Below are 445999 nucleotides of genomic sequence, written 5' to 3'. Positions count from 1 at the left end.
ACGCATCAGCAGGTCGAACGGCTCGCAACGGCGTCGCTCTATCCTGACTTCGTCCGCTTCCTCGCATACACGGGCCTCCGGTGGGGTGAGGCGACGGGGCTCACCGTCGCTGATGTCGATGTGTCACGGCGCCGGCTGAATATCTCGTCGAACGCCGTCATCGTGAACGGACACGTGATCGTTGGGACGCCGAAGACGCACGAACGTCGTACCGTCGTGTATCCGGCCTTCCTGGACCCGGCGATGGCTCGCGCGATCACACTAAAGCGTCCGGACGAGCTGATCTTCCCAGCGGAGAGCGGCGGTTATTTGAGGCCTGGGAACTCGCAATCCGGATGGTTCGCCGGGGCGTGCAAACGCGCCCGAAGGGAAGATGCCTCCGACGCTGCTGAGGCTCGGGCGCGTAGCGAGGGGCTTCGTGCCGCCATGCCACGAGTGACGCCGCACGATCTTCGGCACACTGCCGCGTCGCTCGCGATCAGCGCCGGCGCGAACGTCAAAGCGGTGCAGAGAATGCTCGGACACGCGAGCGCCGCGATGACTCTGGACACATACGCAGACCTGTTTGATGACGACCTCGATGACGTTGCGTCAGCGCTGGGGGCATCGCGCGCGACTGCGCTTGGGCGATAGCCGGAATTGCCGGCTGGGTCGCAAGGCTTGTGATGCGCACAACAGACGCTGCACTGAGGGGCGCTTCAATGACCGAGGATCAATCTAGGAAGGACACCCGGAGTCTCGCTACCGCGCGGGGGTCTCACAGACAGGCAGGCTGCGTAGCGCGCGGAGGACGTGCCTAGTCTCGCTTGCCCCGGAGGAGCGCGCGACCAGCAGCGAGGCTCGCATGAATCATCGGTGCTGTGATCGGAATGCTCCCCTCTCCTCGGCGCTGCACGACGCTGATGAAGGAGCCTTCGGTCGAACCATCGAGGAGAATCGCACCGTGAACGAGGAAGGGCTTGAGTTCTTCTGGCTGTGAGGGCACATCGACCAAGACCAAAACCCGGCCGTCCTCAACTTCGACCTGCTCGACGGAGAGGCCGTGTGGCGGCGGATATACGTGTGAGTTCAGAACCTGGAGGTGCCGACGAACCTTGTTTGGACCTGTCGGTATCCCCCGCACTCGGCGGATGGTCTCGCCGTTGCCGTCCTTGCGCGTCTCAGCACCGATGACGATCGTCCCTCCACTCTCGGCGTTGCAGAATCTGGTTACAGCTTGGGCGAGGGAAATCTTTCCCCTGGTCGTCGACAGATCGTACTCCCGGCTTTTCACCTCCAGCCACGCGCCCTCCGGTTGTCCCTCAAGCAGATGGCCGGCGCCCCCGCGGATCAAGTCGACAAGTGTGCCGCGTTCGATCACTCCCGTACTGAGGGCTTCGCAAAGCAAGCGTGCGTGTTCGGCAATGTCGAGAAGGTCCTGAACCGAGCGTCCACGGGTGTGAACGTCGATCGCGACGTCGAATCCTAGTTCCGCTCCCGCGACCGCGTCATTGATGTGAATCGAGCGCAGCGTCGACCGCGTTCTCCCTAACAGCGGCTCGACGACGCGGCGAAGGTTCACTGCGACTGCCTCCTCGTCGACCTCCTCGGTGACACCCAGGATGTCGACAAGATGGATGAAGGTGAGTGTGATCCGGCCATCCGTCCAGCGCATTTCTACGTTCGCGTAGGGGCCGTGTTTGAAATACCCATCCGGGACCGACGAGACGGGGACCACTAGATCAGATTTCTCCCAGTGGATCGCGTATGTGCGCAGCGCCGCTGCGACTTCAGAGGCAGAGAGCGCTGTCCCGTCCTCCGGCATGAGCACGAAGTCGCCGTAGTCGCCAATATCGCGTCTCTCGCCGGCGACGATCCATTCCTCGCGTCGGCGGTCGTAGCTAATCGGCGGCATGTATCGACGATACTCACTGAGCCTCGCCGCGGCATGCCCACGCCCTCGGGGCTGGCTTCCCGCAGAGCCTCGATGTCGGCAGAATCTCGCTGGGTGAGCTTGATACGCGCCGGTGTCGGCGGCCGAGCATTGTCAGTCTCCGAAACGGAGGGCCGCCAGCGCACATGCATCATGGCGAGAGCGCCCTTGCCCTGAGCCACTAGTCTCTTGCAAGACGGCCATCGATTGGAGCTGGCTCGGGGGATGGGGGAACGCGTGGACGAGCTGCCAGCGCCTGACGTGCTGTTCCGGCGGTTCCTAGACGACAGCAAAACGTTTGCAGGTGCTCGCGAACGATTCCAGCTACTAGTGACCGACCTTGTCTCGGTGGAGTCGCCCGCTGCTTCTGAGGTGGCGGCACCGTCAGGTAGCGACTGGGGAATCGACACATTTGTCGGCGCACTGAACAAGCGCCTCGTTGTGTGGCAGTCGAAGTTCTTCCTTGATTGGGGAGAGCCGCAACGCGGTCAGATTCGCAGCTCCTTCAACGAGGTCATGAAGCAGGCGAAGGAGAACGGGTTTACAGTTTCGGCGTGGACCCTATGTGTTCCGTCGATCCTTCCGCCCGGCGAACAAAAGTGGTTCGACACATGGTCGGCGGGTAAACGGCGGCTTCACAAAGGTCTGATCATTGAGCTGAAGAACGGGGGTCGTATCAGGCGCGAGCTTATGAGGCCCGACGCAGCTTGGGTTCGTGAGCAATATTTCCCTCGTGCCGCAGAAACTGTTGCCGCGATCGCGGTCCAGATTTCTGAGCTCCTGGACCCGCTCGAACGGGCGCTGTTCGTTAAGCAACTGAATCTCGCGGGTCACGAGGAAACGGACGCAGCGAAGGGATACTTCTTCGCAGCCGAGGCGATGGCGCGAGACGTGTCTGCTCGGGCGGTCCAAGCCGAAGTGAACGCGCTCAACGAGGTCGAGCTCGAAGTGCACGGAGAATGGGAGTCGGCGTTCAACTTAGCCCGAGATCGCGCTGACGTGGATGGGCGCATCCCCGGGCTGGTGGACGTGGTGATGTCAGCTGCTGCGGCACTGCCCGCGAGCTCCGACCTTCCGCTCCGCCCCGCCCATCGGCGAGGAATCGCACATCGCCTCGTCGAACACGTCAAAGCGGGGTGGGTCGCTCAGTGGCGCGAGGCTGCCAAGCAACATGAGGGACCGCGCGCTGGAGACATCGTCACGGAGGTGATCCAGGGTGGAAAGAGCTGAGCTGTCGCCGACCCAAACGTTTGAACCGGACAGCCAAGTCTTCTTCCGTGCCGCCCAGCTTTTGCTCGCCTTCTCCGTTGCGTCTGAGTTGTCGATACGGCTACCGACGACGGAACGCCTGGCGGCGTACGACTTCTTCACAGCCAATCCTTTCGCAGTCCTCTCGAAGAACGACGACGCGGACTCGAGAGATTCCTTGCGGTTAGAACTCGTCGGTTACGCGCGAGGACAGCTGTCTTACGCATCGCTAGGGCATCGCTTTGTGAGTCGGCGCGAGCGAATTCGAGCTGATCTCGCAGTCCTTGTTGCGCGCGGTCTAGTGGAGATCGGTGAAGAGGCTTTCATGATCACTGACGCCGGACGCAACATCGCCGATCAACTCCGATCGGCCTACGCCGACGCTTATCGACTCGCAGCTGAGATAGTGCTCGTGCGACTCAATCGGCTCAGTGACCGGCAGCTGCGGGAGTCGAGCGCCGCTTGGGCGGGGACGCATTGGCTCTTGCTCGATCTGTTCGACGATGTCGTCCACCCGGAGGTTGGAGCCCAGTGACCCTGAATCGCCTTGACGGTCTTCGCCTGCGCCGGTTGCGGCTATATGGAACCATCTCCAATCCGAGGACATATGACGTCAGTTTCCTCGATGGAGCGATGATCCGACCGCTCGGGATCATCGCAGGAGCGTCGCAGACTGGGAAGACCAGTGTCGTCGAGTACGTCCAGTACTTGCTTGGTGCGCCCGAGTATCCGGACCATGAGGAAATGCGTGAGAACGTCACGAGCGCTGCCCTCGAGGTCTCTCTGAACGGCGAGATCTACACGATTCAACGCACCACTGTCGGCAGTCCGTCGAAGTTTGCGTCGGTGTGGCATTCGACCCTCGAAGGCATCGGGGAGGCGCTTGAGGCGCGCCTTCAGCTGGAGAAACCTGGTGCTCAAGACTCGCTGTCCTACTTCCTGATGGACGCGCTAGGTTTGGCAGGTGCTCGTCTACAAACGAGCGCAGGCAATCCGAACGCAGACTCACACGCGTTCAGCTTCCAAGATCTGTCGCGGCTTGTCTTCTTCGAAAACTCGCGACTCGATAGTAAGAACCTTTTGGTCGAGGGTGGCAATCCGGTCGTCGCGTACAAGCTTCAGCAAACCATCGACTTTGCCTTCCGCACATCGGACGAAGAACTTGGGCTCGCCACGCAACGCCTTCGCAACGCTGAGGCCGCACTCAGGGAGGCCGAGGCAACATCGCGGGCTCTCCTCGCGGTGGTGGAGAAGGAGTATCCCCTCGGTTCCGTCGGAGCGTCCATTCTCCTTGAAGAGGCGTCGGGTGCGCGAGTGTCTCTGGTTGAACGTATCGCGCTGTCGGACCGCGCAGAAGCTGCAACCCAGAATGGCCTGTCTGGCTTGCGAAGCCGTCTCAATCGCGAGCAACGCGCAGAGTCTGACGCATGGGAGAGAGTTCGATTGCGCACGAGTCTCATCGAACGACTCCGTGCGCTCGCTCTCCAGTACTCGGATGACAAGAGAAAACTGACCTTCTTAACCGAAGCTGAGAAAGCATTCGACCCGCTGCGCGTCGAAGTTTGCCCGGCATGCCTTGAACGGCTTGAGCGAGATGCGGAAGTCGTCGGGGGGCGATGCTCGCTGTGCGGAGGCCATGAAAGGGCAGATGCTGTCGCTGGCTCCATGTTGTCTCGCCGAGAGCTTCGCGCCACGACCCAGCGACTCGACGAACTTACCGATTATCTGGGGAGACTCGAATCTGAGTTGCAGCTCCTGAAGGATCGCGCGGAGTTCAACAGCCTCCAGGTGCAGAGTGTCGCTAGCGAGCTGGATCGCGCCGCCGCGCTGCCGGCGCCGTTCCTCGCCGCCCGCGACCAGCTGATGCGAGACCTGGGGGTCGCTGAAGCTGACGTGGCGCGTGCAGAGGTCGGTGTTCGGCTTTGGACCCGTGTTGAGGAAGCAGAGCGCGCGCGCGACCTGAAGCAAGGCACGGTGACTCGGCTTCGTCGGGAGCAAAGAGAGTTGAGCGCGCGACCGGACCGTAGAGACGTCAGGAACGCCTTGTCAAAGCGGTTCGCGGAGATCTTGGCGGAGTTCGATTACCCCAAGCTGAAGGGCGATGCCTGGCTCGATGACAAGCTGATACCTCACGTTCGAGGCAACGGCTACGTGAAAGCTAGTAGCGGTGGCCTGGTATTGATAAGCCTGGCCTGGGCGATGGCGCTCTGGGAGATTAGCTGGGAACGGCGGGCGCTCTTGCCTGGTTTGTTGGTCATCGACAGCCCGCAGAAAAATCTCGGGCATCGAGCCAGCCCTGATGACGCCGATTTCGCGGACGCGAAACTGGTAGATAACGTCTATTCGCACGTCGCTCGTTGGCTCGATGGCCCCGGCCGGGGAGCGCAGATCATTTTCGTCGACAACTCGCCGCCGGCTGAGACTAGTGACCGTGTTGTCATTCGTTTCTCAGGGAACCGCAATGATCCTCCCTTCGGCTTGATCGACGACGCCGTGGACTAAAGGTTCGGCTTGCGCGAGCCGATTTTCGGCCGATGACCGCATCTGCGGTGGCGCGATCGCCGTGGGAGATCGAGAGGCCTTGTAGGGACGTACGATCATTTCCCTTCTTGAGCAGGTCCAGTGCAGGCAGATTCCCTGCCGCTCAAGGTCCGGTTCGTTACGGTAACGGACAGGGGATGCGTTGCGTCCGCAGTCAGGGTAGTCGTGGGCTTCCTTTCACCTCACCGGAAGACTGCAGCAGTAACGCAGCAGTAACGGCATGCATGTTGGCTACCGTGAGTTGATGGGCGGAGGTGTGTGCTGATTCCCCGTAATCTCGGCATTGTTGAAGAATCTGTCCGTAAAGAATCGGGTGCAAGATGGGTTCAAATCCCACCGTCACCGCCACCACGAAGGCCCCGACTCCCGGTGATTTGACCGGGAAGCGGGGCCTTCGTCTTGCACGAGCCCTGACGGCGCTGACCCAGCGGTAACGCGAGCCAAATCGTGGTTGTCGCCGCTGATCGACTCAGTGGGGTCGGCACCATCGCGACGAACATGCCGGACAGCACCCCGAACGTGGTGTATTCCGCCGTGCCTGCATCGGTCGCCCCGGGGTCGCTCATGCTCTTCAGTGTGCACGACCGTTCCTCAGCGGACCAGGGCGCCGAGTGGACGCAGATGATGAAGTCTCGCGATCAACCGCATGATTCGTACGGCGGCTCGTCGAGGTCGTCATCGTCACTGCCCAGATGATGTCGGTTCCGGCCATGTAGGTCACAGGATTCCCTGGTCCCCGGGCGTCGTAATGTGGAGCGATGGACACTCGCATCCGCGCACTCACGGTCGTTCCGGTCTGTCTGGTCGTTCTTGCCTCTGTGGTCACCGGCTGTACTTCGAGCGCAGCGCCGGAGCCGGTCGCACCAGAAACGACATCCGCATCGACGCCATCGGCGACGACAGCGCCTCCCGCGGGAGGATTCGCGTATCCCGATAAGACAGACCCCACTCAGGTGGCCATCGCTCTCAAGTACGGGGAAGGCAACGACCCCTCGGGCGAGATCATCGCGGGCCCCGCCGCGCTCGTCGAGGACCGACAGTTCACCATCGAGGGGCGCTGCGAGGGAGACGGCGTCGGGTTCGAAGTGGTGACCGCCGATGCCGAGAGGCGGGTACTCGCCGAGGGGGACTTCAGATGCGACGATCCGCCGACCGGCGAGTTCTCGTATCGGCTGCCGTACGCCGGTGTGGTGCAGGTGAACCTCCTGGATGCTGATGACGTCGATCGGGCATGGGTGCGCGTCGTTCAGCCCTGAGCCTCTTCAGCGGGGCGGCGTGGGCTCGGGAAAGTAGTGCACCTCTGTGGGCTCGCCGTCGGTGTGCGCCCGCGCGGTCGCCTGGATCTCACGGTCGCGACCGGTCAGTCTCTGGGTCTGCTGTCGTCGGTACTCTCCCCAGGAGGGGACCATGAAGGACTCGAGCAGCAGGTCCTGCTCTTCGCCGCTGCGGAGGAGAGTCCATCGGTACCCGCCGGTTCGCCGCCGCGAACTCTCCACCAGTCGCATGGATTCTCGGAACGCGTCGATGCTGTCGGGTCGCACGGTGTAGGTGATCTGCACGAGAACGGGGCCGTCGGTCGGCTGGGGGTCGAGGACGAGGGTCGGGGTGGGCCATGACATCGAGACGGTCCGGTCGACGGTGCTGGTGCCCGGCAGAAGCGGCAGCCACATCACACTGGCTGCGATGACGACGAGCAGCGCCGCGGCCACGGCCAGCGATGTCGCCGTGCCGACTGCTCCGGCCAGGGCACCCCAGCCGAACGACCCGACGGCCATCGTTCCCATGAAGACGAGGATGTAGATCGATGCTCCTCGCGATCGCACCCACTGCGGGAGAGTCAGTTGCAGTGCGGCGTTCAGCACGGTGAGCGTGCCGATCCAGGCGACCCCGGCGAGAACGAGCAGCAGCAGCAGGGGGACGAACGGCAGCCATGCCGCGGCGAGCGTGCCGGCTGCGAACAGCACAGCGCTCACCGCGATCACCGCGTTGTCCGAGAACCTCTTGCGGGCGATGGGCAGAACGAAGATGCCGAGCACGGCCCCGGCGCCGAGGGCGCCGAGAAGGAGGCCGTATCCGCTCGAGGTGAGGTCGAGCCGTTTGGCGGTCACGGGAAGCAGCGCCCACAGTGCGCTGGCGGGCAGGGCGAAGAGGGCCGATCTCAGAAGGATGCGGCGCACGAGGTGGGCGGATGAGACGTACCGGACTCCTGCGCGCAGCGCGGCCGTGAACGGTTCCCTGTCGTCGAGTCCGCTCTGCGGCGGCCGTCGCCACCACAGAAGGGCGACGACTGCTCCGATGAAGCTGAGCGCGTTGATGCCGAAGACGACGGGTGCGCCGAACAGCGACAGCAGCACGCCGGCGAGCGCGGGGCCGACGGCGCGGGCGCCATTCACCGTGACGCCGCCGAGCGCGGAGGACGCACCGATGAGCGGGCGGGGCACGAGTTCCGGTTGGATCGCCTGCCAGGCCGGAGACGTCAGCGTGGAGGTGATCCCGAGCAGGAACGTGAAGCCGAGGATCGTCCACGGAGTGAGCTCGTTCAGGAAGGCGATGACGGTCAGCGCCGCGGCGATCACGGCGCTCGCCACCGACCCCCAGATCAGCAGTCTGCGGCGGTCGAGGGAGTCGGCGAGCACCCCCGCGGGGAGGGAGAACAGCACGGCCGGGGCCAGACTCGCCGTCTGCACGAGCGCGATGATCGTCGCTCCGGCCGCGGCGTCGACGAGGTACCACTGTGCGCCGACGGTCTGCATCCAGGTGCCGATGTTGCTGCCCAGCTGCGCGAACCACAGCACCCGGAATGCCGGGATGGCCAGCGGCGCCCAGGCGGAGACGGCGGCGGATCTCGGTGCCACAGGTCGAGAGGTCATCGGGTCTGCTGACATATCCGGCTGTCCTTCCGCAGAGCACATCGGGCCTGGCGCCTCGATGCAGATCGTATAGCCGGAGAACGCAGGCGGAGGTCGATCGGTCGATCTTTCGACTTTCGTCCGAAGGTCGGCACGCAGCGTTCCTATGCGCGGTCGAGCGGCCTCAGCCCTCGGCATCCGTCGCGGAGCCGAGCTCGGACGGGTGGGTGAGCCGCCACCACTCGGTGGGCGGATCGATGGTCCCTGCGATGGTCACCGGGGCAGTGACGGTGTTCGGTCCGGCAGTCCAGGTGACGGTCCCCACGGCCGTGCCGTCGCGGTAGGTGGGAGGGGTGTCGATGTCCATCGTCAGCTCGATCGGCGTGTCCGACCAGGTGAAGATCGATGCGTCCTCGCCGATGACCAGGGTGGCGGTGGACCCCCAGGGTGTCGAGATCGTTCCGATCTCCTGGCCCTCGCTCGCGACGGGCACCTGATGGAAGCCGGAGCGGATGCTCTCGAGCTCGGCGATCACGGTGGCATTCACCGACTCGCGCGATGATCCGCCGAGGACGACGCCGGTGATCGCGAGCGGATCGGCCGCGCCCACGTCGAGGGTCGCCGTGTACAGCAGGCTGTGCGTGCCCTCGCCGAGGTTGCCGGTCTTCAGTCCCGTGATCCCGGCGGTGCCGAGGAGGGCGTTCGTGTTGATCAGCTGACCGGCGCCGGGGATCGAGACCGAGGGGGTCGCGACGATCCGAGCGATCGCCGGATGCGCGGCGGCGAGCTTCGCGATGGCCAGCAGATCGGCAGGCGTGCTCGTGTTGCGCGGACTGATGCCAGTGGGCTCGGTGACCGTCGTTCCGGTGAGGCCGTGGGATGCGAGCCAGGCGCGCGTCGCACTGAGGAAAGCGCTCTGCGACCCGAAGATCCGGGAGGACAGCGCGTCGGCGTAGTTGCTCGCGGAGGGGATGAGCATGACGGCCAGGGCATCGTGCAACGACATCGAGGTGCCGGTGGGCATCGGAGCGATGGTCGCACCCTGCACGTAGTACTGGTCGTAGAGGTCGTGATCGGCCTTGCCGAACGTGATGGTCGGTCCGGGGTCGTCTGCGGAGGCGAGCGGTGACGCGTCGAGGATGACGAGGGCGGTGATGAGCTTGGTGATGCTCGCGATCGGGAGCGGCTCGCCCGTCCCCGTCGCCGACCACGTGCCGCTCGCCCCCTCGCCCAGGTACGCGTCGGCGCCGGACACGCTGATCGCCGATGCCGCAGCCGTATGCGTGGCGACGGCAGCCGCGTCGCCGACCGGGACCTGCGGTGCGCGTGCGGTCACGGCCGGCGGATCCACCGGAGCCGTGAGCGCCCACCCGACGTACCCTCCGGTCACGGCCAGCACCAGGACCACGCAGACGGCGGTGATGACGAGTCCTCGTCGCCGGCGTCTTCTGCGCACCGCGGGGTCGACCCGATCACCGCTGAACTCCTGCTCATGCGCCATGAGCTCCGCGAAATCGGACAGCCCATCCACCGGCTGCCAGGGTGCCGTCATCGAGAGCCCCTCATCGCGTCCACCCGTCGCTCGCATTCCGCAGAAAAGGCCATCCTCTCGTATGCCGGCATCCTCCGGTATCCGCCGTTCGGGGGACAGCAACCGGTTGAAAGCCGAACGGCGATCCGATGGACTGACGGGATGCGATCGACGACTCCGATGCCGGGCAACCCCTGGCCGCACGACATGTCCATCACCGTGGAGGACAGGCCACAGCTCCTGCTCGAGTTGCTCTGGATTCGAGAGGCGCACGATCTGCGTCCCGTCGGCGAGACGCTGCCGCCGAGGCTGATCGAGACGCCTGCGGCTGCGGCGAACCCGGTGGATGCCGTCACCCGCGACCGCTGGTCGGCAGCCTGGTCGCGGATCTGGGAGGACGTGCTCGCGCACGCCGCCGTCGAACCCGACCGAGGTCTGCTCGATGCGGTGTTCAGCTCAGACCTGAGCTCGACGGAGCGGGAGCGCCTTCTGCGCGAGCTCGTCGGGCCGGCATGGCGAGACGACTTCGGCGGCGATGTCTTCGACGATGAGGCATATCGGGACTGGGAGCGGCGCGGCTTCGATTCTCACGTCGAGACACGACCGACGACGCTCGCCGAGAGTCCCGAGCATCGAGACGTCGAGGCGCTCGCGGATGCCTGGCGTCGCGGCCTGCTGAAGGTCGTGACCATCCCGTGCCGCGAGTTGCACGTGCGACAGATCGGCCCTCACGCGCTGTTGGTCACCGATGAGGTGCGCAGCGACAGCGCGCAGTATCGGTCGGCTCTGGGCTCGTTCGCTCCGAAGGGGTGAGCGACCTCTGTGCGTCAGTCGGCGAACGACGAGCGGAGGTTCCGCAACCCTAGGATTGCCTCGGAGACCGGAAGCTCGCTCTCATGCGGCGTCGACGGGGCGACGCCCGCCGGATCAGGGGAGCCTCAGGATGAAGACCGCAATCGGACGTCCCCGCAGCATCTGGCTCGCACTCGGGGTCGTGGTCTTCTACGTTCTCTGCGCATGGGGGCTCGGCAACCTCCTCAGCGGGCTGGTCGGCGACGACGGCTCGTTGGCGGACTTCTCCCTCGGTCACTTCATCCCCCTCGCTGTTGGCATCGGCGGCGTTCTGCTGTTCCTGCGGTGGGCAGGCGGGGGTGCCGAGGTGTGGAGGGAGCGACCGACCCCGACCCTCACCCCTCGCCGGTGGTGGCTGATCTCGATACCCGTGCTCGCGTTCGCCGTGCCGGTGGTCGAGCTGTTCGACGTGCCTTGGGCTGAGCGCTCGCTCGGCTTCCTGGTCGTCGTGGCGCTGGGAACGCTGATGGTCGGCTTCGGTGAGGAGCTGGTGATCCGGGGCGTCTTGCTCACAGCGGTCCGCGCGCACTTCGGCGAGTTCGCCGTGTTCCTCCTCACGTGCTTCGTGTTCGCGCTCGCCCATATTCCGGGTTACCTGTTCAGCGGTCTGCCGCTCTTCATCATCGCCTTCAATGTGATCGCCCTGATGTCAGCCGGCGCCACCTACTACTGGATCCGTCGCGTCACCGGACGCATCTGGGTCGCCATGCTCATTCACGCTCTCACCGACTGGGTCCTCTACGTCGGGTCCGACGTCGGGCTTCCGTCCGCATCGGTCCCCGTGCAGCATTCGCCTGCGGACGACTCGGGGACCGGAGCGCTCGGGTACGTGGAGAGCCTGCTTCTGATCCTGCTGCCGATCAGCGTCATCAGCGTCATTCGGGAGAGCCGATGCGACAAGCGCAACGCGCTCAGCGACGGCACGGGGGTCTAGGCAGCGACGGATCTCACGTCGCGTGCCGCGCTCTGGCAGGCTTCTGGCATGCATGTGACGATCACTCCGGCGCCCTCTGCGACGTGGGAACGCTACCGAGACCTTCGCCTGGCCGCGCTCGCAGAGTCCCCGGAGATGTTCGGGTCGACACTGCAGCGGGAGTCCGCGTTCGGCGACGATGTCTGGCGGAGCCGTTCGACTCATCCCGGAGCATTCATCGCGAGCATCGATGGCGAGGACGTCGGCATCGGCGGCGTCTACGACATGAGTGGCCGCTGGGTGGTCAACGGGGTCTGGGTCGCACCGGATCACCGGGGTCAGGGAGCCGTCGACGCGCTGATGGTCGCCTGCGTGGACTATGTCTCCTCCCGTGGAGCGGACACGATCCATCTCGGTGTGATGGAGAGCAACCCCCGGGGGATCGCGGCGTACACGCGCCTGGGATTCACGCCAGATGGGGCGAGCGAGACGTTTCCCGACGGACGGATCGAGATCATGATGTCGCGGTCCGTGGCCACGGCCGGGGCCGAACATCCCGGCAAACGGTCGCTTTCGGACTGAGGTATCCGGAGTCCGAGCTAGTCGCGGTCGGCGTCGATCAGCTCGAGGAGTTTGCGCAGCTCGTCGCGGATCTCGGTGTGGTCGTACTGCCCGGCACGGCTCTCACCGGAGATGACTCCCGAGCGGCGTACCGAGCGGAGATCCCCGAAGGGGAAGGAGTACGCCTCCTTCGTCTCGGGGTTCTCGCTCTTGTCGATGCCCAGGTGCCAGTGGGAGAACTCGGTCCATCCGTGCTGCTCGATGAAGCGGTTCTCGTCGTCAGCGCTGGGCGCGGCCTCCGACCAGTCGTCGCGCTCGTCGCGGACGACCTTGCCGTCGCGGACCAGCGAGCGGGCGTGTCGGAGGGCGGGGTGATTCAGTTCGATAGCCATGCGCAGACGCTAGGACGGAGAGCGGCACCGTCGAACCCCCTTGACGCACCGGGCGGGAGCATCCTCCTCAGTCGGCGTCGGCCGAGAAGACGGGGCTGAGGAAGCGGCGCTCGTAGCGGCGGATGCACTGGGTCCTGCGCGCGAACTCGAAGGCCTCGATGCACTCGGGGTCGGTCTTCGATGCCGTGCGGTAGACCTCGTACTCGGCCAACGAGGGGAACGTGAACAGCGCGAACGCCTCATCGCTGTCGCCTTCGCTCGGCATGAAGTAGCCGTGGTGGGTCCCGCCGTGCTTCGCCACCAGACGGATCCATGCCCGGCCGTACTCGGTGAAGTCGTCGAGCTTGTCGGGGTCGATCTCGTAGCGCAGGTGAACCGTGATCATGTCCTTGATCCTGCCAGAGCCGGACCGCGTGTTCCGATCGTCACTCCGCCTGGAGGATGATCCGGAGCCCGCCCGGAATCTCGAAGGTACGCTGAGAGTATGGGTGATCAATCGCCGACGCCTGTTCGCCCGCTCTGGGCGAGCGTGGCAGACGGCTTCTACGTGGGCAGCCAGGACGGCTCCTTCCTCGGCTACGTCGACCGTCTGTCCGACGGCGTCTGGCGCGCATTCGATGCGGCCTCGCGCTCCATCGGCGACTTCGCGGACCACCATCGAGCGATGGCAGCGGTGACGGCCACCGTCGAGGTCAGCGCGCATCGGTCCGCTCACCACGGCAGGGACGGGGTGCGGAATGACTGAACAGAATCCGCTCGTCTCGCTCGTCTACTGCAGCAGCGCCACGCAGCCGTTCGGCGAACACGAGCTCGGTGAACTGCTGGCGGTGAGTCGCGCCCGCAACAGCGACCGCGACATCACCGGGATGCTGCTCTACCGCGGCGGAGAGTTCGTGCAGATCCTCGAGGGGCCCAGGTCTGACGTTGAGGCGTTGATGGAGCGGATCGGCCGCGACCCGCGCCACACGGATGTCCGCGTGCTGATCGAAGAACCGCTGCACGAACGGCGCTTCCGGGACTGGACGATGGGATATCAGTCCCTCGTCGCTCCCGAGCCTGGAACGGCCTCGGGATATCGCGACTCGTTCGACGATCTCCGCATGGGCGATCACGACATGATCGGTCGCGCGATCATGGAGTTGACGCTGTGGTTCCGAGTGCGTGAGTCGGCCAGCCGGCAGCCCATCGAGAGCGAAGCCCGGTCGCGCTAGCCGTCATCTGAGGCGCGCTAGCCGTCATCTGCGGCGGATGAGCACGCTCGCCGCGCCACCACCCGGTGTCACCCCGGCAGGGTGAGGGCGATCGCCGATGGAGAGACGATCACGTGGACCGAGCTTCCGCAGGGCGCCGAGTGCGGAGTCACGGAGACCGATCCGGCGGATGCCGACTACACCACCCTGGTCGTGACCGAGGGCGCACAGGCAGGCGACGCCGTCGCCGGAACCACAGCGGAGCTCGCACCGCTCCCGGATGTGGACTCCTCGGATCAGACGTCTGTGGCGATCACCAACGTGTTCACCACCGGTGATCTCCGCATCACGAAGATCGTCGACGGATCGGGTGCGGACGCCGTCTCCCGGCTCTTCCCGGTGCAGGTGACATGCGTGCTCATCGATTCGTCCCACCCGGAACCCGGCCTCGTCGTCCTCGACTCGTCGTACGAGATCGGTGGACCGGACCGAGCGACGGCGCAGATCGGCGCGTCTGCCGCGGACCAGGGTGCTGGTGCTGACCACGTACGATCTCGACGAGTTCGCCTTCGGAGCCCTGCAGGCCGGGGCCGCCGGGTTCCTGCTCAAGAACACGAGACCGGCCGAGCTCGTCGCCGCGATCCGCACGGTCGCCACCGGGGATGCGGTGGTCGCACCCCGCATCACCGCGAAGCTCATCGAAGTCGCCCTGCCGCACCTCGCGCCGCCGAACCCCGGGGCCCGGGAGGGCGCGCTCTCGGCGCTGACCGAGCGGGAACGTGACGTCTTCCTGCAGGTCGCGCGCGGCCTCACCAACAGCGAGATCGCGCAGACGCTGCATCTGAGCGAGTCGACGGTCAAGGCGCATTTCGGCCGCATCCTGGTGAAGCTCGATCTGCCAAGTCGCGTCCAGGCGGTGATCCTGGCCTACGAGCTCGGGATCGTGAGCCCGGGCAGCTGAGACCGCGGGCCGGTCCGGGCGTCGCATCTTGCCAGACTCGTTCCGGAGTGTCCACCACTGCCGCCGCGCGCTGTTCGTTGCCAGACTCGGCGCATGGTGTTCATCGGTTTTCATGCATCGCACGAGCAGATCCCCCCGAGCGCCCTGCTCGAGGCCGTGGTCGAGGCGGAGCGCGCAGGGTTCGACGGGGCGATGTGCTCCGACCACCTCGCACCGTGGACCACGGCTCAGGGCGAGTCGGGTTTCGCCCTGAGCTGGATCGCCGCCGCGCTCGCCCGCACCCGCTTCTCGATCGGCATGGTCAATGCTCCGGGTCAGCGGTATCACCCGGTGATGATCGCGCAGGCGTTCGCGACGCTGGAGGAGATGTTCCCCGGCCGCTTCTGGGCGGCGATGGGCAGCGGCGAAGCGGTCAACGAGCACGTGACGGGCGACGGATGGCCCGACAAGAGCATCCGCAACGACCGACTGCGCGAGAGCGTCGACGTGATCCGCCGACTGATCGGGGGAGAGGAGGTGGACCACGACGGTCTGGTGCGCGTGCATCGCGCGCGGGTCTGGAGCCGACCGGCTGAACCGCCGCCGCTGTTCGCGACCGCTGTGAGCGCCGAGACGGCGGAGTGGGCGGCGTCGTGGGCGCAGGGCCTCGCGACGGTCGCGCAGGAACCGGCCGCACTGCAGCGCGTCGTCGATGCCTACCGAGGTGCAGGAGGCACGGGTCCCTGCATCCTGCAGGTGCATCTCAGCCTGGCCGAGAGCGACGATGCGGCGTTCGGGATCGCGCGCGAGCAGTGGCGGAACGGACTGCTCGCGCCTCCGGTCACCTGGGATCTCGAGCAGCCGGAGGACTTCGAGGCGGCGCTGGTCGGGATCGATGAGGAGGGGCTCCGCAAGGCCGTCCTCATCGACCACGACGCGACCGCACTGGCCGACCGCATCGCGGATCTGGTTCGGATCGGGTTCGACCGCGTCTACCTGCATCACGTCGGCTCCGAGCAGTCCCGATACCTCGACGCCGCAGCATCCGAGCTCATCCCCGCCTTGAAGGAGCGACTGTGAAGATCACCGACACGAGCGACCTCTGGTGGAAGACCGCAGTCATCTACTGCCTCGACGTCGAGACGTTCCTCGACTCGAACGGCGACGGCGTCGGCGATCTGCAGGGCCTCTCCGAGCGCATCGACTACCTCTCGCAGCTCGGCGTCACCTGCCTGTGGCTGATGCCGTTCTATCCGACGCCCGACCGCGACGACGGCTACGACGTCAGCGACTTCTACGGGATCGACTCGCGACTCGGCACCCACGGCGACTTCGTCGAGGTCATCCGCACTGCACGGGACCGCGGGATGCGGGTGATCGTCGACCTGGTCATCAACCACACCTCCGACCGGCATCCGTGGTTCGTCGCCGCGAAACGGAGTGTGGATTCGCCGTATCGCGACTACTACGTGTGGCGTGACGATGCACCTCCGAAGGGGCAGAAGAACGCCGTCTTCCCCGGGCAGGCGAACGGCATCTGGGGCAAGGAGGAGAAGTCGGGGCAGTGGTACCAGCACAGCTTCTACGAGCACCAGCCCGACCTGAACATCGCCAACCCTCGGGTGCGTGACGAGATCGCGAAGGTCATCGGCTTCTGGTTGCAGCTGGGCATCTCCGGCTTCCGCGTCGATGCGGTGCCCTTCCTGCTCGAGATCCCCGAGGGCTCCGGCATCCCCGAGCCCCACGATCTGCTGCGCGACATCCGCCGCTTCCTGCAGCGCCGGTCGAGCGAGGCGATCCTGCTCGGCGAGGTCAACCTGCCCTACGACCAGCAGGTGCAGTACTTCGGCGGTGATGATGAGGACGAGCTCACCATGCAGTTCGACTTCGTCGGGATGCAGTCGCTGTACCTGTCGTTCGCCCGCAAGGACCCCGCTCCGCTGATCGAGGCTCTGCGGGCTCGACCCGTGCTCGGATCCGAGGTGCAGTGGGCGAACTTCCTGCGCAACCACGACGAGCTGACCCTCGACAAGCTCAGCGACAGCGAGCGTCAGGAGGTGTTCGACGCCTTCGCGCCCGATGAGCGCCAGCGCGTGTTCGGGCGGGGCATCACCCGCCGCCTTCCTCCGATGCTCGAGGGCGACCCTCGTCGCATCCGCATGGCCTACAGCCTGCTCTTCACCCTGCCCGGCACCCCGGTGCTGTTCTACGGCGAGGAGATCGGCATGGGGGAGAACATCGAGATCCCCGGCCGCGAAGCGGTGCGGACGCCGATGCAGTGGTCGGTCGACAAGAACGGGGGATTCTCGGATGCCCCGCCCAGCCGGCTCGTCGCTCGGCCACCGTCCGACGGGTACGCGCCGGAGCACGTGAACGTGGCCGCGCAGCTGGGTGACCGCGAGTCGATGCTGTATTTCGTGCGGGCGCTCACCTCGGCGTACCGGATCTCGCCGGAACTCGGCTGGGGAACGCTCGAGATCATCGACCAGCCGGCCGCCTCGCTCCTCGCGCACTCGCTCGCCGCGGACGTGGGCAGGATGATCGCCCTCCACAACTTCGCCGAGGTGCCGGTCACCACGTCGTTCCGGGTGGAGGACGAGCCTGAGGGCACGAGGCTCGTCGATCTGCTCGATCCCGCCCAGATCGCGCTGGGGCCGGACGGCGAGGTCGAACTGGAGGTGCCGGCATACGGCTACCGCTGGCTCCGGGTCTCGCGACCGGGCGACGGACGCGTGACCTGAGGCTCAGTCGACGTCGCCTCGAGCCCCGTCGACGTCGTCGAGCACGGCGGCGGGGAGTTCGCGCACCAGCTCGCGGGCGAGGTAGCCGAGACCCCTGCGCTCGGCGAGTCGGTCTCCTGCGCGGGCGTGCGCCCATGCTCCCCAGACGGCGGCGCGTTCCGGGGCGAGTCCTCGGGCGGCGAAGCCGGTGATGGCGCCCGCGACGACGTCGCCCGATCCGGCCGTGCCGAGGCCGGGGCCGCCGTCGTCGAGTCGCCATGCGGTGCCCGAGGGTGAGACCACGGCGGAGTAGCAGTGGATCACGGCGTCGAGCTCCTGAGCGAGTCCCGGCAGGTCCGAGAAGAGGTCGTCGACGGGGCGGCCCAGCAGGAGCTCGGCCTCGTCGAGATTGGCGTTGACGATCAGGGACGCCGGAAGATCCGAGCGCGGCACGTCGCGCAGTGCACCGACGGCGAAGGCGTCGACCACGAGGCAGGAGATGTCGTGGCCCGCCAGCCGCCGCAGCCACCCGAGGGCATCGTCGGGGTCGTCCAGCCCCGGCCCGACCAGCACCGCATCCGCTCCTTCGCAGGCGCTGCGCAGGTCGTCGGTCATCGGTTCGCCCGGACCGGGCGATTCGTAGACCCCGGCCTCGGGGAACGCGATCCGCACGACATCCGCGACCGAGGCGTCGGTCGTGACCGCGACCTTGCCCGCTCCGACGCGCAGCATGGCCTCCCCGCCCAGCACGACCGCGCCGGCCGAGAGAGACGAGCCGCCGATGATCATCGCCGTGCCGCGGGACTTCTTCGAGTCGCCGGGGTCGGGCAGACCCCACTCCTGCAGCAGCTGCGGCGTCACCCGCGTCGGCTCATCCCGGGCCGACATCGGGGCTTCCCGGGTGCACGGTGATGTCGGCGCCCAGCTGCGCGAGGTGGCGCACGTCGGAGAAGTCCTCGAGCTGCCACTGCCGGCCGTCCAGGCGCAGCCGCGTCACCGAGGCGTTGAGCACCGGGTTCGTCGAGGCGAACTGCATGAGGCGCGTCTCGTCCATTCCGGTCAGCAGTGCGACCAGCAGCATCACGACGGCATCATGCGCGACGACGAGACCGACGCGGGCGTCGTCGGCCAGTGCGTCTCGCAGGAACGACCGCAGGCGCAGGGACACATCGGCCCACGACTCTCCTCCGGGCGGCCGGTGGTAGTACTTGCCCAGTCGCGCCCGACGGTCGGCCTCTTCGGGATGCCGGGCGGCGACGCCCCACCGGGTCAGCAGATCGAGGATGCCGAGCTCTCTGTCGCGCAGCCGTTCGTCGGTGAGCACCCGCTCGACGCCGGCGACGCCCTCCACCCCCTCCATGCTGAGCGCGAACGTCTGCTGGGCCCGCACGTACGGCGACAACCAGGCGACCTGGGGCGTGACAGGGCCGCCGTGCAACGCGGCCGCCAGCGCTCGCGCCTGCTCGGCGCCGGTGGTCGACAACGGCACATCGGCGTCTCGGGTCGCGAGGTCGATCACCTCGGCGCGGGCGGTCTCCGCGGCTGTCGCGGCGACGTTGCCGACACTCTCTCCGTGCCTGACGAGCCACAGCTCCTGCACGTCACATCTCCCAGTCTTCGAACGGGAGGTCCCAGGAGGCGTGGTCCGGCTCGATGCGTCCGGTCGTATCGACGTGCGCGGCCTTCTCGACCGAGATCACCACGCGCGTCGTGGGGCGGATGAGCACGCTGATGCTGCGGTCGTCGCCCGACAGGGTGATGAAGGTCGGCGCTGCGGATGCGGCGGCCTCGATCTCGTCCATCACCTGCCTCAGAGGGCGATCGTCACGCAGCACGAAATTCCGGCCGTCGATCTCGATGTTCGTGCTCATTGTGCGCTCCTCCCTCTCGTGTGGCCGACGCTATGCGATCGAAGCGAGTGTGCCGAGGGCCTTGCGTCAGAGGCCGACGAGGGTTAACCGAACTCTCTACGATGAGATCATGCAGATGCTCGACACCCTCGCGCTCGTCGGCGAGGTGCTGTCGTGGGTCGGTCTCGGGCTCGGTCTGCCGATGCTGCTGATCGGCGTCCTCATCCGGACGATCGAGGGGCCGTGGCTGCCCGCAGAGATCGCCGTCATCGAGCGCGACGGGGCGTTGCTCGCCCGCTGGTTCGCCGGGGGAGACTTCCACGAGCGACCGCTGAGCCGGCAGGAATCGGCGACCGCGGAGGCCGGCTGGGCCGACGGAGTGGTCAGCGCGAACAACCCCTCCCACGCACGAGTGGGGGAGCCGCCGCACGCACGGCGCGTCGTCCTCACCCTCGGGATCGTGTTCGCCGGCGTCGGGTTCGCGGGTCTCGTGGTGTCGCTGCTCCCGCTGCTCTGGTCGTAGCTCGTAGGGTGACGGTCATGGAGGACTCCGCCGACATCCCCGCATCCACCCCGATGGACGACTGGTTCGACGCGCTGAGTCGTCCGACCGGTTCTCCCGGGGGCGGCGCCGCGTCGGGAGTGATGCTCGCGATCGCCGCCTCGCTGATGAGCATGGTGGGCGGGTACTCCGATGACGACCCTCGAGCATCGGAGCGCCTCGATCCGCTCGCCGGGCGACGCGTCGAGGCGCTGCGGGCGGTCGAGGCGGACGGCGTCGTCTCGGCACGCTTCGGGGCTGCTCTCGCACTGCCGAGCGACGACCCGTCCCGCGACGAGCGCGTCCGCGAGGCGGCCGTCGAGGCGGCCGAGTCCGCGGCGCAGGTCGGTGGCATCGGCGTGCGGATGCTGCGCGACGTGCGGGTGCTCGTCGAGGCGGGCAACCCTCACATCGCCGTTGATCTCGCCGTCGCCGCAGAGGCCCTGGGCGCCGGATTGTCGGGGGCGTCGCTGAACATCCGGGCGAACCTGCAGATCGCACGCCGTCACGGATCGTCCGACACCGCGCTCGCCGGCCTCGACGCGGAGATCGAACGGTTGGCGGATGCGCGACGCGAGGTCGCGCAGATCATCGAGGAGCTGTCCTCTCGACTCGACTGAGAGCATCTCGCCGTTGACAATAAAACTGAGTGCGCTCATAATAGAGTTCAGTCGTTATTCTGCGACGGATTTCGGAGATCACCCATGAGAGCTTTCGTCCTCTCGAAGTACGACACCGCCGTGCATGCGGCCGACGTGCCCGAGCCCTCCGTGGGCGAGCACGACGTGCTCGTCCGCGTGCAGGCGGCAGGTGTCAACCAGCTGGATGAGAAGATCCGCGCCGGCGAGTTCAGAGCGATCCTGCCGTACCGTCTGCCGATCGTCCTCGGGCGCGACGTCGCGGGGACGGTCATCCGCGTCGGCGCCGGCGTGAGCCGTTTCGCGATCGGCGACGAGGTCTACGCGCGTCCACGCGATCGTCGCATCGGGACCTTCGCCGAGCGGATCGCGGTCGACGAGAGCGACGTGGCGCTGAAGCCCGCGTCGATCACGATGGACGAGGCGGGGTCGCTGCCGCTCGTCGCGCTGACGGCCTGGCAGGCCCTGGTCGAGATCGGCGAGGTGCGGCGGGGCGACAAGGTGCTGATCCATGCGGGAGCCGGTGGCGTCGGATCGATCGCGATCCAGCTCGCGAAGCACCTGGGTGCGGAGGTGGCGACGACCGCGAGCGGCGCGAACGCCGACTTCGTGAGGATGCTCGGCGCCGACCATGTCGTCGACTACCGGTCTGAGGACTTCGAGGAGGTCCTCAGTGGATACGACGTCGTGCTCGACAGCCTCGGCGGCGAGAACCTCGAGAAGTCGCTGCGCATCCTGCGGCCGGGAGGCAGGGCGGTCGGGATCTCGGGTCCGCCCACACCCGAGTTCGCCCGCGCAGCCGGCCTCAATCCACTGCTCCGACTGGCCATGGCCGTGCTCAGCCGCAAGGTCCGGGCCCAGGCGAAGCGCCTGGGCGTCGCCTACACGTTCCTCTTCATGCGGGCGAGCGGCGAACAGCTGCGCCAGATCGCAGAACTCGTCGACGCGGGAGCCATCCGCCCGATCGTCGGTCGCGTGCTCCCGTTCGAGGAGGCCGCCGACGGCATCGCGTCGCTGACCCGGGGCGGAATCCGCGGCAAGGTCGTGATCAGGGGAGCCTGAGTCCTGATCGCTGCAGAGCATCCGGACGCACGAAGGCCCCGGGAGCGATCCGATCGCTCCCGGGGCCTTCGCCGTGTGGACTACTGCTCCGAGGTGCGCGCCAGCTGCGGGTAGAGCGCCTGGAGCGGGGCGCTCAGGGCGGCCCTGACCTGCACCGAGGTGTCGTCGGCGAGCACCTCGTACTCGCCCGCCTCCGTGGCATCCAGCACCTTGGTCACGAGCACGGCCGGGTCGAGCTTCGGGTCGGTGACGTTCGCCGCCATGGCCGTGTCGACGTATCCGACGTGCACCCCGACGACGTGCACTCCGGCCGGGGCGAGCTCGAGGCGCAGCGAGTTCGTCGCCGACCACAGCGCCGCCTTGGTCGCGCTGTAGATGCCGGCGACGGCGTACCAGCTCAAGGCCGAGTGGATGTCGATGAGCGCCGACTGCGGCTGGGCCGAGAGGATCGGCGCGAAGGCGCGAGCGAGGAACAGCGGGCCGAGGAAGTTGGTCTCGACGTTCGCGCGGATCTCCTCGTCGCTGTGCGAGAGGATGCCGGGGCTCGAGGGCGAGGCGCCGGCGTTGTTGATGAGCACCGTGACGTCGGGCGCGGCAGCGACGGCTGCGGCGATCGATGCCGGGTCGGTGACATCGAGGGCGAGCGGCACGATGCGCTCGTCGTCCCACTCGCGGGGCGTGCGTGCGGAGGCGTAGACCTTCGAGGCGCCGCGCGCGAGGGCCTCGCGGACGAAGTGCGTGCCGATCCCTCCGTTCGCGCCGGTGACGAGGACTACTGCTCCAGAGAGAGAAGGCATGAGGGTGGGCTTTCTGTGGGAGGGATCGAACGGATGCCGTCACGGCTCCACCGTGGATCGATGAGGCGCTCGTGGGAGAATGGGCGAACCGAGCCCACGCCCTGGTGACTATGATCAGAACTGAGCGTGATCATTATTTATTCCGAAGGACGTCATGACTGTCGACTCCCGCCCTCTCGGTCGACGTGAGCGCAACAAGCTCGACAAGCTCGAGCGCATCACGACCGCTGCCGGCGAGCTCTTCGCCGAACGAGGGGTGGACGACGTCACGACGCAGGAGATCGCCGATCGCGCCGACATCGGCACGGGAACGCTCTTCCTCTACGCCAAGACCAAGGGCGAGCTGCTGCTGCTCGTGCAGAACTCGATGTACGCCGAGGCGCTCGAGCGCGGACGCGCCGCCGCCGCCGACGCGGACGGTGTTCTCGAGGGTGTGCTGGCGGTGATCCGGCCGGTCATCGAATGCAACCGCACCCAGATCGACAACGGCCGCACCTACCTGCGTGAGATCGTGTTCGGCGACCCCGAAGAACCGCATCACGGTGAGGCGCTCGCCCTCACCGGGCAGACCGAGCAGCTGGTCGCCGACGTCATCGCCCGTGATACGCGGGTCTCGGCCGACGAGGCCGCGGCGCTCGCCCGCATCGTCTCGGCCGTCATGTTCCTGACCATGTCCGCCACGATCAACATCGCTCACTCGGTCGAGCAGATCGTCGACGAGGTCGCCGCGCAGATCAGAGTGATCCTGCCGGCCTGACCGGACGTCAGTGCACGAACGCCTTCAGCACGACGAAGGCCACCCCGAACAGCGCTGTGCTCAGCGCCCCGAGGCTGCGGACGGGGATGGAGCTGCCCCGACGGAGGAAGGCCACGTAGCCGAGGAAGGCCAGGATGACGGTTCCTGACCACAGGGCGACGTCGTTCGCGGCATCGTCGGGAATGACCCGCGTCGTGCCGGCGACGAGGATGAGCGCGGGGATCCCGGCCGAGCTCAGCATCCCGAGTGAATGGCGCACCGAGCGGCCGATGGCCGTGCGCACGCCCATCTGCTCGGGATCGTCTCGGCCGAGCCGGGCGACGGCACCCGCGTAGACATGCGCCGCCCAGAAGACGATGACGGTCACTCCGACCGACAGGAGCACCGCGGCAGACGTCTCTCCGTGTGCGGACGAGACGGCGATCAGTCCGCTCACGAGGATCGTTCCGTAGACCGCCGCTTCGGTGCCGAATCCCGGACGCAGGGTGCGGTGCGCGCGAAGCAGCGGGTGCTCATCGGGGGAAGACGCCGTCATGCTGCCGAGCGTAGTGCGGATTCCCCGGCATCCGAACCTCCCGTCGAGCGGTTCAACGACGGGATGCGCTCGCGCGATCGACGCGGCGGAAGCCGTCGCCGTGAGGTTCCACGGCACCGCCCTCGATGAAGCTGTCTATCCAGCCGCGCATCGGCCACTCGCCCCATCGCTCGGCGAACAGAGCGCCGTTGCGCAGGATGTCGTCGAGGTGGCGCCAGGGCGGAGAGCCGGCCGGATGCCACTGGTGGTAGGCATGCGCGCCGCCGACCCAGCGCAGACCGATGCCACGCGCCCGTGCGCGTCGACCCAGGTCGGTGTCTTCGGCGCCGTAGCCCTCGTACACCTCGTCGAATCCCCCGAGACGCGTCCAGGTCTCGGGGGTCACCGCGAACGAGAGCGACCAGAACAGGTCGAACTCGTCATCGGTCGCCGCCACGACGGCGTCGCCCGCGGGCAGCGGGCGAGCGGGGTGCGGACGGGTCAGGATGCCGAGATCGTGCGGTGTCGACGGGCGCTGCACACTGTGGAGATAGGTCACCGGGCCGCAGAGGAGGTCCTGCGGGTGCGTTCGCGCGGCACCGATATATCGCTCGACGAGTCCCGGTCCCGGCAGGCAGTCGACATCGAGGAACACCAGCAGGTCGACGTCCCGAGCGAGCGCGAGCGAGGCCGCCGCGTTCCGCGCCGCGCCGACGCGCATGCCGTGGTCGCCCGGCGGCACATGCACGAACAGGGCCGGGGGCTGCACGGGCGGGGCCTCCGCATCCAGCCACGCCTCGATGCGGACGATCTCGACGCCGGGCGTGCTCACCTCGTCGAGGAACCGCCGCTGACGCTGCAGATGGTCGAGACGGTTGACCGAAGCCGGCGTGATGACGGCGACGCGGACGCTCATCACGCCACCTCTTCGATCGCGCTCGCGGCGCGGGCGGCAGCCCCGTGCACCTGCCACGCGTGCCAGCGGGGAGCGGTCTCAGCAGCTCGGCGGATGCCGTCCACGACCTGGGAGGGCTCCGCATCGACCGGAAGACTCTGGGCGAAGCCCTGTGCGGCGAGCACGCGGGCCATGTCCTCCTGCTCGCCGAAGGGCCTCTCCTGGGCGATCACGACGGCGCGGGCATCGGCGGCGGCGAGGTCGGCGATGCTGTTCTGGCCCGCCGCGCTCACCACGACCGTGGCGCGGCACAGCAGGGGCCAGACGTCGTCGACCCGATCGTCGTCGTTCGCGCCGGCGCTCTCGACGTCCCACCCGTCCGCTCTGAGCACCTCGACGGTCTCGGAGAGCCCGTCACGGTCGAGAGCGCGGCCGAGGAACAGCACGCGACGGGGGTGCTCATCGCCGGTGTCGACGCGGGCTCGGCCGTCATAGCGAGACACGCCGCCGACCGCTCGCACGCGCTCGCGGCCGACGAGCGCTGTCGCCTCGATGGTTCCCTGCGGCCAGGGCGTCAGGATGAGGTCGGCGAGGTCGTATCCGAGCCGGTGCGGGGCGTCGGTGCGCTCGCCCGGTTGAGCGAAGACGATCGTCGGCACGCCCATCAGGCGGGCGAGCATCGTGATCTCGACGCTGACGTCGACGACGAAGGCCGCGGTCGGGTGGACGGCCACCCAGTCGGCGATCACCGAGAGGCGAGCCTGATGCCCGGGATGCCCGAGGGGTGCCCAGTGCAGGCTGCCGTTCGCGGTGACATCGCCCAGCTCGTGCGCCTCTCGGCGCACTCCGTCGGCCCCGACGACCGGGTCGGAGTCGGAGGGCAGCTGAACCCATGTCGTCCGCGGTGCCAGGGACTCGGGCTCAGGCAGGCTCGAGAACACCGTGACCTCGTCGGCGAGGTGCGGGCGGATCGCCTGCATCCGCGTCAGGTGGCCCCACCCGTGATGGTGCACGTACCAGGCGATCATGCTCCGACCGCCTCCACGAACTCGTGGGCGGGCATCGCGCTCTGAGCGGCGACGGTGAGGACCCGTTCGATCTCGCGATGCCGATGGTCGAGCGAATGCCGCGCGGAGGCGGCGTCGCGCACATCCCGTCGGCGCAGTCCGCTGCGCGACTGCGCGACCAGGTTCGTCGCGGCGCGCGCGAGCGCCTCGGTGTCGGCGGACGGCACCACGGCGGTGCCGGGGATTCCGGCGAGCACCTCACTGGTGCCTCCCGAGTCGAACGCGGCGACGGGCGTGCCGGTCATGACCGCCTCGGCCATCACCAGCCCGAAGGGCTCCGACCACACCGGTGTCACGAGGGCGACCGATGAGGCCCCGACGAGCTCGGCGAGCTCGGGCTGTCGCAGCGCGCCGACGTAGTCGATGCCCCGGCCGAGACGCGGGCGCACCTCGCGGTCGAAATAGGCGGCGTCGCCGACGCGGCCCGCGAGCTTCAGCCGCGCGCCGGCGCGTCGAGCGGCGTCGATGGCGAGATGGGGTGCCTTCTCGGGCACGATCCGGCCGAACCACACCCAGTCCCCTCCGCCCGATCCCAGACTCCACTGTGCGGTGTCGACGCCGTTGGTGAAGACGAACGCCTCGACGCCCTCGGCCGACCACGCGCGCGCCGTGTACTGGCTGACCGCGAGGAACCTGTGCGGCGACGAGCCGTCGAGAGCATTCGACGCGATCACCATGTCGGCGAGGGGAGGGGTGTGCAGCGTCGTGACGACCGGAACCCCGATCTCACGGCTCCACAGGATCGGATCGCCGTGGAGGCTGTGGTTGTCGACGACATCGACGCGGGTCTCCGGCGCGTCGAGCCGATCCCGTACCCGCGCGAAGGCGTCGGTCATGAGACGGCGGTGCCCCTCGGGGAAGTCGGTGTCGGACGCATCCCGCGCCCGGTGCCACCGCGGACTCGGCAGGTGCAGGTCTATGTCGGCGTCGAGGAAGTCCGATCCCTCCGCCGCGCACAGCTCCACATGGTGGCCGCGGCTGCGCAGCCAGCGCACGCGGTTCCAGACCACGGCCTCCAGCCCGCCCGCGTGCGGTTGGCGAAGAGGATGACGTTCGGGCGCCACGACCAGCACCCGCAGCTGCTCGCGACCGATCATGCGCGGGCCCCCTCGGTGACGCGCGCACATGCCTCGGCGTACAGCCGCGCATGGGCGGTGCGCACCGCCTGCCGCTCGGCCAGCCTCTCGGACCTGCGCGTGTCCATCGGCGGCCGGGGCGGCGCGTCCGACGCGCGCGACACGGCCTCGGCCAGCGTCCGCGCGTCGTCGAGCCCGATGATGAAGAAGTCGTCGGGATGCTGCGAGCCGATGTGCCCCACCTCGGTCCCGGCCACGGGGACCCCCAGGTCGTGGCAGAGCTCGACCCATCCCGAGTGGGTTCCGTGCAGGTACGGCAGGACGAAGAGGTCGAGGCCGCCGATCCACGCGGCGATGTCCGCGTCGCTCAGCCGCGGGGTGCGCCGCACGTGCACCGACGGGTGGTCGGCCGCGGCGGCGACCACGCGGGCTGCCGCCTCGTCATCCCGCGTGCGCTCGTTCAGCAGGATCTCGAAGTCGACGGCGCGACCCGCCTCGGCGAGCTGTCCGGCCGCGTCGACAGCCGTGCGGACCGCACGCTCCGCGTCGATGTTGGGACGCAGGTCGCGCAGGTGGATGCCGACCCGCACGGTCGCGTCATCCGAGCGCCCGATCACGGGCGCATCGTCGAGCAGGGTGGGGTGCGCCAGCACCTCGCTGCTCCGGTGCCACCGTCGTTCGATCTCGGCCGCCGCCGTCGCGGTGAGCGTGACCAGGTGATCGGCCGACGGGATGATCACATCGAGCAGCTCTCGGTACGGCGCCTGGTCGACCAGCTGCGGGTTCTCGAGGTCGTGCACGGTGTACACGACCGGGCGGCCGAGCCGGTGCGCGGTCTCGAGCGCCTCGCGCAGCTCGTCGGGCGAGAAGGATTCGAGGCCGAAGTGCACGTGCAGCACATCGAACTCATCTGCGTGCGACACCAGCCACTGCGGGGTGAGAGCCACCGGAGGCCACCAGACGCCCGCAGCTGCGCCGGGAACGGGCGGATCGGGGAGGACCTTCACTTGCTCCGTGTCGGCGATGGCGCGCACGTAGGGATGGGTGGCCGGGATCGAGGCGACGCGGATGAGGGCGGGTTCGGTGACGATGTGGTTCTCCGTGGGCGGGCAGAGCATCGACGTGCGGGGTCGCGATGACGGGGGTGACCGCACAGCAAAGGGGGCGCACGACTGATGCGATCGAAGGGGGTACGTTCGAATCATGAGCCACGATCCCGAACCGCGCACGGGCGTTGCGCCGACCGGCTCCGTGGTGCTAGCGCGTCAGAAGCACTACTCGGAGTTCTACGGGCTCACCCCGCTTCCCGAACGATTCGGCGTCGTCCTCGGCAACTGCCAGGCCGAGTCGCTGCGCGTGGTGATGGATGCGCCGGAGCACCGATTCGTGCGCGTCCCCGCCGTGCACGAGATGACCGCCGCCGACGCCGCGCGCCTGCACGAGATCGCCGGCCTCGCCGACGTCGTGGTGAGCCAGCCGATCCGTGACGACTATCGCGATCTGCCGCTGGGGACGCAGCAGATCGCTGCGGTGACCGATGCCCGGGTCATGACCGTGCCCCCGGTGCGCTTCGCCGGACTGCATCCGTTTCAATCCGCCTTCCGGGTTCCCGGCGTCGAGGGAGATCCGCCCGTCGTGGCGTACCACGACGTGCGCACTCTCGCCGCCGCCGCGGGCATCCCCGTCGTCGCCGCGCTCGCGTCCGCTGAGGTGCGGGCCGTGGGACAGACGTCGATCGACACGCTGCGCCTGCGCGAGCTGACCGCCGACGTGGCGGTCTCCGACCTCTTCGACTCCGTCACGGCCGATCACATGCGCACGGTCAATCATCCGGGCGATGCGGTGTGGATGCCGTTGGGGGCCCGCATGCTCGAGATGCTCGGCCATACGGGCGGCCCGACCGACCCCGGGCGCCCGCTGCTGAACTCGGTGCGCGCGCCGTTGGAGCCGGAGGTCGTCGACGCGTGGGGGCTGGCGGACGAGCCGCGCGCGCACTGGATCGTCGACGGCGTTGCGGTCGACGACGCCGAGGTGCGTGCCGCTCACCGCGAGTGGTACGCCGCGCACCCGGAGTTCGTCGACGCCGCCGTGACCCGTCTCGCGCCCCTTCTCGACGTCTGGCGAGCACGATGAGCGTCACCCCGCTGCTGCTCGTCCACCCTGGAACGCACGGCGTCGCCATGTACGGACGGCAGATGGCCGATGCGGTCCGCGCCGCCGATCCGACGATCCGCACCGTGGAACCGCACGACCTGGAGGACGACGACCGCGCCCCGTTGCACGTGCACTTCACCGACCGACTCTGGGGTCGCTCTCCCGAGGAGGCGGCGCAGACGTTCGGAGACCTCGCCGCCGGGCGCGCGATCAGCGTCACCCTGCACGACGTGCCGCAGGCGTCGGACGGCGAGCGCAACCTGCCCCGGCGGCGGGCCGCGTACGCGGCAGTTGCGGCGGCGGCGCGTGGAGTGGCGGTGAACAGCGACCATGAGCGTGCGCTGCTGCGCGAAGAGCGGGTGTGGACGGGCCCGGCGGTGAGCATCCCGCTGCCCGTCGAGCTGCGGCCCGAGGTGCCGCGGACGCCGGCTGACGAGTCGATCGGAGTGCTCGGCTACTTCTACCCGGGCAAAGGACACGACGAGGCGGCCCGCGCAGCCGCGTCCGCGGGCATCACGAGGATGACGGTTCTCGGCCGGGCGTCCGACGGCCACGCCGCGGAGCTCGAGGAGTTCGTCCGTCGCGCGGGCGCCCTCGGTGTCGAGGTCGACGTGACGGGCTGGCTCGACGACGAGGAGATCGCCCGGCGGGGACGCGCGGTGTCGGTGCCGGTGATCGCCCACCGCCATGTGTCGGCGTCGGGGTCCCTCGCATCGTGGATCGGCTGGGGGCGCCGTCCCGTCGCCGTGCGCAATCGCTACATGGACGAGATGGCGGCGCTGCGTCCGGGAACCGTGCAGACCGTCGACGGATCAGAGCTCGCCACCGCGGTGCGGGCGGCGTTCGAACGACCCGAGACGACCTGGCACGGACTCATTCGGCTGCCGATGTCGTGGCCGGACGCGGCGGAGGCCTACGTGCGCTGGTGGGGCGGGCTGGCGTGGTGACACGGCGCCCGTGGGTCGTCGGCAACAGGTGGGACTCGCTCGACGGGGTCCAGCCGCAGACGCTGCCGAAAGTGTCGGTGATCGTCGCCCACTACGAGCAGCCCGGGGAGCTCGCCCGCACGCTGTCGGCGCTGTCGACGCAGGACTATCCGCGCGAACTCCTCGAGATCGTCGTCGCCGACGACGGCTCCGCCGGGGATGTCCTCGTGCCGCCGGGGGTCACCCTCGTGCGGCAGGACGACCGGGGCTTCCGCCTCGCCGCTGCACGCAATCTCGGCGCACGAGCGAGCACCGGGGACGTGCTCTGCTTCCTGGATGCCGACACCGCCCCGGAACCCGGGTACGTGCGGGCGCTCACCCGTCTTCCGGCGCTGCTTCCCGAGGCGGTCACGGTCGGACGGCGTCGCCACGCCGACTTCTCGGGCATCGATGCGGAGACTCCCGTGACCGGGGCGGTGATCGGCCGGGAGCTCCCGGAGCCGGCCTGGCTCGCCGAGGAGTACGCACGCAGCCGTGACCTGCTCGACGCCGACGACCGCTCGTACCGGTTCGTCATCGGCGCGGTGATCGCCTGCTCGCGTCGCCTGTTCGAGGAGACCGGCGGCTTCGACGAGTCGTTTTCGACCTACGGCGGGGAGGACTGGGAGTGGGCGCATCGGATGTGGCAGGCCGGCGCCGTGCTGGCGCACGTGCCGACGGCCGTGGCCTGGCACGACGGGCCCGAGTGGGCCGAGCGCACGGATTCCGGGCTCGAGCGCGCGAACGCCCAGACCATGACACTCGTCTCGTCGATCCCGGTCGACGGCTCGGCTCCGCGGGGACTGCTGTCGGCGGTCCCGGATCTCGTCGTCCGGCTGCGCGGCACGCACACCCGGGAGGCGCTGTTCATCGCGGTGGACTCGATCCTCACCGCGTTCCCGCGGTCGCGCGTGATGCTCGATGCGACGTCCGGACTCGACATCGACGACCCGCGCATCGTGATCGACGGCGACGGCGACGGCGACGGCGACGAGCCTGAGGCCAGGGTGCTCTGGGAGCTCGACCGCCCGGTCGTGGTCCTCGAGTCGGCAGGGATCGCCGAGCTCGTCGCGGGCCTCGGTGCGGGTGACGTCGGCACCGTCGATCTCGTCGACTCCGCCGGCTCGTCCGCCGGTGTGCTGCACTCGCGACGAGCGCTGCGGCGAGCCGCGCGATGGGGCACGGCAGAGGGATTCGAGACCCTGACCGTCCGCGCGGAAGGCGTGCATCTGCTGCGCTCGAACCCGCACGTGGAGGCATGGGTCGGAGGGTGGGGCGGTCCCGATCGGTTCCGCTGAGCGTACAGTTCTCATCATGGGGAAATTGGAGTACAACAGCTCGCGGCCCGCGATCGAGATCGAGGACGCCACTCTGGCGCACGTGAAGATCGTGATCGGCACGAAGCTGCGCCGCAATGAGAGCTTCATGATGACCTGGCTCTCGAAGCCCGAGGCATCGTCCGGCCGCATGACCATCTGGGTGCACCCCAGTATCCCGTTGGTGCTCGAGTTCGATGACCCGACGATGCCCGCGATCGACCCCAAACGGGTCGCCCACATGATGGATCAGCTGAACTCGCGCGGCGAACTGGTGCTCGACCAGCTCTGACGTCGAGCGCTCACTCGTGCTCGGGGAGGATCGGACTCGACCACCCCGGGTCGCGCCCCAGCTGAGCGGCGCGCGAGACGGATGCCGCGCCGAAGCGACCGCGCAGGGTGTCGAGCACCGTGTCGAGTCGTTCGTCGTCGCCCCAGTCGATCGGCAGTTCGGGTGGCGCGTTCTCGGCGCGGTCGAGCTGCGACAGCGAGATCCCGATGAGGGTGATGCCCCGCGCCTCGATCTCGGGCCAGGCCGCGGCGAGCAGCGTCCGCGCGACGTCGAGCAGGATCGCGGTGCGATCGGTCGGCACTCGGAGAGAGCGTGATCGGGTCGCCTTGGCGAAGTCCCCGTAACGAAGGCGCAGCACGACCGTGCGGCAGACGCGCTCGCCGTCGCGGAGCCGGCGGGCGAGCCGGTCGATGATCTGCGTGAGGAAGAGGTCGAGCTCGTCCGCTGTGCGGGCGCGCGAGCCGAGGGCGCGCTGCGAGCCGATCGAGCCGCGGCGCCGGGTCGTGTCGACCGGGCGCGGGTCGCGCAGGCGGGCGAGGGCGTGCAGGTGCGAGCCCGCAGCCTTGCCCAGCACCCGCTCGGCCGTCGCCGCCTCGAGCTCCGCCAGCTGACCGACCGTGTGCACCCCGTAGCGGTGCAGCTTCTCGGCCGTCACCGCCCCGACGCCCCACAGGCGCTCGACCGGCAGCGGCAGCAGGAACTGCTCCTCCCGGTCGGGTTCGACCACGAGCAGCCCATCGGGTTTGCTGACCGCGCTGGCGACCTTGGCGAGGAACTTGGTGCGCGCCACGCCCACCGAGATGGCCAGGCCGACCTCGGTGCGCACCCGATTCCGCAGCCGCACTGCGACCTCTTCGGGGGTGCCGACGATGCGCCTCAGCCCGCCGACCTCGAGAAAGGCCTCGTCGATCGAGAGGCCCTCCACGAGCGGGGTCGTGTCGCGGAAGATCGCGAACACGTCCTTGCTCGCCGCCGAGTACGCCTCCATGCGCGGCGGGACGACGACGGCATCCGGGCAGAGCTCGAGCGCCTGGCGGCCGCCCATCGCAGTGCGCACCCCTCGGGCCTTGGCCTCGTAACTCGCCGCCAGCACCACGCCTCCGCCGACGATGACGGGCCGGCCGCGCAGAGCGGGCGCATCGCGCTGCTCGACCGAGGCGTAGAACGCGTCGAGATCGGCGTGCAGCACGGTGGCTTCGCCCCGCATCGTGTTCTCCCGTCGACGTGCAGATCGTCGCACGGGCCGGGGACATCCGGGCCGGGGCTGTCAGGCCGCGATCAGCCGCGACGACAGTGCGCGGATCCTCTGGCAGAGCGTGTCGAAGGCGCTCTCGAAGGCGGCGGCCGTGCCGACCCTGGCAGGATCCCGCACGGACCAGTGCAGGTCGTCGCCCGTGAGCATCCGCTCGTGCGCGTCGTCGCACACCGTGATCACCAGGTCGTCGTCGGTGCGCACCTCGTCGACGTGGCGGGGTGGCCGCGCCGGGTCGATGATCAGCCCGTGGCGTTCGGCTGTCGCCAGCGCCTCGGGGTTCACCGCGGAGGCGGGCTGGGTGCCGGCGGAGGCCACGTCGATCGCGCTCATGTCGCGCCAGATGACCTCGGCGAGCTGCGATCGTGCCGAGTTCGCGGTGCACACGAACAGCACCCGGCGCGGGGGAGCGACGCTCGGCGGTGCGAGCGTGTCGAACACCTCGGGGCGGAGCCCGATGTAGCTGCGCCGCCTGTCGAACTCCGAGCGCGTGCGCGTGATGATGCGCGCGGACTCGAGGACGCCGAGATGGTGGGCGATCAGATTCGATCTCAGGTCGAGCGTCGTGCCGATCTCCGACGACGAGAGGTCGCCGAGGGTGAGCAGGTCGACGATGCGCAGGCGCGTCTGATCAGCGAGTGCGGCGAAGATCGCCACGCGGCGTTCGAGATCAGTCATCGTTCCCATCCATATCACGGGATGATGGACGTGTCCACGGGTATTGACTCAATCGGTGTTGACCATATTCTGGTCGTCGCGAGACCGCGGACGCGGTCTCGGAGAGGAATGGACATATGGGCATCGGCAGCGGCATCGCGCTCTTCGTCATCGGAGCGATCCTGGTCTTCGCACTCAACATCGACACCGGCGGCTACGTCGATCTCGATCTGATCGGCTACATCCTCATGGGCGCAGGAGTCGTCGTCTTCCTGATCAGCCTCATCCTCACGATGCGCAGCCGTCGCACCGAGACCGTCGACCGCACCGCCGTCGACCCGGCGACCGGCGACCGCGTGACCCGTCGCAGCATGCGCGACAACGAGCCCCTCGCCTGATGTCGGCGTGACCGAGGTGCAGCGCGGCACCGGCGCGATCGTCGTCGGTGTCGCAGCGACCCTCGCCTTCGTCGTGCTGCGGGCGGTGGTCGCCCTCGGCGGTCACGAGCCGCTCGCGATCGACGTCTGGTGGCACGACCTCATGGTCGCGCTGACCAGCGACATCTGGGTCGTCGTCGCCTGGGTCCCGGCAGTGGTCGGCGGCACCATCGGCATGATCGTCGTCGGAGCGCTGCTGATCGCTGCGCTCATCTGGCGCGGTCGGCGGTGGGATGCCGCGACGCTGGCGATCGCGATGGTCGCCGTCGTGGCGATCGGCGCGACCATGGCGGCAGTGATCGGGCGCACGCGACCGGCGGACTCGCTCGCCGAGAGCGTCGCGACGTCCTTTCCATCCGGGCACACGGCTGTCGCCACGACCGTCGTGGTCGTCCTCGCACTGGTGCTCCGTCGTCGATGGGTCTGGGTCGTGGGCGTCGTGTGGGTGCTCCTCATGATGTGGAGCCGCACCTACCTGCATGCCCACTGGCTGAGCGACGTCGTCGCGGGAATGCTCGAGGGCGTCGCCGTCGCGACATTCGTCTGGGCGTGCATGGAGGCGATCCGTGCGCGGCGCCTCGCGTCTGCGACACCCACTCCCGACACCTCCGAAGAACCGATCGAAAGCACCGTGAATCCATGAACACTCGCGACTCGGCCGCCTCCACCGCGAGAGCCGCCCAGGACTCGACCGCCTTCCGCGTCCTCGCGCGCGTCGGCTACGTCGTGCTCGGCATCCTGCACATCCTCATCGGGGGCATCGCGATCTCGATCGCGACCGGCGGCGGCGGCGAGAACGCCGATCAGGGCGGTGCCATGCAGCAGATCCAGGAGTCTCCCGCCGGCGTGTTCCTGCTGTGGCTGATCGTGCTCGGCCTGCTCGCTCTCGCGATCTGGCAGATCGCCGAGGCGGTCGTCGAGCGCGATCCCGACGCGAAGAAGAAGTGGGCGCACCGGGCGAAGTTCCTCGGCACGGCTGTCGCCTATCTCGCGATCGGCGCGACGGCTCTGGTCTATGCGCTCGGGGGCCAGTCGCAGTCGTCCGAATCCTCCCAGTCGTTCAGCGCGAAGCTGCTCGCGGTGCCGGCCGGCGTCGTGCTCCTCGTGCTCGTCGGGCTCGGAGTGGCGGCCGTCGGCGTCGCCTTCGTCGTCCGGGGCATCACTCGCGCGTTCATGGAGCATCTGTCCGTGCCGTCCGGAAAAGCGCGATCCGGCATCGCCGCCTTCGGAACGGCCGGCTATGTCGCCAAGGGCATCGCGGTCGGGGTCGCGGGTGTGCTGTTCGTCATCGCGGCGCTCACGCATGACCCCGAGACCGCCGGCGGCCTGGACTCGGCGCTGCGCGCTCTGGCCGGACTCCCGTTCGGCGCCGTCATCCTGTGGGTGGTCGGTGCCGGCCTCGCTCTGTACGGCCTGTTCTGCTTCGCCCGCGCCCGCTACGCCCGGATGTGAGCTGATCCCGCCGGTCGGGCTTCGCCCGCATATCGAACCGTGCGCCGCCGCGCAACCCTGCACCGCGGATCGGCCGAGTCGGCCAGGATGGATCCATGAAGATCGTCTCGTACGCAGGCCAGCAGCTGGTGACCACGGATGACGTGGCGGACTCTCTCGTGACTCTCGCCGCAGCCGTCGCCAAAGAGGGGGAGGCCGACGCCGTCGAGATCCCCATCCTCGTCGGCGGGCGCGAGGACTGCGCCGACCTCGTGATCGGCGTGGGCAACGACCTGCTGGTCGGGCCGCACGAGTTCGATGACGACGAGCCCGACTTCAGCGAGCACGCGGCGAAGCTGCAGGCGCACCGCCTCTATCCCGATTCTCCGGACTCGGGAGAGCACGGCGGCCACAGCGACTGGTACGTCGATGTGGACCTCGACCTCGACGGGTCGGCCGCGACGGCACGCTGACCGCGAGTTTCCTTCGCCGACGGCGGAGGGCACGAGAAAGGCGCCCGCCGCCGTCGGGGGTTCCGATCAGTCGGTGGTGAGCAGCACCTTGGTGGCGCGGCGCTCGTCCATGGCCCTGTAGCCCTCGGCTGCCTGCTCGATCGGCAGCGTCAGATCGAAGACGGCCCCCGGATCGATCTGATCGGTCATGATGAGGTCGATCAGCTGGGGCAGGAAGCGGCGCACCGGCGCCGGCCCGCCCAGAAGGCTGACGGTCGAGAAGAACAGGTCCAGGCCGTCGAGCTCGACGCCGTGGCTCACGCCGACGTACCCCACGTGTCCACCCGGACGCGTGGCGTGGATCGCCTGCATCATCGACTCCTGGGTGCCGACCGCCTCGACGGTGGAGTGGGCGCCGTACCCTCCGGTGAGCTCTTTGATCTTCGCGACGCCTGCGTCGCCGCGCTCCTCGACGATGTCGGTGGCCCCGAACTTCGTCGCCAGAGCCTGACGGTCGGCGTGGCGGGACATCGCGATGACCCGCTCGGCTCCGAGCTGCCTGGCCGCGAGGATCGCGAGCAGGCCGACGGCTCCGTCGCCGACCACGGCGACGGTCTTGCCCGGCCCCGCCTCGGCGGCCACGGCGGCGAACCATCCGGTGCCCAGGACGTCGGATGCCGCGAGCAGGCTGCGCGTCTGCGCGGGGGTCGGATCGCCCTCGACGGCGACGAGAGTGCCGTCGGCGAGAGGGATGCGGGCGTAGTCGGACTGGGTGCCGACGCCGCCCATCATGACCTGGTGGATGCAGCGCGACTGGAATCCCGCCTGGCAGATCTCGCACGTGTTGTCGGACGCGACGAACGATCCCACGACGAAGTCGCCGACCGCGATGTCACGGACCTCGTCGCCGACCTCCTCGACGACGCCGATGTACTCGTGACCCATCGGTGTGGGGTGGTCCACCGGCTCGATGCCGCGGTAGGGCCAGAGGTCCGAGCCGCAGATGCAGGCGGCGGTGACGCGGATGACCGCATCCGTCGGCTCGACGACGGAAGCGCGGGGGACCTCCTCGACGCGGACGTCTCCGGGGGCGTGCATGACGACGGCGCGCATGGTGCGGGTGCTGACGGTGTCTGTGCTCATGATGTTCTCCTTCAGTGGGTGAGGGCGGCGGATGAGGTCGTGTGCGGCGAGTGCCGTGGCGTGCGCCCGCGTGCGGTGCCGATCAGCACCAGGGTGACGGCCGCGAGCACGGTCGCGGAGACGGTGACCACGCCGAGCGGCAGGATGCTCAAGGCACCGGCGACGCCGACGAGCGGGGCGGCGATGCCCCCGAAGCCGAACCGCACCATCCCGAGAAGCGACGAGGCGGTGCCGGCGATCTGCGGGTATCCGACCAGAGCGAGGGTCGTGGCCGGGGGAGACGAGATGGAGACGCCCGCGGCGAGGGCGAACAGCGACGCGAGCACGACCCACAGCGGCATCGTCGTGAGTCCGGCGGCGAGCAGGCCGAGAGCGCCGGCGGTCGCGACCACGACACCGGCGGCGAGGACGGCGTGCACGTGCCCTCGTTCGGAGAATCGGCCGGCCAGGTGGCCGAAGACCATGAATCCCGCGGAGTTCGCGCCGAACGCGAGGGCGTAGCCGAGGGGCGACAGGCCGTAGATGTCCTGCAGCACGAACGTCGCGCCGGACAGGTAGGCGAAGAGCGCGGCGTACATCAGCCCCTGATTCAGGACGGCGCCGACGAAGACGCGGTCTCGCAGGAGCGTCCGATAGTCGCTCAGGGTGCGGGTCAGACCGCCGGTCGTCCGTGCCTCGATCGGCAGGGTCTCCCCGAACCGCGCGAGCGCGATGATCAGGATGACGGCGCCGATGACGGCGAGGAAGACGAAGAGTCCCCGCCAGTCGATGATCGTGTTGAGGAGGCCCCCGAGCAGCGGGCCGACGATCGCCGCGAAGCCGCCGACGACGGTGAGCCGCGCGTAGAAGCGGATCAGCGTCCCGCCGGAGAAGACGTCACGCCCGGCCGCCTGGGCGATCACGATGCCGACGCCGCCGGCGAGTCCCTGCACGAATCGGGCGGCGATCAGCAGCTCGACCGTCGGACTGATCGCGCACAGCATCGACGTGACGATGTACGCCACGATGCCGATGAGCAGGACGCCGCGGCGGCCGTATCGATCCGACACCGGCCCGGCGATGAGCTGACCGGCCGCCAGACCGATGAGGCAGGCGGTCACGGTGAGCTGCGCGACCGACGTGGCGGCGCCCAGCGCTGCCGTGAGGGCCGGAAGAGCGGGCAGGTAGAGGTCCATCGAGATCGGCCCGAAGACGGTCAGCAGAAGCAGCAGGGCGGGGAGCACCCGGTCGACGGAGTGGCGGGCTGCGGATGTCATGCTGTCCACTCTGCGCCTGTCGGGTGCTCCGAGGGAGTCCCTGTCGAGGGGTGTACTGCGAGAACCTCCCTGCGAAGCACGGTCGGGGGTAGCGTCCTGAGCATGGACAACAGATCCGAGGTCCGCGAGTTCCTGATGACCCGCCGCGCGCGCGTCGCGCCCGAGTCGGTCGGCATCCCGGCCGGCGGGAACCGACGTGTCGCCGGCCTGCGGCGCAGTGAGGCCGCAGCGCTCGCCGGAGTCAGCGTCGAGTACTACGCGAAGCTCGAGCGCGGCGCGATCGCCGGCGCCTCCGCCGCGGTGCTCGACGCGCTCGCGTCAGCCCTTCGACTCGACGACGCCGAGCGCGCGCATCTGCTCGATCTCGCCCGCGCCGCCGACGGCATCCCGTCGAGCGGCCGCTCGCGTCGCCGGTCGGCGAAGCCCGGGGCTGCACGACCCAGCCTGCAGTGGGCGCTGTCGTCGATCACCGATGCGATCGCGTTCGTCCGCGACCCCCACCAGAACCTGGTCGCCACGAACGATCTCGCCCGAGCCTTCTATTCGCCGGTGATCGGCGACGGCGGCCGCACCCCGAATCTCGCGCGCTTCCAGTTCCTCGACCCGGCAGCGCACGACTTCTATCCCGACTGGGATCTCTTCGCCGAGATGTGCGTCGCGATCATGCGAGCCGAAGCCGGGCGGGATCCGCACGACAAGGGTCTGCAGGATCTCGTCGGCGAGCTGTCGACGCGCAGCGAGACGTTCCGCCGGCTGTGGGCGGCGCACGATGTGCGCATCCACGGCGCGGGCACGAAGCGGTTCCGGCATCCGCTCGTCGGCGAGCTGACCCTGGCGTACGAGGAGCTCGCGATCACCGCCGAGCCGGGCAACGTGCTGCTGATCTACTCGGCCGAGCCGGGCTCGCCCTCGGCCGAGCGTCTCGCGCTGCTCGCGTCGTGGTCTCTGGACCAGCGCGTCGTCGAGCCGACCAAGGACGAGAGCCGCGGCTAGCGTCCCACTCCATCGACAGATGGTTGCCTCCGGTCTACAGTTGCACTTTCGCAACCAATAGGCGTATAGTTGACTCTTATCAACTTTCTACACAGGAGCTCTCCACTGTGACACACATCTCACCCACCTCCTCAGGCGACGCGGTGCGCTCGCCTCGCGAGGTCTTCACCGCGATCTCGGGCCTCGTCGTCGGCATGTTCGTCGCCGTGCTCTCGGGCACCGTGGTGTCGACCTCCATGCCGGTCATCATCGCCGACCTCGGCGGCACCCAGTCGCAGTACACCTGGGTCATCACCGCCAGCCTCCTCGCGACCGCCGTCTCGACCCCCATCTGGGGCAAGCTCGCCGACCTCGTCGATCGCAAGATCCTCGTGCAGCTGTCGCTGATCATCTTCACGGTCGGCACCGTGATCGCCGGCTTCTCGACCGACACCAACATGCTCATCGCGGTCCGCGTGATCCAGGGCATCGGCGTCGGCGGACTGATGTCGCTCGTGATGATCGCGGTCGCCCTCATCATCTCGCCGCGCGAGCGCGGCAAGTACATGGGCGTGGTCGGCGGAATCATGGCCCTCGGCACCATCGGCGGCCCGCTGCTCGGCGGACTCCTCACCGACGTCTGGGGCTGGCGCTCCAACTTCTTCGTCGGCGTGCCCTTCGCCATCCTCGCCCTCGTGCTGCTGCAGTTCACCCTGCACCTGCCCAAGCCCCAGCGCGACCGCAAGGTGTCGATCGACTACTTCGGCATCGTGCTGCTCGCAGTCGGCGTCTCGACCCTGCTCATCTGGGTCTCGATGGGCGGCAGCCAGTTCGACTGGGACTCCTCGACCAGCATCATGCTCGCCGTCACCGCGGGTGTCGCGATCGCCGCGTTCATCACCGTCGAGTTCTTCGTCAAGGAACCGATCGTGCCGATGTCGCTGTTCCGCAACCGGACCTTCACGCTGTCGGTCATCGCGTCGATCGCCATCGGCGTCTCGATGTTCGCGACCTCGGTGTTCCTCGCCCAGTACTTCCAGCTCGCCCGCGGTGCCACACCGACCGAGTCCGGCCTCATGACGATCCCGATGATCGTCGGACAGATGGGTGCGTCGATCATCATCGGCCAGCTCGTCAGCCGCTTCGGCAAGTGGAAGGGATGGATGCTCACAGGCTCCGTGCTGACCACGATCGGCGTCAGCCTGATGGCGACCCTGCGCTACGACACCCCGTTCCCGCTGGTCGCGACCTACATGTTCGTGCTCGGCGCAGGTCTCGGCATGGTCATGCAGAACCTCACGCTCATCGTGCAGAACGACACCGCGCCGCAGCAGCTGGGCGCCGCCTCGTCGAACGTCAACTTCTTCCGCACGATCGCCGGCACCATCGGCGTGACGGTCATGGGCGCCTCGCTCTCGACCAGCGTCGGCAACTACATCTCCGACGCGCTCGAGGGATTCACTCCCACGACGCCCGATGAGATCGACGCGCTGAAGCACCTCGCCTCTGGCGATGTGCCCAAGGTCTCTCAGCTGCCCGACACGATCCGCGCGATCGTCGAGGGAGCATACGGCCACGGCATCGCGGATGCGTTCATCATCGCCATTCCGCTCGCAGTGATCGCCATCATCGCGATCGCGTTCATCAGGAACAAGCCGCTGTCGACGAAGAACGCCGCCGAGCAGCTGCGCGAGCAGGCCGAGGAGTCCGTTCTCGAGGTCTCCGAGGCCGAGGTCGGCGCCACCATGTCGACCGGAGCCATCCGCATCTCGGGCACCGAGTCCGCCTCACCCTCGACCGGCTCGGTGACGACCGTGCTCGAGCGCGACGAGCGGGAGTCGGGGCGCTGACATGGTCACCTCCGAAGCGGCGGCGCCCGCCGACGTCGACACCGCCCTCGGCGACCTCCAGACGCATCTGAACCTCATCTTCGCGAGGACTCGGACGCTCTGGAGGGAGTCGGCGGCGCGCATCGACCCCGAGCTGCAGGTGGGCGGCTACAAGCTGCTGACCTTCATCGATCGGGCGGGCTCCGCCAGCGCTCACGAGCTCGCCGAGCGCTTCGAGATGGACAAGTCCGTCATCAGTCGCCAGGTGCGGATGCTGGAGGAGCTGGGCCTGATCGAGTCGAGGCCGGACGAGCGTGACGGCCGGCTGCGGGTCCTGACGGCGACGCCGTCGGCCTGCTCCGCCCTCACCGAGCTGCGCAGCGACCACGCCTCGCGCCTGCGCACGGTCGTGGCCGAGCTCACGCAGGACGAGATCCACGCGGCATCCAAGGTGTTCCGTCTGCTCTCAGAGGTCTGACCGAGAGCCCGGGCCGATCACGCGACGTGTCGGCCCGGGTTGTCGAGAGCGATATTCTGTGGTTCAGTCGAATGTCTTGACTTCGCGATTCGGCGTCCCAAGACCGTAAAGAACGGTACTTCGGATGAACTGGATCGCCTCCAACCTCGGATTGATCGTCGATCTGACGATCAATCACGTGCGTCTGGCGATCATTCCGATCATCCTCGGCTTCCTGATCGCGGTGCCGCTGGGCTGGGTGGCCAGCCGCAATCGCGTCGCCCGGACGTTCATCATCACGACGGGCAGCCTGCTCTACACGATCCCGTCCCTGCCGCTCTTCGTCATCCTGCCGGTCATCCTCGGCACCCGGATCCTCGATGACACGAACCTGGTCGTGGCGCTGACGATCTACGCGGTCGCGATCATGCTGCGCTCGGCGACCGACGCCTTCGGATCGGTCGATCGGTCGATCATCGAGTCGGCGAAGGCCATCGGCTTCTCGCGCAGCGGCCGGTTCTGGCGCGTCGAGTTCCCTCTCGCCGGGCCCGTGCTGATCGCCGGCCTCCGCGTGGTCTCCGTGTCGACCATCGCCCTCGTCTCGGTGGGCGTGATCATCGGCTCGGAGAATCTCGGCTACCTCTTCCAGAACGGCAAGCAGCGCGGCATCCTCGAGGAGGTCGTCGTCGGGATCGTCATGAGCCTGCTCATCGCTCTCGTCTTCGACCTGATCCTCGTGGCGATCGGGCGGGTCCTCATGCCCTGGAGCCGCGCCGCCGGCGTGCGCGGCACGAGCGGCGCACCGACCGACCCCGACCCCGCGACCGACAGTGTCAGCACCCGTCGGGTGCTCGCGCCCCCGGGGGCCGGTGTCCGATGAACTTCTTCCTCGACGCCATCGCCTGGATCCTCGACCCCGCCAACTGGGTGCCGGGCTCGCAGAGCCCGCTGCCCATCGGCGACCGACTCGTCGAGCACCTCATCTACTCGGGCGTCTCGCTCGTCATCGCGATGCTGATCGCTCTGCCGCTCGGCTTCTACATCGGGCACACCGGGCACGGTCGCCAGTTCGTGATCGGCTTCACCGGTGCGATGCGCGCTCTCCCGACGCTCGGGCTCCTGTTCTTCCTCACGATGGTGCTGCGCTCCGGTCTCAGCACCACTCCGGCCGTCCTCGTCGGCTCCGTCGTCGCTTTCGTGCTGCTGGCGATCCCGTCGCTGCTCGCCGGTGCCTACGCCGGGCTCGAGAGCGTCAGCCGCGAGTCGATCGATGCGGCGCGCGCGATCGGGATGACCGAGATGCAGATCCTCCGCAAGGTCGAGATCCCACTCGGGCTGCCGGTGATCATCGGCGGGATCCGCTCGGCCACGCTGCAGGTCATCGCGACCGTGACGATCGCGTCGTACGTCGGACTCGGCGGCCTCGGGCGGATCATCTCGTCGGGCATCGGCCTCAACGACTACACCGTGATCCTCGGCGGGGCGCTCCTGGTGACCGTTCTCGCGCTGAGCGTCGACGGCGTCTTCGCGCTCCTCCAGCGCCTCACCCGTACTCGGGGGCAGACGAGCCGTCCCCTCCGCAGTGTGCAGCGAAACAGGTCGGAGGCCGCTGTGGCGCCGATCGTCGACGAAAGGACCCCCGCATGACCTCTCGAGCCCGTAAGACCTGGCTGACGGCCTGCCTGCTCGCCGTCAGCACCACCGTCGCGCTCGCCGGCTGCGCGACCGCCGACCCGACGTCCTCGGGCGGTGACGCCGCCGAGGGCGACGCGATCGTCGTCGGCTCCTTCGCCTTCCCCGAGAGCGAGATCCTCGGCGAGATCTACGCGCAGGCGCTCGAGGCCGAGGGCTTCGACGTCTCGACCAAGTTCAACATCGGTCCGCGCCAGCAGACGATCCCCGCGCTGCAGGACGGGTCCATCAACCTCATCCCGGAGTACAACGGCAACCTGCTGGCGTACTACGACACGGCGTACGAGGAGCGGACGACCGAGGACGTCGATGCGGCGCTGCCGGATGCGGTGGGCGCGGACGACCTGCAGGTGCTCGACTCGGCCGAGGCCGAGGACAAGGACGCCTACGTGGTGACGAAGAAGACCGCCGAGGACAACGACCTGACGGCCATCGGCGACCTGAAGGCTCTCGAGCCGTTCTCCCTGGCGTCGAACCCGCAGTTCGGCGAACTCGGCTACGGGATCCCGGGGCTGCGCGACGTCTACGGCGTGGGCGTCGAAGCGGGACAGGTCACGTTCGTCCCGTACGAGGACTTCGGCGGTCCCGACACGGTGCAGGCGCTCGTCGACGGCACGGTGCAGGTTGCCGACATCTACACGACGTCGCCGGCGATCAAGTCGGAGGACCTCGTCGTCCTCGAGGACCCGGAGAACATGATCTCGGCGCAGAACGTCATCCCGCTGCTCTCGAAGGACATCTACACCGACAAGCTCGCCGAGGTGCTCAATGCGATCTCCGCGAAGCTCACCACCGACGACCTCATCGATCTGCGCGAACGGGTCGAGGGCGACGAGAAGGCGTCGGCCGCGACCGCGGCGGAAGAATGGCTCACCACCGCAGGTCTGCTCGACAAGTGATCGTGCGAACGGATCGCGAGTCGGTGATCTGATCGAAGCCCCGCCGGCACAGCGCCGGCGGGGCTTCATCGTAAGCTGGCGAGCATGAGTGCCTCGTCCGACGAAGTCGCCCCGATAGACGGCGCCGCAACCCCTGACCTCGATCAGGCGATCTCGAGGGTCGAGCACGAGCTGGGCAGGCTCTTCGCCCGCATCCGGGTGAGCTGGCGCGAAGCCGCGACCACCGTGCATCCCGACCTGCAACCTCTCGGATACCAGGTGCTCACGTCGATCGCCACCGGCAAGGCGACCTCGGCCGGCGCCATCATCGAGCGCCTGCAGACCGACAAGTCGGCCGTCAGCCGGCACGTGCGCCAACTCGAGCAGCTCGGTCTCGTCGAGAGCGTCCCCGACCCGGACGATCGCCGCGCGCGGGTGCTCGTCGCCACGGAGCTGGCGCAGGAGCGGGTGGCCCTCGCCCGCGCTCGGTACGAAGAGCGCCTCGGCGAGAGGCTGCGCCGCTGGACGGCCGAGGATCTCGACCACTTCGCGGAGCTGCTCGCCGCCTTCGGCGACTGAGCCGAAGGCGGCGGACCATTCGCCACGGGGGCTGGACGCAGACGCGAGCCCGGACGAGACTGATCTCACGACTAGGGGAATGAGGAACAGTCATGGCATACAGGGTCGGATACTTCGTCGGAAGCCTCTCGTCCACCTCGATCAACCGCATCCTCGCGACGGCGCTGATCAGGCTGGCGCCGGATGATCTCGAGTTCTTCGAGATCCCGATCCGAGACCTCCCTCTCTACAGCCAGGACTATGACGCCGACTACCCCGCGGTGGCCGTCGATCTGAAGGAGTCCATCGCCTCGGCGGATGCCGTGCTCTTCGTGACGCCCGAGTACAACCGCTCGATCCCCGGCGGCCTCAAGAACGCGATCGACTGGGCGTCGCGGCCGTGGGGGCAGAACTCCTTCGACCACATCCCCGCCGCGGTGATCGGCGCCTCGGTGGGCGCGATCGGCACGGCGGTCGCCCAGCAGAGCCTGCGCGGGGTGCTGAGCTTCTGCAACGCCCGTCAGATGACGGCGCCCGAGGCCTACATCCAGTTCTCGCCCGATACCTTCGCCGATGACGGGACGGTCCACAACGAGGGCACCGCGACCTTCCTCCGCGACTACCTGGTCGAGTTCCGAGACCACATCGAACGCGTGCTCACGGTGCTGCCGCGCGACACCGACGTGTGAACCCGGGGGCGCGAGCCGCGTAGCCTGAACCACATGACGCTCACGAAAGCCCGCACCGCCGCAGAGGTCGTCGACTGGCGACGCCGTGTCTTCGCCCTCTACGACGCCGTGCGTCGGGCGGACTCCGCCGAAGACGCGCACGAGCTCTGGCGCATCGAGCGCGACGACCTGCTGCTGCACCATGCGGCGACCCCGCTGATGGCCGACGATCGACCGCTGTTCGAAGGGCTCCCGATCGCGTCGTACGATCCGCAGTGGCGCTTCGAGCTGCCGATCCTCGAGGCCGAGCCCGGGGGCTTCGAGTTCGCGACCGGCACCGACGGCGTGGTTCCCTTCGAGCGCATCGGCAGGGTCGAGGTCCCCGACACCGGGTCGCTCGACGTGTGGCGTCTGACGACCTACGGCGGCGGGATCTTCATCCCCGTGCGCGACGCTCTCGCCGGTCGTCCGGGAGGAACCTACGGAGGCGGCCGCTATCTGATCGACACGATCAAGGGCGCCGACCTCGGGTCGGATGCCGAGCGCGGCACGATCGTGCTCGACTTCAACTTCGCCTACAACCCCTCGTGCGCCTACGACCCGGCGTGGGCCTGCCCGCTCGCCCAGCCGGGCAATGTGCTCGAGGTCGCGGTGCCCGTGGGGGAGATGTACGGCCGCGTCGCCGACTGAGCATCCGGTCTGCGTATCTCCGCAGGGGAATACTCGGCACCCCAGGGCGCTTGTCCCTGAGCGTGACCCTCTTCGAATCGGCCGTCTTCGGCGCCCTCCCGCTGTCCAACCGCGTCGTCATGGCGCCGCTCACCCGCACCCGTGCGGACGACGACGGTGTGCCCACCGAGACGATGGTGGAGTACTACCGCCAGCGCGCGGGCCAGGGTCTCATCATCTCCGAGGGCACGTGGCCGGCTGCCGAGGGCAAGTCGTACTCCGGGCAGCCCGGCATCGTCACTCCCGCGCAGATCGACGGATGGCGGCGGATCGCCGACGCCGTGCACGAGGCCGGCGGCACGATCGTCATGCAGCTGATGCACGGCGGCCGCGTCTCGCACCCCGAGATCTCCGGTGAGCCGCGAGTCGTGGGCCCGAGCGCGCTCGCCGCCCCCGGCCAGACGCACACCCCGGTCGGCAAGGTCGGCATGCCGGTCGCTCACGCTCTCACGCTCGACGAGATCCCGATGGTCGTCGAGCAGTTCGTGCAGGCCGCACGCAACGCGATCGCCGCGGGCTTCGACGGCGTCGAGGTGCACGGCGCGAACGGCTACCTCGTGCAGGAGTTCCTCTCGCCGGTGTCGAACATCCGTGACGATCAGTACGGCGGATCGCCCGAGAACCGCGCGCGGTTCGCGATCGAGGTCACGTCGGCGGTGGCTGAGGCGGTCGGGGCCGACCGCACCGGCATCCGTCTGTCGCCGCAGCACAACATCCAGGGCGTCCTCGAGGAGGACGACGCCGACGCACTCGCCACCTACCTCGCCGTCGCCGAGGGCCTCGCACCGCTCGGCCTCGCATTCATCGACGTGCTCAGTGCCGTGCCGACCAGCGAGCTCGTGCAGCGCATCCGCCGCACGGCCGGTGCCCCGCTGATCGTCAACTCCGGATTCGCCGCGCAGACCACCCGCGACGAGGCCGAGATGCTCGTCTCGGAGGGGTGGGCCGACGCCGTGGCAGCGGGCCGTCCGGTGATCGCGAACCCCGACCTCGTCGAGCGCTGGCGTCAGGACGCCGAGCTCAACGAGCCGCGCCCCGCGCTGTTCTACGGACGCACGGCCGAGGGATACACGGACTACCCGTCGCTCGAGACCGTGCGCGCCGACGCCTGACGCGCGCGGCTGCGCGAAGTACCCCTGTCGGCGCGGAATATCGGGGCGTACTGTGACCGCATGGTCACCGACGATCCCACTGTCACCAACCCCGATCACTACCGCACGCTCTGGGAGAACGATCTCGTGCGCGTGCTCGAGTACACGGATGAGCCGGGCGACCGCACGACTCCTCACGATCATCCGAACAGCGTGATGGTGACCCTCAGCGATTTCTCGCGCCGTCTGTCAGCGGGGGAGCGCACCTTCGACACGTCGTTGACCGCGGGTCAGGCCGTCTGGCTGCCGGCCCAACGCCACTGGGGAGAGAACACGGGGGCGACGTCGACGCACACCATCCTCGTCGAGTTGAAGGGCGACGCCGCGGGGGAGCCCGGCGGCGGCGCGCTCGGACCCCAGGTCTGAGGCGCGCGCGTCGTTCGGCTCAGCGCCGGACGACCCGCGCCCGGTTCTTCGCGACGCTGCTGAGGGTGGCGCGCACGGGCGTTCCTAGATACAGGCCGAGCGATGCGCCCGAAGCCAGTGCGATTCCGATCACCGCGGCATCGACCAGAGAGCCGCCGATGCCGACGACCCCGGATGCCGACCCTGCCGCGTGGATCATCTCGAGCAGGCCCTGGAACACCGCGACACCGGGCACGAGCGGCACGATCGCGGCCGTGGTGACCGCGACCGACGGGACGTGCAGCTTCACCGCGATCAGCATCCCGATGAAGCTCGCGAGCAGGGCGCCGATCGCGCTCGCCGCAGCCGGATGCAGGTTCAGACCGACCATCGTCGAATAGCCGGCGATGGTGACGGCGCTGAGCAGCGCGCTGACGAGGATGATCCGAAGACCCGCGCCGTTGAAGACGGCGACGGCGATCGCGATGATGATCGCCCCCGCGAACTGGTTCAGGAGCGGACCGAACGGGGCCGGGTCATCGGGCAGACCCATCGTGAAGCCGAGCACGCTGCCGAGTTCGAGGCCGACGAGGATGCCGATCACGACTCCGAGCGTCTGCATCGTCAGATCGAGGATGCGTCCGCCTGCGGTGAGCGCGAATCCGTCGATCGCATCCTGAGCGGCCCCCACCACGGTGAGTCCGGCGAGCATGAGCACGATTCCCGACGCGACGATGATCGATGGTCGGATGCCGACGAAGGGCTCGATGCCGGCGGCCCCGAGGGCCGAGACGGCGACCGCGACGACCGTGGTGACGAACCCTCCGGCGATCTGACTGAAGAACAGCGGAACGCGCACGCGCGCGAGGCCGGCCTGGGTCAACGCCGCGCAGAGCGCCGCGATGAACGTGAGCCCGACGATGAGCGGCGAGGCCCCGAGCATGATGCTCACTCCGACGGCGAGCAGCGCTCGTGCCACGATGACCACCGGCTGCTGGTAGCCGAAGGGCACGCGCCGCAGGGCGCGGAACGTCGAGCGGGCCGATTCGAGATCCAGTCCGTCGTCGATGTCGGCGACCAGGGCCTGCACTCTCTGCAGCTTGGCGTGGTCGGGGGCGGCGACGCGCACGACCCGCACGAGCGTCTCGGGCCAGACCTCGCCGCTCAGGTGGAACGAGACCGTGATCGAGTTGTAGGTGACATCGACCTGCACGTCCCGCATGCCGTACGCGGCGCAGATGCGGGTGATGGCGAGCGTGACCTCGTGCGCCGAGGCGCCGACCCCGAACATCGATTCGCCGATGCGGGTCGCGAGGTCGAGCACACGCGGCACGGTGCGTTCGTCGATGATCGGCATCGCCTCGGTGTGGGCGACGGATGAGGGGTCGGTGTGCAGGATCCTGCGCACGGAGGCGAGCAGTCGCCGCTGGGGATTCGGGGACACGATCCCATTCTTCCTCCTCGCGACCGGTGCATCCGACGCCGCGAGGACTGGGGAGGAGAAGATCCGTCAGGCCTGCGCCGGAACCTCGACGCGCTCGACCGGCGGCGCCGTGCCTTCGGCCGGCTCGCTCACCAGGCGCAGACCGCCGGGGGCGTTCGCCGTGAATGCCAGCGCTTCGATCCACGCGCGGTTGATCTGCGGCTGACGGCTCCCGCTGTACTTGAAGACGAGGGAGCTGCCGGCGTGCACCCAGACAGTCGTCCGACCGCCGCCGACAGTCATGTCCTCGCGCCAGGAGAACGAGAAGGGCTCGCCTCTCCTGAGCTTCGCCGTCATCACGAGCTGCAGGTGCGTGAGCGCCCTGTCCTCGATGTCCGATTTGACGGTGCCCTCGTAGATGAACTTGCCCATGATGATCTCCCCAGTACGCCACAGTGCCCGCGAGACGAGGCGTATCGAATGATCACCGATGGTGGGTCCAGTTTCCCATATTCCGATGTGCACCGCGACTGTCGAACGTTCAGGAACCGCCTGTCAACCCTCTGTCCCTTCGCGCGCCGTCGATGGAGGGTGGCCCTTCGACACGTAACGAGGAGGATGACGATGAAGGCACTCACCTGGCAGGGAACGCGCAACGTGGCGGTCGAGGAGGTACCGGATCCGACCATCGAGCACGCCACCGATGCGATCGTCCGGATCACCTCCTCGGCGATCTGCGGTTCCGACCTGCACCTCTACGAACTGCTCGGACCGTTCCTCGACAAGGGCGACATCCTCGGCCACGAGCCGATGGGGGTCGTGGTGGAGGTGGGCAGCGGTGTGCGCGACCTCGCGGTCGGCGATCGCATCGTCATCCCCTTCAACATCTCGTGCGGGCACTGCTTCTTCTGCCTGCGCGGCCTGCAGTCGCAGTGCGAGACGACGCAGGTGAAGGAGTACGGCAGCGGCGCCGCGCTGTTCGGCTACACCAAGCTCTACGGCCAGGTGCCGGGCGGGCAGGCCGAATACCTGCGCGTCCCGCTCGCCGACTACAACCACATCAAGATCGCGTCCGATCTCCCCGATGAGCGGTACCTGTACCTCAGCGACATCCTGCCGACGGCCTGGCAGGGTGTGGAGTACGCGAACGTGCCGGAGGGCGGGACGCTCGCGGTGATGGGGCTCGGCCCCGTCGGGCAGTTCGCAGCCCGCATCGGAGCGCACCGCGGATACCGGGTGCTGGCCGTGGACCCGGTCGCGGAACGCCGGGAGATGGCGGCACGCCACGGAGTCGAGGTCTTCGACCTCACGGATGACGTCGTGGCCGAGCTGCGGGACCTCACCGACGGGCGCGGCGCGGATTCCGTGGTCGACGCCGTGGGCATGGAGGCGCACGGCAACGCCGGCGTCGCCCTCGTGCAGAAGGCCGTCGGACTGCTGCCGGATCCGGCCGCCCGCGCCGTGTTCGACAAGGCCGGGATCGACCGACTCGCCGCCGTGTACGCATCGATCGACGTCGTGCGCCGGGGTGGCATGGTGTCGCTCAGCGGCGTCTACGCGGGCGATGCCGACATCCTGCCGATGAAGACCCTGTTCGACAAGCAGATCGGCATCCGTATGGGCCAGTGCAACGTGAAGCGCTGGACCGACGATCTGATGCCGCTCGTCGAAGACCTCTCCGACCCCCTCGGCGTGATGGATCTGATGACCCACGATGCTCCGCTCGAGGATGCGCCGGAGCTGTATCGCACCTTCCAGCGCAAGGAGGACGGCTGCATCAAGGTCGTGCTGCGACCGTCTGCCGCGTGAGGGTCAGGCGGCGGCCCCGACACCCGGGGCCGCCGCCTGCGTCTGCTCGACGCGACCGCGGATGAAGAACAGGCAGATCACGCCGACGACGATCACCACGATGTTGCCGAGGTTCGCGATCGAGCCGAACGCGCTCTCCGCCGGGTAGGTCGTGTGCAGGAAGATGCTCGGGTCGGTGCTGGCGTGCAGCAGGATCGGCGCGACGATGGTCCCGGTCACGCGCATCGCGAGGTACATGCAGATGCCGAACGCGAAGGTGTAGGCCAGCTGGATGAGGGTCGCGAACAGGGACTGGCCGGTGAGCAGATTGCCGGCGTGGAGCAGGGCGAACAGGGCCGAGGAGATCACCGCGACGACGAGCTCGCGCTGACCCGCCTTGCGCAGCAGGTTCACCACGAGGCCGCGCGTCAGCACCTCCTCGGCGAAGCCGATGAACAGTCCGGCGAGGAGCCAGGTCGCGACGACCTCGAATCCGGCCGCTCCGTAGTCGATGGCGAACAGGTGGAGCACGTTGAAGAGGAGCACGACGGCGACCGCGATCCACATCCATCCGCGTCCGCGGATCGGCTGCGGACGGAAGATCTCACCCAGCCAGCCGACGGATGCCGCGAAGCCGATGAGCAGCAGGCAGCCGACGAGAACCGGGATCGCGTAGAACACGAGGATCCCCGCCGCGCTCTGCGGATCCTCGATCTGAGCCGCGAACGGGGTCAACAGCAGCGACAGCCCGTTGTAGAGCACGAAGTAGACGACCACGAGGATGACGGCCCGCCACCAGCCGCCCTGTTCCCAGAAGCGTCGCCAGGCGGACTGCGTCACATCGGTCATCGTGCAACCCTCCGCATCCGCGGAGGTCGCGGCTCACGACCCAATATATGGGCAGGAGCGGGTCAGGACGCGCGCCCCTCCGCGAGGTAGGCGAGGCGGTGCAGGGTCTCGGAATTGCGCCAGCGCAGCAGGGGAGCGGTCAGCAGCCCGGGCAGCAGCGTGGCGGGGCCGTTCACGGGTTCCTCGTCGATGCGCACCATCGTGCCGCCGTCATACGACCGCACCCGCAGAGTGACGCGGGCCTCGCCGATAGGCCAACCCTTCGCGCGCATGACCATGCGGTTCGGCGGCGACCATTCCTCCACCACGGTCGTGTCGTCGAGCAGAGCGGGCCAGACGCCGACCGAGTGATGCAGCTCAGCGCCCGGCTGCGGCCACGACTCATCGACGTCGCGCATGCGCGAGGCGCCCACCACCCACGCCGGGTACAGCCAACCGTTGCCCAGCACCCGGAAGACATCGTCGGGCTGACAGTCCATCGTGCGCACGTTCTTCGCCATGTCGGAACTCCTCTCGCGTCGTGACGATGATCGCGTGGCTTCCGATTCGCAGACAGGGGGTTGACGACCGCGCGCGGGGGAGTGCGGGTAGCGCCGCACGAGTGAGGCACTAGCACAGAGGCCCCGCTCGCGCCTCCCCCTGGTTCGGCGACCACGTCTCTGCGAACGTCGCAGCATGGCACTCATCGACATCCCCGCGCGTGCGGCGCGAAAGCTCGGCGCACTGGCACAGGACGACGCTCCCACCCTGCTGACCCGCGGCTACGGGTTCGGGGCACGGATCTGGCGACGGGTGGCGCCGGGTGCGAGATCGGCGCCGATGCGGCTGCTCGGCAGTGACGCGGTCTTCGTCAGGGGAGTGGAGGGGGTCGAGCTCTTCTACGACGAGACCCGCATCGCGCGCTCCGGAGCCATGCCCGCGATCGTGCAGGAGAGCCTGTTCGGGCACGGCTCCGTGCACAGCCTCGACGGCACAGCCCACCGGCACCGCAAAGCCGCCTTCGTCGGCGCCCTCTATGAGGACGAGCAGCTCGCACGACTCACGCCCTGGCTCGAGCGCGAATGGCAGAGCGAGCGCCGGGCGTGGCTCGACGGCGGCACCCGCAGCGCCTACGACGCGGCCGTCGGCGCGCTGGGCCGGGCGATCATGGGCTGGGCGGGTGTGCCGGGCACGCCGGCGGCCCAGACCCGATGGGCGGCGCGGCTCGCCCAGATCGTCGACGGCTTCGGCTCGCCGTACTCGCCGGTGTACATCGCCGCCCTGGCGAACCGGTGGTGGTCGGACCGTCATTCCGCTCGGCTCATCGAGGCGGTGCGGCACGGCTCGCTGCGCGCCGAACCGGGCACGGCGCTCGAGGTGTGGGCGCATCACCGCGACGAGGACGGCGAACTGCTCCCGGCGCGCGTCGCCGGTGTCGAGCTGCAGAACAGCATCCGTCCGATGATCGCAGTCGCCCGGTTCGTGGCCTTCGCCGCGAAGGAGCTGCACGAGCGTCCCGACTGGCGCGAGCGCATCGCCGCCGAGGCCGTCGAGCGCGGGTCGCTCGTCGGCGGACCGCTGTCGATCATGTTCGCGCAGGAGATCCGTCGCACCTCTCCCTTCGTGCCGATGCTTCCCGGCTGGGCCACCGCGGACATCGAGATCGACGGTCAGACGGTGGATGCCGGAGGACGCGTCGTCCTCGACCTGCAGGGCACCAACACGGACGACCGCTTCTGGGCGCGTCCCCAGCGCTTCGACCCCGAGCGCTTCCGTGACATCGAGGACTACGAAGCGCTCGCCGCATTCGTTCCTCATGGTGGCGCCGACGTCCCGACGGGGCACCGCTGCCCGGGCGAGAAGCTCGCGATCGCAGGGCTGGCCGCGGCGATCACGGTGCTCAGCGACCCCGACCTGCGCATCCTCGACGAAGGGCTCGACGTCGACCGGCGTCGGCTGCCCACCAAGCCGCGGTCCGGCGGTGCGGTGCGCTCGGCGGCATCCGTATCGGCATCGGCACCCGCGTCCCGTGGGTGCCCCTTCCACTGAGTGGGTGAGCGCGTTCTGTCAAGGGGCGCGCATCGGCTGCTCCGCCTCGGCACGGACTCCCCCTAACTGGTGCGGTGGGCGTCCTGCCGTCCGGGGTCTCGCTCCGAGCACGGTCAGTCGCGGCCCGAGGTGTCGACGCCCTGGGGGAGCTCCTCCACCGGGACGACGACGACATCCTGCACCTTCCAGTCGAGGTCGGTGATGCGCGTCGCGAGGTCGGTGACGTCGCCCATCGACACCTTTCCGCGATGCGGGACGACGAACGCCTCGATGTGGAAGACCTGCCCCTGATCCCGCATCCGCACTCCCGCCTCCGTGACCCAGGGGCGGGAGCGCATGGTCGAGATCACGTCACCGGCGAGCGGATGCGGGTGCTTGCTGTCGTACGTCCTGGCGCGCTGGTCCATGAGATCGATCACGGCGGTCTTGGTGTTGCGCCAGCCGTCCCACACGATCCCGAGCGAGATCACGAGAGCCGCAGCGCCGTCGAGCCACCACACGCCGGCGCCCACACCGAGCACGCCGACGATCGAGGCGACCGTGGTCTGCCAGTCGGCCTTGGCCATGTCGGCGTCGGCGAAGAGCAGCTTGTTGTGAAGCACGGGCGCGAGCTTCGCCTTCGCCGGTCCGTAGAAGAACACCGGGCCGACGATGACCACGGCCATCACGGCGACCATCAGCCAGCCGAGCCAGATCGTCTGCCCGAACAGCTGCACCGTGCCGATGGTCGGGTGCTCGCGGGCGATGAGCCCGGTCACCGCTTCGATTGCCAGATTGAGTCCGACCGCCAGCAGGGCGACGCCCGCCACGAGGTGTCCGATTCCCATCACGCGGTGCAGGCCGTAGGGATGCTTGACCGAGGGGCGCTTGCGGATGAAGATCAGCGCGACGAGGAAGGCGATCTGCGGGATCAGCGACAGCATGTCCTCGATCCACGCGGTGCGCATCGCCTGCGAGTTGCCGACGACCAGGGCGATCACCGCGATCGTCACCGACGTGTAGGCGATGGTGAACCATTCCCACCCGATCGCTCGGCGGAGCGCTGTGCGCTGCTCGTCTGGCAGCTCGGTGCGGCCGATCCGCTGCACGGTCATCGCGACCCCACCGCCTCGTCGAGGTGACGTTCGAGAGTGCTGAGGAACGCGTTCTCGCCGAGTGGCACGAGCATCACGATCTCGCGACCGTCGGCTCCGTCGATCTCGGGATAGCCGCGGGTGACCCCGGCCTTGTCGATCCAGGGGGTGTCAGAGGTGAAGCCGCCCGCCACGAGGTCGAGGTCGCCGCGCTCCAGCATCCCGACCAGCGTCTCCTCCGAGCCGTAGGTCCAGTCGATGTCGGCGTCGATGCTGTCGGCGAAGCCTGTCACGAGGTCGGCGATGCTTCCTGTGGGGGTGTCCCGATCAGTGTCGACCAGCCCGGGATCGGCCGAGACGCCGACCCTCAGGTCAGCGCCGGTCGCCGACGCGAGAGTGCCGTCCGGGTCGGCCGGGATGGTCAGGCCGCAGCCCGAGAGTGCGGCGGCGAGCAGCAGCGCCACTGCGGCCGAGACCGCGCGGCGGGGAGTCCACGTCGATGCGTTCACGACGCCATGGTGCCCCCGCAGGGCGGCGGTGAGAACCGGGTTGACGCCCGATGTGGCGCGGAGTATGCCGCTGGCGTGAGCCGGGGTCGGTGTCCTCATGCCGCTCGACGACGGTGATCCACCGGTACGGTAGGGCACATGTCACAGGCCCTCCGCACGTTCGGGCGCATCCTCGCCCGACACTGGCCTGCGCTCATGGCCTGGTATCTCGGGGGCGAGGCGCTGCATCGCGTACTGATCGAGCTCGCCGGCTTCGTCGGCGGTCACACCACGCTCGGGGGCCTGCTGCTGCTGCCGCTGGCGGTCGCCGCCCGACTCGTCGCGTACGTCGCGATGTATCTCACTGTGCGCCCCTCCTTGCCGCACAGCCGGAGGGAGGATGCCGGCGGCCTCCGCGAGTTCGCCTCCGCGACTCTCGCCGCGATCCTGCCGTTCTTCGCCTTCTACACCGCGTGGGGTCTGCTCGATGCCGACCAGATCGAGTTCTTCCAGATCGCGAGCGCGATCGCGTTGGCCGATTCCGGGTACGACCTCGTCCAGATGGGCGATCGCGGTGGTGTCATCGCGGTCGGCGTGCTGCCGGTGACGGTGCTCGTGATCGCGTTGATCGCACGACTGCTCTTCACGCGCTTCGCCGACCGGCTGCCGCGGTGGACGATCATCCTGGCCACCTATGCCGAGGTGCTGTGGACCTTCATGCTCTTCACACTCGTCGCACGGTGGTGGGTCAGCGTCCTGGACTGGTTCGGTGAACGAGAGGCGGCCGGGTGGCTGCAGAGCCTCGGCGACTGGTTCTCGGTGAACATCGAACCCATCGCCGCCGTATGGGAAGGGGCGACCTGGCTGGCCGGAATCCTCGTCGCCGCACTCCTCGTCCCCGCGGCCTGGCTCACGGTCGCCGGTGTGATCTTCGGCACGACCTTCGACTCGACTCCGCCGTTCGCACGCGTCGGCGGGGGAGCGGCGCGAGGGGCGGCCCTGAGCATCGCGCGCACGCTGGTGATGCGACTCGAGGGCCTCTGGGCTGCCGTCGCGGTGATCTGGCGTGGCGGGCCATTGCTCTTCGGCGTCTACGCACTGGCCTACGCCGCGTGGGGCTTCGCCGAGCAGGCGGGCACCCGGGGAGTCCTGCTGCTGATCGGGGGCCACGAATCGTCGTTCTGGGCGGGGTTCTTCCCGCTCGTCACCGTCGCCATCGGTGCCGTCGCCGAACCGCTCAGGGTGGCGATCGTCGCCACGGCCTATGACGCCGTCATCGGCCGGCCCCGGTCTGGCCTCGACACCCGCCCGTCAGGGCTCGATACGGAAGCGGGCGAGGTCGTCGTCACTGCCCTCGATATCGAGCAGGAACGGGCCATCGGCGTCGTCGGGAAGCAGGAAGGTCAGCAGGATGCGGTACGACGCCGGCTCGGCGATGCATGAGCTCTCGCCCTCGTCGTAGGGCACATCGAGGTCTGCGCGAGAGCTGAGCCAGGTGCGATCGGCGTCGATCTCTGTGAGCGTCGTCTGTCCGCAGAGCGATGCCGCGGATCCGCCGCTCGACGACAGTCGGACGCTGAGGGTGCGGGTCCCCGCAGGCGCCTCGAACTCCGCCCATTCCGTGGGCCCGAGCGTGAGGGTCTGTCCGGCGATGTCGACCGTCGTGTCGGCGTCGATCACCCGATCCGTCGGCCGGATGCTCGGCGCGATGTCGAGCCATGCCGTGGCGCTGACCATCGCGACGGCCGCGATCGCCAACGCGATCAGCCCGGTCCGCTGCGTCCGCCACCAGCTCATGGGATCCGCAGTTCGGGGTCATCGAGCTCGAGACTCGGCGTGCGAGGAAGGTCGTCCAGTTCGACCGCGATCGCGATCACGTCGTCGAGCTCGGCGGTGAAGTACGAGGAGATGAGACGCAGGTCCGCCTGCCCCGATGTCAGATCCGGTGGCAGCTCGAAGGCCAGCGTCCCGACCGTGTCGATGCCGAGTCGCAGCGGGGTCGACGTCAGCGTCGCGTCGGGTCGCTCGCTGGCCTGGAACACGCGATCGTCGATCGTCAGCGTCGCGAGCTGGATGGCGGCATCCACCTCCGTGCGGGGCGCCGAGGCGATCACCGTCACGACGAGCCAGTTCCCCTCCGCGCTCCAGTCGCCACCGGACACCGCCACCTTGTCCGCGAACGTCGCGTCCGTCGCTGCCGCGATCAGAGTGCGGGATGCGACGGGGTCGCCGAAGGCGCCACGCACTACGGTCGGACCGATGACGTCGTCATCGCTCGGGGTGACGGCGGTCAGCACGCCGGCCGCGACCACCAGCGCAGCGCCGACCAGCCAGGGGGTCGCGCGTCTCATCGTGTCTCCTGGGCGGTGACCGAGATGCGTGCGCTGAGGGCGGCGGGGCGCCACGTGACCGCTCGTGAGGAGAGGATCACCGCTCCACGCTGGATCTGCACCTCGTGCACGTCGAGCGCGACAGAACCGTCGAGGAACGCGTCCTCGGGTATGGTCCAGGCGAAGGTCACCTGGCTGGGGACGCCCGGCTGCAGGATGACCTGGCCGGATGACCCGTCCGCTCGCCAGACCGCCACCGAGTCACTCGCGGGGACGCCTGCGAGGTCGAGAAGCGGACGGCCGGTGTTGACGAACCCGGTGCTTATGCGGTCGACGGTGGTGCCGACTCCGATCGGAGCATCCGAGAGATTCTCCATGCGCGTGCTCATCACGAGCAGCTTCTCGCCGGGCTCCGCCTCGAGATACTCCGACTCGACCTCGGTGACGAACTCGGCGTCGAGCACGGTGATCGCGTACTGCGAGGTGCGCACCTCCTCATCCGCGCCGAGCAGCGTCGGCGAAGCCTCTGCACGGGTGAACCCGCCCATCGCCGCGACGACGATGGCCACGGCGGCGACTGCGACTGCGGCGAACCAGATCCATCGGGGCAGCTCGGCGATCCCGCGCGTCCACCGGGAGACAGCGTGCCGCACGACCTGCGCGGGCACCGGGCGCGCGGCCGCAGGCGTGGCGCCACCGTGATCCCCCGTCATGCTCACGGGGCCAGCATATCGATGTGCATTGCTGAGGCGACGGTCAGCGATCGCAGGTCTCGAACACGTACCCGTCGTCTGACGGCGTGACGAGGTCGCGGTCTCGCAGCACCATCGACGAGGGGGCGTCGTCGTCGGCGCACATCTCGTCGAACGACCGCGGCAGCTCGTCGGAGTACTCGATGTCGATCACGGCGTCTCTGTAGACGTCGGTGAACGCCCCGCACTCGTCGAAGACGCTGCACTCCTCGACGACGGCGAAGTCGAATCCCGCGCGCTCGCGCAGCACCGGTGCGTCTTCGGCGGCGTTCTTCTGCCCGGCCGCGAGTCCGGAGTCGTGGGCGACGTCGACCAGCAGCGCCGCGAGGGCGAGGTTGTCGTCGAGAGTGAGCGCGTCGTCCGAGCGGGTGTACGAGTCGAGGTTGTCGAACTCGACCGCGTCGAATCCCGACTCGGCGCACCCCTCGATCCACGGTCCGACCATCTCGGCGATGCGCTCGCGGCGCGCGTCCGTCGACGTGTCGAGCAGAGCCTCATCGGGCCAATCGGGGTCGAACACCGGCTCGCCGTCGCTTTGCAGCACGAGGTCGTCGGGCCAGGTGTCGAGCTCGCCCGGCTGGGTCTGGAATCCGTTCACGTAGCAGACCGAGTACAGCCCGTCGGCGGGCTCATCCGAGCGGTCCCGGCCGACGATGCCGACTCCGTCGGCGGGGTCGTAGCCGCCGCCGAGCTGATAGTCGGGGGTCGCCCCCGCGGGGGGAAGGGCGAACTGCGCCGGAGGGTCGGAGATGGTCGTGACGCACCCTGTGAGCGTGAGGACCAGCACGGCGATGGCGGCGACCGCGACCGTCGCGCGCCTCAGTGGCCGGCCCCGTACAGTGCGGCGATCTCTTTCGAACCCATCCCTTGAGAATACGTCTCATGCTGGGGCCAGCCGGCGGGGGAGTCCTCCCACTCCTCCTGTCGGCCGAAGGGCAGCAGATCGACGAGACCCTGCAGCTGGCTCATGCGCTCGGTGCCACGGCCGTTCGTGTGCCACGTGCGATAGACCGTGTCGCCGTCGCGGAGCAGCACGTTCACGCCGAAGCCCTCGTTCGGCCCGGCGTCCATGTCGGCACCGAAGGTGCTGTCGGCGGTCGAATACCAGGTCATGCGGTTGCCCACCCTGTCGCGGTAGGCCAGTGCCTCATCGATCGGTCCGTTCGTCACGATCACGAAGCGGGCGTCGTAGTAGCGCTCGAGGAAGTCAAGGCGGGTGAACTGCGACGTGAAGCCGGTGCAGCCGGGGCATTGCCACTCATTGCCGTCGGTCCACATGTGGTTGTAGACGATGAGCTGGCGGTGCTCGCCGAAGATCTCGGGCAGCCGCACCGGCCCGTCTTCGCCGACGAGCGTGTAGTCGGGCAGCTCGACCATCGGCAGTCGTCGTCGTTGTGCCGCGATCGCATCGAGTTCTCGCGTCGCCGCCTTCTCACGCACGCGCAGTGCGTCGAGCTCGCGACGCCACGTGTCGACGTCGACGACGGGCGGAAGGGGCGTCTGGGGCGTGCTCACGGTGGACCTCCGGGTGCTCGGTAGGACGATGCCCCCAGTGTGCGCCCGACCACCGACATCGTCAACCGATCGGCGAGGGTGCCCCGTCGACGGCCGGAGCCTCGGCCTCCTCGGCCGGATTGCGGCGGATGCCGATCCACGACACCACACCGCCGAGCACGAGCAGCGCGGCGGTGACCCAGGCCGCGTTGTGGAAGCCCGCGAGATCGAGCGTGCCGCCGATGATGGTCGACAGCATCGCGACGACGAGCAGCCCGGCGACGCGGGAGACCGCGTTGTTGACCGCGGAGGCGATGCCCGAGCGGGATTCGTCGATGGCGCCGAGGATCGCCGAGGTGAGCGGAGCCACGGTGAGCGAGAGCCCGAGGCCGAGCACGATCATCGCCGGCAATACCTGCCACCAGTAGTCGAAGTCCTCGCGGACGAGCAGCAGCATCAGCGCGCCGACCGCCATGATGAGCGGACCGACGGTCATGAAGATGCGGGGCCCGAAACGACCGGCCCAGGATCCGGCGCGCGAGCTGACGAGGATCATCAGGATCGTCATCGGCAGGCTCGCGAGGCCGGCCGCCGTGGCACTGAGACCTGCGCCCTGCTGCAGGTAGACGCCGACGACGAAGCCGTTGAGCGACAGTGCGGCGTAGACGAAGAGGGTGGCGAGGTTGCCCCAGGCGAAGTCGCGCACCCGGAACAGCGACAGCGGCATCAGCGGGGAGGCCGAGCGCTGCTGGCGCACCAGGAACCAGGCGAACAGCGCCGCTCCGGCGATGCCGGGCATCCAGATCGCGGGGGACTGCCACCCGAGGTTCGGCTGCTCGATCAGCGCGAAGACCACAGCGCCCAGACCGATCGCGCACAGCGCCCCGCTGAGCCAGTCGACCCGCACACCGCTGGGGTGCTCCTTCAGCTTCAGGCGCGAGAGCAGCACGAGCGTGACGGCGATCGGCGCCACGTTGATGAGGAAGACGAATCTCCACGAGAGGAAGTCGACGAAGAGCCCGCCCAGCAGGGGGCCGACCAGCTGTGCCGCCGTCGTGAACGCGGTCCAGACGCCGATCGCCCGCGACTGCACGTCGGCGCGCATCGTCGCCGTGATCAGCGCGAGCGAGCTGGGCACGAGCAGCGCACCCGCGGCGCCCTGCGCCGCGCGCGCGATGATCAGGATGAGGGGATCGGGTGCGGCGGCCACCGCGACGGATGCCACGCCGAAGGCGATCAGGCCGATGCGCATGACGAGCACCCGGCCGTAGGCGTCCGACAGCGACCCCGCGAGCAGGATCAGCGCGCTGAGGGTGATGAGGTACGCGTCGACCACCCACTGCTGAGTGGTGATGCCGCCGCCGAGCTCTCGGCTGATCGCGGGCAGGGCGACGGTCACCACGGTGCCGTCGAGGAAGGTCACGAAGGACGCGAGGACGGCGACGGATATCACGAGCCGCTGCAGCGGCGCGAAGCGAGAGGATGCCACACGGCGACACTACTGCCGCCAGGAGACCTCCGGGGCGGTCAGCGGGTCGCGGTGCTCGTCCGATACAGCTCGCGGAGTCCGGCGGCGCCGTCATCCGCGTAGGCGCGGTGCTGGCGCTGGGCGCCGGTGCCCTCGGATCGGAGGCGGGCGAGGCCGTCGACCACGAAATCGTCGTCGCCGAGCTGGGCGAGCGCCGGGCGCAGCCGTTCGAGCAGCCGGTCGGCGATCGTCCAGGCCGGTTCGATCGATCCGTCCACCGGGTCGACGAGGCGAGCATCCGTGCCGTATCTGGCCGCGGTCCACAGCGAGGCGTCGATCGCGTCGAGGCTCAGACCGTGACAGTCGTCGAGGGCGTCGCTCACCAGCAGCGCGCGAGTCAGGGCCACGGCGAGCAGCGTGTCGTCGACCGTCAGCTGCGCATCGAAGACGCGCACCTCGACGGTGGGGAACCTCTCGGACAGGCGGACGGTCCATGACAGCGAGCTGGCTTCGGCGATGGCCCCCATCGAGACCAGCTGATCGACGTGCGAGCGGTAGTCGCCCAGATCCTGGAAGAGAGGAGGACTCCACGAGGCAGGAAGTCGACGGATCAGGATGCTGCGCCAACTCGCGTAGCCCGAATCCCGCCCGTGCGCGAACGGCGCATTGCCGGTGATGGCGAGCAACGGAGGCAACCAGGCCCGCACGCGGTTGACCACGCGGACGCGTTCCTCCTCGTCCGGCACCTCGACGTGGATGTGCAGCCCGTTGACCTCGTGCTCACGCGTGATCTCGACGAGCTGGGCGGACACCGCGTCGTAATGGGGCGACGACGAGACCACGAGGCGGTTGGGCGAGATGAAGGGGGTGCCGGAGGCGGCCACGATCGATCCCTGCTTCGCAGCGACCTCGCCGAGAATCCCTCTCGTGCGACGCAGCTGCCCCTCGGCATCCGCTCGCGTGACGCACGGCTCGGTCGCCGACTCGAGCTGGCAGGTCAGATACTCAGGGGTGAGACCGGCGCCCGCCGCGTCGAGGATGCGCTCGCGCGTCTCGGGACTCATGGCCGACGGCACGAGTGTCTGCTCGTCGAGGAGGACGAACTCCTCCTCGACACCGAACCGGGCCACAGACGCGGACCTAATGATCGCGCAGCGCCGAGATGAGCTCGGCCTTGCGCTTGCCGCTGTAACCGGTGAGGCCGATCTCCTTGGCGCGTGTGCGCAGTTCGTCGACGGTCCAGTCCTCGTAGTCGCCGTGCTCGCCGCCTCGGCGCCCGACCGTGCTGCGGCCGTCTCTGGCTGCGGCGTTCGAGATCCTGGCGGCCTTCTCCTTCGAGGCGCCGTCATCGCGGAGCTCTTCGTACAGCTCCGGATCCTTCAGTGAGTTGTTCCTGCGTCCTGGCATGTCGTCTGCTCCTCTCGCACGGCGGGAAGCCCCGCGTCAAGGCCCTCCGGTGACAGGCCCCGGGGGTCTAGGTTGAGTGACCGATGGGCGCACTCCCCCGCGCCCCCAAGAAGGGAAAGACCGATGAACATCCTGCTGATCATCATCATCGTGGTCGCCATCATCCTGGCGATCACCGGCGGGCTCGTGCAGTCCCTGCAGTTCCTCCTGTGGGTCGGCCTGGTGCTGCTGGCCATCGCGGTCATCGCCTGGTTGATCCGAGCGATCTCCGGCAGCCGCACCCGCTGATCCACGCAGTGAGGCCCGCTTCGGCGGGCCTCACTCCGTTTTCAGGGATCAGTCCCGGGAAGCGTCCCGCAGGCCGTCGCCGACGTTGTGTGCGGCGTCCTTGACGTTCTCTCCGGCCTGCTTGACCGAAGCCTTCGTCTGGTCGGCGCGACCCTCGGCTTCGAGGCTCTCGTTGTCGGTCGCCTTTCCGACGCCCTCCTTGATCTTTCCGCCGGCCTTCTCGGCTGCGTTCTTGATGTCGTCTGCTCCACTCATGGCGCGATTCCTTTCATCAGTCGATCAATGGATGTCCACCGTCGCACGGACCGAGAATCCTGCACACGGGATTGACAACCGCGGTCGGGCGTGACAGCGCCACCTCCCCGTCGACGCGGACGTCGGCGACGACTAGCCTGGCCCCAGGCGGGTGGTCCTGCCCGCTCTCACCTCGGCTGCGGTCGACGAAGGAAGCGGTAGAACATGGACTCGATGATGATGGGCGCCATGCGCTCGAACATGATGTCGATGCCCGACATGGCGACCATGGACATGTCGGTCATGCAGGCCTGCATGGACGCGTGCTCGGCCTGTGAGCAGGCGTGCACGGTGTGCTCGACGCAGATGATGGACTGCTCGCCGGCATGCATGAACTGCGCGGACATGTGCAACACCATGATGCGGTCGATGATGCGGATGCAGGGCATGACCCCTGCGTCGATGATGGCGTTGCTCGACGCCTGCATCGCGATGTGTCAGACGTGCATGGACGAGTGCATGGCGCACGCCGACCACAGCGAGGTGTGCAAGATGTGCGCTCAGACCTGCAAGGACTGCATGGACGCGTGCATGGCCGTCAAGGACATGATGATGGCGACCGCCTGAGCGGCAGCGAGTCGCACGGCGCCCTCAGGAGAGCGCGACGTTGAACTGCGTGCGACCGACGGCCAGCACGCCGTAGCGCACGTGCAGCGCGATCGGCGTGCCCGCGGGAGCCTCGAGCGCTGCGCCGCCGCTGTTCCACAGTGCGTGAGTCGCCCCGTCGAGGGTGCGCACCCTCAGCTCGCCGGTCGCCGCGTCGGCGTGCTCGACGATCGCGTCGGCCCATTCGGTCGGGGTCGCCGATGCGATGCGCGCCTGGATCAGGTGCAGCGCGTGACCCGCCTCGAACGAGGAGCACGCGAAGCCGTGGCGGCACATGCACGCAGAACGCTCACGCACCGAGAGGGGCGAAAGGCGGTTCAGCGGCGTGGACACGGTGGTCTCCTTCGTGAGCGGACGTTCCGGCAAGAGTAGGTCGGCCGTGGCAGCGAGGAAACCCGAGCCGACATGCTCCGAAACAAACGGGCGTAGACTCTCGGGGTGCTGTTGTCGAAGAGCGCTCTCCGGATTCCGGATCGAGCGCGGAATGGAGCCGTGGGCGCGTTCAGCGCCACGGACAGAGGCTGACGATCGGCCGGAGGCGGAACATCCCGTCCCCGGAACCACGTCGTACCCGGCATCCGTGCGGATGCCGTCCTCCATTCCTCTTCCGCCGCCCTCTGCGGCCCACACGAAAGCACCGACCCATGCGTCCCATCGACGAGCGCACCCTGCGCGCCTCCTTCATCAACGCCTCCCGCAAGGAGGTCTCCGATCTCACCCTGCCCGCCGGCTTCGCCGACCTCGACGTCGAGAAGCTCGACTACCTCGGCTGGGTCGACCCCAAGCTCCCTCGACGTTCCTATGTCGTCGCCTGGGTCGATGACGTCCTCACCGGCGTGATCCTGCAGCGCGCCGAGCAGCGCGTCACGGCCAGAGCCCAGTGTTCCTGGTGCGAGGACGTCACCCTGCGCAACGACGTGCAGCTGTACGTCGCCCGCAAGGCGGGTCCGGCCGGCCGCAAGGGCGACAGCATCGGCACTCTCGTCTGCGCGGAGTTCGGATGCTCGCAGAACGTGCGCGTGCTGCCGCCGCTCGCGTACGAGGGGTACGACCGCGAGCTCGCCCGCGAGATGCGCATCCTGAAGCTCCAGGAGCACGTGAGCGCGTTCATCGCGGGTGTGAAGGGCTGACGCCTCACACGATCTCGAGCCGGGCGACCGTCTCCTCCTCGTCACAGGCGCCGCCGACCCACAGGCGTACGGCTCCTGCTTCGACCCGCTTGACGCCGTCGAGCCCGGTGAAGGCCAGCCGGTCGATGGGCACGTCGAACTCGACGATCTGCTCGGCGCCGGGCGCGAGCGCGACCCGCCGGAAGTCCAGCAGCTGGGCGACCGGACGGGTCACGCTCGCGACCTCGTCGTGCGCGTAGAGCTGCACGACGTCCGTCGCGGCGATCTCGCCGGTGTTGCGCACGCGCACCGTCGCCCGGAAGTTCTCCCCCGAGGTGACCGATGCGGGTGCGGTGAGCTGATCGTGGGCGAAGGTCGTGTAGCTGAGACCGAAGCCGAAGGGCCGCACGGGCGTCGAGTCGGCGCTCGTGACATCCGTGAGCCCGCCCAGCACGGGGTGCAGATACGAGTACGGCTGCGCTCCCGCTGAACGCGGCAGCGATACCGGCAGCCGACCCGACGGAGCGACGCGACCGCTCAGCAGCCGTGCGATCGCGGGGCCGCCCTCCTCGCCGGGGAAGAACGTCTGCAGCACAGCCGCGGGGATGCCCGCGGCTGCCTCGTTCGCCACGGCCGAGCCGTCGACTGCTCCGAGGCCGGTCATGGTCCCGGCGGCGCCCGCACGGGTCGGCAGCGCCCAGTCGAGGACGTACGGACGTCCGGTCATCGCGATGAGGATCACAGGAGTGCCGGTCGCGACGACGGCCTCGACCAGCTCGCGCTGGACGCCGGGGAGCTCGAGGTCCTCGACGTCGTTGCCCTCGCCCACGGTGCCTCGTCCGAAGAGGCCGGCGCGATCGCCCACCACGACGACGGCGACGTCGGCAGCGGAGGCGGCGTCGACCGCGGCGGGGATGCCGGAGCGATCGGAGCCCTCGACATCGCATCCGATCGCCGAGACGATCTCGGCGGCGGGGAACTCGTCGCGCAGCGAGCCGGCGACCGTCGGCAGATCGATGCCTGCGGGGGTGTCGGGGTGATGCGCGAGCACATGGTTGACGAACGAGTAACACCCCATCAGCGCTTCGGCGCTGTCGGCGTTCGGCCCGATCACGGCGATCCTGGCGGTGGTCGAGGGCGCGAGCGGCAGGGATCCGTCGTTGCTCAGCAGCACGATCGACTCCTCGGCGAGACGGCGCGCGAGCGCACGGTGCTCTGCCGGATCCAGGTCGATCGCGGTCGGAGGGGTGTCGAAGTCGGCATCCAGCAGCCCGAGCTCCTCCTTCTGCGCGAGCACCCGGCCCACGGCCCTGTCGAGGATCTCGACCGGGAGCCGACCGTCCCGCACCTGATCGGCGAGCGTGACGAAGGCGTCGGGCGAGGGCAGCTCGACATCGATTCCCGCTGTGAGCGCGAGCCTGGCGGCGTCCGCTGAGTCCGCGGCTGCGCGGTGCATGCTGTAGAGGAAGTCGACCGCGAAGTAGTCCGACACGACCACTCCGTCGAACCCCCAGCGATCGCGCAGGATGCCGGTCAGGTAGTGCGCGTCTGCCGTGACGGGAACGCCGTCGATGTCGACGTACGAGTTCATCACGCTGCGGGCGCCGCCCTCGTCGATCGCCATCTCGAACGGCGGGAGCAGCACGTCCTCGATCTCTCGCACGCCCGCGCTCACGGGCGCGTGATTGCGTCCGGCCTTCGAGGCGGAGTATCCGATGAAGTGCTTCAGGGTCGCGTGCACGCCCTCGGACTGGAGGCCGCGGACATACGCCGTGCCCACCCGGCCGACGACCAGCGGGTCCTCGGCGATGCACTCGTCGACCCGGCCCCAACGGGGGTCGCGGATGACGTCGAGCACGGGAGCGAGGCCCTGATGGATCCCGAGTGCGCGCATCGATGATCCGACCGCTCGGCCCACCTCCTCGACGAGCTCGGGGTCGAACGCGGCGCCCCAGGCGAGCGGCGTCGGGAAGGTCGCTGCCTTCCAGGCGGCGAGACCGGTCAGGCACTCCTCATGCACGATGGCGGGGATGCCGAGTCTGGTCTGCTGCTTCAGGCGGCGCTGCTCGGCCCACAGCCACTCGGCGCGTTCCACAGGGTCGACCGGACGCGTGCCGTACACCCGGGTGAGGTGACCGATCCCGTGCTCCGAGGCGTCCTCGTAGCGGGTCGAGCTCTTCTTCTCGCCCGACATCGGCGCGACGACCTCGACGCCCTGGTCCACCCAGAAGCCGACGAGCTGCGCCTGCTTCTCCTCGAGGGTCATCCGCGCGAGGAGCTCCTCGACGCGGGGCGAGCGCGGCGCGGCGCCTGCGTACTGCGACATCTTGTTCTCTTTCTCGTTCTCGTTCTCGTCGACGTGCGGGGTCGCGACGGCGACCGTGTCAGCCCTTGACAGCACCGGTCAGCCCTCCCACGATCCGCCGTTCGAACAGGCTGAAGAAGATCAGCGCAGGGATCATCGACAGGGAGGTGAATGCCAGCACTTTCGCGGTGTCGACCGAGTACTGCGAGGCGAACGACTGCACGCCGAGCGGCAAGGTGAACGCCGAGGCGTCGTTGAGGATGAACAGCGGCAGCAGATAGCCGTTCCAGCTGCCGATGAACGCCAGGATGCCGGTCGTGATCACTCCCGGCAGGGAGAGCGGCAGCACCATCCGCCAGAAGAACCCGATGCGGCTGCATCCGTCGATGAACGCGGCCTCCTCGATCTCATCGGGGATCGCCCGGAGGAACGGCACGAGGATGATGATGGTCGTCGGCAGGGCGAAGGCGATCTGCGGCAGGATCACTCCGCCGAGCGAGTTCATCAGCCCGAGACTGCGCACCACGATGTACAGCGGCGTGATCGCCACGGTCAGCGGGAACATCAGGCCCGCGGCGAAGAAGGCGTAGAGCACGCCGCGACCGGCGAACCGGTATCGAGCGAGCACGTATGCCGCCATCAGCGCGAGAGCGACGGTGCCCACGGTGGTCGCGAGGGCGACGATCGTCGAGTTGCCCACGAGCCGCCAGAACACGTCGCCGGTGAGGACGTCGAGGTAGTTCGACACCACCCAGGGAGACGGGAACCCCGACGGGTCGGTCGTGATCTGCGCGTTCGTGCGGAACCCGCCGGTGATGATGTATGCGATGGGCGCGAGCATCAGTCCGACGGCGATCAGCGCGACGAAGTACACGGTCGGATGCGCCCACGGGAGCTTCGGCGTGGCGGTTCGACCCGGGCGTCCGAGACGTGCGGGTCGCTGGGTGACGAGCACCGAGGTGGCGGTCATCGGACGTACTCCTTCTGTGTGGTGGCGTCTGCACCGGAGTCGGCGTCTGGGTTTGCGACGGCATCCTGCGGGACGGCATCCTGCGACGCGCGCGACCGGGAGCCGCGCTTGCGACCCGAGGCACCCGTGAGGGCGCCGTCGGTGTCCTTGCGCAGCACCGCACGCTGATAGATGAGAGCGACCACGAGCGAGATGAGGAACAGGACGACCGCGACCGCGTTGCCGTAGCCGTAGTTGCCGGCGTTGCGGCCTTCGGAGACCATGTAGGTCGCCATGGTCGACGTACCCGCGGTGGAAGCGATGTACTGGCCCCAGATGATGTAGACGAGGTCGAACAGCTGCAGTGAGCCGATGATCGACAGGAACGCCCAGATGCGCAGAGTCGGCGCCAGGAGCGGCAGAGTGATGCGCCACTGGATCTGCCAGTAGGACGCGCCGTCGATCGCCGCCGCCTCGTGCAGCTCCTCCGGGATGCCCTGGAGGCCTGCGAGGAACAGGATGACCGCGAAGCCGATGTACTTCCACGTGATGATGGCCATCAGCGTCCAGATCGCGATGCCGGGATCCGACAGCCAGTCGGTGGCGAGGAACCCGAGGCCCATGTTCGTCAGCATCGCGTTGATCGCGCCGTTGGTCTGCAGCATCAGGCTCCACCCCGTGCCCACGACGACCTCGGAGATCACGTACGGGACGAAGGTCAGCACGCGGATCAGCGACTGGCCGCGCATCTTGCGGTTGAGCAGCAGCGCCAGCACGATGGCGATCGGGCCCTGGAGCACGAGGGAGAACACCAGGATGAACCCGTTGTGCGCGAGCGCGTCGTGGAACAGCGGGTCCTGGAGGATCGTGAGGTAGTTCTTCAGTCCGACGAAGTCGGTGGGAGGGCCGTAGCCCTGCCAGCTGAAGAACCCGTAGTACGCCGCCATCAGCACCGGGAAGATGACGAAGGCGAGGAACACGAGCAGGGCGGGCCCGGCCAGAAGGATCACTTCCAGCCGGGCACGCATGTCACGCTTTCGCTGCGGCATCCTGCACAGCCTTGACGAGGTCTTCCGCGCTGCTGTTGCCGGCGAGCAGGTCGACCACGGCGACGTTCAGCGCGTTGCCCACGTTCTGGCCGTAGACGGTGTCGAGCCACTGCGTCGCGTAGGGGGCAGCGTTGTACGCCTCGAGGATCGTCTGCAGGTAGGGCTCGGTGACGGCCTCCTGAGCGACCGTGTTGACGGGCGGGGCGTTGAACGCCTTGTAGTACGCGGTCTGCACGTCCGAGGTGCCGATGTAGTTCAGGAAGTCGACGCAGGCGTCCGGTGCATCCACCGAGCACGAGTAGCCGTCGACGCCACCCATCATGGAGCCGGGTTCGCCGTCTCCGCCCTCGACCTCGGGGAACGGGAACCAGCTGAGGTCGGCCAGCGGCTTCTGATCAGGGGTGAGCGAGCCGATCACGCCGGGGTTCCAGGCGCCCATGAGCTCCATGGCGGCCTGGTGGTTCGCGATGAGGCCGGCCGAGCTGCCCGCGCCCTGCTGTGCGGGAGTCGTCAGGAATCCGGAGTTGAAGGGCTCGGTCTCGGCGAACGCCTGCAGGTCCTCACCGGCACGCACCCAGCAGTCGTCGCTGAAGTCCATCTCGTCCGCCGCGGCGGCGAGGGTGTCCGAGCTGCATTCGCGCAGCGCCAGCCAGTAGTACCAGTGCGCGGCGGGCCAGGCGTCCTTGGCGCCGAGTGCGATCGGGTCGATCCCCTCCGCCTTCAGCGCCTCGGTGGCGACCTCGAGCTCCTTGAGGGTCGTCGGGTTCTCGGTGATGCCGGCCTGGTCGAAGAGGTCCTGGCTGTAGAAGAGGCCGCCGGGCAGCACGGCGACGGGCATGGCGTAGATCTTGCCGTCAAGGCTGTTCGCCGAGTACGACGCATCGGGGATCTCGTCGGCGGCCGGGCCGTCGATGGCGTCGGTCAGATCCTTGAGCTGGCCGGCTTTGACCATCGCCGCCATCTTGCCGCCACCGCGCTGCAGGAAGATGTCGGGGGCGTCGCCGGAGTTGAGGGCGGTCTGCAGCTTGCCGTCGAGATCCTCGTTCTGGATCGACTGGATGTCGATCGTGACGCCCGGGTTGTCCTTCTCGAAATCCGCGACGGTCTGTTCCCAGAACTCCACTCCGGGGCCCGTCGTCGAGTTGTGCCACAGGGTCATGCTGGTGTCGCCGCCGTCTCCGGAGCCGGACGAGTCCGCGGTGCAGCCCGAGAGCGCGAGCGCTCCGACGGCCAGGACCGTGACTGCGGAGGCGAGGGGGAGCCTTCTGCTGTTCATGTGATCGTTCTCCTCATCGAGTTGCGCGCCGCGTCACTGCGGGGCGCCTGCGGACACTCTGGTGAGACCGCAGTGGCATGAGTCTCCGGCGGACGCGCTCGATCGTCAAACGTTTTCGAAAACAGTTTCCATCGCGATCGGCGGGAGACTACGCTGGCGTCTCATGGGGGCACGCACGACGATCCATGACGTCGCGAAAGCGGCGGGAGTGTCTGTGTCGACCGTCTCGAAGGCGGTGAACGGCCGGTACGGGATCGCGGATGCCACGGTGCAGCGCGTACTCGACGCGGTGAAGGAGCTCGGCTACGAGTCGAGCCTCGTGGCGAGCAGCATGCGCGCGCGGCGCACCGGTGTGATCGGCGTGCTGCTGGCGGACTTCGAACCCTTCAGCGCCGAGATCCTGAAGGGCGTCGGCTCGGCCGTGCACGACACCTCCTTCGATCTGCTCGCGTACAGCGGCTCCCACCTCGGCGCGGGCGACGGATGGGAACGCCGATCCCTGAGCAGGCTCTCCGGCACGCTGATCGACGCCGCGATCATGGTCACGCCCACGGTCGTCAGCGCCGGCACCGAGATCCCCGTCGTCGCGATCGACCCGCACACGGGCCGGGCCGACCTGCCCACGGTCGAGTCGGACAGCTTCGGAGGCGCGCTCGTCGCGACCAGACACCTCATCGAACTGGGCCACCGCCGCATCGGCTTCCTCGCCGGTCGCCCCGACCTGCGCTCGGCCGGGCTGCGCGACGCCGGGTATCGCAGGGCACTGTCGGACGCGGGGATCCCCCTCGATCCGTCCCTCATCGGTGTTGGTCGCTACGAGCTCGACGCGACCAGGGAATCCGCCCGCATCATGCTGAGCGGCGACTCGCGTCCCACGGCGATCTTCGCCGCCAACGACCTCTCCGCGATCGCGGTCATCGATGTCGCCCACCAGCTTGGTCTGCGGGTGCCCGACGATCTGTCGGTGATCGGATTCGACGACGTGCCGGAGGCCACCAGAAGGGCGCTGCCGCTCACGACCATCCAGCAGCCGATGCGGCGACTCGGCGCGGTCGCGGCTGACATGGTGTTCACGCTGCTCGCGGGGCAGGAGGTCGACGAGATGCACGTGATCCTGCCGACGCGGCTGGTGGTGCGGGCTACGACCGCCCCGCCGCGGTGAGCTCGGCGCCGGTCGCGGAGCTTCCGGCCGCGGAGTGTCGCGTGACGTCGCGCACACGCCGCCACGCGGCATCCGACAGCTCTGTCGACAGCCTCTGGAACTCGGCGACGCTGCGCCGACCGGGCCACTCGGCCGGCAGCATCGACGGCGGCAGCCCCGGATCGACGTAGGGCAGCACTCGCCAGCGGTCGAGCAGCTGCACATACGCGGCGAACGGCGCGGTGGGCAGCGTCGCGAGCGAGGCCTGGAACGCGAGGTGCTCGGCGCGCAGCGACTCGAGGTCCCACCAGTCGGCGGCGGCCTCGGGCAGTGTGCGGGCCGTCGTCGGCGTGCCGGCCTGGAACAGGGTCACCCACTCGCTCGCTTCGAGGTCGTCGACGATCTCCTGCACCTCGCCCTGCAGATGCCCCGGACAGATCCAGAGCGCAGGAGAGACGACACCCGCCCCGATCCACTGCAGGCGCCGGCGAAGCTGGTGCCGGGTGGCTCGCGCGCTCTCGGGCATCGAGAACGAGATGAGGCACCAGCTGTCGGCATCCGTCATCTCGCGCATCTCGAAGATGCGCCGATCGCCGCGCTCGAGCATCGTCGCGGCATCCGGATTCAGCAGATACCCGGCCGCGTGCCTGCGCTCGGCGAGCAGTAGTCCCTTCTGCTTGAGACGGGTGACGCCGGTGCGCGCCTGCGCCGTGGGGATCCCGAGATCGCCCGCGAGGGCGACCAGGTCGGCCGTCGAGATCCAGCCGCCGAGAGGTCGCAGATACAGCCCGACCAGAGTGCGCAAGAGGGAGGCGGTGCTGCCGGGGCGCGCATCGATGTCATCGAGCACGGGGCCTGTGGTCGCCTCTGCGCGGTCAGCGGTCATGCGACTCCAGCGCGTCGCGCACGGCGAGGACGCCGGTGAGCGTCTCGACATACGACGTGCTGAGAGGGGAGACCCCCAGACGGATGCCGTCGGGGAAGCGGAAGTCGGGGATGATGCCGTCGGTCCACAGTCGCTGCGTCACCGCGCGGAAGTCGGGGTGGCCGATGGTCACGTGGCTTCCGCGCTGTGCGGCGTCGCGGGTGCTGAGCAGGCGCACGCCGAGAGGCGCGAGCACCTCGTCGTGGGCGCGGACCGCGAAATCGGTGAGCGAGAGCGACTTCTCACGGATCGCCTCGACCGACGCCTGCTCGATGAGGTCGAGCATGCCCTGCATCGCGAGCATCGAGGTGATCGGGGGAGTGCCGCTGAGCAGCTGACGGATGTCGCCGGCCGGCTCGTACTGCGGACCCATCGCGAAGATGTCGGCGGCGCTCCACCACCCCTGGATCGGCTGGCGCAGCACGCCCTGATGCTCGCGCCGCAGGTAGGCGAACGCGGGGGAGCCAGGGCCGCCGTTGAGGTACTTGTAGGTGCACCCGACGGCCATGTCGACGCCCCAGTCGTCGAGCTGCATGGGGATCACGCCGGCCGAGTGGCACAGATCCCACATCATCAGCGCGCCGACCTCGTGCACCGCGGTGGTGATCGCCGGCATATCGGCGAGGGCGCCGGAGCGGTAGTCGACGTGGCTCAGCGACACGAGCGCCGTCTTCGCAGAGATCGCAGCGACCACATCGGCCATCTGCACCCCGAGCACCGGATCGGGCTCGATCCACCGCACCGTCATGCCGGTCTCGGCGGCGACGCCCTCGGCCATGAACCGGTCGGTCGGGAAGTTGCCCGCCTCGATGACGAGCTCGGTGCGCGAGGGGTCGGCGGTGGCGGCCGCGCGCATCAGCTTGTAGATCAGCACGCTGGTCGAGTCGGCGACCACGGTCTGACCCGCGGCGGCGCCGAGGGTGACACGTCCGATGCGATCGCCGAGCTCCATCGGAAGGGTCATCCACTGCTCGTCCCACGAGCGGATCAGGCGGGTGCCCCAGTCGTCGCGCACGAATGCGGCGAGCTTCTCGGGGGTGTCCTTCAGGGGCCGGCCGAGCGAGTTGCCGTCGAGGTAGGCGCCGACACCGGGCGCTTCGGCGAAGGCGGAGAGGTGCGAGTGCAGCGGATCGGCCGCGTCGAGAGCCTGCGCGAGGTCGAGGAGGGTGCTGTCAGCGGTCGGAGCGGCGGTCGTGGTCTCGGGTGAGTCGGTCATGTCATGCCTTCAGATCGGCGCTGGTCAGCGGGCGGGCGAGTGTCGGGTCGGCGTCGGTGCCGGGGAGTCTCAGGAGCAGAGCGGCGGGATCGAGCGGGTCCTGTGGCGCGAGAGCGCGCAGGAGGTCATCGCCCGCGATGCCTGCCTCGCGGAGCGCTGCGAGCTCGGCGGGGTTCAGGCCCACGGGCGTCGGACCGTTGCCCATGTCGGTGCCGTAGAGCACCATTCCGCCGGCGGCGTGGAAGCGGCGGACGTTGTCGACCGCGGTGGCTCGCTCGTCGCTGTCTGCATCGTGGATCGCGAGCGTCGAGATCCACGAGACGGATGCCGCCTGTCGGGCGATCTCGTCGTCGGCGAGCCGTTCGGTGAACGGTGCATGGGCGAGACGGGCGGCCCCGAGGCGAGCGGCGCGCTGCGCCTGGCCCGGTCCCTCGGCATGGGCGACCACGGACAGCCCGCGGGCCGAGGCGGCGTCGACGATCGTGCGGAACAGGTCGTCGTCGAAGACGGGGCCCGCGGTGGCGTTGCTCGCCACCTTGATGCAGGATGCTCCGGCATCCGCCATCGCGGTGACGGCCGCGCGCGCCGTCTCTGCGTCCGTGATCTCGCGGAAGGATCCTGTGGGGGCCCAGTCGCGGTCACTCGGGTACCCGCCGACGGGAGTGAGGAATGCGCCGGCGAAGTCGACCTGGACACGGTGCGAGGTGTCGGTTCGCCGGAACTCCGGAACCCCCGCGTCGGCTCGGCGGACATCCGCAGAATCCGGGATGGTGTGGCGCAGATCTCCAAAGTCGTGGGGCGACGATGCCCGGGACAGTGCTCCGATGACGGCCGGGTCCGCCCCGAGGTCGACCACGCGGCCCAGGGTCGAGCTCGCGAGCAGCGTGTGGTCGACGAGCTGAAGGTGCACGTGGTGGTCGGTGAAGCCGCCGATGACCACGCCGGCCAGACGGGGCAGATCGCCGGCGGGAGGCTCGGCGCGGAGCCGCATCCGCTCGCCGTCGCGGTCGATGATGCCGTCGCGCCATCCTTCGCCGTCGAAGAAGGTCGCCGCGTGCATCAGCCGCCGATCTCGGTGCGCACGGTGTAGAGCTCGGGGAAGAACGTCAGGTCGAGGGCGCGCTGCAGGAAGCCGACTCCGCTCGAGCCGCCGGTGCCGACCTTCATGCCGATCGTGCGCGCGACGGTCTTGAGGTGACGGAAGCGCCAGAACTGGAAGTTGTCCTCGAGGTCGACGAGGTCTTCGCACGCTTCATACAGATCCCAGTGCTGCTGGTGGTTCTGGTAGATCTCGCGGATGGCCGGCACGAGTGCGGGCGTCTCGCGGTAGGGGAGACGCACGTCCCGGTCGAGGATCTCGGTCGGGATCGGGAGGCCGCGTCGCGAGGCGTAGCGCAGGAACTCGTCATAGAGCGTCGGCTTGTGCCATTCGGCGGTGAGCAGCGCGAGGTTCGCGGGGTGGTCGCTGAAGACGCTCAGCATCTTCTCGTTCTTGTTGCCCAGCGCGAACTCGACGGCGCGGTACTGCACCGACTGGAAGCCGGAGGAATTGCCGAGCGCTCCGCGGAACTGCGCGTATTCGGTGGGCGTGAGCGTCGCGAGGATCGCCCACTGCTGGGTCATGACGTCCTGGATGCGCTTGACCCGCGCGACCCTCTTCAGCGCCTCACGGAGGTCGTCGCTCGCGAGCAGCTGGCGTGCGGACGACAGCTCGTGCAGCAGCTGCTTGAGCCAGAGCTCGGTCGTCTGGTGCTGGATGATGAACAGCAGCTCATCATGGTGCTCCGGGACGCTGACGGGATTCTGGGCAGTGAGCAGCTGGTCGAGCGACAGATACGACCCGTACGTCATGCGTCCGGACAGATCGGTGACGATGCCGGCCTCGAGCTCGCGCTCGTTGTTCTCGGTGCTCATGGGTCGCTTCCTGTCGTGACGGACAGGAAGAACATATAACAATCGTGGCGAGCGTCACAATAGTGAAATGTCGCGCGGTGGGACCGGCTTCCGCCGGGGTCAGAGCCTCGGCGTGCGCAGCGGGGGAGTACGCCGCTCGCCGGGCGCGCCGACGGCTTCGAACCCGGCCGCGAGTCGCAGCAGCGACGAGTCGTCGTAGGCGCGGCCGGCGAACGTCAGGCCGATCGGCATGCCGATGTCGGCCATCAGACCCATCGGCACCGTCACGGTCGGAATGCCGAGATGACGGATGGTCAGGTTGCCGTTCGCGATCCAGGTGCCGTTGCGCCAGCCGAGGTCGGCGGATGACTCGTTCACATCCATGTCAGCCGGCCCGACGTCGGCCACCGCGGGGAAGACGACCGCGTCGAGCTCGAGCTCGTCCATCCACTGCTCGAGGTCGACCCGGCGGGTCTCCTCGAGTCCGCGGAGGCCGTCCGGCAGCTCGGGCATGTCCTCGAATCCGACGCCGGGGTTCTCGCGCACCCATTCCGGGTACTCGGCGATGTCGTCGTCGAAGCCGGTGTAGCGGTCGGGCAGCGCACCCTCAGGGTGGGGGAAGATCGATGCCCCGTCGACCTCCGCGAGAGTGTGCAGCCGCGGGTCGCCGTTCGCCTGCAGGAAATCCTCCCAGGCCCAGGCCGACAGGTCGACGATCTCGCGGTGCAGGTACTCCGGCGTGACGAGCCCGCGGGTGGCGATGGTCGGGGCGCCGGGTCGATCGCCCTCGTAGTTCGACACCACCGGGAAGTCCACGTCGACGACCGTCGCGCCGGCCGCCTCGAGGCTCCGTCGGGCCGCCTGCCACCGGTCGATCACGGACGGACGCGTCGCGATGCGCCGGCCGGTCGGGCCGCCGATGCCCGCATCGTCGGCGGTGCCGGCGTCGGAGTCGGCGTTGATGTACATGCGCGGGATTCCGATGCGAGCGCCGTCGAGAGCTGCCGCCGCATCGGTGGAGAGCGCGCGGTACGACGCGGGGCGGACCTCGGAGGACTGCGGCAGTGACACCCACGGCTGTGCGCGCCAGAAATCGCCGCGGACCTCGGCGTCGTCGGCGACGATCACATCGAGCACCTCGAGAAGATCGGCCATGGTGCGGGTGTGCGGCACGACGACATCCATCGTCGGCACGAGCGGCCAGTTGCCCCGCGTCGAGATGACGCCTCGTGAGGGCGTGTAGGCGCACAGGGCGTTGTTCGTGGCCGGGCCGCGACCGCTCGACCAGGTCTCCTCGCCCAGACCGAACGCGCCGAAGCTGGCAGCCGTCGCCGTGCCCGAGCCGTTCGACGACCCGGAGGCGAAGGGCGCGGTGAGGAAGTCGGCGTTGTAGGGGCTCTCGGCGCGGCCGTAGACGCCGCGCTGCATGCCGCCGTTCGCCATCGGCGGCATGTTGGTCAGCCCGAGGCAGATCGCGCCTCCCGACCGCAGGCGCTCGATCGTGAACGCGTCGCGCTGCGCGACGAGGTCGGCGAAGGCGGGGCTGCCGGCGGCCGCCGTGAGCCCTCGCACGAGATAACTGTCTTTCGCCGTGTACGGGATGCCGTCGAGCGGCCCCCGCGTCTCGCCACGGGCACGTCTCGCGTCCGATGCCTCGGCCTCCGTGCTCGCCTCGGGATTCGCGACGACGATCGCGTTCAGAGCCGTGTCCGTATCGGGGCCGTCGTAGGCGGCGATGCGCGCGAGGTAGGCGTCGACCAGTTCGACGGAGGTGGCGGCGCCCGTCTCCAGCGCTCGTCGCAGGTCGGCGATCGACGCCTCGACCACGTCGATCATGCGGACACCCCCACACTCGGCTGCTGCTGGGTGATGCAGTGGATGCCGCCGCCGCGGTCGAACAGCGGGCGCGCGTCGACGGTGACGACCCGGCGGCCGGGATAGGCGTCGGCGAGGATGGCCCTCGCGGCGGCATCCGCCTTCTCGTCGCCGAACCCGCACGCGACGACGCCATCGTTGGTGACCAGATGGTTGACGTAGCTCCAGTCCACGAACCCCTCGCCGTCGCGCAGGGTCGCGGGCGCGGGCAGGTCGACGATCTCGAAGCGGCGACCGGCGGCATCGGTCTGATCGCCGAGGTGCGCGCGCAGCTCGCGGGTGACCTCGTGGTCGGGGTGCGCGGGATCCTGCTGATCGTGCAGCAGCAGCCGACCGGGGGAGACGATCGTCGCCACGATGTCGACGTGGCCGTTCGTGCCGAAGTCGTCGTAGTCGCGGGTGAGGCCCCGGGGCAGCCACACGGCCTTCGAGGTGCCGAGAGTGCGGGCCATCTCGGCCTCGACGCGGGCCTTGTCGGCGTAGGGGTTGCGGCGCGGATCGAGCTGCACGGTCTCGGTGAGCAGCACGGTGCCCTCGCCGTCGACGTGGATTCCGCCGCCCTCGTTGACGAGGGTCGAGCTCACGAGCTCGGCGTCGACGGCCCCGGCGATGATGCGCGCGTGCTGCGCCGCCTTCTGCCACTGCGCCCAGGCCGGTGCGCCCCACCCGTTGAAGATCCAGTCCACCGCGCCGAGCACGCCGGGTCGCTCGTCGTCGATGACGAACGTCGGCCCGGAGTCGCGCATCCAGAACTCGTCGACCGGCGCCTCGACGATGTCGATGGCACCGCTGAGCATCCGCCGGGCGCGGGCGATCTCCGCCGGGTCGACGATCATCGTGACCGGCTCGAACTCGGCGACCGCATGGGCGACGGCGGTCCAGGTCTCGTAGCCCTCGTCGCGCTCGGCCGCCGTCTCGCCGAGCGTCGGCCCCTCGGCGGGGAACGCCATCCAGGTGCGGTCGTGCGGTGCGGTCTCGGCGGGCATGTGCCAGGCCATGGTTGTCTCCCTCGCTGCTGATCACGACCTCGGCAACGAGAGTCGCCGTCACTATTGAACACGCGATCAACGAGTGATACGGTAACCCGTGATGAAGACCACGTCAAGAGCCGCCGCACCGCGCAGGCTGCCGCCGGAGGAGCGCGAACGCTCGATCCTCGACGGCGCCGTATCGCTCGCCTCGGAGAGCGGCCTCGAGGCCCTCACCGTGCGAGCCGTCGCTGCGCGGGTCGGCGTCACACCCGCTCTCGTCGCCCACTACCGGCCCGTGATGGAGTCGTTCGTCGCCGAGGTCTTCACGACGATCGTCGCGGCCGAGCGCGAAGAGGTCATCTCCTCCTACGACCCGACTGTCGACCTGCGCACGAATCTGCTGCGTCTCATCGAGACGCTGCTCGACGACTCGCGCGACGACGTGGCGATGGTGTGGGTGCAGTCGTGGGCGCTCGGAGCCCGCAACGAGGCGCTCGGCACCCGGGTGCGCACCGAGATGGACCTCTGGCACAGCGCCCTCGAAGACCTCATCGCCCGGGCGATCGCCGAAGATCCGGCAGTGCGGGTCGATCCCGATTCGTCGGCGTGGATGCTGCTCGCCATGGTCGACGGGATGAGCGCCCACTCGCTGGTGCACTGGGCGCCGCGCGATCGGGCCGCACTCGCTCGCCGCACCCTCTCCGCCGTGCTCGATGTCCCCGTGACGGACGTGCCGGAGCCTCCCGTTCCGGTGTCGGACGATCTCGAGCCCGCCGCAGCACGACGGGCAGCACAGCCCGCACAGCCCGCACAGCCCGCACAGCCCGCAGAAACCCTCAGGTAAGGACAGCTCATGGGAGCAGAACGCATGCACGCGGCCTCGGCCGAATCGACGGCGATCGTCGATGCAGTGCTCGACTACTCGCGCCGGCGGATGCTCGCGGCCGATGTGCCGCTCGACAAGCCCCAGTCGCCCGCCGAGCTCGACCGTCTGGTCGGCACGACGATCACCGATGCGGGTCTCGGATCGCAGCGGGCGCTCAGCGTGTTCGAGCACATCCTCGCTCCCGCCTGCCTGACGACGAGCCACCCGGCGTATCTGTCGTTCATCCCGACGGCGCCGACCATCGCGTCGATCGCGTTCGACCTCGTGGTCTCGGCATCCGGCCTCTATGGCGGCAGCTGGCTCGAGGGCGCAGGAGCCGTGCATGCCGAGAACGAGGTGCTGTCGTTCCTCGCCTCCGAGTTCGGCCTTCCCGACACCGCGGGTGGGGTGTTCGTGCAGGGTGGCACGATCGGCAACCTGTCGGCACTCGTCGCGGCGCGCGAGGCGGCGAAGGCGAAGCTGCTCGACGCGGGCAAGGAGCTGCCTCGTCGCTGGAAGATCGTGTGCAGCGTCGAGGCGCACTCCTCGAACAAGTCGGCGGCGAAGGTCATGGACGCCGACGTGCTGCTCGTGCCGGCCGGAGACGACGGCGTGCTGAGGGCGGACGCGGTGCGCGACGCACTCGCCGAGCACGGCGACGAGATCTGCGCTGTGGTCGCCACCGGCGGCTCGACCAACTTCGGCATCGTCGACGACATCGCCGGCATCGCCGCGCTGAAGGACGAGTTCGACTTCTGGCTGCACATCGACGGCGCGTATGGGCTGACCGCCATGCTGGCCCCCGAGGCTCGGGGTGTCTTCGCCGGGGTGGAGCGAGCCGACTCGGTGATCGTCGATCCGCACAAGTGGCTGTTCGCGCCCTTCGACTGCTGCGCGCTGATCTACCGCGACCCCGATGCGGGTCGTCGCGCGCACACCCAGCACGCCGAATACCTCGACACGCTCACCGACGCGGGCGACTTCAGCCCGTCGGACTACTCGATCCAGCTCACCCGGCGCCCCCGGGGGTTGCCGCTCTGGTTCTCGCTCGCGACGTACGGGGTGACGGCGTATCGCGAGGCCGTGAGCGCGACGCTCGCTCTGACGCAGCGGATCGCCGCCGAGATCGCCGCGCGGCCCGAGCTCCGTCTCGTGCGCGACCCGCAGCTGTCGGTCGTCGTCTTCGAACGCGAGGGCTGGGAACGCGGCGACTACGACCGGTGGTCCGACGAGCTCCTGGACTCGCAACGCGCGTTCGTCGTGCCGAGCTCGCACGGAGGCCGCCCGAACACCCGCTTCGCGATCCTCAACCCGCTCACCACGTTCGACGACCTCGTCGGCATCCTCGACACGATGAAGTAGGCAGCGGGACACGAAAGACGGTCCGCCGATCCCGCCCCGTCAGCGGGTGGTGTGCGCGTCCAGGAAGTCGATGGTCTTCTGCAGGGCCGTCTGCGCATCCGGCATGTCGAGATGGAACTGGTATTCGTGGGGCAGCTGCGGCTCGTGCGGCGCAGGCCAGAAGAGGGTCGTCACGTCGACGCCGAGCGCGTCGAGCCGCTGGGCCATGGGGATCGACTGCAGCCAGGTGAGACCGTCGCCGTTGCCGCCCGAGATGTAGGTCGTCGGGAAGTCCTCGGTGACCCAGTCGATCGTCGACATCGTGGCACCGGTCGAGTCCTCGGCCCAGGTCTTGGTGCCTGAGTACGCCCACATCGAGGTCTTCAGCCCCCAACCGGCGATGCCGTCGAGCGTCGCGAGTGCGGCCAGGTCGTAGACGCCGCAGTTCAGCACGGTCGCCACCACCTGCTCGGCCTCGAGCGCCGGGGTGACGTCCATGGTCTCGGCGTAGTCGGGGCTCGTGATGAGCGTCGCCATCTGACTGGCCAGCTGACCTCCGGCGGAGTCGCCCGCGAGCACGATCTGGGTCGGGTCGACGCCCAGCTCGTCGGCGTGCGCGTCGATGTAGGCGAGCGCGTCGTTGAGCTGGTGCACGGCGAGCGGATACACCCCTTCGGGTCCGATCGTGTAGTTCACGGCGATGGTCGTGTAGCCCTCCGCAGCGAGGATCCGCATGTACGGGTCGACGTTCTCCTTCGATCCCGAGATCCAGGCGCCGCCGTGAATCCAGACGACGGTCGGAAGCGGGCCCGTGGCGGATGCCGGTGTGAAGACGTCCATCGTGGTGTCGGCGCCTCCGTCCGCATACGCGAGATCGAGTTTCTCGGTGAGTTCGGTGTCGGGCACGTGCTTGTCCATCTCGGCGGCAGTCTCGTCGCCGCCGCGGGTGAACACCGCGCGGATGGCCATCGCGGACGGCCAGGGGGTGAGCGCGCCGATGATCGTCACCACGGCGACGACGATCAGCACGATTCCGACCGCCACCTTCGTGCGATGCCAGGGGCGACGACCCTTCGTCGGGTGGACGGATCCGTCGTCGTGCGCGCTCGCGGTCATGGAAACCCCTCTCCGCGCATCATCTTGGCAGTATTCCGGTTGCTCTTCGGCGCAGCCGCTCGCCGAGCGGTGAGATCGGCAGGCCACCGAGCGGGGTGCTCCGACCTCTCAGGCGGTCAGTCCCGCGAGTATGCGCTCCACCGCGTAGTCGAACGCCTCGTCGACGTCGCCGCCCAGACGGAAGGCTCCGGCGAGTTCCATCTGCAGGAACCCGGTCGCCCAGGAGGTGAAGAGCCGGGCCGCATCGAGCGCCCGATCCGGCCCGACGAGAGCGGCGCATGAGCGCAGCACCGGAACAGACGTCCGGTGCAGGGCGTCTTCGGGCGCGGAGGCGGTGAACAGCAGGCGGAACGCGTGCGGGCGTTCGTGCGCGAAGGTGCGGTAGGCGGAGGCGAGGAGGGGGAGCTCGTCGCCTGCGGCGTCGAGCCTGACCGTCAGCGCGTCGGCCGAGGCCTCCGCCACTGCGGAGAGCAGAGCGTCACGATCGCGGATCCGCTTGTAGAGGGAAGGTGCGCGGACGCCCACCCGCTCGGCGACCGCCTGCATGGTGAGTCCCGCGGGTCCGGCGGATTCGAGGATGTCGCGACCGGCGTCGATGATGGCCGCCAGCGAGGTTCGTTCGGGGGTCGGCATCCGGGTCTCCTTCATGGCTATTGACATTAGCTATGATAGCTACGTAGTCTAGCCATCATAAGCCACCGCGAAGGGAACGGCCATGAAGCTCGCACCGCACCTGCATCGACTCGGCAACGACATCGTCGCGTCATACCTCATCGATCTGCCCGAGGGGATCACGCTCGTCGACGCCGGGCTGCCCGGCCACTGGAACGATCTGCAGCGCACCCTCGCAGAACTGGGGCGCCCGCTCTCCGACATCCGGGGTCTCGTCCTGACCCACGGCGACAGCGACCACATCGGGTTCGCCGAGCGGCTGCGCAGCGAAGCAGGCGTGCCGATCTTCATCCACAGCGCCGACGCGCACCGCGTGCGCACGGGTGAGAAGCCGAAGACCCCGATGGGACCCGCTCGCGTCGGTCCACTGCTCGGCTTTCTCGCCTATGGCGTGCGCAAGAACGGGCTGCGCACGCGCCATGTCACCGACGTCATGACGGTCGCCGACGGCGAGGTGCTCGACCTGCCGGGATCTCCGGTCATCATCGGGATGCCGGGACACTCGCCGGGCAGCATCGCGGTGCACATTCCCGCAGCGGACGCGGTGTTCGTCGGCGACGCCCTCACCACGCGCCATGTGCTGACGGGGCAGGTCGGTCCTCAGCCCGCGCCGTTCACGGATGAGCCGACCGAGGCCATCGCGTCTCTCGACAGGCTGGCTGCCGTGTCGGCATCATGGGTGCTGCCCGGGCACGGAGCTCCGTGGCGGGGGTCGCCCGCCGACATCGCGGCCGCGGTGCGCGCGGAGATCTAGAGACCCGACAGCACGGAGGCGGTGTCGCTGATCGTGATCTGCGGCGGGTAGAGACCCATCACCTGCATCGCAGCCGCATGATTCTCCGCCGTCGATCCCGCGCAGGCGTCGCCGACCACGGTGACGTGCGCTCCGGCATCCGCTGCGGCCAGTGCGGTCGAGATGACGCAGCAGTCGGTCGCGACACCCGTCAGCACGACGTGCGCCCCTCGGCCGACGACCGCCTCGATCTCTGTGCCCCACTTGCCGAAGGTCGGCAGGTCGAGAGTCGGATGCGGCGACAGCCCGGCCGCGTCGGGGACGAGGTCGAACAGTGGATCCGTCGGCGGCTGGTCGGCGAACGGCCACGCGGCGAAGTAGGCGCCCCAGGAGGTCGAGCGGTCTGCCGTCGGCATCCAGCGCGTGACGATCACGCGGTCGCCGAAAGCCGTGGCCAGCTCGCGAATGCGCGGCATCGTGTCGGCGAAGAACGGCGATCCCCACGCAGATCCGGGCGACGCGAAGATCTGCTGAGGATCGATCACGATCAGCCAGGGACCGTCGCTCACGCCGAGGCCTCCTGCGCGCGGATCTTTCCGGCCCGGGCGAACCAGGTCACGACGAACGACAGCACGAGGGCGAAGAAGACCCCGAGGTTCGCATACGCCCAGTCGCCGTCGACACCCCCGACGAGGCCGAGCAGGTAGCCCTGCCAGTTGTTCCATGGCGCCGCATCCGCGAATCCGTTGAGCACGAAGCCCCAGCCGATCACGCTCGCGATCACCATCGTGCCGATCGAGATCCAGTCCCACGCGCCGTAGCGGCCGCGGCTGTCGAAGAGCGCCTCGTCGTCGTAGTCCTTCTTGCGGCGCAGGATGTCGGCGATCAGGATGCCGGCCCATGACGCCAGCGGCACGCCCAGCGTGATGAGGAAGCTCTGGAACGGACCGAGGAAGTCGGTCGCGAAGAACACCACGTAGATCGTGCCGATCGTGAGGATCACGCCGTCGATCGCCGCCGCGGACGGGCGGGGGATGCGGATGCCGAGGCTCAGCAGCGTGAGGCCCGAGGAGTAGATGCCCAGCACCGCGCCGGAGACGAGCGCCAGCACGGCGGTGAGCAGGAACGGAACGAGCACCCAGATGGGCAGGATCGTCGCGAGCGCGCCAATCGGGTCGGCGGCGATCGCCGCGCTGAGCTCGTCGTCGGATCCGGCGAGCAGCAGACCGAAGATGACGAGGATCACGGGAGCCACCGAGCCGCCGATCGTGTTCCACAGGACGATCGCTCCGTCGGATGCCGTGCGCTTCTGGTATCGCGACCAGTCGGCGGCGATGTTGATCCAGCCGAGGCCGAAGCCGGTCATGACCATGACGAGAGCGCCGGTGACCTGGCCGATCCCGCCGTCCGGACGCGCGAGGACGGCCGCCATGTCGATGCTCGGAGCGGCGAGGACGATGTAGAGCACCGTCACGATGCCGGTGACCCAGGTGAGCACCGACTGCAGCTTCATGATCGTGTGATAACCGAGCACGGATGCCGCGACGATGAGTGCGGCGACGATCACTGTGGCGGTGATCTTCAGCGCGATGCTGTCGCCGTCACCGCCGAGCTGCGTGATGACGGTGGCCGTGGCGAGCACGGCCATGATGGCGAGGAACGTCTCCCAGCCGATCGACGTCAGCCACGAGACGATGCCCGGAACCTTCTGCCCCTGCACGCCGAACGCCGCACGGGACAGCACCATGGTGGGCGCCGAACCGCGCTTGCCGGCGATCGCGATCAGTCCGCACAGCAGGAACGACACGACGATGCCGATGATCGACACGAGGGTCGCCTGCCAGAACGAGATGCCGAAGCCCAGCACGAACGAGCCGTACGACATGCCGAACACCGACACGTTCGCCGCGAACCACGGCCAGAAGAGGTCGCTCGGCTTCGCGGTGCGCTCGGATTCGGGGATGATCTCGATGCCCGCGCGCTCGATGAGAGCAGGCTTGATGTCCGTCATGCCATCATCCTGGCACTGCGCAGGGCCCGCGAGGGCGTCGGCAGGGCTCAGCCGGCGAAGAAAGCTCCGGCGACGCGGGTGAGGTCGTGCAGGTCTGAGACGCCGGCGAGCTCGCGCGCCGAGTGCATCGACAGGATCGGGATGCCGACGTCGACCGTGCGGATGCCGAGACGCGTGGCCGTGATCGGGCCGATCGTCGAGCCGCACGGCACGTTGTTGTTCGACACGAACTCCTGCGTGACCACGTCGGCGGTCTCGCACCAGCCGCGCCAGGCGGCGGAGCCGACGGCATCCGTCGCATAGCGCTGGTTGGCGTTGAGCTTGAGGATCGGTCCCGAGCCGAGCACCGGCTGCACGACGGGGTCGTGCTTGTGCACGTAGTTCGGGTGCACCGAGTGGCCCACGTCGCTCGACAGGCACCACGACGCGGAGAACGCGCGTCGACGCTCGGAGGCGTCGGCGCCGAGCGCGTCGTAGACGCGGCCGAGGATGTCTTCGAGCAGGGGGCCGCCCGCGCCGGAGCGGGAGTTGGAGCCCAGTTCCTCATGGTCGAACGCCGCGAGGATCGCGATCGGTCCGCTGACGGCCGTATCGATCTTCTCGAGCGCGACGACGCCGGCGTGCACCGAGGCGAGGTCGTCGAGTCGGCCGGAAGCGAAGAACGCGCGGTCCTTGCCGAAGATCGCGCCGCGCGCTGTGTCGGCGATCACGACGTCGTAACCGCGGATGTCGGATGCCGAGACGCCGGCCGAACCGGCGAGCTCGGCCAGGATGTCCTCCTGGGTCGGGTCGCCGAGGCCCCAGACCGGCTGCGTCTGGAACTGCTTGTCGAGCGCGAGGCCCGTGTTCGCCTCGCGGTCGAGGTGGATCGCGAGCTGGGGAAGCCGCAGCAGCGCTCCCGTGTCGGCGAGCACCACGCGTCCGTCGGCGAGGGCCAGCCGTCCGGCGAGACGCAGCTCGCGGTCGAGCCACGAGCTCAGCAGCGGACCGCCGTACACCTCGACGGCCGCCTGCAGCCAGCCCCTCGAACCGGTCGTCGGCTGCGGCTTGAGCTTGAAGCCGGGGGAGTCGGTGTGAGCACCCAGGATGTGAGCGGGCGTGGTCGCGGTGGCGTCCCCCGGAACCGTCCACGCGATCGCGGCACCGTCTCGTACGACGACATAGCGTCCGCCGGGGGCGACATCCCAGGCCTGATCCTCTTCGAGCCGCGTGAAACCGGCATCCGCGAGGCGCCTGGCCACCTCGGCGGCGGCGTGATAGCTCGAGGGCGAGGCGGCGACGAAGTCGGCGAGATCCTCGGCGTGGGCGAGAGCGTCCGGGGTGACGGGCATGAGCGACCTTCCTGCAGGGGCGGTCCTTCGATCGTAATCGGCGACTCGATGCGCGATCTCCGCGACGGTCGGATGGCGGTCGTTCACCTTCTCGTCACCATCGGCCGGTACGGTCGATCTCGATAGCGCCTAGGGTTCCGGGGTTCGTCCCGTCTGGTCCGAGCGGCGCCACGGTGCTCCTCCGCAGGAGCGCCGTCATCTGACAGGACAAAAGCCCGGAGGACCCTGTTCGTCGCGCCCGCGAAGAACGGAAGGGTCTCTGGTGTCCGCTCTCGCCTTCGCTCTCGTCCTCGCCGCAGCCGTCACGCACGCCGCATGGAACATCATCGCCCACGGCGTGAGCCGCGCAGGGACGCCGTTCCTCTGGTGGGGGGCCGTGGGAGGAACCGCCGTCTGGATCGGGGTCGTGCCGTTCACCGGCGGGCTCGGCACCGACGACGTGCTGGCGTTCCTGCTCGGCGTCGGAGTCTCCGGTGTGCTGCACGTCGCCTACATGGCGGTGCTGCAACGCGGATATCGCGAAGGCAACCTCTCGACCGTCTACGCGACGGCTCGGGGCACCGGGCCGTTCCTCTCTGTGATCGTCGCCGTGCTGGTGCTCGGGGAACGTCCGTCGGCCCTCGCGCTCGCCGGCGTCGCGGCGATCATCCTCGGAGTCGTCGCGATCGGTCTCGTCGACCGAGGACGCGCCGACCGGTCGCGTCGCCTGGATCCCGGGCTCGTGTTCGGTCTGCTCACCGGCGTCGCGATCGCGGTCTACACGATCTGGGACGCCAACGCCGTGCGCACGTGGAACCTCTCGCCCGTCGCCTTCATGGTGGGGACGATGCTGCTCGAGATCCCGTTCTACTCGCTCGGCGTCCGAGGCCGATGGGCGGCCGTTCGCGCGCTCGGCCGCACGCAGTGGAAGCGCATCGTGGCTTTCAGTATCCTGTCGCCGCTCTCGTACATTCTGGTGCTCACGGCCATCCAGATCGCTCCGGTCGCACTGGTCGCGCCGCTGCGCGAAGTCAGCGTCGTGCTGGTCAGCCTGTTCGGTGTCTTCGCCCTGAAGGAGAGCAGGCCCGGATGGCGTCTCGCCGCGTCCGCGGTCGTCGCGGGCGGGATCGTGCTGCTCGCGCTGTAGCGGTGGTTCTGCGGCGGTGGTTCTGTGGTCGTGGTTCTGTGGTCGTGGTTCTGTGGTCGTGGTCGTGGTCGTGGTCGTGGTCGTGGTCGTGGTCGTGGTCGCGGTCGCTCCGGGTGCGTGGCCTGCGTGATTGTATGGATGCTGTGTGCGCCGGGTGGAGTCTTCGAGAGAGCAGTCCGTCGGATGCGCACTGGATGTCGGAGCTGCGAGCGATCGTCATGCGCGCCGATCTGGAGCGTCTCGGACGCTTCGACCCGGTGCGTGTGCGGCAGCGGTTCCTCGATGGGTTCGTCCCGCAGAACACGCGAGTGATCGTGGTTGCCGGACGGGACGTGGGCCTCATCGCGGTGAGGCCCGAGAGCGACGCGGTGTGGATCGAGCACTTCTACCTCGATCCCGCTCAGCAGGGCCGCGGCCTCGGCTCCGCGGTGCTGGCGGACGCCTTGGAGACGCGTCATGCGGGCGATGACCGGCCGTTCCGCCTCAATGTGCTGCAGGGCAGTCCGGCGCGACGGCTGTACGAGAGGCACGGCTTCGAACTCGAGAGCGAAGACGCGGTCGACGTCTTCATGAAGGCCGAGCCGCTCCGGCGCTGATCGGGTGCCCCGTGACGGGTGCTTCGTGGCGGGGTCTCGTTCCTCGTGTCTGGGTCCTTGTTCCTCGTTCCTCGTGTCTTGTTCCTCGTGTCTCGTTCCTCGTTTCTCGTTCCTCGTGTCTCGTTCCTCGTTCCTTGTTCCTCGTTCCTCGTTTCTCGTTCCTCGTTCCTCGTGTCTCGTTCCTCGTGTCTCGTTCCTCGTTCCTCGTGTCTCGTTCCTCGGGTCTCGTTCCTCGTTCCTCTTGTCTCTTCTGCCCTCGTTGACTGGTCTCTCCGCTCCTCTTGTGCCTGCGTTGTGCGGCATTCCGGGAGATTGGAATACGTGCTCTGATCTGGTCTAAATCGGACTGGTTTCGGGGGTCGGATGTCGGTGGTTCCGTGTTGACTCGAGGGTATGAACAGCATCGTGGAGCGTCTGGGTCGGGTCGTCGCTGACCTTGATGCGGTGCTGTGTGATGACGCGCTGGCGGGGTTGAGCGATGCGGAGCGTGTCGCGGTGCTGCAGGCGGCGGGGGCCGTGTTCCGGCGGGCCGAGGCGGTGATCGTGGAGACCGTGGCGACCGGGGATCCTGCGGGGTTTCCGCATGCGGCAGGGTGTCGCGGGGTGAACGAGCTGGTGCAGCGGATGGTGGGCGTGGATGTGCGGGGTGCGTCCCGGGTCGACAGGGTCGTCGATCTGGTGCGCCGGCCGGTGAGTCTGGCGGGGGAGCGGATGCCGGCGCGGTGGTCGGAGATGCGCGTGGCCTTGTTGGATGGTGTGGTGGGTGTCACGGGGTTTCTGGCGGCGACGGGCCCGATCGAGCGGGTGTGGGACCGGTTGAGCGTGGATCAGCGGTTGGCGGCGGATGTGGCGTTGGCGGGGTGCGCCCGCGGGCACGGGATCGGCGGGGGCGCGGATTCTGGTCCGGCGCCGACGGTGCAGGATTTGAAATCTCTTGCGGAGGATCTCGCCTCGATGTTCGACCCGGACGGGGAGGAGCCGAAGGATGAGGACGCGCGGCGCAAGCGCGGGATCACGATCGGTCGTCTCACGGACGGGATGCATGCGATCCGAGGGTATCTGACTCCGGATGCCGCGGCCCAGTTGCAGCTGATCCTGGACGCGATGCTGAACCCGAAGGGTGACGGCCCGCCCATGCCGGGAGTGTTCTTCACCCCCAGCGGTGACACCGGTCACACAGACACAGACACAGACACAGACACAGACACAGACACAGACACCGGTGCTGACCCGGGTGTTGATCCGTTCAATGTGGATGAGCGCAGCGTGCTCGATGATCGCACGGCGTCGCAGAAACGCCACGATGCTCTCGCCGCCGCTCTCGCGATAGCCGCCCGTCACAAGGACATGCCCACGCTCGGTGGTGCATCCCCGGTGCTCGTCGTCACCGTCGACGCGACAGACCTCGCCCACCATGCGGAAGGTTCTGCCTTCGGTGCGGGCATCGCCGGCGCGGGTGGTGGTGCGGGCAATGGCGGGTGGGCGACGATCCCCGGATCCGGTGCGCATGTGCCTGTGTCCGTCGCGGCGCAGACCGCATGTGCGGGGGCGATCCAACGGGTGCTCCTGGACGAGGGGCGCATCATCGGGATCAGCACCACCGACCGCGTGTTCACCGTGCATCAACGCCGGGCGATCATCGTCCGCGACAAGGAATGCCTCATCCCCGGGTGTCACGTGCCCGCATCCTGGTGCGAGATCCATCACGTCACCGAACACGCCCGCGGTGGGCCGACCCATACCGACAACGGTGTGCCGCTGTGCTGGTGGCACCACCGATCCCTGGGCACCTCGCAGTGGGAGATCCGTATGAACAACGGGCTCCCCGAAGTCCGTGGACCGAACTGGTGGGACCCCGACCAACGCTGGCGCACCCCACAACACAGCCTCCCCGCGGACCGTGACCGAAGGTGCCTCGTTCGAACCGGGTGATACGCGGCGGCATCCTCACGGCAAGTGCTGCTGATCCCGAACAGCCGGCCAGACTCAGCGAGCCGGACTCACCGTGCCCGGCTCAATGGACGCGCCTCAACAGTCTCACTCCAATGATCCCGCTGGTCAGCGATCCCGCCGGTCAGCGATCCCGCCGGTCAGCGATCCCGCCGGTCAGCGATCCCGCCGGTCAGCTGCCCGCTTCAGCGGAAGTCGACCAGCCCGGCGTGCGCTGCCGTGACGAGGATCTGCACGCGATCGCGCACGTGCCACTTCGACATGATGCGGCCGAGGTGGGCCTTCACGGTTCCCTCCGACACGATCAGTGTGCGCGCGATCTCGGCGTTGGACATCCCCTGCGCGAGTCGCTGCAGCACCTCCTGCTCGCGATCCGTGAGCGCCTCCAGGGTGTCGTCGCCGCCGACGGGCTCCGTATCCCGCACGTGCTTGATCAACAGCGACGCGATCCGCGGCGACAGCGAGCTCGCTCCGCTGTACACCTCTCGCACACCTTCGAGAATGCTCGCCGCGCTCGAGTCCTTCAGCAGATAGCCCGACGCACCTGCGCTGAGCATCGGAAGCACGGTGTCGCTGCCGTCCAGCGTGGTGACCGCGAGGATCTTGATCTCAGGCCAGCGTTCGCTGATCACCGCCGTCGCCTCGATGCCGTTCATCTCCGGCATCTGCACGTCCATCATCACGACGTCGGGACGCTCGCGTTCCACGACCTCGATGCCCTCGAGCCCGGACTCCGCCTCGGCGATCACCGTGATCTCCGGGTCGCGGGAGACGAAGTGAGAGAGCGCTGAGCGCACCAGGGGATCGTCATCGACGATCACGACGCGGATTTGGGACATGGAGGAAGCCTAACCGGGGTCTACCTGCGGCGCGAGGTATTAGACCTTTGGCTATCGAGGTGTAGCCGTGAGACAGATGTGCCGCTCGCAGATCACCGAGAAGATGAGTACATCGCTAGTCAAAAGTGCAATAAAGGAGGTGAACGTATATGTCTTTCTGGAACCAGGTTGGTCACTTCTTCGGCTTCTACCGCTAATCTATATGGCGAAAAGGAGATACTGAAGTATGGCTTCAAGTCTTTCGACGCGTGACCGCTCTGACGTCACCCGACTCGGCAGGGGCGAGAAGCTCAGCACGATAGAACGCATCGCCGTTTTGGCGGTCGTCGGGACCATCGTCATCTTCGACATCGTCGGACTGTTCCTCCCTCCGGGGCTGGAACCTCTGACAGCGGCAATCGGGATCGCATCCACTGCAGTCCTCGGCCTCTTCCTCTGGTCGCCACTCATCGCGACATACGCCCTCGGCGTCGTGTTCGCCCTATCCTTCATCCCCGGCATCGAAGCCCAGGTGCTGACCGTCGCCGCTTTCGCGGCCGGCTTGATCGTGCGCCTGGGGTGGACCTCACTGGTCCTGTCCTATGTCGGAGTCTTCCTCGTCGCATCCGCGTTGGTCGCCATGGGCGATTCGACGGATGCGTTCAACATCGGCATCTTCCTGGTCGGCGCCGCAGTATCCGGAGCCGTCGGCTATGCGCTTCGCCTGGCATTCGCTCGGGGGCGGACGCTAGAGATGCAACTGGCCGAGAAGGCCGAGCAGGAACGCCAGGCAGTACTCGCTGAGCGGCGCTGGATCGCCGGCGAGCTGCACGACAGCATCGCGCACCACCTCACCGTGGTGGCGCTGCACGTGCAGATGCTCGACGACGATCGCACGAGCAGAGATTCGCAGGAGGCGATTCGCATCGCCGCACGCAAGGCGATGACCGACCTCCGCTTCGTGATCGACCTCGCAGACGACGGACCCCGCTCCGAGGGAATGCCCTCCGGTGATCTGGTGGCCTCCGTCGAGGAGGCCGCGCAGGAGTTCGAAGCCGCCGGCCATGCCGTGGCCGTCATCGGCGACCCTTCCGATGAGCGCGTCCCGCGGGCCGCCGAGATCATCCTCGCGCGCATCATGCGAGAGTCCGCCACCAACGTCCTCAAGTACGCCGGCGCGGGCGAAGTCGAGATCCGATTCGACATCGACGACGACGCCGCGAAGATGGCGGTGAGCAGTCCGCTCTCCATCACGCCGCGTCGCGAGCTCTCCTCGAGCCGCACGGGCATCGGCCGCATGGCCGAACGGGTTCTCGGTGCCAGCGGCGAATTCAGCGCCGGCGAACTCGACGGCCGCTGGGTCGTCTCGGCGCTGCTGCCGATCGTCTGACGCCTCCGGCATCCCAGCATCCCGGCTTGAAAATGGCAGGGGATTGCGTACCGGTATTCCGGTACGCTGGGAGCCAGATCCGCGGAATTCCGGGGTTTTCGACGTGAAACCTAGACGAAAGTCCAGGGTAGATCTCGACTATAGACCGTGTTCCATGGTGTAGCCGGGCGCTTACATTGGGTATACCCCAGAAATAGCGCATCCCCAGCGCTGTGATCGCGAGCGCGGTCTTTGGAATCTGATCCCCATCGCGCTCGCGATCGGCTTCCTCCGACGAGTCACCTCGAGGAATCGATGCCGATCGACTGGCCGGCTCTCAGCCGCCCACTGCACGCATGTAGTGCCCGTCCGTCGAGATCCCCGACGCCGCGACCGTGAACCGCACCACCTCGCTGAGGTAGCGATCTTCGGACGCCTCGAAGATGCGCCCGCTCGCATCACGGGAGATGCGGCTGAGTCGAAGGATCGGCGTTCCCTGCGGCACGCGCAGCAGGGCGGCATCCTGCTCGTCGGCGGCGACGGCGTCGATCTGGTGCTCGAGCCCGACGATCGGGTGTCCCACCGACCCGAGGTACTCCGTGATCGAGACCTCGTCCGTGTCGACGTCGAGCAGTCGTCGTCCTACTGCCTCGGTGTAGAAGAGCCGCTCGAGCATCGTCGGCCGGCCGTCGAGCAGGCGCAGTCGCACGACGCTGACGATCGTGTCTTCGGGTGACACTCCGAGCAGTTCTGCGCGGTCACCGGCCCTGCGAAGGCTCAACTCCTGCGTCTGCGCGCCCGGAGTCACCCCGAGATCGCGGGCCCAGCGAGTGAACGGCACCGACACATCGACCGCCTGGCTGGCCTTGCGCGACACGACCCGCGCGGGGCGTCCCCGCCCCGTCTCGATCAGGCCCTCTCCGCGCAGGGCGGCGAGAGCGTTCCTGATCGGACCCCGCGAGGTGCGCCACCGTTCGGCGAGCTCCGCCTCGGTCGGCACGTCGTCGCCGGGGCGCAGGGTGCCCGCCGCGATCTGCGCGCGGAGGTCGTCTGCGATCTGGGTGTATACAGCTTCGGCCACATAGGCATACTACTTCGCTATCGAGGTGGAACGGTTGCGCGTTCCCTCGATGTTCATCCGAGGAAAGACCGGGTGAACGGACCTTGAACTCTTCCAAGTTAGGTACATATCTTGGCTGTTGCCCTGTCAGAGTGGCTCGTGGATCACCCCTCTCACTCTGAAAGGTCCTCATGAAGCTCCGCGCTCTCCCCGTACTCGCCGGCGCCGCGATCCTCGCGCTCGGCCTCGCCGCCTGCTCCGGCTCCGCAGAGGCCACCGGCGCGTCCGGTGCCGACGCATCATCGGCCGCCGGCGGATTCGCCGTCGACGAGAACACGCTCGTCTTCGGCGTCGTGCCCGACTCGGTCGACACCGAGACGAACTACCAGCCGCTCATGGACTACATCGCCGAGATCACCGGCAAGACGGTGGAGTACCACGAGTCCACCGACTACGCGGCGCTCATCGAGGCCGCCGTCGCCGGCAAGGTCGATGTCGCCTCGTTCTCCGGTTTCACCTACGTCACCGCCACGAACAACGGCGCGAAGCTCACCCCGATCTCCTCGATCGTGACCGAGGAGGGCCAGGAGCCCGGGTACTACTCCCAAGCCATCGTGCCTGCCGACAGCGACATCTCGAGCATCGAGGACTTCGCCGGCAAGAAGGTCTGCTTCGTCGATCCCTCGTCGACGTCGGGATACCTCTTCCCCTCCTACAACCTGCTCGAGGCGGGCATCGACCCCAAGACCGACATCACGCCCGTCTTCGCGGGCAAGCATGACGTGAGCGTGCAGAAGGTCGGCGAAGGCGTCGAGTGCGAGGTCGGATTCGCCGAGGACTCCGAGGTCGAGAAGTCGGATGCCGTCAAGGTCATCGACGAGACCATGGTCCCCGGAGCGCCGCTCGTCTACTCGTCGACTCTGCCGGACGACGTCGCGCAGGAGCTCATCGACGGACTCTCCGAGATCACGATCGACGACATCATCGCCGCCGGCATCGAGGGCGCGGACACTGATGCGTTCCGCAGCGTGTTCTACGCCACCAAGCCCGTCGACGACGCGTACTACGACCTGATCCGCGACATCTGCAAGGAGACCGAAGCGGAGCAGTGCCAGGGCTGACGCCCTATCGCTGACCGCAGCGTCAGCCGAGCGCCCCCGTTCCGCAGTGTGCTCCCACCCGGGGCAGCGGAGCGCGGGGCGCTCACCCGCAAGAATCACGCTCGACGCCACGACCCTGGAGAACTGACATGAACACGGCAACCGATGCCCTCATCCGCCTGGACGGTGTGACGAAGACCTTCGGCTCGACCACCGCGCTGAAGAACGCATCGCTGCAGGTCTCACGCGGCGAGATCGTCGTGCTGCTCGGGCTCTCCGGCTCGGGCAAGTCGACGCTGCTGCGCCACCTCGACGGTCTCGAGGTGCCGACCTCGGGCGAGATCGAGGTGCTCGGCGCGAAGGTCCCGACGCTCAAGGGCAAGGCGCTGCGCGCCCTCCGCAGCCGGGTGGGCTTCATCTTCCAGCAGTTCGAGCTCGTGCCCTCGCTGACGGTGCTCGAGAACGTGCTCACCGGATCTCTGTCGGAGGTCCGCGGCCCGCGGCTCGGCCTCTGGGGCTACTCGAAGGCGGCGAAGCTGCGCGCCCTCGAGCACCTCGATCGCGTCGGGCTGCTCGACCGGGCCTATCAGCGCAGCGACACCCTCTCCGGCGGCCAGCAGCAGCGCGTGGCGATCGCCCGCGCCCTGATGCAGAAGCCCGACATCCTGCTCGCCGACGAGCCCGTCGCATCCCTCGACCCGGAGTCCAGCGACCAGGTGATGGCGCTGATCCGTGAGATCGCCGCCGACGAGGGGCTCACGGTCGTCTGCAGCCTGCACCAGGTCGACCTCGCGATCTCGTGGGCCGACCGCATCGTGGGGCTGCGTCACGGCGAGATCGTGCTCGACACCCCGACCGGCGACCTGACCAAGGCCGAGGTCATGGAGATCTACGGCCGCGTCGCCACGACCACCGCAGAGATCCGCGCCGTGCAGGACGAACTCACCGAGATCACGGTCGACGTCGCCCAGCTCGACAAGGCGCGGGCCTCATGACCGTCCTCTCGGACCCGCCGCGGGCGCACGCGACCCCCGCACGCACGAGTGTCGCCGATCGAGCTCCTCGCCGCCCGATCTCCGCCGAGCGCATCGCCGCCGGGCTGACGCTGCTGGCGCTCCTGGTGCTCGGCATCCTCGCGGTCGACGAGGTCGGCATCTCGATCCCGGCGATGGTGCAGAGCTGGGGCAACGCCGAGAACTTCATGGCCCGAGTCGGCGGCCTCTCGTTCCCTGAACCGGCCGACCTCGCCTGGCTGATCGCCCTCACCGTCGGGCTCGTGCTCGTCGGCACGTTGCTCGCCGCCGCCCTGTCGGTGCCGATCGCCTACCTCGCAGCCTCCAACACGACCCCCGGCAACGGATGGCGTGCCGCCGCGCGGTTCGTGGGAGTGCTCACCCGAGCGCTGCCGGACGTCGTGCTCGCGATGGCGTTCGTTCTCATGTTCTCGCTCGGCACCCTGCCCGGCATCCTCGCCATCGGCATCCATTCGATCGGGATGATCTCGAAGATGTTCGCCGACGCGATCGAGCAGATCGACGAGGGCCCCCGGCTCGCGATCCGCGCCGCGGGGGGATCGAAGATGCAGGAGTTCGCCTCAGGAATCCTTCCCCAGGTGCTGCCGAGCTGGGTCGCGACGGTGCTGCACCGCAACGACATCAACCTGCGCGGCAGCGTCGTGCTCGGCTACGTGGGCGTGGCCGGCCTCGGACTCGAGATGTCCTACGCCTTCAAGTCGCTGAACTACGGCAAGGGCCTCGGCATCGCCCTGGTCATCTTCATCCTGTGCGTCGTGATGGAGATCGTGTCGAGCCTGGTGCGCGGGGCAATGCTCGGCCAGCAGCGGCAGACGCGGTCGTGGATCGACCGCATCATCCACCCGCGACTGCGCGGGGCGACGGGCGCGGCGACGACGGAGCGCCCGGAGTGGGCGGCCAGCCCGCAGACCGCCGTGCGTCGACCGTGGACCGCGGAGCGGGTGCGCAACACGATCGGCATCGGGACGGCGGTGCTCGTCGTCATCGGCAGCGTCGTCGTCAGCCAGATCAACTGGATGGACTTCTTCACCTTCTGGGCCAAGCTCCCCGAGGTCGCAGCGAAGTTCTGGCCGCCGTCATTCGGCAGCTATGAGGCGTCCGCGATGATCGCGGCCATGCGGGACACGGTCGCGATCGCACTCGCGGCGACGGTGCTCACGCTGCTGCCGTCGCTGATCCTCGGCTCCCTCGCCGCGAGCAACGTCGCACCCGGAGCGGGAGCGCGGGGCATCGCGCGCTTCCTGCTCGTCGGCATCCGCGGCATTCCCGAGCTGATCCTCGCGATCGTGCTCGTCGTCATCACCGGCCTCGGCGCCCAGGCGGGAGTCATCGCGCTGGCCATCGGCGGCATCGGTCTGCTCGGCAAGCTGATCGCCGATTCCCTCGAGGAGGTCGACCGTGGGCCCGAACGGGCCCTGCGGGCGGTCGGCGCCACCCGGCTGCAGACCTACGCCTCGGCGACCGTGCCACAGGGCATGCAGGCGCTCATCGGGCACAGCTTCTACATGCTCGACACGAACATCCGCGCCGCGACCATCCTCGGCATCGTCGGCGGAGGCGGTGTCGGGTACTACCTGCTCAACGCCAGCCAGGGTTCGCGCTATGAGACCGTGACGGCGATCGTGCTGATGATCCTCGTCACCGTGCTCGTCGTCGAAGGGCTCGCGATGTGGATGCGCAAGGTGTTCCGATGAGCGGCCGCACCGGCTCGACCGACTCCGCCGACCTCGTGGTCGTCGGCTCGGGGATCATCGGCCTCGGCGCCGCCTACGCGGCGGTACGGCGGGGTCTGAGCGTCATCGTCGTCGACAGAGCGGATGCTCCCGTCGGCGCGACGATCCGCAACTTCGGCCACCTCTGCATCGGCGCGCAGACGGGGGAGGCCCGGCGCTACGCGGACCTGTCCCGAGACCTGTGGCTGCGCCTCGCTCAGGATGCGGGGTTCTGGATCCGCGAGTCGGGGACACTGGTCGCCGCCCGCCACGCCGACGAGATCGCCGTGCTCGAGCAGGCGGCGGCCGATGGCGGCATCCGGATGCTCGATGCGGATGAGCTGCTGCGCCTCGCCCCGCTCCGTCGCCGGGGACTCCTCGGTGGAGCGCACATCGAGACCGACCTGCAGACCGATCCGCGCACCGCCGCCGCGGCGATCGTGCGGCACCTCGCAGGACTGGGCGTCGACTTCCGCTTCCGCACGGCGGCGACCTCCGTCGCCGGACGCCGCGTCGAGACGACGAGAGGCGCGATCACCACAGGCGCGGTCGTCGTCGCGGCGAATCACGACATCGACCAGCTGCTGCCGGAGGTGGCGGAACGGTCAGGCGTCGTCCGGTGCGCTCTCGACATGATGCGTGCAGCGGTGAGTCTCCGGCATCCGCTCTCCGCCCCGCTGCTGACCGGGTGGTCGCTCGTCCGCTACGGACGCTTCGCCGACGGTGCCGCCACCGCCGCGCTCCGCGATCGCCTGCATTCGGAGCGTCCGGATCTCGCCGCGCTCGATCTCAATCAGATGTACACGCAGCTGCCGGACGGCACGCTCATCATCGGCGACTCGCACGCCACATCGACCGCGCCGGAGCCGTTCCAACCCGAGGCCGCGTTCACGGCGTTCCTCGCCGAGGCGGAGGCGCTGTTCGAGATGCCGACCCCACGGGTGCTGGAGCGCTGGCAGGGCGTGTATGCGAAGGCGTCGAAGGACTTCCTCATCGACACGGTCGACGAGGGGGTGCTGGTGCTCGCCGCGACCACCGGCATCGGAATGACCACGGGTCTGGGGCTCGCCGACGAGAATCTCACCGCCACCTTCGGGTGGACACCTGCAATGGAAGGAACCTCATGACCACTCAGCTCGACGCAGCTCCGGCACCGGCGCTCGAACTCATCGTGCTCGACATGGCCGGCACGACGGTGCTCGACGACGGGGTCGTCGAGACGGCGTTCCAGCGCGCCGCCGAACGCACCGGAGTCGCCGATCGGATGCCGTGGGATGACGCGCTCGCGCACGTGCGCGCCACCATGGGGCAGTCCAAGATCGAGGTCTTCACGCATCTCGCGGGAGGAGACCGTGCCGCCGCCGAGCGCGCGACGGCCGCATTCGAAGGCGCCTACGCCGAGATCGTGGCCGAGCAGGGGGTCACCGAGATCCCCGGGGCGGCCGATGCGATCCAGGGGCTGAAGGACGCCGGTCTGAGGGTCGTGCTCACGACGGGATTCGCGCCGGTCACCCGCGATGCGCTGATCGACGGTCTGGGCTGGCGCGGGCTCATCGACCTCGCCCTCTCTCCGGTCGACGCCGGGCGCGGGCGTCCGGCACCCGATCTCGTGCTCACGGCGCTGATCCGCACGCAGACCTCGTCGGTCGCCGCTGTCGCTGTCGCCGGAGACACGATCAGCGACGTCGAGTCGGGCCGCCGCGCAGGCGCCGGTCTCGTCGCCGGCGTCCTGACGGGCGCCCACGACGCACGCGCGCTCGAGCTCGCCGGTGCCGACGTCGTGCTCGAGGACGTGACGCATCTTCGCGGCACGCTCACCGAGCGCGGGCTGCTCCCTCTCGTGCCCACGGTCTGAGGCCCTGACATGGGAACTCTGCTGATCCGTCCTCCCGGCCACCGTCGCGACGTGGCCCTGCGGCCCGCGGCCACAGCGATGGTGTGGATCGGTGAGGGCCACCCGCACGAGGTGATCGCCGTGCCCGGTGTCGCGCTCGGTGAGCACGACGTGCTCGTCGCCGTCGAGATGTCGACGATCTGCGGGTCCGACGTCCACACCGTGCACGGACGTCGGTCCGCCCCGGTGCCGCTGGTGCTCGGACACGAGAGCGTCGGACGTGTGATCGCCCTGGGCGACGGCGGGGCCTCGACGGTCGACGGCGTCCCCGTGCGCATCGGGGATCGGATCGTCTGGTCGGTCACGATCTCGTGCGGCACCTGCGACAGGTGCGCCCAGGGTGTGCCGCAGAAGTGCCGCGCGCTCGGCAAGTACGGTCATGACCGCATCGGCGTGCACGGCGACCTCACCGGCGCGTTCGGCTCGCACGTCCAGGTGCGGGCGGGCACCGCGATCGTGCGGGTGCCCGAGTCCCTGCCAGCCGCGGTGCTCGCTCCGGCATCGTGCGCGACCGCGACCGCCTGGGCCGCCGTCGCCCGGGCTGCGCGCGATCACGACCTCGACGGCGCGACCGTCCGCATCCACGGAGCCGGACTCGTCGGGCTCTCGGCCGCGGCGATCGCGGTGGAGCACGGCGCGACGGTCGAGGTGCTCGACCCCGCACCCGAACGGCTGGCTCTGGCCGCACGCTTCGGCGCCGGTCCGATCGATCGTGATCCGGATGTCGTGATCGAGGCCTCGGGGCATGCCGTGGCCGAGGCGCTCACCGGCGTCGCCACCGGGGGCACGGTCGTGCTGGTCGGGAGCGTCTTCCCTGCCGAGCCGGTGCCCCTCGACGCCGAGAGCATCGTTCGACGGCTGGTGACCGTCACCGGCGTGCACAACTACACGGGATCGGAGCTCGCCGAGGCTGTCGCATTCCTCGCAGGACGAGGACGCGCCTACCCGTTCGTGGACGCGGTCGGCGAAGTGCGGCAGCTCGCCGACCTCGACGAGGCCATCACCGCGGCATCCGCACCCGGCGCGCCGTTGCGCATCGGCGTCGTACCCGGACGCTGACGGGAGACGGGTCGAGCGCAGGAGAGCCAGGGCTCAGGCCGTGGGCTCTGCCGCGCCATCTCCCTGGGCGCCATCTCCCTGGGCGTCGTCTTCGGCGTCGTCTTCGGCAGCCGCGGATGCCGAAGACTCCGGTCCCGAGCGCCGCGGTCCCGCAGGGCGGATGCCCTCGGCATGGAAAGCGAGCAGCCGCATGGCGGTGTCGACCGTCTCGTCGAGGACCTCCTGCGGATCGCCGCTGAGAGCCAGCCTGCGGTGACCGACCCCGTCGCCCGTGGCCCATCCGACGTAGACGGTGCCGGGCTCGTGCCCGCCTTCAGGATCGGGCCCGCCGACCCCCGTTGTCGAGATGCAGACGTCGGCGTCGAACAGCCGCAGTGCGCTCGCGGCGAGATGCTCGGCGCACTCGGGGGAGCACGGATCCGTTCCGGGCGTGAGTCCGAGCAGGCTCTCCTTCACATCGGTGAGGTAGGCCACGATGCCGCCGGCGAACCACGAACCGGCATCGGCCCCCGCGCCGATCGTGCTCGCCAGACGTCCCGAGGTCAGGGATTCGACCACGCAGATGCGCAGTCCGCGCTCAGCGGCGACGTCGCTGACGCGGCCCAGCGGTGACTGCTCTGCTGTCACTTCTCTTCAGCGGAGTCCGCGTGCGTCGGGGCGTCGGACTCGATGGTCGCCTCGTCGGAGTAGTCGGGCCGCGGGGGCTGCAACGGCTGGTCGGAGTACTCGCCGCCGAGGCGTCCGCCGTACGGGCGCCCGTGGTCGGCGAACTCGTCGCGTGCGTAGACCAGCTCCCACTCGCCGACGGTGAAGCGTGCGCCGGTGCGCAGCGTCTGGGTGCGATCGCCGGGGTGGGTGGCGGTGGCGTCGGGGTTGCTGTTCATCTCGCCCTCGCCGTGGAGTTCGAGGACGTACTCGTCACGGTCGTCGTGAGTGATCGTGGCGTGCACGGGGTCGGCGCCGTCGAGCCGCAGCTCGTTGTCGGCAGCGGAGCCGATGCGCACCACGTCGACCTCGAGGGCGAACTCGGCGCGCTCGCCGTCGCGCGTGACGCGCAGGCGCGGGTTGCCCTCGCCGAACTCGGCGTGAGTGGTCGTGGGGGTGTAGCCCTCATCGGAACGGTCGTCGATGTGTCGTGCGTTCATGGTGGGTCTCCTCGCGGTTCCTGCCAGGATATCGGCGAAGGGATCCGCACGCAGGGGGTTGACTTCGGCCCGCTCCGACCCCGTCTGGACAGCCCGCTCGGGCCGACGCATCGAGGGCCTGCGGTCCCATAAACTGCATGACGAAGACCTGCACACCAGAGGAGAGGGCGAATGGGCAAGTTCATCTACGAGGGCAGCGTGAAGACCGAGATCGAGGATCGCGCCCTCACCCACCTGCAGCTCGTGATGACCGCCAAGCTGCGACGCGCCGAGCCGTTCCCGTTCAGCTGGCGCGAAGACGCGAGCGTCGGCGGCGGCCGCACGACGGTGTGGGTGCAGCCGGGCAGCTCGCTCGCCTTCAAGTACTTCGGCAGCAGGCAGCCGTCGATCAACCGCGCCTGGATCGAGGCGCTCGCCTTCACCGCGAACGCGCCGAGCGGGCTGTATCTCGTTCCCGAGCCACAGGACACGTCCGGCCCCGTCGCGTCGGCCGACGACGAGCCCGCCGCCCCCGGGGCCTGAGCGGCCCGAGCCATTCACCTGTCGCACTCCGATCGTCGATCGAGGTGTCGATTGTCAACCCCCTCCCGAGGGCGCCGACGGGCCGCGAGTCTCGTTGAACGCCCGACTCAGGCCACGCACGATGATGGCGAGTCGCGAGGAAGATGAGACACCATGGCAGACAGCACCCCCGACCCCCGCAGCCAGCACCGCGACGAGGAATTCCCCGGTCAGCAGCAGAACCAGCCGGGACTGACCGACGACATGCGCCCGACTCCCGACCACGGCGAGGAGTCGTACGTGGGCCACGGGCGTCTCGAGGGGCGTAGAGCCCTGATCACCGGCGGGGATTCCGGAATCGGCCGAGCCGTCGCGATCGCCTTCGCCCGCGAGGGAGCCGACGTGGCGATCGTGCACATGCCGGAGGAGCAGGCGGATGCCGACGAGACCATCGATCTCGTGCGCGCCGAAGGCCGCCAGGGGCTGAGCCTCGCCGGCGACGTCCGCGACGAGGCCTTCGCCACCGAGGTGGTGACCGAGACGCGGAGCGCCCTCGGCGGCCTCGACATCCTGGTGCTGAACGCCGCGTACCAGCACGACATCGACGGCTTCGAGAATCTCGAGACCGACCGCCTCCGCCGCGTGTTCGAGACCAACCTCTTCGGCCTGCTGTACTCGGCCAGGGCCGCGTACCCGCATCTGGAGTCCGGCTCCAGCATCATCGTCACGTCGTCCGTGCAGGCCTTCGAGCCGTCGCCCAACCTCATCGACTACGCGATGACCAAGGCGGCGCAGGTCGCGTTCGTCAAGGCGCTCGCCGAGGAGGCGGGAGAGCGCGGCATCCGCGTGAACGCCGTCGCTCCCGGCCCCATCTGGACGCCGCTGATCCCGGCCACCGGCTGGTCGGACGAGCGGGTGAAGACCTTCGGATCCGACACGCCTCTCGGCCGGGCCGGACAGCCGGCAGAGCTCGCCGGCGCCTACGTGTACCTCGCGTCGGCGGAGTCGTCGTACACCTCGGGCGCGGTGCTCGCGGTCACCGGCGGCAAGCACCTCTGACAGGGCCGGTTCGTCGGCATCCGCGCGCGCCGTAGGCTGGCTGGGTGAAGCAGTCCACGCCGTCCCGTCCGCTCGTGGGCGTCGTGCTCGTGGTCTGCTCCTGCCTGTCGCTGCCGTTCGGGGCCGCGGTCGCGGCCCAGCTCTTCCCGGTGCTCGGCCCGTGGGGTGTGACCTCGCTGCGCGTGGCGATCGCGGCGCTGCTGCTGGTCGTCATCGTGCGCCCGAGACCATTCCGGTGGTCGAAGTCGCAGTGGCTCGCCGCCGTGCTGTTCGGGGTCTCGCTCGCCGCGATGAACGGCTTCTTCTATGCCGCGATCGACCGCATCCCGCTCGGTCCGGCCGTCGCGATCGAGTTCCTCGGGCCGCTCGTCCTCGCCGCCGTGCTGACCAGGCGCCTCGTCGATGCCGCCTGGGTGGGGGTCGCGCTGCTCGGGATGGTACTGCTCGGCGTCGACGGACTGATCGGCGCCGAGCCCCTCGATCCGCTCGGGATCGTCTTCATCCTGATCGCCGCCGGCTTCTGGGCCATGTACATCCGGATGAGTGCCCGGGTGGGTGCCATCATCCCCGGCAGCAGCGGACTCGCGGTCGGCCTGGTCGTGGCCGCGATCCTGCTGATCCCGGTCGGTGTGCCGGCCGCGGTCACCGTCGCGGGCGACATGCAGCTGCTGCTGCTCGCCGCGGTCACCGCCGTGCTGTCGTCGGTGATCCCCTACAGCTTCGAGCTCGCCGCGCTGCGTCGCCTGCCGCAACGCGTGTTCGGCGTGCTCCTGAGCCTGGAGCCCGCGTTCGCGACGCTCGCCGGGTGGCTGATCCTCGGGCAGTCGGCGACTCCGCTGCGGATGCTCGCGATCGCCCTGGTGGTGGCGGCGAGCGTCGGCACGACGCTCGGCGTGCGACGTCAGCGCCGTCGAGACGATGCGGCCGCAGCCCGAGAGGTCGGGACCGCGCCCGACGGCGCCCGCCGCGACGACGAGCCCGGTCCCTTCACCGCGCCGATCCCGCTGCCCGAATGACCGGCCGACCCGTCAGGCGCTGACCGCAGCAGGCACGGGCAGCGGATAGCGGCGCCGCAGCAGCATCCGCTGCACCAGCGTCCAGACCACGGTCACGGTGAGATACAGCGCGGCGGCGAGCGGCACGAACATCGCGAAGACGGCCGTCAGATAGTGCAGAGCGCTGGTCACACGCAGCATCGTCGGCGAGTTCAGCGGCGAGTCGTCGTCGACCACGGCCGGCCGGAAGACCCGTCGTGTGATCTCGGCCACCACGATCATCACGGCGATCAGCGCACCGAAGACCCACAGCGTCTCCGGCGTCGCCGTGCCGCCGAAGACGGCGGAGACGAAACTGGTGCCCAGCGGTGCACCGAACAGGTCGTGCGTGAGCAGGTCGTTCGGGTGCCCGGCGATATCGGGGCGGATGAACAGCGTGTACAGGATGCCGACGACCGGCGCCTGAGCGAGGACCGGCAGCATCCCGGCGAACGGAGACGTGTTCTCGGAGCGGTAGAGCTCGAGCATCTCCTTCTGCAGGCGCTCGGGATTCTTCTTGTGCCGGCGCTGCAGTTCGCGCAGCCGAGGAGCCAGGCGCGCTCTGGTCTGCTCGGCCTTCGCCTGCGAGACGCCGACGGGAATCAGCAGTGCGCGCACGAGAAGCGTGACGAGCACCACGGCGAGTGCGGCGGCGGATGCTCCGGCGAGCGGTTCGAGCAGTGCGGAGAGCCCGGCGAGGGCGCCGTACGCCGCGTCGAGCAGGAAGGTCAGGGGTGGAAAGGCGAAGATGTCCATGGAAGTCCGTTCGTGTGTCGGGAAGGGTCGGCGAAAGCCGCGCAGTCCCGTACGAGGGCGGACTACGCGGAGACGGCGACTCCCGGCGCACGAGGACGCGGGTGACCGGCGGCGTCAGGATCGCTCTGGGCGAGCAGGGTCGAGACGTCGATCGCCCGCAAAGGGTGCGGGGCGCTGCGTGGAGAGGGCGGTGCGACGCTCAGCGCCACGGCGATCGTGAGGGTCGTCAGGGCGATCAGCGCGATCGCGACACCGAGTGCCGCGGCATCCGGCACCGCGATGACCCCGAGCGCGGCCGCGACGAAGCCGAGCATCTGCCCGAACCATTCGCTCATGCGCGCCTCCCTGATCCCTCACGCCGAGATTATCACCGGCATCCGAGTGCGGCATCGGTCGCGCGCCCGCCTCGGGGCAGGGGAGCGGAGATAGCCTCGAGGCATGAGTGATCTGCGCGCACTGCTCGGCATCGAACACCCCATCATCCTCGGTCCGTTCGGCGGGCTCTCCTCCGTCGGGCTCACGGCGGCGGTCAGCGAGGCCGGCGGCCTCGGCGGCTATGGGCTCTACGGCTACGACGCCGACCGCATCGACGCGACGATCGCGTCTCTGCGGGAGGCGACCTCGCGTCCTTTCGCGGTGAACATCTGGCTGCCGACCGGCGACGAGGTCGAGCCGAATCCGCAGCACACCGTGTTCGCGCAGGCGCTGCAGCCGTTCTACGACGCGGTCGGACTCGAGGTGCCCGCCCGCCCCGAGCGCTACCTGCCTCCCCTCGACGAGCAGCTCGACGCGATCTTCGAAGCGGCACCACCCGTGCTGAGCACCGTCTTCGGGGTTCCGTCCGGGGCCGTCGTCGGCGAGGCGCACCGCCGCGGCATCCGTGTCGTGGCAACCGCGACGACCGTCGCCGAAGCCGTCGCACTCGCGGGCGCCGGGGTCGACGCCGTCGTCGCGACCGGCTTCGAGGCCGGCGGCCATCGGGTGTCGTTCCTCCGTCCGGCCGAGGAATCGCTCGTCGGGACCTTCGCACTCGTGCCGCAGGTCGTGGATGCCGTCGATGTGCCGGTCATCGCGGCCGGCGGCATCGCCGACAGGCGCGGAGTCGCCGCCGCGTTCGCGCTCGGAGCGTCAGCCGTGCAGGTCGGCACGGCCTTCCTCGCGACGGCGGAGTCGGCGGCGAACCAGGCGCATCGCGACGCCATCCGCTCCACCGCCGCCGACGGCACCGTTCTCACGAGGGCGATGAGCGGACGCCTCGCCCGCGGCACCCGCAACCGTGCGGTGCGGGCGATCGAGGCGAGCGGGACGATCGCCCCGTTCCCGATGCAGAACTGGCTCACCGGCCGATTCCGCGCGGCAGCGGGCGAACAGAACCTCGGCGAGTTGCAGTCGCTCTGGATGGGTCAGGGCGCGGCACTGGCCGGTCATGCGACCGCGGCCGAGGCCTTCGCCGAACTGCTGGCGGGAGTGCCGGAGGCCCGGTGAGGGTCGTTGTCGATCCGGGCTGTGAAGCTGGCCAGGTACGGGGGCTTGCCAGCGACGTCATCGGCTAGAGGCGTCGCACCCCTCTGAGCACCCCGGGTCAGAGGATGACGGTGGACCGGCCGTGGACGATCACACGGTCCTCGGCATGCCACTGCACGGCACGGGCGAGAACGAGGCGTTCGACGTCGGCGCCGCGCTGCTGCAGATCGGCGGCCGACTCCGAGTGCGTGACACGGGTGACGTCCTGCTCGATGATCGGTCCCTCATCGAGATCCGCCGTCGCGTAGTGCGCGGTGGCTCCGATCAGCTTCACACCGCGGTCCTTCGCCCTCGCATACGGGTTCGCCCCGATGAACGCGGGGAGGAAGGAATGGTGGATGTTGATGATCGGGGCGCCGAGACCCTCGATGAAGTCGTCGGTGAGGATCTGCATGTACCTGGCGAGGACCACCAGATCCACGTTGCCGCGCAGGAGCTCGAGCTGACGCTGTTCCATCGTCTGCTTGTCGCCTGAGGGGATGTGCACGAACGGCACCCCGAACGAGCGCACGGATTCGGCGAGGTCGGGGTGGTTCGAGACGACCATCGTGACGTCGATGTCGAGCTGGCCTCGCTGCGTGCGCCACAGCAGCTCCATCAGGCAGTGATCGTACTTCGAGACGAAGATCGCGACGCGCTTGCGCCGCGCGGTGTCGTGCAGCGACCACTCCATGCCGAACCGCTCGGCGACCTGAGCCAGATCGGCTTCGAGAGCCGTGCGCGCCGCAGAGAGCCCGGGGAGGTGGATCACCGTGCGCTGGAAGAACCGGCCGCCCTCGGAGTCGGTGGAGTGCTGGTCGAGCGAGATGATGTTCGCGCCGTGGACGGAGAGCACGCCGGCGACGGCGGCGACGATGCCGGGCTGATCATCGCAGGCGATCAGCAGGCGGGCGGTGTCGGGCTGAGACATGAGGGCTCCTCGAGGGTGTGCATCGATTCTGCCGTGGATGCGACCACCGGGCGAATCGGACGCATCGCGACGACGGGTCGCTACTCTGGGAGCGTGGACGCGGGCGATCTCGGACTGGTGCTGATCCCGCTGCTCGCCGTGGCAGCGCCGCTGCTGGCGCGCGGCATCCGACCCCTCATCCGCGTGCCGATCATCGTATTCGAGCTCGTCCTCGGGATTCTCGCGGGGCCCGCGGTGCTCGGCTGGGTCGAGCCGACGCCCATCCTCGAGAAGCTCAGTGATTTCGGTCTCGCGATGCTGTTCTTCATCGCGGGCTCCGAGATCGACTTCCGGGCGGTCGCCGGACGGCCCCTCGTCCGCGCCTCGATCGGGTGGGCCATCAGCGTGGTGCTGGGCATCGGGATCGGCTTCCTCCTCGCCCCGGGCGAGGGGATGGTCGTGATCGCGATCGCCCTCAGCTCCACCGCACTCGGCACGCTGATGCCGATCCTCAGGGATGCGCAGGAGACCGACACCCCGTTCGGGCGAGCGGTCACCGTGATCGGCGCGGTCGGCGAGTTCCTGCCGCTGATCGCGATCTCGCTCTTCCTCAGCACCCGCACCACCCCGCTCGCCACCGCGGTGCTGCTCGCCTTCGTCGTGCTCGCGGGGCTCGCCGTGCTCATGGCTCGGAGGATGCCGCACGGGCGCCTCCACTCGTTCGTGCGTGCGACGCTGCACACCTCCGACCAGTTCGGCGTGCGGTTCGTGCTGCTGCTCATCGCGTCGCTGGTCGGCCTCAGCGTCGTGCTCGACCTCGACATGCTGCTGGGTGCATTCGTCGCCGGAGCGGTGTGGCGCATCATCATGGCGCGCGCGCCCGAGAAGGACGCCGAGGCGGTCGAGACGAAGCTCGAGGCCATCGCGTTCGGCTTCCTCGTGCCGATCTTCTTCCTCTACACGGGCGTGAACTTCGACCTGCAGGCGCTCACCGGCTCGTCGTCGGCGATGCTGATGCTTCCGCTGTTCCTTGTCGCGCTGCTCGTGCTCCGCGGCACGACCGCGCAGCTCTCCGCGCCGACGGGCGCGAGCGCCAGGGACCGCACCGCGATCGGGCTGCTGGCCGCCACCGGGCTGCCCATCATCGTCGCCGTGACGGCGATCGGGGTGGATCAGAAGATGATCGACACCGGCACGGCGGCAGCACTCGTCGGGGCCGGGATGCTGTCGGTGCTGCTGTTCCCCCTGATCGGGATGCTGATCCGCGGCGAGGCGGCACGACTCGTCGACCCGGCGCTCGTCCGCGAGACACCGCAGGGGGAGCTGTGACGGCCGCGTCCGCGCTCGTCGCCGACGCGGTGCGTGCGCTCGCCGGCCTTCCGAAGGAGGGACTCGGTGAAGAGCGCGAATCGCGGTGGCGCGGACGCCGCATCGTGCGGGTGGGCGAGGCGTGGCACCTCGGCGTGCTGCTGCTCACCGAGACGCACGCACTGGCGACCGCCGAAGTGCTGAGGGCCGCCGATCCGGGGCGCCGCGGCTACACGGCGGAGTCCGCGCGCGAGCGCGCAGAACGACGTGCTCTGGCACTGCGGGGCGGGTTCGACGAGGGCGATGTCGTGCACGTCGGATGGTCGGTGATCGACCTCGCCGTCGTGGACGCGGGCGGAGCATCCGGGCCTCTGGCGATGGTCGACACGGTGCCATCCGTGCGATGGAGCACGGCAGGCGGTTGGATGCCGCTCGAGGCATACCTCCGCGAACGGGTCGAGCTGCTGCGCGGCTGAGGCGACGGGCACGCCTGACCGGCTGAGCCCGCGGGTCAGGCTGAGCCCGCGGGCGTCAGGCTGCCGCGAACGTCTGCGCGAAACGGCGCAGCAGCGCCGCACCCTCCGTCACGGATGCCGACAGCACCTGCCCCTGCACGGCGTCGAACTCGTCGGGGTCGAAGTACCCGGTGGTGCGATAGAACGTCATCCGATCGGCGAAGTCCCGCGGAGTCGGCTCCGGATGGAACTGCGCCGTGTAGAGGTGGGTGCCCACCCGATACGCCTGCACGGGACAGGTGTCATTCGTGGCGAGCAGCACCGCGCCCTCCGGCAGAGCCGCAGCGCTCTCCTTATGAGCGGTGAAGACGGTGAGCGCGGGGGAGCTCGGACCGAAGACGGGGTCCGCGGCGCCGGCGGCGGTGGTCTCGATCACGGTGGCGCTCGCCGACTCGGGGGTGTCCGACGTGACCTGGCCGCCGAGCATCCGCGTCACCACGCCGATGCTGAAGCAGGTGAAGAAGGCGGCGACCTGCGAGTCGATCGCCAGCCGCGCGATGTGCTCGAGATCCGCTTCGACCCTCAGCTGCACGGCGGACTTCTCGACGTCGCTGACGTTGAACGGCGAGCCGCCGACGACGACGCCGCTGTATCGAGCGAGGCGCGCGGGGTCGAGGCGCTCGGTGAGCAGGTCGAGGCGGTCGACGACGTCGACGCCGAGCGCCCGTCGGAACGAGGCGTGCTCGGCATCCGCCGCCCCGAGTTCGGGGCGCACACAGACGTAGAGAAGCGAGACCACCACGAGAGTCTAACGACGACGGGACACGGTCGACGTCGCCGCCGACTCCGACCACATCACGGAGCCGCCGCGGAGCCGTCGCGGTGGCGGCGCGCTCGCGTCATCGGGATGAGTTGGACGTGCGGCCGCGCACGATCCCGACGAACGTCTCGACGTCGGGGGTGGTGTGATCGCGGCGCCAAGCCAGGGCGACCGTCGAGGTGGGGCCGTCGGCCAGGGGTCGGTGGCCGACATCCTTGCGGTGGTGCAGGCGTGCGAGCGACATGGGGACGATCACGATGCCCGTCCCGGTGGCGGCGGTCACGATGGCGTCCGCGACCGACAGCGGTGCGAAGGCCGGCGCGACGGCACCCGGGATGTCGATCGGACCGAGCGCATCGTCGGTCGTGACCATCACGATCTCGCCCGACAGATCGGCGACGGTCAACTCGTCGGCCGCGAGGAGGTGCGACTCGATCGATGCGACCACCACCGGCACCTCGTCGTACAGCGTGATGATGTGCAGGTTCTCATCCGACAGCGGCAGGCGCACGAGGGCCGCATCGAGGTCGCCGATGGCGTCTCGCTGATCGGCGACCTCGATCGTCACCAGCTCGATGGGCACATGCGGCATCCGCTGCTTCCAGGCATCGATCCACTTGCCCGGCGTCGCGCCGGGGACGACCCCGAGACGGAATGTGCGCGGCTGCTCCGGTTCGGTGTCGGGCGCGTCGAAGACGACCTTGGCGGTCTTCTTCGGAGGCTTGGGCGGCGGGAACCGCTGAGCCGGTGCGGCCTTGTTGCGCCGCACGGGCGAGCCCTTGCCGGCACGTCCTGCCGGTCGTCGTCCCTGAGTCGCCATGTGCTCCAGGGTACCCGGCGGATGAGGTGAGACGTTCTGAGAGCGCGGCCGATCAGGCCGCGAGCCACAGGCCCTTCGGGTCGGTGGCGACCGTCAGTCCGGCCGCGACCGTCTCGTCGTCGCCGATGCGCGCACCGCGGACGATCCGCGCTCCCGCGCCGACCTCGGTGCGGACGCCGATGTGCGCGCCGTCTCCGACGGCGGCACCCTGGCCGATGTGTGCGTGCGCGTCGACGTGCGCACCCTCGCCGATCACGGCATCCGGTTCGATCCATGCGCCGCGGGCGATGGTCGCCCCCGCGCCGATACGGGCGCCGGGTTCGATGTAGGCGCCCGCTTCGATGTGCGCCTTCGGATGGACCTTCGCGCCGTGCGCGACGAGACCGCGACCGTTGGCGTGCTTGCGGTATCGCAGCGTGGCGCCCTGGTCGTTCTCGATGTCGACGTAGTTCTTTCCCACGATTCCTCCCGTGTTCCGGAGTTCTCCGGATATATCAATAACCACGGGGGTGCCGGATTCATTCCCGAGCATGGATGCGGGTCATCGCTGACACACGGGGCACCAGAATGTGATCCTCTCGCGGGTCGGATCCGCGCCCTGCTCGCCGCGTCTGATGGGGGTTCCGCAGCGGCGGCACTGGCGTCCGGCACGTCCGTACACCCACGTCCCCTGACCGGGGCGGTCGACTCCGGTGAAGGTGCGATGGCGACGATCGCGGTTCGCGCGGATCGTGCGCACGCCGAGGTCGAGCAGTGCGGGAACGTCGACCTCCGGTGCGGGGGTCGTCGGCAGGATTCCGCGGAGGAACAGGAGTTCCGCGGCGTATTCGTTGCCGAACCCCGCGACGTTGCGCTGGTCGAGAAGGGCGACGTGGACGCTGCGGGTGTCGGCGCTCACGCGTCTGGCGGCCTCGACGGCATCCCAGTCCGGGCCGAGCGGATCGGGGCCGAGATGGCCGACGAGCTCGTCCTCGTCGCGGGTCGGAACGACCTCGATCTCGGCGAGGTCGATGCCCACCGCCTCGCGCTGCGCCGTGCCGACGATCGCGCGGACCTTGAACGCCGGATGCCGCCACTTCTCACCCGCCCGGTAGACGAGCCAGGCGCCGTCCATGCGCAGATGGGAATGCAGCGTGCTGTCGCCGATCCGCAGCAGCAGATGCTTGCCGCGCGCGATCGACGAGAGGATCGGCTGACCCGTCAGATCGAGCGTCGCGAATCGCGGCACCCGAAGGTCGAAGCGCGCCACCTCGCCACCGACCAGCGCCTCGTCGAGACGTCTGGCGGTGCGGAAGACGGTATCGCCCTCGGGCATCAGGCGTGCCCTGACCCGGGGGGTGGCGGCAGCGGCGCCGAGACGCTGCCCGGCGGGGGAGGCGGAGGAGCGTGCTGTGGAGTGTGCTGCGTAGTGTGCTGTGACGAGTGCGGCGGAGTGTGCTGTGGCAGCGGCGTGCGCTGCAGCATGGTGCGCGCGAGGGCAGTGGCACCCGCGACAGCGGCGGGCATGACCGCGACAGCCCCGCCGGGGATCAGAAAGCACAGCTGCGTGGCTACACCGAAGCCGAGCACGCGCGCGCGGCTGCCGCGGAACAGCACCGCCCGGTCGGCAGGGCTGAGATCGCGGGCGTCGAACGCCCGCCCGGTGAGCTCGCGGGCGAGCATCCGTCCCGACAGCACGACGCCGCCCACCGCACCGAGGAATCCGCCGATGAGAGGGATGAGACCGAGGAGCAGCACGGCGATCGCGATCAGGATGCCGAGGACCACGAGTCTCAGGCCCTCGCCGACCGCCATCCAGAATCCGCCGCCGTCCGAGGGCGGGGCGTCGCCGAGATCGGCCTCGACAGCGCGCCAGATGCGCTGGTAGAACGGGTCGCCGATCGTCAGGGCGAGGGCGCTGAACACGGCGCTCGCGAGTGCGAGCGCCGCGGCGAAGATCACGATGCCTACGGCGGCGCGCAGCACCGAGCGCCAGGCCGGGATCCAGCCGTCGGCGAAGGGGGTGAGACCGTCGGAGATCGGCCCGAGAGTGAGCGCCAGCGGTATGAGTCCGGCGAGCAGCACCAGCGCGGCGATGAAGCCCGGTACGAGACCGAGGGCCATGAGCCCCGGTCGGCGCCGCCATGTGCCGAAACCGCGCAGCAGGGTGCGGACGCCGCTGATGAACTCCCCGATCATGCGTCCAGCCTAGAAGCAGTGGTCATGGGCCGGTCAGATCGCCTTGCGCAGCGTGTAGCCGCGGGGGGTGGCCACGAATCCGGACTCCTGCAGAGCGAGGGCGAGCTCGGTGCCGTACACGCCTTCGCCGTTGACCTTCTCGACCGTGAGGGTGTCGAGGCGCCGCGCACGAGCGGTCGCTGCGAGGTCGGTCGCTGCCGCGCGCAGCACCTCGGCGTCGTCGGTGAAGCACAGCACCGTGCGTCCCCCGCGTTCGAGGTAGAGGACGAGCGATCCGTCGACGATCACCACCAGGCCTCCGGCCTTGCGCCCGGGGCGATGCGAGACCTCGTCGCGCTTGGGCCATCCGAGCGCCGCGCCGTAGGGGTTGGCGGGATCTGTCGCGGCGAGCGTGACGGCATTGCGGGGAGGCGGATCGGCGAGCCCGGCGAACGTGCGAAGTCGGTCGACGGTGGCGGATGCCGCGAACTGCGCCGCGCCGAGCCTCTCGATCACATAGCCGCGGCGGCAGTGCCCAGCCTCCTCGACGCCGGCGAGGACCCGGTATGTCTGCGCGAACCCGCCCGGCACGCCCTCGGCCTGCACGGCTCCGCGGGTGACCACGCCGTAGCGGTCGAGGAGCAGCCCTGCGGTGACGGTCGCACGACGAGCGGCATCCGTGTCGACGGTGGGCAGCAGCGACCAGCGCCCGCCGATCGACGTCGGTCGGGGCGCGGTCCGTGCCAGCGACATCCCCCGATAGGTGCGCGTGCGCGGAGCGCGTCGGGTGACCCGGTGCGCCTGGGAACCACCGGCCAGCAGCGACCGGATCGGGGCGAAGGTGTCGTTGGTGACCCGGCCGCCCCACGTCAGCGCCCACAGCGCCTCGAGCACGGACTGCTCGTTCTCGGCGCCGGTCATGTCCTTCAGCTGACCGGCGAAGTACGCGCCACCCGCATCCAGCGCGATCAGCACTCGGGCCTCGAGCGAGTCGGCGGCGATCTCGTCGTCGGGCTCGGGCAGCGTGAACGGCGCGAGGTCTGCGGGATGCAGCGAGACCCAGCCGTCGCGCCCCGGCAGCGTGCCGTGGCCCGACCAGATGACCTCTCCCGAGGCAGTGAGCTCGTCGAGCAGGGCGGGGGAGTAGTCGCGCACCCGAGAGGGCAGCACGAGCGACTCCCACGCGCTCGCGGGCACGGGCACCCCGGCGAACTGCTCGATCACCGCGAGCACCCCGTCGAGTCCCTCGAGCGGGCGTCCCAGGTGCTGCCAGTCCGGCAGGAAGCGCGCATACGCCTCGGGTGACACGGGCTCGACGCTGCCTCGGATCGCGGCGAGCGACCGCATCCGCAGGCGGCGCAGCACCTCGGTGTCGCACCATTCGGTCTCGTTCCCCGTGCCCGAGGCCTCGGGCAGGAAGTAACCGCTGGTCAGTCTGCCCGAGTGCTCGAGCCGCTGCAGGGTATGCCGCGCGACGGCGGCGCCGAGCCCGAATCGCGTCGCGACGGCATCCGTCGTGAAGGGACCATGCGTGCGGGCATAGCGCGCGATGAGGTCGCCGAGCGGATCGGCGAGCGGTTCGAGGAATGCGACGGGGATGCCGGTGGGCAGCGCGGCCCCGAGTGCGTCACGCAGCCGACCGGCGTCCTCGATGGCTGCGACGCGCGTGGTGCCGGCGACGGTGACGGGGATCGCGCGGCGAGCGGCGATCAGAGCGTCGAGGTGGTCGGATGCGGACCCCGTCTCCGGGTCGAGTCGTGCGTCGATCTCGGCGGCATCCATCGGACCGAGCATCCGCAGCAGATCGGCGACGCCTTCGAGACCTCGCGCTCGTCGCTCGGGGTCGAGGCGCTGCGCTTCTCTCTCGAACTGGGCGATGACGTCGGGGTCGAGCAGCTCGCGGAGCTCGATTGTGCCGAGCAGCTCGCCGAGCAGCGCGGGGTCGACCGAGAGGGCGGCCGCCCGGCGCTCGGCGAGGGGAGAGTCCCCTTCGTACATGAAGGCGCCGACGTAGCCGAACAGCAGGTCGCGGGCGAAGGGCGAGGGCTGAGACGGCTGCGTCTCGACGAGCCGGATGCGCCGGTCGGCGATCGACACCGCCAGCGTGCGCAGCGAGGGCAGGTCGTAGACGTCCTGCAGGACCTCACGGAGCGTCTCGAGGATCACGGGGAACGTCGGGTGCCGGCGCGCCACCTCGAGCAGCTGCGCCGAACGCTGACGCTGCTGCCACAGCGGGGTGCGCCGGTTGGGGTTGGTGCGCGGCATGAGCAGCGCGCGCGCCGCGCATTCGCGGAAGCGCGACGCGAACAGCGCCGAGCCGCCGACCTCCTGGGTGACGAGCTGCTCGAGTTCATCCGGGTCGAACACGAAGAGCTCGGCCCCGGGCGGCTCGGCCTCGGCATCCGGGATGCGCACGATGATGCCGTCGTCGCTCGCGACCGCAGAGCCCTCGACTCCGAGTCGCTCGCGGATGCGGGCGTTGATCGCCAGCGCCCACGGTGCATGCACCTTCATGCCGTACGGGGAATGAAGGATGACCCGCCAGTCGCCGACCTCGTCGCGCCCGCGCTCGACCGTCAGAGTGCGATCGGTCGGCAGCGTTCCGGTCGCTTCGCGCTGCTCGGTCAGGTGCGCCATCAGGTTCATCCGCGCCTGCGCGTCGAGTCCGGCTTCGATCAGTCGCTGGGCGGCCTTCTCGGGAGTCGCGGCGGAGACCTCTCGCGAGAACCTCCCCAGCGCCTCGCCGAGCTCGAACGGTCGGCCGATGCCGTCTCCGTGCCAGAACGGCACCTTGCCGGGCTGGCCGTAGGCGGGGATGACGTTGACCCGGTCATGGGTGATCTCGGCGATCCGCCAGCTCGTCGTGCCGAGCGTGAAGACGTCGCCCACTCGCGACTCGTAGACCATCTCCTCGTCGAGCTCGCCGACGCGGGCGCCGGTCGACTCGCCGGCGACGAAGACCCCGAAGAGTCCGCGATCGGGGATCGTGCCCCCGCTCGTGACGGCGATGCGCTGCGCGCCCGGACGTCCGGTCAGGGTGCCGGCGTCTCTGTCCCACACCAGCCGCGGGCGGAGCTCGGCGAACTCATCGGAGGGGAACCGTCCGGCGAGCAGGTCGAGCGTCGCCTCGTAGGCCGATCGCGGGAGCGACTGGAACGGAGCCGAGCGACGCACGGTCTCGAACCACTCCTCGACGCTGATCTCGCCGAGGGCGCTGGCGGCGACCGTCTGCTGCGCGAGGATGTCGAGTGGATTGCGGGGCACCTGGATCGCCTCGATCTTGCCCGCCAGCATCCGCTCGGTGACGATCGCGGTGTGCAGCACGTCGCCGCGGTGCTTCGGGAAGAGGGCGGCCCGGCTGATCTCGCCGACCTGGTGACCTGCTCGCCCGACGCGCTGCAGACCGGAGGCCGCGGACGGCGGAGCCTCGACCTGGATCACCAGGTCGACCGCACCCATGTCGATGCCGAGCTCGAGGCTGCTCGTCGCGACGACGCAGCGCAGGACACCGGACTTGAGCTCTTCTTCGACCTGGGCGCGCTGCTCTTTCGAGACCGACCCGTGGTGCGCCTTGGCGAGCACGGGGTCTGCTCCGGCGGTGGCACCTGCCTGCGCCATCATGGCTGCCGGCACGGAGGCCTCGGGCAGTGCGACGCCGATGCGCTCGGAGTAGATCTCGTTGAGTCGCCCGGTGAGGCGCTCGGCGAGGCGACGCGAGTTGGAGAACACGATGGTCGACTTGTTCTGCAGGATGCGATCGACGATCGCCTCCTCGACGTGGGGCCACACGGAGCCGGTGACCTCGGTGTACTCCGCATCCGCCGCATCTCCGGCATCCTTCGGCGCGCCGGGAGGGGGTGGCGGATTGGTCATGTCGTCCATCGGCACCACGACGCCCAGCTCGAACGTCTTGGACGCCGGCGGCGCGACGATCTCGACAGGCGCCGCGCCGCCGAGGAACCGCGCGACCTCGTCGATCGGACGCACGGTGGCCGACAGGCCGATACGCTGTGCGGGTTCGTCGTGGCCGTGGGTGCGACGCAGCGCATCGAGCCGCTCGAGGCTCACCGCGAGGTGGGCTCCGCGCTTGGTCGCGGCGACCGCATGCACCTCGTCGATGATGACCGTGTGCACATCGCGCAGCGTCTCGCCGGCGCGACTGGTGAGCATCAGATACAGCGACTCGGGGGTCGTGATGAGGATGTCGGGCGGATCGGAGACCAGCTTGCGGCGATCGCTCGAGGTCGTGTCGCCCGAGCGCACGCCGACCGTCACCGAAGGGGCCTCGACGCCGAGCCGCCTGGCCGACTGGCCGATGCCGATGAGGGGCGAGCGCAGGTTGCGCTCCACGTCGACGCCGAGCGCCTTCAGCGGCGAGATGTAGAGGATGCGCGTGCGCGAGGCGTCGGCGGCCTTCGTGCGCTTCGCGGGAGGGGTGGGCTGCTCGATGCGCTCGCGGAACACGCTGTCGATCGCCCAGAGGAAGGCCGAGAGCGTCTTGCCCGAGCCGGTCGGTGCGACGACGAGCGCGTGCTTTCCGGCAGAGATCGCATTCCAGGCGCCCGACTGGGCGGGCGTGGGTTCGGGAAACGCACCCCGGAACCAGTCTTGCGTGGCAGGGGTGAAGCGTTCGAGCACGTCGCTCATCCCTCCATCATCACCCGTGCCACCGACATCGGGGTCGGCATTGTCCGAGGGTGCGGGCATGCTGTAGGCATGGCGACGCACACCACGAACTACGCGAGCACGTTCATCGAGGTCGCAGAAGACTGTCCCGTCGACCACGCCGAAGAGCCGCCGACGGGTGAGAGGCCCACGATCGCCGCACTGCACTATCGACTGATCGCGCAGGAGCCGTATGCGCGCACCTCCGACGACGTGATCTTCACCACGCATGCGCTGCGTGCCGGGATCGACCCCGACGACTCCGCCGCACGCGAGGCGTTCTTCTCGAAGGGGCAGCCCTGCCTGCGCTCATCACCGCTGGGAAAACGCTACGGGTGGGGGATCGCCCACGACGCCGAGGGGCGGGTCGCGCTCGTCCCTCGAGAATCCGAGGACTACACCCTGCTCGCCGCCGACCCCGCGATCGCCCATACCCGGGCGATGCGGAGCCGACGGGCGTGAGCTCACCTCGAGGTCAGTGAGCCGTCGACGTCGATCTCGAGCGTGAGTCCCAGGTCGAGACGCGCGAGGAACGCATCGTCATGACTCACGACCAGCACCGCCCCGCGGTATGCCCGGAGCGCCTCGACCAGCTGATCGACCGTGTCGATGTCGAGGTTGTTCGTCGGCTCGTCCAGCACCACGAGGTGGGGTGCGGGGTCCGAGAGCAGCAGTTTCGCCAGAGCCACGCGGAACCGCTCCCCGCCTGACAGAGCGGCGACAGGTCGCTCCGCGGTGGCCCCTCGGATGAGGAACCGTGCGAGGCGATTGCGCAGCTCCTTCTCGGGCACCTGCGGTGCGGCATCCGCGATGTTCTCGAATACCGACCGGTTCTCGTCGAGCCCGTCGACGCGCTGCGGCAGGTAGCCGATCCGGTCGGTGAGAGCTGTCGCGACGAGGCGCGCTCCGGAGCTCCGGAGATCCGCGTCGTCACCTGACGGATCGGGCCGGTCCGCGTCGAGTGGCAGCGCTTCTCCGGAGTCGTGGCCGACGTCGGCCACGAGCCGTTCGAGCAGCGTGGTCTTTCCGGCGCCGTTGCGCCCGATCAGCGCGACCCGGTCGGGGCCCTGGATGATCCACGACCTCTCGCCGTCGCCGATCGTCGCGATGCGACGACTGCGAGACACCTGTGGATCCGGCAGCTCGATCTTCATCGACGCGTCGGACCTCAGGCGCCGCCCCGCCTCGTCGAGCGCGGTGCGGGCGGCATCCTCCTTCGCCCCGACCTCCGTGCGCAGCCTGCCCGCCGACACCTCGGCCGCCATTTTGCGCCCGTGGGCCACGATCTTCGGCACGCGCTTCTCGATCTCGGCCTTCTTGGCGGTGCGCGCTCGGTGGGCGAGCTTGACCTCGGCCTCGATGCGCTGGCGCTTCTCCTTGCGGAACTCCTGTTTCGCCGTCACCTCCGCCTGCCTCGCGGCATCCTGCTCGGCGTCCAACCAGGCGCGCCATTCGGAGTACGGCCCGCCGAACACGCTCAGCGTCTGGGCGTAGAGCTCGGCGGTGTCGTCCATCAGTTCGAGCAGCGACAGGTCGTGGCTGACAACGATGAGTGTGCCCTTCCACGAGCGGACCATCGCCGCGAGTCTCGCGCGGGCGTCGCGGTCGAGATTGTTGGTCGGTTCGTCGAGCAGGGTGATCGGCGCGCGCCGGAGACGGATGCCGGCGATCGCGACCAGCACGGCCTCACCACCCGACAGCTCGCCGACCCTCCGGTCGAGGAACTCGGGGGCGAGCCCGGCGTCTGCCAGGGACATCTCGGCGCGCGCTTCGATGTCCCACTCGTCGCCGACCGTGTCGAAGTGCACCTGATCGACGTCGCCCGCGCCGATCGCACGGACGGCATCGAGGGCGGGAGCCACTCCGAGAAGATCGGCGACCCGGCGGTCGACGTCGAGTGTGAGCTGCTGCGGCAGGTAGGCGACCTCGCCGGTGGTGGTGAGGTGCCCGGCCGTCGGGGTCAGCTCGCCCGCCATCAGCCGCAGCAGCGTGGACTTGCCGGCGCCGTTGCGACCGACGAGGCCGGTGCGACCGGAGCCGAATGATCCGGAGACCGAGTCGAGCGCTGACGTGCCGTCGGGCCAGGTGAAGGTGAGTCGATCGAGGGTGACCGATGAATGAAGAGTGGGGACTGACATGGTGTCTCCTGTCCAGTGCGAGGGTGCACTGACACCGGTCGCCCGATGGGCCCGTCTGAGCGGGTCGCTGTCGAAGGACAGCGGGCGGTGGTCTGCCGTGGAGTCGGCGATCGTCGGGTCAGCGCGCGGAAAGATGAGCGCGGAGGCGACGGATCAGATCAAAGGACTTCCAGACACGGCGGACAGGACTCAACGACGATACCCGGGCGTGTCGGAGTTTCGCAACCCCGGGCGTGTCGCGGCTGCGTGCGGGGGCGGTCACGCCTCGACGGCGCGTTCCAACCACTTCGTGAGGAACGCGCGCACGTCTCGGAGCTCCTCCTCCGAGATGCTGTGCGTGAGCCCGGTGTAGACGCGTCCGGACAACTCGGAGTGCGCCGGAAGCCACTCGGCGGTGTGCGCGACCAGCGCCTGGGGGATCACCTGGTCGTTCGTGCCTCGGCCCCAGAAGACGTGCGGTCGCGCCTCGGTCAGCGCATCGTCGCCCGGCAGCTCGCCGGGCGCTGCGTAACCGCTGAGGGCCACCACGGTGTCGATGCTCCCGGGCGCGAGTCGCATGGCCTGCACGGCGACGGCGGCACCCTGCGAGAACCCGAGAAGGGCCACGGCAGGGGCGTCGGCCCTGGCATCGTCGAGCCAGCGCAGGAACGCCTCTGCCGCGACGGTGACGGATGCCGAGCTGCGGCCGTCGAGACCCTCGATGGCGTACCACGAGCGCCCGGGCATCGGCCACGGGGGAGCGAGCGGGGCGGCGACGGACGCGACCACGATGCCGTCCGGCAGGTAGGGGACGAGCCCGAACAGGTCGTGCTCGTCGGCGCCGTATCCGTGCAGCAGCACCAGCAGCGGCATCCCCGCGCGATCTTCCGTCGACCAGCGCGTGAGGAGCCCGTCGATCATCAGTTCTTCGCTCACGGTCCCATCCTGCCAGCGCCGTCCGACACCCGCAGGAGACGATCATCGGATCGTATGCCGGTCGTGGCCTCAAGTCGGTGTTCGCCGGAGGGCGCTGCTGGTAGAAAGGAGACATGGCCGTCCGCACACCTGATCCCGACCCCGAGCCCGACGACGGCATGGAGGGCTTCGGCGCCGCACAGCCCTCGCGTGACTCCAACCCGGGGTGGTTGAGCGACTTCGAGCTGGCGGAGGCGAGACGCCATCTGCCCATGCTCTACGTCGAGGCGATCCCGGTGAGGACCGATGGCTCCGGGCAGGTGACCGAGATCGGCATCCTGCTGCGTTCGACGCCCATGGGCGAGATGACGCGCACCATCGTCTCGGGGCGAGTGCGGTTCGGCGAGACGATCCGCGATGCGCTGTTCCGCCATGTCGAGAACGATCTGGGCCCGATGGCGTTCCCGCTGCTGCCGCCGCAGCCGCTGCCCTTCACGGTCGCCGAGTACTTCCCGATCCCGGGGGTCAGCGCCTACCACGATGACCGTCAGCATGCCGTCTCGCTCGCGTTCGTGGTGCCGGTCACCGGCACGTGCGAGCCGCGCCAGGATGCACTCGAGGTCACCTGGTTCTCGCCCGAGGCCGCGGCATCGGACGCCGTCGCCGCCGAGATGGAGGGCGGGCGAGGCACCCTCATCCGCCTGGCTCTCGCGAACCTCGGTCTGCTGCGCTAGCCGCTCCGCTCAGTCCCGCTCAGCTCAGCGTGTCGTGAGGCGCGCGAGCTCTGCGACGAACTCGTCGACGTCGGACTCCTCGGTGTCGAAGCCGCACATCCACCGCACCTCGTTGCGCGCGGCATCCCAGTCGTAGAAGCGGAACTTCTCGCGCAGCTGGTCGGCGATGCCATCGGGCAGCTGCGCGAACACGCCGTTCGCCTGGGTCGGCTGCGTGAACGAGACGCCGGTGATCTCACCGGCCGCGATGCCGGCCTCGATCGCCCCGCGCAGCCGCTGCGCCATGGCGTTCGCGTGCTGGGCGTTGCGCAGCCACAGGTCTCCTTCGAGCAGCGCGATGAGCTGGGCGGAGACGAAGCGCATCTTCGACGACAGCTGCATGTTGAATTTGCGGGAGTACTGCAGTCCGTTCGATGCCTCGGGGTTCAGCACCACGATGGCCTCGCCGAGCATGGCGCCGTTCTTCGTGCCGCCGAAGCTGAGCACGTCGACGCCGGCGTCGCGGGTGAACGCGCGCAGCGGCACGTCGAGGGCTGCGGCCGCGTTCGAGATGCGCGCGCCGTCGAGGTGCAGGGTCATGCCGCGTTCGTGCGCGTGATCGGCGAGAGCCCGGATCTCGTCGACGGAGTAGAGGGTGCCGAGCTCGGTCGACTGGGTGATCGAGACCACGAGCGGCTGCGCGCGGTGCTCGTCGCCCCAGCCCCAGGCCTCGCGGTCGACGAGCTCGGGCGTGAGCTTGCCGTCCTCGGTCGGCACGGCGAGGATCTTGAATCCGCCGATCTTCTCGGGCGCTCCGCCCTCGTCGACGTTGATGTGCGCGGAGGATGCCGCGATGACGGCTCCCCAGCGGGGCAGCATCGACTGCAGGCCGGTGACGTTCGCACCCGTGCCGTTGAACACCGGGAACGCCTGGACGCCCTCGCCGAAGTGGGCGCGGAACACCTCCTGCAGACGGGCGGTGTAGGCGTCCTCGCCGTACGCGACCTGGTGGCCGCCGTTCGCCGCTGCGATGGCCGCGAGGACCTCGGGGTGGACGCCGGAATAGTTGTCGCTGGCGAAGCCCCGGACCGCGGGGTCATGCTGAATAGTCACCGCACAAGCCTACGGGCGGATGCCGAGCCCGGCGTCCCCCGGCCGGCATACCGCTCTAGCGAATGTCCGAGGCCCCGCCTACCCTCTCATTCATGGAGCGCAGCGCTGCGAAGACCGCCTTCGCGAACGTCCTCGTCAACACGCTCATCGCGAACGTGACGACGAGCTTTCTGTGGTTCGCGCTGACCTTCTGGGTCTACATCGAAACGCAGTCCGTGCTCGCGACCGGCGTCATCGGCGGCGCGTACATGCTGTTCATCGCCTTCTTCGCGATGATCTTCGGCACCATCGTCGACCGCAATCGCAAACACACGGTGATGCTGCTCTCGAGCGTCATCTCGGCGGTCGCCTTCCTGATCGCCGGCGTTCTGTACGTCTGGCAGCCGGAGGCGGCGCTGCTCGACCTCGGCGGTCCGTGGTTCTGGCTGTTCTCGGCGATCATCCTGTTCGGCGGGGTGATCGAGCAGCTCCGCAACATCGCGCTCTCGACGACCGTCACGCTGCTCGTCCCCGAAGATCGACGGGCCAACGCCAACGGCCTGGTCGGCACGGTGCAGGGTCTGGCCTTCCTCGTGACCAGCGTCTTCTCCGGGCTGTCCATCGGCTTCCTGGGCATGGGGTGGACGCTCGCGATCGCGATCGGCGCGATGGTGCTGACCTTCGTGCACCTGCTCTTCATCCGCATCCCCGAGGGGGCGCCGCAGCCAGACCCCGATGCGAAGAGCGCCCTCGACTTCCGCGGCAGTGTGGCGGCGATCCGGCTGGCCCCCGGACTGTTCGCGCTGATCATCTTCTCGACGTTCAACAACCTCATCGGCGGCGTGTACATGGCGCTGATGGATCCGTACGGTCTCACGCTCTTCGACGCGCAGATGTGGGGCTTCGCGCTGGCGTTCGCGTCGACCGGGTTCCTGATCGGCGGCGGGCTCGTGGCGAAGTTCGGCCTCGGGGCGAAACCCATGCGCACCCTGCTGCTCGTCGTGATCGCGATGGGCATCCTAGGGTCGGTGTTCATGCTGCGCGAATGGTGGCCGCTCTACGTCGTCGGCATGTGGATCTACATGGCCCTCGTGCCGCCCGTCGAGGCGGCCGAGCAGACCATCATCCAGAAGGTCGTCCGCTATGACAGGCAGGGGCGTGTGTTCGGCGTCGCCGCGGCGATGGAGGCCGCAGCCGCTCCGATCACGGCATTCCTCATCGCGCCGATCGCGGAGTTCCTGATCATCCCGTACATGAGGACGCCCGAGGGGCAGCAGCAGTGGGAATGGCTGCTGGGTGAGGGTGAGGCTCGGGGCATCGCCCTGATCTGCCTGTTCGCGGGCATCATCATGGTGATCGCCGCGACGCTGGCCTTCTTCACGAAGTCGTATCGCAAGCTCACCGAGCTCTACGCGAACGCGCCGGAGCAGAATCCCGGCGACGGCGAACCCGACGGCGACGGCGACGGCGCACCGGACGACGCAGGCGAGAACACGGGCGGCGGCACGGGCACCGGCGCCGAGTGGAACGCGGACGCGGTGGCCGAGGGCCGAGCGGATTCCGCGGAGGACCGCAGCGTCGATGCGCGCGTCGCGGATGCTCCGCCGCCCCTCCGAGGGCTCCCTCCTGAGGTGCCGGAGGCGCGCCGCTAGCGGAACGGCGTCATCAGCCGAACGCGTCGGCAGCGGAACGGGCTGCGGCGTTCAGTCGAGCGTGATGATCCGGTCGTTGAGATCGGCGGCGTCCGTATCCCACAGTGTGAGCACCTGCGGCGCGAGCGAGTCCGGGTCCAGTGCCTTGGCGCGGAAGACGACCGATGCCGCGCGCAGGGGCTCGACGGCATCCCGCGCTGCCTTCGCGAAGCCCTGCGCCACCGCGCGCGTCCACGCCTCGCTCGCGGCCTTGACGGCAGCGTAGTTCGCGCCTCCCGCCAGAGGGCGACCGACCGCTGTCGACGAGACGATCGCGAAACGTCCGGCGTCAGAGGCGCGCAGCAGGGAGTCGAAGGCGCGGCTGGTGGCGCGCACCGCATCGAACGCGGGCATAAGCGCGTGCAGGTCGTCGTCGGTCTGCCCGGCGAGGCCCCCTCCGCCGCGCCAGCCGCCGACCAGCGGGATCACGGCGTCGATCGCCTGCAGGCGGGAAGCGAGTTCCGTCATCGACGCCAGCGAGGTCGCGTCGGCCACCTCGACCTGTGCGCCGAGTGCGTCGAGCGCGTGCAGCCGTTCTGAAGATCGGCCGGTGGCGACGACGCGCGCGCCGGCGTCGACGAGTGCTCGCGCCAGGGCGAGGCCAGACGGGCTGGTGGCTCCGGCGAGGAGGATCGTGCGGTCGGTGACGCTCATGTGCTCAACTCTCGTGACGAAACAGTTCTGCGGCCACCCCGGGCAGGAATGGCCGCAGACGCTGCGTCCGGTCGCACCACACGATCGGACCCCAGAAATGCGCGATTCGAGTCAGTCGTCGGTGCCCCGGATGCCGACGGTCGACTCGATGACCGCCTTCATCTTCTTGTCGAGGGTCTCGAAGAACATCGACAGCGGGAACTCGTCGTCCATCACGGCATCCGTGTAACCCTTCGGCGCGCCGGCGAGGATCTCGTCCGACAGTCCGCGGGCCCACTGCGATGCCGGGTGCGGCGTGAGCGTGCCGCGCACGAGGTCGTACGCGGCGAGCCAGTGCGCGACCTTCGGGCGGTCGATCGAGTGCCAGTACAGGTCATCGATCGCGTCGCCCAGAGCCACGACGGCATCCGGCACGTTGTCCCAGTCGAAGGTGAGCGCCGTGTCGGTCCAGTGCAGCACGCCGCGCTGGTGCAGCCAGGCGAACAGCAGCTGTCCGCCGACGGCGTCGTAGTTGCGCGTGCGGGTGCCGGTGATCGAGAAGCGGAAGATCCGGTCGAAGATCACCGCGTACTGCACGAGGTGCGCGTAGTCGTGCATCTCCTGCTCGGTCTCGGTGAGCTCCTCACCCGCGGCGATGCGGGCCGCGAGGGTGCGCTCGATGTTCACCGACTCGCGGAACGCCGTCATGTCGCAGCGCATCTCCTCGAGCGAGTAGAGGAAGAACGGCATCCGCTGCTTGATCATGAACGGGTCGAAGGGCAGGTCGCCGCGCATGTGGGTGCGGTCGTGGATGATGTCCCACATGACGAAGGTCTTCTCAGCCACCTGCTGATCGTCGAGCATCGCGCTCGCGCGCTCAGGCAGGTCGAGGTTGGTGATCGCGGCAGCGGCGCGGGTGACCCGGCGGTAGCGTGCGGCCTCGCGGTCCTGGAAGATCGCGCCCCATGTGAACGAGGGGATCTCGCGCATCGCGACGGTCTCGGGGAACAGCACGGCCGAGTTGGTGTCGTAGCCGGGCGTGAAGTCGACCAGACGCAGCGAGACGAACAGCTTGTTGCCGTAGTCGCCGGCCTCGAGGGCGGCGATGAACTCGGGCCAGATCGTCTCGACGATCAGCGCCTCGACGAGTCGGTCGCTCGATCCGTTCTGCGTGTACATCGGGAAGACGACCAGGTGGCGGATGCCGTCGACGCGGTGCTGCTGCGGCTGGAACGCCAGGAGCGAGTCGAGGAAGTCCGGCACGCCGAAGCCCTCCGAGACCCAGCGGTCGAAGTCGACGACGGAGGCGGCGAGGTACTCGGCGTCGTGCGGGAAGGCGGGAGCGAGTGCGCGGATGCCGGCGGTGATCGCGGCGACGAGGTCGCGCGCCGCGGCGTGGTGCGCGGCATCCGGGATCGATCCGTCCTTGATCTGCATCTCGCGGATCGCGATCGCGGCGTCCTTGAGCTGAGCCCAGGCGACGCTCTGCTCGGCGATCGATGCGTCCTCGACGACCTCGGGTTCGCCGACGATGGCCTGAACAGCGGTGCTGTGGGCAGAAATGATGGACATCGGGACCTCCGATCGGAGAGTTTGACGGAAAGATTCCGGCATATACGGAATCCTGACGATAATATTACATCTATGGATGACTCTGTCGACCGCGCGATCCTGGCCGAGATCTCACGAGACGGCCGTGCGACACTGTCCCAGTTGTCCGATGCTGTCGGCCTCTCCGTGTCGGCCGTGCAGTCACGTCTGCGTCGCCTCGAGACGCGCGGGATCATCACCGGCTACCGCGCGATCCTCGACCCCGAACTCGTCGGCACGCCCCTGTCCGCCTTCATCGAGATCACGCCGCTCGACCCGGCGCAGCCCGACAACGCCCCCGAGCTTCTCGAACACCTCGACGCGATCGAGGCGTGCCACTCGATCGCGGGAGACGCCAGCTACATGCTGTTCGTGCGGGTCGCCTCGCCCCGCGCGCTGGAAGAGCTCGTGCGCGACATCCGGCTGGCCGCGAACGTGAGCACCCGCACCACGGTCGTGCTGCAGACCTACTACGAGCACCGGCCGATCATCTCGGTCGCGCCGGACGCATCCGCATAGAGCGGACGCGCGGTGCTCACAGGGCGGCGCCGACCATCGCCTCGCCGAGGGGCGTGCGCAGATGCAGCATCCTCGCGCCGTCGCGCTCGCTCGAGATCAGTCCTGCGTCGCGCAGCACGGTGAGGTGGTGGGATGCGGTCGACACCGCGATTCCCGCGTCCTGAGCGACTTGCGAGGTCGTGCGGGACGTGCCGGCTCCCAGGAGGATGCCGGCGCGAGCGGGGCCGAGGAGGGCGCCCAGCGCCCCGGAGATCTCGGCGGCGTCCCTCGACCAGCCGGCGGTCACCCCGCGCGCCGGGTAGAACAGCGTGGGTTGCGCCGGCGGCTCGGTGAGCACCATGCACCCCCATGTCGACATCACCGACGGAACGAGCACCAGCCCGCTTCCGTGGCAGTCGACGACCTCGCTGTGGCGGCGCAGCGAGACGCGCACGGCTCCGTCGCCCCAGGTCACTTTCGGGTGGAGGCCCCCGGCCATCTCTCTGATCCCCGACGTGGCGATCACTCGCGATCGGACCGCGATGTCGGCTCGCAGCAGCCGATCCAGCTGCGGCCAGACCGGCGCCAGTGCGGCATCCCACATCTCCGACCAGGCGTCTGCGATCATCGCCCGCGCTCGTTCGGGCTGCTGCTGCATGTCGCGCAGTGCGCGTCGGCGAGCGCCGGTCGAGCGGATGACCATCTTGCCGAGGTCGACGCGCAGTGGATCGAGGGGTGCGCTGCGCAGCGCCGACAACTCGGTCTCCGGTGTCATGTCCCATGCGGGGGCGGTCGTGAAGAAGTCGGGAAGATAGCCGTCATCGCCGACGACGACGGCGAGCAGGCGGAAGCTCTCGCGAGGCAGCCGATCGCGCACGGCGCGCAGCCATCCCCACTGCAGGGGATGCTGGGCCGGCCGCAGCAGCACGCGCACGGCGTGGGCGAGCTCATGCCCGGGGGATATGCCGAATCGCACCGCCTGGATGTCTCCGGGGCTCAGATGGAACTCCACGCGGTGGTCGGGATGCTCGACGCCCTCGCGTGGTGTGCCGGCACCTGCGACGACAGAGTTTCGATCCACATCGAAACTCTAGGTCGTTCATCACGGCCTGTCGAGACTGGGCTCATGAACACCACGTCATCTGCTCTCGCAGCCGTCGCCGCAGCGGACATCCGCATCGGAACCGGGAACAGCCGACGCTTCGTCGGCGCGGATCACGGTGCGGCCATCTCCTACTTCTACGTCGAGAATCAGCCCGGCGACGGGCCCGGGCTGCACTGGCATCCCTACCCTGAGACGTGGGTGGTGCTCGAAGGCACGGCGCGCATCACGGTGGGCGCGGACACGATCGTCGCCTCCGCCGGTGACACGGCCACGGGCCCGGCCTTCGTGCCACACTCCTTCACGAACATCGGTCGCGGAACGCTGCGCCTCATCGGCATCCATGCGTCCGCCACGATCATCCAGACCTTCCTCTCCGAGGACTGACCCACGACACACCAGGAGCACCCATGTCCTTCCAGGCATACCTCGACAAGGTCGAGACGCAGACCGGCCTCACCCCGCGGCAGTTCATCGAACTGGCGAAGGAGCAGGGCTTCGACGAGACGACCAAGTCCACCGTCGTCCTCAACTGGCTCAAGCAGGACTACGGTCTCGGGCACGGGCATGCCCAGGCGATGGTCCACGTGATACTCAAGGGGCCGAAGATCAGCGACAAGCACGTCGGCAAGGGCGGCGCGCACGGCGATGCGTCCGACACGCTCTGGCTCGACGGCAAGGACACCAACCCCGACGGCTGATCCCGCCCGCCACCGCACGACCGAGAACACCCAGAACACCGCACCGAGGAGCCCGTATGGCAGTCCGCATCGATCTCAACGTCTCCCTCGACGGATTCGCGACGACCACCGACCAATCACCCGAGAATCCGTTCGGCGAGGACTGGTCGCGTCTGGTCGCGGCGTACACCGCGACGCGGACGTTCCGCAGCCGCGTGCTCGGCGACACGTCGGGTGCCGGCACGACCGGCATCGACGAGAGATACGCCCAGGAGTACTTCGAGGGCGTCGGCGCCGAGATCATGGGTGCCGGGATGTTCGGTCTGCACCAGAACCCCGATGACACCGAGTGGCGCGGATGGTGGGGCGACGAGCCGCCGTTCGAGGTGCCGGTCTTCGTGCTCACGCATGCACGGCGCGAGCCGATCGAGTTCGCCAACGGGACCGTCTTCCACTTCCTCGAGACGACCCCGGAGGAGGCGCTCGCCCGGGCTGCAGCGGTGGCCGGCGACCGGGACGTGCGCGTCGGCGGCGGCATCGACGTCGTGCGGCAGTTCCTGCGCAGGGGCCTGGTCGACCGGCTGCACCTTGCGGTCAACCCGCTCGTGATCGGAAGCGGGCAGCGCATCTGGGACGGACTGCGCGGCATCGAGAACGACTACGAGCTGCGTTCCGAGGTGGCCGAGAGCGGTGTCATCCATCTGAACTTCCGCCGAGACTGAGGCGCAGAGGGGGCGTCCATCGGCGCCCCCACTAGGATTCCCTGCGTGGCAGCATCCTCGAAGCGCAAGAAGAATCAGCCCCATGTGAGCGGCAATCCCGCGAAGCGGGCGAGCGGCAATCCGGCGACCCAGACCGCCATCGACGCCGGGCCCGTCACAGTCCGCGACTGGATCGGCGCCGCACGGCTGCGCACTCTGCCGCTCGCCGTCGCCCCCGTCGTCATCGGCACCGGCGCCGCACGCAGCACCGGTCCGGAGTTCCACTGGGTGATCGCGCTCGCGTGCCTCGCGGTCGCCGTGCTGCTGCAGGTCGGCGTCAACTTCGCGAACGACTACAGCGACGGCATCCGGGGCACCGATGCCGTGCGCGTCGGCCCGGCCCGCCTGACGGCATCCGGTCGGGTGAAGCCCCGCACCGTGCTCGTCGCCGCGTTGGTCTTCTTCGCACTCGCTGCGGCGGTCGGGGTCGCGATCGTGGTCCGCACCGAGCAGTGGTGGATGCTGGCCATCGGCGCCGCGTGCATCATCGCCGCGTGGTTCTACACCGGCGGCAAGAGGCCCTACGGGTACAACGCTCTCGGCGAGGTGTTCGTCTTCATCTTCTTCGGCCTCGTCGCGACGCTCGGCACGACGTGGGTGCAGGCGTTCGAACTGCCCCAGCAGGCGTGGCTCGGGGCGATCGCGGCGGGCCTCTTCGCCTGCGCCGTGCTCCTCGCCAACAACCTGCGCGACATCGATCAGGATCGCCTGGTCGGCAAGCGCACGCTGACGGTGCTGATCGGCAAGCGCGCGACCCAGGTGCTCTTCACGCTGTTCGTGATCGTGCCCTTCGGCATCCTCGCGTTCATCGCGCTGCTGTACCCGATCGCGTGGATCGGGCTGCTCGCGCTGCTCGCCGGGCTCCCGGCCATCCTGATCGTCTGGACCTATCGTCAGGCGAAGGAGCTCGTCACGGCCCTGGCGCTGACATCGCTGACCGCACTGCTCTATGCCGGTGCGTTCTTCTGGGCCCTCGCCGGCTGAGCCGCCGATCGAACCGGCTGGCGCTGTGCGTCAGGCCCTCTCGGCGCCGTCGATCGCGTCGTCCTCGACGTCGGCGTCCTTCTGCGCGGCGGAGCTCTTGCCTTCGCGGCGCTCGACGATCCGGGCCGAGGCGTCGGTGAGCGGCCGGCGCAGGAACAGCATCGAGATGCTCACGCCGATGAGCGCGGCGAAGATCGCGGCGAGCCACCAGTACTCGCGGAAGATCGGGAAGAAGAACCACATGATCGCCAGCGGCACGAGGAAGGCCAGCAGACGCAGCACGGTGTAGACGAGGAAAGGTGCACGGTTCTTCACCTGCCCAGTCTACGTTCGCGACCTGAGGGGTCAGCTGTGTCAGCCGTCGATGCCCAGCGTCCGGAACGGGATGCCGCGCACGACGCGCTTCCACGGGTGCTCGCCGAGCGACCACAGCAGCTTCTCGTCGAGGTCGAGCGCGAGGTCCTCGCAGCCGACGGGCAGCGGCACCCGGTCGCGTGCCAGCGAATCGCGGTTCCCCGTCCACAGGACGCCGGGTCGCATGTGATCCGACTGCGAGACGAAGTGCCGGTCACCCCAGCGGACGGCGCCCTGCATGTGCGTGATCCCGGGCGAGAAACGGCTGATCTCGCGGAACTCGTCGCCATCGCCGTCCGGCACGGAGAACTCGCCGATGCGTCCCTCGTCGTCGCGGGTGTACTCGCCGATGAGCACCCTCCGCAGGGGCACTCCCTCGTCGTCGTAGACGCGGCCGAGGTACGAGCAGCGGAGGTCGAGCGGGTGCACGCGGGTGCGCACCGCGACGAGCGCGGTGGCCCGCAGACCGCGTCCCCGCGCGCCGGCGAGGCGTCGCGCCTCCGGGCCGCGGACGCGCCGGATGTCGGCGAGGTCGAACTCCCAGATGCCACGGCCGGTGGCTGCGACGAACAGGCGGTCGTCGAACCACGCGAGTCCGCCGGCGTGGATCCGGGCGGGCTGGAGCTCACCGTCCTCGTCGATCGCGAGCAGCACGTCGAGATGTCGGGAGCGCTCGAGGTCGACGAACGCGACCCGCGATGCCAGGTGGTGTCCGTCGAGCTGCTGCCGGAACCAGCTCACGGCGAGAGTCCGACGCCCTTGCCACAGGCCCAGGTCGATGCCCTGCGGGTACCAGCGGCGGGTCCAGGTGCGGGCGCTCAGCCACCGCAGGTCGACCGTGCTGCGGCGCTTCTGCCGCACCGGGCGCCACGTCGTTCCGAACGGCCAGAGCATGCTCCCATCGTCGCCGATCCCCGGGCGCGGTGCGAATCCGGCATCGCCACGCCGGGGTCGACCGAGATCACGTCACCGCGCGTTCACCCGCAGGCCGCCGACCGGCAAGGAGCGCCTGAGAGCATTCCGACACCGTCGACCCGGGGGAGTTCTGTGCGCACACCGCTCGTGACCGTCATCCTGCCCGCCAAGGACGCAGGCGCCTACATCGGCACGACGCTCGAGACGCTGACACGGCAGTTCGACGATCCCGCGGCGCTCAAGCTCGTGGCGATCGACGACGGCTCCCGTGATGACACCGGCATGCTCATGCGTCGATACGCCGAGCGCTTCCCGCATGCCGAGGTCATCGTCAACGCCCGGCCGAAGGGGCTCGCGAGCGCCCGCAACCAGGGGCTCGAGCGGGTCGACGGCGACGCGTTCTGCTTTCTCGACGGCGACGACTGGATGCAGCCGGGGCGGCTCTCGGTGCTGGTGCGCCGACTGCATGAGCTGCGCTGCGACATGCTCCGCACCGATCACGTCACCGTGAAGGACGGCGTGCGCACCCTGGTGCCGGCGCCTCACCCGTGGCGCGAGGCGGTCGGCTCTCCGCGCGACGCGATCCTGCCCGAGAACGAGCCGACCATGGTCGACTATCCGTTCGCGTGGGCCGGCATCCTGCACCGTCGCCTGATCGACGAGGGAATCGCGGGGTTCACACCCGGCCTGTTCACCGCCGAGGATCGTCCGTGGATCTGGCGTCTGCATCTGCAGGCCCGGTCGTTCGCGGTGGTCGACGCTCCTGCCCTGCTCTACCGCCGGGGGGTGTCGACATCGCTGACCCAGGTGCGCGACCGCCGCCAACTGGACTTCGTGCGGGCGATGGGCGAGGTGCTCGACATCGTCGAGGCGGATGCCGAGGCCGACCGCTTCCTCCCGAAGGCCGTGTGGAGCGTGATGGCCCTCTCGTCCCGGCACCTGGTGCGATCGAGGCGGATGACGCCGTCGCTGCGCGCCGAGATGCGCGCGGGCCTCCGCGGGCTGCTGGCCCGCCTGCCCCAGAGTGAGACGACGGCCGTGCTGTCGCGCCTCGACGGGCCGCGTCGCCGAGTGCTCGCCCCGCTGCTGCGTGCGGTCGGACGTGCGGCATGACCCAGCTCTTCGCGGTGCACAGCGCCTATGGGCTCGCCACCGTCGCCGCCGCGCTCGACGGCGGGCTGCTCGGCGAGCATGGCGAGCGCGTGCTCGTGCCGTTCGTGTCCTCGCGGGTGCCCGAGACGTCCGTGGGCATCGTCGCCGACCCGGCGCTCGCGAGCCTCCGCGACCGGTTCGACCGGATCGAGGATCTCGACGCGCTGCTCGGTCCGCTGCATCCGAGCTCCTGGAAGCCGGATGCCGCCGACCTGCCGCTGCTGCGGCGACTGCTGACGAGGGCATGGGGGATCGACCCCGGCGACCTCGAACTGCTCGTGCAGAGCCCGCAGGTCGCCCCGGCGCGCGTCCTGATGCAGATCTTCCCTCATGCGCGTCTCACGATCATCGGCGACGGGCTCATGACGTACTCGCCGATGCGGGTGCGGATGCCGCACACGATCACCGCTCGGATCGGCCGCGTCGTGCACGTCGACGTGGTGCCGGGGGTCACACCGCTGGTGGGTTCGCCCGTCGCGACGCCGGTGCCGGTCTCACCCGATCTGTTCCGGGCGGTGCTCGCCGAGACCGCCGAGGCGGTCGACGACACGGCGGAGCTCGAGAGCGCGCTCGACGGAGAGCCGACAGTGCTCGTCCTCGGCCAGTACCTGTCCGCCCTCGGCCTGGTCGGCGAGCGCGAGGAGATCGCGCTGCAGAAGGAGATGATCGATCGTGCGGCCGGCCGGCGACCACAGCACATCGTCTTCAAGCCGCACCCGTCGGCGCCGCCTCGGCTCAGCGACGCGCTGCGCGACCGAGCAGCGGTCCACGGCATCGACTTCCGCGAGTACCGCGGCGCGCTCGCCGCAGAGGCGCTGGCCGAGCGGGTCGATGCCAGGGCCGTCATCGCCGGATTCTCGACGGCGCTGCCGACCGTCCAGACCCTGTTCGGTCGAGAGATCGAGGCGGTGGGCACCGACACCGTGCTCGCACGTCTGACCCCGTACGAGAACAGCAACCGGGTGCCTGCGACGATCGTGGACGCGCTGACCAGGCCGGACTCCCCGTATCGCGATCCGGCGCGCATGCAGCTCCTGATCGACGCGGTCGGCTACGTCATGCAGCCCGTCGTCGCCGCACACCTCCGCGATCGTGCCGAGCAGCTGCTCTCCGGCATCCGCCCGTCCGATCGCGATCGCTACTTCGCGCCCGAGAGGCTGATCGAACTGCGGTTGCCCGGGGCCCCGCGCGAGACGGCGATCCGTCGCGTGCTGCGCCCGGTGGGCGGCATCGGTCGAGTCGAGCAGGTGCGGCTCACCGTGCTCGCCGCGCGGCGCAGACTCTCGCGTGCCTGGCGCGTGCTCAGAGGGCGATGACGGACGATGACGGGCGATGACGGCGAGGGGACGAGCGGCATGATCGAGCAGCAGCAGCAGCAGCAGCAGCAGCAGAGGACGGATGTCGGCAGGGTCGTCGCGATCATCCCGGCGCGTGGCGGGTCGAAAGGCGTGCCGCGCAAGAACCTGCGCCGTGTGGGCGGTGTGCCTCTCATCGAACGCGCCGTGCGCACGGCGCTGGAGGCCGAGGGGATCGACCTCGTGGTGGTGTCGACCGACGACGACGAGATCGCGGCGGTGAGCGAGGCGGCCGGGGCGCGAGTCGTGCGGCGACCGACCGCGATCTCCGGCGACACGGCGTCGTCGGAGTCGGCCATCCTGCATGCTCTCGACGAGCTCGCCGCCGGGGGAGACCGGGCTGACGTGGTGGCCTTCCTGCAGGCGACATCGCCGTTCATCCCGCGCGAGGCCCTGTCTCGTGCCGTGCGCGAGGTGAGCGCGCGTCGGGCGGACAGCGTGTTCGCGGCCCATGAGACTTACGGATTCCTCTGGGCACGCAGCGCGGATGCCGACGCAGCCGTCGCACTCAACCACGACGCCGCGCGTCGCCCGCGTCGCCAGGATCGCGAGCCGCACTACCTCGAGACGGGCGCGTTCTACGTCTTCCGCGCTGACGGCTTCCGTGAGGCGGAGCACCGCTTCTTCGGCCGCATCCGCGTCGCCGAGGTGCCCGAATGGACGGCGATCGAGATCGACGACGAGCAGCAGCTCCGCATCGCCCGAGCGCTCGCCGCCCTTCACGAGAGCCCGGACCGGGTGCCGGTGCGAGCGATCGTGACCGACTTCGACGGCGTGCACACCGACGACACGGCGACGGTCGACGCCGACGGCATCGAACGGGTGCGGGTGAGCCGGGAAGACGGCATGGGGGTGTCGCTGCTGCGGCGGGCCGGCATCCCGATGCTGATCCTCTCCACCGAGGTCAACGCGGTGGTGCGGGCTCGGGCCGACAAGCTGCGCGTTCCGGTGCTGCACGGCATCGACGACAAGGAGTCCGCGCTGCGCGGGTGGGCCGAGGAGGTCGGCATCGCGCTGGCCGACATCGCGTACCTGGGCAACGACGTGAACGACCTGCCGGCGCTGCGCATCGTCGGCTGGCCGGTGGCGGTGGCCGACGCGCATCCGCTGGTGCTCGAGGCCGCCAGGGTCGTGCTGACGCGCCGGGGCGGCCACGGCGCCGTCCGCGAGCTGATCGAACGGGTGTTGCCCGCCTGACCGGTGCCGGTAACCCTCCTGTCGTTCGGCGTTCACCCCCGGCGCGTACTCAGGAGAGAAGGCCATTTCGACGACCGGAGGAACCATGACTGTCAGCATCGGCTCACGCGTGATCGGCGGCGGTCACCCCGCCTATGTCATCGCGGAGATCGGCCTCAACCACAACGGCGACGTCGACCTCGCCAAGCGCCTGATCGACGTCGCGGCGAAGGCGGGAGCCGACGCCGTGAAGTTCCAGAAGCGCACCCCCGAGATCTCCACCCCCGAGCACATGCGCGATGTTCCGCGCGAGACGCCGTGGGGCACCATGAGCTACCTCGACTACCGCCGCCGCGTCGAGTTCGGCCGTGACGAGTACATCGCGATCGGCGATCACGCCACGATGCTCGGGCTCGACTGGTTCGCGTCGCCGTGGGACGTGCCGAGCGTCGCATTCCTCGAAGACCTCAACGTCGTGGCGCACAAGGTCGCCTCCGCGAGCCTGACCGACACCGAGCTGCTCGTCGCGCTGCGCGAGACCGGCAAGCCCGTCATCCTCTCCACCGGCATGTCGACGATCGAGCAGATCGACCGCGCCCTCACGACCCTCGGCACCGACCGGGTGGTGCTGATGCACGCCACCTCGACGTATCCGCTCGAGCCCGAAGAGGCCAACCTGCGCGCGATCGCCACCCTGCGCGACCGCTACCCCGGTGTTCCGGTCGGATACTCGGGCCACGAGCGGGGGCTGCAGATCTCGCTCGCCGCCGTCGCGATCGGAGCGGTGGCCGTCGAACGCCACATCACGCTCGACCGCACGATGTGGGGCTCCGACCATGCGGCATCCCTCGAACCCACCGGACTCGAGCACCTCGTGCGCGACATCCGCGTGATCGAGATGGCTCTGGGCGACGGCGTCAAGCGCGTGTTCGACAGTGAGCGGGCGCCGATGGCCAAGCTGCGCCGCATCCCGGCATGAGCGGATCCGGTTCGCTGCGGGTCGTCGCGATCGCCGACGCCGACTCGTTCGTGAAATGGTCGGCGTCGCTGCTCGGCAGCGTGCCCGGCATCCGTCCGCACCTGCTGCTCGTGCAGACGCCGCTGACCGCCAGCCTCGACCAGCAGCGGAGTGCGCTGGCGGGCACGGGGATGCTGTCCGACGATGTGACCCGCCTGTCCTTCGCGCGCGTGAGCGCCTGGCTCGAGGGCCAGCGCCCTGACGTCGTGCTGCTCGCCGGCCGCGGCCCGTTCGTTCGCCTGTTGGGCCGGGTCGTCGACGGGCTCACCGTGCGACCGGTCGTCGTCGCCGGACTTCCGGGCATGGCCGTTCCCGCGCAGCGCGGTGCCCTCGAGTACCGGCGGAACGCCGATCTGCTCGTCGTGCACTCGCATCGGGAGGAGCGCGCGTTCGCCGAGCTCGGTCGCCGGATCGGCGTGCAGGTGCCGACGGCGCTCGCGACCCTGCCGTTCGCGAGATCCCGATCGCGGATGGTGGCGGCTGATCGGGCACGGGTGATCGCGGCCGAGTCCGGAGGATCGTCCGGAACCCTCGTCGCCGAGAGGCCGGCCGAGCCCCGGGCGGTGCGGATGCCGGCGACCGACATCGTGTTCGCGGCCCAGGCCCTCGTGCCCACCGACCGGGAGGAGCGCGCCGAGATCGCGGCCACCCTCGTGCGCGCGGCCGAAGCGGACCCGAACCGTCGTGTGGTGGTCAAGCTGCGGTCGCGGCCCGGTGAGTCGGAGACGCATCTCGAACGCGACGCGTACCTCGATCTGCTCCCTGCGAGGCGTCCGGAGAACCTCGTCGTCTCCTACGGATCCATGGCACAGGCGCTGTCGACGGCGGCCGGACTCGTCACGGTCAGCTCCACCGCGGCGGTCGAGGCGGTGGCGCAGGGGGTGCCCGTGATCGCCCTCGACTCGTTCGGAGTGAGCAAGAGCCTGTTGAACACAGTGTTCGTCGGCAGCGGTCTGCTGGGCGGGCGCAGTGAGGTCGTGGCCGGGCGCTTCCGGCATCCGCACCCCGTCTGGCTGCGTGACAACTACTTCCACCCCTCGGCCGAGTCGACCTGGTGGGAGCACGTCGAACAGCTCGTCGCGCTGCGCCGCGCCGGGGGGCTCCCGGCGAAGCGCGTGCCGGCGGCCCGCGGTGGCGCGATGCATGAGGCGTGGTATCGCGCGAGTGTGCTCGGGTCGAACGACCGCACACTCCGCGGAACCGCGGCGCTCGCCGTCGGCGTGCCTACCACGGCGCTGCTCGGCGCTCTGCGGCGGGGTCGATCGTCGGCGGGCGGCGGCACCTGGGCCGACGCGTCGACCGATTTCACGCTCGAGCCGAACCCCTTCCACGACTCGATCCGGCGCTGAGGGCGCGGCCGACCCCTCACACGGCTGAGCGCCCTCACGCGGTGGACGGTCGAGGCGCGGCGATCGACGGCGGGTTCGGGTCGTCCCACCGCTGGAAGGTCTGCACCCACCAGAACGTGGCGAACAGGATCAGCGCGACGGCCTCGCCGATCAGCACGACCGGAGTCTCGCCGAAAGCCTGACGGAAGAGCAGAGCCACCACCAGCAGCACGAGGTCGGCGATCATCAGCCCCGAGATCCACCGATAGATCGTGCGCTGTCGGGACGTGGGCGGCGTCTCGTCCGGGTCGAGCGGCCCTCCCGCGTAGAGGATCGGGACGGCTGCGAACACTCCGAAGAACAACAGGGTCGCTGCGAAGTGGATGCTGTTGACCGGCCAGAAGTTGAACGGGAAGTGCTCGTTGACCGCCGGAGCGAATCCGAGCGCCACGACCACGACCGCGGTCACGAGCGCGATGATCGAGACGAGCATCGCCGAGCGATTCGGGGTGCGGGTGCGGCGACGGATCAGCGCCATCGTGACCACGACCGCCACGACCACCACGGAGTAGACGGCGATTCCCGCTTTCGCGCTTGCGACGGCGTCGACGGGGATGCACTCCTGCGCCGTCGGGCACGACATCCGGTCGACCGCGCGCGGATCGGCGATGCCCACGGGAACGATCGCGATGAGCGGCGCGAACACCGCGCACACGTCGAGCAGGGTCGTCGCGCGACTGCGTCCCGAGAGCGCGAGCAGGGCCACGGATGCCGCGATCAGGGTGCCGACGAAGACGTCGTGGACCGGTGTGTAGAAGGCGTGGCTGATCGAGGGCAGCGGGTTCCAGCCGAAGATCAGGGGTGTCCACGACACGACGATGCTCTGCAGCACCACAGCGAAGATCAGCGCGACGACGATGAGAACCAGCGCCAGACGCAGGTAGCGATGCGTCTTCTGTCCGGTCGTGACGGGGGCGTCTGCGGCTGCCATGATCGTGACGGTACACCGCCGGGCCGACGCCGACGTGTGACGCCCCGCGACGGTCCTTGTCATGCGCGGACTCACTCTGTCAATCCCCGCAACGTTCCTGGTCTTCCCGGTCGGGGCCGGGTAGCGTCATTCCCATCGCGGCGATCCGGGCGGTCCTGGGCCTCAGCTCATACCTGATGGCGTTGCGGGTTCGACTCCCGCCGTCGCGTCCACTTCACCGGTGACGCCGTCAGTCCTCGCCGGTGATCCGCGCTTCGACCGGCGCCCATCCGTTCTCGAGCACGGTGAATCCGGCGGCGAGGATCCCGAGCTGGTCGTCGCTCTCGTTGACGAGCAGCTGCATCTGCAGCACGAACCGCGAGTACACGCGGATCTCCGGGGTGGCCAGGGTCAGTCCCAGTTCGACCGCGATCGCATCCGCGAGCGCGTCCTCGTGTCGCAGCCACATCCGGGCGGCGTACTCACGCAGCGCCGGTGTCTCGTTGAGGAACCGCGAGAAGACCTGCGACACCTCCGCGCCGTGCTCGGCGAGGTTCGCGTGCACCTCGGCCGTGTAGAAGTCGTGGATCGCGCGGTTGATGGTGACGCCCGGGGCGCGGTCGCGAACGGCGGAGACGAGCCGGTCCCGCTGCTCGTCGTCCTCGTCGAAGACGAGCGCCTCCTTCTGCGGAAAGTGCGCGAACACCGTCGTCGGGGAGACGTCGGCCGCGTCCGCGACCTCGCGGATGCTGACGTTGTCGAACCCGCGCTCGAGGAACATCATCGTCGCGACGTCGGAGATGTTCTTGCGCGTCGCGGCCTTCTTGCGCTCGCGGCGACCGATCGGCTCAGCGTTCGTCATGCGTCCACGATATCGCGAACCCGATCCGGAACTGGCTTGACAACAAAACTGGTATTGATACAGTTTCGGAGTGACTTCACTAAACACATCGCTCGCGCGCAGCGACAAGCGCGCCTGGACCATGCTCATCGTGCTGACGATGCTCACCGTCGTCGGCATGACCGTCGTGCTTCCCGTCCTGCCGTTCGTCGTGCTGCAGTACGTGTCGCACGAAGGCGACCTCGCCATCTGGGTCGGCATCCTCGAAGCGATCAACGGCCTGTGCGCCTTCCTGGTCGCCCCCTTCCTCGGTCGCCTGTCCGACCGCTTCGGGCGACGACCGGTGATCATCGCCGCCGCCTTCGGAGCGGCGTTCGCCATGGCGCTGTTCGGCATCGGGGGAGCGATCTGGGTGCTCGTGCTCGCGCGTGTCATCCAGGGGCTGACCGCCGGCGACCTTCCGGCCCTCTTCGCCTACCTCGCCGACATCACGCCGCCCGAGAAACGCGCTCAGCGGTTCGGTCTGCTCGGTGCGCTCTCGGGAATCGGCATGATGATCGGACCCGCGATCGGCGGACTGCTCGCGGCCGTCAGCCTGCAGCTGCCGGTCTTCCTCACCGCAGCCGTCTCCCTCGTGATCGCGATCCTCAGCATCTTCCTGCTGCCCGAGAGCCTCGCGCCCGAGAACCGGATCGAGCGCATCTCGGTGCGCGAGATCCAGCCGTTCGGCGTCTTCAAGGAAGCGTTCGGACGCAAAGAGCTGCGTGGTCTGATGATCGGATTCGGCCTCCTGGCGCTCCCGTTCGGCTTCTTCGTCAACAACTTCAGCGTGCTCGCGCTGGACTCGATCCAGTGGGGGCCGACGCAGATCGGTCTGCTCACGGCAGGCGTCGGCATCATCGACATCCTCATCCAGGGCGTGCTGCTCGGCATCCTGCTTCCTCGCATCGGCGAGCGCGGCGTGATCATCAGCGGCATCGTGGCGCAGGCGATCGGACTGGCCGGGCTCGCTGTCGTCGCGTCGATCTTCGCGCAGCCGTGGGTGTTCATCGTCGGTGCGCTGATGCTCGCTGCAGGGCAGGGCGCCTCGACCGCAGCGATGGACGGAGCCATGTCGAACGCGGTCGGCGACGACGAGCAGGGCTGGCTGGGCGGAGCGACGCAGTCGCTCAACGCCGCGATGAACACGGCGGCCCCTCTGATCGCCGGTGCGCTCTATGTCACGGTCAGCCATGCGGCTCCCTACTGGCTCGGCGTCGCGCTGATGATCGTCGCCGTGATCGTCGTGTCCCGTGCGCACATCGCGAACACGGCGAAGAAGGATGCGCGGACGCAGGATGCAGGGGCAGAAGTGGAGGCAGGCGCGAGAGGCGTCCCGGTCGCGGCCACTGACGCCCGCAGCTGAGACGCAGGCTCCGCAGCCGGGGGATGATGGACACATGCCCAGTCCTCATCGCCGCGGTCTGCGGGTCTCGTCGGGTCTCACGATCCCCGAGGCCGAGCTGTCGTGGCGTTTCTCGCGGTCGTCGGGCCCCGGCGGACAGAGTGTGAACACGGCGGACTCGCGGGTCGAACTCCTGTGGGATGCCGCGGGCAGTACGGCGCTCACCCCGCACCAGCGTGATCGCCTCCTCGATCGGCTGAGCGGGCGTCTCGTGAACGGCGTGCTGACCATCGCCGCATCCGAGCACCGCGCCCAGCTGCGCAACCGCGACGCCGCACGTGAACGACTCGCGAGCATCGTCGCCGAGGCGCTGCGTCCGCCGGCGCCGCAGCGCCGCGCGACCAAGCCGAGTCGAGGGTCGAAAGAGCGGCGGCTCAAGGCGAAGCAGCGGCGCACCGATGTCAAGCAGCTGCGCAGGCGCCCGAGCGACTGACCCGCGCATCGCACCGACAAGGTGAGGTCCGCTTTCGCCACCCGCCCTCTGCGGGCACTCTGAGTTCATGACCGCACTCACCATCGGCACGCCTCTCGACAGCGGGCTCGGAACCGTCAGCCTCGATCCGCGGCGCTTCAACCGGCACACCTTCTGGTGCGGCCAGAGCGGCAGCGGCAAGACCTACGCGCTGGGCGTCGTGCTCGAGCAGCTCCTGCTCGAGACCGAGCTGCCGATGCTGATCCTCGACCCGAACGCCGACTTCGTGCGGCTGCAGAGCACGCGGCCGTCCGCGGCCCCGCATCACGCCCAGCGCATCGCGGACTCCGACATCCGGGTGTTCCGCTCGGGGCGCGTCGAGGGCGAGCCGTTGCGCGTGCGCTACATCGATCTGTCGCCGGCATCCAAGGCAGCCGTGCTGCGGATGAGTCCGATCCAGGATGCCGAGGAGTACAACGTCCTCCTCCATCTCGATCAGAACGCGAGGCTGCTCGGCTCGGATCGCATCGTGCCCCACCTGCGCGACGGCGGGCACGACGCCCGCAACCGACTCGCCGACCGCATGGAGAACCTGCAGGTGCTGGAGTGGGAGCTCTGGTCCCGCGGCGAGCCGTCGGTCGTCGACGTGATCGAGCAGCGGCCGCGGGTGACGGTGCTCGACCTCGGCGGATTCGACCACCCCGCCGAACCGAAGGTCGCAGCCCTCGCGGTGCTCGAGCACCTGTGGGCTCGTCGCGAGGAGCGAAAGCCCCTGCTCATCGTGATCGACGAGGCGCACAATCTGTGCCCTCCCGACCCGCGCACCGAGGTCGAGCGGGCGCTCACCGAGCAACTCGTGCAGATCGCCGCCGAGGGGCGCAAGTTCGGGCTGTGGCTGTTCCTGTCGACACAGCGGCCGACGAAGATCCATCCGAACGTGCTCTCGCAGTGCGACAACCTCGGTCTGATGCGCGTCAACGCGCCGCGCGACCTGGCGGAGCTGGCCGAGGTGTTCGGCTTCGCGCCGGAGGAGGCGATCCGCAGGTCCCAGACCTTCAGACAGGGTCAGGCCCTCTTCGCCGGGGGGTTCATCGCAGAGCCGACGTTCGTGCAGATGGGGGAGCGACTGACGGAGGAAGCGGGCGGCGACGTCTCGGTGCCGCTCCGCTCGACCCCGTAGCGCCACCCCTCGGGCGCGGGATCAGCTCGCCGTGAGTGCGGGGAACGACCACGTGCCGTCCAGCACTTCTGGTCGAGGTCGGTAGAGACGCACCAGGTAGTTCCACCCTTGAGTGAGGGGAAGCACGTTGGGCAGTGCGGGGTCGCCGCCGAAGCGCACGGTGATCGACCCGTCCGGATCCCGCACGCCCGTCACGCTGTTGACGCTGTATGCACCGGCGTCGTTCGGAGCGAAATAGCCTTCCGCGTCGTACAGCGAGACGGACCAGAAGCCGTCCACCGGCACGTCGCCGACCCGCAGCGTGCACTCGCCGACCGGGAGCCGGGGATCGACGTTGAGGTAGAAGGCCTCGTTCTCGGGCAGACCGCCCCAGGCGGCTGCGGTCCCCAGAAGGTGCCGCACGGGGTCGACGTCCTCGGCTCGACCGAAGCAGCGCTCCAGACCGCCGAGGCCCTTCGCGAGGGTGAGGAGCGCCTGGCGGGTCTCGGCGAAGCTCGATTCGTCGTAGGTCGGCGCAGCGAACTCCCGCGCGCCGGTCGAGCTCACAGCGAGTTCGTCCTGGAGGGCGTTCACGATCGAGACATCATCAGGATCCTCGGAATCCACCAGGATGCGAGTGGCCGCGAGCACGAAATCGGAACCGAGGTCTTCGGCCGAGAGCGAGTGGACGCCGGGGTCGTGCAGCACCCGGTCGATGTAGTGGCCCTCGTTCACCAGCATCACCGAGACGTACCGGTCGCCGGCATCCGGCACGGTGATCGTCGCCCCTTCGGAGATGTCGATGATCGCAGCGCTGTAGAGGGTGTCGCGATTCATCCTGATCACGGTCTGCTGGTCGATCGGCGTGGGCACTCGATAGTGGTTCCACCGGTTGGAACCGCCGGCCGACGCCGCGATCGCGGCGAACATGCGGGCGGTCTCGATCTCGGCGAAGTTCGCGAACGTGACGGGAACGGAGGTGTCGGTCATGGCTTCATCCTGGCGGTGCCGGTCTCGGCGAGCGCGGAATCATCACCTCAGGAAGGTGAGGCCTCAGTCCTTGCTGCCGCGCACCAGCTCCAGCCCCGCTCCCGCGAACTGCCTCAGCGTCGCATCCGGCAGGAACGCGCGGGTGAGCGCTGTGCCGATCGCCGCGAGATCGCTCTCGTCGCGGAAGAGCAGATACATGGTCTCGTACCGCGGGTGGAACTTCTGCTTGAAGCGGTGCAGCGAGCCGAAGCCGTACACGGGCTCGAGCGCTTCGGCGAGGCGTTCGCTGAGGACGGCGATGATGCCCGCGTCCGGCGGATAGTCGTGCGCGAGCGGAGCACCCGAGAGCGACATGATCTCGGCACCCTCCTCGGAGAACTGCTTCGCGGACGAACCGATCAGGTACTCCATGACGGGTGCGAAGCCGCCGTCGCGGCGGCGCATCAGGTCGAGCGTCCAGCCGCGCACGACGCCGCCTTCGCCATAGACCGGCAGCCACGAGAGGAAGCCGTCGACGTCACCGTTCGGGGCGATCGCGAGAGCGAGTCGCGCCTCGCGGTCCTCCGCCTCATCCAGCGTGCCGAGAGTGAACCGCATCTCAGGCAGGTCCTTGTCACCGACCCATGCCTCGGAGATCGCACGCAGCTGCTGCCGTACGCCCCACGATTCGTCCGCCAGGCGCGTCATCCGGAAGGTCATCTCCTCGCGCCCCGCCCGATTGAGAGAGCTGCGCACCGAGTTCCAGCGCTTGCCGGTGAACTCCAGACCCGGCAGGTCGACGATGGTGTCGTCGGCGACGACCAGGCTGCGCCAGCCGACGGGCACGGCGGCCCGGGTGGCGTCGTCTGCACTGAAGAAGCACGGGACGAGGCCGGCCAGCTCCGCCGTGCGGATGAACTCCGTGACGGCGACTGCGCGGGATGCGGGCGGTCCGATCGGATCCGCGAGCGCGAGCGCCACACCGGCCCGTCGCTGGTAGGCGACGATCCCGGCATCGCTGCGGGCGTAGCTGTTGCCCTCCCAGGTCGTCATCCACGACAGGGTGCCCCCGCCGTGCGCGCGCAGCTCGGTCTTCACGTCGTCGACCGTGGGGGCGGGCTGGATGCCGAGGAGAGACTTGCGCTTCGCCCGGAACGCGCGGCGCACGGCGATCAGGTAGACGAGCAGGATCACCCAGAGGAAGCCGTTGGCGAGCGCGAGCTCCGTCTCGCCGTCCCACCGCAGATCGATCTGCGCCTGCGAGAACACCGTGATGAGGATGAGGACCAGCGCTGCGACCAGGATGTTGAAGAGACCGAGCAGCATCACGAGAACCCACGCCCAGCGACGACCGCGCAGGAGTCCGTTCACGAGCACCACGATGACGACGAGGTCGAGCGCGAGGTCGATGAACCCTCCCGACGCGGGCTCGGTCGGGCCGAACGGGCCGTCGGTGGCGACGAGAGTCGTGATGATCTCGACCGCTCCGAGCACCATGAGCGAGATCACGGCGATCAGACGCTGCTCTCGCACCGTGGTCCGCTGCACACGCAGGGTGCGGTCGACGACGAGGATGAGCAGCACCGCGAGCAGGTGCTCGAGATCGGCGACCGCACCCCAGAACAGCATCGCGATGAACACGAAACCGAGCAGCACGAGCCAGCCGCGCACTCGCCATGGCGGGCGGAAGAGCCCGATCGCGGCGGCGATGCACGCCATTGTGCCGCCGGAGGCGCCGACATCGAGCGCCTGGGCCTGCTCCTGAGCCCAGGCCCAGGGCAGTTGCGAGGCGACGAACAGCACGAGCGCGGTGGCGAGGATCGCGAAGAGCTGTCCGACCCAGTAGTACGCGAGGGCGACCCTGGTGCCACGTCGGTATTCGAGATACGCCATGCCCCAGAATCCCGAGATCGTGAACAGGTACACCCACGGCTCGTTGACGAAGAACGTGCCGGTGAGCGGCGTCCACCACATCCCCTGCGCGAGGTTGGGCAGGCCGTATGCGACGGTGCCGAACAGGTCGGTCTTCTCGAACGGGGTCCACAGGCCCTGCCAGATCACGCCGACGGCGACGATCACAGCCACCATCGCGAGGGTGGCAGGAATGCGCCGCAGTACGGCGGCGACGGGATGCGATGTGGGGGTTCGCGCCTCGGTCATGCGCTCAGCGTAGCGACCGACCGTCGCCTTCCGGAGTGGAACGTCGTGGCGCGTGATGGCTCCATGCCCAGCGGTAGCCGACGCCGCCGAACGTCATGAAGCCGGCGGCGAGCACCAGTCCGGCGACGATGCCGAGCGCGATCGCCCCGGCGAAAGCGCCGCCACCCGCGATCACGGCCGAGCCGACCAGCATCCCCACGACGCAGGCGTTCACGACGATCAGCAGCATGACCGAGCTGCCGAGCAGGATGCTCAGGCGACGGGGACGGAGGAACGAGTACGTGCGCTTCATCCCCGGTTCATCGTCGTGCGGCGAGGCGAGGAAGACATCGGCGACCTCCGGATCCAGGTCGACGTACGCGCCGCGGATGCGGTTCATCGCGACGACGTACATCATGTCCTCCTCCGACACGTTCATCACGCGCACCTGGGTCATGAAGCCGATGACCGCGAGGAACGCGAGGATCGCGAGTGACGCGCCGCCGAACCACCCGCCGAAGTCCGACGCCTGCCCCAGCAGTCCGATGGTCACGAGTCCGGCGGAGACGAGGGTCAGGAAGATCGTGATGCGCGACAGCACCTCGCTCTGCGCGGTGCTGCGGGCGGCGAGAAGCCCCCAGTGCTCGGTGGCGAGAAGCTGCGCACGGCGGCCCAGCACCGCATCCGACTCCCCGCTCGTCCGTGGCGGCGCGACATCGTCGTGCGGCCCTGCCAGCCCCTCCGCAGGCACGGGCTGCTCCACGGAAGCGCCCTCGTTCATATCGGTATTGTGCTCCTGCATCCGACTCTCCGTAATGGGTTCATCGGCGCGCACCAGATCGACGCTGTCGCTCGGCGTCGATTCCGCGTTTGCGCGACGTCGTCGCCGGACCGGACGGCATGCTCTGGGTGCTCACGAACAATACCGACGGACGCGGAAGCCCCTCGCCCGGCGACGACCGCATCCTCCGTCTCGCCGCCGACTGAGGGCAGCAGCCCGACGCGGGCCGCTGCTCAGGCGAAGCCGTCGACTCCCGTCGCGGTGACCGAGAGCGCCCACAGCCGCTCGGCGGCCTCGGGATCGATCGCCCAGTGCTTCACGCCGCCGGTCGTCATGTCCGTGTGCTCGGGCGGGACGATGCCCTTGATCGAGCAGTCCTCGCAGTACGCGCCGCTGCGATCGGCCAGCTCGGGAGCCGTCGCGGCCCAGAGACCCGTCGACGCTCCCTCTGCCGGAGTCTTGAAGCGCGGGTTCGGCGTGCCGTCCTCGTCGATCCAGCCGCGTGAGATCAGCTCCTCACGGGACACGTGCCGCTGCAGGTCGGTCATGATCCCGCCCGGGTGCACCGAGAAGGCGAGGATGCCGCGGGCCGCGCCACGACGGGCCAGCCCGACGGCGAACAGCGCGTTCGCCGTCTTCGACTGCCCGTAGGCGACCCACGGGTCGTAGGGCGTCGTCTCGAAGTCGATGTCCTCGAATCGCACAGGGGAGCGGAAGTGCCCTCCCGAGGAATAGGAGACGACGCGAGCGCCCTCCGGCAGCAGGTCGGCCACTCCGTTGACCAGGGCGAAGTGGCCGAGGTGGTTGGTGCCGAACTGCGACTCGAAGCCCTGCGCGGTGTGACCGAACGGGGTGGCCATGATGCCGGCGACATCGAGCACGAGATCGATCGGGCGTCCGTCGCGACGGACGGTCTCGGTGAACGCTGCCACCGAGTCGAGGTCGCCGAGGTCGGCGCTGCGGACGTCGACCGCGTCGATCCCTGCGAGCGCCTCCTCGGCGGCGTCGAGGCGACGCGCAGGCACGATCACGCGCACTCCGGCATTCGCGAGCGCACGCACCGTCTCGAGTCCGAGTCCCGAGTATCCGCCCGAGACGATCGCGGTCTTGCCCGAGAGGTCGACCCCGGCGATCACCTCGGCCGCAGTGGAGCGGTAGCCGAACTCCGAGGCGAGGGGCTGCTGACGGGCGATCATGTCGAGAGGGGGGAGTGCATCTGTCATGCTCCGACCGTACGATCTAGAGTGCACTCGAAGTCAAGGAGGAGTCCTCGTGGAGGATGTGATCGACACGACGCGCACGTTCAGCATCGGCGAGCTCGCCCGTCTGGCCGGCGTGAGCGTGCACACGCTGCGCTGGTACGAGGCAGAAGGGCTCTTCCCTCGCGACGTGCCGCGCACCCCCGGCGGTCGGAGGGTCTACGCGCACGACTCGCTCGCGTGGCTCGCGCTGCTGGCGCGACTGCGCGAATCCGGCGCCCCCATCGCCCTGCTGCGTGAGTACGCCGCCCTGGTGCGCGCCGGCAGCGGCAACGAGGCCGAGCGTCTCGCCCTGCTGCGCGCGCACGAGCGCTCTCTCGACGCGCAGATCGAGACGCTGATCGCCTGCCGTCAGGTCGTCAGCGCGAAGGCGGGCGCGTACCAGGAGGCGCTCCTCGCCCGAGGACTCCTCTGACGACGGCTCTGCGGGCTACTGCTCCACGGCCTTCTCCAGAGCCGCTTCGAGGTCCCCCCACGCCTCCAGCACCACGGGCTCGCCGTCGATGAAGAAGCTGGGGGTGCTGCGCACTCCGAGCCGCTCGCCGTCGCTCCTGTCGGCCTGCACGCGATCGAGCGTCGCCGGGTCGGTGATCGCCGCATCGTAGGCGGCCATGTCGAGTCCGAGCTCGGCCGCGATTCCCCGGAACACCTCGGGCGTCTCCTCGGACTTCTCGCCCCACTGGGCCTGCGTCTCGAAGAGGCGGTGGTACATGTCCTCGAAGCGGTCCTGCTGTGCCGCGGCTTCGGCGGCGAGAGCGGCCTGCGTCGAGTTGATGTGACCAGGCAGAGGGAAGTACCGCACGACGTAGGTGATCTCGCCCGAATACTTCTCGCGCAGGTCTTCGACGATCGGATAGAACGCTCCGCAGGCCTCGCATTCGAAGTCGAGGAACTCGACGACGGTGACGGCGTCCGGTCCTCCGTCGTCGAGGACGTGCGAGTCGGTGCGCACGGTCTGCCGCTTCTCACCCTCGGGCGACAGGGGTTCTGCGGGGCGCTGCGACAGGGCGTAGGCGACGCCGACGATCGCGAGGACGATCGCGGCGGCGACGGTGATCAGGGCCACCTTGACAGGGGTCTTCATGGGGTTCTCCAACGGTTCGGATCAGGCAGGGTGAGTGAGCCGCGACGAGCGCGGCCGGGGTCGCCGACGAGCGGCGTGCCTGATTCAGGTGCGGGAGACCGAGAGCTGAGCGAGGGTGAGCGCGGGGACGTGCAGACGAGGACCGGCGCGGCTCGGAGCCGAGGCGCGCACCACCGCAGCGCGACCGATCAGCGGCGCGCCTCTGACGGAGCGCAACGAGAGCAGCACGAGGAGGACGCAGCAGAGCGCCGCGACCATGACGATCCCGGCGTCGTCCGACGGAGCGGACTCGACCACGCTCGTCTCGTCGTGGTGCGCCGCGACCGACGCGACGCTCGCGCCCGGAGCGAGGCACAGCGTCGTGTGCGCATCCGCCTTGCCGTGCGACGCCGACCACGCGCCGATCACGAGCAGCAGGGCGAGGCCGAGGGCGAGACCGACCCGGAGGATCAGCATCCGCTCGACGCCCTGGTGACGCAGCAGCATCGACGGGGCAGGCATGGTCCGCGCAGTCTAACAATCGGGCATCGGCGCCCGCGCTGAGCGCCCAGGCAGATCCACGCGTCACAGAGCCGCCTACACTGGAGGGGTGGCGAGACTGTTGATCGTTGGCGGCTTCCTGGCCGCCATATTCTGGGTGTACAGCATCGTCGACTGCGCAGTGCAGCCGCCGACGCGACACCGGGGTGTGCCCAAGGCCGCCTGGATCGCCATCGTCATCCTCATCCCGGTCATCGGGGGCATCCTCTGGTTCACGATCGGCCGACGCCGCGCGAACGACAACGGCGGAGCGATCACGATCATCGCGCCCGACGACGACCCCCAGTTCCTCCGCAGCATCAGCAAGAGCGAGCAGGATGCGCGCATCCGCCGTCTCGAGGAGGAGCTCGCTCGTCTCGAGGACGAGACCGACGACGGAGCCGCACCGGACGGTACGGCGCCGGACGCGCGTCCGTGACCTCATCGCCCGCGACGGATGCTGCGGCATCCCTGATCGCCGACCTGATCGGCCACGGCGTGCGCGATCTCGTGCTCTCGCCGGGGTCTCGATCTCAGGCGCTCGCGCTCGCCGCGGTGCATGCCGCGAATCAGGGGCAGCTGCGTCTGCACGTGCGCATCGACGAGAGGGTCGCAGGATTCACCGCGCTCGGTCTCTCGCGTGAGACGGGTGTGCCCGCGGCGGTGCTCTGCACTTCGGGGACCGCTGCCGCCAACCTCCTTCCCGCAGCGATGGAGGCCTTCCACTCGGGGGTGCCGCTGCTGCTGCTGACGGCCGATCGGCCGCCCGAGCTGCGCGGAGTGGGAGCCAATCAGGCCACCATCCAGCCGGGCATGTTCGCCTCCTGGGTGCGCGAGCAGATCGATGCCCCCGTGCCGGGCGACGGTGACTGGGCGGGTCTCGCGATGCGCGCCGTCGCCGCGGCGATGGGCGCGGATGCCACCCACGGTCTGGCCGGTGTCGCCGGCCCCGTGCACCTGAACCTGCCGTCGCGCGAGCCGCTGTCGGGCGACGTCCCGACCGTCGACATCGTGCCGGGCGACGTGCCCAGACCGGTGGCGGCAGAAGCGCTCCTGCTCGAGCGGGGGCCGCGCACGGTCGTCATCGCCGGCGCCGACGCGGGACCGGATGCCGAAGAGATCGCGCACGCCGGATCCTGGCCGTTGATCGCCGAGATCGTCAGCGGTGCGCGCTTCGGCCGCCAGGTCGTGCACGGCTATCGCGCGCTGTTGGGCGACGACGAGCTGGGCGGTCGCATCGAGCGCGCCGTCGTGCTCGGGCACCCGACGCTCAGCCGTGAGGTGGCTCGCCTGCTGTCGCGGCCGGATGTCGACGTGATCGCCGTCCGACGTGGCGGCGAGGCTCTCGATCTCAACGGCCGCACGACGGCCGCGGCGTCCGTGTCGGTCGCACCCGGCGTCGCCGACCGCGAGTGGCTCGGTGCGTGGCTCACGGCATCCGCGGCTCACGCCGTCGATCTCAGCGAGCGGGCGCCCGACCAGGACGGTCTCACGTCGACCGATCCGTCGGCGCGGCGCGACGCGGTGAAGGCCGAGCTGGCGGCGGTGCGCCGGCCGCTCGACCGTGAGCTGCTCGCCGACGCCGTCTGGCGGGCGACCTGGCCGCACGATCGACTCGTCTTCGGCTCGTCGCGGCTCGTGCGGGTGGCCGATGCGGTGCTCGGTGGCAAGAAGGTCCCGGTGCACGCCAACCGCGGGCTCGCGGGGATCGACGGCACGATCGCCACCGCCACGGGCATCGCGCTCGCCAGTCAGGCCGGGGGAGCGCCCGGGGTCACCCGCGTGCTGCTCGGCGATCTGACTTTCCTGCACGATGTCGGCGCCCTGCTGCTCCCGCCCGACGAGCACGAGCCTCGCATCCAGGTCATCGTGGGCAACGACGGCGGCGGCACGATCTTCGACGGCCTCGAGGTCGCGGGCACGGCGGATCGGGCCGATCTCGATCGCGCGTTCTACACGCCGCACGCGGTGCGGCTCGAGCAGCTGGCACTCGCGTACGGATGGGAGTACCAGCGCGTGACGACCCGCACGGCACTCGACCAGGCCCTCACCACCCCGGCCGGTGGCCGTCAGCTGATCGAGGTCCCGCTGTCCCGCTGAGGATCTTCGCCTCCGCTGCGGATGCGCAGTGGCAGGATGAACGCATGACAGCGCATGAGTGGGCCAAGGCCCTCCAGGTCGGCGACGGATTCCGCCTCTCCGACCTCGATCCGCAGAGCACACCCGGCTACAGCGGCGCGAAAGCCGACGGCAAGCGCGATCTCGAGGCGGGCCTCGACGAGCTCAATCAGCTGCAGGAGCGGCTCTTCGCCGAGAGCCGCGTCGGCGTGGCGAAGGACTCGGTGCTGCTGATCCTGCAGGCGATGGACTCCGCGGGCAAGGGAGGCATCGTGCGCCACGTGGTCGGCGGGGTCGATCCGCAGGGCGTCGCACTCACGGCGTTCAAGGCGCCGACCGACGAAGAGCTCGAGCACGACTTCCTGTGGCGTGTGTCCAGGCGCCTCCCGGAGCCCGGGTTCATCGGCGTCTTCGACCGCTCGCACTGCGAGGACGTGCTGATCGGTCGGGTGCGTTCGCTGGCCCCGGCGGACGAGATCGAGCGCCGGTACGACGCGATCAACGAGTTCGAGGCCGCGGTCGCCGCATCGGGCACGCGCATCGTCAAGGTCATGCTGCACATCTCGCCCGACGAGCAGAAGTCGAGACTGATGGAGCGGCTCGAGCGACCCGACAAGCACTGGAAGTACAACCCGGGCGATGTCGACGAGCGACTGCTGTGGGACGACTACATGGCGGCGTATCAGATCATGTTCGAGCGCACCTCGACCGAGCCGGCTCCGTGGCATGTGATCCCGGCGAACCACAAGTGGTTCGCCCGCCTCGCCGTGCAGGAGCTGCTGCTCGACGCGCTGCAGCGGATCGATCCGCAGTGGCCGGCGGCCGACTTCGATGTCGACGCGGAGAAGGAGCGGCTCGTGGCGAGCTGACCGCGGCCGGTCCGGGCGCGGGTCAGGCGAGCGCGTCGACCAGCGGACGGAACTTGACCCGGGTCTCGAGCAGCTCGGACTCGGGGTCGGAGCCCGCGACGATGCCTGCGCCCGCGTAGGCGGTGACGGCGATGTCGGTCTCGGCGGGGGTGAACTGCGCGCAGCGCAGCGCGATCGCCCACTCGCCGTTGCCGGCCGCGTCGACCCATCCCACCGGACCGGCGTACCGTCCACGGTCGAACGGCTCGAGCTCGCGGATCGCCGCGATCGCCGCAGACGTCGGGGTGCCGGCCACGGCGGCGGTCGGATGCAGGGCCCCGACCAGGTCGAGTGACGAGCCGCCATCGGCCAGCTCGCCCTCGACGTCGGTCGCCAGGTGGAAGAGGTTCGGCAGCTTGAGCAGGAACGGCTGCTCGCTCGCCGCCAGTGCGCGGGTGTGCGGACGCAGCGAGGCCAGCACGCTCTGCACCGCGTACTCGTGCTCGTCGAGGTCCTTGGTGCTGGAGGCCAGGTGGCTGGATGCGACGGTGTCGGCATCCGCGTCGGCTCCGCGACCGATCGTTCCGGCGAGCACGCGGGCGGTGACGGTGCGCTGCTGCACGGTGACGAGGGTCTCGGGACTCGCGCCGATCAGCCCGTCGACAGCGAACGCCCACGTGTCGGGGTATCCGGTCGACAGCGCGCGCACGAGTCGACGCAGGTCGGAACCGGCCGGGATGCTGCCGGTGAGGTCGCGTGCGAGCACGACCTTGCTGAGCTCGCCGGCGGCGATGCGTTCGAGTGCCTGGCGCACCGAGTCCTGATAGCCCTGCGGGCTCTGGGCACCGGGGCCGACGGTGCCGGCCCAGTGCGGGCCGTAGGCGATCGTCGCCGCTTCTGGCCGCGGCTCGGTTGCAGTGGGCCGCGGCGCGGGCGCGGGTGCCGACGCCGAGCGCATGCGGGTGATCCAGGTGCGCCCGTGGTGTCGACCGATCACGAGCGCCGGCACGACGAGGATGCTGTCGGCGGCGGAGTCCTCGTCGAAGGTCAGCGCACCGAAGGCGACCAGTCCGGAGCCGGGGAGCCCGAGCTCGTCGTCGATCTCGGCATCCTGCGCGAGCTCTCGCCATGCCCGAGCGATCGCAGCGGATCGCAGGGCCGCTGCGCCGGCGGGGATGCGGACCGTCTCGACGATGGCGTCGCCGACGGCGACGATGCCGTCGCCGCGGCGCAGCCAGGCGAGAGGCCGCGACGGGTCGGCGTAGGCCAGGAGATCCTCGACCGGATCGATCTCACGGGTCTCCACGACCAGCCTGCTGCTCACCCCTCCAGCCTAGTTCGTCACCCGTCGACCGGGATGTGACAGGCCACGCCTACGCTGAGTGCATGAGCGACGTCCGCCCCGCACCCGGCACCGAGATGATCTTCCAGTGGCGCAAGTGGGACGGGTCTCCGCACTGGCGTCATGAGTGCGTGTACCTCGGCGCCGACGAATGGGGCGACTGGCTCGGCCAGCCCGTCGGCTGGTCGAGCGCTCGACCGGGCGCGGGCTACATCGCCGAGGCCCCCAATGTCACGCTCGTGCCGAGGCGGTCCGACTTCGCCCTGACCGTGAACCGTGACCACCCGAAGGGCATGCGGATCTACATCGACATCGGATGGGAGGTGCGCTGGTCGGACGACCCGCTCCTCGCCGTCGGCATCGACATGGACCTCGACGTCGTGCGGGTCGAGGGTCCGCGCGGCACATGGGTCGACGACCGCGACGAGTGGGCCGAGCACAGCGTGAGCTACGGATACCCCGCCGAGATCATGGCCGGACTCGAGGCTCTGGCCCTCGATCTCGAGCGGCGGGTGCGAGATCGCCTCGCCCCTTTCGACGATGCCACGCCGGATCTCTGGCTCGACCGCCTCGACGCGCTGCACCTCGCGCCTAGACTGGGCGTGTGACCTCGAACGAAGCCAACCGCGCCGATCTCGGCAAGGACCCCGCCCGCGTCAGCGGCATGTTCGACCAGGTCGCCGCGGGCTACGACCGGACGAATACGGCGATGACGGTCGGCAACGACGCGCTCTGGCGCGCGGCCACGACGAGGGCCGTCGCCCCGAAGCCGGGGGAGAAGATCCTCGACCTCGGTGCGGGCACCGCGTCCTCGTCGGCATCCCTCGCCCGCAGCGGTGCGCAGGTCGTCGCCGCCGACTTCTCGCCGGGCATGCTCGCCGAGGGGCAGCGCCGCCACGGCAGCATCCGCAATCTCTCGTTCGTGCAGGCGGATGCCACCGATCTGCCGTTCGACGACGGCGAGTTCGACGCCGTCACCATGTCGTACGCGCTGCGCAACGTCAACGACCCGAAGAAGGCGCTGCGTGAGCTGCTGCGCGTCACGAAGCCGGGCGGTCGTCTGGTGATCAACGAGTTCTCGACCCCGCCGGGCTCGGTCTTCCGCGCCGCGTACCGCTTCTACAACTCGCAGGTGCTTCCTCGGGTGGCTCGCGTCGCCGGCACCAACGGCGACGCCTACGACTACCTGAACGAGTCGATCCGTGACTGGCCCGACCAGAAGAAGCTCGCCGCGTGGATCCGCGAGGCCGGGTGGACCGAGGTCGAATACCGCAACCTCTCGTTCGGTATCGTCGCGCTGCACCGGGCGTTCAAGCCCGCGTGAATGCGACGCGCGTACCTGCCCAGCTGACGACGGTAGGCTGAGACCGTGACTTCGAGCCGCGTAGCCCCGGGTTCGCGACTGGCGAGCCGTCTCGGTTTCAGCGACCGTGTCTTCATCGGCACCGCCGGTCGACGCATCGCGCAGGCGATCGAAGACGGGCTCGAGCTCGTCGAGACCGGTCTTGCCGACGACGTGCGTGTGGCCGATCCGCTCGCCGATGCCGCCAGCCGCTATCTGTACGAGGCGGGGGGCAAGCGCATCCGCCCCGTGCTGACGCTGCTCGCGGCCCAGCTCGGCGACGGCAACACCGATCAGGTGATCGATGTCGCGAAGGCGCTCGAGATCACCCATCTCGGCTCGCTGTATCACGACGACGTCATGGACGGTGCGGATCGCCGTCGCGGAGTGCCCGCGGCGCAGACCGTGTGGGGCAACAACATCGCGATCCTGACCGGCGACATCCTCTTCTCCCGTGCGAGCCAGCTGATGTCGCGTCTGGGTGAGCGGGCCATCCGGCTGCAGGCCGACACCTTCGAGCGCCTCGTCCTCGGACAGATGCACGAGACGATCGGCGCTCAGCCCGACGATGATCCCATCGAGTTCTACCTCCAGGTGCTGGCCGACAAGACCGGCTCTCTCATCGCCGCGGCGACGCAGGGCGGCGTGATCTTCTCCAACGCACCGTCGGAGTACGAAGAGCCGCTGCGCGTGTACGGCGAGAAGATCGGCGTCGCCTTCCAGCTGCTCGACGACGTGATCGACCTGTCGGCGAAGCCCGAGGACACCGGCAAGGTGCCGGGCACCGACCTGCGGGCCGGGGTTCCGACGATGCCGTACCTGCTGCTGAAGGCCGAGGCCGATGACGCCTCGATCGGTCTCGCCGCTCGCATCGACGACGGGGTGGCGCGCATCGCCGAAGGGGCCGACCCCGCGATCCTCGACGGACCGCTGACCGAGCTCCGCGACCACGTCGGAACGCAGAAGACCCTCGCGCTCGCGCACTCCTGGACTCAGGATGCGATCGACGCGCTCGCCCCGCTCCCGCGTGGCACCGTGCGCGAAGCGCTCACTCGTTTCGCAGAGACCCTCGTCGAACGCTCCAGCTGATCGCATCGCGGCCCTCGGCCGCGTGCGCCGGGCGTGACGGCATACGAAAGGACCCCTTATGACCAAGCTCAGACTGGCCATCGTCGGAGCGGGCCCCGCCGGCATCTACGCAGCAGACATCCTGCTGAAGGCCGAGCGCAAGTTCGACGTCTCCATCGATCTCTTCGAGCAGCTCCCCGCCCCCTACGGCCTGGTCCGCTACGGCGTCGCCCCCGACCACCCGCGCATCAAGGGCATCGTCAACGCGCTGCGCGATGTGCTCGACCGCGGTGACATCCGTCTGTTCGGCAACGTGCGGTTCGGTGAGGACATCACCCTCGACGACCTGAAGAAGCACTACAACGCGGTCATCTTCGCCACCGGCGCGATCCGTGACACGACGCTCGACATCCCCGGTATCGACGCGGTCGGCGCCTACGGGGCAGCAGACTACGTGAGCTGGTTCGACGGCCACCCCGATGTGCCGCGCGAGTGGCCGCTCGACGCCGCATCCGTCGGTGTGCTGGGCAATGGCAACGTCGCTCTCGACGTCGCCCGCATGCTGGCGAAGCACGCCGAAGACCTGCTCGTCACCGAGGTGCCGGAGAACGTCTACGAGGGTCTCCAGGCGAGCGCCGTCACCGATGTGCACGTGTTCGGACGCCGCGGACCCGCTCAGGTCAAGTTCACCCCGCTCGAGCTGCGTGAGCTCGGCGAGCTGCGTGACGTCGACATGGTCGTCTACGACGAGGACTTCGACTACGACGAGGCGTCGAAAGACGCGGTGGCCAGCAACAAGCAGGTCATGGTGATCGACCGCATCCTGCAGTCGTGGCGCAAGCGCGACTCGGTCAACAATGCGGGAGGCACGGCATCGCGTCGTCTGCACCTGCACTTCTGGGCCCGCCCGGTCGAGGTCCGCAAGGACGACGCCGGTCGCGTCGCGGCCCTCGTCTACGAGCGCACGAAGCCCGACGGACAGGGCGGTGCCGTGGGCACGGGCGAGATGCGCGAGGTTCCGCTGCAGGCGCTCTACCGCGCCATCGGCTACTTCGGCTCGCCGCTTCCGGGCGTCCCCTTCGACAAGAAGCACGGCGTCATCCCCAACCGCGAGGGCCAGGTGCTCGCCAAGGACTCGAACCAGCAGATGCCCGGCATCTACGCGACAGGGTGGATCAAGCGCGGACCGGTCGGCCTGATCGGCCACACCAAGTCGGATGCCATGGAGACCGTGCGGCACATCATCAACGACCAGGGCTCGTGGTGGCACCCGGAGGACCCGTCTGAAGAGGCGATCCCCGCCCTGCTGCTCGAGCGCGGTGTGAACTGGACCGACCTCGAAGGCTGGCACCGGCTCGACGAGCACGAGGTCGCTCTCGGTGCGCCGCACGAGCGCGCGCGCGTCAAGGTCGTGCCGCGTGACGAGATGGTGCGCGTCTCCCGCGGAGAGTGACCGACACCGGATCGTTGTCGGCACCCGGTGCGCCTGCGGGGCGGCATCCGTAGGGTGAAGGGATGCGACTGCGATCCCTGATCGTCCTCGGCACCGCCGCTCTGCTGCTGGTGTCAGGGTGCACTGCCGAGCCGGCCGCCGAGCCGAAGCCGTCAGCGTCGCCGTCTGCAACGGCGTCGTCGACCGGCACACCGTCCCCGACGCCGGCGCCGATCGTCGAACCGGCGGCGGCGTTCGATGTGACGTGCGACGACGTCGCCGCCACCATGGCCGAACTCGTGGGGGAGCCGTCGACGCCGGTCGCACCGGCGCTGTCGCTGGTGTCTGCGATGGGCTGGCTGCCAGGCCCCGGGCAGTACATGTTCCAGCGCGCAGGGGGGATCGCGTGCTCCGCGGGTGACACGGAGCGCAGCTGGGAGGTCACGATCGTGCCGGATGCCCAGGCTGTGATCGCCGGCGCGACCGAGCGTCAGGGCTTCTGGGGTGAGCAGGCGAGTTGCGAGGACGGGCGCTGCGGCTTCGAGCTTCCCGACGGAGACGTGCTGCTGTCGGCCACCGTCGTCGACCCCGATCTGGGAGCGGATGACACCGCTCCGATCGAAGAGGCGCTGCGTCGGATCGCCGCCTCGGCGGCTGCGAGCCTGCGCGACGTCGACTACGTCGAGAGCGACATCGTCGGTGCGCCGTGCGAGCGCTTCATCACACCGGAGCAGGTGAATGCCGAATTCGGAGTGACGGATGCCGCGCTCTTCTCGGACTTCGGCGGCTGGGGCATCCCAGCGGAGGTGTACGAGGTCGTCAACGGATCGCGCATCTGCTATTTCAAGTCGGCCGGGAGCGAGTACGAAGGATCCAGCTATCTGATGCTCACGACGCTTCCCGCCGGGGCATGGGCGTTCGAGAAGATCGACGGCGAACCCGTCGAACTCGAGGGAGCCGATGCCGCCACGGCGAGCGCGGGTGCGAACGGCGAGAAGATCGTCGACGTGCGAGTCGGTCCGGACTGGATCCGGCTGGTGACCTTCGACAACGGAGCCGGGGCCGCTGATCCGGCACCACTCGCGCAGCAGGTCGTGCGCAGCCTCACGGGCGGACACACCGCTCCCCAGTAGTCGACACCGTTTCGATAGCCTGGCGGCATGCCTGAGTGGATACCGGACGTCCTCGGCGACGAGTTCGAGCAGCTCACGCTCGAGCTCGGCGAGGACGATGAGGGACCGCTCGTCGCCACGCTCGTGCGTGCGGTGCCGCGGGACCGGCCCTGGTGGGACCGGCTGCGCGGGCAGAGCCTCCCGCTGGACGATGTCGACGTGCTCTATGTGCACGGCTGGTCGGACTACTTCTTCCAGAAGCGGCTCGCTCGATTCTGGACGTCTCGCGGGGCGCGCTTCTTCGCGCTCGACCTGCGCAAGTACGGCCGGAGTCTGCGCGATGGGCAGACTCCCGGCTACATCACCGACCTCGTCGCGTACGACGAGGACATCGCCGCGGCTCTGTCCGCGATGGGGCACGGGACTGGAGCCGCGGCATCCCCCCGGCGGCTCGTGCTGCTCGGCCACTCGACCGGCGGACTCACCCTGAGCCTGTGGGCGTCGCGGCACCGCGAGACGGCGGATGCCGTGATCCTGAACAGCCCCTGGCTCGAGTTCCAGGTCGCTTCCGCCCGCCCGCTCATCGCTCCGGTCGCCGAGCTGCAGGCCAGGTGGGCTCCTCGGGAGGTCGCGCCGCAGGTCGATCTCGGCTTCTACACCCGCGCGCAGCAGGAGGTCGCCGACCCCGACGATCCGGTCGAGGTGAACCTCCTCTGGCGTCCGGCGCAGACGATGGCCGTCCACGCGGGGTGGTTCCACGCGATCCTCACCGGACACGCCAAGGTCGCGGCGGGGCTGACGATCGACGCGCCCGTGTGCGTGCTGCTGTCCGCGCGCTCAGCGACGCCCACGCGATGGTCGGAGGACCTCACCCGAGCAGACTCGGTCTTGGTCGTCGACGACATCGCGCGGGCGTCGCTGAAGCTCGGTCCGTCTGTCACCGTCGAGCGCATCGACGGAGCCCTGCACGACGTCTTCCTCTCGCGGCATGGGGCCAGAGAGGAAGCGTATCGCCGCCTCGACCGATGGGTCAGAGGCTGGACGGCCGCGCGCCGACAGTGATCAGGCGCAGTGTCCGACCCAGTGGTCAGACGTAGTGCATCAGACGTGCCTGCTGCTCGGCCTCGTCGGCATCGCCGCGCAGCACCGCGTCGTGGAAGTCTCGGTAGACCTGGAGCATGCGCTCGCGGTCGTTCTCGGGCACGCTCCAGCCGCGGAGATTGCGGAAGAGAGCCATGCTCGCGTCGTTGATCAGCACCTGGTGCTGCGCGTTACGACTGCGCGCGCTGAGGAACGAGAACACCGCCCACCGTGTGTTGGAGATGTGCACGTCGTCATCGAGCGCCGTGTACATCTCCTCGACCAGTGCGGCGAGACTCTCGCGGTCCTGCTGGCTCATCCGCGCGACGCCCATCCGCGCGGCCATCCCCGCCTGATACCCCGCGAACTCGAGCGTCTGCTCGACGGTCTCTGCCGTGACGGCGGTGACCTCGGTGTATCTGCTCGGGTACATCGTCACGAGCCCGAGACGCTCGAGACGCTGTAACGCCTCTCGCACCGGAGTCCGTGACACATGCAGTTCTTCGGCGACGTCGACATCGCGGATGCGATACCCCGGCTCCAGCACACCGTCGACGATCTGCGCGCCGATGTGCTGAAACACCTCCTCCGCCAAGAGCTGCTTGCTTTCTCGAATACTCGTCATCGAGTTGTTGGTGTTCATGGACTGCCCCCAGTTGCTTTCCAGATCCGGGCTCCCCATGATGTGCCCGGACGGCCACTACATCACGAAGTGGATCGCGATGCCAATAATCCACAGACGAGTTTTCCGACGATCACGCAGGCGCTTGTCGTCGGCGCGTCGTCGCAGGATTGAGTACGGGTGATTCTGTGGTCGGCGAGTGTTGGGACACTCGCCGACCACAGACGATGGCGTGCACGGAGCTGAACTGCGCCCAGTCCCCACAAGGCGGGAACCGCGATCCGCGAAGCGCGGAACCGTGGTTCGGCAGCGCGTCATGCATCGCCGCATCGTCTGTCGCATCGGGACGCGACTGCATCCAGTCTCGGTCACTCCGACCCATATATCGGAATGGGATCCGAGGGCACAGAAAAGGGGACGGATGCGGCGGCATCCGTCCCCTGCGTTGTGGGATCAGCGGTAGTTGATGAACTGCAGGTCGAGATCGAGATCCGCGCCCTTGAGCAGCGCGATCACCGACTGGAGGTCGTCGCGGCTCTTCGACTGCACGCGCAGCTCGTCGCCCTGGATCTGGCTCTTCACGCCCTTCGGACCCTCGTCGCGGATGAGCTTGTTGATCTTCTTCGCGTTCTCCGAGGAGATGCCGTCCTTGAGGGTCGAGACGATGCGGAACTCCTTGCCGCTGGCGAAGGGTTCGCCCGACTCGAGGCTCTTGAGCGAGATGCCGCGCTTGATGAGCTTCGACTGGAAGACGTCGAGAACGGCCTTCGCGCGCTCCTCGGTGCCGGCGATGATCAGGATCTGCTCGCCGCTCCAGGCGATGGAGGCGCCCGTGCCCTTGAAGTCGTAGCGCTGCTCGATCTCCTTGCGCGCCTGGTTCAGGGCGTTCTCGGCCTCCTGGTGATCCACTTTCGAGACGATGTCAAAGGAACTGTCAGCCATACGCAAAGTGTATCGACACCGCCGTTTTCACGCTCGCTTGGAAGCGCTTCCATCGACTCTCACGCACCAATCCGCGGTTACAGCTTGATATCGAAGGGCTTTTGCATTGCGATTCCCGTCGTTCTCGATGCATACTGTAAGCGCTTGCAGTCCTTGCAGGCCACCAGTACTCAGAGAGGCACACACCAATGAAGGTGAACAAGAGGGGCATCGTCGCCGCCGGCGTCATCGCGATCGTTTCGACTCTTTCCCTGGCCGGTTGCTCGACCGCGACCGACGGCGGCGACGCATCCGAGGGTGAGAACGGCGGCACGCTGACCGTCTGGGTCGACGCCGAGCGCGTCGACGCGCTGCAGAGCGCCGCCGACTCCTACGAGGAGAAGACCGGAGTCAAGGTCGAGCTCGTCGGCAAGTCCGTCGACGACATGAAGGACGACTTCATCCAGCAGGTGCCGACCGGCAAGGGCCCCGATGTGGTCATGGGCGCGCACGACTGGCTCGGAGAGCTCTCGACCAACGGCGTGGTCGCCCCGCTCGAGCTCGGCGACTCGTCGGCCGACTACCTGCCCGTCGCCCTTCAGGCGGCGACCTACGACGGAACCGTCTACATGCTTCCCTACGCGGTCGAGAACATCGCCGTGCTGCGCAACGCCGACATGGTGCCCGCCGCCGCGACGAGCTTCGACGACATGGTCTCGAAGGGCGCGTTCGTCGTCGAGCAGGGCACCGAGGGCAACCCGTACCACCTGTACCCGTTCCAGACGGCGTTCGGCGCTCCGGTCTTCGGCACCGACGACTCGGGCAGCTACGACTCCGCAGATCTGCAGCTCGGCAGCGAGGGCGGAACGGCCTTCGCCGACTGGCTCGCCGCTCAGGGCGCCGCAGGCACGCTGAACACCGACGTCGACGGCGAGATCGCCAAGCAGCAGTTCCTCGACGGCACCGCGTCCTTCTGGCTGACCGGCCCGTGGAACGTCGGCGCCGCAGTCGACGCCGGCATCAACGTCGCGATCGACCCGATCCCCAGCCCCACGGGTGAGACCGCGTCGCCGTTCGCCGGTGTCAAGGGCTTCTTCGTGAGCTCCGAGTCGAAGAACAAGGTCGCCGCGAACGACTTCCTCGTGAACTACATCGGCACCGAAGAGGTGCAGCTCGAGCTGTTCGAGGCCGGCAACATCCTCCCCGCGCTGACGGCCGCCGCCGATTCCGCCGCCTCCGACCCGATCATCGCCGGCTTCCAGGCCGTCGGTGCGGATGCCGTCCCGATGCCCGCGATCCCCGCGATGGGATCGGTCTGGGAGTTCTGGGGCGTGGCCGAGGCCGCGATCATCAACGGCTCCGACCCGGCGTCGACGTGGCAGAAGCTCGTCGACGACGTCACCGCAGCGATCAAGTAACACACCCAGCACCATCCCTGCCGGGGCGGACCTCGTCCGCCCCGGCAGCTCGACGACGGGGACGAGATGACAGACACCGCCGAGCCCACGGCTCCACTCACCAAGCGCCAGCGCCAGGCCGCCGGCATCGCCGAGGCCGCATCCGGGCCGATCGGCTGGATGCTCCTGAAGATCCTGCTGCTGGCGATCGTCGACGCCATCGCGCTGTATGCGGCGTTCGTCCTCTTCGGGCAGCAGGAGTGGCTGGTGCTCGGCCTGGTCGTGGCCGTCACCGTGCTCGTCAACTACATCTACTTCTCGCGCAAGCGCATCCCCGCGAAGTACCTCACGCCCGGCATCATCTTCCTGATCATCTTCCAGGTGTTCACGCTGCTGTACACCGGGTACATCGGCTTCACCAACTACGGCACCGGCCACAACGGCACGAAGGACCAGGCGATCTCGTCGCTCCTCGCCTCCGCCCAGGAGCGCGTCGAGGACTCCCCGACGTACCCGGTCACGGTCGTCGAGCAGTTCGGCACCTACGGCCTGCTGGTGACCGATCCCGACTCCGGCGACGCGCTGCTCGGCACGGCCGAGCAGCCCCTGGAGGAGGTCGACGCCGAGTTCGACGGCGACCAGGCTGTGGCCGTCGACGGCTGGACCACGCTGCCCCTCGCGAAGGTGTTCACGCTCTCGGAAGAGCTGGAGAAGCTCTCGGTGCCGTTCAGCGACGACCCCAACGACGGCAGCCTGCGTGCGCCCGACGGCCAGAAGGGCTACCTGTACGTCTCGACGCTCGAGTACGACGCGGATGCCGACACCATCACCGACACCACGACCGGCGCGGTGTACTCCGACACGGGGGAGGGCTCGTTCATCGCCGAGGACGGCGCCGAGCTGCTTCCCGGCTGGCAGACCACCGTCGGGTTCGACAACTTCGTGCGCGCGGTGACCGACGACTCGATCCGCGGCCCGCTCATCTCGGTGACGATCTGGACCTTCGTGTTCGCGGTGCTCTCCGTGGCGACGACGTTCTTCCTCGGCCTGCTCCTCGCGCTGGTGTTCAACAACACGCGGATGCGGTTCCGCAACGGGTACCGGATCATCCTGATCCTCCCGTACGCATTCCCCGCGTTCCTCTCCGCGCTCGTCTGGGCCGGGATGATGAACGAGAGCTTCGGCTTCATCAACCAGGTGATCTTCGGGGGAGCGGACATCCCGTGGCTCACCGATCCGAACCTCGCGAAGGTCTCGGTGCTGCTGGTGAACCTCTGGCTCGGCTTCCCCTACATGTTCCTCGTCTGCATGGGCGCCCTCCAGGGCATCCCCGAAGACGTCAACGAGGCCGCGGTGATGGACGGCGCCAACCCGTGGCAGGTCTTCCGGCGCATCAAGCTTCCGCTGCTGCTCGTCACGGTGGCGCCGCTGCTGATCTCGTCGTTCGCGTTCAACTTCAACAACTTCAACCTGATCTACATGCTGACCAAGGGCGGGCCGCGGTTCGACGATGTCAGCATCCCGGTCGGGCACACCGACATCCTGATCTCGATGGTCTACAAGGTGGCTTTCACGGGGCAGTCCCGCGACTACGGCCTCGCCTCCGCGTTCACGATCCTGATCTTCATCGTGGTCGCGACGATCTCGATCATCAGCTTCCGCAAGACCAAGGCCCTCGAGGAGCTGAACTGACATGAGCACCACGGACATCGGCACCACCGCCCGCCCCGTCGCCGTCGAACAGGACCTCGCGCCGCGTCGCCGCAGCTTCGGCGCATGGTTCGCCGACACCGGATGGCGCCATGTGGTCGCCATCGTCGTCAGCGCCTTCGCGCTGTTCCCGCTGCTGTACGTCGTCTCGGCCTCGCTCAATCCGAGAGGAACACTGACCGGATCGAACCAGCTGTTCTCGGCGTTCGGCTTCGACAGCTACGTGCGCATCCTGAGCGACCCGCAGAACCCCTACGGGCTGTGGTTCCTGAACACGCTCGTCATCGCCGTGGTCACGGGAGCCGTGACGGTGTTCATCGGCGCCCTCGCGGCATACGCCTTCTCGCGCATGCGCTTCGCGGGTCGCCGCATCGGCCTCGTCACGATCGTCGTCGTGCAGATGTTCCCGCAGCTCCTCGCCGTGGTCGCGATCTTCCTGCTGATGTCGACGCTGGGGGACTGGTTCCCCGCGATCGGACTGAACACGCACACGGGGTTGATCCTCGTCTACCTCGGCGGCGCGCTCGGGGTGAACACCTATTTGATGTACGGGTTCTTCAACACCCTGCCGATGGAGCTCGATGAAGCGGCGCGCATCGACGGCGCCGGACACGCGCGCATCTTCTTCACGATGATCCTGCCGCTGGTCGCGCCGATCCTCGCGGTCGTCGCGCTGCTGTCGTTCATCGGCACGGTGAACGAGTACGTGATCGCGAGCGTCATGCTCGTCGATGTCGAGCAGCAGACCCTGGTGGTCGGTCTCACCAAGCTCGTCGCCAACCCGCGATACGCGGACTGGTCGGCCTTCTCGGCCGGCGCGGTGATGGCCGCCATCCCGGTGATGATCCTGTTCCTGTTCCTGCAGCGGTACATCGTCGGCGGACTGACCGCGGGCGCCACGAAGGGCTGATCCGCGATCATGGTCGCAGCGTTCGCGGCGTTGCGATCACCCGTCGTGCGACGGCGGCCGTAGCGTGATGACATGACGCGTGTGGCCGGGCGGAACGTGGCGATCAGCTGGGTCGCCGGAGTGCTGTGCGCGGGCGTGATCGGCGCTCTCGTCTGGTTCTCGATGCCGATCGTGCCGGTCGTCGCATCGTTCGTCGGCGACACCCTCCGTTCGACGCTTCCCTAGCGATCACGGGCTGCACGACACGTCGGCACGCCTCCCTCGGGGTGCGGTCGGGCGGCGGTAATCTCGCAATGCACACATCCGATGAGAGGCGCACCCCCATGAGTGACCCCGAGGTTCCCCAGCCCGAGCGGCCGAAGGACGTCAACGACGTCGTCGACAGCGCGAACGCTGGACTCGACGCCGCCGCCGCAGCGGGTGCAGGCGTGCATGGCACGCCCGCGGACGCTGCGCACGACACGTCGGCTCCGACACCTGCCCAGCCCGCCGTCGACCCGGATGTCGCCGCGTTCGAAGCCGCCGAGAAGGATCACCCCGGTACCTTCGCGACGCCCGAGCTCAACGACCCGAAGTACCTCGACGCAGACGCCACGACGACGTCGCGGAACACGGATGCCGACACGACGAAGTCGTTCGGCACGGATGCGGACGCACCCCCCGCCTACACGCCGCCGGTCGCGCACGAGCAGTCCGCTCTCGCCGGAGCCGCGTACTCGTCGGCCGACAACACCGAGACCCGGATCGTCCCGTCCGAGCCTGCCGCCGCCGAACCGGTCATCGCGCCGGTCCAGCAGCAGCCGATCTTCGTCCAGGCTCCCGAGCCGCCCCGCGAGCGGGGAAACCGCGGCACCGCCGGTGCGATCGGTCTGCTCGCTACCGTCGCCTTCGCGATCCTCTACCTGGGTGCGACGCTCGGCCTTCGTGCCGTCGCGGGTGACATCACGGGCGAGAACATCGGCGAAGCGGCTCTCGCTCCGCTGATGACCTGGGGCTTCTGGGTCCCCGTCGTGGTGTTCTTCCTCGGCTTCTGGCTTCTCGGAGCGTTCATCAACCGCGGACGCTGGGGTCTCTGGGTGGTCTTCGGCATCATCGTCGGGCTCATCGCCTACGGCGGACACATCCTCGGTGCTCTCTTCGAGGCGCCGTTCTGGCTGCTCACGGCTCGGGAGGGGAGCGAGCTCATCGGTGCCCAGCTCTTCCACCCGCTCGCCATCGCGGCGTTCGTCTTCGGCCGCGAGCTGACCATCTGGTTCGGCGCGTGGGTCGCCCGCAGCGGGGCGCGCAAGACCGAGCTCAACGCCGAGGCGCAGCGTGAGTACGAGCGCACGCTCGAGGCCGGTCCGACGCTCTCGAGGTAATCACGAACATGTCATCGCCGAACCCCCGTGGACCCGCGTCCCCGGGGGTTTCGGCCATCCTGGCTCTGGTTCTCGCCGCGATCAGCTTCTTCGCCCTGGCGGTGTTCGGCCTCGGCGCGCTGAGCGTGGCCACCGACCGGGACATCATCGCCGTCCCTGGCCTGGGGCAGGTGCCGGGAGCGGTCGGGATGCTCGCGGCGGTGGTGGCGTTCGCGCTGTCGCTCTGGGGGTCGCTGCGGCGATCGCATCCGTCGTTCCTCGCGGCGCCCGCCGTCGCGCTGGCCACGGCGCTCGCGCATCTGGTCGTCCTCTGGATCGCGGTCGCGGTCGCGAGCGGTGACCTGATCGTCGCGACGGTCGTCGCGGGCGATCTCGTCCGTGGCGGGGCGAGCGCGGTGCTGTTGGCCGCCGGGGCCATCGCCGCCTGGGGCGGCATCGCGCTGCGCCGCACGCGCGCGCAGCAGCCGCAGTGGCCGTGGGAGCGCGACGACGAGGAATGACGCCCCGCCGTCGAGACGAAATCTCGGCAGCAGCGGTGCACGCGCCGTACGCTCTACGTGTGGAGCGCTCGTTGGAGACGCAGGTCGACCAGGCCGTCGAGGCCTGGTTGCGGTGGGTGCCGCGCTGGGAGCCGGCGACCCATCGTGGTCGGGTCGCGCCCTGTCGGCGTTGCCTGGGCTCGCCGATCCTGTCGGCGGCGGGCATCGGCTCGAACACGCCGCACGGCGTGCAGCACGGCCTCTCGACTCGGATCAAGACGATCGTCGACCATGCCGTGGCCGAGTACACCGCAAGAAACCTCCCGATGCTCCAGCGCGAGCTCGACCAGCAGGCCGCACGGAACCGGGCGCGCAGCTACCGTCCGGCCGACGGGCTGGATCCGGAGTTCGACGGACTCCCGCTCGATCCGGAGCCGGTCCCCGGTGCGCCGTTCCTCTTCACGATCGCGGGACTGGCGGACGAGGCGGTCGACGATCTGCCGCCGTTGCCGCCGCTGAGCGACGAGGCGAAGGTGGCGCTGCGACAGGAGGTGGCCCTCGCCGACGAGTACGCGAACATGGTCGGCCGTGAGATCTGCGGCATCCTGCTGCGCCACCGCATCTACATCCAGGCCGCGATCTCGCAGCATGTCGAGCCGCAGATCGAGGCGCTGCTCGCCGAGCTCACCGATTCGCTCGACTCCCCGTTCGACTCGGACCAGGCCTAGCGACCGCCGCTGAGCGGCCTTCATTTGACCACCACGTTACGCGGCATTACACTTGATCAGGTGTGTGCACGTCTCGACGTGCGCGCTGGGCGTCGGCACCATGCCGGTCCGCCCCCACGGCATACCCACCACCACAAAGGCTCGTCGATTCCGGCGTGCCGGTGGGTCACTGATGTGAAACCCATCACGCTGTCACCGTGCAGCATTATGAGGAGAGAACGTGCCAACCATTCAGCAGTTGGTTCGCAAGGGTCGCTCGCCCAAGGTCTCGAAGACCAAGGCGCCTGCACTCAAGTCGAACCCGCAGCAGGCCGGGGTCTGCACCCGCGTCTACACCACCACCCCGAAGAAGCCGAACTCGGCGATGCGCAAGGTCGCTCGTGTGAAGCTCCGCAACGGCACCGAGGTCACCGCCTACATCCCCGGTGAGGGTCACAACCTCCAGGAGCACTCGCTGGTGCTCGTCCGTGGAGGCCGTGTCAAGGACCTCCCCGGTGTCCGTTACAAGATCGTCCGTGGCGCCCTGGACACCCAGGCCGTCAAGAACCGTAAGCAGGCTCGCAGCCGCTACGGCGCAAAGAAGGGCTGAGTCCAATGCCTCGTAAGGGTCCCGCCCCCAAGCGTCCCGTCGTCAACGACCCGGTATACGGCGCTCCGATCGTCAGCCAGCTGGTCAACAAGATCCTGGTCGACGGCAAGAAGTCCCTCGCCGAGTCGATCGTCTACAACGCCCTCCGTGGCGTCGAGGCGAAGAACGGTCAGGACGCCGTCGCCACTCTGAAGAAGGCGCTCGACAACGTGCGCCCGACTCTCGAGGTCAAGAGCCGCCGCGTCGGTGGCTCGACCTACCAGGTTCCGGTCGAGGTCAAGCCGCACCGCGCGAACACCCTCGCGCTGCGCTGGCTCGTCAGCTACGCCAAGGGTCGTCGTGAGAAGACGATGACCGAGCGTCTCCAGAACGAGATCCTCGACGCGTCGAACGGTCTCGGTGCAGCGGTCAAGCGCCGCGAGGACACGCACAAGATGGCCGAGTCGAACCGCGCGTTCGCTCACTACCGCTGGTAAACAGCTTCGCCCGCCCCCGATCACACATCAGGGGCGGGCACCCCCCTCTTCGCAGTACGACTGCACAAAAGATAAGGACACTCCTGTGGCACAAGACGTGCTCACCGACCTGAGCAAGGTTCGGAACATCGGCATCATGGCTCACATCGATGCTGGCAAGACCACCACGACCGAGCGCATCCTGTTCTACACGGGCGTCAACCACAAGCTCGGCGAGACCCACGACGGTGCCTCGACCACCGACTGGATGGAGCAGGAGAAGGAGCGCGGCATCACGATCACGTCTGCCGCCGTGACCTGCTACTGGAACAAGAACCAGATCAACATCATCGACACCCCCGGTCACGTGGACTTCACGGTCGAGGTGGAGCGCTCGCTCCGCGTCCTCGACGGTGCTGTCGCCGTCTTCGACGGCAAGGAGGGCGTCGAGCCCCAGTCCGAGACCGTGTGGCGTCAGGCCGACAAGTACAACGTCCCCCGCATCTGCTTCGTCAACAAGATGGACAAGCTCGGCGCGGACTTCTACTTCACCGTCGACACCATCATCAACCGCCTCGGCGCCAAGCCGCTGGTCATCCAGCTGCCCATCGGTGCGGAGAACGACTTCATCGGCGTCGTCGACCTCGTCGAGATGCGCGCGCTCGTCTGGGCGGGTGACTCCAAGGGTGACGTCACCATGGGTGCCTCCTACGAGATCCAGGAGATCCCGGCCGACCTCAAGGAGAAGGCCGACGAGTACCGTCAGCAGCTCCTCGAGACGGTCGCCGAGACCGACGACGCGCTGCTCGAGAAGTTCTTCGGTGGCGAGGAGCTGACCGTCGCCGAGATCAAGGGCGCGATCCGCAAGCTCACCGTGGCTTCCGAGATCTACCCGGTCCTCTGCGGTTCCGCGTTCAAGAACCGTGGCGTGCAGCCGATGCTGGATGCCGTCGTCGACTACCTCCCGAACCCGCTCGACGTGGGCTCGATCGAGGCGCACGACCCCAAGGACTACGACACGATCATCGAGCGTCACCCCGACGCGAAGGACCCGTTCGCGGCTCTCGCGTTCAAGGTCGCCGTGCACCCGTTCTTCGGTCGCCTGACCTACGTCCGCGTCTACTCGGGACAGCTCGACTCCGGCGCTGCGGTCATCAACTCGACCAAGGGCAAGAAGGAGCGCATCGGGAAGATCTTCCAGATGCACGCCAACAAGGAGATCCCGGTTCCCTCGGTCACCGCCGGCAACATCTACGCCGTCATCGGTCTGAAGGACACCACCACCGGTGACACCCTCACCGACCCGGCCTCGCCGGTCGTCCTCGAGTCGATGACGTTCCCCGAGCCCGTCATCGAGGTCGCGATCGAGCCGAAGACCAAGGCCGACCAGGAGAAGCTGGGTGTCGCCATCCAGAAGCTCGCTGAAGAGGACCCGACCTTCCGCACGGAGCTCAACCCCGAGACCGGTCAGACGACCATCAAGGGCATGGGCGAGCTGCACCTCGACATCCTCGTCGATCGCATGAAGCGCGAGTTCAACGTCGAGGCCAACGTCGGCAAGCCGCAGGTGGCGTACCGCGAGACGATCCGCAAGGGCGTCGAGAAGTACGACTACACGCACAAGAAGCAGACCGGTGGATCGGGTCAGTTCGCGAAGATCCAGTTCAACATCGAGCCGCTCGACCTCGACGACGAGAAGACGTATGAGTTCGTCAACGCGGTCACCGGTGGTCGCATCCCGCGTGAGTACATCGGCTCGATCGATGCCGGCTTCCAGGACGCGATGAACGTCGGCGTGCTCGCCGGATACCCCATCGTGGGTGTCAAGGCGACCATCGTCGATGGTGCTGCTCACGACGTCGACTCCTCGGAGATGGCGTTCAAGATCGCAGGATCGATGGGCATGAAGGAAGCCCTTCGTCGGGCGAACCCGGCGCTTCTCGAGCCGCTCATGGCGGTCGAGGTGCGTACTCCCGAGGAGTACATGGGCGACGTCATCGGCGACCTGAACTCGCGTCGTGGCCAGATCCAGTCGATGGAGGACGCCGCAGGCGTCAAGGTCGTCCGTGCACACGTCCCGCTGTCCGAGATGTTCGGCTACATCGGCGACCTGCGCTCGAAGACCTCGGGCCGCGCCGTCTACTCGATGGAGTTCAACAGCTACGCTGAGGTTCCCCGCGCTGTGGCCGACGAGATCGTCCAGAAGCACCAGGGCGGCGGCGAGTAACACTTTCCTGGGAGCCGGGTTCACGCCCGGCTCCCAGGTCCCCTACAACTTCACATTCCCTCTCTACTAAACTGAGAACCTAACCCGTAGAGATCCGGTCGCAATCCAGTGCCCGGTGACCTCTACACGACGTCCTGAGGAGGACCAAGTGGCTAAGGCCAAGTTCGAGCGGACCAAGCCGCACGTCAACATCGGAACCATCGGTCACGTCGACCACGGCAAGACCACGCTCTCCGCAGCGATCTCGAAGGTGCTTGCTGACAAGTACCCCTCCGACACGAACGTGCAGCGCGACTTCGCTTCCATCGACTCGGCGCCGGAAGAGCGCCAGCGTGGAATCACCATCAACATCTCGCACATCGAGTACGAGACCCCGAAGCGCCACTACGCGCACGTTGACGCTCCCGGCCACGCCGACTACGTCAAGAACATGATCACCGGTGCTGCTCAGATGGACGGCGCGATCCTCGTGGTCGCCGCCACCGACGGCCCGATGGCTCAGACGCGTGAGCACGTGCTGCTCGCCAAGCAGGTCGGCGTCCCCTACCTGCTCGTCGCACTGAACAAGGCCGACATGGTCGACGACGAGGAGATCCTGGAGCTCGTCGAGCTTGAGGTCTCCGAGCTGCTCGCCTCGCAGGGCTTCGCCGAGGACGCTCCTGTCGTCCGCGTCTCCGCTCTGAAGGCACTCGAGGGTGACGAGAAGTGGACCCAGTCCATCCTCGACCTCATGGAGGCCGTCGACAACAACGTTCCCGACCCCGTGCGCGACAAGGACAAGCCGTTCCTCATGCCCGTCGAGGACGTCTTCACGATCACCGGTCGTGGAACCGTCGTCACCGGCCGCGCCGAGCGTGGCACGCTGGCCATCAACTCCGAGGTCGAGATCGTCGGACTCCGTCCGACCGTCAAGACCACGGTCACGGGTATCGAGATGTTCCACAAGCAGCTCGACGAGGCATGGGCCGGCGAGAACTGTGGTCTCCTGCTCCGTGGCACGAAGCGTGAGGACGTCGAGCGCGGTCAGGTCATCGTCAAGCCGGGTTCGGTCACGCCGCACACCGACTTCGCCGGTACCGCGTACATCCTGTCCAAGGATGAGGGTGGGCGTCACAACCCGTTCTACACGAACTACCGCCCGCAGTTCTACTTCCGCACCACCGACGTCACCGGCGTCATCACGCTGCCCGAGGGCACCGAGATGGTCATGCCCGGCGACACCACCGACGTGACGGTCGAGCTGATCCAGCCGATCGCCATGGAGGAGGGCCTCGGCTTCGCCATCCGTGAGGGTGGACGCACCGTCGGCGCCGGTACGGTCACGAAGATCATCAAGTAAGCATCTGCTTTCTCGCACAGGGGTCGGGCCTTCGGGTCCGGCCCCTGTGTCGTACCCGGGGCAGTGGGCCTCGGGGCGGTTTCTCGGTGACTTCGCGGCGAGATGCGATCGACGATCGATAGCATGGCCCGAGTCTGTCCGCAGGCGTCGTCGCCCGGCCCCGGGCATGAGAGGAACGCGACCATGACACAGATCCACGTGGGACCGCCGCCTCCGCGAAGCCATGCGCGGCTGTGGATCTCGACGCTGCTGCTCATCGTCTACTCCGCCTTCGTGCTGCTGGTGACGATGTGGCCGCAGCCCGAGCAGCTCGAGTTCGACAGCATCGCCGGGCGCGTGCTCCGCGCACTGCACAACCTCGGGGTGCCCGAGCGGTTCGGCTACAACGAGCTGGAGTTCGTCGCCAACATCGGCATGTTCGTGCCGCTCGGATTCCTGCTCGGACTCGCGCTCGCGCGCAAGGCCTGGTGGCTCGCGATCTTCCTGCTGCCGGCTTTCTCCGGAGCGATCGAGTTCACGCAGGGCATCGCCCTGGACGAGCGCGTGTCTACCGTTCTCGACGTGCTGTCGAACACGGTCGGCGGGTACCTGGGGCTGCTGCTCGCGATGATCCTGAGGGCGATGATCCACGCCAGAGATCGCACCATGATCGAACGCGAGCTGTGGGAGCGTCGCGCTGCCGCGGCCGAACTGCAGCGCCAGAATGAGGCTCGAGCGGCTGCTCGCTCGTCCGAGGGCGCACGGCAGGCTGCGGTGTGGGCGGAGGAGCCCGACCCGGTGACCCGCGTCTTGGACGCGGACTTCTGGGAGACGGGCGACGCTCCTACGGTGCGGATTCCTGTCTGAGGCGCGAGCAGGCGTCAGGTCGAGTCGTCGGAAATCTCGGACGGTCACCGTTCTGACCGATATTCTCCAGGACTGTAGGCTGATCACAGCCGTATCCGGTGCAGCCGCGCCACCCCCTGACCGTCGATCGAAGTTGCTGGCCCGCGCCCGTGGGCTCTGAAGGAGTTTTATGTCCCGCTACACGGGTCGCGATATCGCGTCTGCCGCCGTGTTCCTCGTGGGGGGCAGCATCGCCGCCACCCTCGCGCTCGTGGGGTTGACCGACTGGGCGGTCGCCGTGGTCGCCATCCTGGCCGCACTGATCGGCGTGTTCGCCCAGCTTCAGTTCGCCAGTCGACGAGGCGCCATCCGCCGGTTGGGCCAGCTCTCCCGCTCGGCCCGCACCGCAGCGGATCAGACGGCGGACGTCGCACGAGGTCTCGTCTCCGACATCTCACTCAGCCGGAGGGAACTCTCAGCTGTGAAGTCGGAGGTGGCCGGCGTGCACAGCGAGCTCGCCGCGCTGCGCGAGTCTCTCGAGAAGCAGGTCGCGTCCGGCACGCCCGCGCTCCCTAAAGCGAGCGAGCAGCGGACAGCGAAGGCCGTCACCGCACCGGCCCCTGTCGCCACGAAGCAGGTCAGTGCCCAGACCCCGGCGACCAAGAAGTCGATCGGACTCGTCGGGTTCTTCGGTCACGGCAACTACGGTGATGAGCTGTTCGTCGATGTCTTCCAGCAGTTCCTCGCTCCGACGTTCGACATCCAGATCATCCCTGACCTCGAGCGCCAGCCCTACTTCAGCCGTCCCGTGGAGGAGAAGGTCGCTGAGGTCGATGCCATCGTGATGGGCGGCGGCGATCTCGTCCAGCAGTGGAACACCGACCCGCGCTACTTCGATCGCACCTACCTCCAGAAGCCGTTCTACGTGGCCGGAGTGGGAGTGCCGATCTATCACGGCTCCGAGAAGCACAAGGAGAAGCCGCACATCATCAACCGTCTGCGGAGCTTCTTCGGCCACGAGAACGTTCAGCTGATCGGGATGCGCGACGATTTCGGTGCGAACTGGATCCGCGAGAAGCTCGAGCCCACCGCACCGGTGACGAGTGAGCCGGACATCGTCTGCTCGCTCGACCTGCCCGAGGTCAAGAAGCCCGCAGGGCAGCCCATTCTCGGCATCGTCACGCGCCAGCGGCGCGTCGACACGCCTGACGACTACACGAAGCTCGAAGAGCTGGCCGCACACGCGAAGCGGCGTGGATTCCGCATTCGTCACATCATCCTCGGCACGGGTTCGGTGGGCGAGCGCGACTTCGCGAACGCTCCGGCGCTTCAGGTCGAGGACAAGGAGGTCGTGCACTCCGAGGACCTCGACGTCCTGACCCGCGCGATCGGCGAGTGCACCGTGCTCGCGAGCATGAAGTTCCACGGGACAGTCGTCGCGACCATGTACGGCGTGCCGTCGATCGTCCTGGTGCCCACGAACAAGAACCGCGCGTTCATGGAGCGCATCGGGCGGAGCGAGCTCGTCGCGGCTCACCACTCCGACAAGCTGATCGAGATCTTCGGTGAGACAGGCCCCGCTCCGATCGATCCGCAGCAGGTGGCTATGCTGCGCGAGAGGTCCACGGCCTTCATGAACCGTCTCCGCGACCAGCTGATCGAGGAAGTCGAGCACTCCGGCTCCGCGTGACATGAGGCGCGCACGGCCCAGGATCGAAGGTCGGGTCCATCCCGACGTCGGCCCTGGGCCGAGCGAAATGGCAGTAGAGGATATCGGGGGAGATGGATATCAGATGAGCACCGAATCACAGTCAGGCACACCGGTCGCGCGATCGCCCTACCGGGGGCGGCCTGGTCGTACTTTCTGGAAGAAGTCCATCTCGGGTCGAGATGTCACCGACCTGCAGGGCATCTACACGAAGAAGTTCGAGATCGATCCGAGCTCCTCCGTGGCTACCGCGGGCAGCTGTTTCGCACAGCACATCTCCCGGTACCTGCGCGGGGCCGGCTACAACGTCGTGGACGCCGAGCCCGGACCCGGCAACGTCGACGTCGAACTGCTGCGAGAGCACGGCTACGGCGTCTACTCCGCCCGCTACGGCAACATCTACTTCGTCCGGCAACTGCTGCAGCTCGCCCAGGAGGCGTTCTCCGGCTCCGTGCGCGAGGACATCGCCTGGCAGCGGGGCGATCGCTGGTTCGACGCACTCCGTCCTGCCGTCGAGCCCGAGGGCCTCGCCAGTGCTGCACACGTGGAACGACAGCGCGCCGAGCACATCGTCGCAGTGAGATCGGTCCTCACGGACTCCGATGTCCTCGTCTTCACGCTGGGGCTCACGGAGGGATGGGAGGATGTCCGATCCGGAACGATCTACCCGACCGCTCCCGGCACCATCGCGGGCGATTACGATCCTGACCGTTACCGGTTCCACAATTTCACCGTCTCCGAGATCGTGCAGGACTTCACCGAGTTCCGCACCCTCGTGCGGACCGTGAACCCCGGCATCAAGTTCCTGCTGACGGTTTCGCCCGTCCCGCTCGCCGCGACCGCAACCGACGACAACGTCCTGGTCGCCACCACCTACTCCAAAGCCGTACTGCGTGCAGCGGCGGGGATGCTGGCATCGGAATTCGATGACATCGACTACTTCCCGTCCTACGAGATCGTCACCTCCCACGCGCCCGGCAATGAGCCGTTCGACGAGACCGGGCGAAACGTGCGGCCCGAGACTGTCGAGAAGGTGATGGCCTACTTCCTGTCCGAGCATGTGGCGCGAGGCGCCGAGGCGGACGCGGATGCAGATGCCGAACACCCGGTCGCCCCTCCGGCGTCCCCCGAGGCCGCCGGCCGGAATCCGAAGTCGGCCGACTATGAGGCCGTCGACGAGCGCGTCTTCTGCGAGGAAGCGATTCTGGAGGCTTTCGCCGATGAGGATTGAATTCGTGGGGAACTCCCACCTGGGAACCATCGCGCCCGCGCTGACGAAGGCGCGAGGCGATCGAGATGTCGCGCACTTCATCTCGCGAACGTACGGGACTGTCGATGCGGTCGTCGTCAGCGACTCGGGCACGGTCGAGCTCCCTTTCATCAAGCTGGAGGATCCGCCGCGATACGGCGCGGAGATCGATGTGCGACGCGCCGACGCTATCGTCGCGGTCGGCCTCAACTTCTCCTTGGTCCAGATGGTCAAGCTCTGGCAGAGCTTCGCTCCCGTCGACGCCGTCGGAGACTACGGAGTGCCGTCGCTCAGCGACGCGGTCTGGAACGCGTATGTCGATGCGGCGTTCGACCAGATCTTCATGGCGCGCCTCACCCGACTGCTGGTGGACGTCGGAGCCGCGCAGGTGATCGTGATTCCGCAACCTGCTCCTGCGGAGTGGGTGTCTTCGAGAGACGGCGAGAAGTTCGCACTGTACGGGCGCCTGGCGTCGAGCGGCGACTGGAACAGAGTGCGCTCGGACTTCGCGCGACAGGTGCGTCGGCTCGAGGACGAGGGTGTGCGGGTGTTCTCACAGCCCGGCCCGACTCTCACCGCCGACGGTTTCACCGAGAACGTCCACGCGATGGGCGATCCCTCCGACACCGGAGCCGATTCGTTCTATTCCCGTGGAGATTTTTACCACATGAACAGGTCTTTCGCCGCCGCGCTCGCGACCGGATTCTACGATTGGCTCGGTGAGCCGGGCCAATCGCCGGCGAGTGGCGACCCGATGAAGGCAGGATCGTGACAGCCACGAGCGGAGCTCTGCTGACCCGTCTCGGAGGCATCGACGTCCTCTCGTGGAACCCGCTGCGAACGGCCGAGGGCGAACCCGGCGGCCGTCTGGTCAACAACTTCGGAGATCTGCTCGGACCTCTGCTGGTGGAGCGGATACTCGGTGACCTGAGCATGAGGGCGTCTTCGACGGAGTCCTCCGAGGCGCCGGTGCTGATCACGATCGGTTCGGTGCTTCACTTCGCACCGGAGGGCGCGGTCGTCTGGGGCACCGGGGTGAACTTCAAACTCGCATCCAAGCTGCCGCCCCACTTCGAGACGCTCGACATCCGCAGCGTTCGGGGTCCCCACTCCGCCCGTCTCATCACGGCCAAGGGGGGCAGGGTGCCGGCCGTGTTCGGCGATCCTGCGCTTCTGCTCCCGCGGTTCATGCCGGAGCTGAGAATCTGGGGCCGTACCGGAGCGGGCGGGATGCTCATCGCCCCGAACCTCAACGACTTCGAAGAGATGTCGCAGAGCGCGACCTCGCTCGGCTACACAGTGCTCGATCCGAGAGCGCCGTTGAACGCAGTGCTCCGGACGATCGCCGGGAGCGGCTTCGTCGTGGGGAGCTCGCTGCACGCCATCGCGATCGCGGATTCGCTCGGCATCCCGGCGCGCTTCGTGGTGTCCGCCGCCGAGGGAGCACTCAAGTACCGCGACTATCTGGCGGGAACCGGTCGGCCGCTCACGAGGATCTCGGGGGACATCTCCGCTGCCATCGACCTCGGCGGACACACGGCGCCGGACGTCGACCTCGACGCCCTGCTCTCCGCATTCCCGCACGACCTGTGGGGTCGTGCATCGTCGTCCGCGCGACCCGCCGTCTTCGACGACCGCGACGTCATTCTCGCGGCGTGGGCCGACGTGGGTGTCGCGTCGGGACCCGACGAATCCGGGAGCCGTGACCACTTCGTGCAGGAGGTGTTCCCTCATGTCGTCGAGGCGGGCCGCGCCCTGATCGAGGGCGATGACGGGACGGTCCGCTCCGTGTCTCGTCGTGCATTCGACGGCAGCTTCGCGGAAGCGCACGCATACCGACTCGCGCTGGTGCCCGGACTCGAGCACACGGACCTGTCGACGGCCGATGCAGGCCTGCTCGCGGCGCTCGACGGAGGGGACCCCGACAGATTCCTCCGCGCACTCTGGCTCGAGCGCGAAGGGCCGCACGCGCTGATGCGAGCTGTGCGCTCGGCTGAGGGGCTGCACGTCCTCTCGATAGCCCTGCGCGTGGGGACCCCCACCAACGAGGTGTCCGCCATCGAGGTGGTCTGTCAGGATGACGCCGGCAGGGAGAGCACCGCCGACCTGCCCGTCTTCGCGATGTACCACCGCCAATGGTCGATCGACCTCACCGCATCCGTCGCCATGGGCTCGGAGGTCGAGATCGATTCGGTCATCGTCCGCGTGACCCACGCGGACGGGTCATCCTCGCAGATCCCCGTCATGCGGGGGACCCAGGACCAGAGCACCCTCGTGGGGTACCCGTCGCTCGCGGACTCCGTGCCGTGGCGGGAAGCCGGTGCCGACATCAGTCTTCAGAATGGGACATTCACAGCGTGAGCGGAAAAATCCACGTCTTCCCCGCCTGGGCGCAGAATCCGTATCTGAACATGCTCTATGTCGGGGCACGCTCGGAAGGATGGCGCGTCGAGGGGTCCAAGACCATCGAGACGCTGGTCGACGCTCTGCCCGGCCTGACGGACGGCGACATCTTCCACATCCACTGGACGAGTCCCATCGTGAACTCGGACGGCACTCGTGACATCGCAGAGCGCTCCCTCAAGCGCTTCGCGGGGATCCTCCTGAGGCTGCGCAAGGCGGGCGTGCGGATCATCTGGACCGTCCACAACACGCTGGCTCACAACACCCCGTATCCGGACCTGGAGGTCAAGCTGGCGCGCCTCCTCGCGGAGCGCGCCGATCGGATCATCCAGCTGAACGCCAGCACCAGCGAGGCCGTCTCGGAGTTCTACGATCTCCCACCCGAGAAGATCGTCACCCTGAGGCACGCCAGCTATGCGGGTATCTACTCCGACCCGCCCTCCCAGGACCAGGCCCGTGAGCTTCTCGGGATACCGTCGTCCGCATCGGTGGTCGGATTCGTCGGGCAGATCCGCGGATACAAGGGCATCCCGACCCTGCTGCGCGCGGTGGGGAAGGCGTCATCCCACGTCGACGATCTCGTTCTGGTGCTCGCCGGAAAGACGGCACCCGAGGAGATCGCTCTGATCGAACGGGAGCTGCCGACGGGCGTGCCGACCGTGCGACGGCACTCGTTCATCAGCGACGCGAACATCTCGGCGTGGTTCGCGGCGTGCGACGTGCTGGTCTTCCCCTATGAGCGCGTGCTCAACTCCGGCAGCGTCCTGCTCTCGGCGACGTTCGCGCGACCGTGCATCCTGCCCGCCGAGCCTCATCTCATCGCGGAGTACGGCGCGCAGCCGTGGGTGACCTTCTACGACACCCGGCGCGATCCCGTGTCTGCCCTGGCGGACACGATCGCGGCTGCCTTCCCCGTGAGGGAGGACGTGCGAGCTGCGGCGACGCGATTCGCATCCGAATACTCGACGCTGCACATGGCCTGGGACTATGTGTCGATCATCGAGGACCTGACCGACTCTTCCACGCAGACCACGGAGGTGCCATGAACGAGGTCGCTGATCTGAGCGTGGTCGTCATCTTCCCCGAATCGCCCATGCATGTGAGCGACCTCCTGTGGTCGACCCTGCGAGAGGATTCCCCGACCCTGGACGTCGTCGTCGTCGTCGACGGGCGCAGCAGCCCGGACGTCGCGTCGGTCGTGCGCACGGCGGCGCGCTCTGATGCGCGTGTTCACGTGATCGACGCGGACAGCGCACGGGGGCGAAGCGCAGCGCTCGCCGCTGCTCTCGAGCGCTGCTCAGCCTCCTGGGTGACGGTCGCGGATGCCGACGGGCTCTCGATCCGGGGCGGCTACCGAGCCTTGGTCGCCAGCCTGCAGGCGTCCGGATCGGACATGGCTGTCGGAACCGCGGAGTCGATCGCCAAGCACCGCTACCGGATCGGTCGTGCAGTCGACGGCGCGCTCGACACGGACGCGACGAGCATCCTGCTGGAGGACCGGCCCGGCCTGGTCTCGGATGACATCCTGTGCGGCAAGGTGATGCGGCGCGATCTGATCCGTTCGCTCGTGCACGCGGAGGATCCGTGGCTCGAGGAGCTTCTCGTAGCCCGGCTGTATCTGGCTGCGGGCCGCGTCGATATCGTCTCGCGTTCCGTCGTCTTCTGCCGGGAACGTCCGAGCAAGAGCCCGGCTGCACCGATGTCCTCGCGCTGGGTCACGGACGAATCTCGCATCTGGGCTGCGCTCGCCGCTGCTCCGCTGGCAGTGCGCCAGTCGTATGCCCGCGAGGTGATCTCCCGTGACGTGCTGAACCCGAAGGCGCTCGATCTCCTCGCCGCCGGTCAGGAACGACCCGATGCGAAGGCTCTCGTCTACGATCTCGCGCGAGACCTCTCGACGACCTCGTTGTCGAATCTGACGATCTGGAAGCGCTGGCAGCTCGCGCTGATCGCGATGGGCCATGCTGCCCTGGTGGACGTCGCACGGCCCGATGGCCGCCCCATCGGGGTCGACGACGTGCCGAGCTTCGATTCGACCCCCCTTCTCGTCGACGCCTGGGCCCCGCTCGGGCTGCGCGGGGAGGAGGACCTCCGGGACGCGTTCATCGAGCGATTCGTGTCGCGACCCGGCGCGACATCGGGGGACCCCGACACCGACTCCGATGCCATCGACATCTCCGTCATCATCCCCACCTACAACGTGGTCCACTACGTGGACGAGCTCCTCGAGAGCATCCGAGCCTCCGTGGGCGTCAGGATCGAGATCATCGTCGTCGACGACGGGTCGACGGACGGGACTCAGGACAGAGTCCTCGCGCATCAGCGCGCGGACCCCCGGGTGCGTCTGGTGAGGTCTCCCGGGGCGGGCGGCGGCCAGGCGCGCGACGCCGGGATCGAGCTCGCCCGCGGAAAGTATCTCGCGTTCGCCGACGGTGATGACGTCGTCCCGCCACGCGCGTACGCGCACCTGCTGTCGCTCGCGCGCAGGTCGGATCCGGATGTCATCAACGGCAGCTATCTGAAGTTCTTCACGACCTCGACGTGGGACGCGGGCACCGGCTTCAATCAGGCCTATGCGCTCCCTCTCGAGAACGTCACGATCGAGACCCACCCCCAGCTGGTCAGGCACCGGGCGGTGTGGAACCGTCTCATCCGGCGCGAGCACTGGCAGCAGACCGCATTCCCCTTTCCCGGGGTTCCGCGATCGAACGACATCGTCGCGATGACGAGCGTCCTCTTGAGCGCGCGATCGATCGCGGTGTCCCCGCTGCCGGCGTACGTCTACAGAGACCGTCCGGGCGGGGGCTCCATGACCTCGCGCGCGGGCTCGACGGATTACACGGTGAGCTACTTCAGCGAAGAGGCGACGTGCGCCGCGCTGGTCCAGCAACGCGAGTCGGCGCCGGTGACCCGCGAGTACTGGGCGATGGTGCTCAACGCCGACGCCTGGCAGAACATCGGCAAGTTCCTCGAGCGTCGCTCCGGCGACCGCGCCGAGGACCGTCGGGTCGCGGAACAGATCGCGAAGCTGCTCTCGCGTGCGCCCCGCAACGAGCTCCGCAGACTGAAAGCAGAGAACCAGGTCGTCTGGGCGCTCGCCGCGGACGGTCGATTCAACGAGGCGCGGATCATGCTGCGCGCCGAGAAGTCGGCATCCACGCTGAACGCCGACCAGCTCATCCGTGCGCTGTCGGCTGCCGAGGCGCTGCCGACGATCCCTCGGGCCACGATCGACAGCCTCTCACTGAAATACCTGATGCGCCGGTTCATCAGTGATCCGTCATGGCGGACCGATGCCTTCTCGCCGGCCCTGCCGGTGCTGCGGAGACGTCTTCTGGATCCGAACGTCCCCCTTGCTGTCGTTCCCCACAGTCTGGAAGAACGGCTCGCGGGTGCCATCGTCGAGTCAGATGACGTCGACCTCGCCCGGCAGTCGATCAGTCCTCCGTCCGCCGGCATCGCCGCCACGCTGAGAAGCGGGGCGCGGACCACGCTGTCAGGCGCGATGACGGGACTGCGACCCGGGGGAGTCACGCGTCTCGTCGCTCGACAGTACCGAGACCGGGATCGAGTCCGGTTCCCGATCCGCCACTTCGACTTCGACGATCGCACCTGGTCGGCAGAGATCTCCCCCGAGCTCTTCCCTCGGGCAGGGGTGTGGGTGATCGAGCTCGAGTATGAGGACTCACTCGGGATGCGCCGGTCGCCCCTGAAGATCGAAGAGGCGGCCAACCGGTTCTTCCCCGGTCGGTTCCAGCGCCTGACGGCGGCCAGCGCGGGCAAGAACCGCTCCATGATCCGTGTGAGGGACTCGATCGTCGAGCGGGTCGGTCACCGAGCGTCGCGCATCACGGGCAAGCGCGGCTGATCGGCAACCGCCGTCACCGACCCGGCGCGATGGCCGTCACCGACCCGCTGTGATGTCGATCATCGAACTCTCGCGACGGGGTGTCACGTGAGCGTGCGCTTGATCCTTCGAGCGATCGGACCCATCCAGGGAGCGACCTCGATGAGTCTTCTCGCTGCCGGAGCGGCACGCTGTGTGGCGCGCGCCCGCCACGTCGTCGCGACCCTCGCCGGCGTCCCGGGCGTGCTTCCGGCCGCACCGCGAGAGCGCTGAGGCCCGGAGCGCGTCGCCGCGTGCTCCTCGGCGAAGGTGATGGAGAGGTCGATGAGCTGCCGGACGTCGTCGACTGTCGGTACGGGTGACAGCTCGGACGGAAGCGCGCCCTCGACCAGCCGGCGATACAGCACCGCGAAATCGTGTGAGAGCTCTCGCTCGGCTGCGGCCAGCGACGCCGCCGACATGCGGGTGTAGACGTCGGCGTCGGCGACGACCTCGGCGATCTGTCGGGCGAGAGCCTCGGCATCCCCCCAGCCCGTCTTCGCGACGCCCCCGTTTCCATCGGTCACGGCCAACCACGGCAGGTCGTACATCGCGACCGGGAGACCCCGCGCCTGTGCCTCCGGGATCGTGAGGGGGTAGCCCTCGATGATGCTGGTGTTCACGAACAGATCGGACGAGTCGATGGCGGCACTGAGGGCGGCACCATGAAGCGGTCCCACCGCTTCGACGCGGTGCGCGAAGCGTCGCGCCTTCGCCATCCCGTTCAGCCGTGACGCCGTCATGTCGCGCCAGTCGGGGCCGATGATCCGGAGCCGGAAATCGACGCCCATCCGCTCGAGGTGCTCGGCGACGTCGATCAGCTCGCTGACCCTCTTGGTGCGTTGCTGCAGGCGGCCCCACCAGACCAGCTCGACGCGCCGCCCCGCAGGTGGGCGCCGCGGCGCGGTCGCGATTCCGGCAGAGAGCAGGTTAGACGACGGCGGATTGGGAAGGTAGGACACACGCGGCATCCCTCGCAGCTTCCAGAACGCGACGTCGAGTGGCGAGAGAACGACGAGATGCGAGAGCAGCGCGAAGTATCGCGGCGCGGATTCGAGGCGATCGAGACCGAGCAGCAGCGATCGACCGGCGAAGTTGTGCGACCACCCGATCGTGGCGACACCCTCAGCGCGTGCCGCGAGCGCGAAGGCCTGCCACGACGGTGAGTACTGCCACTGGTGGTCGATCACGAGATCCACCTCGTGCTGCGTGCAGATCTCGGCCCACTGGGCGAGCGAGCCGCCCAGGGTGTCCGCCGACACCTCGGCGAAGCCGACGCCGGCCGGAAGGTTCGAGAGATCACTGCCCGGCTCGCGGGCCACGACCGTCACGCGGAAGCCGGAGTCGTGCAGCACCCGAGCCTGAGAGATCACGACGCCGGAGATTCCACCGGTGCGCAGATGGTTCGTTGCGAGGATGATGCTGTGCACCGGTCGAGCGACGAGCTCGATCGCGTCGCCGTGGGCGGCGAGCGTGTCCATCGCCTTCGGCCAGTGCAGGGCGGTCGACTGCACGATGTCGTGGGCGGACGCCCGGGTGTACAGGTCGGCGAACATCGCGTCGCGCAGATCCGCACGGGTGTGCTCTGCCAGGTAGTGGGTGGTGTATCCGATGATGGCGCGTCGTACGGATGCGTAGGTCGAGAGCACGAGGTCAGGGTCGATGCTCGTGCCGGCGACCCGCAGGACGGCCGGCTCGATCGAATCGATGGATCGGATGGCTCCTGCGTAGAACGATGCGGTGCTGAGGTCACGCACCTTCTGGCCGCTTCCGCCTCGCCCGAAGTGATAACGGTACAGGCGGTCCGGGATCGATTCGAAGCGAGCGGCCAGCGCCGCAGCGAGGAAGGAGATCGGCAGGTCGTTGACCCTCGGCAGCACCAGGTCTGCGGGCATGAGCGCATAGGCATCGGCGAGGAGGCGGGTACGGAACAGGTAGCGCCACAACTGCCCTTGGGCAGGGCGATCCACCGGGAAGAGGCCGCGCAGGACATCGCTGCCTGTGAGAGTGGGGTGCTTCGGCTGCAGGCGTGACTCGAACGGCCCCCCGGTGCGCCCATCGAGACGCACGACCTCGACTCCGAACTGCACGAGATCAGCGCCGGTCTCCGTCGCCTTCTCGAGAGCTGCCCGGGCAGCCGTCTCCGCGAGTTCATCGTCACCGTCGAGGAACAGCAGATGATCGGCCTTCGCCGCGAGGATCCCGACGCGACGAGCCTGGTACGCCGACGCGTTCTGCTGCTGGCGGATGAGTCGCACGCGCGAGTCCCGAGCGCTGTAGCGTTCGACGATCGCGGCGGTGTCGTCGGTCGACGCGTCGTCGACCACGATGACCTCGATCGCTGCCAGCGTCTGCCGAAGACAGCTGTCGAGAGCGGTGGCGATCACGTCGGCATCGTTGAAGACGGGGACGACGATCGAGACGAGGGGAGTCGCTTGCATGTGGTCTCTCGCTATCGGCGCAGCAATACGCGCTTGACTTTGTTCGCCGCCGGTCGAAGCCACGGAGCAGCATCGATGACGCGGTGGCCGATGGGGGTCAGCTTCCGCTCGAGACGCTCCCCGAACGTACGCGGCTGCGACCGAGGGCGGAGTGCTGCGGGCGCGAGCGCCGTCGACCGAGAGGGCGCCGCTCGTGGCGGCGGGGTGCTCCGCTCGGCGAAGAAGACGAGCAGTTCGAGCACCTTGCGTCCGTCGTCGAGCGTGGGCTCGGGAGAGAGCTCCGCTGGAAGGCCACCATGCAGCAGCTGCTCGTAGAGCTGGGCGAAGTCGAACGAGGTGGCGTCAGCCGCGGCCAGGACGGAGGCTCTCGACATCGCTTCATACCGGGCCGGATCCGCGGCGACGTCCGCGATCGCCTGGGCGAGCGACTCCGGATCCTGCTGCGCCGTGGTGACGACGCCGGCGTTGTCCTGGATGAGCGACAGCCACGGCAGGTCGTACATCGCGATCGGAAGACCGCGTGACTGTGCCTCGGGGAGGGTGAGAGGGTACCCCTCGATGATGCTCGTGTTGACGAAGATGTCCGACGAATCGATCACCTCGAGGAGATCCGATCCATGCCGAGGACCGGTGGGCTCGACGCGGTCGGCCACGCCTCGGGTCGCGGCCAGATCCCGCAGCCGATCCGCGCTCATGTCGGCCCAGTCCGGACCGACGATCCGCAGCCGGAAGTCGATCCCGAGCCGCTGGAGCGCCGCGGCCACCTCCACCAGCTGCGTGACCTTCTTGGTGTGCTCTTCCAACCGCCCCCACCAGACGAGCTCCAGCCGGCGACCCGCCGGCGCCGGCTTCGCGCTGCGCGGTTCGCCGACGGCGAGGAGGAACGGCGACGGCGGGTTCGGGAGGTAGCTCACGTGACGGATGCCCCGGAGCTTCCAGAACGCCACATCGAGCGGAGAGAGCACCACCAGGTGCGCGAGCGCGCTCAGATGGGTCTGGAGCAGCGTCTGGAGGTCGTTCCCGTTGTACGTGGGGCGGCCTGCGAAGTTGTGTATCCAGCCGATGGTCGCCGACCCTGCCGAGCGGGCCGCGAGCGCGAACGAAGGCCAGTCGCGCGAATACAGGATGCGGTGGTCGATGACCACATCGACGGCGAAGCGTCGGCAGAACTGCGCCCACTGCGAAACGCGCTGACGTCGGCTCGTGCCGGTCAGTTGAACGAGCGTGGCGCCTTCGGGAACGAGCGATTCGGCGCTCCCGGGGCGATGCGTGACGATCGTCACCCGGTATCCGGCTCTGAGAAGGAACCGCGCCTGCGTGAGCAGCACACCCGAGACCCCGCCGGTGGTCAGCACATTGGTCGTCAGCAGCACGCTCCGCACCGGCGCGCGGCCGAGTTCGAGACGTTCCCCGTGCGTGACGAGCGCGGGGATCGCGTCGGGCGCGAAGGTCACGGCCGCCGCGATCAGGTCGAGGTCACCGACGCAGGATCGCAGCGTCTCGTGCGCGTGGGCCCGCGCCTCCGGCGGCAGCGCGGCGAAGGCGTCGAGTGCTTCCCCGATCGCGGTGAGATAGCCCGTGGTGTACCCGTCGAGCAGTGGCTCGGGGTCCGCGCTGTGTCGGGCCTTCTCCCGGACGGCCGGCTCGACGGCTTGCAACGACCTGACGTGGTGCATCGCTTGTTCGAGGCGCACCGGGTCAGCGGCGATGTCGCGCTGCTGCGATCGGCGCAGGTACTCGACCGTGCTGACTGCTCCATACGACGCCGCGGATGCGTAGGCCAGCAGCACGGCGCCCCGGTCGTCCATGAGCGGGCCGGAGTCGGTTGCGGACGTCGCGTACGCCCGTCGCAGCAGGTCGGTCTGGAACAGGTGTCGCGAGGGCACGAGCTCTGCGACGGTGTCCCGGGGGAGGAGGGCGCGGAGGATGTCGGGTCCGTGGAGAGGCCCCGCCTCAGCCGGGTGCGTCTCGCCCTTGCGGTCATCGGGCGACGTCTGGACGGCGAATCCGACGAGCTGCGCCTGCGATTCCACGGCGCAGCGGTGAAGCCGCATCGCGGCGCCGCGAGCCACGGTGTCTCCCGGCTCGAGCAGCAGCACGTACGGCGCCGTCGCGGCTTCGACCCCCGCCCGCCGGAGCTGCGAGCGGGCGGAGTCGGAAGGTCGGGTGATGGTGACGACACGCGGATCCGAGGTCGCCTCTGCGGAGGCGAGTCCGGTTCCGTCGGGGAGCACGCAGACGATCTCGATCTGGGCGAGTGACTGGGTGAGACACGATCGAAGGCTGCGCGCGACGGAGTCTGCTTCTGCGTCGGCGGGGACGATGAAGGAGACGAGAGGAGTCGAAGGCGTCGGCATGAGAGTCGTCCGGCGTCAGCGCGCGGCCGCGGCGGCGCGATACACCGCGAAGTACTGCTCGCTGATCAGGTTGGGGTCGCGCGCATCGAGGCGGGGGCGACCGGTGGGCGGATCTGCTCGCAATGCGGCGAGCTCGTTCTCGAGTGTCTGGGCGGTCAGCGGACCGGCATGGCGCCGCACCCATGAAGGGCCGACCTCGTCAGCGAGCGCCCGCGTCTGCGGGCTGTCCTCGACGAGCACGGGCCGATCCAGCGACAGAGCGAGCATGAGGACGCTCTGGGACCTGTGGTTCGTCGGCGCTGTGATGAGCACGATCTCCGCCTGGCTGATCTCCGAGACGCATTCTGCATCGGAGAGGAGCTCGTCGCGCAGCGACACCGTGTCGGTGAGGTCGGCAAGCGTTCGCGCGTAGGAGTCCTCGAGGTCGATCGGCACCTTGCCTGCGAGGCGCAGCGTCCAGCCGGGCAGGTCAGCGACTCCGAAGACGCTCACGGCCGGTCGGGACGACGGATGCAGGGTGTTGACCGCCGTGATCAGCACGCGGCCCGCGACGGCCTCTTCCCGAGGGAAGCCGAGGAACCGGTTGCGAAGGTGGCTGTGGCCGATGACGACCGTCGCTCTGCCGTCCGCCGCCGTCACGGCATCGAGCGATGTCACGGTCGTCGCTGCCGCATCGACGATCGCCTCCGCTCGGGACCGCGACCGATCCGCCTCCGTCTCGCGCACGGTGCGCACGAGGGCGATGCCTCGGCGTCGGAGCATCTTCGTGAAGCGCTTCGCCCGCCGTGTGCGCTCTCGGCCGCGAGTGCGGGGGCCGCCGATGACCGTCGCGATGTCGGTCAGGTGGATCACATCCACGCCGTGCGCCCGAAACGGGTCGGTGCGGAACTCCAGCACGGCGCCGGTCGGAGCACGACCCTCCGAGTCGTCGCCGACGAGTTCATCGACGTAGTCGACGCGATGCCGCGGCGGGCGCGAGGTGACGAGCACCGTCGGAACGGAAGCCTCGGTCGCGCCCGGTTCAGTCGCTGCTCCGGTCCTGGGGAGGGGCACGGAGAACACAGAGCCACCATATAGTGGGGTGCAGTGATTGTGAAACCGACTCAGCATGTGTTCGCCCATCTCAGCGGGCAGGACGACAACCTCGGCGACTCCGCACTGCGACTCGCCTATCTCGAAGCCTTGAGAGGTGCGGGGCGGCACGTGCACGTCTATCTCGGTGAGGCGACGAGTGATTTCACGGCCGGGTTCACACCGGCGTCAGACCTCACGTTCTATGACGCGAGAGGGGAGTGGGCCCAGGCCGAGGCCGCGGCCGCTCGTCCCGTGCACGCGTTCAACGCCGGGGAGATCAATCCGCGTACGGGGCACTTCCCGGTGCCACGCCGTGCGGCCGAGTGCGCACGGGTCCTCGACGCGGGCGGGGCGCTGATCTTCGCCGGCATCGGCATCAAGAACGTCGACACGCTGCATGGCGTGGTGTTCGACCCGGTCATGCGCGACGCCTCGGTGATGTCGTGGCGCGATCGAGGTTCTCGTGACGGTGCGGGATTCGGCGATTTCGCGCCGGACTGGGCCTACTCGGAGGGGCGAGCGGTCGACGAGTGGGCTGCGGCCGGCGATCGACCGCTCATCGCGGTGACCATGCGCTTCGACCGGGCATGGCCGGGTGATCAGTGGCTCGCGGACGTCCGTGCGTTCGCGGCTGCGACTCAGACCCGGATCGTCACCGTCGCCCAGGTGGCGCGCGACGCGCCTCGAGCGGTTCGGCTCGCAGAGGCTCTCGGCGGTGAGTACGTGATGCCCTCGAGCATGCGGCACGACGTGCTCGACGACTACGTGCGCGCGGTGTACCGGCAGTCGCTCGCCGTCATCAGCGACCGGGCGCACGGCCTCATCATCGGTGCGACCGAGGGGGCATACCCGATAGGTTCGGGCAGCGACCCTCACAAGATCTCACGCCTTCTGACAGCCGTCGGACTCGGTGACCTCGTCGGTCGATACGAACAGCTCGGCGAGTTCGCCGAGCAGTTCGAGTCGCACCTGCCGTCGCTCGCGCCGGCGGTCCACTCGGCCCGTGAAGACATCGTCCGCCTGACCGCGCGCATCCACGCGGCGATGGATGCCGTGGCGTAACGCCGACTTCGAGACTCAGCGCGCGCCGAGCCAGCCTTTCGCGCGGTGCGCGAGCGGCTGGAGTCCCGGGATCCGCCGCAGGGTCGCGCGGCCGAGTGGCGCCGCGGACTGCCAGGCGCGCTGGCCCCAGGTCGACGAATCGGTGGACGAGAAGGAGCGGCCATCCGCGCGCTGGGCGAAGAACACCAGCAGACCGAGCAGGCGACCGGCATCGTCGAGCGTCGGCTCGGGCGAGTACATCGGCGACAGCTCGCCGGTGACCACTTCGCGATACAGCTGCGCGAAGTCCTGGTCGCGCGCCCGTCTCGCGGCATCCACCGACGCCAGAGACAGCTGACGATAGCCCTCCGGATCAGCGAGCGTCTCGGCGAGCCGGGCGGCGAGCCCCCGGGCGTCCCCCTGGGGCACGGCGACGACACCCTGGTTGTCCTGCACGAGCGTGAGCCAGGGGAGCTCGTACATGAAGACCGGGAGCCCTCGGGCCTGTGCTTCGGCGATCGTGAGCTGATACCCCTCGATGATGCTGGTCGAGACGAAGGCATCCGCGGAGTCGATGGCCGAGACCAGCGCAGCCCCTCGCAGAGGCCCGACGGCGACGACGGCATCTCCGACGCCGCGACGACGCGCGAGGGCGTTGAGCTTCTTCGCGGTGACGTCATCCCAGTCCGGGCCGACGATCCGCAGTGTGAAAGGCACGCCGAGGGCGCGCAGCTGCACTCCGACCTCGACGAGCTCCCGCACCTGCTTGGTCCGCTGCTCGAGTCGCCCCCACCACACCAGCTCGAGACGGTCGGACGGCGGCGTCTTCGCACCTGTGCGAGCCGCCGACTCGAGCATCAACGGCGAGGGCGGGTTCGGCAGGTACGCCACGTTCTCGATGCCGCGCAGGCGGAAGTAGGCGACGTCGAGCGGTGACAGCGTGATGAGCTGAGCGAGCGTCGGACTGCAGCGCTCGATCAGGGTGAGCCGATCGTTGCCGTCGTAGACCGGTCGAGCGACGAAGTTGTGCAGCCAGCCGATCGTCGCCGCGCCCTCGGCTCGTGCCACGAGCGCGAACTCGGGCCAGGTGTCGGTGTAGAGCAGTTGGTGGTCGATGACCACGTCGACCTCGTGGGCGCGACAGATCTCGGCCCACTGCGTGAGCTGGGCGGGCAGTCGACGTGAGGTCAGCTCGACGAACGGGATGCCGGCGGGAAGAACGGTCGCGTCGCTGCCGCCGTTGCGGGCGACGACGGTCACCCGGTAGCCCGCCTCATGCAGATAGCGCGCCTGCGAGGTGAGCACGGCCGACACGCCGCCGGTACGGAGGGTCGACGTGACGAGCAGGATGCTGCGTGCGGGCCGGTCAGGCAGCCCCTGCCACGTCGTGTGGAACCTGAGAGCCTTGAGAGTCGCCGGATAGAACCGCGCAGCGGCATGGATGATGTCCGGGCCGCTGACGACCGTGTGCAGATGTGCGAGAGCGCCGTCGAGCATGCCCTCGTCGCTGTGCTCGACCAGCTGGAAGCACACGTATCCGATGATCGAGAAGCGCACCGACGCGTAGGTGTCGCGGACGAGGGTCGGATCGGCATGTGCGGTTGCGAGTGCCTCGACAGCCGATCCGATCGCGTCGACCGAGCGGATCGCCCCTGTGTAGAACCGCGCCCGTTCGAGGGTGTCGACCCGGTGCCCGCTGCCACCGCGACCGAAGTGATAGCGGTACAGCTTGTCGGGGACCGCCGCGTAGCTCTCGGCGAGTATGGCCACGAGGAAGAGAAGCGGCAGGTCGTTGATGCGCGGGAGCACGAGGTCGTCGGGGACGAGGGAGTACGCCTCGCGCAGCACGCTCGTGCGGAAGAGGAATCGCCAGAGCTGACCCTGAGCAGGCTTTCCCACCGGGAAGAGGGTGCGCAGCACGTCATCGCCGGCGTGCGGATGCTGCGGCGGCTGCAGGCGCACCTCGTACGGGCTGCCGGTGCGGCCGTCGCGCTCGATCACCGTGACACCGAACCCGACGATGTCCGCGTCCGTCCCCTCGGCCTTCGCGACCGCGACCGCGGCGGCATCCGGGGTCAGCTCGTCGTCGCCGTCGAGGAACATCACGCGATCGGCGCTCGCCGCGAGGATCCCCGTGCGGCGAGCCTGGAAGGCCGACCGGTTGCGTTCGTGTCGCACGACGCGCACTCGCGGGTCCCGTCGGCGGAATCGCTCGAGCACGCCGGCAGTGCCGTCGGTCGAGGCGTCATCGACGCAGATGATCTCGATGTCGACGAGGCTCTGCGCGAGGGCGCTCTCGAGAGCCGTCGCGACAGTCGCGTCGTCACCCGAGACCGGTATGACGATGGAGAGCAGAGGGCGCGGTGTCATCGCGCACGAGTCTATCCGCGGGCCGGGATAGCCTGAGGGCATGAAGATCGCCATCGCCGGGACCGGATACGTCGGCCTGTCCAACGCCGTCATCCTCGCCCAGCACCACGAGGTGTTCGCCGTCGACATCGACCCTGGGAAGGTCGAGCTGCTCAGTCGCCGCGTCTCGCCCATCGCCGACGTCGAGCTCGAGGACTATCTCGCCACGCACGAGCTCGATCTCACGGCGACCGTCGACGCCGAGGAGGCCTACCGGGACGCCGACTTCGTCGTCGTGGCCACGCCGACGAACTACGACGAGGTGACCAACTACTTCGACACCTCGTCGGTCGAGAACGTCATCGACACCGTGCTCGCCGTGAACCCGGACGCCGCGATCGTGATCAAGTCGACGGTGCCGGTGGGATTCACCGCGCGCATGAACGCGGAGCATGGACAGGCGACGATCGTCTTCTCTCCGGAATTCCTGCGAGAGGGGCGCGCGCTGCACGACAACCTCTATCCGTCGCGCATCGTCGTCGGCGACCGCGGCCCCGTCGGCGAGGCATTCGCCGCCCTTCTGCTCGAAGGGGCGATCGCCACCGACGTGCCCGTGCTGCTCACCGAGTCGACCGAGGCCGAGGCGATCAAGCTCTTCGCCAACACCTACCTGGCATTGCGCGTGGCGTACTTCAACGAGCTCGACACCTACGCAGTGGTGCACGGGCTCGACACGAAGCAGATCATCGAGGGAGTGGGACTCGACCCGCGCATCGGGTCGCACTACAACAACCCCTCCTTCGGCTACGGCGGATACTGCCTGCCCAAGGACACCAAGCAGCTGCTGGCGAACTACTCGAAGGTGCCGCAGAACCTCATCGCGGCGATCGTCGATGCCAACAGCACCCGCAAGGACTTCGTCGCCTCCGACATCCTCGCCCGAGAGCCCCGGACCGTGGGCGTCTATCGCCTCGTCATGAAGTCCGGGTCGGACAACTTCCGCGCGTCGTCGATCCAGGGCATCATGAAGCGCATCAAGGCGAAGGGCGTCGAAGTCGTCGTGTACGAGCCCTCGCTCGAGGAGGACGAGTTCTTCCACTCCGAGGTCGTTCGCGATCTCGACGAGTTCAAGTCCAGGGTCGATGTCATCATCGCCAACCGCTCGACGGATGCGCTCGACGACGTCGTCCATAAGATCTACACCCGCGACATCTACGGTCGCGACTGAGCCTGGGTCCAGACGACGGACTCACCCGGTGGGGTAGCATGATCCGATATGCCGGCTTCGTGCATGCGCATCGTGCGACGCGGTAGAGAGGTAGAGGATTCGGTATGGGAGCGACTGCTGTGCCCGCGACCTCCGGTCTGAGCGAAGTCGGGACGCGTCCTCGCTTCGGCGACTACCTCGCCGACACCTGGCAGCTTCGCACCTTCGCCCTGCGTCTGGCTGGCAGCCGTCTGATCGCGGGACTGCTGCCGAACCGTCTCGGTGTGCTGTGGGTGGTCCTCAAACCGCTCTCCCTCGCGATCGTCTACGGCACGATCTTCAACTTCATCCTCGCCGGCGCCGCGCGGCCGGCGAACTTCGTGCCGTACCTCATCGTCGGCGTGTTCGTCTTCGAGTTCTTCACCGGCTGCTTCGGCAGCGGATCCAAGGCGATCACGAGCAACTCCAAGCTCGTCCAGAGCTTCGGATTCCCGCGCATCCTCCTGCCGATCTCGGTGATCGCGGAGCAGGCGATGCGGATGGTGCCCGTCGTGCTGCTGCTCGGCATCCTGCTGCTCATCCTGGGCGAGCCGGTGGCGTGGTCGTGGCTCCTGATCATCCCGATCCTCGCGGTCATGGGCGTGTTCAATCTGGGTATCGCTCTCATCGTCGCGCGGATCTCGGTGCGCACGCGTGACATCCAGCAGCTCGTCCCGATCATCAACCGCGTGCTCTTCTACGCCAGCGGCATCTTCTTCAACATCGACGGCGCGCTCGGGGGGTACCCGGTGCTGCTCACGATCGCGCACCTCCTGCCGACGTATGAATTCATCGCTCTGGCCCGCGACGTGATGCTGGACGGCTATGCCGCGCCGCTCCTCGCATGGATCGCTGCGCCGATCTGGGCACTGGTGGCGATCGTCGGGGGGACGATCTTCTTCTGGCAGGGCGAGCCGAGGTATGGCCTCAGTGACTGATCTTCTGCTCCCGGACACGCGAGCGAACTCGCTCGACACCTCACCACGGCCGATGATCGTGGCCGACAACGTGCACGTCAACTATCGCGTGTACGCATCCGGCAAGCGGATGACGACGCGCGAATCGCTGACGAGTCTGCGCTCCTTCCGAGGCGGTCGAGACCTCCACACGGTCCCGGCGCTGCGAGGAGTGAGCTTCACGGCGACGGAGGGCGAGTCGATCGGCGTCGTCGGCCACAACGGCTCGGGGAAGTCCACGCTGTTCCGGGCGATGACCGGACTCATCCCGCCTTCCGAGGGCGCGATCTACGCTCGTGACCGCCCCGTGCTCCTCGGTGTGAACGCGGCGCTCGTCCCGGAGCTCTCGGGCGAGAACAACATCAGGCTCGGACTGCTGGCGATGGGATTCAGCCCCGAGGAAGCGGCTGCGCGCGTCGACGAGATCGCCGACTTCGCGGAGCTCAACGACTTCATCTACCACCCGATGCGCACGTACTCGTCAGGCATGGGGGCGCGACTCAAGTTCGCGATCGCATCGGCGAAGGCGCATTCGATCCTCCTGATCGATGAGGCGCTGGCCGTGGGGGACAGGCGATTCCGCGCGAAGAGCGAGAAGCGCATCAACGAACTGCGTGACAGCGCCGGCCTCGTGATGATCGTCAGCCACTCGACCGGTTCGCTCAAGCAGACCTGCGAGAGAGTGCTCTGGGTGCACAAGGGCGAGCTCATCGCCGACGGACCCACCGACGATGTCATCGCCGAGTATGTCGCCTGGACCAAGAACCCCGGGTCGAGTGCTGTCGGAGCCGCCTCCGCCGCGAAGCCGGCGACGAAGAACGCGCCGGTCGCCGTCGGATTCGACGCAGGTGAGCATCTGCAGAGCGGTCGGTCCGGAGGCGGAACGCATGCCGCATCCGCACTCTCGTCCGGAGCTGAGGAGCCGCGCGCTCTCGCCCGTCGTGAGCGCCATCGTCGCGCCGAGAAGCGTACGAGAAAGCGCAGCGTGCTGCTGATGGTCCTCTCCGGAGTCGCGCTGCTGCTCGCGGTCGCAGCCGGAGCGATCATCGGCACCCTCAGCAGCGTCGCGGCGCCCGCTGACCCCGAGCCCTCGGTGCGTCCGACCCCCTCGGCCCCGGCCCCCGCCGCGGACCCCGTGATCAAGAGCTTCACCGCCAACACGGCGACGGTCGAATGCGCCTCAGAGGAAGCGGAAGCACAGGTGCTGCTGAGCTGGCAGATCGACGATGCCGAGAGCGTCGCGATCGCGGCAGGCGACGCTCAGGTCGATGCGCTCGAGTTCCCGATCGCAGCGGCGCTGCCGGCCAACCTCACCGATCGAGCGGTTCCCTTCGCGTGCGGCTCCGAGGCCACCGTGTACACCGTCACTGCGGAGAACGGCGACGGTGTGAGGGTCAGCGCTCCCGTCACCGTGACGCGCGCACTGCCTGTGGAGACCGAAGAGCCCGACAACCGGGACTCCCGGCCCGACCAGGAGCCGTCGCAGCCGATCGAGCCCGAGCCGGTTCCTCCGAGCGAACCCGCGCCGCCGGTGGAGCCGCAGCCGACCACTCCGCCGGTCGAGCCGACGCCCGAGCCGTCACTGCCGCCGGTCACCGAGCCTCCCGTCTTCGACCCAGGCACCGGAACGACCACCCCCTGAGCGCGGGGACCGCCGAGTTCCGCGGCATCCCTGACCGGCCCGAGCGCTGAGAGCGACTAGATTTACCTCATGCGCCGTCTGGTTCCTCTCTCATCCAGAGCGCCCCGGCGAACCCGGACTTTCGTCTCGCTCACCGGCCCCGCCGGCAACATCGGAGATGCGCTGATCCGGCGTGAAACCCTCGGCTGGGCGCTGGGAACAAGCGATCAGCTGGTCGCTTACACGGGAGACGCACCCGATGTGTGGCTGAGGCAGCTGAACCTGCCGGCGGACGCCATCGTCCTGCGGTCGAAGAAGTCGGTTCCGCGCTGGCTCTGGCTTCTCCTCATCGCTCCGCGGCACCCCGTGCTGGTGTTCGAAGCGGGGGAGATCCCGCTCGACCGCGGCAACGGACTCAGAGAGCTGGTGTTCCTGGCCGAGACCCTCGTCGTCCGTCTCAAGGGCGGCGTGGTCGTCCGTCCGCCGCGGGGGATCCGCGCGCCGTCGTCGCCCGCTCTCGCCATCCATCGTGCGGCAGCCCGCCTGTCGCAGGTGACACTGTGGCGCGACGAGTCGACGCTGGCGATCGCGCGCTGCGGCGCACTCGCACCCGACATCGGATTCTCGGCCGGCGTACGCGACGGGCGCCCATGGAGCGAACGCTCCGAGCTGCTGGTGAGTCTCCGCGGCGCACGCCCTCTGCCGGACGCGGCGTGGCTGAGCGCGGTGCGTGAGGCCGCCGAGTCCGCTGGCCTCTCGATCCGAACCGTCGTCCAGGTGCGGGAGGACGAGAGCCGGGCGCGCGAGCTCGCGCAGCTGCTCGGCGGCGAGTTCGAGGCCTGGGGAGACACCGATGCCCTCGTACAGGAGGAGCGCCTTCGACAGCGCTATGACACCGCGCAGATCGTGGTCAGCGACCGCATGCACGTTCTGGTGCTCGCCGCGCTGAGCGGGGCCATTCCGGTGGAGCTCGTGCCCAGCCCCACGCCGAAGATCTCGAAGGCCTTCGCGGCGATCGGTCTGCACGGACTCTCCGTCGACGCCTCTGCGAGCGACCCGCCGCGCCTGCAGGAGGCCCTCCGTCCGACGCCGGAACGCGCGGCAGAGGTCTGCGAGCGGGTGCGCATGGCAGCGTCGACTCTCGAGAGCGTCCAGCGGATGATCCGCGACGGCGTCCGCAGGACGCGAGCATGACCGACGCCTCGGCGCGCACCGGCACCCCGACCGGGCGGATCCTCTTCCTCTCGCACAGCCATCCGTTCGGGGTCTTCCGGGTCGGCAGCCACCACTACGCCCGAGTGCTGTCCGACCGCGGGGTCGATGTCGTCCACGTGAGCACTCCGATCTCCCTCGTGCATCGGCTGACCGGGCGGGTGAACTCATCGCGCCTCACCGGCATCCCTCGTCGAGCCGAGCGAGACCGGGACGGCGTGCTGCAGATCGTCCCGAGCACCGTCCTGCCGAGGCCTCTGGCGGTGCCGACCGTCGCCCGGATGCTGCAACGCGAGGGCATCGATGCGGCGTTCGATGCGGTGCTCATCGATCAGCCGCTGCTCTGGGACCCATCCGTACGGTCGCTCTCGAGCCGCGTGATCTATCGACCGACCGACCTCTACCCCGGCGGGGTGAAGCACGCCCTGCAGCGACGAATTCTCGACCAGGCCGACGGTGTGATCGCCACCTCCGACGAAGTGCTGCGCGGGCTCGGCGACCTGCACGTGCCCTCGCTGATACTGGCCAACGGGGCGGAATCCGCTCAATTCGCGCCGCCGCGCGCTGATGCGGGTCCCCGCGGCGCCCGCTGCGTGTATGTCGGAGCGCTCGACGACCGATTCGATTGGGGGCGCATCGAGGGCTGGGCTCTGGCTCGGCCGGACGTCGAGTTCGTCATCGCGGGGCCCGATGCACGCCCGCCCCGAGCCCTGCCGGCGAATGTCGAGATCGTGGGGCCCGTTCCGTACGCCGACGTACCGAGCCTGCTGCACACGGCGCGCGTCGGTCTCCTCCCGCTCTCCGACAGCCCGCTCAACGCGGGGCGCAGCCCGATGAAGCTCTATGAGTACCTCGCAGCCGGGCTGGCAGTCCTGGCGCGCGAGACGCCCGGCATCGGCGCATCATCCGACCTCGGCATCGAGGTCTACACCGATGACGGAGACGCGGATGCTGCGCTCGAACGCGCGCTGGCGCACCCGTCGCCGAACCGTTCCGGTGGCGCCCTCGCATCGTCCGCGTCGTGGGAGCGCAAGACGGACTCGCTCGAGCAGTTCCTCCGGACGGTTCCGAGTCGCAGCGTCTAGTCAGTCGAGCAGCCGGGTGATGGTCGCCGAGATGATCCCCGCGGTACGGTCCCAGTCATAGCCTTCGGGGGGATCGACCCGGCGTTCGGCGGACACGGCCTCCGTCAGGGCGCTGGCCCACTCGTGAGCGTCGTCGGCGGAGGCCACCGCACGACCGCGGTATCCCACGATCTCCCCGACTGCTTCGCATCCGGCCCAGTACACGACCGGCGTGCCGCAGCGGATCGATTCCAAGGCGGGCAGCCCGAACCCTTCGAGCGTCGAGGGCATCACGGTCGATGAGGCGCCGCGATAGAGGTCGGCGAGCTCCTCGTCACCGAGGTTGCTCACCCAGCGCACTCTGGCGTCGACGTGCCGTTGCGTCGCCCTGGCGGTCAGCTCCGCGACCTCGCGCTCAGGGACGACGGCAACGAGGCGCACGTCGCGTGCGGCGCTCAGAGCGTCGAGGACCACATCGAGATTCTTGTGTGCACGGCCGTTTCCGACGAACAGGATGTAGGGGTCGGACCGCTGCAGCGCGCCTTCTGGCGGACGGAAGGCCTCGGAGCATCCATTGCCCGCGTTGACGATCTCGACGTCGTCGTCGTCCACCCACGATCGAATGGCTCTGGCGGACGTCTCGGACACGGTGAGCACGATGCCGGCCCGGCGCACGACGGCACGTACCGGGCCTGAATAGTAGGCGGCGAACTTCCAGCGGTCGAGTCCCGGACTGCTCAGTTGGATGAGATCGTGCAGCGTGAGGAGCTGTCGTCTGCTGCGAAGGAGCGCGCCGTAGCCGGGGGAATAGACGAGAGCGTCGTGCGCCGCCGCCGGTCCCACCGAACGGAAGGCGTCGACCCCCGAGAACGGAGTGCCGCCCAGGCCAAGTGGTTCCCAGGGCAGGGTCAGCCGGGGGAGCACTTCCGAGGCGTATCGGCCGATGCCGTGCGTGCCGCGGTAGCGGTCGTCTACGAGGAGCGTCACGCGCTCCTCGTCTCAGGCAGGCGTGCGTCGTCGACCGATTCGGTCACCCATTCTCTGATGCGGTCGGCGAAGACCGCTTCCGAGAACCTCTGCGCCTGCGCACGACAGGCATCGGCTGACAGGCCGGCCACCACGTCGACCGCGCTGCGCAGCTCGTCGCGCGACCAGTGCTCGACGAACGCACCGGTGCTGCCCTCGACGATCGTCTCCGCGGTGCCGCCGACGGCCGCGGCGATCACCGGCTTGCCTGCCGCCATGGCCTCGACCGGGACGATGCCGAAGTCCTCCACCGCCGGGAACACGAGGGCGATGCACCTCTGCAGCAGAGCGCGATAGAGCTCCGCCCCCGGTGACGCGACGAAGAAGACACGACCGGGCGCGCGCTCCTCGGCGATCGAACGCAGGCGAGCCTCGTCCGATCCCGATCCTGCCAGCACGACGGGCACGTCGGCGGCGATCCCGGCCTCGATCACCAGATCCAGCCGCTTGTAGGGGATCAACCGTGAGAAGCCGAGAAGGAATGTCTCAGGCAGCGCCGCGAGGACGCGCTCATCGCGTTCGTCCGGCGCGGGCGGACGGGTGAAGCCTGCTACGTCGACGGGCGGGTGGATCACCGTGCTCTCGCGATGCCATGCCTGGGCTATGCGCCTCTGCACGAACACGCTGTTGGCGGCGATCGCCACCGGTTCCTGAGCGCGCTTGCGATCGACCCCCTTGAGCACTTTCGCCGCGGCTCGGGCAGCGAGCGTGTCGCCGCGCAGATCGAGCTCGGGGTTCCAGATGTATCGCGCCGGAGTGTGCGCGTACACGAGCTTCGGAGCATCCCGCGCAGAGCCCGCGAACCTCGCATGGTGCGCGAAGAGATGCGAACTCGTGAGGATCCAGTCGGCATCCACGCGAGGAAGGGCCCGCCAGGCGAGAGGCATCAGCGGGACGGCCGCGGCCTTGTGTCCGCGCAGCGGCGTGCGAGCGAGCCAGGTCTCGCCGTCGACGACGAATCGGCCGTCGCTCTCGTTCCACAGGCAATACCGCGCGGCGTCCGGGAACACCTCGTTCAGCGCCTCGAAGACGTTCTCGGAGCCGCCCCGCGGTGCGAGCCATTCGTGCACCAGCACGCCGCTCACAGCGCCGCCCTCTCCCCAGGGGGCGCGGGGGCGCGGGGTCTCGACGAAGCCTCGGCACGCATGCGTCGAGTCTAGGGAAGTTCCGCGCACACGGCCGCGACGGCTGTCAGGTTCGCCTCGACTCGACCCGATATGTTGGGAATCGGACACTTGGGGGGAAATACATGATGGCTCTGCGCGCGACGAAGAAGACGATCATCATCGCGAGCGCGGTCGCCGTGCTTCTGGTCGGAGGCGGTGCTGCCGCAGCGATGGTGATCGCGGGACAGCAGCCTCAGCCTCAGCCGCAATCAGAGGCATCGCCCGAGGCCTCTCCGACGCCGGTCGTGTCCGATCCGCCAGCCGAGGTACCCGTCACGAACGTCGCGCGGGCGTCGATCGACGGATGGACACTCGCGGACCGCACGGTCGTCGGCACGGTGCTTCCCGAAGTCGGTGACACCGCAGAGGGCGCTGTGTCGCTGCGTGTGGATGCTCCGGCCGACGATGCCGACATCGTCGCCGCATCCGCTCCCGTCGCTCTCGCGCCCAGCACCGACTACACGCTCAGCGTCTCTGCGCGAGTCCTCGCCGAGGAGAAGGTCGAGAGCGGCGTCCGGCTGACCGCGGCTGGTCAGACCTTCACTCTTCCCGAGCTGGATGCGGAGTGGGAGACGATCGAGTTCCCGTTCACGACCGCCGCCGACCAGGCTGCCGCATCCACGTTCGACGTCGTGCTCTCGGGCGCTGTGCGCGGTTTCGGCATCGACGACGTGTCCATCGCGGCGGACGGCGGCGACAATCTCATCCCGAACGGCTCGTTCGAGGCCGTGCAGACGCCGGCGGGCATCGTCAACGACTCCCTCGTGATGACCGACGAATCCGCTCTGCTCGCCGTCTCGCTCGCCGAGGGTGCCGTGCAGTGGAGCGCGACGTCGACGTCCGGCGGCGATCCGATCACCGGCGAGTCGAACTCGAGCGGACCGCTGTCCGCGCTGCCGCTGGCAGGCGTGCCGCAGGGGCACTACACCGTCGCGATCAGCGACGCCGCGGGCCTCCAGGTCCAGACGGACGTCGCCGTGATCGACGCCGACGGCTTCTCCGTGGCGCAGGACGGACGCTTCGGTGTCGGCGCGCACGTCGAGAAGGAGGCCTTCGTCGGCACCGGCTCGCTCGCGGCCGCCATCGGCTTCGCCGAGGTGCGCAACGACATCTCGTGGGAGCGCAACGAGAAGGTGGCCGGCCAGTACGCGTGGGACCAGAATTACGTACGCGAGTTCGAGCGCATGCACGCGAACGACGTGAAGCTGCTGGGCCTCGTCGTGTACGGCAACCGACTCTACGGCGCCAGGAAGGCACCAGGCGACGAGGCCGCGATCCAGGCCTATGGCGCCTATGCGAAGGCCGTCGCTGACAGGTTCGACCTCGTCGGCCTCGAGGTGCTCAACGAGTTCAATCACCGAGAGAATGACACGGCCTGCGGTTCGGCGCCCGCGTGCTACGTCCCGATCGCGCAGTCCGTTCGCGACCACGTCAGCACCGCGTACCCCGACCTCCCGATCGTCACGGGATCCACGGCCCTCTACGACCGCGACTGGTTCGTCGGGTTCTGGCAGGCGGGTGGGATGGCCGTGACCGATGCTGCGAGCTATCACCCATACGAGTCGTGGATCAACCGCGACGCCGATCTGATCGCCGGCACCGTGCAGCAGTCGTATGCCGACATGCAGGAGGCGGCGGGGGAGACCCGGCCGGTGTGGGTCACCGAGATGGGTTTCCCGACGCACTACGACGGCGTCTCCGCGCTCGAGCAGGGACAGATGATGGTTCGCAATGAGGCGCTGGCCTTCGCGAACGGGGTCGAGAAGTACTTCTGGTACGACCTGGTCAACGACACGCCCGATCCCGCGGCAGGCGAGGCGAACTTCGGACTCTACGAGCACGCACCGCGCGCGAACGTGGTGGCGTTGGCGCCGAAGCCGGGTGCTTTCGCCCAGGCGCTGATGATCACGCAGCTTCGCGACAAGGCATTCACCACCGACGAATCCGACGATACGAGCACGGTCCAGGTCTTCGGAGCCGGAGATGACGAGACCCGAATCGCCTGGGCGGCGCAGGGCGAGGTCCAGCGCACCTTCGCATCGGATGCGCCACTGACCGTCACGGACATGTCAGGCCTCTCGCAGTCGTTCGAGCCCGAGGACGGCGAAGTCACGCTGACTCTCGGCCCGTCTCCGGTGTTCATCACCTCCGCGGTGGAGTGAGGCAGTCGACGGCGGCCTCAGGGGCCGCAGGTACAATTCCCCAGATCAATCCAGCACGAGAGGCAAGTCCTTCATGAGCGCAGACCGTCAGGATGCGAAGGTCATCGACAACCCGAGCTCGGGCCGCCAGCGGCGCCGACGGCGGATCTGGGCGATCGTCATCGTGGTCATCATCGCGTTCCTCATCGCGGTGTGCTGGGTGGGCCTGCGAGCCATCACGGTGAAGGACGGCCTCGTCGAGAGCCAGGCGCTCATCGCTGAGATCCAGGACGGCGGTGACGTCGATGCGGTGCTTCCCGACCTGTCCGAAAGTGCCGCCAGTGCCGGAGCAGCGGCCTCCGATCCGGTGTGGTGGGTCATGGAGTGGATCCCCGTCCTGGGCGACAACCTCAAGGGTGTGCGTCTCTCGGCACAGTCGCTCGACACGCTCGTCAACGACGTCGCGCTGCCCGTGATGGGTGACGAGGACTCGACCGGCTCGATCACCGAGCGGCTTCTCGCCGCCACCGACGACCAGGCGAAGAACATCACTGAGCTCGCCGATGGGCTGGATTCCGTCTCGAAGTCGCCGTTCCTCGTCTCCGTCGTGCGTGACGGCGTCGACAAGGTCGACGAGGTCATGGGGTCCGCGGCGCCGATGATCGCCGCTCTCCCGACGCTGCTCGGAGGGGACGGGGAGCGCAACTACCTGCTCGTCTTCCAGAACAATGCGGAGACCCTCGCCCTCGGAGGCAGCGCAGCGGCCCAGACCCTCGTGCGCGTCGATGCCGGCTCGATCGCCATCGGGGGACAAGGCGACAGCGGAAACTATCAGAACGGCGTGGCCGTCGACGTCGATGTCCCGCAGAGTGCCATCGATCTGTACACGAGCTACCTGGTCGATCACATCAACACGAGCATGAGTCGCCCCGACTTCCCGACGGCGGCGAAGATCATGCGCGCATGGTGGCAGCGGGACATCGCCGACGATGAGATCGCCGGCGTCATCTCGATCGACCCCCTCGCCCTGTCTCGGATCCTGAAGGCGACCGGCCCCATCGAGCTGTCCTCCGGCGAGATGCTCTCGGAGGACAACGCCGTCTCTCTGCTTCTCAGCGAGGTCTACGGCCGCTGGGATTCGTACAAGGAGCCCGACCTCGTCGACGGGTTCTTCGCCGATACGGCGGCCGCTGTCTTCGAAGCGATCGCCGCCGGCGACTTCGATCTCAAGGACATGATGTGGGCGATCACGGAAAGTGCGTCACAGGGCAGCGTGCTGGTCTGGAGCGATGACTCGCAGGTCGCCGAGGCGATCGAAGGCGCCAGGATCAGTGGTGTGCTCCCCACCGTGAACTCCGACACGACGACCATGGGCATCTACTTCAACAACACCAACGGCTCGAAGATCGACTACTTCACCGAGACGGCGACGAGCGCCACGGCCACCTGCGAGGCCGACACCGCCACCTTCACCGCGACTGCGTCGCTCGGTCTACCACTCACGCAGCGCCAGGCCGAGGCTCTGCCGCGGTACGTGCAGAGTATGACCTTCGGCGCCCGCTTCCGAGACACGATCTATGTCTACGGGCCTCCGGGGACCACTCTCAGCGACGCGACGTTCAACGGCGACGAGGTATCGATCGCCCACCGCGACATCGACGATCTCGGACGCCCCGTCGTCGCATTCGAAGCGTGGTTCGATCCGGGAGACTCTGTCGACGTGACGGCCACATTCGTCGGACCGAGCGGTGATTACGGCCCGCTCGCGGTGCGGACGAACCCGATGGTCAACGGCACGAAGCCCGTGGTCACCGACGACTGCGCAGGCTGACGTGCTCGGACGCCCCGGATTCCGGGGCTTCCGAGACCGATATACTTGCTCCCGTTCTGGCGTCAGCACAGTAAAGGGGGGTGAGAGTCGTCGTCGTTCAGCTCGAGCACGGTGGCTCCGGCTCGTCACGCGAGCCGTCGGAGACGACTCCGGTGCGCGCGAAGAAGGCGCGGCGGGTCGCCTGGACTCGGCTCTACGCGAGCCGTCTCTTCTACAACGACGTGATCGTGGTCCTGGTCACGCTGGTCGTATCCTCGATAGTCGTCCTTCCCGGGCTGCTCACCGGTGTGTCCTGGCCCGGCGGTCCTCGCGTCTCGTATCTCGTGGTGCTGGGCGCGATCGGATTCCTCTGGCTGGTCGCACTCGACGTCACGGATTCGCGCGACCGCCACACGGTCGGGCACGGGGCTGACGAATACCGTCGCATCGTGAACGCCTCGGTCGCGGTGTTCGCCGTCACCGTCGCGATCGCGTTCTTCCTCGGGATGGAGCTGTCGAGGGCTCTCGTCGCGGTCGTCTTCCCGCTCGGCCTGGTGCTTCTCCTCATGTCGCGATGGATGTGTCGCCAATGGTTGAGGGGGCGGCAGAAGACCGGCCAGTATCTGCACAGGGCGGTGGTCATCGGCGAGCCGTCGAAGGTCGCCCTCGTCGCGCGCGAGATCCGGCGGGCGAAGAGCAGCGGGTACGAGATCGTCGGCGTGATCACCGAGAACACGTCGGCGGCAGACATCTCGGGCTTCGAGGTGCTGGGGGACATCGCCAACGTCGAGAAGGTGCTCGACGAGGTGCGCTTCGACGCGCTGATCATCGTCGGCTCCGACGACCTCGATCCGCTGACGATGCGTCGGCTGGGCTACTCGGTGTCCGACCGGGACATCCAGCTCATCATGGCTCCGGTGCTGACCGACATCGCCGGACCCCGCATGCACGCGACGCCTGTTGCCGGCCTGCCCCTCGTGCACGTCGACTTCCCTCGGATGGAGGGCTCCAAGCGGTTCCTCAAGCGCGCGTTCGACATCGTCGGATCCTCGTTGCTGCTGGTCCTCCTCTCGCCGGTCTTCCTCATCGCGGCCATCGCGATCCGCATCGAAGGCCCGGGAAGCATCTTCTATCACCAGGAGCGCATCGGTCGGGGTGGGAAGACCTTCGGCATGCGCAAGTTCCGATCGATGGTCGCCGACGCCGACGATCAGTTGGCGACGCTGCTCGATCTTCAGGGCGACGGTGGAACGCCGCTGTTCAAGATCAACGACGATCCCCGGATCACCAGAGTGGGACGCTTCTTCCGCAAGCACTCGATCGACGAGCTGCCGCAGCTGATCGACGTGTTCCTCGGGGACATGAGCCTCGTGGGGCCTCGCCCGCAGCGCGCTTCCGAGGTCGCGCTGTACGACGACTTCGCCCATCGTCGCCTGTTGGTGAAGCCCGGTATGAGCGGACTGTGGCAGGTGAGCGGACGCTCGTCGCTCTCGTGGGAGGAGACGATCCGACTCGACCTGTACTACGTCGAGAACTGGTCGCTCATCCAGGATCTCATCATTCTCTTCCGCACCATCCGTGCCGTGGTAGCCCCCGGTGCGAGTGCGCACTGACGTCCGTACGACACATTCGCGGCGACTGTCCGCGTCGTATCCAGGGCTGCGCGGCGTCGCTCGGTACATTCAGAATCATGAGATCCCCCCTTGCCCGGCATGTAGCCGCGAGTGCTCTGGCTGTCGTCGTCCTGATCGGTGGCATCTCGGGCTGTGCCTCGCTGCCGGGCGCGTCGAGCCCCGTGCCCACATCGAGCGCAGAGCCCGCGCCGTCGGCGACCCAAACCGGGTCGGAGACACCGACCCCGACGTCGACACCGACTCCGACGCCGACGTCATCGGCGGAGTTCGGCGAGTTCTCCGGTGAGGAGCTGGCGCAGATCTGTGTCGACGCGACCCTCTCGGCATTCCCTGCCGACGTCGTCTTCTCCGCCGAGAAGACACGCATCGAGCACCGACTGGTGTCTCCGGAATGGCTCGTCCTGGTCCCCGCACAGGCCTCCGGCCTCGAGGCTCAGGCTCAATGCACGATCGGGGGATCGGCCGCCGCGCCTCAGCTCGGCATGTCCTCGGCATCTCTCGAGCCCCTGCCCGAGGAACAGATCCAGAACCTCATCCGCGGCGAGAACGAAGGCGGCGATCGCTAGTGTGCGACGCGGGGGACTCCGAGCCCTCGTCGACCGAGGCGACGCAGTCGTTCGTCTCTCGCAGGGGAGTGCTTCTCGGCACCGGTTTCGTGCTCGGCGCGGCCGCGGTCGGGTGGGAGTTCTTCTCTCCGACCCTTCGCGCGAGCGCCGAGGGAACCTACCTGCGACCGTGCGGGATCGTGCCGATCTCGAGCTCGTGGATGGGGCACAGGAATCGGAATCCGCCGTCGGGCGAGCCGGGCACCGACTACGCGGTCGTCCGGGGCACGCCGATCCGCGCGGCCACCAGTGGGGTCATCGTCGATCGCAAGGACTCCACGACGACGGCGACCGGGCGCTACCTGGCGTTGCGGACGGACGACGGCAACTACATCCGCTACCTGCACCTGCAGTCGAGCACGGTGCCGCTGGGTGCACGCGTCTCGCGCGGACAGCTGATCGCCTATTCGGGTGCGTCCGGTTTCGGAAGCGAGACGGGCTACGGCCCACACGTCCATGTGTCCCTCTGGATCGGCGGAACACCGCTCCAGCTCGGGTTCACCAACTCGGTCGACTTCGAGAACTACGTCGAAGGCGGTCCCATCAAGCCACCATCGGAGGACCCCGTGCCCATCCATCAGTCGAGCACTTACCAGTGGAACGCCGTCGTGCCGAGGGGGCTCTGGACCAGGATCCCGGTGGCCGCAGATCTGTACTGGCTGGCGCACAGCAGTGCGACAGTCAAAGAGACCGGTGACGTCGCGATCTACCTGACGACGGCCAAGGTGACGAAGGGCTTCCAACTGCGCATCGTCGCCGAGACTCTGAATTCCAGCGGAGCCCCGATCGCCAGCGCGCCGCAGCCGCCGTTCGAAGTCCCGGTCACCAGAGCGGAGGCCCCCAACTCGCCGACTTACGGACAGTATTCGCTGCCGTACTTCCTCTCCGGTCCGGTGCGCCTCTTCGCTGAGATCCGCGCGCTGAACACCGGGATCATCGTGCAGGAAGTGACCGTCAAGAAGAACTACTGGCTGTCCTAGACCGGCCCGGATGCGTCTTCCGCCGACCACCGGTTGCGTGCAGAATGAACGTGCGTCGGGGATCCGTCGCACTGATCGCACACAAAGGGGGCCCGCATGGGTATCGATGAGACTGTCAACAAGGGCAAGGATCTGTACGAGCAGAACAAGGACAAGATCGCCGAGGCAGTGAAGAGCGAGCAGGCGGAAGACATCAGCGACAAGGTGCTCGACGGCGTCGCCGACTTCGCCAAGAAGATCGCACCGGGTGCCGCTGACAAGATCGACGAGATCCGCGACAGCGCCGACAAGGCCGTCGGCAACGAGTGAGACCAGGCGTCTGAGACGCAGAGCGGCGATTCCCCCCACGGGGGAGTCGCCGCTCCTCTGCGTGCGGCACCAAGTATTCGGCCCGCCGGTATCGCGTTTCACGCCCGGGTCCCCTTAGAATGGATGACGATCGCCTGGGGAACTTGCGATCAGGGATGTCGAAGGGGTTCGACTTCCCGAATTCACGCGGTTCGCCGCGTCAAACTGGGGATAACGATTTTGGGGATCATCGTGCGACGCGCGCACTCTGTGCGCTCAGACGTCTTCCCGCCCGCGCGGCGGTCTCTTCGCCGCGCCCTCGGTCGAGGAACCCGGCGTCCCTTCACGCCGGAGTCCTCGCGTTCGGTGTGCCCCCTCGCACTGAACGCCCTCCCCAAGCGGGGCGAGGCATGGGGATGCCTCGCCCCGCTCTCCTCAGCGCGCTGAGGGGTCGTCGGCGGCGTCGATCAGAGGCGCCGATCCGACGGCTGGGGTGCGCACTCAGGGGATGCTCAGCGACTGCGACACGCCCGGGTTTGCGCAAGTGAAATCGGCCGTGGCAGAATAGACAGGTTCGACATTCCGGCGCGCTCAGCGTCAGCCGGATCACCATCACGACAGTGCATAGGCGGCGCAGACGCGCAGGGACCTAGGCCGCGGGTGGCAGAACGATCCCGACATCTTCATCACGAGGGCTTCGCCGTGCGCGGCGGAGGTCGGACATCCGCTCGCCGAGGCGTGCGGGATGACAGCAGAACAGTGGTGCAGCAGATCGACTCGCGAGAGCCGTTCGAGTGCCGAGGCGCGAACAGCGCCGACGTGCGTCCAATGCCCCTGGGTCACCCGGCCCAGGTCGGTAAGACGCTTAAAGAGAGAGAGCAGACAATGGCGGGACAGAAGATCCGCATTCGCCTGAAGTCGTATGACCACGAGGTCATCGACACGTCCGCACGCAAGATCGTCGACACCGTGACCCGTGCGGGCGCAACAGTCGTCGGCCCCGTGCCCCTTCCGACCGAGAAGAACGTCGTGTGCGTCATCCGGTCGCCCCACAAGTACAAGGACAGCCGCGAGCACTTCGAGATGCGCACCCACAAGCGTCTGATCGACATCGTCGACCCGACGCCGAAGGCTGTCGACTCGCTGATGCGTCTCGACCTGCCTGCCGATGTCAACATCGAGATCAAGCTCTGAGGTCGGACATGGTTGACATCAACTCCAAGATTTCCAAGGGCATGCTCGGCACCAAGCTCGGCATGACCCAGGTGTGGAACGAGAACGGCAAGCTCGTTCCTGTCACCGTCATCGAGCTCGCCTCGAACGTGGTCACGCAGATCCGTACCCCCGAGAAGGACGGCTACAACGCCGTGCAGATCGCGTACGGCCAGATCGACCCGCGCAAGGTGAACAAGCCGCTGACCGCCCACTTCGAGGCCGCCGGCGTCACGCCGCGTCGTCACGTCACCGAGATCCGCACCGCGGATGCCGCTGACTACTCGCTGGGCCAGGAGCTCACGGTCGACGGCACCTTCGAAGCCGGCCAGCTCGTCGACGTCGTCGGCACGAGCAAGGGCAAGGGCTTCGCCGGTGTCATGAAGCGTCACAACTTCAAGGGCGTCTCGGCTTCGCACGGTTCGCACCGCAACCACCGCAAGCCCGGCTCCATCGGCGCATCGTCGACCCCGAGCCGCGTCTTCAAGGGCATGCGCATGGCCGGCCGTATGGGTGGCGAGCGCGTGACCGTCCTCAACCTCACGGTGCACGCCGTCGACATCGAGAAGGGTCTGCTGCTCGTCAAGGGCGCCGTCCCCGGTGCTCGTGGTCGCATCGTCTACGTCCGCAACGCAGTGAAGGGTGCCTGATCATGGCTGACTCCACTCTCGCGCTTGACGTCCTCAAGGCAGACGGCAAGAAGGCTGGCTCGATCGAGCTTCCCGCCGAACTGTTCGACGCCAAGACGAACATCCCGCTCATCCACCAGGTCGTCGTCGCGCAGCTCGCGGCGGCTCGCCAGGGAACCCACTCGACCAAGCGTCGCGGTGAGGTCTCGGGTGCAGGCCGCAAGCCCTTCAAGCAGAAGGGCACGGGTAACGCCCGTCAGGGCTCGATCCGCGCGCCGCACATGACCGGTGGTGGAATCGTGCACGGCCCCAAGCCGCGCGACTACTCGCAGCGCACCCCCAAGAAGATGATCGCCGCAGCCCTCCGTGGTGCACTCAGCGATCGCTTCCGCGGGGACCGTCTGCACGTGATCGACACGTTCGGCACCGATGGCGCCCCCTCGACGAAGGCAGCCGTGAGCTTCCTCTCGCAGGTCGCCACGTCGAAGAACGTCCTGGTCGTCATCGTGCGCAACGACGAGCTCGCGCTCAAGAGCATCCGCAACCTCAGCAACGTTCACGTTCTGACGTTCGACCAGCTCAACGCCTACGACGTTCTCGTCTCCGACGACATCGTCTTCACCCAGGCCGCGATCGAGGGCTTCATCGCCTCGAAGTCCGGCGCCAACCAGGAGGTCTCCGCATGAGCGAGCAGGCATCTGTTCTCCAGACGGCCCTGAACAAGGACCCGCGCGACGTCATCCTGAAGCCGGTCGTGTCCGAGAAGAGCTACGGTCTCATCGACGAGGGTAAGTACACCTTCCTCGTGGACCCGCGCGCTTCGAAGACCGAGATCAAGCTCGCCATCGAGAAGATCTTCGGCGTCAAGGTCGCAGGGGTCAACACCCTCAACCGCGTCGGCAAGGCTCGTCGCACCCGCTTCGGCACCGGCAAGCGCAAGGACACCAAGCGCGCCATCGTGACCCTGAAGTCGGGCACCATCGACATCTTCACGGCAATCGGCTGATCCGGGGGATAAGGACAATAATGGCTATTCGCAAGTACAAGCCCACGACCCCGGGCCGTCGCGGCTCGTCGGTGGCTGACTTCGCCGAGATCACCCGATCGACGCCGGAGAAGTCGCTGCTGCGCCCGCTCTCGAAGACCGGTGGTCGCAACAACCAGGGCCGCATCACGACCCGTCACATCGGTGGTGGCCACAAGCGCCAGTACCGTGTCATCGACTTCCGTCGCAATGACAAGGACGGCGTCGACGCCCGCGTCGCTCACATCGAGTACGACCCCAACCGCACGGCACGCATCGCGCTGCTGCACTACTTCGACGGCGAGAAGCGCTACATCCTCGCGCCGGCGAAGCTGAAGCAGGGCGACGTCGTCGAGTCGGGTGCTGGTGCCGACATCAAGCCGGGCAACAACCTCCCGCTGAAGAACATCCCGACGGGTACCGTCATCCACGCGATCGAGCTCCGTCCCGGTGGCGGCGCGAAGATGGCACGTTCGGCCGGTGCATCCGTCCGTCTCGTGGCCAAGGATGGCAACTTCGCCCAGCTGCGTCTGCCCTCGGGCGAGATCCGCAACGTCGATGCGCGCTGCCGCGCGACCATCGGCGAGGTCGGCAACGCCGAGCAGTCGAACATCAACTGGGGCAAGGCCGGCCGCATGCGCTGGAAGGGCGTCCGCCCGACCGTCCGTGGTGTCGCGATGAACCCGGTCGACCACCCGCACGGTGGTGGTGAGGGCAAGACGTCCGGTGGACGTCACCCCGTCTCTCCGTGGGGCCAGGCTGAGGGTCGCACCCGTCACGCCAACAAGGAAAGCGACAAGTACATCGTGCGTCGTCGTAACGCCGGCAAGAAGCGTAAGTAGGAGTAAGAGAAGATGCCTCGCAGTCTTAAGAAGGGCCCCTTCGTCGACGATCACCTGCTTCGCAAGGTGGTCGTGCAGAACGAAGCCGGCACCAAGAACGTCATCAAGACCTGGTCTCGCCGGTCCATGATCATCCCGGCCATGCTGGGTCACACGATCGCGGTCCACGACGGTCGCAAGCACATCCCCGTGTTTGTGTCCGAGACCATGGTCGGCCACAAACTGGGCGAGTTCGCGCCCACCCGCACCTTCCGCGGCCACGAGAAGGACGACAAGAAGGGCCGCCGCCGCTGACGCGGTGGCGATAGAGGAGAGAGAAATGGTGGAGTCCATCGCACGCGTGCGACACATCCGCGTGACCCCTCAGAAGGCTCGTCGTGTCGTCGCGCTCATCAAGGGCAAGCAGGCCCAGGAGGCTCTGGCGATCCTGAAGTTCGCACAGCAGAGCGCCAGTGAGCCGATCTACAAGCTTGTCGCGTCGGCCATGGCCAACGCACAGGTCAAGGCGGATCGTGACGGCGAGTACCTCGACGAGCAGGACCTGTACGTGGCTAACGCCTACGTAGACGAGGGGACGACGCTCAAGCGTTTCCAGCCTCGTGCACAGGGTCGCGCTTTCCAGATCAAGAAGCGCACGAGCCACATCACGGTCGTGCTCTCGACGCCTGAGGCGGCTCCGGCCGCTGCAAGCGACAGCAACAAGAAGGCGAGCAAGTAATGGGACAGAAAGTAAACCCGTACGGCTTCCGCCTCGGCATCACCACGGACCACGTGTCGCGTTGGTTCTCGGACTCGACGAAGCCGGGTCAGCGTTACGCCGACTACGTCGCCGAGGACATCAAGATCCGCAACCTGCTGAAGACGCAGCTCGACCGCGCCGGTGTCTCGAACATCGAGATCGAGCGCACCCGTGACCGCGTCCGCGTCGACATCCACACCGCCCGCCCGGGCATCGTGATCGGTCGTCGTGGCGCCGAGGCCGAGCGCATCCGCGGCGACCTCGAGAAGCTCTCGGGCAAGCAGATCCAGCTGAACATCCTCGAGGTCAAGAACCCCGAGGCTGACGCTCAGCTCGTCGCACAGGGCATCGCCGAGCAGCTGTCTGCTCGCGTGGCGTTCCGTCGTGCGATGCGCAAGGGTCTCCAGGGCGCGCAGCGCGCTGGCGCCAAGGGCATCCGCATCCAGGTCTCCGGCCGCCTCGGCGGCGCCGAGATGAGCCGCTCGGAGTTCTACCGCGAGGGTCGTGTGCCGCTGCACACGCTGCGCGCGAACATCGACTACGGCTTCTACGAGGCGAAGACCACCTTCGGCCGCATCGGCGTGAAGGTCTGGATCTACAAGGGTGACCTGACCAACAAGGAGCTTGCTCGCGAGCAGGCCAACGCCCCGAAGTCCCGTCGTGACGACCGTGGTGGCGACCGCCGCCGCGCGCCGCGCAACGAGGCCCCTGTCGCAGAAGGAGCGTCTGCCTGATGCTTATTCCCCGCAAGGTCAAGTACCGCAAGCAGCATCACCCCAAGCGTGATGGCCAGGCCACCGGTGGCACGAAGGTCTCCTTCGGCGACTTCGGCATCCAGGCCCTCACCCCCGCTTACGTGACCAACCGTCAGATCGAGTCCGCTCGTATCGCGATGACGCGTCACATCAAGCGTGGTGGAAAGGTGTGGATCAACATCTACCCCGACCGCCCCCTCACCAAGAAGCCTGCCGAGACCCGCATGGGTTCCGGTAAGGGTTCCCCCGAGTGGTGGGTCGCCAACGTCAAGCCGGGTCGCGTCCTCTTCGAGGTCGCAGGCGTCAATGAGGAGCTCGCTCGCGAGGCCCTCACCCGAGCAATCCACAAGCTGCCGCTGAAGGCACGCATCATCAAGCGCGAGGAGGGCGACGCGTAATGGCGATCGGCACCAAGGAGCTCGCTCCGGCAGAGCTCGACACGTTCGAAGACCAGCGCCTCGTTGAGGAGCTGCGTAAGGCCAAGGAGGAGCTGTTCAACCTCCGTTTCCAGTCGGCCACCGGCCAGCTGGAGAGCCACGGCCGCATCCGCGCCGTCAAGCGCGACATCGCGCGCCTGTACACCGTGATCCGCGAACGCGAGCTGGGCATCCGTGCGACGCCCGCTCCGGTCGAGGCTCCGGCCAAGAAGGCGACCAAGTCGAAGGCGAAGAAGGCGGACTCCGCTGACGACGCCGTGAAGGAAGAGGCTGAGTGATGGCCACCAAGAAGGAAGCTGCCGTCGAGGCTGAGCACGCAGAGCACGATGTTCGCGATGCGGATGCCCGTGGGTACCGCAAGTCGCGTCGTGGCTACGTCATCAGCGACAAGATGGACAAGACCATCGTGGTCGAGGTCGAGGACCGCGTGAAGCACCCGCTTTACGGCAAGGTCATCCGCCGCACCTCGAAGGTCAAGGCGCACGATGAGGCGAACTCCGCCGGCATCGGCGACCTCGTCCTGATCAACGAGACCCGCCCGCTCAGCGCCACGAAGCGCTGGCGTCTGGTGGAGATTCTGGAGAAGGCCAAGTGATCCAGCAGGAATCCCGCCTCAAGGTCGCCGACAACACCGGCGCGAAGGAACTGCTCACCATCCGTGTGCTCGGCGGCTCGCGCCGTCGTTACGCCGGACTCGGTGACACGATCGTCGCGACCGTCAAGGACGCGATCCCCGGCGGCAACGTCAAGAAGGGCGATGTGGTCAAGGCCGTCATCGTCCGCACGGTCAAGTCCACGCGTCGTCCCGACGGCTCGTACATCAAGTTCGACGAGAACGCCGCCGTGATCCTGAAGAACGACGGGGAGCCCCGCGGCACCCGTATCTTCGGACCGGTCGGTCGCGAGCTTCGTGACAAGAAGTTCATGAAGATCGTCTCGCTGGCGCCGGAGGTTATTTAAGTCATGGCGAAGATCAAGAAGGGTGACCTGGTTCAGGTCATCACCGGAGCCACGCAGGAGCGTGGCGGCGACCGCGGCAAGCAGGGCAAGGTCCTCGAGATCCTGTCCGACAAGAACCGCGTCATCGTCGAAGGCGTGAACTACGTCACCAAGCACACGCGCGTCGGACAGACGCAGCGTGGCACCAAGACGGGCGGCCTCGAGACTGTCGAGGCCTCCATCCACATCTCGAACGTCGCACTCGTCGACCCCTCGACCAAGAAGCCGACCAAGGTCGGCCACCGGGTCGAGGAGCAGACCAAGGACGGCGTCAAGCGCACCGTCCGTGTGCGGTACGCGAAGAAGTCAGGTAAGGACCTCTGATGGCAACCACCGACGCTGCGGTGGCTGGCAAGATCCAGCCCCGCCTCAAGGCGAAGTACAAGGCCGAGATCCAGCAGAAGCTGCAGGATGAGTTCGGCTACACCAACGTGATGCAGATCCCCGGTCTGGTCAAGGTCGTCGTGAACACCGGTGTCGGTGAAGCGGCCCGCGACAGCAAGGTGATCGACGGCGCGATCGACGATCTCACCAAGATCACCGGTCAGAAGCCGCTCGTCACGAAGGCTCGCAAGTCGATCGCGCAGTTCAAGCTGCGCGAGGGCCAGGCCATCGGCGCACACGTCACCCTCCGCGGTGACCGTGCGTGGGAGTTCCTGGACCGTCTCGTCTCGCTCGCTCTGCCCCGTATCCGCGACTTCCGCGGCCTCTCGGGCAAGCAGTTCGACGGAAACGGCAACTACACCTTCGGTCTCCAGGAGCAGAGCGTGTTCCACGAGATCGATCAGGACAAGATCGACCGGGTTCGCGGTTTCGACATCACCGTCGTCACCACCGCGAAGACGGACGACGAAGGTCGCGCGCTTCTTCGTCACCTCGGCTTCCCCTTCCGTACGGAAGACGCCCAGGCGTAAGCGGTTTCGGGCGGGGCGCACAGCGCCCCGCCCGATCCCGTACAATTGAAGATTGCGTGTCATCGCAGGCCGTCTGTCGTGTAACGGCAGCCGGAACCTCATGAACAAAGGAAAACAACAATGACAATGACAGACCCGGTCGCAGATCTGCTGACCCGTCTGCGCAACGCGAACTCGGCGCATCACGACTCCGTGACCCTGCCGTCGAGCAAGCTCAAGACGCACATCGCCGAGATCCTCCAGCAGGAGGGCTACATCGCTGGATGGGAGACGACTGACGCTCGCGTCGGATCGAACCTCACCCTGCAGCTGAAGTACGGCCCCAACCGTGAGCGTTCGATCGCGGGCATCAAGCGCGTGTCGAAGCCCGGCCTCCGCGTCTACGCGAAGTCCACCGAGCTGCCCAGGGTCCTCGGCGGACTCGGCGTGGCCATCCTGTCCACCTCCTCCGGTCTCCTCACTGACCGTCAGGCAGAGCAGAAGGGCGTGGGCGGAGAAGTTCTCGCCTACGTGTGGTAATCGAAAATGTCGCGTATTGGACGACTTCCCATCGACGTTCCCGCGGGCGTGACCATCTCGGTCGACGGCCGTGAGGTCGCGGTGAAGGGCCCCAAGGGTGAGCTCACCCTGACGGTCGCCAAGCCCATCGAGGTCGCGGTCGAGGAGAACCAGGTTCTCGTCACCCGTCCCGACGACGAGCGTGAGTCCCGGTCGCTTCACGGCCTGACCCGCACGCTCATCAACAACAACATCATCGGCGTGACCCAGGGCTACACCAAGGGTCTCGAGGTCGTCGGAACCGGTTACCGTGTCGCTCAGAAGGGCAGCTCGGTCGAGTTCGCCCTCGGCTTCTCGCACCCGGTCCTCATCGACCCGCCCGCCGGTATCACGCTCACGGTCGAGGGCACCAACAAGCTCACCGTCAGTGGTATCGACAAGCAGGCTGTCGGCGAGGCAGCTGCGAACATCCGCAAGATCCGCAAGCCCGAGCCGTACAAGGGCAAGGGCGTGCGTTACGCCGGCGAGGTCGTGCGTCGCAAGGCCGGAAAGAGTGGTAAGTAACCATGGCTCTCAAGTCAAAGTCTGACGCCCGCGCGCGTCGTCATGCCCGCCTTCGCAAGAAGGTCGTCGGCACCGAGGCGCGTCCGCGCCTCGTCGTCAACCGCTCGGCTCGCCACGTCTTCGTGCAGCTTGTCGACGACAGCAAGGGTCACACCGTCGCGTCGGCATCGACGCTCGAGACCGACCTGCGTTCGCTCGAGGGTGACAAGACCGCCAAGGCCCGCAAGGTCGGCGAGCTTCTCGCCGAGCGTGCGAAGTCTGCCGGCGTTTCCGAGGCAGTGTTCGACCGTGGCGGAAACCGCTACGCCGGTCGTGTCGCCGCCATCGCCGACGGCGCCCGCGAAGGGGGTCTGGCACTGTGAGTGACAACAAGGAGAACGAAGTGACCGAAGCGGCAGCTGCCACTTCCGAGACTGCCACCGGCACCACGCAGGCAGAGCCGTCTCAGCGCGACAACCGCCGTGGCGGCCGTAGCGACCGCAACCAGGGTGGCCGTGACCGCAACTCCCGCGACCGTGGGGACAACCAGTTCCTCGAGCGCGTGGTCACCATCAACCGCGTCTCGAAGGTCGTGAAGGGTGGTCGTCGCTTCAGCTTCACCGCTCTCGTGGTCGTCGGCGACGGCAACGGTCTGGTGGGCGTCGGCTACGGCAAGGCCCGCGAGGTCCCTCTGGCGATCTCGAAGGGTGTCGAAGAGGCCAAGCGCAACTTCTTCCGCGTTCCGCGCGTCGGCAGCACCATCCCGCACCCCGTGCAGGGTGAGGCCGCAGCAGGCGTCGTCCTGCTCCGTCCGGCCGCTGCCGGTACCGGTGTCATCGCCGGTGGTCCGGTTCGCGCCGTGCTCGAGTGCGCCGGCATCCACGACGTGCTGTCGAAGTCGCTCGGCTCGTCGAACACGATCAACATCGTGCACGCGACGGTGACGGCCCTGAAGATGCTCGAGGAGCCCCGTGCGGTCGCCGCACGTCGTGGCCTCGAGTTCGACCAGGTCGCACCCGCGCGTCTCGTCCGTGCGGAGGCTGACGCCATCGCCGCACAGAAGGTAGGTGCCTGATGGCTGCGCGCCTGAAGGTCACGCAGGTCAAGTCCAAGGTGAGCGAGAAGCAGAACCAGCGTGACACGCTGCGCAGCCTCGGTCTGAAGCGAATCGGTGACAGCACCGTTCGCCCCGACGACGCGCAGACGCGCGGTTACGTCAAGACCGTCGCCCACCTCGTCAAGGTTGAGGAGATCGACTAATGGCTGAGAAGAACGAAGCCGCAGGCGCCGAGAAGGCCCCGAAGAAGGCTGCCGCTCCCAAGGCCGCAGCCGAGAAGAAGCCCGCCGCCAAGAAGGCACCGGCGAAGGCGACCGAGGCCAAGGCCGACGCCGTCAAGAAGCCGGCTGCCAAGAAGGCTGCGCCGAAGAAGGATGCTCCGGCATCCCGCCCCGGCGTGCTGAAGGTGCACCACCTGCGTCCGGTCCCCGGATCCAACACCGCGAAGACCCGTGTCGGTCGCGGTGAGGGCTCCAAGGGTAAGACCGCGGGTCGCGGTACCAAGGGCACGAAGGCTCGCAACACCGTTCGCGTCGGCTTCGAGGGTGGGCAGATGCCTCTGCACATGCGCACCCCGAAGCTGCGCGGGTTCAAGAACCCGTTCCGCGTCGAGTACCAGGTCGTGAACCTGGAGAAGCTCGCGGAGCTGTACCCCACGGGTGGCGACGTCACCATCAGCGACCTGGTCGCCAAGGGTGCCGTTCGCAAGAACGAGAAGGTCAAGGTTCTCGGAGACGGCGACATCGCCGTGAAGCTCACCGTCGCGGTCGACAAGGTCTCGGGTTCCGCCGAGCAGAAGATCGTGGCGGCTGGCGGATCCGTCAAGTAACCACTTCATGAGAGGGGTCGGAGATTCTCCGGCCCCTCTTATGGGTTAGCCTGTTCTTTCAGCCGTCCTTCAGGGATCGGCAACCTTTCAGGAGGACGTCCTTGTTTAGCGCCATCGCGCGGATCTTCCGCACGCCCGACCTGCGTCGGAAGATCGGTTTCACCCTCGCCATCGTCGCCATCTACCGGCTTGGCTCGAATGTGCCTGCTCCGTTCGTGAACTTCCCGAACGTCGAGGAGTGCCTCGCGCTGAACTCCGGGACGGAGGGACTCCTCGGACTCGTCAACCTGTTCTCGGGTGGCGCGCTCCTCCAGCTCTCGATCTTCGCCCTCGGCGTGATGCCGTACATCACCGCCACGATCATCACCCAGCTGCTTCGCGTGGTCATCCCTCACTTCGAGGCTCTGCACAAAGAGGGCCAGGCCGGCCAGGCCCGTCTGACCCAGTACACGCGCTACCTCACCATCGCTCTCGCACTGCTGCAGTCGACGACGCTGGTCACGGTGGCCCGCAGCGGTCAGCTCTTCGGCACCACCGACATCGCCGCCTGCCAGAACCTCCTCACCAACGACGTGTGGTGGGCGCAGCTGCTCATCATCATGGCGATGACCGCCGGCACGGGCCTCATCATGTGGTTCGCAGAGCTCGTCACCGAGCGCGGTATCGGCAACGGCATGTCGCTGCTCATCTTCACCTCGATCGCCGCCACGTTCCCCGGAGCCATGTGGCTCATCTGGGAGAGCAAGGGCTTCGAGGTCTTCCTCCTGGTGCTCCTGGTGGGAATCATCGTCATGGGCCTCGTCGTCTTCGTCGAACAGTCCCAGCGCCGCATCCCGGTGCAGTACGCCAAGCGCATGGTCGGTCGCCGCACCTACGGCGGCACCAACACGTACATTCCGATCAAGGTCAACATGGCCGGTGTGATCCCCGTGATCTTCGCCTCGTCGCTGCTGTACATCCCGGCGCTCATCGCACAGTTCAACACCCCGCAGGACGGCTCCGAGCCGGCAGCGTGGGTCACCTGGATCAGCGCGAACTTCACGACCGGCAACAGCCCGATCTACATGGCCGTGTACTTCCTGCTGATCATCGGCTTCACGTACTTCTACGTCGCGATCACCTTCAACCCGGTCGAGGTCGCCGACAACATGAAGAAGTACGGCGGGTTCATTCCCGGCATCCGTGCCGGTCGTCCGACTGCCGAGTACCTCGACTACGTGCTCACGCGCATCACGCTGCCCGGGTCGATCTACCTCGGCCTCATCGCGCTGATCCCGCTCATCGCTCTCGCCACCGTCGGCGCCAACCAGAACTTCCCGTTCGGCGGCGCCTCGATCCTCATCATCGTGGGCGTCGGTCTCGAGACGGTCAAGCAGATCGACGCACAGCTGCAGCAGCGACACTACGAAGGGCTCCTCCGATGACTCGATCAGCTCGTCTCCTCATCGTCGGTCCGCAGGGCTCGGGGAAGGGCACGCAGGGCGTCCGCATCGCAGAGTCCTACGGCATCCCGGTCGTCTCGACGGGCGACATCTTCCGCGCGAACATCAAGGAGGGCACGCCGCTCGGCCAGCAGGTCACGGCGATCCTCGACAAGGGTGATCTCGTTCCCGACGAGCTCACCAGCGAGATCGTTCGCGATCGCCTCTCGCAGGACGATGCAGCGAAGGGCTTCCTGCTCGACGGATACCCCCGCAATGCCGCGCAGGTCGAGCACCTCGACGCGTTCCTCGGTGCCCGGGGGGAGTCCCTCGACGCCGTCATCCTGCTCGACGTCCCGCGCGAAGAGAGCATCGAGCGTCTCAAGCTCCGCGCAGCGGAGCAGGGTCGGTCGGATGACACGGATGAGGCGATCGCACACCGTCTCGACATCTACGAGCACGAGACGGCCCCGATCCTCGAGGTCTACGGCCCCCGAGGGATCGTCGACCGCATCGACGGCGTGGGCTCGCTCGACGAGATCGCCGAGCGCGTGTTCGCGGCGCTGACCGCGCGCGGTCTGCGCCTCGCGGCCTGATCACCGCACGATGTTCCGCAAGTCGATCTACAAGAGCGCGGCTCAGCTGCGTGCGATGGTGGAGCCCGGTCTCATCACGGCGGCTGCGCTCGACGCCGTGCGGCCGCTGATACGACCCGGTGTCACCACTCTCGAGCTCGACGCCGAAGCGAACCGTGTGATCCTCGCCCGTGGCGCGGAATCGAATTTCCAGCTCGTTCGCGGATACCGGCACACCACCTGCATCTCGGTGAACGAAGAGGTCGTCCACGGCATCCCGGGTGAGAGGGTCCTTCAGGCAGGCGACATCGTCTCGATCGACTGCGGCGCGCAGTACCAGGGCTGGAACGGCGACAGCGCCATCACCGTCGTCGTCCCTGATGAGACGCGCCGCGAGCTGGTCGCCCGGCGCGAGGAGCTCTCGCGGGTCACGGAGGGCTCGATGTGGTCGGGGATCGCCGCCATGGCGTCCGCTTCGCACCTCGGTGACATCGGAGCCGCGATCCAGGGCTACATCGAGGCGCAGGGCCCGTCAGCCGTCTCCGGCGAGACGTACGGCATCCTGCGCGAGTACGTCGGCCACGGCATCGGACGCAAGATGCACGAGGCGCCCAGCGTCTTCAACTACCGCACGCCCGACCCGGGCGCCGAGGTCAAGCCCGGTCTCGTGCTGGCGATCGAGCCCATGGTCACCGCCGGCAGCGACGAGACCTTCGTCGAGGACGACGACTGGACCGTCTCGACGGTCGACGGCACCGACGGCTCGCACTGGGAGCACAGCGTCGCACTGCACGCGGACGGGATCTGGGTGCTGACCGCGGCAGACGGGGGAGCGGCCGGTCTCGCCCCGTTCGGCGTGACGCCGACCCCGATCGCCTGAAGCCGGCGCTGTCGGTCACGACGCGATCGGCGATCCAGCGCTCGATCACAACGTGCGCATAGGTTTCTCCGGGCACAATGGGTGTATGGGTGCGCGTGCGCCCGAGGACTTCAAGCCGGGTCCGCCATCGGCGGACCGCGACAGAAACGGAAAGCAATGGCAGCCGCGAAGAGCAACACCAACTGGTTCGTGATCGGCGTCTCGGCGGCAGTGGTGGTCGTGCTGGCCGTTCTGGCCTTCGTCGTCGTGTTCCTGAACAACCAGGCGACCTCCCCGGGCACGGCCCCGCAGAGCTCGATCGTGAACGAGGAGACCGGCGCCATCTCGTTCGGGTCGGGCGAGGACGAGATCGACACCTACGTCGACTTCATGTGCCCCGTCTGCGGGCAGTTCGAGGACGTCTACGGCGAGCAGCTGCAGGCGGCAGCCGCCGACGACAAGATCACGCTGAACATCCACCCGGTGTCGATCCTCAATCGCTACTCGACGACGGGGGAGTACTCCTCGTTGTCGGCCGGCTCGATGTACTGCGTCGCCGCCGAGGCTCCCGACTCGACTCTCGACTACTTCAACCTGCTCTTCGCGAACCAGCCGGAGGAGAACTCGGCCGGTCTCAGCGTCGAGGAGCTGAGCGCGCTCGCCGAGCAGGCCGGAGCAGGCGCCGCGGCTGACTGCATCGCCGACGGCACCTACAACAAGTTCGCCGACTCGCAGACGAAGGCGCACGAGATCACCGGAACCCCGACCGTCGAGGTCAACGGGAACCGCATCGAGAACAGCGAGATCGAGGCGGAGTTCGCCAAGATCCTCGGCTGATCCCGTCTCATCCGATCAACGGGAGTTCCGGCATTCTGCTCAGGTTGCCGGAACTCCCGTTGTCGGATAACATAGATCCTTGGTGCCTTGCGCCTTGATTCGGCGTGTCTGAATCGGCAGAGGTATCGCAATCCAATCACCCACCGCAGATCGACCGGTCTGCAGAAGCGTCAGCGAGGCTATGGCTAAGAAAGACGGTGTCATCGAGATCGAGGGCGTGATCTCCGAGGCTCTGCCCAACGCGATGTTCCGCGTTGAGCTCTCCAACGGACACAAGGTCCTTGCAACGATCTCAGGCAAGATGCGGCAGAACTACATCCGCATCATCCCCGAAGACCGTGTGGTCGTGGAGCTCAGCCCCTACGACCTGACCCGCGGACGAATCGTCTACCGCTACCGCTGATCGGTCGAGAAGTAACACCCCAGGCACTCAGCCTGCCCGGTGAAGACAGCGAATAGGACACATCATGAAGGTCAACCCCAGCGTCAAGCCCATGTGCGATCACTGCAAGGTGATCCGCCGTCACGGCCGCGTCATGGTCATCTGCAAGAGCAACCCGCGCCACAAGCAGCGCCAGGGCTGAGCGCCCGTCGGCGATGCCGACGGACTCTTCGGATCTGACTCACAACTCAATACACACAACGGCAGGATCAGATCCCACGCGAGTGGGGGACACCTCGGGGCGGAGGCCCGAGCACCGATCCTGCTCCACACCTCCACAACACTCAGGAGAACCGCATGGCACGTCTTGCCGGCGTTGACATCCCGCGCGATAAGCGCGTGGTGATCGCCCTTACCTACATCTACGGCGTCGGCCGTACCCGCTCGGTCGAGATCCTCAAGGCTACGGAGATCGACGAGAGCATCCGCGTGAAGGACCTCAGCGATGACCAGCTGATCGCCCTCCGCGACTACATCGAAGGCAACTACAAGGTGGAGGGTGACCTGCGCCGCGAGGTCGCCGCAGACATCCGCCGCAAGGTCGAGATCGGCTCCTACGAGGGCATCCGCCACCGTCGTGGCCTCCCGGTCCGTGGTCAGCGCACCAAGACCAACGCCCGTACCCGCAAGGGCCCGAAGCGCACCGTCGCAGGCAAGAAGAAGGCCCGCTAAGCGCGGCCCCAGGGACTAGGAGAACACTTTCATGGCTGCACCCAAGGCCGCCGCGCGCAAGCCGCGCCGCAAGGAAAAGAAGAACATCGCGCTGGGCCACGCCCACATCAAGTCGACGTTCAACAACACGATCGTCTCGATCACCGACCCGTCCGGCGCTGTCATCAGCTGGGCATCGTCGGGTGGCGTGGGCTTCAAGGGCTCGCGCAAGTCGACGCCCTACGCCGCTGGAATGGCTGCCGAGTCGGCCGCCCGCCAGGCGCAGGAGCACGGCGTCAAGAAGGTCGACGTCTTCGTCAAGGGACCGGGCTCGGGTCGCGAGACCGCGATCCGCTCGCTGACGGCCGCCGGCCTCGAGGTCGGCTCGATCCAGGACGTCACGCCGCAGGCGCACAACGGCTGCCGCCCGCCGAAGCGCCGCCGCGTCTGATCCGGCTTGTTGAGCCGCTCGGTCCTTCGGGTCCGAGCGGCTCGACGCCCGCCAGCGCGGGCATCGACTCCCAAAACTCAAGACCTCACCCCACCACATGTCATATAGCGGGCATGTGATCGAAAGGAACACAGAGTGCTTATTGCACAGCGTCCCACACTGACCGAGGAAAAGATCGTCGAGAACCGTAGCCGGTTCATCATCGAGCCTCTGGAGCCCGGCTTCGGATACACGATCGGCAACGCGCTTCGTCGCAGCCTGCTGTCGTCGATCCCCGGCGCCGCGGTCACCAGCGTTCGCATCGACGGCGTGCTGCACGAGTTCAGCACCATCCCCGGCGTGAAGGAGGATGTCACCGAGATCATCCTCAACATCAAGCAGCTCGTGGTCTCGTCGGAGCGCGACGAGCCCATCACCGCTTACCTGCGCAAGACCGGTTCGGGCGAAGTGACCGCCGCTGACATCTCGGCTCCGGCCGGTGTCGAGGTCCAGAACCCCGAGCTCGTCATCGCGACGCTCAACGAGACGGCGAAGTTCGAGCTCGAGCTCACGATCGAGCGTGGCCGCGGCTACGTCTCGGCGACGCAGAACCGCAACGAGTACGCCGAGGCCGGTCAGATCCCGATCGACTCGATCTACTCGCCGGTGCTCAAGGTCAGCTACCGCGTCGACGCCACCCGTGCGGGTGAGCGCACCGACTTCGACAAGCTCGTCCTCGACGTCGAGACCAAGTCCGCCATCAGCCCCCGCGACGCCGTCGCTTCGGCTGCGAAGACGCTCACCGAGCTGTTCGGTCTCGCCCGCGAGCTGAACGTCGAGGCTGAGGGCATCGAGATCGGCCCGGCACCGGTGGAGGCAGTGAACTCCAGCGAGCTGTCGATGCCGATCGAGGACCTCGACCTCTCCGTCCGCTCGTACAACTGCCTGAAGCGTGAGGGCATCAACACTGTTTCCGAGCTCGTCGCCCTGTCGGAGACGCAGCTCATGAACATCCGCAATTTCGGCCAGAAGTCGGTCGACGAGGTGCGCGACAAGCTCATCTCGCTCGGTCTGTCGCTCAAGGATTCGGTGCCCGGTTTCGACGGCGCCCACTTCTACGGCGGCAGCGAAGACGAGTCCTTCTGATACCCGACCTTTCTGACCAGGAGTTAGACGATTATGCCCAAGCCCACTAAGGGTCCCCGCCTCGGAGGCGGCCCCGCACACGAGCGCCTGCTGCTTGCCAACCTCGCGGCGGCTCTGTACACCCACAAGTCGATCAAGACGACCGAGACCAAGGCCAAGCGCCTGCGTCCGCTCGCCGAGCGCCTGATCACCTTCGCCAAGCGCGGAGACCTGCACGCTCGTCGTCGCGTTCTCTCGGTCATCGGCGACAAGAGCGTCGTGCACACGCTCTTCGCCGAGATCGCCCCGCTGGTCGCAGACCGTGAGGGTGGCTACACCCGCATCACGAAGGTCGGCAACCGCAAGGGTGACAACGCCCCCATGGCAGTGATCGAGCTCGTTCTCGAGCCCGTCACCCCCAAGGCGAAGTCCACCAAGAAGGCTGCCAAGGCTGAGAAGCCGGCCGAGGTCGTCGAGGAGGCTCCCGCTGAGGAGGCTCCCGTCGAGGAGGCTCCGGCAGACGAGACCGTCGAGGCCGGCGCCGAGTCGCAGGCCGAGGGCGAAGCAGCCGAGGCTGCCGCCGAGGACGCTGTCGAGAAGAAGTCCGAGTAAGCACCTCGCTCACTCGAAGAAGCCCGCCGCCCCGTGAGGGACGGCGGGCTTCTTCGTGTATCCGGCGCCTGGACTCAGCGTGCGCGCAGATCCTTGCGCAGGATCTTGCCGGATGCCGACTTGGGAATGGCGTCGATGAACTCGACCTGCCTCACCTTCTCATGAGGCGCGACATGGGCGGCGACGTGCGCCATCACCGCATCCGCGTCGAGGTCTGCTCCCTGCTGCGCGACCACGAACGCCTTGGGTACCTCCTGTCCATCCGCGTCGGGCACGCCGATCACGGCCGCATCGGCGATGGCCGGATGCTCGAGCAGGACCGCCTCGAGCACGGCCGGCGCGACCTGGTAGCCCTTGTACTTGATGAGCTCCTTGAGACGGTCGACGATCCGGAAGATGCCGTCGTGCGTCACCGTCGCCACGTCGCCGGTGTGAAGCCAGCCGTCGCTGTCGAGCATCTCGGCCGTCGCATCCGGCCGGTTGAGGTATCCGGCCATCACCTGGGGACCGCGGATCAGGAGCTCGCCGGGGTCGCTTGCGCCCTCGGCCGGCGCAGTGACATCGGAGCCGTCCTCCGCGACGAGACGCGCCTCCGTGTTCGCGAGCAGCATCCCCACGGACGAGCGGTCGATGTCAGGGCGGTCGTACGGGATCGCGTGCGTGACCGGGCTCGTCTCCGTCATTCCGTAGCCCTGACAGACCGTGCACCCCAGTCGATCGGCCACTGCGGATGCGAGAGCGCCGTCGAGCGGAGCAGCCCCCGAGAAGATGACCTTGATCGCGGAGGTGTCGTACTGATCGATGAGCGGATGCTTCGCGAGCGCGACGGCGATCGGCGGCGCGATGAAGACCCAGCTCGTCCGGTGCTCCTGCACGACCCGGAGGAACTCCGTCAGGTCGAACTTCGGCATCGTGACCAGAGCCGCGCGCTGGCGCAGCGCGAAGTTCAGCAGCACCGTCATCCCGTAGATGTGGAAGAACGGCAGGACGGCGAGTACTCGGTCGTCGTCACGGAGAGAGATCGTCGAGCGGCACTGGCTGACGTTCGCGATCAGGTTGCGGTGGGTCAGCATGACGCCCTTGGGTCGGCCGGTCGTGCCCGAGGAGTAGGGGAGTACGGCGAGATGCGTCGCCGGGTCGAAGCTCACTTCGGGAGCGGGGCGACCCTCGCCGAGCAGGGCAGGCAGCGACGGATGCCCCTCGGCGCCGTCGAGGACGATCACGTGGTCGACGGCGAGTCCGACGGCGTCCGCGGCGGCCTTCGCGCCCGGCAGCAGCGGCGAGACGGTGATCAGCCACGTCGCCTCGGCGTCGGTCAGCTGGTTCGCGATCTCCTCGGCCGTGTACAGGGAGTTGATCGTGGTCGCCGTCGCTCCTGCCCGCAGGATGCCGTGGAAGACCGTCGCAAAGGCCGGGATGTTGGGACAGAGGACCCCGACCTTCGTCCCGACGTCCACCCCTCGCGCTGCAAGCGCGCCCGCGAAGAGGTCGATCTGGGCGATCAGCTGACGGTAGGTCGTGGTGGCGCCGCTGACTCCGTCGACGAGGGCGACTGCGTCGAGACGGTCTTCCTCGACGTCTCCGAAGAGGAACTGGTGGATCGAGACCGCGGGGATCTCGACATCGGGATAGGAACTGCGCACCATGAGATCTCCTTCGATCCGGGTCATCGACGACGCCGTCTGATGCGATCCAGTGTCGCACAGGAGGAGACCCGGTCCCAGGGGTATGGAGGACACATGACCGAGGTGCCGACGCCGCGGAGAGTAGGCTGATCCGGTGAGCGATGCAGAGACCCTGAGCAGAGGGCCTCGCGCCTATACGGCATTCATCGGAATCGGCCTGATCGCAGGCCTCCTCTCCGGCCTCTTCGGCGTCGGCGGCGGCACGGTGATCGTTCCGCTGCTCGTGCTCTTCCTGCATTTCAACCAGCGTCTCGGCGCCGGCACGTCGCTTGCAGCGATCGTCCCGACGGCGACGGTGGGCGTGATCTCCTACGCGATCAACGGATCGGTGGCGTGGATCCCCGCTCTCATCCTGGCGGCAGGCGCCGTGGTGGGTGCGCAGATCGGCACGCGGCTGCTGCCGAAGATCTCGCAGACGGTGCTGCGCTGGTTCTTCGTCGGCTTCCTGGCGATCGTGATCGTGAGCCTGTTCCTGGTCGTCCCTTCGCGCGACGCCGAGTTCGAGCTGGAGCTGCTCAACGGGCTCGCGCTGCTCGCGGTCGGAGTCGGCACCGGAGTCCTCGCCGGTCTGATCGGTGTCGGCGGGGGCGTGATCGTGGTGCCCGTGCTGATGCTCGCATTCGGTACGAGCGACCTCGTGGCCAAGGGCACGTCGCTGCTCATGATGATCCCGACCGCGATCTCGGGCACCATCGGCAACCTGCGCAATCACAACGTCGATCTCGTGGCCGCGGCGATCGTCGGGGTCTCCGCCTGCACGACCACCGCGCTCGGAGCCTGGCTGGCCACTCTGATCGACCCCACGGTGGGCAACATGCTGTTCGCGGCATACCTCGTGGTGATCGCGGTGCAGATGGCGATGAAGGCGATCAAGGGGCGCAAGAAGAAGGACTGAACGCCCTTAGTTCCGGCTTACGGGCACCGCGCCCCATGACCGAGAAAGTAGGATCGAGGGGTGGCAGTCAACCAAGATCTGGTCGGCCGGGAGTTCCCGCCGACGTCCCCCTACCTCGTCGGCCGTGAGAAGGTGCGTGAGTTCGCGCGTGCCGTCTTCGCCGATGCACCGCAGCACACCGACGTCGAGGCGGCTCGCGCAGCCGGTTTCGCCGACGTCGTCGCGCCCCCGACGTTCGCGATGGTCATCCAGGACCACACTCTCCAGCAGCTCCTCGCCGAACCGGACTCCGGCATCGTCCTGGCGCGCACGATCCACGCCGAGCAGAAGTTCGCGTACTCGCGCCCCATCGTCGCGGGTGACGAGCTCACAGGTCGACTGCGCGTGACCGGCATCCGCATGATGGGCGGCAACGCCATGATCACCAGCGCGGCCGAGATCACGGATGCCGACGGCGAGCACGTCGTCACCGCCACCAGCGTGCTGCTGGTCGGCGCGGAAGAAGGAGCCGAGTGATGCCGTTCGCTGTCGGAGACGTCGTCGCGGAGCGCACCGTCCATCTCACCCGCGAATCGCTCGTGCGGTACGCAGGAGCATCGGGTGACTTCAATCCGATCCACTACCGGGACGACATCGCCGCCGAGGTGGGTCTGCCGGGAGTGCTCGCGCACGGCATGCTCACGATGGGCATCGCGTCGTCGGTGGTCGTCGCGGCTCTCGAACCGGGAACGCGGATCCTCGACTACGGCGTGCGCTTCACCAAGCCGGTCGTGGTGCACCCGACCGAGGGAGCGGACCTCCACGTCATCGCGACCGTCGGTGCCGTCGACGACGAGTCGACTCGGATCGATCTCAAGGTCACGTTCGCTGAGACGACGGTCCTCGTCAAGGCGCAGCTGCGCGTCGCCTCCTGATGGGTGGCGCTGTGCACGAGGTCGAGCCGCTGAGGCTCGCGACTCTCACGACCCTGCGCACGGGAGGCGCCCCGGAGCGCATGCTCGAGGCATCGACCACGGCGGAGCTGATCGACGCGCTCACCGATGTCTGGTCACGCGGCGACGAGTGGTTCGTGCTGGGCGGAGGATCCAACCTGTTCATCGGCGACGAGTCGTTCGAGGGGACGGTCATCCGCGTCCTCACCCGCGGCATCGAGGAGCTGCCCTCGCCGCACGAGGGACGCATCAGGCTGCGTGTGCAGGCGGGGCATGGCTGGGACGATCTCGTCGCCTATGCGGTCGAGCACGGTTACGCCGGTCTCGAGGCGATGAGCGGCATCCCGGGCACCGTCGGCGCCTCGCCCGTGCAGAACATCGGGGCGTACGGGCAGGAGATCCAGGAGACCCTGGTCGAGGTCGAGCTGATCGACGAGGCCACCGGCGAGGTGTCGGTGGTGCCGGCATCCGAACTGGGGCTCGGTTTCCGCACCTCCGTGCTCAAGCATCACTACGGCAGCGTGCCGCAGCGTCGGGCCGTCATCCTGTCGGTCACGGTCGACCTTCTCGTCGCTGACGAGCGCGTGGTGCGCGGCGAGCAGCTCAGGAGGGCGCTGGGTCTGGACTCCGACGCCCCGGTGCCGCTGACCTGGGTACGCGAGCGGATCCTCGCCACCCGCGCCTCGAAGGGGATGCTGCTCGACGAGAACGATCCGGACACCCATGGCGTCGGCTCGTTCTTCCAGAATGCGATCGTGCCGGAGGTCGTGGCCCGTGCTCTGCCGCCCGAGTGCCCGCGGTGGCCGGTGACCCCGGATCTGGATACCGTCACGGTGATCCCGCTCGCCTCGTACGACGGGTATGTCCCTCCCGCCAAGCCGGAGGCCCCCGACGTCAAGGTGAGTGCAGCGTGGCTGATCGAGCAGGCCGGAATCCGCAAGGGGTTCAAGCTGCCGCGCTCGCGCGCCTCGGTCTCGACGAAGCACGCGCTCGCCCTCACCAACCGGGGCGGGGCGACAGCGGCCGAGGTCTCGGAGCTCGCACGATTCATCCAGAGCCGCGTCCATTCGGAGTTCGGTCTCGTGCTGCAGCCGGAGCCCGTGCTGCTCTGCGTCGAGCTCTGAGTCGCGACGCAGCGAGCCCGCGCCCGCCTGACAACGTCGCCCGTTCGCCGTACACTCGCGGCATGAGCGGACTGATCCCGTACCTGCTGTTTCCCGGAAACGCGGCCGAAGCGCTGGAGCACTACCGTGACGTCTTCGGAGGAGAGCTTCAGCTCGTCGACTATGCCAGTGCGGGTCGTGCAGACGGTCCGGCCGATGCGGTCGCCCACGGGCAGCTCTCAGGACCGGTCGAACTGGCGGGAGCCGATGCCGGCGCGGACGACGATGCCGTGCAGATGAGCGGGATGTTCCTCTCTCTGCTCGGCACCGCCGACGCGTCGACGCTGACGAGCTGGTTCGACCGGCTGTCAGAGCACGGCCGAGTGACCGACGCCCTGCAGAAGCGCGTGTGGGGCGACTACGACGGCACCGTCACCGACCGCTACGGCATCCGCTGGCTGATCGGCTTCCACGACGAGGACTGATCTCGTCGCAGACCGGCCTCAGGCGAACAGACGCTGCAGTCGCTGCACACCCTCGAGGAGCTGGTCGTCGCCGAGCGCGTACGACATGCGGATGTACCCGGAGGGACCGAATGCCTCGCCCGGGACGACGGCCACCTCGGCCTGCTCGAGGATGAGGTCGGCGAGCTCGAGCGAGGTCGTCGGCGTCTTGCCGCCCCACGTGCGTCCGAGCAGACCCTGCACGTCGGGGTAGACGTAGAAGGCGCCCAGCGGGTTCGGCACCACGAGTCCGTCGATCTTCGACAGTTCGGACACGATGAGGCGGCGGCGGCGGTCGAACGCCTCGCGGAACTGCTCGGCTTCGGTCTGGGGCCCGTTGAGGGCAGCGATCGCCGCCTTCTGTGCGACGTTGTTGACGTTGCTCGACAGGTGGGACTGCAGGTTCGCGGCGACCTTGATGGCATCCGCCGGTCCGACCATCCAGCCCACGCGCCAGCCGGTCATGGCGTAGGTCTTCGCGACGCCGTTGACGAGGATCGTCTGCCCCGCCACCGCGGGCACGGCCTCGACGATGGAGGTCGCCTTGACGCCCTCATAGGTGAGGTTCTGGTAGATCTCGTCGGAGATGACCCAGATGCCGTGCTCGAGTGCCCACTCGCCGATCGCCGCCGTCTCCTCGGCCGTGTACACCGATCCGGTGGGGTTGGAGGGCGACACGAACACGAGCGCGGTCGTGCGCTCGGTGCGAGCGGCCTCGAGCTGGTCGACGGTGACCTTGTAGTCCTGATCGGCGCCCGCGAAGACCTCGACCGGCGTGCCGTCCGCAAGACGGATCGCCTCGGGGTAGGTCGTCCAGTACGGCGCAGGCAGAAGCACTTCGTCGCCCGGGTTCACCACGGCCTGGAACGCCTGGTAGACCGACTGCTTGCCGCCGTTGGTCACGATGACCTGGCTCGGCGAGACCTCGAGGCCGGAGTCACGCAGCGTCTTCGCGGCGATCGCCTCGCGCAGCGCGGGCAGGCCCGGAGCCGGGGTGTACCGGTAGCTGGCGGGATCGGCGAGCGCCTCGGCGGCCGCGTCGACGATGAACTGCGGGGTCGCGAAATCGGGCTCGCCGGCGGCGTACGAGATGATCGGCTTGCCTTCGGCCTTGAGTGCCTTGGCCTTGGCATCGACCTTGAGGGTCGCGGATTCGGCGATGGCGGAGAGCTTGCGGGAGAGAGGAGCGCGTTCGGTCACGACTACGAGCGTACCCGGGTCGACCCCGCCGATGACGGGTGAATGGTCGTCAAGAATCACGGTTCTTTCGTGCTGATGCTCTCCGCTCAGGCGGTGTTCATGCCGTGCGCGCGCGCGACGGCATCCAGGGTGATGCGGCCGCCCTGGACGTTGAGGCCCTGGGCCAGTGCGGCGTCGTCGGCTGCTGCACGCTCCCACCCCTTGCCGGCGATCGCCGAGACATAGGGGAGCGTGGCGTTGGTCAGTGCGCGCGTGGCCGTCTCGGGCACCGCGCCCGGCATGTTCGCAACGCAGTAGTAGATGGAGTCGTGCACTGCGAACGTCGGGTCGTCATGCGTCGTGGGGCGCGAGCCTTCGAAGCATCCGCCCTGGTCGATGGCGATGTCGACCAGCACGGATCCGGGCTTCATGGTCGCGACCATGTCGTCGGTCACGAGCTTCGGCGCCGCAGCCCCGGGGATGAGCACGGATCCGATGACCAGGTCGGCCGTCGCGAGCTCTTCGGCGATGTCGTACCGGCTCGACGCGCGAGTCTGCAGAGCACCGCCGTAGCGGTGCTCGAGCTCGCGGAGTCGCGGCAGCGAGATGTCGATGACGGTCACCTGTGATCCGAGCCCGAGCGCGTTCGCGGCCGCGTGCTCACCGGCGACACCGCCGCCGATCACGACGGTCTTGGCGCGCGGGGCGCCCGCGATGCCTCCCATGAGCACGCCCCGTCCTCCTGCGGATCGCATGAGGGAGTATGACCCCATCGTCACGGACAGGCGTCCCGCGATCTCGCTCATCGGCACGAGCAGAGGGAGGCTGCGGTCGGGCAGCTGCACCGTCTCGTAGGCGACGGCGGTGGTGCCCGCGTCGACGAGCGCCGTCGTCAGCGCTCGGTCGGCGGCCAGATGCAGGTAGGTGAAGAGGGTGAGATCCGAGCGCAGGAACCCGTACTCCTGGGCGATCGGCTCCTTGACCTTGATCAACAGCTCCGCCTCGCCCCACGTCTCCTCGGCGGTGTCGACGATCTCGGCACCCGCGATCCGATAGGCCTCGTCGGAGATGCCCGAACCGACGCCCGCCCCGGACTGCACGAGCACGCGGTGGCCCTCGTGCACCAGACGGTCTGCGCCTGCGGGGGTGAGCGCGGTGCGGTTCTCGTTGTTCTTGACCTCGGTCGGCACGCCGATCTTCATCGATCCTCCAAGTGACGGTTGCGTGAGTGCATTTCAGAATCGCAGAAACTTCGATCATTCGACAGAATGCCTGAAGAAGATTCGCGCTTCGGCTGATTCCTGCATAATCGTTCGTATGGAGACGTCACCCGAAACCCCTCAGCCGAATACCCTTCGGGCGCCGGCGCTCGACGCGATCGATGCGAGGATCGTACAGCTGCTGAGCGCGGACGGTCGGATGACGAACGCCGAGCTCGCGGGTCACCTCGGAGTCGCGCCGTCGACCGCGCACGCGCGTCTGCGCGCACTCGTCGAACGCGGAGTCATCAGCGGCTTCCATGCCAGCGTCGACGAGCGGAAGTTGGGCGCCGGCCTGCAGGCCATCATCGGAGTGAGCCTTCGACCGAGCGCTCGACGCGAGAGCATCGTCGAGTTCGCCGACCGTGTGCGCGCTCTGCCCCAGGTGATCCAGGTCTTCTTCCTCGGCGGCGATGACGACTTCCTGCTGCACATCGCGGTGGCCGACTCATCGGAGATGCGGGAGTTCGTGCTCGAGCATCTGTCGGCCCAGAGCAGCGTCGCCTCGACCAGGACCAGCATCGTGTTCGACTATCACCGCAACTCGGTGGCTGCGTCGTTCCGCTGACGCGCGTGACGGCGGGCGGAGCGCCGCTCTCGCGGCCGCACGCAACGTATATTGCATGGCTTCTGGCGCGAACCTAGGGTGAGGGCGGGGACGGAGCAGCCGATGCGCACGCGGCGGGCTTCCGCTGGGGGTTGCGATGGGGCGAATGATCGACGACGCGGAGTTGGCCGGCTGGCTCGCCCGGCTCTCGGGCGGACTGTGGCCGTCATCGATCGGAGGCGCCGAGGCGTTCGCGTTTCCCTCGTGGTTCTCCGAGCAGATCATTCGCCTCGACGGTCGAATCGGCATGCTGCAGCTGTCGAACTTCGGCGCGATGAAGGCCGACGATCCGGATGCGTTCGAGGCGACGCTGCTTCGCAGGTCCATCGGCTCGACCATGCTCTACAGCACCCTCGAGACGGCGCACACCGTGAGCTACGAGCGAGCGATCGCCGAGGGCGAGGACATCATCATCGTCGGGATGGTGCAGCAGGGCGGGCAGCGCCTGAACACCGCGGCGGGGGTGCAGGCCATGGGCGTCGGCCGCGTCGGCTTCATGTCGAGCCTGGGCCCATCGGCCGTCGAGCAGTTCGGGGTCACCAACTCGACCGGGGTCGTCGTTCCCGTGGCGGCCCTCCCCGGCTATCGGCACGTCCTCGCTCGAGGGGCCGACATGTTCCCGGACACCCCACTCACCCGGGCAGCGGGAGCCTCACTCGCGCGGATGCTGTTCGAGTGGGCGCAGGATCCGGATCAGGGTCAGGGGGCGCTCGCCGGCACCGAGGCGGCGCTGATCGCGCTCGTGCGAGGGCTCTTCCGACAGTTCCCCGGCGACGGCGAGACCAGCCGGACGAGTGAGTTCCGCGCGGAGGCGGGGCGCATCATCGAGCGGCGGCATCGTGATCCGGCATTCGGCATCGCAGAGCTCGCCGCCGACCTGCACGTCAGCCGTCGCCAGCTGTTCCGCCTGTATGAAGGTGCCGACGAGAGCCCCGCGAGCCGCTTGCTGCGTCGGCGTCTCGTGACGGCGCGCGAAGAGCTGCTGTCGACGCCCCCGCAGGACCTTGCGGCGGTCGCAGCCCGCTCCGGTTTCGCCGACGCGTCCGCGCTTCGGGCCCAGTTCTCCCGGCACGTGGGGCACAGTCCCAGTGCCTTCCGCCTCGCGGCCCGCACGCAGCCGCCGCGTCTCGCCGAGGCGATGCTGCTCAGCGACGAGCAGTCCGCCCCGACCGCCTGACCGAGGCCGGCCCATCGGGCCGACCCGGTCGGGGCTGTCCGTCGCGGACCGACGCGCGCGCCCGCGGGCCGGCCGTGTGCTGTCCGGCTGCTTCGCCGACTCCGACAGAGAGTGACACATGATCGCGAATCTGGTGCCAACGCGGGTTCTGCGTGCCGGGCCGAGCGCACCGGGTGACGCAACGTCCTGCGGCGCTTCCGGATCGTCGGAGCCGCTCCTAACCTGAACCTGCCCGTGTCCCCAGGCGGGCCATGACGGCAGATCGCGACGGAGCTCCGCTCCTGGCGCATCGGCCGTCACGGCTTCCGGACGCGGCGGGATCGCCCGTCCGGAAGTTCGGGGGACAGGCGCGAAAGCGTCGGGCATGACGGACCACCTGCGCGAGGGCGCGGGTGGACGTGCGGGTGCTTCGGTCAGGGGAGACCGGGGCACCCGCGAATCCCCCTCGGCGTCACGCGCCGAACGAGGAAGGCAGCGCGCAGTAGTCGGCGAAGCGCCGCGTCGGAGCCGCCGGGTCCGTCACGTCGACGATCGCGCCGGCGATCGAGTGCGGGGCCTCATCACCGGCGAGCTGCCACACGATGAAGTTCCAGAGGCCCCTCGCCGTCGGGCTGAGCAGCACTGCCGGGCCCGAGACGATCAGGACCGTCGCCGGATCGGAGCCGGTGCGGAACGGAGCGATCACGTCGCCGCGCAACGCCGCTTCATCGGCATCCGTGCTGTGCGCACGCTCGACGTGCTGCCCGGCGGCGATCAGCGCCGTCGCGAGGTCGTCCGCCGCTCGACGCGAGCGCTCGGCATCCGCTCCGGCGACCGCGATCAGTCGGCGCCCTCGCGGGTAGAGGTGAAGGAACTCGGACGAGATGTCGGACCACACGTCGCTCATGTTCTCAGGCTACGCCCGCCGGCGACGGCGGGCTCCGGCGGTCCTCCGCATCACGCACGAGGAGCCCCTCGGCTGCCGATGGCGGCATCCGAGGGGCTCCTCGTCAGAGTCTCAGGCCTCCTCGACGAGGAACCTGCTGTAGGCGCCGAGTGTGAGGAACGCCGGGAACTCCTCCTGCAGGGCGACGTCGCGGAACACCGACGCGGCATCGTCGAACCTGTCGCCGTCGTGCCGGTCGACCTCGCCGAGGACCTCCGCGATCAGGCTCTCGACGTAGTCGGCGGTGATCGCGGTGCCGTCCTCGGTGGAGCGGTCCTGGTGGATCCACTGCCACACCTGCGAACGGCTGATCTCCGCCGTCGCGGCATCCTCCATCAGGTTGTCGATCGCCACGGCGCCGAGCCCTCGCAGCCATGCCTCGAGGTAGCGGATCGCCACCGACACGTTGTCGCGCACGCCCTGCGCGGTGATCGGCCGCCCGATGTGCAGGTCGAGCAGCTGCGACGCGGTCACCATGACCTCGGGGCGCTGGCGGCCGACCTGGTTCGGGTGGTCGCCGAGCACGGCGTCGAACTCCGCCAGCGCTGTGGGGATCAGATCGGGGTGCGCGACCCACGTGCCGTCGAAGCCGTCGCCGGCCTCGCGCTTCTTGTCGGCGGAGACCTTCTCGATCGCCCGCTCGGTCACCTCGGGGTCGCGGCGGTTCGGGATGAAGGCGCTCATGCCGCCGATCGCGTAGGCGCCCCGCTTGTGGCAGGTCTGCACGAGCAGCTCGGTGTACGCCCGCATGAACGGCACCGTCATCGTGACCTCACTGCGGTCGGGGAGCACGAAACGCGCGCCGCGGCCGCGGTAGTTCTTGATGATCGAGAAGATGTAGTCCCAGCGCCCGGCGTTGAGACCCGCGCAGTGGTCGCGCAGCTCGTAGAGGATCTCGTCCATCTCGAAGGCCGCGGGCAGGGTCTCGATCAGCACGGTCGCGCGGACGGTGCCGTGCGGGATGCCGATGTACTCCTCGCTGAAGGAGAACACGTCGTCCCACAGCTTCGCCTCCTCGCTCGACTCGATCTTCGCGATGTAGAAGTAGGGGCCCCGACCGTTCGCGATGAGCTCCTGCGCGTTGTGGAAGAAGTACAGGCCGAAGTCGACGAGCGAGCCGGATGCCGCCGTGCGGCGCCCCGCGCGGTCGGTGAACTGCAGGTGCTTCTCCGGCAGGTGCCAGCCACGCGGACGCATCACGATCGTCGGTGTGCGCTCGGCGGTGACGTGGTACTCCTTGCCTTCGGGGGAGCGGAAGGACAGCTCGCCGCGGATCGCGTCGCGCAGCGACAGCTGCCCCTCGACGACGTTCTTCCAGGTCGGACTCGTGGCATCCTCCTGGTCGGCGAGCCACACGCGAGCACCCGAGTTCAGTGCGTTGATCGTCATCTTCGGGTCGGTCGGACCCGTGATCTCGACGCGGCGGTCCTCGAGACCCGGCCCCGCGCCTGCGACCCGCCAGTCGGCATCCGCGCGGATGTGCGCGGTGTCGTCGCGGAAGCGCGGGTCGTGGCCGTTGCCGATCTCGAACCGACGGCGCATCCGGTCGGCGAGCCGATCGTGGCGGCGCGAGGCGAATCGGTGGTGCAGCTCGGTGAGGAAGGCGATCGCCTCGGGGGTGAGGATCTCGTCGTAGCGGTCGCGCAGCGGACCGGTGACCGCGATCGCCGGACCCTGCTGCGTGGTCTGGATCGGAGCCGTGGTCGGGCTGGTGGTCGGGGGAGCGATGGGAGTGGTCATGATCGTGTGTCCTTCACAAGTGGCTCAGTGGAACTGCGCGGCTTCGGTGGAGCCGGCGAGGGCGAGGGTCGCGCTGTCGGGGTTGAGCGCGGTAGAGATGACGTCGAAGTAGCCGGTGCCCGCCTCGCGCTGGTGCTTGGTGGCGGTGTAGCCGTTCGCCTCCGCGGCGAACTCGGCCTCCTGCAGCTCGACGTACGCGCTCATGGCGCGTTCGGCGTAGCCACGGGCGAGGTCGAACATCGAGTGGTTCAGGGCGTGGAAGCCGGCGAGCGTGATGAACTGGAACTTGTAGCCCAGGTCAGCCAGCTCCTGCTGGAACGTCGCGATCTCGGCGTCCGACAGGTGGCGCTTCCAGTTGAAGCTCGGTGAGCAGTTGTAGGCGAGCAGCTTGCCCGGGAACTCGGCATGGATCGCGGCGGCGAACTCACGTGCCAGCTCGATGTCGGGTTCACCCGTCTCGACCCACAGCAGATCGGCGTACGGCGCGAAGGCGAGGCCTCGGCTGATGACCGACTCGATGCCGGGGCGGATGCGGTAGAAGCCCTCGGTCGTGCGCTCGCCGGTGGTGAACTGCTGGTCGCGCTCGTCGACATCGCTGGTGAGCAGGTCGGCCGCGAGAGCATCCGTCCTGGCGATGATCACCGTCGGGACTCCGGCCACGTCGGCGGCGAGACGCGCGGCGTTCAGGGTGCGGATGTGCTGCTGCGTCGGCACGAGCACCTTTCCGCCGAGGTGGCCGCACTTCTTCTCGCTCGCGAGCTGGTCCTCCCAGTGGATGGCTGCGGCACCGGCCTGGATCAGCGACTGCGCGAGCTCGTAGGCGTTGAGCGGTCCTCCGAAGCCCGCCTCGGCGTCGGCGACGATCGGCGCGAGCCAGTCCTGCGTGACATCGCCCTCGGCGTGCTCGAGCTGGTCCTGACGGATCAGCGCGTTGTTGATGCGACGCACGACCGCCGGCACCGAGTTGGCGGGGTACAGCGACTGGTCGGGGTAGGTCTGACCGGCGAGGTTGCCGTCGGCCGCGACCTGCCAGCCCGAGAGGTAGATGGCCTTGAGGCCCGCCCGCACCTGCTGCACCGCCTGCCCGCCTGTGTAGGCGCCCAGTGCCCGGACGTAGTCCTCGGTGTGCAGCAGGTTCCACAGGTTCTCGGCTCCGCGGTGCGCGAGCGTCGCGTCCTCGCGGACCGAGCCGCGGACGCGGATGACGTCCTCTGCCGTGTACGTGCGCTCGACGCCGTCCCAGCGGGGATCCGTCTCCCAGATCTCCCGGAGCTCGGCGGCCGTCTGAACCTGGTCCCCGGCGCGCAGCCCTGCGGGGCGGGGGGTGTGGTTCTGGGCGGTGTTCGTCATGGTGTCTCCTCCGTTGGATGCCCGGACCGTGAAGCCGGGTGGCGTGTTTCCACTGTGTGTGAAGTTCGCACCCTTCGATGGCCGATGGGGGAGTGAAGATCAGCTAAAATTCTGTTTCTGTGACAGAATCGGCCGCATGAGCACTCCAGCGGTCGAAGAAGACGCCGACGCCCTCACGATCGGACGCCGCATCCGTCAGCTGCGCACGGCGCGCGGGATGACCCTCGACGACCTCGCGGCGGCGGTCGATCGAGCGCCCAGCCAGATGTCGATGATCGAGACGGGCAAGCGCGAGCCCAAGCTCACGCAGCTGCAGTCGATCGCGCGCGCTCTCGGCGTCACGATCGACGCGCTGCTCGAGGGCGAGCCGCTCGATGAACGCAGTGCGATCGAGATCGCCCTCGAACGGGCCATGAAGGGGCAGACCTTCCAGGCTCTCGGCATCGAGCCCTTCCGGATCGCGAAGAGCATGCCGACGGACGCGCTCAAGGCCCTGCTCGCACTGCACGGCGAGATCGACCGGCTCAAGGATGAGCGCGCGGCCACTCCCGAGGAGGCCAGGCGCGCGAACGTCGAGCTCCGCCACCTCATGCGGCGGCAGGACAACCACTTCGCCGATCTCGAGACGAAGGCGGCGGAGATCCTCGCGGCGGTCGGGCACCCCGGCGGACCCCTCACCCAGCGGACGGCCTCCGAGATCGCCGCCTACCTCGGATTCACCCTGCACTACGCCCCGGACCTGCCGCAGACCACCCGCAGCGTCGCCGACCTCGCGAACGGACGTCTGTACCTCTCGAGCAGCGTCCCGGCCAAGGGGGATGCCCGGACCGCGGTGCTGCAAGCGCTGTCCAGCCGCATCCTCGGTCACTCCGAGCCGCGCAGCTATGCCGAGTTCCTGCGCCAGCGCGTCGAGACGAACTACCTCACCGGGGCGCTGCTGGTGCCGGAGGCCCACGTCGTGCCGGCGCTGAAGGATGCGAAGACGCGCAGGGCGATCTCGATCGAGGATCTGCGCGACGCGTACTCGGTGTCGTACGAGACCGCTGCGCACCGATTCACGAACCTCGCGACGCGCCACCTCGACATCCCCGTGCACTTCCTCAAGGTGCACGAGTCGGGCACGATCACGAAGGCGTACGAGAACGATGACGTGAACTTCCCGACCGATCGCCTCGGATCGATCGAGGGGCAGATGTGCTGCCGCCGATGGACCAGCCGCGTGGTGTTCGACGAGGACGACCGCTTCAACCCGTACTACCAGTACACGGACACGGGCAACGGCACCTACTGGTGCACGGCCCGCGTCGAGGCGTCGAGTGAGGGACTGCACTCGGTCAGCGTCGGCGTGCGATTCGACGACACGAAGTGGTTCGTCGGGCGCGACACCCCGCATCGCGGAGTCTCGAAGCACTCGGTCGAGGTGTGCTGCCGGCGGGCGCCCGCCGACCTCGAAGGGCGGTGGCGCGAGAACTCCTGGCCGAACGTCAGGACCCCGCGCACTCTGCTCGCCACACTGCCGACCGGGGCCTTCCCGGGCGTCGACACGACGGATGTGTACGAGTTCCTCGAGGCGCACGCGCCGCGCTGAGCGCCCGCACGCGCCGCGCTGAGCGCCCGCACGCGCCGTCGATTCCGGTCGCCTTCCTGTCACGAGGAGGGGGTTGAGCGAACAACGAACACGTGTTAGGTTTTCGCAGGTCGGAGCGCCGCGCTCGGCGGCGCCGTTCTCGATGAGGAGACACGATGAAGCGATGGATGAGCACGCTGGCGACGATCGGACTCGTGACTGCGGGCCTGACGGTCGCCGGGCCCGCGACGGCCGGCGGTGGACGCCCCGGCACCGGTGACCTGAACCGCTGGGCGGTGGACACCTGGCACTCCCTCGACGCGATGACCGATGAGGAGACCGGCCTTCCCGCCGACAACGTGAGCGGCGACCTCGAGACGCCGAGCGCCTACACCTCGCCGACGAACATCGGCGGATACCTGTGGTCGACGGTCACGGCTCGCGACCTCGGAGTCATCAGCGACGAGGAGGCGCGCGATCGCATGTCGACGACGCTGGAGACACTCGGAACCCTCGAGCGCAACGACGCCAGCGGCATGTTCTACAACTGGTACTCGCCGACGACCGGCGAGAAGCTCACGACATGGCCCGACTCGGGAGACCCGGTGCACCCGTTCCTCAGCACGGTCGACAACGGGTGGCTCGCCGCCGCACTGCGCATCGTCCGCGAAGCGGAGCCCGACCTCGCGCAGCAGGCGGACGCGCTGTACGACTCCATGGACTTCGCGGCGTTCTTCGACCCCGAAGGCGCGGCAGGACTCCCTGCAGGCACGAACCGCGGGGGCTTCTGGGATGCGGCTCCGCCGGACTGCAGCGTCGAGGCGCCGATGTACAACGGCTCGGGGGACACCGCGTTCTACACGTGCCACCACTACGACACGACCGTGAGCGAGAGCCGCATCGCGACCTACCTCGGCATCGCGAACGGTCAGATCCCGGCCACGGCCCTGTACGGCACGCATCGCACGATGCCTCCCGGGTGCGACTGGGCGTGGCAGGAGCAGCTCCCTCAGGGCGAGTACCGCACCTATGACGGCGTCGAGGTGTGGGAGGGCGCCTACGCATATGACGGGATGTCGTTCGTGCCGAGCTGGGGCGGCAGCATGTTCGAGTCGCTGATGCCCGACCTGCTCGTGCCGGAGACCACGTGGGGTCCGCGTTCGTGGAAGCTCAACCACCCGATCACCGTCGCCGTGCAGAAGCAGCACGGGCTGGACGAGGCCGGATACGGCTATTGGGGCTTCTCGCCCGCGAGCGACCCGTTCGGCGGGTACGCGGAGTACGGGGTCGACGTAGCCGGGATGCGGGCGGACGGGTACACCTCGGACGCGGAGAAGACCGACGTCGACATCGACAGGCCCGGATGCACCACGGGGACCGATCCCGCTCCGGAGTTCGGTGACGGGGTCGTGACGCCGCACGCCGCGTTCCTGGCGCTTCCGTACGATCGCACGGGCGCGCTCGACAACCTGCGCGGCATCGAGACGGACCTCGGCGCCTACGGCCCCGGCGGGTTCTTCGACGCGGTGGCGGTGAAGAGCGGCACGATCGCCGAGCGCTACCTGTCGCTCGACCAGTCGATGATCATGGCCGCGATCGGCAACGAGCTCACGAAAGATACACTCAAGGACTACTTCGTGGATCGCGACATGGAGCAGCGCCTGCGGCCCGCCATGCGGCAGCAGGTGTTCGGCTCGTCGTGGGGAACGGGGAACGGCCACCACGGCTGAGGTCCGCGCTTTCGCGCCGAGAGACAGGACGGGCGCATGAGCACGGATGAGCAGCCGATGGCGGCGCGACGGCCTCGCGGTCCCTACGCCACCGGCCAGGCGCGCAGGCAGGCGATCGTCGACGAAGCGCTCGCGGTGTTCTCCCGCACGGGATTCCACGGTGGATCCCTGCGGGAGATCGCGAAGCGCGTCGGCGTGACGCCGACCGGCCTGCTGCACCATTTCGCGGGCAAGGAGGAGCTCTTCGCCGAGGTGCTCCACCAACGTGACGAGAAGGTGCGGGAGGCGGCGGGCGACCCTGCCGAGCACACCCTGATCGAACAGGCCACGCGCGTCGTCGCGCACAACCAGACCTCGCGGGGTCTCACCGCCCTCTACGCGATCGTCTCGGCGGAGGCCACAGACCCCGGCCACCCGTCGCACGCCGACTTCGCCGCCCGATACCGCGAGCGCGCCGTGGCCGCAGAAGAGATCCTGCGGCGAGGTCAGGCCGACGGAGAGGTGCGCGAGGACATCGACCCCGCTCGGGCGGCCCGGCTGATCAGCGCGGTCATGGACGGCATCCAGCTCCAGTGGCTCCTCGACGATTCCGTCGGCATGGTCCCGCTCTTCGAGGAGTTCGTCGGGCGCTACCTCCACCCCGCCGAACGACGGCCCGACTGAAGGGCGCGCGGATGGCGGAGGCCCGGCATCCGCCCACTCCGCCGGGCGGGGACCGCCGGCCGTTCGGTCGAGGACCCCGGTTCAGTCCCGTGCGGTCTGCAGCAGCGTCCACAGCTCGGCGCGGGCGGGGAACGACGAGAGGTCGCTTCCCAGGAGCGCTCCGGCCTGGGCGATCCGCGACCGCAGCGTGTGGCGGTGCACACCGAGTGCCGCCGCCGCAGGATCCGCCTTCGCATCGTGCTCGAGCCAGGTGCGCAGGGACCGTTCGAGGTCGCCGCCGGATCGCGCGTCGTGGTCGCGGATCGGCGCGAGCCGCGATTCGGCGACCAGCCGGGCCTCATCCGTGGCCAGTGCGCTGAGGATGCTGGATCCGGCGGCATCGGCGAAGTGGAACACCCCGGCGCCGGACTGCTGGCGCAGCGCCGCGAGCGCCTGTGCGTGGGCTCGGGAGAACGCGTCGTACGACTCGGAACCGGACGCGCCGATGCGGATGCCGAACCGGGTGGCGACCTCGTCGAGCAGTGCGTCATCGGCCATGGACAGGCAGAGCACCACGCCCTCGGATGATTCGGCGAGGAAGCTGGCGGTGCCGTGCTCGGCCCTGCGCCGATCCCACCAGTCGGCGAACGGGCCGGTCGGAGCATCCGCGGCGATCGCGACCACCACGGGTGCCGAGGGCATCGAGCCGAGGACCTTCCGCGCGAGGGACGGATCGTCGTCGAGCAGCGAGCTCAGCAGCTGCGAGTTCAGCCGACGCTTGCTGCGGGCGAGCTGGTCGCTCTGCTCGAGCGCAAGTCCGGCCATCGCGATCACCGACGTCACGACCGTGCGCGCCTCGGCGTCGAGCGCATCGACAGCCAACGCGATCACCCCGCGCAGGTGTCCGCCGCGCCCCACCGTGAAGAGCGTGAACGTCTGATCGTCGATCGTGAGCGACTGCCCGGCCTCGAGCCCACGGGTGAGGATCTCGGTGACCCGTTCGCCGAGCTCGGTCAGTCGTCCTGCAGTGACGGCCGATCGGGGGTGCGACAGCTGCAGGGCGCCGGACGCGTCGTACATTCCGGCCCAGACATCCAGACGGCGGCCGAGCTCTGCGACGGTCGCGTCGAGTCCGCGGGGGCGCAGCGCGGCCAGTGCGAGTGCGCGCTGGGTGTCGAGCGCCCACGACCTGCGGGCGTAGGCCTGCGCCGCGATCGCTTCGGAGTGCGCGCGGGCGACGGCGATGAAGGGCGTGCGATAGGGGACTTCGAAGAGGGGGATCCCGCGGCGTGCGCACTCGAGGATCAGCTCGTCGGGGATCGCGGCACGGTGCACGTCCGTGCCGAATCCGAGGCCGAGCACCCCGCGATCCGCCAGCCGCCCGACGTAGACGTCGAAATCGGTGCCGACGTCGAACTGGGTACCCGTCGTCAGCAGTGCGAGGTCCTCGGCGAGGAACGGCGTCGGGTCGGCGAGGTCGGAGCTGTGCACCCACCGCAGGGCGCGATCGAGGGCGCCGTCCGGAAGGCCGTCCGCGTCCGAGATCAGCACGAGCCCGAGATCGCGGCGCCGGAAGAGAGCGCGCAGCGTGGGCTGTTCGGCGTCGTCCATGCGCTGCGGTCCTCTCGGCATCCGGATCAGCGCTTATACGGTCGGGCGATGACCTCTCCCAGATTGTACAGCCGGGCGAATGCGCCGACGCCGGATGCGGTCGTACGCTCACGGACATGGCTCTCCTCGACACCGCAGCTGTTGCAGTCCCGCTCGGCGGACCCGACCTCCCCCAGGAGCGTCGTCTCGTCACCGACCTTCCCGGCCCCCGCTCGGCCGAGATCCTCGCCCGCAAGGCCGATGCCGTCGCCGCCGGCGTCGGGCACACGGTTCCCGTCGCGGCCGTCGCCGCCGGCGGGGGAGTGGTCGTGGATGCCGACGGCAACTCGCTGATCGACCTCGGCTCCGGCATCGCCGTGACGACCGTCGGCAACGCGCACCCCAAGATCGCCGCAGCCGTGGCCGCGCAGGCCGCGCAGTTCACGCACACCTGCTTCATGATCTCGCCGTACGAGTCGTACATCGGTGTCGCCGAAGCGCTCAACCGCCTCACTCCCGGCGACTTCGCCAAGAAGAGCGCCCTGTTCAACTCCGGCGCCGAGGCCGTCGAGAACGCGATCAAGATCGCCCGCAAGCACACCGGTCGCCAGGCCGTCGTCGCCTTCGACCACGGCTACCACGGCCGCACCAACCTCACCATGGCGCTGACCGCGAAGTCGATGCCGTACAAGAGCGGCTTCGGCCCGTTCGCCCCTGAGGTGTACCGTGCGCCGATGTCGTACCCGTTCCGCGACGGTCTCGACGGCGCAGAGGCCGCCGCCCGCGTGATCCTGCAGCTCGAGAAGCAGATCGGCGCCGACAACCTCGCCGCCGTCATCATCGAGCCGATCCAGGGAGAGGGCGGCTTCATCGTCCCGGCGGAGGGCTTCCTCCCGGCGATCGCCTCGTGGTCCCGCGCGAACGGCGTCGTGTTCATCGCCGACGAGGTGCAGACCGGCTTCGCCCGCACCGGCCACATGTTCGCGAGCGAGATCTTCGGCATCGAGCCCGACCTCATCACGACCGCCAAGGGCATCGCGGGCGGTCTGCCCCTCGCCGCCGTCACGGGGCGCTCCGAGATCATGGACGCCTCGCACGCAGGCGGCCTCGGCGGCACCTACGGCGGAAACCCGATCGCCTGCGCTGCGGCGCTCGCCGCGATCGATGTGTTCGAGAACGACGGCGTGATCGAGCGCGCTCGCGAGATCGGCGAGATCCTCACGGCACGCCTCGGAGCCATGCAGGAGAAGGACACCCGCATCGGAGACATCCGCGGCCACGGCGCCATGATCGCCGCCGAGTTCGTCGACCCCGAGACCAACGCGCCCGACGCCGCCCTCACCTCCGCGGTCGCCAAGGCCTGCGTCGCGCAGGGCGTCATCGTCCTGACGTGCGGCACCTACGGCAACGTCATCCGGTTCCTCCCGCCGCTCTCGATCGGCGACGACCTCCTGAACGAGGGCCTCGACGTCGTCGCGGCCGCGCTCGCCGCCACCGCGGGCTGACAGACCAGCAGCCGCGGTTCGTCCGCGACTGCCACCACACGTCCGGCCGCGACGAGGATCGGGGGATTTCGAGTCGCGGCCGGCACAACCTTTCCAATGAAGGAGAAGCAGATGGCTGAGATCACTCGCGACGTGCTGATCGTCGGAGCCGGAGCCGCAGGGCTCACGGCGGCGAACGACCTGCGCAAGGCCGGCCTGTCGGTCGCCGTACTCGAGGCGCGTGACCGCGTCGGCGGACGACTGTGGACCGACGTCATCGACGGCGCCATGCTCGAGATCGGCGGCCAGTGGGTCTCGCCCGACCAGGACGCCCTGAAGGACACCATCGAGGAGCTGGGGCTCGAGACCTACAGCCGCTACCGCGAGGGCGACAGCGTCTACGTCGGTCCGGACGGGCAGACGCATCGCTTCACCGGCGAGATGTTCCCGGTGTCCGCTGAGACCGAGGCCGTCATCGCCGAGATCACCGAGCGCCTCGACGCCATGGTCGCCGAGATCGACCCCGACCGTCCGTGGGAGCACCAGCTCGCGAAGGAATGGGACTCGATCACCTGGGACGCCTGGCTGCGTGTGCAGACCGACGATGACGAGGCCGTGCGCAATCTCGCCTTCGCCACCGGCTCCGCGATGCTCACCAAGCCGACGCACTCGTTCTCGCTGCTGCAGTCGCTGCTCATGGCGGCATCCGCCGGGTCGTACTCCAACCTCGTCGACGCCGACTTCATCCTCGACAAGCGGGTGGTGGGCGGTCTGCAGAAGGTGCCGCTGCTGCTCGCCGAGCGCCTGGGCGACGACGTCATCCTCAACCAGCCGGTGCGCTCGCTCGAATGGGGCGTCGACGGTGTGACCGCCTCGACCGACGACACCACCGTGCGCGCCCGCTTCGCGATCCTCGCGCATGCTCCGGTGCTCTACAGCCGTATCGCCTTCGTCCCGCCGCTTCCCCGACGCCAGCACCAGATGCACCAGCACATCTCGATGGGCTTCGTCATCAAGGTGCACGCCGTCTACGACCGCCCGTTCTGGCGCGAGCAGGGCCTCAGCGGCACCGCGTTCAGCCCGTACGAGCTCGCGCACGAGGCGTACGACAACACGAACCACGGCGACGAGCGCGGCACCCTGGTCGGCTTCGTCAGCGACCAGAACGCCGACGACCTGTTCACGCTGTCGGCCGAGGAGCGCAAGGAGCGCATCCTCGAGTCCCTCTCGCACTACTACGGCGACGAGGCGAAGAACCCGGTCGTCTACTACGAGAGCGACTGGGGCACGGAGGAGTGGACCCGCGGAGCGTACGCGGCGAGCTTCGACATGGGCGGACTCCACCGCTATGGCGCCGACCTCCGCTCGGCCGTCGGCCCCATCCACTTCGCGTGCAGCGACATGGCGGGCGCCGGATATCAGCACGTCGACGGCGCGATCCGCATGGGGCACCTCGTCGCCTCGAACATCGTCGAAGCGACGCGCGCCGCCGGCGACACCGCCGAGGTCGGCTGATGACCGGCGCGGTCGTCGTCGGCTACACCGCGACGGATGCGGGAGCGGATGCCGCAGCGCTCGGCGCGCGGCTCGCCCGCAGCCTCGGCGCGGTGCTGCACCTCGTGATCGTGCTGCCGTCGGAGGGCACCCGCAGCGCGGCCGTTCCCCCCGAGCGGGCGTATGAGGACCACATCCGCCGCCAGGCGAAGGAATGGCTCGAGGATGCGGTCGTCCGACTGCCGCAGGAGCTCACCCGCACGGGCCACGTGCGGTTCGGCGAGTCCTTCGCCGAAGGGCTGATCGCCGCGGGCGAGGAGTTCGGCGCCAGGCTGATCGTCATCGGCACGGCCGGCGGCAGCATCTTCGGCCGCCACCGCCTCGGCAGCGTCGCGTCGGAGCTGCTGCACTCGTCGACCATCCCCGTCGCGCTCGCCCCTGCGGGCACCGCGGACCAGGACGATCACGTGCTTCCTCGCGTGACGGCCGCGGTCGGCAACCGCGCGGGTGCCGACAACCTCCTCGACGAGGCCGCCGCGATCGCCACCGAGTCCCGTGTCGGCCTGCGCCTCGTCTCGCTCGTGCCGTTCGACGTGCCGCCCGGTCTCGACACCGGCGCGATCCGCGTGGTCGGCGACGCGCACGCGAACGACGTGCTCGAGGTCGCCAAGAGCCTGCTGCCCGACGAGCTGAAGGCCGAGGTCGAAGAGGCCCCCGGCGACACCGTCGAAGATGCCGTCGCGAACCTCTCGTGGCTCCCCGGCGAGGTCGTCCTCGTCGGCTCCAGTCGCCTGGCGCAGCCGCGCCGCCTGTTCCTGGGCTCGACCGCAGCGAAGATGCTGCACGAACTGCCCGTTCCCATGATCGTCGTCCCGCGCACCCGCGCCGAAGCAGGAGTCCGCTGATGAGCAGCACGAACCGGGCGACGGAGCCCGCATCCGGTGTGACGACCGGCATCTCGCAGAAAGGGCTGAGCGCGGGTGCCGTCGGAGTGCTCGGAGCCGTCGTCATCGGCGTCTCGACCATCGCGCCGGCCTACACGCTCACCGCATCGCTCGGCCCGACGGTCGCCGTCGTCGGCACCCAGGTGCCCGCGATCATGCTCGTCGGCTTCATCCCGATGCTCCTGACCGCCTTCGGCTACCGCGAGCTCAACCGCATGATGCCGGACTCCGGCACCTCGTTCACGTGGGGAGTGCGGGCGTTCGGGCCGTGGATCGGCTGGATGACGGGCTGGGGCCTGATCGCCGCCACCGTCATCGTGCTGTCGAACCTCGCCGGCATCGCGGTCGAGTTCCTCTTCCTGCTGATCGCCCAGCTCAGCGGCAACCCCGAGATCGCCGACCTGGCGTTCAACCCGATCATCAACGTCGTCGTGTGCCTGCTCTTCATGCTCGGCGCGACGCTCGTGTCGTACCGCGACATGCAGACGACGCAGAAGTTCCAGTACATCCTCGTCGGCTTCCAGGTGCTCGTGCTCGTGGTCTTCGCCACCGTCGCGATCGTCAAGGCCGTCTCCGGAGACGCTCCCGAGCCGACCCCCTTCTCGTGGTCGTGGTTCAACCCGTTCGAGGTTCCGTCCTTCAGCGCCTTCGCCGCAGGGCTCTCGCTGTCGATCTTCATCTTCTGGGGCTGGGACGTCGTCCTCACCATGAACGAGGAGACGAAGGACCCGGCCAAGACGCCGGGGCGCGCCGCGATGGTCACGGTCGTCGTCGTCGTCGCCCTCTACCTGCTGCTGGCCATCGGCCTCATCATGTTCGCCGGCGTCGGCACGGGCGACTACGGGCTCGCGAACGAGGACATCTCGGCGAACGTGTTCTTCGCGCTCTCGGATCCGATCCTCGGACCGCTGGCGTTCCTGGTCTCGCTCGCGGTGCTGTCGAGCTCGGCGGCCTCGCTGCAGTCGACCGCAGTCGGACCCGCTCGCACGCTGCTGGCGATGGGGCACTACGGCGCCCTGCCCAAGAAGTTCGCCCGGGTCAGCCCGCGGTTCTTCACGCCGGGCTACTCGACGATCGTGTCGGCCGTCGTCGCATCCGTCTTCTACGCCGTGATGCGCCTCGTCAGCGAGAACGTCCTCACCGACACCATCCTGTCGCTCGGCATGATGATCTGCTTCTACTACGGCCTCACCGCGTTCGCGTGCGTCTGGTACTTTCGCAAGCAGTGGTTCGACTCCGCCAGGAGCTTCTTCTTCACGTTCCTGTTCCCGCTCGTCGGCGGTGCGATTCTCGCCGTCCTGTTCGTCACGACGCTCATCGACTCGATGGACCCCGCGTACGGCAGCGGATCGAACATCGGGGGCCTCGGACTCGTGTTCGTCCTCGGCGTCGGCATCATCGTGATCGGCATCGTCATCATGATCTGGCAGTCCATCAAGCGCCCGGCGTTCTTCCGCGGCGAGACCCTCAGCATGGATGCTCCCGCGAGCAACCGCCGGCGCTGACGGAATCCCGCGGCACCGGCATCCCATCCTCCCCACAGAAAGAGATTCCATGAGCACTCAGACTGAGCAGGCGCTGCTCGACAGCATCCCCACCGGCCTCTTCATCGGGGGAGAGTGGATCGACGGCGAGACCGGGGGCACGTTCGACGTGAAGGACCCCGCGACCGGTGCGGTCATCCGCACGATCGCCGACGCGACCCCGGGTGACGGCATCCGCGCGCTGGATGCGGCAGTCGCCGCGCAGGACGCATGGGCCGCGACCGCACCTCGCACCCGCAGCGACATCCTGCGCCGGGCATTCGACCTCGTGCAGGAGCACAAGGAGGATCTCGCGCTGCTGATGACCCTCGAGATGGGCAAGCCGCTCGCCGAGGCGCGCGGCGAGGTCGGCTACGGCGGCGAGTTCCTCCGCTGGTTCAGCGAGGAGGCCGTGCGCATCAGCGGTCGCTACGGCATCAACCCGGAGGGCACCGGCCACATGGTCGTCTCGCAGCGGCCCGTCGGCCCCTCGTTCTTCGTGACGCCGTGGAACTTCCCGTTCGCGATGGCCACCCGCAAGATCGCGCCGGCGCTCGCCGCCGGCTGCACCGTGGTGATCAAGCCCCCGGCACTCACGCCGCTGACGACGATGTTCTTCACGTCGCTGCTCGAGAAGGCCGGCCTCCCCGCCGGTGTCGTGAACGTGGTGCAGACCTCCAAGTCGTCGGCGCTCTCGGCCCCGATCATCGCCGACCCGCGCCTGCGCAAGCTGTCGTTCACCGGTTCGACGGAGGTGGGCCGCAAGCTCATCGCCCAGGCCGCTGAGGGCGTGCTGCGCGTGTCGATGGAGCTCGGCGGCAATGCGCCGTTCGTCGTCTTCGACGATGCCGACCTCGACAAGGCCGTCGACGGCGCACTGGCCGCGAAGTTCCGCAACATCGGCCAGGCGTGCACCGCTGCCAACCGCTTCATCGTGCACAAGGACGTCGCCGAGGAATTCGGCCGCAAGGTCACCGAGCGCGTCAACGCGATGAAGATCGGCCGCGGCACCGAAGAGGGCGTGGCCATCGGCCCGCTGATCGACGAGGATGCCGTCGCGAAGGCCGGCGAGCTCGTCGACGACGCCGTCGAGCGCGGCGCGACCCTGCTCGCGGGTGGCAAGGCCGTCGAGGGCACGGGCACCTTCTACGAGCCGACCGTGCTCACCGACGTGGTGGCGGGCTCGGCGATCCTCCGCGAGGAGATCTTCGGCCCGGTGCTGGCGATCGCGACCTTCGAGGACGAGGACGAGGCCGTCCGTCTCGCCAACGACACCGAGTACGGACTGGTCTCGTACGTGTTCACCGAGAACCTGCAGCGCGGGCAGCGGATGATCGACCGGCTCGAGACCGGCATGATGGGTCTCAACGTGGGCGTGGTGTCGAACGCCGCCGCCCCCTTCGGCGGCGTCAAGCAGTCCGGCGTCGGCCGCGAGGGCGGTCTCGAGGGCATCCACGAGTACCTGTCCACCAAGTACACGCTGATCCCGGTCTCCTGACCGGTCGGCCAGAGGAGGAGAGAACATGACCGATTACGCCGTCATCAACCCCGCCACCGGAGAGACGCTGGCGTCCTTCGACACGTTCACGGATGCGCAGATCGAGGCGGCTGTCGCGGCCGCCGACGAGGCGCACCGCGAATGGTCCCGGTCCTCGACCGTGGCTGAGCGCGCAGCGCTCCTCCGTCGCGCCGCCGAGCTGCACCGCGAGCGCCGCGAGGAGCTCGCCGACGTCTTCGTGCGCGAGATGGGCAAGCCCCGCGAGGCCGCCCTCGGGGAGGTCGACTTCGCCGCCGACATCGCCGAGTACTACGCCGACCAGGCCGAGGCCATCATGGCCGACCAGCCGATCGCGATCCTCGGCGAGGGCTCGGCGATCGTGCGCCGGTCGTCGCTCGGACCGCTCGTCGGCATCATGCCGTGGAACTTCCCGGCCTATCAGATCGTCCGCTTCGCTGCGCCGAACCTGATCGTCGGCAACACGATCCTGCTGAAGCCTGCTCCGCAGTGCCCGGAGTCGTCGACCGCGATCGAGGCGATCTACCACGACGCCGGATTCCCGACGGGCGCGTACCAGAACGTCCTCGCGACCAACGAGCAGATCGCCGACATGATCGCCGACCCGCGCGTGCAGGGCGTCTCGCTCACCGGCTCGGAGCGCGCAGGCGCAGCGGTCGCCGAGATCGCCGGACGCAACCTCAAGAAGGTCGCGCTCGAGCTCGGCGGGTCCGACCCGTTCATCGTGCTCTCGACCGACGACCTCGACGCCACCGTGCAGGCGGGCGTCGACGCGCGTCTCGACAACAACGGCCAGGCGTGCAACGGCGCGAAGCGTTTCATCATCGTCGACGACCTGTACGACTCGTTCGTCGAGAAGTTCACGGCCGCGATGGCATCGGTGCAGGCGACCGACCCGACGCTCGACGACACCGTGCTCGGCCCGGTCTCGTCGGAGACGGCGGCGGAGACCCTGCAGAAGCAGATCGACCAGGCCGTCGAGCAGGGAGCGACGCTGCTGACCGGCGGCACCCGCGACGGGGCGTTCTTCGCCCCGACCGTGCTCGCCGACGTGACGCCCGACATGAACGTCTACCGCGAGGAGCTCTTCGGCCCCGCGGCGGTCGTCTACCGGGTCGCCGATGAGGATGCCGCTGTCGCCCTCGCGAACGACACGACCTTCGGGCTCGGCTCGTACGTCTTCACGACCGATGCCGAGCAGGCCGAGCGTGTCGCCGACAACATCGAGGCGGGCATGGTCTACGTCAACCTGGTGCTGGCCGACAGCCCCGAGCTGCCGTTCGGTGGCATCAAGCGCAGCGGCACGTCGCGTGAGCTGGGTCACCTCGCCGCCGACGAGTTCGTCAACAAGAAGCTGATCCGCATCGGCTGAGCGACTCTCCCTGATGGGGGCGGATGCCACGGCATCCGCCCCCATCGTCGTCTCCGCAGTGCGGCATCCGGAGAGCGGATGTTCGACGGATGCCGGATCCCTCCGCGGCACCCGGGCGTAGGTTGGAAGCATGGCAACCGTCGCAGCGAACATCGTCAAGACCCTCCGCGCCAACGGGATCGACCGTGTCTACGGCCTCCCGGGCGACTCCCTCAACGGGTTCACCGACGCCCTCCGGAAGGACGGCGGCATCCGCTGGGTGCACGTGCGGCACGAGGAGTCCGCGGCATTCGCGGCGGCGGCCGATGCGTCGCTCACGGGTGAGCTCGCGGTGGTCGCCGGTTCGTGCGGTCCGGGCAACCTGCACCTGATCAACGGACTCTTCGACGCGAACCGCTCGCGGGTGCCGGTGCTGGCGATCGCCGCGCACATCCCCACCACCGAGATCGGCACAGGGTACTTCCAGGAGACCCACCCGCAGGAGCTCTTCCGCGAGTGCAGCGTCTACGTCGAGTACGTCGCCGACCCCAAGCAGATGCCGCGCCTGTTGGAGATCGCGATGCGCGCCGCCATCGAGCAGCGCGGGGTCGCGGTGCTCGTGATCCCGGGCGACGTCGCGCTCTCGGAGATCGCCGACGACCGAGCCGTGGTCATCGAACGCTCGCACCCCGTGATCGTGCCGAGCGGAGACGAGCTCGCGCGCGCCGCGACGCTGCTCAACGCCTCGAAGAAGACAACGATCCTCGCAGGCGCGGGTGTCGAGGGGGCTCACGACGAGGTCATCGCACTCGCCGACCGACTCGGTGCGCCGATCGTGCACGCGCTCCGGGGCAAGGAGTTCATCGAGTACGACAACCCGTTCGACGTCGGCATGACGGGGCTGCTCGGCTTCGCCTCCGGCTACCGGGCGATGGAAGCCGCCGACACGCTGCTGGTGCTGGGCAGCGACTTCCCCTACGAGCAGTTCTATCCCGAGCACGCCACGACGATCCAGGTCGACATCCGCGGCTCGCAGCTCGGCAAACGGCATCCGCTCGATCTGGGCCTGGTCGGCGACGTCGGCGCGACCGTCACGGCGCTGCTGCCGCGACTCGCCGAGACGAACGACCGCGGTCACCTCGACGACTCCACCGCGCACTATCGCAAGACCAGGGCCAAGCTCGACGACCTCGCGACGCCGACCAAGGCAGGCCGCCCCATCCATCCGCAGTACCTCGCCCGGCTGCTCGATGAGCAGGCCGCGGATGACGCGATCTTCACCGCCGACGTCGGCTCGCCCACCGTGTGGGCCGCCCGATATCTGTCGATGACCGAGAACCGACGCCTGATCGGCTCGTTCACACACGGGTCGATGGCGAATGCGCTGCTGCACGGCATCGGCGCGCAGGTCTCGCATCCGGCTCGTCAGGTGGTCGCGCTCGCCGGCGACGGCGGGCTCGCGATGATGCTGGGCGAACTGCTCACGCTCACGCAGAACAAGCTGCCCGTGAAGACCGTCGTCGTGAATAACTCGTCGCTGAACTTCGTCGAGCTCGAGATGAAGGCCGCGGGCTTCGTCAACTACGGCACCGCGCTCGACAACCCGAGCTTCGCGGCCATCGCCGAGGCCATGGGGATCTTCGCCCGTCGGGTCGAGAACAGCGAGGACCTGCCGGATGCCGTCCGCGAGGTGCTCGCGCATGACGGCCCTGCGCTGCTCGACGTCGTGACCGAGCGCCAGGAGCTGTCGATGCCCCCGGCGATCGAGGCCGAGCAGGTCAAGGGCTTCGCTCTGTACGCGATCCGCACGGTGATGTCGGGCAAGGGAGACGAGCTGCTCGACCTCGCGCGGGCCAACTGGCGTCAGTTCCTCTGAGTCAGCAGTTCCTCTGAGTCAGCTGTCGAGGAGTGCCCGCACCTCGGTCGCCTCGCCGTGGCGTCCGAGCGCCTCGAGCACGTTGCCGAGTTCGAGCGCCGAGACCTGCTGCAGCGGCGGGTAGCCGTCGGAGTGCTCGAGGGCGCTGCGGTAGATCGGCACGGAGTCCGCAGCCCGGTCGTCGCCGACCAGCAGACGGGCGGCGAACAGCTCGGAGCCGCCGGCCGAGCCCGCATCCCCGATCGCCGCGAATCCGTCGGCCGCGGTGAGCGCAGCGGCGACGGCCTCGTCGGTGCGGCCGAACTGGGCGAGCGCCCGGCCCCGCGAGTCGGTGACGTCGGCGAGCAGCCACGCCGCCTCGTGCTCGTGAGCGAGCGCGGCGACCTCGTCGAAGAGGGCGAAGGCGCGGTCGTCCTGCGTGGCCGCATAAGCCTGTCCGAGGTTGTGCAGCACGTCAGCGAGGGCGCCGACCGCCTCGGGGGCCCGGCGCACGATCTCGGATGCCGATTCGAGTGTCGCGATCGCCTCCGCGTGCTCGTCGAACCGGGCGAGGATCTTGGCGCGCTCGGTCAGCGCCATCGCCTGGTCGGCATGCTCCTCCGCCTCGCCGAAGAGCTCGCCCGCATACCCGAATGCGCCGACAGCCTGTCCGAACTCGCCGGCCGATCCGAGGGCGCGCGCGAGAAGAGACGCCGTCATCGCTCGGGAGGCGGCGGGTACCTCGGCCTGCTCTTCGCGCTCGAGTACCTGTCCGAACAGCTCGGCCGCCACCTCGGCGTCCCCGGCCGCGAGCATCGCGCGCGCGAGCCGGAAGTCCGCGCCCGCCTGGTCGCCGCCCTCCTGCGCGACGAGCCGCGAGGTGACCCGGTAGCGGGTGACGGCCTTCTCGGGGTCGCCCGCGTCCTCCCAGAGCGCCCCCGCGAGCAGGTGCGCGGCGGCCAGGGCCGTGGTCGCACCGAGCCCGGCGAGAAGACGGGTCGCCTCGTCGGCATCCGCAGCGCCCTCCGCGAACGACTCGCTTCCGCCGCGCACCTTCGCGCGCGTCTGCAGCGCCTGCGCGCGATGACCGATGCTGAGATCGTCCTGGGCCAAGAAGCGATCGAGCAGAGCGGATGCCGCTTCGATGTCGCCCTTCTGCAGCACGGCCGAGATGGCGACGAGCGTCGTCGTGTTCGAGAGGCGCGCGTCCTCGGCCTCGGCGAAGGCGCGAGCCGCGATCTCTGCCATGTCGAGGGCGGCGCCGGGTTCATCCGCGTGCAGGTGCAGCGACGCGCGGCTGATCGCCAGATCTCCGCGCGACCATGCGGGCAGAGCGTCCGTGTTCGCGAGCTCGTCCTCGAGCGCCGCCGCAGCCTCGGGGGTGTTCAGGCCGAAGGTCGCGAGACCGAGGCGCAGTTCGAGATCGGCCTGTGCGTCGAGCCCTGCGGCGCGCAGGGCATCGATCCGCGCGGGCAGCAGGTCGGCGGCCTCTTCTGCTCGGTCGAGGGCGATCAGGATGCCGAGGCGCATCGACAGGAGCTCGGCGAGCTTCGAAGGGTCCTCGACGCTCAGCGCGTGCGGCAGGGCGCGCAACGTCTCGTGCTCCGCGCCGAACTGGGCGAGGTTCATGACCCGTTCGAACCACGCGTCGGGATCGTCGGGTGTCGCCGCGTCCGGAGCCGTGACGAAGGCATCCGAACGGATGGGCACGTCGTAGTGCTCGTCGGCGAGAGCGCGCAGGCGGGTGAGGCTGCGGGCGTGGCCCTCGGTGCCGTCCCGCAGATCGAAGTCCGAGCCGATGCGCTCGGCGGCAGCCCACGCGGTGGCGGCGAGTTCGGCGGCGCCCCAGGCTCCGTCGTGCTCGCCGAAGAACTCCTCGAGCGCGGGGGAGTCGGCACCGCGCACCGTGGCATCGCCGTGACCCGCCGCGGTCACACGATCGAGGGCGAAGGCGAACGCCGCCAGCGCGGCGAAGTGGGCATCGACGTTGAGTCCGTCGTGAGCGAGCCAGCCGATGTGACGCTCGACCTGCGCGAGCGCGCGTGCCTCGTTGCCGGTGAGGGCGGCGAACACGATGTTGTGGGCGACGATCCGCAGGTTGTCCGGGTTGTCCTTCGCGAGCCGGTAGCTGCGCAGGTGCGCGCTCCTCGCCTCGTCGAAGCGCCCGGCACGAAGGTAGGGCACGAGCACGCGTGACAGTGCGTGCTCGGGCTCCTCGCCGCACGAGAAGCCGCCTTCGAGCATCTCCTCGACGAGTCGGATGGCCTCGGCATCCCGATCGGTCTCGGCGAAGAAGCCGGCGAACTGGCTGCGTCCGCAGGCGTCGCAGTGGCTGTGGTCGTCTCGGGGTGTGGCCTCGAGCTGCGCGCGCAGAGCCTCGGCGTCGTCGAGTCGACCGGCGTCCCAGGCGTCTTCGAATCGGGCCGTGAGCACTCCGCTCATGCCGAGCCCTGCCTTGCGATAGTGCGTCTCCATGTCGTCGAGGACCGCGGTGATCTGCTCGGTCGAGAACGCGGGCGACGAACGCAGAGAAGACGCCATCCATTTGAACTGCCACATCAGATCGGCGCCGCCGTAGTCGAGGTCGGCGGGGAAGCGCTGCGGGTCGGAGTCGTGTCGGGCGAGGCACCACGCGAACGAGTTCAGCATCACATCCGTCGCGCCGTTCATGTTCGCGGAGGCGGTCTGCCTCATCCGCGCCTCGTACTCGAGCCGCTCGTCGCCGAGCTCGACGGCGAGCGAGACGGCATCCGCCACCAGCGCCTGCTCCGCCGGACCCCAGGGCGTGCGGTCGATCTCCTCGATGAGCTGAGAGAAGCGCTTCTTCGGACTGGTCATGGGGGGATCCTTCGAACGGAGCGAGCGGTCGGAGCGAGCGGTCGGAGCGAGATCAGGGGGCGTCGTCGAAGGGGATCGAATCCGCTTCGATGCCGGCGGACAGCGAGACGAGGTCCGAGAGCGCGGTCGACATGAGTGCGCGATCGGCGTCGGAGAGCGGATGGTGTCCCGCCAGCAGCGCCTGGATGTAGAGCAGCTGCACGGTGCGGGCGAACACCGCGTCGTCCTGCACGCGGACGAGCGCGCGCACGACGCGGTTCGACCAGTTCAGGCACAGGCGCGCGCTGAGATCGTCGTCGCGGGAGGCCGAGAGGGTCGAGTCGATGCGGTCGAGCACCCCGCCCCACAGCGATCCGGTGATGCCCTTCGTGCGGCCGCGGTCGATCCTGCGCAGCACCTCAGGGTCGGCGACGTACAGCGCTGCGAGTTCGGGCTGGTCGATCGACCGCACGGTGACGGAGCAGCCGGATGCGGTCAGCACGCCGCCGGCGCGGGCCTCGAGGGCCAGCGCGGCGTCGCGGTCGTCCAGCGGCGGAGGGTCGAGACGATCGAGCTCCCCGGCCACGTCGACGAGTTCGATCGTCACGTGCGGGTAGAGCTCCGGCAGCATCCGCACGAGGTCCGCGTCGTACAGGTAGCCGCCGTTGACCAGCACCTCGGACCCGGGGGAGATCCCTGCGACCTGGCGGAACTCGTCGACCGACTGCGCGAATCGCACGTGCGGGTATCGTTCGACGAGGTCGCCGATGCGCATCGTTCCGTGGGTGGTCTCGAGGGTCAGCCAGCGCGTGATGAACTGCGCGAGCTCGTCGTCGTGCCGCACCAGCGACTTCAGACCGACCTCGTGGATCGCCACGAACTGGGCGAGTCTGTGCGGTTCGCGCAGGCCCAGCTCGAGCACCCAGCGGCGGATGCCGGCACCGAGCTGCTCGCGCACACGCTCGAGGGCCGCGTCGTCGACGAGCGATTCGCGGCTCGCCGTCGGGGCGAGGCCGGTCGAATCGACCACGGCGCGCACGAAGAACGCCCATTCGGGCAGCACGTCGTCGACCCGCTCGCCCAGGAGCATCCTGCCGAGATACATGCGCGTCGCCTGGCGGGCGCCCGGCGGGGGAGCGTAGGGCAGGACGTAGGCGAGTCCCCGTGTGCCGGTGGCCGGCTCGCTGAGCTCGATCACGTCGAGCGGGCTCGCACCGAGCAGGTCGCGCCCGTACTGCACGGCGCCGTCGATGTCGTCGGCGGGGTCGAGGAACGGCGCGCGCCGGGTGATGTCGACGTCGCCGCTCGGAGAGTCGAGGATCACCCGCACGGGGAGGAACTCGGCGAAGGCGGTGGCCAGCTCTCGCACGGCCGCGGGGCGCAGCAGCTCGTCGGCGTCGAAACGAGGGCGGAGATGCACACTCGTGCCGATCGGCAGATCGTCGTCGATCTCCACGACGCGGAAGGTCCCGTCCGCGCTGCCCGTCCACTCGACGGCCGGGCCGCCCCGGACGCTGCGCGAGCGGATGACGATCGAATCGGCGACCATGAAGCAGCTCAGCAGGCCGATGCCGAACTGACCGAGGTAGTCGCTGCGCGGGAGGTCGAAGATGTCGCGCTTCGAGCTGCGGCCGACCGTGGCGAGCAGGTCGCCTACCTCGGCTGCGGTCAGGCCGATCCCGTCGTCGCGCAGGACGAACTCGCCCGTGGTGTCCGTCAGCGCGGTGATGCGGATGCTCCCGCCCTGCCCGTCGACCTCGCGGCGTGCGGTGATCGCATCGCGGGCGTTCTGCAGCAGTTCGCGCAGATACACGCGAGGACTCGAGTAGATGTGGCGGCTCAGGAGGTCGACGACACCGCGCAGGTCCACCTGGAACTGCTGCACGTCAGCGCTCACTGCGCCCCCTCCCGTTTCGTCCGCCCGCCGAGCCTAACAACAACGACGAGAGCGGGCCCGGTTCGGCGCTGACCGACGGATGCCGTATGCTTGACGAGCAGTTGTTGTCTGCATTCTTTCGCCGTGCCCCGGTCCTTGCGGTCGGGTAACGATGGCAGGATGGAGATGACACCCCGAGACCTCCCGGTCTCTAGGGCGGTAGCTCAATTGGCAGAGCAGCGGTCTCCAAAACCGCAGGTTGCAGGTTCGATTCCTGTCCGCCCTGCGCGTCAGCACACGCTGACACACGAAAGGTACATTCAGGATGGATCAGGACGAACCGCGCGGCGAGGTCGTCGCGGCCGGCGCCACCCGCGAGAAGAAGCGTGGCATCGTGGGCTTCTTCGGGGGCATCGCTCTGTTCTTCCGTCAGGTCATCGCCGAGCTGCGCAAGGTCGTCACGCCGACCCGCAAGGAACTGGTCAAGTTCACCGCAGTGGTGCTCGTCTTCGTTCTCATCGTCATGGGCATCGTCTACGGACTCGACACCCTGTTCGCCTGGGTCACGCACATCGTCTTCGGGGTCCCGGGCGCCTGACGCCCTCGCGGCCCTGGCCGCAGTGATTGGAAAGAAACAACGTGTCTGAACGATATTCCGACGACGCCGACTGGGCGACTGCTGCTGAGCAGTCCAGCGAAGAGGACGAGGCCCAGGAGGGCAACGTGCTCGCTGCGGAAGAGCAGTCGGTCACCTCGGCCGAACATGTCGCCCTCCACATCGAGGACGTCGACGGAGACGCCGACGCCGATGTGCAGGACGACGACAACGACATCGAAATCGACGACCCGGAGGCGGACGCGATCGTGAACGACGCTCTCAACCTGGACGAAGCGGCCGAGTCTGAGGCTGCCGCTGAGGTCCTGAACGATTCTGTGGCGGAAGAGACCGCCGAGCTCGAGGCCGCTGAGGCCGACGAGGTCACCCCTTACGACGGACCCGACATCAACGGCGACGATGACGCCGTGGCCGAGTCCGACGACGATGAGTCCGAAGAGGGCGACGACGCCGAGGAAGACCCGTATGAGGCGTTCCGCCTCGACCTGCGGATGCTTCCGGGCAAGTGGTACGTCATCCACTCCTACGCCGGATTCGAGCGCAAGGTCAAGGCCAACATCGAGCAGCGCAAGTCGACGCTCGAGGTCGAGGACGAGATCTATCAGATCGAGGTCCCGATGGAAGACGTGGTCGAGATCAAGAACGGCCAGCGCAAGATGGTCACCCGCGTGCGCATCCCCGGCTACGTGCTCGTGCGCATGGAGCTCACCGAGGACACCTGGTCGGTCGTGCGTCACACGCCTGGCGTCACCGGCTTCGTGGGCAACGCCCACAACCCGACGCCGCTGCGCTTCGAAGAGGCCTTCAACATGCTGAAGTCGCTCGTCGAGGTCAAGGACGTCCCGACCGCCAAGAACATCGCGTCGAAGGGCGGCCTCGCCGTCGCTCGTCCGCTTCCGGCCGAGGTCGACTTCGAGGTCGGCGAGACCATCACGATCAAGGAGGGCTCGTTCGCGGGTCTTCCCGGTTCGATCAGCGAGATCAAGCCCGAGAGCGGCAAGCTCACGGTGCTCGTGTCGCTCTTCGAGCGCGAGACCCCGGTCGAGCTGTCGTTCGACCAGGTCACGAAGATGGTCTGACCTACGCTTCTCCGAGAACGGCCGTCCCATTCGGGGCGGCCGTTCTCGCGTTCCCGGGCCCGCTCCGCATCAGGTAGACTTGTCTGGTTTGTGTGCCGCTTCGGCGTGCGCGCAGACGACCGCAGCCCGGAGATGCCGGGTTCGCGGGAGAGCGGATGCAACCGGCATCCGTTCGATGAAAGGAAGAGGATATGGCACCGAAGAAGAAGGTGACCGGCCTGATCAAGCTTCAGATCAACGCCGGTGCAGCCAACCCGGCGCCGCCGATCGGCCCCGCGCTCGGTCAGCATGGCGTCAACATCATGGAGTTCTGCAAGGCGTACAACGCCGCGACCGAGTCGCAGCGCGGCAACGTCATCCCCGTCGAGATCACCGTCTACGAGGACCGCAGCTTCACGTTCATCCTGAAGACCCCGCCGGCCGCGGAGCTCATCAAGAAGGCCGCCGGCGTGCCCAAGGGCTCGTCGACGCCGCACACGGTCAAGGTGGCGAAGATCACCAAGGACCAGGTCCGTCAGATCGCCGAGACCAAGCAGGCCGACCTGAACGCGAACGACATCGAGGCTGCCTCGAAGATCATCGCCGGCACCGCCCGTTCCATGGGCATCACGGTCGAGGGCTGAGGAGAATAATCATGGCTACGAAGTCCAAGGCTTACAAGGCTGCCGCCGAGAAGATCGAGGCAGACCGTTTCTACACTCCCACCGAGGCAGTCGCCCTCGCCAAGGAGACCGGCTCGTCGAAGTTCGACTCGACCGTCGAGGTCGCGCTGAAGCTCGCCGTCGACCCCCGCAAGGCAGACCAGATGGTGCGCGGCACCGTCATCCTGCCCCACGGCACCGGTAAGACCGCCCGCGTCATCGTCTTCGCCACCGGCCCCGCGGCCGAGGCAGCGATCGCCGCAGGTGCAGATGAGGTCGGCGGCGCCGAGCTCATCGAGAAGGTCGCCGCAGGCTGGACCGCGTTCGACGCGGCCGTCTCGACCCCGGAGCTCATGGGCCAGGTCGGTCGTCTCGGAAAGGTCCTGGGTCCGCGTGGACTCATGCCGAACCCGAAGACCGGCACCGTGACCCCCAACACGGCCAAGGCCGTCGAGGAGATCAAGGGCGGAAAAATCGAGTTCCGCGTCGACAAGCACGCCAACGTGCACTTCGTCGTGGGCAAGTCGTCGTTCTCGGCCGAGCAGCTCGACGAGAACATCGGCGCAGCGCTCGAGGAGATCGTCCGCCTCAAGCCGTCGAGCTCCAAGGGCCGTTACATCCAGAAGGGCGCCGTGTCGACCACGTTCGGCCCCGGCATCCCGCTGGACGTCAACGCCATCTGAGTGTGATTCCGGAAAGGCCCCCGCATTCTGCGGGGGCCTTTCTGCGTGCAGTACGACATCGGACGTCATCGGATGTTGGGATGCCGGTCCGATGCCGCGTACTGTGAATGAGTTCCGCGTCACAGCACTCGCGCCTCACCGCACCCCAGGAGGGTCACATGTCCCGTCGCATCATCGCCGTCACCGCACTGGTCGTCGCCGCAGCAGCACTCACCGCGTGCAGCGGAAGCACCACGCCTGCCGACAGCAGCTCGAGTGAGAGCGGATCCGGCTTCGGCCTCGTCACGGACGGCACGCTGTCGGTCGCCACCGAGGGCACGTACCGTCCGTTCAGCTTCCACGATGACGGCGGAACCGGCGAGCTGACCGGATTCGACGTCGAGATCATCCAGGCGGTCGCCGACAAGCTCGACCTCGAGGTCGAGTTCCAGGAGACCCAGTGGGATGCGATCTTCGCCGGTCTCGACGCGGGCCGTTTCGACGTGATCGCCAACCAGGTGAGCATCAATGAGGAGCGCCAGGAGAAGTACCTGTTCAGCACCCCGTACACCGTCTCGCCGGGAGTCATCGTCGTCGCCGAGGACGACGACTCGATCTCGTCGTTCGACGACCTCGAGGGCAAGACGACGGCGCAGTCGCTCACCAGCAACTGGTACGAGCTGGCCACCGAGTCCGGTGCCACCGTCGAAGGCGTCGAGGGGTGGGCGCAGGCCGTCGAGCTGCTGCGTCAGGGCCGCGTCGATGCGACCGTCAACGACAAGCTGACCTTCCTCGACTATGAGACCACCAACAGCCCGTCCGGCCTGAAGATCGCCGCCGAGACCGACGAGGCCGGTGAGCAGGCATTCGTCTTCACCAAGGACAAGACGGACCTCGTCGAGGCGATCGACGGCGCTCTGGAAGAGCTGCGTGCCGACGGCACCCTGGCCGAGATCAGCGACAAGTACTTCGGCGAAGACGTGACCCAGTAACCCATGGAGAATCCGTGGCAGCTGTTCTTCGACTCGCTCGGACCGATCGCCCTCGCGGGGGTGACGGTGACGGTTCCGCTCGCGCTGATCTCTTTCGCGCTGGGTCTCGTGCTCGCCATCGGCGCAGCGCTGATGCGGATCTCGGTCAATCCCGTGCTGTCGGGCATCGCCAGGTTCTACATCTCGGTCATCCGCGGCACGCCGATGATCGTGCAGCTGTTCGTGATCTTCTACGGGCTCGGATCGATCGGACTCAAGCTCGATCCGTGGACCAGCGCGATCATCGCACTGTCGCTGAACGTCGGCGGGTACGGAGCCGAAGTGGTGCGCGCCGCCATCCTCTCCGTCCCGAAGGGGCAGTGGGAGGCGGCGTACACGGTCGGCATGAATCGCACGCGCACACTCACGCGGGTGATCCTTCCCCAGGCAGCGCGGGTCTCGGTGCCTCCGCTGTCCAACACGTTCATCTCGCTGGTGAAGGACACGTCGCTGGCCTCGCTGATCCTCGTCACCGAGCTCTTCAAGGTGGCGCAGCAGATCGCGGCGGCGACCCTGGAGTTCATGGTCGTCTACCTGGCTGCCGCGCTCGTGTACTGGGTGATCTGCCTGGTGCTGTCGTTCGGCCAGAGCGCACTCGAGAGGAGACTCGATCGCAATGTCGCTCACTGATCCGGCGCACTCGCCCAGGTCCGCCGCCGACGCCCTGCTCACCGCCCGCGGTCTTCACAAGCGCTTCGGCGACAACGAGGTGCTCCGCGGCATCGACCTCACGCTGCACCGCGGAGAGGTCGTCGTGCTGATCGGTCCGAGCGGATCGGGCAAGACGACGGTGCTGCGTGCGCTCAACGGGCTCGAGACGCCGGATGCCGGGACCATCGTCGTGGCCGGGGGCCCTGACATCGACTTCGCCCCGTCGGATCCGGTGTCGAAGCGCACGCGCGCGCAGAAGCGTCTCGCGCTGCGCGATCGGTCGGCGATGGTCTTCCAGCATCACAACCTCTTCCCGCACTTCTCGGTGCTCGAGAACGTGATCGAGGGACCATGGCGGGTGCAGGGCAGACCCAAGGCCGAGGTGGTCGCCGAGGCCCGCGTCCTGCTCGCCCGCGTGGGGCTCGCCGACAAGGCCGATGCTCGACCTCACGAGCTCTCCGGCGGTCAGCAGCAACGGGTCGGCATCGTCCGCGCTCTCGCGCTGCGTCCCGACCTCCTGCTGTTCGACGAGCCGACGAGCGCACTCGACCCCGAGCTCGTGGGGGAGGTCCTGCTCGTGATCAAGGAGCTCGCCGACGAGGGGTGGAGCATGGTCGTGGTGACGCATGAGCTGAGCTTCGCGCGCGAGGCGGCGGATCATGTGCTCTTCATGGACGCGGGTGTGGTCGTCGAGCAGGGCGCGCCGGCCGATATCTTCGGCGCGCCGCAGCACGAGCGCACCCAGAGGTTCCTCACTCGCATCCTTCGGCCCCTCGACGGCGACTGACGGGCGTCCGCTCACGTCTGCGACGCAGGGTCAGCCGCCGAGCACCGGCAGCACCAGGCTGACAGCCAGGGTGATCATGACGACGGCGATCAGCGCGTCGAGGATGCGCCACGCTCGTTCCGTGCGCAGCCAGCGGCCGAGATAGCGGGCGCCGAACCCCAGCGCGGTGAACCACAGGATGCTGGCGGCGATCGCTCCGGCGGCGAACAGCCAGCGCTCGTCGCCGTGCGTCGCGGCGATCGACCCGAGCATCAGGACCGTGTCGAGGTAGACGTGCGGGTTCAACCAGGTCAGGGCGAGAGCCGTCGCGATCACGGGAGCGAGCGCGGTGCGGGTCGCCGTCGTGGCTCCGCCGCCCGACCCGGGCGCCGAGCCCTCCGCACCGGTCCGGTCGACTCGCAGCTCCTCCCCGCCCCTCCAGGCGCGGCGGGCGGCGAGGATGCCGTAGGCCAGGAGGAACAGGGCCCCCGCCCAGCGCGCGACGACCACGAGCCACGGGGCTGCGGAGATGACGAAGCCGAGTCCCGCGACGCCGGCGGCGATGAGCAGGGCGTCGGACACGGCGCAGATGATGACGACCGGCAGGACGTGCTCTCTGCGGATGCCCTGACGGAGGACGAACACGTTCTGCGCGCCGATGGCGACGATCAGGGAGAGGCCGAGTCCGAGACCCGAGAAGACGGAGAGCATGAGTCCACGGTACGGATGGCACGGACATGAGCACCAGCGATGATTCCTTGTGCGCCATTAGCATGGCTAATGTGAAGATCGATCCGGAGCTTGCCGCCACTGTCGCCGCCGTGGCCGACGAGGGAACCCTCGACGCGGCGTCGCGGGTGCTGCGGGTGACTCCTTCCGCCGTGAGCCAGCGGCTCAAGACGCTCGAGGAGCAGCTCGGACGGGTCCTCGTCGTGCGCACCAAGCCTGCCCGTCTCACCGAGGCGGGCGAGGCTGTCGTGCGGCTCGCACGACAGCTGGCACTCCTCGAGCACGATGCCCTCGCAGGACTCGGCCTCGAGGGCGACGAGGCGCCCCGCACCCGCATACCGCTCGCCGTGAACGCGGACTCGATGGCGACGTGGTTCCTGCCTCCGCTCGCACGGCTCTCGGCAGCCCACGACCTCGACTTCGACCTGCACCGCGACGACCAGAACTTCACGGCTCGGCTGCTCGAGTCCGGCACGGTGATGGCGGCGGTCACGAGTGAGGCGGCGCCGGTCGCCGGGTGCTCCGTCGCACCGCTCGGCGTGCTGGAGTATCACGCGATGGCAGAACCGGCGTTCGCTGATCGCTGGTTCTCGTCCGGTGTCACCAGAGAGGCGTTGAGCGCGGCGCCCTTCGTCGACTTCGACAGACGAGACACGCTTCAGCACGAATGGCTCGAGCGGATGGGGGTCGCGCACCACGGGGCCCCTCGGCACTACGTGCCCGCGTCGCACGACTACGCGCTCGCCGTGCGGCTCGGCCTCGGATGGGGGATGCTGCCGCTCCTGCAGAAGGAGCGCGAGCTCGTGCCGCTCGGCGGGCCGCCGCTGCGAGTCAGGCTGTACTGGCAGCAGTGGAACCTGCGCTCCGCGCTGCTCGACACCATCGCGGCCGAAGTCTCCGTCGAGGCGCAGCGTGTTCTCGCGAGCTGAGCTGCAGCTCTGGACGAACTGCAACCATCCGATCGGTCGCAGAAACCGATAGACGTTTCTGCGCAATTCGTGAGCCGGAATGCGCAATCGTGACACGGACGGCCTTGAACAGGCGCAGGAAGTGGACAAAGCTGTCGGGAACGACACGAGTACCGGATGCGGGCCGCGAAGGGCGACCATCCCCAGCCATCTGCGTCTCGTGAGATTCCTGAGGGGGAATGTCATGGCTGAGAAGGACACGCAACGCAAGGTTCTGGCAGTGCTCGCCGGTGGGCTGGTGCTCGGCGTCGGAATCGGGGTGACGCTCGCTGCATGGAACGACTCCGAGTTCGCGACCGGCACCTTCACCGCAGGCTCGTTCAATCTGGAGGGATCCACGACGAGCGCGACCGACGGGTACGACGATCACAACGTCGATCTGGGGGACACTGCAGCGGCGCTCGTCTTCCAGCTGCCCGCCGTGGCGTCGTCGATGTCTCCGGGCGACGTCGTCTACGCACCGTTCTGGGTGCGTCTCGACAGCACGACCACCAACGGCGCCACGCTGGTGCCGTCGGGGATCACCGCGGGCACGGGTGGCAACGAGGCCAACCTGTCGTACACCGTGACGGCCATCGACGCGGGCGACGTGTGCGACGCCACGGCGGCAGGAACCGTCGTCGCGACGGGCACCACATTGAGCGCTCAGACCGGAGCCACGTCGGTTCCTCTCGCTGAGGGCGCACCGGCAGGGACGGCGGGAACGCCTGTGCAGTTGTGCTTCGCGGTGACCGCGGGCGCCGGTCTCACGCAGGGCGCCGCCGCGACCGCGACCTGGGAGTTCACGGCCACCTCGACTGCGGACTGATCATGGCCGACACCCGCAGAGGCATGCGGGAGGGGAAGCGACTGCTCTCCCGTCGGATACGCGCTGTGCTCGCGGGCGGGCTGGTGTTCGGCGTCGGCGCGACGATGACCCTGGCCGCCTGGAACGATTCCGAATACGGCAATGCGACCTTCACCGCCGGGCGGTTCGACATCGTCGGGGCGACAGACGGTGCCACGTTCTCGAGCCACCCGGTGGGCACCCCGGCGGCGCTGTCGTTCAGCGCACCGTTCTCGGCCATGGCTCCCGGCAACACCACGTACGCGCTGTTCAGCGTGCGGACCGCGAATCCATCGGTGGCCGGCACGCTGCAGCTCAGCGTGACGTCGACGGCGGGAACCGGGCTCGGCACCTACCTGCGATACGGAGTGAGGGCCATCGCGGGGACGGCCTGCAACAGCACGACCTACACGGCCGGGACGGCTGTCGTTCCCGACAACTCGCTGCTGTCGGTCGGCGGCACCGGCACCCAGGCGGTCGCGGCCAACGGCGGAACGACCGTGAACTACTGCTTCGCAGTGACGTTGCCGGCAGCGACCGACAACGGCGCGCAAGGGCTGACGGCGATCCAGACATGGCAGATCGCCGGAGTGTCGAGCTGACGTGCGGGCAGAGCATCGGATGACGTGAGGAGGAGACATGAGTGCACCGACGAGGCGCAGCCTGCGTGAACAGGCGACGGTCGATGATGCGTCCGCGTCGCCGGCACCCGCCGCGGCGTCCTCGCGAGGCACTCTCGGGAGGGCGCTCGCCGATGTCCTCCTCTGGCTCGCCGCCGCCGCAGGGGTCATCTGCATCGTGCTCGTGATCGTCGCCTTCACGGCGAACATCACCCTCATCATGTTCCGCACGGGATCGATGGCGCCGACGATTCCCGCCGGTTCCGTGGCGGTGGTCCAGAGCGTCCCGGCATCCGAGGTGCAGGTCGGCGACGTCGTCACCGTCGATCGAGCAGGCGATCTGCCGGTCACGCACCGCATCACCTCGATCGCTCCCGGTGCGAGTGCGGACGAACGGGTGATCACGATGCGCGGAGACGCGAACGCGGCCGACGATCCGTATCCGTACACCGTGCAGACCGTTCGGATCGTGCTGTTCTCGATCCCCGGCATCGCGACCGTGATCGTCGCGATGGGCGATCCGTACGTACTGGGCGGACTCACGATCGGCGCGACGGTCCTCGTCGTCTGGGCGTTCTGGCCGCGCTCCCGGAAGGAGAGTCGCGAGCAGGTCGATCCGGCGGGAGTCGACCGATGAACCGGCGGGTGGCGTGCGTCGCGGGTGCCTGTGCGGTCGTCTGCGCAGCGCTCGTCGCGGTGAGTCCGGCGTGGGCGGCCCCCTCGACCGAGGTCGTGCAGGGACAGGTGCTGCGGCTGGTCTCCGTCGCCGACTGGGATGCCGCGTCGAGCCTCCTGCCTGGCCAGCCCGTGCAGTGGGATGTGACGGTGAGCGCTGAGGCACCGGACCCCGGGACCGTGGCGGTAGGAGTCAGTGCGAGCGGCGGTGCGGCGCTGGTGATGGACGTGCTCCGCTGTGCGCAGGAGTGGGATGAGAGCGGATGCCGGGGAGGCGCGACCACACTCGAGTCCGGCTGGTCGATACCTCGTGACGGCCTCGAGGTGCCGCTCGTCGAGATGGCCGACACAGAGGTGGCCCACCTCAGGCTCGTCATCGCGTTGGACGGCGCGGACGACGGCAGCACCCAGGTGCGCGTGCATGCACGCGGCGCCGGAGAGTCCGCGACGGTCGGACCCGACGGCGGGCTGGCGACGACGGGCGGTGCGACCTTCGCTCCCTGGGCGATCGGCGGGGCGCTGGCCCTGGTGGCCGGTGGTGCCGCGCTGAGTGCGACCCGGCGCCGCCGCAGCACCGGAGCTCACCGAGGCGAGTCGTGATCGTGCGGCGGCAGCGCGTCCTGGCCGGAGTCGCCGGTGCGGCGCTGCTCTGCGGAGTGGCCCTCGCGCCGCCGGCGCAGATCACCGACGCGGCATTCACCGACCCGGAGTACGGTCGAGCCACGATCACGGCGTTCCGCGTTCCCCCCGCCACGATCATCGCCTGCACGGTGGCGAACAACGGTCTGGGCGTCTTCCAGAACGTCCGGCTCGTGTGGACGTCGGTGTATCCCGCCAGCGGGGTCAGGCTCACACTCACCCAGGGAGCGACGACAGCAGTGGTCCCGGCGGCGAACATCACCACGACAGGTCCTGCCGGCGGCCTCTACACCCACACCGCCGTCCTCACTCAGAGTCTGCTCGCCAGCCTCATCTCCAACCTTCTCGGCAGCACCACGACATTGACGGTGACCAACCTCCTGGCCGGTACGTCCTGGGTGTCGGCCGGGACCTCGCGCCAGCTGTCGATCGCGCTGCTCGGGCTCAACGCGTCCTGCACGTGAGTTCGTGCGGTGCGGACCGGCTCAGTCGGCGAGTGCGAGAGCGCGGAACGCATCGCGCTCGCGCAGGTGCTCGCGCCGGCTGGCGGCGGCGGCCGCCGCGGCATCCGCGATGCGGGTCGGCACCTGCTGACCGGTGGTGCGCCGGTAGAGCTCGTCGATGAGATCTGTGGCGAGGCCGACGAGCTTCGCGATCTCGCGGTCGTCGCGGTCGATCCAGACGCAGCGGGGTTCGTCATGGATGGGGGAGAAGTCGACGTGCTCCTCCCAGACGAAGAGCGTGCGCTCGGCGCCCAGCACGTGCTGCTGCCACCACACCTGACGCAGGTAGGTGCGGGGGATGCCGCGGAACGCCTTGTTCGTGGTCTTGATCTCCGCGAGCTTCACGCGACCGTCGGCGTCGACGGCGATACCGTCGGGAGTCGCGAGATGGCGGTGCTCGACCTCAGCGCGGAACAGGGCGGAGGAGGGGAGGATGCCGTGCGTCGCCGCCACCCAGGCGGCGATCTCGGGCTCGCGGCGGCGTCCGTGATCGGTGTAGGCGTTGCCTCCGAACCGGGGCCCGCCGCCGAGCTTGGAGTCGGCGGCGCGGGCGATGGACCGCTCGCTCGTGAGTCCGGCGACATCCGTGGCGGTGATCCCGCGGGACCGTGCCCGCATCCAGGCGACGCGGTCGCGGGAGTCCGCGACGATGCGAGCTTGGAGTTCGGGGGTCACCTATCGAGGGTAACCCCGGTCGCCGACTCTCCCTCCCGCACACGCCGCCCGGGCCGTTCCCTCGGGCGTTCGACCCCGGCAGAGACTCAGCTGTGCGTCGGCCACGCCTCCGGGCCGGCGGATCCGGCGACGTAGTCGTCGAGCGGCACATCGCCCCGCTGCCACGCCTCGAGGATGGGGGCAACGATCCGCCACGACTGCTCGGCGGCGTCTCCCCGCACGGCGAGCATCGGATCCCCGTCGAGGACGCCGGACAGCACCTCGGCGTACGCCTTGAGCGCGCCCTCGCCGAGCTCCGCGGACAGGATCGCGCGTTCCAGCTCGAGCGGGTCCTCGGATGCGTTCAGGTTCAGCTCGAGCGACATCCGGTCGGGACCGAGCGAGAAGCGCAGCACCGCTCCGTCGGACGTGCCGGTGAGCCCGCGGGGCAGATGGCGGACAGGACGGAAGCGCACGACGATCTCTCTGGCGGGCGTTCCGAGGGCCTTGCCGGAGCGGAGCCGGAACGGGATTCCCGCCCAGCGCGCGTTGCGGACCTCGAAGGTCGCCTCGGCGAGCGTCTCGGTCTCCCGACCCGGGTCGACGCCGGGTTCGTCGACGTACGAGGGCTTCGCGGTGCCGTCGATCTCTCCCGCGGTGTAGCGGGCGCGGCGAGACGACCCGGCGGGGTCGTCGCCCCACACGGTGGTCGCGCGGAGCACCGCGCCGGTCGCGGCGCGGAAGTCGACCTCGTCGAGGGTGGCGGGCTCTTCCATCGCGAGCACCGCGAGCACCTGGAGCAGATGACTCTGGATCATGTCGACCAGTGCGCCGGCCTTGTCGTAGTAACCCTCACGCCCCTCGAGCGCCAGCGCTTCGTCGTAGACGATGTCGATGGACTCGATGCTCTCCGCAGACCAGAGCGGTTCGAGGATGCGGTTCGCGAACCGTGCGCCGAGGAGATTCAGCGTGGTCGAGCGACCCAGGAAGTGGTCGACGCGGAACACCTGGGTCTCGGGCACGAGGGCGGTGAGGATGCGATTCAGCTCGCGGGCGCTCGACTCGTCGGTGCCGAACGGCTTCTCCATCACGAGCATCGCGCCCGCGGGCAGCATGTCGGGCGTGAGTGCGGCGATGCACGCCGCCGCCACGGCCGGAGGCACTGCGAAGTAGAGGGCCACGCGGCCGGTGAGGCCGCCGAGCAGCGCACGCAGATCGTCGGCGCGCGTGATGTCGGTGCGGGCGTAGGTGACGTCGACACGGGCTGCCGCGTCCTCGGCGTCCATCGAGGCGAAGGCCGTGTCGACGACGGCCCGCAGCTCGGCATCCGTCCACTCCTCGCGATCGGCGCCGACGATCCGCACCGAACGCGCGGGTTCTCTCTTCAGCAGCTGGCCCAGAGCGGGCAGGAGGAGCCGAGAGGTGAGGTCGCCACCTGCACCGAGGATCACCAGCGTCGTCGCATCGGTCATGTTCTCACCGTAATCGCTCCGACCCTCGGGTGAACATGCCAGACTCGGTCGATGCCCGCTCCGATCGAGGACTACGCCCTGCTCAGCGACTGCCGCACCGGCGCGCTCGTCTCGCGAGACGGCAGCATCGACTGGCTGTGCCTTCCGCGTTTCGATTCGTCCTCGGTGTTCGGCGCTCTCCTGGGCGACCCCGGTCACGGATGCTGGACGCTGCGCCCGAGCGATGCCGGGGCGACATCGACGCGGTTCTACCTCTCGGACACCTTCATCCTGGTCACCCGGTGGGAGACGGCGGAGGGCGTCGCGGAGGTGCACGAGTTCATGCCGATCCAGCCGACGCGCACCGAGGTCATCCGACGGATCGTCGGCGTCTCGGGCAGCGTCGAGTTCGACACCGAGCTGCGCCTGCACTTCGACTACTCCCGTCGGCTGCCGTGGGTGCGGCAGGTCGGCACTCCGGATCACCCGGCGCTGCATGCGACGGCCGGGCCCGAGTCGGTGATCGTGCGCGGCGTGCGATTCCACGCCGAGGACCATCGGCACCGGGCGACGGTGACGGTCGGCCCCGACGAGATCCGGGACCTCACGCTCAGCTGGTTCCTCTCCTATGAGCAAGCGCCGAAGCCGCTCGACGTCGAAGAGGCGATCGCCGGGACGCGGGCCTGGTGGCAGGGATGGGCGAGCGGGATCCGCCACGACGGCCCGCATCGCGACGCCGTCGTCCGCTCTCTGCTGGTGCTGCGTGCGCTCACCAACAAGGACACCGGAGGCATCGTCGCCGCGGCCACGACCTCGCTGCCCGAGGACTTCGGCGGCTCGCGCAACTGGGACTACCGCTTCGTCTGGCTGCGGGATGCCGCGCTGACGCTCGAGGCGCTGATCGCTCATGGCTTCCTCGCCGAAGCGCATCAGTGGCGTCGCTGGCTGCTCCGGGCCGTCGCGGGGGAACCGCGGGAGGTGCAGATCATGTACGGGATCGCCGGTGAGCGCGATCTCCTCGAGCGCGAGCTGACCAGTCTCCCCGGTTATGACGGTTCAGCGCCGGTGCGCATCGGCAACGGGGCCGTCGACCAATACCAGGGTGATGTGATCGGCGAGGTCCTGGTCGCTCTCGAGGCGGCCAGGATCGCGGGTCTGGAAGAGGGGGACTTCTCCTGGCCCTTGCAGCGCGCGCTCGTCGAGCAGGTGATCGCGTCGATCGATCGCCCCGACAACGGAATCTGGGAGATCCGGGGCGAGCCGCAGTGGTTCACGCACTCGCGGGTCATGATGTGGGCCGCGCTCGACCGGGGAGTCCGTGCCGTGCGGGAGCATGGTCTCGCCGGCGATGCCGAGCGGTGGGAGGGCGTGCGCGATCGCCTGCGTCGCGAGATCGACGACCGCGGTGTCGATGCGGAGGGCGGCCACTTCGTCCAGCACTACGGATCCGGCGACGTCGATGCCTCGCTGCTGCTGCTGCCGCAGGTCGGGTACTGCGCCGCCGACGATCCGCGCATGCTGCGCACCGTCGCCGAGATCGAGAGTCGCCTGCTCGTGAACGGATTCGTGCGGCGCTATCGCACCGAGTCCGGGGTCGACGGACTCGGTGGAGGGGAGCATCCCTTCATCGCCTGCAGCTTCTGGCTCGTCGAGCAGTATGCGGCGAGCGGGCGCACGGGCGACGCGCAGAACCTCATGGCCGGAGTGATGGCGATGGCGAACGATCTCGGCCTGCTCTCGGAGGAGTACGACGTCGGACACCAGCGGCAGGCCGGCAACACTCCGCAGGCGCTCTCGCACCTGAGTCTCATCCGGGCCGCCGACGCACTCGCCGGGCACCGGGGACGCGCGGCGCACCGGGACTGACGTCCGATTTGAGGGTCGGCGGTCGATGAGGTAGCCTGGGAACAACCGAAGACCGCTGGTCATCGTCGTGCGTGAGAACGCGAGGCGATCGAAGCTCTGCTCAGCAGGGGCCCGCGCAGGACACGAACTTTCAGAGCTCCGTGCGCTTGCGCCGGAGCTTTTCTGTTGCATGCGGTCAGGGGTCGGCGCCTCACCTCCGTGAGGCGCCTCGTACACACCAAGGAGTGACCATGGCGCAGAAGGACGCATCGGTTGCCGAGCTCACGAAGTCATTCGAGAACTCGACTGCCGTTCTGCTGACCGAGTACCGCGGTCTGACGGTTGCCCAGCTCAAGGAGCTGCGCAACAGCATCCGTCAGGACGCTGAGTACGCCGTGGTGAAGAACACGCTGACCAAGATCGCCGCCAACAAGGCTGGCATCACCGCGCTGGACGACGACCTCAAGGGTCCGTCGGCTGTCGCGTTCGTGCATGGCGACTTCGTCGCCACTGCCAAGGCTCTTCGTGACTTCGCCAAGGCCAACCCGCTTCTCGTGATCAAGTCCGGCATCTTCGAGGGCAACGCCCTCTCTGCCGACGAGGTCAACAAGTACGCCGCGCTCGAGAGCCGTGAGGTTCTGCTGGCGAAGGCTGCGGGCATGATGAAGGCGACGATGGGCAAGGCTGCTGCCACCATCGATGCTCTTCGCGAAAAGCTGGAGACCGCTGAGGCCGCGTGAGCGACCCACGATCTCGTTCAACAAACCCACCTATCTAGGAGATACATCATGGCTAAGCTCACCACTGAGGAGCTGCTCGAGCAGTTCGCAGGCCTGACCCTCGTCGAGCTCAACGACTTCGTCAAGGCGTTCGAGGAGAAGTTCGAGGTCACCGCTGCTGCCCCCGTCGCCGTTGCAGGCGCAGGCGGCGGCGCTGCTGAAGAGGTTGAGGAGAAGGACTCCTTCGACGTCATCCTCGAGGCTGCCGGCGACAAGAAGATCCAGGTCATCAAGACCGTCCGCGAGCTCACCTCGCTCGGTCTCGGCGAGGCCAAGGCCGTCGTCGACGGTGCTCCCAAGGCCGTGCTCGAGGGCGCGAACAAGGAAGCAGCCGAGAAGGCCAAGGCTGCCCTCGAAGAGGCAGGCGCCACGGTTACCCTCAAGTAATCCGTTCCAGGTCGCGGCGTGACGCCTCGCCCTGGAAGCGTCTGAACGCTTCACGAAAGCCCCGGGTCCGCCCGGGGCTTTCGTGCGTCCGGAGCGCAGATCCGCAGAGGAGCGGTCAGCGTCGTCCGGCGGTGGAGCTCCGGACGACCAGCGAGGATGTCGTCACGGTGCGCTCGCGCGGAGAATCCGGGTGGTCGATCTGCTGCCGCAGCAGGCGCACTGCCTCGTGGCCCTGTTCGCGCGGTGACTGCCTGATGGTCGTGAGCGCGAACATCTCGGCGTGCTGGTGGTCGTCGACTCCGACGATGCTGAGCTCGGTCGGCACGGCGATGCCAAGGCGACGTGCCGCGATCATCGCGCCGATCGCCGCCTCGTCGCAGACGCCGACGATCGCGGTGGGGCGTCCTCTGCGGTCACCGAGGAGCTCGACGGCGGCGGCGTAGCCGCCGGGCATGGTCGGGCGGCTGTCCGCGATCCTCGCGACCGCCTCGAGTCCCGCCGCGGCGAGAGCCTCGAGATATCCCTCCACGCGCTGGGCGTCGCCGAAGCTGAGATGGTCCGGATCCGTGGATCCGCCGACGAACGCGATATCAGTATGGCCGAGTTCGATCAGGTGCTCGGTGGCGATCCGGGCGGCGGCGATGTCGTCGATCGACACGGCACTGGATCCCTCACTGTACGGACCGACGCTGACGAGCGGTCGCTCGGAGCGGTGCAGACGTTCGAGCTCCTGTGCGCTGGGCTGGATGCCGACGGCGATGATCCCGTCGAACCGTCGCCCGGGCAGCACGACGTCGAACAGGCGCTCGCGGGTCTCGCTGCCTTCGCGGATGCCGTAGAGCGCGAGCTCGTAGTCGAGGGCGAACAGCGATTCCTGGATGCCGGCGAGCAGCTCCGAGAAGAACCAGCGGTCGACCGGCGGCATGATGACTCCGACGGTCTGCGTGCGACCCGTGGCGAGACTCGTCGCGGAGGAGTGTGCGACATAGGCGAGTTCTCCGGCAGCATCGGCGACCCGCTTGCGGGTGTCTTCCGAGACGTAACCGCGTCCGCTGAGTGCTCGGCTCGCCGTCGCCTTCGACACGCCAGCGCGCGCCGCGACGTCGGCGATCGTGCTCATCCGGTCCTCCTCGACCATGACTGCGACGCGAGCCCCCACCCCTGCGCCGATGACAGCGTAACGGGTCGCAGGGACGAAAAGGAACCGGTTCCACAGGAATTGTGAGGGAGCGCTCCCATGGTTCGTGCCAGGGCGCTGCGAATGGTTGTCAGTCTGTGATCCTGGCTTATTGTGCCGCGGCGTCGGACCCCGATAGGTTGTCCTGGAATCGGTTCCCGATTCTGTGCCGAGGGGCGGCGCGGAATGTCGTGGGAGCCGGGAAACTCGAAGAGGAGAATTCACATGGGTCTGTCACAGCGTTCCCGGCGTTACGCGCCAATCGCACTGCTGGGAGTCGCGGGCATCGCGCTCGCCGGTTGTGGTGCTCCCGGCGGCACGGACGGCGGGGGAGAAGGCGGCGGCGGAGACAACACCGTCACGATCTACGGCACGATCGTCGAAGGAGAGGCAGAACTTCTCGCAGAGTCCTGGGCGGACTTCGAGAAGGAGAACGACATCACGATCAAGTACGAGGGCAGCCAGGACTTCGAGACTCAGCTCGGCACCCGTGCACAGGGCGGCAACCCGCCCGACATCGCGATCTTCCCGCAGCCGGGTCTGTTCGCGGACTACGCGGCTCGCGACTTCCTGAAGCCGGCCCCTGACGCCGTCGAGGCGAACGCCAAGGAGTACTGGACGCAGGGGTGGGTCGACTTCGGCACCTACGAGGACGAGTTCTACGGCGCGCCGCTCATGGCGAGCGTCAAGGGCTGGGTCTGGTACTCGCCGACGAAGTTCGCCGAGTGGGGAGTCCAGGAGCCCACGAGCTGGGACGAGCTGCTCACACTGACCCAGACCATCCAGGAGAAGAGCGGCAAGGCACCCTGGTGCGCCGGCTTCGAGTCGGGTGTGGCGACCGGCTGGCCCGGCACCGACTGGATCGAGGACCTCGTGCTCCGCAACGCGGGCGCCGACGTCTACGACCAGTGGGTCAAGAACGAGATCCCCTTCACCGACCCGCAGATCAAGGAGGCGTTCGACGCCACCGGCGAGATCCTGCTCAACCCGGCCTACGTCAACGGCGGCTTCGGCGACGTGCGTTCGGTCAACTCCACGGCATTCGGCGACGTGGCCCCTGCGGTCGCGAGCGGCGAGTGCGCACTGACGCACCAGGCGTCGTTCCTGTCGGGCTTCTTCCCCGAGGGCACGAACATCGCCGAGGACGGCGACGTGTGGGCGTTCCTGCTTCCGAGCCAGAGCGAGGACGAGACGTTCATCACCGGTGGTGGCGAGATCGTCGGCGCGTTCAGCGACGACGAGGCGACGCAGAAGGTGCTCGAGTACCTCTCGAGCCCCGAGTGGGCCGACAGCCGTCTGGCGCTCGGTGGCGTGACGTCTGCGAACAAGGGCGTCGACATCGAGGCCGTCGAGAACCCGATCCTGCAGGAGTCGATCAAGCTGCTCCAGGACGACTCGGTCACGTTCCGCTTCGACGGATCCGACCAGATGCCCGGCGCCGTCGGCTCGGGAACCTTCTGGAAGGGCATGGTCGCCTGGATCAACGGCACCTCGACCGACGAGGTCCTGACCCAGATCGAGACCGGCTGGCCCTCCAGCTGATCGGATGAGGTGGGCCGCCCCGTCGGGCGGCCCACCTTCTCCCTCTCGGTCCGCGCATCGCCGCGCGGACCGCTGATCAGCTCCGTCTCATGAAGGGGAATCCATGAACGCGACTGTGTTCTTCCAATGGATCGGGTCTCTGCCCCCGATCGCCCAGGCTCTCGCCGTCGTCATCGCGTTCGCGGTGGTCGTCGTCGTCATCCTGCTTCTCGTCGACATCGCGCCCCGCAAGGGCGCGCTCTACACCGGCATCCGCCTGGCGATGTGCCTGCTCATCCCGTTCGCGGTGATGTGGTTCTTCAACTCCTATTACTGGGCGATGGGAGTAGCGGTCGCCGTCGGCGCCCTGTTCTTCTTCCTCGACTACCGTTCCCGCGACGGAGCCGGGTACCTGATCCAGCTCGTGGCATTCATGGCCCCGGCCATGCTGCTGCTGCTCGCGGGCCTGATCCTGCCGTCCATCCAGACGGTATACGCGTCGTTCTGGAACTCCACCGGCAGCGACTTCGTCGGCTTCTCGAACTACCTCTGGATCTTCACGCAGTCCGACGGCGTCACCTCGGTCGTGAACACGATCGTCTGGGTGCTCCTGGTCCCGACGCTCTCGACCATCGTCGGTCTGGCCTACGCGGTGTTCATCGACAAGACCCGCGGCGAGAAGATCTACAAGCTCCTCGTCTTCATGCCGATGGCGATCTCGTTCGTCGGCGCGAGCATCATCTGGCGCTTCGTCTACGCCTACCGCGGTCCGGAGTTCGAGCAGATCGGTCTGCTCAACCAGATCCTGGTCTGGTTCGGCGGAGAACCGCAGCAGTTCCTGCTCAACGGACCGTGGAACAACCTCGCCCTCATCGTCGTGCTGATCTGGGTGCAGACCGGTTTCGCGATGGTCGTCCTGTCGGCGTCGATCAAGGGAGTTCCCACAGAGCTCCTCGAAGCGGCCGAGCTCGACGGCGCGAACGCGTGGGAGCGATTCCGTTCGGTGACGATCCCGTCGATCCGCCCCGCGCTGATCGTCGTCCTCACCACCATCTCGATCGCCTCGCTGAAGGTCTTCGACATCGTCCGCACGATGACCGGTGGCAACTACGGCACCTCGGTGCTCGCGAACGAGATGTACACGCAGTTCTCCAAGTTCGAGGCGGGACGCAGCGCTGCGCTCTCCGTCATCCTGTTCATCCTGGTGCTCCCGATCGTGATCTACAACGCGCGCCAGATCAAGAAGCAGCGGGAGATCCGATGACCGACACCGTGAACTCAGACACCGGAAAGAGCACGAGGGCGATCACCACCGCCGGACGCTTCGAAGCCTCGGCCGGCCGCGCGCGCAAGCGCCTGAGCCGTCCGTGGGCCACCGTCGCATCGATCGTGATCGCCGTGGTGTGGACGATTCCGACGCTCGGCCTGTTCATCTCGTCGTTCCGTGAGAGGGACGCGATCGAGACGAGCGGCTGGTGGACGGTCTTCACCAACCCGCAGCTGACGCTCGACAACTATGTCGCCGTGCTGCAGTCCGGAACGACGCAGCTGACGATCCTGGAGTCGTTCTTCAACTCCATCGTGATCACGATCCCCGCCACGCTCATCCCGCTGATGATCGCGGCGATGGCGGCCTACGCGTTCTCCTGGATCGACTTCAAGGGACGCAACGCGCTGTTCATCTTCGTGTTCGCGCTGCAGATCGTGCCGATCCAGATGGCTCTCGTGCCGCTGCTGTCGTCGTTCTCGCGGGGCATCAACCTGTTCGGCGTCCAGGTGACGCAGGGACTGGACGCCTCGGGCGGCTACGCACAGGTGTGGATCGCGCACACGATGTTCGCGCTGCCGCTGGCGATCTACCTGCTGCACAACTTCATGTCGGAGATCCCGGGGGAGATCATCGAGGCGGCTCGCGTCGACGGCGCATCCCGCGGACAGATCTTCTTCCGGATCGTGCTTCCGCTGACGATGCCGGCGATCGCGTCGGTGGCGATCTTCCAGTTCCTGTGGGTGTGGAACGACCTGCTCGTCGCCCTCGTGTTCGCCGACGGCGCCGCCTCGCCGATCACGAAGGTGCTCGCCGAGATCACCGGTCGCGGCGAGGGATGGTACCTGCTCACCGCAGGAGCCTTCGTGTCGATCATCGTCCCGCTGATCGTCTTCTTCTCGCTCCAGCGGTACTTCGTGCGAGGACTCCTGGCGGGGTCCACCAAGGGCTGATCGGCTCTCGGAGACAGGTCGAGCACACGATGCCGCGATCGGGCGCAACACAGCCCCGGTCGCGGCATCGTCGCACGTACGCTGTGAACATGAAGTACGCAGACTCCATCGTCGACCTCGTCGGCGACACGCCCCTCGTGAAGCTCCAGCACGTCACCGAGGGCGTGGAGTGCACGGTTCTCGTGAAGCTCGAGTACCTCAACCCCGGCGGCTCCGCGAAGGACCGCATCGCCTCGCGCATCATCGACGCGGCCGAGGCCTCGGGCGACTTGCGGCCGGGCGGCACGATCGTCGAGCCGACCAGCGGCAACACCGGCGTCGGACTCGCGCTGGTCGCCCAGCAGCGCGGGTACAAGTGCGTCTTCGTGCTGCCGGACAAGGTCGGCGAGGACAAGATCGACGTGCTGCGCGCCTATGGTGCCGAGGTGGTCGTCACGCCCACCTCGGTGGCGGCCGACAGCCCCGAGTCGTACTACAGCGTGAGCGACCGGCTCGCCCGCGAGATCCCCGGGGCGTTCAAGCCCAACCAGTACGAGAACCCCAACGGGCCGCGCAGCCACTACGAGACCACCGGCCCCGAGATCTGGCGAGACACCGACGGCCGCGTCACGCACTTCGTCGCCGGGGTCGGCACCGGGGGCACGATCACCGGAACCGGCCGGTATCTGCGAGAGGTGTCGGACGATCGGGTCCGCATCGTCGGAATCGACCCCGAGGGCAGCGTCTACAGCGGCGGCACCGGGCGCCCGTACCTGGTCGAGGGCGTCGGCGAGGACATCTGGCCCGGCGCCTACGACCCGAGCGTGCCGCACGAGATCGTCGCCGTCGACGACGCCGAGTCGTTCGCGATGACCCGGCGGCTCGCGCGAGAAGAGGGAATCCTCGTCGGAGGCTCCAGCGGCATGGCCGTGGTCGGCGCGCTGCGGGTGGCGCGTGATCTGCCGGCGGACGCTGTGATGGTGGTGCTGCTGCCGGATGGCGGGCGCGGGTATCTCGGCAAGATCTTCAACGACGGCTGGATGCGCTCGTACGGCTTCAGCGAGGTGGAGGAGGGCGAGACCGTCGGCGACGTGCTCGCCGCGCGCACGGCCCGCCTGGGGGAGGGCATCCCCGATCTGGTGCACGCGCATCCGACCGACACCGTGCTCGAGGCCATCGGCATGATGACCGAGTACGACGTCTCTCAGCTGGTGGTGCTGAGCGCCGAGCCGCCGGTCATGATGGGCGAGGTGGTCGGCACGGTCGACGAGAAGGGGCTGCTGGACCTGCTGTTCCGAGGCGATGCGAAGCCCGCGGACGCCGTGGGCGATCATGTGGGGGACAGGCTGCCCCTCATCGGCATCCACGCGCCGATCGCGCAGGCACGTGCGGCGCTCGCCGACGTCGACGCGCTGCTCGTCACCCTCGACGGCAAGCCGCACACGGTGCTCACGCGACAGGACCTGCTGTCGTACATCTCCCGCTGATCCCGCACGGACGCCGGACGCCGGACGTAACAGGAGCGGATGCGGTCGCCGGAGCGGACGTAGGCTGAGGGACATGTCCGAGCATGCCTTCGCCACCAGAGCCATCCACGCAGGTCAGGCGCCTGACCCGACCACCGGGTCGATCATCCCGCCGATCTATCAGGCCTCGACGCATGTGCAGGACGGCATCGGCGGGTTCCGAGACGGGTACGAGTACAACCGAGCCGGCAACCCGACACGGTCATCGCTCGAGACGCAGCTCGCCGCACTCGAAGGCGGCGCGAACGCGCTGTCGTTCGCGTCGGGGCTCGCTGCGGAGGATGCGCTGCTGCGCGGCATCCTCCGACCCGGCGATCACATCGTGCTCGGAAACGACGTCTACGGCGGCACCTACCGCCTGCTCACCAAGGTGCTCGCGCCCTGGGGCATCGAGACCACGACGGTCGAGCTGTCGGACGTCGACGAGCTGCGCGCGGCGATCCGGCCCGAGACGAAGATCGTCTGGGTCGAGACGCCCAGCAACCCGCTGCTGAAGATCGTCGACATCGAGCTCATCGCCGAGATCGCCCACGCGGCCGGGGCGATCGCCGTCGTCGACAACACCTTCGCCTCACCGGCACTGCAGCAGCCGCTCTCGCTCGGCGCCGATCTCGTCGTGCACTCCACCACGAAGTACCTCGGCGGGCACTCCGACGTGCTGGGCGGTGCTGTCGTGTTCCGCGACGACCGTTTCTTCGAGCAGGTCAAGTTCCAGCAGTTCGCGGTGGGTGCGGTCTCCGCGCCTCTCGACGCCTGGCTCACGACCCGCGGCATCAAGACGCTCGCGGTGCGGGTGCGCCAGCACTCCGAGAACGCGCAGGCCATCGCCGAATGGGCAGCCGGCCGCCCGGAGTTCGCGACCGTGTACTACCCGGGGCTCGCCTCTCACCCGGGGCACGATGTCGCCACGCGGCAGATGAGCGGGTTCGGCGGGATGCTGTCACTCGGTCTCTCCGCCGGTGCCGATGCAGCCAAGTCGTTCGCGGAATCGACCGAGCTGTTCCAGCTCGCGGAGTCCCTCGGCGGTGTCGAGTCGCTGATCGGATACCCGCCGGACATGACCCACGCCTCGGTGCGGGGCACCGCGCTCGCCGTGCCCGAGAACGTCGTTCGGCTGTCCGTCGGCATCGAAGGCGTCGACGACCTGATCGCCGACCTCGAGCAGGGGCTCGCTCGCCTCGGCTGACCCCTCAGCGTCGATGGCGCACGCAGGTGGGCGCGAGCGGGCTGTAGCATGGAGACTTCGCCCGGATCGAATCGATTCGACTTCCGTCGCGGATTCGGCCGCTCTCGCGACGTGATCCCTCGCGACTCACCTGATCCCCCCCAACTCCGGAAGGACCGTCGTGCCCGACGCTCCACGCACTGACTCCATCCCGACCGCCCCCGCTCCTGAGCGGACCGCCACGGGCAGCATCCGCATCCCGTCGTCGACGGGCGCGATCCGCACGCTCGGCTCGAACCCGGCCACCGCGCCGATCATGCTGCACCCCGGCGACTCGATCTCGAACGGCCGTCGAGCCCTGTACATCGTGCTGCTCGGCGCGCTCACCGCGCTCGGCCCGTTCACGATCGACCTGTATCTGCCTGCCTTCCCGGTGCTGGAGCAGGACTTCGAGACCACGGCGGCAGCGATCCAGCTGACCCTGACGGGCACGATGATCGGCTTCGCGCTCGGCCAGCTCGTCGTGGGGCCGCTCAGTGACAAAGTGGGCCGCCGAATCCCGCTGATCGTCGTGACAGCGCTGCACGTGCTCGCCAGTGCGGCGGCGGCGTACGCGCCCACCCTTCCGCTGCTCAGCGGCGCGCGAGTCTTGATGGGCGTGGGAGCGGCCGCGGGCGGCGTCGTCGCCATGGCCATCGTCCGCGATCTGTTCGGCGGCCGCAGGCTCGTGGTGATGCTGTCGCGGCTCGCCCTCGTGTCGGGCGTCGCCCCGGTGATCGCCCCGCTGATCGGCTCATGGCTGCTCACGCTGATGCCGTGGCGCGGCATCTTCGTCGTGCTGGCCCTGTACGGCGTCGTCATGCTCGTGTCGGCCATCGTCTTCATCCCCGAGACGCTGCCGATCGCACGCCGCCAGGAGAAGGGCGGCGCGACAGTTATGCAGCGCTACCGCTCGGTGTTCTCCGATCGCGTCTTCATCGGCGTGCTGATCATCGGGGGCATGACCTTCTCGGGTCTGTTCTCGTACCTGTCTGCCTCGCCGTTCCTGTTCCAGCAGACGCACGGGCTCGACGCGCAGCAGTACGGTCTCCTGTTCGCGGTCAACTCGCTCGGTGTCGTCGCCGGCGTGCAGACGGCCTCGCGACTCGCCGCGCGCTTCGGACCGCAGTGGGTCATGGCCTACTCGACGGCGGTCCTGCTTCTCGCGGGCATCGCCATCATCGTGACCGATCAGCTCGGCCTCGGGCTGTGGGGCACGGTCATCCCGCTGTTCGTCTTCATGACAGCCTGCGGCTTCACCTTCCCGAACGTGCAGGTGCTCGCTCTCGACAGGCACGGCAAGGCCGCGGGCACCGCGGCGTCCGTGATCGGAGCCACGAACTTCGGCGTCGCAGGGCTGATCTCGCCGGTCGTCGGCTGGGTCTCTCAGGGTGCGGGGATCACTGCCACGACCATGGCCTCCGTGATGGTCGGATGCGCGGCCATCGGGGTCCTGTCACTGTGGCTGATCGTGCGTCCACGGACTGTCGGCATGCTGGCTCCCTGACTTTCAGCTTCCGACCGGCAGAATGGTTCGATGAGATCACGAACGCTGCTGTGGTGGGGAATAGGGATGCTCGTCGCGGCGACGCTCCTCGGAGCGGCGATCGTGTTCGGGTACACCGAGCCTCCCGGCTTCGACACCTGGTGGAACGAGACGATCAGCACGTACCGCACCGACGCGATGCTGTCGTTCGCGTTGGTGCTGAACAGCATCGGCGGCGGGTGGATAGCGATCCTGCTCGTTCCGCTGCTGCTGATCACCGCTCTTCTCGTGGCTCGGCGATGGCAGGCCGCCGTGTTCGCCGCTGTGGCGTTCCTCGCGAGCGCCGGCGCCGTGCAGCTGCTGAAGCACCTGTTCGGACGAGCGCGCCCGGAGGACATGATCGTCGTGAGCGACTACGGATCGTTCCCCTCGGGGCACGCCGCCAACGCGGCGACGATCGCGATGGTCCTGTGGCTGGTCTTCCCTCGCGTGTGGACCGCGATCCTCGGCATCCTCTGGGTGGTCGCGATGGCGCTCTCGCGTACTCTCCTGTCGGTGCACTGGGCCACCGACACGCTGGGCGGTGCGCTGGTCGGCGCCGGCGTCGTTCTCGTGCTGGGGGCCTGGCTGCTGCCGTGGGTGCAGTCGACGTCGCAGCGGGACGACCCCGCAGTCGCGCCGGTAGGCTGACACCGTCCACATCGCATCGAGGAGCAGCATTGTCGCGCATCCGTCCGTATCGTCCGTCCGACCGCGCCGCCCTCTACGACGTCTGCGTCAGGACTGCGGATGCCGGAGCCGACGCGACCGGGATCTTCTCGGACGACTCGCTCTGGGGTGACCTCTTCGCCGTGCCGTACGTCGAACGCCACCCTGACCTCGCCTGGGTCGTCGAGACCGACGACGAGCGCGTGATCGGCTACATCGTGGCGACGGACGACACGGATGCCTTCGCGACCTGGTTCCGCGACGAGTGGTGGCCTATGCGACAGGAGCGGTACCCGAGGGTCGACGAGCCGAGCACCCGTGAGGATCGCATGATCGAATACGGCTATGCGCAGGCCCCGGGCCGGGACGCGAACGCGGAGGAGTACCCCGCGCACCTGCACATCGACCTCCTGCCCGAGACCCAGGGTCAGGGACTCGGGCGCCAGCTGATCGAGACGCTCTTCACCGAACTGCGCCGCCGCGGAGTGCGGGGGCTGCATCTGGGCATGGACCCGAACAACACGGGCGCCGCCGCCTTCTACAGGCGGCTGGGCATGACACCGCTCCCTGCGGAGCCGGGCGGACAGAGCTTCGGCGTGACGTTCGACTGAGCTCTCGGCCGGGCGGCGGGTCCGGTGCTCGCTGCGCTCGCGCCTCCCCGAATCCCCAGCGCTCGATAAAAAGCATGAAGGGCCCCCGCTGGCGCGGAGACCCTTCATGCTTTTGGCGGTGACGGCGGGATTCGAACCCGCGGTTGCTTGCACAACACACGCTTTCCAAGCGTGCTCCTTCGGCCGCTCGGACACGTCACCAAGGAACAACCTAAACAGTCTATCCGATCGGGTGGGCAGCCCATGACCAGCTCGTGTGGAGGCCATCATCCGGCGGGATGCCGCTCCACCGGTATGCGATCTGTCCGAGCCTTGCGCCCGCAAAGCGATGCTCTCTAGCCTCGAACGTAGACACTGTGCAGTCATATAAGAGCGCACGGCCAGGGTGTGTGAGCCCGGCCGCGCAGCCGACACCGATCGGCGAACTCGTCTCGGAAGGACGTTCATGGCGACAGACCCTTTGCCCACCGTGGCCAGCACTCCTGTGCGCACCGCGTTGCGCCTGGCACACTCCCGCGCTCTCGCAGACCTCGGCCTCGATGCGATCGGCCGTTCCCGCTTCGGATGGCGCGACCGGTCGATCGGCTCAGCCGTCGAACGGGCCGGCTCCTCATACTGGTTGCGAGTCGTCTGGGCTCGAAGCGAGTGGGCGAGGAGCTCGTGGTGGGTCGGCAACCAGGACGCGATGACCATCACCGGGGTCGAGAAGCCCCGACTGATCGACGCGCGGGCGTGGGAGGAAGGACCGCTGGTGTATCGGGCCGACCTCATGAGCCTGCTTCCCGGTCGGGTGTGCGCTCCGACATCCGTGCTCGAGCGGACGCCCGGGCTGGACGAGACGTGGTGGACCGCGCTCGAACGCAACCTCGACGCCGTCGCGGCGACGCCGACGGAGCGCACCGTGCTCGATTCCGAGATCATGCGCCGCAGGATCGGCGTGTTCTTCGGCATCGACCTCGACGTCGACCAGGACGACTGGGTGGCGAGCCACGGCGACCTGCACTGGAACAACCTTCACCGGGAGCCGTTCGCGATCGCCGACTGGGAGTCCTGGGGTCTGGCGCCGCGCGGCTATGACCCGGCGTTCCTGCTCGGACACTCCCTGGCCGTTCCGCACGTGGCAGATCAGATCGCGCGGCGATTCCGTCGGGACCTCGAGACCGAGAGCGGCATCGTCTCTCAGCTGTACGTGATGACGAAGCTGCTCACGCGTGCGGACGCCGGAGAGCACGTCGGACTCGTGCCCGCGGTGCATCGTCACGTCGGGCGGCTTCTCGGCACTCGGGTGCCGCTGCGGCGTCGGGCTCCCGCTCGTGCGACGTAGGATCTCTGGGTGGCAACCCCCAAGATCGTCCTCTTCTACGTCTTCACCCCGCTCGCCGATCCGGATGCGATCCGGGTGTGGCAGCGCGACCTCGGCGAAGCGCTCGGGCTGCGCGGACGGCTCCTCATCTCGAAGGACGGAGTCAACGGCACGTTGGGCGGTGACCTTCTGGCGCTGAAGAAATGGGCGCGGTCATTCCGGGCCTATGCGCCCTTCAAGAACGCCGACATCAAGTGGAGCGAAGGCACCGGCGTCGACGCCGATGGTCGCAGCGTCGACTTTCCGAAGCTCAGCGTCAAGGTGCGCGACGAGATCGTGTCATTCGGAGCGCCGGGCGAATTGCGGGTCGATGAGAACGGCGTCATCGGCGGCGGCACTCGGCTCACACCGGAAGAGCTGCACGAGCTGATGGGGGAGCGAGGCGACGAGGTCGTGTTCTTCGACGGACGCAACGCGCTCGAGGCGCAGATCGGCCGCTTCCGGGGAGCTGTCGTTCCCGACACCGAGACGACTCGCGACTTCGTGCAGCTGCTCGACTCGGGTGCCTACGACGACCTCAAAGGCAAGCCGGTCGTCACCTACTGCACGGGCGGCATCCGCTGCGAGGTGCTCTCGAGCCTGATGACAGCCCGCGGGTTCGGCGAGGTGTACCAACTCGAGGGCGGCATCGTCCGCTATGGCGAGCAGTACGGTGACGAGGGCCTCTGGGAGGGGTCACTCTACGTGTTCGACAAGCGTGGCTCCGTCGACTTCTCCGACCACGCGGCCGTCATCGGCGAGTGCGTCGGCTGCGGTGTGCCGACCAAGCGCACCGCGAACTGCCCGGACCCCGCCTGCCGCACCCAGTTCGTCGTCTGCGAATCCTGCGACTCGGTGCGCTGCGAGCTGCACGCCGCCTGATCCCCTCGCCACCACCTTCGGCAGTCGCGGTACTACTCAGACGAGCAGCGGCACGTCGGTGCGGCGGCTGACGAAGAGCGATCGCGGCAGCAGGAACGCGTGGACCCTCGTCCAGCGATCGACGCTGCGGCGCAGTTGAGCCGTCACATCGATCAGAGCGGCGTCGAGATCTCGGGCCGCGCTCGCCGAGGGGCGCGCATAGCTCGCCTGCTCGACTGCGGCGACGAGCACTCTGATGGCGTCGGCATTCACGCCGCTGTCTCTCACGAGGTCATCGCCGCGCATGCGAGGGGTCTCGGCGTCCGACAGGGGTACGCGCAGATCCTGCATGGTCGCCCGCAGCTCGGCCCACGCGGCTCCGGCGTCACCGTCCCGCGCGCGCCCGCGTCGCGCGAACCGCAGCGCGAGACGAGCGAATGCGGGAATCAGCAGCACCACCAGCACCCCGAGCGTCGTCAGCACGACGGGAGTGGGGTCGAGCTGACGACGCTCCCCGGTCGCGCCGGCGTTGTCGCCGGCATCCTCACGCTCGAGCTCCGGTCCCGAGGTCTGCTCGGTGCTGGGAGCCGCCGTCGGAGCGGGCGTCGCGGCGCCGCCCGTCCCCCCGCCCGTCGTCGCCGCGGCGCTGAAGGCCGTCGGAACCCCGAGAGACGCCGTCGGTTCGAACGGGACCCAGCCCACGCCGGGGAAGAGGACCTCGGGCCATGAGTGCAACTGGTCGCTCGAGACCGAGTACACCGCCTCATCGCCGCGCGTCGTCTCGGTCAGCGCCCCGGGGAGGTACCCGACGACGATGCGCACCTCCATGTCGAGGCTCTCCGCCATGAGCGCGAACGCCCCGGCGAAGTGGATGCAGTATCCCGACCGCACCTCGAGGAACTCGGCGACCGCATCGGCTCCGGTGCCGTCGAAGCCCTCATCGACAGGGGTCTCGAGAGAGTAGGCGAACTGGCTCCGGAACCACGACTGGAGCGCGACCAAGCGGTCGTAGTCGTTCGTGGCGTCCGCCGTTACCTCGGCCGCCGTCTCGCCGATCACGTCCGGCAGGTCGACCGGCTCGGCATCGGGGTCGACGATCGGCGAAGCGGCGGGAAGCGCGCGGATCTGCTCGAGAGTCGGTGAGACCTCGAGCGACCGCACCGTGTAGTCGTTGCCGACGGCATCCCCGTTGCGAGACGCGAGAGTGCGGTTCTCGGGGCTCACCCGCCAGGCGGCGGAAAGTCCCTGCACGCCGGTCGCGGGGTACGGCACGGGGAGCCATGAACTCGACATCCGGATCACGCGGATGGAGGTGTTCTGGTCGGTCGTCTCGATGTCGTCCGCCCACTCGTCGGGGCCGAATCCCTCGCTCTGCGCCTGCAGGTCACCGCGATCGGGCTCCCACACGCGCCCGTCGAACGACGACAGCGTCGTGAGTCGCAGGTAGGGCGCGGTGTCCGCCGTCGTCGCCAACGTGAGCACCTCGACAGGGTTCGGCTGTCGCAGGTCATCGCCGAGGCGTAGCGACGCATCGACGGTGACCCCCGTACCTGTACCCGTGAGAGTGGCCGAGACCGGCAGCACCGGTGCGACGATCACCGTCGCCGCGAGCGCAGCGACGCCGACGCCAGCGGCGACCGCCACGGATGTCCGCCGCGGCGAATCGGGATTCTGCGCCGCCGTGTACCGCAGTAGCACGAGGATCAGGATGCCGAGCAGCACGAACCAGACGACGTTCACACCCCCGAGAGTGGCGATCATCGGCATGGATCCGACGACGGCGGTGAGGAGGCTGGCGAGGATCGCGCCGCGCTGGGCGACGAGCTGGTCGAGCAGGATGGCGACGACGCCGAACCCCAGGCCCATCACCGCCTGAAGCCCCGGTGATGCGGCGAGCGGGGCCGAACCGAAAGCGATCTCCTCCCAGGCGGCGGCGGCGAGAGCCTGGAAGGTGTAGAACGTCGCTTCGGTGGGCACGACGCCGAACACCGCGGTGTCGCCCGCGACGAGCAGGATGACGGTGCCCATCACCACCAGGATCTGGACGGCGATCGTGACGAGGTCGCGTGCCCAGGCCGGACGGCCGCGCATCAGCGTGCGACACGTCATGCCCGTGAGCGCCGTGACGACGATCACGGCGAGGACCGCGAACGACCAGCTGCCGGGTTCGATGACCGAGGTGAACGGCCACATCGCGACGAGCCCGGCCGCCGCAGCCAGCACCGACGGCAGGACGGTGCCGACGGGCAGCTCGTGCTCGCGGTGCCACGACAGGCGGGATCCGCGTTCGGCCTGTCGTTCAGCTCGGGACATCGGTCGCTCCCCGGTGGTCCGCGGTGCCGCCGATGCGGTCGGGCAGCACGTCCTCCCACGCCTCTGCGATGTCGTCGCCGAGTCTCGCGAAGCGCCAGCCGTTCCGCTCGGCCGCCGCGACGACGCCGGCGCCCGGTGCGGTCGCGAACAGCATCGGCGCTGCCGCTCCGGACGGGCGCAGCAGGGCGGCATCCTCGTCGTCGATCTCGCCTGTGATGTAGACGAGCGGACCCGGAGGTGTGCCACCGACCAGAGTCGGGAGGTCGCGGGGCTCGCCGCGCGGGCCGACCAGCGCGAGGGCGACGAGAAGGCCGTCCCGATCGTCTTCGTGGCCGCGCAGCGTGCCCAGCAGAGTCCCGCCGCTGTCGATCACATCGACGCCGTATCCCTCCTGCACGAGGTGCACGGCGACGGAGGCGCACATCGACACCGCGGTCTCGAAAGCGGGGTCCTCGGCATCACCCGGGCGCGCCCAGCGTGCGGCGCTGCGGTCGAGGATCACGAGAGCGTCGGGGCTGGACTCCTCCTCTTCCTGCCGCACCATCAGCTGTCCGCGATGCGCGGTCGCCCGCCAATGGATGCGGCGCATCGAGTCGCCCGGGATGTAGCGGCGCGGCGAGAGATTGTCGCTGCCCTGCCCGAGCCGACTCGAGGACGTGTGCGCGGTCCCGCCGGCGGCCCCGACCTTGACGGTCAGCGGCGCGAGCGTGAACACCTCAGGGACGACGGTGACCGTGCGCGTCTCGCCGAACGCCTGCTCGCGCTGCGCGAGACCGAACGGGTCGACGGTGCGCACCACCAGTGGGCCGATCGGCCACACGCCGCGACGGACGCCGGTGATCAGATAGGTCAGCTGGCCGGTCTCGGACGGGTACTCGCCCGCCGAGTCGCCGCTCACCGCGGGCGGTAGCACGTCGCGCCAGAGGCCGCGGGGAACGCGCAGGGCCCGCAGGGTGAAGCGCAGGGTCACTCGCGAGGTCTCCGACACGGTCAGCAGGTCGGTCGAGACCTGCCGCGTGACGGTGCCCGTGCGCCGCGGCAGCCGCACGACGAGAACCGAGAAGACGGTGAGCACGAGAAGGAGGATGCCGATGTAGAGGAGGATCGGCGCGCCCAGCATGTTCGCCGCGATCAGGCAGCCGAGACCGGAGAGGAGCGCACCCGTTCCCCGCAGGGTGAGGGTTCGACGGCGAGGCATGGCGAGCGGCGGGTCAGGAGCGCGCGGTCACGGGCACCCGCACGCGCTCGACGATCTGCCGCAGGGCCGCCTCGACCGGCTGGGCTCCGGCGCGGTGCGCGCCGCGGGCGGGAAGGAGTCGGTGGGCGAAGACCGGGACGATCAGCGCGGTCACGTCGTCCGGGATCACGAAGTCGCGTCCGTCGAGTGCCGCCCACACCTTCGCGGCGCGGATCAGCTGAAGAGTCGCCCTCGGGCTCGCACCCAGGTGCAGATTGGGGTCGGCTCGGGTGGCCTGCGCCAGAGCGACCGTGTACTCCTCGAGCGCCGGCGCGACATGCACGGAGCGCGCCCAGGCGATCAGTCCCGAGATCGACGCCGCGTCGGCGACCGCTCGCACCGCGGCGAGCGGGTTCACGGTGTCTCGCTGTCGCAGCATGAGCGCCTCGGCCGCCGCATCCGGGTAGCCCATCGAGATGCGCATCATGAAGCGGTCGCGCTGTGCTTCGGGCAGCGCATAGGTCCCCTCCATCTCGAGCGGATTCTGGGTCGCGACGACCAGGAACGGATCGGGCAGCATGTGGGTCGACCCGTCGACCGTCACCTGCCCCTCCTCCATGGCCTCGAGCAGCGCCGACTGCGTCTTGGGCGACGAGCGGTTGATCTCGTCGGCGATCACGATGTGCGCGAACACGGCGCCGCGTTTGAACTCGAACTCGCGATCGACGGGGTTGTAGACGCTCACGCCCGTCACATCGCCGGGGAGGAGGTCGGGAGTGAACTGGATGCGGCGGACGGTCGCATCCACGCTCGCGGCCAGCGCGCGTGCCAGCATCGTCTTGCCGACGCCTGGCACGTCCTCGATCAGCAGGTGTCCCTCGGCGAGCAGGCACACGAGCGCGCTCCGCACGGCATCCGGCTTGCCGTCGATCACCCGTCCGACGGACTCGACGATGGCAGACGTCTGCGCGGCGAACTGCTCGGCGTCGACGACGGCCGGGATCAGGGGCGGGTTCTCTGGCATGCGTTCCCTCTCGCGTGGGCGCTGCGGTGCGCGTGAACCGATCGTAACCCGGCTGCCTACGGTTGGGGTGAGAACCGGCGTCGGGCATCAGCCCCAGACACGAGCCCGGGGTTCTGCGGGGTCCACCCGGCTGTCGGCGCTGCGCGCGACACGCAGCAGAGCGAGTCCCTGCACCCCGCTCAGCTCGTGCAGTGAGCACGTGCCGATCAGGGCCCGCCAATGGTCGCAGAAGCGCTCGGCGTCTCCGCGCCGCCGGGCGATCAGGCGAGGCACTGCGAGAAGCGTGCGTCCGGGGGAGAGGCGGTCGGCGAGGCGTTCGAGCACCCGGACCCGCGGCAGCCCGGCCGCGTCGATGCGCAGCAGGAACCGGGGTGTGCGCACCGGTGCGAAGAGCTCCTCGACGGCATCGGCGATCACGCGTGCGTCCGAGACGGAGCCGCCGAGCTCGATGCGGATGCAGGTGGGGTCGGCGTCGTCCGGCCGCGCAGTGATCGCTGACTCGTCGATCCGCCCGACGCGTCCTGCCTCCTCCAGCGTGCGGGCGACGGCGACCGCCGCGGCTCGGTAGATCTCGGCCGGCCTCGAGCGATCGCGCAGAGAGCGGACGAGCATGCGCACAGCGGATGCGGTCGCAGCGACAGCGCCCCCGATCAGCGCGAGCGCGACCCCGAAGGCAGGGGCGAAGGAGACCCCGAAGAGCGCGAGCAGGGTGACGAGCACGCCTGTCGTCGCGGCGCCGGCGAGGAAGCCGCCGACCGCTCCCGCCCTCGCCGTCTGCGCGGCGCGAAGCAGTGGGGCGCGGGTCGTCCGACGGATCGACACCGTCTCCCGTTCGTGGGCACGGTACGGCTCGCCGATCCGCCACTCCTCCCTCGTCCGACTCCGAGAGGGCCACTGCGCGCGCGCGAGGGCGCCGAGATCCGCGATCGTCGTCGACGGGTCCTTGTCGAGCACACGAGTCCACGCCTCGACGGCGGGTGGGGTGAGTGCATGACCCAGTCCGCTGACGATGCGGCCGTCGCCCTCGGCGCTCAGCCCCCACAGATGCGAATGCCGACGACGGAGTCGCAGGGACTCGGACGCATCGTCGAGGTCGACGTGCGACGGGATCAGGCAGACGACCGACCAGTTGTGCGCGACCTTCTCGGGCCATGCCGGATCGAGCCTCAGGGTGCGCCCCCGCAGCTGCTGGGTGCCGGATGAGGTGGCCACGGTCGTGAGATCGACGAGGGTGTTCACCGACGGGCAGTCCCAGCCTTCGCCGAGCAGCCCCCGGGTGCCGACGAGCAGGCGCACATCGCCTCGGCGGATCAGCTCGGACACGGCCGCGACGACTCGTCCGCTTCCGGCGGCGCGCACCTGCAGGTCGCGCACGGGACCGGTGCCCTCCGCGATGCCGACCGGCTCGCCGAGCAGTTCTTCGAGCGCGACCGCGATGTCGGCGGCGTCGTCGGCGCGGACACGCAGGTGCTGCGAGGTCAGCAGCACGGGGCGCAGTCGGGAGGTGACAGCGTCGACGGCGAGGAGGCCGAACGTGCGGAGCGCCCCGGCGGGTGCGTCACCGGCCAGACCGCGGCTGTTGCCGTGCTCGACGAAATCGGTCACGACGACCGCGCGGATCCGATGGCCGTCGGCGCCGGCGAGTTCTCGCTGGAGGATCTCGACGGCCGCGTGGTCCTTCGCGGCGGAGAACGCCAGAGTGGTCTCGATCGGGTTCCGGCCGCGTCGGATACCCCGGTCGGTCAGCGCGTACCCGAAGTCCGCGAGCGAGCGCCGCACGTACTCCCACTGGCGCACGGCAGAGGGATCCGAGAGCAGCCGTGCCTGGGCGAACCGTGCCAGGACCGTCAGCAGGTCGTCGGTCGTGCATCGGTCGAGCAGGGCCGGCGGGATGGAGGCGATGAGCGGATGCTGCGGAGAGACCTCGCGCAGCACGAGAGCGCATGACCGGGTGAGGGCGAAGTCCGTCGCGAAGGCCCGGTCGAGGCGGGCGAGCGGGGTCTCGGCGAGAGAGGCGTCCTGCGGCTCTGCGGGTTGGAGGTGATGCTCGAGGTACGACAGCGCGTCGGGGGTCGACAGCACCTGCGTGATCAGGTCGTGCAGCAGCGATTCGTGCCGTCGGATGAACGCGGCCTCTGCGGGCAGGGGCTCGGTGAACATCACGTGATCGCGATACGGAGCCAGGTGGCCCTCCTTGACCACCGCCGGTGTCGGCACCTCGTAGTCGACCTCGCCGAGCAGGTGGCTGTAGTTCTCGTACTCGGTCTCGTCGTCGGGCGACGGCAGGGTCGCGGTGAGGCCGATCAGCGTCGGCTCCGCGCCGCTCTCTCGGATGCGGGCGACCAGATAGGCCACCACGATCGCCCAGTGGTCGAGCAGATGATGGCACTCGTCGAGCACGACCGTGCGCACCCCCGCCTCGACGAGTCGGTCGATGAGCGCGACGGCGTTCGGGTGCAGCACGCGAGCGAGCTCCGAAGGGCGCTGGCGGGTGAAACGCGAACGCAGTCGGCGCGCACGACTGCGGATGCCGGAGCGGTGGCGGGCGGGGTTGTCGACCGCCAGCTCGGCGAGCCACGTCGCGGCATCCGCCTCGGTGCGGCCGCTCGCGACGAGTTCCTCCGTCCAGATCGCCCTGGCGAGGTCGTCGAAGGGTGAGCCGTCTCCCGTCACGCTGAGCAGCTGATACGTGAGCACCGTCAGATCGCCGAGACGCTCGGGATCATCCGAGACGGCCGCCGCGTCCGGCGCCAGCTCCGACGCGGTGCGCACCCACTGATGGCGGATGGTCACCGTCGGCGACAGCACGAGAGTGCGGTGGCCTTCGCGTGCGGCGAGCAGCAGGCCCAGCAGCGTCTTCCCGGAGCCTGGCGGGGCGACGATGTGCAGCGGGGCTGCGCCTCCCGGAGGGATCCGGTCGAGGACCTCGGCCTGGTAGGTGCGCAGCGTGCCCGGAAAATGCCACGTCGAGAGGGGAGGGGCGGCGACGGGATCCATGACCTGCCCAGTCTGTCAAAGAGCAGGGGCAGACATCGGCTAGACTTGTCGACGGCTCTCCGCGTGGCGGCATCCAGGCCAATTCCCCCAGGGCGGAAACGCAGCAAGGGTAACCGGGCTCTGCTGGGTGCGCGGAGGGTCACTTTCTTTTTGTCAGGGTCCTCCGGGGCAGTCCTGACAGGATCGTGACGTGACAAGGCCCGACGTGACCCGCACCGCCGACTCCCCGCGCTCCAGCGCTCTCGGCCGTTTCGCGGCGCCTCTGCTGCTCGTCGCCCTGATGTGGCTCGTGCAGCTCGTCGACGCGATCCTCCCCGGGTCCTTCACGGGCTTCGGTCTTCGGTCCTGGGACCTCTCGGGGCTCGGGGGCATCGTGGTCGGGCCTCTCCTGCACGCGGATTGGGCGCACCTGATCGGCAACACCGTGCCGCTTCTCGTGCTCGGCAGCCTCGTCGCTGTCGAGGGCACCCGCAGGTTCTGGACCGTCACCGCATTCGCCGCCGTGGTCGGCGGCCTCGGCACCTGGCTCGTGAACGCGCCAGGAGCATTGACCGTCGGGGCATCAGGACTCGTCTTCGGATACTTCGGATACACCGTGATGCGGGTCTTCGCGCCGGGACGAGTCGCTCATCGCGTGCTCTATGCGATCGTCGCGCTCATCGTGATCGGACTCTACGGCGGCTCGATGCTCGCCGGCGTCGTCGGCGTTCGCGAGGGCATCTCGTGGCAGGCGCATCTGTTCGGTGCGATCGGGGGCGGCCTCGCCGCGTTCGTCGGCAGAGGCGGACGCGAGACCCGCAGCGTATGAGCTCTCGGGGCGCGACCACGAGGAAGACGCCGTCGACGAGGAAGACGGCGGCTCGCAGGAAGGCAGGCGCCCGCAAGGCGACTGACGGCAAGACGGCGAGTCGGCAGCGCGCACGCACGCACCGCGCGTCGCCGCGACGTCGAGCGCAGCGGCGGATGCGGCGGGCGAAGGTGCTGCGACGCGTCGCACTCTCTGCGGCGGCGGTGATCGTGGTCGCGCTCGCCGCGGTGCTGATCCCGCTGGGACTCGCCCACGAGAAGCCGCTGGCGATCTGCATCTCCGATCCGACCACGTTCCCGGAGGCGGGTGTCGCGGGCTGGCAGGGGGAGCAGCTCGAGAACGCCGCGACCATCATGCAGACGGCGACCGCGCTCGGCTTCGGTCGAGACGGGCAGATCCTGGGCGTCATGACGGCGATGGGCGAGAGCAGCCTGAACAACATCGACTACGGCGACTGGGAGACGAGCGGGTTCACGAACCCCGACGGCAGCCGGACGACGAGCATCGGACTCTTCCAACAGCAGCACTGGTGGGGTTCGGCCGAGCAGCGCATGGACCCGGCGACCGCCGCGACGCTGTTCTACGAGCGCCTCGCGAGGGTCCCCGACTGGCAGTCGATGGATCCGTCGCTCGCGATCCACCGGGTGCAGATCAACCTCGACCCCACCTATTACACGCGCTACGCCTCGGACGCCGCAGCCGTGGTCGATGCGCTCTCGACGCCCTGCTGAGCTGTTTCGCACGGCTGTCAACCCAGCGAGATCATGAGGTCGTGCACCTAGGGTGGGACTGTGGCGCAGAGCATCTACATCACCTCGGCCGAAGGCCATACCGGTAAGTCGACCATCGCCCTCGGCGTGCTCGACGCGCTCATGCGCGTCACCCCGCGGGTCGGCGTCTTCCGCCCGATCGCCCGGTCGGTGACCGAGCGCGACGACGTGCTCGAGCTGCTGCTCGCACACGACGGGGTGCACCTCGACTACGAGGACTGCATCGGCGTGACCTACGACGATGTGCGAGACGACCCCGACCGGGCGCTGTCGACCATCGTCGCCCGGTTCAAGGCGGTCGAAGCCCAGTGCGACGCGGTCGTCATCATCGGCAGCGACTACACCGATGTCGCCAGCCCCGCAGAGCTGGGGTACAACGCCCGGATCGCCGCGAACCTGGCGGCGCCCGTGCTGCTCGTGCTCAGCGGTCGCGATCAGCAGCGGCAGGCCGAGCAGCTGGGCACGACCACCGCCCGCACTCCCGCCGCGGTCGGACAGATCGGGGCGCTCGCGCTCGCCGAACTCGAGGTCGAGCGTGCGGAGCTGTTCGCGATCATCGTGAACCGGGCCGACCCCGATCGGCTCGACGACATCGAACAGGCCGTCGCGGCGGTGCGCCCGCAGAAGACCACGCCGGTGTGGGCGATCCCCGAGGACCGCACCCTGGTGGCACCGTCGATCGACGGCATCCTCGCCGCGGTCGACGGCCGGCTCATCAAGGGTGACCGCGACCGTCTCGCACGCGAGGCGCTGACGATCGTCGTCGCGGGCATGTCGATGGTGAACGTGCTTCCCCGGCTCACGGAGGAGTCGGTCGTGGTGATCCCCGCCGACCGCACCGAGGTGCTGCTCGCGACGCTGCTCGCGGATGCGTCCGGCACGTTCCCCCGAGTCGCCGGCATCATCCTGAACGGCCCCTTCCCGCTTCCCGAGCCGATCGTCCAGCTGCTCGACGGCTTCACCTCGACCGTGCCGATCATCGCGACCGACCTCGGCACCTACGACACCGCGGTGCGCGTGATGGGGGCCCGTGGCCGCATCTCGCCCGAGTCGCGGGGCCGCTACGACCGGGCGCTGGGGCTCTTCCAGACCCACGTCGACATCGCCGAGCTCACCACTCAGCTCGGTCTCGCGGAGTCGCGCGTCGTCACTCCGCTGATGTTCGAGTACGGCCTCATCGAGAGAGCACGCTCCGACCGTCGACGCATCGTGCTGCCGGAGGGCGATGACGACCGCATCCTCCGAGCGGCGGCGACCCTGTTGGCCCGGGAGGTCGCGGATCTCACGATCCTCGGCGACGAGTCGGCGGTCAGGGCTCGGGCGGTCGAGCTGGGCGTCGACATCTCGGCGGCCCAGGTGATCAGCCCGAACGATCCCGAGATGGTCGAGCGCTTCGCGGCCGAGTACGCGCGGCTGCGGGCGCACAAGGGCATCACGCTGGCCCAGGCCGCCGACACGGTCACCGACGTGTCGTACTTCGGCACGATGATGGTCCACCTGGGCCTCGCGGACGGCATGGTCTCGGGTGCCGCGCACACGACGGCGCACACGATCCGCCCGTCGTTCGAGATCATCAAGACCAAGCCGGGCGTCACCGTCGTGTCGAGCGTCTTCCTCATGGCGCTCGCCGACCGGGTGCTCGTCTACGGCGACTGCGCGGTGATCCCGGATCCGACGAGCGAGCAGCTGGCCGACATCGCGATCTCGTCGGCAGCGACCGCACAGCAGTTCGGCATCGAGCCGCGCATCGCGATGCTGTCGTACTCGACGGGGGAGTCCGGCTCGGGTGCCGACGTCGACAAGGTCAGAGCCGCGACCGCACTCGTGCACGAGCGTGCACCCGAGCTGCTCGTCGAAGGCCCGATCCAGTACGACGCCGCGGCCGACGCAGCGGTGGCGAAGGCGAAGCTCCCCGACTCGGCGGTGGCAGGGCGGGCGACCGTCTTCGTCTTCCCCGACCTGAACACCGGCAACAACACGTACAAGGCGGTGCAGCGATCGGCGGGTGCCGTCGCGATCGGCCCCGTGCTGCAGGGTCTCAACAAGCCGATCAACGACCTCTCGCGCGGTGCGCTGGTCGACGACATCGTCAACACCGTCGCGATCACGGCGATCCAGGCGCAGTCCGAAGGAGCGACCGCATGAGCGCGATCCTCGTCATCAACAGCGGTTCCTCGTCGCTCAAGTACAGCCTGATCGACATCGAGAACGAGAACGAGCTCGCGACGGGACTCATCGACCGGATCGGACAGGACCTCAGTGCCGTCCGCCACACGGTGCGTCCGGAGGCCGGAGGGGATGCCGTCGTCACGATGCTCGATGCCTCGTACGACTCCGAGCAGCCCGTAGCCGATCACGATGCCGCGTTCACGGTGATGCTCGACCAGTTCGCCGAGCACGGTCCGCTGCTCGACGAGCATCCGCCCGTCGCCGTCGGACACCGGGTGGTGCACGGCGGGGCACGGTTCTACGCACCCACCCTCGTCACACCGAACGTCGAGGAGCAGATCGAGGAGCTCTCGGTGCTCGCCCCCCTGCACAACCCCGCGAACCTCGCCGGGATCGTCGCGGCGAGGGCGGTGTTCTCCGGCGTCCCGCACGTCGCCGTGTTCGACACGGCGTTCCATCAGACACTGCCTCCGGCCGCCTACACCTATGCGATCGACGCAGAGCTCGCCGCGGAGCACCGGGTGCGCCGATACGGATTCCACGGCACCAGCCACCAGTTCGTGAGCGAGTCGGCCGCCGCGTTCCTCGGGCGCGACCTCGGCACACTCCGCCAGCTCGTCTTCCATCTCGGCAACGGCGCCTCGGTGACCGCGATCGAGGGCGGCCGATCGGTGGAGACCTCGATGGGGCTCACTCCGCTCGAGGGGCTCGTCATGGGGACCCGGTCCGGGGATCTCGATCCTGCGGCGCTCGTGCACCTCTCGCGTCGAGCCGGGTACTCGATCGACGATCTCGACGCGCTCCTCAACACGCGCAGTGGGCTCAAAGGCCTCGCAGGGCGCAGCGACATGCGCGACATCCTCGCGGGCAGGGAAGCGGGAGATGCGGCGGCGACGCTCGCGTTCGACGTCTACATCCACCGGCTCAGGGCGTATGCGGGGTCGTACATCGCGCAGCTCGGCGGAGTCGACGTGATCTCCTTCACCGCGGGGGTCGGCGAGAACGCAGCGGCCGTGCGCGCGGAAGCGATGGCGACGCTCGGATTCGCCGGCGTGGAGATCGATCACGGGCGCAATGCCGCCCGCCAGCGCGGAGTCCGGCGGATCTCGACGGACGCGTCCAGAGTCGCTGTGCTCGTGGTGCCCACGAACGAAGAGCTCGAGATCGCCCGGCAGACGTTCCGTCTGCTCTGACCGATACGCCCTCGGGGGTTACCGCTCGGTGCCGAGCCGCACTACGCTTGCACAGTGGCACGGAGAGGTGCCGGAACCCTCGTCCTTCTCCTGGAGGCTGCTGTGCCCGAAGCCCTGCCCGATCCGCTCCGCGCCGAAGGCGTCCTGTTCGATCTCGACGGCGTGCTGACGCCGACCGCCGAAGTGCACATGCGCGCGTGGAAGGTCGTCTTCGACGACGTGTTCGAGCGCTGGGGCATCACTCCTCCGTATTCGGATGCCGACTACTTCGACTACGTCGACGGCAAGAAGCGCTATGACGGCGTGGCCAGTCTGCTGCGCAGCCGCAACGTCGAGATCCCCTGGGGTGCGGTCGACGACCCGCCCGAGGCCGAGACGATCTGCGGCATCGGCAACCGCAAGAACGCCGCGTTCGCCGAGTCCCTGCGTGGCGAGGGCATCGCCCCGTTCCCCGGATCGCTCGCACTCGTCGAGAAGCTCTCCGCCGCCGGCATCCCGCTCGGTGTCGTCTCGAGCTCCAAGAACGCCGAAGAGGTGCTGGCTGCCGCCGGCATCCGCTCGTTCTTCCGCATCGTGGTCGACGGTGTCGTCGCAGAGCGCGAGAACCTCGCCTCCAAGCCCGCCGCCGACATGTTCAGCGCCGGCGCGGTGGCGCTGGGCGTCGACCCGGCCCGCAGCATCGCCGTCGAGGACGCGACCTCGGGCGCGGCCTCTGCCGCCGCAGCCGGATTCGCCACCGTCGTCGGCGTCGACCGCGGCACCGGGGCCGACGCGCTGCGCGCCGCCGGCGCGACGGTCGTCGTCGACGATCTCGACGTGTTCCTCGACCCCGCGGCCGACGAGTCCGCGCCGTCCGACTCCGCCGCTCAGGCACCCCGCTCCGACAACGAGGAGACCGCATGATCGACCGCGACCGCTTCCCCGTAGACCCCTGGCGCCTCATCGAGACGCGTTATTCCGAAGACGGCGTCGCCGAGACCCTGTTCGCCGTCGGCAACGGCTACCTCGGACTCCGGGGCAACCACATCGAGGGGCGCGGCGCCCACGAGCACGGCACCTTCATCAACGGACTGCACGAGACGTGGCCGATCCGGCACGCCGAGCAGGCCTACGGCTTCGCCGAGGTGGGGCAGACGATCGTCAACGCCCCCGACGCCAAGGTCATGCGCGTCTATGTCGATGACGAGCCGATCTCGTTCGACGAGGCGGACGTGCGCGAGTACCGCCGCACGCTCGACATGCGCACCGGCGTGCTCGAGCGCACCGTGGTGTGGGAGACCCCGTCGGGCAAGCGCGTGCGGATGCGCGATGAGCGCATCGTCAGCTTCGAGGAGCGCCACCTCGCCGTGCTGCGACTCGAGGTCGTCGTCGAGAACGCCGACGCCCCGGTCACCGTCAGCTGCCAGATGATCAACCGCCAGGACGGTGCCGGCGTGTACGCGGGCACCCCGAACCAGGCCAAGGGCGGATTCGATCCGCGCAAGGCCGAGAAGATCGCCGAGCGCGTGCTCGAGCCCGGCGAGTACTGGCAGGACGGACTGCGCTCCGCGCTGTCCTACAGCGTCGCGGCATCAGGCATGACGGTCGCAGTGGTCGCCGACCACATCATCGAGACCGAGAACGACTACACCTCGCGCACTCTCATCGAGGCGGACATCTCGAAGAACGTGTTCCGGGTGCAGGCGAAGGCCGGGGTGCCCATCACGGTCACCAAACTCGTCAGCTACCACACCTCCCGCGGTGTGCCGGCCCGTGAGCTCGTCGACCGCTGCCGTCGATCCCTCGACCGCGTCGCGGTCGAGGGCGTCCAGGCGCAGTTCGATCGACAGGCCGAGTGGCTCGCTGCCTTCTGGGCTCGCAGCGACGTGCAGATCGGCGGACAGGACGACATCCAGCAGGCGACCCGCTGGTGCCTCCTGCAGCTCGCACAGGCCTCGGCCCGCGCCGACGGAACCGGCGTGCCCGCGAAGGGCGTCTCGGGGTCGGGATACAGCGGACACTACTTCTGGGACACCGAGATCTACGTTCTCCCGTTCCTCACCTACACGTCGCCGCAGTGGGCGCGCAACGCGCTCCGGGCGCGAGTGCTCATGCTTCCGGCGGCTCGCCGACGGGCCGCGCAGCTCAACGAGGCGGGCGCGCTGTTCCCGTGGCGCACGATCAACGGCGAAGAGGCCTCCGCCTATTACGCGGCCGGCACGGCGCAGTACCACATCAACGCCGACGTCAGCTTCGCGCTCGGCAAGTACGTGCGCGCGACGGGCGACGACGACTTCCTGCGGCGTGAGGGCATCGACATCGCGATCGAGACGGCGCGACTGTGGGCGACACTCGGGTTCTGGCGCACCTCGCGCCTCGTCGCCGACACGAAGGACGACGACGGCATCGAGACCTTCCACATCCACGGTGTGACAGGTCCTGACGAGTACACCACCGTCGTCAACGACAACCTCTACACGAACGTCATGGCGCGCTACAACCTGCGCTACGCGGCGAAGGTCGTTCGTGAGGCGCAGGAGGCCAACGGCGAGGAGTTCGCCAGGGTCGTCGAGCGCACCGGACTCGCCGAGGGCGAGGCGGAAGGCTGGGAGCGCGCCGCCGACGCGATGTTCATCCCGTTCAGCGAACGGCTCGGCATCCACCCGCAGGACTCGCTGTTCCTCGAGCGCGAGGTCTGGGATCTGGCGCACACGCCGAAGGAGCAGCGACCGCTGCTGCTGCACTTCCACCCGCTCGTCATCTACCGGTTCCAGGTGCTCAAGCAGGCGGATGTCGTGCTCGCGCTGTTCCTGCAGGGCAACCACTTCACGCCCGAGGAGAAGAAGGCCGACTTCGACTACTACGACCCGCTGACCACGGGCGATTCGACGCTGTCGGCCGTCGTGCAGTCGATCCTCGCCGCCGAGGTGGGCTACCAGGATCTCGCTCTGCAGTACTTCCGGCAGTCACTGTTCGTCGACCTGCACGACCTGCACCACAACGCGGCGGACGGTGTGCACGTCGCGTCGGCCGGAGGCGTGTGGACCGCTCTCGTCTGCGGTTTCGGCGGTATGCGCGACTATGCCGGCGAGCTCAGCTTCGACCCGCGGCTGCCCGCCGACTGGCCGTCGCTGTCGTACCCGCTGCAGTGGCAGGGGGCCTCTCTGCAGGTCACGCTCACGACGGGTGAGCTGCGCGTGCGAGTGCTCTCCGGAGACCCGGTGCCGTTCACGGTGCGCGATGTGGCATACATCGCCACGACCGAGCAGGAGGTCGTCGTCCCACTCGCGGATCAGGGACCGCTCATCCCCGGTCGCCCGTCGCTGCGGCAGTTCGCCGACGCGCTGCGCGAGGACGGCACGCGGCTGTCCGCATCCGTCCCGGTGATCACGACCGCCATCCCCATCATCGAGCCGATCGACTGAGGTGCTGATCACCGCAGCGCTGTTCGGACTCGCGCCCGCGCTGCTCCTGTTCGTGCTCGCGGTGGTCGAGCGGGCGCGCTCGGTGCAGCGCGTCGCGTCCCCCGGTGCGCGGTTCAGCCCGGCCGAGGGTGCGACCGTGCTGCACGACGCGCTGCTGCTGAACGCGGATCGGAAGGCCGTAGCCGCCGCGCTGATCGATCTGGCCGTGCAGCGCAAGGTGCGGCTGCTGGTCGACGCCGACGCGGCGACGACCGGCAGGTCGCACCGGCGTGCACCCGTCGGCATGGAGGTCGTCGACGGTGCGACGTTCACGTCCGAGGAGCTCAGCGTGCTCGAGGCGCTGTTCGGGCCGGATCACACCCCGGGGCGGGTGCGACGGTTCAGTGCGGATGCCCGGGCTCTGCACCGCCGGGTGCGCGGTGTCCTCGACGAGGCGGAGAAGCGGCTCGCGGCCGCGGGGCTCATCGACCGGAGTCGACGCGGGTGGGCCACGTTCCTGATCCGCGTCGCCGCGGTGCTGGTGGGGGGCATCTGCCTTCTGCTGCTCATCGCCGCCTGGTCGGTGAGCGAGCCGGGTGCGGCTCTCTACGCCGTGCTGGTCGTCGGCCTGGTCGCGGCGGTCGCGGCGATCGTGGTCGCTCCGCGGGCGTGGCGCCGGTTCCGCCCTGCGGCGCAGCCGCTGCGCGCGCACCTCGCCGGGATGCGCGAGTACATCGCCCTCGCCGAGGCGGAGCCGCTGCGGTTCTCGCAGTCGACGGACGGGGCGGATCTGCGGGCGGACGTCTCGTCGGCGGCGTCGGCGGAACGACTGCGGAGGTTCCTGCTGAACGAGCGACTGCTGCCCTATGCGGTGCTCTTCGGTCTGGAACGGTCATGGACGGCTGTGCTGCAGACCGAGTCGCAGGCCCTGCGGGTCGCCGAGGGGATCGAGGGCGCGATGGAGGTCGCGGGAGCCGTGGTCGAGGTGATCGAAGCGGTGGGTGGCGTCGTGCATCTGGTGAGTGCGGTCGGCGAGCTGGTCGACGCGACGGGCGGGGTCGTCGAGGTGGTCGGCGGCGTCTTCGAGGCCGCGTCGTCGTGAGCCTTCGCCGAACCTCGGCCGTCTCAGCGGCGCGTCGCGGATCCCGGGCGCGATCGTCGGCGCTCGTCTGCCTGAACGTCCGTGGCACGCCGTAGGCTGTTCTGGTGACCACAGCCCTCTACCGCCGCTACCGCCCCGAGTCGTTCGGCGAGATGATCGGGCAGTCCCAGGTGACCGAACCGCTGATGACTGCGCTCCGCGGCGACCGTGTCGGCCACGCCTACCTCTTCTCCGGACCCCGTGGATGCGGAAAGACGACGTCTGCGCGCATCCTCGCCCGCTGCCTGAACTGCGCGGAGGGCCCGACCGACGTGCCCTGCGGAAAGTGCCCGAGCTGCGTCGAGCTGTCGCGGGCGGGCGGTGGCTCGCTCGACGTCGTCGAGATCGACGCGGCCAGCCACAACGGCGTCGACGACGCACGTGATCTGCGCGAGCGGGCGACGTTCGCCCCCAGCCGCGATCGCTACAAGATCTTCATCCTCGACGAGGCGCACATGGTGACGCCGCAGGGGTTCAATGCTCTCCTCAAGCTCGTCGAAGAGCCGCCCGAGCACGTCAAGTTCATCTTCGCGACGACCGAGCCCGAGAAGGTGCTCGGCACGATCCGCTCGCGCACGCACCACTACCCGTTCCGACTGGTGCCCCCGGCGGCGATGCTCGAGTACGTCGAGAAGCTGTGCGGCGAAGAGGGCGTGGTCGCCGAGCGCGGTGTCCTTCCTCTGGTGGTCCGCGCCGGGGGAGGGTCGCCGCGAGACACCCTGTCTCTTCTCGACCAGCTGATCGCCGGTTCCGACTCGCCCGCAGGTTCCGAGACCGTGACCGTCGCCTACGAGCGCGCCGTGGCGCTCCTCGGCTACACGCACGCCGCGCTGCTCGACGAGATCGTCGATGCGCTCGCCGGCGCCGACGCCGCAGCGGCGTTCCCGGCGATCGACCGCGTGGTGCAGACCGGCCAGGACCCGCGTCGCTTCGTCGACGATCTGCTCGAGCGTCTGCGCGACCTCATCGTGATCGCGGCTGTGGGTGCGGGAGCGTCGTCGGTGCTCCGTGGAATCGCCGACGACGAGCTCGCGCGCATGCGCACGCAGGCCGATTCCTTCGGGTCGGCCCGACTCTCGCGCACGGCCGACATCGTCAGCGCCGCCCTCGACGACATGTCGGGCGCCACCTCGCCCCGACTGCACCTCGAGCTGATGGTCGCTCGCGTGCTCGCTGCGGGAGCGGATGCCGTCGCCGCCGTCCCGTCCGCACCGGCCGCTGCCGCCTCCGCCCCGCCGCGGGCGTCCGCGCCTGCACAGGCGGCTCCCGCCGCTCCCGTTGCTTCGTCGGCTGCTCCCGCAGCTGCTGCTCCCGCCGCTCCCGCCGCTGCTCCTCAGGCTGCGGCCGATCGGCCGGCGACCACGACCGAACCGGCCGGCGGGGAGACCGGGGAGTCCGACACGGCCGAAGCGACCCCTGCCGATGCGACGTCGAGCGCTGCACCGGCTGTCGACGCCGCACCGGCCGCCGAGGTCGCAGCGCCCTCCGGGCCGGTCGCCTTCGAGCAGATCACCGCCGCCTGGCCGGCCGTCCTCAAGCGGCTCGAGAGCGTCAGCCGCACGTCGTGGCTGCTGGCCACCGCCGTCCAGCCGCTCGCATACGTCACGGACACCGAGGTGCTGACTCTGGGCTTCACCAGCCAGCACGATGTCGCCAAGTTCAAGGGCACGACGCCGGGTTCGGGTCCCTCCGACCATCTGCGCGGCGCCATCGAGCAGGAGCTCGGCGTGCGCGTCAAGTACCTCCCTGCTCCGATGCCAGCGGGGGGAGCGCCTCGCCAGCCCGCGACGCCTTCATCGGCACGCCCGACCGACGACGCGCCCGCATCGGAGCCTGCGTCAGCGGAGTCACCGCGAGCTCAGTCACCGCGATCGCAGACCCCGCACGCCGAGAAGCCGCGTGGTGAGTCGCCGAAGACGGAGACCGTGGCCGCTCGGTCGTCGGCTCCTCAGACAGGGAGTTCCTCGGCCCCCGTCACCGAGTGGGCGGTGGCGTCGATCCCGGCATCCGAGCTCGCTGAGCCCGCTCCGGTGACCGCTCCGCCGGCGGCGTCTGTGCCTGCTGCCACCTCTGCCGCAGCGGAGCCTCAGACGGCGGCGCCTCAGACGGCGGCGCCTCAGACGGCGGCGCCTCCGAGCCGCGCGACGAGTGACGTCTCACCGGAGATCCGAGACGACGCACCTCCGCCCATCGACGATGAGCCGCCGTACTTCGACGACGAGCCGCCCTACGACCCGTCGTACGAGCCGGCGCCGATGTCGCAGGCGGCGCCGCCCGCCGGAGGCTCGCCGTCGACCGCTCCCTCCGCGCGGTCGACGACCGCACAGGCATCCCCTGCGCGCAGAGTGGCTTCGGCCGCCGCAGCCCCGGCGATCACCGAGCGCGCCCCCGCCGGGGGAGTCCAGCGCTACGGCGAGGCCGTGATCCGCCAGGTGCTCGGCGCGACGTTCGTTCGCGAAGAGCCCTACGAGCCCCCGACGAGGTTCTCCTGATGTATGACGGCATCGTCCAGGAGCTGATCGACGAGTTCGGTCGGCTCCCCGGAATCGGCCCCAAGTCCGCGCAGCGCATCGCTTTCCACATCCTGCAGACGCCGACATTCGACGTCGCGCGTCTCTCCGAGCTGCTCGTGGAAGTGCGGCTGCGGGTGCGCTTCTGCGAGATCTGCGGCAACGTGGCAGAGCAGGAACGCTGTGCGATCTGCCGCGACCCCCGACGCAATCCGGCCGTCATCTGCGTGGTCGAAGACGCGAAGGACGTCGCCGCGATCGAACGCACCCGCGAGTTCCGTGGCCTGTACCACGTGCTCGGGGGCGCGATCAGCCCGATCGCCGGCATCGGCCCCGACGACCTGCGCATCGCCCAGCTGATGTCGCGTCTCGGCGACGCCACGGTGCAGGAGGTCATCCTCGCGACGAACCCCAACCTCGAGGGCGAGGCGACTGCGAGCTACCTCAGCCGCCTGCTCACCACGATGCAGATCACCGTGTCCCGCCTCGCCTCCGGCCTTCCGGTCGGTGGCGACCTCGAATACGCCGACGAGGTCACCCTCGGGCGCGCATTCGAGGGTCGGCGCGTGCTGTGAACGCACAGGGCGGCTTCTCGCGACGCGGGTGGCTGCTCTTCGGGGCCATGGCGCTGCTGTGGGGCGTGCCGTACCTGTTCATCAGCATCGCGGTCGAGTCCCTGTCGCCCCCCGCGATCGTCGCCGGGCGCACCCTCATCGCGGCGCTGCTCCTCCTCCCGTTCGCGCTTCGCGGCGGTGCGCTGAGAGCGGCGTGGAAGCACTGGCCCTGGGTGCTCGCGTTCGGCCTCGTCGAGATGGCGGGTCCGTTCGTGCTGCTCGGCCACGCCGAGATGACCCTGCCCTCGGGCATGACGGGTCTGCTCGTCGCGACCGTGCCGCTGTTCGCGGCGCTCATCGCACTGGGCGGGGGAGACCGGGGAGTCCTGCGCCCGGCGCGGGGGATCGGTCTTCTCGTGGGATTCATCGGCGTCGCGATCGTCGTCGCCGGGCCCGGACTGTTCGGAGGCGAGGTCAGTCTGCTCGCGGCCGGCGAGGTGCTGCTGGTCGCGATCCTCTATGCCATCGCCCCCTTCATCGTCGCCCGAAAGCTGAACGACGTCCCGTCGCTCGGCACCATCACGCTGTCGTTGCTCATGATCGGCGTGATCTACCTGCCCATCGGGCTGCTCACGCAGCACCAGATGCCGACGCTTCCCTCGATCTTCGCGCTCCTCGCGCTGGCCGTCATCTGCACCGCCGTCGCCTTCCTGGCATTCTTCGCTCTCATCCGCGAGGTCGGCCCCGTCCGCGCGCCGCTGTTCACCTACGTGAACCCGGTCGTGGCGATCATCCTCGGTGCGATCGTGCTCGCCGAGCCGCTGACGCCGGGGCTGCTCATCGGATTCCCGCTGATCATCGCGGGCTGCTGGTTCGCGGCCACCGGCGGACGCCTCCGTCCCCAGGCCGCTGCCCGAGCCGACCTGCCTGCAGTGCCCCTGCCGCCCGCGCCCTGACCCACCCGGGCGCGACCGTCACATGCGAAGAAGCGCATATGCGCCAAACGTAGAATGGGGGTGGGCGGATCCGCCCGACATCCCAGGGAGTGAACGTGGCCCTCATCGTGCAGAAGTACGGCGGCTCCTCAGTCGCCGACGCAGAGAGCATCAAGCGCGTCGCCAAGCGCATCGTCGACACGCGTCGCGCCGGCCATGACGTCGTCGTCGCCGTGAGCGCGATGGGCGACACGACCGACGAGCTGCTCGACCTCGCCAACGAGGTCGCGCCGATTCCCGCTCCGCGTGAGCTCGACATGCTGCTCTCGAGCGGTGAGCGCATCTCGATGGCGCTCCTGGCCATGGCCATCCACTCGATGGGCTTCGAGGCGCGGTCGTTCACCGGCAGCCAGGCGGGCATGATCACCGACTCGCAGCATGGCGCCGCCCGCATCGTGGATGTCACCCCGATCCGTCTGCGCGAAGCGCTCGACGAGGGGGCCATCGTCATCGTCGCCGGCTTCCAGGGCTTCAACCGCGACACCCGCGACATCACCACGCTCGGACGCGGCGGCTCGGACACGACGGCCGTCGCTCTCGCCGCGGCCCTCGACGCCGACGTCTGCGAGATCTACAGCGACGTCGACGGCATCTTCACGGCCGACCCCCGCGTCATCCCGAAGGCGCAGAAGCTCGACCACATCGGCAGCGAGGAGATGCTCGAGCTCGCCGCCAACGGCGCGAAGGTGCTCTACATCCGCGCTGTCGAGTACGCACGCCGTCACGGCGTCCTGATCCACGCCCGTTCGACGTTCTCGTCGTCCGAGGGCACATACGTTCTGGGCGAGGGTATGAAGAACCCTCGCGAAGCCGAGGGAGCAGCAGCCATGGAAGAACCGATCGTCGCCGGTGTCGCCACCGACTTCGGCCAGGCCAAGATCACCGTCGCCGGCGTTCCGGACGTGCCGGGCAAGGCGGCGGAGATCTTCAAGATCGTCGCGAAGTCCGGCGCCAACGTCGACATGATCGTGCAGAACGTGTCGGCCACGGGTCGCACCGACATCTCGTTCACGGTTCCCAAGGCCGATTCCTCGGCTGCGCTCAAGGCGCTCGCGGGGGAGCAGACCGAAGTGGGCTTCCAGAACCTGGTGCACGACGACCAGATCGGCAAGCTGTCCGTCGTCGGAGCGGGTATGCGGACGCACTCGGGCGTCTCCGCGACGCTGTTCGAGGCGCTGTCGGCCGGTGGCATCAACATCGAGATGATCTCGACGTCCGAGATCCGCATCTCGGTCGTGCTCCGCGACACCGACCTGGCCGAGGCCGCCCGCACCGTGCACACCGCGTACGGACTCGACGGCGACGCCGAGGCCACGGTCCACGCCGGCACCGGTCGCTGACCTCCGCCGATCGCGCACGATCTGCGGATGACCGCACGATCTGCGGAAGTGTCAGCTGATCCCGTCCGCGAATCGTGACCCGATCCGCAAAACTGACTCGGGATGCTGACCCGGCCCGCACCCCGCCCGACGGTCGGTCCTCGATCACCGGACGGCACGGTAGACTCACCGAAACCCTGACATCGGCGCCAGGCGCGGCATCCGCATCCCGACGTCGCGCCTGAAGCCTCGCATGCAGCACTGCACGACGCCAAGGAACATCATGACCCGCATCTCCGACTCAGGACTCTCCGTCGCCATCGTCGGCGCCACCGGCCAGGTGGGCACCGTGATGCGCGAGATTCTCGCCGAACGGTCCTTCCCGATCCGTGAGCTGCGCCTGTTCTCGTCGTCGCGCTCTGCAGGCACCGCCATCGAGTTCGGCGGCGCGACCGTCATCGTCGAGGATGTCGAGACGGCGGATGCCGCGGGCATCGACATCGCCCTCTTCTCGGCCGGCGCGACCGCCAGCCGCGCATACGCTCCCCGCTTCGCCGAGGCCGGAGCCGTCGTCGTCGACAACTCCAGCGCCTGGCGCAACGATCCCGAGGTTCCGCTGGTCGTCAGCGAGGTCAACCCGCACGCGATCGACGACCGCCCTCGCGGCATCATCGCCAACCCGAACTGCACGACCATGGCCGCCATGCCGGTGCTGAAGGCGCTGCACGCCGAAGCGGGTCTCGAGCGCCTGATCGTCTCGACCTACCAGGCCGTCTCCGGTTCGGGTCTCGCCGGTGCGCAGGAGCTCCTCGGGCAGGTCGAGGGCGTCCTCGCCCAGGGCGACACGCTGCGCCTCGTGCACGACGGCTCGTCGATCGACTTCCCGGAGCCCGAGAAGTACGTCGCTCCGATCGCGTTCGACGTCATCCCGTTCGCGGGCAACCTGGTCGACGACGGTCAGAACGAGACGGACGAGGAGAAGAAGCTCCGCAACGAGAGCCGCAAGATCCTCGAGCTGCCCGACCTCCGTGTCGCCGGCACGTGCGTGCGGGTTCCCGTCTTCACGGGCCACTCGCTCTCGATCAACGTCGAGTTCGCCCGCGACATCACGCCGCAGCGCGCCGCCGAGGTGCTCGCCGCAGCCCCCGGTGTCGTCCTCGACGAGGTGCCCACGCCGCTCCAGGCCGCGGGCAAGGACCCGAGCTTCGTCGGACGAATCCGCGCCGACCAGTCCGCTCCCGAGAACAAGGGCCTCGTGCTGTTCATCAGCAACGACAACCTGCGCAAGGGCGCGGCGCTGAACGCGGTGCAGATCGCCGAGATCCTCGCCGAGCGCCTGGTCGCCATAGCCTGACCGCATCGCGGTCATGCGGATCCGGTCTCGCCGGACGGCCCCGCGTGGTCTGTCGTGCCGTGACCGCGAACTAGACTGTCGTGGTGACCGAAACCGTCGATGTCGTCTTGATCGGTGGTGGCATCATGAGCGCCACCCTGGGTACCCTTCTGCACGAGCTGCAGCCGGATTGGAAGATCGTCGCGTTCGAGCGACTCTCCGATGTGGCTCAGGAATCGTCGAACCCGTGGAACAACGCGGGCACCGGCCACGCGGCGCTCTGCGAGCTGAACTACATGCCGCAGCAGAAGGGCGCTCCGCTCGACCCCGCCAAGGCCGTCTCGATCAACGAGCAGTTCCAGCAGAGTCGTCAGTTCTGGTCGTCTCTGGTCGATCGCGGCGTGCTCGATGCGCCGTCGACCTTCATCAACGCGACGCCGCACATGACGTTCGTACGCGGTGAGAAGGACGTCAAGTACCTCAAGGACCGCTACGAGGTCCTGAAGAAGCAGCCGCTGTTCGAGGGCATCGAGTACAGCGAGGATTCCCGCGTCATCAACAAGTGGGCGCCGCTGCTCATGCAGCAGCGCCGTAAGGGCGAGCCGTTCGCGGCCACCCGCGTGCCCGCCGGAACCGACGTCGACTTCGGTGCGCTGACGCACCAGCTCTTCGACCACCTCACCGAGTCGGGCGTCGCGCTGCGCACCAACCACGAGGTCAAGAGCCTGAAGAAGCAGAAGGACGGCACCTGGCTCATCAACTACCGCACGACCATCGGTCGCACGCCGAACCAGATCAAGGCGCGTTTCGTGTTCGTCGGCGCCGGCGGCTGGGCGCTCAAGCTGCTGCAGCGCTCGGGCATCCCCGAGATCAAGGGCTACGGTGTCTTCCCGATCGGCGGGCAGTTCCTCAAGACCTCGAACCCGAAGATCGTCGCACAGCACAAGGCGAAGGTGTACTCGCAGGCCTCGGTGGGCGCCCCGCCCATGTCGGTCCCGCACCTCGACACGCGCGTGGTCGACGGCGAGGCCTCCCTGATGTTCGGCCCGTTCGCGACCTTCAGCCCGAAGTTCCTCAAGAACGGCTCGATGCTCGACATCGTGTCGCAGGTGCGCACGCACAATCTGTGGCCGATGCTGCGCGTCGCGTTCGCGAATCCCGACCTCATCACCTACCTGGTGGGGGAGCTGCTGAAGAACCACGCCAAGAAGGTCGACAGCCTGCGCACGTTCATGCCGACGGCGAAGGACGAGGACTGGACGCTCATCGACGCGGGGCAGCGCGCCCAGGTCATGAAGAAGGACCCCAAGAAGGGCGGCATCCTGCAGTTCGGCACCGAAGTGGTGTCCGCGGCCGACGGTTCGATCGCCGGTCTGCTCGGGGCCTCGCCCGGCGCCTCCACCGCCGTGCCGATCATGCTCGATCTGCTGAAGAAGTGCTTCCCCGACGAGTACCCCGGCTGGGAGTCGGAACTGCGCGAGCTCATCCCGACATTCGGCGAGCAGCTGAACAAGGATCCCGAGCTGGCGGCGAAGTCCACCGCGGCGACCGCGGCCACGCTCGGCATCAACGAGTAGCGCGCCGGTGGCGAAGCTCTACTTCCGCTACGGGGCGATGAACTCGGGCAAGTCCACCTCGCTGCTCCAGGCCGCGTACAACTACGAGGAGCGCGGCCAGCACGTGCTGCTCGCGAAGCCGGCGATCGACACCAAGGGTGCATCCGAGATCGCGAGTCGACTCGGTGTCACGCGGCACGTCGACTATCTCATCGCTCCCGATGCGGACGTCCGCGAGCTCTTCGACGAGCACCGGGATCGCGTGCGCCGTGCGGTCGCCGATGAACCGGTCCGCGGGGGGTCGATCGATGTCGCCTGCCTCCTGATCGACGAGGCGCAGTTCCTCACGGCGGAGCAGGTCGACGACCTCTTCCGCATCGCGATCGAGGACGGCATCCCGGTGATCGCCTACGGCATCCGCAATGACTTCCTCACCCACGCCTTCCCGGGGTCGGCTCGTCTGCTCGCGATCGCGCACTCCCTCGAGGAGCTGAAGACCATCTGCCGCTGCGGGCGCAAGGCCGTCTTCAACGGTCGTGTGATCGGTGGTCGGTTCGTCTTCGACGGCGACCAGGTCGCCATCGACGAGGGCGCTGACGGATCGCTGGCGCCGGAGATCACGACCTACGAGTCGCTGTGCGGCGCGTGCTACCTCGAAGAGTCGGGTGGGCGGCTGGGCTGAACGCCCTCGCGTCATCCTCCGCCCTCGGGCGGTGTGTCGGCGTACCCCGGTTGCGTGGTCTGACCACACACGCTACTGTGGTCAGACCACAGGTGCGTCGGGGATCGATGCCGCCGATGCACACGATGAGGAGAGCGGATGCCGGAGCAGCCAGCGCGCGCCTGGAGGCTCGTGCTCGAACATGTCGAGCGCGACCTGCTCGACGGGCGTCTCGGCCCCGGTGATCGTCTCGCCTCGGAGCGCGAGCTCGCCGCGGACCTGGGTGTCGGGCGCTCGAGCGTCCGAGAGGCGCTGCGCGTGCTCGAGGTCATGGGGCTGATCCGCACCTCGACCGGCTCGGGGCCGCAGTCGGGCGCGATCGTGATCGCGACCCCGTCCGGTGGCATGTCGACGCTTCTGCGCCTCCAGGTCGCCGCACAGGGCTTTCCGCTCGCGGACGTGGTGCAGACCCGACTGCTGCTCGAAGACGCGGTCGTCGCCGCTCTCGCGAGCCAGCACGCGCCCGATCTCACCGCGGCGCACAGCGTGCTCGATGCGATGGACGTCGGCGCCCTGACGCCTGACGAGTTCCTCGCCCTCGATGCCCAGCTCCACCTCGCCCTCGCGGAATCGAGTGGCAACACCGTCGTCGCCGCGATCATGGCGGGCCTGCGCACCTCCATCGAGTCGTACGTGCAGCAGGGCGCCTCATCCATCGCCGACTGGGATGCCATGGCAGATCTGCTGCGCGCCGAGCACCGAGCCATCATCGAGGCCATCGCCGCGGGTGACGCGGCGACCGCCCAGACCCTCGTCCGAGCGCACATCACCGGCTACTACACCGCGGCGGGGCTCACCCGCAGCGTCCGACCCACCGACTGAGAGGACAGCCATGGTCCAGCGCCAGGTTCCCAACCCCGCAGAGCTTCTCGACCTGATGAAGTTCAAGAAGCCCGAGTTCAACGGCAAGAAGCGCCGTCTCGACTCGGCGCTCACGATCGACGACCTGCGCACGATCGCCAAGAGGCGCACGCCGAAGGCCGCGTTCGACTACACCGATGGCGCCGCCGAGGGCGAGCTGTCGCTCACGCGGGCACGCCAGGCATTCCAGGATGTGGAGTTCCACCCCGGCATCCTCCGGCCGGCTCCGGACGTCGACACCGCGGTCGAGATCCTCGGCGGCCCGTCGGCGCTCCCGTTCGGCATCGCGCCGACAGGCTTCACGCGTCTCATGCAGACAGAGGGCGAGGTCGCCGGCGCGGGAGCGGCGGCGGCGGCCGGCATCCCGTTCACCCTCTCGACCCTGGGCACGACGTCGATCGAGGGCGTGAAGGCGGCCAACCCGCACGGACGCAACTGGTTCCAGCTCTATGTCATGCGCGACCGCGAGATCTCCTACGAACTCACTCGCCGTGCTGCCGCCGCGGGCTTCGACACGCTGCAGTTCACGGTGGACACCCCGGTCGCCGGAGCGCGGCTGCGTGACAAGCGCAACGGCTTCAGCATCCCGCCGCAGCTCACGCTCGGCACCATCATCAATGCCATCCCGCGTCCGTGGTGGTGGTACGACTTCCTGACGACCCCGAAGCTGGAGTTCGCGTCGCTGAGCACCACCGGCGGCACCGTCGGCGAGCTGCTCGACGCGGCTATGGACCCCACGATCAGCTACGACGACCTTGCGGTGATCCGTGACATCTGGCCGGGCAAGATCGTGATCAAGGGCGTGCAGAACGTCGAGGATTCGGTGCGCCTGCGTGACGCGGGCGTCGACGGCATCGTGCTCTCCAACCACGGCGGGCGGCAGCTCGACCGCGCGCCCATTCCGTTCCACCTTCTGCCGGAGGTCCGGACCGCCGTGGGTGACGACTTCACGGTCATGGTCGACACGGGGATCATGAACGGCGCGGACATCGTCGCGGCGGTCGCGCTCGGAGCGGACTTCACCCTCATCGGACGCGCCTACCTCTACGGCCTCATGGCTGGCGGCCGTGCGGGCGTCGACCGCACGATCGAGATCCTGCGGACGGAGATCGAACGCACCATGCGTCTTCTGGGCGTCGCCTCACTCGCGGAGCTCGAGCCGTCGCACGTCACTCAGCTCACGCGCCTCGTGCCGGTCGCACGGGCAGCGTCGGAGGCCGTCGTCCGCTGACCTCGTCCCCGGATTCGAGGGGAGGGGTGGGCGGTCAGAGGGTCGCGAGAAGCTCGTCGAGCTTGTCTGCGGTGTCCTCCCACCCCTCGACCGCGACCGAGGGCACTCCGATCGCCAGGACGGGGTAGTCGTTGCCGCCTTCATCGAGTCGGTCACCGTAGAACAGCATCGAGGTGAGGGGGATGCTGGTGTGCTCGGCGAGCTGCTTCATGCCGAAGGCCTTGTCGATGCCGGCCAGAGTGATGTCGATGGAGGTCGAACCGCCGGATCGCACTTCGAGCTCGGGGAGTCTCGCCGCCACGGCGTCCCGAAGAGCTTCTCGTTTCGCACCGGACGGGTCCCACTCGTGCTTGGCATCGCGGGGAGCCTTCTGCCCGAGCGCAGAGAAGGTGATCTGGGATCCGCGGTCCTCGAGGATCTCACCCCAGGGCTGAGACTCCCACAGCCCCAGACGCTCCGCCTCCTCGCGCAGGGCGGCGAGAGCGCCGGCCTTCTGCTCCGCGGTGAGGTCATGGGCGTAGAGCGGCGAGAAATCCGTGCCGTCGTGGCGCAGGTACCGTGTGCCGCAGGTGGGGAGCAGGTGCAGCCGCGCCGCGGCCGCCTCGTCGATGGTTCCGAGCCGCGCGATCACCTGAGCGCGGAACTGCGCCTCGTTGCCGCCCGAGATGATCGCGACCTCGACCCGCTGCAGCAGCGCGAGCAGCAACGAGGCGATGCGAGCATCGATGGGCTCTTTCGACGGGGCGAGGGTGTCGTCGAGATCGAAGGCGACGAGTGCAGGCGAGGTCATGATGCTTCCAGAGTAGACGGGCGGTGCTGAGAGACACGCGGAGCGAAGAGGAGGGTGCACAGGATCGCGAGCGCTACGCCGATCAGCGCGCCGCCGGAGTTCGCGATCACATCGGACACGGTGGCCGTACGATTTGGCAGGGCGAGGCGCTGGGCGGCCTCGATGGAGAGGGACACTGCCGGGCCCAGGGCGAGCGCCAGCGGCCAGAGGCGGCGGGGGATGAGAATGAAAGCCAGGATGCCGATGGGCACGAAGACCAGAACGTTGGCGATGACCTCGAGGCGGGTGAAATCAAGAGACTCCCACCCCAGTCGGTGCGAAACGGACAGCACGAGATCGAGCAGGTTCGGCATGGACTGCTCGATGCGCGTCGGCGTGAGCGTCAGCAGCGCGATGCCGCCGAAGAACGGCAGGGCGAGAGCGAGGGCGATGCCTCGGGTCAGTCGTCGAGGCGGGGGGAGCAAGCGACTCATGCGGTGCCTTTCTCCTCGTTCCGGATACAGAGAAGGCCGCCCGTGAGGACGGCCTTCCGGTGTTACTTGTCGGGGTGACAGGATTTGAACCTGCGACCTCTTCGTCCCGAACGAAGCGCGCTACCAAGCTGCGCCACACCCCGTTTTGCAACCCTCCGAGTCTACAGCGAAATGCTCCCAGCGCCGAATCGAGGCATCAACCGCGCGCCGTCAGGGTCAGCAGCGTCGCCTCGGGGCGGCACGCGAAGCGTATCGGCGCGTAGATCGAGTGTCCGCAGCCCGCGCTGACATTGAGGGGCACGGCGCGATCGCCCTGAGTCCACGTGCTGAGACCCTTCGCCTGCTTCAGCGGGATGTCGCAGTTCGCTACGAGAGCACCAAAACCGGGCAGGCACACCTGACCGCCGTGCGTGTGGCCTCCCAGGATGGCGTCGGCGCCCATCTCCACGAACCCGTTCAGGACGCGCTGATAGGGCGCGTGCGTGACGCCGAGAACGGATGTGCCGGCAGTCCGCGGGCCGAGAGCATCGATGGCGTCCGGCAGGTCCTCGAGCCGGTCCCAGTCGCAGTGCGCATCACTCACGCCGAACAGGTCCAGGGGACTGCCGGCCACCGTGAGTCGCGCTGCGGCGTTGTTCAGGCTCGTCCATCCGAGCTCGTCGGTGAAGTACGCGTCCATCGCATCGGTGTCGAGGAAGTTCAGCTCTCGCGGGCGCTGCGACGGGCCGGCGAAGTAGCGGATCGGGTTCCGCGGCGAGGGGCCGATGACGTCGTTGGAACCGTGCACGAAGACACCGGGGATTCCGGCGAACGGCTCGAAGGCACGTCTGATCCCGGCGAGACCGTCGCGGTGTCCGAGATTGTCGCCGGTGTTGACGATGAGATCGGGCTTCAGCTGCGCGAGTGACGCGAGCCAGTCCTGCTTGCGGTGCTGCCACGGAGCCATGTGCGCGTCCGAGATGTGCAGCACGCGCAACGGTGCGGAACCCGGGGCGAGAGCGGATGCGGTCGCCTCACGCACCGTGAAGAGGTAGCGCTCGATGCCGATGCCCCAGACGGCGGCTGCGGCACCAGCGGCCCCCACCGCGCCGAGCGCGATGAGGGCCGGGTGCGCCGCGTGGCGAGACGTCACTTGCAGCGGACCTTGATGGACGTGCTCTTCGTCGTCGGTGTGTTCGCGGCCGGGTCGGTGGACGTGACCGCGGCGTTCTGACCGTTGCATGACCCGTCGAAGTCGATCGACGAGAACCCTGCCCCGAACAGCGCGCTCTGCGCTTCGGCCTTCGATTGTCCGGTGATGTCGGGCACCGTCGCGCCCTGGCCGTTGCTCGGCGAGATCGTGATCGTCGCGCCGCTCGGGGCCTGTCCGGACGGGTCCTGCGCCATGACGACATCGCCGGCGGGACCGTCCACGGCGGGTCCGACGGCTGCGGTGAAGCCCGCAGCCTCGATGAGAGAGGTCGCTTCGCCGACGGACTTGCCCACCACGTCGGGAACGTTCGTCAGAACCTGACGAACCAGCTTGTCGTCGGGGCGAGGGAAGTCCTCCGCGGGGTACACGGCATCCGCGGCACCCTGGATCGCCTTGGCGAGGCCGTAGCGGATGTCGCCGAGTCGCGTCCCGTCGCCGTTGCGGAAGTCGTTCAGCGGCACGCGGCCGTCGACGTTTCCGACCCACACCGCTGTCGTGACCTTGGTGCTCGACTCGACGAGCATGGTGTGCTCCTTCTCGGCGGTACCGGTCTTGCCGATCAGCTGGGTTCCGTCGTACGGGTTGGCCCTCGTTCCGGTGCCGTTGCCCTCCATGACGCCTCGCAGTGCGTACGCGGCAGTCGCGGCGACCTCGGGGGTGAGCTGCTGGGAGCACTTCTGCGCGGGAGGGGTGATCTCCGCGCCGTCCTCGCCGACGACCCGGTCGATCACGCGAGGCTCGCAGTAGACGCCGTTGTTGGCGACGGTGGCGTAGGCGCCGGCCATCTGCAGAGGAGCCACGCTCTTCGAGCCCAGAACCGTCGGGAACGGATCGTTCGGAGCGGTGTTGGCGTTCGTTCCGCCGACCGTGATGTCGTCGCCGTTGCCGTAGTGGACGCCGAGTCGCTTCGCCACCTCGTTGATGTCGCAGAGATCGAGCTGCTGCGCCATCGCGAGGAAACCGGTGTTCAGGGACTGCGCGGTGAACTGTCGCACGCTGCCCACCGAGCCGCCGGAGTTGCCGAAGTTGTTGATCTTGGAGCTGTTCGTCACCTTGTCCCCGCACCTGGTGAAGGGGCTGAAGGTCTTGAGGCGACCGTCGAGGACCTGGTTCACGGAGTGGCCGGACTCCAGCCAGCTCAGAAGCGTGAACAGCTTGTAGGTCGATCCCGTCTCGAACCCGTAGGTCGAGCCGCCATGCGCCTTGTCGGCCGCGAAGACCTGAGAGGTCTCGCCGGCAGCCAGGTTGGCCTCGGTCGTCTCGTTGAAGACGGTGTTCTGTGCCATGGCGAGTACCCGACCCGTGGACGCCTCGATCGACACTCCGGTGCCACCGACGAGGATCCCGGGCATCGCCTGCGGGACCTGCGCCCTGACCGCGTCGATCGCGGGCTGCTGGACCCGCAGATCGAGGGAGGTGTAGATCTCCATTCCGCCGCGGCGGAGGTTCGAGCGACGCTCCTCTTCCGTGGCGCCGAACGCCTCGTCGTTCTCGATGACGGCCTTCACGTACTGGCAGAAGTACGCGTTGTCGCCCGCGGCCGCACAGCCCTGCTGGGGCTCGCTCAGCAGCGGCGTGACCGGCGAGGCGACGGCCTCGTCGTGCGCGGCCTGCGTGATCTTCGCGTCCGCGAGCATCCGATTGAGGACGTAGTCTCTGCGATCCTTCGTGTCCTTGTAGCCGTCGGCGTCCCCGTTGTGCGCCACGCCGGCGTCATCCGTCCAGATTCCCTCGGGGCGGTCGATGCGGAATCGGTTGGGCTCCTGCACCATGCCGGCAATCGTCGCCGCCTGCGCGAGACTGAGATTCGCCGCGCTGGTGGAGAAGTACCGGTTCGCTGCGGCCTCGATGCCGTAGATGGTGCCGCCGAAGTTGGCGATGTTGAGGTAGCCGAGGAGGATCTCGTTCTTCGAGTAGTCCTTCTCGATCTTCAGCGCATAACGCATCTCCTGCAGCTTGCGCTCGACGCCCTTGCCGCCGTCCGCGACCGCCGCATCGAGGAAGCACTGCTCGATCTGCTTGGAGTAGTCCTCGGCCGCGGGGTCGACGTCCTGCTCGCACTCCTGCACCTGGACGTTCTTCACGTACTGCTGCGTGATCGTGGAGGCTCCTCGATCGGTCGTGCCTGCGACGTTGCCGACCGCGGCCTTCAGCGTCGCGCCGAGGTTGATGCCGCCGTGGGTGTAGAAGTTCTTGTCCTCGCTCGACAGGATCGCGTCGTACATCACCGGCGCGACCTGGTCGTACGCCACGGGGATGCGCTTCTGCTCGTAGAACGACGCCAGGGCGACGGGGTTGCCGTCGAGACCGGTCGCATAGATGGTCGACTGCTGCATCGGCGCGCCGACCTGAAGGTTCTCCGGCAGGTCTTCGAAGATGGTGAGGGCCTGCGACCCGGCGATACCGGTCATGGCGAGGACCGGGGTGACGCTGGCCGCGACGAGGAGGCCGGCGACGGCGCTCAGCCCGACGAGTCCGAGGACTCCGCCGAGCGCACCTTTCACCGTGCGATTCTTTTGAGGCATACGCTTGATCGTAGGGGAGTTCCCTGAATACCGCCTTTGACGCAGCCGCCAGCGCGGATGCCGCCAGACAGGAGTGCCATGACCACCTGGGAGTACCTGACCACCCCGTTGCTGATCCACAACACCGCAGCGATCCTCAACAACTGGGGCAAGCAGGGCTGGGAGCTCGTGCAGGTCATCCAGGGCCCCGAGGGTGGGCTCGTCGCCTACTTCAAGCGCCCGGTGACGGCGGATGCCTCGGGCAACGCCGGTCTCGCTGCCGCAGCCGAGGCGTCCCGCCAGTTCGAAGGGGGAGCGGCATGAGCGTCTCTGAGCGCCTGACCGAGCTGGGCATCGAGCTCCCCGTCGTCGCGGCGCCGGTCGCAGCCTACGTCCCGGCGGTCGTGCACGACGGACTCGTCTACACCTCCGGCCAGCTGCCTTTCGTCGAGGGAGCGCTTCCCGCGACGGGCAAGGTCGGGGCAGAGGTCACGGCCGAGGACGCCAACGCCTATGCGCGCACCTGCGCCCTGAACGCTCTCGCGGCGGCTGCGGCTGCGGCCGGGGGCGTGGACAGGATCGCCGGAGTGCTGCGGCTCGGCGGCTTCGTGGCATCCACCCCCGATTTCACCGGCCAGCCCGGCGTGATCAACGGGGCGAGCCTGGTCCTCGGCGAGATCTTCGGCGACGCCGGGCAGCATGTCCGCGCGGCCGTCGGTGTGCCGGTGCTCCCGCTCGACAGCCCGGTCGAAGTCGAGGCCACGTTCATCCTGGCCTGAGGTCGCCACCCCTCACCACGCGCACACGGCAACGCCCCCTTCCGGATCGGTTCGGAAGGGGGCGTTTGCTGCATCCGCGCTATTTGACCTGCGCCGAGATGATGCTCATCACCGCGGTGTCGGCCAACGTGGTGGTGTCTCCGACCTCGCGCCCCTCAGCCACATCGCGCAGCAGACGCCGCATGATCTTGCCCGAGCGCGTCTTCGGAAGCTCGCCCACGATGTACACGTCGCGGGGCCGTGCGATCGCGCCGATCTGCTCACCCACCCAGAGGCGCAGCTGCTGCGCGAGTCCGGCGGGGTCGTGCGCCGAGAGGTAGCTCTCCTTGATGATCACGAATGCGACGACGGCCTGACCGGTCGTCTCATCTGCCGCGCCGACGACCGCCGCCTCGGCCGTCGCCTCGTGTGCGACGAGCGACGACTCGATCTCGGCCGTCGAGAGGCGGTGTCCGGAGACGTTCATGACGTCGTCTACCCGGCCGAGCAACCAGAGGTCGCCGTCCTGGTCGAGGCGCGCACCGTCACCGGCGAAGTAGTAGCCCTGCTTCTCGAACTTCTCCCAGTACGTCTCCGTGAACCGCTCAGGGTCGCCCCAGATGCCGCGGAGCATGCTCGGCCACGGTTCGGTGACGACGAGGAGGCCGCCGTTGCCGTTGCCCACCTCGGCGCCCGACTCGTCGACGACGTCGATCGAGATTCCGGGCAGCGGCACCTGGGCGGATCCCGGCTTGGTGGCGGTGACTCCGGGCAGTGCAGAGACCATGATCGCGCCTGTCTCGGTCTGCCACCAGGTGTCGACGATGGGCGTCTTGCCCGCGCCGATCACGTCGCGGTACCAGATCCACGCCTCGGGGTTGATGGGCTCGCCCACCGAGCCGAGCAGGCGCAGCGACGACAGATCGAACTTCGCGGGCACGCTGCGGCCGATCTTCATGAACGAGCGGATCGCGGTGGGCGCCGTGTAGAAGATCGAGACCTTGTACTTCTCGATGATCTCCCACCAGCGCCCGGGGTGCGGCGCGTCAGGCGTGCCCTCATAGATGACCTGGGTCGCGCCGTTCGCCAGCGGACCGTAGGTGACATAGCTGTGTCCGGTGATCCACCCGATGTCGGCGGTGCACCAGTACACGTCGGTCTCGGGATGCAGGTCGAACACGTACTTGTGCGAGTAGGCGGCCTGAGTGAGGTACCCGCCGGAGGTGTGCAGGATTCCCTTGGGCTTTCCCGTAGTCCCGGAGGTGTAGAGGATGAACAGCGGGTTCTCGGCGGGGAAGGCCACGGCAGTGTGCTCGGGGGAGGCCGCGGGGACGACCTCGTGCCACCAGAGGTCGCGACCGTCCTCCCAGTCGACCTCGTTCTCGCCGCGCTTGACGACGAGCACGTGCTCGACCGTCTGCTGCTCGCCGTCGCCGCGGTCGGCGAGCGCCTGGTCGACGGCCGGCTTGAGCGCGGACACGCGGCCCTTGCGGTAGCCGCCGTCGGCGGTGATGACGAGCTTCGCCCCTGCGTCATCGATGCGCGAGCGGAGGCTGTCGGCGCTGAACCCGCCGAACACGACCGAGTGGATGGCGCCGACGCGGGCGACGGCGAGCATCGATGCGACCGCTTCGGGGATCATCGGCAGGTAGATCGCGACGCGGTCGCCATGGCCGATGCCGAGCCCCTCCAGCACGTTCGCGACGCGCTTGACCTCCTCGGTCAGCTCGGCGTAGGTGATCGCCCGGGAGTCGCCCGGTTCGCCCTCCCAGTGGAGAGCGACACGGTCGCCGTTGCCCGCCTCGACGTGGCGGTCGAGGCAGTTGTACGCGACGTTGAGCTCGCCGTCGTCGAACCACTTCGCGAACGGCGGGGTCGACCAGTCGAGCACGCGAGTGAACGGCTTGTGCCACTCCAGCAGTTCGCGTGACTGGTCGGCCCAGAAGGCTTCGCGGTCGGTCGACGCGCTCTCATACAGCCGGGGAGACGAGACCGACTGGGCGACGAACTCCTCGGACGGCGGGAACTGGCGGGTCTCATCGAGAAGGTGATCGATCTGGCTGCTCATCGGCAGGCGCTCCTTTGCGGCGTGGCAGGTCGTGCGGGCATGAACGCATCTCTGACGCGATCAGGTCAGGGCGAATCTAGTCCCGGGCACGGACATCGCATTACTGCCGAAAGTCGGTAGTCCGACGGGTTTTGTCAGGACGGTCGCCTTGCGTACACTCGACGACAGCCGAATTCTCATTCTGGCCTTGGCGTGCCCGATTCCCCCATGAGGGACGCCGTGGGCGGCATCTCATTCCCCCCGTGAGGTGCCGCCCATCTCTATGCCGGGAGCGCTCCCATCCTGTGGCTCGCGATCTGACGCCGTCCACACCCGCTCTGCACGGATGCCATCGTCCAGACGTTGCTCACAGTGGTCGTCGCGGGAGCGCCGCGGCGACCCCGCGGATCCGCCGTGAGCCCTAGCTTCGGGGCATGCCTGATCCCTTCGTCATTCAGCCGCGCGGCTTGGCGGCGCTCGTCGACGGAACCGTCCGGGGTGCTCCTTCGCCGCTGCAGGTCGATCCCGCCTTCGGCCTCCTCGCCGAGCACTGCGCAGACGAGGAGGTCACCGACATCTTCGTCAACGGCGCATCCGGGCTGTTCATCGACCGAGGGCATGGTGCGGAACCCGTGCTCGGGTGGAGCGCGTCCGAGCGGGAGGTCCGCGACCTCGCGGTCGGGCTCGTCGGACTCGGCGGTCGACATCTCGACGACCAGGCTCCGTGCGTCGATGTCAGGCTCGACTCCGGCATCCGCGTCCATGCCGTGCTCGCGCCGATCTCGACGTCGGGGACGGCGCTCTCGATCCGTGTGCCCAGAGTGCGCGCTGCCGATCTCGACGCGCTGGCGGCGCTCGGCTCCTTCGACGCGGCCCAGCACAGCTGGCTTCTCGAGCTCGTCGCCGAGCGCGCCAACATCCTCATCACCGGCGGGACGGGAACGGGCAAGACCACGCTGCTGTCGGCATTGCTGTCAGCCGTCCCGGCCTCTGAGCGCATCGTCACGATCGAGGACGTCGCCGAACTGCGCCCGCAGCATCCCCACCACGTCGCTCTGGAGGCACGGCAGTCGAATCTCGAGGGAGCCGGCGGCATCAGCCTCGCCCGGTTGGTCCGCGAGTCGCTGCGCATGCGCCCCGACCGTCTCGTGGTCGGAGAATGCCGCGGCGAGGAGGTGAGAGAACTCCTGACTGCTCTGAACACCGGACACGACGGGGGAGCGGGAACTCTCCACGCGAGCGGTCTCAGCGACGTGCCGGCCCGGCTCGAAGCGCTCGGCGCCCTCGCGGCGATGGATGCCACGGCGCTCGCGCGCCAGGCTGTGAGCGCCTTCACGATCGTCCTTCATCTCGACAGGGCGCCTGGCGGGCGGAGACGCATCGCGCACGCCGGCGAGCTCGCGGTGAGCGGGGATCGGCTGAGCATCGAGGAGGTGCGGCCGTGGTGAGGGGATGGCGTCGTCCGGTCGTCGAGACCGGGGGCGACGCCGCGACATCGGTGCAGACGCTCGCGGTGCTTCTCCAAGCCGGCGCGGTGCCGATGGTCGCATGGCGCCATCTTGCCTCGATCGGCGACCGTCACGCTGCGTCCGTGATCGCCCGTGTGGATGGCGGCGTCCCGCTCATCGCGGCCATCGAAGCGGAGGGTGGCGCGTGGCGTGACCTCGCGGCCGCCTGGGAGATCGCGACGACCGTCGGCGCACCGCTCGCCGAGGTGCTGAGGATGCTCGCTGAGACGCTGCGCGACGCGTCATCCGCCGCGGACGACGTGCGCATCGCGCTCGCCGAGCCCGCGGGAACCGCCAAGCTCCTGCTCTGGATGCCGTTCGCCGGCCTCTTCCTCGGCTTCGCACTCGGCTTCGACACTGTCGGCGTCATCGTCGGGACGCCCGCCGGCGCCGGGTGCGTGGTCGCCGGGCTCCTGCTCGTCGCCGCGGCGCGCGCGTGGACCGGGCGACTCCTCACGCGGGCGCGTCCCGAACCGGGAACACCGGGCATGCGAGCCGAGCTCATGGCGGTCGCCCTCTCAGGAGGCGCGTCGATCCCACGAGCCCTGCGCCTCGTCGCCGAGAGCCCGGCATCGTCTCCCGGTGACGACGCTCGCATCGGCGCGGTGCTCGAGCTGTCGCATGCTGCCGGGGTCGCGGCGGGTGAACTGCTTCGGGCTTCCGCCGGCCAGGAGAGACACGCGTCACGGGTGGACGGACGCCTTCGCGCGGCCAAGCTCTCGACGACGCTGCTCATCCCGCTCGGAGTCTGCACTCTCCCGGCCTTCCTGCTGCTCGGCGTCGCACCGCTTCTGCTGAGCGTGCTCGCCTCCACTCCGCTGCCGCTGTGACGGCCGAGTTCCACCGGATGCACCGCGTATCCGTCCCATAGAAAGAAGGAACACATGAACACCATCCCCTCGCTCACCCGGCGCAGCGCGGCAACCCTCTTCGGCGACGACAGTGGCGCGGCCACCGCCGAGTACGCCATCACCACGATGGCGGCCGTCGCCTTCGCCGGCCTCCTGGTCGTGATCATGAGGTCAGACGAGGTGCGTGGCATCCTCACGGACCTGGTGCGTCGGGCACTGACGGTGTCGTGATGACTTCCGTCCATGCCGGCGAGCGCGGCTCCGTGACTGCGGAGCTCGCGCTCGCGGTTCCCGCCGTCGTGCTCGTCCTCCTACTCGGAGCCGGCGCTCTGGGCGCAGCCTCCCGTCAGGTGGCACTGCAGGATGCGACCGCTGACGCGGCCCGGCTCCTCGGCAGAGGGGAAGACGAGGGGGCCGCCGCACATGCGGTGTCGGCTGCAGTGCCCGGTGCGTCGATGTCGAGCAGCACGTCGGGCGATCTCGTGTGCGTGTCCGCAGAGACCGACTTCACCGTCGGCGGCTTCGTGAGGGTGGGCGTGCGCGCGTCGAGTTGCGCGCTCGCCGGAGGACTCTGATGTTCTCGACGGTGGAGGTGGAGCACTGATGGCGGGGTCGGTGCTCGCGGCCGGCGTGCTGGTGGTCGGCGCGACTCTGTCATTCGGACTCGCCGCCGTCGGCGGCGCGGCAGTCACTGCGCAGCGCGCAGCGGGAGCTGCCGACGCCGCGGCCCTGGCAGCGGCCGACGCTGCCAGCGGCGCAGTCGTCGTCACGGTCGACCCGTGCACCCTCGCCGCGCGGGTCGCCGCGGCCTCCGGTGCAGCACTCACCGAATGCGCCGTCGACGGCTTCGTGGCGACCGTGCAGGTCAAGGCGAAGTACGCTGGACTCGCTGCCGTCTCCCGAGCCCGTGCTGGGCCACCCGAGGGGATCTGACTGCGGCGCGAGGCACTTTCCGGCGAAAATGCAGGCGACCTCTGTGACCAACCCATCACGGCGGTGTGTATGGTGTGCTTCGAAGAAAGGATGCTCCCTTGGCTGAAGGCAAGAAGCTCGTCATCGTCGAGTCTCCGACGAAGATGCGGTCGATCCAGGGGTACCTCGGCGATGGCTACGAGGTGCTCAGCTCGGTCGGCCATATTCGCGACCTCGCAGACAAGAAGGACATCCCCGCCGCGGACAAGCAGGCGTACGGAAAGTACTCGATCGACGTCGACAACGACTTCGACCCCTATTACGTGGTCTCCGATCGCAAGACGAAGACCGTCGCCGAACTCAAGCGGGCGCTCAAGACTGCCGACGAGCTTCTGCTCGCCACTGATGAGGACCGCGAGGGCGAGGCCATCGCGTGGCACCTGCTCGAGACGCTGAAGCCCAAGGTCCCCGTCAAGCGGATGGTGTTCCACGAGATCACCAAGGACGCGATCCAAGCGGCCATCGGCAACACGCGTGAGCTCGACACCGACCTGGTCGACGCGCAGGAGACCCGCCGTATCCTCGACCGACTGTACGGGTGGGATGTCTCGCCCGTGCTCTGGTACAAGGTCAAGACCGGTCTGTCTGCCGGCCGAGTGCAGTCCGCCGCCACCCGCATGATCGTCGAGCGTGAGCGCGAGCGCATGGCGTTCGTGTCCGCCGAGTACTGGGACGTCGAGGCGCTCGCGTCCTCGTCGTCCGGATTCAAGGTCCGTCTGGTCCGCGTGGACGGCGGTCAGCTCGCCCGAGGCACCGACTTCGACGACGACGGCAAGCTCAAGAAGGCCGTCATCATCCTCGACGAGGCGAAGGCGGCGGCCCTCGCGCTGGCGATCGACGCCGCAGGCACGGGCACGGTCACCAAGGTCGAGGCGAAGCCCGGCACCCGCAGCCCATACGCGCCGTTCACCACCTCCACCATGCAGCAGGAGGCCGGGCGAAAGCTCTCCATGAGTGCCAAGCAGGCGATGAGCGTCGCCCAGCGGCTCTACGAAAAGGGCTACATCACCTATATGCGAACCGACTCGGTGGCGCTGAGCACCCAGGCGGTGCAGGCCGCTCGCAGCCAGGCCGTCGCGTTGTACGGCGACAGCGCCGTGCCGCTCAAGCCGCGCGTCTACAAGTCGAAGAGCAAGAACGCCCAGGAGGCGCACGAGGCCATCCGCCCGTCGGGTGAGAACTTCCGCACCCCGAAGTCGGTCGCCGCCGAACTCGACCGCGAGGAGCACCGCCTCTACGACCTCATCTGGAAGCGCACCGTCGCCAGCCAGATGGCCGACGCGAAGTACGAGACCACGACCGTCACGATCGCGGTCGACGCCGACGGGCAGAAGGCCGAGTTCACCGCATCGGGCACGGTCTACACCTTCAAGGGCTTCCTCGAGGCATACGAAGAGGGACGCGACGAGAAGCGCAACGACAAGGACGCCGACGAGAACCAGTCGCTCCCTGCGGTCGCCGTCGGCGATGACCTCCGGATGTCCGATGCCGAGGCGAAGGGGCACCGCACGACCCCGAAGCCGCGCTTCACCGAGGCATCGCTCGTCAAGGCGCTCGAGGAGCACGGCATCGGCCGCCCTTCGACGTTCGCGAGCATCATCGGCACCGTGATCGATCGCGGCTACGCCACCAAGCGCGGCCAGGCTCTCGTGCCGACGTGGCTCGCCTTCAGTGTCGTGCGCCTGCTCGAGGAGCACTTCGCCGACCTGATCGACTACGACTTCACCGCAGCTCTCGAAGACGACCTCGACGCGATCGCCCGTGGCGAGCAGAAGCGCGTCGAATGGTTGCGTTCCTTCTACTACGGCTCGGATTCGCACGTCGGACTGCGCCAGACCGTCGACAACCTCGGCGAGATCGACGCACGTGCGCTCAACTCCACGCCGATCACCGAGACCGCCACCCTGCGATTCGGCAAGTACGGACCCTACCTCGAGGTCGCGAACCCCGACGCTCCGGACGAGAAGCCGCGCATCGTCAACGTTCCCGAAGACCTCGCTCCTGACGAGCTGACCGAGGCCAAGGCGCAGGAGCTCATCGATGCGCCGGTCGCCGGCGACCGCGTGCTCGGCACGAACCCGGACAACGGCAAGATCGTCGTCGTGAAGGACGGCCGATTCGGTCCCTACGTCCAGGAGAACGACCCCGTCTCTGAAGATGCGGCGGTCGACGAAGCCACCGGCGAGGTCGTCGAGGCGCCCAAGCCCAGGCGTGGGGCGAAGAAGGATGCCGCGCCGAAGCCGCGCACCGCTTCGCTGTTCCGTTCGATGTCGGTCGACACGATCGATCTCGACACGGCGCTGCAGCTTCTCAGCCTGCCGCGCGTCGTGGGAGCCGACCCGGAGAGCGGCGAGGAGATCACCGCGCAGAACGGCCGGTTCGGGCCTTACCTGAAGAAGGGCACCGACTCGCGCTCGCTCGAGAGCGAATCGCAGATCTTCGATGTGACCCTCGAGAAGGCCCTCGAGATCTATTCGCAGCCGAAGTACGGCGCCGGATCGCGCCGAGCATCCAGCGCGCTCGCCGAGTTCGAGGCAGATCCCGTGAGCGGCAAGCCGATCCGCATCCGCGACGGACGCTTCGGCGCCTACGTCACCGATGGCGAGACCAACGTCACGATTCCCCGGGGCCAGAAGGTCGAGGACATCACCTTCGAGACCGCGGTGCAGATGCTGGCAGACAAGCGAGCCAAGGGGCCGGCGCCCAAACGCGGTGCGGCCAAGAAGCCCGCGGCGAAGAAGCCCGCCGCGAAGAAGCCCGCGGCCAAGAAGGCGCCCGCGAAGAAGGCGCCCGCGAAGAAGGCGACCGCGACCGATGCGGAGAAGGCAGCCGCTCGGTCCGCAGCCGCCAAGAAGGCCGCTGCCACCCGTGCCGCGAACGCCGCGAAGAAGGCCGGTTCGTGACGTCTGACTCCGGAGTCTGGATCACGCTCGAAGGCGGAGACGGATCGGGGAAGACCACGCAGTCGAACCTGCTCGGGCAGTGGCTGACGGATGCGGGGCGGACGGTCGTGCGCACCCGTGAGCCGGGTGGGTCGGAGGTCGGCCAGCTGATCCGCGACATCGTGCTCCACCATCGCGGCGACATCGCCCCGCGGGCAGAGGCTCTGCTCTACGCGGCCGATCGCGCGCACCACGTCGCGACCGTCGTTCGACCGGCGCTCGCCCGCGGCGAGGTCGTGCTGCAGGACCGCTACCTCGACTCGTCCGTCGCCTATCAGGGCGCGGGGCGTGTGTTGGACGGCGACGAGATCCGCGACCTGTCGCTCTGGGCAGCCGAGGGAGCGCTTCCCGATCTCACCGTGCTGCTCGACCTCGATCCCGAGTCGGCGCGCGTGCGACTCGACTCCGCCGACAAGCCGTTCGACCGGCTCGAAGCCGAGAAGACCGAGTTCCATGCCCGCGTCCGTGACGCGTACCTCGCCCTGGCCCAGGCCGAACCGGAGCGGTTCCTGGTTCTCGATGCCGCCGCGACTCCGGAGAACATCGCCGAGCAGATCCGCGATCGGGTCTCGACGCTCATCGGCTGATCCGCCCGGCGGTGCGCCCGACCACGTCATGGCCAGGGCTTCACCCGGTCGGTGCCGCGTACATCGCCCGGCGGTGCCGCGTACGTCGGTGCTCCCGATTAGGCTGAGGGCATGCCCCAGACTGTCGCCGCCCCTTTCCCGTGGGCCGACGTGTGGGGGCAGGATGCCGCGGTCGACACGCTGCGCAATGCCGCATACGATCCGTCCGCGCTCTCGCACGCCTGGCTGATCACTGGTCCTCCCGGGTCGGGACGATCCACCCTCGCGCATGCCTTCGCCGCGGCGCTCGTCGCGGATCACCCGGACGACGAGGCGGCCATGCGTCAGGTCCTCGCGGGAACACATCCCGATGTGACGGCCCTGCGCACCGACAAGGTCATCATCACGATCGCGGAGGCCCGTGCGCTCGTCGAGCGCTCGTACTTCGCGCCCTCTGCGGGCCGCTACCGCGTGATCGTGGTCGAAGATGCCGACCGCATGGTCGAGCGAACCTCCAACGTGCTCCTGAAGGCGCTCGAGGAGCCGCCCGAGCAGACCGTCTGGATCCTCTGCGCGCCGAGCGAAGCCGACCTGCTGCCGACGATCCGCTCCCGCGTCCGCTCGCTGCGACTGCGTGAGCCCGATGTCGCAGACGTGGCACGTCTGATCACCCTCCGCACGGGGGTGGACGAAGCCATCGCCGAGCAGGCCGCCCGCCACGCACAGCGTCACATCGGCATGGCCCAGCGTCTGGCCACCGACGAATCCGCCCGTCGCCGCCGCGACGAGACCCTGAGGTCGGTGCTGGGAGTTCGCGGTGTCAACGACGCCGTCGAGGTCGCCGGGCGCATCATCCAGGCGGCCACGGACGACGCCAAGGCGCTCACTGCCGAGCGCGATGCGGCCGAGCGCGCCTCCCTGCTCCGCACCGTCGGGATCGCCGAGGGGCAGGCTGTCCCGCCCGCCCTGCGAGCGCAGATCTCAGCCCTGGAAGACGATCAGAAGAAGCGCGCGACCCGAAGTCTGCGCGACGGGATCGACAGGGTGCTCACCGATCTCCAGTCGCTGTTCCGTGACGTCGTGATGCTGCAGTTCGGCAGGGACGACGAGCTGATCAACCGTGAGCTTCGTGAGGATCTGGCTGCTCTCGCGGCGGCCTGGCCCGAGACCCGTACTCTTGTCGTACTCGACCACCTTGCCGACACACGCCAGTCGCTGGAGCGCAATGTCGCACCGCTGCTCGCCCTGGAGAGCTTGCTCGTGACTGTCACGAGCGGGAGGACACCGTGAACAATCGACCGACTTCCCGCATCCGACGTGCCGTCGCTGTGATCGCGGGCCTCGCCGCGGCATCGGTCGCACTCTCCGGGTGTCTGTATTCGATGATCCCCGAGCAGGCCGAGCCGAAGCCGTCGACCACCAACGCTCCTGACACGGAGGGCGTCGCCGACGACCTGCTGCCGTTCTACGGGCAGACGCTCACCTGGAGTCAATGCGGCACGGGCTTCGACTGCACCGACGTGACCGCGCCGCTCGACTGGGAGAACCCGGGGGAGGGAGAGATCACCCTCTCCGTCGTGCGCCACCAGGCGACGGGAACGGCTCAGGGCTCGCTGCTGACCAACCCGGGCGGTCCCGGCGCCAGTGGAGTCGAACTCATCCGCGACAGCCTCGACTTCGCCGTCGGAGCCGCCCTCATCGAGAACTACGACGTGATCGGCTTCGATCCCCGCGGCGTCGGCGAATCGACGGCCGTGACGTGCTTCGATGCTGCGGGCATGGACGACTACCTCTACTCGATCCCCGCGGGCAAGCGCGGGAGCGCCGAGTGGGAGGCGGAGCTCCTCGATGCGCACAAGGAGTTCGCAGACGCGTGCGAGGCGAACAGCGGCGGCATCCTGCCGTACGTGACGACGATCAACGCGGCGCGTGACATGGATCTGATCCGTGCGGTGCTGGGCGACAAGCAGCTCAACTACCTGGGCTACTCGTACGGCACCTTCCTCGGTGCGACGTACGCCGACCTCTACCCCGACAAGGCGGGTCGCCTCGTGCTCGACGGCGCGATCGACCCTGCCGTCTCGGGCCTCGATGTCGGCGCGACCCAGGCGCTCGGATTCGAGTCGGCCCTTCGCGCCTACATGCAGGACTGCCTCGACTCGGGGGAGTGCCCGTTCACCGGCACGGTCGACGAGGCGATGGCCGACCTCGGTGCGCTGCTGGCGAGTGTCGACGCCGCTCCGCTCGAGAACGGCGACGGACGCATGCTCGGCGCGGACTCGCTGATGACCGGCATCATCGCGGCACTGTACTCGGCGGACAGCTGGCAGTACCTCACCCAGGCCCTCGACGAGGCGCTGCAGGGCGACCCGACGACGGCGTTCTTCCTCGCCGACTTCTACAACGGTCGCGAGAACGGCACGTACCTCGACAACTCGAGCGAGGCGTTCCGCGCGTACAACTGCATGGACTACCCGGTCGAGGACGATCCTGCCGCCGAGGCGGCGACCGAGAAGAAGATCGCGGACGGAGCTCCGACCATCGCTCCGTACTGGAACGGACCCGACTCCTGCTCGGTGTGGCCTTATCCGCCGACCGGCACCCGGGGCGAGATCAACGCCGAGGGCGCGGGCCCCATCCTCGTGGTCGGCACGACCAATGACCCGGCGACCCCGTACGAGTGGTCCGAGTCGCTCGCTCAGCAGCTCGAAGAGGGCGTGCTGATCACCCGCGTGGGCGAAGGGCACACCGGATACAACAAGGGCAGCAGTTGCGTCGACAGCACTGTGGAGGCCTTCCTGCTCGACGACGTGGTGCCCGAGAGCGACGTCCGCTGCGAGTGATGTCGGCTCGATTCGCGGTGCGGCTCCGGAACGGGTAATATCGATGATCGCGCCGCTTTAGCTCAGTCGGCAGAGCATTTCACTCGTAATGAAAAGGTCGTCAGTTCGATTCTGACAAGCGGCTCCAGCAGGCCCCGTGATGTGAACAACATCCCGGGGCCTTTTGGTTTCCCGGGGTTGGGCGGGCGCGCGGGGGCGGCGTACCCTCGGATCATGAGCAGAGCGCTTCTGATCGTCGATGTCCAGAACGACTTCACCGAGGGCGGGGCGCTGGCCGTGGCGGGCGGCGACGACGTGGCATCCGCGGTATCGGACTTCCTCGCCCTGCATGCATCGGAGTACGACGTCATCGTCGCCTCACGCGATTGGCACGACGCCGAGGGCGACAACGGCGGCCACTTCGGGGAGGTTCCGGATTTCGTCGACACCTGGCCCGTGCACTGCGTCGCGGGCACGCCGGGTGCGGATTACGATCCCCTGCTGGTGACGGAGGCCGTCACGCACCATGTGCACAAAGGGCAGGGTCGCCCGGCATACTCGATGTTCGAGGGCGCGACCGAGTCGGGGGAGACGGTCGGAGCGATCCTCACCGCCGCCGGGGTCATCACGGCCGACGTCGTCGGCATCGCCACAGACCACTGCGTGCGCGCCTCTGCTCTCGATGCGATCGCACACGGAGTCCGCGTCCGGATCCTCACCGACCTGATCGCGGGTGTCGCTCCGGAGCCGAGCACGGCAGCCCTCGCAGAGCTCGCACACGCAGGCGCCGAGCTCATCGCGAGCGACGCTGCGTGAGCCGCAGTGTCCTGCTCCTGCGAGCGGTCAACATCTCGGGCCGCAACAGGGTGCCGATGGCGCGGCTGCGCGAACTGATCGCGCCCGAGCTGGGGGAGGTCTCGACCTACATCGCGAGCGGCAACATCATCTGCGAGCAGCCGAGTGACCCGCGATCGGTCTGCGCCGACGTGCGCGCAATGATCGCGACCGAGTTCGGCGTCGATACGCCCGTCGTCCATCGCACGCACGACCAGCTCGTGCGGTCGCACTCGAACCAGCCGTTCCCCGGGGCATCCGAGAATCTGCTGCACGCCATGTTCCTCGAGGGCCCCGCGTCGGCAGGTGCGGTCGACGCCCTGCAGGAGCGGCTCGTGCCGGGGGAGCGGATAGCGCTCGTCGACGACGATCTGTGGATCGACTACGCCGAGGGAGGCGTGCACACCACCAAGCTCACCAAGGCGGTGCTCGATAGGCTGCTCGGCGTCGCCGGGACGGCACGCAATGCGCGCACCGTGCGCAAGCTCATCGAGCTGACGGAATGACCCCCTCGGAGCCGGCGGTGCTGTCCCTGCCCTTCACGGGGCGATGGCTGGTGCAGAACAGCCCGGCGTCCCGCGTTCCGAGCCACGGCACCACGCTGTTCGGCAGCTCGTATGCGATCGACTTCGTCCCGGTGGGCGCGGACGGGCGCAGCGCGCCGCGCACGGTCCGGAGCCTGCTCGGCACCGAGAGCCCGGAGGGTTTCGTCGGTTTCGGGCGCTCGATCCTCTCGCCGGTGTCGGGCGAGGCCGTCCGTGTCCATGACGGCGAGGTCGACCACGTCGCGCGTCGTTCGGTGGGTGCCCTTCTCGGATACGCCCTCACGCAGCCCTCGCGTGTGCGTCGGGGCGCGGGGGCTGTCGCCGGCAACCACGTCGCCGTCAGATGCGACAGGGGACTGGTACTGCTGGCGCACCTGCGTGCGGGCAGCGTGACCGTGCGGGTCGGCGATCTCGTCGTTCCGGGTGATCGGATCGGCGACTGCGGAAACTCCGGCAACAGCACCGAGCCCCACCTGCATCTGCAGGTGTCGGACACGCTGGAGCGGGATGCGCGCGGCATCCCGATGGCCTTCCAGCGGTCAGGGCAGCAGCCGTGGATGCCGCACAACGGAGACATCGTCACGGTCTGATGTCTCGTCTCGGCGGGTCCGGACGAACTCGGCGCTGAAGGCCGTCGCCGGCCGCTGCGGGTGCGTCTCGAGATCGACGCGATGCGTGCCGCACTCAGCGCAGCGGACGTACACGACGACGCCCTCGCTGGTCGGATGCCGGGAGTCCGCGGTCCAGGCGTGCTCGTGGATTCTCGCTGTCTGGTGAGGGATCGGCAGAGTGTGCAGGGAGGTCATGACTCCAGCGTGATGTAATGGCCTTATGCATCTCAACCCTTACGGAGAATACGCGGTGCTTCTCGCGGCATCCCTCGCCGACGACTTCCCCGCCGACCGTCCGGGCATCGAGGAGCGCACACTCGAGATGGGGATGACGATGACGTTCCCACCCGCGGCGGACGACCGCGCACGCGTGAGAGAAGTGGTCGACGACTGGTTGACGATCGTCGACGCACGGGACCCGGACGCCCGCGCGGAGATCCTCAACGCGCAGATGGCCCAGGCGGCGGCCTACCCTCGCCTCACGAACCACGACGGCGAAGGCTGGCACCTGCACTACCGCGACGACGTCCAGTCTCTGCCCTACGTTCTCCGTGCGATCTTCGCCGTCGGAACCTCGCTGCACCTGGTCACCCGCGGCATGGATCGACTCGGGCGCTGCGAGGCCTCGCCCTGCACGAACGTGGTCGTCGATGTGACGCGCAACGGCCGCCAGCGGTTCTGTTCGGTGCGCTGTGCGAACAGAGCGGCGGTCCGGCGTCACCGGGCGCGCGCGGGCGCCTGACACCGGACCGCCCGGTGCTCAGATCACGCGGTCTGCTCGGCGTGCTTGCCTTCAGCGACCTCTTCGATCAGCTTCGCGTTGAACGCGGGAAGGTCGTCGGGCGTGCGGCTCGAGACGAGCCCCGCATCGACCACGACCTCCTCGTCGACCCAGGTGGCTCCGGCGTTGCGGAGGTCGGTCGCGAGGCTCGGGTAGCTGGTCAGCGTCCGTCCGTCGACCACGCCGGCCTCGATCAGGATCCAGGCGCCGTGGCAGATGACGGCGACGGGCTTGTGCTGCTCGAAGAACGAGCGCGCGAGGTCGATGGATGCCTTGTCGAGCCGCAGGTGGTCGGCGTTCACGACACCGCCCGGAAGCACGAGAGCGTCGAACTCGTCGGCCGTGGCCTTCTCGGAGGTGAGGTCGACGTGCTGCACGTGACCGTTCTTGCCGGTGATCTGCTGTCCGTCCGGTGCGATGAGCGTGGCGCTCGCGCCCTCGCCCTGCACCGCTTCCCACGGACTGGTCAGCTCGCTGTCCTCGAATCCGTCTGTCGCGAGGAATGCCACTCGGCTGTCGGTGAGAGTCGCCATGATGCGTCCTTTCGTGGGGTGGATGTCCCGGATGGGGATGCCACGACTCTCTCGCAGGACGCGAATGCGGTGAAGGGGGTGGCCGGATCCGGCCGACGGTGATAACGGTGGGCCCCGTGGGGCTCGAACCCACGACCCGCGGATTAAAAGTCCGATGCTCTGCCAACTGAGCTAGAGGCCCGCCCCTCCAGTCTAGGGCGCAAAGAAGGAGCCGCTGACGACGATGTCGTCAGCGGCTCCTTGCACCATCCCACCGACCTCCCCCGAGAGGTGAGATGGCCTACCGAGTGTCCGCCTCGGCGTTCCCGGGCCTTACTCGGCCGGGGGCATCAGAACCGTGTCCACGAGGTACACGGTGGCGTTCGCGGTCTGGACTCCACCGCAGATGACGGTCGCGTCGTTGACCATCAGGTCGTCGCCGCTGCCGGTGACCTCGACGTCTGCACCCTGCACGGTGGCGTGCGTTCCGACGATCTCATCGGGGGTCAGCTGTCCGGGGATCACGTGGTACGTCAGAATCGAGCTCAGCGTGGCGCTGTCCGTCTTGAGAGCCTCGATGGTGGCCGGGTCGATCTTCGCGAAGGCGTCATCGACCGGAGCGAAGACGGTGAACTCGTCGCCGTTGAGCGTGTCGACGAGGTTGACGTCGGGGTTCAGCTGTCCGCTGACTGCCGCCACCAGCGTGGTGAGCAGCGGGTTGTTCGATGCGGCGGTGGCGACCGGGTCGAGAGCCATGCCCTCGACGGAGCCTGCGCCGTCCGGCACAGCCTCTGCGTATGCGGCGCAGCCGGGGCCGACCAGGTTGGCGGCCGGGTCCATCGTCTCGGTCTCGGGAGCCATCGTCTCGGACGACTCGGGGGCCGTCGACTCTGCCGGCTCTTCGGTGGTGCCGCCCATGGAACATGCGGAGAGCAGGAATGCGCTCGCAAGGCCGAGGGTGATGGCTGCGGTGACCTTCTTCTTGGTGCTGAACATCTCAAGCTCCTTCAGAACACTGCCACGGCCTCTCCGTGGCGTTGACAGTCGTTCGGAGCCCCGTCGGGATCGGATGGGAGAAATCGCAAAGTTTTTTTCGAGTCGTCGAATCCAATCCGTTCCGGGGGTCGGCCGCGAACATCATTCGACGAACCGCACTTAAGAGGACTCATTTCCGTCACTTTCGGGTGGCGGTTGCACGGGAAAGCGGGGTGAATGCGGCATGCTGGTAGAGATGGTCATCGACGGAATGGACGTACCGGAAGACGGTACGGCTCGGGATGCTGTCGCTGACCTGCTTCTGCGCATCGGCGGCGGCGATCAGCGCGCGTTCGCGGAGCTCTACGACAGTCTGTCGTCCCGTGTCTTCGGCCTCATCCTCAGGGTTCTCGTCAATCGCTCGCAGAGCGAAGAGGTGCTTCAGGAAGTCTTCTTGGAGATCTGGCAATCCGCTACGAAGTTCGCTCCGAACAAGGGACAGGGAAGAACCTGGGTGATGACGATCGCGCACCGTCGTGCGGTCGACCGGGTTCGGGCGTCCCAGTCCAGTGCGGACCGAGACGTGCGAGCCGGGTTCAGGGATATCGGAGTCGCGCACGACAGTGTCGCGGAGACGGTGGAGCTGGGCATCGAGGGCGAGAAGGTCGTTCACGCACTCTCGGGCCTTCCTGAGGCTCAGCGCGAAGCTCTCGTCCTGGCCTACTACGGCGGTTACAGTCAAAACGAAGTGGCAGTGCTCGTCGGGGCACCGCTGGGGACGATCAAGACACGGATGCGAGATGGGCTCTCGCGTCTGAGGACAGCTATGGGGGTGACGGCATGAACGAGCAGGAATTCGCAGAACTCGCGGCAGGAGCGGCACTCGACGCGCTGTCGCCCGATGACCAGCAGCGCTATCACGCCGCTCTCGCAGCGCATCCCGAGTGGCAGAGCATCGTCGATGCGGATGCCGACAGCGCAGGATTCCTCGCCGACGGCGCAGCTCCGGTGGTTCCGTCGCCCGACATCCGCGCGACGCTGCTCGCACGTATCGCGGAGACACCGCAGAACGGCGACATCGTGCTCGCCGATTCGACACCTGACGCGCTGGCGGACGAGACGTCGGATGCCGCGCCTGCGGAGGACTCCGCTCCGACCGCTCTCGGTGGGGAAGCCGCGCCGAAGGCTCCGGCACACCGCCTCCGCTTCCTCTTCGCGCTCGCCGCGTGCCTCGCACTGCTCGTCGGTGTGGGAGCGGGCGCTGTCGCGATCAACACGTACATCAACCGTCCGGCCAGCGTCGTCGCTCTCGAGGACATCCAGTCGGCCGATGATGCTCAGCAGGCCAGCGTCTCTCTCGAGAGCGGTGGCACGGCGACCGCGCACTGGTCGGCGTCGCTCGGCAAGTCCGTGCTCGTGACCGACGGCATCCCGTCGCTCGCCGAGGGGGAGACCTACGAGCTCTGGTACGTCCGAGGCGACACCCCGGTGCCGGCAGGCGTGTTCGCGGCCGAAGACGGCGAAGCGACGGCAGTGCTCGCCGGAGAGATGCAGGCGGGCGACGTGATCGCGGTCACGGTGGAGCAGGACGGCGGTTCGCCCTCCGGCCTGCCGACGACCGACCCCGTCGTCGTGATTCCGACAGCCTGACCTCCCGGATCGCGCGTACCCTGGACTGATGCCTGAGCAGTTCTCCCGTCCGGTGCGCCGGCCCACCAGCGCCTTCGACAACATCGTCGGCAGTCACGATCCCGCCGAGGAGACGCGCATCGCGCACGCGACGGCATCCGCTCTGCTGACCCGTGTCCGTGCCGACGAGAGCGGTGTGAGCGCTGACAGACTCGTCGCCTTCACCGATGAGCACGGCATCGACGAGATCGCCGAGCTCTGGTCGAAGGCACCGTCCCGCACCCTGCCGGGCGCCCTCTGGCGGCTCTACATCCTGCAGCTGGCGATCCACGGCGACCCGCAGACCGCTGCCCTGCTCTACGAGCGCGGCAGGGTGGAACTGGCGTCGGTGGATGCCGTGATCGCCGGGGCGCCGGTGCCGGCGAACCCCGATGAGCTCGTCGCGCTGATCGACACGATCCTCCGTGGCGCGTTCCGGGGGGACTTCGCGGTCGCCCTCGACCGGGCGGCCGCGTTCTGCCGGGTCCAGGCCTCGGGAGCGACGCACACGGCGGACGACTACGAGCCGACCGAGCCGTCGCGCGCCAGCGAGCTCACCACCCGCGCCCTGCGGCTGAGCAGCTATGCGCAGGATCTGTCGGCCTCCGCTGTGCTGTGGCGTTCCGGAGCCCTCGCCTGAGCGGACGCGTCCGGGTGAGTGCGCGCCCTCGCGGACTCGCCACGGGCACAACCCCGGCCCGGGTATGAAAAGACCGGGCCGCAAAAACGCCTCTCGGCGGAAGGCCGCTCGCAGCGGCAAAAATTGGAGCCCGGGGTTATGCGGCCCGGCCACTCCATTGTAACAAGATCATGCTGCAGCTATTCCCGGGGCCCTAGGCTCGGATCATGACACGGCGCTTTGCTCTGATGATCGATCCTGCGGCGGCTGACGTCGACCGTTCCGACTTCGCAGAGACTTTCACTCTCGTCGATGCGGCCGCTCCCGCGCTCAGCGTGGGGGAGCTGAGCACGCAGCGCGGCGACGGAGTGTTCGAGTCGATCGGCGTGATCGACGGTCATGCGCAGGAGGTCGTGCCGCATCTCGAGCGGTTGGCTCACTCGGCGCAGCTGTGCGATCTGCCGCTCCCCAACCAGGCGCAGTGGCACCAGGCGATCGAGCGGGCCGCCGCACACTGTGAGCAGGGCGAGTACGTCATCAAGCTCATCCTCAGCCGAGGCGTCGAGCACGGCCCCACGCCGACGGCCTGGGTAACGGCGGCGCCGGCATCCGACTTCTCGACTGTGCGGGAACAGGGAATCCGCGTCGTCACCCTCGACCGCGGATACGACCTCGACGTGGCCGAGAAAGCACCGTGGCTGCTGCTGGGCGCCAAGACGCTCTCCTACGCCGTGAACATGGCGGCGCTTCGCGAGGCGCATCGACGAGGAGCCGACGACGCCATCTTCCTGTCGCGTGACGGCTTCGTGCTCGAGGCGCCGACCGCGTCGCTGATCCTGCGTGTCGGGGATCGCTTCGTGACACCGGCCCCGAACGGCGGCATCCTGCACGGCACGACGCAGCTGAGCGTCTACGACTACCTTGCCGGGAAGGGGCTCGTCGCAGAATACAGCCGAGTGCCGGCATCCGACCTTCCCCGGGCTGACGCCGCATGGCTGGTCTCGAGCGTTCGCCTCGCCGCCCCGATCACCGCCGTCGACGGAGTCGACATCCCGGTCGATCACGCCCTGACGGCCGAGCTGAACGACTACCTCCTCTCGCCCCGCGACTGAGGTGCCGTGCGCCTGTCCCGACCGCCCGCTACGGGCACAACTTCGGAGCTCTCGACCGACCCGCCGCGCGCAATCACCCGGATCGGCGCGTCGTCGACCGGCATCCGAAGTTGTGCCCGTAAATGGGGCGCTGATCCGAGTATGATCAGGGCCTGAGCGCCATCATTCCGACAATCGCTCGCTCGACGAGATCCCAGTCATGTATGACCATCGCATAGTCGAACCGAAGTGTGGCGTGCCCCCACGCTGCGGCCGTGGCGTCCCGGGTGAGATCGCGGTGTCGATGCGACTGTCCCTCATGATTCGCCTTGCCATCCGTCTCGATGAGAAGCCAATCATCGATCATGAGATCGACGATGCCGCTCGCGACGAACCGCACTTGGCAGCGGACGAACCATCCGTACTTGCGGAGTCGCAGCCGAACGAGTGACTCCAGGCCGCTGTCGGCATCCGCGCGGGAGAAGTCGATCAGGTCTCGTCCAAAGGTATCGACGTGCAGCCGCAGCCATCGCAGCCCATCGCCGTCGATCAGGCCGAGGCGGCGCGCGGACTCGAGCGCGACGAAGAACGCCTCGCCGCCGCGGCAGTGGAGCATCTGCAGCAGTATCCGAGGTGCCGAAGGGAGCCCGAACGTTCGCGAGGAAGCGCCTGAATCCCAATGACGGATGCAGGTGCACTCACGGCTGACGCCTGGGTGATGGTGTCTGTCTGCGCGAAGCCAGACGTGCAGAGCTGGATCCTCGAGAACCCAGATGCCGAGGTGCCGTGCTGCGCTGGCGCATCCCAGAGAGCCTCCATGCTCAGCAGCCTCGACGGCGCTCGCGCAGGCCGTGTCGGCAGCGTAGACCCCCCGTCGGATTCGACGGAGCTGCCCGCGCCGCACGCGAGCGTCGAGAGCCCGGCGTGAGCTTCTCGCCCGAAGATCGCGCCAGGTCCAGATCTCGATCGATGATGAGCTGCACATCAGAGGAGCATCCGCGATCCCGATGCTCGTTCTCGACCATGATGCCGGCATCTGTGGACGCAATTCGTCCTGGCTCGTCTCTGCAGGATGAGTGCCGCGGTCTGGCCCCGGGCACCGATTCGGACTAAAACGACGAAACGCCGTGGGACCAGAGGGTCGCACGGCGTTTCGGACCAGCAGCTCCGAAGCTGTGCCCGCGAAGAACGGGCGTCCGGGTCGAAGCTGAGGCGGATGCTTATCCGAAGCGACCCGAGACGTAGTCCTCGGTGGCCTGGACAGACGGAGTGGTGAACATCGTGCGGGTGTCGTCGTACTCGATGAGCTTGCCCGGCTTGCCGGTGCCCGCGATGTTGAAGAACGCCGTCTTGTCGGACACGCGGCTCGCCTGCTGCATGTTGTGCGTCACGATGACGACCGTGTACTGGGTCTTGATCTCGGCGATGAGCTCCTCGATCGCGAAGGTCGAGATCGGGTCGAGCGCCGAGCAGGGCTCGTCCATGAGGATCACGTCGGGGGAGACGGCGATGGCACGCGCGATGCAGAGACGCTGCTGCTGACCGCCGGACAGGCCGGAGCCCGGGCGGTCGAGGCGGTCCTTGACCTCGTTCCAGAGGTTCGCCCCACGCAGCGACTTCTCGACCAGGGCATCCTGGTCGCTCTTGGCCATGCGCGTGTTGTTGAGCTTGACGCCCGCGAGCACATTCTCCTTGATCGACATGGTCGGGAACGGGTTCGGGCGCTGGAAGACCATGCCGACCTGGCGGCGCACGAGCACGGGGTCGACCCCGGTGCCGTAGAGGTTCTTGCCGTCGATCAGCACCTCGCCCTCGACGCGCGCGCCGGGGATGACCTCATGCATGCGGTTCAGGGTGCGCAGGAACGTGGACTTGCCGCAGCCCGAGGGGCCGATGAAGGCCGTGACGGTGTTGGGCTTGATGTCGATGCTGACGCCTTCGACCGCGAGGAAGTCGCTGTAGTAGACGTTGAGGTCGTTGACTTCGATGCTCTTGGACACGTGAAATCCTTCTTCTTCTTCAGTCGGGTATGACGGCTCAGCGGCCGTTGATCTTGGGGGCGAACACCTTGGCGATGACGCGAGCCAGGAGGTTCAGCACCATCACGATGACGATCAGGGTGAGGGCGGCTGCCCAGGCCCGCTCGAGGTAGGCATCGACGGGGATGCCGGGGTATTTGGCCTGCATGTACGAGAACACCGGCAGTGTGGCCATCTGGCCGCTGAACATGTTCAGGTTCATGCCCTGCACGATTCCGACGGTGAGCAGCAGCGGGGCGGTCTCGCCGATCACTCGCGAGATGGCCAGCATGATGCTCGTCAGGATTCCGGCGATCGCGGTGGGCAGCACGACCTTGAGGATGGTGAGCCACTTCGGCACGCCGAGTGCGTAGGCCGCCTCGCGGAGCTCGTTCGGCACGATGCGCAGCAGCTCTTCCGAGCCGCGCACGACGACCGGGATCATCAGCACCGAGAGCGCGAGCGAACCCATGATGCCCATTCGCGTGCCCGGTCCGACGATGATCGAGAAGACCGAGTAGATGAAGAGACCGGCGACGATCGACGGGATGCCGGTCATGACGTCGACGAGGAAGGTGATGCCGCGCGCGAGCTTGCGGCCTTCGCCGTACTCGACGAGGTAGATCGAGGTCATCAGGCCGATCGGCACCGAGATGATCGTCGCGCCGAGGGTGATGAGCAGCGTGCCCCAGATGGCGTGCACCGCGCCGCCGCCCTCGCCGACGATGTTGCGCATCGAGAAGCTGAAGAACTCTCCGTCGAACCGCATGAGGCCGTTGACGACCACGGTGTAGAGCAGCGAGATCAGGGGCAGGAGCGCGACCACGAAGGCGCCGGAGACCAGCGCCGTCATGAGACGGTCGATCGCGTGGCGACGGCTCTCGACCACGGTGGAGATCACCATGATGAGCACCATGTAGAACAGCAGGCCGACGACGAGCGTCAGCGCGATGTTGAAGTCGGCGGGGTCGTTGCCCACGTTCATGAAGGCGAAGATCGTCGCCGACACGACGAATGCGACCAGCAGCAGTGCCCAGGGGGCCCACTTGGGCAGGTGGCCGGCCGAGGTGATGTGCGTCGGGGCGACGACGGACGCGGGCGACGGTGAGGGCGTGAGAGTGGCGGTCATGTCAGTTGGCTCCCGAGAACTCGGCGCGGCGCGAGACGATCCAGCGGGCCACGAAGTTGACCGCGAAGGTGACGATGAAGAGGATCAGACCCGCGGCGATCAGCGTGTTGACGCCTTCGTCGTGGGCTTCGGGGAACCGCAGCGCGATGATCGCAGGGATCGTCGTGGGGTTCTCCGGGTTGATCAGGTTGAAGGTGACGATGCCGAGCGGCGAGAGCACGAGGGTCACTGCCATCGTCTCGCCGAGTGCGCGACCGAGACCGAGCATCGCGCCCGACACCATTCCGCTGCGTGCGAAGGGGAGCACGGCCATCCGGACCATCTCCCAGCGCGTGGCTCCCAGCGCGAGGGCCGCCTCTTCGTGAAGCTTCGGCGTCTGCAGGAAGACCTCGCGGCAGATCGCGGTCATGATCGGCAGGATCATCACCGCGAGCACCAGGGAGGCGGTGAGGATCGTCTTGCCGGTTCCGGAGGGCGTTCCGCTGAAGAGCGGGATGAAGCCGAGGTTCGTGTTCAGCCACTTGTAGAAGGGCACGAGCATCGGCGCGAAGGTGAGCGCTCCCCAGAGGCCGAAGACGACCGAGGGCACGGCTGCCAGCAGGTCGATGATGTAGCCGAGGACGCCGGCGAGGCGGCGAGGGGCGTAGTGCGAGATGAAGAGCGCGATGCCGATGGCGATCGGGGCGGCGATGACGAGGGCGATGAAGCTCGACCACAGCGTTCCGAAGACGAACGGCCACACCCACGACAGGAACGACTGCCCTTCGAGGATGTGGTTGTTGGAGGTGTCGGACGACAGTGCGGGGATCGCCTGCACGATGAGGAAGACGGCCACCGCGGCGAGGGTGACGAGGATGATGATTCCCGCCGCCAGCGCGGTGCCCGAGAAGACGAGGTCGCCGCGGCGGCGGGGAGCGGTGCGCGTCCCGGTGGAACGGGTGGTATCGGGACCCGTTGAGGTTGTGGTCATCGGAGCGACTCCAGGCTCTGAGGGACGTTCGGGGTTTTCATGCGGGTGCCCCCGCGGTGTCGGTCGAGTCCTACGACCGACACCACGGGGGCGTCGGGACCGGGGCTCAGCGGTGTGCTGAGCCGTCGATCACTCCGTGACGATCGCGTCGATCGCCGTGTTGATCTGCTCGCGCAGGCTGTCCGAGATCGGGGCGCTGCCCGCGGCCTCTGCTGCAGCGTCCTGGCCCTCGGCCGACGCGACGTACTGGAAGTACGCCTTCACGAGACCGGCGGTCTCGGCGTCGTCGTACTCGACGCAGCCGATGAGGTACGAGACGAGTGCGATCGGGTACGAGCCGGCGGGCGCTGCGGCCGGGTCGACGGCGTACGCGAGGTCGTGGTCGGAGCGACCCTCCTCGAGCGGGGAAGCCTCGACGAGCGCTGCGGCTGCCTCGGCGGAGTACGCGACGTACTCGCCCTCGACCTCGACGGCGACCTGGCCCAGGTCAGCGGTGCGCGATGCGTCGGCGAAGCCGATGTAGCCGACACCGTTGGTGATCGCGTCGACGACGCCCGAGGTGCCGTCGCCGGCCTCACCGGTCGACAGCGGCCACTCGTCGCTGGCCTCGTAGGTCCACACGTCGGGGGCGACGGCGCTGAGGTACTTCGTGAAGGTCTCCTGCGTGCCCGACGCGTCTGCGCGGTGCACGGGGACGATCGCCTGGTCGGGAAGCTCCACGCCCTCGTTCTGCGAGGCGATGGCGGCGTCGTTCCAGTTGGTGATGGCGCCGGAGAAGATCTTCGCGATGGTCTGGCCGTCGAGGTTCAGCTCGTCGATGCCCTCGAGGTTGAACGCGACGGCGACGGGCGAGATGTAGACGGGGATCTCGACGATGTCGTCGGAGGTGCAGGAGCCGAAGCCGCCTGCGGCGAGCTCGTCGGCGTCGAACGCGCGGTCGGAGCCGATGAAGTTCGAGGAGCCGGCGATGAAGTTCTCGCGGCCGGTGCCCGAACCGGTGGCGGTGTAGTTCACCGTCGTGTCGGGGTTGGCGGTCTGGAATGCGGCGACCCAGGACTGCTGCGCGGCCTCCTGCGAGGAGGCGCCGGTGGCCTCGATCGTGCCGGAGAGCGTGGACTCGCTCGGGGCGTCGGTGGAGCCGCCGGTTCCGCCTTCGTTCGCGGCACAGCCGGCGAGTGCGAGAGCGGCAACGGCGCCGACGGCGCCGATACGTGCGATTCGGGAGATCTTCACTGTGGATCCTTCGATCTTTGATGGGTGGGGCCCGGTGCAGGGCACACAGTGACGCTATGTGCGGCGGTTAACGAGACTCTCCCGCGCAGGTGAACGGGAGGTGAACGGCACGCGTCTCTCTGGGGCATGCGAAAGGCCGCACCCGGAACCGGGTGCGGCCTTCCCACAGCTCGCAGCGCGAGCCGGTCCGTGTCACGCCTTGGGGATGTGCGTCTCGATCGCGATGATCCCCGACCCCGGATTCGACGCCGAGAGGTGGACGACCGAGAAGGCGGCCGGTTCGAGGTCGGCTGCGCTGCTCACGTACGAGCCGCGGACGGTGCCGGTCGCCAGCGCGATCTCCGTCAGGATTCCGGGGAGGACCGGGCCATGGCTGCACAGCACCGCGGGCTTGCCGGAGCGCACGCGCCGGCCGACCACGGAACGCAGATCGTCGTCGCCGTCCTCCCACGCATCCTGACTGATCTTCGGGGTGGTGACGGTCTTGCGGTCGAGGGCTTTCGCGAGGGGCGCCACGGTCTGCATGCAGCGCACGGCATCGCTCGTGATGATCTTGCGCACACCGAAGGCCCGCAGCGGACCGACGATCGACTTCGCCTGCTGCTCGCCGCGGTCTGTCAGAGGCCGTGCGGCATCCGCCCCGTCCCAGTCCGAGCGCGACAGCGCCTTCGCATGACGCAGAGCGATGATCGGGAAGGTGCGCAGCACGCCGTCGTCGACGAGCTGCGTGAAGAAGTCGAGGATCTCGATGTCGACGGGGTAGCTCAGCCGGGCGCGGGCCTTCTTGACGCTCACCCATTCGAGCGCGGCGATCTCGCGGTTCGGCACGAAGGTCGAGGCGCGGATCGCGTCGGCCGTCGCCTCGGCCGCCCAGTAGTGCACGACCTTCTGCTTGCTCGACGGCAGGTGGTACCGACTGACGCCGACGGGCACGCCGAGGGAGACGCGGATGCCGGTCTCCTCATGCACCTCGCGCACCGCGGTCTCGGCGAGCATCTCGCCAGGATCCACCTTGCCCTTGGGGAGCGTGACGTCGCGGTACTTCGTGCGATGGATCAGGAGGATGCGCAGCTTGCCGTCGATGAGCCTCCACACGACCGCGCCGGCCGCATACACGGCCTTGTCCGTCCATTTCGACCGTGCGGTCTGGGTGCTCGTGTGCGCGCTCATCGAACCGCCCGTGCTCGACGACGCCGCTGGATCAACCCCATGGTCTTGTCCTGCAGGTCGACGAGGGGCTTGCCTGCGGCATCCTCGGCGTGGCGGGTCCAGACGCCGTCGGCTCCGAGGCGCCACGACGTGGTTCCCGGGTCCATGGCGAGATCGAAGAAATCGAGCAGATCCTTCATGTGGACGGGGTCGGTGACGCGCACCAGCGCCTCGACGCGGCGGTCGAGGTTGCGATGCATCATGTCGGCGCTGCCGATGTAGACCTGGGCGTCGCCGTCGTTGTGGAATGCGAAGATGCGCGAGTGCTCGAGGTACCGGCCGAGGATGCTGCGGACGGTGATGTTGTCGCTGATGCCCTCGAGGTCGGTGCGCAGGCTGCAGATCCCACGGACCCACACGTCGACCTTCACGCCGGCGGCGCTGGCGCGGTACAGCGCGTCGATGACCTCTTCGTCGACCATCGAGTTCACCTTGATGCGGATGCCGGCGGGCTTGCCGTCCTCGGCATTGCGGCGCTCGTGGTCGATCTGGCGCACCAGTCCCTTGCGCAGGTGAAGCGGCGCCACGAGGAGGCGCTTGAACTTCTTCTCGATCGCGTAGCCGCTGAGCTCGTTGAACAGACGCGTGAGGTCCTTGCCCACCTGGGCGTCGGTGGTGAACAGCCCGAAGTCCTCGTAGATGCGGCTGGTCTTCGGGTTGTAGTTGCCCGTGCCGATGTGCGAGTAGTGGCGCAGCACGCCGTCCTCCTCGCGGATGACGAGGGCGAGCTTGCAGTGGGTCTTGAGTCCGACGAGGCCGTAGACGACGTGGACTCCCGCCTTCTCGAGCTTGCGCGCCCAGACGATGTTGTTGGCCTCGTCGAAGCGGGCCTTGACCTCGACCAGCGCCAGCACCTGCTTGCCGGACTCGGCGGCGTTGATCAGCGCCTCGACGATCGGGCTGTCACCCGAGGTGCGATAGAGCGTCTGCTTGATGGCCAGCACGTGCGGGTCGCGCGCCGCCTGCTCGAGGAACGCCACGACGCTGGTGGTGAACGACTCGTACGGGTGGTGCACGAGCACGTCCGACTTGCGGATCGCCTTGAAGATGTCGGCCCGCGTGTTGCTGCCGGTGGGCTGGAAGGCGACCGCGGTGGTGGGCAGATGCGGCGGGTAGCGGAGATCGGGTCGGTCGATGCGCGACAGGTCGAACAGGCCGCGCAGATCGAGCGGCCCGGGCAGGCGGTAGATCTCCTGGTCGGTGATCTCGAGCTCGCGCACGAGGAGGTCCATCGTGACCTCGTCCATGTCGTCCGTGATCTCGAGGCGGATGGGCGGGCCGAAGCGGCGCCGCAGCAGCTCGGCCTCGAGCGCCTGGATGAGGTTCTCGCTCTCGTCCTCCTCGATCTCCACGTCCTCGTTGCGGGTCAGGCGGAAGGCGTGGTGATCGAGGACCTCCATACCGGGGAAGAGGTCGCCGAGGTGGTTGGCGATCAGTTCCTCGAGCGTCAGGAAGCGCTTGATCTCGCCGGTTCCGGGCACCTCGACGAAGCGGGGAAGCATGGGCGGCACCTTGAGGCGGGCGAACTCCTGGCGGCCGGTGCGGGCGTTGCGGATGCGGATGGCGAGGTTGAGCGACAGTCCCGAGATGTACGGGAAGGGGTGCGCGGGGTCGACCGCGAGCGGCATGAGGACGGGGAAGACCTGCGCGCCGAAGTACTCGGAGAGCTTGGACCGCTCGTCGTCGCTGAGCTCGGACCATTCGGTGATCTCGATGCCGGATTCGGCGAGAGCCGGTCGCACCAGCGACTTCCACGCGTCGGCGTGGCGCAGCTGCAGCGCGTGCGCCTCGCGAGCGATGTCGGCGAGGGCGTCGGCGGGGGAGCGGCCGATGTTGGTGGGCACGGCCAGGCCGGTCACGATGCGACGCTTGAGCCCGGCGACGCGGACCATGAAGAACTCATCGAGGTTGCTCGCGAAGATGGCGAGGAAGTTCGCGCGCTCGAGTTCGGGGAGCGAGGGATCCTCCGCCAGCTCGAGCACGCGCTGGTTGAACGCGAGCCAGCTCAGCTCACGATCGAGGTAGCGGTGGTCGGGGAGGAGCGCGTCCGGGGACTCGATGGCATCGAAGTCGTCATCTTCAGCGTCACCGAGACCTGCGTCGGCGAGTGCGGGATCGATCATGGGGTACATCTAAGCACCGTGAGGTGTCGCGCGCGTGAACTGACCTCTCGTGCGTCAGCGCGCAGCGGCGACCGGCTCCTCGTCGTAGACGTTGAATCGGTAGCCGACGTTGCGCACCGTGCCGATGATCTGCTCCTGGTCGCCCAGCTTCGCCCGCAGTCGGCGGACGTGCACGTCGACCGTTCTGGTGCCGCCGAAGTAGTCGTATCCCCACACCTCGCTGAGCAGCTGCTCGCGGGTGAACACGCGAGAGGGGTGCGTGGCGAGGAAGTGCAGCAGCTGGAACTCCTTGTAGGTGAGGTCCAACGGGCGTCCGCGGAGCTTCGCCGAATAGGACTGCTCGTCGATCGTGACGCCCGACGCCTGTACGCGGGTCGGTTCGGCGACCTCGTCACGGCGTGCGAGTGCGAGCCTGACCCGCGCGTCGGTCTCGGCCGGCCCCGCAGTCGACAGCAGCACGTCGTCGATGCCCCACTCGCCCGAGAGGGCGCTCATGCCGCCCTCGGTGACGACGAGCAGCAGCGGGGCGTCCTGCCCTGTGGCCCGCAGCAGGCGGCAGAGGGACTTCGCCCCGACGAGATCGAGACGACCGTCGACGATCACGATGTCGTACTCGGGGGCGCTCACGAGTTGGGCGGGCTCGGCCGGGATCTGACGCACTCGATGGCTGAGGAGCTCGAGTGCGGGCAGGACCTGCTCCGAGACCGGAGCATTGGTCAACACCAGGACCTGGGCCACACGCACTCCTTCCGGACGGCGGGGTACGCCGTGCCGCAATGATACCGGGCGCTGATGGGTGACAATGGAGTCATGACGGATCCAGCGCTCGCACCGCGTAATGCTTTCGTCGGCGTGCTCATCGTCTGGGCCGTCGCCTTGGTGGCCGCTGTCGGCGTGGGCATCTTCGTCGCCGAGGAGTGGCGGGTGCCGTGGCTGCTCGTCGCGTTCGGCGCGATCGTGCTCCTCTCCTTCGCCGTGCAGCTGCAGTACGGGCGCACACAGGGCTTCATCTTCCGTGTGGGTGCCAGCACGATCGGTGCGCTGCTGCTGATGGGCGTGATCTCCGTCGGCTTCGGCCTGGCCGCACTCCTCACCTGATCCGCAGACGAGACACCGGGTCTACCGCAGGGTAAAGTGGTGGCCATGGACCTCATGGCGCTCGAACTCTTCTTCATCGGCCTCCTGGGCCTGGCGAGCCTCGCGATCGCCTTCGTCTCGGTCGTCGTGCTGAGAAACCTCTTCCGCGGCCAGCGCTGAGCATCGTGCTCGAGCTCCCCACCGATCTCCCCGCCGACCTCGCGCCGCTCTCGTGGCTCATCGGCGTCTGGGAGGGAACCGGCGTCATCGACTATCCGGTCGGCGACGAGCGTCTACAGGGTGAGTTCACGCATCGCGTGAGCTTCAGCCACGACGGCGGCCCGTTCCTCAACTACTCGGCCACTGCGACGTTCACCGGCGACGACCAGGCGGTCTCCCTCCCGCTCGTCGCCGAGACCGGTTTCTGGAGACTCAGCCGTCCGGCCACCGCCGCCGATCCCGGCCCCGGGCTGCTGCCGCCGCTGACCGAGCCGGTCACGCGCGGCGTCGACGACGTCGAGCAACTGCGCGCGGCATCGGGCGGATTCCCGATCGAGGTCTCTCTCGCACACGCCGACGGGACGCTCGAGCTCTACCTCGGCGAGATCAACGGTCCGCGCATCGACATCGCCTCCGACGCGATCGTCCGCGGTGCGGGTGCCAAGGAGTACGGCGCCGCGACGCGCATGTACGGACTCGTCGACAACCACCTGCTCTGGGCCTGGGACATCGCGGCTCTCGGCACTCCTATGCGGGCGCACGCGTCGGCACGATTGGCCAAGGTCTGACATGACCGGTTTCTCCGGCATCCCCGGCGCTGTGACCGGCGACGGCGGGATCGCCCACTTCGGCGACGCGTTCCGTGAGCAGCGTCGCCTCGCCTCAGGCGGGGCGATCGTGCCGCTCGACGACCGGACGGTCATCGAGGTCGCGGGCCCCGAACGACTCGGATGGTTGGATTCCATCACCTCGCAGTCCGTCGGTCGGCTCGCGCCCGGCGAGAGCACCGAGATGCTCGTGCTCGATCCCCAGGGGCGCGTCGAGCACGCCGCCGGCGTCCTCGACGACGGGGCATCGACCTGGCTCATCGCGGATGCCGGCGACGCCGAGGCGTTGGCGACCTGGCTGACGCGGATGAAGTTCCGCACACAGGCCACCGTCGCGGTGCGTCCCGATCTCGCGCTGCTCGGCTTCGTCGACGGAGGCGCGGCGGCTGAGCGTGGGACTGCTGCGGCATCCGCTCCTGCAGGCGCACCGCTGATCTGGACCGATCCGTGGCAGCGCGTGAGCGCGGGCGGTCACCAGTACGCCGAGGTCCTCGATCACCCGGGTGCAGACCTCGCCTGGAAGGTGGCCATCGCGACCGCCGAGGCAGCAGATGCGCTGGCAGCGACGCTCTCACCGGAAGAGGTCGCCGGACTCCTCGCCGCCGAGGCACTGCGCATCGCCGCCTGGCGACCGCGGTGGTCGGCCGAGGTCGACGAGCGCTCGCTGCCGCACGAGTCCGACTGGATCCGCACCGCCGTGCACCTCAACAAGGGCTGCTACCGCGGACAGGAGACCGTCGCGAAGGTCCACAACCTGGGTCACCCGCCGCGCAGGCTCGCGGCACTGCACCTCGACGGCAGCGAGGCCGTGCTGCCCGCGGTCGGCGATGCGGTGCTCGCGGGCGACGACGAGGTCGGTCACATCACGTCGGTCGCCCGGCACCATGAAGACGGACCCATCGCGCTCGCGATCCTGTCGCGTCGCACGCCGGTCGGCGATCTCGTCGTCCGCGCCGAGGGGGTCGACATCGCCGCGACGCAGCAGGTGATCGTGCCGGCGGATGCCGGTGCCACGGCCGACATCCCTCGTATCACCCGACTGTCCCGACGCCCGAGCGCACCGGATCCGCGCCAGGCGGGCTGACTCGCGGGGCGAGAAGCTCCCTTCAGGGGAGCGGCGCGACCGCATCCCAGGGGAGCGTGAGCTCACCGAGTCGCCACCGGCTCTTGACGCCGAGCACGGGCCAGCCCTGATCGCGCAGAGCGGCGACCGCGCCCAGGAATCTCTGCGTCGCTCCGAAGGCCGACAACGGCGCCGCACGGCTCCACTCGCGATCGAGGTCGACGAGCAGGGCGTGCACGCGCTCGCCGGGCACGTTGCGGTGGATCAGCGCTTTCGGCAGCCGCTCCGCGACGATGCTCGGATGCTCGAGATCCGCGAGACGCAGCGAGATCGTGAACCGGAGCGGCGATCCGGTCGGGTCGACGTCGACCCAGCTCGACACCCGACCGATCTCGTCGCAGGTGCCCTCGACGAGCAGGCCCTCGGGAGCGAGGCGCCCGGCCATCGTGCTCCAGGCCGCGGCGACATCGGACTCGTCGTACTGGCGGAGCACGTTCATCGCGCGGATCACCGCGGGGCGCCGCCCGGCAGGCAGAGGCACCTCGAATCCACCGCGGGCGAAGGAGACGCGCAGATCGGGCGAGAAGGCGGTGTTCCCTGCCTGCACCTCGACCAGCTGCTGAGTCGCGGTCGCGACTCTGACCGGATCGATCTCGAGGCCGCGCACCTCGGCATCCGCTCGCACGCGCTGCAGTCGGGTTGCGAGCTCGAAGGCGGTCACCCCGCTGGCGCCGTAGCCGAGGTCGATGACGAGCGGATCCACGGCGCGGCGGAACGCGGGGCTCACCGCGATCCAGCGGTCGTTGCGGCGCAGCCTGTTCGTCCCGGTGGTGCCGCGGGTCGGCCGACCGAGGGGAGATGACGCCATGCGTCAATCCTCGCAGGGCATGGGCGTGTACGCGTCCGGCTGCGCCGATAAACTGGGGCCATGACTTCGAAGCGCACCCTGATCCTGCTCCGTCACGGCCGGAGCGAGTGGAACGAACTGAACCTCTTCACCGGATGGGTGGACGTCCGCCTGAACGAGCAGGGCCGGAACGAGGCCCGCCGAGGCGGCGAGCTCCTGGCCGAGGCGGGCATCCTGCCCGACGTGCTGCACACCTCGCTGCTCAGCCGTGCGATCCAGACCGCGAACATCGCGCTCGACGCGGCCGACCGCCTGTGGATCCCGGTCACGCGCTCGTGGCGCCTCAACGAGCGTCACTACGGCGCTCTGCAGGGCAAGGACAAGGCGCAGACGCTCGAGGAGTTCGGTCCGGAGCAGTTCCAGCTGTGGCGCCGTTCGTTCGACGTGCCGCCGCCCGTGCTCGACGACGACAGCGAGTTCAGCCAGGTGAATGACGTGCGCTACGCCGGCATCGACGGCGAGGTGCCGCGGACGGAGTCGCTGAAGCTCGTCATCGATCGCCTGCTGCCGTACTGGGACGACGCGATCGTCCCCGACCTCGAAGCAGGCAAGACGGTCCTCGTCACCGCGCACGGCAACTCGCTGCGCGGCCTCGTGAAGCACCTCGAGGGCATCAGCGACGATGACATCGCCGAGCTGAACATCCCCACCGGTATCCCGCTCGTGTACGAGCTCGACGAGAACAACGTCCCCACCGGTCCCGGCCGCTACCTCGACCCCGAGGCTGCCGCCGCCGGTGCTGCCGCCGTGGCAGCGCAGGGCAAGAAGTAACACCGCAGACGAAGGGGGCGGATGCTGACAGCATCCGCCCCCTTCGTCGTGTCATCGGCGCTCAGGCGTGGCCGAGCTCCTGCTGCTGCTCGACCGCGAGGGCGATGTCCTCCTCCTCGATGCGCCAGTCGCCGGTCGCCAGGTAGATGACCTTCTTGGCGACCGCGACCGCGTGGTCTGCGAAGCGCTCGTGGTAGCGGCTGGCGAGCGTCGCGTCGACCGTCGCCGTGGCCTCGCCCTTCCAGTTGTCGCTGAGCACCTTCTCGAAGACGCTGGCGTGCAGCTCGTCGATGTCGTCGTCGGTGTTGCGGATGGTGTCGGCCAGCTTCAGGTCCTGGGTTCGCAGCAGCTCGGAGAGCGTGCGCGAGATCTCGACGTCCAGCTCGCCCATCTTCGTGAAGGTGCCCTTGAGGCCCTTCGGGATCGCGCGCTCGGGGAAGCGCAGGCGTGCGAGCTGGGCGATGTGCTCGGACATGTCGCCCATGCGCTCGAGCGAGGCGCTCACGCGCAGCGCGGTGACGACGACGCGCAGGTCGCGCGCGACCGGCTGCTGGCGGGCCAGGATCTCGATGGCCTGCTCGTCGAGCGCCACGGCCAGCGCATCGATCTTGGCGTCATCGGCGATGACCTCTTCGGCCAGCTCGACATCGCTCGTGGCGAAGGAGCGGGTGGCCTTGTCGATGGAGACCGTGACGAGGTCGGCGATCTCCACGAGCTGGGACTGCAGGTCCTCGAGGGACTGATGGAAGACTTCGCGCATGTCGGCGCAACCTTTCGTTCGGGTCTCGGCTGTGGTGTCAACGCGAGACGGCCGGGCCGCTCGCACGAGAGGAGAGCACAGCGCTCCCGCACAGGCCCGAAAGCGATTGTCTGCTCCGAAGGTTAACGAACGGTGCCCAGCACGTGAATAGTACTTCTCGCCGTGGCTCAGGGGCGCGCGAACCCGCCGATCCGCGGGTGAACGCACTCTACGCTGGGGTTATGACCTTGCCGCAGATCGCGCTGCTCGCGTTGGCCGTCGGCCTCGTGATCGGCGTCGGCCTCTCCCTTCTCGTGGCCTGGGCATACCGTGCGCGGGCGCGCGTGGCCGATGAGACCTCGCTCGTGGTCCCGGACGGTGTGACCGCCGTGCTCGGCAGCATGGACGATGCGGCATGCGTGGTCGACTCCTCCGGACTCGTGCTCGCCGTCTCGAAGGCGGCGACCAGGTTCGGCATCGAGGTGGGCGCACCCCTGGAGAACCCCGAGCTGCGTCAGCTCGTGCGTGGCGGACGCATCGAGGGCAGTTCGGCGACCGAGTCGCTGCGCATCACGCGCGGCGGGCTCAGCCTCGATCCACGGCTCGTGTCGGCTCGGGCGAGCGCCATCAGTCCGCGCATGACGCTGCTGATCATCCGCGACGTCACGGAGCAGGAGCGCCTCGATCAGATGCGCCGAGACTTCGTGGCGAACACCAGCCACGAACTCAAGACCCCTGTGGGAGCCGTCACTCTGCTCGCCGAGGCGATCGAATCGGCGGCCGACGACCCTGCTCAGGTGCGCCACTTCGCCACCCGGATCTCGGCCGAAGCCGCACGTCTCGGTCAGCTGACCGGTCGGATCATGAGTCTCTCGAGACTGCAGACCGACGATGCGCTGTCCGATGTGCGGCCCGTCTCGATCGACGAGGTTCTCGCCACCGCGCTCGAGGCGCACGTGGTGCAGGCCGACTCCGCCGGGGTCGAACTCGCCCGCGGTGGCGATCGCGGAGTCTGGGTGCGCGGCGACTCGCAGATCCTCATCGAGGCCTTCGGCAACCTCATCGCCAACGCGATCGTCTACTCCCCGAAGGGATCGCGCGTCGGCATCGGTGTGAAGGCCGATGAAGGGGTGGTCGAAGTGGCGGTCTCGGACCAGGGCATCGGGATCGCGGAGGCGGATCGGGAGCGGATCTTCGAGCGCTTCTACCGGGCGGACGAGGCGCGGTCCCGCCGCACCGGCGGAACGGGGCTCGGACTCTCGATCGTCAAGCATGCGACACAGCGCCACGGCGGCGAAGTACGCCTCTGGTCGCGCCCCGGACGAGGCTCGACCTTCACCATCAGGCTTCCGAGGATCGACGCTCCCCCGAGCATCGACAAGGACCAGAAGAACAAGAAGAAGCGCGAGCGCAAAGCGGCCAAGGCCGCTGCTCGCGTCCGAAACGGAGAGAACGCATGACCCGCATCCTTCTCGTCGAAGACGAGCCCGACCTCGCCGACCCGCTCGCCTACCTCCTGCGCCGAGAGGGGTACGAGGTCGAGATCGCCGAGGACGGTCCAGGGGCGCTGGCCGCCTTCCGCGAGCGCGGCGCCGACGTCGTGCTCCTCGACCTGATGCTGCCTGGCATGCCGGGCACCGAGGTGTGCCGGCAGATCCGCTCGACCTCGGCGGTGCCGATCATCATGGTCACGGCCAAGGACTCGGAGGTGGACATCGTCGTCGGACTCGAGCTCGGCGCCGACGACTACGTCACAAAGCCGTACTCGTCCCGCGAGCTGCTCGCCCGGATGCGCGCGGTCCTTCGTCGCGTGGTGCAGGCCGACAGCGAGCTCGACGAGCGCGTGCTCGACGGGGGACGCGTCTCGCTCGACATCGATCGCCACACCGTCTCGGTCGCCGGACAGCAGATCAACATGCCTCTGAAGGAATTCGAGCTCCTCGAGGTGCTGATGCGCAATTCGGGTCGAGTGCTCACGCGCGGTCAGCTGATCGACCGCGTGTGGGGGAGCGACTACTTCGGAGACACGAAGACGCTCGACGTGCACATCAAGCGGATCCGCTCCCGCATCGAGGAGAACCCGGGGGAGCCCGTCATGCTCGTCACGGTTCGCGGTCTCGGGTACCGCTTCGAGGGCTGACGCAGTCGTCGGACGGCACGCCCGTCCCCATGACGGAGAAGAGGCCGGCACCCCGCAGGGTGTCGGCCTCTTCGTCAGCGTATGCGCCGGCTCACTCCGCCGGAGCGGGGGCAGCCGTGTCCGTGGGGGCCGGCTCGGGCGTCGGTGTCGACTTCTGCTCCGTGGGCACGAGGTCGGCGTAGTACGGCAGAGTGCCGTCGAGAACGGGAACCTGAGTCTTCGTGCCGGCACCGTCGCCCGACTGGAAGTGGATCTCGATGGTCGCGCCGGGCATGGTGTCGAGTCCGTCGATGCGCAGCGGTTCCTCGTCGGCACCGAAGCTGACGGTCTTGCCCGCGGGCACGGAGACGGTGAACGGCTCATCGGAGCCCGACACGGTCATCGTGAGCGTCGCCTTGTCGGCGGTCGGGTTGACCACGGCGCCGATGAAGTTGCCGACCGATCCGTCTTCGTTCGCGACGATGAAGGCATTGCGCACGTCGATGGGACCGTCGGAGTCCGAGACGTTGACGCCGTCGGAGGCGGAGTATTCGATCGTCGTCGCCTGCGGCGAGATGAACGTGCAGCCCGTCGCGCCCAGAAGAACGAGGGCGCTGATGGCGGCAGACGCAACAAGGCGCGATTTCACGGGTCCTCCTGAGGTACGACGGGATATCCGCGTCCCATTCTATGCGCATGCGGGGCACCGCCCGAGGACGCGGCGGCGCGAACCTTAGCGCATGTCCCCTGTGGTATCCTTGAGGTTGCCGAAAGGACAAGTTTTTATGCTTTTTGAGGTTGGCGAAACTGTCGTCTATCCGCACCATGGCGCTGCGACCATCATCGAGGTCAAGGAGCGCATCATCAAGGGTGAGGCGAAGAAATACCTGAAGCTCAACGTGACCCAGGGGGACCTCATCATCGAGGTGCCTGCGGAGAACGTCGATCTGGTCGGGGTCCGCGATGTCATCGGCCGGGAGGGGCTCGACAACGTGTTCGAGGTGCTCCGCGCTCCGTTCACCGAAGAGCCCACGAACTGGTCTCGTCGTTACAAGGCGAACCTCGAGAAGCTCGCCTCCGGCGACGTGATCAAGGTGAGCGAGGTCGTCCGCGACCTGTGGCGTCGGGATCAGGACCGCGGTCTGTCGGCCGGTGAGAAGCGGATGCTTGCGAAGGCTCGTCAGATCCTCATCTCGGAGCTGGCTCTGGCGGAGAAGACCGACGAGGACAAGGCGAGCGCGCTGCTCGACGAGGTCCTCGCTTCCTGAGCGGATCGAGACAAGGCGGGTGCTTCGGCATCCGCCTTTTTTCGTGCGCGCCGGTAACGTGAACCTGGTGAGCATGCTTCCCGTCCCTGACACCGCGATCATCGTCGTCGCCGCCGGCTCCGGCACGCGACTGGATGCCGGAGCGCCCAAGGCGTTCGTCGGCATCGACAGCCATTCGATCCTCCGCCACGCGCTCGACGGCGTCTTCGCGGCGGCGCCCGCGCAGGTCATCGTGGTCGCCCCCGCAGGGTTCGAGGGCGACGCGGAGACCGAGGTGCGTGCTGCGGCCGGCGATCGCGTCGACCTCGGCAGGGTCGTGACGGGCGGAGAGACCAGGCAGCAGTCGGTCGCCGCCGGTCTGAAGGCCCTGTGGGGAGACATCACGCGAGTTCTCGTGCATGACGCGGCGCGCGCGCTGACCCCGCCGGAAGTGATCGACGCCGTGGCCCGGGCGATCGACGGCGAGACAGGGGTCATCCCGACGCTCCCCGTCGTCGACACGCTCAAGCGGGTCGACGGAGACGCGGTCATCGCGCCGGTGGATCGCTCCGAGCTCGCGGCAGCGCAGACGCCGCAGGGGTTTCCGCGAGCCTTGCTCGAGGCCGCCTACGATGCTGCGAGCGGCTCGGACGTCGAGTACACCGATGATGCGGCGCTGTTCGCCGCTGCCGGACACCTCGTGCGTCAGATCCCGGGTTCACCCAGCGGATTCAAGATCACCACGCCCGCCGACCTCGAGCGCGCCCGCCAGCTGCTGGCGGCTGTCGCCGTTCCGGCACCCGAGCTCGCCCCGACGTGGACGGGGCCCCGGGTCGGCCTCGGCACCGACGTGCATGCATTCGGTGGAGACGGGAACCTGTGGCTCGCCGGCCTGCAGTGGCCGGGGGAGCCGGCGCTCTCCGGGCACTCCGACGGCGATGCCGTCGCTCACGCGATCGTGGACGCGCTGCTCGGCGCAGCAGGGCTCGGAGACATCGGCGAGCACTTCGGCACCGCACACCCCGAGTACGCCGGCGCACACGCGGACGTCTTCCTCGCCCGCACCCGGGAGATCCTCACCGAGGCCGGTTTCGCGATCGGCAACGTCTCGGCGCAGTTCCAGGGCAATCGACCGCGCTTCAGCACGCGACGCGCGGAGGCGGAGCAGGTCCTGTCCACCGCGCTCGGTGGCGCGCCGGTCTCCGTCACGGCGACCACGACCGACGGACTCGGGTTTCCCGGGCGAGGCGAGGGGATCGCGGTGACGGCAGTCGCGATGGTGCATGCGGTCTGACAGGCGTCGCGGATTGCGCGGGAATGTCTCAGCATCCGCGCTCGTTGTCGGAGAACGTCGTGCGATCGTCGCGCGATCCGGAGGAGGCAGCATGAGGATCCTGGTCATCGGAGCCAGTGGACAGGTCGGCCGCACGGCCGTCGACGCGTTGGCCGGACACGAGGTCATCTCGGCGTCGCGCAGCAGCGAGCCGTCCGTCGATGTCACCGACTCGGCGTCGGTGGAGCACCTCTTCGCCTCGGTCGGACAGATCGATGCCGTGATCGTCGCCGTGGGAGAGGTGCCCTTCCGCTCGCTCGACGAGCTGAGCCGGAGCGACTACGAAGCGGCTTTCCGTGGCAAGGTGCTGTCGAAGCTCGACGTCGTGCGCATCGGCACGTCGTATGTGCGCGACGGCGGCTCGATCACGCTGACCTCCGGCATCCTCTCGCGCGAGCCGATCGCCACCGGCGCCGCGGCGTCGCTCGCGAACGGAGCCATCGAGTCCTTCGTCGTCGCCGCGGCGACCGAGCTGCCCCGCGGCATCCGCATCAACGCCGTGAGCCCGTCGGTGCTCGCGGATGCGCCGTCGTATCACTCGTCGTTCCCCGGCTTCGTGCCCGTGTCGTCGCACCGCGTGGGGCAGGCCTTCGCGAAGAGCGTGCTCGGCGTGCAGACCGGGCAGGTCTACCCGGTCGACTGAGCGGCGGCAGGGCCGGGGTCACACCCAGTCTTCGGATTGCGCCGCCCGGTAAGCTTGTGCGGTGACTCTCCGCCTCTACGACACCCGCGCACAGCAGCTGCGCGACTTCGTGCCTCTCGATCCCGAGAACATCACGATGTACGTCTGTGGAGCCACCGTGCAGTCCGGCCCTCACATCGGTCACGTCCGAGCGGCGCTGAGCTTCGACCTCCTGCGGCGCTGGCTGACTCACCGCTACGGCCGCGTCACGTTCGTGCGCAACGTCACCGACATCGACGACAAGGTGCTCGTCAACGCGACGGACGTCGAGCCGTGGTGGGCGCTCGCATACCGCATGGAGCAGGAGTTCACCGCAGCGTATGCCGGCATCGGCATCCTGTCCCCGACTTATGAGCCGCGCGCGACGGCGTCCGTCCCGCAGATGCAGGAGCTGATCGCGATCCTCATCGAGCGCGGCCACGCGTACCCTGCACCGGACGGTTCCGGCGACGTCTACTTCGACGTCCGCTCGTGGACGGAGTACGGGTCGCTGACGAACCAGTCCGTCGACGCGATGGAGGCGGCGGAGGATGCCGACCCTCGCGGCAAGCGCAACCCGCAGGACTTCGCGCTGTGGAAGGGTGCCAAGCCCGACGAGCAGGCGGATGCCGTGTGGCAGTCGCCCTGGGGCGCAGGTCGCCCTGGCTGGCACATCGAATGCTCGGCGATGTCCAAGCGCTACCTCGGATCCGAGTTCGACATCCACGGCGGAGGCCTCGACCTGCGCTTCCCCCATCATGAGAACGAGCTCGCCCAGTCGACCGCCGCCGGAGACGGCTTCGCACGCTACTGGGTGCACAACGGCCTCGTGACGGTCGGCGGGCAGAAGATGTCGAAGTCTCTGGGCAACTTCACCCTGGCGAGCGACGTGCTCTCGGAGCGGGATCCGCAGGTGGTGCGCTACGCACTCGCCGCCGCGCACTATCGCTCGAGCCTCGACCTCTCGGAGTCGTCGTGGACCGAGGCAGAGGCGGCACTCGGCCGCATCCGCACGTTCGTCGAGCGCGCAGAGCGAATGCTTCCGAAGACCTTCGGCTGGGGGGAGCGCACGTCGCTGCCCGAGGCGTTCGCCACCGCGATGGATGACGACCTCGGCATCCCGCAGGCGCTCGGAGTCCTGCACGACACCGTGCGCGCGGGCAATGCGGCGCTCGACGCCGGTGATGCCGACGGCGCCGGGACGGCGAGGAGCGAGGTGCTCGCGATGCTCGACGTCCTCGGATTCGAGCGCGTGGGTGTCGCGTCGACGGGCGATGCGCAGGCCTCTGCTCTCGACGCGCTCGTGCAGACGATGATCACCCAGCGCGCGCAGGCGCGCGCTGACAAGGACTGGGCGGCGGCCGATCGCATCCGTGATGCGATCGCCGCGGCAGGAATCACGCTGGAGGACTCTCCGGCCGGAACTCATTGGAGTATCGATGGCTAAGCCACAGCGCCCCGGCGCAAGCAACGGCAAGAAGAAGGGCCCGACCAAGGGCACCGGCGGACTCGGACGCAAGTCCCTCGAGGGACGCGGACCGACCCCGAAGGCGGAGGACCGCGCCTGGCACCCGGCCGGCAAGCGCAAGGCCGCGGCCGAGCGCTATGCGGCATCGGGCGGAAAGGGCAAGCCGGGGCAGCGTCAGACGTCCGGCGGCAACCCGAACCGCTCGGCCCGCGCGAAGGACAACACCACTGAGGTCGAGGTCGTCACCGGCCGCAACTCGGTGCTCGAGGCTCTCCGGGCGAAGATCCCCGCGTCGGCGTTCTACATCGCGCAGCGCGTCGAGATGGACGACCGCGTCAAGGAGATGCTGTCGATCGCCACCCACCGCGGAATCCCGGTGCTCGAGGTCACGCGTCAGGAGCTCGACCGCATGGCCGGCTTCGACGGAGTCCACCAGGGCGTCGCCGTCAAGGTGCCGCCGTACGAGTACGCGCACCCGCAGGACCTCCTCGAGGCCGTCATCGACAAGGGCGAGGTCCCGCTGTTCGTCGCCCTCGACGGCATCACCGACCCCCGCAACCTCGGCGCGATCATCCGCTCGACCGGTGCGTTCGGCGGACACGGCATCATCCTGCCGCAGCGTCGTTCGGCCGGTGTGAACTCGGCAGCCTGGAAGACGAGTGCCGGTGCTGCGGCACGCGTGCCGGTCGCACTGGCGACCAACCTCACCACGCAGCTCAAGGAGTTCAAGAAGCAGGGCGTGTTCGTGCTCGGCCTCGACGGCGACGGCGACGTGCTGCTGCCCGAGCTCCAGCTGGCGGACCGCCCCGTCGTGATCGTGACCGGTTCAGAGGGCAAGGGCCTCTCGCGTCTGGTCGCCGAGACCTGCGATCAGATCGTGTCGATCCCGATCTCGGCCGTGACCGAATCGCTCAACGCCGGCATCGCGACCTCGGTCGCGCTCTACCAGGTGTCGTCCATCCGCAACGCGAAGAAGTAGGGGAGAAGTCATGGCTCGGATCGTCGTGCTCGGAGGAACCGGCTACGCCGGACGCCACATCGTGTCCGAGGCGGTGAGCCGCGGCCATGACGTGATCGCGATCTCACGCAGCACGCCGACCGATGCTGTCGACGGCGCCTCGTACGTGCAGGGCTCGGCGCTGGACGCCTCGTCGCTCGCGAACGCCTTCGACGGAGCGGATGCCGTCGTCTCGGCCCTCTCGCCGCGCGGCGACATGGCGGACCGCGTGCTCGAGGCGCTGACGAACGTCATCGCGGAGCTCGCCGATACGAGCACCCGTCTCGGCGTGGTCGGCGGCGCCGGTGGAAGCCTGGTCGCCCCGCATGGCCCGCGCCTCTTCGACCTCGACTTCCCTGAGGAGTACAAGCACGAGGCACAGGTCGGCATCGACTCGCTCGCACTGCTCCAGAGCACGGACCGGTCGCTGGACTGGTTCTTCATCCACCCGGCCGAGGTCTTCGGACCCTGGGCCGAGGGTGAGCGCACCGGTCACTATCGCGATGGTGGAGATGTGCTCGTGCGTGACGCCGAGGGCAAGTCCTTCATCTCGGGGGCGGACTTCGCGGTCGCGGTGGTCGACGAGATCGAGCGTCCGGCGCACCGTCGCGGACGCTTCACGGTCGGGTACTGACGTCAGACGAGGTCGCGCCAGTCGACCTCGTCGTCGTCATCGGCGACGGAGTGCGTGCCTGTGATGACGGGCAGGCTCATCGTCTCGGTGGGCGGGCCCATGATGGTCGCCTCGTCGCGGCGGTGGCGCAGCACCTCGTTGATATAGCTCGTGAGGACCTCGGCGAGCGGGACTGAGCGTCCCTGCGCCTGAGAGAGATACCACCGGTGCTCGAGCACCTGGTGGAACACCTCTGCGGGTTCGAGCTTGGCGCGCAGCTCCCAGGGGATCGCACGCACCACGGGCTCGAACACGCGGGTCAGCCATTCGTGCGCGTACATCTCCTCGTCGACCCACTGCTTGGTCGAACGGGCACGGAACTCGTCGAGATCGTTGAGCAGGCGGCGGGCCTGGTTCTCCTCGACGTCCAGGCCCGTGAGGCGGATCAGGCGGCGCTGGTGGTGTCCGGCATCCACCACCTTCGGCTGGATCTCGACGACCGTGCCGTCGGAGGTCGTCGACATCGACATCTCGTCGATGTCGAATCCGAGGGCGTTGAGGCGTTCGACGCGCTCCGTGATGCGCCAGGTCTCCGCCGCGGCGAAGGACTCCTGCACCGTCAGCTCCGCCCACAGCGAGTGGTACGACGAGACGATGCCGTCGGCGATCGCGACCGCGTCGACGCCGTGCTCGAGCCGTCCGCCGGCCGCGAGGTCCATGATCTCCCCGGCGATGTTGGTGCGGGCGAGGTCGAGGTCGTAGAGGCGCTGCCCGTCGGTGAGCCCCTCCTCGTGCAGTTCACCGGTCTCGGCGTCGACGAGGTAGGCCGCGAAAGCGCCGGCGTCCCGGCGGAAGAGCGTGTTCGAGAGCGAGACGTCGCCCCAGTAGAAGCCGACGTTGTGCAAGCGCACCAGGAGCACCGCGAGGGCGTCGACCAGGCGATTCGCCGTGTCGGGGCGCAGCACCCGGGTGAAGAGGGCGCGATACGGCATGGAGAAGCGCAGGTGCGAGGTGACGAGCGCGGCGGGGAGCGGCTCGCCGGCGGCATCCGATCGCCCCGCGATCACGGCGACGCGGTCGACGCAGGGCACATCGAGCCTGGCCAGGTTGCCGAGCATCTCGTACTCGCGCCTCGCCATCTCATCGGTCGTCTCTTTGACCGCGACGACCTTGCCCGAGAGGTCGGCGAAGCGCACCAGATGCCGTGACAGCCCCTTGGGAAGCGACACGATCTGCTCGGACGGCCACTTGCCGAGGGGGGTCGACCAGGGGAGGGCGAGCAGGGCCGGGTCGATCGAGCTCGCCGTGATCCGCAGCGCATCCTGCATGTCTCTCCAGTGGGTCGGGGCGGAAAAGAAAGAAGCGGCGCGGGCGACCGAAGTCAGCCCGCGCCGCGTCAGTGGGTCCGATCAGGCGGAGACGATCGGCTTGTCGTTCAGACGAACGCCCGACTCGATGTCGAACGCGTGCACGTGGCCCGCGTTCGCCGCGAGGGTGACGGTCTCACCGGCGTTGGGGTGGCTGCGACCGTCGACACGTGCGACCAGGTCGGCGCGCTTGCCGTTGATCTCGGTGTGACCGTAGAGGTAACCGTCAGCGCCGAGCTCCTCGACGAGGTCGACGACGACCGAGAGGCCCTTGCCGTCGGCGGGGCCGACGGTGATGTCCTCCGGGCGGACGCCGACGGTGACCTGCGAACCGTTGGCGCGGCCCACGGTGTCGCGGTCGAGCGGGACGACCTCGGTGCCGAAGCGCACGCCGCCGTCTGCCAGGTCTGCGCTGAACAGGTTCATCGCGGGCGAGCCGATGAAGCCGGCGACGAAGACGTTCTCGGGCTTCTCGTACAGGTCACGCGGCGAACCGACCTGCTGGAGGAGTCCGTCCTTCAGCACGGCGATGCGGTCGCCCATGGTCAGAGCCTCGGTCTGGTCGTGCGTGACGTAGACCGTGGTGACGCCGAGGCGGCGCTGCAGCGACGCGATCTGCGTGCGCGTCTGGACGCGGAGCTTGGCGTCGAGGTTCGACAGCGGCTCGTCCATGAGGAAGACCTGGGGCTGACGGACGATCGCGCGACCCATCGCGACACGCTGACGCTGACCACCCGAGAGGGCCTTCGGCTTGCGGGTCAGGTACTCCTCGAGGTCGAGCAGCTTCGCGGCCTCGAGCACGCGGCTGGCGCGCTCTTCCTTGCCGACGCCGGCGATCTTGAGCGCGAAGCCCATGTTCTCGGCGACCGTCATGTGCGGGTACAGCGCGTAGTTCTGGAACACCATCGCGATGTCGCGGTCCTTCGGCGGCACGTCGGTGACGTCGCGGTCACCGATGAGGATGCGGCCGGCGTTGACCTCTTCGAGGCCGGCGAGCATACGCAGCGAGGTGGACTTTCCGCAGCCGGACGGGCCGACGAGAACGAGGAACTCGCCGTCAGCGACCTCGAGGTTGAGCTTGTCGACAGCCGGGCGGGTTCCGCCGGGGTAGAGGCGGGTGGCCTCGTCGAAAGTCACAGATGCCATTGTGTTTCTCCTTCACCGGCAGGTACGTGCCGGACGATCCGTAGTGATAGAGCGGCGGAGCGATCCGCCGTGACCCCTCATCGGGTCGGGATCAGTATGGCAGATGCCCGTGCATCTGGGTATTTCTCAGCCTGGCTGGTTAACATCGATCTCGGCCGCTTAACGCGGCGTTCGCCGCCCGAGTGGCGTCCGGGGCCACCCTGCCCCCCTGAGACTGTCTAGAGGAACGATGTCGAGCGACGAGACGCCGAACGTCCCCAGCCCTCGCAATTCGCGTGAGGTCGTGCGGGAGAAGGCACAGAAGGTGCATGCCCAGCAGTCGAGGGCGCGCGTGATGCGACGAATCATCCTCGGGGCGATCGCCGTCGTCGCCGTCGGCGCCATCGGCACCGCGATCACGCTCGCCGTCTCCGCACAGGTCTCGAAGCCGCAGCTCACCCCGGGCGGGATGAACGACGACGGCATCCTCGTCTCCGACATCAGCGCGTCCGCGATGTCCGACGAGACGGTCGCGCCTCCGAGCCCGGAGGAGACCGAGGCGGGTGGCGAGACGACGCCGACCCCGGAGCCCACCACGTCGAGCACGGTCGACATCCACATCTACGTCGACTACCTGTCGCCGGATGCCGGTGAATTCGAGCGCGCCAACGCGCGCCAGCTCGTCAACTGGATCTCGGAGGGTGCGGCGACGGTCACCTACCACCCGGTCGCACTGCTCACCGCGAGCTCGAACGGCACCAAGTACTCCCTGCGTTCGGCGGCGGCCGCGGCCTGTGTCGCGACGCACTCGCCGGCACAGTTCTACGCGTTCAACCACGACCTGCTCGATGACCAGCCCGAGGTGAACACCGACGGCTTCTCCGATTCTCAGCTGGCCGACATCGCCGGCGCGGTCGGCTCGGACAACGTCAAGAGCGTCCGGTCGTGCATCGAGGATCAGGACTACGTCACCTGGGCGAAGGAAGCCACGTCCCGTGCGCTGGAGGGCCCGCTCGTCGGTTCGGACGACCTCGTGCTCACTGCCGCGCCCATGATCGTCGTGAACGGCGAGGCCTACGTCGGCGCCCTCGACGACCCGAGCGAGTTCTCCCAGTTCGTGCTCACGGTCGCAAGTGACGCGTACTACGCCACCGAGACTCCCACTCCCGCGCCGACCGAGACCACGGAGCCCGCACCCTCGGAGACCCCGGCGCCGTAGTTCGTGGTGCCCGCCGCCCATCGCTAAGCTGGGTGGTGTCCGCCGACTTGGCGCAATTGGTAGCGCACCGTACTTGTAATACGGGGGTTGCAGGTTCGAGTCCTGTAGTCGGCACCGTCCAGCGGATCGCATCCGCGACTCCCTCGACGACACAGATCGTCACACGGGAAATAGTGCGAGCAGAGCACACGTTCTCCCCGGTATGACTCGTATCGGAAACAGTGACCTAGACGTCTTCCCGCTCTCGCTCGGAGGCAACGTGTTCGGCTGGACGGCCGACCGTGATGCCTCCTTCGCCGTGCTCGACGCCTTCGTGGCGGGTGGTGGCGATTTCATCGACACCGCAGACGGGTACAGCTCGTGGGTGCCGGGCAACTCGGGCGGCGAGAGCGAGACGATCATCGGTGAGTGGCTCGCGTCACGCAAGCCCGAAGGCGTCATCGTGGCGACCAAGGTGAGCCAGCACCCGGAGTTCTCCGGGCTGTCGGCGTCGAACGTGCGCAGGGCCGCCGAGGCATCGCTCGCCCGACTGGGCGTCGACGCCATCGATCTCTACTACGCGCACTTCGACGATGAGACCGTGCCGCTGGAGGAGACGGTCACCGCATTCGGCGAGCTCGTCTCAGACGGCCTCGTACGCAACGTCGCGGTGTCGAACTACACCGCGCAGCGCATCCGTGAGTGGGTGGAGATCGCCCGTCGCACGGGATCGGCGTCGCCCGTCGCCGTGCAGCCCCACTACAACCTCGTTCACCGCAACGACGTCGAGGAGACGATCATCCCGGTGGCGCAGGAGTTCGGTCTGAGCCTGGTGCCCTACTACTCGCTCGCGAGCGGATTCCTCACCGGCAAGTACCGTTCGACGGCCGTCGAGGGTCAGACCTCGCCGCGCGCCTCCGGTGCGGCCAAATACGCGACGGAGGCGGGGCTGCGCATCATCGACGCTCTTGAGGAGATCGGCGACGCCCACGGCGCCTCGATCGCGGCGACCTCGTTGGCGTGGCTGCGTGCTCAGCCGACGGTCGCCGCCCCGATCGCGAGTGCTCGGACGGTCGAGCAGGTTCCTGACCTTCTCGCCGGAGCGCGATTGGAACTGCGCGAGGACGAGATCGAGACGCTGAACCGCGTCTCCGAGTGGACACCGGCGAAGGCCTGAGGCTGTCGGCCTGTCCTCCGCCCTTGCTAAGAGCCCGAGGACAGGCCGCCGTCGACCAGACCCATCCTGTGAGCCAGGATGACCAGGTGGATGCGGTCGCGGGATCCCAGCTTCGACAGGATCCTGCCGACATGCGTCTTCACGGTGGATTCGCTGACGAACAGCGCCTGAGCGATCTCCGCGTTCGTGAGGCCGCGCGCGATCTCGACGAAGACGTCGCGCTCGCGGTCGGTGAGGTCTGCCGTCAGGTCCTCGGTCGCAGTGGCGGACGCTGCAGGTGTCGCGCCGAGCGTCGGGGTCACATGCTCCAGCAGCATCCGCGTGACCCGCGGTGAGAGGGCCGCGTCACCGCGGTGGATGGCTCGGATCGCCGAGATCATCTCGTGCCTCTGCGCGTCCTTCAGGAGGAATCCGCTCGCGCCGGCGCGAATCGCGCCGAAGGCGTACTCGTCGAGATCGAACGTCGTGAGCACCAGAACACGGGTGTCCGGATTCTCGCGGACGATGGCCTCGGTCGCCGCGATCCCGTCGAGCCCCGGCATCCGGATGTCCATCAGCACGAGGTCGGGACGGAGTCCGGACGCCTGGAGGATCGCGTCATGCCCGTCCGCGGCCTCGCCGACCACGACCATGTCGGCCTCCGCGTCGAGCACCATCCGGAAGCCGACGCGGATGAGAGCCTGGTCGTCGACGAGGAGAAGCCTGATCGGCTCGGTCATGGTGCATCCTTCGGTTCGAGGTCAGCAGGATCGGCGGGCGACACAGGCAGCTCGGCGCGCAGCATCCACCGACCGCGTTCGACGGGTTCAGAGGTGATCGTGCCGCCCGAATGCGCGGCACGTTCCACGAGCCCGCGCAGGCCGAACCCGGTCGTGCCGACAGGGCCGGAGACGCCGTCGTTGAGGATCTCGACGATCACCGAATCCGAGGCGTAGATCAGCCTGACCTCGATCGACGTCGCCATCGGCGCGTGCCTCATGGCGTTCGTGACGCCTTCCTGCACGATGCGGCCGAGCGCATGCGACAGAGCGGTGGAGATCGAGGCGGTGCCTGTGACGGAGAGCGTCACCGGAAAACCGGCGCGCTGCGCCACTGCGACCGTCTCCTGCGGTGGCGTCGGCTCGAGAGGTGCCAGGGGGAGTGGCGAATCATCGGCGCGGAGGACTCCGAGCATCGCGCGCATCTCGGTGAGCGCGCTGCGAGCCGTCTCGGCGGCGGAGGACGCCGCCGTTCGCGCCTGCACGGGATCCGGTGTCGCGGCTGCGCCCTCGGACAGGGCGACGATCACCGTGAGCGAGTGCGAGACGATGTCGTGCATCTCGCGGGCGATGCGGGCGCGTTCGCCTGCTGCGGCCAGCTGGGCCTGCTGATCGCGTTCCACGAGCAGCTGGCGGGAGCGGTCGATCACCGCAGCCAGGTAGCGTTTGCGTCCTCCGACATTCACACCGATCAAAGTGCCGATGAGTCCGAGGACCAGCGACATCACGACGGCGTTCGCGGCGATCTGCAGAGTGATGACGCCGGTGAGGGTGAGCGCACCGGCGAGCGCCGCGAGCGATGCGATCGCGATGCCGAAGCCGGTCCACGCCGCCCGCGACGAGCGGTACACGGCGAGCGAGTAGCAGCTGACCAGCAGGACAGGAGCGCCTATCGGCTGAAGCGCGAAGAGGAACAGGGCTTCGAGTGCGAAAGATGCCACGAACGGCACCAGCGGGTGCCTGCGCCGCCAGAGCAGAGTCGCGCACGTGCCGAGCACGGCGGCGGGGACCAGGATCGCCACGCCGATGGCGAGGGGCATCGGAAGATCGCGGGTGATCGCACCAGCGGGAACGAGCGAGAGGAGCAGGCACAGGATCGTGATGACGACGTCGGCGACCACCGGATGCCGCGCCCAGAAACGGCGCAGGACGCCGGGGGGACGCGGCAGCCGCAGCCCCTCGTCCTCGCGGACTGAGGTGCTGCGGCTGATCGGGGTGGTCACCGGCCGACTCTACGCGGATCGGTCATCGGTCGGCTCTCGGTCACGCGTCGCGGGTGCGGAGCACGCCCCACGCGGCGAGCATGCCCGCAGCCACCCAGCCGGCCAGCGTGAGATACGCGACCGGGCCCTCGAGGGCGGCTCCCTCGGGAAGGATCGCACTCTGAGCGGCGGCGACCGGCAGGTAGTTCGCGGTCTCGAGGAGCCACGTCCACGCGTCGCCGGCGATCGTGAAGAAACTCGCGACGATCGGCAGGACGAACAGCAGGCCGACGGTCGCGGCGATGGCTCCGGCGCCCGAGCGCAGGATGAAGCCGAATGCGACGCCGATGAGAGCGAAGACGGACATGGCAAGCGACGACACGACGATCGGAAGGAGCGATGCCGCCGGATCGGACCAGTCGATGCTCTGATCGCGCGACGCGACGACCGCGGAGACGGCGACAGCTGCGGCTGAGAAGATCACCAGAGACGACACGAACAGGAAGACCGCGATCACGACGGCCTTGGCGGCGAGCACGGAGCCGCGCTTCGGGTTGGCTGCCAGCGTCGAGCGGATCATTCCGGTCGAGTACTCACCCGTCACGGAGATCGCACCGAGGATGCCCGCGAGCAGCATCGTGAACTGGATCGGCATGACCACGGCCTGAATGGGGTCGAAGCCCGGCAGGTCGATCGCCTGAGCGATGAGCACCGCGATGCCGACGGTGAGCACTGCGGCGATGCCGATGGACCACCAGGTGGAGCGAAGCGTGGAGAGCTTGATCCACTCGCCGCGGATCGCGCGGACGAACGTGAGGCGGTGTCCGGTGTCGACGTGCTGGCGCGTGCGGGCAGGAGCCTGGACGGTCATGAGATCTCCTTCGTGCGGTACTCGACCGAGTCGCCGGTGAGCGCCAGATAGGCGTCTTCGAGCGACCCGGTGGTCGGGGTGAGCTCGTGCAGGGGGATGCCGTGGCGAGCGGCGAGGTCGCCGATGCGGGAGGCCGGCAGGCCGACGATGTCGAGAAGGTCGGGAGCCGAGCTCACGATCTCGACCGACGGACCGCCGACCGCTGTGGCCAGATCCGCTGCGCGGGGCGTGCGGACGCGCACGGTGTTCGTCGTCCAGGCGCGGACGAGTTCTTCGAGCGGAGCGTCGGCGAGCACTCTGCCCCGGCCCATCACGATCACGTGATCGGCGGTCTGCGCCATCTCGCTCATCAGGTGGCTGGACAACAGGACCGTGCGCCCCTCGGACGCCGCATGGCGCACGAACTGTCGCACCCATCGCACCCCCTCGGGGTCGAGGCCGTTGACAGGCTCATCGAGGATCAGCGTGTGCGGATCCCCGAGCAGGGCCGAGGCGATTCCGAGCCGCTGCCCCATGCCGAGTGAGAACTTCCCGGCGCGCTTGCGGGCGACGGGCGCGATGCCCGCCAGGTCGATGACCTCGTCGACGCGCGACGCGGGGATGCCGTGGGTCGCCGCCATCGCACGCAGATGATTGCGAGCGGTGCGGCCGGTGTGCACCGCCTTCGCGTCGAGAAGCACCCCCACCTCGGTGAGCGGGGCGCGAAGCTTCCGGTACTCCCGGCCGGCGACGGTCGCGATGCCGGACGTCGGCCGGTCGAGGCCGACGATCATGCGCATCGTGGTGGATTTTCCCGCGCCGTTCGGACCGAGGAACCCGGTGACCGTGCCCGGCTTGACCGTGAACGACACGTCCTGGACGGCTGTCTTGTCTCCGAATCTCTTCGTGAGGCCTTCTGCTGTGATCATGTCTACGACGCTATCGACGGCGCCGCGGCCCGCGCGTCCTCCCTGGGTACCGTTCCCCGGAGGCAGCGGGTCATCCTCACGGTGGATGGCCGGTGCGGAATCGTCAGGACGAGGGGCGCCCGAACAGGTCGGGATCCACGGGCCGCTGGGCGCGTGGGAGCTTCTCGACCACCAGACGGTACGACTCCGTGACCAGCTCGGACACGAGTTCCTCGTCGAGTGACGGCCCCGGCATCGGGGTGATCCAGTGCTTCTTGTTCATGTGGTACCCCGGGACGATGTCGGCGAAGGTCTCGCGCAATGCGACCGAGTCGTCGGGGTGCGACTTGAGCGTGACCCTCCCGGTCTGGTCGAGAGGGATCAGCAGGAACACGCGTCCGCGCACCTTGTACACGTCCCACTCGGGACCGAACGGGTTCTCCCGCGCCGCGCCCGGCAGCTCCTCTGCACGCTCCGCCGCGGTGGCGACGAGATTCGTCGAATCCATGAGCTCAGAACAGCCGATCCGCGCCCTTGTCGCTCGCGCGCGGCGCGGCGTGCACGCGCTCGTCGAGCGTCGCAGCGGCGAGCAGCGCCTCGTCGATGATGTCCTTCGTGGGCTCGGCGGTGAGCCACTCCTCACTCAGGGACGCGGGGATCAGCAGCGGCATCCGGTCGTGCACGTCCGCGAGGTGCGGAGGAGCCGGGCGCATCACGATCGAGTAGCAGGTGAAGGACTCGCCGTCGGCGGTGCGACCTCTCTGGGTGACCGCGGCCATCCCGAAGAGGGCCCCCTCGTCGACGAGGAACTCGTGCCACACGCGCTCGGGCTTCTTCATCTCGTACCAGCTGGTCGCAGGGACGAGCGCGCGACTCTTCAATCCGCCGGGGCGCTCCTGCAGCCGCTCGGAGCGGGTGTTGATCGACGGGAACTTCGACGGCTCCCCGTTGATGAGGAATCCCCACCACGCCGGCTCGAGCGTCGGAGCGGTGTCGGGCTGGACCACGATCGGATTGAGATTGCGGAGGTTCTTGCCGGTGGGGCGAACGGTCTCGCGGGCATTCTGCTCAGCCCACTCCCGGAGCCCGTCGAGCACGGCCTCGTCGGCCGCTGCGAGGAGTTCGGTGTCGGTGAACCGGGGGTCAAGTCCGTAGCTCGCGCACATGCCGTCAGGGTACGCCCGGCCACGGACATCGTGCACGCTGCGGGAGGAGGATCCTCGCTCGGCTAGGGTCGACGGGTGACCCAGGTTCGTCGTCTCTCCCCGCCCCTCGCGCTCGGCGGAGCGGTCGCGATCGGCGTCATGACGGCTGTCCAGGCGCGGATCAACGGGGTGCTGGGCGTCGAGATCGACAACGGCATCGCGGCCGGTCTCATCTCGTTCTCCGTGGGACTCGCGGCCCTGGCGATCGTGATCGTCTGCCTTCCCTCGGCTCGTCGAGGCGTCGGACGACTGCGCGGCGGCATCCGCGATCGGACCATCCCGTTCTGGATGCTGCTCGGCGGCGCCTGCGGCGCACTCACCGTATCGACCCAGGGGATCACCGCCGGCGTGCTCGGCGTCTCGCTGTTCACGGTCGGCGTGGTGGCGGGACAGACGCTGCACGGCCTCGTCCTCGACAGGATCGGGTTCGGCCCGGCGGGAGTGGTCGCGATCACGCCGGGACGCGTGCTGGGCGGCGCGTTCGCGCTCGCCGCAGTGGGCATCTCCCTGAGCGGGGACGTGCTGGCCACCGCCCCGCTCTGGATGCTGCTGCTGCCGTTCGCCGCGGGTGTCGGCATCGCCTGGCAGGCGGCGACCAACGGCAGGCTGGCTCAGCGCGTGAGGTCGCCCCTCGCGGCCACCTTCATGAGCTTCATCGCCGGCACCGTCGCGCTGCTGGCCGCCGCGGGCATCAGCATCGCCGTGCGAGGGGTGCCCGATGCGCTGCCGACCGAGCCGTGGCTGTACCTCGGAGGATTCCTCGGCGCGGCGTACATCCTGCTCGGCGCCTTCATCGTCGCGCATACCGGCGTGCTGCTGATGGGCCTCGGCTCGGTGCTCGGTCAGCTCGCCACGTCGGTGATCATCGACCTCATCTGGCCCGCGGCCGCGGGGCCGGCGCTCTGGCAGATCGTCGGCATGGTGATCGTCGCCGTGGCATCCGTGGTCGTCGCACTCCCGCGGCGCCGACGCAGCTGAGCGCCCTACTTCTTCTTCGGCTGCGGCATCCGCGTCACGAGTGCCCGGGCGTCGACCGGCTTGCGGCGTCCCGGCTTCTTGCCCTGCGGCTTGCCGCCGACATACAGCCAGCCGAGCAGCTCTTCGTTCTTGCCGATGCCGTGAGCCTTCGCGATGGCCTTCGAGCGCGTGTACCGACCGGTGCGCCACAGCACACCCCAGCCGGCCTCGTCGAGCAGCAGGCTGAGCATGTGGGCGACGCCTGACGCGACCGCCTCCTGCTCCCACCGGGGAACCTTGTCGCTCTTGCGATAGCTGGCGACCACGGCGATCAGCAGCGGAGCGCGAAGAGGCTTGGTCGACGGGGACTTGTCACCCTCCGCCTTCGCGATCGCCGCGCCGAGCACCTCGCGGTCGGACCCGCGGAGCTCGATGAGACGCCACGGGCGCAGCGACGAATGATCGGCCACACGACCCGCTGCGGCGACGAGCGTCAGCAGCTCATCGCGCGACGGCGCGTCGTCGGTCACCTTCGACCAGGACTGCCGTGCGCGGACCGCCTCGAGGGCGTTCACGACTCTTCGGGTGTGAAGTTCAGGGCGATCGAGTTCATGCAGTAGCGGTCGCCGGTGGGCGTGCCGAATCCGTCGGGGAAGACGTGGCCCAGGTGAGAGCCGCAGTTCGCGCAGCGCACCTCGGTGCGCACCATGCCGAGCGTCGTGTCCTCGATGAGCTGCACCGCGTCGGGGCGGATCGACTCGTAGAAGCTCGGCCAGCCGCATCCGGAGTCGAACTTCGTGCCGCTCTTGAACAGCTCGGCACCGCAGGCGCCGCAGGTGTAGAGGCCCGCTCGGCCCTCGTCGAGAAGCTCGCCCGTCCAGGCGCGCTCGGTGGCGGCTTCGCGCAGCACGGCGTACTGCTCCTCGCCGAGCTCCTCGCGCCACTCTTCTTCGGTCTTGTCCACGCTGTACGACATCGGTCCTCCTGGGGGTCTGATCCATTCTCTCGCGTTCAGAGGCGCTCGGCGCCACGAGACAATGGATCCATGACGGATGCCGTGCAGCAGCGCTACGCGCGTTTCGCCGAGCAGGAGGCGCCGGGGCGCAGCGACCTGTATGTCGAGTGGGCCGACGGTGTCGCCGCCGACTCCGAGGTACAGGGCGTGCTCGCGCGGATTCCGGAGAACAGACGGCAGCCCCCGCTCGTGTTCGCGGTGACACGGATGCTGGGCGCCGGCCTCGTCGGCTACGGCGCCTGGCGGTCGTTCGTGATCGCGCGCGCCGATGAGATCGTGGCCGAGTGCAGCGGCCGGCGCCTGCAGACGAACGAACCTCTGCGTCTCGCGCCGCTTCTGCCCGCGCTGTCGGAGATCGACGGCCCGATCGCGCTGCTCGAGGTCGGAGCCTCCGCAGGACTGTGCCTCTATCCGGACAGGTACTCGTATCGCTTCGTGGGCGCGGACGGGCGGCTGCGCGCGTCGCTCGACCCCGCGGACGGCCCCTCCACCGTGATCCTCGAGAGCCGTGTCGACGGAGCCCTCCCGCCGATGCGGATGCCCGATGTGGTGTGGCGAGCCGGCATCGACCTCGCGCCGCTCGACGCGCGAGACGAGCGTGACCGGCGCTGGCTGCTGGGTCTGGTGTGGCCGGGGGAGGAGGGGCGCGAGCAACGGGTGTCGGCGGCGCTCGACATCGCGGCATCCGCCCCTCCCCACCTCGTCGCAGGCGACGCGCTCGAGCAGATCGACGAGCTCGCCGCCGAGGCGCCCCGCGGCGCCGCCCTCGTCGTCACGACTCCCGGCGTGCTGGTGCACATTCCCCGGGAGGCCCGTGAAGCCCTCGTCGACCGCATCCGGGGACTCGGCGCGCGCTGGCTGACCATCGACCCTCCCGCGCTCCTCGACGCCTGGGATCCGCCCGTCGTCGCCGCGGAGTGGCCCGGTTTCGTCGTGGCGCTCGACGGGCAGGTGCGCGCAGCCGCCGACCCACTCGGGCGATGGTGGGAGTGGCGTGCCGGAATCGGCGGGGCGGCGACCTAATCTGATCTCATGCTGGGAGAGCTGAGCGAGCGCGATCGTGCGATCCTCGCGCTGGAGACCGCGTGGCCGCGCCACGGCGGCGCGAAAGAGGAGACCATCCGCGCCCAGCTGGGTATGAGCGCCGCGCGCTACTACCAGCTCCTCGGACGTCTGATCGAGTCGGAGGCCGCCCTCGAGTACGACCCGATGCTGGTGCGTCGGCTGCGGCGCATCCGCGACTCGAGATCATTCCAGAGAGCCGCTCGCACGCCCGGTTTCGTCGGCTGACTCGCGCGTCCGCCACGCGCCGACGGCGCTCGATGCGGATACAGAGGTCGGTGCCGTTAGCATCGAGGGGTGTCAAAGCCCAGCCGAGATCGATTCGACGACGTCCCCCGATCATCCGGACGCGTCGGAGCGCATCGCGCCGAAGCCCCGGGGATGAACGGCTGGGTCGTGCTCCTCTGGTCTTTCGTGGCCGCTCTGGTGCTCATCATCGGCGGCATCTTCGGCTCGCTGGTGGTGATGGGGCGCATCAGCCTCTTCCCGGAGGCCGTCCCCACGGCCAGTCCTGCACCCGTCGAGACCGGAGTCGTCGACGTCACCTACTCGGTGATGATCCTCAACGCATCCCCGGACGAGGGGCTCGACGAGCAGATGCGCGACGTCCTGATCAACAACGGCTGGGCAGCGGACGTCGTGTTCGCGACCGACAGCGCGAGCCAGGACTTCTCGACGACGACGGTCTACTACGTCGCCGACGAGGACGAGCTCGCGGCCATCGGCCTCGCGAACCTCATCGGCGGAGCGCAGGTGGAGCAGAGCGATTTCTACACCGATCTGAACGACACCGGCGCGAAGCAGCTCACGGTGGTCATCGGACTCGATCGCGCGACCACCGCTCCCGAGACTCCCGCAGACACCCCTGCCCCGTAGAGCGCCGCGCGGTCCCTCCCCGCAGCTTGCACTCGATGGGGTCGAGTGCCAGAATGGCGTTAGCACTCTCTCACTCTGAGTGCTAAACCCAACGTCTACGTCCAGGAGGGACGACAAAACTCATGGCAAAGATCATCGCTTTCGATGAGGAGGCCCGCCGCGGCCTCGAGCGCGGCCTCAACATTCTCGCCGACGCCGTCAAGGTGACGCTCGGCCCGCGCGGTCGCAACGTCGTGCTGGAGAAGAAGTGGGGCGCCCCCACGATCACGAACGACGGCGTCTCCATCGCCAAGGAGATCGAGCTCGACGACCCGTACGAGAAGATCGGTGCGGAGCTCGTCAAGGAGGTCGCCAAGAAGACCGACGACGTCGCCGGTGACGGAACCACCACCGCCACGGTGCTCGCCCAGGCTCTGGTCCGCGAGGGTCTGCGCAACGTCGCAGCCGGCGCAGACCCGATCTCGCTGAAGCGCGGCATCGAGAAGGCCGTCGCGGCCATCACCGAGGAGCTCCTCGCCAGCGCGAAGGAGATCGACTCCAAGGAGCAGATCGCTGCGACCGCTTCGATCTCGGCTGCTGACCCCGCCATCGGCGAGCTCATCGCCGAGGCGATCGACAAGGTCGGCAAGGAGGGCGTCGTCACCGTCGAGGAGTCGCAGACCTTCGGCACCGAGCTCGAGCTCACCGAGGGCATGCGGTTCGACAAGGGCTACCTGAACCCGTACTTCGTGACGGACCCGGAGCGCCAGGAGGCTGTCTTCGAAGACGCCTACATCCTCATCGCGAACCAGAAGATCTCGAACATCAAGGACCTTCTGCCCATCGTCGACAAGGTGATCCAGGACGGCAAGGAGCTCGTCATCATCGCCGAGGACGTCGAGGGCGAGGCTCTCGCGACTCTCGTGCTCAACAAGCTCAAGGGCATCTTCAAGTCGGTCGCCGTCAAGGCACCCGGCTTCGGCGACCGCCGCAAGGCGCAGCTGCAGGACATCGCGATCCTCACCGGTGGTCAGGTCATCACCGAAGAGGTCGGCCTGAAGCTCGAGAACGCCACGCTCGACCTGCTGGGTCGCGCTCGCAAGGTCATCGTCACCAAGGACGAGACCACGATCGTCGAGGGTGCCGGAGAGGCAGACCAGATCGAGGGTCGCGTCACGCAGATCCGTCGCGAGATCGAGAACACCGACAGCGACTACGACCGCGAGAAGCTGCAGGAGCGCCTCGCCAAGCTTGCAGGTGGCGTCGCCGTCATCAAGGCGGGCGCGGCAACCGAGGTCGAGCTCAAGGAGCGCAAGCACCGCATCGAGGACGCCGTCCGCAACGCGAAGGCAGCCGTCGAGGAGGGCATCGTCCCCGGTGGTGGCGTCGCGCTGATCCAGTCCGGCACCAAGGCTCTCGACGCTCTCTCGCTCTCGGGCGACGAGGCGACCGGTGCGAACATCGTTCGCGTCGCGATCGAGGCTCCGCTGAAGCAGATCGCCCTCAACGCCGGCCTCGAGCCGGGTGTGGTCGCGAACAAGGTCTCCGAGCTTCCCTCGGGTCAGGGCCTCAACGCGGCTACCGGTGAGTACGTCGACATGTTCGCAGCGGGCATCATCGACCCGGCGAAGGTGACCCGCTCGGCGCTGCAGAACGCAGCATCGATCGCGGCTCTCTTCCTCACCACCGAGGTCGTCGTGGCTGACAAGCCCGAGAAGGCTCCGGCCCCGATGGGTGACCCGTCTGGTGGCATGGACTTCTGATCCATCACTGCTGAACAGAAACGCCCCGACCTCGGTCGGGGCGTTTCTGCGTTCGCGGGCGGTCGAACCCGTGAGTCAGCGGAACAGGCTCGCCGAGTACTGATCGGCATCCGCGTACTGCGTCGCCGCACTGCCCAGCGAGTGCCCGATGGACTCGAGCACCTGCTCGACGTGCAGCTGGGCTCCTCGCCACTCTTCAGCGCATGACTGGAACGCGGCTGAGGCGGTGCCGACCCACGATGCCTGCAGCTGCGTCAGCTGGGACATGAGCGTCGCAGACTCGGTCTGCAGACGCTCCATCGTGGCCAGTGCGGCTCCTTGGGCGGCACCTACTGCTTCGGTGTCGACGGTGATGACGGACATGGGAACTCCTCTCGTTCGGTTCTCCGACGGTAGGGGAGGGGCGACTGCCGGATGCCGATGCGGCGCGATCGCCCGCAGCCGTTGTGGAGAACCTGCGCGGAGGATTCTCCGTGCAGCAGGAGCCGTCAGATGTCGAGCGGCTCGATCGGCTGGGTGTCCTCGAGAAGATGCGCAGGTGTCGCGCGTGAAGGTGCGAGGGGGAGGGTGACGGTGAACGTCGCTCCGCCGCCGGGCGTCTCCGACACCGCGACGCTTCCGTGCAGCGCCTTCACGATGGACGAGACGATCGCGAGACCCAGGCCCGACCCTCCCGTCTCGCGAGCGCGCGAGGTGTCGGCGCGCCAGAAGCGCTCGAAGATCTGCTCGCGGATCTGCGGCGGGATCCCCTCACCATGATCGACGATGGCTATGCTCCCCGTGCCTCGCACACGATCTGCGTCGACCACGATCTCGATCGGACTCTCCTCCGCCGAGAAGCGTCGCGCATTGCCCAGCAGGTTCGTGACGACCTGGCGGACCTTGTTCTCCTCGCCGAGCACGATCGGCGGCGTGCGCACGGGGATGTCCGCCGCTTCGGTGAAGTCGATCGCCGGCACGGCCGCACCGGAGTTCCGGGGGCGACGGCGCAGGCGCGCGAGCGTTCCGCGTGAGAGTCCACGGGGTGCTGGCGTCTCCGGAGCGGAGGGAACGACGGGTGTGGAGCGCGTGGTGACATCGATCAGCGGAGCCTCGACGGTGCGATCGACCACGGTCACGGTGCGCGCCGGAGCCGCCGCGCGCAGGTCGAGAGCGGCGTCCCGCGCGATCGGTCGAAGATCGAGGGCTTCGATCTCGGGCTCCCGCTCCTCGTCGAGGCGCGCAAGAGCGAGGAGGTCCTCGACCAGGACGCCCATGCGGATCGCCTCCTTCTCGATCCGCTCCATCGCGCGTGCGGTGTCTTCCTCGCCCTTGATCGCGCCCATGCGGTAGAGCTCGGCGTATCCGCGCACGCTCACCAGGGGAGTGCGCAGCTCGTGGCTGGCATCTCCGATGAAGCGCCGCATGTGCTGCACGGTGCGATCTCGCTGCGCGAGCGACGCGTCGACGCGGTCGAGCATCGTGTTGATCGCGCTGTTCAGGCGGCCGACCTCGGTCGTGGGCTCGAGATCGGTGAGACGCTGGGTGAAATCGCCGGCGGCGATCGACATGGCGGTCGACTCGACCTGCCCGAGCCGACGGAATGTCAGCGTCACCAGACCGCGGGTCAGCAGAGCGGCCAGGAAGATCGTGACGAACGCGACCGTGATATAGATGCCGAAGTACTGGCTGATGATGCGATCCGCGTACTCGAGCGGCATCGCGACGATCTGGATACGCAGCGATCCGTCGCCCTCTCCGGGCACCCGCGCGACAGCGGCGCGGAAGCTCGACCCTTCGGTCCCCTCCATCGTGAACGGCGTGTCCTCGTTCGCCTGCACGTCGAGAGGCGAATAGGTCGCGGGGAAGAGCGGCTGTCCGTTGGCGGAGTTCCCGGTGGTCGTCTGCAGCACGCCCTCGGCGTCGTAGATCGCGACGAAGAAGTCTCGCGGCGAGTCGGTGGGGGTGTAGACGGTCTCGCCGTCCTCGACCGTCACCTCGAAGTAGCGGCTCGCGAGATCCGCCGACACCAGGGCCGGAAGCTGCGCATCGATGTTGCTGATGAGCGAGTTGCGCAGGATCGGCACGGTGCCGATGCCCGCGGCGAGAAGACCCAGTGCGAGCACTGCGACCGTGACACCCGTCACCTTGGCGCGCAGGCTGATCGACCGCCACCACCGGGTGATCGCGTCAGGCTTGTGCGCCATGCGGACCTCCCTGGAGACGGATGCTGTGCGGCGTCAGCGTGCGGCGGTGTGCCGGACTACTTGCCGACCTTGAGCATGTATCCGAAGCCGCGCTTCGTCTGGATCACCGACTCCTCGGTGTGCGGGTCGATCTTGCGGCGGAGGTACGAGATGTAGCTCTCGACGATGCCGGCATCGCCGTTGAAGTCGTACTCCCACACGTGGTCGAGGATCTGGGCCTTCGACAGCACGCGATTCGGGTTCAGCATCAGATAGCGCAGCAGCTTGAACTCGGTCGGGCTCAGCTCGATCGACTCCTTGCCCACCTGCACGTCGTGGGTGTCCTGATCCATCGACAGCTCGCCGGCCCGGATGATCGACTCCTCGTCGGCCTGCATCGTGCGGCGCAGGATGGCCTGAGCGCGGGCGACGATCTCGTCGAGGCTGAACGGCTTGGTGACGTAGTCGTCGCCGCCGGCGTTGAGCCCCTCGATCTTGTCGTCCGTGCCGTCCTTCGCCGTGAGGAACAGGATCGGCGCAGTGAACCCGGCGCCGCGAAGACGCTTGGTCACGCTGAAGCCGTTCATGTCCGGAAGCATCACGTCGAGGATGATGAGGTCCGGCTCCTCCTCGAGCACCGCCGAGATCGTGGCGGCGCCGTTGGCGACGGTCTTCACCTGGAACCCGGCGAAGCTGAGACCCGTCGAGAGCAGGTCGCGGATGTTGGGTTCGTCGTCGACGACCAGGATGCGCGCATCAGTCATGTCCCCATTATGGTGACTTCGGCCATGCGGATGCTGACTATCCTTCGGAGCGGCGCTTTCGCCCTCCGCGTAGCGGCGCTGTTCCGAGGGAGTGAAGACGGTCAGGCCGCGATCGCGTCGGCATCCATGATCGTGTAGCTGTATCCCTGTTCGGCGAGGAACCGCTGGCGATTCTGGGCGTAGTCCTGGTCGATCGTGTCGCGTGCGACGAGCGTGTAGAAGCTCGCCGTGCGGCCCGACTGCTTGGGACGCAGGAGCCTGCCGAGGCGCTGAGCCTCCTCCTGGCGGGAACCGAACGAACCCGACACCTGAATGGCGACGGACGCCTCGGGGAGGTCGATCGAGAAGTTCGCGACCTTCGACACCACGAGCAGCGAGATCTCGCCCTCGCGGAACGCGCGGTAGAGCTCCTCGCGCTCGTCGATGGGCGTCGCGCCGGTGATCTGCGGCGCGTTCAACGACTGCGACAGGGAGTCCAGCTGGTCGAGGTACTGACCGATCACGAGGATCCGCTCGTCCTTGTGCTTCGCGATGAGCTCGCGCACGGCGTCGATCTTCGCCGGGGCGGAGGCGGCGAGGCGGTAGCGCTCGTCGTCGGTCGCGGCGGCGTATTCGAGCCGGTCGTCCGGCGGGAGGTCGACCCGAACTTCGTAGCAGACGGCGGGGGAGATGAAACCCTGCGCCTCGATCTGCTTCCACGGGGCGTCGAACCGCTTGGGCCCGATCAGGCTGAACACGTCTCCCTCGCGTCCGTCCTCGCGGACCAGCGTGGCGGTGAGGCCGATCCGGCGACGCGCCTGGAGGTCGGCGGTCAGCTTGAACACCGGTGCGGGGAGCAGATGGACCTCGTCGTAGACGATGAGGCCCCAGTCGAGAGCATCCAGCAGGGCGAGGTGGGCGTACTCGCCCTTTCTCTTGGCCGTGAGGATCTGGTAGGTCGCGATCGTCACCGGCTTGACCTCTTTGGCCTGCCCCGAGTACTCGCCGATCTCCTCGGGCGTGAGGCTCGTGCGCTTGAGCAGTTCGTCGCGCCACTGCCGAGCCGAGACCGTGTTGGTGACGAGGATGAGGGTCGTGGTCTTCGTCGCGGCCATCGCGCCGGCGCCGACGATCGTCTTGCCGGCGCCGCAGGGGAGGACGACGACGCCCGAGCCGTCCTTCGAGAAGGCGTCGACGGCATCCTGCTGGTAGGGGCGGATCGCCCATCCGTCCTCTGCCAGTTCGATCTCGTGCGGGGTGCCGGGGGTGTAGCCGGCGAGGTCTTCTGCAGGCCAGCCGATCTTCAGGAGCTCCTGCTTGATCTGACCGCGCGCCCAGGCATCGACGACGAACGTGTCGGGCGCCGGGTGGCCGATCAGCAGCGGCTGGATGCGCTTGTTGTTCGCCACCTGTGCGAGCACGGCGGGGTCGGTCGAACGCAGGATCAGGGTGCCCTCGTCGTCGCGTTCGATGACGAGGCGCCCATAGCGGTTCACGGTCTCGCGCAGGTCGACGGCCACCGACGGGGGCACGGGGAACCGGGACCAGCGGTCCAGCGTGTCGAGCATGTCCTCGGCGGTGTGCCCGGCGGCGCGGGCGTTCCACAGGCCGAGCCGCGTGATCCGGTAGGTGTGGATGTGCTCCGGCGCGCGTTCGAGCTCCGCGAAGATCGCCAGCTCGTGGCGGGCGCTCTCGGCATCGGCGTGGGCGACTTCGAGCAGCACGGTGCGATCGCTCTGGACGATCAGGGGGCCATCAGACATAGCTGTCCAGTTTACTGTGCGATCACGGTGGCGGCGCGGATGCTCGACACCGGAAGCGTGCGCTCGACGTCTGCCGCCCGGTCGCGCCCGCGCAGCCGGCCTCCGCCCAGCCCGGTCGCCTCGAGGATCAGCTCCCTGGTCGATCCGTCCGGCATGCCCACGCTGACCCGCAGCACGGCCTTCGCGCGCACGGCGGCCTCGAGCTCGCGGTCGAGCCAGGCCGCGTCGGCGTCGGCACCCTGGTGCGAGCGCAGCGCGGCGATGAGGCCCGAGTAGTCCGGCGCCGGGTCGGGCGTCGCCGCCGAGACCGGGTTCCGTTCGCCGGCCACCGCGTGTCCGTCTTCGTCGACGAGCGTCGCCGGGTAGCGGGCATCCGTGAGCGCCCAGTACACGGTGTCGCGCCCGACGCGGGTCGTGAGCGAGGCGACGTGCTTCGTGAGGGCGAGCGGCCGCAGCCCCTGGTCGACGGACATGGCCTCGATCAGATGCTGGTCGCTGCTCTCGATGCGCGTTCGCCCGGTCTCGGCGTCTGTCGACACCCGCACCAGGCCGTGCCGTTGGGCGGTCTGGGTGACGAGATACCGGAGCGGCTGGGGGATGCCGGTGAGCGAGAGCGACTCGAGGAACTCGAGGATCGACTGCTCCGTCTCGCCGGCGACGAGTGCGTGCGCGATCGATTCGGGAGTGAACCGATAGGTGGAGGCCTGAGCGGCGGACTCGCGCGCGGCGATCGTGCGCAGCCGCACGTCCAGACCGGGGGCCAGCGGGCCGGGGGAGATCGCGCTCAGATCGTTCTGGAGGAAGATGCGATCGACCTCGCTCGGGAGGAGTGCCGTGAGGGGAGTGGCGTCGACGCTCGCGCCGCGCCGGATCGCCGCCGCCCATGCGGGCTCACGGCCCTCGTCGGCGATGAGCCCGAGCAGACGGGCGCGCTCCAGCAGAGCCGTGCTCTGCTCTGCCCAGGCAGGGTCCCAGGGGTGAGCGTCGGCCCAGTCGCTCGGGGGGATCCACCCGCCCTCCGTGGTGCGCAGACCGCGGGGGAGAGCGTCGCGGAAGCCTTCGACCAGGGTGCTCCACCGATCGGCCACGGACGATCGCAGCCATTCCTCGGTCTGTGGCGTCGTGCGCAGTCTGCGCGCGTCCGGTGCGACGAGGCGCGAGTCGACGGCGATGGCGATCAGCGCGTCGATCGATTCGGCCACGACGCCCGACTCGCCGAGCTGTCGCTTCTCGCCGGCGCTGACGTTGCCGCCGGCCAGCAGGGTGAAGGGCTTCTCGCGGGCGAGCAGGAGCAGATCGGCCAGGGCCGAGACGGTGGTGAAGGCGCGCTCGGCAGCGTGGGCCGTCTCGGTGTCGGTCGTGGGCTCCGGCACGGTGTCGCTGGGCGCACTCGGCTCCGCACGATCTGCGACGGCGGTGACCACCGGCGGGAAGGGCGCCCCGTCCGGGCGCAGCAGCGCGAGGCTTTCGAGGGTCTCGCGCTGCGCGGAGTGTTCCGACGCGGGACTCGCTGCGAACGCGAGAAGGGCTGCGGCCTCGTCGCGCGTCAGGGTGGGGAGGACCCGAGCGAGCGACGCGGGATCGAGAAGCGCTTCGGCGGCGTCGAAGAAGTCCTGCCAGTTGACGTCCGGGCGCACGCGCCGTGCCGCGAAGAGGGTGCTGAGCTGCTCGTCGCTCGCCGCGGACAGCCATTCGGCCAGCGGTCGGGCGTGCGTGCTCATGCCGGATACCTCAGGGCCGCGATGCCGCGCGCCCCTTGCGGATGAAGCTCATGGCGAGGAGCACGATGATCATGACGAAGGCGGCGGGGAGCCCCCAGTAGGGGATCGCGGCGATGAACGGCCATGCGCCTGAACCGAAGTCCTCCTGCTGCATGCCGACCGCTGTGCCGATGATGATCGCGAAGAAGCAGATGATGGACGCCGCAGCGAGTCCGAGTGCCGTGAACGCCAGAATGCGATCGATGCGGCGAACGGGAACCTCAGGTTCGGGACTCTTGGTGCTCATCCGTCTCAGCCTAGTCGTTGCGGGGTGGCACGGTTCCGCATCGTGACCTACGGATTCCGTGCCCGGCGACCGGTAGGCTGGGGGTGGCCGCACACGTGCGTCCCATCCAGCTCCACACCGACTCAGCGAGGTTTCTTCCATGCCCACCGGCAAGGTCAGGTTCTACGACGAAGACAAGGGTTTCGGCTTCATCGCCGCCGATGACGGCCAGGACGTCTTCCTGCACGCCTCCGCTCTGCCGGCCGGCGCCGCTGTGAAGGCGGGTGCACGCGTGGAGTTCGGTGTCGCCGACGGCAAGCGCGGCCTGCAGGCGCTGTCCGTCCGGGTGCTCGAAGCGCCGCCGAGCCTCGCGAAGGCGAAGCGCAAGCCCGCGGACGACATGGCGATCATCGTCGAGGATCTCGTGAAGCTCCTCGACGGAATGGGCGGCGACCTGCGTCGCGGCCGCTACCCCTCGTCTGCACAAGGCCGCAAGATCGCGGCAGTTCTGCGCAAGGTAGCCGATGACCTCGAAGCCTGAGGCGGACCAGCGTCTGATCGACGCTCACGATCTCGCGCTCGCCGCCCTGCACGAGATCACTCCGGCGTCGACCGTCGGACCCGCAGCCGACTATCTCCCCGAGGAGGACGGCTCGGTCTCGCTGCGCTTCGAGAACCGGCTCCCCGGATACCCCGGCTGGTTCTGGACCGTCACGGTCGCTCGCGTCGATGACGAGGAGCCGACGGTGCTCGAACTCGAGCTGCTGCCGGGCGACGGCGCCCTGCTCGCACCCGAATGGGTGCCGTGGGCCGAACGCCTCGCCGAGTACCGCGCCCACCAGGTGGAGCTCGCGGAGCAGGCGGCCGCGGCCGCCGCGGACGACGAGGATGCCGCATCGGTCGAGGACGACGACTCCGATGACGATCTCGACGGCGATGACCTCGACGACGATGACGACGATGAACTCGACGACGACGACGACGACATCGATGAGGACGAACTGGCCGCGGAGCCGCGAGAGCTGCACGCCGGTGACCTCGACGGAGTCGACATCGACGAGCTCGACGACTCCGACGACGCGGACGACGACGACGCGGACGACGACGACGAGGACGAGTCGGATGACGACGAGGACGACGTCTCCGACGAGGATGACGACTCCGACGACGAGGATGATGACTCCGACGACTCCGACGACGACGAGGACTCCGACGACGAGGAATGATCGTCCACGGGACGAATGAGAAAAGGGGCCGCGTTCGCACGCGGCCCCTTTCGTCTTCGTCGGTGGGTGTCAGGCGCCCTGCTGCCCGAGGACGTAGTCGAGAGAGCGGGTGAGCTGTCGGATGTCGTCCGGTTCGATCGAGACGAAGGTCGCGACGCGCAGCTGGTTGCGACCGAGCTTGCGGTACGGCTCGGTGTCGACGATGCCGTTGGAGCGCAGGGTCTTGGCGACCGCCGCCGCATCGACGCTGTCGTCGAAGTCGATGGTCACGACGACCGGTGACCGGTGCGCCGCGTCCGTGACGAACGGGGTCGCCACCTCGGATGCCGCCGCCCAGTCGTAGAGGATGCCGGACGACTCCGCCGTGCGGGCGCCGGCCCAGGCGAGGCCGCCGTTCGACAGGATCCAGCTGAGCTGGCTGTCGAGCAGGTGCAGCGTCGTCAGTGCGGGAGTGTTCAGCGTCTGGTTGAGTCGCGAGTTGTCGACGGCGTTCTTCAAGCTGAGGAACTCCGGGATGTACCGACCCGAAGCGGCGATGCGCTCGATGCGGTCGACGGCGGCGGGCGACACCGCGGCGAACCACAGGCCCCCGTCGGAGCCGAGGTTCTTCTGCGGCGCGAAGTAGTAGACGTCCGCCTGAGAGGCGTCGAAGTCGATGCCACCGGCCGCGCTGGTCGCGTCGATGACGGTCAGAGCGCCGTCGGCGACCACGCGCTCGATCGGTGCCGAGACGCCGGTCGACGTCTCGTTGTGCGGCCAGGCGTAGACGTCGATGCCGTCGACGACCTCTGCAGCGGTGCGCGAGCCCGGCTCGGACTTGCGCACATCCGGCGCCTCGAGCCACGGTGCGGCAGCGGCGGCGGCGAACTTGCCGCCGAACTCCCCGAACACCAGATTCTGGCTGCGGCGCTCGATCAGGCCGAAGGCGGCGGCGTCCCAGAACGCCGTCGAGCCGCCGTTGCCGACGATGATCTCGTATCCCTCGGGAAGGCGGAAGAGTGCTGCGAGCTGCTCGCGGACGCTGCCCACCAGGTTCTTGACGGGTGCCTGTCGGTGCGAGGTGCCGAGCAACGTCGGACCTGCGGCGAGCAGCGCATCGAGCTGCTCGGTGCGCACCTTCGAGGGACCGCAGCCGAAGCGGCCGTCAGCGGGCAGGAGGTCACGGGGAATCTCGATCGCCATGCGTTGATTCTACGGCGTGGGCCCCCGGTGCCTTCACCGCATGACGCCCTGGTGTCCGCGCGGGAATGTAGGCTTGCCTAAGAAGACCCGGAGGGCCACATGACGGACTTGATCGACACCACGGAGATGTACCTCCGCACCATCCTCGAACTCGAGGAGGAGAACATCGTGCCGCTGCGTGCGCGTATCTCCGAGCGGCTCGGCCACTCGGGGCCGACGGTCTCGCAGACGGTCGGGCGCATGGAGCGCGACGGCCTCGTCGTCGTCTCCGAAGACCGCACCCTCGAACTCACCGACGCCGGCCGCCGCAAGGCGGTCAACGTCATGCGCAAGCACCGCCTCGCCGAGCGCCTTCTCTCCGACGTGATCGGCCTCGACTGGGCGTTCGTCCACGAAGAGGCGTGCCGCTGGGAGCACGTGATGAGCGAGCAGGTCGAGCGTCGTCTCGTCGAGCTGCTCGGCCACCCCACGGAGTCCCCGTACGGCAACCCGATCCCGGGCCTCGACCAGCTCGGCGACGCGCCTGCGCGCACGTTCGAGGAGGGCGTCATCGGGCTCGTGCAGAAGCTGAACGCCGCCGGCGCTCCGATCGATGGCACCGTCCGCCGTCTCGCCGAGCCCGCTCAGGTCGACCCGGAGCTGCTCGAGCAGCTGCGAGACGCAGGCGTGGTTCCCGGTGCGAAGGGCGACTATCGCTTCAACGAGGGCTACGTGCTCATCCAGATGGAGGGCAAGGAAGACGGTCTGGAGCTCCCCGTCGAACTCGCCTCGCACATCTTCCTGGTCGGCGAGCCCGCCTGAACTTCGAGGCTGAAGGGCCCGACATCCGCGTGATTCCGCCTCTCCGAGGATTGCCAGGTTCGCAGGGTGACAGGATCGTTATCTTCCGGTAACCTCGGACGAGTCGTCGAAGAAGCCCGCTGACGACACCCGAGAGGATTCGCCTTCCAGGCTCGTCGACCTCCCGGTCAGACCGCACAACGTACCCGAGCTACATACGTGCCACGAGAGCAGAGTGCCGACGAGCCAGCGCTTCCCGAGCGTGCAGGCGCAGGAGGACTAAGTTTTGGCCAAAGACATCGAATCGCCCGAGAAGACAACTGAAGATCGAGCAGTCGCCCGCAGCTCTCGCAGCCGCGTCGACGCTCGCAAGGTCGTTAAGCCCTTGCGTTCGATCGCCATCTTCGGGGCCGTCGGTGCTCTCGTCGCTGCTGTCGCTCTTCCCGCCTACGCCGCATCGAAGCCGGCAGAGACCGCGGCGACCGTCCAGCAGCTCGCTGCTGTCGACGCCCAGTCGCTGGTCGTCGCGTCAGACGCGACCGCCGCTCCGCTGAGTCGCGGTACCTTCAGCGCCACGACTCCGGACGAGATCGAGAAGAAGAAGGCCGAAGAGGCCGCAAAGGCCCGCGCGGCCGCTGCTGCAGCCTCCGTCGCCTCTGCGTCGAACACCAGCTTCGACATCGGTCGCTACGCGCTGGTGTCGCCCGGTTCCGGGGAGGTCCGGTACCCGCTTCCCCAGGGTTCCTACAACGTCAGCCGCACCGTCGGCGGCGCTCACCAGGGCGCCGACATGCTCGCCCCGGCCGGCACCCCGATCTACGCTGCGGCTGCGGGCGTCGTCCGTGCCTCTGCCGAGAGCATCGGCGGATACGGCGTCGCCGTCATGCTCGACAGCGTCGTGGGCGGTCAGCGCGTGCAGACGACCTATGGTCACATGATCTACGGTTCGCGTCAGGTCCAGGCGGGGCAGACCGTCGCCGCCGGACAGCTCATCGGCTTCGTCGGCAGCACCGGACGCTCGACAGCCAACCACCTGCACTTCGAGGTCTGGGTCAACGGCGGCCTCATGGAGCCGATCGCCTGGCTCGGCGCCAACGCGGGCTGATCGCTCGCACCTTCATCTTTCCCGCGCGGACACGCCTTCGTGCGTTCACCCGCAGTTTGACCCTCCTGTGCTGCTGATGGGTTAGCCTGAACCCGTTGTCGCATAGTCGGGAGAAGCTGATGGAGCGAATACCGAACATCCGAACCATGGATGCCCTCGGTCGTCACGTCCTTCTGCATCGTCCGCAGGGACGCCACGGTCTTGCCGTGCGCATGAGGCGCTGTCTGTAGACAGCGCCTTTTTTCATCCCCGCGAACGCTTCCGTCCTGTGCGGCTTCGTGTGAGTCGAGAGTGCCGGGAAGCCGTCCCGGCGGATCGAGAGGATGACGATGCGCACACTTGTACTGAACGCAGGATACGAACCGCTCGCGATCGTGTCGTTCAAGAGAGCCCTGGTCCTGGTCATGAACGACAAGGCGACGGTCATCGAACGTGTCGAGGACGACCCCGTCTGGGGCAGTCACGGCGTTTACGACCGTCCTGCCGTCATCGTCCTCTCGCGGTATGTGCGCATTCCGATCAGCAGACGCGTCCCGGTCACACGGCGGGGGGTCCTCCGCCGTGACAACCATCGCTGCGGCTACTGCGGCAAGGCCGCCTCGACCATCGACCACGTGATGCCGCGTTCGCGCGGAGGGGCTGATTCGTGGGAGAACCTCGTCGCGTGCTGCCTGCGCTGCAACAACACCAAGAGCGACCGCACGCCGCAGGAGATGCGCTGGGAACTGAGGTTCGCGCCTCGTCCTCCGCACGGGACGGCGTGGACGGTCCGCGGCACGGAGCGGAGCGACCCGCGATGGGAGCCGTACCTGGCCCTCGCCGCGTGAACGGAAGGCGGGGGCGAGGCTTCCTCTAGAATGGAATCCTCGCCCCCGTAGCTCAGCAGGATAGAGCAGCCCTCTCCTAAAGGGCAGGTCGCTGGTTCGAATCCAGTCGAGGGCACATCTCAGTCACGGCCGTTGCGCCACAGCTTCGACGGCCACCAGATCACTCGACCCAGGTCGTAGGCGAGTGCCGGCACGAGCAGCGAGCGCACCACGAAGGTGTCGAGCAGCACTCCGAACGCGACGATGAACGCGAGCTGCGCGAGGAACAGGATCGGGATCACCGACAGGGCGGCGAAGGTCGCTGCGAGCACGAGACCCGCAGACGTGATCACGCCGCCGGTGATCGAGAGTCCGCGAAGCACGCCTTCGCGTGTGCCGTGCTCGAGCGACTCCTCGCGCACCCTCGTCATCAGGAAGATGTTGTAGTCGATGCCGAGTGCCACGAGGAACACGAATCCGTAGAGCGGAACCGCAGGATCGGCACCGGGGAAGTCGAACACTCCGTTGAAGACCAGTGCCGAGACGCCCATCGCCGTGCCGAACGACAGCACCGTGGTGATGATGAGCAGCACCGGCGCGAGGATCGACCGCAGCAGCAGCATCAGGATCAGCATGATCACGACCAGGACGACCGGGATGATCAGGTTGCGGTCATGGATCGAGGCGTCGTTCGTGTCGATCGCGGTCGCCGTCACTCCGCCGACCAGAGCATCGAGCTCGTCCAGCTGGGTGCGCAGGTCCCGCACCGTCGCGGCCGCCGCGTCAGAGTCGGCCGCGTCGGTCAGAGTGCCCTGAAGGAGAACGTCTCCGTCGACGACGGTGGGCTCGGGCGCCGGGGTCCCGGGAGGGCCGACGGCGACCAGGCCGTCTTCCGTGACCGGCGCCGAACCGCTCGGCGAGTCAGCGGCCGTGACAGAGACCCCGTCGATTCCATCGTCGGCCAGCAGCACGTCGGCGGCATCCTGCAGCTCGTCCTCCGCGACGACCACGTACACGGGACTGCCGGAGCCGCCGGGGAAGTGCTCGCCCAGAGCCACCTGACCGTCGCGCGCCTCGGACGCGCCGAGCACGAGATCGGACTGGGGCACGCCGACGGCGTTCAGCTGCAGGACGCCCGAAGCGCCGGCGAGCAGCACCAGGGTCGTCACGATCCAGATGACGCGCGGGCGGCGGGTGATGAGGTTCGCGAGCCGTGCCCACAGGCCCGTCTTGCGCATGCCGTGCTCGTCGGCGACGACCTCGGGCTCGAACTTCGGGCGACGGGGCCAGAACACCGCGCGGCCGAACAGCAGCAGGAGAGCCGGCAGCAGTGTGAGCGCGGCGAGCATCGCGAACACGATGCCGATGGCGGCCACCGGACCGAGGGTGCTGTTCGACTTGAGGTCGCTGAGCAGCAGACAGAGCAGTCCGGCGATGACAGTCCCGCCGGAGGCCACGATCGGCTCGAAGGAGCCCTTCCAGGCCGCCAGCACGGCGGCCCCCTTGTCTCGGGTGACGCGCAGCTCTTCGCGGAACCGCGCCACGAAGAGCAGCGCGTAGTCGGTGGCCGCTCCGATGACCAGGATGAAGAGGATGCCCTGGGTCTGGCCGCTGAGCAGCAGCACCTCGAACTTCGCCAGCCACCAGACCACGAGGAGCGCGACGCAGAGTGCGAAGAGGCTCGTCGAGAGCACGACGATCGGCAGCAGGAACGAGCGGTAGACCAGCACGAGGATGACGAGCACCGCGAGCAGGGCCACGCCCAGGAGGAGGCCGTCGATGCCGGCGAACCCGGCGACGAGGTCGGCGCTGAATCCTGCGGGACCCGTGATGTAGACGGTGACGCCGTCAGGCGCGGCATCCCGCAGCTGAGTGCCGAGTGCATCGATCGCGTCGGCGAGTTCCGCGTCGCCCTCGATCGGGATGAACGCCTGGACGGCCTTGCCGTCGTCCGACGTCAGAGCGGGAGAGACGTCTTCGCTCACGCCCTCGACGGAGGGCGCGTCGGCCACCGCATCCGAGATGGTCTGGAGGTCTGACTCCGACAGCTCGTCGTCGGCGACGAACACCGCGATCGCCGGAATGGCATCGCTGTCGTTGAACTCGCCGAGGAGCTTCTGCACCTGCGTCGCATCGGCCGACTCAGGCAGGTAGCTCGTCTGATCGTTCGATGAGACCTCGTCGACCTTGCCGAACAGCGGGCCGCCGAGCCCTGCGCCCACCAGCCAGATGAGGATGAGGGCGACGGGGATGAAGACGCGCGCCCAGGAGTGCCGACGCGTGCGCCCTCGGGTCGGCGGGGTGGGCGCGTGCTCAGGGGTGGACATCAGATTCCTCTCGGACGGTGCAGGGGATCGGGGTGCGTCAGGAGACCCAGGCGAGGATGAGGATCATCGTCGCGAGGAACCCGGCGAAGTAGTTGAGGAAGATGAAGCGCCGCCACGCGCGGTTGGTCCCCGCCGATGTGTCGTCGGTGACGTTCCACCAGGGTGCGGCGTTGACGATGTACGGCAGCGCGAGGGCGGCGCCCAAGGGCGCCGGCCAGGACGTGAACAGCATGGCGATGCCGGCGAGTGCCCACAGCGCGATCGACAGCCGAACGGTCGCCCGTGCTCCGATCACGGTCGCGATCGAGCCGATGCCCCCTTCGCGGTCGGGTGCGATGTCCTGCACCGCTCCGAAGGCGTGCGCGGCCATGCCCCACAGGAAGAACGCGAGCAGCACGATGACCGCTGTCGAGGTGAGGGCGCCCTCGGCAAGGGTCAGCCCCACGATCGCCGGAGTGACGAAGTGCAGGCTCGAGGTCGTCGAATCCAGGAACGGCCGCTCTTTGAACCGGAGCCCGGGTGCGGAGTAGGCGATCACCGCGAACACGCTGATCGCGAGCCAGAGCCAGGATGCGGGATTCCCGACCGCCACCAGGTAGACCAGGAACGGGACGTTCGTCACGACCGCCGCCCACAGGGTCGCGCGGTGTATGCGGGGGGCGAGAAGCGCGCCCTCGATCCCGCCCTTGCGCGGGTTGGCGAGGTCGGACGCGTAATCGAACACGTCGTTGATGCCGTACATGGCCAGGTTGTACGGCACGAGGAAGTAAAGGGTGCCGATGATCAGCGTCAGGTCGATCTCGCGCGTGCTGAGGAGGTAGGCGGCCGCGAAGGGGAATGCCGTGTTGATCCAGCTGATGGGGCGGGAGGAGAGGACGATCTGCCGGGCGTCGCGACCGGTGGATCCGCGGGTCGAGGAGCTCACGAGGGATCCTCCTCGGCGCCTCGGAGGCCGGCGCGCGCGCGTCGACGTGCGCGCAGCGCTGCCCACAGGGTCGGCAGCAGCACGGCCCCTGCGAGCGGATAGGCGAAGTCCTCGAGCGGTGCGAGACCGATGTGCACCCCGAGGAGGTGATCGGGGGAGTAGTGGAACAGTCCGGTGGCGATCATGACGGTGTCGAAGACGGCGGTGAGGAGGAAGAGCACGACGACGGTCGCGGCGATCGCGCCGAGATGGGCTCTGTTCCGACCAGCGACCACGGAGAGAACGGCGGCCGCCACGACGGCGACGCCGACGAACCATGCGGAGAGCTCGATGTAGGTCACGATGCGACCTCCGCCGGGCGTCGGCGCAGTCGGGTGAGGATCCGCACAGCCCCGGTGTAGACGACCATGGTGCAGACGACGAGGAAGAGCAGGAAGACAGGCTCTTCGATGGGGAGCTCGGGGGCGAGGACGATCCCCGTCGCGACGGCGGCCTCGCCCCGGAAGAAGATCCCTCCGACGATGCCGGCGACGTCCCACGCGAGGAAGAAGGCGAATCCGATCGCCGTGACGATCGCCGCGGTCACCGCGTCGCTCCAGAAGAAGAGCCGGAACCGCCGGTCGAGCAGCAGCATGCAGCCGAGCGTGATGAGCAGGAGCGCGAGATACAGGAAGCCCATCAGGATTCCCCGCGGGTGGACCCTGCCGGGGTCGCGACATCGAGAGGGCCGCTGGAATGGTCGCCGCGGATGCGCTTGAGAACGATCTCCGCGCTGATGAGGCACATCGGCACCCCCACGCCCGGCGCGGTCGTGGCACCCGCGTAGTACAGGCCCGACACCTGGCGCGACTCGTTCTGAGCACGGAACATCGCGCTCTGGGACAGGATGTGCGCCGGCCCCAGCATCCCGCCGCGCCACGAGTTGTAGTCCTCGAGGAAGTCCGCGGGGCCCTTGGTCTCGCGCACCACGATGCGCTCACGCAGGTCGTGGATGCCGGCCCAGCTCGCGATCTGGTCGATCGCCGCATCCGCGGCCTCCTCGATCGCGGCGGAGCCTGCACCGTCGGAGCCGCCCGCTCCCAACGCCGTGTCGGCGGGGATCGGCACGAGCACGAAGAGGTTCTCGTGGCCCTCGGGGGCCACGGTGCGGTCGGTCGCGCTCGGGCGGCAGACATAGATCGAGGCGGGCGAGGGGATCTCAGGGTCGTCGCCGAAGATCGCGTCGAAGTTCGCATCCCAGTCCTCCGTGAAGAACAGGGAATGATGCGGCAGCTCGGGCACGGAACCACGGATGCCGAGCATCACCAGCACGGCGCCGGGACCGCTCGTGCGCTGCTGCCACCAGGAATCGGGGTAGGTGCGCAGGTGCGGCGGCAGCAGCGCCGTCTCGGTGTGGTGGAGATCGGCGCCGGACACCACGATGTCCGCCTCGGCCCGGTGCGCGATTCCGTCGGCGTCGCGCCACTCGATGCCCGTGACGGTCGGAGCACCCGACCGGACGCCGGTGCTGATCGCCGTGACATCGGCATCCAGCACGATCTCGGCTCCGGCCGCCTCCGCGAGCTCCGCGATGCGCTCGACGACGCGCCAGAATCCGCCCTGGGGGTAGCTGACGCCCTCATCGAGGTCGAGAGCGCTCATGAGGTGGTACATCGCCGGTGCGGTGCGGGGGTCCGTGCCGAGGAACACGGCGGGGTACCCGAGCAGCTGCCGGATGACCGGGTCACGGAAACGCCGCGCCGCGAACGACTGCAGGCGCGTGCCCAGCAGGCTGAAGAGACGGGGGAGTGCGCGCAGCACCTCCGGCGTCATCAGCGTGCGCAGCCTCGTGAACGGGTTGTAGAGGAAATAGCGCTCGGCCATCACACGGGCGTCGTGCGCCGAGTCGAGGTAGGCATCCAGGGCCTGTGCGGCGCCGGGCTCGCGCGACTCGAAGAGGCGCGAGACCGCGTCACGACCGGTGGGAACCGTGACGGACGGCGCCGTGCGCCCGTCCGCGAGGGGCGCACGGAATACGCGATACCCGGGATCGAGGAGGGTCAGATCGAGCTGCTCCTGGGTCGAGGTGCCCATCATCTCGAAGAAGTGATCGAACACCTCGGGCATGAGGTACCACGAGGGCCCGGAGTCGAAGCGGAAGCCGTCGCGTTCGATGGTGCCTGCACGACCCCCGACCCGGCCGTTCTTCTCGTAGACGGTCACATCGTGGCCGTCACGGGCGAGCAGCCCGGCGACGGCGAGACCGGCGACGCCTGCGCCGATGACCGCTACCCGGCTCATCGGTTCCGCTCCATCGCGGTCACGAGCACTGAGCGCGCGGCCAGCATCGCCTTCACCGGATCGGGTACGCGCACCCGCTGCTCATAGAGACTCGAGGCCGGAGTCTTCGCGACCCGGCGCGTGAGAGCCGCGAACAGCGCGAGCGCGCTGCGGACCGCGGCGCGAGAGTCCTTGGGCAGCAGCGGGATCGAGCGCGCCGCATCATCGAGCTGCGCCGTGATCGTTCGCACCCACTCGTCCCGATCGCCGTCGGTGAGGCGACCGCCGTCGCCGAGGTAACCGCGCTGCAGTCGATCCGTGTCATCCGCGAGGTCGCGCAGGAAGTTCACGTTCTGAAATGCCGCACCGAGCTGCCGTGCTCCGTGCGTCAGGGTCTCGAGCTCGCTGTCGGTGCGCCGCTCGTCCCGCAGGAAGACACGCAGGCACATCAAGCCGACCACCTCGGCAGAGCCGTAGACGTAGCGCTTATGAGCCGCCGCGTCGTAGGACGTGAAGTGCGACTCCGCAGCGATGTCGGCGGCCATCGAGTCGAAGAACGGCTGCGTGAGATCTTCGCCGATCCCGCACTCCCTCGCCGTTCGCGCGAAGGCGTGCAGGACGAGGTCCGTGCTGTACCCCACGCGCATCGCCCGGTGCGTCTCCGAGACGTACGACGCGAGCGCTCCGCTCTGCGCCGACTCGTCGAGCCCCGCCTGGGCGGCGACTCCGTCGACGATCTCGTCCGCGATGCGCACCATCGCGTAGACGTTGCGCACGTGCTGACGGTGTCTCTCGCCGAGCAGGCGCGTCGCGAGTCCGAAGGATGTCGAATATGTGCGGATGACCTCGGTGGATGCGGTGTCGGCGGCGCGGTTGAACCGCCCCAGACTCGCACCCGATGCGTCGTGAGGGTCCGGGGTCATGCGTGACGCCCTTCGAGGCGGGAGGTGGAGACGAGGATCGACCGTGCGGCATCCGAGCTGATCTCGCCGGCGAGCTCCGCCTCGGACAGCAGCGCGTAGACCGCGTCGAGCTGATCGCCGATGAGGCCGATCACGAATCGCTCCGCTCCGCACTCGCGCAGCAGATCGCGCATCGAGGTGGCGTCCTGCAGGCTGAGGTCCGCCGAACCGAACCGCGGTTCGATGTCGTGCCAGGCGCTCGTCGACCGCGCGAAGGCGATGATGGCCGTCTCCTTGCCCTCTCTCAGATCGGAGAAGGGGTCCTTGCCGTGCGTCCGGTGGTCGCCGAAGATGCAGAGCAGGTCGTCCTGAAGCTGGTAGGCGAGACCCAGGTGGCGTCCGACGGCCTGCAGCGTCTCCTCGGCCGAGGTGGAGGAGTCGGCGAGGAGCGCCGCGGCGCGCAGCGGGAGCGAGAACGAATAGGTGGCCGTCTTGTAGACGCTCATCGACAGGACGGTGTCGACGTCGGAGGCGATGATCCCGTGGCTCAATGCGACGTCGGTGTGCTCGCCGGCCACCGTCTCGAGGATCGTCTGCTCGACCAGGTCGAGGAGGCGTCCTCGTGTGTGCGCCGGCACATCCGCCCGGGCGAAGCCCATGATCGCGGCCGAGAGCATCAGATCGCCCATCAGGATCGCGCTGGACCTGGCCCAGTGCAGCGCGTCCTGCTCGGAGGCGCCCGGTGTGCCGGCGGCGAGCTGCCCGATCAGGTTGGGTCGCTTGCGGCGGGTCAGGTCTCCGTCGATGACGTCGTCGTGAAGGAGGAAGGCATAGTGAAGGAGCTCGATATGGGTCGCTATGTCGACGGCCCCGATCATCGCGTCCTCGCCTGCGGTCGGGACGAGCGCGCGGTGGATGTCGAGCAGCAGCCGCGGGCGCACGAGCTTGCCGCCGAGAGCGTGGTCGGCGGTCGCGCGCCAGAGGGCGGCGAACTCGGCTCCGTACACCTCGGCGTTCTCGCAGTGAATGGCGAAGCGCTGTCGGAGCACCTCTTCGACACGGGTGCTCATGTCCTCTCGCGGCGCGGTCTGCGTCACGGTCGCGGTCATGATCACACCACCCCGAGGTCGCGCAGCCGGGGCAGCTGCTCCACGAGCCAGGGGCTGTACGCGAAGGGGGCGCCGATGACGGCGTCGGCGAACTCGGCCGGATCGACCCAGGCCCACTCGGCGACCTCGTCGGGATCGGGGGAGAGGGGGCCGTCTGCGATGGCGACGTGCACGGGGCAGATCTCGTTCTCGACGATCCCGCTCGCGTCGACCGCGCGATAGCGGTAGTCAGGCAGCACCAGGGAGATGTCGGTGAGACGGAGTCCGAGCTCGTCCTGCGCGCGTCGATGCACTGCCTGTGTCATGTCCTCACCCGGGCGGGGGTGACCGCAGAAGCTGTTGGTCCAGACGCCGGGCCAGGTGCGCTTCGTCAGCGCTCGCCGCGTGACGAGAAGACGCCCCTGCCGGTCGAAGACATGGCAGGAGAAGGCCAGGTGAAGAGGAGTATCGGTGGTGTGTACCGCGTCTTTCGCGAACACACCTATCGCGACTCCGTCTGCAGAGAGGAGGGTGACCTCATCCAACGGGGAACCTCCTCGATTTTCGCTAGCTTAGCTAATAATCAACATAACACGAAACAATCGTGTGTAGCATGATGGCATGCACGACGGACCCGACGCCACCCCCCGCGGAAGCGGTGCGTCCGATGTGCTGTCTCGCACGGACCCGATCTCTCCGGATGGCCTCGCGCACGCGGCGATCTACGACGTCGAGTCGGCGGATCCGCGGAGCACTCTGATCGATCGATCAGGTGTCGACCCCGAGGACCTGCGACAGATCGCGCTCGTCATGGGCGCCCTCGGTGAGCTCCGCGACGCGGAGCAGAAGCTGTCACTCGCCTCACGGCGCTACATGCGCCTGAACGACACGGACATGCGCGCACTGCATTACCTGATCGTGTGCGCGAACCGCGGGGCCACGGCCACTCCCGGGGGGATCGCGACGCACCTCGGCATATCGACGGCGTCGACGACGAAGCTGCTCGACCGCCTCGAGAAGGGCGGACATATCCGGCGGGCGCCGCATCCGACGGACCGGCGCGCTCTCGCGATCACCATCACGCCGGAGACGCGGCAGGCGGCCATGGAGACGGTGGGTCGTCAGCAGGCCAAGCGCTTCTACTCGGCGGCGCGACTCACTCCGGACGAGCGTGACGTCGTCATCCGGTTCCTGTCCGACATGGCCCAGGAGATCACGCTCCGGGATGAGCCGTGGGCTCAACCCGGAGTCGCGACCTCAGACTGAGTCAGTGCGCGGCGTTGTACGCCTCGACGACCGGGGCGGGAATGCGGCCCCGCTCTGAGAGCGTGTAGCCGTTGTCGTTCGCCCAGGCGCGGATCGCCGCGACCTCGGGATTGCGACCCGCGCGCTTCCGGGGTGCTGCTGACCGCGACGAGGCCGCCGAGCCGGCCCGTCGTCCAGCCGAGATATACGGTTCCAATGCCGCGCGCAGTTCTTCTGCGTGCGCGGAATTCAGATCGATCTCGTAAGAAGTGCCATTCAGCGAGAAATGGACCGTTTCGCCTTCGCCCACTTCCAGGATGCTTCCGTCGATGTCGTCAACCAGCTGGTGCACAATTCTTCTTGCCATGGGAATACAGTACTGCCGAATATCCGAGCCCGCAGTCCTATTCGTGACCAGGGTCGATCAATTTCAGGCCGACGATGCAGCCGACGAGGCCGAGGAGCAGCAGAATCCGCGGCCAGGAGATGTCGCTGTCGCCGGTGATCATCGCCCACACCACTGTTAGAGTCGCGCCGATGCCGACCCACACCGCATAGGCGGTGCCGGTGGCGATATCACGCATGGCGAATGCGAGCCCGAGCATCGAGAGGATCAGACCGCCCGCGAATATGATGCTCGGCCACAGCTTGGTGAATCCCTCGGATTTGCCGAGCGCAGTCGCCCATACAGCTTCGAGGACTCCGGAGACGATAAGCACGATCCACGACATGACGGTCCTTTCGGACCAGTCTTTTCGCTCACCGGGTACTGGTCTGCCTCGTCCGGGGCCGGGGTTCACCGACCAGTATCCACGATAGCCCTGAGCGCTGGGCAGGGCCTGTGCAGCGCTATGCCGCGGAGCGCCGCGCGTGACTCAGGGGAGCAGTCCGGCCCGCCGCGCCTTGGCCACGGCGGCATGGCGGGTCGAGGCGTCGAGCTTGGACATCGCCGTGCCGAGATACGCCTTGACGGTGCCCTCGCGAAGGCCGAGCTGCCCGCCGATCTCCGCATTCGTCGCGCCGAGGGCGGCGCAGGCGAGCACATCGGTCTCGCGGCGGGAGAGATGAACCGTCGGGATCGGCCCGGTGCCGGTGGAGACCGCGTCGTCCGCGAGCATCACGAGGCGCTGCTCCACCTGTGCGATGCGCGCCCGAAGATCCGCATCATCGACGGATGCCGCGATGCTGCGAAGCTCGGCGAAGCTCTCCCGCAGCTCTTCGCGATGGCGCGGGGGGACGGATGCGGACGACGGCGTGACCGAGCGAAGGCGACGTTCCACCTCGTCGCGAACTCGGAGCTCCTCTGCGACGGACTGTGCGACCTGCATCGCCGGCGCCGTGGTCACGCCGCCGACGGGTGTCCGGTCCCAGGCCCCCGCGTACAGGACTCCTCGGGGACGGCCGCTCACGACGATCGGCAGGGCCAGCAGAGTCCTGAGGCCCTCGCCGAGCACGAACACGTCGTAGTCGTGCGTGATCTGCTGCGATGACCCGTAGTCGCTCGTCATGCGAGGGCGCAGCTCCATCATCGCCCGTCCGCCGAGACCGCGTTCGGGTCTGACGCGCAACCCGTCGAGGCTGTGCGTGCGGTTTCCGACGATGCTGGTGACGCTGACCACGCCCTCGTCGATCAGGCCGCCGAAGGCGACCGGGAACCGGGTGCGCTGCGCGAGCTCGCGCACTGCTCTGGCGACGAGCTCGGTCTCTGATTCCATCTCGGTCGATGTGCTCACGACTACCTACTTTCGGGGGTGACGGCGCTGTGTCCCCGTTTCGTAGCGTCGACCCTATCATTCGCCTGGCAATGCGGGGCGAGCCGCAGAACATGAGGCAAGGAGGCCCCATGACCGACCATCCGACGGCAGATTCGCCGGGAGCGATCGACTACATCGCTGTCGAGGAATCACCACGATTCCGCGAACTGAAGAAGACGCAGCGCTCATTCATCTTCCCGCTCGCGGCATTCTTCCTCATCTGGTATTTCGTCTACGTCCTGCTCGCCGCCTTCGCGACCGAATTCATGTCTCAGAGAGTGTGGGGAGATATCACCGTCGGGCTGCTCATGGGGTTGGGACAATTCGTCACCACCTTCGCGATCACGATGGGGTACGTCGCATTCGCGAACCGGAGACTCGATCCGATAGCGACCGAGATCCGCGAAGAGCTCGAGAAGGCGCAGGCTGACGCATGAACCGCATTCACGCCGCCGCGGGGGAGATCGCGGTGGAGAGCAATCCTGTTCTCAACATCTCGATCTTCGTCGCCTTCGTGGCGGTGACACTGTTCATCGTCATCCGTGCGAGCCGGAACAACAAGACGGCGGCGGACTACTACGCCGCGGGCCGCTCGTTCACGGGGCCGCAGAACGGTTTCGCGATCGCCGGCGACTATCTGTCTGCGGCATCCTTCCTCGGGATCTGCGGTGCGATCGCGATCAACGGCTACGACGGCTTCCTGTATTCGATCGGATTCCTCGTCGCCTGGCTCGTCGCACTGCTTCTCGTCGCCGAGCTGATGCGCAACACCGGCAAGTTCACGATGGCCGACGTCCTGTCGTTCCGACTGAAGCAGCGGCCAGTGCGCATGGCGGCAGCGATCACCACGCTCGCAGTGTGCTTCTTCTACCTGCTCGCGCAGATGGCGGGAGCCGGCGGGCTGGTCTCCCTGCTGCTCGGAATCGACGGCCGACTCGGTCAGTCGATCGTGATCGCCGTCGTCGGCGTGCTGATGATCGTCTACGTCCTCATCGGCGGCATGAAGGGCACGACCTGGGTGCAGATCGTCAAGGCGTTCCTGCTCATCGGCGGTGCGATCGCGATGACGATCTGGGTGCTGGCGATCAACGGATTCAGCCTCAACACGCTGCTCGAGGCGGCTGTGGCGAATTCCGACAAGGGCGACGCGATCCTCGCGCCGGGACTGCAGTACGGAGCGAACCCCTGGGACTTCGTCTCTCTCGGCATGGCTCTCGTGCTCGGAACGGCGGGGCTCCCGCATGTGCTGATGCGCTTCTACACGGTCCCCACCGCCAAGGAGGCTCGTCGTTCGGTGGTGTGGGCGATCTGGCTGATCGGCGGCTTCTACCTGCTGACACTGGTGCTCGGCTACGGAGCAGGCGCGCTCGTCGGCGCGGACGTGATCGCGGCGGCACCCGGCGGGCCGAACTCGGCGGCGCCGCTGCTCGCCCTGTATCTCGGCGGGCCGGTCCTCCTCGGGTTCATCTCGGCCGTCGCCTTCGCGACCATCCTCGCGGTGGTGGCCGGACTCACGATCACGGCAGCAGCCTCGTTCGCGCACGACATCTATGCGAACGTGATCCAGAAGGGGAAGAAGGACTCGGCCGGAAACCCCGTCGAGCCGGATCCCAACGGCGAGGTGCGCGTCGCACGCCGAACGGTGGTCGTGATCGGCATCCTCGCGATCGTCGGTGGCATCGGTGCGCAGGGGCAGAACATCGCCTTCCTGGTGGCGCTCGCGTTCGCGGTCGCCGCCTCGGCGAATCTGCCGACGATCCTCTACTCGCTGTTCTGGCGACGGTTCAACACCCGCGGTGCAGTCTGGAGCATGTACGGCGGCCTCGCCGCGGCGATCATCCTGATCATCCTGTCGCCGGTGTTCTCCGGGTCGCCGACCTCGATGATCCCCGGGATCGACATCGTGCTGTGGCCGATGAACAATCCGGGAATCGTGTCGATCCCGCTCGGCTTCTTCCTCGGCTGGCTCGGGACGGTCACGAGCCGGACCAAGGAGTCGCCGCTCCTGGCGGCCGAGATGGAAGTGCGCTCGCTCACCGGTTTCGGGGCCGAGAAGGCCGTCGACCACTGAGCGGCCGATGACGCGAACGGGGACCCCGACGGCCTACTCGTCGGGGTCCCCGTGTGCGGTCAGCCGTGCGACTCGAGGTCGAGAAGGAACCTCTTGCGCTCGGGATGCGCGCCGTACTGACCCGTCGTGCCATCCGACCGCACCACGCGGTGGACGGGGACGACGATGGAGAAGGGACTGAGACGGCAGGCGGTGCCGACGGCCCGCGCGGCACCGGGGCGCCCGGCCAGCACCGCGACCTCCCCGTAGCTGATCGTCTCTCCCCATTCGATGGTGGTGATGGTCTGCAGCGCCGTGCGCGCGAACCCGTCGATGAGGCGCCAGTCGAGCGCCAGGTGATCGTGGAATCGCACCGGCGATCCACCGAAGTACGCGTCGAGGAGTTCGGTGACCTCGTCTGCCGCACCGGGGTCGGGTTCCGGGACGGCCCTGAGCTGGCTCGCGACGTTCTCGAGGAGCCAGGGAACCGATGGATCATCCGACTCCGAGAGGTCGAATCGGACGAGCCCCTCGTCGGAGAACACCGCGAGGGCGTCGCCGAACGGAGTCGGTGCGAAGTCATAGCGGAAGGTCATGCCTCCATACTGACCGGAGCGGGGGCGCGGGGGCGTCCCCACGAGCGCGACCGGGGGAGACCGCACCGACTCGTCGCTCGGGTGCAGAAGCAGTCCGCAGGGTCGTCGCTCCGCCCTCGAGCGGGCGGAAATACGGTGAAACCCGCCCGGGATACCGCCTGCGGGGCGAGGCGCGCTTAGTGTGTGAGGTGTGTGGCGACGTGAAGGCAAGGCTGCGGATGACGCAGCGACCGATGCCGCAGTGACCCTCGGCGAATCGCACGAGCCGGTCTCCGGTATCGGCATCGCGCATGCGGCAGAGGCCGAGCGCACTCGGCTGCGTGCGGAAGCTGCTGACCTCGGCGGTTCATCGCCGCTCGTGAACTTCCGCGACACGGTCGAATCCAGCATCGACATCTCGAAGGCCCACCCCGGCAGTCTTCCCCAGTTCATCACAGGAAAATCGACCCTGCTGTCGAATCTCTATCGCGACGAGGTCGGTCTGCGCACTGCGAGGCTCGCCGCCGAGCGGATCACGGCGAAGAACACCGAGCTGCGCACCGTTCGCGGCATCGAGGCGGTGCACCTCGCAGTCGGCGTCGCCGGCTGGCGCATCGGCGGGGCGGATTTCTCGGCGCCCGTGCTGCTTCGCCCCCTCGCCATCCGTCGGCACCACTCCGACTTCGAACTCAAGCTGCAGGGCGCGTTCGAGGTGAACCCCGAGCTCGTGCGCATCGCGCGTGAGCACTTCGGCATCACGATCGACGCCGCGGCTCTCGCCTCCCTCGCCTACGACGGCGGGATCTTCAAGCCGCAGCCCGTGATCGACAGCCTTCGGGCCACGACGCGGTCGATCGACACCTTCACGGTGCTGCCGCGGCTCGTGGTCTCGACCTTCGCCGATGTCGGCGGTGCCATGTCCCGCGACGGCGGGAGTCTGGACCACGTCGTGCTCAACGCTCTGGCCGGTCACGTCGGTGACCGCGAGCAGGTCTCGGCCCGCCGACCCGCGCCGCACCACACCGGACCGGACGACCGGGCGCCGGCATCCGACAATCTGCTGCTCGATGCGGATGCCGAGCAGGAGGCGCTCCTCGCCAGGATCGCCGCCGGACATTCGCTGACCGTCGCGACGCTCCCCGGCACAGGTGGCACACAGACCGTGATCAACGCGCTCGGCGAACTCGTGCGGGCCGGCAAGAGGGTGCTCGTCGTCTCGGCGCGACGGTCGACCCTCGACGGCGTGCGGCACCGTCTTGCGGGCATCGGCCTCGACAGCCTGGCGGTATCGCCCGCGAACGTGCGTCGGGACCTCGTCCGCGCGATCGGCCGGAACGAGAAGGCGACGGCTCCCAAGGTCAGCGATGTCGATGACGCGCTCGTGCGTCTCCGCACGGTGCTCAGGGACTACCGCAGCGCTCTCACCGCTCCGGTCGCGGGGACGAACTCGTCGGTGCTCGACGCCACCAGGCATCTCACGAGGCTCGCCTCCCTGCCCACCCCGCCGTCGACCACGGCGCGACTCAGCGCCGAGACCCTCCGCCGTCTCGCTGACGATCGCTCGTCGGCGGCAGCGGCGCTCGCGCAGGCCGCGCGCCTCGGCGAGTTCCGCTTCGGACCCGACGACTCGCCCTGGTACGGAGTCACGTTCTCGAGCACCGAGGCGGCGAAGTCGGCGCACCAGCTGGCAGCGCGTCTGCACTCCGACAGCGTGCCGGCACTCCTCGAGCGCGGGTACGCCCTCATCGCCCAGACGCATATGCGCCCGTTCTCGACGATCGACGAGCTCGGTGAGTACCTGCGGCTGCTGCAGGGCATCCGCGACTCTCTCGACCGGTTCAGCCCCACCGTCTTCGAGCGTCCGCTGGGCGAGCTCATCCAGGCTCACGGATCGCGCCGCGACGCGCCCGCGATGTCCGGGGCGAACCGGCGTCGGCTGCGTCGTCTCGCCAAGGAGTACGTGCGCCCGGGCGTCCATGTCACCGAGATGCACGAGTCGCTGCTGCGCATCCAGGCGCAGCGCACCCAGTGGCAGCGGTTCGTGGATGCCGGGGTTGCGCCCGAGGTTCCACTCGGGCTCGCCGACGTCCACTCCTCGTGGCAGCGCGTCACGGCTGAGCTCGCCGAGCTCGATGTCGCGCTCGGCCGCAGGGAACCGCTGTCGACGCTCCCCGTCGCCCGCCTCGTGCGCACTCTCGCCGGTCTCGCGGCGAAGTCCGACGTCTTCGACAACCTCGTGGAGCGCGCGCAGCTGCGCGATCGGCTGGCTGACCTCGGTCTCGAGCCGCTGCTCGCGGAGCTGTCCGTTCGCCACGTCGCCGAGTCGCGCGTGGGTGACGAGCTGGAGTTCGCCTGGTGGCAGACACTGCTGGAACGGGCTCTGCAGGAGGATCGAGCGCTGCTCGGTGCGAACACGGCGGTGGTCGACCGGCTCGAGCGGGACTTCCGTCTCGTCGACGAGGCGCACGCCGCGATGGCCGGTCCGTTGCTCGCCTGGCAGCTCGCGAACCAGTGGAAGATCGCCATCGTCGATGAGCCGCAGGAGTCGCAGAACCTCAGGCGCGCACTGAAGCAGCCGGCGACGACGACAGCCGAGATCGTGAGCTCCGCGCCCACCCTCGTCGGCGTGCTCGCGCCGGTCTGGATCTCGTCTCCCTACCTCGTGCCGCAGATCCCCGACTCCGTCGAGTTCGACACGGTGCTCCTCGTCGATGCGGCCGCGATCAACCTCGCCGAAGCGGCCCCGGCGATCCGCCGTGCCCGTCAGGTCGTCGCTTTCGGCGATCCGGTCACTCAGCTTCCGACAGCGTTCCACGTCGCCGTGGACCCCGGCCCCGAATGGGAGCACGAGGTGCCCTTCGACTCCGTGTCGGTGTTCGAGCGTCTGTCCGAACTGCTTCCCGTGATGACCCTCACGCGCAGCTACCGTGCGGGCGGCGAGGACCTCGCAGAGCTCATCAACGACGCGTTCTACGGCGGCGAGATCGTCTCGCTGCCCTGGGCCGGCTCGTACCTGGGGCGGGGCAGCCTCACCGTCGACTACGTCGAAGGCGGCACCGGCGCACCCGACCCCGTGTCGGGTGCGGTGGAGAGCCCCGAGGCCGAGGTCGCACGCGTCGTCACGCTGGTCGTGGAGCACGCCGTGCATCGCCCGGACGAGTCGCTCATGGTGGTCACCGCGAGCAGGCGTCACGCCGAGCGCGTGAGGGCCGCCGTCACCTCGGCATTCGCCGGGCGCTCCGACGTCGCCGACTTCGTCGGTCGCGACACGGCCGAGCCCTTCGCGGTGCTCACCCTCGAGGAGTCCGTGGCTGAGAGCCGCGACCGGGTGATCTTCTCACTCGGCTACGGCCTGACCAAGCACGGCCGAGTGCTCAGCGACTTCGGCGACCTGTCCACGCCGGATGGCGAGCGGCTGCTGACGGTCGGGATGACCCGCGCCCGCCGGTCCATGGTGATCGTCTCGTCGATCCGCCCCTCGTCGTTCGACGACGGCCGCCTCGAGTTCGGCGCCGCCACCCTGATGTCGATTCTCGGCGGCCTCGCCACCCGAGGACGCGACGCACGCCTGGAGGATCTCGCCGACCCGCTGACGCTCGCCCTCGCACGAGAGCTTCGCCGTCTCGGCGCAGCGGTCGACGTCGACTACCGCGGTCTGCTGCCGCTCGTCGCACAGCACAACGGCAAGGCCGTCGTCATCGAGTCCGACCCGGAGTCTCGTGGCGAGTCACTGCGCGAGGCCCTGCGGCTGCGCCCGAACGTGCTTCGCCGCCTCGGGTGGCATTACGTGCGCGTGCACGCCTTCGACCTCTACAGCGACCCCGTCACGGCGGCCACGCGCATCGCGGGAGTCTTGGGAATCTCGGCATCCGCGGCCCGAGCTGACAACGACACGCAGCCGATCGATCTCACCGACCCGCAGAATGACTGATCAGCCGGACTCCGGTGCCCCGCGGCAGAAGGTCGTGCGGGTCGCCGGATCGCGGCGTGCCCGGCTGACTCCCGTGCCGGGCACCGACACGGACCCGGATCGGGTCGTCCGGGAACCTCAGCGGACGACGGGCCCGAAGGGGCCCAACGACGACCGCCTGATGCAGGACGTGCCCCCGCACTACTGAGCACCGGCGGCTCAGGCGTGTTCGGGAGACGACGAAGCCCACGGCCCGAATCGGACCGTGCGCTTCGCGGTGCGGACTGCGAGTCAGCTGCGCGGGCTGTTCTTGGCGAGCAGGTCGCGGATCTCGACGAGCAGCTCGGCCTCGGTGGCGGCCGCCGGCTCTTCCTCCGGCTGCTCGGCCGCGGTGCCCTTGCGCGCCTCGACGTGGGCCTTGAACGTGTTCATCGGCAGCACGAAGACGAAGTACACCACCAGAGCGACCGAGAGGAAGCTGATGATCGCCGAGATGAGATCGCCGATGGGGAACGTGACGGTATCTCCGTAGATGCTCTGCACCTGCGGTCCGAAGTTGCCCGTCGCATCCGCCTTGAAGAACAGCGAGACGAGCGGGGTGATGATGCTGTTCACCACGGCGGTGACGATCGCCGTGAACGCGGTGCCGATGACGACCGCGACCGCGAGGTCGATCACGTTGCCGCGGAGGATGAAGTCCTTGAAACCTTTGAGCATGGATGCCTCCGGGGAGTTGATGGGGTCAGGAAGAAGATGTGCTGGTCGACGCGGGGGCCGGGGTCGTGGTCTTGGCCGGCTCTGCCTTCGATGATGCCGGGGCGGATGCGGAAGAGCCGGAGCCCGCTCGCGAGTCGGTGCGATAGAAGCCGGATCCGTTGAACGTCACGCCGATGGATCCGTACTGCTTGCGCAGCTCGCCGCCGCATTCGGGGCAGACGGTGAGGGCGTCGTCGGAGAAGCTCTGCACGGCGTCGAAGGCGTGACCGCACGAACGGCAGGCATAGGCATAGGTGGGCATTGCGATCCTCGCGGGTCAGCGTCGCGTGGGCGACAGGTGGAGGGTCTGCGTGGGAGTCACGACGCCGGTGACCGGCTGGTCGTGAACCTCCCTCGGCAGGAAGTCGAGTACCTCGGAATCATAGATGACTGCGTAGACCGGAGGGCACTTCTCCATCGAACCGATGGTCTTGTCGAAGTACCCGCGCCCCCAGCCCATGCGCATCCCGGTGCGGTCGACGGCCGCGGCGGGGATCACCATCAGGTCGACATCGTTGACGGCGATCGGACCGAGCACCTCGCCGGTCGGCTCGGGAAGCCCGAAGAGGCCTTCCGCGACGTCGTCGTCATCGGTCGCCACGGCCCAGTCGAGAAGGCCGTCGGCCCGTGTCACAGGAAGCAGGACCCGGATGCCGCGGCGCACCGCGCCGGTGACGAACTCCCGGGTGCCCGGCTCGGTCGTGGTCGAGAGGAAGCATGAGATCGACCGGGCGCCGAGCGCGTCGACCAGCTCATCGAGGCGCTGCGTGATGGCGGATGCCGCGGCCTCCCGCTGCGAGTCGCTCAGCAGCTGGCGGCGTTCGCGGAGCTCGGCGCGAAGCGCGCGCTTCTCATGCTCTACGTCGTGGGACATGGCTCCGAGTCTACGGCGGCATCCCCACTAGGCTGGGTGGATGGGTATACGGAAGATGAAGGCTGTCATTCCTGCTGCCGGTCTGGGAACGCGTTTCCTGCCGGCGACGAAGGCGATGCCGAAGGAGATGCTGCCGGTCGTCGACAAGCCGGCGATCCAGTACGTCGTCGAAGAGGCCGCCAGCGCCGGGATCGATGACATCCTCGTCATCATCGGCCGCAACAAGAACGCGATCTCCAACCACTTCGACTCGGTCCCCGAGCTCGAAGTCAAGCTGATGGAGAAGGGCGACACGGGGCGTCTCGAGCGCGTCATCCATTCGAGCGACCTCGCCGACATCCACTTCGTCCGTCAGGGTGAGCCCAAGGGACTCGGTCACGCGGTGCTGCGTGCCCGCACGCACGTCGGCGACAGCTCCTTCGCCGTGCTCCTCGGCGACGACCTCATCGACGAGCGCGACCAGCTGCTCACCGAGATGATCGCCGAGCACGAGCGCAGCGGCGCCGCGGTGATCGCCCTCATGGAGGTCGACCCCGCGAGCATCCACATGTACGGCGCCGCCGCCGTCGAGGACATCGAGGGATCGGATGCCGTGCGCGTCACCGACCTCGTCGAGAAGCCCGCACCCGAGGACGCCCCGTCGAACCTGGCGATCATCGGCCGTTACGTCCTGCCCGCCTCGATCTTCGAGGTGCTCGAGCGCACCGAACCCGGCAAGGGCGGCGAGATCCAGCTGACCGACGCGCTGCAGGAGCTGGCCACCAGTGCCGACGGCCCCGGTGTGGTGGGCGTCATCTTCCGTGGACGCCGGTACGACACCGGCGACCGCGTCGACTACATCAAGGCGATCGTCCAGCTCGCCTCCGACCGCGACGACCTCGGCCCCGAGCTGCGGCCGTGGCTCAAGGAGTTCGCGGAACGCCTCTAGGCGTCGACGCGGCGTCGGGAGCGCGCGGATGGATCAGGCGACGGGGATGCGGCATGGTCCCATCGAGCTGCGCCTCGTGCGCTCTCGGGACGCGAGGGCTCTTCAGCACGAGCTGTTGAGCAATCGCTCCTGGCTGCAGCCGTGGGAGGCCACCGTCCCGTACGGCTCGGTCTCGTTCGACATGCGACTCAGCATCCGACGTCTGCTGCAGCAGTACCGCGACGGCGCGGGCTATCCGTTCGTCATGGAGTACGAGGGCGAGATCGCCGGGCAGCTCAACGTGTGGGGAGTCGCCAGGGGGTCGTTGTGCTCGGCGACCATCGGGTACTGGGTGAGCGAGCGCTTCGCCGGCAAGGGCATCACGCCCACAGCCGTCGCGCTCGCCACCGATGCCTGCTTCACCGAGTATGCGCTGCATCGCATGGAGATCTGCATCCGGCCCGAGAACGTCGCGAGCCTGAGGGTCGTGCAGAAGCTCGGCTTCCGCTACGAGGGGCTGCGTCGCCGTTACATCCACATCGACGGCGACTGGCGGGATCACTACGCGTTCGCCCTCACTCGCGAGGATGTGCCGCAGGGCGTGCTGGCCCGGTGGCTGAACGGCGAGGTGCCTCCGGACGCCGCGACGATCCCGCCGTCGGACCGTTTCGCGCTCTGACACGCCGCTGACTTCAGAACTCCTCGCGACACACGCTCCGACTGAGCGTCGTGACCAGCGATGTTCCCGTACCGTTGTCGACATGGACGGGCCGGTGCTGAGCGGGGGAGTGATAGTCCTCGTCGCTGTGCTCCTGTGGATGCTCTACCTGCTGCCCTCCTGGCGTGGGCGCTTCCAGTACGACGCCGCGGAGCGCAACGCCGTCAGACTGAACCAGGCCCTTCGGGTGCTGGCCGAGACCAGCGAGACCCCCGGCGAGGTCCGTCTCGAACTCAACGCGCGGACTGCCCTCGCGCAGCAGAAGCTCGCGAAGCGCCTGCAGTCCGAGAAGGAAGCCGCGGAGCTCATGAAGCTCCGCGAAGAGCTGGCTGCAACGAGGGCTGATCCCGTCATGCGACAGGCCCGCGCGCGTCGCCGTGTGCGCATCGTCGCCACCTCGACCCTGCTTCTCGGTCTCGTCGTCACCGGGCTCGGCGTGTGGCAGCTGATCGCGCTTCAGGCGCAGCTGCTGCTCTGGGTCGGCGGGTCGATCATCGTCGTCGCCGGCTTCGCCCTGCAGCGCATGTCGGCTGTCGCCGCCCGCGCCGCCCGGCGTTCGGTGCGCGTCGTCGAGCAGCCCGTGCAGAGGGCAGAGCCCGAACTGCACGATCAGGGCCCGGCGACATGGACCCCGCGTCCGCTGCCCGAGCCGCTGGTGTCGGTCGCAGGCTCGCGCGCGCAGGTGGCGAGAGCGGAGCTGGATGCGCAGGAGAAGCGCCGCGCTGCGGCTCGTCTCGCCGAGCTTCGTGAGCGAGCGGAGCGCATGGCGCCCGCCGCACCCGTGCAGATTCCGGCGGCCGCGCAGGCCGCCGCGTCTCCGTTCGCGAAGATGGGATACGTCGACGACGCGGAGATCGAGGCGCATGTGCGCGACCTCCTCGCGAAGCGTGCAGCGGGCTGATCCTCGCGGCACGAGAGGGTCTTCGAGCGTGATAGCGTAGAAGACGTCAGGGCCTATGGCGCAGTTGGTAGCGCGCCTCGTTCGCATCGAGGAGGTCAGGGGTTCGAATCCCCTTAGGTCCACCGACGAGAAAGACCCCCGAGCGATGCTCGGGGGTCTTTCTTCTGTCTACTGTGCGCGTGCGCGGAGACGGCGACCGATCGCGTGGTCGCAGAGGGCGGCGGCACCCGCGCCCACCGCGTAGGCGACGAGGTCGCGCGCATCGAATCCGACGCCCAGGACGAGTCGCACCGGCCAGAAGGCCTCGGACCAGATCGCCGGCAGACCGGTGAGCTGGAAGCACTCGATCAGCATGCACAGCGCCGCGGCGCTCGCACCCACGATCCAGGCCGGGGCTCGTGGGAGCACGATCGCGATGACGACGTAGATCATCACCGCATAGAGGGCGTCGCCGAATGCGTCCGCGATCGGACCCCGACCGGCGAGGTGTGTGACGAGACCGGCCGCGACGACCAGGACGGCGACGACGACCAGTGCCCGGCGACGCGCACTGACGTGCGCGTCGCCGCGTGTGACCGACTGCATCCGCCGCTCCCGCTGTCTCGCCTACTTCCGGTTCGCGCGGTAGTAGGAGAGCAGCGCCTTCGTGGAGGCGTCCTGCGCGTCGATGGCCGCCTCGTCCCCGCCGATGGCCGGAGCGATCTGCATCGCGAGCTGCTTGCCCAGCTCGACGCCCCACTGGTCGAACGAGTTGATGCCCCAGATCGTGCCCTGCGTGAACGTGATGTGCTCGTACAGGGCGATCAGCTGACCGAGCACCTGCGGTGTCAGCGCGGGTGCGAAGATCGAGGTCGTCGGGCGGTTGCCGGCGAACGTGCGTGCCGCGACGAGCGCTCCGGTGGTTCCCTCGGCCTCGACCTCTGCGGCGGTCTTGCCGAAGGCCAGAGCCTTCGTCTGCGCGAGGAAGTTCGCCAGGAACAGCTCGTGCACGTCCTGCCCGCCGTCGGTCAGAGGGTAGGCCGGGTTCACGAACGCGATGAAGTCGGCCGGAATCAGCCGGGTGCCCTGATGGATGAGCTGGTAGAACGCGTGCTGGCCGTTGGTTCCGGGCTCACCCCAGAACACCTCGCCGGTGTCGGTGGTGACCGGGGTGCCGTCCCAGCGGACCGACTTGCCGTTGGACTCCATCGTCAGCTGCTGCAGGTAGGCCGGGAACCGGCTCAGCTGCTGTGCGTAGGGCAGCACCGCATGCGACTGCGCGCCGTGGAAGTTGACGTACCAGACGTTGAGCAGGCCCATCAGCACCGGGACGTTGCGCTCGAGAGGCGTGGTGCGCACGTGCTCGTCGACCGCATGGAAGCCGGCCAGCAGATCGCGGAAGGTGTCGGGTCCGAGCGCGATCGCGAGCGACAGGCCGATCGCGGAGTCGACCGAGTAGCGGCCGCCGACCCAGTCCCAGAATCCGAAGGCGTTCGCCGGATCGATCCCGAAAGCCGCGACCTTGTCGAGCGCGGTCGACACCGCCACGAAGTGGTGCGCGACGGCGTCGGTGCGGGCGTCCTCGTCGTCGGAGATGACTCCCGAGGCCTGGAGTCCGGCCCACAGCCAATCGCGCGCCAGGCGCGCGTTGGTGAGCGTCTCGAGGGTGGTGAAGGTCTTGGACGCGACGATGAAGAGGGTCGTCTCGGGGTCGAGGTCCGCGGTCTTCTGCGCGAGGTCGGTGGGATCGATGTTCGACACGAACCGCGCCTCGATCCCGGCATCCGCATAGGGCTTGAGCGCCTCGTAGACCATGACGGGCCCGAGGTCGGAGCCGCCGATGCCGATGTTGACGACGTGGGTGACGCGCTTTCCGGTGATGCCGAGCCACTCTCCGGAGCGAACTCTGCTGGCGAAAGCGCTGAGTGCGTCGAGCACGGCCTGCACGTCGGCATCCACGTCCTGTCCGTCGACGACGAGCGCGGGGGAGGAGTCGGCCGGTCGACGCAGTGCCGTGTGCAGCACGGCGCGGTCCTCGGACGTGTTGAGATGGCTTCCCTGGAGCATCGCGGCGTATCGCTCGGCGACTCCCGTCTGCTCGGCGAGGCGCAGAAGCGCTGCGAGAACGTCGTCAGTGACGAGGTTCTTCGACAGGTCGACGTGGAGGTCTGCGAGCGGGAACGAGAATCGCTCCGCACGGTCGGCATCGGCGGCGAACCAGCCTCGCAGATCGGCGGTGATCGACTCGCGCAGCGCGGCGAGTTCGGACCAGGCGGGAGTGAGTGTCGGATCAACAGGAGCGGTCATGGATCCACGGTACTGCCGCACGCGACGTCGTGACCCCGTGATGACGTCCGGCCTCGCTCTAGGATGGGGGCGATGACCGACACGGCGCCCACGACGACCTCGGAGCGGAGGCTGCGGCGCGAGATCGGTCGCCGGCTCGTGCGGGCTCCGCTCGCGTGGGGAGTGCTCCTGCTGGTGGCCGCGACGGTGTGGACGATCGCGGGCGACGACCTGAGCTTCTTCCCGTTCCTGCTCATGCTGCTCGGCGGCTGGAGCATCGCCTTCTCCTTCGTCAACGCGACGATGGACATGCGCCCGGTGCGCGCCGGCGTCGCCGTGCACCTCGGTGTCGCCGTGGTGCTGACGGCTGTGATGATCGTCGTGATCGACGCCGGGAGCGAGCTGCTCGCCGGCCTGCCCGAACCCGTGCGGGCGGTCATCGCCGTGCTGCAGATCGCCGCCGGTCCCGCCGCGGGATGGATCTGGCTGGGCCTTCTGTCGCGCCTCACAGACCGCATCGGACGGCGTGATGCCCTCAGGCGCCCGCCTCCTGTCGCACCCGAATGGGAGCGTGACGAGAACGGCGACGGATCCCACGTCCAGTTCTCCGCCATCGACCTGCGCATGCGGGCGCTGACGGTCGCCATCGTGGCGGTGGTCCTCGTCGTCGGCACCGCGGGCACCGTGCTGCTCATCGCATTCGACGACGCGGTGATGCACATGGGCGCCCGCCTCGCGATCATCCTCACGGGCGCGGTCGTCGGACTGCCGGTCTATCTGACGCTCCGCGCCGTGCTGAGGCGACGGACGCTGTCCTGCAGCGTCGCGTTCGGCGATGACGACCTGCGCATCCGCGCCGGAAACGCGACCCACCGCATCCCCTTCCGGCAGCTGCAGCACCTCGTCTGGCGGACGCGATCGGACTACGCCCGCATCGAGGTGCGCGGCGCGGGCGTCGATCTCTCGCTGATCACCGGGCTCGCGAAGCCGCCGTCGGGCCGCACGGCCGAACTGCCCGTGCTTCCGCGTCGGGTCTTCCGACGACTCGGGCTCGCAGGGCTCGACGTGGAGCGTTCGCGCCGTGATGAGGTTGTGACGTTCTCGCCGCGCCAGAGCGCGCACGCGAGTACACGATGACACGCGCGTCGGGGTACGGTTTCCTTCATGGGAAGACTGCGATATGACGGCACTTCGGAGCCGATCCTCATCGACGACGAGACGCTCGCTCATCTGAAGGTCATCGTCGGCACGAAGCTCCGTCGCCAGGAGAGCTTCATGATGACCTGGCATCCTCGCGAAGGCGGCGACCCCGGCCGTCTCACCGTCTGGATGCACCCGGCGATCCCGCTGCAGTTCCTCTTCACCTCTCCGGACCCGCACAACATCGAGAAGGCGCGCATCGAAGAGATGATGCGCGCTCTCAACGCGACGGGCGAGCTCGTGATCGACGACTACGTGCAGCCGAAGGCTGACAGCGGGAGCGCGCCGAAGTCCTGAACTACTCCGCGGGGTATCCGTCCGCCTGGAGACTGCGGGCCAGGTGCACGGCATTGCGCACTGCCGTCGCCGTGGCCTGCGCGACCTTCTCAGGGGTCGTGGAGAGATCCTTGTAGTCGACGGTCTGCATCGCCTCGCCGTTCCAGTAGATCGACGACTGGGCGGGCAGCGAGTACCCGACGTCGTTCAGCGCCTGGAACAGGATCGCGGCGATGTGGTGGGCTCCATCCTCGTTGCCGACGATTCCGGCGATCGCGACCTTGTCGAACAGGATCGGTCGACCCGCATCGTCGGTCTCGCTCAGTTCGGCGTCGAGGCGTTCCAGCACCCGCTGCGCGACACTCGAGTGCTGGCCCATCCAGGTGGGGGTCAGGAACACGAGGATGTCGGCCGCCAGCACCTGCTCGCGCAGAGTCGGCCATTCATCGCCTTCGCCCATGTCGGTCTCGACGCCGGGACTGATCGAGTGATCGACGGCGCGCACCAGCTGGCCGGCGACTCCGTGCTCCGCGAGAGCTTGCAGGATCTGGGACCCCAGGAGGTCGCTGCTCGATTCCGCGGGAGACGGCTTGAGGGTGCAGGAGATGGCGAGGGCAGTCAGTCGTGTGCTCATCCCTGCACGCAATCACCCCCGCGGGCGATCGCCCAGGGGGTTCCGTCGCTGCCGCGTGTGCGCTAGGCGGTATCCTGGATGACGGCCGCTACGACAGGAGATCCCGTGATCCTCAGCTTCATCTTCTTCATGATCCTCTTCCTCGGAGGCATCTGGCTCATGGGGCTCGCGCAGTCGCTCGAGGACTTCCAGGCGATCGTCTTCATCGCCGGCCTGCTCATCGTGAGTCTGTCGCTCGCGTTCGTGATGCGCGCCAGCGGCTCGGCCACCCGTCGCAAGGACAACTGGTCGGGCAACGCCACCGAGTAGTCAGGCGCGTCTGGCCAGCCTCGCCTCGAGGTTGGCCTTCACCGCGGGCCACTCGGGCTCGATGATCGAGAACTCGACGCTGTCGCGCAGCGCGCCGTTGCGGTATCGGCTCATCGCGCGCATGACACCGTCCTGCTTCGCTCCCAGACGTTCGATCGCCGCCCGCGACTGGAAGTTGACCCACTGCGTCGTCAAGCCCACACGGAACACGCCGAGGTCCTCGAACGCGTGCCGGAGCAGCAGCAGCTTCGACTCGGCGTTGGTGCCGGTGCCGTGGGCCGACGGGCGATTCCAGGTGTAGCCGATGTGCAGCCGGGGGACGTCGGCCTCCAGGTCGTAATAGGACGTGAGGCCGAGGATCCGTCCTTCGGCGTCGAATGCGGTGAACGGGATCATCCCACCGGTCTCGATCAGGCCGATCCGACGGTCGATCTCGGCGGCGAGCCCGTCGGGGGAGGGCACCGAGGTGTACCAGGCCTGCTTCCACAGCTCACCCTCGAGCAGCGCATCGAGGAGGCCGTCGTGATGAGACGTCTCCAGAGGTCGGAGTTCGACGAGGCGGCCGGTGAGGGTGATCGGGGCCGGGGCGGTGCGGAAGGTCATGCAGCCATTCAATCAGCGCCGCGCCCGGCGCCATGTCACACGATCGGGGCGCGATGCTCCCATTGGCCCCGCCCCATCCTCGCGCCGACGTACGTGGTGTCCCCGACGCGACGCAGCAGCCGTCGATAGGCGGTCACGAGCTCGACGGTCACTCCCAGCTCGAAGGCGAGGCTGGCGGGGTGGGTGCCTCGCGCTCGCTCGGCCTCGGCGTACGCGTCGGCGTCGATCAGCAGTCGGGCCGCCCACTCATCTGCTCGGCGCTCCTGTCGCGCGCGGATCGACGAATCCGCGGTGGGGGTGTGACCGAGCATCGCGTGCCCGAGCTCGTGCGCGATCACGCTGGATGTGGCCCTCGCGCTGAGACCGGGGGTGACCCGGATGGTCGCGGTGTGCGGTTCGTAGCCGCCGGGGAGCCGACCTCGACGTTCGATGAGGTGCAGCCCGTTCTCTTCGAGCAGGCGAAGGAGGGCCTCCATGATCCTCCTCGCCGGGTGGTCGTCAGTCGTAGAGATCGTCGGTGTCGTCAGCGTGCGTGAGAGGAGACTCGAACGCGACTTCGGATTCATCCTGGCGTCGACCACGGACATCGGTGCGGGGGTGCAGGGCGGTGATCGTGGCGCCGCCGCGGAAGCCCTCGGAACGGAGCCGCTCTTCGGCACGCGTGATCACCACGTGCGGTGCGATGTCGAGGGCCGCGCTGACCGCGTACAGGATGGGAACCGGGATCGAGCGCTTGCCCGTGACGTAGTTGTCGAGAGCGCTCCTCGCGATGCCGACCTCGCGCGCCATCGCGGCGATGCTGCTTCCGGCGGCGGCGATCTCGGCGCGGAGCTGGCGGCCTACCGCCGCATTGAACTGCTCGCCCGGTGTCTTCACGTGAGTCACGATAGCACCGGCATGAAGCCAGGATGCCGTCATACTGGTGCGCTGAACGCTTGTCGCACCCCGTATGCGGCGATACTGTCTATGAATGACGACAGATGTGCGACGTGCGGTGGCGAATGCGATCGAAGAAGAACTGCGTCGCGGGGGCCGGGACGCACCCTGGCTCTCCGATCGAGCGGGAATCGCCCGCGCAGCGCTCCGCAGGAAGCTCGCGGGTGAGGCCGACTTCACCGTTGCTGATCTGGCCGACATCGCGCAGGCGCTCGACATATCGGTCGCACGGCTCACGCCCTGACCGCACTAGCGTGGGGGTATGAAGACCATCCCCTTCGGATCCGCCACAGCCCCCGCCGTCGTCGCCGGAATGATGCGCATCGATGACAAGGATGATGCGCAGATCCGCGAACTGTACGACACCGCCCGCAATGCCGGCATCGACTTCTTCGATCATGCCGACATCTACGGCGGCAGCATGCACTTCTGCGAAAGCCGCTTCGCCGATGCGCTGGACCTCACGGCCGCCGAGCGCGACGAGATCGTGCTGCAGACCAAGTGCGGCATCCACCCCGCCGAGGGCACGTTCGACTTCTCATACGAGCACATCGTCCGCCAGGTCGAGGGGTCGCTCGCGGCGCTTCGCACAGACCACATCGACGTTCTCCTGCTGCACCGCCCCGACGCGCTGGTCGAGCCCGAGGAGGTCGCCAGGGCGTTCGACGAGCTCGAGGCCGCAGGCAAGGTCCGCTCGTTCGGCGCCTCGAACCACACGCCGCGGCAGATCGACCTCCTGCGCACCGCGGTCACTCAGCCCCTGGTCGCCAATCAGCTGCAGCTGTCGATCACGCACGCGCCGATCCTCGCGCAGCCGGTCGCCGCGAACATGGCACGCGAGGACCAGAGCATCGTCCGCGACGGCGGAGGCATCGTCGAGTACTGCCGCATCAACGGCATCACGATCCAGGCATGGTCGCCCTTCCAGGGCGGCTTCTTCACGGGGGTGTTCCTCGACAACCCCGAGTATGCCGAGCTCAACGCCGTGATCGATCGGCTGGCTGCGTCGTACGCGGTCGCACCGATCGCGATCGCGACGGCGTGGATCACGCGTCACCCCGCGAAGATGCAGGTCGTGCTCGGAACCACGACCCCGCAGCGGGTGCAGGATGCCGCTGCCGGCGCCGACATCGAGCTCACGCGCGCCGAGTGGTACGAGCTCTTCCGCGCGGCGGGTCACCTGCTCCCGTAGCAGGCGCGCGAGACGCGGGCGTCGTCTACCCTGAACACATGCCGTTCCTGTTCTCGCTCCTCGTCATCGCGCTGATGATCGGCGCGCTGGTCGACATCATCCGCCGAGACGACGCGCAGGTGAGATTCCTGCCGAAGATGGCGTGGATCATCATCGTGATCCTCCTGCCGCTGATCGGCGGTCTGCTGTGGTTCGCGATCGGCAGGGAGTACTCGGAGGCGGGTCTGCGGCTGCCCCGGATGCGGCCGGCTGCGCGCCCCGCGACCCGCCGACCCGAGCCACGCCAGGCCCCGCCGGTCGACGCTCGCAGCACGGAGCAGCAGATCGCGGATCTCGATCGTGAGATCGAGGAGTGGCGGCTGCGTCAGGAGATCGAGAAGCGCCGGCGAGACGAGGGCGACGCGTCGTCGAGCGGGGCCGCGGACACGTCGAGCTAGCCGACGCGCTCGAGATCGAAGGACTCCCGCAGGGCGTCTTCGAGGTGGGGATACGCGAACTCGAACCCGGCGAGCGTCAGCTTCTCGGGGATGACCCACCGGCTCTTGAGGATCAGCTCGGTCTCGGTGCGGATGCCGATGGCGCCGAGCTCGAGCATCCACCGAGGCATCGGCGGACCGATGCGCACCTCCAGCAGCCGCCGCACGGTGGCCATGAAGTCGGCGTTGTCGGTCGGATTCGGAGATGCGGCGTTCACGGGCCCGTCGAGGGTCGGCGTGACCTCGAGGAAATCGATGATGCGGGCGACGTCCTCGACGTGCACCCAGCTGAACCGCTGCCGTCCGCGGCGTGCGCCGGGGCGGTGGCCCGTTCCCGCGGCGCGGCGTGCGCGGCTGATCGGCCAGCGCCCGTCGTGCTGCGCCCCTCCGAGGCCGAGTCGTGCCAGGTTCTTCAGCGGGCCGAGCACGCCGCCGTGGCCGAGCACGATCGCACTGCGCAGGGCCACCCGCCGCGTCCGGGGGAGGTCGTCCGCGAACAGCGCGCGCTCCCACGCCTTGGCCACCTCGACGGAGAACCCCGTGCCGATCTCGCCCGACGACTCGGTCATCGGACGCTCTTCGGCATGACGGTAGATGGTCGCCGTCGAGGAGTTGACCCACAGTGGGGGAGGATTCGCGGCCTTCGCGATGGCGGAGCTCAGCGACGAGGTCGTGTCGAGCCGCGAGCGGAAGATCGCGGCGCGGTTCTCGGGCGTATAGCGGCAGTTCACGCTCTTGCCCGCCAGGCCGATCACGAGCGACGCACCGTCGACGGCCCGATCGATCGCCGCCTGGTCTCCCCAGGAGATGTCGGCGCCGGATCGCGAGACGGTGATCACCTCCCGCCCCGCTGACCGCAGACGGGGGATCAGGTACTGCCCCATGAAGCCGGTCGATCCGCCGATCACGACGGGTCCTGCGGAGCGGGGCATCGGATCCGTCACGGGGTCTCGCTCTCGATCGCGTACTCGAAGAATCCCGTGTACTCGTAGACGCGGCCGAGCAGCGGGGCGTCGATGGTCATGTTCACGTGGTGCCGCTCGCGCTGTTCGTCCCAGCGCTCGACGAGACCGATGCGCGGACTCAGGAAGCGCGGAGCGGTGATGCGCAGCCGCCCGAACCGCATCCCGACCCGGCGGATGGTCAGCACGACGGCACCGTCACGCACGTCGATGTCGAAGGTCGTGACGACCGTGCGACGGGGGCCGATCTCGTTGCGGAGGATGCGGTTCGCGCCGAGGGAGACGACGTCGGGCATGACCCAGGTGCGTCCTGGGAGATCGAAGTGCCTGACTGCCAGCGCCTCGCCCGCGACCGTGCGGTTCTCGATGCGGAACGGGACGTCGTGCTCCCATCCGGCGAACGCGACTCCGAGGGATTCCGCGATGCGGAACACCGGCCACAACCAGCGATGGCGCGAGCCCGCGCTCGTGAACACGCCCGTGCCGACTCCGACATGCCCGTCGGGGATGGTGCGGAAGTACCAGGCGGTCTTCGGGTGGAGTTCCGAGATGCGCTCGCCGAGCGCGCGCTCGTAGGGCGACCGTCGATCAGTGCCGGGTGCTGTCACACCCTCACCCTAGCGAGAGGTCGGACGCAGCAGTCGATCGAGCAGGGCGAGTGCCTCATGCTGCGGCGCGGTGTCGTCGAGGAGCCACTGCGTCTGCAGGCCGTCGGAGGCGGCCACGACCAGGGCGGCGACGGCCTCGGCATCGACGTCCTCGCGTATGAGACCCGTGTCCTGCTGCTCTCGCACGAGCGCGGCCATGTCCGTGCGCAACCGCGCGAAGCGCGTCGTCGCGAAGTCACGGGCAGCCGGGTGCCCTTCTTCGAGTGCGGTCGCCACGAGCATGGAGTAGAGCTGGACGAGCCCGGGGACCTCGCGGTTGGTGCGCGCGGACTCGATCATCCGCTCGACCGGCGTCGCATCGGCCGGGAGGGCGTCGGGCTGTTGGCGACCGGGCGCCGTGCTCTCCTGGTAGACCGCGACGAGCAGCTCCTCCAGCGACCCGAAGTAGTGGGTGAGGGCCGCGTGAGTGACGCCGACGGCACTGGCGATGGAGCGGAGGCTCGTGCGGTCGGCTCCGCGTGCGGCGAAGACCTCGATGGCGCGATCGAGGATCTCCTGGCGACGGGCGATGCCCTTCGCGTAGGCACCGCGCTGCCGCGGGCGATCCTGATCCAGACTCATGAGGCGAGTCTACAGATTGAAAACTTCCGCGCGGAGGTATTTGGTGATAGCGTGCTCGGACAGACGGGTGAAGGCAGCCCGCACGTCACCGACGACCGAAGGAGACCCCGTGGCGATTCAGACTTCCATCCAGCTGTTCACGATCAAGGATCAGCTCGAGACCGACCTCGAAGGCTCGCTGAAAGAGGTGGCCGCCAGAGGCTTCACCGCCGTCGAGCCCTACGACTTCGTGCGCCGGGCTCAGCCGCTCGCCGACGCCCTGTCTGCGGCGGGCCTGACCGCTCCCTCCGGCCACGCGTTCCTCGCCTCCGAGTCGTTCGTCAACCCGGACGGCAGCGGGACCACTCTTCCGGTGCCGTCGCCCGCCGAGGTGTTCGCCGCGGCGAAGGTGCTCGGCATGGGCACCGTCATCGACCCCTACACGGAGCCCGCGCGCTGGGAGTCGATCGAGCAGATCGAGGAGACCGCGCGCCTGCTCAACGAGGCGGCCGCCGTCGGCGCGACCGTCGACGTGCGCGTCGGCTACCACAACCACGCCCATGAGCTCGAGGCCGTCTTCGACGGCGTCACCGGGCTCGAGGTGCTCGCCGGCCTGCTCGACGAGCGTGTCGTGCTCGAGGTCGACCTCTACTGGGTCGCACGCGGCGGGGTCGACCCGGTCGCCCTGCTGCAGCGCCTCGGGGACCGCGTGATCGCGGTGCACGCCAAGGACGGCACGCTCGATCCCGCGCTCCTGAGCGCCTACCCGCCCGCCGATCAGGTGGCAGCCGGCGAGGGCACCGTGCCGCTCATCGAGGCCATCGCGGCCGCCCCCGCTCTCGAGCTCGCGATCGTCGAGTTCGACCACTTCGACGGCGACCTCTGGGATGCGGTCGAGCGCAGCCGCGTCTACCTCGACGAGAAGGTCGCCGGCTGATGGCGATCGGCAACGGACCCGTCGGCGTCGGGATCATCGGCGCGGGCAACATCAGCGACCAGTACCTGTCGAACCTCACGACCTTCCCCGACGTGCGCGTGATCGCCGTCGGCGATCTGCTCGAGGACCGCGCGAAGGCGCAGGCCGAGAAGTACGGCGTTCCTCGCGCGGGCGGTGTCGAGCTCGTGCTGAACGACCCCGAGATCGACATCGTCGTGAACCTGACGATCCCCGCCGTGCACGTCGAGGTGTCGGAGGCGATCCTCGCCGCCGGCAAGCACGTGTGGACGGAGAAGCCGATCGGCGTCAGCCGCGACGAGTCGCAGCGCCTGCTGCAGAGGGCGGAGGCCGCCGGTCTCCGTGTCGGCGTCGCCCCCGACACCGTGCTCGGACCCGGCGTGCAGACCGCGAAGCGCGCGATCGCCCGCGGCGACATCGGTCGTCCCCTCTTCGCCCAGACCACGTTCCAGTGGCAGGGGCCGGAGATCTTCCATCCGAACCCCGCGTTCCTGTATGCCAAGGGTGCGGGTCCGCTGCTCGACATGGGGCCGTACTACGTCTCGGCGCTCGTGCACGTGTTCGGTCCGGTGGCGGCCGTCGCAGCCCTCGGACTCCAGGGTGCTCCGACGCGCACGGTGCAGGTGGGAGAGCTCGCCGGACAGGAGTTCCCGGTCGAGATCCCGTCGACGCTGAGCGTGCTGATGGACTTCGAGCAGGGCGGACAGGCGCAGAGCCTCTACAGCACCGACTCACCTCTGCTGCGCCAGGGCATCGTCGAGATCACGGGCACCGAGGGCACGATCGTGATCCCCGACCCCAACACGTTCGGCGGACCGATCACGATCACGCGACCGCTGTCCCGCGTGTTCGTGCCGCCGGAACCGACCGTGCAGGACGTCGTCGACGTCGAGCAGGAGGGCGTGCTCTCGGGACGCGGCGTCGGTCTGCTGGACATGGCGCGGTCGATCGCCGCCGGCCGGACGCATGTCGCCACGGGGGAATTCGGCTATCACGTGCTCGACACGCTGCTGTCGATCGAAGAGGCCGCCGAATCGCGCAGCTTCGTGCAGGTCGAGAGCACGATCGACGAGGTGGGCTCGCTGGATGCCGACTTCGATCCCTTCGAGGCGACTCTCTGAGGTCAGCCGCTGTGGCGGCGGCGGTGCGGTCAGCGCGCCTTCGTCGCCACATAGCGGTCGACGTTCGCGGGTGAGAGCACCTCGCGGGCGACCATGATCGCGGCGCCCAGCACGGCGGCCCGGTCACCCGCCTGCGACTGCACGATGGCGAGGTGCTGGGTCGCCAGGGGGATGGATCGTCGATAGACGACCTCGCGCACCCCGGCGAGAAGGTGCTCGCCGGCGCGGGCGATGCTGCCGCCCAGCACGATGATCGACGGGTTGAGCAGATTGACGACGGTCGCGAGCACCTCGCCGACATCTCGGCCGGCCTGACGGGTCGCCTCGATCGCAGCGGCATTGCCCGAGCGGACGAGGTCGACCACATCTGCGGGACTGTGCGCCGCAAGCCCGGCCTCCCGCAGAGCTGCGGCCAGCGCCGACCCGCTCGCGAGCGCTTCGAGGTCGCGCTCGTCGCCGGGCTCCCTCGTCGAGCCTGCGCCGCTCGGCACCTGGACGTGCCCCAGATCGCCGGCCGATCCCTGCGCGCCGCGCTGCAGCTGTCCGCCGGCGATGATGCCGGACCCGATGCCGGTCGAGACCTTCACGAACACGAGGTCATCGACGTGCGGCCACGTGGTGGCCTGCTCGCCGAGCGCGAGGATGTTCACGTCGTTGTCGACGAGCACCGGCACGTCGAACGTGCGCTGCACGTAGGCGGGGATGTCGAAGCGGTCCCAGCCGGGCATGATCGGCGGGTTGGTCGGTCGCCCGGTCGAATGCTCGACGGGACCCGGCACGCCGATGCCCACCCCGAGCAGCGGGATGCCGGCAGCGCGGGAGGCCTCGAGGAGAGCGCCCGCATCGTCGAGGATCAGATCGAGGAGGCTCTCGGGCCCGTCGCCGATGTCGATCGTGCGGGTGCGCGAGTCGAGGATCACGCCGGCGAGATCGGCGACGGCACTGGTGGCGTGAGTGGCACCGAGGTCGACGGCGAGCACGACTCCGGCACGGGAGTTGAAGGCGAGTCGCGCAGGCGGTCGGCCGCCCGTCGAGACCGCCTCGCCTGCCGGTCGCAGCAGGTCGGCGGCGAGCAGGGCATCGACCCGCAGCGCGACGGTCGACCGCGCGAGACCCGTGATGGTCGCGAGCTCGGCTTTGGTGCGGGCGGTGCCGTCGCGAAGGATCTGGAAGATCTCGCCCGCCCCGGGATTCGCCGCCGCGGCGGTGCGGAGTGCGTCGACCATTGCGTCAGTAAACCACAGACTTGCGCCACCGCTCGGTCGACTTCCGATTCGTTACGAAGAACTTTTGACGAATACCTAGCAAAAGTCGAGGAGCCGTGTCAGACTCACCGCCATGACAACGGATGTCACAGACACCGGTCTCGGGACGATCCGAGTCGGCATCCTCGGCGGGGGATTCATGGCTCGCGTGCATCGCACCGCGGCCAGGGACGCGGGAGGCGAGTTCCGCGCCGTCGCCACCGGCTCCCTCGCGGGCGGGCGTCAGGCCGCGGACGAACTCGGCGCCGTGCGTGCTGAGGCCGATGCCGCCGCTCTCCTCGCGGCCGATGACATCGACGTCGTCCACATCTGCACCCCCAACGCCACGCACGCCGGACTTGCGCTGCGCGCGCTCGAAGCCGGCAAGCATGTCATCTGCGAGAAGCCCCTCGCCACGAACGCGGCGGACGCCCGTGAACTCGCACGGGTCGCCGGATCTCTCGGCCGCGTCACCGCGGTTCCCTTCGTCTACCGCTACCACCCGATGGTGCGGGAGGCGCGGGCCCGCGTCGCCCTGGGCGGCATCGGGGAGCTCCTCACCCTCGACTGCTCGTACCTGCAGGACTGGATGCTCCTCTCCACGGACGATGACTGGCGGGTGCGGTCGGCATCCGGCGGGGCATCACGGGCGTTCGCCGACATCGGCTCGCACCTCTGCGACCTCATCGAGTTCGTGACGGGCCAGCGGATCCGGTCGCTGAGCGCCCGCACCCGCCGGGTGTTCGCCGAGCGAGCCGGACGGGCGGTCGACACGGAGGACATCGTCGCGATCCTCGTCGAGACCGAGTCCGGTGCCCTCGGCACCCTGCTCGTCTCGCAGATGGCCGCCGGACGCAAGAACGCCCTGACTCTCGAACTCCACGGGACCAGGCAGACCCTGCGCTTCGAGCAGGAACGCCCGGAGGAGCTGTGGATCGGCATGCGAGAGGAGTCCCGGCTGCTGCTGCGCGACCCCTCCACCGCATCGCCCGACTCGGCTCGTCTGCAGCGGGTGCCCTCGGGGCATGCCATGGGCTATCAGGACGCGTTCAACGGCTTCATCGCCGACGTGTATGCGGCGATCGGCGGCGCGACCCCCGACGGGCTGCCCACGTTCGAGGACGGTGTCCGCTCGGCGGTGCTCACCGAGGCGGTCCTCGCCTCGGCGGCCGCGGACGGACGATGGACGGAGGTGGCGGCATGACCGCGACGATCACACAGCCGGTGCTCGAGGTCTCGGGCATCCGCAAGTCGTTCTTCGGAGTGGAGGTGCTGAAGGGCATCGACTTCGATGTGCGTCCGGGGGAGGTGCACGGACTCGTCGGCGAGAACGGCGCGGGCAAGTCCACGCTCATGAAGATCATCGCCGGGGTGCAGCCCGCCGACGACGGCGTGGTGCGCTACCGCGGCGCGGAGGTGCGGCACGCACATCCGCGGCAGGCGATGGATGACGGCATCGTGACCGTCTTCCAGGAGTTCACGCTGCTGCCCGAGCGCACGGTCGCGCAGAACGTGTATCTCGGACGTGAGCCCCGACGCGGCGGCTTCGTCGATCAGAAGGCGATGATCCGTCGCACCGGCGAGCTCCTCGCCGACCTCGGCGTCTCGTTCATCGACCCGCAGGCCCGGGTCGGTTCGCTGACCGTCGCCGAGCAGCAGATCGTCGAGATCGTCAAGGCGCTGTCGTTCGAGGCGCAGGTCATCTCGATGGACGAGCCCACCGCCGCGCTGAGCGACCGCGAGGTCGAGCTGCTGTACGCGATCATCCGCCGGCTCACGTCTCGCGGGGTGGCGGTGATCTACGTCTCGCACCGGCTCAAGGAGATCTTCGACCTGTGCGACCGCATCACGATCCTCAAAGACGGCGCTCTGGTCTCGACCGATGAGACGAGCGCCCTGACGACCGACGAACTCGTGCGCCGAATGGTCGGCCGATCCATCCAGTCGTACTACCCGGATGCCGTGGCCGGCACCGTCGTCGGCGAGCCGCGGCTCGAGCTCGACGGCTGCGGCAACGCCTTCGTCGACGGCGTCTCGCTCACCCTCCGCGCCGGGGAGATCGTCGGGATCGCCGGGCTCCAGGGGTCCGGACGCACCGAACTGGTCGAGGGGATCTTCGGCATCGACCCGTTCGTGCGGGGCTCGATGCGGGTCGACGGCTCATCGACGCGCATCACGAGCGCCAGGGCGGCGGTGCGCGCGGGACTCGCCCTCGTCTCGGAGGATCGCAAGGCCCAGGGACTGGCGCTCGGGCAGTCGGTGCTCGACAACACCCTGCTCGTGATCCGCAGCGTCTTCACCGCTCGCACCGCCTCGTCCCGTCGAGAGGTGCCGGGGGTGCTCAGCTCGCTGGAGATCAGCTCCCGCGGTCTCGACCAGGAGGTGCGCTTCCTCTCGGGCGGCAACCAGCAGAAGGTCGTGCTCGCCAAGTGGCTGCTCACACAGCCGCAGATCGTGCTCTTCGACGAGCCGACCCGCGGCATCGACGTCGGTGCGAAGTACGCGGTGTACCAGCTCATGCGCGACCTCGCGGCACAGGGCAAGGCGGTGCTGATGGTGTCGAGCGAGCTGCCGGAGGTGATCGGCATGAGCGATCGGATTCTCGTGATGCACGACGGCGAACTGGTCGCCGAGCTGCCGGCGGGTTCCGCGGAGCACGAGATCCTCGGCGCAGCCACGGGCGCGACGGTCGACGGGGGTGCACGATGAAGAGAGTGCGGATCGACTCGACCGTCATCGTGCTCGGGATCCTCATCCTGACGCTCATCGTCGGCGCCATCCTCGTCGGCACCGTCGGTCGCAACTTCTTCAGCCCCGGCAACATCCGCGACATCCTCACCGGCATGAGCGTCCTCGGGCTCGTCGCGATCGGGCAGACCCTCGTGGTGCTGGGCGCGTCGCTCGACCTGTCGGTGACCTACGTCGTGAGTCTGTCGAGCCTCCTGGCGGCGACGATCATGAACGGCAACCCCGGGAACATCCCGGCCGCGGTCTCGATCACTCTGCTCGTCTGCGCCGGGATCGGTCTGGTCAACGGACTCATCGTCACCGTGCTGAAGGTCAACGGGTTCATCGCGACGCTCGGCGTGGGGCTGATCCTGCAGGGGATCCTGAACACCAACTTCGAGGGCTCGGCGGGCAGCGTGCCGTGGGAGTTCCAGCTCATCGGCGCCACCGGAGTCGGGCCCGTGCCGGTGTCGACGATCATCATGATCGCGCTCGCCGTCGTCGTCTGGCTGCTGCTGAACCGCACGCGCACCGGCGCCCACCTGTATGCGGTCGGCGGCGACCCCGAGATCGCGCGCCTGTCGGGGGTGCGCACCCGCCCGCCGCTGATCGCCGCGCACGTGCTGTGCTCCGTCTTCGCGGGCCTCGCCGGCCTGCTGCTCGCCAGCCGTCTCGGCGTCGGCAGTCCCACGGTCGGCCAGCAGGGCGGCTACGCGCTGCTGTCGATCGCGGCCGTCGTGCTCGGAGGCACCCTGCTGCTCGGCGGACGCGGTTCGATCTGGGGTGCCATCGGTGGCGTCGCGATCCTCGCGGTCGTCGACAACGTGATGAGCGTCATGCAGGTCAACCCGTTCCTGAAGGACGTCGTCCGCGGCGTGGTGATCGTCGCCGCGGTGGCCGTCTACAGTCGTCGGTCGATCGTCAGTCGCCGTCCGCGCTTCGGCGCCGGCGGCACGAGAACCGGGGGAGACGACGCCGCCAAGGCGGCCGAGTCCGAGATGGCGGCCGCAGCATCCGAACTCGCCGATACGAGCACCGTGGCGGAAGGAGGCCGGTCGTGAACGCTCTGCGCACACTCGTGAGCCCTCGGGGCGCGGTGTTCCTGCTGCTGGTGATCCTGCTCGTCGCGGTCATGATCCTCAACCCGAGCTTCGCGGAGCCGGGGCAGTTCATGAGGTTCATCCAGCGCGTCGCACCGATCGCCATCGTCGCGATCGGCCAGTACTTCGTCATCATCGCGGGCGAGTTCGACCTGTCGCAGGGCTCGCTGATCACCGCGCAGGTGATCGTCGCCGGCAACCTCGTCGGGCAGGACGACTCCCGCACCGTGCCCGTGCTGCTGCTCATGATCGTCTTCGGGGTGGTCGTCGGACTCGTGAACGGTGTCATCACCACGCTGCTCAAGGTGCCCTCCTTCATCGTCACGCTGGGCATGATGCTCGCCCTTCTCGGCGGCGTCATGTGGTGGACCGGGGGAGCGGCCACGGGCAACCCGGCTGACAGCTTCCGCGAGATCGGTCGTGGCGGCATCCGTGACGTGCCGGTGCTCGAGTTCATCCCCTGGGCGGTGTTCATCCTGATCGGGTGGCTCGCGCTGGGCATCTGGATCACCAAGCGCCCGCTCGGCAAGCTCCTCATCGCGGTCGGCGACAACTCGACCGCGGTCGACTTCGCCGGGGCGCGCAGTGCCTGGGTGACGACACGGGCGTTCGTGATCTCGTCGCTCTCGGCCACGCTCTCCGCCGTGCTGCTCGTCGGGTACGCCGGGGTGCATCCCTCGGTCGGCCGCGGCTACGAGTTCGTCGCCATCACCGCCGTCGTCCTCGGCGGGGTCGTGCTCGGCGGAGGCCGGGGATGGATCGTCGCGGCGGCGGCGGGAGCCTTCGCGCTCGAGGCCCTCTTCATGCTGCTGAACATCGCGGGGGTCCCTTCGACGCTGCGAGACGCCGTGCAGGGCGTGATCATCATCGCCGCAGTGGCGTACTCCGCGGTCGCCTTCCGGGCACGGCGCCGGCGAGGCCCGCAGCCGTCTCCGGACGTTCCGCGCACAGAGACCTCAGAACCCGTAACAACCAGCACCATCCACACAGAAACCAGAGGAGATTAGCAATGCGACGATCGATGAAGATCGCCACCGCAGGGGTGGCTCTCTTCGGCCTCATCGCGCTCGCCGGGTGTACGACAGACCCGTCCGTGGCGCCGGCGGAGTCGGAGAACCCGGAGGAGTCGGCCGAGACCACCGAATGGTTCGACCAGGAGTTGTTCGACAAGCAGATGGAGGAGCGGGGTGTCGAGCCCCAGGGGCCGGCGACCGAGCCGTATCTCCAGCACATCAACGCCGAGATGGTCGACACGTCGGAGTTCGCCAGCGAGGGGCCCAAGAAGGCCTGCTTCGCGAACGCCTCGATCTCGAACCCGTGGCGGCAGACGGGCTGGATCACGATGAACGAGCAGCTCAAGTCGCTGCAGGAGGCCGGTGCGATCAGCGAGATGGAGACCCGCGACGCGCAGGACTCGGATGACACGCAGATCGCCGACATCGACTACTTCATCTCCGAGGGCGGCTGCGACGTCTTCCTCATCTCGCCCAACAGCACCGCGGCGATGACGCCGGCCGTCGAGCGCGCATGCGAGACCGGCAAGCCGGTGATCGTGTTCGACCGCGGCGTCGACACCGACTGCCCGGTCACGTTCATCCACCCGATCGGCGGATTCGCGTGGGGCATCGACACGGCCGAGTTCCTCATCGACAACCTCGAAGAGGGCGACAAGGTCGTGGCGCTGCGCATCCTCCCCGGAGTCGACGTGCTCGAGCACCGCTGGGCCGCTGCGGAGAAGCTCTTCGACGAGGCGGGGATCGAGGCCGTGGACTACTTCACGGGCGCCGACCCCGCGGAGATCAAGAGCATCATCAGCGACGAGCTCGCCAAGGGCGACGTGCAGGGAATCTGGATGGATGCCGGTGACGGCGCTGTCGCCGCGATCGAAGCCTTCGAAGATGCCGGCGCCGACTACCCGGTGATGACCGGCGAGGACGAGATGAGCTTCCTCCGCAAGTGGAAGGACACGGGTCTCACGGGCCTCGCCCCGGTGTACTCGAACTTCCAGTGGCGCACGCCGCTGCTCGCCGCGCAGATGATCTTCGCCGGCGAAGAGGTTCCGAAGGAGTGGGTGCTCCCGCAGAAGCCGATCATCGAAGCAGAGCTCGACGACTACCTCGCCGCCAACGAGGGAATGCCGGACGGACACTACGCGAAGTTCGGCGGCGAGAACCTTCCCGGTTACCCGACCGTCTGGCAGGAACGCCAGATCCCGTAACCCGCGGTGATGCTCCCACCCTTCCCCTCTGCGCCTCGCGGATGGGAGGGTGGGAGCACTCGCGTCATCCCCGAAGGAGCAGGATGCCTCGCACGATCGCCGTCAACACGTGGGTGTGGACGTCTCCACTGACCGACGCGACTCTCGAGCCGCTCGCGCGGAAGGCGGCGGGGATGGGGTATCAGGCGCTCGAGCTTCCGCTCGAGAGCGTCGGGGACTGGGATCCGGCACGAGCCCGCGACGTGCTCGATGACCTCGGCCTCGCCGCGATCGTCGTCGGGGCCATGGGCCCTCGGCGCTCGCTGCTCGCGCAGGCCGGTGACGTCGGGGCCACGCAGGACTACCTGCGCTCGTGCATCGCGGCGGCCGCGACGCTCGGCTCCGCGGTGGTCGCCGGTCCCTTCTACGCACCCACCGGGGCTACCTGGCGGATGTCCGTCGAGGACCGTTCGCGAGTGGTGCGCGAGCTGCGCACGAACCTCGAGCCGGTCGCGGCCGAGGCCGCCTCCGCCGGGATCACCCTGGCCGTCGAACCGCTCAACCGCTACGAGACGAGCGTGCTCAACACGGTCGAGCAGAGCCTCGACGCGCTCGCACCGCTGCTCGGCGCAGGCGTCGGGCTCGCGCTCGACACCTACCACCTGAACATCGAGGAGAAGAAGCCCGCGGAGGCCATCCGCGCGGCGGGCTCGGCGATCGCGCACGTGCAGGTGTGCGGCAGCGATCGGGGCGCCGTGGGCGACGACCACACGGACTGGCCGGAGATCCTCCGTGCCCTCGACGATGCGGACTATCGAGGGCCGCTCGGGCTGGAGAGCTTCACGGGCGAGAACGCGACGATAGCCGTCGCCGCATCCGTCTGGCGACCACTCGCGGCGAGCCAGGACGAGCTCGCGGCCCGCAGCATCCAGGCGCTGAGAGCGCTCGGCACCTGACCCGTCACGCGATACGAAGGAGTGTCCATGACCACGCACCCGGTCACCCTGTTCACCGGCCAGTGGGCCGATCTGCCGTTCGAGGAGGTCGCCCGGCTGGCGGCCGAGTGGGGATACGACGGCCTCGAGGTCGCAGCATCCGGCGACCATCTCGACCTGCGGCGAGCCGACGAGGACGACGCCTACGTCGCCTCGCGCCGCGAGATCCTCGACCGGCACGGTCTGCAGATCTTCGCGATCTCGAACCATCTCGCGGGCCAGGCGGTGTGCGACGCCCCCATCGACTTCCGTCACCAGGCGATCCTGCGCGACTACGTGTGGGGCGACGGCGACTCCGAGGGCGTGCGCGCCCGTGCGGCGGACGACATGAAGCGGGCGGCGCGGGTCGCGCGCAAGCTCGACGTCGACACCGTCGTCGGGTTCACCGGCTCATCGATCTGGCCCTATGTGGCAATGTTCCCGCCGGTACCGGCATCCGTCATCGAAGGCGGGTTCGAGGACTTCGCCGCGCGCTGGAACCCGATCCTCGACGTGTTCGACGGCGAGGGCGTGCGGTTCGCGCACGAAGTGCACCCCGGTGAGATCGCCTACGACTACTGGTCGTCCGTGCGGGCGCTGGAGGCGATCGAGCACCGTGGGGCGTTCGGATTCAACTGGGACCCGTCGCACATGATGTTGCAGAACATCGATCCCGTCGGGTTCATCGTCGACTTCGCCGACCGGATCTACCACGTGGACTGCAAGGACACCCGGATGCGACCGCACAACGGGCGTGCGGGCGTGCTCGGATCGCATCTGCCGTGGGGCGACCCGCGACGCGGGTGGGACTTCGTCTCGACCGGCCACGGCGACGTGCCCTGGGAGGACGCGTTCCGCGCGCTCGAGGCGATCGGATACGACGGACCCATCTCGATCGAATGGGAGGACGCGGGAATGGACCGCCTGCACGGCGCGCCGGAGGCCCTCGCCTACGTGCGGTCGCTGCTCTGGCCCGTGCCCACCGCCGCGTTCGACGCCGCCTTCAGCAGCCAGCAGACCGGAGATCCCGCATGACCATCCAGCACACCGTCGTCTTCCGCCTCGTGCACGAGGCGGGCAGCCCCGAGGAGCGCGAGTTCCTCGCGACGGGCAGAGCGGTGCTCACGTCGATCCCCGGTGTCGAGGACTTCACGATCCGTCGCCAGGTGAGCCCGAAGAGCGACCTCGAGCATCAGTTCTCTATGGTGTTCCGCGACCGCGATGCGTACCGCGCCTACGACGCGCACCCCGCGCACACGGCGTTCGTCTCGGAACGCTGGGTGCCCGAGGTCGCGGCGTTCCAGGAGTATGACTTCGAGGAGTGACGACGTGACCGGCGGCGCGGATCAGACCGAGTCGCGCAGCTTCACCAGGCGCTCGTGGCCGGTCTCCTCGAGCTCCGCGATGCTCTCGCGCGACTTGAGGAAGTCCGAGAACGAGCGGTAGCCGAGGGCCTTCTCGCTGAACGACGGGTCCATGCGACGCATGTGCGTCTTCACCGCCGAGCTGTGCAGCCACTCGTCGGCATCGGCCTTGTCGTGCCCGAGGCGCAGCGCGCGATGCAGCAGCTCCGTCGCCTCGCCCTGCTCGGTGCCCTCGCCGTGCTCGTCGAGCTTCGCGGACGACGACGGTGCCGCAGCGGTCGCCGCCGCTGCGGCGGCCTTCGCCTTGGCGGCCTTCGTCGGCGGTCGCGACTTGGCCTTCGCGGCGGGCTCGGCGGCCGGCTCGGCCACAGGCTCGACGGCGACCTCGGGAACGGTGACGACGGGCGCGGGCGCGGTCTTGCTCGGGCGCACGACGCCGGGAAGCGAGTCGTACGCCTCGAACTCGTCGCACGCGGCGGCGAGGGACTTCGCGGTGGATCCCGCGACGCCGACGCCGATGACGTAGCGACCCAGACGCTTGCAGCGCTGTGCGAGCGGGACGTAGTCGCTGTCTCCGGCGACGATCACGACGTGCGTGAGGTCGGGCAGACGGAACATGTCCTCGACCGCGTCGACGGCGAGGCGGATGTCCGCGCCGTTCTTCGCGTAGGCGGCGGCCGGGAACAGCTGCACGAGGTCGACGGCGCGGGCCACGAGCTGCGACCTGTAGACCGCGTTCACGGGCGACGACCAGTCGGCGTACGCCCGGGTGAGCACGAGCGTGCCGAAGGAGGCCGCGTAGTCGATGATCGCGCCGACCTCGATCATGGCGCGGGACAGCCGCTCCGTGACCTCCGGATCGGTCGGGTTCTCGGTGATCCGCTGGCGGTCCTTGCCATAGGCGTTCCGTCCGTGCACACGGTCGTACCAGGAGATGACGATGTTGTCGAAGTCCAGGTAGACGGCGACGCGGGCGTCGGTGGCCTCAGCCATGGTTCACTCCTTCGCGCGGGTAGCGCACGCCGATCTGCGCGCGGATCTCGTCGAGGGTGCCCATGATCGCGACGCTCTCGGCGATCGGCAGGATGTCGCCCTCGAGCACGCCGTCGCCCACGAGGCGCTCGGCCGCGAGGGCCTGGTACTGCATGCCGCGACCGTCGACCTCCGACACGTACTCCTCGACGACCGTGCCGTCCGGCTGCACGACGCGGAACGTGGTGGGGGTGTACCAGACGCGGTCGAGGTCGATGCGCGCCGTCGTGCCGATGATGCTCGCCGCGTTGGGGCCCGCGGCACGCGACGACGAGAGCGTCGTCGAGATCGCTCCGCCGTCGTGGGTCATGACGGTGGCGACCTCGGCATCCGCTCCGGTCTCGATCAGGCGCCCGACGGCGTGGATGCCGGTCGGGGCGCCGAGGATGTCCCACACGAAGGAGATCGGGTAGATCCCGAGGTCGAGGAGGGCACCGCCGCCGAGCTCGAGGGCGTTGAGGCGGTGCTCGGGGTCGGAGGGGAGCAGCTGGGTGTGGTCGGCGCTCACGGCGCGGATCTCACCGAGGGTCCCGGCGGCGATGATCTCGCGGATGCGGGCCATGTGCGGCAGGTAGCGCGTCCACATCGCCTCCATCGCGAGCAGACCCCGGTCGGCGGCCAGACGCTGCAGGTCCTCCGCCTCCGAGTGGTTGAGGGTGAACGCCTTCTCGACCAGCACGTGCTTGCCGGCTTCGAGCGCGAGGCGGGCATTCTCGTGATGCATCGGGTGCGGGGTCGAGACGTAGATGATGTCGACCTCGGGGTCGGCGACGAGCGCCTCGTACGAGGGATGCGCGCGCGGGATGTCGAAGCGGGCGGCGAAGGCGTCGGCCGATTCCTGCGAGCGCGAGCCGACCGCCACGAGATCGAGCCCGGCGGTGCGCAGATCGGATGCGAACGCGCCGGCGATGCCGCCGGTCGCGAGGATTCCCCAACGAAGACCAGTCATCATCTCAGCGTAGGGGGTGGAGGCTGAGCACGGGGTGTTCAGACCAGGGCATCCGGGGGGCGGCCGGAACGGATGCCGTTCAGACGAGCGCGAGCGCGCGGTCGAGGTCGGCGATCAGATCGCTCGGATCCTCGAGCCCGGCCGACAGGCGGATCGTGGCGAACTCGATCATGCGGTCACCACTGCGTTGCTCAGAGCGCGGGGGAGGAGGTCGAGGTCATGGTCCCATCCTCCGATCGGGCTCCGACACTCGGGGAGGATGTGTCGCCGTGTTGCGATCCGTTTCGCTGCGCTTCCCCGCCGATTGGCCCGCTGCCGAGCCCGCTCATACTTTCGGGTGCATGACCGAACCCCTCATCATCGGCGCCATGGTGCGCACTCTCGGCGCGTATCCCTCCGGCTGGCGTCAGCCGGGCGCGCATCGCGACCCCTCGGCCGATGCCGAGATCCTCCGTCGCATCGCGCGAGAGGGAGAGGACGCGGGGCTCGACTACCTGTTCTTCGGCGATTGGCTGGCCACCGGGCCGGACCTCGAATTCCGCGACCCGTACCTGCTCGCGCGGATCGACCCGGTGAGCGCCGTGCTGTACCTCGCCGGGGTCACCTCTCGCATCGGCCTCATCGCGACGGTGAACACGACCTACGCCGATCCGTATGCGACGGCGCGCTCGCTCGCATCCCTCGACCTGCTGACAGGCGGTCGCGCCGGCGTCAACCTCGTCACCGGAGCCGAGCCACGAGCCGCGGGCAACCACGGTCGCGATGCGCACGCCGACAACGAGAGCCGATACGACCGCGCCGAGGAGTTCGTCGTCGCCCTGCGCCGTCTGTGGGACTCGTGGAGCGAGGACGCCTGGATCGCGGATGCCGCACGCGGCGTGCTCATCGACCCGGACGGGCTCCGGGGTGCGGACCTCCGGGGCGAGCACGTGCGCGTCTCCGGACCGCTGAACGTCGCCCGCCCCCCGCAGGGGCGGATCCCTCTCGTGCACGCGGGCACTTCGCCGCGGTCGCGCGCGCTCGCCGCGACCGAGGCCGATCTCGCGCTCATCGCCGCCCCGAACATCGCCGATGCGATCGCCACACGGCGGCAGCTGCGCGAGATCGCGCTCCGATCAGGCCGCTCGCCCGAGGGGCTGGCGGTGATCGCGCCCGTGCTTCCTGTGGTCGCACCGACGGATGCCGACGCTCACCGCATCGTCGAACGGCTGCTCGCGCTCGTCCCGCTCGACGAGGGGCATCAGTCGTCCCGCACGGCATTCCCCGCGAACAGATCGGTCGCCGCGCTGGCCGACGCCCTGGGCGTCGGTGCCGACGACCCGCTGCGTTCCGCCGGCTTCGACGAGGTCGTGACCCGCGATCAGGCCGCCCGCCTCGGGGAGGCAGGAGCGGCGCTGATCGAGCGCCTGCGACTCATCGCCGGACTCCGCGTCGGGGATGACGGCGAGACGGCGCTGACCTGGCGCCACCTCGTCGCGGCCCATGCCGTGCCTGCCGCATTCGTGGTCGGCGACGCCGCGACGATCGCGGACCACTTCGAGACCTGGCGCGACCAGGGTGCAGCCGACGGGTTCAACGTGCTCTCCGCGTTCCAGCCCGCACAGTTCGAGGCCTTCACCCGCCTCGCCGCGCCCGAACTGCGTCGACGGGGCCTGCTCGGTCGCAGCGACGGAGCGCCCGCCCCGCTGCGGGACCGTCTCGGCGTCGGCGGCGGCGTCGAGGTCGGCAGCGAGCAGCGTGCCGCATCATCGCTTCTCGTCCGCTGAACCGCGTCATCCATTACGTCGGATTGCGTCTGGTGACCCGTCATGACGTCTCGTGACAGGCCGGGTCCGCACATGACGACCCCATTCGCGTCACGACCGTGAGAGTCCCTAGCGTGACGTTCACCCGCACACCGAACCACAGCATCCCGTCCAGGAGGACCCGCATGAACCGCCGTCTCATCCGCGCAGCCGCCGTCGCGCTTCCGCTCGTCCTCGCGGCGGGACTCGCCGCCTGCGCGTCCTCGCCGGCCCCGAGCGGCGCCTCCGCCGACGCGGGCGACCCCGTCACCGGGGGAACGCTGACCTATCTGGAGCACCAGACCTTCACGAACCTCTACCCGCCGCAGGCCGGGTTCTACCCGAACGGAGGCGTGGTCAACAACATCGCCGCGCGCCTGACGTGGCAGAACCCCGACTCGCTCGAGATCGAGCCGTGGATCGCCTCGGCCTGGACCGTGAACGACGACGCCACCGAGTACACGTTCGACCTGCGCCCCGACGTCACCTTCTCGGACGGGACGCCGCTGGACGCCGCGGCCGTGGCGAAGAACTTCGACACGTACGGCCTCGGCGACCCCGAGCGCGGCCTCACGGTCTCCGAGGCGATCAACAACTACGCCTCGAGCGAGGTCGTCGACGACGACACGGTCACCTTCCGCTTCTCGGCCCCGGCTCCCGGGTTCCTGCAGGCGACGTCGACCATCAACTCCGGCCTGCTCTCGCCCGAGACGCTCGACGGCACCATCGAGGACTTCGGGGCGGGCAACGCCGAGGAGATCATCGGCGCCGGGCCTTTCACCCTCACCGACGAGAAGCTGGGCACAGAGTTCACCCTCACCGCCCGCGAGGACTACGCGTGGGCGCCGGAGAGCGCCGAGAACCAGGGCCGTCCGTACGTCGACGCCGTGCACGTGCTCGTCACCCCCGAGGACTCCGTGCGCATCGGATCGCTGCTCGCGGGTCAGGCCGACTACGTCCGCTACGTGCAGGCCTTCGACGAGGACCGGGTCGAGAGCTCGGGCTTCACGCTGTACGCACCGCAGACCCGTGGCGTGAACAACTCCATCTCGCTGCGTCCCGAGAACCCGCTGCTGAGCGACATCAGGGTGCGTCAGGCGCTCGTCGCCGCGGTCGACGCCCAGGAGGTCGTCGACACCCTGTTCACCGAGAACTACCCCGTTGCGACCTCGGTGCTTTCGCAGGAGGCGCTCGGATACAAGGACGAGTCGGAGCACTACGCATACGACCCCGACAAGGCCGAGAAGCTGCTCGACGAGGCGGGCTGGACGGCCGGGTCCGACGGGATCCGCGAGAAGGACGGCGAGCGCCTCGCGATCACCGTGTACGAGGCCGCACCGCAGCCGCTGTCGAAGCAGACGCTCGAGCTCGTCGCCCAGCAGCTCGCGAAGGTCGGTGTGGAGCTCACGGTCAAGCCGGCGGATGCCGGGTCGTATGCCGAGGACACCCGTGACCCGCTCAAGACGGGCTTCTACCACTCGATGGTCGGCCGCGCCGACTTCGACGTGATCAAGAGCCAGTACTACACGAAGAACCGTGACGCGCTGATCTCGAACGACGCCGAGCTCGACGCCCTGCTCGAGGCGGTCGCCTCTGAGCCGGACACCGAGAAGCGAGCGGCGGCCTCGCAGGCCGTGCAGGACTACATCGCCGAGCAGGCCTACGTCATCCCGCTGTTCGAGGAGCCGCAGGTCTACGGCGCCGCCACCTACGTGCACGGTGTGGACTTCGAGTCGGTCGGTCGCCCCACCTTCTCGGGCGTCTGGCTCGCCGAGCACTGAGCATGACTGAGACGGTGCACCGATGAGCTTCGTCCTCCGACGAGCCGGGCAGGCCGCGATCGTTCTGATCGCGGCCTTCACGGCCACCTTCTTCCTCCTGCAGCTGCTGCCGGGGGATGCGATCCTGATCAAGTTCTCCGACCCCAGCCTCGGGCTGTCGCCGGAGCAGCTCGACGGCATCCGCGCCACCTACGGCACCGATCTGCCGTGGTGGCAGCAGTACGTGCACGCAGGTCTCGGATTCGCGGCCGGTGACTTCGGCTACTCGACGCAGTTCGGCACCCCGGTGCTGGAGATGCTCGCCGAGGCACTGCCGTCGACCGTGCTGCTCGCGTCGCTGGGACTCGTGGTCGCGCTGCTGATCGCCGTGCTCGTCGCAGGGCTCTCGTCTCTCGCACCGTTCGCGTGGCTGCGCGACGGCATCCGTCAGGTGCCGGGGCTGTTCGTCGCGGTGCCGGTGTTCTGGCTCGGCATCCTGCTGATCCAGGTCTTCTCGTTCGGTCTCGGGTGGGTGCCGATCGTCGGCGCCGACCCTGTCGCCGGGCTCGTCCTCCCCGTGCTGACCCTCGCCGTGCCGATCTCCGCTCCGCTCGCCCAGGTGCTGGTGCGCGCCATCGATCAGGTGCAGGCGCAGCCGTTCATCACCGTCGTCCGGGCCAAGGGCGCGCCGCCGTCGTGGGTGCTCACCCGGTCGGTCGCGCGCAACGCGGCCCTGCCGACGCTCACGATCGCCGGGGTGCTGTTCGGCGAGCTCGTGGGAGGGGCCGTGGTCACCGAGACCGTGTTCGGTCGCACCGGCATCGGCCGCCTCACCGAGCAGGCCGTGTCGAACCAGGACATCCCGGTGCTGCAGGGCGTCGTGCTGCTGTCGGCCCTCGGCTTCGTGCTCATCAGCTTCGCCGTCGACCTCGTCACCCCGCTGATCGATCCGCGCCAGCGCGCCCTCTCGAAGTCAGGAGCATCGGCATGACCGTCGCCGCCGTGGCCGCATCCGTCGACACCCCGCCCGAGACACCGCAGCAGGATGCCGCAACGCTCACCCGATCGCCTCGACGCGCGCGCGGACTGCTCGCTCTGCCGTGGGGGCTCTACCTCGCGATCGCCGTCGTCTCGCTCGCCGTGCTCTGGGCGCTGATCCCCGGGGTCTTCGCACCCGGCGACCCCCTCACCGGCACTCCCGCCGACAAGCTGCTGCCACCGAGCGCGGCGCACCTCTTCGGCACCGACACGCTCGGTCGCGACCTGTTCGGCCGCGTCGTCCACGGCGCCGTGCACTCGCTCTCGGGAGCGCTCATCGCCGTCACCGTGGGCCTCGCGCTCGGGACGATCCTCGGTGCGATCGCCGGCGCGATCGGCGGCGTCGTCGACGACATCCTGATGCGCGTCGTCGACGTGCTGCTCGCCATCCCCGGCCTGCTGCTGTCGCTGTCGGTGATCATCCTCCTCGGCTTCGGCACGGTGAACGCCGCCATCGCCGTGGGCCTCGGCAGCGTCGCCGCCTTCGCCCGCCTCATGCGGTCGGAGGTCGCCAGAGTGCGTCGCAGCGAGTACGTCGAGGCGGCGTACGGCAGCGGGGGCACCTTCTTCACCGTGCTCCGTCGCCATGTGCTGCCGAACTCGCTCACCCCGATCGTCGCGCTCGCCGCCCTGCAGTTCGGCACCGCGATCCTCGCGATCTCGACCCTCGGATTCCTCGGTTACGGTGCTCCGCCACCCACCCCCGAATGGGGGCTGCTGATCGCCGAGGGACGCAACTACATCGCGACCGCCTGGTGGCTCACGGCACTGCCAGGACTCATCGTGGTCGTCGTCGTGCTCAGCGCCAACCGCATCTCGCACCGCATCGGAAGGAACCCGCGATGAGCGTGCTCACCGTCGACGGCCTCGCCGTCTCGTACGTCACCCGAGCCGGTCGCCGGGAGGTGGTGCACGGGGTCTCCTTCGAGATCGCCGAGGGAGAGGCACTCGCGCTCGTGGGCGAATCGGGATCGGGCAAGTCCACCACCGCGCACGCCCTGCTCGGCCTGCTGCCCGAGGGCGGCAGGGTCGACGGCGGCACGGTGCGCCTCGGCGAGCTCGACATCTCGGGCTGGACGGATCGCGCACTGCGCGGCATCCGGGGTCCGGAGATCGGACTCGTGCCGCAGGACCCGGTGACCTCGCTCGATCCCGTGCGCCCGATCGGCGCCCAGGTCGAAGAGGTGCTGAAGCTGCACGGCCACCGCGATCGTCGCTCGCGGCGCGCGCGGGCGATCGAGCTCCTCGACCGGGTCGGTATCGATGATCCGGACCTCCGAGCTCGGCAGTACCCGCACGAGCTCTCGGGTGGTATGCGCCAGCGTGTGCTGATCGCCTCGGCCATCGCGCTGCGGCCACGGCTGCTGATCGCCGACGAGCCCACGAGCGCTTTGGACGCGACCGTCCAGCGCAAGGTGCTCGATCTGCTCGACGAGCTGCGTCGAGAGGAAGGCACGAGCATCCTGCTGGTCACCCACGACCTCGGCGTCGCGGCCGACCGCGCCCAACGGCTCGTCGTGCTGAAGGACGGCCGCATCGTCGAGCAGGGAGCGAGCGCCCAGGTGCTTGCGGCACCCTCGGACGGATACACGAAGCAGCTCCTCGCCGACGCCCCGGCGTTCACGACGGGGTTCCGCCGCCCCGAGGCGCCGCCCTTCCTGCGGGATGCCGCGGCGGTCGCGGCCGAGAACCCGTTCGCGATCACCGCGAGCGGTCTCGTCAAGGAGTTCAGGGTCGCGGGGCGTGAGCGATTCCGGGCCGTCGACGACGTGTCGTTCCGGGTGCGCCGGGGCACGACGCACGCGCTGGTCGGCGAGTCCGGATCGGGCAAGACGACCACCGCGCGCCTCATCACGCGCTTCCATGAGCCGGATGCCGGGGCCATCGAGATCGACGGTGAAGACGTGACCGGTCTGTCGGGCCAGCGTTTGCGCGCGCTGCGCCGGCGCATCCAGCTCGTGTACCAGAACCCCTTCGCATCGCTGGATCCGCGGCAGCAGGTCGTCGACATCATCGCCGAGCCGCTGCAGAACTTCGGGGTGGGCTCCCGCTCCGACCGCAGGGATCGGGCGCTCGCCCTGATCGACAGGGTGTCGCTGCCGAGCGACCTCGCGCAGCGCACACCGCGTGAGCTCTCGGGTGGGCAGCGACAGCGGGTCGCGATCGCCAGGGCCCTCGCGATCGACCCCGAGATCGTCGTGCTCGACGAGGCGGTGTCGGCCCTCGACGTCACGGTGCAGGCGCGCATCCTCGAACTGCTCACCTCGCTGCAGGCCGAACTCGGTCTCACCTACCTCTTCATCTCGCACGACCTCGCCGTGGTGCGCAGGATCAGTCACACCGTCTCGGTGATGCGCCGCGGGCGGATCGTCGAGGAAGGCGTCACCGAGGAGCTCTTCCACGACCCCCAGCACGACTACACCCGGGAGCTGCTCGCGGCCGTCCCCGGACGAACGGAGCAGCCCGCATGACCGCACCCACGATCGCCTTCTTCACCCGGCTGCTCGACGACGCGTCGCCCGCCGAGCGCTACGCGCTGGCCACCGAGCAGATCCGGCACGCCGAACGGCACGGCGTCGGTCGCGCCTGGGTCGCACAGCACCACTTCCGCGCCGCGGAGGGCGGCCTGCCCTCGCCACTCGTCTATCTCGCCAACGTGGCCGCGCAGACCTCGCGCATCCGTCTCGGCACCGGGGTCGTCACGCTGCCGCTCGAAGATGCGGTGCGTGTCGCCGAAGATGCGGTGGTCGCCGACCTGCTCTCGGGCGGACGCATCGACCTGGGGCTCGGCAGCGGCGGAACCCCCTCGTCCTTCGTGCCGTTCGGTGAGGACGTGCGCGAGAAGGCGCCGACCTACGACCGCAAGCTGCGACTGCTGCTCGACGCGCTCGCGGGGCGGGACATCGGCGCCGACAACACCCTCTATCCGGATGCCGGCACTCTCGGCGACCGCATCTGGCAGGCGACCTTCTCGGCCCCCGGCGGCCATCGCGCCGGCATCCACGGGCATGGCCTCCTGCTCTCGCGCACTCAGCCGCGGTCGACGGACGCGCTGCACGCCCCGCTCTCGGCGCTGCAGGATCCGATCATCGACGCGTACCTCGAGGCTCTCCCCGACGGCGTCGCCCCGCGTGTCACCGCCTCGCGCACCGTGTTCGTCGCGGATGACCGCGCGGAGGCCCTGCGCTTCGCTGAGGTCGGGCTGCGTCGTGCCGCCGAGGGGTTCCGCCGACAGGGCCAGACGATCCCCGGCGACACCCTCGATGAGCTGATCGTGGCCCTCGACACCCACCTCGGCACCCCGGAGGAGGTCGCCGAGTCCCTCGCCGCAGACGCCACGCTCGACAGGGCGACCGAGGTCGCGTTCCAGGTGCACTCGGTCGACGCCCCGCACGAGCACGTGCTGCGCTCGATCGAGCTCTTCGCAGAGCACGTCGCCCCCGCTCTCGGATACACCCTCACCGACACCATCAAGGAGAAGGCATGACCACCGACATCGTCGATCAGATCGTAGGGGTGACGCCCGAGCTCGATGCGCTGCGGCGCCGTCGGCCCGTCACCAGGGAGCAGCTGCAGGCGAGCTTCGACGCGCTCTTCGCGCCGGTGTCGACGGAGGAGGTGTCGCAGGCCGAGCGCGAGCTGATCGCCGCGTTCGCGACGCGCCTCGCCGGCGACGCGGATGCGACGGCCGAGTTCTACGCAGACCGGGCCCTGGCTGTGGACCCGCAGCGCGCCACCGTCGTGATCGCCGAGGCCACGAACGCTGCGGTGACCGGGCCCTTCGGCTCGTACACCGAAGCGGGACTGCAGGACGAGAACACCGAGGGCGAGCGCTACGCGCCGTCGCCCGACATCGCAGAGGTGCTCGGCGGGCGGGTCGCCGCCGCGCTCGCGCACACGCACCTGCTCGTGTTCCGGCCGCGCGAATCCGCGGCCGTCGACATCCAGCGGCTGGTGGATGCGGGGTGGTCGGCCGACGGCATCGTCACCCTCTCGCAGCTCGTCTCGTTCCTCGCGTTCCAGCAGCGCGTCATCACGGGCCTGAGGGTTCTCTCCGCCGCCGGCATCGCCGCGGCATCCGACCCCGAGGAGGAGGCAGCATGACCGAGCTTCTGCGCGATGACGCACCGCACCCCGAGGCGTTCACGCGAGCCGAGGTGGGGTGGACCCCGCATCTGCCGCCGCTCGCGGAGGAGGAGCTCACCGAGCGCCACTACGACGGTCTGGTCGACGCCTCTCGGGCGAAGAACGACTACTTCCGGCTGCTGGCGCGCGACCCCGAGGTGCTCAAGGCGCGCACGCTCGTCGACAAGGACATCTTCTACAACGCCAAGGAGGGTCTTCCCCGGGCCGAGCGCGAGCTCTCGGCAACCGCGGCTTCGCGTCGCAACGGCTGCGTGTTCTGCGCCTCGGTGCACTCGCGCTTCGCGGCGCACCACAGCAAGCGGGTCGACGACGTCGATCTCCTGCTGGATCAGGGAGTCGACGCCGACCTCGGGGAGCGGTGGAACGCGGTTGTCGCGGCCTCCGTCGCCCTGACCGACACGCCCAGCACCTTCGGCGCCGACGGGATCGCCCGGCTGCGGGCGGCGGGACTCGATGACCTCGAGATCGCCGACGTGATCCATGGCGCCGCGTTCTTCAATTGGGCGAACCGTCTGATGTTGTCGATCGGGAGGCCGGTCGCGCCTGCCTGATCGGTCGAGAGATCAGCACCGGCCCACCTCTGACGTGTCACCGTCGGGGGTGGGCTGGTGTCCTTTTGCGAGAGTATCGGCATACTTCTTGCTGTCCCCATATGACGACGTATCGCTTGCTAACGTCGACGCATGGCAGCCGCGGGCGGAACATTCTACGAAGTCGATACCGACGTGCTGCGTGCTATGGCGTCGAAGGCACGTCGCATCGTCGGCGAGCTGGGCTCGTCCGATGCCGCGAAGCCTGCTGACGCCGGACACGAGTGGGTCGTCGCAGCCGCGACGCGTTTCAGCAGCGCATGGTCCGACGGGCTCTGCGTCCGTGTGGCCGACACCGAAGACTTCGTAGACAGGTTGAGCACGACCGCTCGGATCTTCGACGAAGGCACCCACTCTCTGGAACGAGGCAGAGCAACAGGCTGCTGCGGCGCTGGCCGCCCACCGTGCACACGTGCGGGAGTTGCGCGTCGGGCAAGGGCTCCGGCACCCCGAGGCCGACGTGCCCTTCGTCGATCCGTCAGGTCCTGCACACGATGAAGCGCGGGAGGTCCTGTTCAACGCCCGGGCGACTCTCGAGGTCTATGCGCGCGACTGCGCGATCCGGTTGGACGATGCCGCGGATGCGGCGCGGATTCCGCTGACCGACGCGGAGGCCGCGACACGAACACAGCACGCGACGACCGAGGTGATCGTCAACCTCGCTGTCGTCCAGCCGTTCCGAGCCGCGATGGACATGCTCGCGATCTCGGCGCAGACGCTCTGGGAACACCCCGACATCATCCTCGAACTCCTGGGCGGCGCTGCAACCTTCCTCGGCGGCGCGGCGCTGGCAGCCGGAGGCGGCGCCATCACCTTCACCGGAGCCGGTGCGCTGGCAGGTTCGCCCGCACTGGTCGTCGCCGGAGTCGGAGTGGCCGGTGCAGGCGCGACGATGATGGGCGACGCCGCCTGCCGATGGCTCACCGAGAGCCACGGGGCTGGTGACCGCGTTCACGGCCTCAACCGCGGAGATCGGCGCGATTACGAGGGAAAGTTCGCTGCCGGTGAGAATCCCCCGCCTTGGGTCGACAAAGAGAAGATCGGGCTCGAGCAATATGAGAGGCGGGAGCAGTCTGATGTGATCCGTTCGAAGGTGAAAGTCGACTATGAGGGTTCGCCGCAGAATGGACGGTCGTACGACGGCCTGGTGAAGAATGATGATGGCCCCAACACGTATACGGGCATTGAAGTGAAATCCGGGAACGCCATCGACGGCTACAACAGACCGGGCAGCACCCAACGACAGTTCGATGAAGCCGTCGACGGAGGGACACCGGCCCGCGGAAAGCTGGACGGGGAAGAGATCCTTGTCACACGAGTGGAAATAGAGATTGTGCCGTGACCAATCGCAGAACTCACGCCCAACAGTTCACCAGTGGCCAGATGGGGTGGATCACGGAGAATCGACGCCCCGCGTCCGAACACCTGCGACTTATGCTCCGCCTCCTGGGTACCGAGAACGAGCACACGTACGTCATCTGGCGAGGCGCGGACTCACGCAGCATCGTTGGGTTTCGTGAGCGGGCGACGGACTCTTTCATGCAGGCCGCAGGCTCCGCGGACGCTATGACCGTCGAGGTGCGGCTTCCCGGCCCCGACGGTGAGTCGCACCTGTACACGGTCGGACGGCCCGAGCCCGCAGACGGCAGGACCACCCTCATCCCCATCAGCGACGACCGAGCGGTGCGCGTGTTCTCGAACGAGATCTTCACCGCCGACGAAGCCGCGGTGATCTTCTACACGTATTACCTCACCGATGCCGTCTCGCAGCCGTACGTGCTTCGCGAGCTGGATCTCTCGAACGAACTCTCGGAGGAACGATGAAGGTCGCTGTTCGTCACGACGCCGTGGCACAGACCGTCGCCGAGCTCGCGCTCACCGTGAAAGCCATCGAGCACGAACTCGATGCCTTCGATTCCGAGGCGACGCTACTGAAATCGACCTGGGACGGGGAAGCGCAACGGGCCTATGACCGTGCCCAGCGGGAGTGGTCGAACGCGCTCGAGAGCATGAGAGCGTTGCTGGCCGAAGCCACGCGCCGACTGATCGCCGCGAACTCCCTCTCCATGGCGACGGCGTCCACGGCTGCCCGCGTCTGGTCCTGAGCGGCCTACGGGATCAGCACGATCTTGCCCGAGGCGGCTCCGGACTCCATGAGCTCATGAGCGTGTGCCGCCTCGCTCAGCGGCAGTTCGGGGCCGAGCTCGATCGTGAAGTCGCCCGCCGCCAGCAGGTCGACGGTCGCGCCGAGGGCCTCCGCGCGCCACGCGAGCTCCTGCTCGGTGAGCGGCACGGGTGAACCGCCCGAGAACGCCCGGATGCCGAACGACGCGGCATCGGGGCCGCGGACGATCGTCGCGATGCGGTCGCGGTCGGCGACGAGCTCGAGCGACACCTCGATGGCCTC

The 445999-nt window shown here is 68.6% G+C and carries 451 protein-coding genes, 9 tRNA genes, 1 other RNA gene, 3 pseudogenes and 1 riboswitch (2 of these 465 running past the window's edge); of the genes and pseudogenes, 294 read left to right on the top strand and 170 right to left on the bottom strand.

Translation table 11 applies throughout. The features are described 5' to 3' along the window. Positions 1-633, top strand: partial view of a site-specific integrase gene (locus LQZ85_RS03075; protein ID WP_230100446.1) — the 3' portion only. 507 nt of this gene lie to the left of the window's left edge; the window shows 633 of its 1140 coding nt (coding positions 508-1140); its start codon lies off the left edge, out of view; it ends in the stop codon at positions 631-633. Between the two features lie 163 nt (positions 634-796). On the opposite strand, the gene LQZ85_RS03070 is transcribed toward LQZ85_RS03075, so the two are convergent. After that, positions 797-1894, bottom strand: a complete 1098-nt coding sequence (locus tag LQZ85_RS03070) for an ATP-binding protein (protein WP_230100445.1) — start codon at positions 1892-1894, stop codon at positions 797-799. Positions 1895-2149: 255 nt separating this feature from the next. Here LQZ85_RS03070 and LQZ85_RS03065 point away from each other — a divergent pair, with 255 nt between their 5' ends. The 4 genes from LQZ85_RS03065 to LQZ85_RS03050 all read left to right on the top strand — a co-directional run bounded on the left by LQZ85_RS03065 (position 2150) and on the right by LQZ85_RS03050 (position 6957). Beyond that, positions 2150-3142, top strand: a complete 993-nt coding sequence (locus LQZ85_RS03065; protein ID WP_230100444.1) for a hypothetical protein — start codon at positions 2150-2152, stop codon at positions 3140-3142. Beyond that, positions 3129-3695: an ABC-three component system middle component 2 gene (locus LQZ85_RS03060; RefSeq protein WP_230100443.1), complete on the top strand. Its 567-nt coding sequence runs from the start codon at positions 3129-3131 to the stop codon at positions 3693-3695. The genes LQZ85_RS03065 and LQZ85_RS03060 overlap by 14 nt, the downstream gene beginning before the upstream one ends. A 98-nt stretch (positions 3696-3793) precedes the next feature. After that, on the top strand, positions 3794-5662 hold the full coding sequence (locus LQZ85_RS03055) for a hypothetical protein (RefSeq protein ID WP_230100442.1): 1869 nt from the start codon (positions 3794-3796) through the stop codon (positions 5660-5662). A gap of 992 nt (positions 5663-6654) precedes the next feature. Then, positions 6655-6957, top strand: a complete 303-nt coding sequence (locus LQZ85_RS03050; RefSeq protein ID WP_056279497.1) for a hypothetical protein — start codon at positions 6655-6657, stop codon at positions 6955-6957. A 6-nt stretch (positions 6958-6963) separates the two neighbouring features. Here the strand turns inward: LQZ85_RS03050 and LQZ85_RS03045 are convergent, their stop codons facing one another. After that, a complete protein-coding gene (locus LQZ85_RS03045; protein ID WP_230100441.1) occupies positions 6964-8571 on the bottom strand; it encodes an MFS transporter in 1608 nt (535 codons plus the stop codon). Positions 8572-8734: 163 nt separating this feature from the next. Further along, a complete protein-coding gene (locus LQZ85_RS03040) occupies positions 8735-10102 on the bottom strand; it encodes a D-alanyl-D-alanine carboxypeptidase (protein ID WP_230100440.1) in 1368 nt (455 codons plus the stop codon). 141 nt (positions 10103-10243) lie between these two features. Here LQZ85_RS03040 and LQZ85_RS03035 point away from each other — a divergent pair, with 141 nt between their 5' ends. From LQZ85_RS03035 to LQZ85_RS03025, 3 genes are all read left to right on the top strand, one after another. Beyond that, positions 10244-10894, top strand: coding sequence for a hypothetical protein (locus LQZ85_RS03035; protein ID WP_230100439.1), 651 nt, complete (start codon positions 10244-10246; stop codon positions 10892-10894). Between the two features lie 130 nt (positions 10895-11024). Beyond that, positions 11025-11867 carry a type II CAAX endopeptidase family protein gene (locus LQZ85_RS03030; protein ID WP_230100438.1) on the top strand — a complete coding sequence of 281 codons (843 nt, stop codon included), beginning with the start codon at positions 11025-11027 and terminating at the stop codon, positions 11865-11867. A 48-nt stretch (positions 11868-11915) separates the two neighbouring features. Then, complete coding sequence (locus tag LQZ85_RS03025; protein ID WP_230100437.1) at positions 11916-12428, top strand: GNAT family N-acetyltransferase; 513 nt, start codon at positions 11916-11918, stop codon at positions 12426-12428. A gap of 17 nt (positions 12429-12445) precedes the next feature. Here LQZ85_RS03025 and LQZ85_RS03020 read toward each other — a convergent pair whose 3' ends face one another. Continuing rightward, entirely contained in the window at positions 12446-12799 is a 354-nt protein-coding gene (locus tag LQZ85_RS03020; RefSeq protein WP_072591808.1) for a hypothetical protein, read from the bottom strand. Positions 12800-12866: 67 nt separating this feature from the next. Then, entirely contained in the window at positions 12867-13184 is a 318-nt protein-coding gene (locus tag LQZ85_RS03015) for an NIPSNAP family protein (protein ID WP_053097674.1), read from the bottom strand. Positions 13185-13283: 99 nt separating this feature from the next. On the opposite strand from LQZ85_RS03015, the gene LQZ85_RS03010 reads away from it, so the two are divergent. From LQZ85_RS03010 to LQZ85_RS02990, 6 genes and pseudogenes are all read left to right on the top strand, one after another. Beyond that, positions 13284-13544, top strand: coding sequence for a hypothetical protein (locus LQZ85_RS03010; RefSeq protein WP_056279511.1), 261 nt, complete (start codon positions 13284-13286; stop codon positions 13542-13544). Then, positions 13537-14010, top strand: coding sequence for a BLUF domain-containing protein (locus tag LQZ85_RS03005; protein WP_230100436.1), 474 nt, complete (start codon positions 13537-13539; stop codon positions 14008-14010). Before LQZ85_RS03010 ends, LQZ85_RS03005 begins: the two co-directional genes overlap by 8 nt. A gap of 81 nt (positions 14011-14091) precedes the next feature. Further along, a pseudogene (locus tag LQZ85_RS17925) lies at positions 14092-14307 on the top strand (DUF5979 domain-containing protein); the annotation flags it as partial. A gap of 217 nt (positions 14308-14524) precedes the next feature. Then, complete coding sequence (locus tag LQZ85_RS03000; RefSeq protein ID WP_230100435.1) at positions 14525-14950, top strand: response regulator transcription factor; 426 nt, start codon at positions 14525-14527, stop codon at positions 14948-14950. A 93-nt stretch (positions 14951-15043) separates the two neighbouring features. Further along, a complete protein-coding gene (locus LQZ85_RS02995; protein WP_230100434.1) occupies positions 15044-16009 on the top strand; it encodes a TIGR03885 family FMN-dependent LLM class oxidoreductase in 966 nt (321 codons plus the stop codon). Then, the gene (locus LQZ85_RS02990) at positions 16006-17670 is read left to right on the top strand and encodes an alpha-amylase family protein (protein WP_230100433.1); all 1665 of its coding nucleotides are present in this window, start codon (positions 16006-16008) and stop codon (positions 17668-17670) included. The genes LQZ85_RS02995 and LQZ85_RS02990 overlap by 4 nt, the downstream gene beginning before the upstream one ends. A gap of 3 nt (positions 17671-17673) precedes the next feature. Here the strand turns inward: LQZ85_RS02990 and LQZ85_RS02985 are convergent, their stop codons facing one another. From LQZ85_RS02985 to LQZ85_RS02975, 3 genes are read right to left on the bottom strand one after another with little or no spacing between them, the layout of a single operon-like run. Beyond that, complete coding sequence (locus LQZ85_RS02985) at positions 17674-18537, bottom strand: ADP/ATP-dependent (S)-NAD(P)H-hydrate dehydratase (RefSeq protein WP_056279519.1); 864 nt, start codon at positions 18535-18537, stop codon at positions 17674-17676. Further along, a complete protein-coding gene (locus tag LQZ85_RS02980; RefSeq protein WP_072591776.1) occupies positions 18521-19249 on the bottom strand; it encodes a histidine phosphatase family protein in 729 nt (242 codons plus the stop codon). Before LQZ85_RS02980 ends, LQZ85_RS02985 begins: the two co-directional genes overlap by 17 nt. Before the next feature lies 1 nt (position 19250). After that, positions 19251-19520 (bottom strand): hypothetical protein, encoded by a 270-nt coding sequence (locus tag LQZ85_RS02975; RefSeq protein WP_053097657.1) that lies wholly within the window; start codon positions 19518-19520, stop codon positions 19251-19253. 109 nt (positions 19521-19629) lie between these two features. On the opposite strand from LQZ85_RS02975, the gene LQZ85_RS02970 reads away from it, so the two are divergent. The 3 genes from LQZ85_RS02970 (at position 19630) to LQZ85_RS02960 (ending at position 21740) form a co-directional block, all read left to right on the top strand. After that, positions 19630-20022 (top strand): hypothetical protein, encoded by a 393-nt coding sequence (locus tag LQZ85_RS02970; protein ID WP_230100432.1) that lies wholly within the window; start codon positions 19630-19632, stop codon positions 20020-20022. A gap of 17 nt (positions 20023-20039) precedes the next feature. Further along, on the top strand, positions 20040-20660 hold the full coding sequence (locus tag LQZ85_RS02965; protein ID WP_072591775.1) for a cyclodeaminase/cyclohydrolase family protein: 621 nt from the start codon (positions 20040-20042) through the stop codon (positions 20658-20660). An 84-nt stretch (positions 20661-20744) separates the two neighbouring features. Continuing rightward, entirely contained in the window at positions 20745-21740 is a 996-nt protein-coding gene (locus LQZ85_RS02960) for an NADP-dependent oxidoreductase (RefSeq protein ID WP_230100431.1), read from the top strand. An 80-nt stretch (positions 21741-21820) separates the two neighbouring features. On the opposite strand, the gene LQZ85_RS02955 is transcribed toward LQZ85_RS02960, so the two are convergent. Further along, complete coding sequence (locus LQZ85_RS02955) at positions 21821-22537, bottom strand: SDR family oxidoreductase (protein ID WP_230100430.1); 717 nt, start codon at positions 22535-22537, stop codon at positions 21821-21823. Between the two features lie 154 nt (positions 22538-22691). Here LQZ85_RS02955 and LQZ85_RS02950 point away from each other — a divergent pair, with 154 nt between their 5' ends. Then, complete coding sequence (locus LQZ85_RS02950) at positions 22692-23294, top strand: TetR/AcrR family transcriptional regulator (protein ID WP_053097652.1); 603 nt, start codon at positions 22692-22694, stop codon at positions 23292-23294. A gap of 7 nt (positions 23295-23301) precedes the next feature. Here LQZ85_RS02950 and LQZ85_RS02945 read toward each other — a convergent pair whose 3' ends face one another. The 5 genes from LQZ85_RS02945 to LQZ85_RS02925 are packed head-to-tail and all read right to left on the bottom strand — an operon-like array spanning position 23302 to position 27964. After that, on the bottom strand, positions 23302-23829 hold the full coding sequence (locus tag LQZ85_RS02945; protein WP_230100429.1) for a hypothetical protein: 528 nt from the start codon (positions 23827-23829) through the stop codon (positions 23302-23304). A gap of 52 nt (positions 23830-23881) precedes the next feature. After that, the gene (locus LQZ85_RS02940; protein WP_187250236.1) at positions 23882-24724 is read right to left on the bottom strand and encodes a galactosyltransferase-related protein; all 843 of its coding nucleotides are present in this window, start codon (positions 24722-24724) and stop codon (positions 23882-23884) included. Beyond that, complete coding sequence (locus LQZ85_RS02935) at positions 24724-25731, bottom strand: glycosyltransferase (RefSeq protein WP_230100428.1); 1008 nt, start codon at positions 25729-25731, stop codon at positions 24724-24726. The genes LQZ85_RS02940 and LQZ85_RS02935 overlap by 1 nt, the downstream gene beginning before the upstream one ends. After that, positions 25728-26867, bottom strand: a complete 1140-nt coding sequence (locus tag LQZ85_RS02930; protein ID WP_230100427.1) for a glycosyltransferase — start codon at positions 26865-26867, stop codon at positions 25728-25730. The genes LQZ85_RS02935 and LQZ85_RS02930 overlap by 4 nt, the downstream gene beginning before the upstream one ends. Then, positions 26864-27964: a glycosyltransferase gene (locus LQZ85_RS02925; protein WP_230100426.1), complete on the bottom strand. Its 1101-nt coding sequence runs from the start codon at positions 27962-27964 to the stop codon at positions 26864-26866. The genes LQZ85_RS02930 and LQZ85_RS02925 overlap by 4 nt, the downstream gene beginning before the upstream one ends. A gap of 85 nt (positions 27965-28049) precedes the next feature. Between LQZ85_RS02925 and LQZ85_RS02920 the strand changes: the two genes are divergently transcribed. The 4 genes from LQZ85_RS02920 to LQZ85_RS02905 are packed head-to-tail and all read left to right on the top strand — an operon-like array spanning position 28050 to position 31573. Next, on the top strand, positions 28050-28979 hold the full coding sequence (locus tag LQZ85_RS02920) for a WcbI family polysaccharide biosynthesis putative acetyltransferase (RefSeq protein WP_230100425.1): 930 nt from the start codon (positions 28050-28052) through the stop codon (positions 28977-28979). Further along, positions 28976-29947 carry a hypothetical protein gene (locus tag LQZ85_RS02915; RefSeq protein ID WP_230100424.1) on the top strand — a complete coding sequence of 324 codons (972 nt, stop codon included), beginning with the start codon at positions 28976-28978 and terminating at the stop codon, positions 29945-29947. The genes LQZ85_RS02920 and LQZ85_RS02915 overlap by 4 nt, the downstream gene beginning before the upstream one ends. Continuing rightward, positions 29941-31263: a glycosyltransferase family 2 protein gene (locus LQZ85_RS02910; protein WP_230100423.1), complete on the top strand. Its 1323-nt coding sequence runs from the start codon at positions 29941-29943 to the stop codon at positions 31261-31263. The genes LQZ85_RS02915 and LQZ85_RS02910 overlap by 7 nt, the downstream gene beginning before the upstream one ends. Positions 31264-31279: 16 nt before the next feature. Next, the gene (locus tag LQZ85_RS02905; RefSeq protein ID WP_053097644.1) at positions 31280-31573 is read left to right on the top strand and encodes a hypothetical protein; all 294 of its coding nucleotides are present in this window, start codon (positions 31280-31282) and stop codon (positions 31571-31573) included. Positions 31574-31583: 10 nt separating this feature from the next. On the opposite strand, the gene dinB is transcribed toward LQZ85_RS02905, so the two are convergent. Further along, the gene (gene dinB / locus LQZ85_RS02900) at positions 31584-32780 is read right to left on the bottom strand and encodes a DNA polymerase IV (protein WP_230100422.1); all 1197 of its coding nucleotides are present in this window, start codon (positions 32778-32780) and stop codon (positions 31584-31586) included. A 60-nt stretch (positions 32781-32840) separates the two neighbouring features. After that, positions 32841-33503 carry a helix-turn-helix domain-containing protein gene (locus LQZ85_RS02895; RefSeq protein WP_315985312.1) on the bottom strand — a complete coding sequence of 221 codons (663 nt, stop codon included), beginning with the start codon at positions 33501-33503 and terminating at the stop codon, positions 32841-32843. A 116-nt stretch (positions 33504-33619) separates the two neighbouring features. On the opposite strand from LQZ85_RS02895, the gene LQZ85_RS02890 reads away from it, so the two are divergent. From LQZ85_RS02890 to LQZ85_RS02875, 4 genes are all read left to right on the top strand, one after another. Beyond that, entirely contained in the window at positions 33620-33880 is a 261-nt protein-coding gene (locus LQZ85_RS02890; protein ID WP_053097641.1) for a DUF6458 family protein, read from the top strand. 7 nt (positions 33881-33887) lie between these two features. Further along, positions 33888-34562, top strand: a complete 675-nt coding sequence (locus tag LQZ85_RS02885; RefSeq protein ID WP_187250245.1) for a phosphatase PAP2 family protein — start codon at positions 33888-33890, stop codon at positions 34560-34562. Next, positions 34559-35371 (top strand): DUF1206 domain-containing protein, encoded by an 813-nt coding sequence (locus LQZ85_RS02880; protein ID WP_053097639.1) that lies wholly within the window; start codon positions 34559-34561, stop codon positions 35369-35371. Before LQZ85_RS02885 ends, LQZ85_RS02880 begins: the two co-directional genes overlap by 4 nt. A gap of 95 nt (positions 35372-35466) precedes the next feature. Next, positions 35467-35823, top strand: coding sequence for a hypothetical protein (locus tag LQZ85_RS02875; RefSeq protein ID WP_056279548.1), 357 nt, complete (start codon positions 35467-35469; stop codon positions 35821-35823). 66 nt (positions 35824-35889) lie between these two features. On the opposite strand, the gene LQZ85_RS02870 is transcribed toward LQZ85_RS02875, so the two are convergent. Together LQZ85_RS02870 and LQZ85_RS02865 are read right to left on the bottom strand one after the other, a co-directional pair. Beyond that, on the bottom strand, positions 35890-36915 hold the full coding sequence (locus LQZ85_RS02870; RefSeq protein ID WP_056280243.1) for a zinc-dependent alcohol dehydrogenase family protein: 1026 nt from the start codon (positions 36913-36915) through the stop codon (positions 35890-35892). A gap of 41 nt (positions 36916-36956) precedes the next feature. Beyond that, entirely contained in the window at positions 36957-38201 is a 1245-nt protein-coding gene (locus LQZ85_RS02865; RefSeq protein WP_230100421.1) for a multidrug effflux MFS transporter, read from the bottom strand. 102 nt (positions 38202-38303) lie between these two features. Between LQZ85_RS02865 and LQZ85_RS02860 the strand changes: the two genes are divergently transcribed. The 11 genes from LQZ85_RS02860 (at position 38304) to LQZ85_RS02810 (ending at position 47501) form a co-directional block, all read left to right on the top strand. Next, positions 38304-39194 (top strand): helix-turn-helix transcriptional regulator, encoded by an 891-nt coding sequence (locus LQZ85_RS02860; RefSeq protein WP_230100420.1) that lies wholly within the window; start codon positions 38304-38306, stop codon positions 39192-39194. A gap of 107 nt (positions 39195-39301) precedes the next feature. After that, positions 39302-41023, top strand: coding sequence for an MDR family MFS transporter (locus LQZ85_RS02855; RefSeq protein ID WP_230100419.1), 1722 nt, complete (start codon positions 39302-39304; stop codon positions 41021-41023). A 1-nt stretch (position 41024) separates the two neighbouring features. Further along, on the top strand, positions 41025-41480 hold the full coding sequence (locus tag LQZ85_RS02850; RefSeq protein ID WP_053097635.1) for a MarR family transcriptional regulator: 456 nt from the start codon (positions 41025-41027) through the stop codon (positions 41478-41480). A gap of 124 nt (positions 41481-41604) precedes the next feature. Next, positions 41605-42339 carry an ABC transporter permease gene (locus tag LQZ85_RS02845; RefSeq protein WP_230100418.1) on the top strand — a complete coding sequence of 245 codons (735 nt, stop codon included), beginning with the start codon at positions 41605-41607 and terminating at the stop codon, positions 42337-42339. Then, complete coding sequence (locus LQZ85_RS02840; RefSeq protein ID WP_072591759.1) at positions 42336-43106, top strand: ABC transporter permease; 771 nt, start codon at positions 42336-42338, stop codon at positions 43104-43106. Before LQZ85_RS02845 ends, LQZ85_RS02840 begins: the two co-directional genes overlap by 4 nt. Continuing rightward, a complete protein-coding gene (locus LQZ85_RS02835) occupies positions 43103-44050 on the top strand; it encodes an ABC transporter substrate-binding protein (protein WP_053097631.1) in 948 nt (315 codons plus the stop codon). The genes LQZ85_RS02840 and LQZ85_RS02835 overlap by 4 nt, the downstream gene beginning before the upstream one ends. An 84-nt stretch (positions 44051-44134) precedes the next feature. Continuing rightward, positions 44135-44608, top strand: coding sequence for a MarR family transcriptional regulator (locus LQZ85_RS02830; RefSeq protein ID WP_072591758.1), 474 nt, complete (start codon positions 44135-44137; stop codon positions 44606-44608). A 92-nt stretch (positions 44609-44700) separates the two neighbouring features. Continuing rightward, positions 44701-45276 (top strand): NADPH-dependent FMN reductase, encoded by a 576-nt coding sequence (locus LQZ85_RS02825; RefSeq protein WP_053097629.1) that lies wholly within the window; start codon positions 44701-44703, stop codon positions 45274-45276. Between the two features lie 33 nt (positions 45277-45309). Further along, the gene (locus tag LQZ85_RS02820; RefSeq protein ID WP_056279558.1) at positions 45310-45945 is read left to right on the top strand and encodes a DUF1684 domain-containing protein; all 636 of its coding nucleotides are present in this window, start codon (positions 45310-45312) and stop codon (positions 45943-45945) included. Positions 45946-46007: 62 nt separating this feature from the next. After that, complete coding sequence (locus tag LQZ85_RS02815) at positions 46008-47096, top strand: alkene reductase (protein ID WP_230100417.1); 1089 nt, start codon at positions 46008-46010, stop codon at positions 47094-47096. Between the two features lie 60 nt (positions 47097-47156). Further along, positions 47157-47501 carry a hypothetical protein gene (locus tag LQZ85_RS02810; protein ID WP_053097626.1) on the top strand — a complete coding sequence of 115 codons (345 nt, stop codon included), beginning with the start codon at positions 47157-47159 and terminating at the stop codon, positions 47499-47501. A gap of 19 nt (positions 47502-47520) precedes the next feature. Here the strand turns inward: LQZ85_RS02810 and LQZ85_RS02805 are convergent, their stop codons facing one another. Further along, positions 47521-48924, bottom strand: coding sequence for a threonine/serine exporter family protein (locus tag LQZ85_RS02805; protein ID WP_053097625.1), 1404 nt, complete (start codon positions 48922-48924; stop codon positions 47521-47523). Between the two features lie 66 nt (positions 48925-48990). Further along, the gene (locus LQZ85_RS02800) at positions 48991-49335 is read right to left on the bottom strand and encodes a hypothetical protein (protein ID WP_056279560.1); all 345 of its coding nucleotides are present in this window, start codon (positions 49333-49335) and stop codon (positions 48991-48993) included. Positions 49336-49527: 192 nt separating this feature from the next. On the opposite strand from LQZ85_RS02800, the gene LQZ85_RS02795 reads away from it, so the two are divergent. Next, positions 49528-50712 carry an alcohol dehydrogenase catalytic domain-containing protein gene (locus LQZ85_RS02795; RefSeq protein ID WP_056280245.1) on the top strand — a complete coding sequence of 395 codons (1185 nt, stop codon included), beginning with the start codon at positions 49528-49530 and terminating at the stop codon, positions 50710-50712. A 3-nt stretch (positions 50713-50715) separates the two neighbouring features. Here the strand turns inward: LQZ85_RS02795 and LQZ85_RS02790 are convergent, their stop codons facing one another. Together LQZ85_RS02790 and LQZ85_RS02785 are read right to left on the bottom strand one after the other, a co-directional pair. Next, positions 50716-51540: a CPBP family intramembrane glutamic endopeptidase gene (locus tag LQZ85_RS02790; RefSeq protein ID WP_056279562.1), complete on the bottom strand. Its 825-nt coding sequence runs from the start codon at positions 51538-51540 to the stop codon at positions 50716-50718. A gap of 62 nt (positions 51541-51602) precedes the next feature. Continuing rightward, positions 51603-52040 carry an SRPBCC family protein gene (locus tag LQZ85_RS02785; protein ID WP_053097622.1) on the bottom strand — a complete coding sequence of 146 codons (438 nt, stop codon included), beginning with the start codon at positions 52038-52040 and terminating at the stop codon, positions 51603-51605. Between the two features lie 175 nt (positions 52041-52215). Between LQZ85_RS02785 and LQZ85_RS02780 the strand changes: the two genes are divergently transcribed. Then, a complete protein-coding gene (locus tag LQZ85_RS02780; protein ID WP_056279564.1) occupies positions 52216-53568 on the top strand; it encodes a cytochrome P450 in 1353 nt (450 codons plus the stop codon). 113 nt (positions 53569-53681) lie between these two features. On the opposite strand, the gene LQZ85_RS02775 is transcribed toward LQZ85_RS02780, so the two are convergent. Together LQZ85_RS02775 and LQZ85_RS02770 are read right to left on the bottom strand one after the other, a co-directional pair. Beyond that, a complete protein-coding gene (locus tag LQZ85_RS02775) occupies positions 53682-54662 on the bottom strand; it encodes a cation transporter (protein ID WP_056279566.1) in 981 nt (326 codons plus the stop codon). Continuing rightward, positions 54659-55249: a hypothetical protein gene (locus LQZ85_RS02770; protein WP_230100416.1), complete on the bottom strand. Its 591-nt coding sequence runs from the start codon at positions 55247-55249 to the stop codon at positions 54659-54661. The genes LQZ85_RS02775 and LQZ85_RS02770 overlap by 4 nt, the downstream gene beginning before the upstream one ends. A 39-nt stretch (positions 55250-55288) precedes the next feature. On the opposite strand from LQZ85_RS02770, the gene LQZ85_RS02765 reads away from it, so the two are divergent. After that, positions 55289-56572, top strand: a complete 1284-nt coding sequence (locus tag LQZ85_RS02765) for a hypothetical protein (RefSeq protein WP_056279568.1) — start codon at positions 55289-55291, stop codon at positions 56570-56572. A gap of 350 nt (positions 56573-56922) precedes the next feature. Here the strand turns inward: LQZ85_RS02765 and LQZ85_RS02760 are convergent, their stop codons facing one another. From LQZ85_RS02760 to LQZ85_RS02730, 7 genes are all read right to left on the bottom strand, one after another. Beyond that, entirely contained in the window at positions 56923-57480 is a 558-nt protein-coding gene (locus LQZ85_RS02760) for a hypothetical protein (protein WP_056279570.1), read from the bottom strand. After that, the gene (locus tag LQZ85_RS02755) at positions 57477-58178 is read right to left on the bottom strand and encodes a hypothetical protein (protein WP_157538273.1); all 702 of its coding nucleotides are present in this window, start codon (positions 58176-58178) and stop codon (positions 57477-57479) included. The genes LQZ85_RS02760 and LQZ85_RS02755 overlap by 4 nt, the downstream gene beginning before the upstream one ends. Positions 58179-58215: 37 nt before the next feature. Next, positions 58216-58995: an endo alpha-1,4 polygalactosaminidase gene (locus LQZ85_RS02750; protein WP_230100525.1), complete on the bottom strand. Its 780-nt coding sequence runs from the start codon at positions 58993-58995 to the stop codon at positions 58216-58218. Positions 58996-59030: 35 nt separating this feature from the next. Further along, positions 59031-59726: a DUF899 family protein gene (locus tag LQZ85_RS02745; RefSeq protein WP_056279575.1), complete on the bottom strand. Its 696-nt coding sequence runs from the start codon at positions 59724-59726 to the stop codon at positions 59031-59033. 61 nt (positions 59727-59787) lie between these two features. After that, positions 59788-61194 (bottom strand): MFS transporter, encoded by a 1407-nt coding sequence (locus tag LQZ85_RS02740; RefSeq protein WP_056279577.1) that lies wholly within the window; start codon positions 61192-61194, stop codon positions 59788-59790. Positions 61195-61232: 38 nt separating this feature from the next. Then, positions 61233-62303, bottom strand: a complete 1071-nt coding sequence (locus LQZ85_RS02735; RefSeq protein WP_056279579.1) for a YbdK family carboxylate-amine ligase — start codon at positions 62301-62303, stop codon at positions 61233-61235. A gap of 10 nt (positions 62304-62313) precedes the next feature. Further along, entirely contained in the window at positions 62314-62580 is a 267-nt protein-coding gene (locus LQZ85_RS02730; protein ID WP_056279581.1) for a Rho termination factor N-terminal domain-containing protein, read from the bottom strand. A gap of 123 nt (positions 62581-62703) precedes the next feature. Here LQZ85_RS02730 and LQZ85_RS02725 point away from each other — a divergent pair, with 123 nt between their 5' ends. Then, positions 62704-62868 (top strand): hypothetical protein, encoded by a 165-nt coding sequence (locus LQZ85_RS02725; protein ID WP_167347464.1) that lies wholly within the window; start codon positions 62704-62706, stop codon positions 62866-62868. 48 nt (positions 62869-62916) lie between these two features. Here the strand turns inward: LQZ85_RS02725 and LQZ85_RS02720 are convergent, their stop codons facing one another. Next, complete coding sequence (locus LQZ85_RS02720) at positions 62917-63123, bottom strand: CsbD family protein (protein ID WP_053097611.1); 207 nt, start codon at positions 63121-63123, stop codon at positions 62917-62919. A 204-nt stretch (positions 63124-63327) separates the two neighbouring features. On the opposite strand from LQZ85_RS02720, the gene LQZ85_RS02715 reads away from it, so the two are divergent. Further along, a complete protein-coding gene (locus tag LQZ85_RS02715; protein ID WP_056279583.1) occupies positions 63328-63729 on the top strand; it encodes a hypothetical protein in 402 nt (133 codons plus the stop codon). Positions 63730-63753: 24 nt separating this feature from the next. On the opposite strand, the gene LQZ85_RS02710 is transcribed toward LQZ85_RS02715, so the two are convergent. Then, complete coding sequence (locus LQZ85_RS02710; protein WP_056279585.1) at positions 63754-64101, bottom strand: hypothetical protein; 348 nt, start codon at positions 64099-64101, stop codon at positions 63754-63756. 311 nt (positions 64102-64412) lie between these two features. Between LQZ85_RS02710 and LQZ85_RS02705 the strand changes: the two genes are divergently transcribed. Beyond that, positions 64413-64898, top strand: coding sequence for an FBP domain-containing protein (locus LQZ85_RS02705; RefSeq protein ID WP_053097609.1), 486 nt, complete (start codon positions 64413-64415; stop codon positions 64896-64898). Positions 64899-64902: 4 nt separating this feature from the next. Here the strand turns inward: LQZ85_RS02705 and LQZ85_RS02700 are convergent, their stop codons facing one another. The 4 genes from LQZ85_RS02700 to LQZ85_RS02685 are packed head-to-tail and all read right to left on the bottom strand — an operon-like array spanning position 64903 to position 70456. Beyond that, entirely contained in the window at positions 64903-67203 is a 2301-nt protein-coding gene (locus LQZ85_RS02700) for a glycoside hydrolase family 3 N-terminal domain-containing protein (RefSeq protein WP_230100524.1), read from the bottom strand. Positions 67204-67261: 58 nt separating this feature from the next. Next, entirely contained in the window at positions 67262-68152 is an 891-nt protein-coding gene (locus LQZ85_RS02695) for a carbohydrate ABC transporter permease (RefSeq protein ID WP_056279587.1), read from the bottom strand. Then, entirely contained in the window at positions 68149-69180 is a 1032-nt protein-coding gene (locus tag LQZ85_RS02690) for a sugar ABC transporter permease (RefSeq protein ID WP_230100415.1), read from the bottom strand. Before LQZ85_RS02690 ends, LQZ85_RS02695 begins: the two co-directional genes overlap by 4 nt. Further along, entirely contained in the window at positions 69161-70456 is a 1296-nt protein-coding gene (locus LQZ85_RS02685) for an extracellular solute-binding protein (protein WP_056279589.1), read from the bottom strand. The genes LQZ85_RS02690 and LQZ85_RS02685 overlap by 20 nt, the downstream gene beginning before the upstream one ends. 163 nt (positions 70457-70619) lie before the next feature. On the opposite strand from LQZ85_RS02685, the gene LQZ85_RS02680 reads away from it, so the two are divergent. Next, positions 70620-71618: a LacI family DNA-binding transcriptional regulator gene (locus LQZ85_RS02680; protein ID WP_230100414.1), complete on the top strand. Its 999-nt coding sequence runs from the start codon at positions 70620-70622 to the stop codon at positions 71616-71618. Here the strand turns inward: LQZ85_RS02680 and LQZ85_RS02675 are convergent. The 6 genes from LQZ85_RS02675 to LQZ85_RS02650 form a co-directional block, all read right to left on the bottom strand. Beyond that, positions 71596-72483, bottom strand: coding sequence for a PaaX family transcriptional regulator C-terminal domain-containing protein (locus tag LQZ85_RS02675; RefSeq protein ID WP_072591741.1), 888 nt, complete (start codon positions 72481-72483; stop codon positions 71596-71598). The genes LQZ85_RS02680 and LQZ85_RS02675 overlap by 23 nt on opposite strands. Then, on the bottom strand, positions 72473-73738 hold the full coding sequence (locus LQZ85_RS02670; RefSeq protein ID WP_056279591.1) for an aminotransferase class V-fold PLP-dependent enzyme: 1266 nt from the start codon (positions 73736-73738) through the stop codon (positions 72473-72475). Before LQZ85_RS02670 ends, LQZ85_RS02675 begins: the two co-directional genes overlap by 11 nt. A gap of 1 nt (position 73739) precedes the next feature. Continuing rightward, positions 73740-74798 carry a hypothetical protein gene (locus LQZ85_RS02665; protein ID WP_056279593.1) on the bottom strand — a complete coding sequence of 353 codons (1059 nt, stop codon included), beginning with the start codon at positions 74796-74798 and terminating at the stop codon, positions 73740-73742. Beyond that, entirely contained in the window at positions 74798-75652 is an 855-nt protein-coding gene (locus LQZ85_RS02660; protein ID WP_053097603.1) for a tryptophan 2,3-dioxygenase family protein, read from the bottom strand. Before LQZ85_RS02660 ends, LQZ85_RS02665 begins: the two co-directional genes overlap by 1 nt. A 99-nt stretch (positions 75653-75751) precedes the next feature. Further along, the gene (locus LQZ85_RS02655; RefSeq protein ID WP_056279595.1) at positions 75752-77467 is read right to left on the bottom strand and encodes an amidase; all 1716 of its coding nucleotides are present in this window, start codon (positions 77465-77467) and stop codon (positions 75752-75754) included. After that, complete coding sequence (locus LQZ85_RS02650) at positions 77464-78504, bottom strand: agmatine deiminase family protein (protein ID WP_056279597.1); 1041 nt, start codon at positions 78502-78504, stop codon at positions 77464-77466. The genes LQZ85_RS02655 and LQZ85_RS02650 overlap by 4 nt, the downstream gene beginning before the upstream one ends. A gap of 91 nt (positions 78505-78595) precedes the next feature. Here LQZ85_RS02650 and LQZ85_RS02645 point away from each other — a divergent pair, with 91 nt between their 5' ends. Further along, entirely contained in the window at positions 78596-79321 is a 726-nt protein-coding gene (locus LQZ85_RS02645; protein WP_230100413.1) for a TetR/AcrR family transcriptional regulator, read from the top strand. Positions 79322-79330: 9 nt separating this feature from the next. After that, positions 79331-80704: an aminotransferase class V-fold PLP-dependent enzyme gene (locus LQZ85_RS02640; RefSeq protein WP_053097599.1), complete on the top strand. Its 1374-nt coding sequence runs from the start codon at positions 79331-79333 to the stop codon at positions 80702-80704. Positions 80705-80743: 39 nt separating this feature from the next. Here the strand turns inward: LQZ85_RS02640 and LQZ85_RS02635 are convergent, their stop codons facing one another. Together LQZ85_RS02635 and LQZ85_RS02630 are read right to left on the bottom strand one after the other, a co-directional pair. After that, entirely contained in the window at positions 80744-81799 is a 1056-nt protein-coding gene (locus LQZ85_RS02635; RefSeq protein ID WP_230100412.1) for an alpha/beta hydrolase, read from the bottom strand. A gap of 108 nt (positions 81800-81907) precedes the next feature. Then, positions 81908-82432, bottom strand: coding sequence for a TetR-like C-terminal domain-containing protein (locus tag LQZ85_RS02630; RefSeq protein WP_053097597.1), 525 nt, complete (start codon positions 82430-82432; stop codon positions 81908-81910). Positions 82433-82514: 82 nt separating this feature from the next. On the opposite strand from LQZ85_RS02630, the gene LQZ85_RS02625 reads away from it, so the two are divergent. Further along, positions 82515-83225 (top strand): MBL fold metallo-hydrolase, encoded by a 711-nt coding sequence (locus LQZ85_RS02625; protein ID WP_230100411.1) that lies wholly within the window; start codon positions 82515-82517, stop codon positions 83223-83225. Here the strand turns inward: LQZ85_RS02625 and LQZ85_RS02620 are convergent. From LQZ85_RS02620 to LQZ85_RS02610, 3 genes are read right to left on the bottom strand one after another with little or no spacing between them, the layout of a single operon-like run. Further along, the gene (locus LQZ85_RS02620) at positions 83222-83773 is read right to left on the bottom strand and encodes a cysteine hydrolase (protein WP_230100410.1); all 552 of its coding nucleotides are present in this window, start codon (positions 83771-83773) and stop codon (positions 83222-83224) included. The two genes, LQZ85_RS02625 and LQZ85_RS02620, sit on opposite strands and share 4 nt — an antisense overlap. Next, positions 83770-85215, bottom strand: a complete 1446-nt coding sequence (locus LQZ85_RS02615) for a cytosine permease (RefSeq protein ID WP_056279607.1) — start codon at positions 85213-85215, stop codon at positions 83770-83772. Before LQZ85_RS02615 ends, LQZ85_RS02620 begins: the two co-directional genes overlap by 4 nt. 47 nt (positions 85216-85262) lie before the next feature. Next, a complete protein-coding gene (locus LQZ85_RS02610) occupies positions 85263-86546 on the bottom strand; it encodes a M18 family aminopeptidase (protein WP_230100409.1) in 1284 nt (427 codons plus the stop codon). Between the two features lie 262 nt (positions 86547-86808). On the opposite strand from LQZ85_RS02610, the gene LQZ85_RS02605 reads away from it, so the two are divergent. From LQZ85_RS02605 to LQZ85_RS02595, 3 genes are all read left to right on the top strand, one after another. Then, on the top strand, positions 86809-87672 hold the full coding sequence (locus LQZ85_RS02605; protein WP_072591732.1) for an EamA family transporter: 864 nt from the start codon (positions 86809-86811) through the stop codon (positions 87670-87672). 194 nt (positions 87673-87866) lie between these two features. Further along, a complete protein-coding gene (locus LQZ85_RS02600) occupies positions 87867-88268 on the top strand; it encodes a GNAT family N-acetyltransferase (protein WP_235567514.1) in 402 nt (133 codons plus the stop codon). A 393-nt stretch (positions 88269-88661) separates the two neighbouring features. Then, positions 88662-90200, top strand: a complete 1539-nt coding sequence (locus LQZ85_RS02595) for an HNH endonuclease signature motif containing protein (protein WP_056279614.1) — start codon at positions 88662-88664, stop codon at positions 90198-90200. Between the two features lie 203 nt (positions 90201-90403). Here LQZ85_RS02595 and LQZ85_RS02590 read toward each other — a convergent pair whose 3' ends face one another. Further along, positions 90404-91057 carry a response regulator transcription factor gene (locus tag LQZ85_RS02590; protein ID WP_222839407.1) on the bottom strand — a complete coding sequence of 218 codons (654 nt, stop codon included), beginning with the start codon at positions 91055-91057 and terminating at the stop codon, positions 90404-90406. Positions 91058-91283: 226 nt separating this feature from the next. On the opposite strand from LQZ85_RS02590, the gene LQZ85_RS02585 reads away from it, so the two are divergent. Continuing rightward, complete coding sequence (locus tag LQZ85_RS02585) at positions 91284-92426, top strand: histidine kinase (RefSeq protein WP_230100408.1); 1143 nt, start codon at positions 91284-91286, stop codon at positions 92424-92426. 316 nt (positions 92427-92742) lie between these two features. On the opposite strand, the gene LQZ85_RS02580 is transcribed toward LQZ85_RS02585, so the two are convergent. After that, complete coding sequence (locus LQZ85_RS02580) at positions 92743-93486, bottom strand: GntR family transcriptional regulator (RefSeq protein WP_056279618.1); 744 nt, start codon at positions 93484-93486, stop codon at positions 92743-92745. A 170-nt stretch (positions 93487-93656) separates the two neighbouring features. Between LQZ85_RS02580 and LQZ85_RS02575 the strand changes: the two genes are divergently transcribed. From LQZ85_RS02575 to LQZ85_RS02550, 6 genes are all read left to right on the top strand, one after another. Next, positions 93657-94586, top strand: a complete 930-nt coding sequence (locus LQZ85_RS02575; protein WP_053097587.1) for a phosphate/phosphite/phosphonate ABC transporter substrate-binding protein — start codon at positions 93657-93659, stop codon at positions 94584-94586. A 128-nt stretch (positions 94587-94714) separates the two neighbouring features. Further along, positions 94715-95560, top strand: coding sequence for a phosphonate ABC transporter ATP-binding protein (gene phnC / locus LQZ85_RS02570; RefSeq protein WP_053097586.1), 846 nt, complete (start codon positions 94715-94717; stop codon positions 95558-95560). After that, a complete protein-coding gene (locus LQZ85_RS02565; protein ID WP_056279620.1) occupies positions 95557-97293 on the top strand; it encodes an ABC transporter permease subunit in 1737 nt (578 codons plus the stop codon). Before phnC ends, LQZ85_RS02565 begins: the two co-directional genes overlap by 4 nt. Then, positions 97290-98438, top strand: coding sequence for a TIGR03364 family FAD-dependent oxidoreductase (locus LQZ85_RS02560; protein ID WP_056279622.1), 1149 nt, complete (start codon positions 97290-97292; stop codon positions 98436-98438). Before LQZ85_RS02565 ends, LQZ85_RS02560 begins: the two co-directional genes overlap by 4 nt. Then, the gene (locus tag LQZ85_RS02555) at positions 98435-99166 is read left to right on the top strand and encodes an HAD family hydrolase (RefSeq protein WP_056279623.1); all 732 of its coding nucleotides are present in this window, start codon (positions 98435-98437) and stop codon (positions 99164-99166) included. Before LQZ85_RS02560 ends, LQZ85_RS02555 begins: the two co-directional genes overlap by 4 nt. Positions 99167-99175: 9 nt before the next feature. Beyond that, complete coding sequence (locus LQZ85_RS02550; RefSeq protein ID WP_056279625.1) at positions 99176-100264, top strand: alcohol dehydrogenase catalytic domain-containing protein; 1089 nt, start codon at positions 99176-99178, stop codon at positions 100262-100264. Positions 100265-100297: 33 nt separating this feature from the next. On the opposite strand, the gene LQZ85_RS02545 is transcribed toward LQZ85_RS02550, so the two are convergent. Then, positions 100298-100891, bottom strand: coding sequence for a nicotinamide-nucleotide amidohydrolase family protein (locus LQZ85_RS02545; RefSeq protein WP_082586668.1), 594 nt, complete (start codon positions 100889-100891; stop codon positions 100298-100300). Continuing rightward, on the bottom strand, positions 100888-101409 hold the full coding sequence (locus LQZ85_RS02540) for an FHA domain-containing protein (protein WP_053097580.1): 522 nt from the start codon (positions 101407-101409) through the stop codon (positions 100888-100890). Before LQZ85_RS02540 ends, LQZ85_RS02545 begins: the two co-directional genes overlap by 4 nt. A 171-nt stretch (positions 101410-101580) precedes the next feature. Here LQZ85_RS02540 and LQZ85_RS02535 point away from each other — a divergent pair, with 171 nt between their 5' ends. The 3 genes from LQZ85_RS02535 (at position 101581) to LQZ85_RS02525 (ending at position 103985) form a co-directional block, all read left to right on the top strand. Then, positions 101581-101931, top strand: coding sequence for a hypothetical protein (locus LQZ85_RS02535; protein WP_056279627.1), 351 nt, complete (start codon positions 101581-101583; stop codon positions 101929-101931). A gap of 153 nt (positions 101932-102084) precedes the next feature. Next, positions 102085-102969: an SDR family oxidoreductase gene (locus tag LQZ85_RS02530; protein WP_056279629.1), complete on the top strand. Its 885-nt coding sequence runs from the start codon at positions 102085-102087 to the stop codon at positions 102967-102969. Positions 102970-103013: 44 nt separating this feature from the next. Then, complete coding sequence (locus LQZ85_RS02525; RefSeq protein WP_072591721.1) at positions 103014-103985, top strand: DMT family transporter; 972 nt, start codon at positions 103014-103016, stop codon at positions 103983-103985. A 12-nt stretch (positions 103986-103997) separates the two neighbouring features. Here the strand turns inward: LQZ85_RS02525 and yidC are convergent, their stop codons facing one another. Then, positions 103998-104759, bottom strand: a complete 762-nt coding sequence (yidC, locus tag LQZ85_RS02520) for a membrane protein insertase YidC (RefSeq protein ID WP_072591720.1) — start codon at positions 104757-104759, stop codon at positions 103998-104000. Between the two features lie 62 nt (positions 104760-104821). Beyond that, positions 104822-105094, bottom strand: coding sequence for a DUF6412 domain-containing protein (locus tag LQZ85_RS02515; protein WP_053097575.1), 273 nt, complete (start codon positions 105092-105094; stop codon positions 104822-104824). A gap of 103 nt (positions 105095-105197) precedes the next feature. Between LQZ85_RS02515 and LQZ85_RS02510 the strand changes: the two genes are divergently transcribed. Then, positions 105198-106244, top strand: coding sequence for a nitronate monooxygenase (locus tag LQZ85_RS02510; protein ID WP_230100407.1), 1047 nt, complete (start codon positions 105198-105200; stop codon positions 106242-106244). 97 nt (positions 106245-106341) lie between these two features. Here LQZ85_RS02510 and purU read toward each other — a convergent pair whose 3' ends face one another. Continuing rightward, entirely contained in the window at positions 106342-107193 is an 852-nt protein-coding gene (gene purU / locus LQZ85_RS02505) for a formyltetrahydrofolate deformylase (protein WP_056279633.1), read from the bottom strand. 93 nt (positions 107194-107286) lie between these two features. Between purU and LQZ85_RS02500 the strand changes: the two genes are divergently transcribed. Both LQZ85_RS02500 and LQZ85_RS02495 read left to right on the top strand, forming a co-directional pair. Continuing rightward, positions 107287-108501: a cation:proton antiporter gene (locus LQZ85_RS02500; protein ID WP_053099225.1), complete on the top strand. Its 1215-nt coding sequence runs from the start codon at positions 107287-107289 to the stop codon at positions 108499-108501. Next, the gene (locus tag LQZ85_RS02495) at positions 108498-108956 is read left to right on the top strand and encodes a hypothetical protein (protein ID WP_056279635.1); all 459 of its coding nucleotides are present in this window, start codon (positions 108498-108500) and stop codon (positions 108954-108956) included. The genes LQZ85_RS02500 and LQZ85_RS02495 overlap by 4 nt, the downstream gene beginning before the upstream one ends. A gap of 55 nt (positions 108957-109011) precedes the next feature. On the opposite strand, the gene LQZ85_RS02490 is transcribed toward LQZ85_RS02495, so the two are convergent. From LQZ85_RS02490 to LQZ85_RS02465, 6 genes are all read right to left on the bottom strand, one after another. After that, complete coding sequence (locus LQZ85_RS02490; protein ID WP_053099224.1) at positions 109012-109734, bottom strand: GMP synthase; 723 nt, start codon at positions 109732-109734, stop codon at positions 109012-109014. Between the two features lie 100 nt (positions 109735-109834). Then, on the bottom strand, positions 109835-110575 hold the full coding sequence (locus LQZ85_RS02485) for a LysR family transcriptional regulator substrate-binding protein (protein WP_230100406.1): 741 nt from the start codon (positions 110573-110575) through the stop codon (positions 109835-109837). A 52-nt stretch (positions 110576-110627) separates the two neighbouring features. Continuing rightward, on the bottom strand, positions 110628-111035 hold the full coding sequence (locus LQZ85_RS02480; RefSeq protein ID WP_053097570.1) for a DapH/DapD/GlmU-related protein: 408 nt from the start codon (positions 111033-111035) through the stop codon (positions 110628-110630). Positions 111036-111116: 81 nt separating this feature from the next. Beyond that, positions 111117-111890: a DNA-formamidopyrimidine glycosylase family protein gene (locus LQZ85_RS02475; RefSeq protein WP_230100405.1), complete on the bottom strand. Its 774-nt coding sequence runs from the start codon at positions 111888-111890 to the stop codon at positions 111117-111119. Then, a complete protein-coding gene (locus LQZ85_RS02470) occupies positions 111890-112753 on the bottom strand; it encodes an EI24 domain-containing protein (protein ID WP_230100404.1) in 864 nt (287 codons plus the stop codon). The genes LQZ85_RS02475 and LQZ85_RS02470 overlap by 1 nt, the downstream gene beginning before the upstream one ends. Before the next feature lie 33 nt (positions 112754-112786). Beyond that, entirely contained in the window at positions 112787-117379 is a 4593-nt protein-coding gene (locus LQZ85_RS02465; RefSeq protein ID WP_230100403.1) for an ATP-dependent helicase, read from the bottom strand. Positions 117380-117448: 69 nt separating this feature from the next. On the opposite strand from LQZ85_RS02465, the gene LQZ85_RS02460 reads away from it, so the two are divergent. After that, entirely contained in the window at positions 117449-117859 is a 411-nt protein-coding gene (locus LQZ85_RS02460; protein ID WP_056279641.1) for a DUF6157 family protein, read from the top strand. A 2-nt stretch (positions 117860-117861) separates the two neighbouring features. On the opposite strand, the gene LQZ85_RS02455 is transcribed toward LQZ85_RS02460, so the two are convergent. Both LQZ85_RS02455 and LQZ85_RS02450 read right to left on the bottom strand, forming a co-directional pair. After that, positions 117862-119535 carry an ABC-F family ATP-binding cassette domain-containing protein gene (locus LQZ85_RS02455; RefSeq protein WP_056279643.1) on the bottom strand — a complete coding sequence of 558 codons (1674 nt, stop codon included), beginning with the start codon at positions 119533-119535 and terminating at the stop codon, positions 117862-117864. Between the two features lie 258 nt (positions 119536-119793). Beyond that, on the bottom strand, positions 119794-120450 hold the full coding sequence (locus LQZ85_RS02450; RefSeq protein WP_230100402.1) for an alpha/beta fold hydrolase: 657 nt from the start codon (positions 120448-120450) through the stop codon (positions 119794-119796). A gap of 113 nt (positions 120451-120563) precedes the next feature. Between LQZ85_RS02450 and LQZ85_RS02445 the strand changes: the two genes are divergently transcribed. Beyond that, positions 120564-121163 (top strand): DUF4916 domain-containing protein, encoded by a 600-nt coding sequence (locus LQZ85_RS02445; protein ID WP_053097566.1) that lies wholly within the window; start codon positions 120564-120566, stop codon positions 121161-121163. 24 nt (positions 121164-121187) lie between these two features. Here LQZ85_RS02445 and LQZ85_RS02440 read toward each other — a convergent pair whose 3' ends face one another. Further along, positions 121188-122255 carry a low specificity L-threonine aldolase gene (locus LQZ85_RS02440; protein ID WP_056279645.1) on the bottom strand — a complete coding sequence of 356 codons (1068 nt, stop codon included), beginning with the start codon at positions 122253-122255 and terminating at the stop codon, positions 121188-121190. A gap of 92 nt (positions 122256-122347) precedes the next feature. Between LQZ85_RS02440 and LQZ85_RS02435 the strand changes: the two genes are divergently transcribed. After that, the gene (locus LQZ85_RS02435) at positions 122348-123886 is read left to right on the top strand and encodes an MFS transporter (protein WP_230100401.1); all 1539 of its coding nucleotides are present in this window, start codon (positions 122348-122350) and stop codon (positions 123884-123886) included. A 51-nt stretch (positions 123887-123937) separates the two neighbouring features. Here LQZ85_RS02435 and LQZ85_RS02430 read toward each other — a convergent pair whose 3' ends face one another. Then, entirely contained in the window at positions 123938-124579 is a 642-nt protein-coding gene (locus tag LQZ85_RS02430; RefSeq protein WP_056279649.1) for an SDR family oxidoreductase, read from the bottom strand. 111 nt (positions 124580-124690) lie between these two features. Then, positions 124691-126130: a DUF6421 family protein gene (locus LQZ85_RS02425; RefSeq protein ID WP_053097562.1), complete on the bottom strand. Its 1440-nt coding sequence runs from the start codon at positions 126128-126130 to the stop codon at positions 124691-124693. Positions 126131-126202: 72 nt separating this feature from the next. On the opposite strand from LQZ85_RS02425, the gene LQZ85_RS02420 reads away from it, so the two are divergent. Continuing rightward, positions 126203-126667: an Lrp/AsnC family transcriptional regulator gene (locus LQZ85_RS02420; RefSeq protein WP_053097561.1), complete on the top strand. Its 465-nt coding sequence runs from the start codon at positions 126203-126205 to the stop codon at positions 126665-126667. 16 nt (positions 126668-126683) lie between these two features. Here the strand turns inward: LQZ85_RS02420 and LQZ85_RS02415 are convergent, their stop codons facing one another. Further along, a complete protein-coding gene (locus LQZ85_RS02415; protein ID WP_082586669.1) occupies positions 126684-127727 on the bottom strand; it encodes a DUF5937 family protein in 1044 nt (347 codons plus the stop codon). 45 nt (positions 127728-127772) lie between these two features. Here LQZ85_RS02415 and LQZ85_RS02410 point away from each other — a divergent pair, with 45 nt between their 5' ends. The 4 genes from LQZ85_RS02410 to LQZ85_RS02395 are packed head-to-tail and all read left to right on the top strand — an operon-like array spanning position 127773 to position 130173. Next, positions 127773-128135, top strand: a complete 363-nt coding sequence (locus LQZ85_RS02410) for a cupin domain-containing protein (protein WP_082586670.1) — start codon at positions 127773-127775, stop codon at positions 128133-128135. 23 nt (positions 128136-128158) lie between these two features. Continuing rightward, positions 128159-128449 (top strand): DUF4287 domain-containing protein, encoded by a 291-nt coding sequence (locus tag LQZ85_RS02405; protein WP_053097560.1) that lies wholly within the window; start codon positions 128159-128161, stop codon positions 128447-128449. Between the two features lie 56 nt (positions 128450-128505). Then, a complete protein-coding gene (locus LQZ85_RS02400; RefSeq protein ID WP_056279653.1) occupies positions 128506-129150 on the top strand; it encodes a dihydrofolate reductase family protein in 645 nt (214 codons plus the stop codon). Between the two features lie 45 nt (positions 129151-129195). Continuing rightward, entirely contained in the window at positions 129196-130173 is a 978-nt protein-coding gene (locus tag LQZ85_RS02395; protein ID WP_056279655.1) for a 1,4-dihydroxy-2-naphthoate polyprenyltransferase, read from the top strand. 30 nt (positions 130174-130203) lie between these two features. Here LQZ85_RS02395 and LQZ85_RS02390 read toward each other — a convergent pair whose 3' ends face one another. Together LQZ85_RS02390 and LQZ85_RS02385 are read right to left on the bottom strand one after the other, a co-directional pair. After that, positions 130204-130488, bottom strand: a complete 285-nt coding sequence (locus LQZ85_RS02390; RefSeq protein ID WP_053097557.1) for a DUF4229 domain-containing protein — start codon at positions 130486-130488, stop codon at positions 130204-130206. A 39-nt stretch (positions 130489-130527) separates the two neighbouring features. After that, positions 130528-131421 carry a hypothetical protein gene (locus LQZ85_RS02385; RefSeq protein WP_056279657.1) on the bottom strand — a complete coding sequence of 298 codons (894 nt, stop codon included), beginning with the start codon at positions 131419-131421 and terminating at the stop codon, positions 130528-130530. A gap of 153 nt (positions 131422-131574) precedes the next feature. Between LQZ85_RS02385 and LQZ85_RS02380 the strand changes: the two genes are divergently transcribed. The 5 genes from LQZ85_RS02380 to LQZ85_RS02360 all read left to right on the top strand — a co-directional run bounded on the left by LQZ85_RS02380 (position 131575) and on the right by LQZ85_RS02360 (position 137492). Continuing rightward, on the top strand, positions 131575-132555 hold the full coding sequence (locus LQZ85_RS02380; protein ID WP_056279659.1) for a glycosyltransferase family 2 protein: 981 nt from the start codon (positions 131575-131577) through the stop codon (positions 132553-132555). After that, complete coding sequence (locus LQZ85_RS02375) at positions 132552-133910, top strand: polysialyltransferase family glycosyltransferase (protein WP_056279661.1); 1359 nt, start codon at positions 132552-132554, stop codon at positions 133908-133910. Before LQZ85_RS02380 ends, LQZ85_RS02375 begins: the two co-directional genes overlap by 4 nt. Positions 133911-133949: 39 nt before the next feature. Then, entirely contained in the window at positions 133950-135146 is a 1197-nt protein-coding gene (locus LQZ85_RS02370; protein WP_056280270.1) for an acylneuraminate cytidylyltransferase, read from the top strand. An 85-nt stretch (positions 135147-135231) separates the two neighbouring features. After that, positions 135232-136104, top strand: a complete 873-nt coding sequence (locus LQZ85_RS02365) for an N-acetylneuraminate synthase family protein (protein ID WP_056279662.1) — start codon at positions 135232-135234, stop codon at positions 136102-136104. After that, a complete protein-coding gene (locus tag LQZ85_RS02360; protein ID WP_056279664.1) occupies positions 136101-137492 on the top strand; it encodes a DUF6716 putative glycosyltransferase in 1392 nt (463 codons plus the stop codon). Before LQZ85_RS02365 ends, LQZ85_RS02360 begins: the two co-directional genes overlap by 4 nt. Before the next feature lie 34 nt (positions 137493-137526). Here LQZ85_RS02360 and LQZ85_RS02355 read toward each other — a convergent pair whose 3' ends face one another. Continuing rightward, positions 137527-138462, bottom strand: a complete 936-nt coding sequence (locus LQZ85_RS02355) for a hypothetical protein (RefSeq protein WP_056279666.1) — start codon at positions 138460-138462, stop codon at positions 137527-137529. A 136-nt stretch (positions 138463-138598) separates the two neighbouring features. Between LQZ85_RS02355 and LQZ85_RS02350 the strand changes: the two genes are divergently transcribed. Then, a tRNA-Met gene (locus tag LQZ85_RS02350) sits at positions 138599-138674 on the top strand. Between the two features lie 17 nt (positions 138675-138691). Here LQZ85_RS02350 and LQZ85_RS02345 read toward each other — a convergent pair. Continuing rightward, the gene (locus LQZ85_RS02345; protein WP_056279668.1) at positions 138692-139303 is read right to left on the bottom strand and encodes a TetR/AcrR family transcriptional regulator; all 612 of its coding nucleotides are present in this window, start codon (positions 139301-139303) and stop codon (positions 138692-138694) included. A gap of 70 nt (positions 139304-139373) precedes the next feature. Between LQZ85_RS02345 and LQZ85_RS02340 the strand changes: the two genes are divergently transcribed. The 3 genes from LQZ85_RS02340 (at position 139374) to LQZ85_RS02330 (ending at position 142318) form a co-directional block, all read left to right on the top strand. After that, positions 139374-140687 carry an MFS transporter gene (locus LQZ85_RS02340; protein WP_230100400.1) on the top strand — a complete coding sequence of 438 codons (1314 nt, stop codon included), beginning with the start codon at positions 139374-139376 and terminating at the stop codon, positions 140685-140687. A gap of 34 nt (positions 140688-140721) precedes the next feature. Then, the gene (gene arfB, locus LQZ85_RS02335; RefSeq protein WP_056279672.1) at positions 140722-141159 is read left to right on the top strand and encodes an alternative ribosome rescue aminoacyl-tRNA hydrolase ArfB; all 438 of its coding nucleotides are present in this window, start codon (positions 140722-140724) and stop codon (positions 141157-141159) included. A gap of 67 nt (positions 141160-141226) precedes the next feature. Continuing rightward, positions 141227-142318, top strand: a complete 1092-nt coding sequence (locus LQZ85_RS02330; RefSeq protein ID WP_056279675.1) for an ATP-binding protein — start codon at positions 141227-141229, stop codon at positions 142316-142318. Positions 142319-142339: 21 nt separating this feature from the next. Here the strand turns inward: LQZ85_RS02330 and LQZ85_RS02325 are convergent, their stop codons facing one another. The 3 genes from LQZ85_RS02325 to LQZ85_RS02315 all read right to left on the bottom strand — a co-directional run bounded on the left by LQZ85_RS02325 (position 142340) and on the right by LQZ85_RS02315 (position 146186). Then, complete coding sequence (locus LQZ85_RS02325; RefSeq protein WP_230100399.1) at positions 142340-143287, bottom strand: DUF1214 domain-containing protein; 948 nt, start codon at positions 143285-143287, stop codon at positions 142340-142342. A 63-nt stretch (positions 143288-143350) separates the two neighbouring features. Then, positions 143351-145426: a DUF2156 domain-containing protein gene (locus LQZ85_RS02320; RefSeq protein WP_230100398.1), complete on the bottom strand. Its 2076-nt coding sequence runs from the start codon at positions 145424-145426 to the stop codon at positions 143351-143353. 4 nt (positions 145427-145430) lie between these two features. Continuing rightward, positions 145431-146186, bottom strand: a complete 756-nt coding sequence (locus tag LQZ85_RS02315) for a hypothetical protein (protein WP_157538278.1) — start codon at positions 146184-146186, stop codon at positions 145431-145433. An 86-nt stretch (positions 146187-146272) separates the two neighbouring features. Here LQZ85_RS02315 and LQZ85_RS02310 point away from each other — a divergent pair. Then, positions 146273-146392 (top strand): annotated as a pseudogene (locus LQZ85_RS02310) (PQQ-dependent sugar dehydrogenase); the annotation flags it as partial. 27 nt (positions 146393-146419) lie between these two features. Here the strand turns inward: LQZ85_RS02310 and LQZ85_RS02305 are convergent. Next, on the bottom strand, positions 146420-147409 hold the full coding sequence (locus tag LQZ85_RS02305) for an oxidoreductase (protein WP_200955180.1): 990 nt from the start codon (positions 147407-147409) through the stop codon (positions 146420-146422). A 49-nt stretch (positions 147410-147458) separates the two neighbouring features. Here LQZ85_RS02305 and LQZ85_RS02300 point away from each other — a divergent pair, with 49 nt between their 5' ends. After that, positions 147459-147860 (top strand): MerR family transcriptional regulator, encoded by a 402-nt coding sequence (locus tag LQZ85_RS02300; RefSeq protein ID WP_056279678.1) that lies wholly within the window; start codon positions 147459-147461, stop codon positions 147858-147860. 15 nt (positions 147861-147875) lie between these two features. Here LQZ85_RS02300 and LQZ85_RS02295 read toward each other — a convergent pair whose 3' ends face one another. Together LQZ85_RS02295 and LQZ85_RS02290 are read right to left on the bottom strand one after the other, a co-directional pair. Continuing rightward, entirely contained in the window at positions 147876-148529 is a 654-nt protein-coding gene (locus LQZ85_RS02295; RefSeq protein ID WP_056279680.1) for a thioredoxin domain-containing protein, read from the bottom strand. Positions 148530-148613: 84 nt separating this feature from the next. After that, on the bottom strand, positions 148614-149030 hold the full coding sequence (locus tag LQZ85_RS02290; protein ID WP_230100397.1) for a hypothetical protein: 417 nt from the start codon (positions 149028-149030) through the stop codon (positions 148614-148616). Between the two features lie 88 nt (positions 149031-149118). Between LQZ85_RS02290 and LQZ85_RS02285 the strand changes: the two genes are divergently transcribed. The 3 genes from LQZ85_RS02285 to LQZ85_RS02275 are packed head-to-tail and all read left to right on the top strand — an operon-like array spanning position 149119 to position 152035. Beyond that, the gene (locus LQZ85_RS02285; RefSeq protein ID WP_053097541.1) at positions 149119-149487 is read left to right on the top strand and encodes a PLD nuclease N-terminal domain-containing protein; all 369 of its coding nucleotides are present in this window, start codon (positions 149119-149121) and stop codon (positions 149485-149487) included. Next, positions 149484-151148, top strand: a complete 1665-nt coding sequence (menD, locus tag LQZ85_RS02280; protein WP_056279681.1) for a 2-succinyl-5-enolpyruvyl-6-hydroxy-3-cyclohexene-1-carboxylic-acid synthase — start codon at positions 149484-149486, stop codon at positions 151146-151148. The genes LQZ85_RS02285 and menD overlap by 4 nt, the downstream gene beginning before the upstream one ends. Before the next feature lie 44 nt (positions 151149-151192). Beyond that, positions 151193-152035: a polyphosphate kinase 2 family protein gene (locus LQZ85_RS02275; RefSeq protein WP_230100396.1), complete on the top strand. Its 843-nt coding sequence runs from the start codon at positions 151193-151195 to the stop codon at positions 152033-152035. Positions 152036-152057: 22 nt separating this feature from the next. On the opposite strand, the gene LQZ85_RS02270 is transcribed toward LQZ85_RS02275, so the two are convergent. Next, positions 152058-153338: an isochorismate synthase gene (locus tag LQZ85_RS02270; protein WP_056279686.1), complete on the bottom strand. Its 1281-nt coding sequence runs from the start codon at positions 153336-153338 to the stop codon at positions 152058-152060. Positions 153339-153400: 62 nt separating this feature from the next. Here LQZ85_RS02270 and LQZ85_RS02265 point away from each other — a divergent pair, with 62 nt between their 5' ends. The 6 genes from LQZ85_RS02265 to LQZ85_RS02240 all read left to right on the top strand — a co-directional run bounded on the left by LQZ85_RS02265 (position 153401) and on the right by LQZ85_RS02240 (position 159372). Further along, positions 153401-153964, top strand: a complete 564-nt coding sequence (locus LQZ85_RS02265) for a hypothetical protein (protein ID WP_056279688.1) — start codon at positions 153401-153403, stop codon at positions 153962-153964. Then, positions 153961-154680: a class I SAM-dependent methyltransferase gene (locus LQZ85_RS02260; protein ID WP_056279690.1), complete on the top strand. Its 720-nt coding sequence runs from the start codon at positions 153961-153963 to the stop codon at positions 154678-154680. Before LQZ85_RS02265 ends, LQZ85_RS02260 begins: the two co-directional genes overlap by 4 nt. A gap of 45 nt (positions 154681-154725) precedes the next feature. Beyond that, positions 154726-155787, top strand: coding sequence for a polyprenyl synthetase family protein (locus LQZ85_RS02255; protein ID WP_053097535.1), 1062 nt, complete (start codon positions 154726-154728; stop codon positions 155785-155787). A 58-nt stretch (positions 155788-155845) separates the two neighbouring features. Then, entirely contained in the window at positions 155846-157219 is a 1374-nt protein-coding gene (locus LQZ85_RS02250) for an FAD-dependent oxidoreductase (RefSeq protein WP_056279692.1), read from the top strand. Positions 157220-157281: 62 nt separating this feature from the next. Next, positions 157282-158331 carry a hypothetical protein gene (locus tag LQZ85_RS02245; protein WP_056279694.1) on the top strand — a complete coding sequence of 350 codons (1050 nt, stop codon included), beginning with the start codon at positions 157282-157284 and terminating at the stop codon, positions 158329-158331. A gap of 27 nt (positions 158332-158358) precedes the next feature. Then, a complete protein-coding gene (locus LQZ85_RS02240; protein ID WP_056279696.1) occupies positions 158359-159372 on the top strand; it encodes an alpha/beta hydrolase in 1014 nt (337 codons plus the stop codon). 25 nt (positions 159373-159397) lie between these two features. Here LQZ85_RS02240 and LQZ85_RS02235 read toward each other — a convergent pair whose 3' ends face one another. Together LQZ85_RS02235 and LQZ85_RS02230 are read right to left on the bottom strand one after the other, a co-directional pair. Next, the gene (locus LQZ85_RS02235; RefSeq protein WP_230100395.1) at positions 159398-159973 is read right to left on the bottom strand and encodes a GntR family transcriptional regulator; all 576 of its coding nucleotides are present in this window, start codon (positions 159971-159973) and stop codon (positions 159398-159400) included. A gap of 492 nt (positions 159974-160465) precedes the next feature. After that, on the bottom strand, positions 160466-160954 hold the full coding sequence (locus tag LQZ85_RS02230) for a YajQ family cyclic di-GMP-binding protein (protein ID WP_053097515.1): 489 nt from the start codon (positions 160952-160954) through the stop codon (positions 160466-160468). 188 nt (positions 160955-161142) lie between these two features. On the opposite strand from LQZ85_RS02230, the gene LQZ85_RS02225 reads away from it, so the two are divergent. From LQZ85_RS02225 to LQZ85_RS02165, 13 genes and pseudogenes are all read left to right on the top strand, one after another. Then, positions 161143-162351: a maltose ABC transporter substrate-binding protein gene (locus tag LQZ85_RS02225; protein ID WP_053097514.1), complete on the top strand. Its 1209-nt coding sequence runs from the start codon at positions 161143-161145 to the stop codon at positions 162349-162351. A 66-nt stretch (positions 162352-162417) separates the two neighbouring features. After that, the gene (locus tag LQZ85_RS02220; protein WP_056279698.1) at positions 162418-164022 is read left to right on the top strand and encodes an ABC transporter permease subunit; all 1605 of its coding nucleotides are present in this window, start codon (positions 162418-162420) and stop codon (positions 164020-164022) included. 1 nt (position 164023) lies between these two features. Beyond that, positions 164024-164950, top strand: coding sequence for a sugar ABC transporter permease (locus LQZ85_RS02215; RefSeq protein WP_056279700.1), 927 nt, complete (start codon positions 164024-164026; stop codon positions 164948-164950). A gap of 72 nt (positions 164951-165022) precedes the next feature. Then, on the top strand, positions 165023-165175 hold the full coding sequence (locus LQZ85_RS02210; protein WP_171821933.1) for a hypothetical protein: 153 nt from the start codon (positions 165023-165025) through the stop codon (positions 165173-165175). Between the two features lie 98 nt (positions 165176-165273). Continuing rightward, positions 165274-166311, top strand: coding sequence for a hypothetical protein (locus tag LQZ85_RS02205; RefSeq protein WP_056279702.1), 1038 nt, complete (start codon positions 165274-165276; stop codon positions 166309-166311). Positions 166312-166319: 8 nt separating this feature from the next. Further along, positions 166320-166811 carry a hypothetical protein gene (locus LQZ85_RS02200; RefSeq protein WP_056279704.1) on the top strand — a complete coding sequence of 164 codons (492 nt, stop codon included), beginning with the start codon at positions 166320-166322 and terminating at the stop codon, positions 166809-166811. Between the two features lie 59 nt (positions 166812-166870). Beyond that, the gene (locus tag LQZ85_RS02195) at positions 166871-167518 is read left to right on the top strand and encodes a hypothetical protein (RefSeq protein WP_053099216.1); all 648 of its coding nucleotides are present in this window, start codon (positions 166871-166873) and stop codon (positions 167516-167518) included. Positions 167519-167738: 220 nt separating this feature from the next. Then, complete coding sequence (rpsL, locus tag LQZ85_RS02190) at positions 167739-168107, top strand: 30S ribosomal protein S12 (protein WP_013584051.1); 369 nt, start codon at positions 167739-167741, stop codon at positions 168105-168107. Positions 168108-168112: 5 nt separating this feature from the next. Next, positions 168113-168583: a 30S ribosomal protein S7 gene (gene rpsG, locus LQZ85_RS02185; protein WP_050722490.1), complete on the top strand. Its 471-nt coding sequence runs from the start codon at positions 168113-168115 to the stop codon at positions 168581-168583. An 85-nt stretch (positions 168584-168668) separates the two neighbouring features. Further along, complete coding sequence (gene fusA / locus LQZ85_RS02180; protein WP_053097509.1) at positions 168669-170789, top strand: elongation factor G; 2121 nt, start codon at positions 168669-168671, stop codon at positions 170787-170789. Between the two features lie 148 nt (positions 170790-170937). Continuing rightward, positions 170938-172128, top strand: coding sequence for an elongation factor Tu (tuf, locus tag LQZ85_RS02175; RefSeq protein WP_053097508.1), 1191 nt, complete (start codon positions 170938-170940; stop codon positions 172126-172128). Between the two features lie 183 nt (positions 172129-172311). Further along, complete coding sequence (locus LQZ85_RS02170; protein ID WP_056279707.1) at positions 172312-172974, top strand: VanZ family protein; 663 nt, start codon at positions 172312-172314, stop codon at positions 172972-172974. A gap of 169 nt (positions 172975-173143) precedes the next feature. Further along, positions 173144-174415: pseudogene (locus tag LQZ85_RS02165) on the top strand (polysaccharide pyruvyl transferase family protein); the annotation flags it as partial. 71 nt (positions 174416-174486) lie between these two features. On the opposite strand, the gene LQZ85_RS17920 reads toward LQZ85_RS02165, so the two are convergent. Further along, positions 174487-174588 carry a hypothetical protein gene (locus tag LQZ85_RS17920; protein WP_350223955.1) on the bottom strand — a complete coding sequence of 34 codons (102 nt, stop codon included), beginning with the start codon at positions 174586-174588 and terminating at the stop codon, positions 174487-174489. Positions 174589-174746: 158 nt separating this feature from the next. On the opposite strand from LQZ85_RS17920, the gene LQZ85_RS02160 reads away from it, so the two are divergent. Genes LQZ85_RS02160 through LQZ85_RS02140 form a run of 5 tightly spaced genes read left to right on the top strand, consistent with a single transcriptional unit; the run spans position 174747 to position 182181 of the window. Beyond that, positions 174747-175892, top strand: a complete 1146-nt coding sequence (locus LQZ85_RS02160) for a GSCFA domain-containing protein (protein WP_056279710.1) — start codon at positions 174747-174749, stop codon at positions 175890-175892. 4 nt (positions 175893-175896) lie between these two features. Continuing rightward, complete coding sequence (locus LQZ85_RS02155; RefSeq protein WP_056279712.1) at positions 175897-176682, top strand: hypothetical protein; 786 nt, start codon at positions 175897-175899, stop codon at positions 176680-176682. Next, positions 176679-178271: a polysaccharide pyruvyl transferase family protein gene (locus LQZ85_RS02150; protein ID WP_056279714.1), complete on the top strand. Its 1593-nt coding sequence runs from the start codon at positions 176679-176681 to the stop codon at positions 178269-178271. The genes LQZ85_RS02155 and LQZ85_RS02150 overlap by 4 nt, the downstream gene beginning before the upstream one ends. Beyond that, positions 178268-179359, top strand: a complete 1092-nt coding sequence (locus LQZ85_RS02145; protein WP_056279715.1) for a glycosyltransferase family 4 protein — start codon at positions 178268-178270, stop codon at positions 179357-179359. The genes LQZ85_RS02150 and LQZ85_RS02145 overlap by 4 nt, the downstream gene beginning before the upstream one ends. Continuing rightward, entirely contained in the window at positions 179356-182181 is a 2826-nt protein-coding gene (locus tag LQZ85_RS02140; RefSeq protein WP_056279717.1) for a glycosyltransferase, read from the top strand. Before LQZ85_RS02145 ends, LQZ85_RS02140 begins: the two co-directional genes overlap by 4 nt. 83 nt (positions 182182-182264) lie before the next feature. Here LQZ85_RS02140 and LQZ85_RS02135 read toward each other — a convergent pair whose 3' ends face one another. Genes LQZ85_RS02135 through LQZ85_RS02125 form a run of 3 tightly spaced genes read right to left on the bottom strand, consistent with a single transcriptional unit; the run spans position 182265 to position 188059 of the window. Continuing rightward, complete coding sequence (locus tag LQZ85_RS02135; protein WP_056279719.1) at positions 182265-184640, bottom strand: glycosyltransferase; 2376 nt, start codon at positions 184638-184640, stop codon at positions 182265-182267. Between the two features lie 11 nt (positions 184641-184651). Beyond that, positions 184652-186997: a glycosyltransferase gene (locus LQZ85_RS02130; RefSeq protein WP_056279720.1), complete on the bottom strand. Its 2346-nt coding sequence runs from the start codon at positions 186995-186997 to the stop codon at positions 184652-184654. A 15-nt stretch (positions 186998-187012) separates the two neighbouring features. Further along, a complete protein-coding gene (locus LQZ85_RS02125) occupies positions 187013-188059 on the bottom strand; it encodes a hypothetical protein (RefSeq protein WP_157538282.1) in 1047 nt (348 codons plus the stop codon). A gap of 30 nt (positions 188060-188089) precedes the next feature. Between LQZ85_RS02125 and LQZ85_RS02120 the strand changes: the two genes are divergently transcribed. Next, positions 188090-189133 carry a hypothetical protein gene (locus LQZ85_RS02120; protein ID WP_230100394.1) on the top strand — a complete coding sequence of 348 codons (1044 nt, stop codon included), beginning with the start codon at positions 188090-188092 and terminating at the stop codon, positions 189131-189133. A 15-nt stretch (positions 189134-189148) separates the two neighbouring features. Here the strand turns inward: LQZ85_RS02120 and LQZ85_RS02115 are convergent, their stop codons facing one another. Next, positions 189149-191482: a glycosyltransferase gene (locus LQZ85_RS02115; protein ID WP_056279727.1), complete on the bottom strand. Its 2334-nt coding sequence runs from the start codon at positions 191480-191482 to the stop codon at positions 189149-189151. Between the two features lie 40 nt (positions 191483-191522). Here LQZ85_RS02115 and LQZ85_RS02110 point away from each other — a divergent pair, with 40 nt between their 5' ends. The 5 genes from LQZ85_RS02110 to LQZ85_RS02090 all read left to right on the top strand — a co-directional run bounded on the left by LQZ85_RS02110 (position 191523) and on the right by LQZ85_RS02090 (position 197581). Next, complete coding sequence (locus tag LQZ85_RS02110; RefSeq protein WP_056279729.1) at positions 191523-192689, top strand: nucleotide sugar dehydrogenase; 1167 nt, start codon at positions 191523-191525, stop codon at positions 192687-192689. Positions 192690-192793: 104 nt separating this feature from the next. Beyond that, positions 192794-193645: an ABC transporter permease gene (locus tag LQZ85_RS02105; RefSeq protein WP_056279731.1), complete on the top strand. Its 852-nt coding sequence runs from the start codon at positions 192794-192796 to the stop codon at positions 193643-193645. Beyond that, the gene (locus LQZ85_RS02100) at positions 193638-195305 is read left to right on the top strand and encodes an ABC transporter ATP-binding protein (protein WP_230100393.1); all 1668 of its coding nucleotides are present in this window, start codon (positions 193638-193640) and stop codon (positions 195303-195305) included. The genes LQZ85_RS02105 and LQZ85_RS02100 overlap by 8 nt, the downstream gene beginning before the upstream one ends. Before the next feature lie 69 nt (positions 195306-195374). Further along, a complete protein-coding gene (locus LQZ85_RS02095) occupies positions 195375-196478 on the top strand; it encodes a polysaccharide pyruvyl transferase family protein (protein ID WP_056279733.1) in 1104 nt (367 codons plus the stop codon). Continuing rightward, on the top strand, positions 196475-197581 hold the full coding sequence (locus tag LQZ85_RS02090) for a glycosyltransferase (RefSeq protein ID WP_056279736.1): 1107 nt from the start codon (positions 196475-196477) through the stop codon (positions 197579-197581). Before LQZ85_RS02095 ends, LQZ85_RS02090 begins: the two co-directional genes overlap by 4 nt. On the opposite strand, the gene LQZ85_RS02085 is transcribed toward LQZ85_RS02090, so the two are convergent. Both LQZ85_RS02085 and LQZ85_RS02080 read right to left on the bottom strand, forming a co-directional pair. After that, on the bottom strand, positions 197582-198547 hold the full coding sequence (locus LQZ85_RS02085; protein WP_056279738.1) for a glycosyltransferase family 1 protein: 966 nt from the start codon (positions 198545-198547) through the stop codon (positions 197582-197584). Next, on the bottom strand, positions 198544-199671 hold the full coding sequence (locus LQZ85_RS02080) for a glycosyltransferase (RefSeq protein WP_056279740.1): 1128 nt from the start codon (positions 199669-199671) through the stop codon (positions 198544-198546). Before LQZ85_RS02080 ends, LQZ85_RS02085 begins: the two co-directional genes overlap by 4 nt. A 164-nt stretch (positions 199672-199835) precedes the next feature. Here LQZ85_RS02080 and LQZ85_RS02075 point away from each other — a divergent pair, with 164 nt between their 5' ends. From LQZ85_RS02075 to rplQ, 36 genes are all read left to right on the top strand, one after another. After that, positions 199836-201914: a glycosyl hydrolase gene (locus tag LQZ85_RS02075; protein ID WP_056279742.1), complete on the top strand. Its 2079-nt coding sequence runs from the start codon at positions 199836-199838 to the stop codon at positions 201912-201914. 73 nt (positions 201915-201987) lie between these two features. After that, positions 201988-203724, top strand: a complete 1737-nt coding sequence (locus LQZ85_RS02070; protein WP_056279744.1) for a DUF4012 domain-containing protein — start codon at positions 201988-201990, stop codon at positions 203722-203724. Positions 203725-203804: 80 nt separating this feature from the next. Next, entirely contained in the window at positions 203805-205316 is a 1512-nt protein-coding gene (locus LQZ85_RS02065; RefSeq protein WP_230100392.1) for a sugar transferase, read from the top strand. A 77-nt stretch (positions 205317-205393) separates the two neighbouring features. Further along, the gene (locus tag LQZ85_RS02060; protein ID WP_162253866.1) at positions 205394-205903 is read left to right on the top strand and encodes a hypothetical protein; all 510 of its coding nucleotides are present in this window, start codon (positions 205394-205396) and stop codon (positions 205901-205903) included. Further along, positions 205903-206922 (top strand): M23 family metallopeptidase, encoded by a 1020-nt coding sequence (locus LQZ85_RS02055; protein ID WP_056279747.1) that lies wholly within the window; start codon positions 205903-205905, stop codon positions 206920-206922. The genes LQZ85_RS02060 and LQZ85_RS02055 overlap by 1 nt, the downstream gene beginning before the upstream one ends. Before the next feature lie 96 nt (positions 206923-207018). Then, entirely contained in the window at positions 207019-207231 is a 213-nt protein-coding gene (locus tag LQZ85_RS02050; protein WP_053099214.1) for a hypothetical protein, read from the top strand. A gap of 864 nt (positions 207232-208095) precedes the next feature. After that, on the top strand, positions 208096-208404 hold the full coding sequence (gene rpsJ / locus LQZ85_RS02045) for a 30S ribosomal protein S10 (protein ID WP_017201594.1): 309 nt from the start codon (positions 208096-208098) through the stop codon (positions 208402-208404). 8 nt (positions 208405-208412) lie between these two features. Then, on the top strand, positions 208413-209072 hold the full coding sequence (gene rplC, locus LQZ85_RS02040; RefSeq protein ID WP_053097486.1) for a 50S ribosomal protein L3: 660 nt from the start codon (positions 208413-208415) through the stop codon (positions 209070-209072). 2 nt (positions 209073-209074) lie between these two features. Next, positions 209075-209737 (top strand): 50S ribosomal protein L4, encoded by a 663-nt coding sequence (gene rplD / locus LQZ85_RS02035; protein WP_053097485.1) that lies wholly within the window; start codon positions 209075-209077, stop codon positions 209735-209737. Beyond that, positions 209734-210057 carry a 50S ribosomal protein L23 gene (rplW, locus tag LQZ85_RS02030; protein WP_053097484.1) on the top strand — a complete coding sequence of 108 codons (324 nt, stop codon included), beginning with the start codon at positions 209734-209736 and terminating at the stop codon, positions 210055-210057. Before rplD ends, rplW begins: the two co-directional genes overlap by 4 nt. A 20-nt stretch (positions 210058-210077) precedes the next feature. Beyond that, complete coding sequence (gene rplB / locus LQZ85_RS02025) at positions 210078-210917, top strand: 50S ribosomal protein L2 (RefSeq protein ID WP_053097483.1); 840 nt, start codon at positions 210078-210080, stop codon at positions 210915-210917. 12 nt (positions 210918-210929) lie between these two features. Further along, on the top strand, positions 210930-211211 hold the full coding sequence (gene rpsS, locus LQZ85_RS02020; RefSeq protein ID WP_017829205.1) for a 30S ribosomal protein S19: 282 nt from the start codon (positions 210930-210932) through the stop codon (positions 211209-211211). Positions 211212-211236: 25 nt separating this feature from the next. Beyond that, positions 211237-211635: a 50S ribosomal protein L22 gene (gene rplV / locus LQZ85_RS02015; protein WP_053097482.1), complete on the top strand. Its 399-nt coding sequence runs from the start codon at positions 211237-211239 to the stop codon at positions 211633-211635. After that, positions 211635-212390 carry a 30S ribosomal protein S3 gene (gene rpsC, locus LQZ85_RS02010; protein WP_042538759.1) on the top strand — a complete coding sequence of 252 codons (756 nt, stop codon included), beginning with the start codon at positions 211635-211637 and terminating at the stop codon, positions 212388-212390. The genes rplV and rpsC overlap by 1 nt, the downstream gene beginning before the upstream one ends. Next, complete coding sequence (gene rplP, locus LQZ85_RS02005) at positions 212390-212809, top strand: 50S ribosomal protein L16 (RefSeq protein WP_053097481.1); 420 nt, start codon at positions 212390-212392, stop codon at positions 212807-212809. Before rpsC ends, rplP begins: the two co-directional genes overlap by 1 nt. Then, a complete protein-coding gene (rpmC, locus tag LQZ85_RS17845; RefSeq protein ID WP_017829202.1) occupies positions 212809-213126 on the top strand; it encodes a 50S ribosomal protein L29 in 318 nt (105 codons plus the stop codon). The genes rplP and rpmC overlap by 1 nt, the downstream gene beginning before the upstream one ends. Further along, a complete protein-coding gene (gene rpsQ / locus LQZ85_RS01995) occupies positions 213126-213443 on the top strand; it encodes a 30S ribosomal protein S17 (protein ID WP_053097480.1) in 318 nt (105 codons plus the stop codon). Before rpmC ends, rpsQ begins: the two co-directional genes overlap by 1 nt. Next, complete coding sequence (rplN, locus tag LQZ85_RS01990) at positions 213440-213808, top strand: 50S ribosomal protein L14 (RefSeq protein ID WP_053097479.1); 369 nt, start codon at positions 213440-213442, stop codon at positions 213806-213808. Before rpsQ ends, rplN begins: the two co-directional genes overlap by 4 nt. A 3-nt stretch (positions 213809-213811) precedes the next feature. After that, on the top strand, positions 213812-214171 hold the full coding sequence (rplX, locus tag LQZ85_RS01985; RefSeq protein WP_045253837.1) for a 50S ribosomal protein L24: 360 nt from the start codon (positions 213812-213814) through the stop codon (positions 214169-214171). Beyond that, positions 214171-214761, top strand: a complete 591-nt coding sequence (gene rplE, locus LQZ85_RS01980) for a 50S ribosomal protein L5 (protein WP_053097478.1) — start codon at positions 214171-214173, stop codon at positions 214759-214761. Before rplX ends, rplE begins: the two co-directional genes overlap by 1 nt. A 120-nt stretch (positions 214762-214881) precedes the next feature. After that, complete coding sequence (rpsH, locus tag LQZ85_RS01975; RefSeq protein ID WP_045253835.1) at positions 214882-215280, top strand: 30S ribosomal protein S8; 399 nt, start codon at positions 214882-214884, stop codon at positions 215278-215280. Between the two features lie 6 nt (positions 215281-215286). After that, complete coding sequence (rplF, locus tag LQZ85_RS01970; RefSeq protein ID WP_053097477.1) at positions 215287-215823, top strand: 50S ribosomal protein L6; 537 nt, start codon at positions 215287-215289, stop codon at positions 215821-215823. 2 nt (positions 215824-215825) lie between these two features. Next, positions 215826-216185, top strand: coding sequence for a 50S ribosomal protein L18 (gene rplR, locus LQZ85_RS01965; protein ID WP_053097476.1), 360 nt, complete (start codon positions 215826-215828; stop codon positions 216183-216185). A 20-nt stretch (positions 216186-216205) separates the two neighbouring features. Further along, positions 216206-216877 carry a 30S ribosomal protein S5 gene (rpsE, locus tag LQZ85_RS01960; protein WP_053097475.1) on the top strand — a complete coding sequence of 224 codons (672 nt, stop codon included), beginning with the start codon at positions 216206-216208 and terminating at the stop codon, positions 216875-216877. After that, positions 216877-217062, top strand: coding sequence for a 50S ribosomal protein L30 (gene rpmD, locus LQZ85_RS01955; protein WP_042538783.1), 186 nt, complete (start codon positions 216877-216879; stop codon positions 217060-217062). The genes rpsE and rpmD overlap by 1 nt, the downstream gene beginning before the upstream one ends. Next, positions 217062-217688, top strand: a complete 627-nt coding sequence (gene rplO / locus LQZ85_RS01950) for a 50S ribosomal protein L15 (RefSeq protein ID WP_072591670.1) — start codon at positions 217062-217064, stop codon at positions 217686-217688. The genes rpmD and rplO overlap by 1 nt, the downstream gene beginning before the upstream one ends. 101 nt (positions 217689-217789) lie before the next feature. Then, a complete protein-coding gene (gene secY / locus LQZ85_RS01945) occupies positions 217790-219112 on the top strand; it encodes a preprotein translocase subunit SecY (RefSeq protein WP_053097474.1) in 1323 nt (440 codons plus the stop codon). Next, the gene (locus LQZ85_RS01940) at positions 219109-219705 is read left to right on the top strand and encodes an adenylate kinase (RefSeq protein ID WP_230100391.1); all 597 of its coding nucleotides are present in this window, start codon (positions 219109-219111) and stop codon (positions 219703-219705) included. The genes secY and LQZ85_RS01940 overlap by 4 nt, the downstream gene beginning before the upstream one ends. 10 nt (positions 219706-219715) lie before the next feature. Beyond that, positions 219716-220564, top strand: a complete 849-nt coding sequence (gene map, locus LQZ85_RS01935) for a type I methionyl aminopeptidase (protein WP_053097472.1) — start codon at positions 219716-219718, stop codon at positions 220562-220564. A gap of 156 nt (positions 220565-220720) precedes the next feature. Then, complete coding sequence (locus LQZ85_RS01930) at positions 220721-221380, top strand: thioredoxin domain-containing protein (protein ID WP_053097471.1); 660 nt, start codon at positions 220721-220723, stop codon at positions 221378-221380. Between the two features lie 181 nt (positions 221381-221561). Then, on the top strand, positions 221562-221783 hold the full coding sequence (infA, locus tag LQZ85_RS01925; protein ID WP_017201569.1) for a translation initiation factor IF-1: 222 nt from the start codon (positions 221562-221564) through the stop codon (positions 221781-221783). A gap of 64 nt (positions 221784-221847) precedes the next feature. Continuing rightward, on the top strand, positions 221848-221964 hold the full coding sequence (rpmJ, locus tag LQZ85_RS01920; RefSeq protein WP_033106073.1) for a 50S ribosomal protein L36: 117 nt from the start codon (positions 221848-221850) through the stop codon (positions 221962-221964). 155 nt (positions 221965-222119) lie between these two features. Beyond that, on the top strand, positions 222120-222494 hold the full coding sequence (rpsM, locus tag LQZ85_RS01915) for a 30S ribosomal protein S13 (RefSeq protein ID WP_047524098.1): 375 nt from the start codon (positions 222120-222122) through the stop codon (positions 222492-222494). A gap of 31 nt (positions 222495-222525) precedes the next feature. Then, entirely contained in the window at positions 222526-222924 is a 399-nt protein-coding gene (gene rpsK, locus LQZ85_RS01910) for a 30S ribosomal protein S11 (RefSeq protein ID WP_045253826.1), read from the top strand. A gap of 135 nt (positions 222925-223059) precedes the next feature. Next, complete coding sequence (locus LQZ85_RS01905; protein WP_042538798.1) at positions 223060-224049, top strand: DNA-directed RNA polymerase subunit alpha; 990 nt, start codon at positions 223060-223062, stop codon at positions 224047-224049. Between the two features lie 33 nt (positions 224050-224082). Further along, complete coding sequence (gene rplQ, locus LQZ85_RS01900; protein ID WP_053097470.1) at positions 224083-224640, top strand: 50S ribosomal protein L17; 558 nt, start codon at positions 224083-224085, stop codon at positions 224638-224640. A gap of 74 nt (positions 224641-224714) precedes the next feature. Here rplQ and LQZ85_RS01895 read toward each other — a convergent pair whose 3' ends face one another. Further along, complete coding sequence (locus LQZ85_RS01895; RefSeq protein ID WP_056280284.1) at positions 224715-226286, bottom strand: AMP-binding protein; 1572 nt, start codon at positions 226284-226286, stop codon at positions 224715-224717. A 133-nt stretch (positions 226287-226419) separates the two neighbouring features. Between LQZ85_RS01895 and LQZ85_RS01890 the strand changes: the two genes are divergently transcribed. From LQZ85_RS01890 to LQZ85_RS01870, 5 genes are all read left to right on the top strand, one after another. After that, the gene (locus tag LQZ85_RS01890; RefSeq protein ID WP_056279751.1) at positions 226420-227220 is read left to right on the top strand and encodes a sulfite exporter TauE/SafE family protein; all 801 of its coding nucleotides are present in this window, start codon (positions 226420-226422) and stop codon (positions 227218-227220) included. Positions 227221-227280: 60 nt separating this feature from the next. Next, positions 227281-227736, top strand: a complete 456-nt coding sequence (locus LQZ85_RS01885; protein WP_056279753.1) for a MaoC family dehydratase N-terminal domain-containing protein — start codon at positions 227281-227283, stop codon at positions 227734-227736. Next, positions 227736-228134 carry a MaoC/PaaZ C-terminal domain-containing protein gene (locus LQZ85_RS01880; RefSeq protein ID WP_056279756.1) on the top strand — a complete coding sequence of 133 codons (399 nt, stop codon included), beginning with the start codon at positions 227736-227738 and terminating at the stop codon, positions 228132-228134. The genes LQZ85_RS01885 and LQZ85_RS01880 overlap by 1 nt, the downstream gene beginning before the upstream one ends. Before the next feature lie 11 nt (positions 228135-228145). After that, positions 228146-229276 (top strand): UDP-N-acetylmuramate dehydrogenase, encoded by a 1131-nt coding sequence (locus LQZ85_RS01875; RefSeq protein ID WP_056279758.1) that lies wholly within the window; start codon positions 228146-228148, stop codon positions 229274-229276. Between the two features lie 62 nt (positions 229277-229338). Then, positions 229339-229740, top strand: a complete 402-nt coding sequence (locus tag LQZ85_RS01870; protein ID WP_230100390.1) for a VOC family protein — start codon at positions 229339-229341, stop codon at positions 229738-229740. Positions 229741-229758: 18 nt separating this feature from the next. On the opposite strand, the gene LQZ85_RS01865 is transcribed toward LQZ85_RS01870, so the two are convergent. Further along, positions 229759-230958 carry a pyridoxal phosphate-dependent aminotransferase gene (locus LQZ85_RS01865; protein WP_053099212.1) on the bottom strand — a complete coding sequence of 400 codons (1200 nt, stop codon included), beginning with the start codon at positions 230956-230958 and terminating at the stop codon, positions 229759-229761. Positions 230959-231044: 86 nt separating this feature from the next. Further along, a complete protein-coding gene (gene ald, locus LQZ85_RS01860) occupies positions 231045-232139 on the bottom strand; it encodes an alanine dehydrogenase (protein ID WP_056279762.1) in 1095 nt (364 codons plus the stop codon). A 115-nt stretch (positions 232140-232254) separates the two neighbouring features. Between ald and LQZ85_RS01855 the strand changes: the two genes are divergently transcribed. Together LQZ85_RS01855 and LQZ85_RS01850 are read left to right on the top strand one after the other, a co-directional pair. Continuing rightward, on the top strand, positions 232255-232764 hold the full coding sequence (locus LQZ85_RS01855) for an Lrp/AsnC family transcriptional regulator (protein WP_053097462.1): 510 nt from the start codon (positions 232255-232257) through the stop codon (positions 232762-232764). Between the two features lie 145 nt (positions 232765-232909). After that, on the top strand, positions 232910-233980 hold the full coding sequence (locus tag LQZ85_RS01850; RefSeq protein ID WP_056279764.1) for an AraC family transcriptional regulator: 1071 nt from the start codon (positions 232910-232912) through the stop codon (positions 233978-233980). A 451-nt stretch (positions 233981-234431) separates the two neighbouring features. Here LQZ85_RS01850 and LQZ85_RS01845 read toward each other — a convergent pair whose 3' ends face one another. The 3 genes from LQZ85_RS01845 to aceA all read right to left on the bottom strand — a co-directional run bounded on the left by LQZ85_RS01845 (position 234432) and on the right by aceA (position 237995). After that, the gene (locus tag LQZ85_RS01845) at positions 234432-234866 is read right to left on the bottom strand and encodes a hypothetical protein (RefSeq protein ID WP_056279767.1); all 435 of its coding nucleotides are present in this window, start codon (positions 234864-234866) and stop codon (positions 234432-234434) included. 111 nt (positions 234867-234977) lie between these two features. Continuing rightward, a complete protein-coding gene (gene aceB / locus LQZ85_RS01840) occupies positions 234978-236645 on the bottom strand; it encodes a malate synthase A (RefSeq protein WP_230100389.1) in 1668 nt (555 codons plus the stop codon). A gap of 24 nt (positions 236646-236669) precedes the next feature. Next, entirely contained in the window at positions 236670-237995 is a 1326-nt protein-coding gene (gene aceA / locus LQZ85_RS01835) for an isocitrate lyase (RefSeq protein ID WP_056279769.1), read from the bottom strand. 136 nt (positions 237996-238131) lie between these two features. Here aceA and LQZ85_RS01830 point away from each other — a divergent pair, with 136 nt between their 5' ends. The 3 genes from LQZ85_RS01830 (at position 238132) to LQZ85_RS01820 (ending at position 241955) form a co-directional block, all read left to right on the top strand. Then, positions 238132-239583 (top strand): helix-turn-helix domain-containing protein, encoded by a 1452-nt coding sequence (locus LQZ85_RS01830; RefSeq protein ID WP_053097458.1) that lies wholly within the window; start codon positions 238132-238134, stop codon positions 239581-239583. A gap of 167 nt (positions 239584-239750) precedes the next feature. Then, the gene (locus tag LQZ85_RS01825; protein ID WP_230100388.1) at positions 239751-241292 is read left to right on the top strand and encodes a glucoamylase family protein; all 1542 of its coding nucleotides are present in this window, start codon (positions 239751-239753) and stop codon (positions 241290-241292) included. 36 nt (positions 241293-241328) lie between these two features. Then, positions 241329-241955 (top strand): TetR/AcrR family transcriptional regulator, encoded by a 627-nt coding sequence (locus LQZ85_RS01820; RefSeq protein ID WP_230100387.1) that lies wholly within the window; start codon positions 241329-241331, stop codon positions 241953-241955. A gap of 81 nt (positions 241956-242036) precedes the next feature. Here the strand turns inward: LQZ85_RS01820 and LQZ85_RS01815 are convergent, their stop codons facing one another. Further along, entirely contained in the window at positions 242037-243545 is a 1509-nt protein-coding gene (locus tag LQZ85_RS01815) for a PucR family transcriptional regulator ligand-binding domain-containing protein (RefSeq protein ID WP_056279774.1), read from the bottom strand. A gap of 116 nt (positions 243546-243661) precedes the next feature. On the opposite strand from LQZ85_RS01815, the gene gabT reads away from it, so the two are divergent. The 7 genes from gabT to poxB all read left to right on the top strand — a co-directional run bounded on the left by gabT (position 243662) and on the right by poxB (position 253712). After that, positions 243662-245029 carry a 4-aminobutyrate--2-oxoglutarate transaminase gene (gabT, locus tag LQZ85_RS01810; protein ID WP_053097454.1) on the top strand — a complete coding sequence of 456 codons (1368 nt, stop codon included), beginning with the start codon at positions 243662-243664 and terminating at the stop codon, positions 245027-245029. Between the two features lie 111 nt (positions 245030-245140). Next, positions 245141-246523 carry an NAD(P)/FAD-dependent oxidoreductase gene (locus tag LQZ85_RS01805; protein ID WP_056280289.1) on the top strand — a complete coding sequence of 461 codons (1383 nt, stop codon included), beginning with the start codon at positions 245141-245143 and terminating at the stop codon, positions 246521-246523. Further along, a complete protein-coding gene (locus LQZ85_RS01800; RefSeq protein ID WP_053097452.1) occupies positions 246523-247407 on the top strand; it encodes a universal stress protein in 885 nt (294 codons plus the stop codon). Before LQZ85_RS01805 ends, LQZ85_RS01800 begins: the two co-directional genes overlap by 1 nt. Further along, positions 247407-248951, top strand: coding sequence for an APC family permease (locus LQZ85_RS01795; protein ID WP_056279777.1), 1545 nt, complete (start codon positions 247407-247409; stop codon positions 248949-248951). Before LQZ85_RS01800 ends, LQZ85_RS01795 begins: the two co-directional genes overlap by 1 nt. Positions 248952-249000: 49 nt before the next feature. Then, entirely contained in the window at positions 249001-250467 is a 1467-nt protein-coding gene (locus LQZ85_RS01790; protein ID WP_053097450.1) for an NAD-dependent succinate-semialdehyde dehydrogenase, read from the top strand. Between the two features lie 25 nt (positions 250468-250492). Then, positions 250493-251857 (top strand): NAD-dependent succinate-semialdehyde dehydrogenase, encoded by a 1365-nt coding sequence (locus LQZ85_RS01785; protein WP_230100386.1) that lies wholly within the window; start codon positions 250493-250495, stop codon positions 251855-251857. Positions 251858-251987: 130 nt separating this feature from the next. Next, on the top strand, positions 251988-253712 hold the full coding sequence (gene poxB, locus LQZ85_RS01780) for a ubiquinone-dependent pyruvate dehydrogenase (RefSeq protein WP_230100385.1): 1725 nt from the start codon (positions 251988-251990) through the stop codon (positions 253710-253712). Between the two features lie 18 nt (positions 253713-253730). Here poxB and LQZ85_RS01775 read toward each other — a convergent pair whose 3' ends face one another. Beyond that, positions 253731-256529, bottom strand: a complete 2799-nt coding sequence (locus tag LQZ85_RS01775) for a hypothetical protein (RefSeq protein ID WP_230100384.1) — start codon at positions 256527-256529, stop codon at positions 253731-253733. A 52-nt stretch (positions 256530-256581) separates the two neighbouring features. Beyond that, the gene (locus LQZ85_RS01770; RefSeq protein WP_056279786.1) at positions 256582-258405 is read right to left on the bottom strand and encodes an HSP90 family protein; all 1824 of its coding nucleotides are present in this window, start codon (positions 258403-258405) and stop codon (positions 256582-256584) included. Positions 258406-258597: 192 nt separating this feature from the next. On the opposite strand from LQZ85_RS01770, the gene LQZ85_RS01765 reads away from it, so the two are divergent. The 8 genes from LQZ85_RS01765 (at position 258598) to LQZ85_RS01730 (ending at position 263851) form a co-directional block, all read left to right on the top strand. Beyond that, positions 258598-258670, top strand: a tRNA-Trp gene (locus LQZ85_RS01765). 39 nt (positions 258671-258709) lie between these two features. Further along, complete coding sequence (gene secE, locus LQZ85_RS01760) at positions 258710-258982, top strand: preprotein translocase subunit SecE (RefSeq protein WP_053097445.1); 273 nt, start codon at positions 258710-258712, stop codon at positions 258980-258982. 41 nt (positions 258983-259023) lie between these two features. Further along, positions 259024-260079: a transcription termination/antitermination protein NusG gene (gene nusG, locus LQZ85_RS01755; RefSeq protein WP_056279788.1), complete on the top strand. Its 1056-nt coding sequence runs from the start codon at positions 259024-259026 to the stop codon at positions 260077-260079. A 191-nt stretch (positions 260080-260270) separates the two neighbouring features. Then, positions 260271-260702 (top strand): 50S ribosomal protein L11, encoded by a 432-nt coding sequence (rplK, locus tag LQZ85_RS01750; protein WP_053097443.1) that lies wholly within the window; start codon positions 260271-260273, stop codon positions 260700-260702. Positions 260703-260713: 11 nt separating this feature from the next. Beyond that, positions 260714-261403: a 50S ribosomal protein L1 gene (gene rplA / locus LQZ85_RS01745; protein ID WP_053097442.1), complete on the top strand. Its 690-nt coding sequence runs from the start codon at positions 260714-260716 to the stop codon at positions 261401-261403. Between the two features lie 158 nt (positions 261404-261561). After that, entirely contained in the window at positions 261562-262374 is an 813-nt protein-coding gene (locus LQZ85_RS01740; RefSeq protein WP_056279790.1) for an amino acid ABC transporter substrate-binding protein, read from the top strand. Positions 262375-262377: 3 nt separating this feature from the next. Next, a complete protein-coding gene (locus LQZ85_RS01735) occupies positions 262378-263043 on the top strand; it encodes an amino acid ABC transporter permease (RefSeq protein ID WP_053097440.1) in 666 nt (221 codons plus the stop codon). After that, on the top strand, positions 263030-263851 hold the full coding sequence (locus LQZ85_RS01730) for an amino acid ABC transporter ATP-binding protein (RefSeq protein ID WP_056279792.1): 822 nt from the start codon (positions 263030-263032) through the stop codon (positions 263849-263851). The genes LQZ85_RS01735 and LQZ85_RS01730 overlap by 14 nt, the downstream gene beginning before the upstream one ends. Positions 263852-263881: 30 nt before the next feature. Here the strand turns inward: LQZ85_RS01730 and lysE are convergent, their stop codons facing one another. Then, the gene (lysE, locus tag LQZ85_RS01725; protein ID WP_056279794.1) at positions 263882-264541 is read right to left on the bottom strand and encodes an L-lysine exporter; all 660 of its coding nucleotides are present in this window, start codon (positions 264539-264541) and stop codon (positions 263882-263884) included. Positions 264542-264612: 71 nt separating this feature from the next. Here lysE and LQZ85_RS01720 point away from each other — a divergent pair, with 71 nt between their 5' ends. The 6 genes from LQZ85_RS01720 (at position 264613) to LQZ85_RS01695 (ending at position 268751) form a co-directional block, all read left to right on the top strand. Next, entirely contained in the window at positions 264613-265488 is an 876-nt protein-coding gene (locus LQZ85_RS01720; protein ID WP_200955182.1) for a LysR family transcriptional regulator ArgP, read from the top strand. Between the two features lie 223 nt (positions 265489-265711). After that, positions 265712-266335 carry a SipW-dependent-type signal peptide-containing protein gene (locus tag LQZ85_RS01715; protein ID WP_053097436.1) on the top strand — a complete coding sequence of 208 codons (624 nt, stop codon included), beginning with the start codon at positions 265712-265714 and terminating at the stop codon, positions 266333-266335. Between the two features lie 2 nt (positions 266336-266337). After that, complete coding sequence (locus LQZ85_RS01710; protein ID WP_056279798.1) at positions 266338-266955, top strand: SipW-dependent-type signal peptide-containing protein; 618 nt, start codon at positions 266338-266340, stop codon at positions 266953-266955. Between the two features lie 37 nt (positions 266956-266992). Continuing rightward, positions 266993-267610 (top strand): signal peptidase I, encoded by a 618-nt coding sequence (locus LQZ85_RS01705; protein ID WP_053097434.1) that lies wholly within the window; start codon positions 266993-266995, stop codon positions 267608-267610. Then, on the top strand, positions 267607-268248 hold the full coding sequence (locus LQZ85_RS01700) for a hypothetical protein (RefSeq protein ID WP_056279800.1): 642 nt from the start codon (positions 267607-267609) through the stop codon (positions 268246-268248). Before LQZ85_RS01705 ends, LQZ85_RS01700 begins: the two co-directional genes overlap by 4 nt. Then, on the top strand, positions 268245-268751 hold the full coding sequence (locus LQZ85_RS01695; protein ID WP_056279802.1) for a hypothetical protein: 507 nt from the start codon (positions 268245-268247) through the stop codon (positions 268749-268751). The genes LQZ85_RS01700 and LQZ85_RS01695 overlap by 4 nt, the downstream gene beginning before the upstream one ends. Before the next feature lie 21 nt (positions 268752-268772). Here the strand turns inward: LQZ85_RS01695 and LQZ85_RS01690 are convergent, their stop codons facing one another. Both LQZ85_RS01690 and LQZ85_RS01685 read right to left on the bottom strand, forming a co-directional pair. After that, the gene (locus LQZ85_RS01690; protein WP_053097431.1) at positions 268773-269465 is read right to left on the bottom strand and encodes a YqaJ viral recombinase family protein; all 693 of its coding nucleotides are present in this window, start codon (positions 269463-269465) and stop codon (positions 268773-268775) included. 86 nt (positions 269466-269551) lie between these two features. Continuing rightward, a complete protein-coding gene (locus tag LQZ85_RS01685) occupies positions 269552-270916 on the bottom strand; it encodes a glucose-6-phosphate dehydrogenase (protein WP_230100383.1) in 1365 nt (454 codons plus the stop codon). A gap of 51 nt (positions 270917-270967) precedes the next feature. Between LQZ85_RS01685 and LQZ85_RS01680 the strand changes: the two genes are divergently transcribed. From LQZ85_RS01680 to rplL, 3 genes are all read left to right on the top strand, one after another. Beyond that, positions 270968-272761, top strand: coding sequence for a glycoside hydrolase family 15 protein (locus LQZ85_RS01680; protein ID WP_056279805.1), 1794 nt, complete (start codon positions 270968-270970; stop codon positions 272759-272761). Between the two features lie 230 nt (positions 272762-272991). Continuing rightward, positions 272992-273480, top strand: a complete 489-nt coding sequence (rplJ, locus tag LQZ85_RS01675) for a 50S ribosomal protein L10 (protein WP_053097428.1) — start codon at positions 272992-272994, stop codon at positions 273478-273480. Between the two features lie 48 nt (positions 273481-273528). Continuing rightward, positions 273529-273906, top strand: coding sequence for a 50S ribosomal protein L7/L12 (gene rplL, locus LQZ85_RS01670; RefSeq protein WP_042539579.1), 378 nt, complete (start codon positions 273529-273531; stop codon positions 273904-273906). A 115-nt stretch (positions 273907-274021) separates the two neighbouring features. On the opposite strand, the gene LQZ85_RS01665 is transcribed toward rplL, so the two are convergent. Beyond that, positions 274022-275026, bottom strand: coding sequence for a LacI family DNA-binding transcriptional regulator (locus LQZ85_RS01665; RefSeq protein ID WP_053097427.1), 1005 nt, complete (start codon positions 275024-275026; stop codon positions 274022-274024). A 282-nt stretch (positions 275027-275308) separates the two neighbouring features. On the opposite strand from LQZ85_RS01665, the gene LQZ85_RS01660 reads away from it, so the two are divergent. From LQZ85_RS01660 to LQZ85_RS01625, 8 genes are all read left to right on the top strand, one after another. Then, the gene (locus tag LQZ85_RS01660; RefSeq protein WP_053097426.1) at positions 275309-276625 is read left to right on the top strand and encodes an extracellular solute-binding protein; all 1317 of its coding nucleotides are present in this window, start codon (positions 275309-275311) and stop codon (positions 276623-276625) included. A gap of 103 nt (positions 276626-276728) precedes the next feature. Continuing rightward, a complete protein-coding gene (locus LQZ85_RS01655) occupies positions 276729-277868 on the top strand; it encodes a sugar ABC transporter permease (protein ID WP_053097425.1) in 1140 nt (379 codons plus the stop codon). Then, complete coding sequence (locus tag LQZ85_RS01650) at positions 277865-278824, top strand: carbohydrate ABC transporter permease (protein WP_056279807.1); 960 nt, start codon at positions 277865-277867, stop codon at positions 278822-278824. The genes LQZ85_RS01655 and LQZ85_RS01650 overlap by 4 nt, the downstream gene beginning before the upstream one ends. 89 nt (positions 278825-278913) lie before the next feature. Then, entirely contained in the window at positions 278914-280290 is a 1377-nt protein-coding gene (locus tag LQZ85_RS01645; protein ID WP_056279809.1) for a cystathionine beta-synthase, read from the top strand. Positions 280291-280363: 73 nt separating this feature from the next. Continuing rightward, on the top strand, positions 280364-281515 hold the full coding sequence (locus LQZ85_RS01640; protein WP_053097421.1) for a cystathionine gamma-synthase: 1152 nt from the start codon (positions 280364-280366) through the stop codon (positions 281513-281515). 295 nt (positions 281516-281810) lie between these two features. After that, positions 281811-283040 carry a multidrug effflux MFS transporter gene (locus LQZ85_RS01635; RefSeq protein ID WP_053099210.1) on the top strand — a complete coding sequence of 410 codons (1230 nt, stop codon included), beginning with the start codon at positions 281811-281813 and terminating at the stop codon, positions 283038-283040. A 30-nt stretch (positions 283041-283070) separates the two neighbouring features. Next, positions 283071-283709 carry a phosphatase PAP2 family protein gene (locus LQZ85_RS01630; RefSeq protein ID WP_072591647.1) on the top strand — a complete coding sequence of 213 codons (639 nt, stop codon included), beginning with the start codon at positions 283071-283073 and terminating at the stop codon, positions 283707-283709. Positions 283710-283738: 29 nt separating this feature from the next. Then, positions 283739-284338, top strand: a complete 600-nt coding sequence (locus LQZ85_RS01625) for a GNAT family N-acetyltransferase (protein WP_056279811.1) — start codon at positions 283739-283741, stop codon at positions 284336-284338. Positions 284339-284451: 113 nt separating this feature from the next. Here the strand turns inward: LQZ85_RS01625 and LQZ85_RS01620 are convergent. Then, positions 284452-284539: transfer RNA gene (locus LQZ85_RS01620), tRNA-Ser, on the bottom strand. 244 nt (positions 284540-284783) lie between these two features. Here LQZ85_RS01620 and LQZ85_RS01615 point away from each other — a divergent pair. After that, positions 284784-285662, top strand: coding sequence for an aminoglycoside phosphotransferase (locus LQZ85_RS01615; RefSeq protein WP_157538284.1), 879 nt, complete (start codon positions 284784-284786; stop codon positions 285660-285662). A gap of 9 nt (positions 285663-285671) precedes the next feature. Beyond that, entirely contained in the window at positions 285672-286562 is an 891-nt protein-coding gene (locus tag LQZ85_RS01610) for a rhodanese-related sulfurtransferase (protein ID WP_056279814.1), read from the top strand. A 36-nt stretch (positions 286563-286598) separates the two neighbouring features. Here LQZ85_RS01610 and LQZ85_RS01605 read toward each other — a convergent pair whose 3' ends face one another. The 4 genes from LQZ85_RS01605 to LQZ85_RS01590 form a co-directional block, all read right to left on the bottom strand. Next, the gene (locus LQZ85_RS01605; protein WP_056279816.1) at positions 286599-288854 is read right to left on the bottom strand and encodes a DUF3488 and transglutaminase-like domain-containing protein; all 2256 of its coding nucleotides are present in this window, start codon (positions 288852-288854) and stop codon (positions 286599-286601) included. Beyond that, the gene (locus LQZ85_RS01600; RefSeq protein WP_056279818.1) at positions 288841-290052 is read right to left on the bottom strand and encodes a DUF58 domain-containing protein; all 1212 of its coding nucleotides are present in this window, start codon (positions 290050-290052) and stop codon (positions 288841-288843) included. Before LQZ85_RS01600 ends, LQZ85_RS01605 begins: the two co-directional genes overlap by 14 nt. A gap of 13 nt (positions 290053-290065) precedes the next feature. Beyond that, on the bottom strand, positions 290066-291055 hold the full coding sequence (locus tag LQZ85_RS01595) for a MoxR family ATPase (protein WP_056279820.1): 990 nt from the start codon (positions 291053-291055) through the stop codon (positions 290066-290068). Between the two features lie 87 nt (positions 291056-291142). Further along, positions 291143-294052 carry a DEAD/DEAH box helicase family protein gene (locus tag LQZ85_RS01590; RefSeq protein ID WP_056279822.1) on the bottom strand — a complete coding sequence of 970 codons (2910 nt, stop codon included), beginning with the start codon at positions 294050-294052 and terminating at the stop codon, positions 291143-291145. A gap of 50 nt (positions 294053-294102) precedes the next feature. Here LQZ85_RS01590 and ffs point away from each other — a divergent pair. From ffs to LQZ85_RS01505, 17 genes are all read left to right on the top strand, one after another. Next, positions 294103-294199: signal recognition particle sRNA small type (ffs, locus tag LQZ85_RS01585), an RNA gene on the top strand. Between the two features lie 43 nt (positions 294200-294242). Next, entirely contained in the window at positions 294243-294860 is a 618-nt protein-coding gene (locus LQZ85_RS01580) for a rhomboid family intramembrane serine protease (RefSeq protein ID WP_230100382.1), read from the top strand. Further along, positions 294857-295591 (top strand): hypothetical protein, encoded by a 735-nt coding sequence (locus tag LQZ85_RS01575; protein WP_056279826.1) that lies wholly within the window; start codon positions 294857-294859, stop codon positions 295589-295591. Before LQZ85_RS01580 ends, LQZ85_RS01575 begins: the two co-directional genes overlap by 4 nt. A gap of 60 nt (positions 295592-295651) precedes the next feature. Beyond that, positions 295652-297775 (top strand): phosphate acetyltransferase, encoded by a 2124-nt coding sequence (gene pta, locus LQZ85_RS01570; RefSeq protein ID WP_056279828.1) that lies wholly within the window; start codon positions 295652-295654, stop codon positions 297773-297775. Beyond that, the gene (locus LQZ85_RS01565) at positions 297772-298992 is read left to right on the top strand and encodes an acetate kinase (RefSeq protein WP_056279831.1); all 1221 of its coding nucleotides are present in this window, start codon (positions 297772-297774) and stop codon (positions 298990-298992) included. Before pta ends, LQZ85_RS01565 begins: the two co-directional genes overlap by 4 nt. Before the next feature lie 102 nt (positions 298993-299094). Then, positions 299095-299895 carry an HAD-IA family hydrolase gene (locus LQZ85_RS01560; protein WP_056279832.1) on the top strand — a complete coding sequence of 267 codons (801 nt, stop codon included), beginning with the start codon at positions 299095-299097 and terminating at the stop codon, positions 299893-299895. Next, the gene (locus LQZ85_RS01555) at positions 299892-302396 is read left to right on the top strand and encodes a glycosyl hydrolase family 65 protein (protein WP_056279834.1); all 2505 of its coding nucleotides are present in this window, start codon (positions 299892-299894) and stop codon (positions 302394-302396) included. The genes LQZ85_RS01560 and LQZ85_RS01555 overlap by 4 nt, the downstream gene beginning before the upstream one ends. Before the next feature lies 1 nt (position 302397). Next, the gene (locus LQZ85_RS01550; protein WP_056279835.1) at positions 302398-303477 is read left to right on the top strand and encodes a DUF2207 domain-containing protein; all 1080 of its coding nucleotides are present in this window, start codon (positions 302398-302400) and stop codon (positions 303475-303477) included. Positions 303478-303581: 104 nt separating this feature from the next. Beyond that, positions 303582-306008: a DNA polymerase III subunit gamma and tau gene (locus tag LQZ85_RS01545; protein WP_200955183.1), complete on the top strand. Its 2427-nt coding sequence runs from the start codon at positions 303582-303584 to the stop codon at positions 306006-306008. Beyond that, complete coding sequence (gene recR / locus LQZ85_RS01540; protein WP_053097391.1) at positions 306008-306601, top strand: recombination mediator RecR; 594 nt, start codon at positions 306008-306010, stop codon at positions 306599-306601. The genes LQZ85_RS01545 and recR overlap by 1 nt, the downstream gene beginning before the upstream one ends. Then, positions 306598-307536: an EamA family transporter gene (locus tag LQZ85_RS01535; protein ID WP_082586678.1), complete on the top strand. Its 939-nt coding sequence runs from the start codon at positions 306598-306600 to the stop codon at positions 307534-307536. Before recR ends, LQZ85_RS01535 begins: the two co-directional genes overlap by 4 nt. Positions 307537-307631: 95 nt before the next feature. After that, positions 307632-308915 (top strand): aspartate kinase, encoded by a 1284-nt coding sequence (locus tag LQZ85_RS01530; protein WP_053099207.1) that lies wholly within the window; start codon positions 307632-307634, stop codon positions 308913-308915. 262 nt (positions 308916-309177) lie between these two features. Beyond that, positions 309178-310248, top strand: a complete 1071-nt coding sequence (locus tag LQZ85_RS01525) for an aspartate-semialdehyde dehydrogenase (RefSeq protein ID WP_053097389.1) — start codon at positions 309178-309180, stop codon at positions 310246-310248. 83 nt (positions 310249-310331) lie between these two features. Then, entirely contained in the window at positions 310332-311804 is a 1473-nt protein-coding gene (locus LQZ85_RS01520) for a malate:quinone oxidoreductase (protein WP_053099206.1), read from the top strand. A 7-nt stretch (positions 311805-311811) separates the two neighbouring features. Next, on the top strand, positions 311812-312465 hold the full coding sequence (locus tag LQZ85_RS01515; protein WP_056279839.1) for a thymidine kinase: 654 nt from the start codon (positions 311812-311814) through the stop codon (positions 312463-312465). Between the two features lie 138 nt (positions 312466-312603). Beyond that, complete coding sequence (locus LQZ85_RS01510; protein ID WP_056279841.1) at positions 312604-313326, top strand: FCD domain-containing protein; 723 nt, start codon at positions 312604-312606, stop codon at positions 313324-313326. A 10-nt stretch (positions 313327-313336) separates the two neighbouring features. Further along, complete coding sequence (locus LQZ85_RS01505; RefSeq protein WP_053097383.1) at positions 313337-314596, top strand: alpha-hydroxy acid oxidase; 1260 nt, start codon at positions 313337-313339, stop codon at positions 314594-314596. A 34-nt stretch (positions 314597-314630) separates the two neighbouring features. On the opposite strand, the gene LQZ85_RS01500 is transcribed toward LQZ85_RS01505, so the two are convergent. The 5 genes from LQZ85_RS01500 to LQZ85_RS01480 form a co-directional block, all read right to left on the bottom strand. After that, positions 314631-315386, bottom strand: coding sequence for an HAD-IIB family hydrolase (locus tag LQZ85_RS01500; RefSeq protein ID WP_056279843.1), 756 nt, complete (start codon positions 315384-315386; stop codon positions 314631-314633). Continuing rightward, entirely contained in the window at positions 315383-315859 is a 477-nt protein-coding gene (locus LQZ85_RS01495; RefSeq protein ID WP_056279845.1) for a VanZ family protein, read from the bottom strand. Before LQZ85_RS01495 ends, LQZ85_RS01500 begins: the two co-directional genes overlap by 4 nt. Before the next feature lie 69 nt (positions 315860-315928). Then, a tRNA-Pro gene (locus tag LQZ85_RS01490) sits at positions 315929-316002 on the bottom strand. 53 nt (positions 316003-316055) lie between these two features. After that, the gene (locus LQZ85_RS01485) at positions 316056-316991 is read right to left on the bottom strand and encodes a metallophosphoesterase (RefSeq protein WP_053097377.1); all 936 of its coding nucleotides are present in this window, start codon (positions 316989-316991) and stop codon (positions 316056-316058) included. Then, positions 316988-319576: a transglycosylase domain-containing protein gene (locus tag LQZ85_RS01480; protein ID WP_056279847.1), complete on the bottom strand. Its 2589-nt coding sequence runs from the start codon at positions 319574-319576 to the stop codon at positions 316988-316990. The genes LQZ85_RS01485 and LQZ85_RS01480 overlap by 4 nt, the downstream gene beginning before the upstream one ends. 78 nt (positions 319577-319654) lie before the next feature. On the opposite strand from LQZ85_RS01480, the gene LQZ85_RS01475 reads away from it, so the two are divergent. Then, positions 319655-319879 carry a DUF4177 domain-containing protein gene (locus tag LQZ85_RS01475; RefSeq protein WP_053097373.1) on the top strand — a complete coding sequence of 75 codons (225 nt, stop codon included), beginning with the start codon at positions 319655-319657 and terminating at the stop codon, positions 319877-319879. Beyond that, the gene (locus tag LQZ85_RS01470) at positions 319876-320334 is read left to right on the top strand and encodes a RidA family protein (protein WP_056279849.1); all 459 of its coding nucleotides are present in this window, start codon (positions 319876-319878) and stop codon (positions 320332-320334) included. Before LQZ85_RS01475 ends, LQZ85_RS01470 begins: the two co-directional genes overlap by 4 nt. A gap of 79 nt (positions 320335-320413) precedes the next feature. On the opposite strand, the gene acs is transcribed toward LQZ85_RS01470, so the two are convergent. Beyond that, positions 320414-322381, bottom strand: coding sequence for an acetate--CoA ligase (gene acs, locus LQZ85_RS01465; RefSeq protein WP_056279851.1), 1968 nt, complete (start codon positions 322379-322381; stop codon positions 320414-320416). A gap of 413 nt (positions 322382-322794) precedes the next feature. Between acs and LQZ85_RS01460 the strand changes: the two genes are divergently transcribed. The 14 genes from LQZ85_RS01460 to LQZ85_RS01395 all read left to right on the top strand — a co-directional run bounded on the left by LQZ85_RS01460 (position 322795) and on the right by LQZ85_RS01395 (position 334753). Further along, positions 322795-323808, top strand: a complete 1014-nt coding sequence (locus LQZ85_RS01460) for a TadA family conjugal transfer-associated ATPase (protein WP_056279853.1) — start codon at positions 322795-322797, stop codon at positions 323806-323808. Further along, positions 323802-324698, top strand: a complete 897-nt coding sequence (locus LQZ85_RS01455; protein ID WP_082586679.1) for a type II secretion system F family protein — start codon at positions 323802-323804, stop codon at positions 324696-324698. Before LQZ85_RS01460 ends, LQZ85_RS01455 begins: the two co-directional genes overlap by 7 nt. A gap of 54 nt (positions 324699-324752) precedes the next feature. Next, positions 324753-324950, top strand: a complete 198-nt coding sequence (locus LQZ85_RS01450) for a DUF4244 domain-containing protein (RefSeq protein ID WP_053097366.1) — start codon at positions 324753-324755, stop codon at positions 324948-324950. Further along, positions 324950-325294: a TadE family type IV pilus minor pilin gene (locus LQZ85_RS01445; RefSeq protein WP_053097363.1), complete on the top strand. Its 345-nt coding sequence runs from the start codon at positions 324950-324952 to the stop codon at positions 325292-325294. Before LQZ85_RS01450 ends, LQZ85_RS01445 begins: the two co-directional genes overlap by 1 nt. 28 nt (positions 325295-325322) lie before the next feature. After that, positions 325323-325652 (top strand): Rv3654c family TadE-like protein, encoded by a 330-nt coding sequence (locus tag LQZ85_RS01440; RefSeq protein WP_056279855.1) that lies wholly within the window; start codon positions 325323-325325, stop codon positions 325650-325652. 98 nt (positions 325653-325750) lie between these two features. Further along, positions 325751-328594 carry a type I DNA topoisomerase gene (gene topA, locus LQZ85_RS01435; RefSeq protein WP_230100381.1) on the top strand — a complete coding sequence of 948 codons (2844 nt, stop codon included), beginning with the start codon at positions 325751-325753 and terminating at the stop codon, positions 328592-328594. Beyond that, positions 328591-329220: a dTMP kinase gene (gene tmk / locus LQZ85_RS01430; RefSeq protein ID WP_056279859.1), complete on the top strand. Its 630-nt coding sequence runs from the start codon at positions 328591-328593 to the stop codon at positions 329218-329220. The genes topA and tmk overlap by 4 nt, the downstream gene beginning before the upstream one ends. Before the next feature lie 111 nt (positions 329221-329331). Beyond that, the gene (locus LQZ85_RS01425; RefSeq protein ID WP_056279862.1) at positions 329332-330489 is read left to right on the top strand and encodes a DNA polymerase III subunit delta'; all 1158 of its coding nucleotides are present in this window, start codon (positions 329332-329334) and stop codon (positions 330487-330489) included. Next, on the top strand, positions 330486-332042 hold the full coding sequence (locus tag LQZ85_RS01420) for an alpha/beta hydrolase (protein ID WP_056279864.1): 1557 nt from the start codon (positions 330486-330488) through the stop codon (positions 332040-332042). Before LQZ85_RS01425 ends, LQZ85_RS01420 begins: the two co-directional genes overlap by 4 nt. Before the next feature lie 51 nt (positions 332043-332093). Continuing rightward, positions 332094-332169 (top strand) — tRNA-Thr (locus tag LQZ85_RS01415). A gap of 86 nt (positions 332170-332255) precedes the next feature. Then, positions 332256-332837, top strand: coding sequence for an isochorismatase family protein (locus tag LQZ85_RS01410; RefSeq protein ID WP_056279866.1), 582 nt, complete (start codon positions 332256-332258; stop codon positions 332835-332837). Continuing rightward, positions 332834-333361, top strand: a complete 528-nt coding sequence (locus LQZ85_RS01405) for a DUF1697 domain-containing protein (protein ID WP_056279867.1) — start codon at positions 332834-332836, stop codon at positions 333359-333361. The genes LQZ85_RS01410 and LQZ85_RS01405 overlap by 4 nt, the downstream gene beginning before the upstream one ends. Then, complete coding sequence (locus tag LQZ85_RS01400; protein ID WP_056279869.1) at positions 333358-333990, top strand: peptidoglycan DD-metalloendopeptidase family protein; 633 nt, start codon at positions 333358-333360, stop codon at positions 333988-333990. The genes LQZ85_RS01405 and LQZ85_RS01400 overlap by 4 nt, the downstream gene beginning before the upstream one ends. 241 nt (positions 333991-334231) lie before the next feature. Continuing rightward, a complete protein-coding gene (locus tag LQZ85_RS01395) occupies positions 334232-334753 on the top strand; it encodes a CGNR zinc finger domain-containing protein (protein ID WP_056279871.1) in 522 nt (173 codons plus the stop codon). 23 nt (positions 334754-334776) lie between these two features. Here the strand turns inward: LQZ85_RS01395 and LQZ85_RS01390 are convergent, their stop codons facing one another. The 3 genes from LQZ85_RS01390 to LQZ85_RS01380 all read right to left on the bottom strand — a co-directional run bounded on the left by LQZ85_RS01390 (position 334777) and on the right by LQZ85_RS01380 (position 336300). After that, the gene (locus LQZ85_RS01390; RefSeq protein ID WP_053097341.1) at positions 334777-335325 is read right to left on the bottom strand and encodes a type 1 glutamine amidotransferase domain-containing protein; all 549 of its coding nucleotides are present in this window, start codon (positions 335323-335325) and stop codon (positions 334777-334779) included. A 108-nt stretch (positions 335326-335433) separates the two neighbouring features. Beyond that, positions 335434-335506, bottom strand: a tRNA-Lys gene (locus tag LQZ85_RS01385). 131 nt (positions 335507-335637) lie between these two features. Then, positions 335638-336300 (bottom strand): fasciclin domain-containing protein, encoded by a 663-nt coding sequence (locus LQZ85_RS01380; RefSeq protein ID WP_053097339.1) that lies wholly within the window; start codon positions 336298-336300, stop codon positions 335638-335640. A gap of 223 nt (positions 336301-336523) precedes the next feature. Between LQZ85_RS01380 and sigK the strand changes: the two genes are divergently transcribed. From sigK to LQZ85_RS01360, 4 genes are all read left to right on the top strand, one after another. Then, a complete protein-coding gene (sigK, locus tag LQZ85_RS01375) occupies positions 336524-337123 on the top strand; it encodes an ECF RNA polymerase sigma factor SigK (RefSeq protein WP_200955184.1) in 600 nt (199 codons plus the stop codon). After that, positions 337120-337929, top strand: coding sequence for an anti-sigma factor (locus tag LQZ85_RS01370; RefSeq protein ID WP_056279873.1), 810 nt, complete (start codon positions 337120-337122; stop codon positions 337927-337929). Before sigK ends, LQZ85_RS01370 begins: the two co-directional genes overlap by 4 nt. Before the next feature lie 28 nt (positions 337930-337957). Then, positions 337958-338587 (top strand): hypothetical protein, encoded by a 630-nt coding sequence (locus tag LQZ85_RS01365; RefSeq protein ID WP_053097335.1) that lies wholly within the window; start codon positions 337958-337960, stop codon positions 338585-338587. Between the two features lie 206 nt (positions 338588-338793). After that, complete coding sequence (locus tag LQZ85_RS01360) at positions 338794-339678, top strand: aminodeoxychorismate lyase (RefSeq protein ID WP_056279875.1); 885 nt, start codon at positions 338794-338796, stop codon at positions 339676-339678. A 145-nt stretch (positions 339679-339823) separates the two neighbouring features. Here LQZ85_RS01360 and LQZ85_RS01355 read toward each other — a convergent pair whose 3' ends face one another. The 8 genes from LQZ85_RS01355 to LQZ85_RS01320 all read right to left on the bottom strand — a co-directional run bounded on the left by LQZ85_RS01355 (position 339824) and on the right by LQZ85_RS01320 (position 349077). Beyond that, complete coding sequence (locus LQZ85_RS01355; RefSeq protein WP_230100380.1) at positions 339824-340273, bottom strand: DUF559 domain-containing protein; 450 nt, start codon at positions 340271-340273, stop codon at positions 339824-339826. 604 nt (positions 340274-340877) lie between these two features. Next, on the bottom strand, positions 340878-341657 hold the full coding sequence (gene pstB, locus LQZ85_RS01350) for a phosphate ABC transporter ATP-binding protein PstB (protein ID WP_045254296.1): 780 nt from the start codon (positions 341655-341657) through the stop codon (positions 340878-340880). A 37-nt stretch (positions 341658-341694) separates the two neighbouring features. Continuing rightward, positions 341695-342804 carry a phosphate ABC transporter permease PstA gene (gene pstA, locus LQZ85_RS01345; RefSeq protein ID WP_053097332.1) on the bottom strand — a complete coding sequence of 370 codons (1110 nt, stop codon included), beginning with the start codon at positions 342802-342804 and terminating at the stop codon, positions 341695-341697. Between the two features lies 1 nt (position 342805). Then, complete coding sequence (gene pstC / locus LQZ85_RS01340; RefSeq protein WP_053097329.1) at positions 342806-343774, bottom strand: phosphate ABC transporter permease subunit PstC; 969 nt, start codon at positions 343772-343774, stop codon at positions 342806-342808. A gap of 129 nt (positions 343775-343903) precedes the next feature. Then, the gene (pstS, locus tag LQZ85_RS01335; RefSeq protein ID WP_053097327.1) at positions 343904-345007 is read right to left on the bottom strand and encodes a phosphate ABC transporter substrate-binding protein PstS; all 1104 of its coding nucleotides are present in this window, start codon (positions 345005-345007) and stop codon (positions 343904-343906) included. A 192-nt stretch (positions 345008-345199) separates the two neighbouring features. Further along, positions 345200-346177 carry an NUDIX hydrolase gene (locus LQZ85_RS01330; protein ID WP_053097325.1) on the bottom strand — a complete coding sequence of 326 codons (978 nt, stop codon included), beginning with the start codon at positions 346175-346177 and terminating at the stop codon, positions 345200-345202. Further along, entirely contained in the window at positions 346174-348339 is a 2166-nt protein-coding gene (locus tag LQZ85_RS01325; RefSeq protein ID WP_056279877.1) for an RNA degradosome polyphosphate kinase, read from the bottom strand. The genes LQZ85_RS01330 and LQZ85_RS01325 overlap by 4 nt, the downstream gene beginning before the upstream one ends. Before the next feature lie 54 nt (positions 348340-348393). Then, positions 348394-349077: a response regulator transcription factor gene (locus LQZ85_RS01320; protein ID WP_053097321.1), complete on the bottom strand. Its 684-nt coding sequence runs from the start codon at positions 349075-349077 to the stop codon at positions 348394-348396. Between the two features lie 72 nt (positions 349078-349149). On the opposite strand from LQZ85_RS01320, the gene LQZ85_RS01315 reads away from it, so the two are divergent. From LQZ85_RS01315 to LQZ85_RS01305, 3 genes are all read left to right on the top strand, one after another. Beyond that, positions 349150-349437, top strand: a complete 288-nt coding sequence (locus LQZ85_RS01315) for a hypothetical protein (RefSeq protein ID WP_053099202.1) — start codon at positions 349150-349152, stop codon at positions 349435-349437. Between the two features lie 164 nt (positions 349438-349601). Then, complete coding sequence (locus LQZ85_RS01310) at positions 349602-350204, top strand: FABP family protein (RefSeq protein WP_053097319.1); 603 nt, start codon at positions 349602-349604, stop codon at positions 350202-350204. A gap of 1 nt (position 350205) precedes the next feature. Next, positions 350206-351327 carry a folate-binding protein YgfZ gene (locus LQZ85_RS01305; RefSeq protein ID WP_056279879.1) on the top strand — a complete coding sequence of 374 codons (1122 nt, stop codon included), beginning with the start codon at positions 350206-350208 and terminating at the stop codon, positions 351325-351327. A gap of 22 nt (positions 351328-351349) precedes the next feature. Here the strand turns inward: LQZ85_RS01305 and LQZ85_RS01300 are convergent, their stop codons facing one another. Then, positions 351350-352174, bottom strand: a complete 825-nt coding sequence (locus LQZ85_RS01300; protein WP_230100379.1) for a class I SAM-dependent methyltransferase — start codon at positions 352172-352174, stop codon at positions 351350-351352. A gap of 60 nt (positions 352175-352234) precedes the next feature. On the opposite strand from LQZ85_RS01300, the gene LQZ85_RS01295 reads away from it, so the two are divergent. After that, positions 352235-352984: a phosphoglyceromutase gene (locus LQZ85_RS01295; protein ID WP_053097313.1), complete on the top strand. Its 750-nt coding sequence runs from the start codon at positions 352235-352237 to the stop codon at positions 352982-352984. 61 nt (positions 352985-353045) lie between these two features. On the opposite strand, the gene phoU is transcribed toward LQZ85_RS01295, so the two are convergent. Beyond that, a complete protein-coding gene (gene phoU, locus LQZ85_RS01290) occupies positions 353046-353744 on the bottom strand; it encodes a phosphate signaling complex protein PhoU (protein ID WP_053097311.1) in 699 nt (232 codons plus the stop codon). 221 nt (positions 353745-353965) lie between these two features. On the opposite strand from phoU, the gene LQZ85_RS01285 reads away from it, so the two are divergent. Both LQZ85_RS01285 and LQZ85_RS01280 read left to right on the top strand, forming a co-directional pair. Further along, a complete protein-coding gene (locus LQZ85_RS01285; RefSeq protein WP_053097309.1) occupies positions 353966-355183 on the top strand; it encodes an ATP-binding protein in 1218 nt (405 codons plus the stop codon). Next, the gene (locus LQZ85_RS01280; protein ID WP_053097307.1) at positions 355180-355863 is read left to right on the top strand and encodes a response regulator transcription factor; all 684 of its coding nucleotides are present in this window, start codon (positions 355180-355182) and stop codon (positions 355861-355863) included. The genes LQZ85_RS01285 and LQZ85_RS01280 overlap by 4 nt, the downstream gene beginning before the upstream one ends. Before the next feature lie 91 nt (positions 355864-355954). On the opposite strand, the gene LQZ85_RS01275 is transcribed toward LQZ85_RS01280, so the two are convergent. Continuing rightward, the gene (locus tag LQZ85_RS01275) at positions 355955-356491 is read right to left on the bottom strand and encodes a hypothetical protein (protein ID WP_053097306.1); all 537 of its coding nucleotides are present in this window, start codon (positions 356489-356491) and stop codon (positions 355955-355957) included. Positions 356492-356627: 136 nt separating this feature from the next. Between LQZ85_RS01275 and LQZ85_RS01270 the strand changes: the two genes are divergently transcribed. The 6 genes from LQZ85_RS01270 (at position 356628) to LQZ85_RS01245 (ending at position 362182) form a co-directional block, all read left to right on the top strand. Further along, positions 356628-357110, top strand: a complete 483-nt coding sequence (locus LQZ85_RS01270) for a CarD family transcriptional regulator (RefSeq protein ID WP_053097304.1) — start codon at positions 356628-356630, stop codon at positions 357108-357110. A 67-nt stretch (positions 357111-357177) separates the two neighbouring features. After that, positions 357178-358383: a 2-C-methyl-D-erythritol 4-phosphate cytidylyltransferase gene (ispD, locus tag LQZ85_RS01265; RefSeq protein WP_230100378.1), complete on the top strand. Its 1206-nt coding sequence runs from the start codon at positions 357178-357180 to the stop codon at positions 358381-358383. Between the two features lie 91 nt (positions 358384-358474). Further along, positions 358475-359065 (top strand): short chain dehydrogenase, encoded by a 591-nt coding sequence (locus LQZ85_RS01260; protein ID WP_230100377.1) that lies wholly within the window; start codon positions 358475-358477, stop codon positions 359063-359065. Between the two features lie 61 nt (positions 359066-359126). Continuing rightward, on the top strand, positions 359127-360530 hold the full coding sequence (gene cysS, locus LQZ85_RS01255) for a cysteine--tRNA ligase (RefSeq protein WP_056279887.1): 1404 nt from the start codon (positions 359127-359129) through the stop codon (positions 360528-360530). Next, positions 360523-361530: a 23S rRNA (guanosine(2251)-2'-O)-methyltransferase RlmB gene (rlmB, locus tag LQZ85_RS01250; protein WP_053097298.1), complete on the top strand. Its 1008-nt coding sequence runs from the start codon at positions 360523-360525 to the stop codon at positions 361528-361530. Before cysS ends, rlmB begins: the two co-directional genes overlap by 8 nt. Positions 361531-361540: 10 nt before the next feature. Beyond that, positions 361541-362182: an NAD(P)H-binding protein gene (locus tag LQZ85_RS01245; RefSeq protein WP_056279889.1), complete on the top strand. Its 642-nt coding sequence runs from the start codon at positions 361541-361543 to the stop codon at positions 362180-362182. 2 nt (positions 362183-362184) lie between these two features. Here the strand turns inward: LQZ85_RS01245 and LQZ85_RS01240 are convergent, their stop codons facing one another. Then, on the bottom strand, positions 362185-363489 hold the full coding sequence (locus LQZ85_RS01240; protein ID WP_053097294.1) for a DUF4032 domain-containing protein: 1305 nt from the start codon (positions 363487-363489) through the stop codon (positions 362185-362187). Positions 363490-363570: 81 nt separating this feature from the next. Further along, positions 363571-364674 carry a sn-glycerol-3-phosphate ABC transporter ATP-binding protein UgpC gene (gene ugpC / locus LQZ85_RS01235; RefSeq protein WP_053097292.1) on the bottom strand — a complete coding sequence of 368 codons (1104 nt, stop codon included), beginning with the start codon at positions 364672-364674 and terminating at the stop codon, positions 363571-363573. Between the two features lie 229 nt (positions 364675-364903). On the opposite strand from ugpC, the gene LQZ85_RS01230 reads away from it, so the two are divergent. The 3 genes from LQZ85_RS01230 to LQZ85_RS01220 all read left to right on the top strand — a co-directional run bounded on the left by LQZ85_RS01230 (position 364904) and on the right by LQZ85_RS01220 (position 367028). Then, on the top strand, positions 364904-365872 hold the full coding sequence (locus LQZ85_RS01230; protein WP_053097290.1) for a thioredoxin domain-containing protein: 969 nt from the start codon (positions 364904-364906) through the stop codon (positions 365870-365872). 41 nt (positions 365873-365913) lie between these two features. Next, a tRNA-Thr gene (locus tag LQZ85_RS01225) sits at positions 365914-365986 on the top strand. Between the two features lie 88 nt (positions 365987-366074). Beyond that, positions 366075-367028, top strand: coding sequence for an aldo/keto reductase (locus tag LQZ85_RS01220; RefSeq protein WP_056279890.1), 954 nt, complete (start codon positions 366075-366077; stop codon positions 367026-367028). Positions 367029-367054: 26 nt separating this feature from the next. Here the strand turns inward: LQZ85_RS01220 and LQZ85_RS01215 are convergent, their stop codons facing one another. From LQZ85_RS01215 to LQZ85_RS01190, 6 genes are all read right to left on the bottom strand, one after another. Then, on the bottom strand, positions 367055-367747 hold the full coding sequence (locus LQZ85_RS01215; protein WP_056279892.1) for a response regulator transcription factor: 693 nt from the start codon (positions 367745-367747) through the stop codon (positions 367055-367057). Beyond that, positions 367744-369009, bottom strand: a complete 1266-nt coding sequence (locus tag LQZ85_RS01210) for a histidine kinase (protein WP_056279894.1) — start codon at positions 369007-369009, stop codon at positions 367744-367746. Before LQZ85_RS01210 ends, LQZ85_RS01215 begins: the two co-directional genes overlap by 4 nt. 40 nt (positions 369010-369049) lie before the next feature. Beyond that, a complete protein-coding gene (locus tag LQZ85_RS01205) occupies positions 369050-369859 on the bottom strand; it encodes an ABC transporter permease (RefSeq protein WP_053097273.1) in 810 nt (269 codons plus the stop codon). Continuing rightward, positions 369856-370767 (bottom strand): ATP-binding cassette domain-containing protein, encoded by a 912-nt coding sequence (locus LQZ85_RS01200; RefSeq protein ID WP_053097271.1) that lies wholly within the window; start codon positions 370765-370767, stop codon positions 369856-369858. Before LQZ85_RS01200 ends, LQZ85_RS01205 begins: the two co-directional genes overlap by 4 nt. A gap of 103 nt (positions 370768-370870) precedes the next feature. Then, positions 370871-371254, bottom strand: coding sequence for an MmcQ/YjbR family DNA-binding protein (locus LQZ85_RS01195; protein ID WP_230100376.1), 384 nt, complete (start codon positions 371252-371254; stop codon positions 370871-370873). Positions 371255-371258: 4 nt separating this feature from the next. After that, the gene (locus tag LQZ85_RS01190; RefSeq protein WP_056279898.1) at positions 371259-371912 is read right to left on the bottom strand and encodes an SOS response-associated peptidase family protein; all 654 of its coding nucleotides are present in this window, start codon (positions 371910-371912) and stop codon (positions 371259-371261) included. A gap of 75 nt (positions 371913-371987) precedes the next feature. Here LQZ85_RS01190 and LQZ85_RS01185 point away from each other — a divergent pair, with 75 nt between their 5' ends. After that, positions 371988-372929 (top strand): DMT family transporter, encoded by a 942-nt coding sequence (locus LQZ85_RS01185; RefSeq protein WP_056279900.1) that lies wholly within the window; start codon positions 371988-371990, stop codon positions 372927-372929. A 5-nt stretch (positions 372930-372934) separates the two neighbouring features. Here the strand turns inward: LQZ85_RS01185 and LQZ85_RS01180 are convergent, their stop codons facing one another. Together LQZ85_RS01180 and msrB are read right to left on the bottom strand one after the other, a co-directional pair. Further along, positions 372935-373483 carry a nitroreductase family protein gene (locus LQZ85_RS01180; RefSeq protein WP_053097263.1) on the bottom strand — a complete coding sequence of 183 codons (549 nt, stop codon included), beginning with the start codon at positions 373481-373483 and terminating at the stop codon, positions 372935-372937. After that, complete coding sequence (gene msrB, locus LQZ85_RS01175) at positions 373480-373884, bottom strand: peptide-methionine (R)-S-oxide reductase MsrB (RefSeq protein ID WP_056279902.1); 405 nt, start codon at positions 373882-373884, stop codon at positions 373480-373482. Before msrB ends, LQZ85_RS01180 begins: the two co-directional genes overlap by 4 nt. 69 nt (positions 373885-373953) lie before the next feature. Here msrB and LQZ85_RS01170 point away from each other — a divergent pair, with 69 nt between their 5' ends. From LQZ85_RS01170 to groL, 4 genes are all read left to right on the top strand, one after another. Continuing rightward, positions 373954-374946, top strand: a complete 993-nt coding sequence (locus tag LQZ85_RS01170; RefSeq protein ID WP_230100375.1) for a DUF2332 domain-containing protein — start codon at positions 373954-373956, stop codon at positions 374944-374946. A 9-nt stretch (positions 374947-374955) separates the two neighbouring features. Continuing rightward, entirely contained in the window at positions 374956-375213 is a 258-nt protein-coding gene (locus LQZ85_RS01165; protein ID WP_053097256.1) for a DUF3263 domain-containing protein, read from the top strand. Between the two features lie 69 nt (positions 375214-375282). After that, the gene (locus tag LQZ85_RS01160) at positions 375283-375861 is read left to right on the top strand and encodes a LytR C-terminal domain-containing protein (protein WP_230100374.1); all 579 of its coding nucleotides are present in this window, start codon (positions 375283-375285) and stop codon (positions 375859-375861) included. 122 nt (positions 375862-375983) lie between these two features. Next, a complete protein-coding gene (gene groL, locus LQZ85_RS01155) occupies positions 375984-377603 on the top strand; it encodes a chaperonin GroEL (protein WP_053097253.1) in 1620 nt (539 codons plus the stop codon). A 75-nt stretch (positions 377604-377678) separates the two neighbouring features. On the opposite strand, the gene LQZ85_RS01150 is transcribed toward groL, so the two are convergent. The 6 genes from LQZ85_RS01150 to LQZ85_RS01125 all read right to left on the bottom strand — a co-directional run bounded on the left by LQZ85_RS01150 (position 377679) and on the right by LQZ85_RS01125 (position 384281). Further along, positions 377679-377966, bottom strand: coding sequence for a WXG100 family type VII secretion target (locus LQZ85_RS01150; protein WP_056279906.1), 288 nt, complete (start codon positions 377964-377966; stop codon positions 377679-377681). A 125-nt stretch (positions 377967-378091) separates the two neighbouring features. After that, on the bottom strand, positions 378092-379789 hold the full coding sequence (locus tag LQZ85_RS01145; protein WP_072591604.1) for a HAMP domain-containing sensor histidine kinase: 1698 nt from the start codon (positions 379787-379789) through the stop codon (positions 378092-378094). Positions 379790-379845: 56 nt separating this feature from the next. Further along, entirely contained in the window at positions 379846-380532 is a 687-nt protein-coding gene (locus tag LQZ85_RS01140; RefSeq protein WP_053097249.1) for a response regulator transcription factor, read from the bottom strand. Between the two features lie 101 nt (positions 380533-380633). After that, entirely contained in the window at positions 380634-382274 is a 1641-nt protein-coding gene (locus tag LQZ85_RS01135; RefSeq protein ID WP_056279908.1) for a DNA repair helicase XPB, read from the bottom strand. Between the two features lie 11 nt (positions 382275-382285). Next, entirely contained in the window at positions 382286-383995 is a 1710-nt protein-coding gene (locus LQZ85_RS01130) for a helicase-associated domain-containing protein (RefSeq protein ID WP_056279910.1), read from the bottom strand. A 10-nt stretch (positions 383996-384005) separates the two neighbouring features. Then, entirely contained in the window at positions 384006-384281 is a 276-nt protein-coding gene (locus tag LQZ85_RS01125) for a hypothetical protein (protein WP_053097244.1), read from the bottom strand. A gap of 139 nt (positions 384282-384420) precedes the next feature. Here LQZ85_RS01125 and LQZ85_RS01120 point away from each other — a divergent pair, with 139 nt between their 5' ends. Further along, positions 384421-384801 carry a cold shock domain-containing protein gene (locus LQZ85_RS01120; RefSeq protein WP_053097241.1) on the top strand — a complete coding sequence of 127 codons (381 nt, stop codon included), beginning with the start codon at positions 384421-384423 and terminating at the stop codon, positions 384799-384801. Further along, the gene (locus tag LQZ85_RS01115) at positions 384785-385486 is read left to right on the top strand and encodes a DUF3027 domain-containing protein (protein WP_056279911.1); all 702 of its coding nucleotides are present in this window, start codon (positions 384785-384787) and stop codon (positions 385484-385486) included. Before LQZ85_RS01120 ends, LQZ85_RS01115 begins: the two co-directional genes overlap by 17 nt. Positions 385487-385555: 69 nt before the next feature. Here LQZ85_RS01115 and serC read toward each other — a convergent pair whose 3' ends face one another. Then, positions 385556-386668, bottom strand: coding sequence for a phosphoserine transaminase (serC, locus tag LQZ85_RS01110; RefSeq protein ID WP_056279913.1), 1113 nt, complete (start codon positions 386666-386668; stop codon positions 385556-385558). Between the two features lie 99 nt (positions 386669-386767). Between serC and LQZ85_RS01105 the strand changes: the two genes are divergently transcribed. The 4 genes from LQZ85_RS01105 (at position 386768) to LQZ85_RS01090 (ending at position 389495) form a co-directional block, all read left to right on the top strand. After that, on the top strand, positions 386768-387469 hold the full coding sequence (locus LQZ85_RS01105; protein WP_056279914.1) for a metal-dependent transcriptional regulator: 702 nt from the start codon (positions 386768-386770) through the stop codon (positions 387467-387469). 364 nt (positions 387470-387833) lie between these two features. Continuing rightward, complete coding sequence (locus tag LQZ85_RS01100; protein WP_053099199.1) at positions 387834-388553, top strand: M23 family metallopeptidase; 720 nt, start codon at positions 387834-387836, stop codon at positions 388551-388553. Positions 388554-388882: 329 nt separating this feature from the next. After that, complete coding sequence (locus tag LQZ85_RS01095; protein WP_053099198.1) at positions 388883-389380, top strand: HNH endonuclease; 498 nt, start codon at positions 388883-388885, stop codon at positions 389378-389380. 41 nt (positions 389381-389421) lie between these two features. Further along, positions 389422-389495, top strand: a tRNA-Arg gene (locus LQZ85_RS01090). A 4-nt stretch (positions 389496-389499) separates the two neighbouring features. Here LQZ85_RS01090 and LQZ85_RS01085 read toward each other — a convergent pair. Genes LQZ85_RS01085 through idi form a run of 8 tightly spaced genes read right to left on the bottom strand, consistent with a single transcriptional unit; the run spans position 389500 to position 397405 of the window. After that, a complete protein-coding gene (locus LQZ85_RS01085) occupies positions 389500-391686 on the bottom strand; it encodes an MMPL family transporter (RefSeq protein ID WP_230100373.1) in 2187 nt (728 codons plus the stop codon). A gap of 37 nt (positions 391687-391723) precedes the next feature. Further along, positions 391724-392611, bottom strand: coding sequence for a prenyltransferase (locus LQZ85_RS01080; protein WP_230100372.1), 888 nt, complete (start codon positions 392609-392611; stop codon positions 391724-391726). Next, on the bottom strand, positions 392608-392952 hold the full coding sequence (locus LQZ85_RS01075) for a lycopene cyclase domain-containing protein (RefSeq protein ID WP_053097231.1): 345 nt from the start codon (positions 392950-392952) through the stop codon (positions 392608-392610). The genes LQZ85_RS01080 and LQZ85_RS01075 overlap by 4 nt, the downstream gene beginning before the upstream one ends. After that, positions 392949-393290, bottom strand: a complete 342-nt coding sequence (locus tag LQZ85_RS01070) for a lycopene cyclase domain-containing protein (protein WP_222839460.1) — start codon at positions 393288-393290, stop codon at positions 392949-392951. The genes LQZ85_RS01075 and LQZ85_RS01070 overlap by 4 nt, the downstream gene beginning before the upstream one ends. Continuing rightward, positions 393290-394891 carry a phytoene desaturase family protein gene (gene crtI, locus LQZ85_RS01065; RefSeq protein WP_230100371.1) on the bottom strand — a complete coding sequence of 534 codons (1602 nt, stop codon included), beginning with the start codon at positions 394889-394891 and terminating at the stop codon, positions 393290-393292. The genes LQZ85_RS01070 and crtI overlap by 1 nt, the downstream gene beginning before the upstream one ends. After that, positions 394888-395793: a squalene/phytoene synthase family protein gene (locus LQZ85_RS01060; protein WP_230100370.1), complete on the bottom strand. Its 906-nt coding sequence runs from the start codon at positions 395791-395793 to the stop codon at positions 394888-394890. The genes crtI and LQZ85_RS01060 overlap by 4 nt, the downstream gene beginning before the upstream one ends. Beyond that, positions 395790-396881, bottom strand: coding sequence for a polyprenyl synthetase family protein (locus LQZ85_RS01055; protein WP_230100369.1), 1092 nt, complete (start codon positions 396879-396881; stop codon positions 395790-395792). Before LQZ85_RS01055 ends, LQZ85_RS01060 begins: the two co-directional genes overlap by 4 nt. Before the next feature lie 2 nt (positions 396882-396883). After that, positions 396884-397405, bottom strand: coding sequence for an isopentenyl-diphosphate Delta-isomerase (idi, locus tag LQZ85_RS01050; protein ID WP_056279923.1), 522 nt, complete (start codon positions 397403-397405; stop codon positions 396884-396886). Positions 397406-397481: 76 nt separating this feature from the next. Here idi and LQZ85_RS01045 point away from each other — a divergent pair, with 76 nt between their 5' ends. Continuing rightward, entirely contained in the window at positions 397482-398126 is a 645-nt protein-coding gene (locus LQZ85_RS01045) for a MarR family transcriptional regulator (RefSeq protein ID WP_230100368.1), read from the top strand. Between the two features lies 1 nt (position 398127). Here the strand turns inward: LQZ85_RS01045 and LQZ85_RS01040 are convergent, their stop codons facing one another. The 3 genes from LQZ85_RS01040 to LQZ85_RS01030 all read right to left on the bottom strand — a co-directional run bounded on the left by LQZ85_RS01040 (position 398128) and on the right by LQZ85_RS01030 (position 399838). Then, positions 398128-398472: an Lsr2 family protein gene (locus LQZ85_RS01040; protein ID WP_053097221.1), complete on the bottom strand. Its 345-nt coding sequence runs from the start codon at positions 398470-398472 to the stop codon at positions 398128-398130. 37 nt (positions 398473-398509) lie between these two features. Then, complete coding sequence (locus tag LQZ85_RS01035) at positions 398510-398836, bottom strand: multidrug efflux SMR transporter (RefSeq protein WP_053097219.1); 327 nt, start codon at positions 398834-398836, stop codon at positions 398510-398512. Between the two features lie 10 nt (positions 398837-398846). Beyond that, positions 398847-398914, bottom strand: a riboswitch (guanidine-III (ykkC-III) riboswitch). Positions 398915-398980: 66 nt separating this feature from the next. Continuing rightward, positions 398981-399838: a LuxR C-terminal-related transcriptional regulator gene (locus LQZ85_RS01030; protein ID WP_053097217.1), complete on the bottom strand. Its 858-nt coding sequence runs from the start codon at positions 399836-399838 to the stop codon at positions 398981-398983. A 110-nt stretch (positions 399839-399948) separates the two neighbouring features. Here LQZ85_RS01030 and LQZ85_RS01025 point away from each other — a divergent pair, with 110 nt between their 5' ends. Together LQZ85_RS01025 and LQZ85_RS01020 are read left to right on the top strand one after the other, a co-directional pair. Further along, positions 399949-400296, top strand: a complete 348-nt coding sequence (locus LQZ85_RS01025) for a DUF485 domain-containing protein (protein ID WP_053097216.1) — start codon at positions 399949-399951, stop codon at positions 400294-400296. Beyond that, the gene (locus LQZ85_RS01020) at positions 400293-401930 is read left to right on the top strand and encodes a cation acetate symporter (protein ID WP_056279927.1); all 1638 of its coding nucleotides are present in this window, start codon (positions 400293-400295) and stop codon (positions 401928-401930) included. Before LQZ85_RS01025 ends, LQZ85_RS01020 begins: the two co-directional genes overlap by 4 nt. A 59-nt stretch (positions 401931-401989) precedes the next feature. Here the strand turns inward: LQZ85_RS01020 and LQZ85_RS01015 are convergent, their stop codons facing one another. Further along, complete coding sequence (locus LQZ85_RS01015) at positions 401990-402505, bottom strand: methylated-DNA--[protein]-cysteine S-methyltransferase (protein ID WP_230100367.1); 516 nt, start codon at positions 402503-402505, stop codon at positions 401990-401992. Positions 402506-402746: 241 nt separating this feature from the next. Between LQZ85_RS01015 and LQZ85_RS01010 the strand changes: the two genes are divergently transcribed. Beyond that, a complete protein-coding gene (locus LQZ85_RS01010) occupies positions 402747-406415 on the top strand; it encodes an AAA family ATPase (protein ID WP_230100521.1) in 3669 nt (1222 codons plus the stop codon). After that, entirely contained in the window at positions 406408-406602 is a 195-nt protein-coding gene (locus tag LQZ85_RS01005) for a hypothetical protein (RefSeq protein ID WP_053097209.1), read from the top strand. The genes LQZ85_RS01010 and LQZ85_RS01005 overlap by 8 nt, the downstream gene beginning before the upstream one ends. An 83-nt stretch (positions 406603-406685) precedes the next feature. Here LQZ85_RS01005 and mscL read toward each other — a convergent pair whose 3' ends face one another. From mscL to LQZ85_RS00990, 3 genes are read right to left on the bottom strand one after another with little or no spacing between them, the layout of a single operon-like run. Then, positions 406686-407111, bottom strand: coding sequence for a large conductance mechanosensitive channel protein MscL (gene mscL, locus LQZ85_RS01000; protein WP_230100366.1), 426 nt, complete (start codon positions 407109-407111; stop codon positions 406686-406688). Positions 407112-407136: 25 nt separating this feature from the next. Then, a complete protein-coding gene (locus LQZ85_RS00995) occupies positions 407137-407412 on the bottom strand; it encodes an FmdB family zinc ribbon protein (protein ID WP_053097205.1) in 276 nt (91 codons plus the stop codon). Positions 407413-407427: 15 nt separating this feature from the next. Further along, positions 407428-408024 carry a 5-formyltetrahydrofolate cyclo-ligase gene (locus tag LQZ85_RS00990; RefSeq protein ID WP_053097203.1) on the bottom strand — a complete coding sequence of 199 codons (597 nt, stop codon included), beginning with the start codon at positions 408022-408024 and terminating at the stop codon, positions 407428-407430. Positions 408025-408064: 40 nt separating this feature from the next. Between LQZ85_RS00990 and galU the strand changes: the two genes are divergently transcribed. The 4 genes from galU (at position 408065) to LQZ85_RS00970 (ending at position 410672) form a co-directional block, all read left to right on the top strand. Continuing rightward, a complete protein-coding gene (gene galU / locus LQZ85_RS00985) occupies positions 408065-408952 on the top strand; it encodes a UTP--glucose-1-phosphate uridylyltransferase GalU (RefSeq protein WP_053097201.1) in 888 nt (295 codons plus the stop codon). A gap of 46 nt (positions 408953-408998) precedes the next feature. Beyond that, positions 408999-409610 carry a GNAT family protein gene (locus LQZ85_RS00980; RefSeq protein ID WP_053099195.1) on the top strand — a complete coding sequence of 204 codons (612 nt, stop codon included), beginning with the start codon at positions 408999-409001 and terminating at the stop codon, positions 409608-409610. 82 nt (positions 409611-409692) lie between these two features. Then, positions 409693-410550 carry a hypothetical protein gene (locus LQZ85_RS00975; RefSeq protein ID WP_053097199.1) on the top strand — a complete coding sequence of 286 codons (858 nt, stop codon included), beginning with the start codon at positions 409693-409695 and terminating at the stop codon, positions 410548-410550. Between the two features lie 49 nt (positions 410551-410599). Beyond that, positions 410600-410672, top strand: a tRNA-Ala gene (locus LQZ85_RS00970). Between the two features lie 46 nt (positions 410673-410718). On the opposite strand, the gene LQZ85_RS00965 is transcribed toward LQZ85_RS00970, so the two are convergent. Further along, positions 410719-411135 (bottom strand): DUF2809 domain-containing protein, encoded by a 417-nt coding sequence (locus LQZ85_RS00965; RefSeq protein ID WP_230100365.1) that lies wholly within the window; start codon positions 411133-411135, stop codon positions 410719-410721. A 21-nt stretch (positions 411136-411156) separates the two neighbouring features. Further along, positions 411157-412836 carry a glucose-6-phosphate isomerase gene (gene pgi / locus LQZ85_RS00960; protein ID WP_230100364.1) on the bottom strand — a complete coding sequence of 560 codons (1680 nt, stop codon included), beginning with the start codon at positions 412834-412836 and terminating at the stop codon, positions 411157-411159. Between the two features lie 72 nt (positions 412837-412908). Between pgi and LQZ85_RS00955 the strand changes: the two genes are divergently transcribed. Next, a complete protein-coding gene (locus tag LQZ85_RS00955; RefSeq protein WP_230100363.1) occupies positions 412909-413952 on the top strand; it encodes a hypothetical protein in 1044 nt (347 codons plus the stop codon). A 27-nt stretch (positions 413953-413979) separates the two neighbouring features. Next, positions 413980-414312, top strand: a complete 333-nt coding sequence (locus LQZ85_RS00950; protein ID WP_053097194.1) for a hypothetical protein — start codon at positions 413980-413982, stop codon at positions 414310-414312. Position 414313: 1 nt separating this feature from the next. Here LQZ85_RS00950 and LQZ85_RS00945 read toward each other — a convergent pair whose 3' ends face one another. Then, the gene (locus LQZ85_RS00945; protein ID WP_187250542.1) at positions 414314-414925 is read right to left on the bottom strand and encodes an NAD(P)H-dependent oxidoreductase; all 612 of its coding nucleotides are present in this window, start codon (positions 414923-414925) and stop codon (positions 414314-414316) included. A 105-nt stretch (positions 414926-415030) separates the two neighbouring features. Here LQZ85_RS00945 and LQZ85_RS00940 point away from each other — a divergent pair, with 105 nt between their 5' ends. After that, the gene (locus LQZ85_RS00940) at positions 415031-415234 is read left to right on the top strand and encodes a hypothetical protein (RefSeq protein WP_053097189.1); all 204 of its coding nucleotides are present in this window, start codon (positions 415031-415033) and stop codon (positions 415232-415234) included. Here LQZ85_RS00940 and LQZ85_RS00935 read toward each other — a convergent pair whose 3' ends face one another. The 3 genes from LQZ85_RS00935 to LQZ85_RS00925 are packed head-to-tail and all read right to left on the bottom strand — an operon-like array spanning position 415235 to position 416713. Beyond that, complete coding sequence (locus tag LQZ85_RS00935) at positions 415235-415837, bottom strand: GNAT family protein (RefSeq protein ID WP_053097187.1); 603 nt, start codon at positions 415835-415837, stop codon at positions 415235-415237. A 35-nt stretch (positions 415838-415872) separates the two neighbouring features. After that, on the bottom strand, positions 415873-416313 hold the full coding sequence (locus LQZ85_RS00930; protein ID WP_230100362.1) for an ImmA/IrrE family metallo-endopeptidase: 441 nt from the start codon (positions 416311-416313) through the stop codon (positions 415873-415875). A 22-nt stretch (positions 416314-416335) separates the two neighbouring features. Then, positions 416336-416713 (bottom strand): helix-turn-helix domain-containing protein, encoded by a 378-nt coding sequence (locus LQZ85_RS00925; RefSeq protein ID WP_230100361.1) that lies wholly within the window; start codon positions 416711-416713, stop codon positions 416336-416338. A 94-nt stretch (positions 416714-416807) separates the two neighbouring features. On the opposite strand from LQZ85_RS00925, the gene LQZ85_RS00920 reads away from it, so the two are divergent. From LQZ85_RS00920 to LQZ85_RS00910, 3 genes are read left to right on the top strand one after another with little or no spacing between them, the layout of a single operon-like run. After that, complete coding sequence (locus tag LQZ85_RS00920; RefSeq protein ID WP_056279941.1) at positions 416808-417017, top strand: hypothetical protein; 210 nt, start codon at positions 416808-416810, stop codon at positions 417015-417017. Positions 417018-417035: 18 nt separating this feature from the next. Then, a complete protein-coding gene (locus tag LQZ85_RS00915; RefSeq protein WP_230100360.1) occupies positions 417036-417965 on the top strand; it encodes an aldo/keto reductase in 930 nt (309 codons plus the stop codon). A gap of 38 nt (positions 417966-418003) precedes the next feature. Then, complete coding sequence (locus tag LQZ85_RS00910) at positions 418004-418402, top strand: PLDc N-terminal domain-containing protein (protein ID WP_053097181.1); 399 nt, start codon at positions 418004-418006, stop codon at positions 418400-418402. Here LQZ85_RS00910 and LQZ85_RS00905 read toward each other — a convergent pair. From LQZ85_RS00905 to LQZ85_RS00895, 3 genes are read right to left on the bottom strand one after another with little or no spacing between them, the layout of a single operon-like run. After that, positions 418399-419373 carry a DUF1731 domain-containing protein gene (locus LQZ85_RS00905; protein WP_230100359.1) on the bottom strand — a complete coding sequence of 325 codons (975 nt, stop codon included), beginning with the start codon at positions 419371-419373 and terminating at the stop codon, positions 418399-418401. The genes LQZ85_RS00910 and LQZ85_RS00905 overlap by 4 nt on opposite strands. Positions 419374-419381: 8 nt before the next feature. Beyond that, complete coding sequence (locus tag LQZ85_RS00900; RefSeq protein WP_053097179.1) at positions 419382-420011, bottom strand: DUF4166 domain-containing protein; 630 nt, start codon at positions 420009-420011, stop codon at positions 419382-419384. 9 nt (positions 420012-420020) lie between these two features. Continuing rightward, on the bottom strand, positions 420021-420632 hold the full coding sequence (locus LQZ85_RS00895; RefSeq protein ID WP_230100358.1) for a TetR/AcrR family transcriptional regulator: 612 nt from the start codon (positions 420630-420632) through the stop codon (positions 420021-420023). A 109-nt stretch (positions 420633-420741) separates the two neighbouring features. Between LQZ85_RS00895 and LQZ85_RS00890 the strand changes: the two genes are divergently transcribed. After that, positions 420742-421548, top strand: a complete 807-nt coding sequence (locus LQZ85_RS00890; protein ID WP_230100357.1) for a sugar phosphate isomerase/epimerase — start codon at positions 420742-420744, stop codon at positions 421546-421548. Beyond that, positions 421548-422687 (top strand): Gfo/Idh/MocA family oxidoreductase, encoded by a 1140-nt coding sequence (locus LQZ85_RS00885; protein WP_053097175.1) that lies wholly within the window; start codon positions 421548-421550, stop codon positions 422685-422687. The genes LQZ85_RS00890 and LQZ85_RS00885 overlap by 1 nt, the downstream gene beginning before the upstream one ends. Before the next feature lie 29 nt (positions 422688-422716). Here the strand turns inward: LQZ85_RS00885 and LQZ85_RS00880 are convergent, their stop codons facing one another. Continuing rightward, positions 422717-423913 carry an ROK family protein gene (locus tag LQZ85_RS00880; protein ID WP_056279954.1) on the bottom strand — a complete coding sequence of 399 codons (1197 nt, stop codon included), beginning with the start codon at positions 423911-423913 and terminating at the stop codon, positions 422717-422719. Positions 423914-424025: 112 nt separating this feature from the next. Between LQZ85_RS00880 and LQZ85_RS00875 the strand changes: the two genes are divergently transcribed. The 8 genes from LQZ85_RS00875 (at position 424026) to LQZ85_RS00840 (ending at position 432254) form a co-directional block, all read left to right on the top strand. Next, complete coding sequence (locus tag LQZ85_RS00875) at positions 424026-425135, top strand: Gfo/Idh/MocA family oxidoreductase (protein ID WP_053097173.1); 1110 nt, start codon at positions 424026-424028, stop codon at positions 425133-425135. Continuing rightward, on the top strand, positions 425132-426640 hold the full coding sequence (locus LQZ85_RS00870) for a sugar ABC transporter ATP-binding protein (protein WP_053099192.1): 1509 nt from the start codon (positions 425132-425134) through the stop codon (positions 426638-426640). Before LQZ85_RS00875 ends, LQZ85_RS00870 begins: the two co-directional genes overlap by 4 nt. Beyond that, positions 426637-427719 (top strand): ABC transporter permease, encoded by a 1083-nt coding sequence (locus LQZ85_RS00865; RefSeq protein ID WP_230100356.1) that lies wholly within the window; start codon positions 426637-426639, stop codon positions 427717-427719. The genes LQZ85_RS00870 and LQZ85_RS00865 overlap by 4 nt, the downstream gene beginning before the upstream one ends. Continuing rightward, a complete protein-coding gene (locus tag LQZ85_RS00860) occupies positions 427716-428765 on the top strand; it encodes an ABC transporter permease (RefSeq protein ID WP_230100355.1) in 1050 nt (349 codons plus the stop codon). Before LQZ85_RS00865 ends, LQZ85_RS00860 begins: the two co-directional genes overlap by 4 nt. Before the next feature lie 2 nt (positions 428766-428767). Then, positions 428768-429976 carry a substrate-binding domain-containing protein gene (locus tag LQZ85_RS00855; RefSeq protein ID WP_230100354.1) on the top strand — a complete coding sequence of 403 codons (1209 nt, stop codon included), beginning with the start codon at positions 428768-428770 and terminating at the stop codon, positions 429974-429976. 83 nt (positions 429977-430059) lie between these two features. Continuing rightward, positions 430060-430911 carry a sugar phosphate isomerase/epimerase gene (locus LQZ85_RS00850; protein WP_230100353.1) on the top strand — a complete coding sequence of 284 codons (852 nt, stop codon included), beginning with the start codon at positions 430060-430062 and terminating at the stop codon, positions 430909-430911. A gap of 27 nt (positions 430912-430938) precedes the next feature. Beyond that, positions 430939-431964 (top strand): sugar phosphate isomerase/epimerase family protein, encoded by a 1026-nt coding sequence (locus LQZ85_RS00845; protein ID WP_230100352.1) that lies wholly within the window; start codon positions 430939-430941, stop codon positions 431962-431964. Continuing rightward, positions 431961-432254 carry a Dabb family protein gene (locus LQZ85_RS00840; RefSeq protein ID WP_230100351.1) on the top strand — a complete coding sequence of 98 codons (294 nt, stop codon included), beginning with the start codon at positions 431961-431963 and terminating at the stop codon, positions 432252-432254. Before LQZ85_RS00845 ends, LQZ85_RS00840 begins: the two co-directional genes overlap by 4 nt. 21 nt (positions 432255-432275) lie before the next feature. Here LQZ85_RS00840 and LQZ85_RS00835 read toward each other — a convergent pair whose 3' ends face one another. Together LQZ85_RS00835 and LQZ85_RS00830 are read right to left on the bottom strand one after the other, a co-directional pair. Continuing rightward, entirely contained in the window at positions 432276-433286 is a 1011-nt protein-coding gene (locus LQZ85_RS00835) for an NYN domain-containing protein (protein ID WP_053097157.1), read from the bottom strand. Then, the gene (locus tag LQZ85_RS00830; RefSeq protein WP_056279965.1) at positions 433279-434274 is read right to left on the bottom strand and encodes a Gfo/Idh/MocA family oxidoreductase; all 996 of its coding nucleotides are present in this window, start codon (positions 434272-434274) and stop codon (positions 433279-433281) included. The genes LQZ85_RS00835 and LQZ85_RS00830 overlap by 8 nt, the downstream gene beginning before the upstream one ends. Before the next feature lie 341 nt (positions 434275-434615). Between LQZ85_RS00830 and LQZ85_RS00825 the strand changes: the two genes are divergently transcribed. From LQZ85_RS00825 to LQZ85_RS00775, 11 genes are all read left to right on the top strand, one after another. After that, positions 434616-436040: an NtaA/DmoA family FMN-dependent monooxygenase gene (locus LQZ85_RS00825; RefSeq protein WP_230100350.1), complete on the top strand. Its 1425-nt coding sequence runs from the start codon at positions 434616-434618 to the stop codon at positions 436038-436040. A 164-nt stretch (positions 436041-436204) separates the two neighbouring features. Then, positions 436205-437839 (top strand): TIGR04028 family ABC transporter substrate-binding protein, encoded by a 1635-nt coding sequence (locus LQZ85_RS00820; protein WP_230100349.1) that lies wholly within the window; start codon positions 436205-436207, stop codon positions 437837-437839. A 22-nt stretch (positions 437840-437861) separates the two neighbouring features. After that, a complete protein-coding gene (locus LQZ85_RS00815) occupies positions 437862-438809 on the top strand; it encodes an ABC transporter permease (RefSeq protein ID WP_053097150.1) in 948 nt (315 codons plus the stop codon). Further along, positions 438806-439702: an ABC transporter permease gene (locus LQZ85_RS00810; RefSeq protein ID WP_072591576.1), complete on the top strand. Its 897-nt coding sequence runs from the start codon at positions 438806-438808 to the stop codon at positions 439700-439702. Before LQZ85_RS00815 ends, LQZ85_RS00810 begins: the two co-directional genes overlap by 4 nt. Continuing rightward, positions 439699-441327 (top strand): ABC transporter ATP-binding protein, encoded by a 1629-nt coding sequence (locus tag LQZ85_RS00805; RefSeq protein WP_230100348.1) that lies wholly within the window; start codon positions 439699-439701, stop codon positions 441325-441327. The genes LQZ85_RS00810 and LQZ85_RS00805 overlap by 4 nt, the downstream gene beginning before the upstream one ends. After that, a complete protein-coding gene (locus LQZ85_RS00800) occupies positions 441324-442343 on the top strand; it encodes a putative FMN-dependent luciferase-like monooxygenase (RefSeq protein ID WP_230100347.1) in 1020 nt (339 codons plus the stop codon). Before LQZ85_RS00805 ends, LQZ85_RS00800 begins: the two co-directional genes overlap by 4 nt. Continuing rightward, positions 442340-442960: a CMD domain protein gene (locus LQZ85_RS00795; protein WP_230100346.1), complete on the top strand. Its 621-nt coding sequence runs from the start codon at positions 442340-442342 to the stop codon at positions 442958-442960. The genes LQZ85_RS00800 and LQZ85_RS00795 overlap by 4 nt, the downstream gene beginning before the upstream one ends. Next, on the top strand, positions 442957-443553 hold the full coding sequence (locus tag LQZ85_RS00790) for an alkylhydroperoxidase domain protein (RefSeq protein ID WP_072591572.1): 597 nt from the start codon (positions 442957-442959) through the stop codon (positions 443551-443553). Before LQZ85_RS00795 ends, LQZ85_RS00790 begins: the two co-directional genes overlap by 4 nt. A gap of 451 nt (positions 443554-444004) precedes the next feature. After that, positions 444005-444934, top strand: a complete 930-nt coding sequence (locus LQZ85_RS00785) for a hypothetical protein (RefSeq protein WP_157538289.1) — start codon at positions 444005-444007, stop codon at positions 444932-444934. A gap of 197 nt (positions 444935-445131) precedes the next feature. Further along, positions 445132-445416 carry a hypothetical protein gene (locus tag LQZ85_RS00780; protein ID WP_230100345.1) on the top strand — a complete coding sequence of 95 codons (285 nt, stop codon included), beginning with the start codon at positions 445132-445134 and terminating at the stop codon, positions 445414-445416. Beyond that, positions 445413-445697, top strand: a complete 285-nt coding sequence (locus LQZ85_RS00775; protein ID WP_056279979.1) for a WXG100 family type VII secretion target — start codon at positions 445413-445415, stop codon at positions 445695-445697. The genes LQZ85_RS00780 and LQZ85_RS00775 overlap by 4 nt, the downstream gene beginning before the upstream one ends. A gap of 5 nt (positions 445698-445702) precedes the next feature. Here LQZ85_RS00775 and LQZ85_RS00770 read toward each other — a convergent pair whose 3' ends face one another. Beyond that, positions 445703-445999, bottom strand: the 3' end of a protein-coding gene (locus LQZ85_RS00770; RefSeq protein WP_230100344.1) for an NADP-dependent oxidoreductase. Its footprint extends 648 nt past the window's final position; only the last 297 of its 945 coding nucleotides appear in the window; the start codon falls outside the window, past its right edge; its stop codon occupies positions 445703-445705.

The sequence above is a fragment of the Microbacterium sp. Bi98 genome (assembly GCF_918698045.1).
Classification (GTDB): Bacteria; Actinomycetota; Actinomycetes; order Actinomycetales; family Microbacteriaceae; genus Microbacterium.
The sequence above is the reverse complement of the archived record's forward strand: the minus strand, read 5'-3'. Positions and strand labels throughout refer to the sequence as shown.

Coding starts and splice junctions, on each gene's coding strand:
- LQZ85_RS01205 (WP_053097273.1), bottom strand. CDS start 369,859: ATGACCGTCCAGGCTCCTGCCCGCACGCGCCAGCACGTCGACACCGGA.
- LQZ85_RS02785 (WP_053097622.1), bottom strand. CDS start 52,040: ATGGCGAAGAACGTGCGCACGATGGACTGTCAGCCCGACGATGTCTTC.
- LQZ85_RS02265 (WP_056279688.1), top strand. CDS start 153,401: ATGAGCGACGTCCGCCCCGCACCCGGCACCGAGATGATCTTCCAGTGG.
- LQZ85_RS02660 (WP_053097603.1), bottom strand. CDS start 75,652: ATGAGCACCGAGAACAACGAGCGCGAGCTCGAGGCCGGCATCGTCACC.
- LQZ85_RS03005 (WP_230100436.1), top strand. CDS start 13,537: ATGACTGAACAGAATCCGCTCGTCTCGCTCGTCTACTGCAGCAGCGCC.
- LQZ85_RS00825 (WP_230100350.1), top strand. CDS start 434,616: ATGACCGAACCCCTCATCATCGGCGCCATGGTGCGCACTCTCGGCGCG.
- LQZ85_RS01370 (WP_056279873.1), top strand. CDS start 337,120: ATGAACGAGCAGGAATTCGCAGAACTCGCGGCAGGAGCGGCACTCGAC.
- LQZ85_RS01475 (WP_053097373.1), top strand. CDS start 319,655: ATGACCACCTGGGAGTACCTGACCACCCCGTTGCTGATCCACAACACC.
- LQZ85_RS02655 (WP_056279595.1), bottom strand. CDS start 77,467: ATGATCGACGTGGTCGAGGCGTCGATCGCCGACCTGCGACGAGCGCTG.
- LQZ85_RS01700 (WP_056279800.1), top strand. CDS start 267,607: ATGAACCGGCGGGTGGCGTGCGTCGCGGGTGCCTGTGCGGTCGTCTGC.
- LQZ85_RS02560 (WP_056279622.1), top strand. CDS start 97,290: ATGAGCGGCCGCACCGGCTCGACCGACTCCGCCGACCTCGTGGTCGTC.
- LQZ85_RS00845 (WP_230100352.1), top strand. CDS start 430,939: ATGACCACGCACCCGGTCACCCTGTTCACCGGCCAGTGGGCCGATCTG.
- LQZ85_RS02780 (WP_056279564.1), top strand. CDS start 52,216: ATGGCACTCATCGACATCCCCGCGCGTGCGGCGCGAAAGCTCGGCGCA.
- LQZ85_RS01230 (WP_053097290.1), top strand. CDS start 364,904: ATGTCGAGCGACGAGACGCCGAACGTCCCCAGCCCTCGCAATTCGCGT.
- LQZ85_RS01715 (WP_053097436.1), top strand. CDS start 265,712: ATGGCTGAGAAGGACACGCAACGCAAGGTTCTGGCAGTGCTCGCCGGT.
- rplP (WP_053097481.1), top strand. CDS start 212,390: ATGCTTATTCCCCGCAAGGTCAAGTACCGCAAGCAGCATCACCCCAAG.
- LQZ85_RS02770 (WP_230100416.1), bottom strand. CDS start 55,249: ATGAGGACACCGACCCCGGCTCACGCCAGCGGCATACTCCGCGCCACA.
- LQZ85_RS02970 (WP_230100432.1), top strand. CDS start 19,630: ATGCAGATGCTCGACACCCTCGCGCTCGTCGGCGAGGTGCTGTCGTGG.
- LQZ85_RS01850 (WP_056279764.1), top strand. CDS start 232,910: ATGATCGACGACGCGGAGTTGGCCGGCTGGCTCGCCCGGCTCTCGGGC.
- LQZ85_RS01015 (WP_230100367.1), bottom strand. CDS start 402,505: ATGACCTTCCGCTATGACTTCGCACCGACTCCGTTCGGCGACGCCCTC.
- rlmB (WP_053097298.1), top strand. CDS start 360,523: ATGGCTAAGCCACAGCGCCCCGGCGCAAGCAACGGCAAGAAGAAGGGC.
- LQZ85_RS01795 (WP_056279777.1), top strand. CDS start 247,407: ATGAGCAGCACGAACCGGGCGACGGAGCCCGCATCCGGTGTGACGACC.
- LQZ85_RS00800 (WP_230100347.1), top strand. CDS start 441,324: ATGACCGCACCCACGATCGCCTTCTTCACCCGGCTGCTCGACGACGCG.
- LQZ85_RS02290 (WP_230100397.1), bottom strand. CDS start 149,030: ATGCCTGCCCCGTCGATGCTGCTGCGTCACCAGGGCGTCGAGCGGATG.
- LQZ85_RS02835 (WP_053097631.1), top strand. CDS start 43,103: ATGACCTCTCGAGCCCGTAAGACCTGGCTGACGGCCTGCCTGCTCGCC.
- LQZ85_RS02925 (WP_230100426.1), bottom strand. CDS start 27,964: ATGCTCTGCCCGCCCACGGAGAACCACATCGTCACCGAACCCGCCCTC.
- LQZ85_RS01555 (WP_056279834.1), top strand. CDS start 299,892: ATGATCGACCGCGACCGCTTCCCCGTAGACCCCTGGCGCCTCATCGAG.
- LQZ85_RS02820 (WP_056279558.1), top strand. CDS start 45,310: ATGACGCTCACGAAAGCCCGCACCGCCGCAGAGGTCGTCGACTGGCGA.
- LQZ85_RS02875 (WP_056279548.1), top strand. CDS start 35,467: ATGAAGATCGTCTCGTACGCAGGCCAGCAGCTGGTGACCACGGATGAC.
- secE (WP_053097445.1), top strand. CDS start 258,710: ATGGATCAGGACGAACCGCGCGGCGAGGTCGTCGCGGCCGGCGCCACC.
- LQZ85_RS02115 (WP_056279727.1), bottom strand. CDS start 191,482: ATGACACCGCGCCCTCTGCTCTCCATCGTCATACCGGTCTCGGGTGAC.
- LQZ85_RS01025 (WP_053097216.1), top strand. CDS start 399,949: ATGACCGACCATCCGACGGCAGATTCGCCGGGAGCGATCGACTACATC.
- LQZ85_RS02210 (WP_171821933.1), top strand. CDS start 165,023: ATGACGCGTGTGGCCGGGCGGAACGTGGCGATCAGCTGGGTCGCCGGA.
- LQZ85_RS01295 (WP_053097313.1), top strand. CDS start 352,235: ATGACTTCGAAGCGCACCCTGATCCTGCTCCGTCACGGCCGGAGCGAG.
- LQZ85_RS01800 (WP_053097452.1), top strand. CDS start 246,523: ATGACCGGCGCGGTCGTCGTCGGCTACACCGCGACGGATGCGGGAGCG.
- LQZ85_RS01020 (WP_056279927.1), top strand. CDS start 400,293: ATGAACCGCATTCACGCCGCCGCGGGGGAGATCGCGGTGGAGAGCAAT.
- LQZ85_RS01200 (WP_053097271.1), bottom strand. CDS start 370,767: ATGATCACAGCAGAAGGCCTCACGAAGAGATTCGGAGACAAGACAGCC.
- LQZ85_RS01245 (WP_056279889.1), top strand. CDS start 361,541: ATGGCTCGGATCGTCGTGCTCGGAGGAACCGGCTACGCCGGACGCCAC.
- LQZ85_RS01775 (WP_230100384.1), bottom strand. CDS start 256,529: ATGACCAGTCCGAAGAAGCGCTTCTCTCAGCTCATCGAGGAGATCGAC.
- LQZ85_RS01040 (WP_053097221.1), bottom strand. CDS start 398,472: ATGGCAAGAAGAATTGTGCACCAGCTGGTTGACGACATCGACGGAAGC.
- LQZ85_RS00950 (WP_053097194.1), top strand. CDS start 413,980: ATGGGAAGACTGCGATATGACGGCACTTCGGAGCCGATCCTCATCGAC.
- LQZ85_RS00875 (WP_053097173.1), top strand. CDS start 424,026: ATGACAACGGATGTCACAGACACCGGTCTCGGGACGATCCGAGTCGGC.
- LQZ85_RS01240 (WP_053097294.1), bottom strand. CDS start 363,489: ATGCAGGATGCGCTGCGGATCACGGCGAGCTCGATCGACCCGGCCCTG.
- LQZ85_RS01440 (WP_056279855.1), top strand. CDS start 325,323: ATGGCGGGGTCGGTGCTCGCGGCCGGCGTGCTGGTGGTCGGCGCGACT.
- LQZ85_RS01165 (WP_053097256.1), top strand. CDS start 374,956: ATGCTGGGAGAGCTGAGCGAGCGCGATCGTGCGATCCTCGCGCTGGAG.
- LQZ85_RS01630 (WP_072591647.1), top strand. CDS start 283,071: ATGAGATCACGAACGCTGCTGTGGTGGGGAATAGGGATGCTCGTCGCG.
- LQZ85_RS01195 (WP_230100376.1), bottom strand. CDS start 371,254: ATGGATTCGACGAATCTCGTCGCCACCGCGGCGGAGCGTGCAGAGGAG.
- LQZ85_RS01115 (WP_056279911.1), top strand. CDS start 384,785: ATGACCTCGAAGCCTGAGGCGGACCAGCGTCTGATCGACGCTCACGAT.
- LQZ85_RS01070 (WP_222839460.1), bottom strand. CDS start 393,290: ATGGGCTTCCTGTATCTCGCGCTCCTGCTCATCACGCTCGGCTGCATG.
- rplA (WP_053097442.1), top strand. CDS start 260,714: ATGGCTACGAAGTCCAAGGCTTACAAGGCTGCCGCCGAGAAGATCGAG.
- LQZ85_RS02880 (WP_053097639.1), top strand. CDS start 34,559: ATGAACACTCGCGACTCGGCCGCCTCCACCGCGAGAGCCGCCCAGGAC.
- LQZ85_RS02940 (WP_187250236.1), bottom strand. CDS start 24,724: ATGAGCGTCCGCGTCGCCGTCATCACGCCGGCTTCGGTCAACCGTCTC.
- LQZ85_RS02685 (WP_056279589.1), bottom strand. CDS start 70,456: ATGAACAGCAGAAGGCTCCCCCTCGCCTCCGCAGTCACGGTCCTGGCC.
- LQZ85_RS02935 (WP_230100428.1), bottom strand. CDS start 25,731: ATGATCGCCTGGTACGTGCACCATCACGGGTGGGGCCACCTGACGCGG.
- LQZ85_RS02425 (WP_053097562.1), bottom strand. CDS start 126,130: ATGTCCATCATTTCTGCCCACAGCACCGCTGTTCAGGCCATCGTCGGC.
- rpmD (WP_042538783.1), top strand. CDS start 216,877: ATGGCTGCGCGCCTGAAGGTCACGCAGGTCAAGTCCAAGGTGAGCGAG.
- LQZ85_RS02320 (WP_230100398.1), bottom strand. CDS start 145,426: ATGACCGAGGCGCGAACCCCCACATCGCATCCCGTCGCCGCCGTACTG.
- LQZ85_RS02810 (WP_053097626.1), top strand. CDS start 47,157: ATGGTCACCGACGATCCCACTGTCACCAACCCCGATCACTACCGCACG.
- LQZ85_RS02090 (WP_056279736.1), top strand. CDS start 196,475: ATGACCGACGCCTCGGCGCGCACCGGCACCCCGACCGGGCGGATCCTC.
- LQZ85_RS01360 (WP_056279875.1), top strand. CDS start 338,794: ATGACACGGCGCTTTGCTCTGATGATCGATCCTGCGGCGGCTGACGTC.
- LQZ85_RS02205 (WP_056279702.1), top strand. CDS start 165,274: ATGAGTGACCCCGAGGTTCCCCAGCCCGAGCGGCCGAAGGACGTCAAC.
- LQZ85_RS01650 (WP_056279807.1), top strand. CDS start 277,865: ATGACCGACACCGTGAACTCAGACACCGGAAAGAGCACGAGGGCGATC.
- LQZ85_RS01805 (WP_056280289.1), top strand. CDS start 245,141: ATGGCTGAGATCACTCGCGACGTGCTGATCGTCGGAGCCGGAGCCGCA.
- LQZ85_RS01855 (WP_053097462.1), top strand. CDS start 232,255: ATGGAGACGTCACCCGAAACCCCTCAGCCGAATACCCTTCGGGCGCCG.
- LQZ85_RS03025 (WP_230100437.1), top strand. CDS start 11,916: ATGCATGTGACGATCACTCCGGCGCCCTCTGCGACGTGGGAACGCTAC.
- LQZ85_RS03010 (WP_056279511.1), top strand. CDS start 13,284: ATGGGTGATCAATCGCCGACGCCTGTTCGCCCGCTCTGGGCGAGCGTG.
- rplC (WP_053097486.1), top strand. CDS start 208,413: ATGGTTGACATCAACTCCAAGATTTCCAAGGGCATGCTCGGCACCAAG.
- LQZ85_RS01055 (WP_230100369.1), bottom strand. CDS start 396,881: ATGACCGCGACCGTGACGCAGACCGCGCCGCGAGAGGACATGAGCACC.
- LQZ85_RS02985 (WP_056279519.1), bottom strand. CDS start 18,537: ATGTCGGCCCGGGATGAGCCGACGCGGGTGACGCCGCAGCTGCTGCAG.
- LQZ85_RS02720 (WP_053097611.1), bottom strand. CDS start 63,123: ATGAGTGGAGCAGACGACATCAAGAACGCAGCCGAGAAGGCCGGCGGA.
- LQZ85_RS01190 (WP_056279898.1), bottom strand. CDS start 371,912: ATGTGCGCGAGCTACGGACTTGACCCCCGGTTCACCGACACCGAACTC.
- LQZ85_RS02410 (WP_082586670.1), top strand. CDS start 127,773: ATGAACACCACGTCATCTGCTCTCGCAGCCGTCGCCGCAGCGGACATC.
- LQZ85_RS01325 (WP_056279877.1), bottom strand. CDS start 348,339: ATGATCGATCCCGCACTCGCCGACGCAGGTCTCGGTGACGCTGAAGAT.
- acs (WP_056279851.1), bottom strand. CDS start 322,381: ATGAGCAGCCAGATCGATCACCTTCTCGATGAGACCCGCCAGTTCCCG.
- LQZ85_RS02705 (WP_053097609.1), top strand. CDS start 64,413: ATGCGTCCCATCGACGAGCGCACCCTGCGCGCCTCCTTCATCAACGCC.
- LQZ85_RS02930 (WP_230100427.1), bottom strand. CDS start 26,867: ATGATCGGTCGCGAGCAGCTGCGGGTGCTGGTCGTGGCGCCCGAACGT.
- LQZ85_RS00870 (WP_053099192.1), top strand. CDS start 425,132: ATGACCGCGACGATCACACAGCCGGTGCTCGAGGTCTCGGGCATCCGC.
- LQZ85_RS01815 (WP_056279774.1), bottom strand. CDS start 243,545: ATGGACGACGCCGAACAGCCCACGCTGCGCGCTCTCTTCCGGCGCCGC.
- LQZ85_RS02295 (WP_056279680.1), bottom strand. CDS start 148,529: ATGAAGACCCCTGTCAAGGTGGCCCTGATCACCGTCGCCGCCGCGATC.
- LQZ85_RS02965 (WP_072591775.1), top strand. CDS start 20,040: ATGGAGGACTCCGCCGACATCCCCGCATCCACCCCGATGGACGACTGG.
- aceB (WP_230100389.1), bottom strand. CDS start 236,645: ATGACCACTCCCATCGCTCCCCCGACCACCAGCCCGACCACGGCTCCG.
- LQZ85_RS01895 (WP_056280284.1), bottom strand. CDS start 226,286: ATGGTGCGCAGTTCCTATCCCGATGTCGAGATCCCCGCGGTCTCGATC.
- groL (WP_053097253.1), top strand. CDS start 375,984: ATGGCAAAGATCATCGCTTTCGATGAGGAGGCCCGCCGCGGCCTCGAG.
- LQZ85_RS02865 (WP_230100421.1), bottom strand. CDS start 38,201: ATGACATCCGCAGCCCGCCACTCCGTCGACCGGGTGCTCCCCGCCCTG.
- LQZ85_RS02760 (WP_056279570.1), bottom strand. CDS start 57,480: ATGAGACGCGCGACCCCCTGGCTGGTCGGCGCTGCGCTGGTGGTCGCG.
- LQZ85_RS03030 (WP_230100438.1), top strand. CDS start 11,025: ATGAAGACCGCAATCGGACGTCCCCGCAGCATCTGGCTCGCACTCGGG.
- mscL (WP_230100366.1), bottom strand. CDS start 407,111: ATGCTCAAAGGTTTCAAGGACTTCATCCTCCGCGGCAACGTGATCGAC.
- LQZ85_RS02435 (WP_230100401.1), top strand. CDS start 122,348: ATGGAGCGCAGCGCTGCGAAGACCGCCTTCGCGAACGTCCTCGTCAAC.
- LQZ85_RS17920 (WP_350223955.1), bottom strand. CDS start 174,588: ATGAAGGCCGTGGACCTCTCGCGCAGCATAGCCACCTGCTGCGGATCG.
- LQZ85_RS01270 (WP_053097304.1), top strand. CDS start 356,628: ATGCTTTTTGAGGTTGGCGAAACTGTCGTCTATCCGCACCATGGCGCT.
- LQZ85_RS02595 (WP_056279614.1), top strand. CDS start 88,662: ATGAACAGCATCGTGGAGCGTCTGGGTCGGGTCGTCGCTGACCTTGAT.
- LQZ85_RS02960 (WP_230100431.1), top strand. CDS start 20,745: ATGAGAGCTTTCGTCCTCTCGAAGTACGACACCGCCGTGCATGCGGCC.
- ugpC (WP_053097292.1), bottom strand. CDS start 364,674: ATGGCATCTGTGACTTTCGACGAGGCCACCCGCCTCTACCCCGGCGGA.
- LQZ85_RS00990 (WP_053097203.1), bottom strand. CDS start 408,024: ATGTCCCACGACGTAGAGCATGAGAAGCGCGCGCTTCGCGCCGAGCTC.
- LQZ85_RS01170 (WP_230100375.1), top strand. CDS start 373,954: ATGACGGATGCCGTGCAGCAGCGCTACGCGCGTTTCGCCGAGCAGGAG.
- LQZ85_RS02995 (WP_230100434.1), top strand. CDS start 15,044: ATGGTGTTCATCGGTTTTCATGCATCGCACGAGCAGATCCCCCCGAGC.
- LQZ85_RS02610 (WP_230100409.1), bottom strand. CDS start 86,546: ATGCCCGTCACCCCGGACGCTCTCGCCCACGCCGAGGATCTCGCCGAC.
- LQZ85_RS00930 (WP_230100362.1), bottom strand. CDS start 416,313: ATGGAGGCCCTCCTTCGCCTGCTCGAAGAGAACGGGCTGCACCTCATC.
- LQZ85_RS01590 (WP_056279822.1), bottom strand. CDS start 294,052: ATGGATCCCGTCGCCGCCCCTCCCCTCTCGACGTGGCATTTTCCGGGC.
- rplD (WP_053097485.1), top strand. CDS start 209,075: ATGGCTGACTCCACTCTCGCGCTTGACGTCCTCAAGGCAGACGGCAAG.
- LQZ85_RS02590 (WP_222839407.1), bottom strand. CDS start 91,057: ATGTCCCAAATCCGCGTCGTGATCGTCGATGACGATCCCCTGGTGCGC.
- LQZ85_RS02400 (WP_056279653.1), top strand. CDS start 128,506: ATGGCAGTCCGCATCGATCTCAACGTCTCCCTCGACGGATTCGCGACG.
- rpsJ (WP_017201594.1), top strand. CDS start 208,096: ATGGCGGGACAGAAGATCCGCATTCGCCTGAAGTCGTATGACCACGAG.
- LQZ85_RS02640 (WP_053097599.1), top strand. CDS start 79,331: ATGGGAGCAGAACGCATGCACGCGGCCTCGGCCGAATCGACGGCGATC.
- LQZ85_RS01605 (WP_056279816.1), bottom strand. CDS start 288,854: ATGTCCCGAGCTGAACGACAGGCCGAACGCGGATCCCGCCTGTCGTGG.
- phoU (WP_053097311.1), bottom strand. CDS start 353,744: ATGCGCGAAGTCTTCCATCAGTCCCTCGAGGACCTGCAGTCCCAGCTC.
- LQZ85_RS02635 (WP_230100412.1), bottom strand. CDS start 81,799: ATGACCGCGAGCGCGCACGACGACGGATCCGTCCACCCGACGAAGGGT.
- LQZ85_RS01095 (WP_053099198.1), top strand. CDS start 388,883: ATGCGCACACTTGTACTGAACGCAGGATACGAACCGCTCGCGATCGTG.
- LQZ85_RS01035 (WP_053097219.1), bottom strand. CDS start 398,836: ATGTCGTGGATCGTGCTTATCGTCTCCGGAGTCCTCGAAGCTGTATGG.
- LQZ85_RS02920 (WP_230100425.1), top strand. CDS start 28,050: ATGAGCCACGATCCCGAACCGCGCACGGGCGTTGCGCCGACCGGCTCC.
- LQZ85_RS02220 (WP_056279698.1), top strand. CDS start 162,418: ATGACAGACACCGCCGAGCCCACGGCTCCACTCACCAAGCGCCAGCGC.
- LQZ85_RS02625 (WP_230100411.1), top strand. CDS start 82,515: ATGAAGCTCGCACCGCACCTGCATCGACTCGGCAACGACATCGTCGCG.
- LQZ85_RS01425 (WP_056279862.1), top strand. CDS start 329,332: ATGCCCCAGACTGTCGCCGCCCCTTTCCCGTGGGCCGACGTGTGGGGG.
- LQZ85_RS02355 (WP_056279666.1), bottom strand. CDS start 138,462: ATGGCAGCCGCAGACGCCCCCGTCACGACCGGACAGAAGACGCATCGC.
- phnC (WP_053097586.1), top strand. CDS start 94,715: ATGAACACGGCAACCGATGCCCTCATCCGCCTGGACGGTGTGACGAAG.
- rplW (WP_053097484.1), top strand. CDS start 209,734: ATGAGCGAGCAGGCATCTGTTCTCCAGACGGCCCTGAACAAGGACCCG.
- LQZ85_RS03040 (WP_230100440.1), bottom strand. CDS start 10,102: ATGACGGCACCCTGGCAGCCGGTGGATGGGCTGTCCGATTTCGCGGAG.
- LQZ85_RS02515 (WP_053097575.1), bottom strand. CDS start 105,094: ATGAGCGAATGGTTCGGGCAGATGCTCGGCTTCGTCGCGGCCGCGCTC.
- LQZ85_RS00775 (WP_056279979.1), top strand. CDS start 445,413: ATGAAGGTCGCTGTTCGTCACGACGCCGTGGCACAGACCGTCGCCGAG.
- LQZ85_RS02675 (WP_072591741.1), bottom strand. CDS start 72,483: ATGACCGCTGACCGCGCAGAGGCGACCACAGGCCCCGTGCTCGATGAC.
- rpsC (WP_042538759.1), top strand. CDS start 211,635: ATGGGACAGAAAGTAAACCCGTACGGCTTCCGCCTCGGCATCACCACG.
- LQZ85_RS02585 (WP_230100408.1), top strand. CDS start 91,284: ATGGCTTCAAGTCTTTCGACGCGTGACCGCTCTGACGTCACCCGACTC.
- LQZ85_RS01220 (WP_056279890.1), top strand. CDS start 366,075: ATGACTCGTATCGGAAACAGTGACCTAGACGTCTTCCCGCTCTCGCTC.
- LQZ85_RS01615 (WP_157538284.1), top strand. CDS start 284,784: ATGGCGACAGACCCTTTGCCCACCGTGGCCAGCACTCCTGTGCGCACC.
- LQZ85_RS01045 (WP_230100368.1), top strand. CDS start 397,482: ATGCACGACGGACCCGACGCCACCCCCCGCGGAAGCGGTGCGTCCGAT.
- LQZ85_RS02725 (WP_167347464.1), top strand. CDS start 62,704: ATGAACATCCTGCTGATCATCATCATCGTGGTCGCCATCATCCTGGCG.
- LQZ85_RS00835 (WP_053097157.1), bottom strand. CDS start 433,286: ATGGCTGAGGCCACCGACGCCCGCGTCGCCGTCTACCTGGACTTCGAC.
- LQZ85_RS00840 (WP_230100351.1), top strand. CDS start 431,961: ATGACCATCCAGCACACCGTCGTCTTCCGCCTCGTGCACGAGGCGGGC.
- rplV (WP_053097482.1), top strand. CDS start 211,237: ATGGTGGAGTCCATCGCACGCGTGCGACACATCCGCGTGACCCCTCAG.
- LQZ85_RS02680 (WP_230100414.1), top strand. CDS start 70,620: ATGGGGGCACGCACGACGATCCATGACGTCGCGAAAGCGGCGGGAGTG.
- rplF (WP_053097477.1), top strand. CDS start 215,287: ATGTCGCGTATTGGACGACTTCCCATCGACGTTCCCGCGGGCGTGACC.
- LQZ85_RS02530 (WP_056279629.1), top strand. CDS start 102,085: ATGGCAGACAGCACCCCCGACCCCCGCAGCCAGCACCGCGACGAGGAA.
- LQZ85_RS02430 (WP_056279649.1), bottom strand. CDS start 124,579: ATGAGCGTCACCGACCGCACGATCCTCCTCGCCGGAGCCACCAGCCCG.
- LQZ85_RS02060 (WP_162253866.1), top strand. CDS start 205,394: ATGAGATCCCCCCTTGCCCGGCATGTAGCCGCGAGTGCTCTGGCTGTC.
- LQZ85_RS01735 (WP_053097440.1), top strand. CDS start 262,378: ATGGAGAATCCGTGGCAGCTGTTCTTCGACTCGCTCGGACCGATCGCC.
- LQZ85_RS00850 (WP_230100353.1), top strand. CDS start 430,060: ATGCCTCGCACGATCGCCGTCAACACGTGGGTGTGGACGTCTCCACTG.
- rpmC (WP_017829202.1), top strand. CDS start 212,809: ATGGCGATCGGCACCAAGGAGCTCGCTCCGGCAGAGCTCGACACGTTC.
- LQZ85_RS02240 (WP_056279696.1), top strand. CDS start 158,359: ATGCCTGAGTGGATACCGGACGTCCTCGGCGACGAGTTCGAGCAGCTC.
- LQZ85_RS02840 (WP_072591759.1), top strand. CDS start 42,336: ATGAACTTCTTCCTCGACGCCATCGCCTGGATCCTCGACCCCGCCAAC.
- rpsQ (WP_053097480.1), top strand. CDS start 213,126: ATGGCCACCAAGAAGGAAGCTGCCGTCGAGGCTGAGCACGCAGAGCAC.
- LQZ85_RS02550 (WP_056279625.1), top strand. CDS start 99,176: ATGGGAACTCTGCTGATCCGTCCTCCCGGCCACCGTCGCGACGTGGCC.
- LQZ85_RS01395 (WP_056279871.1), top strand. CDS start 334,232: ATGCATCTCAACCCTTACGGAGAATACGCGGTGCTTCTCGCGGCATCC.
- LQZ85_RS01380 (WP_053097339.1), bottom strand. CDS start 336,300: ATGTTCAGCACCAAGAAGAAGGTCACCGCAGCCATCACCCTCGGCCTT.
- LQZ85_RS01315 (WP_053099202.1), top strand. CDS start 349,150: ATGACGGATCCAGCGCTCGCACCGCGTAATGCTTTCGTCGGCGTGCTC.
- recR (WP_053097391.1), top strand. CDS start 306,008: ATGTATGACGGCATCGTCCAGGAGCTGATCGACGAGTTCGGTCGGCTC.
- msrB (WP_056279902.1), bottom strand. CDS start 373,884: ATGTCGTACAGCGTGGACAAGACCGAAGAAGAGTGGCGCGAGGAGCTC.
- LQZ85_RS02140 (WP_056279717.1), top strand. CDS start 179,356: ATGAACGAGGTCGCTGATCTGAGCGTGGTCGTCATCTTCCCCGAATCG.
- LQZ85_RS01680 (WP_056279805.1), top strand. CDS start 270,968: ATGCCCGCTCCGATCGAGGACTACGCCCTGCTCAGCGACTGCCGCACC.
- LQZ85_RS01140 (WP_053097249.1), bottom strand. CDS start 380,532: ATGACTGATGCGCGCATCCTGGTCGTCGACGACGAACCCAACATCCGC.
- LQZ85_RS01085 (WP_230100373.1), bottom strand. CDS start 391,686: ATGTCCACCCCTGAGCACGCGCCCACCCCGCCGACCCGAGGGCGCACG.
- LQZ85_RS02670 (WP_056279591.1), bottom strand. CDS start 73,738: ATGACCGACTCACCCGAGACCACGACCGCCGCTCCGACCGCTGACAGC.
- LQZ85_RS01790 (WP_053097450.1), top strand. CDS start 249,001: ATGAGCACTCAGACTGAGCAGGCGCTGCTCGACAGCATCCCCACCGGC.
- LQZ85_RS01565 (WP_056279831.1), top strand. CDS start 297,772: ATGAGCGCGATCCTCGTCATCAACAGCGGTTCCTCGTCGCTCAAGTAC.
- LQZ85_RS01525 (WP_053097389.1), top strand. CDS start 309,178: ATGACCCGCATCTCCGACTCAGGACTCTCCGTCGCCATCGTCGGCGCC.
- LQZ85_RS02230 (WP_053097515.1), bottom strand. CDS start 160,954: ATGGCTGACAGTTCCTTTGACATCGTCTCGAAAGTGGATCACCAGGAG.
- LQZ85_RS01635 (WP_053099210.1), top strand. CDS start 281,811: ATGCTGCACCCCGGCGACTCGATCTCGAACGGCCGTCGAGCCCTGTAC.
- LQZ85_RS02890 (WP_053097641.1), top strand. CDS start 33,620: ATGGGCATCGGCAGCGGCATCGCGCTCTTCGTCATCGGAGCGATCCTG.
- rpsH (WP_045253835.1), top strand. CDS start 214,882: ATGACAATGACAGACCCGGTCGCAGATCTGCTGACCCGTCTGCGCAAC.
- LQZ85_RS02730 (WP_056279581.1), bottom strand. CDS start 62,580: ATGCCAGGACGCAGGAACAACTCACTGAAGGATCCGGAGCTGTACGAA.
- LQZ85_RS01300 (WP_230100379.1), bottom strand. CDS start 352,174: ATGGCGTCATCTCCCCTCGGTCGGCCGACCCGCGGCACCACCGGGACG.
- dinB (WP_230100422.1), bottom strand. CDS start 32,780: ATGCGGGGCGAAGCCACCGTGCTGCACGCCGATCTCGACGCGTTCTAC.
- LQZ85_RS03070 (WP_230100445.1), bottom strand. CDS start 1,894: ATGCCGCCGATTAGCTACGACCGCCGACGCGAGGAATGGATCGTCGCC.
- LQZ85_RS02800 (WP_056279560.1), bottom strand. CDS start 49,335: ATGGGCAAGTTCATCTACGAGGGCACCGTCAAATCGGACATCGAGGAC.
- LQZ85_RS01820 (WP_230100387.1), top strand. CDS start 241,329: ATGAGCACGGATGAGCAGCCGATGGCGGCGCGACGGCCTCGCGGTCCC.
- LQZ85_RS02540 (WP_053097580.1), bottom strand. CDS start 101,409: ATGAACGCACGACACATCGACGACCGTTCCGATGAGGGCTACACCCCC.
- crtI (WP_230100371.1), bottom strand. CDS start 394,891: ATGAGCCGGGTAGCGGTCATCGGCGCAGGCGTCGCCGGTCTCGCCGTC.
- LQZ85_RS01665 (WP_053097427.1), bottom strand. CDS start 275,026: ATGAGCACGATCGCCGACGTCGCGGCGCGCGCTGGCGTGTCGAAGGCG.
- LQZ85_RS02870 (WP_056280243.1), bottom strand. CDS start 36,915: ATGCGCGCCGTCGTCATGCACGCCCCCGGAGACGTCCGCGTCGAGGAG.
- LQZ85_RS00935 (WP_053097187.1), bottom strand. CDS start 415,837: ATGACCTTCCGCACCGCCCCGGCCCCGATCACCCTCACCGGCCGCCTC.
- LQZ85_RS02715 (WP_056279583.1), top strand. CDS start 63,328: ATGGACTCGATGATGATGGGCGCCATGCGCTCGAACATGATGTCGATG.
- LQZ85_RS02915 (WP_230100424.1), top strand. CDS start 28,976: ATGAGCGTCACCCCGCTGCTGCTCGTCCACCCTGGAACGCACGGCGTC.
- LQZ85_RS01845 (WP_056279767.1), bottom strand. CDS start 234,866: ATGAGCGACGTGTGGTCCGACATCTCGTCCGAGTTCCTTCACCTCTAC.
- LQZ85_RS00885 (WP_053097175.1), top strand. CDS start 421,548: ATGGCGATCGGCAACGGACCCGTCGGCGTCGGGATCATCGGCGCGGGC.
- LQZ85_RS00905 (WP_230100359.1), bottom strand. CDS start 419,373: ATGCCCCGCTCCGCAGGACCCGTCGTGATCGGCGGATCGACCGGCTTC.
- LQZ85_RS00910 (WP_053097181.1), top strand. CDS start 418,004: ATGCCGTTCCTGTTCTCGCTCCTCGTCATCGCGCTGATGATCGGCGCG.
- LQZ85_RS00795 (WP_230100346.1), top strand. CDS start 442,340: ATGACCACCGACATCGTCGATCAGATCGTAGGGGTGACGCCCGAGCTC.
- LQZ85_RS01880 (WP_056279756.1), top strand. CDS start 227,736: ATGCCGTTCGCTGTCGGAGACGTCGTCGCGGAGCGCACCGTCCATCTC.
- LQZ85_RS01005 (WP_053097209.1), top strand. CDS start 406,408: ATGACTGATCAGCCGGACTCCGGTGCCCCGCGGCAGAAGGTCGTGCGG.
- LQZ85_RS02475 (WP_230100405.1), bottom strand. CDS start 111,890: ATGCCCGAGGGCGATACCGTCTTCCGCACCGCCAGACGTCTCGACGAG.
- poxB (WP_230100385.1), top strand. CDS start 251,988: ATGGCAACCGTCGCAGCGAACATCGTCAAGACCCTCCGCGCCAACGGG.
- LQZ85_RS02050 (WP_053099214.1), top strand. CDS start 207,019: ATGGGTATCGATGAGACTGTCAACAAGGGCAAGGATCTGTACGAGCAG.
- LQZ85_RS01450 (WP_053097366.1), top strand. CDS start 324,753: ATGAACACCATCCCCTCGCTCACCCGGCGCAGCGCGGCAACCCTCTTC.
- LQZ85_RS03045 (WP_230100441.1), bottom strand. CDS start 8,571: ATGACCTCTCGACCTGTGGCACCGAGATCCGCCGCCGTCTCCGCCTGG.
- LQZ85_RS02700 (WP_230100524.1), bottom strand. CDS start 67,203: ATGTCGCAGTACGCAGGCGCCGCGCCGCGCTCGCCCCGCGTCGAGGAG.
- LQZ85_RS01470 (WP_056279849.1), top strand. CDS start 319,876: ATGAGCGTCTCTGAGCGCCTGACCGAGCTGGGCATCGAGCTCCCCGTC.
- LQZ85_RS02695 (WP_056279587.1), bottom strand. CDS start 68,152: ATGACCGCCACCTCGGTGCTCGTCACCCAGCGACCCGCACGTCTCGGA.
- LQZ85_RS01510 (WP_056279841.1), top strand. CDS start 312,604: ATGCCGGAGCAGCCAGCGCGCGCCTGGAGGCTCGTGCTCGAACATGTC.
- serC (WP_056279913.1), bottom strand. CDS start 386,668: ATGGCGATCGAGATTCCCCGTGACCTCCTGCCCGCTGACGGCCGCTTC.
- LQZ85_RS02385 (WP_056279657.1), bottom strand. CDS start 131,421: ATGCTCTGGCCGTTCGGAACGACGTGGCGCCCGGTGCGGCAGAAGCGC.
- LQZ85_RS01685 (WP_230100383.1), bottom strand. CDS start 270,916: ATGACCGATGCGACGACGCTGGTGATCCTCGGTGCAGGTGGCGACCTC.
- LQZ85_RS01830 (WP_053097458.1), top strand. CDS start 238,132: ATGAGCACTCCAGCGGTCGAAGAAGACGCCGACGCCCTCACGATCGGA.
- rpsK (WP_045253826.1), top strand. CDS start 222,526: ATGGCTGCACCCAAGGCCGCCGCGCGCAAGCCGCGCCGCAAGGAAAAG.
- LQZ85_RS01365 (WP_053097335.1), top strand. CDS start 337,958: ATGCCTGAGCAGTTCTCCCGTCCGGTGCGCCGGCCCACCAGCGCCTTC.
- LQZ85_RS02615 (WP_056279607.1), bottom strand. CDS start 85,215: ATGACGGACATCAAGCCTGCTCTCATCGAGCGCGCGGGCATCGAGATC.
- LQZ85_RS02575 (WP_053097587.1), top strand. CDS start 93,657: ATGAAGCTCCGCGCTCTCCCCGTACTCGCCGGCGCCGCGATCCTCGCG.
- rpsM (WP_047524098.1), top strand. CDS start 222,120: ATGGCACGTCTTGCCGGCGTTGACATCCCGCGCGATAAGCGCGTGGTG.
- LQZ85_RS02455 (WP_056279643.1), bottom strand. CDS start 119,535: ATGTCAGTCCCCACTCTTCATTCATCGGTCACCCTCGATCGACTCACC.
- rplO (WP_072591670.1), top strand. CDS start 217,062: ATGGCTGAGAAGAACGAAGCCGCAGGCGCCGAGAAGGCCCCGAAGAAG.
- purU (WP_056279633.1), bottom strand. CDS start 107,193: ATGTCTCAGCCCGACACCGCCCGCCTGCTGATCGCCTGCGATGATCAG.
- LQZ85_RS01500 (WP_056279843.1), bottom strand. CDS start 315,386: ATGACCTCGCCTGCACTCGTCGCCTTCGATCTCGACGACACCCTCGCC.
- LQZ85_RS02375 (WP_056279661.1), top strand. CDS start 132,552: ATGACCCAGCTCTTCGCGGTGCACAGCGCCTATGGGCTCGCCACCGTC.
- LQZ85_RS02095 (WP_056279733.1), top strand. CDS start 195,375: ATGCGCCGTCTGGTTCCTCTCTCATCCAGAGCGCCCCGGCGAACCCGG.
- galU (WP_053097201.1), top strand. CDS start 408,065: ATGGGTATACGGAAGATGAAGGCTGTCATTCCTGCTGCCGGTCTGGGA.
- sigK (WP_200955184.1), top strand. CDS start 336,524: ATGCTGGTAGAGATGGTCATCGACGGAATGGACGTACCGGAAGACGGT.
- LQZ85_RS00865 (WP_230100356.1), top strand. CDS start 426,637: ATGAAGAGAGTGCGGATCGACTCGACCGTCATCGTGCTCGGGATCCTC.
- LQZ85_RS01640 (WP_053097421.1), top strand. CDS start 280,364: ATGTCCGAGCATGCCTTCGCCACCAGAGCCATCCACGCAGGTCAGGCG.
- LQZ85_RS03035 (WP_230100439.1), top strand. CDS start 10,244: ATGCGATCGACGACTCCGATGCCGGGCAACCCCTGGCCGCACGACATG.
- LQZ85_RS01870 (WP_230100390.1), top strand. CDS start 229,339: ATGAGCGGACTGATCCCGTACCTGCTGTTTCCCGGAAACGCGGCCGAA.
- LQZ85_RS02360 (WP_056279664.1), top strand. CDS start 136,101: ATGAGCGGATCCGGTTCGCTGCGGGTCGTCGCGATCGCCGACGCCGAC.
- LQZ85_RS01600 (WP_056279818.1), bottom strand. CDS start 290,052: ATGCCTCGCCGTCGAACCCTCACCCTGCGGGGAACGGGTGCGCTCCTC.
- LQZ85_RS02070 (WP_056279744.1), top strand. CDS start 201,988: ATGAGCGCAGACCGTCAGGATGCGAAGGTCATCGACAACCCGAGCTCG.
- LQZ85_RS01655 (WP_053097425.1), top strand. CDS start 276,729: ATGAACGCGACTGTGTTCTTCCAATGGATCGGGTCTCTGCCCCCGATC.
- LQZ85_RS02160 (WP_056279710.1), top strand. CDS start 174,747: ATGAGCACCGAATCACAGTCAGGCACACCGGTCGCGCGATCGCCCTAC.
- LQZ85_RS01445 (WP_053097363.1), top strand. CDS start 324,950: ATGACTTCCGTCCATGCCGGCGAGCGCGGCTCCGTGACTGCGGAGCTC.
- LQZ85_RS02465 (WP_230100403.1), bottom strand. CDS start 117,379: ATGAGCGACGTGCTCGAACGCTTCACCCCTGCCACGCAAGACTGGTTC.
- infA (WP_017201569.1), top strand. CDS start 221,562: ATGGCTAAGAAAGACGGTGTCATCGAGATCGAGGGCGTGATCTCCGAG.
- rplJ (WP_053097428.1), top strand. CDS start 272,992: ATGGCGCAGAAGGACGCATCGGTTGCCGAGCTCACGAAGTCATTCGAG.
- LQZ85_RS00980 (WP_053099195.1), top strand. CDS start 408,999: ATGCGGCATGGTCCCATCGAGCTGCGCCTCGTGCGCTCTCGGGACGCG.
- LQZ85_RS02105 (WP_056279731.1), top strand. CDS start 192,794: ATGGGAGCGACTGCTGTGCCCGCGACCTCCGGTCTGAGCGAAGTCGGG.
- LQZ85_RS00810 (WP_072591576.1), top strand. CDS start 438,806: ATGACCGTCGCCGCCGTGGCCGCATCCGTCGACACCCCGCCCGAGACA.
- LQZ85_RS02665 (WP_056279593.1), bottom strand. CDS start 74,798: ATGCACGCGGCGACCTTCTTCGACGGCGAAGGATGGCGCGACGGCATC.
- LQZ85_RS02645 (WP_230100413.1), top strand. CDS start 78,596: ATGAAGACCACGTCAAGAGCCGCCGCACCGCGCAGGCTGCCGCCGGAG.
- LQZ85_RS02850 (WP_053097635.1), top strand. CDS start 41,025: ATGGTCACCTCCGAAGCGGCGGCGCCCGCCGACGTCGACACCGCCCTC.
- LQZ85_RS01330 (WP_053097325.1), bottom strand. CDS start 346,177: ATGAGCGCGCACACGAGCACCCAGACCGCACGGTCGAAATGGACGGAC.
- rplL (WP_042539579.1), top strand. CDS start 273,529: ATGGCTAAGCTCACCACTGAGGAGCTGCTCGAGCAGTTCGCAGGCCTG.
- LQZ85_RS02250 (WP_056279692.1), top strand. CDS start 155,846: ATGACCAAGCTCAGACTGGCCATCGTCGGAGCGGGCCCCGCCGGCATC.
- LQZ85_RS00815 (WP_053097150.1), top strand. CDS start 437,862: ATGAGCTTCGTCCTCCGACGAGCCGGGCAGGCCGCGATCGTTCTGATC.
- gabT (WP_053097454.1), top strand. CDS start 243,662: ATGGCTCTCCTCGACACCGCAGCTGTTGCAGTCCCGCTCGGCGGACCC.
- LQZ85_RS02650 (WP_056279597.1), bottom strand. CDS start 78,504: ATGGCCTGGCACATGCCCGCCGAGACCGCACCGCACGACCGCACCTGG.
- LQZ85_RS01355 (WP_230100380.1), bottom strand. CDS start 340,273: ATGCTCCACTGCCGCGGCGGCGAGGCGTTCTTCGTCGCGCTCGAGTCC.
- LQZ85_RS01280 (WP_053097307.1), top strand. CDS start 355,180: ATGACCCGCATCCTTCTCGTCGAAGACGAGCCCGACCTCGCCGACCCG.
- LQZ85_RS02470 (WP_230100404.1), bottom strand. CDS start 112,753: ATGATCGGGGAGTTCATCAGCGGCGTCCGCACCCTGCTGCGCGGTTTC.
- arfB (WP_056279672.1), top strand. CDS start 140,722: ATGCCCAGTCCTCATCGCCGCGGTCTGCGGGTCTCGTCGGGTCTCACG.
- rplB (WP_053097483.1), top strand. CDS start 210,078: ATGGCTATTCGCAAGTACAAGCCCACGACCCCGGGCCGTCGCGGCTCG.
- LQZ85_RS01930 (WP_053097471.1), top strand. CDS start 220,721: ATGGCAGCCGCGAAGAGCAACACCAACTGGTTCGTGATCGGCGTCTCG.
- LQZ85_RS00975 (WP_053097199.1), top strand. CDS start 409,693: ATGGACGGGCCGGTGCTGAGCGGGGGAGTGATAGTCCTCGTCGCTGTG.
- LQZ85_RS01145 (WP_072591604.1), bottom strand. CDS start 379,789: ATGGCGCACAAGCCTGACGCGATCACCCGGTGGTGGCGGTCGATCAGC.
- LQZ85_RS01595 (WP_056279820.1), bottom strand. CDS start 291,055: ATGCCAGAGAACCCGCCCCTGATCCCGGCCGTCGTCGACGCCGAGCAG.
- rpmJ (WP_033106073.1), top strand. CDS start 221,848: ATGAAGGTCAACCCCAGCGTCAAGCCCATGTGCGATCACTGCAAGGTG.
- LQZ85_RS01940 (WP_230100391.1), top strand. CDS start 219,109: ATGACTCGATCAGCTCGTCTCCTCATCGTCGGTCCGCAGGGCTCGGGG.
- pstA (WP_053097332.1), bottom strand. CDS start 342,804: ATGACCGCCACTCTCACGCCCTCACCGTCGCCCGCGTCCGTCGTCGCC.
- LQZ85_RS02225 (WP_053097514.1), top strand. CDS start 161,143: ATGAAGGTGAACAAGAGGGGCATCGTCGCCGCCGGCGTCATCGCGATC.
- LQZ85_RS02135 (WP_056279719.1), bottom strand. CDS start 184,640: ATGCAAGCGACTCCCCTCGTCTCGATCGTCGTCCCCGTCTTCAACGAT.
- LQZ85_RS02370 (WP_056280270.1), top strand. CDS start 133,950: ATGATCGAGCAGCAGCAGCAGCAGCAGCAGCAGCAGAGGACGGATGTC.
- LQZ85_RS01390 (WP_053097341.1), bottom strand. CDS start 335,325: ATGGCGACTCTCACCGACAGCCGAGTGGCATTCCTCGCGACAGACGGA.
- LQZ85_RS02325 (WP_230100399.1), bottom strand. CDS start 143,287: ATGACCGACACCTCCGTTCCCGTCACGTTCGCGAACTTCGCCGAGATC.
- LQZ85_RS01130 (WP_056279910.1), bottom strand. CDS start 383,995: ATGAGCACGCACGCCCGACCGCTGGCCGAATGGCTGTCCGCGGCGAGC.
- LQZ85_RS01575 (WP_056279826.1), top strand. CDS start 294,857: ATGAGCTCTCGGGGCGCGACCACGAGGAAGACGCCGTCGACGAGGAAG.
- LQZ85_RS01505 (WP_053097383.1), top strand. CDS start 313,337: ATGGTCCAGCGCCAGGTTCCCAACCCCGCAGAGCTTCTCGACCTGATG.
- LQZ85_RS02555 (WP_056279623.1), top strand. CDS start 98,435: ATGACCACTCAGCTCGACGCAGCTCCGGCACCGGCGCTCGAACTCATC.
- LQZ85_RS02215 (WP_056279700.1), top strand. CDS start 164,024: ATGAGCACCACGGACATCGGCACCACCGCCCGCCCCGTCGCCGTCGAA.
- LQZ85_RS01410 (WP_056279866.1), top strand. CDS start 332,256: ATGAGCAGAGCGCTTCTGATCGTCGATGTCCAGAACGACTTCACCGAG.
- LQZ85_RS02130 (WP_056279720.1), bottom strand. CDS start 186,997: ATGCCGACGCCTTCGACTCCTCTCGTCTCCTTCATCGTCCCCGCCGAC.
- LQZ85_RS01705 (WP_053097434.1), top strand. CDS start 266,993: ATGAGTGCACCGACGAGGCGCAGCCTGCGTGAACAGGCGACGGTCGAT.
- LQZ85_RS01740 (WP_056279790.1), top strand. CDS start 261,562: ATGTCCCGTCGCATCATCGCCGTCACCGCACTGGTCGTCGCCGCAGCA.
- LQZ85_RS01785 (WP_230100386.1), top strand. CDS start 250,493: ATGACCGATTACGCCGTCATCAACCCCGCCACCGGAGAGACGCTGGCG.
- LQZ85_RS02895 (WP_315985312.1), bottom strand. CDS start 33,503: ATGACTGATCTCGAACGCCGCGTGGCGATCTTCGCCGCACTCGCTGAT.
- LQZ85_RS00805 (WP_230100348.1), top strand. CDS start 439,699: ATGAGCGTGCTCACCGTCGACGGCCTCGCCGTCTCGTACGTCACCCGA.
- lysE (WP_056279794.1), bottom strand. CDS start 264,541: ATGCTCTCCGTCTTCTCGGGTCTCGGACTCGGCCTCTCCCTGATCGTC.
- LQZ85_RS02460 (WP_056279641.1), top strand. CDS start 117,449: ATGGCGACGCACACCACGAACTACGCGAGCACGTTCATCGAGGTCGCA.
- LQZ85_RS02860 (WP_230100420.1), top strand. CDS start 38,304: ATGGACAACAGATCCGAGGTCCGCGAGTTCCTGATGACCCGCCGCGCG.
- LQZ85_RS01400 (WP_056279869.1), top strand. CDS start 333,358: ATGACCCCCTCGGAGCCGGCGGTGCTGTCCCTGCCCTTCACGGGGCGA.
- LQZ85_RS01260 (WP_230100377.1), top strand. CDS start 358,475: ATGAGGATCCTGGTCATCGGAGCCAGTGGACAGGTCGGCCGCACGGCC.
- LQZ85_RS02905 (WP_053097644.1), top strand. CDS start 31,280: ATGGGGAAATTGGAGTACAACAGCTCGCGGCCCGCGATCGAGATCGAG.
- LQZ85_RS02825 (WP_053097629.1), top strand. CDS start 44,701: ATGGCATACAGGGTCGGATACTTCGTCGGAAGCCTCTCGTCCACCTCG.
- rplQ (WP_053097470.1), top strand. CDS start 224,083: ATGCCCAAGCCCACTAAGGGTCCCCGCCTCGGAGGCGGCCCCGCACAC.
- LQZ85_RS01710 (WP_056279798.1), top strand. CDS start 266,338: ATGGCCGACACCCGCAGAGGCATGCGGGAGGGGAAGCGACTGCTCTCC.
- LQZ85_RS03020 (WP_072591808.1), bottom strand. CDS start 12,799: ATGGCTATCGAACTGAATCACCCCGCCCTCCGACACGCCCGCTCGCTG.
- pgi (WP_230100364.1), bottom strand. CDS start 412,836: ATGACCGCTCCTGTTGATCCGACACTCACTCCCGCCTGGTCCGAACTC.
- LQZ85_RS02485 (WP_230100406.1), bottom strand. CDS start 110,575: ATGGCGACTCAGGGACGACGACCGGCAGGACGTGCCGGCAAGGGCTCG.
- map (WP_053097472.1), top strand. CDS start 219,716: ATGTTCCGCAAGTCGATCTACAAGAGCGCGGCTCAGCTGCGTGCGATG.
- LQZ85_RS02345 (WP_056279668.1), bottom strand. CDS start 139,303: ATGACGAACGCTGAGCCGATCGGTCGCCGCGAGCGCAAGAAGGCCGCG.
- LQZ85_RS01495 (WP_056279845.1), bottom strand. CDS start 315,859: ATGAGTCGCTTGCTCCCCCCGCCTCGACGACTGACCCGAGGCATCGCC.
- LQZ85_RS02845 (WP_230100418.1), top strand. CDS start 41,605: ATGAACTGGATCGCCTCCAACCTCGGATTGATCGTCGATCTGACGATC.
- LQZ85_RS01660 (WP_053097426.1), top strand. CDS start 275,309: ATGGGTCTGTCACAGCGTTCCCGGCGTTACGCGCCAATCGCACTGCTG.
- LQZ85_RS02365 (WP_056279662.1), top strand. CDS start 135,232: ATGACTGTCAGCATCGGCTCACGCGTGATCGGCGGCGGTCACCCCGCC.
- LQZ85_RS01285 (WP_053097309.1), top strand. CDS start 353,966: ATGACCTTGCCGCAGATCGCGCTGCTCGCGTTGGCCGTCGGCCTCGTG.
- LQZ85_RS02765 (WP_056279568.1), top strand. CDS start 55,289: ATGTCACAGGCCCTCCGCACGTTCGGGCGCATCCTCGCCCGACACTGG.
- LQZ85_RS02405 (WP_053097560.1), top strand. CDS start 128,159: ATGTCCTTCCAGGCATACCTCGACAAGGTCGAGACGCAGACCGGCCTC.
- ald (WP_056279762.1), bottom strand. CDS start 232,139: ATGAAGATCGGCGTGCCGACCGAGGTCAAGAACAACGAGAACCGCACC.
- LQZ85_RS02950 (WP_053097652.1), top strand. CDS start 22,692: ATGACTGTCGACTCCCGCCCTCTCGGTCGACGTGAGCGCAACAAGCTC.
- LQZ85_RS01645 (WP_056279809.1), top strand. CDS start 278,914: ATGAAGTACGCAGACTCCATCGTCGACCTCGTCGGCGACACGCCCCTC.
- LQZ85_RS01125 (WP_053097244.1), bottom strand. CDS start 384,281: ATGAGCACCAAGAGTCCCGAACCTGAGGTTCCCGTTCGCCGCATCGAT.
- rplX (WP_045253837.1), top strand. CDS start 213,812: ATGGCGAAGATCAAGAAGGGTGACCTGGTTCAGGTCATCACCGGAGCC.
- LQZ85_RS01730 (WP_056279792.1), top strand. CDS start 263,030: ATGTCGCTCACTGATCCGGCGCACTCGCCCAGGTCCGCCGCCGACGCC.
- LQZ85_RS00920 (WP_056279941.1), top strand. CDS start 416,808: ATGACGACAGATGTGCGACGTGCGGTGGCGAATGCGATCGAAGAAGAA.
- LQZ85_RS02075 (WP_056279742.1), top strand. CDS start 199,836: ATGATGGCTCTGCGCGCGACGAAGAAGACGATCATCATCGCGAGCGCG.
- LQZ85_RS02170 (WP_056279707.1), top strand. CDS start 172,312: ATGACACAGATCCACGTGGGACCGCCGCCTCCGCGAAGCCATGCGCGG.
- LQZ85_RS02245 (WP_056279694.1), top strand. CDS start 157,282: ATGCGACTGCGATCCCTGATCGTCCTCGGCACCGCCGCTCTGCTGCTG.
- LQZ85_RS02315 (WP_157538278.1), bottom strand. CDS start 146,186: ATGAACGAGGGCGCTTCCGTGGAGCAGCCCGTGCCTGCGGAGGGGCTG.
- LQZ85_RS02305 (WP_200955180.1), bottom strand. CDS start 147,409: ATGACAGATGCACTCCCCCCTCTCGACATGATCGCCCGTCAGCAGCCC.
- LQZ85_RS02200 (WP_056279704.1), top strand. CDS start 166,320: ATGTCATCGCCGAACCCCCGTGGACCCGCGTCCCCGGGGGTTTCGGCC.
- LQZ85_RS02955 (WP_230100430.1), bottom strand. CDS start 22,537: ATGCCTTCTCTCTCTGGAGCAGTAGTCCTCGTCACCGGCGCGAACGGA.
- LQZ85_RS02330 (WP_056279675.1), top strand. CDS start 141,227: ATGACCGCACTCACCATCGGCACGCCTCTCGACAGCGGGCTCGGAACC.
- LQZ85_RS01150 (WP_056279906.1), bottom strand. CDS start 377,966: ATGTCCGTCATCACCGTCGACACCGAAGCAGTAGGTGCCGCCCAAGGA.
- LQZ85_RS02565 (WP_056279620.1), top strand. CDS start 95,557: ATGACCGTCCTCTCGGACCCGCCGCGGGCGCACGCGACCCCCGCACGC.
- LQZ85_RS00915 (WP_230100360.1), top strand. CDS start 417,036: ATGAAGACCATCCCCTTCGGATCCGCCACAGCCCCCGCCGTCGTCGCC.
- LQZ85_RS01120 (WP_053097241.1), top strand. CDS start 384,421: ATGCCCACCGGCAAGGTCAGGTTCTACGACGAAGACAAGGGTTTCGGC.
- LQZ85_RS02275 (WP_230100396.1), top strand. CDS start 151,193: ATGACAGCGCATGAGTGGGCCAAGGCCCTCCAGGTCGGCGACGGATTC.
- LQZ85_RS02975 (WP_053097657.1), bottom strand. CDS start 19,520: ATGAGCACGAACATCGAGATCGACGGCCGGAATTTCGTGCTGCGTGAC.
- LQZ85_RS00830 (WP_056279965.1), bottom strand. CDS start 434,274: ATGACTGGTCTTCGTTGGGGAATCCTCGCGACCGGCGGCATCGCCGGC.
- LQZ85_RS01305 (WP_056279879.1), top strand. CDS start 350,206: ATGACCGGTTTCTCCGGCATCCCCGGCGCTGTGACCGGCGACGGCGGG.
- LQZ85_RS01215 (WP_056279892.1), bottom strand. CDS start 367,747: ATGACCGAGCCGATCAGGCTTCTCCTCGTCGACGACCAGGCTCTCATC.
- LQZ85_RS00965 (WP_230100365.1), bottom strand. CDS start 411,135: ATGCAGTCGGTCACACGCGGCGACGCGCACGTCAGTGCGCGTCGCCGG.
- LQZ85_RS00820 (WP_230100349.1), top strand. CDS start 436,205: ATGAACCGCCGTCTCATCCGCGCAGCCGCCGTCGCGCTTCCGCTCGTC.
- LQZ85_RS02775 (WP_056279566.1), bottom strand. CDS start 54,662: ATGACCGTGCAGCGGATCGGCCGCACCGAGCTGCCAGACGAGCAGCGC.
- yidC (WP_072591720.1), bottom strand. CDS start 104,759: ATGGACATCTTCGCCTTTCCACCCCTGACCTTCCTGCTCGACGCGGCG.
- LQZ85_RS02420 (WP_053097561.1), top strand. CDS start 126,203: ATGGATGACTCTGTCGACCGCGCGATCCTGGCCGAGATCTCACGAGAC.
- LQZ85_RS00780 (WP_230100345.1), top strand. CDS start 445,132: ATGCAGGCCGCAGGCTCCGCGGACGCTATGACCGTCGAGGTGCGGCTT.
- LQZ85_RS02510 (WP_230100407.1), top strand. CDS start 105,198: ATGAGTGATCTGCGCGCACTGCTCGGCATCGAACACCCCATCATCCTC.
- LQZ85_RS03055 (WP_230100442.1), top strand. CDS start 3,794: ATGATCCGACCGCTCGGGATCATCGCAGGAGCGTCGCAGACTGGGAAG.
- LQZ85_RS02600 (WP_235567514.1), top strand. CDS start 87,867: ATGTCGGAGCTGCGAGCGATCGTCATGCGCGCCGATCTGGAGCGTCTC.
- LQZ85_RS01480 (WP_056279847.1), bottom strand. CDS start 319,576: ATGCCTCAAAAGAATCGCACGGTGAAAGGTGCGCTCGGCGGAGTCCTC.
- LQZ85_RS00995 (WP_053097205.1), bottom strand. CDS start 407,412: ATGCCCACCTATGCCTATGCCTGCCGTTCGTGCGGTCACGCCTTCGAC.
- pstC (WP_053097329.1), bottom strand. CDS start 343,774: ATGACCACAACCTCAACGGGTCCCGATACCACCCGTTCCACCGGGACG.
- LQZ85_RS02445 (WP_053097566.1), top strand. CDS start 120,564: ATGGCCGTCCGCACACCTGATCCCGACCCCGAGCCCGACGACGGCATG.
- LQZ85_RS00955 (WP_230100363.1), top strand. CDS start 412,909: ATGACCGACACGGCGCCCACGACGACCTCGGAGCGGAGGCTGCGGCGC.
- LQZ85_RS02790 (WP_056279562.1), bottom strand. CDS start 51,540: ATGACCGATGTGACGCAGTCCGCCTGGCGACGCTTCTGGGAACAGGGC.
- LQZ85_RS02945 (WP_230100429.1), bottom strand. CDS start 23,829: ATGACGGCGTCTTCCCCCGATGAGCACCCGCTGCTTCGCGCGCACCGC.
- rpsG (WP_050722490.1), top strand. CDS start 168,113: ATGCCTCGTAAGGGTCCCGCCCCCAAGCGTCCCGTCGTCAACGACCCG.
- rpsS (WP_017829205.1), top strand. CDS start 210,930: ATGCCTCGCAGTCTTAAGAAGGGCCCCTTCGTCGACGATCACCTGCTT.
- rplK (WP_053097443.1), top strand. CDS start 260,271: ATGGCACCGAAGAAGAAGGTGACCGGCCTGATCAAGCTTCAGATCAAC.
- LQZ85_RS01460 (WP_056279853.1), top strand. CDS start 322,795: ATGCCTGATCCCTTCGTCATTCAGCCGCGCGGCTTGGCGGCGCTCGTC.
- LQZ85_RS00895 (WP_230100358.1), bottom strand. CDS start 420,632: ATGAGTCTGGATCAGGATCGCCCGCGGCAGCGCGGTGCCTACGCGAAG.
- rplR (WP_053097476.1), top strand. CDS start 215,826: ATGGCTCTCAAGTCAAAGTCTGACGCCCGCGCGCGTCGTCATGCCCGC.
- LQZ85_RS01135 (WP_056279908.1), bottom strand. CDS start 382,274: ATGTCTGATGGCCCCCTGATCGTCCAGAGCGATCGCACCGTGCTGCTC.
- LQZ85_RS02630 (WP_053097597.1), bottom strand. CDS start 82,432: ATGCCGACCCCCGAACGAACCTCGCTGGCGGCCATCATCGACGCCGGT.
- LQZ85_RS01060 (WP_230100370.1), bottom strand. CDS start 395,793: ATGACCCCGGACCCTCACGACGCATCGGGTGCGAGTCTGGGGCGGTTC.
- LQZ85_RS02690 (WP_230100415.1), bottom strand. CDS start 69,180: ATGCCGCAGCGAAAGCGTGACATGCGTGCCCGGCTGGAAGTGATCCTT.
- LQZ85_RS00880 (WP_056279954.1), bottom strand. CDS start 423,913: ATGGTCGACGCACTCCGCACCGCCGCGGCGGCGAATCCCGGGGCGGGC.
- aceA (WP_056279769.1), bottom strand. CDS start 237,995: ATGACGAACACCGCCCAGAACCACACCCCCCGCCCCGCAGGGCTGCGC.
- LQZ85_RS01825 (WP_230100388.1), top strand. CDS start 239,751: ATGAGCACGCTGGCGACGATCGGACTCGTGACTGCGGGCCTGACGGTC.
- LQZ85_RS02110 (WP_056279729.1), top strand. CDS start 191,523: ATGAAGATCGCCATCGCCGGGACCGGATACGTCGGCCTGTCCAACGCC.
- LQZ85_RS00855 (WP_230100354.1), top strand. CDS start 428,768: ATGCGACGATCGATGAAGATCGCCACCGCAGGGGTGGCTCTCTTCGGC.
- LQZ85_RS02830 (WP_072591758.1), top strand. CDS start 44,135: ATGAGTGCCTCGTCCGACGAAGTCGCCCCGATAGACGGCGCCGCAACC.
- LQZ85_RS01105 (WP_056279914.1), top strand. CDS start 386,768: ATGACGGACTTGATCGACACCACGGAGATGTACCTCCGCACCATCCTC.
- LQZ85_RS00790 (WP_072591572.1), top strand. CDS start 442,957: ATGACCGAGCTTCTGCGCGATGACGCACCGCACCCCGAGGCGTTCACG.
- rplE (WP_053097478.1), top strand. CDS start 214,171: ATGGCAACCACCGACGCTGCGGTGGCTGGCAAGATCCAGCCCCGCCTC.
- LQZ85_RS03015 (WP_053097674.1), bottom strand. CDS start 13,184: ATGATCACGGTTCACCTGCGCTACGAGATCGACCCCGACAAGCTCGAC.
- LQZ85_RS00945 (WP_187250542.1), bottom strand. CDS start 414,925: ATGAGCACACGACTGACTGCCCTCGCCATCTCCTGCACCCTCAAGCCG.
- LQZ85_RS02795 (WP_056280245.1), top strand. CDS start 49,528: ATGAAGGCACTCACCTGGCAGGGAACGCGCAACGTGGCGGTCGAGGAG.
- LQZ85_RS02535 (WP_056279627.1), top strand. CDS start 101,581: ATGGGCAAGTTCATCTACGAGGGCAGCGTGAAGACCGAGATCGAGGAT.